Consider the following 460,440-nt stretch of genomic DNA (forward strand, 5'->3'; position numbering starts at 1 on the left):
CGGGGATGTGGTGGAGGAGGTTGTGGTCGAGGACGAAGGAGGGGTCGTCGAGGGTCCAGGCGAGGGTGCCGGCGTCGGTGCCGCTGCCGCGGACGATGTTGTTGGTGAACTGCACGTCCAGGGTGCCGGGTCGGGTGGCGTTCTCCAGGACGAGCCGGTGGGTGGCGCCCTGGGGCACCCGGGGCAGCTGGATGGTGTTGTTGTGGATCCTGCCGCGTTTGAGCCCGCCGGAGCAGATCTGGAAGGTGCGGGCGCGGTCGTTGACGGAGAGGTTGTAGCGGATGGTGAAGTCCTCGGCGTTGCCCGGTACATCGGCTCCGTAGGGGCAGAGGAGGAAGAATCCTCCGGCGTTGTCCGAGGAGACGTTGTACTGGAAGGTGACCTGCCGGGTGGAGTGGTCGACGTCGAAGCCCTGGCCGTCGCGGTCGGTGGCGCCGCCGGAGGAGCGGTTGTACTGGAAGGTGATCCGGTCGCTGTTGGCGGTCCACATCCCGGCGTTGACCGATCCGGCGCGTTCGTCGAAGCCGTCGAGGGTGTTGTGCTGGACGAGGGCGTCGGCGGTGCTCTTGACGGCCAGGCCGTCCCCGCCGGTGGAGGAGAGGGTGTTGCGCTCGACGAGCAGTCCGGTGTGGGGGTGCCAGGGGGCGGTGCACAGGCCGTTCCAGAACGTCGCCAGCTGGGGTCTGCGGCACCAGTTGGACCACAGGTAGATGCCGGCGCGGTCCACGGAGCGGAGGGTGTTGTCGCGGAGGGTGAGGCCGGTGAAGGCGGAGGGGACCGTGCTGCCGAGGGCCTCGGCGACGATGCCGCCCGACGCACCGGCGTATTTGCCGTTGGCCGCGTTGCCGCCGGTCCGTGCGGGGAGCACGCCGCGGACGTCGTGGATGTCGAGGCGTTCGAGGGTGATCCCGGGGAGGTCCCCGGAGTCGACGGCCTGGAGCCAGACGCCGCGGCGCGCGGTCGTGTTGTCGCCGGGCGCGGTCAGGTCGAGGTCGGAGACGGTGATGTGGGCGGCGTTGCGCAGCCATACGGCCGCGAGGTTGCCGTCGGCGTCGATGCGCGGCTTGGCGCCGTCGCCGTACGCCCCGTAGCCGATGGGCGCTTCCGGGGTGCCGGAGGTGTGGAGGTACAGCTGTCCCCGGCAGGTGGTGCCGCGCCGGAAGAGCACGCGGTCGCCGGGGGCGGGGGTCTGCGCGTTGAGCGCCGGGATCGAGTTGACGGGGCTGTCGGGGCTGCCGGTGCCGGACGACGGGGCGGAGCAGTCGACGTGGACGGTGCGGGCGGCCGCGGCGGCCGCGGCGGCCGGGGCACCCGGGGCGAGGACGGAGGCCAGGGACGCGGCGGCGAGCGCGAACAGGACGGTGCGGCGGACGGGCATGGGCGGCTCCTCGGGTGCGTGCCGCAAGAAAATAGGAGGGTCCCGGCGGGGGTCAACGCCCGCCGGGCTCCTGCCATCAGCCCGTCATGTGCGCTTCGCAGGGGCGCAACGCGACGGGCCGCCGCACGCCGGGAAGGCGTGCGGCGGCCCGTCAGGGGCGCGGGGAGAGACGTCAGTTGACGTTGACAGCGGTCCAGGTGGCGCCGACCACCTGGTACTCGTTGCTGTCCTGCCCGTAGAGGTCCGCCGCGGCCTTGAGCGTCGCCTGGCGCGCCGCCGCGTAGTCCGTGCTGGACGTCATGTACGTCGTCAGCGCCTTGTACCAGACGGCCAGGGCCTTGTCGCGCCCGATGCCGGGGACGGAGGAGCCGTCGTACGTGGGGCTGTTGTAGCTGAAGCCGTTGATGGTCTTGCTGCCGCTGCCCTCGGAGAGCAGGTAGAAGAAGTGGTTGGCGATGCCGGACGAGTAGTGCACGTCCACGTTGCCCGCGTCGGGGCTCCAGTAGTCGAGCGAGGAGCCGTCCTTGCTCGGCTGGTCCATGTAGCGCAGCGGGGTGCCGTCGCCGTTGATGTTGATCTGCTCGCCGATGAGGTAATTGGCCGGCGTCTTGGCATTGTTGGAGAAGAACTCCACGCCGGTGGCCATGATGTCGCTGGTGGCCTCGTTGAGGCCGCCGGACTCGCCGCTGTACTCCAGGCCGGCCGTGGCGGAGGTGACGCCGTGGGTCATCTCGTGGCCGGCGACGTCGAGGGAGGTCAGGGGGTGGGTGTTGCCGGACCCGTCACCATAGGTCATGCAGAAACAGGAGTCGTCCCAGAAGGCGTTGACGTAGCTGCTGCCGTAGTGGACGCGGGAGAACGAGGCGACGCCGTCGTTGCGTATGCCGTTGCGGCCGAAGACCTTCTGGTAGAAGTCCCAGGTCTGCTGCGCGCCGTAGTGGGCGTCGACCGCCGCGGTCTGGCGGTTGCTCGCGCTGCCGTTGCCCCACGTGTCGGTGGAGTTGGTGAAGAGCGTGCCGTTGCCGGAGGTGCCGCCCCTGAGGTCGGTGGTGCGGTGGCCGCCGCGGGTGTTGTCGACCATCTGGTAGCCGCTGCCGCTCTTGGCGGTGCCGATGGTGACCTTGCCGTTGTACTGGCCGGTGCCGGTGCCGGTCTCGATGCCGTCGAAGGAGTAGAGCTTCTTGCCGGTGATGGCGTCGGTGATGATGTGCAGGACGCTGGGCGTGCCGTCCTTCTGGACGCCGCGGACGACGGACTCCCAGGCCAGGACGGGCTTGCCGGAGGCGGCCCAGATGACCTTGCGGGAGGAATCGGCGTCGGCCTTGGCCGACTTGACGCCGGAGGCGGCGCGCAGCGCGCTCTTCTGCGCGGTGGCGGCGGGCACCTCGGGCGTGGTGCTGGGCACGGATATGGGCTTGGACGTGGCCTTGGTGACGGTCCGCTTGCCGCCCTTGACGTGGACGACGAGGTCGCCGCCGAGGACGGGCAGCCCGTCGTAGGTGCGGTCGTAGCGGGTGTGCACGGTGCCGTCGGCGTCCTTGACGACGTCCTTGACGACGAGGCGTTCGTGGCCGCCCAGGCCGAGCGAGCGCGCGGCGGCCGAGGCGCCGTCGCGCGCCTCGGATATCAGCGCGGTGCGCCGGTCCGGGGACTGCCGCTGGGCCCCGGTGGTGTGGGACGGGGAGGGGTCGGCGAGCGCGGGGCCCGCCTGGGCGGCCGCGGCCACCACGGCGGCGAGGGCGACGAGGGTGGCGCCGCGTCTGACGGTGCGGGACGAACGGGTGCTGCTGTGGGGGGTGTTGTTCACGCGAACTCCTTCGGCTCGGCCGCCGGGTGCGGCCATGGAGGGACGAACGGCGGTGTTGCGCCGTTGTGGTGCACGTGGTCCGAGCCGAGAGTGCCACCCGATTCGCGTTCTTGACAGGTTCACGATGAAAACATGGGAGGGAGTTGACCGATGAACGTTCCCCCGCGTTCGCTATCCGGACATCAACCGTCCATCCAGGCAGGGGCGTTGCGGTCCGTCCCCCTCCCCTCACACCCCGTTCATTCGGCCCGCCGGAACGCCGGGTCGGGGCGCTGGCCCAGATACTCCACCCACGCCTTCTTCGCGCACGGGTAGCGGACGATCGCCTCCACCAGGTCCATGTAGCCGCGGACGTTCTCCTCGAACTGCTCCTGGAGCGTCCCGTGCGCGAGGCGCCCGTCCTCGCCGAAGGCGGTGGCCGACTGGGCGAGGGAGAACATGTCGGGGTGCACCCGGGCACCGAGGGCCTCCAGCGGGACGCGCAGCGCCCACAGGCTGCGGTTGCCGCCGGTCCGGGAGGGCGAGGCCGACATCAGCAGGCCGAGGCGCTCGTTGAACGGCTGCGGCCGGAAGCGGGACGTCCAGTCGATGAGGTTCTTCAGCACGCCCGGCACGGACGCGTTGTACTCCGGCGAGGAGATGACGAACGCGTCGTGGTCCAGGAGCCTGCTCCGGAAGCGCTCGGCACCGTCCGGGATGCCGTCGGACACCTCGTGGTCCCCGTGGTAGCCGGGCACGTCGAAGTCGCCGATGGTCGCGACCTCGGCGGTGCCGCCGCGCTCCTCGATGACGGAGGCGGCCAGCCGCGCCAGCCGGGTGTTCCACGAATCGGCGCGGGCGGAGGCGCTCATGACGAAGTAGCTCAGGTTCCGGCCGGTGTGCGGAGGTGTGGCCATCGCGGTGCCTTCCGACGGGGTGTCAGGTCGATGGGGCCATGGTGCGGCGGCGGTCCGCCGCGGGCGGGCGGTCACGGCCCGGGCCGGGGCGATGACACCCGGCCGGCCCAGGACCACCACCGCCATGTGATGCGCACCACCGCCCGCACGCCTTGACGCACCCTTGATGTAATCGATTACCTGTCCCCGCGAAATCGATTACACGGATCGATCGCACAAGACCGGGGAGGCCCACGATGGCGACCATCAAGGACGTGGCCGACCGGGCCGGCGTCTCCGTCGCCACCGTCTCGCGCGTCCTCAACGGCCGCTCCCCCGTCGCCGGGACGCGCGACCGCGTCCTGGCCGCCGTGGCCGAGCTCGGCTACCGGCCCAACGTGGTGGCCCGGGCGCTGCGCACGGCGCGCACCCGGACGCTGGGCCTGGTCATCGGCGATCTGCGCAACGCGTTCTTCACCGAGCTGGCCGACGCCGTCGAGCAGGAGGCCCGGCGGCTGGGCTACGGCCTGGTCATCGGCAACGCCGGCGAGAGCCCGGAGCAGCAGGACGACCTCGTCCGCACGCTGCTGGACCGGCGCATCGACGGCCTGCTGGTCAGTTCGGCCGGCCAGGGATCGGCGACGCTGCACGAGGTCGTGGCCTCCGGTACGCCGCTGGTCCTGCTCGACCGGCCGGTGCCCGGGGTCGACGCCCCGTGCGTACGGGCCGGGGGCGGCGCGGCGCTGACCGAACTGGCCGCGCATCTGGCGTCCCTGGGCCGCCGCCGGCCGGCCGTGATCGTCGCACCGGCCGGGACGCCGGTCGGGGACGAGCGGCTGGAGTGCTTCCGCTCGGCGCTGGCCGGGCACGGCATCGCGCTGCCGCCGGAGCTGGCCGCGTCGTCGCCGGACATGACGCCCGCCGGGGGGCGGCGGATGATGCGGCGGCTGCTGGAGCTGCCGGAACCGCCGGACGCGGTGCTGGCCGCGGACAACCTGATGGCGCTCGGCGCCCTGGACGAGCTCCGGGCGCGCGGACTGCGCGTCCCGGACGACGTGGCGCTGGTGGCGTTCGACGACGTGCCCTGGTTCGCGCACACCTGCCCGCCGCTGACCGCCGTGGCCCAGCCGACGCGGGAGCTGGGCCGGGCGGCGGTGCACACGCTGCTGGAACGGATCGAGGGCCGTCCGGCCGCGTCCGTGCTGTTGCCGGCCCGGCTGGTGGTGCGCCGCTCGTGCGGCGAACCGTCCCGCTGAGGCCGCCGAGATGAGGAGAGGCGAATGACCGGCGTCAACGGCGACGTGCGGGACAGCCGCGAACGGCCGCCCGGCGGGGCGGAGTTGCTGCGCGTCGAGGGGGTCACCAAATCCTTCCCGGGAGTGCGGGCCCTGGACGGGGTGGACCTGGCGCTGCGCGCGGGCGAGGTGCATGTGCTGCTCGGCGAGAACGGGGCCGGCAAGAGCACGCTGATCAAGATGCTCGCGGGGGTGCACCGTCCCGACGAGGGGCGGATCGTGGTGGACGGCGAGGAGGTGGCCATCCGTTCCGCGCAGGACGCGGAGCGGCTGGGGATCGCCACGATCCACCAGGAGTTCAACCTGGTGCCGGGACTGTCGGTGGCCGAGAACCTCTTCCTGGGACGGCAGCCGCGCACCGCGCTCGGGCTGGTGGACCGGCGGGCGATGCGCGAGCGGGCCGCGCGTCTGCTGGAGCGGGTGCGCCTCGACGTCTCCCCCGCGGCGCCGGTCGCGGGGCTGGGGATCGCCCAGCTGCAGATGGTGGAGATCGCCAAGGCGCTGGGCACGGCCGCCCGGGTGCTGGTCATGGACGAGCCGACGGCGGTGCTGACCTCCTCGGAGGTGGCGACCCTGTTCGGCATCGTGCGGGAGCTGCGCGACAGCGGGGTGGCGGTCGTCTTCATCACCCATCACCTGGAGGAGATCGCCGCGCTCGGGGACCGGGTGACGGTGCTGCGCGACGGCCGGTCGGTGGCCGAGGTGGCCGCGACGGTGTCCGAGGACGAGCTGATCCGGCTGATGGTGGGCCGGGAGATCGGCGAGCAGTATCCGCGCCGCCGCCCGGAGCCGGGTGCCCCGCTGCTGCGGGTGCGGGGGCTGACCCGGCGGGGCACGGACGGCGGGCCCGGTTTCGAGGACGTCGGCTTCGAGGTGCGCGCCGGGGAGGTCGTGGGGCTGGCCGGGCTGGTGGGCGCGGGCCGCACGGAGGTGGCGCGGGCCGTCTTCGGGGTGGACCGGTACGACGCCGGGACGGTCGAGGTGGACGGCCGGGCGCTGGCCCGGGGAGACGTACGGGCCGCGATGCGGGCCGGGCTGGGGCTGGTGCCGGAGGACCGCAAGGCCCAGGGGCTGCTGCTGGACGCGCCGTTGGACGAGAACCTGACGCTGGCCCGGCTGGACCGCGACACCCGCGGCGGCTTCGTCGACCGCCGGGCGCAGCGCCGGGAGGCGGCGGCGATGGCGGGCCGGCTGAAGGTGCGGATGAGCGGGCTGGGGCAGTCGGCGCGGACGCTGTCGGGCGGCAATCAGCAGAAGGTCGTCATCGGGAAGTGGCTGCTGGCCGGTGTCCGGCTGCTGATCCTCGACGAGCCGACGCGCGGCGTGGACGTGGGCGCGAAGGTGGAGATCTACCAGCTCGTCAACGAGCTGACGGCGGCGGGCTGCGGAGTCTTGATGATCTCCAGCGACCTGCCGGAGGTGCTGGGCATGAGCGACCGGGTGCTGGTGATGGCGCAGGGCCGGATCGCCGGCGAACTGTCGCCGGCGGACGGGCCGGTCGGCCAGGACGCGGTGATGGAACTGGCCGTCCGGGTGCCGGGTGCCAGGGACAGAGGGAACGAGAGCGCGATGGAGGGCTCCGATGTCGGCTGAGGTGCTGCGGGTGCCGGGGAGCACTCCCGGGCAGTGGTTCACGAGGGCGGTGCTGCGCAACGGTCCGCTGGGCGGTCTGGCCGCGCTGGTCGTGGTGATGGCCGTCCTGTCGAAGGACTTCTTCAACGGACAGAATCTGCTGAACGTCGGGGTGCAGGCGTCGGTGACGGCGATCCTGGCGTTCGGGGTGACGTTCGTGATCGTGTCGGCGGGCATCGACCTGTCGGTGGGGTCGGTGGCGGCGCTGTCGGCGACGGTCGTCGCCTGGGCCGCGACGTCGCAGGGACTGCCCGTGTGGGTGGCGGTGCTGCTGGGGCTGGCGGTGGGTGCCGTGGCGGGGCTGGTCTCGGGGGCGCTGGTGGCCTATGGCCGGCTGCCGGCCTTCATCGCCACGCTGGCGGTGCTGTCGGTGGGCCGGGGCCTGGCCCTGGTGATCTCCGGTGGTTCGCCGATCGCGTTCCCCGCCTCGGTGAGCCGGCTCGGGGACACGCTCGGCGGCTGGCTCCCGGTGCCGGTGCTGGTGATGGCCGCGATGGGGCTGCTGGCGGCGCTGGTCCTGGCCCGTACGTACACGGGCCGGGCGATGTTCGCGATCGGCGGCAACGAGGAGGCGGCCCGGCTGTCGGGCATCGACGTCAAGCGCCGCAAGCTGGTGGTCTACGCGCTGTCGGGGCTGTTCGCCGCCGTCGCCGGCATCGTGCTGGCCTCCCGGCTGACCTCCGCGCAGCCGCAGGCCGCGGTCGGCTACGAGCTGGACGCCATCGCCGCCGTCGTCATCGGCGGGGCGAGCCTGTCGGGCGGTTCGGGCAAGGCGTCGGGCACGCTGATCGGTGCCCTGATCCTCGCGGTGCTGCGCAACGGCCTCAATCTGCTGAGCGTTTCGGCGTTCTGGCAGCAGGTGGCGACGGGGCTGGTCATCGCGGTGGCCGTGCTGCTGGACACGCTGCGCCGGCGGAGCGCCCGGTGAGGCGGCGGGTGCGGGCCGTCGGGCTGCTGGCGGCGTGCGCGCTGACGGTGCCGGCCGTCGCGGGCTGCGACCGGGGCGGGAACACGGATCTGGGGCTGGCGCTGTCCACCCTCAACAACCCTTTCTTCGTGGGCATCAAGAAGGGTGCGCAGGCCGAGGCGGCAGCCCGTGGCCTGAAGATCAACATCACGGACGCGCAGAACGACCCGGTGCAGCAGGTCAATCAGATGGAGACCTTCACCAGCCAGGACGTCAGGGCGGCCGTGATCAACCCGGTCGACTCCGACGCGGCGGTGCCGGCCGTCGGGGTGGCCAACCGGGCGAAGGTGCCGGTGATCTCCATCGACCGCGGGGTCAACGGCGGGACGGTGGGCACGACCATCGCCTCCGACAACGTCGAGGGCGGCCGGATCGCGGCCCGGGCGCTGGCCGCGTCGATGGGCGGCCGGGGCAAGGTCGCCGTCCTGGAGGGGCAGCCGGGCACCTCCGCCGCGCGCGAGCGCGGGAAGGGCTTCGACGAGGGCATCCGGGCGTATCCCGGGATCGAGGTGGTGGCCCGTCAGCCGGCCGACTTCGACCGGACCAAGGGCATGGACGTGATGTCCAACCTCCGCCAGGCGCACGGCGATCTGACCGGGGTCTTCGCCGCCAACGACGAGATGGCGCTCGGCGCGGCGAAGGCGCTGGGCGCGGACGCGGGCCGGAAGGTGCGGATCGTCGCCTTCGACGGGACCCCCGACGGGATCGCGGCGGTGCGCGGCGGCACGCTGACGGCGACGGTGGCCCAGCAGCCGGCCCTGCTGGGCCGGCAGGCGGTCGCCTGGGCGGTCCGGGCGGCGGACGGCGAGCGGCTGCCGCGCACCGTGAAGGTGCCGGTGGTGCTGGTGACGCGGGAGAACGCGGCCCGGTTCACGGACTGAGCGGGCTGAGCACGAGGAGTGGGAACGGAAGTGACTGTGGTGACGGGCGAGAGCGACGCGACGCGGGCGTACGACGTCCTGGTGGTCGGTTCGGCCAACGCCGATCTGGCGGTGCGGGTGGACCGGCGGCCGGGGGCGGGCGAGACCGTGCTCGGCACGGATCTGGTGGAGTCGGCGGGCGGCAAGGGCGCCAATCAGGCGGCGGCCGCGGCCCGGTTGGGGGCGCGGACGGCCCTGCTGGCGCGGGTCGGCGACGACGCGTACGGCGAACTGCTGCTGGACGCGCAGCGGTCGGCCGGGACCGATGTGCGCCACGTCCGGGTCGAGGGCGGCGCGCGCACGGGTACGGCGATGATCGTGGTCGGCCCGGACGGCGACAACGCGATCGTCGTCTCCCCCGGCGCCAACGCCCGTCTGTCGCCGGACGACGTGGCGGCCGCGGCGCCGCTCTTCGCCGCCTCGGCGGTGGTCTCGCTCCAGCTGGAGGTCCCGCCGGCGACGGTGCGGGCGGCGGCCGCGCTGGCCGGGGAGGCGGGCGCGCGCGTGGTGTTCAACCCCTCGCCCGTGCCGGACGCACTCGATCCGGAGCTGCTCGCGGCGGCCGATCCGCTCGTCGTCAACGAGCACGAGGCGCGCCTGCTGTCCGGTGACGCGGCGGGAAGTGCGGCGGACCGGGCCCGGGTGCTGCGCGAGCGGGGTGCCCGTTCGGTCGTCGTCACCCTCGGCGGCGAGGGTGCCCTCGCCCTGGACGGCACGGCGCCGGAGCCGGTGGCCGTGCCCGGTGTCGCCGTGCGCGCCGTGGACACCACGGGCGCCGGGGACGCGTTCACCGGCGCGCTGGCCGCGCAACTGGCGGGCGGCGCGCCGTTGGTGGAGGCGGTGCGGTTCGCGGTACGCGTCGGCGCCGCCTCCGTGACGCGGGCGGGGGCGCAGTCGTCCTACCCGTCCCCGGACGAACTGCCGTCCTGACGCCGGGTGTCGGCGCCGCTCACTCCCCGGCGGCCAGCCAGCGCAGTCGTCCGTCCCAGGGGGCCACCCGGCAGGTGAGTTTCACTCCGGCCGCGGAGACGGCCTTGGCGCCCTTCTGCCGGCACTTGCGGTGCGGTTCGTTGCAACTGCCCTTTTTCTTGCCGGGTATCTTCTGGCAGTTCTTGGCGACGGCCGCCTGCTGTCCTCCGGCCGGGAGGATGCCGTAGGGGGCGGTAGGCGCCTTGCCGGGCGCCGACGCCGTCGCCACCGACGGGTGCGCCACGTGCGCTTCGGCCGCGGAAGCGCCGGTGCCGAAGGCCGTGGACGCACTCAGCAGGGCGGTGGCGAGGGCGAGGGGGGCGGCGAGTCGCGCCGCGCGTGCGGTGATTCTTCGAGGCTTCACAGGGTTTGAGTGTAGACGGCAACTGGTGGGCGGCTCCGTCCTTTCACAGATAGGGGCGCAGCGCTTCGGAGAGTTCTCTGAGGCCCCGTGTGTCGAGGCCGGCGGCCAGGGTCCTGGCCTGGTCGCGCGGGGTCGTGCCCAGTCTGCGGACCAGAAGGGCCGCGGCCGGGACGACGGAACGGGGGAGGCCGGGGCGGTACGGGTACGGGCGTCGCGGGATGCCGGGGAGCGGCGGCCGGGCGCTGTCCGTGGGCAACGGGGGCCTGATGGACGGGGGCACGGGCGGGGACACCGGCGCCGGGGGCGGTGGAGCGGGAGTGCGTTCCGCTTTCCGCTGTTCCCTCGTGGTCCTCCAGTGGGCCAGCAATTCCCCCGTGCTCAGCTCGGGATGCTGTTTGTGATGACGGGCCAGACGGCGGCCCTCCCTTTCGGGGAGTTCGCCGGAGCTGAGCATGCCCTGGATTTCCTGGGGGAGGCGCAGGAGGGCGAGCTGGTTGGTGACCCAGGAGCGGTTGTGCCCCAGGCGGGCCGCCGCCCGGCTCTGGGCCCCCAACGCACCTTGTTCCGCACAGATGTCGACGAGCTGCCGGACTCCGCGGGCGCGTTCCATGACGTCGAAGTCCTCGCGTTGGAGGTTCTCGGCCAGTACGTGGTTGACGAGGTCCTCGCGGGAGGTCGCCAGGTCGTCGCGCAGGGCGAGGTCCAGGGTGGCGAGGCCCACGTGCAGGGCGCTGCGGTAACGGCGTTCGCCGTTGATGAGGACGTATTCCGCGGTTCCGACGGCCTCGGTGTGCTCGGGCCACAGGGCCGTGTAGGCGCGCCGCGTCATGGCGACGCAGGGCGCGAGCTGGGCCCTGCGCAGGCTTTCGCCGAGGGCCGTCCGTTCCGCCGCCGTGCCGAAGGCGCGGCGCGGGTTGAGCGGGGTGGGTGCGACGGCGGTCAGCGGAACCTTGCGCAATTCGTATGCGCCGCCCGGCGGCAGGGGCTCCGGAGGATCGACGGCTTTCATACACACCCTTCGGGAAACATGGCGCACGCGGTCCGACAGCCATTTCCGATCATTCGATTGCAATGTACATCGACATGACCGGCGGTGGGCATGTGAAGTTTTCTATGGGGGGTTAGGCCGCGTCTATCGCCAATACGCCCGGCTTTTAGGGACAGTGACGGGAATTCAGGTCACCGGCCCCGGTGTACGGCTCATCCACCGCAGCCAGCCCATGCAGTCGGCGATCCCCCGGTATCCCTCCCCCGCCGCGAGGCGTTCCCGCACGGTGCGGGCCGCGACGTGGAGAACGGCGCCGGCGAGGGCCGGGGTGCTGTGCTCCTCGACGCACAGGACGCGCATGGTGCGTTCGCGCTCGGAGGCGCTGGCGCGCAGGACGGCGTAGAGGCCGCGGCGGAGGTCGGCGGTGGGCCGGGCGGGGTCGCAGAACAGGCGGTGGAGCGCGGCGGCGAGGTGTTCGTGGGCGCGGACGGCGGCGGCGCGGCGGGCGGAGTGGGCGGTGAGGTCCCGTGCGCGGGCGAGGCATTCGGCGTCGCGCAGGGCGATGGTGAGGCCGGAGGCGGTGAGCGGGTGGCAGGTGCCGGCCGCGTCGCCGACCAGGGCGTGGCGGCCGCGTCCGTGGAAGCCGCGGGGGCGCAGGCGGTTGACGGCCCATTGCGGGGGCGTGTGTTCCAGCACCGCCCGCAGGGCGCGGGCCAGGGGGCCGGGCAGGGCGGGCGGGTAGGCGTGGCGCACGTACGACAGGAGCCGTTCGCCGCGCAGGGGAAGCAGGGGGACGTCCAGGGTCAGCCGTACGGTGCCGGCGTCCAGGCGGTAGGCCAGGACGGGGCCGGGGGCGCCGGCGAAGAGGTGGCCGTAGCCCTCCCGGGGCAGGGCGACGCCGTGCAGCAGCAGTCCGGCGGTGCGGGAGACCGTCGTCGCGGGTGCGGGGGCGGGGTGCAGGAGGCGGCGGACGAGGGAGGACTGGCCGTCGGCACCGACGATCCGGCGTGCGGGGACGCGGTGTTCGGGTCCGGACCCGTGGGTCCAGGTGACGGTGGCGCCGTGGACGGCGGTGACGCGGGCGCCGAGGGCGAGGGTGATGCCGGGGTGGGCGCCGGCCGCGGTGCGCAGGGCGGTGACGAGGTCGCGGTGGTGCAGGGAGGCGGCCCGGCCGCCCCGGGGGCAGGGCAGGGTGATCGGCGGGCCGCCGTCCTCGGGGTGGAGGACGAAGCCGCGGGCGGTGACGGGCCGGGCCGGGGCCAGGTCGACGCCCAGCCGGTGCAGGACGGCGAGGCCCTGGGGGTGGAGCCATTCGCCGGCCAGGCGCGCGGGGGCCCGGTGCGCGGCTTCCAGGAGGAGGACGCGCCGGCCGAGTTGGGCGTGGGCGAGGGCGGTGGCACAGCCGGCCGGTCCGGCGCCGACGACGGTCACGTCGAAGGAGGCCGTCACGTCGAAAGAGGCCGTCGTCATCGCCCCGTTCCGGTGGTCCAGGCACGGGCCGGCGATCCCGTCGCGGGGGTGGTGGTGGCGGTGGCGTGCAGGTAGCGGCCGAGGGCCAGAGTCGGGAAGTAGGCGGAGTAGAGGGGGTAGCGGAGCATCAGGGTCGCGAAGGAGACGCCGTTGACGTGGTCGTTCTCCCAGGATCCGTCGGGGCGTTGGTGGTCGCACAGCCAGCGGATGCCGCGGGCGACGGCGGGGTGGCGGGGGCCGAGGGTGTCGAGGGCGGCGAGGACGGCCCAGCTGGTCATCTCGGGCAGGCCGTGGTCGAGGGGGATGTGGCGTCGTTCCGCGCAGCCGCGCCAGTTCTCGCCCCATCCCCCGTCGGCGAGCTGGGTCGTGGCGAGCCAGCGGCCGAGGGCGGCCGGGGCCGGGTCGTCGGGGCGGACTCCGGCGGCGCGCAGTCCGCGGGCGGCGAGGAAGGCGGCGTAGGTGTGGTGGATGCCCCAGGTGCCGGTGAAGGAGCCGTCGGGGTTCTGGGCGGCGCGGAGGTAGGCGACGGCCCGGCCGGTCGCCGTCTCGGCGCGTCTGCGGTCGTCCGGGTCCAGGTGGCGGCGCAGGCGGGCGAGGGCCGTGAGGACGGAGCCGGTGCAGTCGACGGAGGAGCTGTCGGTCATGCAGCCGAGGAACATCTCGGTGGGGTTGAGCGCCTCCAGCCACCGTCCCGCCCGCTGCCGGTCGAGGGTGCCGAAGCCTCCGTCGCGGTTCTGCCGGTCCAGCAGGACGCCCAGTGCAGCGTGCAGGGAGTGCGGCGGCAGCGGGGGCGGGGCGGAACCGCCGTCGTCCAGAAGGGCGTTGAGGGCCTCGGCGGTGCAGTCGCCGACGGGCCAGCGGCTGTTGCCGTCGGAGAAGGCCCAGCCGCCGAGCACGGTGCGCAGCGGCGCGACCAGTCCGGTGTACGCGGTGACCTGGGCGCCGGCGAGGTGGGCGCGGGCGCGGAGCACCGCGTCGGGGACGTGGCCGGGGTCCGCGGCGAGGAGGGCCTGGGCGGCGAACGAGGTGTCCCAGACCGTCGAGCGGTCGCCGCAGATGCGTACGCCGCGCCGGGTGTCCGTCCAGCGCCAGTACGCGAGGCGGCCCACGGCGCCTTCGAGCAGCGGGTGGTGGGGGTCGCGGGCGTACAGCACGAGGCATTCGAGCAGGGCGTTGGCCGAGGACAGGCCGTGGTGGGGCGAGGCGTGCTGCTCGTCGGCGACGGCGCGGTGGCAGCGCTCCAGGGCGGCGCGGCGCAGTCCGCGGCTGTGCACGCGCTCCCAGCCGCGCAGGCAGTGCGTCAGGAGGCGCAGGGCGCGGCCGGGCGGGAAGTGCGCGTCGATGCCGGGGAGCGGTTCGCCGGTGCGGCCGCCGTGGGGGAAGAGCTCGTGGCGCAGCTCGGCGGCCAGCGGGCCCAGGTCGGCGGCGAAGCGCGTCCCGTAGAGGTAGGCCATGGCCTGGTAGAGCATGCGGGTCCAGCCCAGCAGGCGTGAGGGGTGCAGGGGTGCCCGGGCGGGGAGCAGCATGGCCTCGGGCGGGACGGGGGCGAGGTCCTCGTAGGGGACGAGGCCGAGGAGGGCCAGCCAGAACGTTCCCCACTGGGGCACGGCGGGTGCTCCGGGCAGGGCGCGGAGCCAGGCGGCGGCCTCGGCGGTCAGGGGGTCGGTGGGGGCGGCGCCGAGGAGGCGCAGGGCGAGGTAGGCGAGGGTGGTGGCGTAGGGCGAGGGCGGGCCCTGGGGGTGCAGGGCCCAGCCGCCGCCGGGGCTGCGGGCGGAGCGGAAGTGCTGGACGAGGCCCCGGCGGGTCGCCTCGTCGAGGGGGCGTTCCAGGATCCGCATGACGATGACGTACTGGGCGGTGCCGGTGGTGTTCCACTCCATCTCGCCCTCCCAGGAGCCGTCCTGGCGCTGGAGGCCGAGGAGTCTGGTGCGGGCGGCGTCGTGGGCGCTCCTGGCGCCGCGCGCCGGGACGGGGGCGCGGGAGTCACCCGTGGTGCCGGTGGTGGCCATCGAGGCGCTGCTCCTCGGAGTCCGTCTGTGGGGGTGGTGGGTCCGTCGTGAAGTCCCCTAGATGCTGGCGCCGGCCGGGGGCGGGAAAACGTAACTCATCCGAAAGAGCGAGGGGTTGACGGAGGAAGGACGGCGATACCGTCCCCCTTCACGGCAAGTGGCCTGATTTCGGACCGCTTTGACGGTTTCACCGCCAACGGCAGGGAACGTCCGGGCCGTTCCGGGCGTCCCTGGAGACGCGGCCCGTCGGCCGGCGGCACGGACACCGGTCGCTCACCAACCCTTCGCCGACCGTTCACACAACGGCCAGGGCCGCCCGGCATTCTGACGACCCACCATTACTGAACAGTAGTGCGATTCCGCTGTCCGGCACCCCACCAGGAGAACGAGGCATGTCCTCATACAACAGGCGCCAGTTCCTCACCGGCACGGCGGCCGTGGCCGCCGCGGCGTCCCTGTCCCTGGCCGACGGCCGCTTCGCGTCCGCGGCCACGCTCGACCGGGCCGTCGCCGCCACCGCGGCGCGGGCCGTCCGCATCGAGGGCACGACCCTCGCCCAGGTCGCCGAGCCCACCGGCGCCGGCCCGTACAAGCGGCTCCGGTCCGGCCCCGGCTGGCCGCTGGTCGTCCGGGACGAGCTCGCCCCCCGGGGCGCCCGGCGGGCCGCCGCCCGCGACGGTGCGCGCACCGCCCTGGCCTGCTTCGTGCAGTTCACCGATCTGCACCTGGCCGACACCGAGTCGCCCGTGCGGTTCGAGTACCTGGCCCGTTTCATCGACAGCGCGCACCGCCCCCACGAGACGCTCACCGTGCGCGGCGCCTCGTCCCTCGTGGAGCGCGTCAACGCGCTGGCCCGGGGCCCCTACACCGGCGCGCCGTTCTCCCTGGTGATGGCCACCGGGGACAACACCGACAACCACGAGAAGGTCGAACTCGACTGGTACCTCTCGGTGATGAGCGGCGGCCGGATCACCCCGAACAGCGGCGACCCCGCCCGCTACGAGGGCGTGCAGAACTCCGGGAACGCCGAGTACTGGAACCCCGAGTCGTCCTCGAACGACGTCTACAAGGCCAAGGGCTTCCCCCGGATCCCCGGATTCCTGACGGCCGCGGGCCGCCCCTTCACCGCGCCGGGGCTGCGCACGCCCTGGTACACCACGGTCGGCAACCACGACGACAGCGTCGAGGGCACCCTGCCCGACCTCGGCCTGCTCCGCTCCCTCTACACCGGCGACCGCAAGCTGGAGGGCTGCGACGGCGCCGAGGCGGCCGCGCTGGCCGACGCCCTGCGCACCGATCCCGGGAAGGCCGTCAAGCGCCTGGCCCATCTGCTGAAGACAGCCGGTCCCGTGCGCCGCGTCACCCCCGACCCGCGCCGCGCGCCGTTCACCCCGGCCGAGTTCGCGAAGGCGCACCTCGACCCCCGGTACACCGGGGCCGGGCCGGCCGGCCACGGGTTCACGGCCCCGGCGGTGGAGCAGGGGCGGCTGTACTACACCTTCCCCGTCGCCGACGGCGTCCTGGGAGTGAGCCTGGACACCACCAACCCGGCCGGTTTCGCGGACGGTTCGGTCGGCACGGCCCAGCTGACGTGGCTGGAGTCGGTCCTGAAGTCCCGCAGCGGACACTGGTACGACAAGGACGGCCGCACGGTGCGCGGGACCGGCACGGACGAACTGGTCGTCGTCTTCAGCCACCACACCAGCACGTCGATGGGCAACCTGCTGCCCGACCCGCACCGCCCCTTCGAGAAGCGGCACGACGGCGGCGAACTGGTCGCCCTCCTCCAGCGCTTCCCCAACGTCGTCGCCTGGGTGAACGGCCACAGCCACGAGAACCGGATCACCGCCCACGGCCACGCCGTGCCCGAGCGGGCCTTCTGGGAGGTCAACACCGCCTCCCACATCGACTATCCGCAGCAGGCCCGGATCATCGAGCTCACCGACAACGGCGACGGCACACTGTCCCTGTTCACCACGCTCGTCGAGTCGGCCGCCCCCTACCGCACCGACGTCTCGGACACCTCGGAGGCGGGACTGGCCGCGCTCTACCGGGAGTTGTCCTACAACGACCCCTACGCCACCCCGGCGAAGAAACTGGGCACGGCCCTCGACCACAACACGGAGCTGGTGCTGGCCCGTCCGGGGAGGAGGTGAGCCGCGGGGTCGCACCCGTGTCGCAAGCGGTGACGGCGCCGTAGGATGACGGCATCGGTGTCAAGGGCATGTCCCTCCACAACCCGTGGTGTTCACGTGACGGTGGTGTCCGGTGGGGCGAACTGCGATTCCGGCGTACGAAAAGGCGTGCGAGTCGCTACCTTCGGTCCGTGAACCGTGACGAGGCGACACGCGCGTGGCACGCCCCTGCGGACCCGTGGGGTCGGGCACCGGGGGAAGCACTGCGCCCGGTGCCCGGGGGGAGGTCCGCATGAAGCCCGTGGAGGAACTGCTCCACCTGATCGGGCAGCACGCGGACAGCATCCGCGCGTGTCTCGACGACGAGCAGTACGCCCTGCTCCTGGCCGCCCTGCACGACCTCGCCTCCGCGCCCGGCGCCGGACCGGCGGCCGCCCGCGCGGAACGGGGCGTCGGCAACGCCCTGTCGCCGCTGCCGGCGGACCACCCCGCCTCCCCCTCGTCCCCGCCGGGCGCCCCGTCCCCGGGTCCCCCGGCCGGGGCGGCCTGCCCGCACACCGGCCCTTCCGGCCTGGCCTGGCTGCTGCTCGCCGAGCTGATGACCGGCCGCGCCTCCGCCCCCCGCACCACGGAGATCATCGCCGTGGTCAAACGGCGGCTGCTGGCCGCCCCTTCGCTCTCCGCCGCCGAGGCGCGCGACCGGTGCGCCGAGGATCCCCTCCCCCGGGACCTGATACGGCTGGCGGACCCGGTCCGCGGCGACCGGTACCCCGCCTTCCAGTTCGCCGGTGAAACCGGCGGGCCCGTCTCCGTCGTCCGTTGGGTCAACCAGCTGCTGCTCGCAGAGGTCGATCCCTGGGGCGCCGCGGACTGGTGGTTGAGCGGCAACACCTGGCTGGGCGGACCGCCCGCCTCGCTCCTGGGGGAGTTGCCGGACGACGTCCTGGCCAGTGCCGCGCAGGCGCTGGTGAAGGGGGAGGAATGACCGGCAACATCTCCCCGGCCACGTACACGATGCGTCCCAACCTGTACGTCGTCCCCGCCGGCAGACGGTGGTGGCGCGTCCACACCGGCCGCCGGCCCGCCGGGCAGTTCAAGCCCGCCGCCCCCGGCCCCCGCTTCTGCGGCAACCGCTTCGACGGCACACCGCCCGACCCGTACGGCTCCCTCTACATGGCCTCCGACCCGGCCACCGCCCTGGCCGAAACGCTCCTGCGCTCGCTGGACTTCGACGCCGGGTCGGGCATGCGCCTCATCCCCTACGCGGCGGTCGCCGGCCGGGCGCTGAGCATGCTCGTCACCGAGGCGGAGCTGCACCTGATCTCACTGATCACGGAGGAGGACCTGGCCGCGGTGTGCCAGGACTCGTGGCTGCTGGAGGCGGAGGGGGAGCACTATGCCACGACGCGGCGCTGGGCGAGCGCGATGCGGGCGCAGACCCCCGGGGCCATGGGCCTGGTGTGGCAGTCCCGGCGCCACCGCCCGCGGCTGTCCTCGGTCCTCTTCCAGGACCGCTGCCCCGGCCCGGTGGTCTCCCCCGTGCGCGTCCACGCCTACCGGGACCTGGGATCCCCCCGGGGCATCGCCGAGGCGAACCTGCTCCTCGCCCCCCTGCGCGCGGCCATCGTCCCCCCGTGGCCGCAGTGAACCGCACCGGCCCCACCGCACCGCTCGTCCCCACCCGCTCGCCCGACCCCGATTGGCGGAGCCATGCCGTCCGACCCACCGCTGGATGATGAATTCCCCGCCATACTCCGGGAGCTGAGGGAGGTCAGGAGGGCGGGCCTGACCCGGCTGCGCTCGCTGCGGCTGCCCGCCCTGGAGATGGCGGCGGCCCAGACGCCGGACGGCACCGTCGAGAGCCTGCTGCGGCTCTCGGTGGCCCGGCTCGACGAGGGCACGCTGCGCACGGCCGCCGAGTATGTGCTCGGCCTGGCCCAGGGCACCCGGGACTGGCCGGGCGCCGACCGGCGGCGGCGCGCCGCCGAGCTGTACGGGGTGAGCGTCGAACGCTTCCGCAAGGACCAGGAGTTGATGGTGCTCGGGCAGGTCACCGAGATGATCGGCCGGACGTACGGGCCGGGGGCCGTCAGCTGGCAGACCACCGCCACCCACCGGGTCCTGTACGTCCCGGTGGCCCGGCGCACGGCCCGCTTCACCGTCCACGTCCACCCCGTGGACCTGCTGCGCGACGTGGACGTCGTGGTCTCCCCCACCAACACCCACCTCGCGCTGCCCGAGCCCTACAAGTCGTCGGTCTCCGCGTCGCTGCGCCGCGCCGGGGCCGTGCGCGGGGTCAACGGCGACATCCTCCAGGACCCGGTCCACGACGCGCTGCGCGCCTGGGCGGAGGAGAACGGGGCGGCCGGCCGGCCCGTCCCGTCCGGCACGGTGGCCGCGACCGGCCCCGGCTCGCTGGCCGCCCGGGGCATCCGCCGGATCTACCACTCCGCCGTGGCGATCCCCCGGCCCGGCACCAACGACTACGACGTCCTGCCCTCGGACGTCACCCGGACCGCGGCCCGCGTCTTCGAGGTCATGGCGGAGGAGCGCGACGCCTTCGGCCCGCCGCTGCGGTCGGTGTGCTTCCCCCTGCTCGGTTCGGGGCGCGGCGGGCTGCCGTACGGGACGAGCGTCGGGGCGCTGTGGGCCGCGGTGGAGGCCGAGTTGGCGCGCGGCGCGGACTGGGACGTCCATTTCGTGATGCGCCGTCCGGCGGCCGCGGCACTGCTGGCGACCCTCGTCACCGGGAACCGCCCGGCGGGCGACCGCTCCGCGACCAGGGGTTCCGGTTGACTGGAAGGACCGGACCGGGTCGCTCACGGGAATCGGGGGAGGGCGTCGGGGTACGTCCGCCGAGCGGCCCGGACCGGCGCTCCGGCCGTGGGGGCCCGGAGCCGACCGCCGCCCGGGGCCGGCGGCACACCGGGCCGGCCGGGCCCGGTGGCCGGCCGGGCGGCGGTCCTCATGTGCGGAGGGACACCACTGCCGGCAGGGACCGTGCCCTTCCGTGCCCCCGTCCGTCGAACGCCCGTTACCTTCCCTTCATCACCTTCCGCCCGCAAGGGTGTTGTCGTCCCGAAAGGCCCTTGCTGTCCTTGCCCGCCGACTAGCTTGACCACAGGTACGGGTGGTGGGCCGGGAGGGCGGATGGAGTATCTGCGGCTGTTGCGGCGGGGGCCCGTGCTGATGCTGTGGGTCGCACGGAGCCTGTCCGTCCTGGGCGACCGGCTCCACACCGTCGCGGTGATGTGGAGCGTGTGGGCGGGTACGGGGTCGGCCTCGCTGATGGGGCTGGTGGCGATCCTCGAATCGGCGCCCTACGTCGTGCTCGGCGCGGCCGGCCGCCGTGTGGTGGCCCGCTTCGCCTCGTACGGCGCCCTGGCCCGGGTGGACGCCGCGCGGGCGGCCGTGGCCACGGCCCTGCCGTTCCTGTGGTCGCCGGACGCGCCGGGCACGGCCGTCGTGTTCGCGGGCGTCCTCACGCTCGGCACGCTCGGGGCGCTCTTCGACCCCAACCTGGAGGCGCTGCTCCCCACACTCGTCGAGCCGGGGCGCGTCCAGCCGGTGACCGGGCTGTTCGACCTCACCAGCCGCATCGCCCGCACCACCGGACACGCCTGTGCCGCCGTGCTGTTGCTGGTGTTCTCCAAGGTGGAGCTGTTTGCCTTCGTCGGGGCGTCCTTCGCGGTGTCGGCGGCGGCGCTGGCCGCCATGGCCCGGCGGCACGACCCCGTGGCGCCCTCCGCACCGGGCGGCCGCCCGCCGGCGGCGCGGGCGCCGGAGCTGCTGCGGGCGCATCCCAGGGTGGGCCTGGGCATCCTGGCGCACGGCGCCCTGCCGTTCACGGCCGCCGCGACCACCGTGGCCATGCCCGCGCTGCTGGCCGCCCGGCACGGGGCCGGGGCCGGTGTGTACGGGCTGATCACCGCCGCCGTCGGGGTGGGGGCGCTCATCGGCAACCCCGTCGCCGGGGTCTGGCGGCCGCGCGCCTGGCTCCTGGTGTGCTGCGGCGCGTGGGCGACGGACGGGGTGGCGACCGCCTGCATGGGGCTGACCGAGCACGTGTCCGTCCTCGAACTGCTCTCCGTGCTCGTCGGACTGGCCGCCCCGCTGGGGACCGTCACCCTGCGGGCGCGGCTGGGCGTCTTCCCGCCGGCCGAGCGCCTGCGCCTGATGTCCGTCGAGCACACGGCCGCCCGCGCGGGCAGCGTGACCGCGATACTGCTGCTGCCCCCGCTCGCGGACCTCTCGCCCCCGGGGGCCTTCGTCACGGCCGGCGCGGTGGTGACGGCGCTGGCGGCCGGGGCGGCGCTGCTCTCGCGGCCGCTCGCACGGGGCGGCGGTGCGCACCGGGCGGTGCCGGGCGCACGGTCCGCGGACGCCCGCCCCACGACGGGGTGCTTCCCCGCCGGAGGGGAACGGTCCGGCGACGGCCCGGCGGGCGCCCCCGGCCACCGTCAACAGGCGTGACCCGCACGGTGCGTTCAGGCACCGGCGGCCGGTGCCGCGACCCGGCCGCGGACGAGCCGGTGCTGGACGAGGCAGGAGCCCGCGATGACCGCGCCGAAGGCGCCCCAGCCGAGCGGCCCGGCGGCGACCGCCGCCGTGACGGCGAGCGGGCCGGCCGCGCGCTGGCTCGCCTGGGCGAGACCGTGGACGCCCAGATAGGCGCCCTGGGCCGCCTCGGGGGCCAGCGCGATCGACAACTCCCAGGAGACGATGGCGTGCAGCATCTCGGCGAGGGTGAAGGCCGCCGCCCCGACGGCGAGGCACACGGTGGCCATCGCGGCGCCGTGCACCGCGGAGGCCGCCATCGCGGCGCCGGCCGCCGCGAAGACCAGGGCGAGCGGCAGGAGGAGGCGATGGGCCGCGCCGGTCGTGGCGCCGAAGCGGGAGAGCGGGACCTGGAAGGCCACCACCATCACGCTGTTGAGTACGAGCAGCACCGGGACCGCCCCGTCGGGCGCGTCGGTGGCGTGCACGGCCCACAGCGGCAGGCCGACCTTGAAGACGGCGTCGTCGAAGAAGAGCAGCGCGTCCGTCACCACGTAGGCCAGGTACGTCCGGTCGCGCCAGGGGGTGACGGGCCCCTCGCCGGGGTGCGGGGCGGCGGCCGCGGGACCGGCGGCGATCTCCGTGCAGCGCGCCGTGAGGAGCGCGGCGGCCGCGAACGAGAGGGCGTCGCCCAGGAGGAGGACGCGGTAGACGGCCGTCGTGCCGGCGGCGAGGGCCGCGGCGGCGCCGAGGCCGCCGACCGTCCAGCCGACGTTGGCGACGGTCCGGTTGACCGCCTGGTAGCGCACCCGGTCGGCGCCGGACACGCGGGCGGAGTAGAGCTTGGTGAGCACGCTCGCCGCCCGGTCGCCGAAGCCGCCGGCCGCCGAGCAGACCAGCAGCAGCGGGAAGGCGTGGGTGAGCAGCAGGGCCATGGAGGCCGCGGCGCGCAGCAGTTGGAAGGCGATGAGCACCCGCGTCAGCGGCAGCCGGTCGGCGAGGCGGCCGCCGGCCGGGGCGCCCGCGAGGCCGGCGCATCCGGCGACGGCGGCCAGGGTGCCGACCTGGCCCACGGACAGCTGGGCGACGTAGGTGAAGTACAGGACCGAGGTGGCGGCCCACAGGCCGCTGCCGGTCCGGTCCACCAGTGAGACCGCCAGCATGCGGCGTCCGTCGCGGCCGCCCGGTATGCGGCCCACGGCGTTGCGGTATCTCCCGGTCATGCGTCCCCCCGCACGGTTGGCGCCCCGCCTTGCCAACCACTTTGTATCGATACATACTTGACTACGTGGCAATACAATATGCGATCACCGGGACGACGGCCAAAGGGATTTCCGCCTCCGTCGAACGCGCCGTGTCCGAGGGGGCCTTGGAGTCCGGGGCCGCCCTGCCCCCGGTGCGCCGCCTCGCCGAGCGGCTCGGGGTGAGCCCCGGCACCGTCGCGACCGCCTACCAGGAGCTGCGCCGGCGCGGCATCGTCGTGACCCGGGGCCGCGGCGGCACGGTCGTCGCGGACGCGCCCGCCGTCGCCTCGCGCCGTCCGCCGAAGGTCCCGGAGGGGCTGCGCAACCTGGCGGGCGGCCACCCCGATCCGGCGCTGCTGCCCGATGTGGCGCCGCCGGTGCGCCTGTCGCCCGGCGCCCGCTCGCACCGGGCGGCGCCCCGGCTGCCGGAGCTGGAGGAGGCCGTGCGCGCCTGGCTGGGCCGCGACGGCGTCCCCGTCGAGCACATCACCTTCGCGCACGGGGCGCTCGACCTGGTGGGCCGGCTGCTCTCCGTCGAACTGCGCCCGGGCGACGCGGTCGCCGTCGAGGACCCCGGCTACCACCACCTCCTCGACCTCGTCACGGCCCTGGGACTGCGCACCGTGCCGGTCGCCGTGGACGGGGAGGGGATGCGCCCCGACGCGCTGCGCACGGCGCTCCGGGACGGCGGCGTACGGGCCGTGGTGCACAGCCCGCGCGCCCAGAACCCGTACGGCGGCCGCTTCTCCCCCGCACGCCGCGACGCCCTGGCCGCACTGCTGCGCGAGGCCCCCGACGTCCTGGTCGTCGAGAACGACTACGCGTCGGGCATCGCCGGCGCCCCGCTCCACTCGCTGTGCGCGGCCGGCCTGACCCGCTGGGCCCACGTCCGGACCGTCACCAAGTCCCTCGGCGCGGACCTGCGGTGGGCCGCGGCCGCGTGCGACGCGACGACGCTCGCGCGGCACGACGGGCGGCTGCTCCTCACCTCGGGCTGGGTCAGCCATCTCCTCCAGGCCGCCGTCCTGGCCCTGTTGACGGACGCGGACACGTCGGCGCTGGTCGAACGGGCGGGAACGGCGTACGCCCGGCGGCGCGACGGGCTGGTGACGGCGCTCGCGGAGCGGGGCGTCACCGGGCACGGCCGGAGCGGGATGAACGTCTGGGTGCCCGTGCGGGACGAGTCGGCGGTGGTCAACGGGCTGCGGACGCGCGGGTGGTGGGTGGCCGCCGGGGCCCGCTTCCGCGTGGCGTCGGAGCCGGGGGTCCGGATCACGGCGGCGGACCTGGAGGAGGCGGAGGCGGTGCGCCTGGCGGCGGACTTCGCGGCGGTGCTGGGGGAGGCGGAGGCGACGTACGGGGGGTGAGCCGCCGGTGGCGCGGGGGTGGATCCGGCCCGCGGGCCGGATCCACCCCGGGAGCGCTCAGCTCTTGCGCGGGCCGCCGCCGTTGCGCGGCTTGAACAGTTGCCCCGGGACATGGCCGGGGAAGGGGCGCTCGAAGAGCCAGTTGTAGAGCATCTCCCGGCAGATCTCCGGCTGGTAGGCCGGGACCTCGTGGCCGGAGTCGGGAATGCTGACCTGCGTCAGATTCCCGAGGCTGCGGACGAATCCCTTCGGGTTCCCCTGCGCGTACTTCCAGATCAGCCGGGGGGCGTTGCGCCAGTCCCCCTTCTGCTGCATGAGGCCGTCCAGGATCTCCTCGGTGCTCTGGTATCCGCAGGCGGTGTCGAAGTTGCCGGTGTAGAGCAGGGTCTTGTAGCCCTTTTCGATGATCGTGGCGTACACCCCGGAGGCGTCCGCCATGTTGTCCGGGATCAGCGCTTCGGTCACCGGGCCCTTGTCGTCGGCGCTCTGCCAGGGGACGTCCGGGGAGACGTGCAGGGACTTCTTCACCGCTTCGCTGTTCAGGTAGGCGGTCAGCGGCCCCATGGGCAGATCGGTCCAGCTCCGCACGTCGTAGACGTCGAAGTTGCCGCCGTAGGCCAGGGTCGTGTCCACGATGTCGTTGCCGAGGCGGTAGGCCGCGTCCATGTCCTTGTCGGCCAGGGCGGTCCGGAAGTCCTCGTAGGACCTGTCCAGGGACTCCTTCTGGCCGATGCCGATGAAGCCCGTCGCATAGGCGTAGTCGATCATGACGCGGACCGACAGTTCGGGCTTGATCCAGCCGTTGCCGACGGAGATCCCCTTGAGGTCGATGCGCTGCTCTTCCGGGAGTTGACCGTTGTGCCGGTCGATCTCCAGGGCGATCGCCGGAACGTACTTCCCGGCATAGCTCTCGCCGCAGACGTACAGCGGACACCGCGCGTACTCCGGGTGCAGGCTGAAGAACTTCTGCAGCCCCTCCCGGAACATCGTGGCGAGGGTGTCCTCGTCGTGGACGTACTCCCCGGCCTCGGAGTAGCTGTAGCCGCTGCCGACGGGCTGGTCCCAGAAGATGACGTGCGCCTCCTGGTTCCAGGAGGTGGGACGCACCGATACCGTCCCGGCGGCGTCGTCGCCGATGGCCAGCGGTCCGTTCTCCAGGAACAGGCCCAGGAGCGAGGAGGCGCCGGGGCCACCGTTGAGCCAGATCAGCAGCGGCGTCCGGCTGATCAGCTCCTGCTGGTCGGGGACGGCGACCCCGGGATCGCAGGTCTGGCTCTCGAAGAACCAGTAGAACAGGTTGTTGTCGGTCCCCGGGTGGTCCGTGCTCTCGACGTGCACGTGCCCTGCGTAGGAGCGGACCTTCAGGTCGATGCGCTGGGTGTCGGGGATGTTCGCCGGAATCGAGGTGACGAGGTCCGGTGATGCCATGGTTCACCGTCCGTTCGGCAGAAGGGTCAAGGGGCCAGGGGGCGACGCCGCCGGGACTGCGTGTGGTAGGAGCCGGTGAACAGCCCTGCCGTGCGCTCCGGTTGTTCGAGGACCCCGATGCGCTGGCCCTGGAGGAGTTGCAGCGCGGGGAACCGGCCGGGTTCGAACAGCAGGATGTTCAGGGATCCGCCGTACATGAAGTTCCCGATTTTTTCGCCCTTTTCCACCGGGACGGGCATCGTGAGGCCCGGGGCCAGCCCCTGGAACTTCTCCAGGAAGTTCACGGAGGCGATCGAGTTGAGGCCGACGGGCACCATCCCGACGAACCCCACCTCACTGTTCTTTCCTTCGGCGTCGGGGTACCAGGTCTTGATGACGAGGTATCCCCGGCGGAAGTTGTCGAACATCTCGTAGTCGTAGCCGTAGCCGACGTTCCCCTTGTTGAGCAGTTCGGGGAAGTCCCGCATCCCGTAGTACACGCCGCGGAGGTCCTCGCGGGCCTCCACCACCTGGCCCTTCACCGGGGAGTGGTACCAGTGGTAGGTGTCGGGCATCAGAATGCACGACACCGCCGTACCGCCGATGAACGCCTCCGCGTAGTCGGAGTCGCCGAGCAGTTGCCGGACGTTCATGGTCACCGTCTTGACCGGGATCGGTGTGGTCTCGGTCAGCTCGTCGACGATCATGTTGATGACGCAGTCGGCCGGGGCGACCACCACGCTGTCGTCCTCGTCCCGGGGGGCGATGGGCCGCGCGCCGTCCTTGAGTTCCCGGGTGAAGAACTTGTTGAACGTCGGCCAGGGCCCGGGTTCGAAGTCGGCCATGCGCTTCGGCCCGAGCTCCTTGACCCACTTCTCGATGAGCTTCTGCCCGTCCGGCCCTTCGTCGTCCATCTGCAGGCCCTGAAGGTGCGTGAAGTCGGCGGTCATCTTGAACCCCGGGCCGGAGGTCACGAAGACCATGCCGTAGTCGTTCTCGTAGTTGATCCAGCTGAACTTCTCGATGTAGTCCAGCCCGTTGTTGACCCCCGACCGCCAGTGGTACCACTCCGCGAAGAAGTCGCATAAGAACTGGATGTCCTTGCCCTTCCAGTCACAGCGCACTTCTTCCGGCGTGTCGGCCGGGTACGGCACCACGTTCTCGACCGCGGCGTCGTACATGGTCTTGAAACCCTCGTAGTCGTTCTCGTACCACAGGGTGATCTTCTTGAGGAACTCGTCGAGGTTCTGCGAATACTGTTCTTCGTCGCCGTTCAGCACGTTCCCGTCTCCTTCTGCTGCGTTGAGGAATGCGGACCGCGATGTCCCCGGCCGGAGGCATGCGGATCCGCGGGAATGCGTCGTCGGAATCGGGCCGGCGCGACCCCGGAGAGCGCACACGGACAGCGCGGCCCGCCCCAGGGCCGGAGTGGCTTCACGGCCTCGGACGTCCGCCGCGCCTTCCCGGTCTCTCCCGCGTCCGCACCTGCGCCTCCCCGGCCTGCGCTCGATTGCGGCAAAGACTGGACTGGTGGTGCGGCCCGGCCGCGCCGGACAAGGCTGGACCGGAGTCCGGCTTCCACGAAAGGGGGACCGCGGGCGGAACATCGTTCCCTGCCACACGGCTGCCCCGTCGGGCCTCGCCTCACCTGACGACAGGCGTAACTCGCACACCACGCGAGCTCCGCGCCACCTTCCCACGCGCCCCGTAGTTCGCTCTCACCCCACTGTGCAACCCCGGACGCGCCACGACGGGACAGCCCACAATGACCGGGACTCCGCTCGGACACACAATCGAACGCCGTTGCCGAGTCGACACCCCGCCCGCTCCGCAGCACCCCTGACGGCGTGTCATCCTCCCCGCCAAAACCGCAGGCCCGGGCCCTTCTTCGGGACCAAAGTCCCTATCCACGGGGCCACAATGCCGATTGCATTGCCTCCCAAGCGACTTCTCTCGCTTTCCCCCCAACTCCGCCAGAAAGTACGGAATTCAATGAGCCATGTCTCCAGACGGCGCCTGCTGACCCTCGCCCCCGCCGTCGGTGTCGCCGCCGCCGTCCCCGTCACGGGGCTGCTCGCCTCACCGGCCGCCGCCGCTCCCCGCGCGCAGGCGTCCTCCGCGAAGGGCAAGGCGGCCCCCTCCCGCCCGCTCCAGGAGATAACCGACGCCTGGGGCCGGTGGATGGCGAAGGAGCGGTTCCCGAAGTCCAACGGGTGCCGGTTCACCGCGTCGACGGACTACGGCAAGCAGGGCGCCCTGGGGAGCTACCACCAGTACCAGGTGCGCGCGAAGTACAGCGGGATCACCTACGACCCCAGCGCCCCCTCCCCCGTCCCGGGCCAGGTCAGCTCCGTCGTCACCAACTACCGCAACGGCACGGACGTCGAGCAGACCGTCACGTACAAGCAGAGCCGGACGACCGAGCAGAATCTGCGGATCTCGGTGACGGAGTCGCTGAAGGTCGGCGTGACGGTGCAGGTGTCGGCGGAGGTGCCGGCCGTCGCGAAGGTCAGCGAGACGACGTCGATCGAGGCGACGCTGTCGTCGACGCAGGAGTTCGCGCACAAGGAGACGCAGAACTGGAGCGTCGACCTGCCGCTGAAGATCCCGGCGAAGTCGGTGGTGGAGGCCTCGCTGGTGGTCGGCACCCAGAAGTACGACATCGACTGGACGGCGACGGTCGGCCTCACCGGCAGCGTGGCGATCTGGTTCGAGGAGAAGGTGGACCTCAACCACGACGGCGACTACCACTGGCTGTGGTTCGTCCCCGTCGAGGAGGTCTTCCGCGACTGCCGGGCCAACGGCATCATCGACACCTCCGGTTACGAGGTCACGGGGGACGGGGTGAACGCCTTCGCGAGCGGCACGTTCTCCGGCGGCCAGGGCGTCTCCCTCAGCGTCAACGCCGTGCAGAAGCCGCTCGACGCGCGGGCGGCGAAGCGCGGCGCGACGGCGACCGAGCGGACGATTCCGGTGCCGCTGAGCGCGTCGGGCAAGAAGGTCAGCGTCCCCGGCCGCTGACCCCGTGAGCGGCCGACCCCCGTGCGCCGCTGACTCCCCGGCAGGCCCTGCGGATGTCCGGAGCACCGATATCCGGACATCCGCGAGGGCGGTCCGCAGCCGTCCGCATACCGCCCGTTATCCCATGTCACCCGGGGTGCCGTTCAGCTGACGGTCCGAAACCGTTCACCGCATCATGGACTCCTTGACGTCCGCAATACGGACAGAAGCGGCCGGAAAAGGTCGCTTCTTTTGACTGAACACACTGCCGTGGCCAAATGTCTGTCAAATGTTGTCAATGACGCCCGACGGCGGCGGTCCCTTACGCAACCGTGACTTCCGGCTGTTGCTGGCCGGCGCGGCCACGGGCCAGCTCGGTGCCCAGGTGACCCTGGTCGCCCTGCCGCTGGTCGCCGTGGTCGAGCTCGACGCCTCGCCGTTCCGAACAGGGCTGTTGACGGCGGCCGAGACCGCCGCGTTCCTGCTCGTCGGCCTGCCCGCCGGTGCCTGGGTGGACCGCATGCGGCGGCTTCCGGTGCTCGTGCGCGCCGATGTCGTACGGGCCGTGGCCATGGCCTGTCTGCCCCTGGCCGCCTGGGCCGGGGTGCTGACCATGACCCAGCTCTACCTGGTGGCCCTGGTCACCGGCGTGGCCACGGTGTTCTTCGACGTCGCGCACCAGAGCTATCTGCCCGCGCTGCTGCCCCGTGAGCAGCTGGTGTCGGGCAACGGCGCGCTGGAGACGGTGCGTTCGTCCGCCCAGGTGGCCGGTCCCGGTCTGGGCGGGGTCCTCGTGCAGGCCGCCGGGGCGCCGTTCGCCCTCGTCGCGGACGCGGCCGGCTATCTGCTGTCCGCCCTGTTCCTGCGCGGCGTCCGCACTCCCGAGCCTCCCCCGGCGCCCGCCACGGGCGCGTCGCTGCGGGCCCAGGTCGGCGAGGGACTCGCCTTCGTCTTCGGGCACCCGGCCCTGCGCATGATCGCCTGCTCGACGGCGGTCGCGAACTTCTTCGGCGCGATGCTCGTCGCCGTGCAGACCGTCTTCCTCGTCCGGGTCCTGGAGCTGCCGGCCGGCGTCATCGGCCTGATGATGTCCGCCTCGGCCGTCGGCGGTCTGGCCGGGGCCCTGAGCGCGGGCGTCCTCGCGCGCGCCGTGGGAAGAGCCCGGGTGATCTGGCTCGCGCCCGCGGCCACCGGGCCGTTCGCCGTGCTGTGGCCGCTGGCGGGGCGCGGCGCCGCCGCGGTCTGGTTCGCCGTCGCCTCGGCCGCCGTCTTCTTCGGCGCCGTGGTCTACAACGTCGCCCAGGTCAGCTTCCGGCAACTCCTGTGCCCCGCCGAGCTGCTGGGGCGGATGAACGCGACCCTGCGCTTCCTGGTCTGGGGCACGATGCCCTTCGGTGCCCTCGTCGGCGGGGCCGTCGCCGATGCCGCCGGCCCCCGTGCCGCGGTCTGGATGTGCGCGGCCGGCTTCCTGCTGGTTCCCGTCCCCCTCCTGCTCTCCCCCTTGCGACGGCTGCGCGACCTGCCCGTGCCCGCCGCCGCGCACGCGCCCGGCCCCGTCGCGGGCTGAGGCACCTCCCCCCACACCCCGTCCTCCGTCGTCCCCGTGAACCGTCGCGCCCCAACGGCGCGCGGGAGGTCAGCGTGCAGTCCCGCAGCATCACCTCGTCCTATCTCGACCGCTACCGGCACATCGCCGAACAGGCCTCCCCGGCCGAGGCGTTGCTCCCGCTCACGGGAGCCCAGCGCCGCTTCGTCCTCGCCCGCCGGATGCGTCCCGGCGCCCGGCCCGACCTCGTCCCGCTCTTCTTCGCCTTCCCCCGCGGCTCCGTGGACGTGGCCCGGCTGCACGCCGCCGCCTGTCACCTCGCGGCCCTGCACCCGGCCCTGCGGGCCCGCGTGGAGGTGCGGCGCGGGGTGCCCGTCCAGCGTCTCGGCGCCCCCGGGGGATGGGTGCGCCGACTGCCCGTGCCCCCGGGCGGGCCGGCGGCGGACACCCTGCGCCGGGCCCTCGCCGCGTGGTCCTCCGACGGGCCGCCGCTACGGCTCCTCCTCGCCGCCGACGACGGTCCCGGCGGGCCCCGCGACCTCCTCGCCCTGGTGCTGGACCACACCGTCTGCGACGAGCAGTCGCTGGGCCGGATCACCGCCGACCTGACCCTCGCGTACGGCGGAGGGCTCGGCCCGCGGGACGTTCCGGCGCTGCGGGCCGCCGGGGAGGCGGCCGCCTACGGCGAGGCCGTCCGCCTCCAACTCGCCGCCGAGGAAAGGGCGTCCGCGCCCGGGTCGCTCGCCTACTGGGCCGGCCGGCTGGCCGGGCTGCGCCCGCCGCCCGTCGCGTCCGGCGCCCCCTCCGGCGCCCCCGACGCGGCGGGTACGGGCAGCGCCGAGCACCGGCTGCCGCTGGCGGAGGGCGGTGCGCGCGCCGTGGCCTTCCCGGCGGCGCTCGACGCCTGCGCCGCGGCCGCCCGGGCCGCCTACGGCGACGCGTACGTCCCGGCGCTGGGCTATCCCTGGGGCGGGCGGCCCGTGATGGCCGAACCGGTCCTGGGCTGCTTCCTCAACACGGTCGTCCACCCCGCCGACGACGCGGGCCCGGACGCGCGCACCACCGCCTGGTGGGACGATCTCGACCACGCCGACGCCCCGTTCGACGAGGTCGTGCACGCGGCCCGCGGCGCGGGCGTGCCCTGGGCCGGGCGGCTCGACGGGCTGCTGACGTTCGAGGACCTGGGCCGCCGCCCGCCGCTGCGGCTCGGCGACGCCACCGGGCACGAGACGCATCTCGACGACCGTCCCTTGCCGGGGCCGTTCGCCGTCACCGTCTCCTACGGCCGGGACCTGCTGGTCCGCATGGCCTGGCAGCGCTCCGCGCTGTCCGACGAGCGGGCCGGGGAGGCCTTCGCCCGCCTCGTCTCCACCCTCTCCGCCACCGCGGCGGCCTGAGCCCGACCGGCCCGGACCGACCGCCCCTCCCGGCGCGCCGCCTTCCGACCGATGTGCGGCCGCGCCGGCCGTCCCGCGCGATCCACGCGCGACAACCACCCCGAACAGGAAGGGTTGACCATGTTCGGACTCTCCGCATCCCAGGAGATCGTCTGGCTGCACGAGCAGATGCTCCCCGGCAGCCGTGCCTACAACTTCACCGCCACCCTGGACCTGCGCGGCGCGCTGGACGAGGACGCGCTGCGGGCCGGCCTCGCCGCCGCGCTGGAGCGCCACCCGGGATTGCGCCTCGAACTCGTCGACACCCGGGGCGCGTTGCCGGGCCAGCGCGTCCGCGAGGGCTGCGCGCCCCGGCTGAGGACCGTCGACCTCGGCGGGGACGAGGACCCCGAGGCGGCGTTCGGCCGGCTGCTGCGCACCGAGGCGGAGACGCCGCTGGACGTCCACGAGGCGCCGCTGCTGCGCTGGTGCCTGGTGCGACTGGCCGCGGACCACCACCGGCTGATCCACGTGGAACACCATCTGATCCACGACGGGCACTCGTTCGCGATCCTGCTGCGCGACGTGTTCACCGTCTACCGCTCGCGGGTGCTGGGCGAGCCCGTGACGCTGCCCGCCGCCCGTTCGTACACGGAGCACCTCACGGCCGACGCGGCCGCCCGCGACGGGCGGCGCGGGGCGAGCCTGGCCCACTGGCGGGGCGAGCTGGCCGGCGCCTCCTTCGACCTGCCGCTGCCCGGGCTGGCCCGGCCGGGGGTCCGCCGCCGGCACGCGGGCGCCCAGCTGCGCCAGTCCATCGGCGCGGAGCTTGCGGAGCGGCTGCGCGCACACAGCCGGGCGATGGGCCACACCCCGTTCTCCACGCTCCTGGGCCTGTTCGCCGAGCTGCTGCGGCGGCACAGCGGCCGCACCGACCTGGTCGTCGGCACGGCGGTGGGCAACCGTCCGGCCGGTTTCGAGGAGACGGTCGGCATGTTCGTCAACACCGTTCCGCTGCGGCTGCAGTTGGACCCCGAGGCGGGGGCGGACGAGATGGTGGACGAGGTCACCGACGGTCTCATCCGGGCGCTGCCGCACCAGGAGGTGCCCGTCCAGGAGCTGACGCGCGAGCTGGGCCTGCACACCACGGGTGCCGACAACCCGCTGTTCTGCGTGATGTTCAGCGCCCACGACGCGGCGCTCCCCGAGGTCGAGGTGCCGGGCCTGGAGGTGTCGCTGTTCGAGGGGTTCAACACCGGGACGACCCGCTTCGACCTGGACCTGGTGCTCATCCCCGACGACCGGCGCACGGTCGGCCCGCGCCGGGGCCCGGCCGGGATGACGCTGGTGTGGGACTACGACCGCGACCTGTTCGACGAGGGGACCGCCGGCCTGCTCGCCGACCGCTTCCTCGCCCTGCTGCGGGCGTACCTGGACACCCCGGCGGCGGCTCCGGCGGCCCTCGCCCCGGAGCCGGTCCCCGCGCTCATGGAGCCGGTGGCCGAGGCGGACGGCGTCCTGGACCCCCTGGCGCGTCACGACGCCGGCCGCGTCGCCGTCCTGAGCGGCGCCCGCCGGCTGACGTACGGCGAACTCGACCGTGAGACCGAGGAGTTGGTGCGGAAGCTGCGGGCCGTCGGGGTGCGCGCCGGGCAGCCGGTGGCGGCGGTGCTGCCGCGCGGGGTGGACGGCGTGGTGACGCTGCTGGCCTGTCTGCGGCTGGGCGCGGTGTACTGCCCGCTGTCGCCGAACGACCCGGCGGAGCGGCTGGGGACGCTGCTGGAGCGGCTGCGTCCGGCCCTGGTCCTCACCGACCGGGAGAGCGCCCTGTCCCTGCCCGCGGAGGGGCTGCCGGTCGCGCTCCTGGACGGGGAGTTCCCCGCCGCCCGCGCGGTCGACGGGCTGCCGGGGGCGGCGTACGTCATCCACACCTCCGGCTCGACCGGCCTGCCGAAGGCCGTCGCGGTGGGCCGTCCCGCGCTCGCCCATCACGCGACGGTCATGGCCGAGCGCTACGGGCTGACCGACGGGGACCGGGTGCTGCTGTTCGCGCAGCCGTCCTTCGACGTGGCCCTGGAGGAGGTGCTGCCCTCGCTGTGGGCCGGTGCCTGTCTGGTGGTGCCGCAGCGGGAGGTGCCGACGGCGGCGGAGCTGACCGCCGTACTGGCGTCGCGCGCGGTCACCGTGGCCAATCTGCCGACGAGTTACCTCCTGGCCGTGCGCGAGGAGCTGACGGAGGCGATGCGCGACGGCCGTTGGCGGCCGCGGCTGCTGGTGGCCGGCGGCGAGCGGTTCCCCGCCGCCGCGCTGCGGGAGCTGCTGGCGGCGACGGACGCGCCCGTCCTCAACGCGTACGGGGTGACCGAGGCGACGGTCACCTCCACGGTCCACGAGGTGTCCCGCGACCGGGCCGAGGAGGCCGAGGTGCCGCTGGGCACTGCGCTCCCGGGCATGGCGGTGCACGTCCTGGGCGCGGGGCTGCGCCCCCTGCCGGACGGCGCGGTCGGCCAACTCGCCATCGCCGGGGCCGGGCTGGCCATGGGCTATGTCGGTGACGAGGCGGCGGCCACGGCCACCGCGGCGCGGTTCGTGACCGTGCCCGCGCTCGGCGGCGAGCGCGTCTATCTGACGGGCGACCTCGGCTACCGGGGCCGCGACGGGCTGCTGCGCTTCCTGGGCCGGCACGACAACCAGGTGAAGCTGCGCGGCTACCGCATCGAGCCGGAGGAGATCGAGGCCGCCGCCTCCGCCGAGCTGGGCGGCCGCTCCTGCGCGGTCGTCCTGGGCGCGTCGGCCGCGGGCCCGTCCCTGATCGGCTTCCTGGACGGCGGTCCGGAGCCGGACCAGGTGCTGCTGCACAAGGCGCTGTCCGCCCGGCTGCCCGCCGCTTTCGTCCCGGCCCGCTGGATCCGGCTGGAGCACATGCCGCTGCTGCCGGGCGGCAAGCCCGACCGGGCCGCGCTGGCCCGCCTGGCGGAGGCCGCCCGCCCCGACGGGGACGCGGAGGAGACGGCCAGCACCGCCGACCCGTCGGTCGCGCTGCTGAGCGAGGGCTGGCAAGAGGTGCTGGGCCACGACCGGTTCACGCCGTCGTCCCACTTCTTCCAGGTCGGCGGCCACTCCCTGCTCGCCGCACAGCTCGCGGCCTGGCTGGAGCCCCGGCTCGGCAAGCGCCCGCCGCTGCGGGTCCTCTTCCGGCACCCCGTCCTGGCCGAGCAGGCCCGCGCCGTCGTGGAGGCGACCCGATGAGCAGCGCCCCCTCCTCCGTCCTGGAGACCGAACACCGCGAGATCGTCGACTCGTTCGAGTCGTTCGTCCGCCGGGAGCTCGTGCCGCTGTCCGCCGACCTCTCCGGGACGGGCGACCTGCCGCCGGCCGACCTGCGCTCCTACGTCCGCAGGCGCTCGGCGCAGCTGGGCTTCTACGCGGCCGACCACCCCGAGGAACTGGGCGGCGCCGGCATGCCGTTCACGGCCGTGGTGCTGCTGCACCACGCCGCCGGGCGCAGCGGCTGCCCGCTGGCGCCGTACGCGCTGGCCGGGTCCGACGGGCCCAGCCCGCTGCTGCGGCAGGGCACCCCCGAGCAGATCGAGCGGTATCTGGTGCCGCTGGTGCGCGGCGAGGCGACGCGCTGTCTGGCGCTGACGGAGCCGAACGCCGGGTCGGACGCGTTCCGGCTGAGCAGTACCGCGACCCGGCGGGACGACGGCAGTTGGGTCCTGAGGGGCCGCAAGACGTTCGTGAGCAACGCCGGGCACGCCGACTTCGCGCTGGTGATCGCCGAGGCGAAGTCCGGGAGCGGCGACGGCCCGACGGCGTTCGTCGTGGACATGGACCATCCGCGGCTGCGGATCGGACAGCGCTACGACGGCATGTCGGGCGAGGAGCTGTTCGAACTGGTCCTGGACGACGTGGAGTTGCCCGGCGACGCGGTCGTCGGCGGCGAGGCGGGCATCGGCTCGGCCCTGGCGCACGGCATCGACAGCCTCTCCCGGGGCCGTCTGGTGGTGGCCGCGATGTGCAACGGCATCGCCGAGTACGCGCTGCGCCTGGGCGTGGAGTACGCGCGGGAGCGGCGCGCCTTCGGCGAGCGGATCGGCGCCTACCAGCACGTCCAGGAGCACCTGGTGACGAGCCGGGCCGAGACCGAGGCGGCCAAGTTGCTGACGCTGGCGTGCGCGCGGCTGGTGGACGGGGGCGTGGAGGCGCCGGAGAACGCGGCGCTGGCCAAGCTGACCGCCTCGGAGACGGCGGTGCGCGTGGTGGACCGGGCGCTGCGGGTGCACGGGGCGACGGGGTGGGTGCGCGGGCATCCCCTGGAGTTCCTGTACCGGTACGTCCGGATGATGACGATCATCGAGGGGACCTCGGAGATCCAGAAGGTGATCGTCGCCCGGGCCATGGGCCTGGGCTGAGCGCGACACCCGCACCCCCCGGACCGAAGCCTGGAACGAACGAGGAATCATGACCACTGCATCTGTCGCGTACGGCCCCGCCGACGCGTCCGCCGGCCGGGACGACGTCCTGGCCCTCTTCTCGGAGCGGGTCCGCCTGGACCCGTCCGCCCCCGCCGTCGAGGACGGCGGACTGTCCTGGAGCTACGGCGAGTTGGACGACCTCGCCGACCGTGCCGCGGACGCGCTGCGCGGCCGGGTGCGCCCCGGCGACCTCGTGGGCGTGTGCCTGGACCGGTCGGCGGCGCTGGTGGCGACCGCCGTCGCGGTGGCCCGGCTGGGCGCCGTCTATCTGCCGCTGGGGCCGCGTCCCGGCGAGCGGCGGCTGGCGGCGGTGGCCGCCGGCCTGCGCGTGAGCTGCCTCGTCGGGACGGCGGGCACGCTGCCGGAGGCGTACCGCGCGGGCGGCACGGCGCCGCTGCCGCTCCCGGCGTCCGGCGCCAACGCGGCGGGCGACCCGGTCGCCGTCTTCCCGCCCGCGGAGGGCGAACCCGCGCCCGAGGGCGCCTTCTACGCGGTGCTCACCTCGGGCACGACCGGGACGCCGAAGGCCGTCGCGGTGTCCTCGGCGGCCCTCGCGGCCCGGCTGCGCTGGTACGCCGCGCGCACCGGAAGCGGCCCCGGGGAGCGGCACAGCCTGCTCGTCGGCGTCTCCTTCGACCCGCACCTGATGGAGCTGTGGACGGCCCTGACGTCCGGTGCCGCGCTCGCCGTCGCCCCCGACGACGTGCGCTGGGACCCCGAGACGCTCACCGGCTGGTGGCGGCGGGCGGGGGTGACGGCGTCGATCCTGCCGACGCCGCTCGCGGAGCTGGTGCTCGAACGCCCGTGGCCGCAGGGGCTGTCGCTGCGCCACCTGAGCACCGGCGGCGACCGGCTGCGCCGTCACCCCGGCGCGGACGTCACGGCGCAGGTGGACAACCACTACGGCCCGGCCGAGGGCACGGTGCTGGTCACCGCCCACGCGCTGACCGCCGGTGCGGTGGAACCGGCGCCGCCGATCGGCAGCCCCCTGCCGGGCGTCGTCGTCTGCGTCACCGACGCGGCGGGCGGGCTGGTGCCGCGCGGCGAGGCGGGCGAACTGCGCGTCGGCGGGCCCGCGTTGGCGCTCGGCTATCTCGACGCGGAGCTGACCGCCCGGCGTTTCGTCGCACCGCCGACCGGTGTCGAGGGCACCGGCCGGGTCTACCGCACCGGGGACCGGGTGGTGATGCGCGAGGACGGCGTCCTGGAGTTCCTGGGGCGGCTGGACGGCCAGCTGAAGATCCGCGGCGTACGGATCGAACCGGCCGAGATCGAGGCGGCGCTGGAGCGCGACGCGCGCGTCCTGCGCGCGGTGGTGGCGGCGGAGCCGGCCGCCGGCGGCGGCACCCGGCTGACCGCCTACGTCCGCCCGGCACCGGGCACGGACGCCCCGCCGGCCGCGGAGCTCCTGGCGGCGGCCCGCGCCTGGCTCCCCGAGCAGGCGGTCCCCGCGGCGGTCCGCTGGGTGGAGGAGTTCCCGCTGGACGCGAACGGCAAGGTGGACCGCGCCGCACTGGCGGCGCAGCCGTCCCCGGAGGCGCCGGAGGCCGCCGCCCCCTCCTCCGCCGAGGAGCTGGTCCTCACGCTCTGCCGCGGGCTGCTGTCCCGGCCGGATCTCACCCTGGACGACAGCTTCCTCGCGTCCGGCGGGGATTCGCTCTCCGCCGCCCGCCTGCTGGCGGCCCTGGAGGAGCACTGCGGCGTACGCCTGCGCGCCCCGCAGATGCTGCGCCGGCCGGATCTGCGGGGCGTGGCGGCGCTGGTCGCGTCCAAGGCGGGCGGCACGGCACCCGGGACCGGTGGCGTGCCCGGCCGGACGGCTGCGGCCGGGGCTGCCGCGACCGGGGCGTCGCCCGCCACCGTGGGTGAGCGCGCCCCGGGGCCCGGGGGCGAAGCCCCCGGAGGAAACGGGAAGTGGGGGTCCCCCCTCCGGGGGAGGGGTGGGGAAAAATCCTCCCCCGGCACCCTCGCCCGCATCCTCGCCCACGCCACCGCCACCCCCACCGCCCTCGCGGTCACCGACGGCGACACGGCCCTCACCTATGCAGAACTGGCCACTGCCGCCCGGCAATTGGCCGGCATCCTGCGCACCCGCGGCGTCACCCCCGGCACCCCCGTCGGCCTGCTCCTCCCCCACTCCCCCGGCTTGGTCGTCGCCCAGCTCGCCGTCTGGTGGGCCGGCGGCCACTACGTGCCGCTGGACGCCGCGTACCCCCGGGCGCGGACGGAGCGGATGCTCGCCGACGCCGGTGTGGCGCTCACCGTGGGCGGCAAGGACCTCCTGGAGTCCGCGGGCATCCCGGCCGGCCGGACGCTGGCCGTCTCGGCGGCGACCGGCGCCGCCGAGGACGTACCGCCGGCCGCCGGTCCGGAGCCGCACCCCTGCGCCCCCGGCGCCCTGGCCTATGTGATGTTCACCTCGGGCTCGACCGGCCGCCCCAAGGCGGTGGCCGTCACCCGGCAGGGCATCGACGAACTGGTGACATCGCCGGAGTACCTCACCATCACCCCGCGCGACCGCGTCCTGTTCCACTCACCCCTGACCTTCGACGCCTCCCCGATGGAGGAGTGGCTCGCCCTGGCCAACGGGGCGGCCGTGGCCGTCTCCACCGCCGACCGCCGGTCGCTGGAGGGCCTGGCCCGCGACGCGGAACGTCTGGGCGCCACGGTGGCGCTCCTGACGACGGCGCTCTTCCACCACCTCGCCGTGCGCGGTTCGGCGCTCTTCTCCGTCCTGCGCGGCGTGCTGGTCGGCGGGGAGGCGCTGTCGGCCCGGCACGCCCGTACGGTCCTGCGCGCGTATCCCTGGCTGGAGTTGGTGAACGGCTACGGCCCGACGGAGGCGACGGGCATCGCCACCGCCCACCGGGTGCGCGAGGCCGACTGCGACGGCCCGCCGCCCATCGGCCGGCCGGTCGCGGGGGCGACGGCGTACGTCGTGGACGGCGGAGGCGCCCCCGTGCCCACCGGCACCCGCGGCGAGCTGTGGATCGGCGGCCCGCGCCTGGCCACGGGCTACCTGGGGCAGCCCGGGCGCACGGCGGAGAGCTTCGTCGACCACCCCGTGTGGGGCAGGGTCTACCGCACCGGCGACCTCGTCTCGGCCCGCCCGGACGGCACGCTGGAGTTCCACGGCCGGATCGACGGCCAGATCAAGGTCCGCGGCTTCCGCGTCGAGCCGGGCGAGGTCGAGCACGCGGTGCGCACCCACGCCGGGGTGGCGGACGCGGCGGTGACGGTGGTGAAGAACGAGGACGGCACGGACGCGCGCCTGGCCGCGTTCGTCGTCCCCGCCGAGGGCGCGGAACCCGCGCCCGCCGCCCTGCGCGACCATCTCACCGCCCTGCTGCCGCCCCATCTGGTGCCGACCGTCTGGTCGGTGGTGGACGGACTGCCGATGACGGCCAACGGAAAGGTCGACCGGGGCGCGCTCGCGGCCCTGCCGGTGGACGGCCCTGTGCCGTCCCCCGCGAGGGAGTTGACGCCGATCGAGCAGGCGGTGGCCGCGGCCTGGGCCCGGGCCCTGGAACGCGAGGTCACCGCGCCGGACGCCGACTTCCTGGCGCTGGGCGGCCATTCGCTGCTGGCCCTGGGCATCGTGGACGACCTCCGCGAGGACCTGGGGGTGGAGCTGTCGCTCGCCGCGTTCTTCGCGGCCCCCACCCTGGCGGAGCAGGCCCTGCTCGTCGAGCGGGAGCTGTCCGGCTCCTTCGACGCGGACCCTACGACGGACTCCACGGCGGATTCCACCGCGGACTCCACGACGGAGGACGGCCGGTGACCACCGCTCAGGACATCGCACGCCAGCAGGAGCTGCTGCGCCGGGCCCGCGGCCGCGCGGCGGGCCCCCGCACGGAGCGGACGGCCGCCGACGGCCCCGCGCCGCTCTCCCACGCCCAGCACCGCATGTGGCTGATGGAGCGTCTCGGCCACGCGGGCGCCCTCTACAACGTGCCGTTCGCGACCCGGCTGCGCGGCCCCTTCGACGCGGAGGCGTTCGGCCGGGCCCTGACCGGTCTGGTCCGCCGCCACGAGGTGCTGCGCACCTGCTACCCGCACGCCGACGGCGAGCCGTACCAGAAGGTCTCCCCACCGGCCCCCGTCCCGGTCCGCACCGCGACGGCCCCGGCCGGCACCGAGGAGGCGCGACGGCTGCTGCACGACGAAGCGGCCCGCCCCTTCGGCCTCGCGGACGGCCCGGTCCTGCGGGCCCTGCTCGTCCGGCACGCCCCGGAGGACCACACCGTCCTCCTGACGTTCCATCACATAGCGGTGGACGGCGGCGCCCTGGAGATCGTCGCCCGCGAACTGGCCGACCGCTACCGGGCGGCACTGAACGGCCGGGACGGGGACCCGGCGCACGAGGCCCCGCGCTACACGGAGTTCGCCCGCCGCGAGCGTGCCGCGGCGGGCGGCCCCGGCGGGGCGGGCCTGGCGTACTGGACGGAACGGCTGGCGGGTGCCCGTCCGTTGGAGCTGCCCGGCCCGGCCCCCGAGGGGCCCCGCGGGGCGGCCCGTGTCCTCACCGCGCCGCTGCCGCCCGGCACGGCCGACGGCCTGCGGTCCGTGGGCCGTTCGCACCGCGCCACCCTGTTCACCGTCGTCCTCGCCGCCGCGTTCGCGACGCTGCTGGAGGCGACCGGCGAGGAGGACTTCGTCATCGGCTGTGCGAGCAGCCACCGCGACCGGGCGGAGGCGCGCGGCCTCGTCGGCCTCTGCGTCAACACGCTCGCCGTCCGCCCGGACCTGACCGGCGCCGGCGACTTCCCCGCGCTGCTGGGGCGGGTGCGCGACGAGGTGCTGCGGGCCCAGCAGCACCGCCACGTCCCCTTCGACGCGGTCGTGGAGCGCCTCGGCGCCGCGGCCCGCGACGGGGCGGGCAACCCGCTGGTCGGCGTCACGGCGGACGTGCCGGGCCGCCCGGTCGTCCTGGACCTGGACGGGACGGCGGCCACGGCCGTCGAAATCCCCTCGGACACGGCCAAGTTCGGCCTCGGCTTCTTCCTGGAGGAGGCTTCCGGGGACGCCCCCGAACGGTGCGTGGTGCAGTACGACACCGGGCGCCTGTCCGGGGAGACGGCGCGGGAGCTGCTGGCCGCCTTCGCGGAACTGCTGACGACCGTGGCGACGGCGCCCGGCGCCCGCCCCCTCGTCGTCCGCAGGACTCCCGCCGGGGCCCCGGCGCGGCCGGAGTCCCCCGTGCCGGAGGCCGCGACGGCCTCGGTGCGGGCGGTGGAGGCGGTGTTCGCGGATCTGCTCGGCCAACGCCCCGGCCCGGACGGGGACTTCTTCCTCCTGGGCGGGCACTCCCTCCTCGCGGTCCGGGTCGCCGAACGCCTGCGGGAGCACTTCGGCGCCCCGTTCACCGGCCTCGACGTCCTGGAGCACCGCACCCCGCGGGCGGCCGCGGCGGCGCTGGAGGAGCGCGCCCGGCAGCGGGCGGCGCGCCGTCCGGGCCGGGCCGGCACCGCGGTGCGGGCCGGTACGACGCTGGTCACGGGCGGCACCGGCGGTGTCGGCGCGTTCGTCCTGCGGGAACTGGCCGCCCGGGGGCGGCCGGTGCGGGCGCTGGTGCGCCCGGAGTCGGCGCACCTGGTGCCGGAGGGCGTGGACGCCGAGCTCGTCGAGGGCGACCTCGCCGACGCGGAGAGCCTGCGGGCCGCGGCCGGGGGCGTGTCCGCCGTCATCCACGCGGCCTGCACCTTCACCTCCCCGGAGGTGGACGTGGCGGCGATGCGCGCCCTGCTGTCCGCCCGCCGCGAGGGCCCGTTCGTCTTCGTCAGCAGCGTCGACGCGTACGGCATGCCGTCCGTGGCCGATGTCGCGGAGGACGCGCCGTCCGAGGAGCCGCTGTCCTCGTACGGGCGGGCCAAGCTCGACTGCGAGCGGATGCTGCTGGCGGCCGCGGGCCCGCGGGGCGGGGCGAGCGTGGTGCGCGCGCCGATCGTCTGGGGTGCGCACCCCCGCCTGCGCGACCAGCTCCGCTGGGGTGCGACCGGCGCGCTCTACCAGGCCGCCAGGGCCGGTGGGCCGGTGGTGCTGCCGCCGTCGGGTGCCCTTCCGCCGTCCGGCGACACCTGGTCGGGCGCCCCGTGGGTGCACGCGGCGGCGCTGGCGCGGGCCGTGGTGCACTGCGCGGAGCATCCGGTGGACGGTGCGGTGAACGCCGTGGGCGGGCACGTGGCCTGGTCGGAGTGGGCCGGTGAACTGGTCCGGCTGCTGGGCAGCCCCAGCGCCGTCGCCCCGTCCCCCGAACCCGGCCCGGGTCTGCTGCACCGGCACCGCTACCGTGCGGAGGCCCTGGCCGGTCACCTGGCGGAGCGGCCGGGCGAGGACTGGCGGTCGGTGCTCGCGGAGATGCTGCGCGGCTGACGGACGCGGAGCGCCGGGCGGGCCTCGGACGGCCCGCCCGGCGCGACGGCACAGGGGGATCAGACGTGGTCGACGAGGCCCACCTTCCCTTCCGCACGGGCGCAGTGCGCCCCGCAGTACCAGTGGCCCTCGGCCTCGACGCCCTGCCCGATGATCCGGGCCTCGCAGTGCTCGCAGATGGGCGCCATGCGGTGGATCGCGCAGGCGAAGGAGTCGAAGACGTGCTTCGCCCCGTCCTGGGTCTCCACGGAGAAGGCGAGATCGTATTCGTTGCCGCAGACTTCACAACGTGCCATGCGCCGCATGGTCCGGAGCGGGGCGGCCGGTGGCAAGCCACCGGCGGGCGGGTCGGTGGGGCTGCACCCGCCCGGCGCATACTGGACCGCGTGCGCCCTCACGATCTGACCCGACGACAGGACCTGCTCCGCGCCGAGGCCGATGCCGTCGCCGCCGATCTCGGCCTGGCGGAGCTGCTGGCACCGGCGGGCGAGGCCGTCCGGGTCGGCAGTGCCGCGCTGGGCCTGATGGTGCGGCGCGACCTCGACGTCACGGTCGTCTGCCCGGTCCTCGACGCCGCCGCCAAGGCGCTCGTCGCCGGGATCGGCGCCCGGCTCGCGGTGTACGACCGCGTCCGCGAGGTCCGCTTCCGTGACGACACCGGGCACTGGAACACCGACCCGCGCTACCCCGACGGCCTGTACCTGGGCGTCGACTGCCGTGCGGCGTCCGGCCACGCGTGGACCCTCGACCTGTGGTTCGTCGACGAGCCGGACCGCCAGCCCGATCTCGCCCATCTCGCCGGGCTCCCGCCCCGGCTGACCGACGCGCGCCGCGCGACGATCCTCGCGGTCAAGCACGCGGTGGCCGGGCGGGACGGCGGCGGCGACAGCGCGCGGGTGCCGAGTCACGAGGTGTACCGGGCCGTCCTGGACGCCGGCGTGACGACGGTCGAGGAATTCGACGCCTGGCGCGCCCGGGAAAACGGATTGCGGGCGGACCCGGGTGCCGGATAGACGTAACGCCCCATGGATACGGACACCTTGGTCATCCGTCCGCTCACCGGACCTGACGAACTCGGCCTCTTCCTCCGCCTGCCCTATGTCCTCAATCACGAATTCGAGGACGACCTCGCCGAAGGCCGCCGCAGCACGGAGCGGATGTGGGTGGCACTGAGCGGCGACCGGCCGCTGGCCCGGGCCGCCTGGTGGGGACGGGGGTCCCTGCTGGACGTCCTGGACGTCGACGACGCCCTCCCCGCCGCCGACCGCGTCGCCATCGGGACGCGACTGCTGCGCACGGCGCGGGAGACCGTCCCCGACACGGGCGAGTACAGCCGCTTCGTCCCGCCCGGCTGGCGCGACGACGCCACCGTCCGGCGGGCCGTCGAGGACCGCGTGGCGGTGGCGGAGCGGACGGGCGCCCGGCCGTTCGTCGAGCGGCTCCGCCTGGAGTGGCGCCCCGGAACGCCGGTTCCCGCTCCGGGCGGACGCCTCGCCTTCCGTCCCGTCCGGGACGTCGGGGAGCTCCTGGCGCTCATGACGTCGGCCCTGGACGGGACCCTGGACGCGTACAGCCGGGCCGACCTGGCCCGTATGCCGGCCCGCGAGGCCGCGGCCGCCCACTACGAGGACGATCTCGCGCGCTTCGCGGACCGGCGGGACCGGTGGCGCGTGGCGACCCTGCCGGACGGCGAGCCGGTGGGCTTCGTGGTCCCCGCGCACAACGACTACCACGCGATCATCTCCTACCTCGCCGTGCTGCCCGCGCACCGCGGCCACGGTTACGCCGACGACATCCTGGCCGAGGGCACCCGCGTCCTCGCCCGCGAGGGGGTCCCCCGCGTCCGGGCGGCCACGGACCTCGCCAACTCCCCCATGGCGGAAGCCTTCCGGCGCGCCGGGTACGTCGAGTTCGAGCGCGAGATCGTCATGAGCTGGCGGCACGACGGCCTCGCGTAGGGTGCGGCCCATGACACGTCATATCGCGTTCGAGCGCCTGCACAACTTCCGTGATCTGGGCGGCTATCGCGCCCACGGGGGACGTCCCGTCCGGTGGGGCCTGCTCTACCGGTCCGATTCCCTGGGCAAGTTGGCGGGTGCGGACCGGGAGCGCTTCCGCGCGCTGGAGGTCCGTACGGTGATCGACTCCGCTACCCGTGGGAGGTGGCCGCGAAGGGCCGTGTGCCCCACGACGACGGCCTGGCCTATGTCAACCTCAGCGTCGAGCACCGCCCGTACGACCAGGCCGAGATCGATCCGGACGTCGATCCCTGGCGCCATCTCGCCGACCGGTACGCCGAGGTGGCGCTGGACGGCACCGAGGAGCTGCGCCGGGCGCTGGACGTCGTCGCCGGCGCCGACGGCCCGCTCGTCTTCCACTGCGCCTCGGGCAAGGACCGCACCGGCCTCCTGGCCGCGCTCCTGCTCTCCCTGCTGGGCGTGGACGAGGACGGCATCGCCGAGGACTTCGCCCTGACCGAACGGGCCACGGACCGCCTGGTCGCCGACTGGCACGCGGCCCACCCGGGCCGCATCCTCCGCCGGCCCGGCTACGGCCGGGCACCGGCCGAGATCATCCGTCTGTTCCTGGCCGACCTGACGGCGCGCCACGGCTCGGTCCGGGAGTACGCGGCGACGCGCCTGGGCGTGGACGACGAGCTGGTCGGCAGGCTGCGCGACCGGCTGCTCGCGGGGTGACGGCCCTCGCGGCGGCTCAGAGCGCCATCCGGTAGCGGCACCAGCGGTCCGCGACGCGCAGCCCCGCCGCGGACAGGGCCTCGGCGGTGACCCGGTCGTCGTACTCCTGGACCGTCAGCAGCGTGACGGCGGGATGGTCGCGGCGCACCTGCGCGACGAGTTCGGCGACCAGGGCGGTCAGCGGACCGGCTCCGGTGTCCTGGGTACGGAAGATCACGTCGACGAGGGCCTCCTCGTCGGCGACCGTCGCCGTGGCCTGGGCCATGACGCCCCCGTCCGGCGCGAGCAGGTCGAGGGTCACGTGGGGGACCGGCGGCAGGTCGTCGAGGAGCTCGGCGGCCTCCTCCGGGTCGTAGGACCGGCCGGTGACGTCCGAGTAGAAGCGCGCGTGCTCCGCCAGGAGTCCGGCGCCGGGTGCGGCGGGAACGGCGCGCACGGTGACCTCCTGGAGGGCCGCCGGGGGCCGCCAGTCGGCGAGCGGGACGGTCGTCCTCCAGCGGCGGCCGAGCTCCTCGCTCTCCTCGGCGCCGAGCCCGGCCGCGATCCGCTCGTCGAGGCCGTCGCCCGGCCCGTCCCACTCCAGGGCGGTGCGGCCGGCGGCCGCGGCGCCCGTGGCCGCCCGGCGCAGCAGGCAGACCGCCGTCTCCAGCTCCTCCGCCGTCCCGGGACGGCGGACGTGGCGGCCGGTGGTGACGCGCTCGCGCTCGCGGGTGACGAGCAGCCACTGGACAAAGGGGAGGGCGCTCTCCGGCTCCTCGTCCTCCCAGACCTCCGCCCAGCCGAGGAGACGGCCGTCGGTGTGCCGGGCGACGACGAGGGCCGCCGGCCGGCCGGCGCCCTCCTCCCGGGAGAGGCGGGGCAGGGGGACCGGGGTCCCGGCGTAGAGCTCCTCGTACAGGCGGACGTCCGCATCCGCGTCCCGGTGGTACTCCACGGTGATGCCCATGTGCTGACGCTCTTCTCCTCGTGGTACGGACCCGTTCCTTCCGCCGACCGTACCCGAACTATTGTGCTCAATACCCCAGGTCCGCTCCGTGAGAGGAACCCCATGCCCCTACGCCGTGCCGTTCCGGCCGTCGCCCTTCTCGCCGCCCTGGCGACCGTACCGGCCCTGCCGGTCACCGCCTCGGCCGCCGCTCCGCCCGCCCCGTCCGCCGCGCGGACCGCCGACATACGGATCACCGAGGGCCAGGTGCGGGAGGCCGCCCCCGGCGGGAGCATCCTCTACCCGTCCGTGACGAGCTGTCTGACCGTCACCGTCCGCCTGCGCGGCGGCGGCCTGGTGGGAGCGCACGCGAGCCTCTTCCAGGTCCCGGGCGAGTACCGCTCCGACGCGATCCTCCCGGCCCTGCGCCGGCAGGTCGGCGACCGGCGGGTGACCGCGGTCGAGGTCCGGGGCGCCGTCGGCGCCTGGTACCCGGGCTATTTGACGAAGGCGATCGAGAGCTACGGCGAGGGTGAGGAGGTGCCCTCCCCGACGCACCCGGATCCGGCCGGGGTGGCGGAGGCGGTGGCCCGCGGGCTGGGACAGCCGCGCGACAGGGTCACGGTCGAGGACGTCCCGGACGGCGACATCAGGGTCCGCTGAGCGGGCGTCCGGTGCCCCGTCGGCCGGGGCACCTTGGGACGCGGCGAGGCCGAGGCGGTCTCGGTCAACCTGAGCCGTCCGGACCGGATGCCTCGGGCCGACCGGGACACCACAGCTCACAGGCCCGCGGCAACTCCGTACTTCGTGGCGGTGCCTCGACCCGACTCGGGACACCGTGGCCCGGAACGTCCCACTCGGGTTGAGGCACCGCAGGTCAGCGAGGATGCCCCGCCTCAGGGCCCCGTGTGGCCGAGAAAGGTCATCGGGGAGCCGTCCTGTTCCGCTCAGCGGATCAGCCGCTGGACGGCCGGCCCCCGCCCGCACAACTATGCCTGCATCGTTCGCACATGCCTCATGGGAAAGGGCACTCGCATGCGAAAAAGATCAGGCAGAAGGTACAGACGCATCCGCCAGGCGCTCAGGACTCTCCGGGCAAGTCTGGTGGCCTCCGCGGTGGTTGCGGCACTGCTGGCCGTCATGCCGGGCGCCGCCACGGCCGCCCCCCAGCGCAGTCTCGGGGTCCTCGGATCCTCGATCGCCGCGGCTGGTAACGCGGACGGCCGGCTGGAGCTGTTCGGCACCGACAGCGGCGGGGGCGTGTGGCACCGCTGGCAGACCTCCCCCGGCGGCAGCTGGTCGAACTGGGACAAGTTCGACGGTTCCCTGGCCTCCGTCGCCGCCGAGACCAATGCCGATGGGCGTGTGGAGTTGTTCGGCGTCGACATCGGCGGGGGCGTGTGGCACCGCTGGCAGACCACCCCCGGCGGCGCCTGGTCCAGCTGGGAGGGACTCGACGGCGGTCTCGCGTCAATTGCCGCAGCCCGCAACAAAGACGGCCGGCTGGAGCTCTTCGGCGCCGACAGCACCGGAGGCGTATGGCACCGCTGGCAGACCTACGCCGGCGGCGGCTGGACCGGCTGGAACAGGTTCGACGGCGGGTTGACCCAGGTCGCCGCCGACACCAACGCCGACGGACGCGTCGAGCTGTTCGGCGTCGATGGCGGCGGGGGCGTGTGGCACCGCTGGCAGACCTATGCCGGCGGCGGCTGGTCCGGCTGGGAGAGGCTCGACGGCGGGCTCGCGTCAATTGCCGCAGCCCGCAACAGAGATGGCCGGCTGGAGCTCTTCGGCGCCGACAGCACCGGAGGCGTATGGCACCGCTGGCAAAGCTACGCCGGCGGCGGCTGGACCGGCTGGAACAGGTTCGACGGCGGGTTGACCCAGGTCGCCGCCGACACCAACGCCGACGGACGCGTGGAACTGTTCGGCGTCGACAGCACCGGGGGCGTGTGGCACCGCTGGCAGACCACCCCCGGCGGCGCCTGGTCGGACTGGGCCAAGTTCGACGGCGCGTTGAGGTCCTGACGGGGTTCGGGGCACGCCGCCGGCCCCCGGCGCCTCCTCACCGGTTCTCGCGGTGCCGCCACACGTCGCGCAGCGGCCAGTAGTACGGCGACGTCCGGTCGACGATGCCGTCGAGGGCGTCCAGCAGTGCGTCACCGCGGGGGTCGTCGCGCAGGGCCAGCTGTACCGCGGCGGTGAACCGTACGGCCTCCTCGGGGTCGGAGAGGCAGGCGGCCAGGGCGTCGCAAGGGGCGGGATCGTCGGCGCGGGCCCGGAGGAGGACCCGGCAGGCGGCTTCCCGGACCTTGGCGTCCGTGTCCCGGGTGCGGGCGAGGACGGCGGCCACGGCATCGGGGTCCGCCTGCTGGACCTGCCGACTCAGGCCGCCGACCGTCCGGGAGCGCACCCGTGCGTCGGGGTGACGGGTGAGAGCGGGCAGCGGCTTCTCGGCGCGGGGGTCCAGGGCTTCGGCGAGTCCGGCGGCGAGGGGCCGCATCAGCGGCAGATCTCGCCGTCGCCGTCGCGCACGGTCCGCCGGTGGACCCCCGCTCCGGTGCCGGTCGTATGCCAGTGGCGGGCCAGCGCGAGGGCGTCGCGGCCCTCGCGGTCCGCGACCCGGGGGTCGGCCCCGGCGAAGTGCAGTGCGGTGGCGATGTCGTGGGCGCCGCGGTCGACGGCGCGCAGCAGGGGCGTACGGCCGTCGGCGTCGACGCCGTCCAGGTCCAGCGCGTCGAGGTCGGCCAGCTTCAGCAGGGCATCGAGGACCCGGTGGTCGAGGGCGTCCGCGGCCAGGCGCAGGGCGGCCGCGGCATGCGGGCCGTGCGCGTCGGCGGTGATGTACTCCTCATGGAGCAGATCGGCCACAGCCTTGGTGTCGCTGTCGCGGACGGCCGTGAGGAGCGGGTGTTCGGGGGAGGTCGTGCGCACAGGGAGTGCGGGAGCCTTTCGGGGAACGGGGGACGCGTCGGAGCTCATCGGCACCCATGATCCCGTTTCCCTTCACCGAAGCCCACTGATCAAACGACAGCCCGGTCTCCCTCGCCGGCCATGTCACGATCCCGCGGGGCGAGGCGGGCGAGGCACTGACACCCTGGAGAGCATGAGAAGACCGGCTCCGCGCCCCCTGCTGCGCACCCTGGCCGCCGCGCTGCTTACGACCCTCTCCCTCCTCACCCCGCCCGCGCCACCCGCTCCCGCCGGCACCGGCCGGCCGCCGGACGTCGTCGGCGTCCGGCCGGTGACGTCCCTGGAGCGGGCGTTCGCCTCCTACGCCGACCGGGGGCGCTCGCCGCGCCACTGGACGGGCGGGGACAGTGCCTACTCGGTACCCACCGCCGCCGGGGAGTTGTGGGTCTTCTCCGACACCTTCCTGGGCACGGTGCGCCCGGACGGTTCCCGGCCGCCGGTCTCCGGCGACGGCCCCACAACTCCCTTCGTGCACAACAGTCTCGTGCTGTGGAACGGGACCGGGCCGCACACCCTGACCGGCACCGACCGGGCCGGACGGCCCGCCTCCGCCGTGCCGGAGACGGGCGGCGACTGGTACTGGGCCCGGGCCGCCGTCCCCCTCGGGCGCGGCGCCGCCCTCGTCCTCGCCCGCTACACCCGCGCCGGGTCCGGCCCGCTGGACGTGGCCTGGCGTGCCAACGTCCTGGCCCGCGTCACCCCCGGACGCCCGGTGCGCGCGGGGGACTTGACGGCGCTGCCGTCCGGGGCGGGCGTCGCCTGGGGCGCCTGGCTGGCCCGGGACGGGGACGAGACCTACGTCTACGGCACCGAACAGGCGCCCGGCGGAGGCGCCTTCCTGCGTCTGGCCCGCGTCCGGGACCCCGCCCTGGGCGGCCCGTGGCGCTACCGTGCCGCCGACGGTTCCTGGAGCGGGCGCGAGCGGGACTCGGCGCGCGTGACGGACGCGGACGGGCGGGCGCTGCGGGTCTCCCAGGAGCTCAGCGTGGTCCGGCACGGCCACTGGTGGGCCCTGGTGTCCCAGCGCTCGGACGTGCCCTTCAGCGACGAGGTGCGGGTGGCCTGGTCCTCCTCCCCCGCCGGCCCCTTCTCCCGCCCGGTCACCGTGTGGCGCGCCCCCGAGGCCGGGCCCCGGGGCACGTACCACAACCCCCGAGTGATCGCCTACAACCCGCACGAACACCCCGAACTGGAGCACGGCGACCGGGAGATGGTGGTCTCCTACAACGTCAACAGCCTCGATCCGCGGGATGTCCTGCGCCAGGCGTCCGTCTACCGGCCACGCTTCGTACGCGTCACGCTGGGCCGGCGGTGAACGCGGGCGGCGGGCCGACCCGTTCAGGACCCGGTGCACTCCTCCGACACCGCCCGGATCACGTGCCGGGCGGTGCCCGCCATCGCCGGGTTCGTCGCCCGGTAGTACGGCAACGCGATCAGCGCCTGCGAGAGCGCCCGCGCCCGGCCGCGGATCCAGGTCGCGTCGTCCACGCCGAGCGCCTCGCGGAACGCCTCCCGCGCACCGCCGGGCAGCAGGTTCCACGCCGGGAACAGGTCGCAGGCCGGATCGCCCGCCCCCGCGCACCCGAAGTCGATCACCGCGGTCAGCCTGCCGCCGTCCACCAGCAGATTGCCCGGCATCAGATCGGCGTGCACCCACACCGGCGGCCCGTCCGGGCCCGGGACCCGCAGCGCGTCCTCCCACACGGCGGCCACGGCGTCGCAGTCCACGTCCTCCTCCGGGATGCCGCGCAGTTCCCCGATCGCCGCCCGGGTGGACGCGTCGAGCAGGGCGAGCGGCCCGCCGCGGTGGGCCCGCGGCGCCCCGGGCAGGGCGACGCCCCGCATCGCCGTCACGAACCGGGCCAGATCCGCGGCCAGCAGCAGTGGCTCGCCCGGCGCCCCCGCCTCGGGATTCACGCCCGGCAGCCACCGGTGCACCGACCACGGCCACGGATACCCCTCGGCAGGCCTCCCCGCGCCGAGCACCTCGGGGACCGCCGTCGGCAGCAGGGGCGCGAGCCGGGGCAGCCACTCCTGCTCCAGCGCGACATCTCCCGCGCCTCCCTCCACCAACGGCAGCCGGACGACCATGCCGTCGCCCAGCCGGTACATGGCGTTGACGGTGCCGCCGGACGGAAACCGCTCCACCGCCTGCCCCGCCCACTGCGGGAACTGCCCGGCGACCAGCCGCCGTACGAGGTCCTCGTCGATGGGATGCATGCCGGGATGCATCCGCTGCCCTGCGCTCATGGGGCACCATCCGATCGCCGGACACCGGCGGGCGTCAACCGGTTTGCGCCGCACCCGCGCGGCGGGACCGGAAAAAATGCGATGCATGCCGCGACCGCCCTTTGCTACCGTCCCCGGCATGATCACGTGCACCGGCCAGAGCTGGTTCCTCAAGCCCCGCAGCGCCGTCTAGCGGCAGGCTGCGCCCGGTATTTCCGACAGCTTCGCCGCGTTCCGGTTTCCCGCCGGTGCGGTGCCCGACGCCGCCCGGCTCCGACGAACACCCTTACCGCGGAGCATCTTTCATGAACGACCAGAACCACCACGGCGATCTGCGCGATCTCCTCGCCCCTGCCGAGCCGGCCCTGACGGCCGCGCCCGTCGAACTGACGCAGTGGGTCACCGCCCACTCCTCCCGGCTGGCACCTCTCGGCCCCGGAGCGGACCCGGAGGCACCGCTCGACGACCTGGAGCCGCTGCGCGCTCTCGTCGGCGACGCCCGTGTGGTCGCCCTCGGCGAGAACTCCCACCAGATCCACGAGTTCGGCCTGCTGCGCCACCGCATCCTGCGGTTCCTCGTCGAGCAACTGGGCTTCACCGTCTACGCCATGGAGTACGGAGCCGCCGAGGGACGCGCCGTGGACGACTGGGTCCGGGGCGGACCGGGCGACATCGACGACCTCCTGGCCCCCGGGAGCGGGTCCGTCAAGGGCCTGGGGCAGCCCGCCGAATGCCGGGACACCCTGCGGTGGCTGCGCCGCCACAACGCCGGTGCCCCGCGTCCGGTCCGGTTCGCCGGCTGCGACATCCCCCTGGCCGGCGGCTCGCTCGGGCCCGTACTGGAGCCGGTCGCCGCCTACTTGAACGATGTGGACCCGGGAGCGCTGCGCTTCCTGGACACCGCGCTGGAGGTCTCCGGCCCGATCGCGGGCGGGACGGTCATGGTCCCGGCGTACGCCCGGCTCACCCTGGCCGCGGCGGAGCAGGACCGTCTCACCACCGCGCTCTCCCGCCTGCTGGGCCGCTTCACGGACCTGCGCGAGGTCTACACGGAGCGCGGCGGGCCCGCGGCGTACGCGACCGCGCTGTCGGACGTCCGCGCGGCGGTGACGACCGACCGGGCCCAGCGCGCCATGGCCGAGGCGCTCGCGGGCGCGCCCGACACTCTCGGCTTCGCCGCCCGGGAACGCTATCTGGCCGACACCCTGCTGGAGCTCCTGGAGCGGTCCGGTCCCGGCACCCGGGTCGTCCTCGTCGGGCACAACGCCCACATCCAGCGCTCCGCCAACCGGGCCGACGGACCGCTGGGGTTGACGACCATGGGCCATCTGCTCTCCCGGGCGCTCGGCACGGACTACGTTCCCGTCGCGCTGACCGGCAACGGCGGCGAGACGGTCGAGAACGTGCCCGACCCGGAGCACCCGCTCGGGATGCGCTGGGGACGGGCCGCCACCCCCGAGGCGTCGCCGGACAGCGTCGAGGCGCTGTTCGCCGGCGTTCCCGGGGAACCGGCCCTGGTGGACACGCGGGCGCTGCGCGCGTACGCGCGGCGTCACGGACTGCCGGAGCCCGTCCGCACCCGGCTGGACACCGCGTTCATCGAGGTCCCCGTGCTGGAGGCGTTCGACGGGGTCGTCTGCGTCCCGGACACCACGCTCAGCACGGACCTGGCGCAGTAGGCGGGAGCGGGCCGTTCGTCCGCCTCACGGGCGGCCCGCGTCATCCCCTCGCCCCCACCGTCCGCGCGATGTCCAGCATCAGCCGCTCCCACGGATCCCGCGCGTCCAGCCCGGTGAGCTCGCGCACCCGCCGCAGGCGGTAGCGCAGGGACTGCGGGTGCAGATGGAGGCACCGGGCCGCGGCGGTGGCCGAGCCGGTGTCCAGATAGGCGGTGAGGGCGGCGAGCAGGTGGCGGTGGGCCGGTTCGGACAGCGGGCCCAGGACGAGGCGGGCGATGTGGTCGGGGGCCGTGGCGGGATGGCCGCCGAGCAGGGCGAGGACGTGCGCGTCGGCGTCGGTGAGGAAGCGGCGGGCGTGCGGGGGCGCGGCGTCCAGGGCGCCGTCGGCGAGGCGGTGGGCGACGGCGATCCGGTCGAGGCCCTCGCCCTGGATCGCGCAGCCGCGCCATCCCCGCTCGCACAGGACGGGCGCCGCGGTGCGGGCCGCGGCGGCCGGCAGGAGGAGGACGGCGCGGCAGCCGTGGGCGGTCACCAGCGGCGTGGCGTCGTCGCCGGCCACGGCGGCGAGCAGGTCCCGGGCCGCCTCCTGCGGGACGGTGTCGCGGTCGTCGGGTTCGGCGACCAGGAGGCCGTAGGGGTACGGGAGTTGGACACCGAGCCGGGCCGCCCGGTCGGCGGCCGCGCCGCCGGAGGCGTGCCGTCCGGCGATCAGGTCGTCGAGGAGCAGGCGCAGCGCGCGGGCCCGGTCGCCGGCCAGGTGTTCGCTGGTGGCCGCGTAGGCCGTGGCCATCGCCTCGGACAGGGCGTCCAGGGTGGCGAGCACATGCCGCGTCAGGGCGAAGGCGTCCTCGACGGCGGGCGCACGGGCGGCGACCTCGTCGACGAGGACGGCGGCCGCGACGCGGTAGGCGCGCAGCACGGCCGCCAGCGGCCGGCCGTCGGCCGCGCGGGCCGCCGCGATGCCGCGGAAGCGGCGCAGTTCGTCCGGTCCGACGGTGCCGTCGTCGGCCCACAGGCGGAGGAGCCGTTCCAGGGCCCAGCCGGCGATGGCGCGCACTTCGCCCAGCCGTTCGTCGTCGAGGTCGGCGTAGGCGGGGACCCGGTCGTGCACCGCGTCGACGACGGCCTGGACGACGCGGGGATCGGCGGTCAGTTCCCGGCGTATCCGCTCGCGGGTGTTTGTCACGGGGTGATAGTCGCAGTCGAACACCCTGCGCACCACCGTGGACGGGAGAGGTCACCGTCGCCAGGATCGTCGGCAGTGACGACGACGGGAGGCGGACCGGCCGATGGCGACGACACAGCCCTGGGCGGACTACCAGTACGACATCTACCTCAACGGCCTGATGGGCGCCGTGCCCCGGCTGCCCACCGATCTGACCCGGCTGGAGGCGCTCGTCGAACGGCGGCTGGGCCCGGGCCCGGTGGGTTATGTGGCGGGCAGCGCGGGCGACGGCAGCACCGCCCGTGCGAACAGGACGGCCCTGGAGCGGTGGCGGATCGTGCCCCGGATCCTGCGGGACGTGCACGAGCGCGACCTGTCGGTGGAGGTGCTGGGGCGCCGGCTGCCGACGCCGCTGGCCCTGGGGCCGGTCGGCATCCTGACGATCCTGCACCCGGGCGCCGAGCCGGCCGCGGCCCGCGCCGCCGCGGCGCGGGGGGTGCCGTACACCCTCTCCTCGGCGTCGAGCACGCCGATGGAGGAGGTCGCCGAGGCGATGGGCGACGGGGAGCGGTGGTTCCAGCTGTACTGGTCCAAGGACCGCGAGGTGACCCGGAGTTTCCTGGCCCGGGCCGAGGCGGCCGGCTACAGCGCGCTGTTCGTCACCCTCGACACCCCCATGCTGGCCTGGCGCCCGCGCGACCTCGACCAGGCGTACCTGCCGTTCCTGCGCGGGATCGGCACCGCCAACTACTTCAGCGACCCGGCGTTCCTGGCGGGCCTGGACAGGCCGGTGGCCGAGGACCGGGAGGCGGCGGTGCGGCACTTCCTGGGGCTGTTCTCCGACCCCGGGCGCACCTGGCCGGACCTGGCGTTCCTGCGCGAGAACTGGGACGGGCCGATCGTCCTGAAGGGCGTCCTGCACCCGGACGACGCCCGGCTCGCCGCCGACGCGGGCATGGACGGCGTGGTGGTGTCCAACCACGGCGGCCGCCAGGTGGCCGGTTCCGTCGCGGCGGCCGACGCCCTGCCCGGCGTCGTGGCGGCGGCCGGCGACCGGCTGGAGGTGTTCTTCGACAGCGGGGTGCGCACCGGCGACGACGTCGTCAAGGCGCTGGCGCTGGGCGCCCGCGCGGTGCTGCTGGGCCGCCCGTACGCGTACGGGCTGGCCCTGGACGGCCAGGCGGGCGTGGAGCACGTCATCCGCTGTCTGCTGGCCGAGTTCGACCTGACGCTGGCCCTCTCCGGGCACGCCCGGCCGGGTTCGCTCTCCGCCGCCGACCTCGTCCGGGAGACGATATGACCGACCCCGGGACGAAGAACGTCCTCGCCGTCGTCTCCCCGCACGTCGGCGGACGGGCGGCGGGTGCCGCGCTGAGCGGGCTCTTCCCCGGCCGGGCGGCCGTCACCGTCGTGGAGTCGGCGGACGAGGACCCCGCGGCCCTGCGCGCGGCCCGCGTCGTCATCACCGGTCTCGCCCCGGTGACCGCGGAGCACATCGCCGCCGCGCCGGACCTGGAGCTGATCCAGTGCGCCAGCCACGGCTTCGACTACGTGGACCTGGACGCGGCCCGCCGCCGGGGCGTGCCCGTCTGCACGATCGGCTCCACGGGGGCCGAGAAGCAGAACGTGGCCGAGCAGACCTTCGCCCTGATGCTCGCCCTGGCCAAGCAGCTGGTCCCGGCGCACACCGCGCTCGTGGCGGCCGACTGGGCCCTGCCGCGCCTGCAGTCGTCCATCACCGAGCTCTCCGGCAAGACCCTCGGCATCGTCGGCCTGGGCCACATCGGCGAGGAAGTCGCCCGCCGGGCCCTCGCGTTCGACATGACCGTCCTCTACACCGGTCCCGAGGCCGCCCCGCCGGAGACCGAGGAACGGCTCCGCGCCCGCCGCGTCGGCCTCGACGAACTCCTGCGCACCAGCGACTACGTGACGCTCCACGCGCCGCTCACCGACGCCACCCGGCACCTCCTCGACGCCGCGCGGCTGGCCCTGCTCAAGCCCACGGCGTTCGTCGTCAACACCGCCCGCGGAGCCCTGATCGACCAGGACGCCCTCGCCGACGCCCTGGAGTCCGGCGCCCTCGCCGGTGCCGGGCTGGACGTCTTCGACCCCGAACCGCCCACCGCGGCACTGCGGTTGCTCGGGGCCCCGAACGTGGTGCTCTCGCCGCACGTCGCCGGGGTGACGCGCGAGACGCTCGTACGGATCGCGCTGGCGGCCGTGCAGAACGTCCTGGACCACCTGGCGGGCAAGCCGGTGCAGGACGTGGTCGGCTAGAGCGCCGGCGTTCAGCAGGCGACGGGCAGCCGCCGCAGCCCCCGCATCACATACCCCGGCTTCCGTTCCGGCTCCCCCGCCGGACGGAGCCCGGGCGCCCGGCCGAGCAGCGCCTGGAGGGACGCGGCCAGTTCGAGCCGGGCGAGCGGCGCGCCCAGGCAGTAGTGGATGCCCGCGCCGAAGGAGAGGTGGGCGTTGTCCTTCCGGGTCAGGTCGAGGCGGCCGGGGTCGGGGAAGCGGGCGGGGTCGTGGTTGGCCGAGCCGAAGAGGAGGGCGACCTTGGCGCCGCGTGCGAGGACGGTGCCGTCGATCTCGATGTCGTCGAGCACCCAGCGCTCGAAGAGCTGCAACGGGGTGTCGTAGCGCAGGAGTTCCTCGACGGCGCCGGGCAGCAGCGCCGGGTCGGCGCGCAGCGCGGCGAGCCGGTCCGGGTGGCGGAAGAGGGCCAGCCAGCCGTTGCCGGTGGCGTTGACGCTCGCCTCGTGGCCGGCGTTGAGCAGCAGGGCGCAGGTGGAGACCGTCTCCTGTTCGGAGAGCCGTCCGCCCCCGTCGTGGACGGCGGTCAGGGCGCTGACGATGTCGTCGCCGGGGCGGGCGCGGCGGTCGGCGATCAACTCCCTCAGGTAGGCGGAGAATTCGAGGGAGGCGTGGACGGCGCGCCGGGCCGTCCCCTCGTCCCGGTCCGGTTCGTACATCGCGCAGATCGCCGCCGACCAGGGCCGCAGCAGGGAGCGGTCGGCGGCGGGGACGCCGAGCATCTCGGCGATGACGGCCACCGGCAGCGGTTCGGCCACCGCCTCGATCAGGTCCCCGCCGCCGTCGGCGACCAGCCCGTCCACGAGTTCGCCGGCCAGCCGCCGGACGGCCGGGGCGAGGCCGGCGACCGTGCGCGGGGTGAACGCCTTCGCGACCAGGCGGCGGACCCGGGCGTGGTCGTCGCCCTCCAGGTCGAGCAGCCCGTTGCCGTCGAGGACGTGGAAGGGCTCGTGCGCGGCGGGCGGCGGGGTGCGGCCGAACTCCTCGTGCGTGAAGCGGTGCCGGTAGGTGCGGCCCAGCCGCCGGTCTCCCAACAGCGCCCGGACGTCCGCGTGGTGCGGGACCAGCCACTGCCCGAGGCGCCCGGACCACAGCACGCGCCCGGCGGCGCGCAGCCGGGCGTAGCCGGGGTAGGGATCGGCGGCGAATCCGGGCGACCAGGGGTCGAAGACGGAGTCGGTGTCCATCCGCGCATGCTAGGGCCTGTCCGCGCCGTCGGTGCCCGGCGTTGCCGTACCTGGGTATGACATCGGATCTGGCACCCCGGTACGACGACGGAGCACTACGGGCAGCGGGAAAGTAGGGACATCGACCGAACAAGGGCGAGGAGTCCGCCGATGTCCCCGATCCGCCGAACCGTCCGTATCGCCGCCCGCGCTTTTCTGGCACTGCCGGCCGGGCTGGCAGCGGTCGTGCTGACCCTGGTGGGCCGGCCCGGACGGGCGGCCCGGTGGCAAGGCAGGATCACCGGCGTCGAGGGGTGGACCGGCGGCCGGGTGCTGGCCCGCGCCGTCCTCGGACTGCCGCTGGACGCGGCGGCCTTCGCGCTGGTCGGCTTCGCGCTGTTCAACTCGGTGCGCAACTTCGGCTACCCGGTCTGGTATCTGGACACGGACTACCACCAGGCATGGGGCGGCCCGAGCATGGCGGGCGTCTGGACCGTGCACGCGGGCGGATGGCTGCTCTGCCTGGCGGTACTGCTGCACTGGCCGGTGCGGTGGCTGGCCGGGGCCCAGCACGCGCTCGCCCGCCGCCTGACCGGCGACCGCCCCCGCCCCCGCTCCGCGTGAACCCCCTTGCACCGACCGCCTTCCGCAGGGGCTGTGCCGACTGGTCGGACACCCCCTAGCCTCGGGGCCATGGCGATGAACCGTTACCACCGCTTCTTCTGCCGCTCCCGCCGGTGGACCCGCACGGTGGAGAACGAGCTGCTTCCGTGGACGCTCAACGGTGTGCAACTCGGCTCCGACGCCCTGGAGATAGGTCCCGGTCCCGGCGTGACCACGCGCGTCCTGCTGGAACGGGTGCGGAACCTGTGCATCGCCGAGATCGACCGCTCCGCGATCGAGGGGCTGTGCCGGCGGTTCGGCGACCGGACGGAGATCCTGCACGCCGACGCGGCCGACCTGCCGGTGTCCGCGGGACGTTTCGACTCGGTCACGTGCTTCACGATGCTGCACCACGTGCCCTCGCGCGAGCGGCAGGACCGGCTCTTCGCGGAGGCCTTCCGCGTGCTGCGGCCCGGCGGGGTCTTCGCGGGCTGCGACTCCCTGGACGGGCTGCGCTTCCGCCTGGCCCACCTCGGCGGCACGTGCGTCCCCGTACCGCCGGGCACGCTGGCGGCCCGGCTGCGGGCGGCGGGCTTCGACGAGGCCCGGGTCAGCGTCCGCGACGGGCGGTTCCGGTTCCGGGCGTACCGGGGGTGAGCCGTCCCGCTCCGGCTTCTCACCGGCCCTCCTCCCCCTGGCAGTCGGGGCACCAGTACGTGGGCCGCTCCTGCCCCGGCGGCCCCTGTCCCCCGGCCCGGACCGGGCCGCCGCAGCGGCGGCAGGGGCGGCCGGCCCGCCCGTAGACCCACAGGCGCCGGCCGGGGCGCGGGTCGGCGGTGGTGACGCGCGCGGTGCGGGTCTTGTTGAGTTCCAGCAGCTTCTTGGCCAGGGCCGTCAGGGGCTCGGGGGACGGCAGGCGCGCGACCGGGAGCCAGGGCGGGATCCGCAGCATGAAGCACAGTTCGCTCTTGTACACGTTGCCGATGCCGGCGAGGTTGCGCTGGTCGAGCAGTGCCTCGCCGACCGCGCGTCCGGGGTCCGAGAGGAGCCTGCGCCCGGCCTCCTCCGCGTCCCAGTCCGGGCCGAGGGGATCGGGGCCGAGGTGTCCGACGGCGGTGGACTCGTCGGCGGTGCGCAGGAGTTCGAGGACCGGAAGGCTGCGCCCGACGGCCGTGTGGCCGGCCGTGGCCAGGACGGCACGGATCCGGTGGTCCCCGGTCCGTACCGTCTCCCCGGCCGGGCGGACGCGCCAGGAGCCGTCCATGCCGAGGTGGGAGTGGAGGGTGAGGCCGCCCTCGACGCGGAGGAGCAGATGCTTGCCGCGCGGCACGGCCTCGAGGAACCGCCGGCCGGTGAGGTCGGCGGTCGCGAGGGCCGGCACGCGCAGGTCGCAACGGACCAGCGGCGCACCCGCCAGGGCGCGGTGGAGGTCCCGCGCCGTGCGCCAGACGGTGTCCCCCTCGGGCACGCGGGCCTCCCTCCGCCGTCCCCCGTCAGAGCCTGGAGAAGGGCGTCTGCACGGACACCCCGCCCGAGATCTTCCCCGGAACGTGTTCCTTCACCTGGCCCTTGAGGAAGGAAACGGCCTGTTCGGCGGTCCTGCCGTCGGCGAGGGGCCCGACGAGGCGCGAGAACGGGCCGGCGACGGCGGGTCCGGCAGCGGCCTCCCCGGCCTCGGCGGCGTGCGCGGTGCCGGTCACGGCGGCGACGCCGCCGGAGGCGAGGAGGAACGCCCCGAGGGCGATGCGGGTCATGGTGCGGTGGCTCATGCCCTGCCAACGAGCGGAACCGGACACACGACACGAACCGCCCCCGTCAGTGCATGTCCTCCAGGTGGCTGCCGTCGCGCAGATAGGCACAGCGCCCGCCGCGCAGACCGTCACGGGCGACGGCCAGGACGCGGGCCTGCCCGGGGTGCACCAGGGGCGCCCACTCCTCCGCGGTGAGCATCCGCCAGTCGTCGTGCTCGTCGGACAGCCTGACGTCCATCCGGGCCGGATCCACGAGCGGCCCCTTGAACAGGGCCCAGCACTCGGCGATGCCCTCGGGGTGCAACCCCCAGTCCACGGCGAGCAGTTCCGGGTGCGGCGGCATGCCGAGACCGGTCTCCTCGGCCGTCTCCCGCACCGCGGTCTGCCAGAGGTCCTCCCCGTCGTCCTGCCCGCCCCCGGGGAACTGCCACTCGTCCACCCAGCTCGCGTGCAGCAGCAGGATGCGCCGCTCCGCGTCGTGGACGACCGACGAGGCCGACGCGAGGACCCGGGGCCGGGTGGCGAGCCAGTCGGCCCGGGGCATCAGGGGGTGCTTGCTCAACGTGTTCACCTTTCGCGCAGGGGCGTCGCCGGGGCTCCGGGGTACGGACGGACCACCGCCTCACAGCGCGCTGCCGCGGACGCGACACGCATATCCGCCCCGCTGTTCAACAGGGCCGAACGGGTGAAGGACACGCAACAGGCCGATGAGCACGGGGAGAACCCCGGAGAACTCCGCCCCGCGCCCGTCAGTACGGGACGGGCCGGTTCTCGCGCGCCCAGAGCCGCTCCGCCTCGCTGAAGGAGGGCGGCGGCTCCATGCCGTCGATCCTCCACAGGTCCCGGGGCGTCTCGTCGATGTGGAACTCGTAGGACAGCCCCCGGTCCGAGGTGTGGGGCGCCAGCAGCCGGCTCAGCACCTCCCCCGTCCGCTTCCTGCGGTCGGGCTCCTCCGTGTGGCGGGCGATGTGCTCGACCACGATCCGCACGGTGGAGGCCGACGGCTCCCCGCCGACGAAGAAGGAGGACTCCGGGACCTCGTGGAAGAGGACGACGACATAGAACTTCGGCAGGCCGAACCCGGCGTAGAACTCCGTGACGTCGGCGGCGAATTCCCGTTTCTGCTGCGCGGAATAGGTGCCGACCGGGTGGTGGACGTGCCACAGGGGCATGGGTCTTCTCCTTTGCAAGCGACGTGGTGCAAGCGACGTGGTGCGAGCGGGTGTTGCCGCGGTCAGTGCCCGAAGGCGAGGGAGAGGCCCTCCACGGGTCCGGAGAGCGCCTCCTTCATCTGCCGCGTCAGGGCGTCGACGAGCACCTCGGTGCGGCCGTCCTCGATGCCGTCGAGAACGGCCCCGGCGACGTCGGCGGGGGAGATCTTCGGGACGGGGAGTCCCGCGACCATCTCGGTGTCGGCGAAACCGAGATGCACGCCGACGACCTGGGTGCCCTGCGGGGCCAGTTCGATCCGCAGGGAGTTGGTGACCGACCACAGCGCGGCCTTCGAGGCGCCGTAGGCGGCCGCGCCGGCGCCCCAGGACAGCACGGAGTGCATGTCGACCAGCGCGCCGCCGCCGTTCGCCGCCAGGACCGGGGCGAAGGACCGCGCCACGCGGAGGGCGCCGAAGACGTTGGTGTCGAACGTCGCGAGGACGTCGGCCATGTCGGCCTTCAGCAGCGCCGACGGCAGCAGGATTCCCGCGTTGTTGACGACGACGGTCACGTCGCGGGCCCGCCCGGCGAGGGCCTCGACCGAGCCGGGGTCGGTGACGTCGAGGGGGACGGGCTCGACGCGCGGGTCCCCGGCGGGGCCGGGTTTCCGCGCGGTCGCGTAGATCTTGGCCGCCCCCCGGCGCAGGAACGCCTCCACCAGCGCCTTGCCGATGCCTCGTTGACCACCGGTCACCAGCACCACGGAACCGTCGATCGCCACCATGCCGGACCCCCTTCGTTTCGTTCGCGACGTATAGATGATAGGCATCATCTAAAAGGGGTGGCAAGTATCCTCGGTACGGCACCGGCCCCCGTCCCCGGGTCCGGCAGAGGTGAAGAAGGAAGTGCAGAACCATGCCCCGAGCATCACGGGCCGAGGCCGAGCAGCACCGCAGGGACGTGGTCGCCGCCACGTCGCGGCTGGTGCGCGCGCACGGCGCCGACAAGGTGAGCGTTCCGCAGGCGATGGCGGCGGCCGGGCTGACGCACGGCGGGTTCTACCGCCACTTCTCGTCGAAGGACGACCTCGTCGCCCAGGCGTGCGCGGCCGCCTTCGCCGAACGCCTGGCGGCCATGGAGGATCTCGCCGAGGAGCACGCCACGGGCGACGTCCCCGCCCGCGCCGCCTTCCTGGCGGGCTACCTCTCCGCACCGCACCGCGACAACCCCGCGCTGGGATGCCCCGGTACGACCCTGGCGGCGGACGCCGCCCGCGCGGAGCCCGGCGACCCGCTGCGCGAGGCCTTCACCGAGGGCCTGCGGAACCTGGTCGACGGGATGGGACGGCTCGCAGGCGCGGCGGACGAGGAGTCGGCGCTCGTCGAACTCTCCGCCATGGTCGGGGCGTTGGTCCTGTCCCGCGCCTGCGCCGGTGACGACCTGTCGGACCGCATCCTCGCCGCCGTGCGCGACCGCCTCCTGGGCGGCGAGGAGGTCCGGCCGCCGTCGTGACGCGTCCCCCCTACCCCACCCGTTGCAGCTTGTCCGGGTTGCGCACGATGTAGAGCGCGTGGATGCGGCCCTCGTGGACGTCGGCGAGGGCGAGTTGTTCCTCCGCGCCCGAGGCCAGCAGGACGGCCGGCTGGCCGTTGGCGTCGACGACGCGCGCCCAGGAGATCTCGTACCGGCTCGTCAGACCGAGGATGAAGGCCGCGACCTTGTCGAGGCCGACGACGGGACGCCGGGCCGCGGTCACCTTGCCGCCGCCGTCGCTCCAGGCGGTGATGTCGGCGCTCAACAGCTCCTTGAGCGCGGCGAGATCGCCGCCGGCGGCCGCGTCCAGGAAGCGGGTGAGCAGGCGTTCGTGCTCCTCGCGGGAGGGGCGGCCGCGGTTGCGGGCCGCGGCGAGGTGGCCGAGGGCGCGGCGGTGGGTCTGCCGGCAGGTGGCGGCGGAGACGCCGACGACCTCGGCGACCTGCTCGTAGGGCATCTCGAAGGCGTCCCGCAGGACGAACACCGCGCGCTCCGGCGGGGTGAGGCGTTCCATCAGGTGGAGGGTGGCGTAGGAGAGGGTGTCGCGGAGCTCGGCGGTGTCCAGCGGGCCGGCCGCGTCCGTGGCGACCGGCTCGGGCAGCCAGGGCCCGGGGTAGGCCTCCCGCGTGACCCGCGCGGAGCGCAGCTGGTCCAGCGCGAGGCGGGAGACGACCGTGGCCAGGAAGGCCCTCGGCTCGCGCACCTCCTCCCGGTCGGTGCGCAGCCAGCGCAGGTACGCCTCCTGCACCACGTCCTCGGCGTCCCACATGCTGCCCAGCATCCGGTAGGCCAGCCCCAGCAGCAACGGCCGCAGGGCCTCGAACTCGTCGGTCACTTCTCCCCCAGCTCGGCGACGAACCCGTCCCGCCATGTGGTGTGGCGGGGGCGCCAGTTCAGTGCGAGCCGGGCGCGGGCGTTGTCGGCGCCGCGCAGCCGGGTCATGAAGGCGACGCCCACCGGCCCCGCGACCAGGCCTGCCAGCAGGGTCGGGATCTTCCTCGGGGCGGGCGCGCCCAGGATAGCCGCCAGTTCCGGAAGCCATGCGCCGACCTGGGCGGGTTCGTCGTCGACGATGTTCAGGACGCCGTTCACGGGCCGTCCGAGGGCGGCGACGACGGCGGTGGCGGCGTCGTGGGTGTGGGTGAAGGAGAAGGTGGCGGTGCCCCGTCCGACGACGGGCATCCGCCGGTTCCGGATCTGCCGCACGGTCGATCCGTCGGCGGCGTAGACCGTGCCGGGGCCGTAGAGGTGGCCGAACCGCAGGACGAGGCCGTCGGCTTCGGCGGTCAGCCGCTCCAGTTCCTTCACGGCCGTCGCGGGAGCGCGCATCTGCGCGGGCGGGTTGTCCCAGAGGGGCTGGTCCTCGTCGGCGGGGCCGTGGCCGGCGTCGGGGTCGTAGCCGAAGGCGACGCCCTGGGTGATGACGCGCCCGGCCCCTGCCGCGCGCGCGGCGTCGATGAGGTTGCGCGTGCCTTCGGTGCGGAGGCGGCTGGTGAGGGCCATGTCGCGGGTCATCCGGCGCGGGTCGATCTCGGCGGGGATGGCGGTGAGCAGGTGGACGACGGCGTCCGGCCGTGCCTCCCGTACGGCCGCGGTCAGTGCCGCGCGGTCGAGCGCGTCGGCCGCGACCGCGCGGACGCCCGGGCCCCCGACGGGCCGCCCGCTGCGGGAGAGGGCGGTGACCTCGTACCCGGTCGCGGTGAGCAGCGGGACCAGCTGACGTCCGATCACTCCGGTGGCTCCGGCGACGAGGACACGCATGACGACTCCTTCGGCAGCGCTTGTTCGATCGTGTTGCGTGTACGGGACGGGACAGGGGTGCCGGGCGTGACAACTCCCGGCGTGATCCGGGCCACATGACGGTGGGACGCCTGCTGGTGCGAAGGGGTGACATTCCGGAACTTCCCGGCAACCGCCCAGTTGCTCACGGTGCTTTCACCAGGGAGAGCTCTCGTCGATCGAAAGGCACGGACGTGCTGCAGAAGGTACTGGTCACAGCCGCGATGACGGCCACCGCGCTCGGCGCGACGGCCGCTCCGGCCGCGGCCGTGGGAGGCGGCCAGGACACCGTCAACGCGAACGGTGCGAAGTCCGGTTACGGGGACACGGCCACCGGGGGCAAGGAAAGCCCGCAGATGAGCGCCATCGAGGGCACGCTCAACAAGCCGTGCATCGCCATCGGCAAGCTCGGCCTCCAGTCGGTCATCGGCATCCTGCTCAACGTGGGCATCGAGGACGTGCCGATCGCCAGCTCGCAGCAGATGCAGGAGTGCACCGACAACTCGGTGATCAGCGACGGCGACGACCAGCTCTCGCACATCGCGGACGGCATCGCCCTCGTCGCGGGCAACGGCTTCGGCAACGAGTGACGCCGCCCGGCGCTCACACGGGCGGGACGAGGACGAAGTACCGCTCGAGCGCCGCCCGGTCCCCGTGGACGCCTGCCAGGGCATCCGCGGGGAGCCGGTGCCAGAGGAACAGCAGCAGGTCCGACGCCGTCCCCGACAGCTCGGCGTCGCAGGGCCCTTCGGCCCGGCGGATGGTGTCGCCCTCGAAGGACACCGTCCACTCCCCCGGGCCGTCGGTGCGTCGGAAGCCCAGCCGTTCGCCCCGGCCGGCCGGGGCCCCGCCCCGGGCCCGCCAGGCGGGGGCCACGACGTCGAAGTGCCGGCCGATCGCGTCCGCGGCGTGGTCCGCGTCCAGCGGGGCGGGGGTGCCGAGCGCGTTCTCCGCGTCCCAGCGGTGCACGGCCGCCTCGACGCTCTGCACCCACAGCCAGAAGCCGGTGGTCCTCTCCCGGGTCCAGCTCCACACCGGCTCGCCGGGGTCCGCCGCCCGGAAGTGCCCCGCCAGTTCGGCGGCTCCCTCCGCGTACCAGTCGATCAGCCCCGCCGGGACGGGACCGCGGTGCGGGCCGTCGTCCGGGGAGCCGGGCCAGCCGTCGCTGCCGGCCGGGAGCCGCAGGAACGTCCGGTCGGCGGGATCCGGCGGCTCCGCGAGCCGGTCCTCGACGACGCGGGAGACGAACCGGTGCACCGCGCCCAGATGCGCGACGAGATCGGCCACCGACCAGTCGGGGCAGGACGGGACGACGGGAGCGTCACCGGCGGCCCGCCGGGCCGCCGCCTCGAAGGCGCCGGTCTCGCGCCGGAAGTGCAGGAGATGGTCCACGGGCAGACCCTGCCCGGTCCACGGCCCCGTGTCCAGACCTAGGGCGCCACCGTGAGGACGACCTTGCCCGTGACGCGGCCGGTGTCGCCCAATTCGTGCCCCTCGGCCGCCCGTTCCAGGGGGAACACGGCCTCGATGACGGGCCTGAGCCTGCCGTCCTCGACGAGGTCCCGGATGCTCCGCATGCCCTCCTGGTCGGCCTCGACCAGGAGCGGGTAGGCCCGCAGCCCCCGCGCGGCGGCGCGCTCGGCGAGGTCGGCGGGGAGGTCGCGGATGGCGATGGAGACCAGCTGTCCGCCGGGCTTGAGGACGTCGAGCGAGCGGGCCGCCGTCTCGCCGCCGAGCGTGTCCAGGACCACGTCCACCGGGTCGACGGCGGTGAAGTCCTCGGTGCGGTAGTCGACGAGCTCGTCGGCGCCGAGCTCGCGCAGCACCGCGTGCTTGGGGGCGCTGGCCGTACCGATCACCTGGGCGCCGCGCGCCTTGGCGATCTGCACCGCGAAGTGCCCCACTCCCCCGGCGGCGGCGTGGACGAGCACCCGCTGCCCGGGCCGCACCCGGGCGGCGTCCACCAGCGCCTGCCACGCCGTCAGCGCGGCCAGCGGGATCGCCCCGGCCTGGATGTGGTCGACGTTCGCGGGCTTGGCCACCAGGGCCCGCGCCGGGGCGACGACGTACTCCGCGAAGGAGCCCGCTCCGTAGGGGTAGGGCAGCATGCCGAACACCTCGTCGCCCGGCCGGTGCAGGGTGACGCCGATCCCTACGGCCTCGACGACCCCGGAGACATCCCAGCCCAGGACCAGGGGCAGCCGGTCGAGGAACCCGCGGCCCTGCCGGTGCTTCCAGTCGGTGGGGTTCATGCCCGCCGCGCGGACGCGGACGAGGACTTCGGAGGGGCCGGGCGCCGGGCGGTCGATCTCGGTCTCGTGGAGGACCTCGGGGCCGCCGTGGGTGTTCTGGCTGATCGCTTTCATCGTGCTCATGTGCCCAGGTTCGCCCGGTGGGGGCGGTGGGAGTAGTGGCCTGATGGCCATGGTCCGCAAAGATCGGGCCAAGCGTCACGCGCCGTCGGCGGGCAGCCGCTCGGCGGCCTCGATCCGGTGCAGGTGGATCAGGAGGTCGAAGGAGCGGGAGAGGGCCACGGGGTTCTCCGGATAGGGGTACGCCGTGCCGATGTTGCGGGTGGGGCGGGGTTGCCGGAGCCAGTCGCCGGCCGGGGCGGGGGCGGTGCGCAGGTCCAGCAGGTAGCCGGGGCCGTTGTCCGCGTGTGCGCGGTCGAGCGTCGCGGCGTTGCTGCCGGGGGCGTCGGGGCCGACGGTGAAGCGGCGGACGTTCCGGTCGAGCATCTCGTCGTCGGGGCCGACGGCGTTGAAGGACCCCTGGCCGAAGGTGAGGCCGAGGGTGACGTAGCGGGGTCCGTAGTGGTCGCGGAGGAAGGCGCCCTGCGACTTGGGGTAGTTCTTCGGGTCGTCGCTCCTGTAGGCGACGTGGCCGTTGTGGGCGGAGAGGAGCACCTTGGTGGCGGTTTCCTCCTGCCACCAGGCCGTGTTGTCGGCCATGGTGCGGTCGCGGAAGAGCATCGCGGCGGCGACCCCGTCCTCGGTGGCGTAGTCGAAGGCGTACTGCTGCGCGGTCTGCTGGAGGGTCCGGGCGTTCTGCACGGCCCACCGGTGGGCCTCGGCGGCGCCGCGGCCGTGTCCCGGCGGCAGCGCGCGGACCAGTTCCAGTGCACGGCCGGCCCGTTCGGCCAGCGCGCGCCGTTCGGCGAGCGGCTTGACGAGGTAGGCGCGCATGTACGGGCCCGTCGCCGCGTCCGGACGCAGGCCGCGGTAGAGCTCGGTGATGCGGGGCAGCGCGGCGGGGTCGGTGGTACGGACGTGGTCGAGGACGCGGTCGTAGAGGTCGGGGCCGGCGTAGGAGACGTCGTTGCCCATGAAGCGGACCGGGTCGTGGGGGTGGTCGCGGTTCCACGAGCGCATCCAGGTGAGGAGGGAGAGGTATTCCCGGGTGTTCCAGAAGAGGTAGGCGTCCTGGAAGTCCTCGCGCATGATGCGGCGCGGGTCGCCCTTGCCGTGCAGGACGTAGTCGTTGAGGCGCAGTCCGGTGCTCCAGGGGGCCTCCAGGGCGTAGGTCCGGAAGCCCTTGTCGCGGACGAGGTGGCGGAAGGTGCGCTGTTTGAGGGTGAAGAAGTCGTGGGAGCTGTGGGTGGCTTCGCCCATGCCCACCACGCGCGCGTCACCGATCATGCGGTCCAGGGGGCGCAGGTCGCCGTCCGGGGCGGACGGTTCGGTGGAGCGCAGCGGGTGGGCGGCGCGTTCGACGGCGCGGACGACGCGGTCGCCGGCGGTACGGGCGACGGCGCCGTCGCCCCGGGTCCCGGCGGTGGCCGGGGCCGCGAGGGCGGGGGCCGTGGTGGCGAGGGAGAGCAGCAGGGTCAGTGCGGCGGTGGCACGGTGGCGCTTCATGATCCCAGCGTCCCGGGCGGGTTCACCGGGAACCATCCGGCGGGCACCCGGGTCACCGCTCGGGCTGTCCCCACCCCTCCCCTCGGGCGGCCCGGAGCGCCTCGGGGCGGCCGCCGCGCAGGGTGAGGTGCGTGCCCGTGAACCGGTCGCGCATCCGCCGGTCGTGGGTGACGAGGACGAGGGCTCCCGGGTAGCCGGTCAGGGCCTCCTCCAGTTCCTCGACGAGGGCGGGGGCGAGGTGGTTGGTTGGCTCGTCGAGCAGCAGCAGGTCGACGGGCTCGCTCACCAGCCGGGCCAGTTCGATCCTGCGCCGCTGCCCGTAGGACAGTTCGCCCACGCGCAGCCGCAGGTCGGCGGGGGCGAACAGACCGAGGGAGAGCAGGGTTTCGGCGTGCTCGTCCGGGTCGCCGGGGCGGCCGTGGGCGAAGGCCTGTACCACCGTCCGGCCGGGCGGCCAGGGCGTCCCCTCCTGGCGCAGGTGTCCCACCCGGCCGGGGACACGGACGGATCCGCCGTCCGGGGCGAGTTCACCGGCGAGGACGCGCAACAGGGTGGTCTTCCCCGCCCCGTTGGGGCCGGTGACCAGCAGCCGTTCGCCGGCGCGCAGACGCAGGGAGGGCAGGTGGAGCCGGCCGTCGACGCGGACGTCGGTGAGCTCGGCCGCCGCCGTCGTCGTGGAACTCGCGGCGGTGAGACGGGCGTTGAGGACGAGCGGTTCGGGCGGCGGCGGGACGGGCCGGGCGGTGAGGCGGGCGACGCGTTCCTTGGCGTTGCGGATGCGGGCGGTCGCGCCGTGGACGCGGCCGCGGGCCCGGAAGCCGCCGTGGCCGAAGTTGGCCAGGGGCAGCTTGCGGGGGACGGCGTCCAGCCGGGTCGCGTGGGCGGCGGCCAGTTCGCGGTTGCGGTCGAGGGCGGTGCGCCACTGCTCGTACTCCCGCAGGCGGCGCCGGCGTTCGGCCGCCTCGGCCGCGAGGTAGCCGTCGTAGCCGTTCCCGTGGCGGGTGACGGTGCCGGAGCCGACCTCCAGGACGGTGGTGGTGAGGCGTTCGAGGAACACCCGGTCGTGGGTGACGGCGACGACGGTGCCGCGGTGGTCGCGCAGGTGGTTCTCCAGCCAGGCGACGGCGTCGTCGTCGAGGTCGTTGGTCGGCTCGTCGAGGAGCAGCAGTTCGGGGCGTGCGGCGAGGGTCGCGGCCAGGGCGAGGCGGGAGCGTTCGCCTCCGGAGAGGGTGCCCAGGGGGCGGTGCCGGTCCAGTCCGGGCAGGCCGAGGCCGTGGAGGGCGATGTCGACGCGGGCGTCGGCGGCCCAGCCGTCGCGGGCCTCGAAGCGGGCGACGAGGGCGGCGTAGTGCTCCAGGGCCGCCGCCCCGGACAGCTCCGCCCTGGACAGATCCGCCTCGGACAGCTCCGCCTCGGCCCGGCGCATCGCGGTTTCGAGCGCGCGGAGATCGGCGAGTGCGTGGTCGACGGCGTCCTGGACGGTGGCGGTGGGCGGGAGGTCCAGGGTCTGGGCCAGGTAGCCGATGCCGCCGGGGGCCCGGAGGGTCACATCGCCGTGGGTGGGGCGCTCCTGTCCGGCCATCAGTTTGAGGAGGGTGGACTTCCCGGCCCCGTTGTCACCGATGACACCGGCCTTCTCGCCCGGGGCGACGGTGAGGGAGACATGGTCGAGGACGGTGCGGTCCTGGTGGCGCTTGGTGACGTCGTGGAGCGTGAGTTGTGAGGTGTGTATGGGGGTGTGCATGGAGACGCACCCTCCGTTCTCGGCCGGGCCGATCAGTACGGGAAGGATCGATGGCGGCTCCGCGCACGACGGCCCGTCCGCGGGACGGCGTCGGCCGTCGGCGGGTGCGGGAGGTGCGCGGAGGAAGGCGTCAGCGGCGGAGCGGGAGGCTCGACGCGGCTGCGCGCCCGGCTGTCACAGAGAACCCATGCGCCACACCGTACGGGGCCGCCACGGGCCGGGCAACGTATTTTCCCGGGCGGCACCGGCACCCTGTTGCCCGGCGCGTCGTTACCGCCGCGCGCCCGCGGGGTACCTCAGGCGCCGTGCTCACCGACCCCGTTCACCGTCTCCTCGCGGCGGCCGCGTCACCCGGCGACCTCGCCGCGGCGCGGGCGCAGATGGGCTTCTCGCTGGCCTGGCACATCGTCGTGGCGTGCCTGGGGGTCGGTCTGCCCCTGCTGACGCTGGTCACCGAGTGGCGCGGGCTGCGCACCGGCGACCCGGTCCTGCGGCTGCTGGCCCGGCGGTGGGCCCGGGCGATGGGGGTGCTGTTCGCGGTGGGCGCCGTCTCCGGCACCATCCTGAGCTTCGAACTCGGCCTGCTGTGGCCGGGGCTGATGGGGCGCTACGGACAGGTCATCGGGCTGCCGTTCGCCCTGGAGGGGATCGCCTTCTTCATCGAGGCGATCTTCCTGGGCATCTATCTGTACGCCTGGGACCGGCTTCCGCCGCGCGTCCATCTGTGGACCGGTGTGCCGATCGTCGTCGCGGGCGTCGCCTCCGCGTTCTTCGTGGTCTGCGCCAACGCCTGGATGAACCAGCCCAGCGGCTTCACGGTGCGCGCGGGGCGGATCACCGCGGTCGACCCGTGGGCCGCGATGCTCAACCCGGCCGCCCCGCCGCAGAGCGTCCACATGATCCTGGCCGCGCTGATGGTCGCCGCCTTCCTCACGGCGAGCGTCCACGCGTGCGCGCTGCTGCGCGGGCGGCGGACGGCCTACCAGCGGGCCGGTTTCCTCGTGCCCTTCGTGCTGGGGGCGGCCGTCACCCCGCTGCAGATCGTGGTGGGCGACTGGGCGGCCCGCTTCGTCGCCACCAACCAGCCCGTCAAACTGGCCGCGATGGAGGGCGTCTTCCGCACCGGCGGCCATGTGCCGCTGACGCTGGGCGGGGTGGCGGGCGCCGACGGGATGCGGTACGGGCTGGAGATCCCCAGCGGGCTGTCGCTGCTGATCGGGGACAGCCCGGACGCGGTCGTCCGCGGGCTGGACCGGGTCCCGCCCGCGCAGCGGCCGGCGGTGACGGGGGTGCACTGGGCCTTCGACCTGATGGTGGCCGCGGGTTTCTTCCTGCTGTTCATGGCCGCCTGGCTGCTGTTCGCGTGGTGGCGGGCGCGCCGCACGGGGAGCGGTGACCCGCTGGCCGTGCGCGGCGGCCGGGTCTTCCTGCCGCTGGCCGCGCTCACCGGTCCGGCCGCGGTCGTCGCCCTGGAGTGCGGCTGGTGCGTGACCGAGCTGGGCCGTCAGCCCTGGATCGTGCAGGGGCTGATGACGGTGCGCGAGGCGGTGAACCCGGCGCCGGGGCTGGGGACGGGGCTGTGGCTCGTGCTGGCGGTCTACGCGGCGATGACCGCGGCGACCGTCGCCGTACTGCGCCGGATGACCGCCGAGCGGCCCGTGCCCGTGGCGCCGCAGGAGCGGGACGTCGAGGACTATCCGGTGGTGTGAAGGATCCAGTGGTGCGAGGAGGAGCCGACGATGCTCGCCGACGCGACGCTCGCCGTGATGTGGCTGGGGCTGACGTGCTACGCGCTGTTCGGCGGGGCCGACTTCGGGGCCGGGTTCTGGGACCTGCTGGCCGGGGGCAGCCGGCGCGGCCTGCCGCAGCGCAAGCTGATCGAGCACGTCATCGGGCCGGTCTGGGAGGCCAACCACGTCTGGATCATCTTCGTGGTGGTCCTGCTGTGGGCCGGTTTCTCGCCGGTGTTCGCCGCCGTCCTCTCCACGCTCTACCTGCCGCTGACCTTCACCGCGCTGGGCATCATCGCCCGCGGGGCGGCATTCGCGTTCCGCAAGGCGAGTACGGGGCCGGCGGCGCGCAGACTGTTCGGCGCCTGCTTCGCCGTCTCCTCGGTCGTCACCCCGTTCTTCCTGGGCACGGTGGCGGGGGCGGTGGCCTCCGGCCGGGTGCCGCCGGGGCTGGCCACGGGCGACACGGTCACCGGCTGGGTCAATCCCACCTCTGCCCTGGGCGGGGTGCTCGCGGTGCTGGCCTGCGCCCATCTGTCGGCGGTCTACCTGTGCGCGGACGCGCTGCGGGAAGGGCGGCCGGAGCTGGCCGACGCGTTCCGCCGGCGGGCCCTGGCCGCGGGCGCGGCCTGCGGGCCGGTGGCGGCGGCCGGCATCGCGGTGCTGCACGCGGACGCGCCCCGACTGTTCACCGGGCTCACCCACCGGGCGCTGCCGCTGGTGCTGTTGAGCGCGGCGGGCGGGCTGGCGGGGATGGCACTGCTGGTGCGGCGGCGGTACGTCGCGGCTCGGGCGGGTGCCGCGGTGGCGGTGGCCGCGGTCCTGTGGGCGTGGGGCGCGGCGCAGTACCCGCTGATGCTGGTGCCGGACACCACGGTCGCGGCGACGGCCTCCCACCCGTCGGTGCTGACCGCCTGCCTGGCGAGCCTGGGCGCGGGCGCGTTCCTGCTGGTGCCGTCGCTGTGGTGGCTGTACCGGCTCTTCCAGCAGGACCTCAGATCCGGGCGAGACCGTGCCACGGACGGGCGAGGGTGACGTCGCCGCGTACGTCGACGGCGGTCTCGTGCGCCTGGCGGCGGGCCCAGAAGGCCAGGGGTGAGGGGGCGGGGAGGAAGGTCCGGCAGACGAGGTCCGCGGGGCCGTGCCCAGGGCCTCGACGAGGGCGGCGTGTCCCTCGCGCAGCCAGGGCACCAGGGCTCCGTCGGGCATCTCGGGTACGGCGGACAGCGGTGCGGGCCGCTGCCGGCGCAGGGTCACGAAGGCGGTGGCCCGGCGGTGGACGGCTCCCCTGTGCGCGACGAGGTCGCGGACCCTCCATCCCGGGCATCCCGTGGCCGGGGCGTCCATCCCGGCCGCCTCGGCGGCGTCCGCGAGCAACCGCCCTTCCCGGCGCAGGGTTTCGACGAACTCGGCGATCTCCACAGCGGGGAGTGTGCCGAATTCCATGCCGTGCCGTGGCGGTTACGCCCCCGGCGACCGGCGCGCGACGCGCGGGCGGGGCGTTCCTTCGCCGGGCCGGGCTCGTTGAACGAGGACGAGCAGGGATCAATCGACCACATCAGGAGGAATGCTGTGCGTTGGACGACGCTCATGATGGCCGCGGCGATGGTGTTCGGCGCGGTCGCCACGACGACGGCGACCACTGCGACGGCGGCGGTCCGGGTCCGGGCGGTACCGGCCGGTGACCAGCCGCCCTACCCGTACGCGGACTGCCTGGCCGCCGCCAAGAAGAACCACGAGACGGCGGACCACGCGAAGTGGCACTGCGACGAGCTGGTGAAGAAGGGGTGGATCAAGCCGCCGCAGACGCAGACAAAGGCGAAGGCCAAGCCGAAGCCGAAGGCCAAGACGAAGAAGTGACGCGGAGCCGGCTGCTGACGGGCGGTCGAGGCGCGGGCGCGGCTCCTGCGCGCGTGCCCGGCCGGCTCGTTCCCCGGCACTCGGGCGTCCCGCCCCGTCGTCGGCACGGGCGGGTCAGGAATCCCCGTCCCCCGGGGAACGGCCCTTGCCCGCCGGGGCGGTGCGCGGCGCCGGGGCCGGCACCCGCGGCCCCGGCGACGACGGCCCCTCCGTCAGGCCGATGCGCCCGTGCAGACGGGCCAGCGGCGCCGGGGCCCACCAGTTGAAGCGGCCCAGCAGCCGCATCATCGCCGGTGCGAGCAGGCAGCGGACGAAGACGGCGTCCACGAGCACGGTCAGGGCCAGGCCCAGGCCGCACATCTGCAGGAACGACACCTTCGAGATGCCCATGCCGACCAGCACGATGGCCATGAGGAGGGCGGCCGCCGTGAAGACGCGGCCGGTGCGGGCCACGCCCAGGGCCACGGCACGCGTGTTGTCCTCCGTGGTGGTGCGGCCCGAGGCGAGCCACTCCTCGCGGATGCGGGCGAGCAGGAACACCTCGTAGTCCATCGACAGGCCGAACGCCACGCAGAACATCAGCACCGGGACGTTCGCGACGAGGTATCCGGTCGCGGTGAAGCCCAGGAGGCCGGACAGGTGGCCCTCCTGGAACACCCACACCATCGCGCCGAACGCGGCGCCGAGCGACAGCGCGTTCATCACCAGCGCCTTGAGCGGCAGCACCAGGCTGCCGGTGAAGAGGAACAGCAGCACGAACATGGCGAGCGCCATCAGTCCGGCCGCGAGCGGCAGGGGTTCGGCGAGGGCGTCGAGCACGTCCTCGTTCTCGGCGGCGGCGCCGGCGAACAGCCGCTCCCCCGGGGCCGGCACCGCGCGCAGGGCGGACAGGAGCCGCTTGCCGTCGGCGGAGTACGGGTCCGCGGCGGTGCCGACGCGCAGCACCGCGCCCGCGTCATTGATCAAGCCCTGCGAGGACGGGGCGACCCGGTCCCCGTGGACGAACGTCCCGGCGCCGCTCGTCACTTCGGACACCCCGGGGACGCGGGAGAGCCCGGTCGCGTACCCGGCGAGCGGCCCCTCGCCGCCCCCGTAGCCGGGCAGGACGACGGTGGTGGCGGCGGACGCGTCCTCCGCGAAGCCGTCGCGGAGCAGGTCGCCGACCTGGCGCGCCTCGGAGACCGAGGCGCTGATCACCCGGTCGTCGGGGTAGCCCCATTTCGAGGACAGGAACGGCGCTCCGAGGAGCAGCAGTCCGGCGACGGTGAGCGCGGCGACGGGGACGGCGTGGCGCGTGACGACGACCACCATCCGGTACCAGCGGCTCCGTTCCGCCGCGACGGCGTGCGGCGGCCGGAGCCGGAGGAGGCGGCGCAGCGGGACGCGTACGTCGAGCCGGTCGACCCGGTGGCCGAGCAGCGTCAGGGCGGCGGGCAGCACCAGCACCGCGGTCAGGACGGCGACGAGGACGACGGCGATGCCGACGTAGGCGAAGGACTTGAGGAAGAACACCGGGAAGACGATGAGCGCGGCGAGGGCGAGGGCGACGGTCACGCCCGAGAACACCACGGTGCGCCCGGCGGTCCGCACGGTGCGCAGCACGGCGTCCTGGAGGCCGTGTCCGGCACGGAGTTCCTCGCGGTACCTGCTGACGATGAACAGGCTGTAGTCGATGCCCAGGGCGAGGCCGAGGAGGGTCGTCATGTTGAGGGCGTAGATGGAGACGTCGGCGAAGGCGGTCACCAGGCGCAGGATCGCGAGGGTGGTCACGATGGAGACGGCGCCGACGAGCAGCGGGAGTCCGGCCGCTATCAGGCTGCCGAAGACGACGACCAGGACGACGAGGGAGACGGGGAAGGCGACGGCCTCGCCGACGGTGGCGTCCTTGACGGTCCGGCTGTTGAGTTCGTCGGTCATGATGCCGTAGCCGCCGACGCGCAGCGTCACGCCGTCCGGCCGGGGCAGGTCCGCCTTGATCCTGCGGGAGACCTTGGGCAGATCGGTGTCGTCGGCGTCGATGCGGGCGGTGATCAGCGCGCTCCGGCCGTCGTCGCTGCGCAGTGCGCCGCCGTCCCGGGGGCCGAGGCGCCAGTAGGACCGGACGCCGCCGATGTCGTGGCGCGAGGCCAGCCAGGACGTGACGGTGTCCCCCGCGCGCCGCGCGGTGGGGCTGTCGGCACCGTCGTCGGAGGTGACGGCGACGATGAGGTTGGGCTGGGCACCGGTGAAGTGCCGGTCGACGATGCGCGACGCCCGGGCCGATTCGGCGTCCGGGGGGACGAACCCGCCCTCCTTGAAGCGGTCCAGCACGGAGACGCCGAAGACGCCGCATGCGATGACGACGAGCAGAGCGCCGATCAGCACCGGCTTCGGCCGGTCGATCGCGAGACGAGCGAGTCTGGTCAACATCCCCTGTATCCCTACCGGGTTGGAGTGGTGCGCGTCGCGCTGTCGGCAGCAAGCGTAGGACGGCGGCAGGAGCGGGCAGTCGCCGGCCGGGCTCAGCGCCCGGTCAGGACGAGGGCCGCCAGGGCCACCGTCGCCCAGCTCATCAGTGCCGAGTGGTAGGGCCCGTGAAGGGACTTGCGGTGGAAGTAGTCCATCGCCTCGTCGAGCGGGACGCGGTGCACCACCCGTACCGCCGCGAACAGCAGCCGCTGGCTGGGCAGCCAGGCGACGGCGTACGGCACGAATCCCCAGGTGGGTCCGTCGATCGCCCATATCGCGCCGAGGAGCAGCAGCGAGCCGAGGAACAGCATCGCGGACTGGAGGTACAGGGCGCCGGCGAGGCCGAGGGCGCGGACGTAGGTGCGGGTGCCGAACTGCCCGTCCACGACGTAGTCCTCGCAGTGGCTCGTGACGAAGAGCGAGGTCACGACCATGGCGAAGCCGGTCAGGGTCCAGACGTGGGCCCAGGGCGTGGCGTGGTCGTAGGCGCGCAGGATCGCGATGCCGGGCAGGAGCATGCAGCCCGTCTGGAGCGAGAGCAGGTGCCAGATGCCGCGGCTCTTGAGGTGCAACGGCGGGAGCGAGTAGGCGAATCCGATGAAGAGGAAGGCTGCGGCGTACCCGAGCAGGTCCCAGTGGTGGGTCCGGACGGCGAGGAAGGCGGCCACGGCCGCGTAGACGAGCGTGGAGACGGCGGTGTGCAGGACGACCCGGGTGACCCCGAGGCCGTAAACGGCTCTCGACTGCCGGGATTTGAGCCGGCGGTCCTGCTCCCTGTCGGCCAGGGCGTTGGCCATGTTGGCGACCTGTAGGCCGGATATGGACCACAGCATGGCGAGTACGGCGTTCAGGGACCCCAGTTGCCCCCAGGAGGCGGCGCCCAGCAGGCCGGGTACGACGGCCTGGGGAACGTAGCCCGGCAGGAATTCGAAGCGGCGTATCACCAGGGCGTACTTCGCCCGGGCGCCCAGCGGGGGACGCGGTCCCGGCGTGGCGTGACGGTCGTTGAGAATCTCGGCGAGTGTCGCCGTGCGGGGTGCCGAGTCAGTGCGCGGCATGGGACCACGCACCCTTCGTGGTGACCGGCGCCCCGGGTCGACGTGTGTCCGGCAATCGCTCCGTCATCGTTCGAGTCCCCCAACTCAGTTCGATGCAACGGCACTCACGTACCCATCGCATCACACGGAATGACACCAAGGTGTCATTGCCGGATGAAGATGTGATGGAGGATTCGGGGCGTCGAAGGGCCCGGCGCGGGAGGGGCGCCGGGCCGCGCGGTGGTCTCAGCGCCCGCCGGCGACGACCGGGTAGTGGTCCGAGAGGTTGGTGTAGGTGTACTCCTTGCCCCAGCTCGACACCGTCCACGGCGCGGACCGCTCCTTGACCACGGTGTTGCGCCAGGCGGCCGGGCGGGCGTGGCCCTTGCGGTGGAGGACGTAGTCCAGGTCCTCGCGGGCGTCGTCGGGGTAGCGGTAGGCGGCGATCGAGTTCTCCTTGGTGTCGAAGGAGTACGGGTGGCCGTCGCGGGTGTCGGCCGGGGCGAGGCCGGCGTTGGCGAGCAGGGCGGGGTACTCGTCGCTGCGGGAGTCGACGTTGAGGTCGCCGGCAACCATCACCTGCTCGTCGGCAGGAATGTGCTTGGCGTCGAGGAAGTCCCCGATCTGGCGGAACTGCCGGGCACGGTCGGCCGCCGCCTCCCCCGCCTTGCATCCGCCGTCGGTGGACTGGGCGTGGGTGCCGACGAGATGGACCTTGGTGCCGTTCACGTCCAGCACCACGTAGGCGAAGCCCTTGTTGGACCACCAGTCGGCACCGCACGCGTCCTTGTAGATGACCTGTTCCTTGCGCAGGATCGGCCACTTGCTGAGGACGGTGACGCCGCCGTCCTCCGGGGTGGTGGCGGAGTAGTTGCCACCGGTGGCGTCCCAGCCGTCCTTGCTGCGGCCCACGACGGGGGTCTGGTGGGGGTATTGGGCCGTGGCGTCGGCCTTGAGAGCGTCGGACGCCTGGTTGTCGAAGGCCTCCTGGAGGACGACGACGTCGTTGCCCTGGAAGAAGCCGGCCTTGGCGATCTCCTTGGCCCGGTGCTCCTGGCCCCAGTTGGGGTAGAGATTGGTGCTCATCAGGAAGGTGTTGTAGGTGAGCACCTTCAGCTCGGGGACGGAAGCCGGGGCGGCGGCCGCGGGTGTGGCAAGGGTGGCGGTGAGGGCGGCGGCGGTGAGGGCGGTCGCGAGGGCGGCGGGTCGGGTGAGCGGCATGGTGTTCTTCCTGGGGGTGGTGGGGGCTGCGGCGCTCACAGGAAAGCCGGTGTTTGTGACGGGGGGATAGCCGTCAGGTGATCACATGCCCACGGGGGTTCGGCCGGTGGGCGATGAGTCCCCGCCCCGCCCTTTCACCTCCCCCAGAGGGGGTGCCCCCACTTCCGGGGGCTCCGCCCCCTCGGCCCGGCACCGCGCTGCCGCGCGGTGGGGCGGGGCTCCGCCCCTGCGCCCCGGCGGGGGCTGCGCCCCCTGCACCCCTGCTTCCGGGGCTCCGCCCCTGGCCCCCTTTTCGGGGCTCCGCCCCGGACCCCGTTTGTCGCGGCTTCGCCGCCTCAAACGCCGGACGGGCTGGGTTTCGCGCCCGACCGGATTCCAAAGCCCAGGCGGGCACTTCAGCCCGGGTGCGCACTTCGGCCGGGGTGCGTACTTCAGCCCGGGCGTGCACTTCAGCCCGTCCGGCGCTTGAGGACTCCGCCCGGAGGGCGGACGGGGTCCGGGGTCTCCCCGGAAGAAACGGTGAAAGGGCGGGGCAGGGGCACACACCCAGCCTGTCCGGCGTTTGAGAGGGCGTTTACCTAGTTCTGTTCCGATAAATGGCCTTTGCCGCTGCCCTAGTTTGCTTGGCTTCGCGAGGTATGCAGACTTCGTGCCCCGTCGCTGCTCGGGACCTGTCGTCCGTTTCGCTCGCTTCTGACGCCGGGAGTCCGTCTGGTTTCAAGATCAGGGAGAATCGCCGAACATGCAGCGGAACGACACCGTCCGTCTCGACCATGATCACGCTACGGCGTGAGCCAGCGGAAGCCGTACCCCAGCGACCTGTCCGACGCCCGATGGGCCTTGATCGAGCCGACGTTGACGGCCTGGCGGAAAGCCCGGCTCGACCGTCGCCCCACCGGAAAGCCGGCCACGGTCGAACTCCGCGATGTGTTCAACGCGATTCTCTATCTGAACCGCACGGGAATCCCCTGGAAGTACCTCCCGCACGACTTCCCCGGACACGGCACCGTCTACTTCTACTACGCGGCCTGGCGCGACGAGGGAATCTTCGCCCAACTCAACTACGACCTCACGGGATTGGCCCGCGTAAAGGAAGGCCGCAAGCCCGAACCCACCGCCTCCGTCATCGACACCCAGAGCGTGAAGACCTCCACCAACGTGCCCGTGACCAGCCAGGGAATCGATGCCGCCAAGAAGATCGTAGGCCGCAAGCGCGGCATCCTGACCGACACGCTCGGCCTCATCCTCGCCGTGACCGTCACGGCCGCCGGCCTCCACGAGAACGCCCTGGGAATACGCCTCCTCGACCAAGCGAAGGAAACGTATCCGACCATCTCCAAGAGCTGGGTCGACACCGGCTTCAAGAACGCCGTCGTCGAGCACGGGGCGAAGCTCGGAATCGACGTCGAAGTCGTCAACAGGAACCCCGGAGTTCGCGGATTTCATGTCGTGAAAAGGCGCTGGGTGGTGGAACGGAGTATCGGGTGGATCATGATGCACCGACGCCTCGCCCGCGACTACGAGACTCTTACCGCCAGCTCCGAGGCCATGATCCAGGTCGCGTCCATCGACAACCTCGCCAAGCGCATAACGGACGAGACCACACCAACCTGGCGAGGAACCTACTAGGGCATAAGCGGCAATCCGCCTAGATTAAACGCCCTCTGAGGACAGCGCCCGAAGGGCGCTTCAGGGGGGCAGGGGGCGCAGCCCCCGGTGGGGCGCAGCCCCCGGTGGGGCGCAGGGGCAAAGCCCCGCCACCGCGCGGAGCGCGGTTCGGGTCCGGGGCCCCGCCCCGGGGAAACGGCGAAAGGGCGGGCCAGGGGCTCAATCCAGCGGCAAAGCCGCCAACGGATCCCCCCAACCCCCCAGTTCGGCATCGCCCGTCACGACCGCCCGGCAGCCGACACCGTACAGGGCCATACGACCTCGTAATACCTGACCCGGGCGTCCTCCCCCACGGCCCGCATGCCGGCAGCCGTCATGACACGCTGGGAGGCGACGTTGCCGAGGTCGGCATCGCCCTTGACGCGGGTGATGCCGCGGTCGCGGGCGAGGGCGAGCAGGGCGCGCAGCGCCTCGGTGGCATACCCCCGGCCGCGGGCGGACGCGACGACGCCGTAGCCGACGGTCACGGTGCGGTCCGCGCCGGGCGGGCGGTGGAAGCCCAGGCTGCCGATGACGAGGCCGTCGGAGCGCCGACGGATCTCGTAGTCCCCGAAGGGTTGGGGGTCACCCGTGGCCGCGCAGTGGCCGAGGAAGTCCGTGGCCGACTCCACGTCGCCGTCGGTGGGGTAGCCGGGTGCCCAGTGGTCGTCGGCGGCCGGGCGGCGGGCCACCAGGCGCCGGGCCTCGTCGGGGGTCAAGGGGTGGAGCACGAGCCGCTCCGTCACAAGATCTTCCATGACCAACTGGGGTACCACTCCCGCCGGGAGCGCGCACCCGGTTTTACGAGGGTGCGCAACTCCCGGCGCTGAAGCGGACGTTCACCTTCGGTGAGTCACTGCCGTTCGGCGCCGGCCGCCAGGGGCCCGCGCCGGAGCAGGGCCCGGGTCGGCAGGCCGGTGGCGGCGAGGACGAGCAGGACGGTCGCGGCGGCCAGTGGCAGGGCCGTGCCGGCCGGGACGTACGGGGCGGATCCGGTGACGCCGCGGGCGATCGGCACCAGGGTCGTCCAGGCGATGGCTCCGCCCACGAGGAGCCCGGTGACGGCGACCAGCAGCGCCTCCCAGCGCATCATGTCGCGCACCTGACGGCGGGTGGTGCCGGAGAGCCGGAGCAGGGCGACCTCGCGGCGGCGGTCGAGGACGGTCATGACCAGGGTGTTGGCCGCGGCGACGGCGGCGAAACCGCCGAGGACGGCCGCCATGACGGTGTTCGCCCAGGCGTTGAGCTCCCGGTCCCGGTCGGCCCGCGCGGCGAAGCCCGCGGCGTCGGTGACGGTGCTGCCGGGGGTGCCGAGCGCGGCCAGCCGCCGGGCGACGGCGGCGTGGTCGGCACCGGGCGCGTCGCGGACGAGGACCTGTGCGTCGAGGGCGGCGGAGGTGTGTCCGGCGACGGCCGCGCGGGGCAGCAGGACCTCGCCGAGGCCCAGGCCCCTCTCGTAGGTGGCGACCAGCCGGGGCCGGACGCGGGTGCCGTCGCCGAGCCAGAACGGGACGGCGTCGCCCGGCCTGACATGGAGGCTGCGGGCGAGCGAGGCGTCCAGGGCGACGGTGTCCGGCGAGGTCCCCAGGGCGGCGAGGGAGCCGCTCCCGACCCCGAGGTCGAGCACCCGGGCCAGCTTCGCCGGGTCGCCGGAGACACCGAGGGCGGTGGACGACTGCAGGGCGTCGCCGGAGCGGTGGACGACTCCGGTGCGCAGGACGCCGACGGCGGTGTCCACGCCGGGAACGCGGGCGGCCCGGCCGGCGGTGGCGGCGGGCAGGCCGGGACCACCGGGGGTGAGGACATGGTCGGCGACGACGCCACTGCGGACGTGGTCGTCGGCGACGTGCCGGATGGTGCTCTGCAGGAAGACGAGCGTGCCGCAGAAGGCGGTCACCATGGCGATCGGGGTGATGGCGGAGGCCAGCCGGCGGGCGTGCGCCCGGGTGTTGTCGGCGGCCAGCGAGCCGGACGCGCCGGCGGAACGGAGGGGCAGGCCGAGGACGGTCGTGCACAGCCAGGTGAGCGGCTGGCCGAGGAGGGCGACGGCCAGCAGGAAGCACATGACGACGCCGAGGGCCGTGTTGGCCGCGTTGTCCCCGTCCTGTCCGGCGGCGAGCCCGGCGAGGGTGACGCCGCCGGCCGCGGCGGCCAGGCCGAGGGCGGTGCGGATCACGCCGGGGCGGCGGCGTTCGACGGCGGACTCGCCCAGGGCGAGGCTCGGGCGGAGCTTCGCGGGGCGGCGGGCGCCGGCGTAACCGGCGATCAGCGCGGACACCAGGGTGGTGCCGATCGCGACGCCCAGGGGAATGGGGCCGATGTCGAGGGAGACCTGCTCGGGGATCGCGCCGCGGTCCACGAGCTGGTCGAACCACCAGGAGGCCAGGGCCAGGCCGGGCAGGATCCCGAGGGCTCCGGCGACCGGGGCGACGATCATGGCCTCGGTGGCGACGGTCCGGCGGATCTGCCGCGGGGTGGCGCCGATCGCCCGGAGCAGGGCGAATTCGCGGGAGCGCTGACCGGTGGCCAGGGCGACGGTGCCGATGACGACGAAGACGGCGGTCATGGCGGCGATGCCGCCGAAGGACCCGCCGAGCCCGGTCAGCACCTCCTTCGCCCCGGTGAGGCCGGGCTCCTCGGCCCGGCCCCGGGCGTCACCGGTCAGGACCCGGGCGTCGTCGCCCACGGCCTGCCGTACCTGCCGGTCGAGCACGGTGCCGGTGACGCCGGGGCGGGCGCGGACGGCGATGGCGTCCGCCGTGCCCGGGTGCCCGGAGAGCCGGTCCGCTGTGCGGTCGGCGAACCAGGCGGTCGCGCCACCGCTGCCCGCAGGGGCGAGGCCGGAGACGCGGTAGGTGGCGGTGCCGCCCGGGGCGGCGAGCGCGACGCGGTCGCCGGTGGCCAGGTGCGCGGCGCGGGCGGAGGCGGCGTCCAGGACGACCTCTTCGGCGCGCGGGGCGCGGCCCTGGACCAGGGCGGCGGTGCCGGCGGCCGTGTCGAGGCCGACGGTCGCGTAGGGCCGCCCGGTCCAGGCCGCCGCGGAGGTCCCGGCAGCGGGCTGGACGGGGAAGGAGACGTCGGGCACGGCCGTCGCCACGCCCGGCCGGGCCGCGATCCTCGCGGCCAGCGAGGTGTCGACGCGGGCGCGCTCGGGCAGCGCGGCCTCGGAGGTGCTGCGGTTCTCGCCGTGGCCCGTGGTGATCCGCACCTGGGTGTCCCCGGCGACGACCACGGGGATGTGCTGATAGCGCACGGGTGTGACGTGTGCGGTGATGCCGGTCTGCAGCAGGACGCCGCAGGCGGTGATGATCGCGGCGCTGAACAGCAGCGCGACGAGGCTGCCCGCGAACGAGGCGGGCCGGAAGCGCACGGATGCCCGTGCGAGGCCGTTCGTCATGCCGCCGCCCCCGCGTGACGGCCGCCGTGCGCGGCGGTCAGCGCGACCATCCGGTCGGCGACGCTCTGCGGGTCGGGCCGGGTCAGCTCGCCGGCGAGGAGTCCGTCGGCGAGGAAGAGGACCCGGTCGGAGTGGGAGGCGGCCACCGGGTCGTGGGTGACCATGACGACGGTGGCACCGAGCGTGTCGACGGCCCGCCGCAGCAGGCCGAGGACCTCCTGGGCGGAGCGGGTGTCGAGCGCGCCGGTCGGCTCGTCGGCGAAGACCACCTCGGGCCGGGTGATCAGCGCCCGGGCGATCGCGACCCGCTGCTGCTGCCCGCCGGAGAGCTGCCCGGGGCGGCGCCTGCCGTACCCGTCCAGGCCGACCTCGGCCAGGAGCTCCTGGGCCCGGCGCCGGTCCTGGCGCTCGCCGGCGAGACGCTGCGGGAGCAGGACGTTCTGCAGCACGGACAGCGAGGGCAGCAGGTTGAAGGACTGGAAGACGAAGCCGATGCGGCTGCGCCGCAGCTTCGTCAGCCGGTCCTCGTTGAGCCCGGTGATCTCCTGGCCGCCCAGCAGCACCTGTCCCGCGCTCGGCCGGTCCAGGCCGGCTGCACACTGCAGGAACGTGCTCTTGCCGGACCCGGAGGGGCCCATCACCGCGGTGAAGCTGCCGCGCGGCAGCGCGAGGTCCACACCCCGCAGGGCCTGGACGGCGCCCTCGCCGCGGCCGTAGGCGCGCCGCACGGCGCGCAGCTCGACCGCGGGGCCGTGCCCCGGGTGCTGCTCGGTGGATACGCGGTCGCGGCGCGACGCCATGAGGTCCCTTCCTTCGCCGGTCATCGTGCCTACGACGGTAGAAAGGTCCAGGTCAGCGGGGAATGGTGGCAGCCGGGCAGTACGGGGTGGGGTTTTCCCCCGGGTGCGGGTACCGGTGTCCCGGAGGTCCGCGGGCGCCCGCGTCCCGGACGGCCCGGCGCCGCGGGCTACGCCCGGGCGGCGGCTCCCCCCACGTGCATGACCTGCGAAACCCCGCCGCGCGCCGGACCATCGAAGACATGGCCCTGCCCGTCGCCCCGCTCCCCGCGATCCGGCCCATGCTGACGGTCCCCGGACCGCTGCCGGACGAGCACGAGGAGACGGAGTGGGGCTTCGAGGTCAAGTGGGACGGTGTGCGCTGCGTCGTCACGGCGTCGGGGGACGGCGGCATCCAGCTCGTCAGCAGGACGGGCAACGACGTCACCACCACCTACCCCGAGCTGCGCGAGCTGGGCCTGCAGCTCCAGGGCCGCCCCACCGTCCTCGACGGCGAGATCGTGGCGATGGACGAGAAGGGCCGGCCCGACTTCGGGCTGCTCCAGCGCCGCATGGGCATCGCGAACCCACGGCGGGCGGCGCACCTGGCCATGGAGTACCCGATCCACCTGATGCTCTTCGACGTGATGCACGTCGGCGGCCGGTCCCTGATGGCCACCCCCTACCAGGAGCGGCGGGCCGTGCTCGCCGGGATGGGGCTCACCGGCCGGAACTGGTCCGTGCCCACGCACCTGGCGGGCCACGGGCGGCGGGCATGGGACGCCACGCTGCGGCACGGGTACGAGGGCGTCATCGCCAAGCGGCTGACCTCGTACTACCTGCCCGGCGTCCGGTCACCCGACTGGCGGAAGGTCAAGCACCTGCTCACCCTCGACGTGGTCATCGGGGGCTGGACGGAGGGCCGGGGCTCGCTGGCCGGGCTCCCCGGCGCGGTCCTGGCGGGCGTGGACGAGCCGACGGGCCTGCGCTACGTCGGCTCCGTCGGCTCGGGGCTGTCCGGGCACGAACGCCGGGACCTCGCCCGCTATCTGTCGGCGGTCGCCCGGGAGGACTCGCCCTTCGCCGGTCCGGTCGACGCGCCCGGCGCGCACTGGGTCGAACCACGGCTCGTCGCCGAGATCACCCTGACCGGCTGGACGCCGGCGGGGCACGTCCGGCACCCCATCTGGCACCGGCTGCGCCCCGATCTGACTCTGCCCGGCTGATGACGCCCGGGTGATGTTCAATTCCGGCTGATCAGCAGTTGGAACTGATCAGTAGGCGGAGTTGACGTTGTCCATGGAGCCGTAGGTCTTGGCGGCGTAGTTGCAGGACGCGACGATGTTGGCCACCGGGTCGTAGATGTCCCAGGACGTACCGTCCACGTGGAAGGCCTGGAACGTCGGGTCGATGATCTGCAGCAGACCCTTCGACGGCACGCCATTCACGGCGTTGACGTCCCAGTCGTTGATCGCCTGGGGGTTGCCGGTCGACTCGCGCAGGACGTTGCGCTTGATGCCCTCGTAGGAGCCGGGGATGCCCTTGGCCCGCATGATGTCCAGCGCCTGGTTGATCCAGCCGTCCAGGTCGTTGCCGTAGGCCTTCGGCGCCGGAGCGGCGGCCGGGGCCTGCTCGGCGGCCTTGACCGGCTGACGCGCGGCGGAACGGCTCGCGGTCTCCTTCTCGGCGCGCTCCTTGTCCGCGGCGGCCTTGGCGGCCTTCGCCTCGCCGTCGGCCTTGACCGTCGCGGCGGCCTCCGTCCGCGCCTGCGCGGCGGCCTCGTCGGCCTGCTGCGCGAGCTCGCCCCGGCCCTGCTCGTCCGCGGTGAAGGCCTTGGCGTCGAACGCCACCGGCTTCACGGCCACCGACTGAGCGGCGGCCGGACCACCCGAGACCACCGCGAACGCCACGGCGGCCGCACCAGCGGCACCGAGACCGGCGGCGGAAATCTTGTGGACCTTGGACAGACGGGTATAACCGGAGTGAGTGGAACGCATGCGAAGAAGAACCTCTTCCCGTATCGCGGAACCGCACCGCACCGGAGATCCGATACGAAACGAGCGCCGCAATCCGACGGCGCCCCAGCGGGTCCAGCAATTGTTAGCGGCCGGGAAAACCCCTGACAATGCCTGTGACCTACTACCGACCACCGTCCACACCCACCCGCACCGGCGCGAATTCCCCCGATAAAAGCCGACGGCCACCACTAAGCAACGCAGTAAGTGATCCAGGTCCCATGGCCGGGCTCACACGCGGACGCCCGCTTCCTCACTTTCCGTCAGCGGGCGCTACACAGTTTTCGGGTCAGCACAGTCCGGTCAGCACAGTCGGGGCGGCGCAGTTCGGGTCGGCGCAGTCGGGGTCAGCGCATCAGCGCGCCGCCGTTGATGTCGTAGGTCGCCCCCGTGATGAACCCGGCGTGCGGCCCGGCCAGATAGACGGCCAGCCGCGCCACCTCCTCGGGGGTGGCGATGCGCCCCACGGGAACCTGAGCCGTCAGCCCGGCCAGGACCTCCTCGCCGACGGCGCGGACCATAGGGGTGTCGATCATGGCGGGGGCGATGGTGTTGACGGTGATCCCGTGGGGGCCGAGTTCTGCGGCGAAGACCCGGCCGAGGGCGATCAGCCCGGCCTTGGCCGCTCCATAGGCGGCGCCGGTGGGCCGGGGGGCCTGGCCGGCGATGGAGGCGAGGTTGACGACGCGGCCGCTCCCCCGGGTCCGCATGTCGCCGGTGACCTCGCGGGTGAGGAAGAACGCGGCCCGCAGGTTGACGTCGAAGACCTGGTCCCATTCGGCGGGCGTGATGTCCCGGAGGGGCTTGGTCAGGGCCCGGGCGGCGTTGTTGACGAGGATGTCCATGGTTCCGTAGCGCTCGAGGACCTCGCGGTAGCGGTCCGTGAGGGCGTCCAGGTCGGCCAGGTCGCAGGTCATGGGTACGACGCGCTCCCCGCCGGCGTCGGTCTCCTCGGCCATGGCCCGGTTCGCGTCCTCGTCCACGTCCCACGCCACGACCCGGGCGCCGGCGTCCAGGAAGGCCCGCACCAGGGCGCGGCCGAGCCCCCGGGCACTGCCGGTGATCAGGGCCGTTTGTCCGTCGAGCTCTGTTCCGTACGGCATCACGCGTCCGCCTTTCCCGCCCGCTCAGGCATTGCCGAAGAAGAGCTGCCGGCCCGCCCGCGCCTCGATCCGCAGGTATTTCCACAGCCGTCCGTCGCCCAGGCGCGTCTCGCGGACGATGCCGCAGATCCCCTCGACCGCGGCCAGGTCGGGCATGTCCGCGAGGATGTACGAGGTCCAGGGCCAGCCGGTGGAGGCGCCGACCATCATCCGGTCGTCGTCGAAGGTGCCCAGCACGGTGGCGCCGAAGCGGCCGGCGAGGTCGGCGAACGCGCCGGGGATGGCCTCCATCACCTCGGTGCGTTCCTCGTCGCCGGCGTTGAAGAATTCCTGGGTCACCGCGATGCAGAAGAGGGTCCGGATCATGAGGAGTACGCCCCCGCCCTTCGTTGAAGATCATTCACTGAAGATCATCTACCGTTCCGCACGCTACCCGACGGTCCAGTGTGGAACGCACGGAGGGCGGTGGCTCCCTCTCGGGTGCCACCGCCCTCTGCGGTGCGTGACGGATCAGTACGCGGAGTTGACGTTGTCCATGGAGCCGTAGGTCTTGGCGGCGTAGTTGCAGGACGCGACGATGTTGGCCACCGGGTCGTAGATGTCCCAGGACGTACCGTCCACATGGAAGGCCTTGAACGTCGGGTCGATGATCTGCAGCAGACCCTTCGACGGCACACCATTCACCGCATTGACGTCCCAGTCGTTGATCGCCTGGGGGTTACCGGTCGACTCGCGCAGAACGTTGCGCTTGATGCCCTCGTACGAACCCGGGATGCCCTTGGCCCGCATGATGTCCAGCGCCTGGTTGATCCAGCCGTCCAGGTCGTTGCCGTAGGCCTTCGGCGCCGGAGCGGCGGCCTTGACCGGCTTGCGCTCGGTGGAGCGGCTCGCGGCCTGCTCGCCGGCACGGTCGGTCTTCTGCTGGACCTGGGCCTTCGCCTGGGCAGCGGCCTCGTCGGCCTGCTTCGCCAGCTCGCCCTGGTCGGCGTCGGTCTTGAACGACTTCGCGTCGAACGCCACGGGCTTCACGCCCACCGACTGCACATCGGCTGCGGCCGGGCCACCGGAGACCATCGCGAACGCCACGGCGGCCGCACCGGCGGCACCGAGACCAGCGGCGGAAATCTTGTGGACCTTGGACAGACGGGTATAGCCGGAGTGAGTGGAACGCATGACGAAGAAGAACCTCTTCCCGATCGCGGAGTCGCACCGCACCGGAAACCCGGTACGAAAGAAGCGCCGTAATCCGACGGCGCCCCAGCGGGTCCAGCAATTGTTAGCGGCCCGGAAATCGCCTGACAATGCCTGTGACCTACTACCGGAGGCCGTTCACGCGCCCCACCGCTCCGGGGAAATCCCATGGGCAGGCGGGCGTACTTCACTAAGCCGCGCAGTAAGTGACGCACGCCCTATGCCCGTCCTCACACGCGGACGCCCGCGATGTCACTCGGGATCCAACGGCCGCTACGTGATGTCACCAGCGGGAGGAGCGATTCCTCCTCGTGGTCGAGGTGGGCGGTCGGCTCCTCCGACAGCCGGGCGAGCTCGGCCCGGAAACGCCGGGGATCCGCGGTCGCGAGGTCCGCGAGCAGGGGCGGCCGGTGCTTCCTGGAGGCGCGCGACCGTCCGGTGCTCGGCGCGCAGCCGGTCCAGGACGGGGGCGCAGGTCCGGGTGCGGGGGCGTGACCGGAGGGGGATGGACACCCGGTCGTCACGGGTGTGCTCCCCCGGTGCGACGGGTGTCCGGCCCCTTCCCCAGCCGGGAACGACGGTGCCGCGGCCCCTCCGGGGAGGGACCGCGGCACCGTCATGGACCGGACGGGGAGGGATCAGCCCTCCGAACCGCCCGCCCGCTGGAGCTCCGCCTCGCGGCGGGTGCGCTCGACGCGGCCGCGGACGACGAACCAGCCGCCGACCAGGGCCGCCGCGATGAGCGGCAGGCACAGGATGGTGTCCCGGCTGGCGCCCTTGTCGGCCGCCATCAGGACCAGCACTCCGGCCAGGAAGACCAGCGTGACGATCTGCGTGTAGGGGGCGAAGGGCAGCTTGTAGGAGGGGCGGGTGACCCGGCCTTCCTTGGAGCGGCGCCAGAAGAGCAGCGAGCAGAGCATGATCATGCCCCAGGTGCCGATGATGCCGATGGCGGCGAAGTTCAGCACGATCTCGAAGGCGTTGTCGGGGACGACGAAGTTCAGGGCGACGCCCAGGACGCAGAAGAACGCGGTGAGCAGGATGCCGCCGTAGGGCACCTGGCCCTTGTTCATGCGGCCGGTGAACTTCGGCGCGGAGCCCGACATGGCCATCGAGCGCAGGATGCGTCCGGTGGAGTAGAGGCCGGAGTTGAGGCTGGAGAGCGCCGCGGTGAGGACGACGAGGTTCATCACGCCGGCCGCGTACGGGACGCCGATCTTGGACAGGACGGTGACGAAGGGGCTCTCGCCGCCGGTGAAGGCGTTGTACGGCAGCAGCAGCGCCAGGAGGACGACCGAGCCGACGTAGAAGAGACCGACGCGCCACATGATCGAGTTGATCGCCTTCGGCATGATCTTCTCGGGGTTCTTCGTCTCGCCCGCGGCGACACCGCACAGCTCGACGGAGGCGTAGGCGAAGACGACGCCCTGGATGACCATCAGCATCGGCATCACGCCGACCGGGAAGATGCCGCCGTGGTCGAGGACGTTGTGCAGACCCGGGGTGGTGCCGCCGACGTCATGCTGGCTGACCAGCAGGAAGATGCCGATGAACATGAAGACGACGAGCGCGCCGACCTTGATGATCGCGAACCAGAACTCCATCTCGCCGAAGTACTTCACCGAGATGAGGTTCACGGTGAGGACGACCGCGAGGGCTATCAGCGCCAGGACCCACTGCGGGATGTCGCTGAACATGCCCCAGTAGTGGGTGTAGGTGGCGACGGCCGTGATGTCGGCGATGCCGGTGGTGGCCCAGTTCAGGAAGTAGAGCCAGCCGGCGGCGAAGGCGCCCTTCTCCCCCATGAATTCACGGGCGTAGGAGACGAACGCTCCGGAGGACGGGCGGTACAGGACGAGCTCACCGAGGGCGCGCACGACGAAGAAGGCGAAGATGCCGCACACCGCGTAGGCGATGAAGAGGGAGGGTCCCGCGCTGGCGAGGCGGCCGCCGGCTCCGAGGAAGAGGCCGGTGCCGATGGCGCCGCCGATCGCGATCATGTTGATGTGGCGGGACTTGAGGTCCTTGCTGTAGCCCGCGTCGCCGGCGTCCACGTGGGCGGGCGCCGTGGCCGGGGCCGACACGTCGGTCGCGGTGTCGGCCGCGGTGAGAGTGCGGTCACTCATGAATGTCTTGCCTTCGTTGGTGGGGGCAGGACCGGGCGGTGGCCCCTCGGGGGACCGGGCCCGGCACTCGGCACGTCCGGCGGCGCCGGTCGTCCTGGGATCGGAAGGTAGGAGTGATCTAGAAGTTGTACGGGGTGGGGGGAGGACTTACCCGCGGTATCTGACAAGTCCTGATCGGAATGGTGAAAGGAGCGCCAGGATGTCGTCAAGAGTTTGAGGGGAATTGACATTTTCAAAGAGTCACGCTACGTGCCCGGCCGCCAGGAGGCTTCGCAGGTCACCCGCGTGAACCCTCAGCGATCGACTACACACCGCTACCAACGGCCCGTTGGGCTGGCCCGTCCGAGCCGAAATTCCTTTTCCGTTCGGCGAATGGAAAAACATTTTCGCGGCCAATCGGGCCGGGGAATGACTCGCCTCACATTCCGGGGCGTGGACGCGCGGGAAGGGGCACCGCACCCGGCCGGGGCCGTTCGGGTGACACCCACGCGTGGGCACGCCGGAGCGCGGGCAGGGTAGCGGCCGGGCCGCGTCCGACAGGCCCGATCGGCGGCGGCTTCCGCCGCTTCGTCCGGATTCCCAGGCGAGTGCCAGGAGAGGCGCCATGCAGAAGATCACCCCGTTCCTGTGGTTCGACGACCGGGCCCAGGAGGCCGCCGAGCACTACACCTCCCTCTTCCCGGACTCCCGGATCGTCCATGTGCAGCGCTACGGGGAGGCGGGCCCGGGAGAGCCGGGGACGGTCATGACGGTCACATTCGAACTCGCCGGGCAGCAGTTCATCGCGCTCAACGGCGGACCCCAGTTCACCTTCAACGAGGCCGTCTCCCTCTATGTCGACTGCACGTCGCAGGAGGAGGTGGACGAGCTGTGGGAGAAGCTCGGGGCGGGCGGCGAGCCGGGGCCCTGCGGCTGGCTCAAGGACCGCTACGGCGTCTCCTGGCAGATCATCCCCAGGACCCTCACCGACCGGCTGGGCGATCCCGACCCCGTGAAGTCGGACCGGGTCATGAAGGCCATGCTGCAGATGACGAAGATCGACGTGCGGGCGCTGGAGCGGGCCTATGAAGAGGCCTCGGAGGAGGAGGGGTAGGAGACCGCCGGCGGCCGGGACGGGCGCCGGCGGGCCCACGCGTGGTAGACAGCGCCGGTGACGACGAGCCCGACGATCCACGAGACGTCCGCCCCGCCGAGCCGCTCGGCCACCGGGCCGGTGTAGAGCTTCTGGGCCAGGAACGGGACCTGTGCGGCCACCCCCAGGACATAGCAGGAGAGCGCCGTCACGTTCCAGCGGCCGTACCGCCCGTCGGGGTCGTACAGAGCGGGGACATCCACCCGCTCCCGGGAGATCAGGTAGTAGTCGGTGAGGTTGATCGCGCTCCACGGCGTGAAGACGGTCAGTATCAGCAGGACGAAGCTCTTGAAGTTGTCGAGGAAGTCCGCGCTGGCCACGGTCGCGATGAGCACCGAGACCGCCGTGAATCCGGTGATGTACGCGGCGCGGGCGGCGGGGGCCAGGGCGGAGCGGCCGGTGAAGGCGGTGACGGTAGTCAGCAGGGACATGAACCCGCCGTACGCGTTGAGGCAGTTCACGGTCAGCTTGCCCGTCACGATCACCAGGTAGACGAGGAGGGCCGCGGCGGCCGGTCCGGCCAGGTCTCCGACGAAGCCGACCTGGTCGGACAGGAAGGCGTCACCGGCGACAGCGGCGATCAGGGCGCCGAGGGTCATGGCCCACTGCGAGCCGACGACGCTGCCGCCGAAGGCGGACCAGAAGGTCGCCCGCGCGCTCGTGCTCCGGGGCAGGTAGCGCGAGTAGTCGGCGACGTACGGGCCGAAGGTCAGCTGCCAGCCGGCCCCGAGGGCGACGGCCAGCAGGAACGTGGCCGCGTCGAAGGGCTTCTCCCCCACATGCCCGGCCACGTCGTAGCGGACGAGGACCGCGGCCATCAGATACCCGAGACCGGCGACGCCCGCGACGGTGGCGATCCGGCCTGCGATATGGATCACCCGGTATCCGGTCACGGCGACCACGGCGGTCAGCGCGCCGAAGACGAGGATGCCGGCGGTGGTGTCACCGAGGTGCAGCAGTCTGCTGACCGCCTGACCGGCCAGCACGCTGCCGGTGGCCGCGAAGCCGAGGTACATCAGGACGACGAGGACGAGCGGCAGGACGGCGCCGTACACCCCGAACTGCGCCCGGCTGGAGATCATTTGCGGCAGCCCCAGCCGTGGCCCCTGGGCCGCGTGCAGGGCCATGACGGCGCCGCCCAGCACATTGCCCAGGAGCAGCGCGGGGATCGCCCAGAGCGCGTCCGACCCGGCGACGACGGCCAGCGCGCCGTCGACGATCGCCGTGATCTGCGTCGTGGCACCGAACCAGAGGGTGAACTGGCCGCGCGGGGAGCCGTGTCGCTCCTCGTCGGGGATGACCTCGATGGTCCGGTGCTCGACGAGCGGGTCGGATCTCATGGCGCTCCCTGGCTCGGGGCGGGGCTGGTGCGCAGAATGTGACACACGGGAATACCGAGGTCAACACCGTTGGGCCGGGGACGCCTTGTGCTCCGTGCGCGGCTCAGTGGCCGTGATCGTGATCATGGTCCGGCGTGTGATGGTCGAACGCCATCACCTCCGGCGGCATGACGACGAACGGCCGCATCATGCCCATGTCCTCATGCTCCAGCAGATGGCAGTGGTACATGAACCGTCCGTACGCTCCGGTGAACCGCCCTGCCACCGTGACCATTTGACGGCCCGGCACTCGGAACACATCCTTCCAGCCCTGCTCGTTGGGGGCGACGGGCACCGGGTGCGCGGTGTCGGGGACGACGGGCGTACGGGTGCCGCCGAGCGCGAGGTCGAAGCCGTCGCTGTCGACCGGCTGCCGCTCCAGCAGCTGGAAGTCGACGAGGTGGATGTGGAGGGGGTGCGTGAACCGGCTGATGTTCAGCAGGCTCCACACCTCCGGCTCGTCGTGCGCGGCCTTGAAGCCGAGGGTGTCGTCGAAGGTCCGCGCGGTGCGGCGGTACGTCCGGGTCGTGCCGTCCTTGCCGGTGAGCTGGATGACGCCGTCGGACGGTACGGGCACGGAGCCATTCTTGACCTCCTCCATCTCCCAGAGTTCGGGGTGCCCACCGCCGCCCTTCGTGCCGGGCTCGGTGATGACGACGAGCCGGTGCCGGTGGTGCTCCTTCACCTCGACCCGCTCGAAGGAGGGCGAGAGCACCGCGGGGAGCTTGAACCGGTCGGTGACCGCCTCCTGCCCCACACGGAACTCCATCACCTGGGGGAAAGGCACATCGTTCACCGGGTCGGCCTCGCCGGGCGGCGCGGTGGCCACGTTGACCAGCCGGAGCCTCCTCCCGCGCAGCGCGCGGAAGTCGACGAGGAGGTCCATGCGTTCGGCGGGGACGATGGTGAGCTGCGGCTGCCCGGGGCCGAAGTCGACGGGTACGGGACGGGGCAGCAGCCCGCCGTCCGAGCCGATCTGGCGGACGGCGCCGGGGACGACGCGGCCGTGTTCGTCGATCAGCGCCAGGTTGTAGACGCGGGCGTTGGAGGCGTTGAGCAGCCGGAAGCGGTACCAGCGCGCCTCGACGTCAAGATGGGGCCACAGCACACCGTTGACCAGGGTGTACGGCCCGGTGAACGGGAAGGTCACATGCTTGCCGGTCTCCGGGTCCGGGCCCTGGTCCAGGGTCTTGTGCAGCAGGTCGCCCGTGAGGCGGCCGTCCCCGCCGGTGTCGAAGTTGCGGTCGGCGACGATCAGCGGGATCTCGTACGCGCCGGACGGCAGGCCCAGCGCGTCCTCCTCCACGTCGCGGACCAGGTACATCCCGGCGAGTCCGGCGAAGACGTTCCACCGGGTGATGTTCATGGCGTGGTCGTGGTACCACCAGGCCGTCGCCCGGTGGGCGTTGGGGTATTCGGAGAGCTGGGCGTCGCCGTACGCGACGGCGTTCTCCGCCCAGCCGTCGTTGCCTCCGCCGGTGACCGCGCCGTGCACATGGGTCACCGTCCACGCGGGCAGGGCGGCGACCGCCCGGACCGGGGCGACGCCCTCCCGGCCGGGCCGCGTGGTGGCCTGCACCGCACCGGGCTTGGTGACGAACGGCACCTCCACGGCCGTGACCGGCATGGTGCCGGCGATGCCGTTCCTCCAGGCGATGCGGATCCGCCGGTCGCGCCGCACCTCGATGGTGGGGCCCGGGAACTGCCCTTCGTAGGCCCAGACGGTGGTCGGGGGCAGTTCGCTGTGCAGGGTCTTGAGGCTCTCGCGGAGTTCGATCTCCAGCTCGGTGCCGAGACCCTGCTCGCCCGGCCGGAGGACCGGCGGGATCTGCAGGGGATCGAGGTAGGGCGTGGGCACGTCCGTGGACGCGTAGGGCTGTTCGGTGATGGTGACGGTGTCCGACATGGTCCAACCCCCGTTGGTGTTTCCGCGTGCCGCCGACGGCTTCCGGCCGCAGCTTTCTGTCCGATGGGACCGCGCGCCAACCGTGTCCGGTTGACACGGAACTGCCTGGATACACCAAGTACCACGGTGTTTCGGCCATTTGGTCGGGCATCGCGCCGCGCGCGTCCGGCCTGCAGCGACTCCCTTGGCGCGGTGCGGCACGCGAGTGCCGTCCCGTACGGGCCCGGCGATGCGTTCCGGCCATGAATGGCCGATAGTCGATGGAACGGGGGGATTCCACGCGCAGTGCGTTTCCGGTGTGACCGGCGCTAAAATCTGACACCTGTGTCAGAGTCAACTGCCGCAAGGAGCGACCGTGAAGATCGGCGAACTCTCCCGCAGGACCGGTGTCCACGAACGGCTCCTGCGCTACTACGAGGCCCAGGGCCTGCTGACGCCCGAGCGCCGCCCCAGCGGCTACCGCGAATACGCCGAGGCCGACGTCCAGGCGGTCCGCCGTATCCGCAGCCTGCTGGCCGCCGGCCTGACCACGGCCACGATCGCCCAGATCCTGCCGTGCCTCCGCGACGAGGACGACCGCCTCGTCCCCACCTGCCCCGACCTCCTGACGGACCTCTTCCGCGAACGCGAGCGCATCACCCGGGCGATCACCGATCTCCAGACGTCCCGTTCGGCCCTCGACGCGGTCATCGCCGCGGCGCCGGAGGACGTCACGAGCCGGGCGCAGGAGGCGCTCGACCGGGTGCCCGCCTGAAAGGGCCTCCCGCCGAAAGGGCTTCCCGCGCCCGGCCGTTGCGTCCCCCGCCGCCGGATTCCCGCTGTTCGACGGCCTTGTAGCGGTCCGCGAGCGCGTGGAACGCCTTCTTCGGCTCCCAGGGCATATCGGGGTAGGCGCGGAGGCGGTCGGGGACGTCCTGGTCGTCGGCGAAGACCTTGACGATGGCGTAGGAGGCCAGGTCCAGGTCCGGGCCGCCGTCGCGGCGGTGGGGGTGGGCGTAGCCGGCAAAGCTGAACCAGAAGACGGAGTCGATGCCTTCCTCCTCGAAGACGGTCATGAGGTCGTCGAGGTGGCGGACTTGCTCGTCCTCGTCGCGCACGAGGTCCGGTTTGAGGGTGACGCCGTCCGGCTCCATGGCCAGGAACCAGCCCGCGCCGCCGTGGTCGCCGGCTCCGCGGTAGGTGCAGCAGCCGGTTTCGAGGATCGCCACGGGCTTGCCGTGGGCGAGGCCCTCGCGCAGTTCGTCGCGGTAGGCGGCGGCGTTGCGCAGGCTGCGGAAGGCGTCGAGGCCGACGATGTCGAACGGGGTCCAGTCCACGCCGTCCAGGGGGTTGGAGGCGTAGGTGAGAGGGCCGCCGAAGACGGGGCGCACGGCGGCGACGGCCTCGCGGAGGAAGGCGTTGACCTTGTCGGGCATGCCGTCGAGGGCCGCCTCGCGGCCGGGGCCGCCCAGGACGGGGATGCGGTCGGCGAGGGTGTCGCCGGGGAGGTATCCGCGGGCGAAGACGCTCAGTTCGCAGCCGGTGACGAACCGGACGTCGGCGCCGTCGCGGCGCAGCCGTTCGGCCCGCCCGGCGGCGTCGACGAGGTGCGGCAGCATCTCGTCGTCCGTCATCTCGCAGGGGAACGGCGAGTACCAGACCTCGAGTCCGGCGGCCGCGGCGTGCCGCGCCGCGAGGTCGATCCGGTCCAGGTCGCCGCCGGTGATGCGGATCGCCGTGCAGTGCAGGTCCCGGGCGATGGCCCGTATCTCCTGCTCCACGACGCGGGGTTCGAAGGACGGGCGGGAGCTGTCGCCGTTGGGGAACGTGCCGGTGTCGTAGTGGATGCCCTTGCCGCGCATGCCACGCCTCCAATAAGAGTCGACGCGTATCTTAAGTCCCTCGATTGAGATACACGACGTGTCCAAAGAGCCCATGGAGTCCCCGCGCAGGCGCCGCCGCGGGACCGAGCTGGAGGCGGCGCTCCTGGAAGCGGCCTGGGACGAACTGGTCGCGGCCGGCTACGAACAGCTGACGTACGAGGCGGTGGCGGCCCGCGCCGGCACCAGCCGCCCGGTGCTCTACCGCCGTTGGCCGACGAAGCGGGAGCTGGTCCTCGCCGCGCTGCGGCACCGGACCCCGCCGCTGCCGGACGGGCCGCCGGACACCGGCGGACTGCGCGACGACGTGCTCGCCGTCCTGCGCCTCGTCGTCCGGCGGACGCACGACCTCGCCCCCGTCCGACAGGTGCTCGCCCTGGAGCAGGGACAGGACACGGAGCTGTCCGCGTATCTCGCCTCCCGCAACCGCGGCCCGGGCGCCGACTGGATGCGCACGGTCCTCGAACGGGCGGCCGGGCGGGGGGAGATCGGCCCGCCGGCCTCTCTTCCCGACCGGGTGGTCACGCTCCCGGTGGCCCTGGTCGTCCACGAACTGTTCCTGGCCCGCCGCACCCCCACCGACGCGGACCTGGAGGACATCGCGGACCTGCTGTTCCTGCCGCTGGTCGGGCTCCGGCACGGGAGTTGAGGACGACGGGCGGGTCCGCGCGGAATTCCCGTGGCCCCGGCGCCGTCGGCGACGTAGGATCCGTCGTCCCGGCGGGCCGCACCCACAACCCGCCCCGGAGAAACGAGCGATTCCCATGACCGGCCGACGAGCGACGACGACCCTGTGGCGGCCCACCGGCCCCAAGGAGCTGGATCTCGTCCGGGAGTCGGGCTGGCGCGCCTGGCCGCCGCGGCTGCCCGAGCAGCCGATCTTCTACCCGGTGCTCAACGAGGACTACGCGGTCAGGATCGCGCGCGACTGGAACGTCCTCCACGACGGCGCCGGATTCGTGACCCGTTTCGAGGTCGACTCGGACTTCGTGGCCCGCTATCCCGTCCAGCAGGCCGGCGGGCGGACGATCCTCGAACTCTGGGTGCCGGCCGAGGAGCTCCAGGAGTTCAACGCCCATATCGTCGGCAGGATCCAGTTGGTCCACGAGTTCCGCTGAGCGGACACGCCGGTCCCGGCGGTGGCGCGACGCCACCGCCGGGACCGGTGAAGGGCCTCAGCCCTGCGTGCCGTTCTGGTCGACGGGGTACAGGCCGAGCCTGCCCTCCGGGTCGGCCGGGTCCGCTCCCTTGACGTCACCGACGTAGAGGCTGACGCGCGCCTTGTAGCGGTCGAGCGCCGCCCGGTCGCCCATGAACCGGCCGAGCCCGAGCGGGTTCATGTTCGTGTAGTCGAAGATTCCCTTGCGCCCGGCCGGGGCGGGGACGTCCGTGCGGGCGCTCCAGCCGTAGGACTTCTCCTGGTACTGCTTGGAGAGGATCCAGCTCATGTACAGCTTGGCGGCGGCCTTGTGCGGCGCGGCCTTGAGGATCGCGCCGGTCTGCGGCCACGCGACCCACGGCGACTTCTCCGGGATGCTCGTCTTCGACAGGCCACTGGAGCTGCCCGAGCTGGCGAAGTTCGCCACATAGCCGTCGGTGCCGACCGCGGCGGAGGCGTCCGCGGTGCCGCGCACGAACTTCGGGTTCTGGGCCTTGAGCTTCTTCAGGTAGTCGAAGCCGTACTTGTCGGTCAGTTGCTTGAAGTAGTAGAGGACGGCGTCGTCGTCGTTCGGGTAGGTGAAGACGAGCTTGTTCTTGTACTCGGGCTTCAGGAAGTCCTGGGCCTCGACGGGCGCGTTGTCGCCGAGCGTGGTGGCCGTGACGTTGGCGAAGCCGATGAAGTACAGGCCCGTGTAGTAGCCGTCCTTGTCCTTGACCTTGTCGTAGACCTTGTTCCAGCCGACCGGCTTGTACTGCTCCAGCGCGCCTTCCTTCTTCCAGCGCGGGAAGTCGTCGAGGGTCTGGAGGTGGACGACGTCGGCGACGACCTTGTGCTCGGCTATCTGGTTGTCGAGACGCGCGTCGTGGTTCTTGCTGAAGTCGACGACGGTGTCGACCTTCATCTTGGGGAACTGCTTGACGAAGGCGTTCTTGAGGTAGTCGGCCTGGCCCGGCTTGTCACCACCGGCGTAGACGACCAGGCGGCCGCCCTCGGCCAGGGCGTCCTTGTAGAGCTTCTGCAGCTGCTCGTCTTCGCCGGCGGCCTTCGTCACACGAGGAGCGGAGGGGGCGGAGGGGGTGGCGGCGGCGACGGTGGCTCCGCTCGCGGCGAGCACGCCGAGGGCTACGGCCGTGGCCCAGGCCTTGCGGGAGGACTTCACGACGACTCCTTCATGGGGGGGGACGGAGTGAGATCTTGAATTTTCAAGAACTTCTGGGGGCTCACCCTAGGACTGGTTCTTTGAATCTTCAAGAAACGTCTTGACGGCGTCCTTATGCCGCGGGCCGCCCATGGATCCCGACGCAGGGTCGGTCACCGCCCGGCCCCTCCGGAGTGACGGGGCGCGCTCCCCGGACGCCGGTGCGGCGAAGAGGAGTTACCGTGGGCGCGTCACGTGCGGACAGGAGCCTCCCCGGGAGGCTCGCCATGAACGCGTTCCCGGCGCGCCGGGGACGACAGCGATCACGACCCCGCCCGGGCCGGGCCCGGGCACCTCCGACCCCCCACCGTCAACGGAGGCGGACCATGCCCATCGCCGGATACGGCGTCCTCGCCTGTCGCGCCGTCGAACGTCGCCGCGAAGGGAGCACCGGCACGCCGCACTACCAGATCCACCTCGCCGACGACCACGGCACGCACTACCGCGCCGCGGTCAACGTACTGTCCCAGCAGGCCCCGCCGGACCTGCTCTACCTGGTCGACGACGACTTCCGGCACCCCCTGACCTCTCTGCTCCCCCCTGCGGGCAGCGGCTGGACGGCGCTGCCCTCGAAGCCGGGCGGGGCCGCCCTGGACTTCATCCGCGGCAACATGTTCGCGCCCGCGTCGATGCGCACCCTGCCGCCCGATCTGCCCGGCGTGGACAACGACCTCGCCGACCTCCTGGACCACTACGTCCAGCGCGCCATCGCCGACCCGACGACGGCCGTCTACGCCTTCGGACAGCGGTTCGGCCCCGAACCGGGGCTGCCCGACAAGGTCTTCGGCTTCCGGCCGGGGAACGGCGTCCACGACATCCACATGAACCAGGGCAACGCCGGGCGCTTCACGGGCGACGACGGAGTCTGGCAGGACGGCGCGCTCCTCTTCCACCTTCCCGCCGAGTCACGCTGGACGGCGGTCTTCCTCGCCTTCCAGTCGCAGGCCTGGCACACCGACGACGTCACCGGTCACACCCTGCCCACCGCGGCCCTGCACCCCGGCGTCCCGGACGCGCCGCTCCGCGTCGTGGGCGTGCGGACCGGCGGCGCCCCCGCGGCCCCTCCGGCGGGGTCCGTCGTCCTCCTCAACGCCTCGCCCGAGCCGGTCGAGCTGAAGGGCTGGCAACTCGCCGACGCACACGGCTATTTGCTCCCCCTGGAACCCCAGGTCCTCGCTCCGGGGACCACTACGGCCGTCTCCGGCGGCAACGGGTTCCACCTCGACCCGAGCGGCGGCACGGTCACCCTGCTCGACCCCGGGGGCCTCAAGGTCCACGGCGTCGCCTACACCGATCGGCAGCGCCAACGCGAGGGGTGGACGGTCACCTTCTGAGGATCCCCGCTCCGGCACTCCGGGAACGACAGCCGCCGGTGTGCGGTCAGGCGCGCCGGCGCCTCTCGTACTGCCGCAGGACGTGGACGACGCGCAGCACGGCCAGCACACCGGCCACGGCGCCTCCGGTGCGCACGAGGAAGCGGCCGGCCCAGCCGGGCAGGTCCCAGACCGCCGCAGGGCCGGCCACGACGCCGAACACGACCGCCCCGAGGAAGGCGGCGCTCAGCAGCGCGTAGACAATCTCGACGGTCGTCGCGTCCCGGTCCTGCCGGCTTCCGGTGCTGCTCGCCATTGCCATGGGAAAAGCCTAACCGGGCACCTCGGCGGCGGTCCCGTGACGGAGGTTCAGGCGTCCACGCCCTGCCGGACGCGACGGGACGGCGTGAAGGCGTACAGGTCGAGCACGCCGGGCGGCTCGGCGAGGCCGGGGCCGCCGTCGCGTATCCAGGTCGCGATGTCGGCCGTGGCGTCCGGGTCGTTGACCAGACCGAGCCAGACGGGGCGGCCGCCGGCGGCGCGGCCCTCGGCGGAGGGCTGGACGACGATGACGTTGCCGTGTTCGCAGGCGTCGATGCAGTCGGTTACCCGGACCCGGCCGTCGGTGCCGGTCAGTTCCCGGCGCAGCCGGGCCAGTTGGGCGGCGTGGTCGACGCCGGGGATCTTGGGGGTGCCGCAACAGCAGCCGCGGCAGACGGTGACCGTACAGGGCGCGGCGGCGGGGGCGTTCTTGCGGTTGCGGCGGCTCACGGGCCGTTCTCCTTCCGGGCCCGGCGCCCGGCCGGAACCGGCCGACGGCGCGGGCCGTTGGGGCCGATGACGAGGGTGGGGCCCCCGGGTCCTGCGACGCCGGAGGGCAGGGGAAGGGTACCCGCGTTCGGGGACGGCGTCGCGCGCCCGGGCCTCAGCGACGTGCCGGTCCCGGCGTCAGCACGTCCGCCGCCGCCTCCCGCAGCGCCGCCCGGCAGGCGCGGATCGCGGGGTGGCCGCCGCGGCCGCGGCGCACCGCCGTGGACAGCGCGCGCACGGGTCCGCCGGGCAGGGGCCGCAGCGGGACGGCGGGCGGGCGGCCGCCGTGGACGAGGTCGGGCAACAGGGCGGCGGCGTGGCCCTGTTCGACGAGGCGCAGGTGCAGCAGGAGGTCGGGGGACTCGAAGCGTACGTCGGGTTCGAAGCCGGCCTCCCGGCACAGGGTGACGGTCCAGTGCCGGGCGGCGGACCCCTCGGGCTCCATGGCCCAGGGGTGACCGGCCAGTGCGCGCAGGGCGGCCGCCGGCGCGGACGGGGCGTCGGTGCCGGGCGGCAGGGCCAGCCGCAGGGCGTCGTCGCACAGCGGCTCGCGCTCCAGTCCGTCGGTCCGGGGGTGCGGCCGGCCCGGGAACTCCTCGGTGACGACCAGGTCGAAGTCGCGGGCGAGCAGCGCCGGGAGGGCCTGTTCCGGTTCGCTCTGGGTGAGGTGGACGCGCAGCCCGGGGTGGGCGGTGTGCAGCCGGGTCAGCGCGGCGGGCAGCAGGGCCAGGGCCGCGGTCTGGAAGGCGGCGACGCGCAGGGTGCCGGTGAGGCCGGTGGCGGAGGCGGCGATGTCGGCCTCGGCCTGTTCGAGGCGTTCGAGCACGGCCTCGGTGTGGGCGACCAGGATCTCGGCCTGCTCGGTGAGCCGCACCCGCCGGCCGGCGGGTTCCAGCAGCCGGACGCCGGCCTCGGACTCCAGCTGCGACAGCTGCTGCGAGACGGTGGAGGGGCTGTACGACAGGGCGGCGGCGACGGCCGCGAGCGTGCCGCGGTGCTTGAGCTCGCGCAGGAGGCGCAGCCGGTGCAGGTCGTAGGTCATGGAGGCCATTCGATCATTCAGCGGAGCTGATGGGTACTGGTGGAAAAGATGCGCTGGACCGAACGGTCCCGCGGGCCGCAGGCTGACGGGGTGACGAACACCACCGCCCTCGCCGCCCTCCCCTGGTTCTCCCGCACCGCCGCCCGCGACTGGACGTGCGCGCCCGCCCCCGTCGGGGTGCGGTCCTTCCACGCCTCCCTGCCCGGTTACGCCCCGACTCCGCTGCTGGAACTCCCGGATCTGGCCGTGGAGTTGCGGGTGGGCCGGGTCTTCGTCAAGGACGAGTCGCGGCGGATGGGGCTGCCCGCCTTCAAGGTGCTGGGCGCCTCCTGGGCGGTGCACCGGGCGCTGGCCGGGCGTGCCCGGGGGACGGTCACCCTCGTCACGGCGACCGACGGCAACCACGGCCGGGCCGTGGCCCGTACGGCGCGGATGCTGGGGCAGCGGGCGCACGTCTTCGTGGCCCGGGGCGTGCACCCGGCCGCCGTGGCCGCCATCGCCGCGGAGGGCGCACGGGTCACCGAGGCGGGCGACTCGTACGACGCGGCGGTGCGCCGGGCGGCGGACGCGGCCGCCGCACCGGACACGGTCCTGCTCCAGGACACGGCCTGGCCCGGTTACGAGCGCATTCCGGGCTGGATCTGCGAGGGGTACTCCACCCTGTTCGCCGAGGCCGACGCGCAGCTGGCCGAGGCCGGGGCCCGGCCGCCCGCGCTGGTCGCCGTGCCGGTGGGCGTGGGCTCCCTCGCCCAGGCCGCGGTCGCCCACTACCGCGGGCGGCCGAACGGGACGCCCCCGGCCCTGCTGTCGGTGGAGCCGGTGTCGGCGGCCTGCGCGCTGGAGAGCCTGCGGCAGGGGCGGCCCGTCACGGTGGAGACGGGCACCACCGTGATGGCCGGGCTCAACTGCGGCACGCTGTCCGGCCTCGCGTGGCCGTATCTGCGGGACGGCCTGGACGCGGCGGTCGCGGTCACCGACGCCGAGAGCACCGCGGCCGCCCGGGACCTGACCGCGCTCGGCGTCTCGTCGGGGCCGTGCGGCGCCGCCGCGCTGGCGGGTGTCCGCGCCGCGCTCGGCGGCGGGGACGGGGAGGCCCGGCGCGCGGAGCTGTCCCTCGGCCGCGCCTCGACGGTCGTCCTGCTCAACACCGAGGGCGCCGCGGCGAACCCGCACGCCTGACGCCCCGGCACCTCCTGTATGACGCCCTGTCCATATGACCTTCGGCGGGTACCGGACGCCGCGGATGCCGCATACGGTGCGTTCCGTGTACGGAACGACTGCGAAGAACCTCCCTCCTCTCTCCCGCGACCCGGCCACGGTGCTCGCGCCGGCCGGCGCCGTGGCGGCCGGACTGGGCGTCATCAGCCTGTGGTGGGCGCTGCCCGGCGCGGTCCTGGCCTTCCTGGCCGGGCACCGGTCGGGGCGGACCTGGCCGATGGCGGCCGCGACGGGCGCCCTGGTCGCGACGGGGGCGGCGGCGGTGACGGCCGTACCGGCGCTGTTCCCGCTGGGGGGCGTGTTCGTCCCCCTGGTGGTGGGGGTGGCGCTGCTGCCGTGGTTCGCGGGCCGGCTGTGGCGGCAGTACCAGGAGCTGGTCCGGGCCGGGTGGTCGCGCGCGGAGCAGCTCGAACGCGAGCAGCGGCTGGTCGCCGAGCAGGCGCGGCTGCGCGAACGGGCGCGCATCGCCCAGGACATGCACGACGCGCTGGGCCACGACCTCAGCCTGGTGGCGCTCTCGGCGGGGGCCCTGAAGCTCTCGCCCGGTCTGGCCGACGGGCACCGGGCGGCCGCCGAGGACGTCCGGGCCCGGGCGGCCGCGGCGGTGGAGCGGCTGGGCGAGGTCATCGGCATCCTGCGGGAGGAGACCGAGGAAGCCCCGGACGGACCGGCCGACTTCGGCCTCGGCCGGCTGGTCGGCGGTGCGGCGGCCTCCGGTCTGGAGGTGGCCCTGCACGTCGAGGGGGACGGGCCCGAGATGCCGGGCACGGTCGAGCGGGCGGCCCACCGGGTGGTGCAGGAGGCGCTGACCAATGTGGCCAAGCACGCGCCGGGCGCCTCGGCGCGGGTGCGTGTGACGCGTGCGGCCGCCGCGACCGTCGTCACGGTGGAGAACACCGCGCCGACCGCCCCGGCCTCGGGCCTCCCCGCCGGCGGCCGGGGGCTGATCGGGCTGGACGAGCGCGTCCGGCTGGCGGGCGGCTCGCTGCGGCACGGTCCGCACGAGGGGGGTTACCTCGTCATGGCCCGGCTTCCGCACACGCCCCCGCGCCCGGGAGCGGCGCCGTCCGCCGCCGGGAGCGCGGCCGGTCCGCCGGCGTCCGAGCGGCGCCGGGCCCGGCGGCCGGCGCGCCGCACCCTGGCGGCCGCCGTGGCCGTGCCACTGCTGGTCCTGGGGACGCTCAGCGCCGCGCTGACGGTGTGGAGTTCGCTGACGGTCGCGCACACCGTCCTCGAACCCGCCGCCTACGCCCGGTTGCACGTGGGACAGAATCGTCAGGACGTGGCGGCGCTGCTGCCGGAGCGCCGGCTGCCCTACCGTCCGCGGGCGGCGGAGCCGAAGGGACCGGGGGTCGAGTGCGAGTACTACGCGGTGACGGCGGACCGTTTCGTGTCCGCGGCCGGGGACGCGTACCAACTGTGCTTCCGCGACGGCCGGCTGACGGCCCTCGCGGTGCTGGAGGGGTGAGCGCAGGGTGATCCGCATCCTGGTCGCCGACGACGAACCGATGATCCGCCACGGCGTGCGGGCCGTCCTGTCGACCGATCCCCGCCTGGAGGTCGTCGCCGAGGCCGCCGACGGGGACGAGGCCGTGGACCTGGTGCTCCGTCACCGGCCGGACGTGGCCGTGCTCGACATCCGCATGCCCGGGACGGGCGGCATCGAGGCGGCCGCGCGGATCCGCGCGGCCGCGCCGGACACGGGCGTGGTCATGCTGACGACGTTCGGCGAGGACGACTACATCCTGCGGGCGCTGGCGGGCGGCGCCTCCGGGTTCCTGGTCAAGTCCGGCGCCCCCGAGGAACTGGTCGCCGGGGTGCGCGCGGTGGCCGGCGGCGCCGCCTATCTGTCACCGGCCGTCGCGGCCCGGGTCGTCGCCCATCTCGCGGCGACCGGCGCCGGGACGGCCGCCGGCCGGCGCGCCGCCGCCCGGGAGCGGGTGGCCGCCCTGACCGCCCGCGAACGGGACGTGCTGGTCCATCTGGGGGCCGGGCTGTCCAACGGGCAGATCGCCCGGCGGCTGCATGTGGTCGAAGGCACCGTGAAGGCGCATGTCAGCTCGATCCTGGCCCGCCTGGGGGTGGACAACCGGGCCGCGGCCGCGGTCGTGGCCCATGAGGCGGGCGTGGCCGCCGCGCCGGTTCCCCAGGAACCGTGACACCGGCCCCGTGGCGAACGGCAGGAGCACGAGCCACGCGGCCAGGGCGACGGCGGCGCCGAGCACGGCCCCGGCCAGGACGTCGTGGGGGTAGTGCGCGCCCACGGCGACACGCAGGGCGCAGGCCAGCGCCCCCAGGGGAAGGAGGAGCGCGGCCTGTCGCGGCCGCAGCAGGGCGAGGCCGGCCGCGAGGGCGGCGGCGAGGGTGGAGTGGTTGCTGGGGAAGGACCAGTCGCCGGGTGGCGGGCACGGGTCGACGGTGGTGACGCCGTGCAGCGCGCGGCAGGGCCGCTCCTCGTCGACGACCGTCTTGAGGAGCTCGCTGACGGCGTAGGCGGCGACGGTCGCCGCGCCGGCGAGCAGCACCCCGGCGAGCAGGTGCGCCTCGCGGCGGCGCAGGGCGGTCCAGCCGGTCCACATCAGCAGCAGCCCCAGCACCACCAGGGTTCCCTCGGTGGCCAGGGCCAGCAGCGAGCCCGTCCGGCCGGGGGCGTCCGCCGCCGCGCCGGCGACGGAGCGGTACAGGGAGGCGGACGGTCCCGAGGTGACCAGGGCCCTGCCCGCGGCGCCCGGGGCGTCCGGCGCGGCCCAGGCCAGCGTCCCGCCGGCGGCGGCGAGGGAGCCGGCCGCGCCCGCGACGCGCCGGCCGGTGGGCCGGGCGCGGTGGTGTCGTATCGCGTGTTCCATGACCCCGGACGCTACGGTTCCGCGGCGGCCCGGCACACGGCCCGAAGGGCACGCTCCCGCCCCTGACCTTCGTCGGGGTTGCGCGCCGCCGGGCGAGTCGCCCGCGCGCCCGCCGCGCCCGCCGCACTTCCCGGACAAGGTTTCCACGAGAGGGAGTTGGGGCGCACGACCGCACAACGGTGCGAGTGTCGGCGCACCCCGCCGCGCGCTACGTTGCCCGAACCGCACACACAGGAGGTGGTCTTGTGCTCCCCACGATGAACGAGCACGGCTGTCCGCCCGAGCACCACAGGACGACCGTGGACCCGGGTGGCGTGGTGCAGGAGGAGTCGTGCATCCGCTGCGGCTACACGATCACGTACGGACCGGCTCTGGCGCACCCCGGGGACACTCCGGACCGCCGACGGCACGGACCGGACAGAAAGGGGTAGTGCGGCGCGGGGCTCCGCGCTACTCCAGCCAGAACGCCGCCCCGTCCCTCCACCGCGCGAACAGCTCCCCGTCCCCGCGCACTTCGACGCTCCCCTCCGGCACGGGCCGTCCGTACATCAGCAGGAGCAGATCCGTCGCGGCACCGCGCACGCTGACGGCCGCGTCCCCGCCGCCGCGCCGCCACCGCGGGGCGGGGCCGGTGAGGTCCACGAACCACTCCGCCCCCTCCCCCGCCGAGATGCGGAGCGTGCGTTCCGGCCCCCGCAGGGACGGTGCCTCGGGGGACGTGGAGAACCCCACCCACTCGTCGAGCGCGTCCGTCCCGGCCCAGGCGTCCAGCTCGTACCGCGTCCCGGTCGCGAACGCCGCGTCCGCCCGGTGCACGGCCGTCTCGTGGGCCATCCGCCGGGCCCAGAACGCGGCCGTTCCGTCCGGCGCCGCGGTCCACACCGCCGCGTCCGGACCGGCTTCGCGCAGCGCCGCGGCGAGCCGGCCGGCGGCCGCGGCGCAGCGGGCGGCCAGGGCGGCCAGGTCCTCGTCGTCGGGGCCGGAGACGTCGTCGACCCGGTCGTCGGGGACGGGGCCGGGGGCCCGGGACGTGACGATCTCCGTGGCCCAGGAGTGCGTTCCGGCCAGGTGCCGGAGCAGATTCCCGAGGTTCCAGCCGGGACAGGTGGGGACGGGATCGGCGGTAGTGGCGCGTGCGAGATGGGACAGCAACAGGTCTGTCTGGGACAGGATTTGATCGCAGTGACGCTCGAAGTCCGCAGTGCCGGAGGCCATGAGGACCACGGTACGCGGCCGGGCCGGCCGAGGATCCCGGTGCGCCGCAGGGAGATCGCCCGGGGGCCGCCCCGGCGGTGCGGCGCGGCTCCGGACAGGCGCCCGCTCCGCCGGGAGGGTAAGCAGGAGACATGCGCCGTACGCACCGAACGTCCGGGTTCGGGGAGACCGGGTACCGCCGCCCCGCGCTGCTGGTCATGCCCGTCGTCATGATCATGGTGATCACGGCGGTGGACCTGCTGAGCGGCCCGGACATCCATCTGGGCCCGCTGCTGGTCGTCGCACCGGCGATCACCGCCGCATTCGCGGGCCCGCTGGCCACCGGCGGCATCGGGGCGCTGGCCGTGATCGCCCAGGTGCTGATCGGGGTCTTCCACGGCGGGCTGACCACCTCCAACCACGAGGCGCAGATCGCCGCCCTCGTCGCGATCTCCGGCTTCATCGTGGTCTTCCGCTGTGCGCACGAGCGCCATCTGCGGGAGCTGATCCGGGTGCGCTCGGTCGCCGACGTGGCCCAGTCCGTGCTGCTGCGGCCGCTCCCGGAGCGCAGCGGCCCGCTGCGGATCGCGTCCTTCTACGTGGCCGCCGAGGAGGAGGCGCGGATCGGCGGCGATCTGTACGCGACCGCGCGCAGCCGGCGGGGCACCCGGCTGATCATCGGTGACGTGCGCGGCAAGGGCCTGACGGCGGTGGGGGACGCCGCGCTGCTGCTGGGCGCCTTCCGGGCGGCCGCGCACCGCGTGCCCCCGCTGCCCCGCCTGGTGGCACACCTGCAGAACACCGTGTACTGGGACGCGGCGGACCCGGAGGCGGGGCCGGAGGCGTCCGAGGCATTCGTGACGGCCGCGGTGCTGGAGATCCCCGACGAGGAGCCCACGCTCGAACTGATCAGCTGCGGCCACCTCCCGCCGCTGCGGCTGCGCGACGGGCGGGCCACCCCGCTGGAGGTCCGGGACCCTGCGCTCCCCCTGGGCCTGGGCGAGGCGGACGTGACGGAGGACGACTACACGGCCGAGACCTTCGACTACCGCCCCGGCGACCTGCTGCTGCTCTACACGGACGGCGCCGTGGAGACCCGGGACGCGCGGGGCCGCTTCTACCCGCTGGTCGAGCGGATCACCTCGTGGCGGGAGACGGACCCCCAGCGGCTGGTGCACCGCATCCACGACGACCTGCTGGCCCACGCGGGCGGGGCGCTGGACGACGACGTCGCCGTCATCGCGATCGAGCGCTGCGGCTGACGGCCGCCGTTCAGGCCCCGGCCGCCGGTGCGGGCTCCTCGCCGAACACCCAGGGGGCCAGCACCACGACCCAGCCGTCCGGGTCCTCGAACAGCACGGCGCCGTGTTCGGTCCAGTACGGGTTGGCCGCCTCGACCGGGCGGTGTCCGCGCTCCTCCAGGCGGCGCGCCGCGGCGTCCCGTGCCCCGGTTCCGCGCAGGTAGAGCACCAGTTGGTTCTCCGGGTCGGGGGCGGGGATGCGGGGCGGGGCACCGTGCTGGGTGATCTCCATCTGGACGGGCGTGCCGGGCAGGCCGAAGACGACGCCGTCGTAGCCGGCGTGGCCGCGGAACGAGGCGAGCACGGGCAGACCGAGGTCGTCACCGTAAAAAGCCAGGATTGCTTCGTAGTTGGCGGTGGGGCGGGCGAACCGGACGGCGCCCACGGCGAGATGCTCGGGCCAGCTGTGTGTCATACGGCCACCTTGTCACACCAGCCCCACCAGCCTCTTCCTCCTCGCGTCTGCACCCCTCGTACGCCCTCGGGCCTAGGTCGTGTCGGACACGGCCTAGGTCCCCACGATCGGGCGGTTTGCCTCTTCCCTCCCACTCGGTTGCGCAACACGTTCGGTGGACCGGGCAACCGTCCCGCCCCCGCCGGGAGATGCCCGCCGTAGCGTCGTCCCCGACCACAGCGGCCCCAGGGGTGGAGGGGACATGGCCGAGGCAGCGGAGGGGGCGGGGGTTTCCCGTCGGAGAGTGCTGGGGTACGGCGCGGCGGGGCTGGGCCTCGGCGCGGTCCGCACCCGGCACGTGGCAGCCGCGGGGCGCGGCGGCCGGCGGGTGGCCGTGTTCGGCGCCGGGGTCGCCGGGCTGACGGCGGCGCACGAACTCGCCGAGCGGGGCTTCGAGGTGACGGTCTACGAGCGCCGTTCCGTCCCCGGCGGAAAGGCGCGCTCGCTGTACGTCCCGCACAGCGGCACCGGCGGCCGCCGCGGCCTGCCCGGCGAGCACGGCCACCGCGGCGTCTTCGGCTTCTACCACAACCTCCCGGACACGCTCCGGCGCATCCCGCTCGCCGGCGGCGGCACCGTGCACGGCAACCTCGCCGCCGTGACCCGGGTCGAGTACGCCCGTTCCGGGGGCCGGGGCTCCGTCACCGTGCCCCAGCGCCCGTGGACGCCGTCCCTGTCCGACGCCGGTCTGCTGATCGCCTCGCTCGCCGGGACGCTGGAGGAGACGTTCGGGCTGACACCCCGTGAATCCCTGTTCTTCGCCCGGCAGTTGGTGATCCTCTTCACCAGCTGCCGCGAACGCCTCTTCGGGCAGTGGGAGTACGTCTCCTGGTGGGACCACATCCGGGCCGGGCGGATGTCGCCGGAGTACCAGAAGCTGCTCGGCGGCGGCGTCCAGCTGATCCAGGCGCTGCGCCCCACGACGGCCAGTGCCCGCACCTGCGGACAGGGCTTCGAGGCCGTGCTGTACGCCGTCACCGGGCGCGGCACCGACGGCCCCGCCGACGGCGTCTTCGACGGACCGACCAGCGAGGCGTGGATCGACCCCTGGGTCGCCCATCTGCGCTCCCTCGGCGTGCGCTTCGCCTACGGCCGTTCCGTGGAGCGGCTGGAGACGGCGGCGGGCCATGTCGTACGGGCGACCGCGCGCACCGCGCGGGGCGGGACCGAACGCGTCGACGCGGACTGGTTCGTGGCGGCCGTGCCGTCCGACCGCGCCATCCGGCTGTGGGACGGCGCGCTGCGCGCCGCCGACCAGCGGCTGGCGGCGATGGACGGCCTCCAGCAGACCTGGTGCAGCGGCATCCAGTTCTTCCTGCGCCGCCCGGCCGAGGTCGTCGCCGGTCACGTCGCCCATATCGACTCGCCCTGGAAGCTGGTCTCGATCGGCCAGTCCAAGCTCTGGCGCGCCCCCTTCGCCCGCACCTGGGGCGACGGGCGGGCCCAGGAGTCGCTGTCGGTGGACGTCTCCGACTGGGACACCCCGGGCATCCTCTACGGCAGACCGGCCCGGCAGTGCACACGCGCCGAGGTCGCCCGCGAGGTGTGGGCGCAGATGCGGGCCCACCTCGGGGCCTCCGTCCTGCCCGATTCCCTGCTGCACTCCTGGTATCTGGACGAGGCGATCACCGAGGGAGGCGACGGGCTGCGGAACGACGACCCGTACCTGCTCAACTCGGCCGGTTCCTGGGACCTGCGCCCGGAGGCCGTGACCGCCGTCGGCAACCTCTTCCTGGCCGGGGACTGGGTCCGCACGTACAGCAACGTCGACTTCACGTCGATGGAGACCGCGAACGAGGCGGGCCGCCGGGCGGCCGCCGGGGTGCTGGCGGCCGCGGGCGGCCCGGACCGTGCCGAGGTGCGGACGTTCAAGGGCTACGAGGCACCGGAGTTCGCCCTGGCCAAGGAGGTGGACAAGGAGCGCTGGCGGCTGGGTCTGCCGCACCTCCTGGACACCGGGCGATGACGGTGGGACTGCTTCCGGGGCTGCTTCCGGAACTACTTCCTGGTCTCTTTCAGGGCCACCCCGGTGCCGCCGTCGACGGGCAGCTTCTCGTTGGGACAGGTCTTCAGGACGCGGGCCATCGCGTCCTTCTCCCCCGCGTTGACGGTCAGCCCGTACTTCTTCTTCACCGCGATCTGACGGGCCACATAGGTGCACTGGAACGCGGTGTTCCTGGGCAGCCACTTGGAGGCGTCCTGGTCGGACTTCTGCCCGTTGGCCGGTCCGTCGGCCGCGATCAGGTTGAGCGGGTCGTTGGCCAGGGCCTCGCGCTGCCGCTGGGAGATCTTCTGCGCGCCGGAGACCCAGGCCTGGCCGAGGGCGACGACATGGTCGATCTGCACGGCGGAGGACGTGCCGGTGCCGCGCTGGAACTTTATCTTCTTGCCGGTGTAGGGGTCGTCGAGGGTGCCGGAGGCGATGACGCACGCCGACGAGCCGTCGTTGCGCGGGTTCTTCAGGTCGCGGGCCAGGATGTCGTTGCGGGTGTCGCAGCGGTTCCCGGAGCCGGGGGCGTCGGTCTTGTCGGACCAGGCGCGGCCGAACTTGCCCTCGCGGTCGTAGCCGGCCTTCGGCGCGGCCTGCTTGACGGCCAGCGCGTCCAGCGCCGCCCGGGCGGTGCCGGAGCCGGCCTTGCCCTCGCCCTTGTCGTCCTTGGACCCCGAGCACCCCGTCACGACGACGGCGAGCAGCACGGCGGTGCACACGGCACCGAGGGTACGGGATTTCACGGGGGCCTCACTTCTGCGTTGCGGTTCGGTGTACCCGTAAATGATCACTTATGCGGCGCGACGAGTCACATCGGCGAACCCCTGTGTACCAGTGGGGTCCGCCAACTCGGTATCGGCCGAATGGAGTTGCCGGGTGCATTCGATGCCCGGTCAGGAGGCTCCGGTCCGTACGGCGGTCACCGCGACGGCCGCGTACCGCATCGTGAAGCGGCCTCCCCTCGCGTCGACGGCGGCGGCGGTGCCGGCGAGCAGGGCGTCCAGGGCGGACGGGGAGAGCCGGGCCGTGAGACCGCTCGTGGGCAGTTGGTCGAGCCACTGGTCCCGGGTGTACTCCCGGTCCCAGTCGGCCCGCCACCGCTCGGACGCGCCGAAGGCGCCCGAACGCCGCATGCCGTCGGCCGCCTTGGCGAACAGGGCCCCCTGTGCGTCGAGGGCGGCCGGTGCCCAGGGGTTGAGCGGGGCGCCGGGCACGACCCGGCGGAAGACCGCGGCGAAGGCCTCCGCGACCTCGGGCGGGGGCTGGGCCACGTTCCAGAACACGGCCAGCCGGCCGCCGGGCCGCAGGACCGCGGCAGCCTTGGCCGCCCCCGCGACCGGGTCGATCCAGTGCCAGGTCTGCGCGGCGACGACCACGTCGAACGTCCGGCCACCGGCGTCCCAGGACTCGAACGGCGCCACCTCCGTCTCCAGCCCGTACCGGCGCGCGAACGCGGCCATGCGCGCGTCCGCGTCGACGCCGAGCACCCGGCACCCCGCCGCCCGGAACTGCCGGGCGGCGATGCCGGTGCCGCAGCCCACGTCGAGGACGTCGGGGCCGGGACTGCCCGCGGCGATCCGGTCGATCAGCGCGTCGGGATAGCGGGGCCGGGCGCGGTCGTAGCGTTCGGCGTCCGATCCGAACGACTCGGCCATATCGCGATGTTGATGGGACTCACGGGTGAAACGACCGGACGGCGAAGGGTGTTCCGGCGGTATGGTGGGCATGCGCCCACTATGGTGGGCGGGTGCCCACTCGTCAACGTCCGGGCACCGAAGACGACATGACGACATGAGGGAGATCCGTGCCGACAGGAGTGGCCATCCGCGATCCGCGCCGACAGCTGTTCGCCGCCGCCGAACGCGTCCTGCTCCGCGACGGGCCCAACGCGCTGACCAGCCGGGCGGTCACCACCGAGGCGGGCTGCGCCAAGGGCGTCCTGCACCGGCACTTCGACGACTTCGACGCCTTCCTCACCGAGCTCGTACGGGACCGCGTCGCCCGCCTCGACGACCAGGCCGCCGCCCTGCGCGCGGCCGCCGGGACCGGGACCGTCACCGGCCACCTCACCGGAGCGCTGACGACGCTGTTCGAGTCGGTCGCCGTGGCGATCGTCGGCCTCGTGACCTCCCGCGACGAACTGCGCGCCCGGCTGCGCCGCGTCACACCGGCCGGCGTCCCGCTCCTGACGGAGGCGACGGCCGTGCTCGCCGGCTACCTCACCGCCGAGCGCACGCTCGGCCGCCTCGCGGAGGACGCCGACGTCGCCGCCCTCGCCCCCACCCTGATCGGCACCGGACACCTGCTCTTCGCCGACCGCACGGGCGCCCCGCCGCGGGCCGAGGACGTCCGCAGGGCCGTGACCTCGGTCGTCTCCGGCGTCCTGCGCTGACCGCCGCGGACGGGGGCGGTACGACGGGACGGGCCGAAACTCCCTGTTCCCCTCCCGTACCGCCCGGCGTCACAGTGGGGCCACTGCCCCTTCGGCATGTCCCGCTGTCCTGGGGGCGCTTCTTCCGCTTCCGTCCCCCGACACCACAGAGGTCACCTTGCCCATGGGAGAGATCGACCGCCGGCGCTTCCTCCAACTGACCGGCGGGACGGCCGCCTTCGCCGCCCTGTCGCAGAGCATCGCCCGCGCCGCCGCCATTCCCGCCCGCCGGAGCACCGGCAGTGTGCGGGACGTCGAGCACATCGTCGTCCTGATGCAGGAGAACCGGTCCTTCGACCACTACTTCGGCTCGCTGAGAGGGGTGCGCGGCTTCGGCGACCCCCACCCCGTCACCCTGCCGAGCGGGAAGTCCGTGTGGCACCAGCCGGACGGCGCCCGGGAGGTCCTGCCGTTCCGGCCCGGGGCGGACAACCTGGGGATGCAGTTCCTCCAGGACCTCAACCACGACTGGGCGGGCGGGCAACGGGCCTTCAACGGCGGCAAGTACGACCGCTGGGTGCCCGCCAAGACCGCCACCACGATGGCGTACCTCACACGCGAGGACATCCCGTTCCACTACGCCCTCGCCGACGCGTTCACCGTCTGCGACGCGTACCACTGCTCGTTCATCGGCTCCACCGACCCCAACCGCTACTACATGTGGACCGGGTACACGGGCAACGACGGCAAGGGCGGCGGCCCGGTCCTGGGCAACGAGGAGGCCGGCTACGGCTGGACGACGTACCCCGAGCGCCTGGAGAAGGCCGGGGTGTCCTGGAAGATCTACCAGGACGCCGGTGACGGCCTGGACGCCGCCGGCCACTGGGGCTGGACCGGCGACCCCTACATCGGCAACTACGGCGACAACTCCCTGCTCTACTTCGACGCCTACCGCAACGCCAGGCCCGGCGACCCGCTCCACGAGAAGGCCCGCACCGGGACGAACGCGAAGAAGGGCGAGGGGCTCTTCGACATCCTCAGAGCCGACGTCAAGGCCCGCAGGCTGCCGCAGATCTCCTGGATCGCCGCCCCCGAGGCCTTCACCGAGCACCCCAACTGGCCGGTCAACTACGGCGCCTGGTACATCTCCCAGGTCCTGGACGCGCTCACCTCCGACCCCGAGGTGTGGAGCCGGACGGCGCTGTTCATCACCTACGACGAGAACGACGGCTTCTTCGACCACGTCGTCCCGCCGCACCCGCCCGCGAACGCGGACCGCGGCCGCTCCACCGTGGACGTGACGGCCGACCTCTTCAAGGGCGACCCGGGGCACGTCGCGGGCCCCTACGGCCTCGGCCAGCGCGTGCCGATGCTCGTCGTCTCGCCCTGGAGCACCGGCGGTTACGTGTGTTCCGAGGTCTTCGACCACACCTCGATCATCCGCTTCATGGAGCACCGCTTCGGTGTGCGCGAGCCCAACGTCTCGCCCTGGCGCCGGGCCGTCTGCGGCGACCTGACCTCGGCCTTCGACTTCAGCCGGGCGCGGACGGAGCCGGCCGCGCTGCCGTCCACGGCCGGGTACGAGCCGCCGGACCGCAAGCGCCACCCCGACTACGTCCCCAGACCGCCCGCCGTCGGCGCCCTCCCCCGGCAGGAGCCGGGCACGCGTCCCGCCCGCCCGCTGCGCTACGCCCCGTCCGCCGACGCGGCGCACACCCCGTCCACCGGCCGGATCACCCTGACGTTCAGCGGCGGCGCCGAGGCGGGCGCGCAGTTCCTGGTCACCTCCGGCAACCGGACGGACGGGCCGTGGACGTACACCGCCGAGGCCGGCAAGAAGATCGCTGACACCTGGAACACGGCGTACTCGCACGGTACTTACGACCTGACGGTGCACGGCCCGAACGGCTTCTTCCGGACCTTCCGCGGGGAGGGGAGGGCGGCGGGCCCCGAGGTGACCGCCCGCCACGTCGCGGCCGGCGGCCATCTGGAGCTGACCCTGACGAACCCGGGCCCGCGCACCCGCCACCTGACGGTGACCTGCGCCTACGGTGCCCCGGCCGAGACGCTGACGGTCGGCGCGGGCGCCACCGTGCGGCACTCCGTACGGCTGCGTGCCGCACGGCGCTGGTACGACGTGACGGTGACCTCGCAGGAGGACCCCGCCTTCCGGCGCGGTTTCGCCGGGCACGTGGAGACCGGGGCCTCCGGCGTGAGCGACCCCGCCCTCGGCCGGGCCTGAGCGTTCCGGCGGATCAGCACGGGTCGGGCCACGTCCCCGTCCGCCACAGGTGGGTGATGGCCCGGGCGGCCTCCCGGGACTCCGGCGCGGTGACGCGGCCGGGGTCCCCGCCGGCGGCGGCGAGGTCGTCGACGAAGCGTCCCACCGCCGCCCGGCCCAGCCGGGCGAGGGCGGTGGCGTGGTGACGCCCCACCAGCCCGGTGGCACGCAGCTCGGCCTCGTCCCGCCCGGTCAGCCGGGCGGACAGGGCGAGGAAGCCGGGGTGCTCGTCCTGCTCCATGACCCCCTTTTGTAGCGGAACTCCCGTACCGGGAGAAGACGGTGTCCGCCGGCCCGTACCGGAACCGGTCCCACCGCGCGGGAATACCCCGGGGAACCACGGGCAGGAGCGACCCACGAACACCCGACAAGGAGGACGCACGTGACCAGCACAGACGTGACGCGCCCGGCACCGGCCACGCGGAACGGCACTGCGGCGTGCGGGCCCGTCGGTGCCGATCTGCCGCAGGTGGACGACGCGGGGGCCGTCGATCCACGGGACGCCCGGGCCCTGACCTCCCTCTTCCTGAACCGTCTCGCGGTCCTGGAGGAGGGGACGCACGAGTACCAGTACGTCCGCAACACGCTCATCGAGATGAACCTCTCCCTGGTCCGCTTCGTGGCCGGCCGCTTCCGCAACCGGGCGGACCAGATGGAGGACATCGTCCAGGTGGGGACGATCGGACTGATCAAGGCGATCGACCGGTTCGACCTGACGCGCGGGGTCGAGTTCACCACGCTCGCCATCCCCTACATCACGGGCGAGGTCAAACGCTTCTTCCGCGACACCAGTTGGGCCGTCCACGTCCCCCGCAGACTCCAGGAGCTGCGGGTCGAGCTCGTCAGGGCCACCGAGGAGCTCTCCGGCCGGCTGGGCCGCTCCCCCACCGTCCGGGAACTGGCCGACGCACTGGACCTGTCCGAGGAGGAGGTCGTCGAGGCCCAGGTCGCCAGCAACGGCTACACCGCCCACTCCCTCGACGCCCCGGCCGAGGCCGGCTCCCGCGGCCCCGACCGCCCACGGACATGGTCCGACCGCATCGGCACCGCCGACGGGAACCTGGACAAGGTCGAGTCCCTCCAGGATCTCAAACCCCTCATCGGCGAACTCGGCGACCGCGAACGCCTGATGCTGGAGCTGCGCTTCGGCCAGGAGCTGACGCAGTCGCAGATAGGCGCCCGCCTCGGCATCTCCCAGATGCACGTCTCCCGGCTGCTCGCCCGCACCCTGGCCCGGCTGCGCACGCGCATGCTCGCCCAGGAGTGACCCCGGCCCGGGACTCCGGCAGGGTTGACCGTGCGCTTCCGGGCGAGGCGTGGGAGCAAGTCACCCGGAACGGAGGCCCGTCGATGAAGCCGGTGAAGTCGTCGAAGAAGTCCATGAATTCGGTCGGGCCGACGGGGCCGGCGGGGCCCACGAGGCCGGCGGAGGAGAACTGGCGCGAGCGCGCCGCGTGCCGCCACGAGGATCCCGACCTGTTCTTCCCCGTCGGCTCGGGCGCCCCCGCCCTGGCCCAGGCGGACGGCGCCCGGTCCGTCTGCCGGCGCTGCCCGGTGCGCGAGCCGTGCCTGCGCTGGGCCCTGTCGACCGGCCAGGAGTACGGGGTGTGGGGCGGCACCACCGAGGCGGAACGGCGCTCGCTGCGCCGGGGGGACGAACGGCGGTGCATGGGTAGCACTCCCCGGGACGGCGGTCCCGGCGCACGTGGATGACCGACCGCGTGCCCCCGGGACCCGCGGGGAACGAGGTGACTCTGTGAGGCTCAGGACGGCCGCGGACGAACCGTTCGCCCACCCCGCGCTGTTCTACCGGGACCGGGACGCGTACCTGTCCGCCGTCACCGCCTTCGTCCGCGAGGGCCTCGCGTCGGACGAGCCGGTGGCGGTGGCCGTGCCCCGCGTCCGGCTGGAGCTGCTCCGCGCCGGTCTGGGCCCGGACGCACCGGCGGTGCGGTTCACGGACATGGAGGAGGCCGGCCGCAATCCGGGCCGGATCATCCCCCGGGTCCTGCGCGCCTTCGCGGACGCGCACCCCGGCCGGCGGGTGCGCATCGTCGGCGAACACGTCTGGGCCGGGCGCTCGTCCGCGGAGTACCCGGCGTGCGTGCAGCACGAGGCCCTCGTCAACCACGCCTTCGCCGGGCGGCCGATGACGATCCTGTGCCCGTACGACGTGTCGCGGCTCACCGCCCGGACGGTGGCCGACGCGTACGCCACGCATCCGTTCGTCATCGACGGCGGGCGCGGCGGGCCGAGCGCCTCGTACGCCCCGGACCGCATGGTCTCCGCCTGCAACCGGCCCCTGCCGGACCCCTCGCGCGCGGCGGAGGTCGTGACCTTCGACTTCGACGACACCCTGCTGGCCGATGCCCGGTACCTGGTGGTGACGCGGGCCGCGCAGCTGGGCCTGGCCCCGGAGCAGTGGGACGACCTCTCGCTGGCCGTCGGCGAACTGACCGCCAACAGCGTGGTGCACGGCGGCGGAAGGGGCACCGTGCGGATCTGGGCGGAGGACGGCCACGTGGTGTGGGAGGTGCGGGACCGCGGCCGCATCCACGACCCGCTGGCCGGCCGCCGCCCGGCCCGGCCGGGGCTGCCCGGCGGGCGGGGGCTGCTGCTCGTCCACGCGCTCAGCGACCTGGTGCGCACGCACACCGGCCCGGAGGGCACCACGACGCGGTGTCTCCTGCGGCGCGCGCCGTCGCCGTGACCTCGCGAGCCCCGGCAAGCGGGTGAACCTCGCCGGGTTCGGTTGCGGCCGCGGACAAGGGCGGGCGAACGTGAACGGGCGCCCGTCGTCCGGGATGTGGCGCGCGAATCCGACAAAAGGTCAAGGAAAGCGGAGTAGATGAAGCGCATCGCTGTGAGAACCCGCTGGGCCCTGCGCGCGGTCGCGGCGGCGGTCGGTGCCGTGGCCCTGTTCACCGCCACGGCACCCCCGGCGTCCGCGAACTGGGGAGGCTGTTCGGGCCAGACCTGTCTGGAGGTCGAGGGCTCGGGGCTGTACGTGGCGCGGCTGACGGTCACCCCGGCGCCGGGGGCCGCCTTCTACGGCCGCTTCCACCTCTACGGCCCCGGACTCAAGGGCCAGAGCGCGCTGATGAACTGGCACAAGGGCTCACGGTACGGCGTCGCGGTGGGACACGGGGTGAACGGCCACACCAAGTTCTGCGCCGAGGGCTGGGAGCACGACGCCTCCGGCGCGGCCAAGCGGATGGTCGGCCGCACCTGCGTGGACGTCCACATGTGAGGTGACGGGGGCGGCGGCCGGCGGCGGCCGCCCCCTCAACCCCCGTACGACTGCAGCTCGATCAGGTTGCCCTCGGGGTCGCGGACGTGGGCCGTCCGCAGGGAAGGGCCCCACTCGGGGCGGTCGGCGGGAGCGGCCGCGGCGCTGCCGCCGTGACGCAGGCAGAGCGCGAAGCCGGAGTCGACGTCCCCGACACGGCTGACGAGCATGGTCCGGTCCTGGGCGGCGGGCGGCTCGGCGGGGAGGCCGGAGGTGCCGAGGGCTTCGGCCATGGCGGCGCGGTCGAAGAGCATCAGCACGCCTTCGCCGTCGAGGTCCCAGTGGGCGTACGGGCCGTGCTCGGCGCCCTGGACCAGCCGGGCGCCGGTCAGTTCGGGCAGGACGGCGGCGTAGAAGCGGAAGGTGTCGGCGAAGCGCGAGACGAGCAGGCGGGTGTGCAGGGCGTCCACGGAACCCCCATCGTGGGTTGCGACCAATAATGGGTGCCAACCTACAATAGTGATGTGACCGACAGCAGCGCGACCGACAACGGTGTGACCAAGAGCGGCGTGACGGAGACCGGGACCGGGGCACCTCCCAGCCTCACGGCCCTGACGACCTATCTGCTCTCCCGCGTGGGCAAGGACGCCCGCGGCCGGACCGCCGCCCGGCTGGCCGGACGGGAGCTGCGCATGTGGCACATGGCGGTCCTGGCCGCGCTCGCCGACTTCGGCCCCCACCCGCAGCGCGACCTCGCCGTCCGGCTCTCGATCGACCCCAGCGACATGACGAAGGTCCTGGACGAGTTGGTGGCCCGGGGCCAGGTGGAGCGCACCCGCGACCCGCACGACCGCCGCCGCTTCTCGGTCGCCGTCAGCGCTTCGGGGAAACGGGAGTTGAGGCGCCTCACGGCCGAGGCCCGCGCCGTACAGGACGAGGTCCTCGCCCCGCTCGACGCCCGGGAGCGGGAGCAGCTCCACGCGCTGCTGGCCAAGGTCTTCGCCCATCGGTACGGACGCTGAGGAGGCGGACGCTGAGGGGGCGGACGCGCAACCCGCGCCGGCCGTTCGGCGTCCTGTACGAAGCCGTACCATCACGGCTCGTCGGCAGGGGAAGGACCGGGATCGTGAGTGCAGGGGACGGCATACGCAGCACGGCGGCGCCGCGAGGACTGATGGACCTGCGCGGGCGCGGGCACGGCCCGGAGGTGCTGGCCTACCCCGCCGGGGCCGTGGTCGTCGTCTCGGGCCTGCCGGGCAGCGGCAAGAGCACGCTGCTGCGCCGGTGGTCGGGGGCCGGGCGCGTCGTCGATCCCCGTGACGTCCACGTCGCCTGCGAGTCCGTGATGCCGGACTTCCTGCCGTACGCGGTCTACCGCCCGTGGGCGCGGGCACGCCACTTCCGGTGGCTGCGCGCGGGCGTCCGCGCCGGCGGCCCGCTCCTGGTGCACGACTGCGGCAGCCGCGCGTGGATGCGCCGCTGGCTCGCCCGCGCCGCCGGACGCCGGGGCCGTGAGCTCCACCTCGTCCTGCTGGACGTCGGTCCGGCCGAGGCCCTGGCCGGGCAGCGGGCCCGCGGCCGCCGTACCCGTCCCGGCGTCTTCGACCGTCACCACCGCGGGCTGTCCCGCCTCCTGTCCACGCTGCCCGCCCCCGGCACGGCGCCGCACGGTGGCCGCCCGGTGCCGGCGGCCGTGGCGGAGGCGGCGTCGGTGCTGCTCCTGGACCGCACGACGCGGGAGCACGTGAGGACCGTGACGTTCGGGCCGTAGTTCGGGCCACAGTTCGGGCCGCAGCGTCCGCGCCGTCCCGATACCCGTCGTACCGAGGGGCCAGGCCCGACTTGGCTCCCCGGTATGACGCCGGGCACCGGCCCGGCCCCCTACCTTCCCTCCACCTCGCGCATCTCCGCGCGGGCCCCTGGAAGGAAGCCCCATGCCCGGACCCCGTGCCCTGGCCCGCGCCCTCGACGCGGCGACCCCACCGGACCGTGACCGCAGCCTCGACGCCCTGCGTGCCGTCGCGATCCTCGGTGTCGTCCTGGGCCACTGGCTGGTCACCGCGCTCGTCGCGGGCGACGGCACGCTGCGCGGCGCGAGCCCGTTGCAGCACATGCCGTGGCTGACGCCGCTCTCCTGGACGTTCCAGACGCTGGCGCTGTTCTTCTTCGTCGGCGGCGTCTGCGGTGCCCGCAGCCACGCCTCCGCCCGTGCGCGGGGCATCGCGTACCGGGCGTGGCTCGGCGGCCGGCTCCGCCGGCTCGGGCGCCTCGTCCTCGTGGTGCTCGCCGTGTGGGCGGCGGTCTGCGGCACCGCCCTGGCCTGCGGCGCCGACCCGGGCGCCCTGCGCACACTGGTGGGGCTGGTGGTGTCCCCGCTCTGGTTCCTCCTGGTGTTCGCGGCGCTCACGGCGGCGACGCCGCTGGCCGTCCGGACGCACCCGCTGGTGCCGCTGGCCGTCGTCGCGGCCGTGGACGCGGTCCGTTTCGGGCTCGGCGGGCCGTCCTGGCCGGGCTGGATCAACGTGGCCGCCGGCTGGCTCGTGCCGTACGCCCTCGGCGCGGCCTGCGCCCGGGGCCGGTTCGCGCGCGGGCGCTCCGGCCTGCCGCTGTTCGCCGGCGGCGTGGCGGCCACGGTCGCCCTGGTCCTGTTCTGCGGCTACCCGGCCGCCATGGTCGGCGTCCCGGGCGCTGCGGTGTCCAACCTCAATCCGCCGACCCTGGCCGCCGTCACCTTCGGTCTCGCCCAATGCGGTCTGGCCCTGATGCTGCGCGCACCGCTGCGCCGGGCGATGCGGCGCCCCCTGCTCTGGGCGGCCGTGGCGCTGGCGAACCTCTCCGCCATGACGGTCTTCCTGTGGCACCAGACGGCGATGACGGCGGTCACGGCCGCCGCCCTGGCGGCCGGGCCGCTGCCCGGTCTGCACACGGCGCCCGACCGGCCCGGCTGGGTGGCGGCCCGGCTGCTGTGGCTGCCCCTCTTCGCCGCCGTCCTGCTCGTGCTCCGCCGGCTCTTCGTCCGCTTCGAGCGTCCGCGGACCCGGCCCCCGGGTCAGCCGGCGAGGAAGGCGCGCACCTGGCGGGAGACCGCGGGGTCGGAAAGGAAGTCGTTGTGGCGCAGGCCGTCCGTCCCGGTGTTGACCGCGCCGGCCAGCCGGGTGCTCCCGACGGGGTCGATCTGCTCGTCGGACGACGACCACCACGTCGCGTACCGCACCGGTCCCGGCGTCTCGGTCCCCTCGTTGAGGCGGGTGAGGACGTAGGAGCCCGGTGTCATGTCGCGGCACCCCTGGTCCCACAGGGCGCAGAGCCAGGCGACGTCCGTCCCGTGGTTGGGCCCGGCGAGCGAGGCCCAGTGCGCCACCTTCCGGCCGCCGTCCCCGAACTTGACGTACCAGCGCGTGGGGAGGCTGCCCAGACTGTGCGCGACGAGGTCCACCCGGGAGGCGCCGGTGCGTGCCAGCACCGTGTCGACGTAGGCCGAAAGCCGTTCGCCGAGCGCCTCGTTGGTGGAGGCGGCGGTGTCGTAGGACCAGGCGAAGAGCCGGTCCCGCGGATACCCCGCCGCAGTGAACTCCGCCGTCATCGCGCCCCAGACCCCGGGACCGGCGTTGCGGCCGTGGACGAAGACCACCGGGTCCGGGGGCGGTACCGCGGCCCGCGCGGGCGGGCCCGTGAGAACTCCCGTGCCGAGGGCGGCGGTCAGGGCTGCGGCGAGAACTCCGCGCATGGAGGCACCTCCTGGGGCTGCCGGGTCACGGGCGCGGACCGGTACGGACTATGGCAGGGCGGGTGCCCGCTGCCAAGGGGGGCGGCAAACGGCGCCTGACGGACGGCCGTTGTCGGACCCCTCTGGCACGATCGCCGTGCGCAATCGTCCCCGGCCGCCGGGTCACGCCCGGCGGCCCCTGCGAGAGGCCTGCCCATGCATGACAAGCCGGCGTATGACAAGCCCGCGTTGCGGCCGGTCGTCTGGCGTCCGCCGCCGCGCCCCCGGAGGTCCCGGCTCCGTGTCGGCCCCGTCCCGATGCCACCGGTCGGCCGCCTCCCCCTGGGCGGCGGTACGGGACCGGAGGACGTCCGGGTCGACGCCCGGGGCCACGTCCTGACCGGTGTGGCGGACGGCCGGATCCTGTCCCTGGACCCGTCCGGCGGCGGACCGCGCATCGTCGCCGACACGGGCGGCCGTCCCCTGGGCCTGTGCCCGCTGCCGGACGGCGGGTTGCTGGTCTGCGACGCCGAGCGCGGACTGCTGCGGGTGGAGCCCGGGTCCGGACGGGTCCGCACGGTCCTCCGCGAGGCGGGAGGCCGGCCGCTCGGGCTCTGCAGCAACGTCGTCGCCGCGCCGGACGGGGCCCTCTACGTCACCGACGCCAGCAGCCGCTTCCCGCTCCGGCACTGGATGGCCGACCTGCTGGAGCACTCGGGCACCAGACGGCTCGTCCGCTGCGAACCGGGAGGCGGCCGGGCCGAAGTGGTGCTCGACGGGCTGCACTTCGCCAACGGCGTGGCCCTCGCGCCCGACGGCTCCTTCCTCGTGGTGGCCGAGACCGGCGCCTACCGGCTGAGGCGGCTCTGGCTCACGGGCCCCCGGGCGGGCCGGCACGAGGTGTTCGCCGACGGCCTGCCCGGCTTCCCCGACAATCTCTCCACCGGCCCGGGCGGTCTGATCTGGGTGGCCCTGGTGGCCCCCCGGCAGCCCGCGCTCGACCTCCTGCACCGCACGCACCCCGCGCTCCGCCGCGCGGTCTGGTCCCTGCCGGAGGCGCTGCGCCCCGGCCCGCGCGCCACCGCCTGGGTCATGGCGCTCGACTCCTCGGGACGCCCGGTCCACGATCTCCAGCGCTCCGGAAGGGAGTTCCGCATGGTGACGGGCGTGTGCGAGCACGAGGGACGGCTGTATCTGGGCAGTCTGGTGGAAGGGGCGGTGGGGGTCGTCGGCCTGCCTCAGGGGTGAGGGCCCGCTCCGTCGCGGCCGGAGGCGTCCGTCCACGCGGCCAGTGCCCGGGCGCGTTCGGCGGCGCGGGGGCGGGAGCCGGTGGTGCGCGTGGCCCAGGCGACGTGCCCGTCGGGGCGTATCAGGACCTCCGTGGCGCCGTCGAGGGCGGGGTGCTCCTCGTACTGCGCCGCACGGACCGTGCGCACGGGACCGGCCGTGCGGTGGCCGTGGCCGTCACCGTCACCTTCACCGTCCAGGTGCAGCAGGACGAAGCGGCCGTCGCGCAGGAAGTCGTGGACGTACCAGGCCCCTTGGCCTGTCGTGAGGGCGATGTCGGGCATGCGTGCCCCGGTGAGGGGGTGGGCGGCCGGATCGCCGGACGGGTAGACGGTGTCGAGGGCGGAGAGCCGTCCGGCCAGGTGGCGGTTGGCGTCCCCGATACCGAGGAGGGCGTCGAAGAGCTCGCACAGGAGCGTCGCGGATTCGCCGTACGCGGGGGTGAGGGGGAGCTCGACCAGGAGGGTCTGGGCGCGGGTCAGGGTGGTGACCGCGCGGCCGACGGCGTGGCGTTCGCCGTGGTAGGTGTCCAGGAGGCCGGGCGGTGCCCAGCCGCGCACCGCGGCGGCGAGCTTCCAGCCGAGGTTCATGGCGTCCTGGAGGCCGGTGTTGAGGCCCTGGGCGCCGACGGGGAAGTGGATGTGGGCGGCGTCGCCGGCGAGCAGGATCCGGCCGCGGCGGTAGGTCTCGGCCAGGCGGGTGGTGTTGCCGAACCGCGACAGCCAGCGGGGCCGTCCGACGCCGCAGTCCGTGCCGCACGCCCGTCTCAGCGAGGTGCGGAACTCTTCCAGGGTCACGGGTTCGGTGGAGGGCACCCGGAGGCGCAGCGGGTCCATGACCACGTACCGGGTCAGTCCCGCCTCCAGCCGGGCGACGAGCACGCCGTGCCGCCGGGCGCGCTCGTTGTCGTCGTGGTCGGCGGTGGCGAAGTCCCCCACGACCGCCGTCATCGACTCGTCCGTGCCCGGGAAGCCGATGCCCGCGGCCTGCCGGACGGCGCTGCGGCCGCCGTCGCAGCCGACCGCGTACGCGGCCCGGAGGGTGACGCGGCCGTCGGGGCCGTCCACGTCGGCCTCGACGCCGTCGGGGTCCTGTCGCAGGGCGACGGCCTCGTGTCCCCGGCGTATCGGCACGCCGAGTTCCTCCGCCCGCCGGGCGAGCAGCTCCTCGGTGCGGGACTGGGCCAGCAGCAGGGCGTAGGGGTGGCGGGTGTCGAGGACGGTGAAGTCGAGCGGGCGCTTGAGGGGTGCGGCGAACTGCCAGCCGGGTACGGTGCGGCCCGCGGCGAGGAAGCGGTCCGCCAGGCCGCGCAGGTCGAGGAGTTCCAGGCTGCGCGGGTGCAGGTTGAGCGCCCGGGACTCGCGGTGGGCTCGGAGGCGCTTGTCCACCACGGCCGTCCGGACACCGGCGAGGGCCAGTTCGCAGGCCAGCAGCAGCCCGGCCGGGCCCGCGCCGACGACGAGCACCTCGGTGTCCGGGCGTGCGCGCATGAACGTCACCTCTTCGCCTCGGAAGGGTCGCGGGAGTCCTCACCCTCGGCCGGGGGCGTGGACCGGGTCAACCGCGGCCCTTTCGCCAATCGGGCCGCGGCAGACGGATGTTGGCCGGTACGCACGCTTGGCGGCGGTCCGCTCCCCGTACTGCAATGACGGCTGTGCCGCCGGGTGCCGCGAGGGGAGCCGCTCCGTGATCCACATGACCGAGACCCTGGCCGTCCAGACCGTCGAGGGATTCCTCACACCGGAGGAGACCGCCGAGGTCACCGGGCTCCTGGACGAGCACCTGGCCGTCACCGGCTGGGTCCCCGCGCGCCCGAGCGAGGGGACGCCGCCGCCCCGGTCCGTGCAGGACCTCCTCGACGGGGCCGTCCGGCGGGCGTTGCCCGTCCTGCGCCGGGCGTTCCCGTCGGCCGTGTCCGTCGATCCGTGGCTCTACCACGACCTCGGGCCCGGCGACCGGATCCGTCCGCATGTGCACGGCGTGGGCGACCCCGCGGCGCGCCCGCAGCGGATCGCGCGCGTGGCCTTCGACCTCCAGGAGGCGGAGGCGGGCGGCGAGTTCCATCTCGACACGTGCTCGGCCGACGCCCTGTGGAGCGAGGCCACGGCGCCTGCCGGTGGTGCATACGCGCCGGGCGCACGGTTCGTCCACGCGATCACCGCCCGCACCGGTCCGGTGCGCCTCGCCGACGTCCCGCACACGCGGTGGACGTGCAGTCCGCCGCCCGGCGTGCTCGTGGTCTACGGCACCCAGTTGGTCCATGGCGTCCTGCCGGTCGTCGAAGGGCGGGTGCGCAAGCTCATCACCAACCTCCTGGCGTGACCCGCAGAGCGGCGGCGCCACGGGCGAGTTGAACCACCGCCGCACGCGGGGAACCGAGCAGTGCGCCCGGGGGAAGCGACATCAGCCAGTCACGCGCCGCCCCCTCCCGCCCGGCGGGGACGCCGAGGACGGACCGGCGGAATCCGGTGGCCGCGGGGCCCGGGTTGGCCGGGCTCCCCGGAAACGGCAGCAGTTCCGTCCCGGGCGGCGGGGGCGGCAGCGCGGCGTCGTTCCGCACCGGGATTTCGAGTGCGGTCCGGCGGGCGGCGAGGGCCGCCTCGAAGGGGCGGCCCAGGACGGCCCGGGCGTGGGCGGCATGCGGGTCGAGGCCCGTGGCGGCCCAGCCCATGTTGGACACGCCGCCGAGCCGGCCGTTCAGCTCGATGATCCGGAGTCGCCCGTCGCCGGTGACGGCGAGGTCCATCTGCCAGGGGCCCCGGGGGCGGAACGTCCGCACGAGGTCGGCCACCATGGCGTCCAGCTCCCGCCGCGCCCCCGCGGGCAGGGCCGCGGGGGCCACCCGCACCCGCCGGCCGGGCGCGCACTCCTCGTCGAGCCGGCCCAGGGACGCCACCGGCCACGCCGTCGCGGAGCCGGGCCGGGAGAGGAACTCCACCGCGAACTCCTCGCCCGCCAGCGCTTCTTGGACCAGTACCGGGAAGACGGCCCCGGCGCACACCCGGTCCGCCTCCCCGCCGTCGCGCACATAGTGGCGTCCCGCGTGGAACTCGCTGCGCGCCTCCTTCACCAGCACGGGCGGCCCCAGCTCCCGGACGGCCCGGCGCACCGCTCCCGGCCCGTCGCACACCCGGCCCCGGGGAACGGGCCATCCCCGCTCCCCCGCGGTCCGGTGCAGGGCCACCTTGTCGCTGGCCAGCGTCGCGAAGCCCGGCGGGTGCACGGGCATCGCCCCGTGCCACCGGGCGGCGGCGGAGGCGTAGACGGGGAGGAACTGCTCCTGCCCCCGGCACCCCATGTTCGGCACGGCGACGTCCGCGCCGTACGCGTCGAGCAGCCGCAGCAGGCTCTGCTCCCCGAGCCTCCCGGGCAGCCGCCCGCACACCACGCCGTCCCCCAGGAACGCGCCGAGGTCCGCGAACCCCAGCACGACGACGTCCGCCCCGCCGGATCTCAGGGGCGGCACCACCCGGTCCGCCCGGAACTCGCCCAGAACCACCACCCGCATCGGCCCCACCCCTCGGATGCCCGACCGTGACATAGCGACGCACCACCCCATCGGACGACTGCCGGCAGAGGCCGCCGGGCCGGGCGTCGGTGATAAGTATGGGGCTCCCCACTGACACCGCCCCTGTGCCACCGCCCCGCTGCCACCGCCCCCAGTCATCGCCCTGCTTCTCCGGCGAGGAGACCGCGTGCCCGGACATCCCCCACCCGCGCTCGGACCCGTGCCCGACGGAGAGCCCGTCCCCGACGGCGAGTTCGTGCTGCGCGTCAGCGACGTCCACCGCGCGTACGGCCGGAACCGCGTGCTGCGCGGCGCCGGACTGGAGCTGCCGGCCGGGTGCCTGGCCGGGATCGTCGGCGAGAACGGGTCGGGGAAGTCCACGCTGCTCCGCGTCCTCGCCGGCCGGCTGCGGCCGGACCGCGGGACGGTCGAGTGCCCGGGACCCGTCGGGTACTGCCCCCAGGAGACGGTGCTCAACCCGGCCTTCACCGTGGACCAGCACCTGGAGCTGTTCCGGGTCGCCTACCGGCTCGCCGGTCCGGACAGGGCCCGCGAACTGCTGGACATGCTCCGTGTCACGGCGTACCGGCACCACCGCATCGGCACCCTCAGCGGCGGCACCCGGCAGAAGCTCAACCTCGTCCTCGCCCTCATGCACGATCCGCCGCTGCTGCTGCTCGACGAGCCGTACCAGGGCTTCGACTGGGAGGCCTACCAGCATTTCTGGGAGCTGGCCGGCGAACTGCGGAAGGCGGGCCGCTCGTTCCTCGTGGTCTCCCACATCGCCTACGACACCGGCCGCTTCGACCGGCTGTGGCGGCTGGAGGACGGGCGGCTGGTGCGGGACGAGCGCTCCGCCCCCGGCCCGGCCCCGGAGGGATGACCGTGCCCACGTCCTGGACGTACTTCTCGACCGCCGCCCGCTTCGCGCTGCTCGAGCACTCCCGCAACCGGCTGGCCCTCGTCCTGGTGGTGGTGTTCGTCCCGCTGTGGATCTCCCTGGGCCACGCGGTCGTCGACCGGACCGACGTACGCTTCCTGCTGCGGGCCGTGAACGGGACGGTCACCGCGCACGGCAACGACCTCAGCAACATCTCCGGCGCCCTGAACGCGGTGACGCTCATCGTCGGATTCATGATGTTCTCGGTCACGTTCAAGGCGGGGAGCTTCGACCAGCGGCTGGCGATGGCCGGTTATCCGCGCGGGCACCTCGTCACGGCGAAGTTCGTCGCGCTGGTGGTGGTCGCCGCCGTGACCTGCGTCTACGCGACGCTGTCCGTCTGTTTCTACTGGCCGCCGCGGCAACCGGTGCTGCTCGGACTCGCGCTGGGCAGCGGGGCTCTGACGTACGGCGGGTTCGGGGTGATGCTCGGGGCCGTGCTGCGCAGCGAGCTGGCGGGCACGCTGCTGATCATCATGACGAGCATCATCGACACGGGCCTGCAGAGCCCCATCGCCAACCCGGTCGCCGACAAGGCCCTGATCCGCTTCCTGCCGTCGTACGGTGCCATGCAGGTGGCCGCGACCGCCGGCTTCCGCGACTCCGTTCCCGTGCGCTACCTCTGCCTGGGACCGGTGTGGTTCCTCGGCGCGGTCCTCGTCGCCGCCCTCGCCTTCCAGCTCCACACCCGCGACCGGCGGTACGCCTTCCTCGGCCGGTGAGCGGAGCCGGGACCCCGCGGCACAACCGGCTTTACGGCAACTGGTCTCCCCAGCCGCCCTGGAGCATCGTCTGGAACGCCCATGTCGCACCCCGCCGGACGAGGACGTCCGCGTAGCGCAGCCGCTGCGTCTCCCCTCCCGCGGTCATGACCGAGTCGGTGAAGACGACGGCGATGGAGGGGCCGAGGAAGACCGGGGTGCGGGTGGACTCGAAGGCGATGTCCTCGTCGCCCTCCCCCATGATCCGGGTCATGGCCTCGACGAACCGGCCGCGGTCCCACTGGGCTCCGACGCCCTCCCCGTCCGGGCGGTCGCTCACGAGGTTGAGGGGGAAGACCGCGAGATCGGCCATCGCCTCTATGTCGCGTCGGCCGCTGGCCGCGTCGTAGGCGGCGAACCACGCGTGGATGCCGGCGACTTCCTCGGCCGTGGGGCGGTATCCGGTGTCGGGCAGAACGGTCATGGTCCTTCTTTCGTCGCTCCGGTCGGCAGTCGCTCCGGTCGGCAGGAACCGGACAGGGTCGAGCAGAGAAGAAGGTAAGCCGGAGCGGAGCAGTAGTCAAGTTTGATTAGTCGCGCATGGTCCGTCGCAGGATCGCTTCCGCGAAGCGTTCCGGGGCCTCCACCGGCACGAAGTGGCCCACGCCGTCGACCGGTTCGAGGACCACGTCCCGGAAGTGGTCGTCGAGCCGGTCCGACCAGGCCCGGGGGAACAGCGGGTCGTGCTCGGGCCACAGGACGGTCGTCGGGACGGGGATCCGGGCCTCGCGGGCCGGGGGTTTCTCGGTCAGGGACGCGGCGACCGCACCGGCGCCCGCGCGATACCAGGCGGTGGAGGCGGTGAAGGCGCCGGGAGCACCGTAGACGGAGACGAGGTGATCGAGGGCGGCCCGGGCGAGGGTGAACCGCGGCCCGGACCAATGGGACCAGAAGTGGTGCAGATAGGCGCGCATCGCCGTGGGGTTTCCGTCGAGCAACTGCCCGGCCAGCGGGAGCTGGTGGAACGGCTGGTACCAGAACTCCCGTTGGGCGGACGGAGCGAGGATGCGACCGCCGATACCGGGCAGCGGCGGTGAGACGACCAGCGCGCCCACGCGCTCCGGGTGGTCGCGGGCGACCGCCTGGGCGATGCGGCTGCCGATGTCGTAACCGGCCAGGACGGGGCGCTCCAGGCCCAGTTCGCCGATGAGCCCGAGGACGCCGCGCGCCTGGGCGGTGGCGCTGTACGGGCGGGCGTCATCAGGCGCATGCCGGTCGGACGCGCCGAATCCACGGAGGTCCGGGACGACGACCCGGCACGTCCCGGCCAGCAACGGGACGACATCGCGGTAGTCGGTCCGGTCGCCCGGCCAGCCGTGCAGCAGCACGACCGGCGCGCCGGCCCCGGTGTGGTCGTAGACGAGCCGGAATCCGTCCACTGCCGCGCTCCGGGGCATCGCCCTCTCCTCCCGACGGGAGACGTCGCCTTCAGGGTCAACCTACGCCGGACCGGGCGCCGGCGCGCAGGGCTCGGGTGATCGGCTCGATCGCCTGCCGGTCGGTGAGGCAGTGGTGTGCGACGGGGAGGGTGTGGTGGGTGAGGGGATGTCGGGCGGCCGACTGCCAGCGGTGGGCCGAGGCGGCGGGGACGACGGTGTCGTCGCGGCCGCTCCAGACGGTGACGGGGTATTCCAGCGGCCGGGGGCGGGGCCCGCAGTCGTAGGCGTCGATCAGGGCCAGGTCGGCGCGCACGGCGCGCAGCGCGTCGTGGCGCTGCTGTGCGCGCTCCTCGCGGGGCAGGGGGATGGCCAGGGTGCGGGCGAGGTCCGTCAGGGCGTCGTCGTCCATGGTCCGGGTGTTCAGGTCGAAGGCCGCGTACTCGGGCGGCGAGAAGGCCGCGCACGCGTGCAGGGCGAGGGCGGGCCGGCCGTGACGGGCGAGACGGCAGGCGGTCTCGTAGCCGATGACGGCGCCCATGCTGTGCCCGAGGATCAGCAGGGGCTCCGGGACATGGCGCACCACCCGGTGGGCCAGCGCGGCGGCGAGGCCGGCCGGTCCGGGCAGCGGGTCCGCAGTGCGGTCGCGGCCCGGGTACCGAGCGGTCAAGACCCGGAAGGCGGGGGCGAGATGACGGGTCCAGAGGGCGAAGTCGCCCGTGGTGCCGCCCACTCCGGGGAGCAGCAGCACGGCGGCGTCGGCCCCGGTCCACACCGGCTCCGGCGTCAGCTCCCACAACAGACCGTCGCCGAGCGGTCGCGCCATGCCCCTCCCCCAGCCGTCCGCCCGTCCTCATCTCCACTCTGCCGACCGGGAGTTCACCCGTGTTCAGCATGCCGCTCAACTTTCACTCTTTCGAGGGGATGCACGGGAGGATGTCCTTGCACACCTGTCCGACCGGGAAGGCTCCGGTCGATCCATTGATCATTCGGGGGCGATCGGTCGGGGGGCTGGTATGGATCATCGACGGGACGGCCGGGGAAGCCCGGACGGCCGGGGGGACGACGTGGCGGTCATCGGGATCGCCTGCCGTCTGCCGGGCGGCATCAGCGGTCTCGGCGACCTGTGGTCCGCGCTCGTCGAGGGGCGGGACCTGGTCACGGGCATGCCCGCCGAGCGGTTCGACGCCCGGGAGTTCACCGACGCCGACCCGCGCCGTCCGGGGCGCAGTCACTCGGCGGCGGCCGGGGTGCTCGACGACATCGCGGGGTTCGACGCGGAGTACTTCTCGGTCTCCCCGCGCGAGGCGGCCCGCATGGATCCTCAGCAGCGGCTCCTGCTGGAGCTCGCCGCCGAGGGGGTGGACGACGCCGGCATCGACCCGGCCCGGCTGGCCGGTTCCGGTACCGGGGTCTTCGTCGGGGTGTCCAATCACTCGTACGGCAACCTCCAGCTCAGCAGGCTGGAGACGGTGGACCGGCACACGATGACGGGGCTGGCGACGGGCAACACCGCGGGCCGGCTGTCCCACTTCCTCGATCTGCGCGGCCCGGCCCTCGCCGTGGACACCGCCTGTTCGTCCAGTCTGGTCGCCCTCCACCAGGCGTGCCGGTTCCTCGCCTCCGGCGGCGGGACGGCGCTGGCCGCCGGGGTCAACATCCTCGTGGGGCCCCATGAGTTCGTGGGCTTCGCCAAGGCGTCGATGCTCTCGCCGACGGGCCGCTGCCGCGCCTTCTCCGCGGCGGCCGACGGGTTCGTACGGGCCGAGGGCGGTGTGGTCCTCGTCCTCAAGCCCCTGGCCCGGGCGCTCGCGGACGGCGACCGCGTCCACGCGGTGATCGTGGCGACCGGGACCAACAGCGACGGCCGCACCCCCGGCCTGGCCCAGCCCAGCGCCCGCGCGCAGGCCGATCTGCTGCGGCAGGTGTACGGGCCGGCGGGCCCGGACGCCCGCGCCCTGGTGTACATGGAGGCGCACGGCACCGGGACGCCGGTGGGCGACCCCCTGGAGTGCGAGGCGGTCTCGACGGCGCTGGCCGGCCGGTGCTCGCCGCGACGGCCGCTCCCGATCGGGTCGGTGAAGACCAATCTCGGTCATCTGGAGTCCGCTTCGGGGCTGGCCGGTCTCCTCAAGGCCGTCCTCGTCCTGCGCCACCGTGTCATCCCGCCCTCCCTGCACGGCAGTCCGGTCAGTCCGGCCATCGACTTCGCGCGGCTGGGCCTGGTGCCCGTGCCCGAGCCCCTTCCCCTGGCCACGGCCTCGGGCGGGCTGGTGGGCGTCAACTCCTTCGGGTTCGGCGGTTCCAACGCCCATGCCGTCCTCGCTCCCGCCCCGGTCCTGCCCGCACCGCCGGATCCGCCCGGGGGCCCGCGGCCGGTCCTGGTCAGCGCGCGCACTCCCGCGGCCCTCGCCGAGGCGGTCACCGCGCTCGCCGACCGCCTGGACGCCCCGGGCACGGACGCCCGCGCCTTCCACGACATCGCCCACACCACCGTCGTACGGCGCGGACGCCACCCCTGCCGCACCGCCGTCCTCGCCCCCGACGCCCGTACCGCGGCCGTCCGGCTGCGCGCGGGCGCGGAGGCCGGGCCCGCCCCCGTCCTCGGAAACGGCGCGGTCGCCTTCGTGTACAGCGGCAACGGCTCCCAGTGGCCGGGCATGGGCCGCGGGATGCTGGGGACGTCGGACGTGTTCCGGAAGGCCGTCGAGGAGGTGGACACCGCCCTCTCGCCCCTGCTGGGCTGGTCCGTGCACGACGAGCTGGCCCACGGCGCGGACGCGTCGCGGCAGGCGCGGACGGAGGTCGCCCAGCCGCTGCTGTTCACCGTGCAGGTGGCGCTCGCCGCCGCCCTGGCGGCCTACGGGGTGCGCCCGGCCGGCGTGGCCGGGCACAGCGTCGGCGAGATCGCCGCCGCCCACGCCTGCGGGGCACTCGACCTGGCGTCGGCCGCCCAGGTCGTCGCCCACCGCAGCGGCGCCCAGGCCCGGACGGCGGGTTCGGGGCGGATGGCGGCCGTGGGGCTGTCGCCCGAGCAGGCGGGGAGGGAACTGCCCGCCTTCGGGGGCAGGTTGGAGCTGGCGGCCGTCAACAGCCCGTACGACGTGACGGTGGCGGGGGACGAGGCCGCTCTCGGCGGGCTGGCCCGCCTGCTGGCCGGGCGCGGTGTCTTCTTCCGGATGCTCGACCTCGACCACGCCTTCCACACCGCGCACATGGACCCCGTCGAGGCGGACCTCCGGGCCGGCCTGGCGGGGCTGCGCCCGCACCCGGGGCGGCTCGCGTTCGCCTCCTCCGTCAGCGGCGCCCTCCGGTCGGGAGAAGACCTGACGGCGGAGTACTGGTGGCACAACGTCCGCCGGCCCGTGCAACTGCCGGGCGCCGTCCGGGCACTGGCGGCCACGGGATGCGACGCCTTCGTGGAGATCGGCCCGCATCCGGTGCTCGCCCACTACCTGCGCCGCACGCTCGCCGGCGACGAGGAGAGGACCACGGAGAGGGGAACCACGGTCGTCCTGCCCACCCTCGCCCGCGACCAGGACGGCCCGGACGCGCTCGAACGGACCGTCGCCGCCCTGATCGCCGCCGGTGCCCGTACGGACGTCGGCGGTTTCTTCCCCGTGCCGGGCCGCGTCCGGTCCCTGCCCGCCTATCCCTGGCAGCGGGAGCGCCACTGGCACGGCTCCCCGCGGTGGTTCGGGCAGGGCTGCGGCGACGGCGGACACCACCACCCCCTCCTGGGCGAGCGCACGGCCCACGCCGAGCCGCTGTGGCAGCTCCGCGTCGACGCCACCCGGCATCGCTGGCTCGCCGACCACGTCGTCACCGGAGCCGTCGTCGTCCCCGCCGCCGCGTTCGCCGAGGCCGCCCTGGGCGCGGGCCGTCTCCACCACCGGGGCCCCGTCCAGCTGGAGGACTTCGCGGTCGACCGGGCCCTGACCCTGCCCTTCGACGACCCCGGCATGGACGTCCGCCTCCAGACCTCGCTCGACCCGGCCGACGGCACGGTACGCATCACCGGCCGCGACGGCACCGGCCCCTGGCGCCCGCACGCCCGAGGGGTGCTGCGACGGTTGCTGCGCGAGCGGCCCCCGGCCGTGGACGTCCCGGCGCTGCGCGCCCGTCTGACCGGGACGGTGGCCGCGACCGACGTCCATGCCTCCGCCGCCGCGGCCGGCATCGCCTACGGGCCCGCGTTCACCGTCCTCACCTGTCTGCACACCGGAGACGGGGAGGTGCTGGCGCGGTACGCGATCCCGGACGCGTGGGATCCGGCCGCGTCCGGGGAGTTCGTCCTGCATCCCGCGCTCCTCGACGGGGCGCTCCAGGCGGGCGCTCCCCTGCTGGACCACACCGGCGCGCCCGACGTTCCTTTTCTCCCGTCGGCCGTCGCGGCCCTGCGGGTGTGGGACCGGCCGCCGGACGAGGGCTGGGTGCAGGTACGCCTGCGCGAGGCCACGCCGCGCGAGGTGTGCTGGGACCTCCGGCTCCTGGACGACGAGGGCCGCGTGGTCGCCGAGGCCGACGCCTGCCGGCTGCGCCGCTTCGACGCCGCCCGTACCGTGCCGGGGCGGCTGACGACGGTGCTGCGCGCGGCGCCCGACGGCACCGCCGCCGGAGCGCCCGCACTGCCCGCCCCCGCCGACCTGGTCCGCGCGGTCCGGCGCACGGCGCGCGACACCTCCTGGGACGGCGGGCGGTACGCGGCGGCCGCCCGTCTCGGCGACCGGCTGAGCGCGCACTTCACCCTCCGGGCGCTCCGCACCCTGGAGCCGGGGGCCGCCGCGTACACGCCCGACAGTCTGATCGCGGCCGGGGCGCTCCCCGTCCACCGCCGGCTGCTGCGCGCCTCCCTCGGCCACGCCGAGCGGGCGGGGCTGCTGCGCCGCACCGACGACGGCTGGTCGCCGACGGCCCTCCCGGACCCGCGCGGCGTCCTGGAGCAGCTGATGCGGACCGTCCCGGAGTGCGCGACGGAAGCGGTGCTGCACACCTACTGCGGCGCCCTGCTGCCCGATGTGCTCCTCGGCCGCCGCGACCCCGTCGCCCTGCTCTTCAGGGAGAGCGACCGGCAGTGGGTGGAGAACTACTACTCCGCGACGTCCGTCTCCCGTCGTCTCAACGGGCTGGCCGCCCGCCTCGTCCGCGAGCTCGTCCGGCACTGGCCGTCCGACCGGCCGCTGCGCGTCCTGGAGGCCGGTGCCGGCACCGGCGGGCTGACCGCGGCACTGCTCGACGCGCTGCCGCCCGGACGCGTCCACTACACGTTCACCGATGTCTCCGAGGCGTTCTTCCCGCACGCCCGTGCCCGTTTCGCCGGCCACGACCACCTCGTCTTCCGGCCGTTGGACCTGGACCGGGAGCCCGAGGAGCAGGGGTTCGCCCCGGGCGCCTACGACCTCGTCGTGGCCGGGAACGTCCTGCACGCCACCACCCGGCTGCGGGAGACCCTCCGCCGGCTCGCCGGCCTGCTCGCCGGGGGCGGTCACCTGCTGGCCGTAGAAACCCACAACCTCGACCGGCTGTTGCCCTGTTTCGGTCCGCTGAAGAGCTTCTGGAGCACGGACGACCCCGAACTGCGCCCGGATTCCCCGCTGTTGTCCGCCGATCGATGGCGTGAGCTGCTCCTCGCCCACGGCTTCGACGGGACGGCCAGGATCGGCGCGGAGGGCGCCGACGACGACTACTCGGTGCTCGTCGCCCGCCGGGCGCCCATGACCGCTCCCGCGATCCGGGCGGCCCCCCATACACCGACCCTCCATGCGCCGGATTCCGCGCCGACTTCCTGGGTCATCGCCGCCGAGCGCCCGGACGACGCGCTCACCCGGACCCTCGCGGACGCCCTGCGCACGGCCGTCGACGTCCCGGTGACCGTCGTCCCGCCCGCCACCGACCCCGACCGGTGGGCCCCTCACCTGTCCTCCTGCCCGTCCCGGCCCGCCCTGGTACTCCTGTTCGCGCACGAGGGAGCGGACGAAGGAGCGGACCAGGACGACGGGGCGGTCCTCGCCCGCGCCGTCACCCGGACCGCGGTGCTGCGCGCGGTGGCCCGGGCCTGCGCACCGCTCCCCCGCGACGCCGACCCCCGGCTGTGGGTGGTCACCGGCCCGTCCGGGGCCGTCCCCACGGCGGGCGCCCCGCCGTCCCCGGCGGACTGCGTGCCCTGGGCGGTGTCCCGCAGTCTCGCCAACGAGCAACCGCGCCCCGCCGTCAGGAGGTTGGCATACTCCCCAGGGCCGTCCCCCGAGGACGACGCCCGGCGGCTGGCGCGCGAGCTGCTGGCCCCGACGGCGGAGGACGAGGTCGTCCTCGCGCCCGGCGGGCGCTTCGTGCCGCGGCTGCGGGAGCTGCCCGCCGCCACCGCCCCCGCCGCCGGGCGTGCCCACCGGCTGCGTCTGCGCCGCCACGGTCCGGGCTTCGGGCTGGACTGGGTGCCCGTCCCCGCCCCGGCCGCCCTCGGCCCGGGCGAGGTGCTCGTCGAGGTCCGGGCGGCCGGGCTCAACTACCGTGACGTCCTGCTGGCCACCGGCTCCCTGCCGGCGGGTGCCGAGCCCTCCGCGTACGGTCCGGGCCTGGAGTGCGCGGGCGTGGTCGCGGCCGTCGGCGAGGGGGTGTCCCTGGCCGTGGGCGAGCGGGTCTTCGCCTGTGTGCCCGGCGCCCTGGCCTCGCACGTCGTGGTCCCCGCCGCGTCCGCCGGCCGCGTGCCGGAGCATCTGACGTTCGCCGAGGCGGCCACCCTCCCCGTCGCCTTCTTCACGGTGCACCACTCCCTGGAGCACCTGGCCCGGCTCACGGCCGGAGAGACCCTCCTGGTGCACGGCGCGGCCGGCGGGGTGGGGCTCGCCGCCCTGCAGTACGCGCGCCACGCCGGGGCCCGGGTCGTCGCGACCGCGGGGAGCCCGGCCAAGCGCACCCTGCTGGAACAGCTGGGCGCCGACCACGTCCTGGACTCCCGCACCCTCGGCTTCGCCGACCGGGTGCTGGAGCTGACCGGGGGCGAAGGCGTCGACGTCGTCCTCAACTCCCTGGCGGGCGAGGCCATCGCCCGCAATCTCGACGTCCTGCGGCCCGGCGGGCGTTGTGTGGAGCTCGGCAAGCGCGACATCCACACCGGCGGCCGGCTGGCCCTGCGGGCCTTCCGCAACAATCTGTCGTTCCACGCGGTGGACGCCCTCCAGATGATGGACCGGCAGCGGACCCTGTCGGCACGCCACGTCGCGGAGCTCGCCCGCCGCGTCCACCAGGGCGTCTACCGGCCGCTGTTGCACCACCTCTACCCCGCCGACGAGGTCATGGAGGCGTTCGCCCTCCTGCGCCGGTCCCATCATGTGGGCAAGGTCGTCGTCACCCTCGACCCGGCCCCGCGCCTCACCGAGCCCCCGCGGCGCCTCGTCTGCGATCCCGACGCCACCTATCTGGTCACCGGCGGCCTCACCGGCCTGGGTGCCGCGGTCGCCGGGTTCCTCGCCGACCGGGGAGCCCGCCACCTCGCGCTGGTGTCCCGGCGCGGCGCCGCGACCCCGGGCGCGGACGGCCTGCTGTCCGGGCTGGCGCGCAGGGGCGCGACCGCCACGGCGTACGCCGCGGATGTGGCCGACCCCGTCGCACTGACCGCCGTCCTCGACGACATGGCCGCCCGGGGCCGTCCCCTGCGCGGCGTCGTGCACTCGGCGATGGCCGTGGAGGACGCCCTGCTGACGGAGCTGGACGACCGGGCCGTCGAGGCGGTCCTCGCGCCGAAGCTGCGCGGGACCATGCTCCTCGACCGGCTCACCCGCCGCGGCGATCCGGACTTCTTCGTCGTCCACTCGTCCGTCTCGGCCACCGTCGGCCACCGGGCGCAGGCCGCGTACGCCGCCGGCAACCTCGCCATGGAGGGCATCGTCCGGGCCCGCCGGGCGGCGGGTCTGCCCGGGCTGGCGGTCGGCTGGGGGCTCGTCGGCGAGACCGGGTCCGCCTCCGCGGAGGAGGTCGGCCGGGTGCTGGAGCGCATGGGGCTCGCGCCGATGCGCACCGACGGGATCCTCGCCGCCCTGGAGGAGTTGCTGACCCGACCGGACGGCGCTCCCGGCGGGGACGAGGACGCCGGCGCCGTCCTCGTCGGCCATTTCGACTTCCGCCGTCTGTCCACGATCCTTCCGGGCCTGCGCACGCCGCGCTTCTCCGCGGTCCTGCCTCCCGAAGTCCCCGGCGGCAGCCCGGGATCCGGGCCGCGCATCCCCCGGGCCGACGCCGTCCGGGACCTCGGAAGGGCCGAACTCGCCGATCTGCTGGTCGCGCTCGTCGCCCGCATCACCCACCGGGCCCCCGGGCGCGTCGACCGGACGCGCGGCCTGGACACGCTCGGGCTCGACTCTCTCATGGCCACCGAACTCGTCGTGGCGCTCCAGGGCGAACTGGGCTGCGAGGTCCCCGCCCTGGAGGTCATCAACGCCGACAGCATCGACAGCCTCGCCGCCCGCATCCTGTCACTCCTGGACCCCCGTTGAGGAATTCCGCCCCGTCCCCCGTCAGTTCACCCGCGCGCATGTCCACCGACGCCGATTCCCGATATGTTTCCTATCCTCCGCCCGGTTCCGTCCAGTGGGGAGATGGTGAGACGGTGAGCGAAGAGAAGGCCCTGAACGTCGGCCCGTCGGGCATCGAAGTGGCCTACGAGCGCTTCGGTGACCCGAAGGCACCGCCGGTGGTGCTGGTGATGGGCGGCGGAGGCCAGCTGATCAACTGGCCCGAGGATTTCTGTACGGAACTCGTCGGCCACGGCGTCCAGGTGATCCGTTTCGACAATCGCGACAGCGGCCGGTCGACGCATTTCCACGACGCGCCCGTGCCCGACCTCCAGGCGGCGCTGGCCGGTGACGCCTCGTCGGCGTCCTACACGCTGTCGGACATGGCCGCCGACACGGTCGGTCTGCTCGACGCCCTGGAGCTGGACGGCGCGCACCTCGTCGGCGCCTCGCTGGGCGGCATGATCGCCCAGACGGTCGCGATCGAGCATCCGGACCGGGTCCGGTCGCTGACGTCGATGATGTCCACCACCGGTGATCTCGGCGTCGGCCAGCCCGACTTCGCGGTGCTGGCCGGGGTGGGATCGCCGCCGGAGGACCGTCAGGGCTACATCGACTGGTACGTCCGGACGTTCCGGCTGATCGGCTCCCCGGGGTTCCCGTACGACGAGGCCCACGCGGCGGACGTCGCCGGGCGCGCCTACGACCGGGGCCTCGACCATCTGGGCCTGCAGCGTCAGGCCGTCGCCACGGTGGCCTCCGGCGACCGCACGGCACGGCTGCGGTCGCTCGACGTCCCGGCGCTCGTCATCCACGGCACCGCCGACGTCATGTGCGACATCAGCGGCGGGCACGCCACCGCGGCCGCCATCCCCGGCGCGGAGCTGATCACCGTCGACGGCCTGGGCCACAGCTTCCCCCGCGGCGCGTGGCCCGAGATCATCCCGCCGATCGCCGGCCTGGTCCACCGCGCCGAGGCCGCCTCGTCCCGCACCTGACCAGCGGCTCGCGGTCCACACCAGGTTGACGCCGGCACGCCATGCGCCCTCCGTGGTGCATAGGATGCCGCGCGTGACAGAGGTGCGCGACGCGCTGGAGTGGACACTGACCTCCGAACGACCCGGGCTGGCGGGCTATTTGACGGCCGGCTGCCGCACATATCTCCAGCCGGACGGCAGGGAGTCGGACTGGGACATCCTCGACGGGTCGCCGACCGTCGCGGTCGTCGCGCTGACCGACGACGAACACGGCGTGCTCGTCCGCCAGTTCCGCCCGGGCCCCGGCACGGTCCTGGCGGAACTGCCCGGCGGCCAGATCGCCGAGGGAGAGGCGGTCGAGCACGCGGCGGCCCGTGAGCTGCTGGAGGAGACCGGGTACGAGGCCGGCTCCCTGGAAATCGCCATGCGCACCTATCTGGCCTCGTACGCCACTCAGGTGCGGTACGCGGTCCTGGCGCGCGGCTGCCGCAGGGTCGGCAACCCGAAGCCGGACCCGGAGGAGTTCCTCGAACCCGTCGTCCTGCCGGTCCCCGAGTACGTGGCGCACATCCTCGGCGGCCGGCTGACCGACGCGGGCCTGGGCCTGGCGGGACTGGTGGCGGCCGGCCTGCTCCGGCAGGCGCTCTGACGCCTCAGGCCGTCGCGGCGGTCACGTACTGCGCCTCCCCATGACCGAACGACCAGTCGGCCGACGCGTTCTCGGTCACGGTGACGAAGACGTTCCGCGGCTCGGCTCCCCCGTATTCATGGGCGAGTTCGGCGATCCGCCGGTACAGCGCCTGTTTCTGCGCGGGAGTGCGCCCGGACCGCATGGTGATGGCGACGTAGACGACACCGTCGTCACGGTGCTCACCGAGGTAACTGCCGTGGCGCAGCGTGCTGCTGACACCGTCGTGACCGGTCAGTACCTGGAAGCAGTCGTCGGACGGGATGCCGATCGCCTGGGTCAGGGCGTCGTGCACGGCGCGCCCGAGCGCGTCGAGCCGGGCCGGGTCGGTCGTCAACGCATCGATGCGCACGAAGGGCATGTCAGGGGGCTCCTCTCGACCATGATCAACGGGCGTGTACACACTAGTAGGTACACACTTCCCCGGCAATCGGCCACGAAAAAGGAACCGCACAGGACTTATGTCACCCCATCCGGGCAGAATGTCAGTGATTGCTGGAACTTCCGGATATCAGGGGGGACTTCATGCCGGACGACGAGCGGACAGAAGCGGGAAGCCCGGTCCGGGAGGGAAGCCCCGACTCCGCGGTGGACCGGGTGGCCGACTTCTACGGGGCGTACATCGACGCCGTCGACGACGGCACGGACGACCTCTCGACGGAACTGCGCGCGCACTACCTCACCGAGGACCTCCGGCAGCGTCTGGCCGCCTGGGAGGAGGCCAACCACGCGGACGGGGTCCTGCGGGCGCAGGACGTGCCGACGCACTGGGAGGTCCGCTATCACGACTCGGGCGCCGGGCACCTGTTCACCACGGTCACGCTGACCTGGGGCACCGGCCCGGACGCCGGCCACACCCGGCTGGCGGTGCAGAGCGACCTGAGCACCAAGCTCATCTCCGACATCGAGGACGGGTGAGGACTCCCCCTCCCGGAGCTCCTGCCCCTCGGGAGTCCCGCGCGTTCAGATCTCGCGCGTTCAGATCTCCTGCGCCGTCGGACGCACGGCGATCTCGTTGACGGCGGCGTGCGGCGGCTGCGTCACCATGAAGACGACGGCCCGGGCGATGTCGTCGGCACGCAGCCAGGCGTCCTGCGGCATGTCGCGGGCGACGGGCGCCCACGCGTGCCCGTCGGTCATCTCCGTGACCGTCATGCCCGGTTCGACCAGACCCACCCGGACGCCCCTGCGGGTCACCTCCTGGCGCAGTGCCTCGCTGAAGGCGCACACCGCGTGCTTGGTGGCCGAGTAGACGCTGTTGTTCCTGCGCGGCACCCGCCCGGCCACCGAGCTGACGTTCACCAGGTCGGCCACCCCGCGCGGCCCGTCCGCCACCGCACCGAGCAGGTGCGGCAGTGCCGCCTGTGAAGTGTGCAGCACGGCGGTGAGATTGAGGTCGACCATCCGCCGCCACTCCTCCGGGTCCCCCTCCTCCACCGCGCCCCGGGCCACATGACCGGCGCTGTTGACCAGCACGTCCAGCCGCCCGAGGCGCCGGGCCGCCTCGTCGACGGCCTGCCGTGCCTGCGCCTGGTCGCCCAGGTCCGCGGGGACCACGACGCACGTGCCGCCGTACCCGCGGATCGCGTCGGCCAGTTCCTCGAGCCGCCCGGCCCGGCGGGCCACCAGCGCCAAAGAGGCGCCCTCACGGGCGAGGGCCCGGGCGGTCGCCGCCCCGATGCCGCTCGACGCACCCGTCACCAGCACCGCGCACCCCGACAGGGGCGCGCCGTCCATGTCCCTCACCCTGGCTCCTCGCCTCGCGCCCGACGCCGACGGGATCCGGGTACCCGATCGGACGCCTTCCATGACCCCCGGCAGTGAGGAGAAGCGACCACCGGGTCGTCGGGAGAGCTCTCCGTCGCAAGCTCCCGCGCGACGCCGCATGCAGCGCCCGGCCCGATGCCGAGGCCGATGCGACCGAGCGCTTCGCCTCGCGACGGATCGCCGACGGATCGCCGACTGAAGCGCTCGGCGTGGTGCGGCCCGGTCAGAGGGGCTGGAGCCGGGTGTGCAGGAGGCAGAATTCGTTGCCTTCCGGGTCGGCCAGGACGTACCAGTTCTCGGTGCCGGTCTGACCGACGTCGACGGGCCTGGCACCGAGGGCGAGCAGCCGTTCCAGTTCGGCGTCCTGGTCGCGGTCGGTGGGGTTGACGTCGATGTGCAGCCGGAGCTTCCCGGCCCGTGGGTCGCCGCTGGGACCGAAGACGAGGGTGGGCTGCGGGCCGCCGAAGCCTGCGCCGGGCGGCCCGATCTCGATGCTTCCGTCGTCCTCCCGGCCGAGTTCGACGTAGCCGAGGACCTCACTCCAGAATGCGGCGAGCCGTTCGGGGTCGGCGCAGTCGATGACCAGCTCACTGATGCGGCATGCCATGCCCGTCAGTGTATGTAGGTGACCCGAGAGCCGATCGTCGGCTATGACCGGGCATTTTGCCCGGCAGGGAGCCCCGCAAGGCCTTTCCTTCCGCCAACATGCAGATTCCCACCGGGAAATGGGCAGCAGAGCCCCCTGCTACGGTGGGCCGATGCCATCGGTCAAGCAGTTCCAGGTCGCCTTCGACTGCGCGGAGCCCGAGCGCGTCGCTCGTTTCTGGAACGAGTCGTGCATCGTCATGCAGGACATCGAGGGCAACGAGTTCTGCCTCGACTGAGCATCCTCCGGGACGGCTGCGGCCGCCCTCATCCGGATTCGCGGTTGTCCGACAGCACAGCCCTCAGCCCACGGGCGTCGCCGCGGCCAGGACGGAGATCTCGGCGGCTACGACATCCGGGTCGGGGGCGACGGTGACATGGGCGACGCCGTCCAGGCCCGGGTGGGCACCGACACGGACCCCGTGTCGTGCGTTGCGCAGCATGTCGAGGTCGTTGATGTCGTTGCCAAAGGCGTTGTACTGGTCAATTCCCAACGAGATCAGGGCCTCCCACTTGTTCGTGGTACCCGGGGCGAAATCGATGATCGCCTCGTCGAGGTGGTGGTTGACGGTCATCCCCAGCGCGCGGCCGGCCTCGGCGAGGGCCGCCATGTCGGTCGCGTCGACCACGAGGAACTTCACGACGGCGGGGAGATCGGCGAGTTCGACCCGACAGGCGAGGCGGCCCTGGTCGACGCGGCTGCGGATCGGGTGGTCGGCCGGCCCTGTGTAGGCGTAGTCCCAGGGGCCGTCGGCGAGGTACCCCGCCCGGAACCGCTCGGCCTCCGTCAACAGCCGGTCGAGTTCACCGGTGCCGAACGCGGCACGTGCCCGGATCCGGCCGCCGACCGAGACGAGACTGCCGTTCCCGCCGATCAGCGTGGCGGTGGGGAAGGCCCCGTCAAGGACGGGCAGGAGGTCGCGGACCGGCCGGGCGGAGGCGAAGACCAGTTGGTGGCCAGCGCGTTCGCAGTCCTCGATGGCGGCGAGGATCTTGCTGTCGATCGTCCGCCCGTCGAAGCAGAGCGTGCCGTCGATGTCGAAGACCGTGGTGTGCGCGCTGGAAATGATCACGGCGAGATGATAGCGAGCCGACGCGGCCGTCGCTCCGGCCGGGCATGCCGGTCGGCCTCCGGTATCCGGCGCATGCGCCGGGTCAGGAGGAAGGCCGCTCCCCCCTGGCCGTCGATGTACCCGCCTGTTCCCCCTTTGAGCAGGGTGCTCTCCACGAAACGCTGGAGTCCGGACAGAACATGAGTGATATTTGTTCCCTGAGCAGATGCAGCCGTCGACGCAACTCCTTGTGTTGGAAGGTGTGTTCATGATGCGCATATCGGTCAGGACTGACTGCTGATCTTCGGGTTCCTCATCACGCTGGTGTTCCTGTGCGCGTTCGTCACGCAACTCGCCCGGATCTGGAAGTTGGAACGGGCAGGCGTCCCTGTCGAGGCGATCTGCGACTTCAACAAGTGGAACGAGGGAATGGTCTCGAGCGTCTTCGTCTACTTCCCGTACGACGGCGACCCGGAAGAAGTGCAGACCACCTACAGTTTTCATCCGGTCTTCGAACCGGGGGACATCACGACCGTTCTGCACCACCCGGACCATCCTCGGCGGGCAGTTCTGCTGGAGGACATCCGGGCACAGCGTCGTTTGATGCGCATAGGCGCAGCAACCATGGGGGTCGTCACGTTCCTTCTGGCGAGGGCGCTGCTGTGACCTGATGTGGCTTCGTCAGGTAGGGCGGCCTTGGGCGCACCGGCTCAGCGGGCCATCCAGCGGTCCATCTCCCGCGCCCGCGCGTCCAGCGCAGCGACGACGGCGGCTGACGCGGTGAGGGGACTACCGGGAACCTGCACGTCGCGCCGGACGCCACCACGCACATGGCCGGACCCCGGTTCGGGCATCTCCACCTCGATTCCCGCGCGCCGCGCGAGCGCGACCGCCGTAGCCACGAACCCCTCGGAGAGCGCGAGGATCACGGAGTGCCCCGTCCGGCAGTGCCAGTCGACCAGACCGCGTACGAACTCCGCGTACACGGCCGGATCGACCTCAAGTGTGCCCGGGTCGCCCCCGTACGTGCCCCGGCCGATCCCCCCTGCTCAGTTGCCCCGGCACAGGGTAGAAGATCGGGCGGGCACAGTTGACAGCTGGTGCCAGACGGGCCGTGGGAGATCTTCCCGGATGTGGCGCCGGAGCCGCCCGTGCGCGCCCAGGGCTCCGGTCGGCGGCGGTACGACGACCGCACGGTCCTGGCAGCGATCATCTTCGTCGCCGCGTCAGGCCGCACCTGGCGGCAGCTACCACCGGTCTACGGCGCTTCCCGGCAAACAGAAGCCCCAGGTTCCGGATGCCGCACGGTGCCCATGGCCACCCGCTCGACCGCATAGCGGTTCAGCCCGGCTTCCTCGGTGGCCAAGAACATGGCCACGGCCAATGTCCAGCCGACGGGAGCTCGTGAACGTGCAGCCCGGCCCGGCAGGGGCAACAGTGGAAACCACCACCACCGACACACCGGAGCGGCCACGATGGACGAGCGCGTTCTCTTCATGAAGCTCGACGGCCCCCACGAGGGCCAAGGCGCCATCGATGTGCTCCGTCAGGCGCATGCCGACGGCGACATCAAGCTGCGCGAGGCCACAGTGATCACCCGGGACGCGGACGGCAACCTCGACTTCCCCGCCGCCGAGGACAACACCGGCACGGCCCGCGGCTTCGCCGTCGGCGGCCTGGTCGGCGGGCTCGTCGGCATCCTGGGCGGCCCGCTCGGCATCATGATCGGCTTCGGCGCCGGCGGGCTCATCGGGGGCACGCGCGACGCGCGCGAGGCGACAGCCTCCAACGCTGCCGTCGAGATGCTGGCGGAGGAGGTCCCCCCGGGGAGCACGGTGCTCGTCGCCGAGGTCGGCGAGACCCGCCCGGACATCCTGGACACGGCACTGGAACCGTTCGGCACGGATCTGGAACGGTACCCGGCGGACCAGGTGCGAGAAGCCGTCGAGGCGGCCATCACGGGGTGACGGGGGACGCCCTCAAAGCATCAAGATCACCTCACGGCCCCCTTCGGCCTGTGCCTCGACGCACAAGCCGTTCGAATCCACTCCGCATCGTCGCCCACATACCCGGCGCTTCGCGCGCCGAGGCAGTGTGCCACGAGCCGGGTGAGCCGTTGGACAACGTCCTTGCGCGCTACCTCTACAGGAGTCCCTCACATCCACCGGTCGCCTCCGCCGCACCGGCTACGTCCTGGACCGCGCCGCCACGCGCGACGCCGAGGGCCGTTCATCCGATACGCCGACCGCCGTACTGCGCGCCGCGGCCAAGAAGGCCAAAACTCTGGCCAACTCCGCCACCGCGGAAGTACTGGCGGCCACCATGCTCAGCCTCGTCCCGCCGCTCGTCGAGCTCCTGAAGGTGGAAGCCGACGTTCCTGACAACATACGGCTGAAGGCACCCGAGCTCACGGACGAGCAAATTGCCGGCTGGATGCACGGTCCCCTGGCCATCGCCCGCCACATGCTCGAATCGGACCGCTCATGACTGCCCCGGACCTCGTCGCCATCGTCGCGGTCGGCGTTGACCAACTGGCGCTCGTGTTCCTGGCGTTCATACCCTGCCCCGGAGCGCACTGGGGAGACCGGGCTCGTCCGCACCGTAGCCGTCGTCCCGGACGACGCCGCCGAGCCGACGCCGAACCGTGCCGCACGATGCGCAGCAGCCCGAACCGCCCACCGGAACCCCAAGTGCCCAGCCACGGGGAGCCGTTGCCCGGGCTTTGCCGTTTCGCGGCCACCACCGTCCCGACCGGGCAGCCGGGCCTGACCACCGCAGCCTGATCACTCCTTGTGGGGCGGCCGGCGCCCGAGGGCGGGAACCTCTCCCGGTTTCCGCCCGGCGCCGGCTGCCCCGCCACGATACTGCCGCCACGACCACCCCAGCGTCCTTCTCCCGCATCAAAATCCGCGCCGGATCCCTCGTGTTCTGCGGCAACGTCGAGCCCGGCGAGGACTTGGATGTCGCACTCCGCCGCGAACTCCTCGAAGAACTCGCTCTCGACACCGCGCGGGCTAGCGAGCCGGAGCTCAGCAGCCGTGGCCACGAACCTGCGCACCTCAGATCTCCACCGGAAGTTGCACAGTGGCCACCATCGCCTCCACACATTCCCGGAGGCCTGTCGTGCCTCATCCGAAAGGCCCGGGAACGGGCCCGGCGGCGTCCGTCCCAGCGACATCGTCCAGGAGTTGCGGGCCGTTGTTCCGGACGTTGTTGACTGCGGTGGACACTGCACGTGCATCGAGGTGGCCGTGGGCGGGGGCGGTCAGGAGTGCACGGAGCTCGTCGGGGTCCTGGTGTGCGGGGTCGAGCCAGGCTTCATAGTCGGCGGGGGCGACGGTCAGTGGCATGCGCGGGTGGATCCGGCCGGCGGTGTCGGTGGCCTCGGTGGTGATGATGGTGCAGGTGGTCCACCATGCCGCCGGGTCGCTGTCCTCGGCCACGGCGCGGTCGCGCCAGAACTCGTACAGCCCTGCCAGGGCCATCACTTGGCTGTCCTCGGGGCTGATGAAGTACGGCTGCTTGCGGGCCTTCATGGTCTCGGTGGCCGGAATGGCCTGCCATTCATAGAAACCGTCCGCCGGCAACAAGCAGCGGCGTTCGGCGAAGGCGCGGCGGTAGGCCGGCTTCTCGTGCACCGTCTCCATCCGGGCGTTGATCATCTTCGCGCCGGCGTTCGGGCTCTTCGCCCAGGAGGGCACCAGGCCCCAGCGCAGTGCCCGCAGCTGCCGTTCCAGCGCCCCGCTCTCACGGTCGGGACGTTCCAGCACTGCCCACACCTTGTCGGTCGGGGCGATGTTCCAGCTCGGGGCCAGGAGCTCGTCCGGATTCCAGTGGGTGACCTGGAACAGGTCGACCAGGTTCTGCGAACTGCGGGTGGAGACATATCGGCCGCACATGTTTTCCACCCTGGCACGCTGCCCGTCCCGCGACTGGGCGACGTGCGGGATGCCGAATCCCGCGTTCGAACGTTTGAGCGAACAGTGGGTTAGGGTGGATATCAAGCCATGGATGGCGATGGGTTTCGGTCAGGGGGTGGGGTAAGGAGCGGACGATGGGTGCGGTGCCAGCTGCTGTGCATCTGCATGTGGCCTCCGGATACTCCGCCCGCTACGGCGCCTCCCACCCGCGTGACCTGGTGAAACGCGCCGCAGAACGGGGCATGGAGTCCCTCGCCCTGACCGACCGCGACACCGTTGCCGGGGCAGTCCGCTTCGTGAAGGCCTGCGCGGACGAGGGCGTGCGGCCGATCCTCGGCGTCGACGTCGCCGTCGCTCCTCACGCCCCCGTACCCGAGCGGACGACGCACCGAACGCCGGTCCGCGGCGGCGCGCACGTCGTCGAGCCAGCGCTGCGCGTCACGCTGCTCGCGCAGTCGCGCCCGGGGTGGACCGCGCTGTGCCGGCTGGTATCGGCGGGGCAGGCGTCGGCCGCGAGTGCCGCGCCGGTGATCTCATGGCCGGTCCTGCGGCAGTACGCGGGGGAAGGCCTGATCATCCTGCTCGGGCCGGTCTCCGAGCCGGTCCGCGCATTGTCGGCCGGCCGCACGGACCTTGCCGAGCAGTTCCTGGCTCCGTGGCGCGAGCTGGCCGGGCCCTCCCTGCGGCTGGAGGTCCTGTGGCACGGGCTCGCGGGGACCGGTCCCGGCTCGCTGCGGCTCGCCGCCCGCACCCTGTCGCTGGCCGACCGGCTCGGCATCCCCGCGGTCATCACCACGGCGGCGCGCTACGCCGACCCCTCCCAGCACCGCTTGGCCGACGTCCTCGACTCCGCCCGGCTGCTCCGACCGATTTCCCGGCGCCGACTCGACACCGGTGAGCGCTGGCTCAAGGACCCGGCCGCCCTGGCCGCGGCCGCCGAGCGCATCGCCGAGGCCGCCGGCGCCGGGAAGGACCGGGCGCTGCGCCTGGTCGCGGAGACCGTACGGACTGCCGAGCAGTGCACTTTCCACCCGGTGGCCGACCTGGGGATGGGCATCGCCCACTTCCCGGAACCCGAAACCGTCGGCGCCGATCCGAGCCCGGGCGGGGCCGGGCGGCTGCTGCGCGAGCGCTGCGAGGCCGGCATGATCCGCCGCGGTCTGGACCGCGACGCCGACGCCCTCGCGCGCCTGGAGGAGGAGCTCGCCGTCATCGGCCGGCTGGGCTTCGACTCCTATTTCCTGACCGTCGCCCAAGTCGTCGCGGACATCCGCGAGATGGGCATCCGGGTGGCCGCCCGCGGATCGGGCGCCGGCAGCATGGTCAACCACGCCCTCGGCGTCGCCACGGCCAACCCGCTCGATCATCGCCTGCTGTTCGAGCGGTTCCTGTCCGAGCGGCGCCGGAGCCTGCCCGACATCGACATCGACGTGGAGTCCGCCCGTCGTCTGGAGGTCTACGACCGGGTCTTCGCCCGCTTCGGGCATGAGCGGGTGGCGGTGACAGGCATGCCGGAGACCTACCGCGCCCGCCACGCCCTCCGGGATACCGGTCTGGCCCTCGGGATCGACCCGCACACCATCGACAAGATCGCCAAAAGCTTCCCGCACATCCGGGCCTGCGACATCACCGCCGCGCTCGCCGAGCTCCCCGAACTGCGCGCGCTCGCCGCCGAGAAGGACCGCTTCGGGCCCTTGTGGGAGCTCGCCGAGGGGCTGGATGCGCTGCCTCGCGGCCTGGCGATGCACCCGTGCGGCGTGATCCTCAGCAACACCAGCCTGCTGGACCGCCTGCCCGTCCAGCCCACCCCCGGCGGCCACTACCCCATGGTCCAGGCCGACAAGCAGGACGTGGAAGACCTCGGCCTTTTGAAACTGGACATCCTCGGGGTGAGGATGCAGAGCACGATGGCCCACGCCGTGCACGAGATCCAGCGCGCCACCGGCGAAACCATCGACCTGGACGAGGTGCCGCTCGACGACTTCTTCGCCTTCAAGATGATCCAGAACAGCGACACCGTCGGCTGCTTCCAGCTCGAATCCCCCGGCCAGATGGACCTCTTGGGCCGCCTTCAGCCCCGCGACGTCCAGGACGTCATCGCCGACATCTCGCTCTTCAGGCCCGGTCCGGTCGCCGGCGGCATGCCCGAGCAGTACATCGCCGCCCGCCACGGCCGGGCCCCCCGCTACCCCCACCCCGACCTCGAAGAGACCCTGCGGGACACCTACGGCGTCACCATCTGGCACGAGCAGATCATCAACATCCTTGCCACCATGACCGGCTGCGACCGTGCCCTCGCCGAGGTCGCCCGCCGCGCCCTCGGCGACAACGAGCGTCTGCCGCGGCTGCGGGCCTGGTTCTACCGCGAGGCCGGAGCCCGCGGCTACAGCACCGGCGTCCTCGACGAAGTCTGGGGCATCGTCGAGGCCTTCGGCTCGTTCGGCTTTTGCAGGGCGCATGCCGTTGCTTTCGCCGTCCCGGCTCTGCAGTCGGCCTGGCTCAAAGCGCACCACCCGGCTGCTCTGTACGCCGGCCTTCTCGAACACGACCCGGGTATGTGGCCCAAGCGCGTCATCGTCGCCGACGCCCGCCGCCACGGTGTGCCCGTCCTGGGCGTCGACATCAACCGCTCCCGCCGCCGGCACGTCATCGAGCAGGTCTCCGACGGGACATGGGGTGTGCGTCTGGCGTTCTCGGCGGTCAAGGGCATCCACGCCGACGAGGCCGAACGCCTCGCCGCCGGGCAGCCGTACGTCTCCGTCCAGGACCTGTGGCACCGGGCGCGCCCCTGTCGGCCGACCGCCGAGCACCTCGCCGAGATCGGCGCCCTCGAACCGGTCTGCGGCAGGCTGACCCGCCGGGACCTGCTGCTGCAGATCGGCGAACTCCACCACCAGGCCCGCGACCGGGCCCGGCACGACGACGGTCAGCTCCTCCTCGACGACCAGCCGCTGACCGCCGGGCCCAGCGGCCTCCCGGAGATGACCGGCCGCGAGGTCATGAATGCCGAGATCGGCACCCTCGGCATCGACGTCACCCACCACCTCATGGACCACCACCACCGGCTCCTGCGTGAACTCGGCGCCACCGATGCCGCCCACCTGCCGAACCTGCACCCCGGCCAGCCCGTCCTGGTCGCCGGGGTGAAGGCCGCCACCCAGACCCCGCCCATCGCCAGCGGCAAAAGGATCATCTTCACCACCCTCGAAGACGGCAGCGGGCTGACCGACATCGCCTTTTTCGACACCGTGCACGAGCAGTGCGCCCATACCGTCTTCCACTGCGGACTCCTGCTCGTGCGCGGCACCGTCACCCGGCGCGGGCCGCGCAACACCGTCGTCGGCACCATGGCCTGGGATCTTGAAGCCGTCGCCGCCGCACGCCGTGACCACGGCCCCGCCGCCGCCCTCGAACTCCTCGGCGCCGCCCGCCCGCAGCCCGCCCCCGCCCGGCCGGGCCCGCAGCGCACGCTCCCCACCGGCACCGGCGGCGCAGGGACGCTGCATCCGTGGGCCGACCTCCAGCCCGCCGGCGAGCGCTCCGCGAACCTGCGCGCGCTCGGCTACTCCAGCCCCGGATCCGCCGGATGACCACAGCCCCGCGCACCATCCTCCACGTCCGCGCCCACCTGCCCGCCGACGCCGGCTCCGCCCTGTACGAGCAGATCCTGGACCTCCTGCGCGGCATCACGCCGCACGTCCAGCCCCTGCCGCCGGCCGACGCCCACCTCGACATCACCGGCGCCGCCCGCTACTGGGCCCATGACACCCACGGCCTCGCGGTGCTGGCCAAGGCCCGCCTCCTCGCCCACCACGGCATCCAGGCCACCCTGGGCGCCGGCCCCAACCGCATGATCGCCGCCATGGCCGCCGACGCGGCCGAGCCCGGCGGCATCGCCGTCATCGGCCCCGGTCCCGACGCCGTCCGTGCCTTCCTGCGCCCGCGCCCCGCCGCAGCCCTCCACGGCATCGGCCCCGCCACCGCCAAAACGCTGACCCGTCACGGCATCCACACCGTCGGCCACCTCGCCGACACTCCGGCCTTGACCCTCCAGCGCCTCCTCGGCACCACCACCGGGCGCGCCCTCCACCACCGCGCGCTCGGCCACGACCCCCGACCCGTCATCGCCCACACCACGGCCCACTCACTCAGCGCCGAGCACCGCTTCCCCCACGACGAGCTCGACCCCGCCGGGCACCGACGCGCCCTCCTGGCCCTGACCGAACACCTCGGCCACCGGCTCCGCACCGACGCCCACGTCACCGGCGCCCTCACCCTCACCGTCCACTACGCCGACCGCACCACAACCACCCGCACCCGCTCCTTCACCGAGGCCACCCACCACGGCTCCGCCCTCACCACTGCCGCGTACATCCTCTACACGGGCCTCGGCCTCCAGCGAGCCCGCGTCCGCACCCTCGCTCTCCGCGCGGAACACCTCTCCCCCGCCGACCAGGCCGCCCACCAGCTGACCCTCGACCCCGGCGACGACAAAGCCCGCCGCATCGAAGCAGCGGCCGACGCCGCCCGCCGACGCTTCGGGCCAACAGCCGTCAAACCGGCCAGCCTCGCGCAGCCTCTGTAGGAGAAGCGCCGACACCACGTCCGCATTGCCGGGAGAGATCCACAGGGTCGGCTGGGTAAGCAAGGAAGCGCCAGGAATCCGGCGATCAGCCGGTCCACGGTGCCTTCATGCCGCACTCCGGCTGCCCCTCACAACGGACTTCATCGCCCTCGTACGCTCCGGGAGCCCCCTCGTGCCCGTCCTCACCCGTGCCCCGGCCAACACAACCACACGGCGAGAGCCAGGCGAAGACGTTCAACGTCAACACCGTGACATGGAACGGACGTTCATCGCCGACTTGGCGAACATGGGCGACTTACTGATCGTTTCAAAACGCCGTCCGGTGTTGCCGGAGGCGGATGATGCTGCAGCACTCGTCGCGCCGGCAGCCTGCCCGCCCCGCGGTCGTCACACGAACGAGGTCATCGACGGGTCGGGAAGCCGTGGTGACGGGCAGTGGCCGTGACTGTCAGGGCGAGGGCCAGCAGCGCCAGGGCCGACCAGGGCAGCGAGTGCGGGCCGGTGCGGTCGAGGAGGAGGCCGCCGGCGAATGCGGCGGCGGCGATGCCGAGGTTCCAGCAGGTGACCAGTAGGGACTGGGCGAGATCGGCGGCCGTGCCCGCGGCGTCGGCGACGGCGGTCTGCAGCAGGGTGGCGGCGCCGCCGAAGCCGATGCCCCAGAGCGTGGCGGCGCCGTAGATGAGCCAGGACGCCGAGGTGAGCAGGGCTGCGGCGACGAGGGTGGTGGCGCATGCGAGGAGCCCGCAGGCGGCGAGGGTCAGGGTGCGCAGGTGCCGGTCGATCAGCGCCCCGGTGCCGAGGATGCTGACCAGCGAGGACAGTCCGAGAACCAGCAGCACGGTGTCGGTTCGCCCTTCGAGGTTCAGCGGTTCGAGTAGTGCGGCGACGTAGGTGTACAGCAGGTTGTGGGCAAGGACGAAGGCGGCGGTGACGCCCAGGACGGCTGCCACGCCGGGGATGCGCAGCACCTTCCGCAGGGGCAGCCGGTCGTGGTCGTCGCGGCCGGGAACGGCCGGGACGGTGGCGGCGATCCAGCCGACCAGGGCCAGCGCGATCACGCTCATCAGCCCGAAGGCGACCCGCCACCCGGCAGCACCGGCGAGCAGGGTGCCGGCCGGCACTCCCACCGAGAGGGCGACGGTCGAGCCGCTCATCGCTACCGCCATGGCCCGTCCGCGCTGTTCCGGCGCCACGATGCTGCGGGCGTAGCCGGCCAGGAGAGCCCAGAGCAGCCCGGCGACCAGGCCCGCCGCGAAGCGCGCGGCCATGGTGAGCGGGTAGTTGCCGGAGACGGCGGTCACCGCGTTGGCCGCCGCGAAGCCGCCGACAGCCAGGAGCAGCAACCGCTTGCGCGGCCGGCCGGCCGTGGCGGCGGTCAGCGGGATGGCGGCCGTGATGGAGCCGACCGCGTAGAGCGTGACGGACTGTCCGGCGCCTGACTGGCTGACGCCGAGGTCCGTGCTCATTGCGGGCAGGACGCCGGCCGGCAGGGCCTCGGTCATCAGGGTGACGAATCCGGCGGTGCTCAGGGCCAGCAGCGCCGGCCAGGGCAGTCGGGGCGGGCTCGCGGGCGGCGCCATCGGACAGGTGGGGGAAGGGAGTTCGTTCGTCGGCATGGGCCGATCGTCTATCGTTGACACGGGTGTCAGGGTCCAGCCGGGACGGCTGAGCAAGGGCGTGAGGGCGGTCACATGCGAATTGGCGAACTGGCTCGGCTGACGGAGAGCACTCCGCGCCTGCTGCGCTATTACGAGAAGCAGGGCCTGATCACCCCTCGCCGCGAGGCGAACGGCTACCGGGACTACGACGACTACCTGGTGGACCGGGTGCTGCAGATCCGGGGGCTGCTGGACGCGGGGCTGCCGACCCGGATCATCAAGCAGATCCTGCCCTGTCTGGACACCCCGCGGACGATCCACTTCGCGGACGCCACCCCGGAGATGCTCGACACCCTGGAGTGCGAGACGGAGCGGATGACCCGCCGGATCCAGTGCCTGACCCGTAACCGGGACGCCATCATGGAGTACCTCTCGGTGGTCAGAGAGCTCGCCTGACCCCCGGTCGGGGCCGATTCGGAACTGCCCGCTTGACCTTGACATCAGCGTCAAGGTCGGAGGCTGTGGTCATGACCGATTCCGCCATCCGGCACACCGCATTCGGTGACGGCACGCCGCTCGTCCTGATCCACGGCTACACCGTCGACCACCACGTCCTGCTCCCGCTCGAACCCGCCTTCGCCGACCGCCCCGGCTGGCGGCGCCTCTACCTCGATCTCCCCGGCCACGGAGCCAGCCCCCGGCTGCCGGGCCCGACCTCGGCGACCGCCCTGGCCGAAGCCGTCTTCGAATGGATCGACGCCGAGCTGGGCGACCGGCCGTTCGCGGTGGTCGGGCAGTCCTTCGGCGGTCAGCTGGCCCGGGCGGTGACGGCACGGTACGGGGAGCAGGTGCTCGGCTCGGCGCTGCTGGTGCCGGTGGTGCGCTGGGGCGACGACCGGTCCTTGCCCGGGGAAACGGTACTGGAGCGTGACGAGGAACTGCTCGACCGCCTCCCGGCCGCCGACCGCGAGCTCTTCGGCTGCGTCATGGCCCGCCTGGACAAGCCGAGGTGGGAGCTCTTCGAGCGATACGTGCTGCCCGGCCGGCGGGCCCACGACGAGGCGGCCGCCGCCGAGCTGGAGACCGACTTTCTGCTGCCGCACTGGCCGGAGCACCAGGCCCCCGTGCACCGCGGGCGCCATCTGCTGGTCACCACCCGGCAGGACGCCCTGGTGGGCTGGCGCGACCAGCTGGCCCTGCTCGACCACTACCCCCGGATGGCGGCGACGGTGCTCGATGCCGCCGGGCACAACCCGCAGGTGGAGTGCGCCGAGACCGTACGGGGTCTGGTCGGGCACTGGCTCGACGGGCTCGCGCGCTCTTACTGGTCGTAGCCGCGGTCGGCGAACAGGCGCCGGGGCTTGCGGCGGGGCGTCCCCGCAGGCCCCGGATCGGCGGGACGGCATCCAGCAACGGCAGGAGCCGGGTGATGGCGAGACCCGTTCTGTCCGGAACGCGAAGTCGCCCGGGGTGGCGGTGACATCGTTCGGGAGCGGGTGACAGCAGTGGAGCCACCCGATCCCACAGGTCGTCCGGCACAGGATCAGCACGCACCTGAACACCTTGCCGACCAAGATCGACAAGCGCGAGACCCACAGCTCGTGAGCAGCTCGTCTGCCAAAGCGGGGGCAGGCGTCCCACCTGGGCCTCCAGGAAGCGTGCGGCCCTCAGGACAACTGTCCGTCGTAGTCCGGCAGTTTGAAGCCCTTCTCGTAGTAACCGCCCTCGAAGTCGGTGGAGCGGTTGCCGATGTTGGCGGTGATCGTCCAGCCGTCCTCGGTGAGTTCCTCCCGGCAGCGCTCCTTACCCTCTCCCTTGCCCTCGCCGTGGTCGCGGGTGCATATGCCGTCCACGGGGTAGCCGGCGGCCTTCAGCTGCTTGTGGGCGGACGAGGAAGAGGTGCGGGCGGTGACGAACAGTACGGCCACGTCGTGCTCGTGCGCCCAACGGGCCACCTTGAGCACCGGCTTGTCGGGCTGCCCCGGGTGGTAGTAGGTCTCCAGCGCGGTGTTGTCGATGTCCAGCACGACGGCCGGCTTTCCGCCGCCGCGGCCGACGCGGTCGCTCAGCCAGGGGATCACGGGAGCGACGGCCTTGTCCACATCGCTCTGCCACGTCCGGTAGTCGGGCACTCCCTTCGGCGGCGCGGCCTGGGCAGCGGTGGCGGTGAGCGGTGTCGCGGCCGCCAGCACGACCGCCGCCAGCGCGGCGAGAGGAGCGGTGCGGTATTTCGAGGGAGACATCGGTCTGTTTCCTTCCGGTGGGGGGTGTGCCGACCAGCAAGATCAGCACGGTGAGTGGGCGGGAAGGCGACGGAAGGGTGTCATGCGGATGAAGAGCCCGGCCCCTGTGCGTTGGGGAGTCCCGTGGGGTGGGTGGTGGGGGTGGGTGCTCCAGCAGCAGTGTGCCGACGGTCCGACGGGCAATCAAGACACGGACGGGGTCGTCTTCCTCACGTGAGCAGCCCCTCGTCCACGAGGTCGTCGAACAGCAACTGGTCCACGGGCGGGACCCGTTCGCGGTCCTGGTACGAGAACCAGTCCATCTCCTCGATCTCGGCGCTCGGCACCGGCACTCCCCGGAACGCGGCGGTGTAGCAGGCCATCCGGACCACCGTCCCGTCCGGGAGGTCCGGGGCGCCGGACTCGTACGTGCCGACGTGCACGGCCGACGCCGGGTCGAGGACGACCGCCAGTTCCTCCCTGATCTCCCGCACCAGGGTCTCCAGATCGCTCTCCGCGCCCTCCCGTTTGCCACCGGGGATGAAGAAGACCTCCTTGCCGCGCGGACGCGCGCACAGGATCCTCCCTTCCTCGATCAGCACCCAGGCCACCGTGTCGATCAGCACTGCCGTCCCTCCCGGACGTAGGGGGTAATTCGCTGGCGCGCAGCGTACGACACGTCCACCCTGGTCGGGTGGCACAGCTCGAGCATCACATCCGCGCACTTCACACCGACTCTACGGTCACCGTCTACCAGGCGTACCCGTCGGCCATCGGTCTGCCCGCCGCCCGGGACGGGCGTTTCCCGGCGCTCTGGAAGCGTGACCGGATGACGTGGATCAAGCCGTCGTTCCTCTGGATGATGTACCGCTGCGGATGGGGCATGAAGGAGGGGCAGGAGACCGTCCTCGCCGTCGAGATCACCCGTGAGGGCTTCGCGTGGGCGCTGGAGCACGCCTGCCTGTCCCACTACGAGCCCGGGCTGCACCCCGACCGGGCCTCCTGGAAGCGGCAGTTGAAGCGCGCCCCGGCCCGGGTGCAGTGGGATCCCGAACGCGATCTGCATCTGCGCCCTCTCCCCCACCGCTCGCTCCAGCTCGGCCTCGCCGGTGAGGCCGCGCACCGCTACGCCGATGAGTGGATCGTCTCGGTGACCGACGTCATCGCCCTCGCCGCCACCGTCCACGACCGCGTCCGGGAGGGCGACTTGAACGCCGCACGGCGCCTGCTGCCCGACGAGCGCCCGTATCCCGTGGACGCCGCGATCCTCTCCCACCTGAACCCGCCCGCCAACGGATGACGGACCCGTAGCCGAAATCACGTTCGCCCAGGGCCGCGTCGGTGACAACAGTCCGTGGAGGCCGTCGTCGAGGCCGCGGACCCCGCGGCTCGGCAGCAGGGGCGGCGACGGCGTCGTCCGCTTTCCGACGTCGGACACCCAGCCCGCTCGCCCTCTCCGGAGGCAGCAGGCCTCCTTCGACGAACTCCTCGCCCGCTCCCGCGTCCTCTCCCTGCACGCCCGCGTCACCGACGAGACCACGGGCATGATCAGCCGCGAACAGACAGCCGCGCTCCCCCGCGGCTCCGTCCTCGTCAACTGCGCCCGCGGCGCGCTCCTCGACTACGAGGCCGTATACGACGCCCTGGACAGCGGGGGCAACTCGCCGAAGCCGGCCTCGACGTCTTTCCCCGGGGAATCCCTCCCCCCGGACCCCCTCCTCCCCCACACATCGCCGGAGGAAGCAGACAGGTCGCCCACGAGGCATCGGCCATCACCGCCGCCGAGGTCCGCCGCTATCTGCGCGGAGAACCCCTCGCCCACCACGCGAACCCGGACGTCCTGCAAGCCACGGGGACGGGCGGGAGGGACTGAACCACGACCTGCGCCCATGGGCAGGGGACCGATTCAACAATCGCGCGAAGATGTGGTCCTCCACGCTACGAGGTGAGGAACTCCGTGGCCCCGGCGCTCGTCCGCACCAGGGCCACGATCTCGGTCACGTTCAACGGAATTGGGCTTCGGTGACCTTCTGCGGCAGGCCGCTGAGTGCCTTGTCGAACTTCTTTTGCAGATCGTCCACCTTCTCGCTCAGTTTCCCGCGGTCGTTGTCCTGTGCCTTGGCGAGCTGGGAACGGGCCTCGGCGAGTTCATCCTGGACCTTCTTGGCGTTCTGCACAGCGGCGCTGTTGGCGTTGGGGTCGTCGATGAACACGCCGTTGCTCGTGATCGCGGGCCAGGCACCCGGGCCCTTGACGATGCCACTGACGGGGAAGACGTCGAGGTTGTTGTTGGCCACCACGAGGAATCCGGTGTACTCACCGCCCGTGACGCGCATCTGGTCGTAGCCGAACTTGCCCCCCGGGACCTTACGGTCGTATGAGACTTCCCCGCCCTGGGTGTAGGAGTTCGTGTCGCTGGAGCTGCGGCTGTAGGAGAAGGATCCGCCTCTCTTCATGCTCGCGCCGTCCACTCCGATGGTTCCCTCGATCGTCCCGCTCACGCTCCATCCGCTGGACTCGGTGTGGGTGGTCGTCTGGGAGCTGGACGTGGTGATCTTGATGTCCGTCGGCCCCTGGATCATGTTGGTCTCCGCGAGGACGGGGGCCGTCTTCGTCAGCTTGCCCACGAAGACGCAACTGGTGTCGCCGCGGCGGCACACATCGGCCAAGCCGTTGAAATCCGCCCCGTGCGTGTGGTCGGGGTCATCATCACCGTGGGCGTACACCCCGTCGAAGTCGAGCCACTTCCGCTTGAATTTGTCCGGGAACTTGGACTGCATCATCGTGTAGACATCGAGGATGTTCATGTTGCCGCCGTACCGCTCCGGCCAGATCCGCTGTGCTGTCCGCCAAGGCACGGGCGTCGTACCGCCCGGGACGCCGGTGGTGGACGTCTCGCGCGGCAGCTTGGGGTAGGGCAGCCACAGCGTCTGACCGTCCGGCAGGACGACCGACTCACACTCCTGACCGTTGCACTTCTTCCCTTGGGGCTCCTGGGGAGCCGCCGTCGCGACCCCGGGGAGGAGCAGCGCTCCGGCGAGTCCACAGGTCGCGACTGCGGCCGCAGCCCGGGAACGGCGCGACATCGAAATCATGGGAATCTCCTTGCAATTGAAATCCCGGAAGTCACGCTCACCCGGCAAACATCCACAGTCCGGACGGCACCCCTCCGGGGAAATCCCCGGTCCTCGCCGGGAGCGACAACGTATTCCTGAGGCACGCCATATCACTGTGACCGCCGTCACAGAGAATCCGGGAAAACGGCTGAATGCGAAGGGAAAACAGCCCCTCGCAGGGACGGAAGGATTTTTCTACTGCCACCAAGAAATTGGCACCGGAGTTGCCTGCAGCAGGGGTTGGGCAGTGCCGATCCTCTGCACCGTGATCTGCAAGGGAGTTGGCGGAGACCTTGTCGCGGAAGGAGTCCGGCATCCCGACGGGACGGCATCGTCCGGGCCCCACCGCGCACCCGCCCGCCGACCCCGTCGCCGGAAATCCACGCCCTGCCGATGCCGCACACGGTGAGTCGTCCCGAGCCCTGCCACTACCGTGTGCGGTATGCGACAGGCCAGACGCAAACGGCCCCTCCGCGAACCCCTGCCCGCGGCACTCCTGGGCCTGACACTGGCCAGCGGCATGCTGGACGCGGCCAGTTTCCTCGGCCTCGGCAAAATCTTCGTGGCGATGATGACCGGCAACTTCATCGTCCTCGGTCTGGCTCTCGGCGGAGCAGCCGGCTTCTCCGACCTCCTCCCGCTCACGGCGATCGCAGGATTCGCCACCGGCATTCTGCTGGGCGGCCACGCCGAACGGCTCGCCGTCCGCCGCGCACGCCAGCACTGGTTCTTCCACGCCATGGCCGTCGAGGTCTGCCTGCTGCTCGCCGCCTGGGCCCTGAACACCTGCACACCATCCGGCTACGGCCCCACCCGGTACATGACCACCGCCCTGCTGTCCCTGGCCATGGGTACGCGCTGCGCCACCGTCCGCCGGCTGGGTATTCCTGATCTCCCGATCACCGTAGGGCTGACCGGGGCTCTGATCGCCCTGGTCCACGACTCCCGCCTGCTCAAGGGAGACAACGAACACGCCGCCCGCCGTCTGGGCACGGTGATGGCCATGGTCGCCGGCGCGGCCCTGGGCGGAGCCCTCGTGGTCCGCCACGGGCTGCCTTGGGCCCTCCTCGCGATCGCCCTCACCGTGGCCCTCATCACCTGCGCAGTCCGCCTTCACCCCCGGGCCCCTCAGTGACGTGGACGGCAGCACCCGCACGCCCGCCCGGACAAGGCACACGGCTGCCCGAAAAGGTGCCCCTATGGTTTTCGTCAAGCGGCGATGGCGGTAGGGGGCGCGTAGAAGGTGCCGTCGCGGAGCATGGCGAAGAGCACGTCGATGCGCCGCCGGGCGAGGCAGACGAGGGCGGCGACGTGGTGCTTTCCCTGCCGTCGCTTCTTGTCGTAGTAGGTGCGTGATTCGGGCTGGGACAGCGATGCGAACGCAGCGAGGTAGAAGGCTCGTTTGAGCTGTTTGTTGCCTCGTCGGGAGGGATGCTCGCCGCGTATGGAGGAGCCGGAGCTCCTGGTCACGGGTGCCAGTCCGGCGTAGGCGGCCAGGTGGCCGGCCGTGGGGAAAGCGCTGGCGTCGCCGACGTCGATGAGGATGCGGGCTCCGGTCCTGACCCCGATGCCGGGCATGGAGGTCAGGACCGGGGAAAGAGGGTGGGCCTCCAGCAGTTCCTCGATGCGGGCGGCGAGGAGTTTGCGCTGGTCGAGCACGGAGGTGAGTGAGCCGGCGAGGCTGGGGACGATCAGCGAGGCTGCGTCGGTGCCGGGCACGACGACGCTCTGCTCGTCGAGGGCGTCGAAGACGTCCTCGACCAGGCGCTCGGCCAGCCGCGGGGCCTTGGGTCTGAGCAGGGTCACCAGTCGGCGTCGCCCGGCTTTCCTCAACTGGGCCGGGGATCCGTGACGTTCGAGGAGTGTCAGGACGGCGGGATGATCCAGCCTGGGACCGAGGACCCGCTCCAACGACGGGTGGATCTGGGTGAGCAGGCCACGCAGACGGTTCTTGATCCGCGTGGACTCGGTAGCCAGGTCGTCGTCGAAGCCGACGATCATCTCCAGCTCGGCAATGGTCTCGTCGGACGGCGCCAGGTTTCGCAGCGTGTGCGGCATCGTCCGCGCGGCATCGGCGATGATCGCCGCGTCCCGGGCATCGGTCTTGGCCTCACCGGCGTACAGATCGGCGATCCGTCGCATCGTCAGGCCGGGCAAGTAGGCGACGCTGCAGCCCATGTCACGGGCCACCGCCAGCGGCAGAGCTCCGATCGAAGCCGGCTGGTCGACCACCACCAGCACAGTGCCGTGCTTGGCCTGGAGCTTGGCGAACACCTCACGCAGTTTCGGCTCGGTGTTGGGCAGCCGCTTGTCGAAGACCCGCTTGCCCACCGGAGTCAGGGCGGTGGCATGGTGCTCGCCCTTGCCCACGTCCAGGCCCAGGTAGACGTCGATGTCACCCGTGTCGATCACGTGCACTCTCCACAGCGGTCGCGCCCTCCCCGGCCTCACCTGCGGCATCAGCGTGCCGGCATCCACGTTACGAAGAGACTGCCTCACCCGGAACAGGATCGGCGCTCGTGCCCCTAATCAGCGGTCTGCCAATGCCTCCGGTACCCGGTGACACCACCTTTTCGATCATGATCGACAGGGGCTGCAAGTCATGCCGGGACCAGAGGCCGGGAACCCCGTTGCGGGGCCACGAAAAAGGTAACGGGCCGACGGTGCGCTTGCTCGTCCCCTTCGGCGGAGCCGCCCGCTATGCCGGAGGATCCTCGGCCCAGGTCGCCGAGCCGTATCGGTATGCCCCGGTCGGGGCATACCGAACTCTTGGTGCGGGTGCCGTGGTGGCAGCTCCGGGGCCGGGCCGGATGGGGCTGTTCCCGAGGCCGGGCGGGCAGCGATCCTGTGCGCGGCGCTCCGGCCGGTGGTCTCCTGGAAACCTGCACGCCGTCCGCACCCATCGGAAGGGGGCCGCCATGTCCCAGCCCCTGATCGTCATCACCGGTGCCAGTTCCGGCATCGGCGCGGCCACCGCCCGGCTCTTCTCGGCTCAGGGGCACGCGCTGCTCCTCCTCGCCCGGCGGCTGGAGAAACTGGAGGAGCTCGGCCTGCCCGACGCCCTGTGCCGCAAGGTCGACGTCACCGACCGGGACGCGGTCGGGACCGCGGTGCGTGAGGCCGAGGATCGGTTCGGGCCGGCCGACGCGATCGTCAACAACGCCGGCGTCATGCTCCTGGGCCTCATCGCCGACCAGCCCGCCCAGGAGTGGGACCGGATGATCGATGTGAACGTCAAGGGCGTGCTCCATGGCATCCGCGCCGTCCTGCCCGGCATGCTCGCCCGCGGCACGGGCACGATCATCAACGTCAGCTCCGTCGCGGGTCGCAAGACCTACCCCAACCACGCAGCCTACGTGGGAACCAAGTTCGCCGTCCACGCCCTCTCGGAGAACCTGCGCGAGGAGGTCGCCCCGTCCGGCATCCGCGTAGTGACCATCGCCCCCGGCGCCGTGGAGACCGAACTGCTCTCCCATACCAGCAACGAGCGGATCAAAGAGGATTACGAGGCGTGGAAGAGGTCCGCCGGGGGCGCCCTCGATCCGCGGATCGTGGCCGAGGCCATCGCCTACGCGTACCGGCAGCCCCCGGACGTCACCGTCCGGGAGATCGTCCTCGCCGCCACAGGTCAACAGGCCTGACCGGCAGATCGCGCCCCGGGAGCGGGCCCGATGACACGTCACAGGCGTTGCCCGGAGCCCGCGTCGGCGCCGATGTCCTCGGCGGCCTCCCGGCGGAGTGCGGGCACCGGCGGGGGCCGCCGGGGCAGCGCGGCCGCCGACAGGGCCACGGCAGCCGCGGCCAGGGCCGCCCAACCGGCGTACGCCAGGAGCAGAAGCACCGCCGCACAGGCCGTTGCCGCCGCGAGGCGTACGGCGCCGGTCAGGATGCGGGCGGCGGCGGCCATGCAGCACAGGTAGACGACGAGGAAGAGGGTCGTGGGTATGGAGACGAGCTGCGCGGTCGTCACCAGTCCGGCGCCGACCAGGCCGAGCAGGAGCGCACCGACGGCGGCGAGGGCCGTCACGATGCCGAACGGGCCGCGCCGGACGGGCCGTTCGGCGCCGCCCGTCCCCGCGCCGGTGAACAGGGCGGCGGCCATCGTGGTGGCGCCCGTCAGATAGGCGTTGGTGGCGGCCAGGGTCAGGGCGACGGCGCACGCGGCGGCCAGTCCCGGTCCGTACCCGCCGATCGCGACGCGCAACAGGTCGGCCAGCGGCACCGTCCCCCCGGCCCCGGGTCCCAGAACCGCGACGGTCGCGGCCGCCAGGGCCAGGTACAGGACCGCGGTGACGGCGAAGGCCACCGCGACGACGCGCGGGAGCTGCCTGCGCGGGTCGCGCAGCCGGGCGGTGAGCGGCGCGGCCGCCTCCCATCCCACGAAGGCGAGCATCAGCGGTGGCGCCGCCCGGGTGAGCCCGGCCCAGCCGTCCGGGGCGAAGGGCGTCCAGTGCGCGGTCCGCGCCTCGGGGGCCGCGCCGGCCACGGCGAGCACCACGAGTGCGACGAGCACGGCCACCAGCACCAGTTGGAGCCCGACGCCGGTCCGTCCGCCGGCCAGCCGTACGACCAGGACCAGGACGAGCAGGCCCATCGAGGCCGTGGACGCCACCCCGGCGCCGGCGCCGAGCATCTCGGCGACGTAGGCGCCGCCGATGAGGCAGAGCACCGGGGCACCGGTGACGGCCCCGGCCAGGAAGCACCAGGCGGCGGCATGCCCGGCACGGGGACCGAGCCCGGCGGCGGCGTATCCGGCGACGCCGCTCGCCGCGCCCATCCGGGTGCCGAGACGGCAGAACACGGTGGCTATGAGAGCGGACAGCACCAGCAGCGCCAGCCAGACCAGCAGGGATGCGGGACCGGCCGCGCGGGCGGCGAGCCCCGGCAGGAGAAGCATGCTCGGGCCGAGCAGGGCGCCGATGTACAGGGCGGTGGCCCCGGCGGACGACAGGCGTGGCCCGGGTGCGGGAGGGGTGTCGGTCATGGGGCGAGCATGGCCCGGACCGCGCGGCACGCGATGGCGAGTTGCACCGCTCTTGGGAACTGTGGTGAATGATTCTGCGATGAAATCGCCCTTATGCTGCACAGCATGCCAGTTCCCCAGTACGACCGCATCGATCGTGCCATCCTGGAGCACCTCCAGCGCAACGGGAGGACCGCGAACGTCGACCTCGCCGAGGCGGTACGGCTCTCGCCGTCGTCCTGCCTGCGGCGCACCAAGGCGCTGGAAGCCGAGGGCATCATCGCGGGCTACCGCGCCGAGCTGGACCGGGACCGGGTGGGGCTGGGCCTGACGGTCTTCGTGGCGCTGACGGTCGAGCGGCACTCCCGCGAGACCTCCCGGCTGGTCGAAGAGGCCCTGACCGCGATCCCGGCCGTCGTCGCCTGCCATGTGGTGTCCGGGGAGGCCGACTTCCTCATCGAAGTGGCCGTACCGGATCTGGCCGCCTACGAACAGGTGCTGCTGGACGAGATCCTCGCGATCGGTCTGGTCCGTGACGCGCAGAGCACCTTCGCCATTCGTACGGTGCTCAGCCGCGGTCCCCTGCCGGTGGACCGCTGGCCGCACCGGACCTGACCGCACCCGTTCAACGGCGGCTGCCCTCGTACGGGAATCCGGCCCGCGTTACGACAGTGACGGCTAGTGATAGTTTGGGGGCATCCGACCTACTGCGCCACGCAACCCGGGTCGGGGTGGCTGTGCCTCAACTTCCCTGTCGTCCACCGCCGTTCGACGGCTGTGGAGCCCGGCACGATGGCCGTTGCCACCAGGTTCTCCCCGCAAGGTTCCGCACCAATGGATCACGTCCTCGACAGGACTGCGCACGCCTCCCCGCCGGAGCCCGACCCTCCCTCGCACCACAGCGGGCTCCCGATCCCGGATCGCCCGACCCCCACGGCCCGAATAGCCGCGTTCGTCGCGCTGACCAAGCCGCGGATCATCGAGTTGCTGCTGGTGACCACCGTCCCCGTGATGTTCCTGGCCGCCCGGGGCGTCCCCGGCCTGGCGCTGGTGCTGGCCACTTGCACCGGCGGCTACCTGTCCGCGGGCAGCGCCTGTGCGTTCAACATGTACCTCGACCGGGACATCGACGCGCGGATGGACCGCACCGCGGGCCGCCCCCTGGTCACCGGGCTGGTCTCCCCGCGCGAGTGCCTGGTCTTCGCCGGTGCGCTCGCGGTCGCCTCGGTCGGCTGGCTCTGGGTCCTGGTCAACCCGCTCTCGGCGTTGCTCTCGTTCGGCGCGCTGCTCTTCTACACGGTGATCTACACCATGCTGCTCAAGCGGCGCACCTCGCAGAACATCGTCTGGGGCGGCGTCGCGGGCGGCATGCCGGTCCTGATCGGCTGGTCCGCCGTGACGGGCTCGGTGTCCTGGACGGCGGTGGCGCTCTGCCTGGTGGTTTTCTTCTGGACCCCGCCGCACTACTGGCCGCTGTCCATGAAGACCCGGGCCGACTACGAGCGCGTGGGCGTGCCGATGCTGCCGGTGGTGGCCGGCACCACCGCGGTGACCCGGCAGATCGTGCTGTACAGCTGGCTGATGGTCGCCATGTCGCTGGCGCCGTGGCCGCTCGGCCAAGTGGGCTGGTTCTACATCTGCGCGGCGGCCGGGCTCGGCGGCTGCTGGCTGCGGGAGGCCCACGCGCTCCACGCCCGGGCCCGGACCGGTCTCCGTGGCGCGAGGCTGAGGGAGATGCGCCTCTTCCACTGGTCGATCAGCTACATCTCCCTGCTGTTCACAGCCGTCGCCGTGGATCCCTTCCTCCACTGACCGGCGAGCCCCGAGCGAGGCGCGTACGGCCGGAGCCCGTCCCGACGCCGACGGACAGACATCAGGAGTCCGGCCGCCCTCACAGTCTGCGCAGCCACTCCTCGGAGACCCCGCGCAGGGCCCGTTCGACGGGGAGCCGGTGGGAGTCGTCCTCGCGGTACCGGAGCTTGTCCACGACCGCCACGACGCCGTCGACCTGCCGCGACAGGCGGACGGCGGTCGCGGCCTCGCTACGCCGCTCCAGCGTGCCCGACAGCATCACCACGCCGTCCCGCACGTCGACACCCACCAGGTGCGGGGCGAGCCAGAGCGCGCGGACGACGACCTCGTCGATCACTTCGGCCCGGATGTCGGTGTCCGGTCGCCGGAGAACGCCGAGCACGTCCCGGCGGGTGACGATGCCGACGAGCCGGCCCTCGTCGTCGACGACGGGCAGTCGTCCCACGCCATGGTCCGCCATCGCCCTCGCGGCGTCGACGACGGTGCGCTCCGGGCCGATGGTCCGCGCGGGCGCGCTCATCAGCATCCCGGCCGTGCGGGCGCCGTCGTGCCGAATGCGACGGTGGTAGCGCCTCTCCCCCAACCCCCGGTGCCGGGTGGCCGGTTCGCCATCCGGCACGTTCCGCAGCACCAGATCGGTCTCGGTCACCATGCCGAGCACCGTGCCGTCCGGCTCGACGACGGGAACTCCGCCGATGCCGTGCCGCGCCAGGGTCCGGGCGACCTCTTTGAGCGGGGTCCTGGGCTCGACGGTGACCACCTCGGCGGTCATGACCTGGCTGATCATCCGGTGTTTCATAGAAGTCTCCCCTGCGAGCAGGTGTCACGGGACGGGGACGAGGGCCACCGGGCAGTGCGCGTGGTGCAGCAACGTGTGGGTGACCGGCCCCAGTTGGCGCCCGAACGGGTGTCCATGGCGATGGCCGGCCAGCACCACGACGTCGGCCCGCCTGCTCGCCTCGGTCAGGGCGGGGCCTGCCTCCCGGCACAGGGCCGTGGTGCGGACCTCCACCTCGGGGTACACGGCCCGCAACCGGGCCACCGCGCGTTCGGGAGCGTCCGCCGAAGGGCCCATCTCGTCCCACGGCGAGACCGGGTGCTGCCGGGAGTGCACGACCCACAGGTCCGCCGCACGCCTGACGGCCTCCTCGAAGCCGAAGCGCAGCGCGGCCGTGTCCGCGTCCGACCGCAGCCCGACGAGCACCGTCCCGCGCTCCCGGCGCGGAACGTCGCGGACGACCAGCAGCGGGCCACTGCTGTGCGCCGCCACCCGCTGGGCCACCGAGCCCAGCAGCAGCCCGGTGAGGCCGCCGTGGCCACGGGTGCCGGTCACGGTCAGGGCGGCGGTGCGCCCGGCGCGGACGAGCGCGGGGGCCGCCGGTTCGAAGGTCAGGGTCGGTGTGACGGACAGCCCCGGGGCGCGGGCGGCGACCCGGGCGACGGCCCGGTCCAGGGCCGTCGGCACGAGGCTCCGGTCCCAGGGCCGCCCGTGGAGAATCTCCAACTCGGCGTCGCCGCCGCGCCGTACGGCGTCGTCGGCCGCCCGGTCCAGGGCGCGCAGGGCGGGTTCGGAACCGTCGAAGCCGACCAGGACGCGGTCGGGCCAGGCGGTCTCGGTCGGGGACATGGTCCGGCCCTCCACCTCGGTGCAAGTCCCGGGATTTCCCGGCGGCTTGTACCTTCAGCTTCCTACGGGCGGGCCTTCGCCCTCAGGGGCCGGACGGTACCGGACAGGGACCGAGGGGCCCCGCGCCTATCCGGCCCGCTCCCACCCGCGCCGCGGCGCCCGGCTCCCCAGCCGGGGGTCACGGCTGCGGTAGACGATGTACGGGCGCCACAGGTACCCCACCGGCGCGGTCAGCATGTGGACGAGCCGGGTGAAGGGCCAGAAGGAGAAAAGCAACAGGGCGCTGACGGCGTGCAGTTGGAAGAGGACCGGCGCACCGGTCATCAGCCGCGGGTCGGGGTGCAGGGCGAACAGGGAGCGGAACCAGGGCGAGATGGTGGTCCGGTAGTCGTATCCCCCGCCCACGATGTTGGCAACGACGGTGGCGGACAGGCCGAGCAGGATGGTCACGGTGAGCGAGAGGTACATGGCCTTGTCGTTGCGCGTGGTGGCGGAGAAGACCGGGCCGACGGTGCGGCGGCGGACGACCAGGACGGCCAGGCCGCCCAGGGTGCACACCCCGGCGGCCGTGCCGAGCGCCACGGCCGTCACATGGTAGGCATGCTCGCCGATGCCGGCCGCCTCGGTCCAGCTCTTGGGGACGAGCAGGCCGCCCACGTGGCCGATCAGGACGAGCAGGATGCCGAAGTGGAACACGGGGCTGCCGATGCGCAGCAGACGGTTCTCGTACAGCTGCGAGGACCGGGTGGTCCAGCCGAACTTGTCGTAGCGGTAGCGCCAGACGTGGCCGAGGACGAAGACCACGAGGGCGATGTACGGCAGGACCGCCCACAGGAGCATCTGCCAGGCGGTCGGCGCAGGGGTCATCGGGGGCCTCCCGTGGGGGCGGGCATGAACTCGGGGGGTGCGAAGGGGGCCAGGCCCACCTGTTCCTCCGGGGGTCCCTCGGCGGCGAGGCGGGCGACGGCGGTGCGTTCGTCGCCGGACAGCGGGGGCAGCGTGGCGGAGACGGAGTCGAGCACGTGCGACCAGGGCGAGCGGGCCTCGCGCAGCGCCAGGCGCAGGAGTTCGATGCCCGCGCGGTGGTCGCGGAGCAGCCGGCCGCCGTCGTGGGCGCCGACGACGGCGGCGAACTCCAGGACGACGGCGAGGTGGTCGGGGAGTTCCTCGTCCGTCAGGCACCATCCGGCGGCGGCATAGGTACGTTTGAGGCGGAGCAGGGCGATGCCCCGTCTGCGGGTGTCGCCGTGGGCGTAGTAGGTCAGGAACGGGCAGCAGCGTTTGCGGTGGTCGAAGGTGGCGACGTAGTCGGCGGCGGTGTCCTCCGCCGGCCGGCCCTCGGTGTGCTCGATGAAGGTCCGCAGGGGTGCGGCGGCCCGGTCGGGCAGGCCGGCGGCGGCCCGGCGCGCCAGGGGCAGGTGGCGGCGGAAGGTCTCGTCGGGGTAGGCGAGCAGCAGGGACTGGGTCTGCCAGGCGCGGGGCCGCCAGGTGTCGGTACGGGTCATGGGCGCTCGTGCTCCGTTCCGGCCGGCGGGAAGAGTCCGGGTGGCCGTCCCTTGCCGTCCCAGTTGAGCAGGTTGACACGGCCCGTCCGGCCGGCGGGGGTGGCGGGGGTGTCGGAGGTCTGCCGTTCGCGCAGCGCCCGGAAGTTCTCGACGGCGACGGGGGCGGGGCCGCCCGAGGTCTCCCCGAAGGGGCCGGAGCCTCCCATGCCGGGACCGCCCTCGTAGTCCAGGCTGCACTCGGTGACCGACTCCTCCAGGGCATGGGCCTGTTCGGCGTGCGCGGGCGGGATCACGTACCGCTCGTCGTACTTGGCCAGGGCCAGCAGCCGGTACATGGCGTGGAGTTGTCCGCCGTCCATGCCGACGGCTTCGGGGATGCTCCCGTCGGGTTCCCTGCCGAGGTTGATGTCCCTCATGTAGGAGCGCATGGCGGCCAGTCGGCGGAGGGCGGCCTCGACGGGGGCGGGGTCTCCGGCGGTGAACAGCTGGGCGAGGTAGTCGACGGGGATGCGCAGGGCCTCGATGGCGGCGAAGAGGTTGCCGCGGTTCTCGGCGTCGTGGCCGGTGTCGCGCAGGGCGTCGGCCACCGGCGACAGCGGCGGGATGTACCAGACCATGGGCAGGGTGCGGTACTCGGGGTGCAGCGGCAGTGCCACCCGGTAGGTGTTGATGAGGGCGTGGACCGGGGAGCGCCGGGCGGCGTCGATCCAGTCGCGCGGGATCCCGGCCCGTTCGGCCGCGCGGACGACCTGGGGATCGGCGGGGTCGAGGAGGACGGAGCGCTGGGCCTCGTACAGGTCGGTGTCGTCGGGGACGGAGGCGGCGGCGAGGACGCGGTCGGCGTCGTAGAGGACGAGCCCGAGGTAGCGCAGCCGGCCGACGCAGGTCTCGGAGCACACGGTGGGCAGGCCCACTTCGACGCGGGGGAAGCAGAAGGTGCACTTCTCGGCCTTGCCGGTGCGGTGGTTGAAGTAGACCTTCTTGTACGGGCAGCCCGTCACGCACATGCGCCAGCCGCGGCAGCGGTCCTGGTCGACGAGGACGATGCCGTCCTCCTCCCGCTTGTAGATCGCGCCGGAGGGGCAGGAGGCGGCGCAGGACGGGTTGAGGCAGTGCTCGCAGATGCGGGGCAGGTAGAACATGAAGGTCTGCTCGAACTCGAACCGGATCTTCTCCGAGAGGTTCGCCAGCAGGACGTCCTTGTCGCCGTGGTCGGCCGATCCCCCGAGGTCGTCGTCCCAGTTCGCCGACCAGGAGATCTTGGTGTCCTTGCCGGTGATCAGCGATTTGGGCCGGGCGACGGGGGTGTGTTCCTGGAGCGGGGCGTCGGTGAGGGTCTCGTAGTCGTAGGTCCAGGGTTCGTAGTAGTCGCCGAGGGTGGGCAGTTTGGGGTTGGCGAAGATCGTCAGCAGTTTCCTCGCCCGGCCGCCGCCCTTGAGGACGAGTCTGTTCCTGCGGTTCAGCTGCCATCCGCCGCGCCAGGTCCGCTGGTCCTCGTAGCGGCGGGGATAGCCCTGGCCGGGCCGGGTCTCGACGTTGTTGAACCAGACGTACTCCACACCGGTGCGGTTCGTCCATGCCTGTTTGCAGGTGACGGAACAGGTGTGGCAGCCGATGCACTTGTCGAGGTTCATCACCATCGCCATCTGTGCCATGACGCGCATGTCAGTACTCCACCTCCTGCGAGCGGCGGCGGATCACGGTGACCTCGTCGCGCTGATTGCCGGTCGGGCCGAGGTAGTTGAAGGCGTAGGTCAGCTGGGCGTAGCCGCCGATCAGATGGGTGGGTTTGATCAGCAGCCGGGTCAGGGAGTTGTGGATACCGCCGCGGCGGCCGGTGGTCTCGGTGCGGGGGACGTCGATGAGGCGGTCCTGGGCGTGGTGCATATAGACGGTCCCCTCGGGCATGCGGTGCGAGACGACGGCGCGGGCGACGACGACGCCGTTGCGGTTGACCGCTTCGATCCAGTCGTTGTCGTGGACGCCGGTCTTCGCGGCGTCCTGCGGGCTCATCCAGATGGTCGGGCCGCCCCGGGAGAGGGAGAGCATGAAGAGGTTGTCCTGGTATTCGGAGTGGATGGACCACTTGTTGTGCGGGGTGAGGTAGCGCACGGTGATGCCGGCCTCGCCGCTGTCGCCGATCCGCGGCTCGCCGAACAGGGCGTGCATGTTCAATGGCGGCCGGTAGACGGGCAGTTGTTCGCCGAGTGCGGCGATCCAGTCGTGGTCGAGGTAGAAGTGCTGGCGTCCGGTGAGGGTGTGCCAGGGTTTGAGACGTTCGACGTTGAGGGTGAACGGCGCGTAGCGCCGGCCTCCGGCCTCGGAGCCGGACCACTCGGGCGAGGTGATGACGGGGACGGGCGCGGCCTGGGTGTCGACGAACGTGATCCGCTTTCCCTCGTGTTCGGCGGCGAGGTCGGCCAGCCGGGTGCCGGTGCGGGTCTCCAGGGTGTGGAAACCCTGGGTGGCCAGGCGGCCGTTGGTGGTGCCGGACAGGGCCAGGATCGCTTCGCAGGCGTCCACGTCGCGGGCGAGGGACGGGCGTCCGTCGGCGGTGCCGCCGCGCACGGTGCCGTTTTTCTCGCGCAGGTGGTCGAGTTCGCGCTCCACCCGGTAGGTGACGCCCTTGGTCGTCAGCCCCTGCGTATCCGGCAAAGGCCCGAGAGCGGCCATCTTCTCGGCGACGGCGGCGTAGTCGCGCTCGACGAGCAGGAGCTTCGGCATGGTGCGGCCGGGCACGGGGTCGCATTCTCCCGCCTTCCAGTCGCGGACGCGGCCGTGCGGAGTGGCGAGGGCGTCGGGGGTGTCGTGTGTGAGGGGCGCGGCTACCAGGTCCTGCCGGGTGCCGAGGTGGGTGGCGGCGAGGCGGCTGAAGGCGCGGGCGAGGGTGTGGAAGGCGTCCCAGTCGGTGCGGGTCTGCCAGGGCGGGGCGATGGCCGGGTTGAAGGAGTGCACGAAGGGGTGCATGTCGGTGGTGCTGAGGTCGTGCTTCTCGTACCAGGTGGCGGCGGGCAGCACGACGTCCGAGTGGACGGTGGTGCTGGTCATCCGGAAGTCCAGGGTGAGCAGCAGGTCGAGTTTGCCGGTGGGGGCCTCGTCCCGCCAGACGACGTCGCGGGGGCGGGCGTGGGGCGGGGTCTCGGTGGCGCGTACGGCGGAGTCGGCGCCCAGGAGGTGTTTGAGGAAGTACTCGTTGCCCTTGGCGGAGGAGCCCAGCAGGTTGGCGCGCCAGACGGTCAGGACGCGGGGGAAGTTGGCGGGGTCGTCGGGGTCCTCGGCGGCGAACCGCAGCTTTCCGGCGGCGAGTTCGGCGACGACGTGGTCGGCGGGGCCGCGTCCGGCCGCCGCGGCGTCGTCGGCGAGGTCGAGGGGGTTGCGGTCGAAGGTGGGGTACGAGGGCATCCAGCCCATGCGGGCGGACGCGGCGACGACGTCGGCGGTGGACAGGCCGGCGAAGGCGCCGCCGGCGCCGGAGGCGGCGAGGGTGTCGGCGCCGAAGTGGTCGTAGCGGAACTGGTCGGTGTGCAGGTACCAGTAGGCGGTCTGGATCATCTGCCGGGCGGGCCGGTTCCAGTCGGACGCCGTGGCCAGCATCGAGTAGCCGGTGATCGGACGGACCTTCTCCTGTCCGACGTAGTGGGCCCAGCCGCCGCCGTTGACGCCCTGGCAGCCGGTGAGCGTCGTGAGGGTGAGGAACGCCCGGTAGATGGTGTCGGAGTGGAACCAGTGGTTCGTCCCCGCCCCCATGATGATCATCGAACGCCCTTGGGACTCCTCGGCGTTGGCGGCGAACTCGCGGGCGATGCGGGCCGCCGTGGCGGCGGGAACGCCCGTGATCTCCTCCTGCCAGGCGGGGGTGTACGGCTGGTCCGGGTCGTCGTAGCCGGCGGGCCAAACCCCGGGCAGGCCGTCGCGGGCCACTCCGTACTGGGCCAGGAGCAGGTCGAAGACGGTGGTCACCAGGCGCCCGGCGACCCGGCGCACGGGGACGCCGCGCGACAGACCGGCGGCCGTCCCGTCGGCGGCGTCGAAGCGCGGCAGCCTCACCTCCACCGCGCCCTCGGCTCCCCCGGCCACCGACAGCAGGGGGTCGGTACCGCCCAGGTCGAGGTTCCAGCGCCCGGCTCCGGACTCGGCGAACCGGTCCCCCAGGGTGCCGTTGGGGACCACGGGTTGACCCGTGGCGGAGTCCAGCAGGACCGTACGGAAGGCGGCGTGCTCCGCGCTGGCCTCGTCGCCGCCGAGGTCCTCGGCGGTGAGGAACTTGCCGGGGACGCAGGCCCCTTGGCCGCTCTCCTCCAGCGTGACGAGGAAGGGCAGGTCGGTGTACCGCTTGACGTAGTCCTCGAAGTACGGGCACCGCCGGTCGGCGAAGAACTCCTTGAGGACGACGTGCCCCATCGCCATGGCCAGCGCGCCGTCGGTGCCGGGGTGGGCGGCCAGCCACTCGTCGGCGAACTTGACGTTGTCGGCGTAGTCCGGCGATACGGCGACCACCTTCTGGCCGCGGTAGCGGGCCTCGGCCATCCAGTGCGCGTCCGGGGTGCGGGTCACCGGAAGGTTGGAGCCCCACATGATCAGGTATCCGGCGTCCCACCAGTCGCCCGACTCCGGTACGTCCGTCTGGTCGCCGAAGACCTGGGGGGAGGCGACGGGAAGGTCCGCGTACCAGTCGTAGAACGACAGCATCACGCCGCCGAGCAGCGAGTAGAACCGGGCTCCGGCGGCGTGCGAGACCATCGACATCGCGGGGATCGGCGAGAAGCCGGCCAGCCGGTCCGGCCCGTACTCCTTGATGGTGTGCACATGGGCCGCGGCCACCATCTCGGCCGCCTCGTCCCAGCCCGCCCGGACCAGGCCGCCCCGGCCGCGCGCCGCCTTGTAGCGGCGGGAGCGCTCGGGGTCGGAGACGATGTCCGCCCAGGCCAGCACCGGGTCGCCGAGCCGGGCCCTGGCCTCCCGGTACATCTGCAGCAGGACGCCCCGTACATAGGGGTAGCGGACACGGGTCGGCGAGTAGGTGTACCAGGAGAAGGCGGCGCCGCGGGGGCAGCCCCGGGGCTCGTACTCGGGGCGGTCCGGGCCGACGCTGGGATAGTCGGTCTGCTGGGACTCCCAGGTGATGATGCCGTCCTTGACGTAGACCTTCCAGGAGCACGAGCCGGTGCAGTTCACGCCGTGCGTGGAGCGCACCACCTTGTCGTGCGACCAGCGGTCCCGGTAGAAGTCGTCCGCCCGGCGCCCGCCCTTCCGGTGGACGGTGCGCAGGTCGTCGGAGATGTCGGCGCGGGTGAGGAACCGGCGGGCCCGCACCAGGGCCTCGGTCAACTCACCGTCCAAGCCGATGTGTTCGCGGGAGCGGGGCTCGGTGGCCACGGACCGGTCCTCCTCCGGGCCCTCACGGCCCATCCGTCCCGGCTCGCGACCGGTGACGCGCGAACCTCACGCGTCACCTTGCCGCACGACCCTGCCCCGGGAGCGGACGACGCGCCTTCGGCCCCTCCTTTGCCCGGCGCCCCGCTCAGTCGGAAGGGGGCGTCTCCCCGGCGGCCCGGGCCGCGTCCTTGCGCACCCTGGTGAGGGTGAAGGCGAGCGCGGCGGCCGCGATGACGGAGAGGAGGGCGAGACCGATCGCGTAGGAGCCATAGGCCCCGTAGAGGGTTCCCATCAGCAGGGGCGGGACGAAGCCGCCCAGGCCACCGGCGGCGCCGACGACGCCGGTGACCGAGCCGACCTGGTTCGCCGGCGTCAGCAGGGCGACCAGTGCGAAGGTGGCGCCGCTGCCCGCGCCGAGCGCGGCGGCCATGGCGAGGAAGGCGATCGTGCCCACCGGCATCAGCGGTGGTGCGGCGGCCTGTACGGCTGCCCCGGCGACGACCACCGCCAGCGACACGGCCAGGACCCGGACCGGTCCGATCCGGTCCGACAGCCAGCCGCCCACGGGCCGCATCGCGACGGCCAGCAGCACGAACCCCGCCATCCGGTTGGCCGCGTCGGTCTGGTCGAGGCCGTAGCCGGTCTTCAAGTACGTCGGCAGATAGACGGAGAAGGCAACATAGCCGCCGAAGGTCACGGCGTAGAGGGCGGACGCCTGCCAGGTGACACCGAGCCGGGCGGTGGCGGCCAGGCGCCGCGTCAGCGGTTCGGTGGGCACCGCACGGCCGGGGGCGTCCCTGAGCAGGGCGAAGGACAGGACCGCGTACGCGGCCAGGGCACCGGCGGTGACCAGGAAGGGGAACGCCGTACTGTGCGCGTCGACCAGGCGCACCGTGGTCAGCGCGCTGATGGCCGTGCCGCCCATGCCCGCGCCGAAGAGGCCGATGGCGAATCCGCGGCGCTCGGGCGGGTACCAGGCGCCGACGAAGGGCACGCCCACCGCGAACGACGTGCCGCCGATGCCGAGGAAGAACCCTCCGGCCAGGAGGCCCCACAGCGAGGAATGGCCCGAGAGCCCCAGGTACAGCACGGGTACGACGGTCGCGGCCGACACCAGGGGGAACATCACGCGCCCGCCGAACCGGTCGGTGAGCGCCCCCACCGGGATCCGGCCCAGCGACCCCACCACCACCGGCACGGCGACCAGGAGGGACTGCTCGAAGGAGCTCAGTTCCAGGATCTCCTTGAACCGCGGGCCGAGCGGGCTGAGCAGGGCCCAGGCCCAGAAGTTGACGGCGAATCCGACGGTGGCGAGGGCCAGCATCAGTCCCGGGCGGGCGGCGGGCGGGGAGGCCCGGCCCGCGTCGCCGGGTCGTACGTCGTCGGTCGGGTGCTGCGGAGCGCGCATGGCGTCCCTCTTCCTCGGATGTGCAAGAGACCGCCGGGCGGGACCGGAATCCGTGACAGATGTGTTCCGGGTCCGTGCTCGGCGCCCCCCACATTCAGGCTCCGTGAGAGCGGATTCGGACAGACAGGGCCGAACGGGCCTCTTCCCCAGCCGGACGGCGTCCTTCGGCCCCCTCGCACCCGGCCCTCACACGGGCCGAAGGTCCCGGATGTGCCGCGAACCGTCCCTGCCGGCGCATTCCCCGCCCTTTCGCACCAAGGCAAGCCTTACCTTGGCCGCGATCGACGGAAGCGGAAGGTACGCATCGCATGACACTGCACGACTGCGCACCGGGGGTGCGCGTACGGCTGGGCAGGCTCCGTCTGCCCGGACACGACCGGCTCCGGCTCTCCGGACTCGGCTTCCTGCCGGGGCACGAGATCCGGGTCGTCGGGCGGGGCGCGGCCGGGGGGCTGGTGGTGGCGCTCGGGGACGCCCGGTACGCCGTCGACGCGGACACCGCGCGCCGGATCCGGGTGACCGCTCCCGTGGACGCCGATGTCTAGGGCGTGTCCGATGGGTCGGTGCGGGCCCTGCGGCGTCCGGTGCGGTACATCGCAAGGCGGAGCATCACCCGCGTACCGGGCGTACTCGGGTGATGCGACAACGCGGCGAGGTGCCGTACCGGGCGTCGCAGGGCCTGTGCCGACCCATCGGACACGCCCTAGGGCACGCTCCGCGCCCGCGCAGGCCACCGCCGTTCCGGTCGTCGCCCTCGTCGGCGCTCCCAACGTCGGGAAGTCCACCCTCTTCAACGCGCTGACCGGCGCGCGCGGGCGGGTCGGCAACTGGCCGGGCACCACGGTGCATGTCGCCCGGGGCAGTTGGCGGCCGGACGGGTCCTCCGGGGTCGAGCTGCTCGATCTGCCCGGTACCCGCGGTCTGGTGCCGGGCTCGCCCGACGAGGCCCTCACCCGGGAGCTGCTGCTGGCCCCGGACGGGGCTGACCGTCCCGATCTCGTCGTCGTCGCCGCCGACGCCGCGAACCTCGCCGGCAGCCTCTGTCTGCTGGCCGAGGTGCTCGGGACGCGGGTGCCCTGTGTCGTCGCGCTCACCATGACCGACCTGGCAGCGGCACGGGGCACCCGGATCGACACCGCCGCGCTGGCCGGGGTGCTGGGCGTACCCGTCGTTCCGGTCCTCCCCCGCAAGCGGCGGGGACTGGGCGAACTCGGCGACGCCGTACGCCGCATGCTCGCCGACGGCGGTCCCCCGCCACGGGATCCGGTGGGGACGCCGGGCGGTGACGACGAGGAGGCCGGCATCGCGCGGGCCGAGGCGCGCTTCGCCTGGGCGCACGGGGTGCTCGCCCGGGTACGGACCCGGCGGGACGCGTGCCGGCCGACCGTCTCCGACCGGGTCGACCGGGTGCTGACCTCGGGCCGGTTCGGCGGTCCGCTCTTCCTCGCCGTCATGTGGCTGGTCTTCACCGCCACCACGACCGTCGCCGAACCCCTGCAGGACGGTCTGGCCGCGCTCTTCGACGGGCCGGTGGCCCGGGGCGCGGCCTCGGTCCTCGACGTGATGCACGCCCCCGCGTGGCTGTCCGGCCTGGTCGTCGGCGGGCTGGTCGCCGGAGTCGGCCAACTCCTCTCCTTCGTACCACTGATGACCGTCATGTTCGCGCTGATGGCCGTCCTGGAGGACTCCGGATACATGGCACGGGCGGCCTTCGTCGTCGACCGGCTGATGCGGTGCCTGGGCCTGCCCGGGCGGGCCTTCCTGCCCATCATCGTGGGCTTCGGCTGCAATGTGCCCGCCCTCTCCGCCGTCCGCGTCCTCGGGGACCGGCGGCAGCGCATGCTCGTCGGCATGATCATTCCGTATGTGTCGTGCAGCGCCCGGCTGACCGTCTACGTCCTCCTGGCGAGCGTCTTCTTCGACGGCGCGGCGGGCACGGTGGTGTTCGCGATGTACGTCGTCTCCGTGCTGCTCGTGATCGGCGTCGGCATGCTGCTGCGGCGCACGCTCTTCCGCGAACTGCGCGGCGAGGCACTGGTGTTGGAACTGCCGCCCTACCGCCTGCCGGCCCCGCGCGTGGTGGGCGCCCAGGTCCGGCAGCGGCTCGTCGCCTTCCTGCGGACCGCCGGCGGAGTCGTCGTCGCGGCCGTCGCGGCGGTGTGGCTGTGCTCGGCCGTTCCGCTGGGCGCCGCGCCCGGCACCGGTTTCGGCGCCGCCCCGGTCGAGCACAGCGCCCTCGGGGCCGCCTCACGGGCCGTGGCGCCCGCCTTCGCGCCCGCCGGGTTCGGCGACTGGCACGCGGCGGCCGCGCTGGGTACGGGATTCGTGGCGAAGGAGGCGGTGGTGTCCTCCCTCGCCCAGACCTACGGCACCGAATCCACCGGCGGTCGGGGCGAGTTGGGCACGGCCCTGCGCACGACCTTCGACCGGGCCTCGGGCGGGCATCCACTGCCCGCGGTACTGGCCTTCCTGGTCTTCGTCCTGGCCTACACGCCCTGCATGACCACGATCGCCACCCAGTGGCAGGAGATCGGGCCGCGCATGACACTCGTCGCCACCGGGCTGCAACTGGCCGTCGCCTGGCTGCTGGCGGTCGCGGTCTTCCGGGTCGGGAGCCTGTGGTGGTGAGCCCGCTGCGACAGGTCCTGCACCAGATCCTCCGGGCGCGGGGCGGTCTGCGCCTGGAGGAGATCGCGGCCGGGGCGGGGGTCGCGCCGGACGAGGCCGCCGCGATGGTCGACTACTGGGTCGCCCGCGGGGTACTGGCCCGTGAGGAGGTCAACGGCGGCTGCCCGTCGACTGGTTGCGGCAGCTGTGCGTCGGCGGTCGCATGCACCGGGACCCGCCGCAGCGGCGCTGCAGTTGCATCGCCGCTCCTGCACATCGTCCGGCCGGCGGACCGGCCCACCGACTGAGGGCCGCTTCCGGCGTGCACGGCCCGGGAGGACACACCTGCTGCCGCAGGAACGCGTCCGGAATCCTGATGGGGTGGCGGCTACCACCAACACCGCCGGCAGAAGCTGAAGATGGTGGTGACGAGGAGCGAGGCCGACGTATCACGGGCGGTCTTCCCCACCGCCAAATGCCCCGGGCGGGACGAGGGGAACGGTCCACACCACCTGGGCGCCGCCGCCGGGCGGCGTGCGCAGTTCCAGGGTTCCGCCGAGTTCCTCCGCGCGGCGGGCGAGGTTGCGCAGGCCGCTGCGGCGCCCCCCGGCGGGGATGCCGACGCCGTCGTCGGTCACGGAGACGACGACCTGTGCGTCGGTGGCCCCCAGGGCGACGCGCACCCGGTGGGCGCGGGAGTGCCGGACCGCGTTGCTCAGTGCCTCGCTGAGCACGGCGACGGCCTGATCGGCGATGTGCGCGGGCACTTCGGTGTCCAGCAGGCCCTCCATGCTCAGCCGCGGCGGGAAGCCGAGTCCGTGCCGCGCCTGCGCGACCGCCCGGGCGGCCCGGGCACGCAGGCCCCGGCCGCCGCCCTCGGTGCAGGTCCGCAGGCCGAAGATGGCGGAGCGGATGGTTTTGATGGTCTCGTCGAGGTCGTCCACCGCCCGCAATACGCGTTCCGCGGCTTCGGGACGCTCCACGCTCCGGACGATGCTCTGCAGGGTCATTCCCGTGGCGAAGAGCCGTTGGACCGCCAGGTCGTGCAGGTCACGGGCGATGCGGTCGCGGTCCTCCAGGAGGGCGAGCTGTTCGGCGTCGCGGCGGTGCTCGGCCAGCTCCATGGCCAGGGCGACCTGGTCGGCGAAGCCGAGCAGGAGCGCGGTCTCCTCCGCGCCGAACGCCGGCCCGTCCTTCCCCCGCACCAGCAGCAGCACGCCCTGGACCGTGCCCGTGGCCGCGCCGACCGGCACGGCGGCGGCCGGGCCGAGACCGCGGTACGGGGGCGGCTCGGCCCCGGACATCCTGCCGGTCACCGGGGTTCCCGCGGCGCCGGCGGCACCCGGCAGGGTGCCCTCGGCGGGCATCACCAGGCCCCGCCTGGCCGCCGCGTCCCCGCCCTGGGCGAGCTCCACCGAAAGGTCCGGGCCGCCGGGCAACGGCACGACCACATCGGCGAGTTCGGCACCGGAGAGCTCCCTCGCGCGCCGGGCGACGAGTTCGAGCACCCGGCTCCTCGCGGTTCCGGACAGCAGGCTGCGGGTGACCTCCGCCCCGGCCTCCAGCCACTGGTGCCTGCTGCGGGCCTCCTCGTACAGACGGGCGTTGTCGATGGCCACTCCGGCGGCCACCGCCAGGGTGGCGAGGACGGCCTCGTCCCCGGCGTCGAAGTCCTTGCCGTCCCTTCTGCCGGCGACGCGGAGGGTGCCGGACACCCCCTCGCGCACCCGCAGGGGAACGCGGGTCCACGGGCCGGTGCCGTCGTCCTCCTCCGGCGGCGGCCCGGCCGCGCGGAACCGCCCCGGCGCACGCCCGTCCGGGCCCGATACGTCCAGGACGGCGCACCGGGCGTCCACCAGGGCCGCCGCGGCCTCCACGACCCGGTCGAGGACCTGCGCGAGGTCCAGTTGGCTGCTCACCGAGAGGATCGCCCCGAGCAGGCCGTGCACCCGGTCGCGCGCGCCACGGGCGTCGTCGGCCAGGGCCTGGAGCCCGTCCAGCAGTCCGTCCAGGCGGGCGCTCCGCTCCCCGGTCATCGGCCCTTCCGGCTCCGGTAGACCAGCGCGGGGCGCCTGAGGTATCCGACGGGCGCGCTCCAGACGTGGACGAGGCGGGTGAACGGCCATACCGCGAAGAGCAGGAAGGCGCTGAGGATGTGCAGCCGGAAGAGCAGGGGGGCGCCGGCGATCGCCTCGGGGTGCGGGTGGAGGGTGAACAGTCCGCGGAACCAGACGGAGATGGTGGAGCGGTAGTCGTAGCCGCCGCCGGCCACGTTGTGCACGAGGGTGGACGCGACGCCGAGCAGGACGGTCGCGAACAGCAGGGGGAAGAGGACCTTGTCGCTGCGGTCCGTGGTCGCGCGGACGCGCGGGACGAGCAGGCGCCGGGCGCACAGCATGGCCAGCCCGGCGACCATCGCCGCCCCGGCGGCCGAGCCGAGTCCGACGGCCGTGACGTGGTAGGCGTGTTCGCCGATGCCGGCGCGTTCCGTCCAGGACGCGGGCACGGCCAGGCCCACGACGTGTCCGGCGACGACGGCGAAGGCGCCGAGGTGGAACAGCGGGCTCGCGAGGCGCAGCCGACGGTGTTCGAGCAGTTGGGTGGTGCGGCAGGTCCAGCCGAACCGGTCGTGCCGGTACCGCCATACGTGCCCGGCGACGCACACGGTCAGGCAGATGTAGGGGGCGGCGACCCACAACAGGGTCTGCGCGGCGGTGAGATGGGTCATCGTGGGTCTTCCGGGTCGGTGAGGGGGGCCGGCTCGGTCTGCGGCCTTCCGTAGGGGTGCAGGCCCACCTGTTCGGCAGGCGGGCCGTCGGCGGCGAGGCGGCGCACCGCCTCCCGGTCGGCGGCCGTCGGCGGCGGGAGCAGGGCGAGGAGGGAGGCGAGGAGGTGGCGGTAGGGGGATTCCAGGTCGTCCAGCGCGTGGTGGATCAGCCGGATCCCGCGCCGGTGGCGGCGCAGCGGCGCCTCGCCCGGCCCCGGCCCCATGAGGGCCGCGAACTCCAGGGCGACCGGCAGGTGGTCGGGGAGTTCGCCGTCGGCGGTCTCCCAGCCGTGGGCGCGGTAGGACCGGGCGAGGGCGAGCAGGGCCGTGCCCCGGCGGCGGGTGTCGCCGTGCAGGTAGTAGGTGAGGTGCAGGCCGCTTCTGCGGCGCAGGTCGAAGACGTCGACGTAGTGCATCTCCCGGGCGTGCGCGGGCTGTCGGAGGAACCAGACGGTGAACCGCGCCAGGTGGTCGGCGGCGGGCGAGGGCGGCAGGTCCGCGACGGCGGCGGCCAGTTCCGGTGCCGCGGCGGCCAGTTCGGCGTCGGGGTACTGGAGCAGCAGGGACAGCAGGCGCATCAGCAGGGCGCGTTCCGCCGCCTGTCCGGGGGTGAGGGGCTCGTCGCGGGCCGGGCGTGCGGGCCGGATGCGGGAGAACAGGCTCACCGGGCGCTCCCGTCCGTGCGCCTGCGGCGGCCGGGCATGCCGAGTGCGACCCGCCGCTCCCCCGGCCGCCGTTCGTGGGTGTCGACCGGGCACCGGAGGCCGGTGGCGCCCGGTGGCCCGGCGGCCTCTTCCCGGTGGGCGGCGGGGACGACGAAGCGGTCGGCGTACTTGGCGACGGCCAGCAGCCGGTGCAGGTCCACGGCCTGTTCGGGGGTGAGCCCGACGGCCTCCAGCGGGCCCCGGTCGTCGGGGTCGCCGAGGGCGAGGGCGCGCATGTGGCCGCGCAGGGCGGTGAGTTTCATCAGGACGCCCGCCACGGCGTCGGTGTCCCCCGCGGTGAAGAGGGAGGCCAGGTACTCCAGCGGGATGCGCAGCCGGGTGACGGCGGCGAAGACATGGTCGGGGTCGTCGGCGCTGCCGCCCGCCGCGCCGACCGCGTCCAGGACCGGCGAGAGTGGGGGCACGTACCAGACCATCGGCAGGGTGCGGTACTCCGGGTGCAGGGGCAGGGCCACCCGGTATTCGCTGATGAGGGCCCGTACCGGGGAGCGCCGGGCGGCGTCGATCCAGTCCTCGGGGACGCCGTCCGCGCGGGCGGCCGCGGCCACTTGGGGGTCGCGGGGGTCGAGGAAGAGGTCGCGCTGGGCGTCGAGCAGGTCCGTCTCCCCGGGGACGGCGGCGGCCTCGCCGACCCGGTCGGCGTCGTAGAGGACGACGCCGAGGTAGCGCAGGCGGCCGACGCAGGTCTCGGAGCAGACGGTGGGCTGTCCGGCCTCGATGCGCGGGAAGCAGAAGGTGCACTTCTCCGCCTTGCCGGTGGTGTGGTTGACGTAGACCTTCTTGTAGGGGCAGGCGGAGACGCACATCCGCCAGCCGCGGCAGCGTTCCTGGTCGACGAGGACGATGCCGTCCTCGACTCGCTTGTACAGCGCTCCCGAGGGGCAGGCGGCGACGCAGGCGGGGTTGAGGCAGTGCTCGCACAGCCGCGGCAGATGGAACATGAAGGTCCGCTCGAACTCGAACCTGACCTTCTCCGCCAGGCCGCCGCCGAGGTTGGGGTCCCCGGCGCCGTGCTCGGGTGTACCGCCCAGCCCGTCCTCCCAGTTGGCGCCCCAGGTGATCGTGGTGGGACGGCCGGTGAGCGCCGAGTGCGGGCGTGCGACGGGGACGTCCCGGCCGGCGGGCGCGGTCACGAGGGTGTCGTGGTCGAAGGTGACGGGCTCGGCGTAGTCGTCGATGGTGGGCAGGTCGGGGTTGGAGAAGAGGGAGGACAGCCGCTTGAGGCGATTGCCGGAGCGCAGGGCCAGGCGGCCGTTGCGGTCCAGGACCCAGCCGCCCTTCCACCGTTCCTGGTCCTCGTAGCGGCGGGGGTAGCCCACTCCGGGCTTGGTCTCGACGTTGTTGAACCAGGCGTACTCCACGCCGCCGCGGTTCGTCCACGTCTGTTTGCAGGTGACGGAACAGGTGTGGCAGCCGATGCACTTGTCGAGGTTCATCACCATCGCTGTCTGTGCCATGACGCGCATGTCAGTACTCCACCTCCTGCGAGCGGCGGCGGATCACGGTGACCTCGTCGCGCTGATTGCCGGTCGGGCCGTAGTAGTTGAAGCCGTAGGTGAACTGGGCGTACCCGCCGGCCAGATGGGTCGGCTTGATCAGCAGCCGGGTGAGGGAGTTGTGGACGCCGCCGCGCCTGCCGCCGACCTCGGTCCTCGGCACATTCACCGTGCGGTCCTTGGCGTGGTACATGTAGACGGTCCCCTCGGGCATGCGGTGGGTGACCACGGCCCGGGCGACGACGACGCCGTTGCGGTTGTACGCCTCGATCCAGTCGTTGTCCCCGACGCCGATGCGCCCCGCGTCGGCCGTGCTCATCCAGATCACCGGTCCGCCGCGGGAGAGCGCGAGCATATGGGCGTTGTCCTGGTAGGTGGAGTGGATGGACCACTTGGAGTGCGGGGTGAGGTAACGCACCGTCACCTCCGCGCGGCCGTCCTCGTGCAGCCGCTCGTCGCCGTAGTGCCGGCGGGTGTCCAGGGGCGGGCGGAAGACGGGGAGCTGTTCGCCGAGTTCGGCCATCCAGGGGTGGTCGACGAAGAAGTGCTGGCGCCCGGTGAGGGTGTGCCAGGGCTTGTGGTGCTCGACGTTGATGACGAACGGCGAGTAGCGGCGTCCGCCGGTCTCGCTGCCGGACCACTCGTAGGAGGTCATGACGGCGCGCGGCTGGGTGCGGGTGTCGGCGAAGGTGATCCGTTCCCCCTCCCGCTCGGCGGCGAGGTGGGCCAGACCGGTGCCGGTGCGCTGTTCGAGGGCGCGGAAACCGGCGGTGGCCAGACGGCCGTTGGTGGTGCCGGACAGGGTGAGGACGGCCTCGCACAGGTCGGAGGCGGTGGCCAGCGAGGGCCGTCCGGCGGCGATGCCGTCGCGCACGGTGCCGCAGCGGCGCCGCAGTTCGTCGAGTTCCGGGCCGACCCGGACGGTGACGCCCTTGGTGGTGGTACCGAGCTCGTCCAGCAGCGGGCCGATGGCGCGCATCTTCTGGGCGACGGCCGCGTAGTCCCGTTCGACCGTGACGAGCCGGGGCATGGTGCGGCCGGGGACCGGTGCGCGCCCGTCGGCCCTCCAGTCGGGGACGATGCCGTGGGGCTGGGCGAGTTCGTCGGGGGTGTCGTGCTGGAGGGGGACGGCCAGGACGTCGGTGCGGGTGCCCAGGTGCCGGGCCGCGAGTTCGCTGAACCGGTCGGCGAGGGTCAGGAAGGTGTCGTAGTCCGTACGCGCCTGCCAGGGCGGCGGGATGGCGGGGGTGAAGGCGTGGACGAAGGGGTGCATGTCCGTGCTGGAAAGGTCGTCCTTCTCGTACCAGGTGGCCGCGGGCAGCACCACGTCCGAGTGGAGCCCGGTGGAGGTCATGCGGAAGTCGAGGGTGACCAGCAGGTCGAGCTTTCCCTCCGGGGCCTCCTCGTGCCACGTCACGTCCTTCGGCCGCAGACCGGGAGGTGACTCCTCGGACCGTACGGCGGCTTCGGCGCCGAGCAGGTGGCGCTGGAAGTACTCGCTGCCCTTGCCGGAGGAGCCGAGCAGGTTGGCGCGCCAGACGGTCAGGACGCGGGGGAAGTTGGCGGGGTCGTCGGGGTCCTCGGCGGCGAACTTCAGCCGCCCGGAGGCGAGTTCGCCGGTGATGTGGTCGGCGACGGGGCGGTGCGCCGCGGCGGCCTCGTCCACGAGGTCCAGGGGGTTGCGGTCGAAGCCGGGGTGGCCGGGCGTCCAGCCGTTCCTGACCGCCTGGGCCAGGCAGTCGGCGGACGTCCGGCCCTCGAAGCGGCCCTCGCCGAGCGGCGAGGCCAGTTCGGAGGGGCCGAACGCCTCGTAGCGCCACTGGTCGGTGTTGAGGTACCAGAACGAGGTGCCCGCCATGTGCCGGGTGGGCCGCTGCCAGTCGAAGGCGAAGGCCAGGTGCTGGAAGCCGGTGACGGGGCGGACCTTCTCCTGTCCGACGTAGTGGGCCCAGCCGCCGCCGTTGACGCCCTGGCAGCCGGTCATGGTGGTGAGGGCCAGGAAGGCGCGGTAGACGGTGTCGGAGTGGAACCAGTGGTTGATGCCGGCCCCCATCGCGATCATCGAACGGCCCTCGGTGCGCTCGGCGTTTCGGGCGAACTCCCGGGCGATACGGGCGGCCTGTTCGGCCGGGACGGAGGTGAGGGTCTCCTGCCAAGCGGGGGTGCAGGGCTGGTCCGCGTCGTCGTAGGAGTCGGGCCAGTCGCCGGGCAGTCCGTCGCGGCGCACCCCGTACTGGGCGAGCATCAGGTCGAAGACGGTGGTGACGAGGCGGCCGCCCACCCGGCGGGCGGGGACGCCGCGCACCATGACGGAGCCGCCCTCGGTGGGACCCTCGTCGAAGCGCGGCAGCGCGAGCCCGACGTGCTCCTCGGCCCGCTCCAGCAGGGTCAGTTCGGGGACGGTGTCGCCGAGTTCGAGGTTCCAGCGCCCTTCGCCCTCCTCGCCCCAGCGGAAGCCGAGGGAGCCGTTGGGGACGACCGGTCCGCCGCCGTCCCGGTCGAGCAGGACGGTCTTGAACTCGGCGTTCTCCTCCTCCCGTCCGAGGTCGGCCGCGGTCAGGAAGCGGTCCGGTACGTACCGGCCGTCCTCGTGGGCGCGGAGGGCGACCAGGAAGGGCGCGTCGGTGAACCGGCGCAGGTAGTCCTCGAAGTACGGGGTGTGCCGGTCGACCAGGAACTCGCGCAGGATCACGTGCCCCATGGCCATCGCGAGCGCCCCGTCCGTGCCGGGGTGCGGGGCGAGCCACTCGTCGGCGTGCTTGACGTTGTCGGCGTAGTCGGGGCTGACGGCGACGACCTTGGTGCCGTTGTAGCGGGTCTCGGTGAGGAAGTGGGCGTCGGGGGTGCGGGTGACCGGGATGTTGGAGCCCCACATGATCAGGTAGCCGGCGTTCCACCAGTCCGCGGCCTCGGGCACGTCGGTCTGGTCGCCGAAGACCTGGGGCGAGGCGACGGGCAGGTCGGCGTACCAGTCGTAGAACGACAGCAGCGTGCCGCCGATCAGCGACAGGAACCGCGTGCCGGCCGCGAAGGAGGCCATGGACATCGCGGGGATCGGGGAGAAGCCGGCCACCCGGTCGGGCCCGTGGGTCTTGACGGTGTGGACGTGGGCGGCGGCGACGAGTTCGGAGACCTCGTCCCAGTCGGCGCGCACCAGGCCGCCCTTGCCGCGGGCCCTCTTGTAGGCGCGGGTCTTGGCGGGGTCGCCGGTGATCTCGGCCCAGGCCGCCACCGGGTCGCCCAGCCGGTCGCGCGCCTCGCGCCACAACTCCAGCAGGGCGCCGCGCACATACGGGTACCGGACCCGGCCCGGCGAGTAGGTGTACCAGGAGAACGAGGCGCCCCGCGGGCAGCCGCGCGGTTCGTACTCGGGGCAGCCGGCGCCGATGGAGGGGTAGTCGGTGGCCTGGTGCTCCCAGGTGATGATGCCCTGCTTGACGTGGACCATCCAGGAGCAGGAGCCGGTGCAGTTCACGCCGTGCGTGGAGCGCACCACCCTGTCGTGGGCCCAGCGGTCGCGGTAGAAGTCCTTCCGGCCCGTTCCCCCCGTGGTGAACACGGCACGGCCGTCGGCCGAGGTCTCGTGCCGCGTCAGCAGCCGCCGCGAGGCGAGGGGCCACCCGCTCCGTCCCTCGCGGGCACCGGGGTTACCCGTGGTCTCGTCGTTGTCCATGGGGCCGAACGCTAGGCGAACCCGAAGCGGACAAGACGGGGCGAAGGGGCCCTGTGCGGGTGGCCGCACGGCCCATGGAATCGGCGCCCGACGCGGGACCAACGGCCCGCGGGAAGGACCGCCCGGCCACCGCTCGACAGCGCGCCGGGGCCGCATGCTGGGCTGCAACCGATACGGAGGTTCTCGTGTACGACCGCAGGCAGTGCCGGCCCGGCCTCTCCCCCTCACCTCTGCCCGGGCGGGCACCGCACGCGGCACCTCCCGTCGGTCACCGACCGGTCCGCCCGGGCCCCCCTGACCCCCGGGCGGCCGGTCACGGCCGGAGGCCGTGGTGAGCGCCCGCCGTCCGGTGCGGAGCGCCCGCCGCGACCTGGCGGACCGGCCGTTCATCGTCATCTGGGAGGCGACGCGGGCCTGTCCGCTCGCCTGCCGCCACTGCCGGGCCGCGGCGGTGCCCGACCGGGACCCGCGTGAGCTCGGCACCGCCGCCGCCAAGGAACTGATGGACCAGATCGCGGACTTCGGCCGCCCCGCGCCCCTGTTCGTGATCACCGGTGGCGATCCCTTCCAGCGGCCCGACCTCCTGGAGCTGATCGCCTACGGCACCCTCTCGGGGCTGCCGGTGGCCGTCGCCCCCTCCGGCACGCCCACCCTCACCCCGGAGAACCTGCGCGCCGTGCGCGACGCGGGGGCGGTCGGCCTGTCGCTGAGCCTGGACGGGTCCACGGCCCGCCTGCACGACTCCTTCCGGGGCGTGCCCGGGGTGTACCGCTGGACCCTGGACGCCTGGGACGCGGCGCGCCGCCTCGGCCTGAAGGTCCAGATCAACACGACGATCAGCCGCCACAACCTGCTCGACCTTCCCGACCTCGTCGCCCTCGTACGGGAGCACGGGGCCGTCCTGTGGAGCGCGTTCCTCCTGGTGCCCACCGGGCGCGGCCGGCTGCTGGACCCCCTCACGCCCGGCGAGACGGAGGACGTCCTGAACTTCGTCCACGACGTGGGGCTGGCGGTCCCCGCCAAGACCACCGAGGCACACCATTTCCGCCGCATCGCCCTGCAGCGCGCGGTGCTGGCCGCCAAGGGCGAGGACCATGTCGCGGTCCTGGGACTCGGTCCGCTGTACGCGCAGTTGCACGAGCGCGCCGTCGAACTCGGGCTGGACACCCCGGCGCGGCGCATCCGGCGCCCCCCGCTGGACATCAACGCCGGCCGGGGGTTCGTCTTCGTCTCCCACACCGGCTCGGTGCACCCCAGCGGATTCCTGCCGCTCGCCGCGGGCAACGTGCGCGCCCGCCCCCTGACGGAGATCTACCGCACCTCCGGCCTGTTCACCGGCCTGCGCGATCCCGACCGGCTGGGCGGCCGCTGCGGCCGCTGCGAGTTCCGTACGGTCTGCGGGGGTTCGCGGTCGCGCGCCTACAACGCCACCGGCGACCCGTACGCCCAGGAGCCCTGGTGCGGGTACCGGCCCGGTTCCTTCCCCCATCAGCGGGACGTGGCACGGCTGTTGCTCGCGGCGCGGTGAGCGGACCCGCACCGTGAGTACGCGCACCATGAGCACCGTGTCGTCCCCCGGCGTCCCCCGCCGGCCCGGCCGTCCGACGCTGCGGACCCGGCATCTGCGGGCCCATCTCCTCGTCGCGGCCCGGCTGTCGGCGGGCGGGCTCGCCCTGTTCCTCGTGGTGCCGGCGGCAGCCGCAGCGCATGGCGTGGCGTACTCCCGCGGCCGGACGGGGACGGCCCGCGCCCTGGCGATCGCCTCGTTGGTCGGCTCCCCGGGCTGCCGCCCGCCTGACGCACCGTGCGGCGGCGGGAGTCCCCGCCGCTGTCATCCGACTCCGACCGGCCAGGAGGCCCTCGTGCAATCAGTGATCATCATCGGCGGCGGCATCAGCGGCCTGACCGCGGCGTGGCACCTCAGGTCCCGGGCCGAGGTCACCGTCGTGGAATCCGGCCCGCAGCCGGGCGGCATCCTGCGCTCCGGCACCGTCGCCGGAGTCCCCGTGGACGACGGCGCGGAGGCGATGCTGGCCCTGCGCCCGGAGGCGGTGGACCTCGCCGAGGCCGCCGGGCTCGGCGGCGACCTGGTCACGCCCGCACGGGCCCCCGTCACCATGTGGACGCGCGGCACGCTGCGCGCCATGCCCACCGGTCACGTCATGGGGATACCCACGGACCTCGCCGCGCTCCGGGACACCGGGCTGCTCTCCCCCGACGGCCTGGCCCGGCTCGCGCGCGAGGAGGAGCTCCCCGCGGCGCTCCTGGAGGGCGACATCAGCGTCGGGGCCTATCTCGCGGACCGGCTGGGCCGGGAGGTGGTCGACCGGCTCGTCGAGCCGCTGCTCGGCGGGATCTACGCGGGGCGGGCCGACCGGATCTCGCTGCGCGCCGCGCTGCCCGGGGTGGCGGACATCGCCGCGCGGGGCGGTTCGCTGCTCGACGCCCTGCGGTCCGGCGCACGGGGGCGCACCGGAGCGCCGCCGGCCGTGATGAAGGGGCTGTGCGGGGGGCTCGCCCGTCTGCCCCGCACTCTGGCGGACAGCTGCGGGGCACGTGTCCTCACCCGGACCCGGGCACGGGAACTGCACCGCACCCCCACCGGATGGCGAGTGGTCCTCTCCGGTCCGGCGCCGCACGCCCTGGAGGCCGACGCCGTGGTTCTCGCCGCCCCGGCCTATGCCGCCGCCCCGCTGCTGCGGCCGCACGCGCCCGTGGCGGCCCGGGAGTTGAACGCGATCGAGCACGCGAGCATGGCACTGGTGACCCTGGCCTTCGAGCGGGCGCAGATGCCTGGCGGCGTGCCCCGGGGCAACGGGTTCCTCGTCCCGCCCGTCGAGGGCAAGGCCGTCAAGGCCGCCACCTTCCTCACCAACAAGTGGCACTGGCTCGCCGAGGCCGCTCCCGGGACGTTCATCCTCCGGGCGTCCGTCGGACGGCTGGGCGAGGAGTCGCTGCTCGGCCGGGAGGACGGCGAGCTCGCCGCCGTCTGCCTCGGCGAACTGTCCGACATCCTCGGCCCGTTGGGGCGGCCGGTGGACTTCCACGTCGCACGGTGGGCACGGGGTCTGCCGCAGTACTCCGTGGGTCACCTCGACGCGGTGCGCACCGTGCGCGACGCCGTGGCCGCGCTGCCCGGCCTGGAGGTGTGCGGGGCCGCCTACGAAGGCGTGGGCGTCGCCGCCTGTGTGGCGGGCGCGCGCGACGCCGCTCTCCGCATCGTGGAGCGGGGGGAGCGGTGACCGCGGCGCCGGAGGCCGCCGCACGACGCGGCAGGACCCGCAGGTTCCTGCTGTTCGGCTGCGCCTCCGCCGCCGCCCTGGGCCTCGCGGCGGGCGCCGGCTGGTACCTGGGCGGGGCCGCCGGCGGCCCCCCGGCCGACGGGCCCGCTCTCGCCCCCGGGCACACCACCGGCGCGGACGGCACCGTCATCCCCTACGGGGCGGCCGGCGCACGGCACACCCTCTCCGTCTGGCTCGACCCGCGCTGTCCGTACTGTGCCGTGGTGGAGAAGGGGCTCGGCACGACGTTCAAGGCGCTCGCCGACAAAGGGACTTTCAGGATCGAGTACCACTTCGCCACCTTCCTGGACGGGGCTCTCGGCGGGAAGGGGTCGAAGCGCGCCCTCAACGCGCTCGGCGCGGCGGTGAACGAGGGCCCCGGGAAGTTCATGGCGTACGCCCGGGTCCTCTTCGCCCACCAGCCGGAGGAGGAGAAGGACGACAAGTTCGGCTCGACGACGACCCTGCTCGACCTCGCCGACCGGGTGGAAGGGCTCCGCACTCCCGCCTTCAACAGGGCGGTCAAGGAACTGACTTACCTGCCGTGGGCGGAGAAGGTGTCCTCGGCCTTCTACCGGAGCGGCGAGAAGGGCACACCCGTCGTCAAGATCGACGGCCGTCCCTTGGACGTGCTCTCCGGCGACGGCACCGGCTCGATCTCCCCCGAGAAATTCACGGAGCTGGTGGAGAACGCCACGCACCGCTGATCACTCACGTGGGGCGGTCGCGTCCAGGATCGGGCCGAGCAGACCGGGAAAGCGTTCGTCGAGTTCGGCCCGGCGCAGTTCCACGACCTTGGTGCGTCCGTCGCGGCGTTCGCGGGTGATCCCCGATTCACGGAGTACGCGCCAGTGGTGTGTGGCGGTGGCCTTGGTGACGGACACCGGCAGGCTGCCGCAGGTGCGCGGCTGCGCGGAGGAGGCGAGTTCGCGCACGATGAACAGCCGCACGGGGTTGCCCAGGGCGGCCAGGACGTCTTCGACGGGGATCCGGTCGAGGTCGGGGTGATAGCTGACCATGCCTCGATGATATCCCGAGTTAGAATGTATGAAGTATGTCGTACTCTCGTATTGAGTATCGAGACTTCTGCGAAGGGACCCCCATGGATCTGCGGCTGACCGGAACGACCGCCGTGGTGACCGGCGCGAGCCGTGGCATCGGCCTGGCCGTCACCAAGGCCCTCCTGGCCGAGGGCGTGCGCGTGGTGGCCGGCGCGCGGACCGTCGGCGCCGGGCTGAGGGACAGCGGCGCGATCGCCCTGACCGCCGACCTCGCCTCGCCCGAGGGACCCGCCGCGTTCGTCGAACGGGCCCGGGCGGAGCTCGGGGGCATCGACCTGCTGGTCAACAACCTCGGCGGGGGCGGCGACAAGGAGCATCCGGCCACGTTCCTCGAATCCACCGACGAGCAGTGGGCGGACATGTTCGGCCTGAACTTCTTCAGCATGGTCCGCGTCACCCGCGCCGCGCTGCCCAGCCTCCTCGAACGCCGCGGCAGCATCGTCAACTTCTCCTCCCTGTGCGGGCGCGTCCCGCACACCGGCCCGCTGCCCTACGCCTCCGCCAAGGGCGCGGTGAACACCTTCAGCAAGGGCCTGGCCGAGGAGTACGGGCCGCGGGGCGTGCGGGTCAACACCGTCTCGCCCGGCGCCGTGCTCACCGAGCAGTGGGCCGGTCCCGACGGCTTCGGCGCCAAGCTCGCCGCGGCCCGCGGCATCCCCCAGGAACAGCTGTTGCGCGAGGTGCCCGCCGAGATGGGCGCGACCACCGGCGCCTTCGTCGAGCCCGGCCATCTCGGCGCGCTGGTGGCCTACTTGGCCTCTCCCCTGGCGGCCGGCATCCACGGCGCCGACTTCGCCGTCGACGGCGGTGTCGTCAAATCCGTCTGACACGGCGGAGAGCCGGGCCGGGCCGCGCGAGGCGGCTCCGGCCCGGCTCCCGGCGGCCGGACGCCCTCACATCACGACCGCGCCGAGGACCATGAAGCCCGTCACCGCCACCAGCAGGATCCCCATCAGCGGGGCCACGAAGCGCAGGTACCGGTCGTAGCGGACCTTGGAGAGGGCCAGGCCGCCCATCACCACCGCGGACGTCGGGGTGATGAGGTTGACCCATCCCGAGGCCGACTGGTAGGCGGTGACGACCAGGGAACGGCTCACGCCCGCGAAGTCGGCGAGCGGGGCGAGGATCGGCATGGCCAGGGCCGCGTGTCCCGAGGACGAGGGCACCAGGAACGCCAGCGGCATGTTCACCAGGAACATCAGCACGGCGAAGAAACCCGAGGAGGTCCCCGAGACCGCGCTGTGCAGAGCGTTGAGGATGGTGTCGGTGACGGCGGCGTTGTTCATGATGACCGTGACGCCGCGCGCCAGCATGATGATGAGGGCCGCCCCGATGAAGTCCCCCGCGCCCGCGACGATGGCGTTCGCCGTGCCCTTCTCGCCGAGTCCCGCGATGAGGCCGACGGCGACGGCCGCGACGATGAACAGGCCGGCGAGTTCGGGGAAGTACCAGCCCAGGGTGGGGAAGGGAACGTGGAGGCCGTCCCAGGGGATCACCGCGAAGATCATGAAGAGGAACGTCGCCCCGAAGAGCGTCAGGACGAGCCGCTGACGCTTCGGGAGCGGGCCCTCGGTGCCGCCCGCCGACCGCAGTTCCTCGTCCTCGGGTATCGCGGCGACCAAGGAGCGGGACGGGTCCTGGAGCACGCGGCCGGCGTACCGCACGAGGTACACCGCGGCCACCGCGGTCAGCACGGCCCACATCAGCAGGCGCAGCACGATGCCGTCCCCGGTGCCGATGCCGGCGCTGTCGGAGGCCACGCCGGTGGCGAAGGGGTTCACGGTGGACGCGAGGGTGCCGACCCCGGCGCCGACCATGATGACGGTCGCCCCGACCATCCGGTCGTAGCCGAGTTTGAGCATGAGCGGGATCATCAGCCCGTAGAAGCCCAGGGTTTCCTCGGCCATGCCGTAGGTGGTGCCGCCGAGCGAGAAGAGGGCGAGGAGCACCACGAGCAGGACGGTCCGGTGGCGCTGGAGCCGGGCGGCGAGCCGGGCCACTCCGCTGGTGAGGGCCCCGGTCCGCAGGGTGACGGTGATGAAGGCGCCGACGGCGAGGACGAAGAGGAACACCCCTGCCGCGCCGAAGAATTGACCGTTCCCGCCCGGCGCGGTGAGTCCGGAGTGCCCGTCGGTGACGCCGTACAGGCCGTTCACGGGCGAGAGGAACAGGTCCTTGAGCCGGCTGCCGAAGCCCCGGCTCAGCTCCACGGAATGGTAGGTGCCGGGGACCGGTGCGCCGTCCTTGGTGTCGTAGCGGCCCGCGGGGATGACGAAGGTCAGGCCCCAGACGATGACGGTGACGGCGGCCAGGACGGTGTAGGCGGAGGGGAAGCGGAGCCTGCGCCGCGGCGGTCGGGGCTCCGGCTCCGGGTCCGCGGGTGCCCGGGTGGGCGCGGTGGTGGTCATGGCCGGCCCTCCGCCCCGTCGTCGCCGTCCTCGGGGTAGCGGCCACTGGGGGTGACGAGGGTGCCGGCCGTGCCGTCGAGGATGGCCGGTGCGTCGGCCAGGGCACCGATGGCGGCGAATCCGCCGGTGAGTTCCACGAACCGGCACACCGCTTCCACCTTGGGGCCCATGGATCCGGCCGGGAAGTGCTCGGCGCGCAGCCGGGCGGGCGTCGTGTTGCCGATGGGTTCCGCCTCCGGGGTGCCGAAGCCGCGGACGACCCGGGGCACATCGGTCAGCAGCAGCAGCGCGTCGGCGTCGAGCGCCTCGGCGAGCAGGGCGGCGGTGAGGTCCTTGTCGACCACCGCCTCCACTCCGGTCAGCCGCCCCTCCTCGTCACGGATCACGGGGACGCCCCCGCCGCCGGCGCAGACGGCCACCGCCCCGGAGGAGAGCAGGAGGCGGATCAGCCGGGTCTCGACGACGCGTTGGGGGTCGGGGGACGGCACGACCCGGCGCCAGTACGGGCCGTCGGCCTTGACCGTCCAGTCGCGTTCGGCGGCGAGCCGCTCGGCCTCCTCGCGCTCGTAGACCGGGCCGACGAACTTGACCGGGTCGGCGAAGGCGGGGTCGGCGGCGGAGACGAGGGTCTGGTTGAGGAGGGCGCAGACCTGGCGGCCGGGCAGGGCGTTCTGCAGGGACTGCAGCAGCCAGTAGCCGATCATGCCCTGGGTCTCGGCGCCGAGGACGTCGAAGGGGTAGGGGGAGGTGAGGGAGCGGTCGGCCGCGCTCTGGAGGGCGAGCAGACCGACCTGGGGGCCGTTGCCATGGGTGATGACGAGTTCGTGCTGCCGGGCCAGGGGGGCCAGGGCGGCCACGGCCGCCCTGACGTTGGCGTGCTGCACGGCCGCGTCGGGGCGGTCCCCCCTGCGGAGCAGGGCATTGCCGCCCAGTGCGACGACGACGCGCATGGTTCTCTCCTGTGATCGGTGGGAGGTCAGTCGCCGAGGGTGGCGACGAGGACGGCCTTGATGATGTGCACCCGGTTCTCGGCCTGGTCGAAGACGACGGAGTGGGAGGACTCGAAGACCTCGTCGGTGACTTCGAGGGCCTTCATGCCGGTGCGGGCCAGGACTTCGGCGCCCACGGAGGTCTCCGCGTCGTGGAAGGCCGGGAGGCAGTGCAGGAACTTCACCCGGGGGTTGCCGGTCGCGGCGAGCACTTCCGAGGTCACCTGGTAGGGCTTGAGCAGGGCGATCCGCTCGTCCCAGATCTCCTTGGGCTCGCCCATGGAGACCCACACGTCGGTGTAGAGGAAGTCGGCGCCCGCGACGCCCTCCCGGAGGTCCTCGGTGATCGTGATCCGGGCACCGGTGGTCTCCGCGATGCGCTGCGCCTCCTTCACCACCTCCGGTGCGTTGCGCAGGCTCTCCGGCCCGACCATGCGGACGTCCATGCCGAACATGGCCCCGGCGATCAGCAGGGAGTTGCCCACGTTGTTACGGGCGTCGCCGAGGTAGGCGAAGGAGATCTCGTGCAGGGGCTTGTCGGTGTTCTCCCACATGGTCAGGACGTCGGCCAGGGACTGGGTGGGGTGCCACTCGTCGGTCAGGCCGTTCCAGACCGGCACGCCGGAGTAATCGGCGAGTTCCTCCACGATGGTCTGGCTGCTGCCGCGGTACTCGATGCCGTCGTACATCCGGCCGAGGACGCGGGCGGTGTCCTTGATGGACTCCTTGTGCCCGATCTGCGAGCCGGACGGCTCCAGGTAGGTGACGTGGGCGCCCTGCTGGTGGGCCGCGGTCTCGAAGGCGCAGCGGGTCCTGGTGGAGGTCTTCTCGAAGATGAGGGCGATGTTCCTGCCCCTCAGCCGCTGTTGTTCGGTGCCCGCGTGGCGGGCGGCCTTCAGCTTGGCGGACAGGTCGAGCAGGAAGCGGAGTTCGGCCGGCGTGAAGTCGGTCTCCTTGAGGAAGCTGCGGTGGCGCAGGTTGAGGGCCATGACGGTGTCTCCTCGAAGTTCGGTACGGATGGGGGTGTTCAGACGGCGTCGCGCTCGACGGGACAGCTCATGCAGCGCGGTCCGCCGCGGCCGCGGCCGAGTTCACTGCCACGGATGGTGATGACCTCGATGCCGTTCCTGCGCAGATGGGTGTTGGAGACGTGTCAAGCACACTGCACTCATGGATGCGGATCGGCTGGCGTGTTGTCGTTCTCGGTCCAGAGGCGGCGGCTGTACCAGCCGGGCGGGCGAGTCCGTCGTTCCCGCAGTTCGGCAAGTTCTTGCTGGCCGGCGTGAGCGATGAGCCGGTGCGGCCAGGAGCTCTCGCGGCGCGTGGTGATCCAGCCTCGGTTGATCCAGGCGTAGAGGGTGGAGGTGGTCATGTCCAGTTCCGCGGCCAGGTGTTTGAGCCACCATTCGTCCGGGCCGGGGCCTTCGCCGGGAAGTGCGGGGCGGTGGCGGTGGACACGGCCTGCCGGGCAGCCGAGACGGCGCATGAGGTTGCGGATGGTGGTCGCGGTGATCCGTTTGCCGCCCTTCGCCGGGCGGTAGCCCTCGGCTTCCAGGCGGTCGGCGATCCCGCTGGCGCCGGTGCCCTGGCCTGCGAGTTCCCTGATCCGGCTGGTCAGCTGTGGGTAGTAGGACAGTTGGTCGAGCCGCTGGACCGGGCGGACGAGCTCGCCGGAGGTGGTGGCGCCGCCCGCCCAGACGATGACCGCGGTGACGCGTTCGGTGGTGCCGGCCACGGTGACGACGACCTTGTCGACGATCGCGCGGATGATCTCCTTGCGGTCCGTGACCGTCGTCGTCTTCGCATGCCACAGCCCGTTGATGTCACCGGCCAGAGTGGTGATGGTCCGGCGCTCGGCGGGGGTGAGGGTTCGCGGGCTGGTGCGGGTGAAGCGGGCGTGTTCCTCGCGGAGTTTCTGCTGGCTGGCCAGCGCGGTCTCCCATTCCTTCTCCAGCTGGCGCACGACCAGGCGGTTTTCGGGTTCGGCCAGGTGGTAGCAGCGGCGGGCCCGGTCGGCTTCGTACTCGGCCCGCTCCAGCCGCTGGGCCCACAGCTTCTCCAGTTCGGCCCGCTCGGACATGACCTGGTCAGCCGCCTGGAGCGAGACCTCGACGGCGGCGGGCGTGAGCGCGGCCAGGACCTGCTGTTCGACGAAGCGGTCCACGCATGCCGCGTTCAGGAGCTGGCAGGTCCTGGCGGCTCCGTAGTTGGTGACCTCCCGGGAGCACACGTACTCCGGGACGGCCTTGCTCTCCTGGGTGTGATACCGCACGATCACGCGGCGGTGGCAGCGGCCGCAGAAGACCAGCCCGGCCGCGAGAGCGGGCCCGTTGCGGACGGCGCCCATGGTCTCGGCGCGGGCCCGGTTGGCGGCGAGTTTCGCCTCGTTCGCCTCGAACTGGGCCACCGTGATGTAGGCGGGGAGCACGTCGGGGACCATCACGAGCCATTCGTCCCTTGCCTGGACGACCCGGCCCGTGCTGGGGCGGGCGGGGTCCTTGCGGCGTGGGTCGACCCGGCGCCGGCCGTAGGCGTAGATGCCGGCGTAGGCGGGGTTGTGCAGCAGGGTCTGCAGGGTCATCCGGTTCGGCCTCCGCCATTCCAGGGTGCCCTTGTCCGGACCCTCGCGCAGCCGGATGCCCAGCTGGATGTCGTGGTCGACGAGGTAGCGGAGCATCCCGTGCAGCGTGCCGATCCGCTCGAACTGCGCGAAGACCAGGCGGATGACGGTCTGCACCTGCTCGTCCGGGTCGAAGACCACCTCGCCCGAAGGACGGCGGACATAGCCGGAGGGCAGCGGGAAGGTGAGTTCGCCGCGGCGGGCCTTGTTGATGCGTCCGTTCCACATCCGCTGCTTGATCAGGTGGAGTTCGGCCTCGCTCATCGTGCCCTTGAGCCCGAGCAGCAGCCGGTCGTTGTAGTCCGCCGGGTCGTAGACCCCGTCGGTGTCCGCCAGCACCGCCCCCGACAGGGCACACAACTCGATGAGCTGGTACCAGTCCTTGCCCGAGCGGGCCAGACGGGACATCTCGATACCGAGCACGAGGCCGACGTGGTCCAGGCCGATCTCAGTGACCAGCCGCTGGAAACCGGTCCGGGCCACCGCACTCGCCCCGGACATCCCCTGGTCGTCGTCGATCACCAGGACCCGGTCCGCCTCCCAGCCCAGCCTCACCGCCCGGTCCACCAGCGCATACTGCAGCCGCGTCGACTCCTGATGATCCAGGACCTGCTGCCGCGTGGACTGACGGACATAGACCGCCGCGAGACGCAGGAGGTGACGGTCGGTCACCTTACTGTCAGCCCTCTCCCAGGGCATCACCGCTGTCATGACCGGCCCCGTTCACCCGGCGCCGCAGCGGTCGACATCACGCGGCCAGCCAGCTTCGCCAACTGCCGCACCACCGCCTGCCGGTTCACCTCCGGCAGCCCGGCCCACACCCTCTCGTCCGACGCCGGCCGCACAGTCCTCTGGGGCCGACATCACCTCCGTCGCACATGCCACGACCCCCTCGCCACGGCCCTCCAGCCGCTCGGCCACCATGACCAGCCGCAACAGGCCCTCACGACCGATTATCGGCGCACGTCCACACTCGTGACTATCCATATGCGCAGTGTGCTTGGGCGATGGAGGTGACGTTGCGCTCGTAGGCGACGACGACGCCGGGTTCGACGGCGAGGACGTTGCAGCCGTCGTCCCACTGCTCGCGCTCGGCGGAGTGGATGTCCTGGGTCGCCGTGTGCACGGTGACCGAGGACAGGCCGAGGGCGTCGGCGATGGCGTGGTGCATGTCCTGCGGGGCGTGGTCGGTGATGGTCAGCTTGTCGCCGTCCGCGCCGGGTTCGATGGTGCAGGAGGGCAGCATGCCCAGGCCGGCGTACTGGGTGAAGGTGTCGCCGCTGACCATGGTCATCACGGTGTCGAGGTGCATGAAGCTGCGCTTCTTGGGCATTTCCAGGGCCACGACGCGGCGCGCCGAACCGGCGGCGAACATCCGCAGGGCCAGCGCCTCGACGGCCTGCGGCGTGGTGCGTTCGCTCATGCCGACGAGGACGGCGCCGTTGCCGATGACCAGGACGTCGCCGCCCTCGATCGTGGACGGGTGGTCGGCCTGGCCGCCGGACCAGTGCTGGAACTCCCGCTTCTCGAAGAGCGGGTGATGCGCGTAGATGGCCTCGAAGTGCACGGTCTCGCGGCGGCGGGCCCGCTTGCGCATGGGGTTCACGCTGACCCCGTCGTACACCCAGCAGGAGGTGTCGCGGGTGAAGAGGTGGTTGGGGAGCGGGGCGAGGACGAAGTCGTCCGGCGCCAGGGTGTGCAGCCGTACGCTGCGGATGGCGCCGAGGCGGTGCACGGCCTCGCGCTTGGTCATGCCTCCGATGAGGTGGGCCGTCATCTCGCCCGGCGCGAGGGCCTCGAAGGCGGTGCGCAGGCGGTCCGTGGCCAGGGGGCCGAAGTCCCGCTCGTCGAAGACCCGGTCGAGGACGAGTTCGCGGGCGGCGGGGACGGCCAGGGCCTCGGTGAGCAGGTCGGCGAGGTAGTGGACCTGCACGCCGCGGTCCCGGAGGGTGTCGGCGAAGGCGTCGTGCTCCTCGCGGGCCCGCTTGACCCACAGGACGTCGTCGAAGAGGAGGTCGTCCTTGTTGCTCGGGGTGAGGCGCTTCAGTTCCAGGTCGGGCCGGTGCAGGATCACCTGGCGCAGCCGGCCGGCCTCGGAATCGACGTGGAAGTTCATGGCTCTCCTGGGAAAGGGAGCGACGGGCGTCTTGCTCCGGTGCGCCGGATGCGCTCGCCCTCCGGAGGTCCGGAATCCGCCCTCGGGGCGTTTCCGGCTGACACTTGAACCGTGTCACGTCCGCCCCATCCGAACCGAGCGGCGAACGGGCCCCAGCGGGGGCCTGCCCAGTCCCCTTCAAGGGGTCCTGTTCAGCCACACGGCCGGGACCCATCGACCCAGTGCCGCCACTCCGCATCAGAAATGACGGTCCGTCACCGGAGCAACACGAAGAGGCGCGCAAGGCGCCTCTTCTTCGGGCCGTGACCGGGGAGAACCGGCCGATGCGTCAACCGCGTTGACGGGGAAGCATGATGTGTCCGGACCGGTCCCGGCCGGCCTCCGGCAACCGGGTGGCGATCACCGCTGCCTGCACCCGGCGCTCCACCCCCAGCTTGGCCAGCAGCCGGGAGACGTTGTTCTTGACGGTCTTCTCGGCGAGGTAGAGCCGCCGTCCGATCTCCCGGTTGGTCAGCCCGTCCCCCACGAGCGCCAGGATCTCCAGCTCGCGCTCGTTGAGGTCGGGCAGCTCCCGTTCCTGCTCCTCGCGCCGCCGCTCGCCGCGGAGCCGGGCCATCAGCCGGCCGGTGGTGCCGGGGTCGAGCATCGACTTGCCGGAGGCGACGACGCGTACGGCGCCGACGAGGTCGTTGCCGCTGATCTGCTTGAGGACATAGCCGGAGGCCCCGGCCAGGATCGCGTCCAGCAGGGCCTCCTCGTCGTCGAAGGAGGTCAGGATCAGACAGGCGAGGCCGGGCAGCCGGGAGCGGAGCTCCCGGCAGACGGTCACGCCGTTGCCGTCGGGCAGACGCACGTCGAGCACCGCGACCCCCGGGCGCAGCGCGGGGACGCGTTCCAGCGCCTCCTCGGCCGTCGAGGCCTCGCCGACGACGGTGATGTCTGGTTCGGCGGCCAGCAGGTCGTGGATGCCCCGTCGCACCACTTCGTGGTCGTCGAGGAGGAAGACCGTGACGGGCGCCTGCGCGCCGGCCTCTACTGCGCTGTCGTCGGACATGACGTGCTCCGTACTGATCGTCCGGCCCGCCGGAGCGGGACCCGCTCCATCCTGTCCCGCCCGCGGGTCCGGCCGCCATGGGCCGACCGGCCCCGTTCGCCCGGGCCCAGGGTCCCGGCCGGGCCCGCCGGAACGCATCAGGGCCGGTCTCCCGGCCCTCGGGCCCCCTGGTCCATGGTCCTGCGGGCGCCGGCGGCGAAGGCTGGGAGCAGCAACCGGAACCGGCCGTCACGGCCCGGAAGGAGAGATCACGATGCGCTCCCCCGACCTCGACGCCGCCACCGTCGAATCCCTCGTCTCCGCCGCGGTGGCCGCGCCCTCGATCCACAACTCCCAGCCGTGGCGGTTCCGGCTGGACGTCGATGCTCCCGCCCTGGAGGTCCGCGCGGTGCTGCGGCGTTCGCTGCCGCTGGCGGACCCGCTGCGCCGGGCCCTGCATCTCTCCGTGGGGGCCGCGGTGTTCAACCTCAGGGTGGCGGCCGCACATCTGGGCTGGGACCCGGAGGTCCGGCTGCTGCCGGAGGGGGACGACCCCGAACTCCTCGCCAGGGTCGGCCTGGTCGCCGCCCCGGGCGGCGGCTCGCCCCACCCGGCCCTGTACGACGCCATCGCCCGGCGGCACACCAGCCGCATGCCGTTCACGGGCCGTCCCGTGCCCGAGTCGGTGGTGGCGCAGATGGCGTCGGGCGTACGTGCCGAGGGCGCCCAGATCCACCTCCCCGGCATCGTCGAGACCAAGGCCCTGCTGACCCTGACCGCCGAGGCCGAACGGCGCAACCACGCCGACCGGTGGCGCGCCGCGGAGAGCCGGGCCTGGGTCGTTCCCGCCGGGTCGGGGCCCTACGGCGTCCCGTTCGCGGCGCTCGGCCCCCGCGACGCCGCGCGGCGGATGCCGATGCGCGACTTCACGGGGGCGGCCGGCGTCCCCCGGCTTCCCACGCTGCGTTTCGAGCGCCACGCGCAGCTGGCGCTGCTGTGGACCCCCGAGGACCGGCCGCTGGACTGGCTGCGGGCCGGGCAGGCCCTGGAACGCATGCTCCTGCTGGCCACCGCGCGCGGGGTGCGGACCTCGGCGCTGCATCAGGCCCTGGAGTGGCCCGACCTCCGGGAGCGGCTGATGCGCAGGCGGGGCCGCCACCCCCAGCTCCTGGTCCGCTTCGGCTACGGCCCCGAGGGCGGCCCGACGCCGCGGGCGGGGGCCGGGGCGAGCGCCTCGCCGGTGAACTCCGCGGCCGGACATCGGGGTTGACGTACGACTGCCGGTGCGGCGTGCACGACGGGCACCGGGCTACGAGCCGCGGTGGCGCGAGCGGCGCCGGCGGAGTCTCCACAGCATGTACGGGGCGGCAGCCAGGAGGATGCGGCGGCGGTTCCGGGAGCGTGCCACGGCCCGGTCGACGGCGGTGGTCTGCTGGTCCTTCACCGAGGTGACGCGGAGGGCGAGTTGGTTGCCGGCGAGGGCGTCGAGAAGTCCGTTGAGCCTCTGGGGGCCGGAGGGGGCGGCGGCGAGGAGTTCGAGTGCCGTGCAGGCGGCCTGTTCCTCGGAGAGGGTTTCCCTGACGAGTTCGAAGACGACCTCCTGGATCTCGTCCTCCAGGACGTCGGTGATGGCGACTTCGGGACAGAGGCAGCGGATGGATCCTTCGATGTTGGCGAAGGCTTTTCCCAGGATGGCGATGGCCGGGTTGACGCGGATTCCGCGGTTGGTGGAGTACTGGAGGACGGCCGACAGGGTGATGCCGAAGTCGAGCTCTCCGAGTGAGGCGGCGGCCACTTTGGGCACGAAGTTGGCCATGTCGTCCGCGAAGGCCGACGGTTGGGCCCAGGCCGTCGGATGCCCCAGTGCCGTCCAGACCCGGGCCGCCGATGCGCCGTCGTTGCGGGCGATATAGAAGAACAGCAGCAGGATCATTCCGCTGAGCGAGCGGTCCGTACGGCCGGTCATCCCCCAGTCGATGAGGGTGACGCCCTTCCCCGGTTCGGCGAAGATGTTCCCGGGGTGCGGGTCGGCGTGGAAGAACCGCTCCACGAAGAATCCGCGGTACATGAACGCGAGGAGGTCGCTGCCGATCGCCGTGCGTTCCTCGTCGGAGAACTCCTCGGGCTTGGCCTCGCGGATGGACTTGCCCGGGGCGAGGCTCTGGACCAGGACGTGTTCGGTGGCGAGGAGAACCTCCGGTACGGAGATGGTGTCGAACTGCTCGGCACATGCGCGTGCCCGGTTCATGTTGGCCGCTTCCTTGGTGAAGTCCAGTTCGGGCTCCATGGCCTGGAAAATGACGTCGAGCATGGCCTCGGTGTCGACGACCGCGCTGAACCTGGGCGTCCGTGCGGCCAGGGCACGGGCGAGCCGGCGCAGCAGCGCCATGTCGCTGCTGACGGTCCGGCGGATGCCGGGCCGCTGGATCTTGACGACGGCCGGGGTCCCGTCGCCGAGGACCGCACGGTAGGTCTGGGCCAGTGACGCGGCGCCCAGGGGCCGTTCGGTGTCGATCTCGCGGAAGTGCTCGCGCCAGCGGGGTCCGAGGTCCTGGGCGAGAACCGTCTCGAACGCCGGGAACGGCTCGGGGGCGATCCGGTCGTGGAGCTGTTCCAGCTCCTTGATCACGGCCCTGGGCACCAGGTCCGGCCGGGTGGACAGCATCTGGCCGACCTTGATGTAGAAGGGCCCCAGATCTTCGCACAACTCGCGTACGGCCTGAGCGCGTTGCTGCTCCACCACGTCACGGGGGATGCCCCGGGGACGGGCGCTCACGGTGCGGAACGCCTCCCGCCCCAGCAGCCCGCCCACCCGTCCCGCCACGTGGAGTCCGCGCCGTACGGTCACCGCGTCCGCCCGTACCCCGCCGGACCGCCGTCGGCCGGGGGGACGTCGCCGCGGCCCCCCGGTGGCGCGCTCCTGTGCCGCGGGCACCACGGCCCGCCGTCCGGGGGTGCTGCGGGCCGGGGGCCGAGGGCGGCGACCAGCACACGGACCAGCAGCCGGTAGGTGCAGTCGGTGCCCGATCCGTACTGACGGGCCGTGAAACGGCGGCCGGCGTGCACGTCCTGGACCAGTTCGCCGAGCGGTACCCAGCGGGCCTCGTCCGGGTCGTAGACGTGTCCTTCACCGCACAGGAACAGCGCGCGCGGCGGCGTACGGCCACGGCGTGCGGAAGCGCGGCTCATGCCCGCGCGCGGGACGGGCCGGCGTCACCGGTCATGGCCGGGGTCGACGGCATGCCGTCGTTCGGCCGGGAGGTCCGGGGAAGGGACGCCTCGCTCGCCCATCATGCGGGCCAGGAGCCTCAGCTCCGCCCGCATGACGGCGAGTTCCTCACGGCAGGGGTCCGGCCCCGCCTCGTACCCCCAGCGCGGGCCACAGCAACAGCGGTCCCAGCGGCCACCGCACCAACCGCCGTATCCCTCGTACCCCCGGCCGTGGCGCCAGCAGGGGCCGCGGTAGTCGTCACGCCAGTCGTCGCGGGCCCCGAATACGTCACTGACCATGTCGCCGAAGTCGTCGGTGAGATCGGACAGCAGGCCGCCGACTCCTCTGCGATAACGCGCCACTGCGGGCCTCCTGGTCCTGGATCCGGAAAGGAAAATCAGCGGCGGGCCACCGCCGGACGCAGAGCCGGATTTTCTGTGGCCCATGGAACGCGGCCTCGATACGCAGTAGAATCGTATGACCGTATCGGGCTCGTCGTTTTCCCCGTGATTCCTGACAGGCTAGGAATCTTCTCGCCCGGGTGTCCAGACTCGGAACGGCGCGAGAATTCGCGCGGGCGTATGGCGGCATCTTGTCGGCTCGATTGCGCGCCGGTTGGGGCTGTGCACGCCTTCCGTCGCCATGTGCGTCATGCCTGCCATTCGCGACCTGGCGCGCCCACGGTGGTACGGCCGTGCCACCGGTCTTCGTGAATGCACCGCGCACCGCGCGCATTCCTCTTCCCTCGCGGCGGGATACATGCCTCCATGAAAACCGGACGTACAGATATATCTGGCCGTGCAGCCCTGGGAGGCTTTACCGTGAGTGGTCACGAATTCCCGGACGGCGACGGTCAGTTGGTCGTGCTGGAGGGTGGTCCGCCCGGGATGCCGTCCCCCTACCGGGTTCCCGGCGGTGCGGGCGGTGACGGCGCGCGGCTGACCGTCGCCTATTACGGGCAGCACCAGCATTTCGAACGCAGCGGGACGCGGCATGTCGGGGGTTTGGCACTGCCGGTGTTCCGCTGGTCCTACAGCACGGCCATCGCGGAGTAGGGGGTCGGGACGATGTCCGCATCGCAGGAGGTGCCGATCGCGATCATCGGGATCGGGTGCCGGTTCCCGGGCGGGGTGGAGTCGGCGGCCGGGCTGTGGGATCTGCTGGTCGAGGGCCGGGACACAGTGGGCCCGGTACCGGCCGGCCGGTGGGACGCCCGGCGGCTGGCCGCCTTCCAGGATCCCGATCTCGCGGGCCGTCTGGGGCGGGGATGTTTTCTGGAGCAGGACGTATGGGCCTGGGATCCGGAGGCCATGGCGGTGGCACGGCCGGAACAGCGGTGGGTGGACCCGCAGTTCCGGGTGCTCATGGAGGTGGCCTGGGAGGCGGCGGAGCACGCCGGGGTGCCCGTGGACCGGATGCGGGGATCGCGTACGGGGGTGTACGTCGGGGCGTATGCGCCGGACAACCTGTTCCGGGAGGCGCGCCCGGTGGAGGACGCGCTGGATCCGGTGTACATGTTCGGGAACTTCACCGGGACGCTGGTGGGGCGGCTGGCGTTCGGGATGGATCTGCGCGGCCCGGTGATGGCGCTCAACACCATGTGTTCGTCGGGGCTGGTGGCGGTCGACACCGCCTGCGGGGCACTGGCCCTGGAGGAGTGCGACATGGCGCTGGCCGGGGCGGTGCTGCTGTTGCTCTCCCCGGAGACACATCATCTGGAGGCGCCCCTCCTGCTGTCCCGGCGGGGGCGCTGCTACGCCTTCGACGCGCGGGCCGACGGCTATGTGCGCGGTGAAGGCGCCGGGATGCTGCTGCTCAAGCGCCTCGCGGACGCGCGGCGCGACGGGGACCGCGTCCTGGCGGTGATCCGGGGCAGCGCGGTGAACAACGACGGCCAGGCGACCAGGCTGACCGCCCCGTCCACCCAGGTGCAACAGGAGCTGTTCCCGGCCGCAGTGGAGCGGGCCGGGATCGACCCGGGGGACGTGGGGCTGGTGGAGGCGCACGGGCCGGGCACCGCGGTGGGCGATCCGATCGAGTACACCTCGGTCGACGCCGTCTACGGGCGGGGCCGGGGGCGCTGCGCGCTGGGGTCGGTGAAGACCAACATCGGGCACAGCGAGCCGGCTTCGGGCATCGCGGGCGCCATCAAGGCCGTCCAGTGCCTGCGTCACGGAATGGTCCCGGCGAACCTCAACTTCCGCGACTGGAGTCCCGCCATCGAACGGGACGGGGTGTCGCGGCTGTTCGTCCCGGTCGAGACGAGCGCGTGGCCGGTGGCGGGAGGGCCCAGGCTGGCGGCGGTGTGCTCCTACGGTGTGACCGGGACGAACGCCCATGCCGTCCTGGAGCAGGCCCCGGCGGTGCGTTCGGCTCCGCGCCGCCGGGGTGCCGAACGCGGGGCGCGTGGCCGGAAACCGGCCCGGGCGGCGTATCTGCTGCCGCTGTCCGGCGCGTCACCGGAGGCGGTGTCGCTGGCCGCCGGCCGCCTGGCCGCCTGGGCCGGGGACGCCGGTGCGCGCAGCGCGCTCGCCGATGTCGCGCACACCTTGGCGGTGCGCCGCTGGCACGGCGCCCAGCGCCTCGGCGTGGCGGCCCGGACGCCCGACGAACTGACCGCACGACTACGGGATTTCACCGCGGGCGAGGCGGTCGAGGGGCTGGCTGCAGGCGGTCTCGTCCTGCCGTCGGACCATCGCGGTCCGGTGCTGGTCTTCTCCGGCCAGGGCTCCCAGTGGGCGGGGATGTGCCGGGGACTTCTGCGGACCGAGCCGGTGTTCACCGCCGCCCTGGCCGAAGTGGAGCCGCTGATCCGGGCGGAGTCCGGCTTCTCGGTGCGCCGTATGCTCACCGAACCGCACCGCCTGACGGGGGTCGACCGGATCCAGCCCACGCTGTTCGCCGTGCAGTTCGCCCTTGCGGCACTGTGGCGCTCGTGGGGGGTGCGGCCGGCGGCAGTGATCGGCCAGTCGATGGGCGAGGTGACCGCCGCGGTGGTCGCCGGGGCCCTGAGCCCGCCGGACGGGGCCGCGGTCATCTGCCGTCGGGCACGGCTGCTGGCGGAGACGGCCGGGGGTGCGATGGCCTCGGTGCTGCTGGGCGCCGACCGGGTGGCCGCCGACATCGCCGCCGCCGGGGCCGACCAGGTCGAGGTGGCCGTGCTCACCTCGCCGGGCGCGACCGTGATCTCCGGTGACGCCGGGCAGACCGCGGCGCTGGTGGCCGGCTGGCAGGAGCGCGACATCGTCGTCCGCATGGTGGACGTGGATGTGGCCTCGCACTCGCCGCAGATGGATCCCGTCCTCGGCCGGCTGCACAACGTGCTGGACGGGCTGCGCCCCCTGGCACCCCGCGCCGCGTTCTACTCCACGGTCTGCGCCGACCCCCGGGACGCGGGGCCGCTGGACGCCGCCTACTGGGTGCACAATCAGCGCGAGATGGTCCGCTTCCACGGCGCGGTCGCCGCGGCCCTGGCCGACGGCCACCGGCTGTTCGTGGAATGCGCCCCCCACCCCCTGGCGGTGCGGGCGATCGCGGACATCGCCCGCCACGCCTCGGTGAACGATGCGGTGGCCGTGGGCAGTCTGCGCCGCGGCACCGACGACCAGGACGCGTATCTGTCCCAGGTGGCCGCGGTGCACTGCGCCGGCTTCCCCCTGGACTGGGCCGCCCGGTACGGGGACGGGGAACTGGTCGAGGCGCCCGGCACCGCCTGGCGGCGGGTGCGCACCGGCGGCGACGGGACGCCGTACCGGCTCGTCGCGCCGCATCTGGTCGGGGCCGCGCAGCATCCCCTGCTCGGCGGCCACGTCCACGATCCGGACCGGCCGGGCCGGCACATGTGGCAGACGCCCGTCGGCCCGGCCCGGCTGCCGTGGCTCGCCGATCACCGGGTGGCCGAGGTGCCGGTGCTGCCGGGCGCGGGCCTGGCCGAGATGATGCTCGCGGCCGCCTCCCGGGCCTTCGGCACCGATCATGTGGCCGTCACCGCACTGGACTTCACCAGTCCCCTGGTCCTCGACCCCGAACCCCTGGTCACCACCCAGGTATTGACCGAGGGCGACCGGGCACGCGTCGAGATCCGCAGCGCGGCCGAGGAGGGCACACAGCTCCACGCCGAGGGCCTGCTGCGCCCGCTGGAGCCCCGTTCGGCGGCCGGCCTTCCCCCGGTCGAGGCGCCGCCCGAGGAGTGGGAGGACGTGCCGCCCGAGGACGTTCACCGCTACTTCCGGCAGCGGCACAGCACGTACCACGGTCCGGCCTTCGCCGCCCTGGAGCGCATCCAGCTGCACCCCGGCGCCGACCGGGCCGTCGCCCGGCTGCGGATCGCCGACGCGGCGCGCGTCTCCGGCTGGACGATGGCCCTGCACCCCGCGCTCCTGGACGAATTCGTCCAGACCGTCGCGTCCGTGTGGCTGAGCCGGTACGTCACCAGCCCCGGGCCGGTCGTCGTCGCCGGCTTCGAGGAGATCCGTGTCCACGGCCCCACCGGGCACACCCGGCTCGCCGAGGTGCGCCTGCACAAGGCCGACGATGTGGTCTGTACCGCCTCCGGCGTGCTGGCCACCGCCGACGGCACCGTCGTCGCCGAGATCGACGGCCTGCGGCTGGCCAACGTCACCCCGCCCGAGGAGCGGTTCGCCTCACGCCTGGCCCACACGGCCTGGGTCGCGGCCCCGCGGACCGCGCGGGACACCGGTCCCGCGGGGCGCTGGCTGGTCGTCGCCGAAGAGGGCGATGCCTGGCCGGGCGAGCTGGCCGAGGCCCTGCGCGCCCGCGCGGCCGACTGCCGGATCCTGACCGCGCGGCGCGGCCACGACCTTCTCGCCGACGAGCTCACGGCCATCCTGCGCTCCGACGCCCGGGCCTGGTCCGGCGTCGTCCTGGCCGCGACCGGCGGCACCGACGGCGGGGCGGCGCCCGCCGTGGCGCGCGGCCGGGTGGCCCGGGCCCGGACCGTCGTCCGGGCGCTGTCCAAACTGGCCGACCCCCCGCGGCTGTGGGCCGTCACCCGCGGCGGCGGGCCCGCGCCGGACACGGCCGGGCTGCGCGGTCTCCTGCGCGTCGCCGCCTACGAACATCCGCGCCTGGCCCCCAGCATGATCGACCTGGACCCGCCGACCGATCCCCGGGCGCTGCTCGACGATCTGCTTGACGAGGAGCGCCGGGTGTCCGAGATCGCGTGGCGGGACGGTGAACGCTTCACCGCCCGTGTCCGGCCGGGCGCCCCCGTGGACGGCTCCGCCGACGGACGGCCACGGCCGCCGGTGCGGCCCGGGGCGGCCTATCTGGTCACCGGCGGGCTGGGCGCGCTGGGCCTGCTCACCGCCGGCTGGCTCGCCGGACACGGCGCCGGGCACATCGTCCTCTGCGGCCGTACAGCCCCCTCCGGCGAGGCCGAATCCCTGCTGGCGACGGCGCGCGAGGCCGGTGCGTCGGTGAGCGTCGTGCTCGGCGACATCGCCGATCCGGCCGTGGCCGCCGGGGCCGTCCGCACCGCCACCGCCACGGGGACACCCCTCAAGGGCGTCGTGCACGCCGCCGGCGTCGTGGAGGACGCGACTCTGGCCAACCTGGACGATCTCCTGCTGGAACGGGTATGGCGCGGCAAGGCCGACGGCGCCTGGGCCCTGCACCACGCCACCCTGGACCACGACCTGGACTTCTGGGTCGTCTACTCCTCGGTGGCCTCCCTGCTCGGCTCGCCGGGCCAGGGCGCCTACGCCGCCGCCAACGCCTTCACCGACGACCTGGTCGCCTGGCGCCATCACCACAAGCTGCCCGCCACCACCATCCACTGGGGCCCCTGGGGCAGAGTCGGACGCGGCAAGCACCTCGCCGAACGCGGCTTCGTCACGATCACGCCCGCCGACGGCATCGACGCCCTGGAGCGCATCCTCACCGCCGGCTACCCGCAGATCGCCTACTCCCCTCTCGACCTGGAGCGCTGGACGGCCCCGTACCCCGCTGTGCGCCGATCCGCGCTGCTGGCCGGCCTGCTCGCCGACGACACGGCACAGGACGCGGATTCGGCACTGCTGGAGGCACTGCGCACCGCGGCCGGCGAACGCGAGCGCCGGACGCTCCTGGAGGAGCACATCATCGACTGCGTCCGCGAGATCCTGGGCGGCACCACCGTGCACATCGGCCCCGGCTCCAGCCTGGTCATGCTCGGCCTCGACTCCCTGGGCGCGGTGGGCCTGCGCGTACGCCTCGAGAAGGCCCTGAAGACCGGCATCGACCCCGGCGTCATCTGGGTCAGGCCCAGCCCGGCCGGCCTGGCCGACTGGGTCCTGGACCGCATGGCGTTCAACTCCGGCAACTCCGCCGCGGACGGAGCAACGTGATGGGACGCTACAGCCGCCTGCGCCACATCCAGACCCTCGACCCCGAACACGACTACGAGGAGATCTTCCAGCTGGTGACGCGCTACGAGTTCCCCTGGGACTACAACCAGGGCTACTCCTTCGCGTTCGTCACCGACTTCGCCATCCCCAGCATCACCGAAACCCTGGCCGCCACCGGCGAGTTCGCCCACCACGGCATGAAGCGCTTCGACGACACCATGCTCTTCCCCTACGAGGCCCACCGCGCCGGGCTGGAATCCCGGTACGGCCGGGACGTCGTGCGCGCACTCAACAAAATCCACTCCCACTACGAGATCTCCAACGAGGACTACCTGCACATCCTCGCCAGCCACCTCGTCTCCGCCGTCACCTGGATCAACGCCTACGGCTGGCGCCCGCTGTCCCACCCGGAGACGCGGGCCCTGACCCTGGCCTACCGGCGGCTCGGCGAGCTCATGGGCATCAAGGACATCCCGGCCGACTACCAGGAGTTCGCCGCCTGGCTGGCCGAAGACCTCCGGACGCGCGGGAAATGGCACTACGCCAACCGGGAGATGGCGATGAACGCGATCCGCATCATCGCCGCGCTGTGCCCGCGGGGGCTGCGGTTCCTGGCGACCCGAGCGGTGATCGCGCTCATCGACGAGCCCGTCCGCACGGTGCTCGACCTGCCCGCGACGCCCGCCTGGTTCACCACGGCCGTCCGCCGCTGCCTGCGTGCCCGGGGCCGGCTGGTCCGCCTCATGCCTCCGCGGCCCGCCTCACGCGCCTACGTGCGCACACCCCGGAGCTACCCGCTGGGGTGGACCCTCGACCAGCTCGGCCCCACCGGACACTCCCGCCCATGAGGAACCACGAAGGGCTGCGGCCATGACCACGAACCTCCGTGACATCCGTGTCGCGGGCTGGGCCGGGATCGTCGCGTTCGTCACCGGAGCCCTGGCCGCCTTCCTCACCGGCACCCCGCTGCAGCCCTACCCCAGCTGGGCCTGGACCGACCAGCGCATCGCCGACCACTTCGCCGCCCAACGGTTCGACGTGGCGCTGCAGTTCTACTCCGCGAACATCGGCTTCGTGCTGCTGCTGGTCGTCGCGGCCGGTGTGAAACGCGTCGTACTCCGCGACAGCCCGCCCTCGCTGTACACCACCCTGATCGTTCCCTGTGCCGCCGCCGTGAGCCTGACGCTGGTCGCGACCAACGGTTTCTGGTGGACCGCGGCCCTGCGCGGCCTGCCGCCCGGGTCCGCCCGGCTCGCCTACGAACTGGCCATCTCCTTCGGCTACAACGGCACCTTCTGCTTCGGCGCGCTCATGTTCTTCTGCACCGGCAGGGCGATGCGCCGCGGCGACGCCTTCCCCCGATGGCTGGCCACCGCCACCACCTGGGCCGCTCTCCCCGTCCTGTCCGGCGACCTGTTCCTCATGGCCGGCACCGGGCCACTGGCCCCCACCACACTCCTCAGCCTCGGCCCCTACCTCCTGGTCTACGTCTGGCTGCTGGTCACCGGCATCGTCCTGCTGCGTCTCCCCCACGGCCGCTCTCTCGGCGAGTTACCACCAATCCCCCCTGGAGAGGGAGACATCGGATGGCACGCCCGGACACCACCACAACCAACCGCCCGGCCCTCTCACGGCACCCCCCTTGGCGCTCTCCCGCGGCGCTGTGGGCGGGACTCGGGGCGGTGTTCCTCCTCGCACAGGCAGTGGTGTTCGGCCGGTGGATCGCCGACGGCGGCCTGCGCCCGGCACCCGGTTTCGGTTACACCATCTCGTCCGGCCAGGCCCTCGCCATCGACATCACCCAGGGGGTGGTGGCCGCGACCCTCGCCACCTTCGGGGTGCTGATCTGGCGCGACTGCCGGCGCCAGGGAGCGGTCACCCTCAGCGCGGCGCTGTTCGTCGGCTGGCTCCTGTGCTTCTGGCAGGATCCGCTCCTGAACTACCGGCACCTGATGGTCATCACCAGCCGCCACGACCTCAACGTCACTTCCTGGGGCCCTTACTTGCCCGGCTGGCACCCACCGCATCCCGAGCTCGCCTCCGAGGCACTGGTCGGCGCCAGCATGTTCGCCTACGCCGCGATGATCATCTGGTACTGGGTGCCGATGTGGCTCACGAAACCGGTCCTCCGGCGGCGGCCGCGGTGGGGCCTCCTGCGGCTGCTGCCGGTGGTGCTGTTGGCCGGCGCGGTCGCCGACGCGGTCTGCGAGGGCCTCTGGCTCCGCACCGGCGTGTACATGTACCCCACCGATGCCGCTTCCCTGTCCCTGTTCGGCGGGCACTGGTACCAGCTCTACATCCCCCAGATCACCAACATCGCCATGTTCATCTCCGCCCCTCCGGTGCTCATGCATCTCTACGCACAACGGCACGCGACCACCGTGCACATCTTCCGCGGCACCGAACAGGCCGGCCCCCGGACAGCCGGCTGGGCACGCCTGCTGGCCGGCGTCGGATTCACCAACTTCTTCCTGCTGATCGCCGCCTTCGTGGGCGTCGGCATCGGCTACCTCTTCGGCACCGGCCCCATCCCCCCGGACACCCCCAGCCACCTGTGGCCCCTGCCGCACTAGACGATGCGCTCGAAGGAGGACCGTCACATGACGTCGGCGACCCGCCCCGCCCGCGGAATCACGCGATGGATCAGTCCCGTTGTCCTCTGGGCCCTGCTGGGCGCGGTATGCCTGGCCTTCGGGACGGCCATGCTGATCCGATGGCTCCCGCACGCCGAGATCCGGGTGATCCCGCACAACGACTACGGCATCGGCACGGGCCGCAAAGTGGCGCTGTGGGGTGTGCAGATCGCAATCGCCGTCGTTGTCGCGGGTCTCGTCGTCCGGCAGGTCCGGCAATGCCGTCGCGAGCGCACCATCACCTTCGACACCGCACTGCTCCTGGGCTACATCCTGGCTGAGTGGGCGACCCCGTGGGCGAGTTCCTACGGCACCGGAGTGCTCACCAGCCATTACCTCATCCACACCAACTCCTGGGACCTGCCCGGATGGGACAGTTCGGCCCACCCCCACCACACCGCGCCGGTATTCGTCACATGGATCGGGGTCGCGGGGGCGATGCTGTGGATTCTGACCACAGCGGCCGTGATGAAGGCCGTCACCCGTCACCGGCCCAACCTCAGCAACACCCGATACCTTGTGGTTTCCGCCGTGGTCCTGCTCCTGATCGATCTGCTCTTCGAAGCGGCATGGATTCTGACGGGGAGTTACAGCTTCGGCGACACCATCCCCGCGATCACCCTGTTCCCCGGCCACTGGTACCAACTCCCCCTGCCCGGAGTGGCCCTCACCGCCCTCGTCTGGATTTTCATTCCCTACGCGGCCCGCTACTACCATGAGCGCGAGGGCCGCGAGACATTCGTCCTGCGCGGCATCGGCCGGCTTCCGGGCAGGGCGCGCCCCTGGGCGATGACCCTGGCGGTCATCGGCCTGGTCACCCTCAGCCTCCTGCTCTGGGCCGCCCTCTACAACGGCATCAACGCACTCGGCGGAGCGGTGCCGGCCACCGACATGCCGCAGCACTTCCTGGGATGAACGGACTTACCGCCGGGCCCGGATGACCATGGCCGTACGTATCGAGGGCGCCCGGCTCCACCTCCCCGGCATCGCGGAGACCAAGGGCCCTGCCAGCCCTGATCGTTGTGGACGAACGGTGCGATCACGCCGACCGTGGCGCGCCACGAAGAGCCGGATGAGTGCGGACCTCGGCACTGCACCAGGCCCTGGATGCGGACCGGTGCCGCGGGCGGGGGCCGGGGCGAGCGCCTCGCCGGCCGGCCTCGGGGCGGCCCAAGGGAGTTGAGCTGCCCGGCCGAGAGGGAACGTCAAAACCCGTTTGACTCCGGAGGAGCGTGGCCTAGGCTGCTCCTCCGCACACCACGCAGCGAAGGAGGTGTCGCCGTGAAGCGGCGAACCCGGCCGCCCGCCCGGAAGGTCCGGGAGTCCGGGCGGCGGTTCCGGAAGGAACGAGATGTCCCGTACGGACAGGACGAAACCCCTGTGGGTACGCCTCAGGGAACATGACCCCCGGCCGGTCCACGACCACCACTCCGGCCCCTGCGACCTGCCACCACGTCCCACGCGCGAGGACACGGACACCCGCTGCCGGTGGGAACACCCCGGCTCGCTGCTGTTCCGCCACACCTGCTGCTCGGGATGCGCGGTACGCGGCTGCGTCAAGGAACGCCAGGAAGAAGCCAGGGCCCGCAACCGCAAGTCCCGCTACGCGGGCCGACGCCGGGCCCGCCGGCTCGCGGCCGGGGCGGACGACGACTGAGCCCGTTGCCCGGCCTGTGCCCGGGTCCCGCGGCCGTCGCCGCGAGGCCGGTGGTGCCCGTCGCCGAGTGCGGGACGGCGGACACCACCGGCCGATCGAGGGGGACGGTCACACCGTCCCGGAGCCTCCGTAGTAGGCGGTCCGCATGATCTCCTGCATGTCGTCGAGCATCGGCATCCGCGGGTTGGCCGGGGCGCACTGGTCCTCGAAGGCGTTCAGCGCCTGGCGCGGCAGCGCGCCGATGAAGACGCCCTCGTCGATGCCGACCGCGCGGAAGGACGGCTCGATGCCGACCGCGTCCCGCAGCCGCTCCACCGCGGCGGCGTACGACGCGACCCCCTCCTCCGGGGTGTCCGCCGGGAGGCCCAGCATCCGGGCGATCTCCTGGAACCGCTGCGGGGCACGGTAGTTCTCGTACTTCGGCCAGCCGGTGAGCTTGCCGGGCACGGTGCCGTTGTAGCGGATGACGTGCGGCAGCAGGATGGCGTTGGTGCGTCCGTGCGCGACGTGGAAGGTGGCGCCGAGGGTGTGGGCCATGGCGTGGACGATGCCGAGGAAGGCGTTGCCGAAGGCCATGCCGGCGATGGTGCTCGCGTTGTGGACCTTCTCGCACGCCTTGGGCTGTGCCGCCCGGTCGTTCACCGCCTTCTCCAGGTTCTCGAAGATGAGCCGGATGGCGTGCAGGGCGAGGCCGTCGGTGAAGTCGCTGGCGTAGACGGAGACATACGCCTCGGTGGCGTGGGTGAGGGCGTCGAAGCCGCTGTCCGCCGCCAGGGCGGGCGGCAGCTCCTTGGTGAGCAGCGGGTCGATGATGGCGACGCTCGGGGTGAGCGCGTAGTCGGCCAGCGGGTACTTGCGGCCGGTGGACGGGTCGGAGATGACCGCGAACGGGGTGACCTCGGCGCCGGTGCCGGACGTGGTGGGGATGCACACCAGCCGGGCCCGCTTGCCGAGTTCGGGGAAGCGGAAGGCGCGCTTGCGGATGTCGGAGAACTTCTGCCGCATGTCGGAGAAGTCGACGTCCGGCTGCTCGTACAGCAGCCACATCACCTTGGCCGCGTCCATCGGGGAGCCGCCGCCCAGGGCGATGATGGTGTCGGGACGGAACTCCCGCATCAGGCGGGCCCCGTGGCGGACGGAGTCGATGCTGGGCTCCGGCTCGACGTTGTCGATGATCTGTACCGTCACCGGCTCGGACCGGTGCCGCAGGACCTGGGTGACGCGGTCCACGTAGCCGAGGCGGGTCATGGTGGCGTCGGTGACCACGGTGACGCGGTGGACGCCCGCCATGGACGCGAGGTAGCGGATCGCCTGCGGCTCGAAGTAGATCTTCGGCGGCACCTTGAACCACTGGAGGTTGTTGCGGCGCGCGCCGACCCGCTTGATGTTCAGCAGGTTCACGGCGGAGACGTTGTTGGAGACCGAGGTGTGCCCCCACGAGCCGCAGCCGAGTGTCAGCGACGGCAGCAGCTGGTTGTAGACGCCGCCGATCGCCCCTTGCGAGGACGGGGCGTTGACGATGACGCGCACGGTCTTCATGCGGTGGCCGTATGCCTCGGCGAGTTCCGGGTCCCCGGTGTGGATGACGGCGCTGTGGCCCTGCCCGTGGAAGGCGACCATGGCGGCGGCCAGGTCGAAGCCCTCGTCCTGCGATCCCGCACGCAGCACGGTCAGCACGGGGCAGAGCTTCTCGCGGGTGAGGGGCTCGTCGGGGCCGACATGCCCGGCCTCGGCGAGGATGACGGAGGTGTCGGCGGGGACGGTGAAGCCCGCCTGCTCGGCGATCCACGCCGGACTCCGGCCCACGACGGCCGGGTTGACCCGGGTCCCTTCGGCACCGGCCGGCGAGGCGGGGAAGAGGAACTCCTCCAGCTTCCGCTTCTCCTCCGCCGTGGCGACGTGGGCGTGCAGCCTGCGGAACTCCGTCAACGCCCGGTCGTAGATCTCCGCGTCCAGGATCACGGCCTGTTCGGAGGCGCAGATCATGCCGTTGTCGAAGGACTTCGACAGCACCAGGTCGTTGACGGCGCGCGGCAGGTCGGCGCTGCGGTGCACATAGGCGGGAACGTTGCCGGCGCCGACGCCGATGGCGGGCTTGCCCGCCGAGTAGGCGGCCTTGACCATGCTGTTGCCTCCGGTGGCCAGGATGAGCGCGACGCCGGGGTGGTTCATGAGCGCGCCGGTCGCCTCGATGGAGGGGGCCTCGATCCACTGCACGCAGTGCTCGGGCGCGCCCGCCGCGACGGCCGCGTCCCGGACGATGCGGGCCGCCTCGGCGCTGCAGTGCTGGGCGGACGGGTGGAAGGCGAAGACCACGGGGTTGCGGGTCTTCAGTGCCAGGAGGGCCTTGAAGACGGTGGTGGAGGTGGGGTTGGTCACCGGTGTCACCGCGCAGACGACGCCCACCGGTTCGGCGATCTCGATCATCCCGTCGGTGTCGTCGCGGGCGATGACGCCCACGGTCCTCATCCGGGACATGCTGTCGGTGACGTGTTCGCACGCGAACATGTTCTTGGCGGCCTTGTCCTCGAAGACGCCCCGCCCGGTCTCCTCGACGGCCAGCCGGGCCAGGTGGGTGTGCTGGTCGAGGGCGGCGACCGAGGCCTTGGCGACGATGCGGTCGACCTGTTCCTGGGTGAGGGACTCGTAGTCGGCCAGGGCCTTCTGCCCGTTGGTGACCAGGCGTTCCACGGCGATCTCGGTGTCGGAGGGCGCGTCGGTGGCGACTCGTCGTCGGGCGTCCTGTCGTTTCATGGGGGCTCTCCGTCGTCGGAAGTGCTCGGCCGGGAACGTCCGGCGCGGGCCGTGCCGGGCGGTGCGTCACGGTGTTCACCGCCCTCGCTTCCAGCCTTCCGCACCGGCACCCGGCTGCCGGTGGCCCGAAGGTCCCGTTTCACGGCCCGGTGGTCCACGTACCGGAGCCCCTGTCGGACCACCCGGCCCTGCGCTTCGGTCCGCGGTTCGGGGACGCTCGGCCCGTGCGTCCGCCGGGCTCACGGGTGAAGCTGGAGGGAGACCGCGTCGCCACGACGTGCCAGGACCGCCGGGAAAGGAGGTCGACCGTGAAGTCCAGGACGGTCGGAGAGGTGATGACGCCCGAGGTCGCCCACGCGTTCCGCGACACCGCGTTCGCGGATCTGATGCTCCTGCTCGACCGGCGGCGTGTCAGCGGCGTGCCGGTGGTGGACGACGACGACAAGGTGCTCGGCGTCGTCTCCGAGGCGGACCTGATCCGCCACCAGGCGGCGGGAGTACGGGAGAGCCGCGCCCCCGGCGCCGTGACGGTGGAGGGGCTGATGTCCACCCCCGCCGTCACCGTCCACCCCGAGCAACGGGTCTCCGACGCCGCCCGGGTCATGGAACGCCACCACGTCAACCGCCTTCCCGTGGTGGACGAGGAGGACCGGCTCATCGGCATCATCACCCGGCACGACCTGCTGCGGGTCTTCCTGCGGACGGACGAGGAGATCCGCGCGGAGGTGGCGGACGAGGTGCTGGGCCATGAACTCGGCGTGCCGCCCGGCGCGGTGTCCGTCTCCGTCATGGACGGCGTGGTCACGCTCGACGGACAGGTCGGCCGCGACCTGGACCTCCCTGCAGCGATCCGGCTCGCCTGGCGGGTGGACGGGGTCATCGGCGTGGTGAACCGGCTGGTGCCGGCCTGAGCCCTGTCAGTCCGCCCTGAGCCCGTGCGCCCGGAACTGCCCGCGTACCCGCTCCACCAGCTCCGGGCCGGGCGTCGGGGTGTCGCACAGGGGGAAGGGGACGCCGAGCGCCGCGTACTTGGCGGCGCCCAGCTTGTGGAACGGCAGGACGTCGACGCGTTCGACGACGGACAGCCCGGCCACGAAGGCGGCCAGCCCGTCGACGTCCTCCTCGACGTCCGTCCAGCCGGGCACGAGCACGTATCGCACCCACACCGGCACCCCCAGCCTGTCCAGCCGGCGGGCGAAACGCAGCGTCGGCGCCAATTCGCCCCCGGTGAGCCGCCGGTAGCGGGCGCGGTCGAAGGACTTGATGTCGAGCAGTACGAGGTCGGTGGCGGCGAGCAGGGCGTCGTCGGCGCGCGCCCCCAGGTTTCCGGAGGTGTCCAGGGCCGTGTGCAGGCCCTCCGCCTTGCACCGGCGCAGGATTTCGCCGGTGAAAGCAGGCTGGAGGAGGGGTTCGCCGCCGCTGAGGGTCACTCCCCCGCCCGAAGCGGCCAGGAAGGCACGGCACTTGGCGATCTCCGCCATCACCTCGTCGGCGGTCGTGGTACGGCCGTCGCGCATGCGCCAGGTGTCGGGGTTCTGGCAGTACAGGCAGCGCAGCGGGCAGCCGCTGGTGAACAGCACGAAGCGGGTCCCGGGACCGTCGACGCCTGTCGACAGGTCCCAGGAGTGCACCCGCCCGGTGTCCCTCACGCGGCACCGTGAAAGGTGCGGCTGATGACGTCCCGCTGCTGTTCGCGGGTGAGCCGGACGAAGTTCACGGCATATCCGGACACCCGGATCGTCAAGTCCGGGTACTTCTCCGGGTGTTCCATGGCGTCCTCCAGCGTGGCGCGGTCCAGGACGTTGACGTTCATGTGGAAGCCGCCGGAGGCCATGTAGCCGTCGAGGAGTCCCACCAGGTTCGTCACCCGGTCCCTGGGGGTGCGCCCGAGGCCGGCGGGGGTGATGGTGGAGGTCAGCGAGATGCCGTCGCGGGCCGCCGTGTAGGGGAGCTTGGCGACCGACAGGGCGGAGGCCGCCATGCCGTGGTGGTCGCGGCCGTTCATGGGGTTGGCGCCCGGGGCGAAGGGCTGTCCGGCGCGGCGTCCGTCGGGGGTGTTGCCGGTGTGCTTGCCGTAGACGACGTTGGACGTGATGGTGAGGACGGACTGGGTGTGTTCGGCGTCCCGGTAGGTGGGGTGGCGGCGGATCTTCTCCATGAAGGACCGGACGAGGGAGGCCGCGAGTTCGTCGGCCCGGTCGTCGTTGTTGCCGTACGCCGGGTAGTCGCCCTCCACCGCGTAGTCGACCGCGAGACCGGTGTCGTCGCGGATCACCCTGACGCGCGCGTGCTTGACCGCGGAGAGGCTGTCGGCCGCGACCGAGAGACCGGCGATGCCGCAGGCCATGGTCCGCCGTACGGGGTGGTCGTGCAGCGCCATCTCGATGCGTTCGTAGGCGTACTTGTCGTGCATGAAGTGGATGACGTTGAGGGCGTCGACGTAGGTGCCCGCGAGCCAGTCGAGTACGCGGCCGTACGCTTCCGCGAGCTCCTCGTAGTCGAGGTACTCACCCGTCAACGGGGGCATGGGCGGGGCGATTTGTTCCCCGGAGATCTCGTCGCGCCCGCCGTTGACCGCGTAGAGCAGCGCCTTGGCGAGGTTGACGCGGGCGCCGAAGAACTGCATCTGCTTCCCCACGGCCATCGCCGACACGCAGCAGGCGATGGCGGTGTCGTCGCCGGTGCACGGGCGCATCAGCTCGTCGGACTCGTACTGGATGGAGCTGGTGTCGATGGAGACCCGGGCGCAGTAGCGCTTGAAGCCGTCGGGCAGGTGCGGCGACCAGAGGACGGTGAGGTTGGGCTCCGGGGCCGGTCCCAGGTTGGAGAGGGTCCGCAGGAAGCGGAAGGAGGTGCGGGTGACCAGGGGGCGGCCGTCGGTGCCGAGGCCGCCGATGGACTCGGTCACCCAGGTGGGGTCGCCGGAGAACAGCTCGTCGTACTCGGGGGTGCGCAGGAAGCGCACGATGCGCAGCTTGATGACGAAGTCGTCGATGAGCTCCTGGGCGCGCTCCTCGTCGATCCGGCCCTCGGCGAGGTCGCGTTCGAGGTAGACGTCGAGGAAGGTCGAGGTGCGGCCGAGCGACATGGCGGCGCCGTTCTGCTCCTTGACCGCCGCCAGATAGCCCAAGTAGAGCCACTGGACGGCCTCGTGGGCGGTGGTGGCCGGGCGGGAGACGTCGCAGCCGTAGCCCCCTGCCATCTGCTTCAGCTCGTCCAGGGCGCGCAGTTGCTCGGCCAGTTCCTCGCGGTCGCGGATCACGGGCTCGGTGGAGGGCTGTCCGTCGAGCAGGGCCCGTTCGGCGCGCTTGGCCTCGATCAGCCGGTCCACTCCGTAGAGCGCGACGCGGCGGTAGTCGCCGATGATCCGGCCGCGGCCGTAGGCGTCGGGCAGCCCGGTGATGATGTGCGCCTTGCGGGCCCGGCGCATCGCGGGGGTGTAGGCGTCGAAGACGCCGTCGTTGTGGGTCTTGCGGTAGGTGCCGAAGACCTTGGTGACGAACGGGTCCGGCTGGTACCCGAAGGCGCGCAGGCCGTTCTCCACCATGCGCAGGCCGCCGTTGGGCATGATGGCGCGCTTGAGGGGGGCGTCGGTCTGCAGGCCGACGATCAGCTCGTGGTCGCGGTCGATGTATCCGGGGGCGTGCGAGGTGATGGTGGAGGGCGTGGCGGCGTCGACGTCGAGGATGCCCTTGCGGCGTTCCTCGGGGAACAGCGCGGTCACCTTGCCCCATACGGTCCGGGTCCGCTCGGTCGGCCCGGCCAGGAAGGCCGAATCGCCCTCGTAGGGCGTGTAGTTGGCCTGGATGAAGTCGCGCACGTCGATGCATTCGCGCCAGCGCTGTCCGGCGAAGCCGCGCCAGGGCTGCGTGCGGGTGTCCTCGGCCGGTTCGGCCACTGCGGTCATCTGTGCCTCCGTCGTCGTCGGCGGCGCCGGTGCGGCGGTCGGGCCGGCGTCCGCACTGCCGATGCTCCCCGCGTGCTTCGGCGGGGGCACAGGGCCGCCGGGGTCCGGGGTGCCGCCGACCGGTCCCCTTCCGGGGCCCCGACGGCGGGTCGCAGGGCCCGGGCCGGGAAGGACCTTCGGCCCCGGCCGGTCATTCCGCCGGACGGTCCGGACCATCCGGGATATCCGGACCGTCCGGGATATCCGGGGTGTCCGAGGTATCCGGGGCATCCGGTATCAGCGCCACGGGGCAGTGGGCGTGGTACAGCAGGGCATGGGTGACGGGCCCGAGCCGGAGGCCGAGCCGGCCGGTGCCGCGGTGGGCGGCGACGATGACGACGTCCGCCGTCCGGCTCGCCTCGGTGAGCGCGTGTCCGGCGCCGAGGCACACGGCCTCCGTCGTGACCGCGACGCCCGGGTATTCCGGGCGCAGGGCGGCGACCGCGTACGCGGGAACCGCCTCGGCGGCCTGCGTCAGCAGGCGTACGCCGTCCTGTCCCAAGGGCGCCCGTGGGCCCGGGGCCGCGGGGTACCGCCAGGCGTGCAGCACCCGCAGGGTCGCGCCGCGGCGGGCCGCTTCCTCGAAGCCGAAGCGCAGCGCGCCGAGATCGGCCTCGGACTCCAGGCCCACCAGGACGCAGCGCCACTCGTCCGCGGCCGGACCGCGGACGACGAGCAGGGGGCCGGTGCTGTGGGCCGCCACGCGCAGGGCGACCGACCCCACCAGCAGCTCGCCGAAGCCCCCGTGGCCCCGGGTGCCGACGACGGTCAGGGCGGCGGTGCGTCCGCAGCGCACCAGGGCCCGGGCGGCGGGTTCCGTGGTGAGCGTCGGGACGACGGACAGGCCGCGGTCACGGGCGCGCACCCGGACGACGGCCCTCTCCAGGGTGACACGGGACACGTCGTGGGCCGACGGCACGCCGCGGGCCATCGCCGGCTCGGGGGGCTGGTGCCGGCCCCAGGGCCAGCCGCAGAGGATCTCCAGCGCGGCTCCGCGCCGTACGGCCTCGTCGGCCGCCCGGTACAGGGCGGGCAGGGCGCGCGCGGATCCGTCGAAGCCGACCAGGACCCGGCCGTGGCGAGCGGTCGCGTCGGGCATGTCCGCCTCCTTGGGAACGCGGTGCGGGGACGGTGTCAGCGTCCGCCGCGTCCCGGGCGGGATGCAGGGGCCGGACGGGGGCCGCCGGCGGGCCGACGGTCCCCGGTCAGGCCCCGGGTGCGAGCGGGATCCGCCAGGTGAGGACCGTGCCGCCGCCCGGGCGCGCGGCGAACCCGAGCGTGCCGTCGTGCCGTTCGGCGCGCTCGGCGAGGTTGCGCAGACCACTGCGCCGTCCGCCCTCGGATATGCCGACCCCGTTGTCGGCGACGGTCAGCACCAGCTCGTCCCCCTCGTTGACGACGGACACGTCCACGGACGTCGCGTGCGCGTGCCGCGCCACGTTGGACAGGGCCTCTTCCAGGACGGCCGCCGCGTCGTCGACGACCGCGCGCGGCACCCGTGTGTCCAGCAGGCCCTCCATCCGCAGGCTCGGGGCGAAGCCCAGTGTCCGCCCCGCCTCGCCCGTCTTCTGGACGACCCGGGTGCGCAGACCGTGCTGGGGAGCGGTCTCCCGGGCCCGCAGGCCGAAGATCGCCGATCTGATGATTTTGATCGTCTCGTCCAGGTCGTCGACGGCCCGCCGCACCCGCTCCGACGCCTCGGCGTGGTCGATGAAGCGGTCGGCGCTCTGCAGCGTCATCCCTGTGGCGAAGAGCCGCTGGATGGCGAGGTCGTGCAGATCCCGGGCGATCCGGTCACGGTCCTCCAGCAGGGCGAGCTGCTCGGCGTCCGCGCGCCGCTCGGCCAGCTCCAGGGCGAGGGCCGCCTGCCCGGCGAACGTGAGCACCGGGCGGGTCTCCTGCTCCGAGAACTCCGGCTGCCCGCCGTCGCGCACCAGGAGGAGCACGCCCCGCACCGCGTCGCCCGACGTGACCGGCACGGCCATTGCGGGGCCGCCCCCGCCGGCACACGCGTCCTCGGCACCGTCGCGGCTGCGGACCGGCTCCCCGGTGCTGTACGCGGCGCCCGCGAGCGTGCCGTCGACCGGCAGGACGAGACCGCGCAGCTCCTCGGCGCGGGCGCCCACCGCGACCTCGACGGTCAGCGCGGAGCCGCCGTCCAGCGGCAGGGCGAACGTCGCCAGCCCGGCGCCCGTGATCTCCCTGGCCAGTTCGGCTATCAGCACCATGACCCGGGCCGGCGGACTGCCGGACATCAGGCTCGTGGTCACCTCGGCGCTCGCCCTCAGCCACCGCTCGCGGCGCATGGACTCCTCGTACAGACGCGCGTTGTCGATCGCCACCCCGGCGGCCACGGCGAGCGTCGAGAGCACCGACTCGTCCTCGTCCTCGAAGTCCGCGCCGCCGCGCTTCTCGGTGAGATACAGATTGCCGAAGACCTCGTCGCGCACCCGGATCGGTACGCCGAGGAAGCTGTGCATCGGCGGGTGGTTCGGCGGGAAGCCGTACGAGGAGGAGTGCTCGGAGATCTTCGGCAGGCGCAACGGCTCCGGGTTCCGGATCAGCTCGCCGAGGATGCCGTGCCCTTCCGGGTACGGCCCGATGGCCTCGATCTCCTCGTCGCTCAGGCCGACCGTCAGGAACTGCGACAGGGTGCGCCCGTCGGGGCCGATCACGCCCAGGGCCCCGTACCGGGCGTCCACCAGCACCGTGGCCGCCTCGACGATCCGCCGCAGCACATGTTCCAGGTCCAGCTCGCGGCCCACCGAGAGCACGGCCTCCAGCAGGCTGTGCACCCGGTCGCGGGTGCCGCGGGCGGCGTCCAGCCGTGCCTGGAGCTCCTCCAGCAGTTCGTCCAGCCTGAGCTGCGGCAACCGCACCGGCTCGTCCCCGGCGTTCTTCAACGGACCTCCTCCTGCCCGAGCCACTCCATGGGGCCACGGTACCGAGCCCCGGTAAAGGAACGCCCCGGTATGCCCAAGATCTCCGGATGCACATGCGCGGAGCGCCCGGGGAGGGCCGGTCGCCCCCCGCATCGTGCCCGGTCAGCCCACCTCGTGGGCACCGGCGGCGGCGGAAAGTGGAGGGCGGCCCAGGGGAACGACGCACACGGTCGCGGGGCGACCGGACAGGAGGAGACGCACCATGTCCAGGACCGGGATTCTCGCCGCGCTGTCGGCGGGCCAGGAACGGCAGCTGATGGATCTCGCACACGAGGTGTCGTTCCCGGTGGGGACGCGCCTCTTCGAGGAGGGCGGCGAGGCCGACCGGTTCTGGATCGTGCGCACGGGCACGGTCGACCTCGACCTCCGGGTGCCGGGGCGGCGGCCCGCCGTCGTCGACAGCGTCGGGCCGGGCGGTCTGCTGGGCTGGTCGTGGCTGTGCCGGCCGCACGAGTGGCACCTCGGCGCCGAGGCCGCCGGCCCGGTGCGCGCCCGGGAGTTCGAGGCCGCCGCGGTCCGCGACCTGTGCCGGCGCGACCCGTTGCTCGGCCATGCGCTGCTCGCCTCCGTCGCGGAGGTCATCGGCCGCCGCCTGCGGGCGGCCCGCGCCCGGCTGCTCGACCACTGAACTGCCGCTCCGCGGCTGCCTCGTAGCCGACCGGCCCTTGCGGCAGGGCCCCTTGTCCCTGGCATCGTCCCCCGGCCCGGACGATCGTGGGATCGATCGATACGCACGACCCGAAGGCGGTGGCAGCGATGGACCTCCCCGTTGTCGTGGGAACCGACGGTTCCCGCGCGAGCCTGGAAGCGGTGGACTGGGCGGCCGACGCGGCCGTCCGACGCGGCCTGTCGCTGAGGATCGTCCACGCTCCTCCGCCGTCGCGGGACACGCGCCCCGGCCGCTCCTCCGCGAGGGCGGAGGAGATCTGCGCCGGGGCGGCCGACCGGGCCGCGCTGCGCTCCTCCCGGCTCAAGGTGGAGGCCGAACCCCTCTGGGGTGAGCCCGCGTTGGCGCTGCTGGAGGCCTCGCACGGCGCGTCCCTGGTCGTCGTCGGGCACCGCGGGCTCCGCGGCGGGGCGAGCTCACCGCTCCTGGGCTCGGTGGCCACGGGCGTCGTGGCCCACGCGCACTGCCCGGCCGTGGTCGTCCGCGGCCGGCCGGACAACATCGCCGGCCGGAAGCACCGGATCACCCTGGGGTTCGGCAGGCGGCACCCCGAGGGGACGGCGGCGGCCGAATTCGCCTTCGCCGAGGCGGCGTTGCGGCGGTGCGAGGCGGAGGCGGTGTTCGCCTGGTCCGGCGCCGACGGCGGCCGGGACGACGAGCGGCTGCGGCGGGAACGCACGGTCGACGCGGCCCTGCGGGCGGCGGTCCGGATCCATCCCGGGGTGCCGCTGCTGTCGCACCCTGTCGCGGGCCCGACGCACACGGCCCTGCTCCGGGCCTCCGCCGACGCCGACCTGCTCGTGCTGAGCGCGCGCCCGCACGGCTCCCCAGGGCCCCGGCTGGGCACGGCGAACGGCACGGTGCTCCAGCACGCGTACTGCCCGGTCGCCGTCGTCCCCCGGTGGTGACCTCACCCGGCCGCCGGCCCTTTCGGGCGGCGCAGCTCCGCCGCCCGGTCGGGCACGCGTTTCTGCAGATCCCGGGGAGGCCGCCGGTATCCGGTGGAGGGCGGCCTGGGCGGGAGTTCGAGGGCGGGCCGGGGGACGTCGTGGTACGGGACCGTCGAGAGCAGGTGGGCGATCATGTTGATGCGGGCGGCACGTTTGTCGTCGCCCTCGACGACGTACCAGGGCGCCCCGGGAACGTCCGTGTGCGCGAACATCTCGTCCTTCGCCCGGGAGTACGCCTCCCAGCGGGTGACCGACTCCAGGTCCATCGCCGACAGCTTCCAGCGCCGCGTCGGATCCTCCAGCCTGCTGCGGAACCGCTGTTCCTGCACGGTGTCGCTCACCGAGAACCAGTACTTGCGCAGCAGGATCCCGTCCTCCACCAGGAGCCGCTCGAAGAGCGGGCACTGGCGCAGGAACCGCGCGTACTCCTCGTCCGTGCAGAAGCCCATGACGCGCTCGACACCCGCGCGGTTGTACCAGCTGCGGTCGAACAGCACGATCTCCCCGGCGGCGGGCAACTCGGCCGTGTAGCGCTGGAAGTACCACTGCGTGCGCTCGCGTTCGGTCGGTACGGGCAGCGCGGCGATGCGCACGACGCGGGGGTTGAGCCGCTCGGCGACCCGCTGGATCGCACCGCCCTTGCCCGCGGCGTCACGTCCCTCGAACACCACGACGAGCCGCCGTCCCTCGGCCCGGACCCACTCCTGAAGCGTGACCAACTCACCCTGCAGCCGTAGCAGTTCCCGCTCGTAGGCCGGACGCGACAGGCGCTCCGGCCGTTCGGTCCTCGCCACCGCGGTCACCTCCCGTACGCTCTCCGAAGCGGACCGGAACCACCGGGTCACTCGATGCGGCAGCCGGTGACCATGTCGAGGCTGATGGTGATGACGTGGTCCATCTCCGCGCCGATCCAGGGCTCGAGCTCCGCACGGTAGCGCTCCTGCAGCGCGGGGTCCCGCACCAGGTGCGCCTCGCCGGTGACCACCACGCTCCAGCCGGTGCACCGCTCCATGTCGAACTCGTCCGCCTCGAACGCCACCACGGCTCCGTCCCGGGCCGGGCCGAGCATGGCGGCCCCGGTGTGGGTCCGGACGACGATCTGGTCGTCCAGGAGCACATGGTTGACCGGCCGGATGGCGGGCAGGGCCTGGTGGCTGAAGACCAGGCGCCCGATCCGTGCGTCCTTGAGGAGTTTCAGCGCCTCCGTCCGGGTCAGCTCTGCCATGATCGGCGGACCCGGCCGGGAGCCGTGCTGGGTGGAGATCGGAGCCATGCCACCAGTCAGGCACGGCCGGCGCCGCCCCGGCTAGGGCCGGTCGGGCCCGGAGAGGGACCGCTCGGCCACGGTACGGGGCGGATACGGCGCGGCACGCTGGCGGTGACGCCCGGAGGCGCCGCCCATGGCCGCGTCCGCCGTCCGCCCGGCCGGTCCCCCGACCACCCGGCCGCGCGGGCGGCGCGTGATCTCTGCGCAGTCCTCCGGGCCGAACGGCGTCCGGCCGCCCGCTGTGGCTCCCCGTCCTCCCCGGCGGCCGGACGCGGAAGGTCCACCGCCCGTCGGGCCGGGGCCGGGACAGTCGGGCCCCCGCCCGGCGCCCGTGCGGCCCCATCGTGGATTCCTTCGGCCCCATGACCACCCCCCGCCGTACGGCCCACCGTGGGGGCACAGGCCGGACCACACGACTTCCCGCTCCGGGGGCACACGATGAACGGACGAGACACGTCCCGCGCACGAAGGCCGCATCCGAACCGCTCCCGCCCCCGGGCGGCCAACCCGCTGCGCAGGCGCTCCGACCGGTGCCAGTCCTGGCTCACCGCCTGTCTGCTGCTGCTTCTGTGCCTCGCCCTTGCGACGGTCCCCGTCCTGGTCGCCCGGGAGGTCCACGCGTCCAAGATGCGCGAGTTGCACGCACAGTCGGCCCACAAGCACCGGATCTCCGCGCGCGTGCTCGCGGACGCGTCCGACACCTCGTCGACCGGGAGCGGTATGCAGCGGGCGTTCGTGCGCTGGACCGACGCGACGGGCGCGGCGCGGACCGGCGCGGCCGACGTCCCCGAAGGATCGGCCGAGGGTACGACGGTCACGGTCTGGCTGGACGGCAGGGGAAAGCCGGTGAAGCCGCCGATGCAACGCGACGAGGCGATGGCGGCAGGCTGGTTCGCCGCCTGCATGACCGGCATGGGCCTGGTCATGGTGTTCTTCGCCGTACGCGCGGTGTTCGTCCGGGCGTTGAACCGCCGTCGGTACGCCCGGTGGCAGGCGGAGTGGGAGGCGGTGGAGCCGCGGTGGTCGGGGCGGTCGCGCGGCTGACGGCTTCAGGGCCGAACGGTCCCCGTATGTCCCCGGCCGACCCTGTCGGCGCTTCGGGAGGAGCGCCAGTCTGAGAACCGCGCGGGCACCGCCCGCCCCATCTTCCGGAGGCAGTCATGCACGACGCCGCTACGCCGACCACCGTCCCCACCGACGACGAGCTCCAGAAGCTCGACGCCCATTGGCGTGCCGCGAACTATCTGTCCGTCGGGCAGATCTATCTGATGGGCAATCCCTTGCTGCGGGAGCCGTTGCGTGCGGAGCACATCAAGCCGCGGCTGCTGGGGCACTGGGGTACGTCGCCGGGGCTGAACCTGGTGTACACGCATCTGAACCGGGTGATCCGGGGGCGGGGTCTGGATGCGCTGTGCGTGTGGGGGCCGGGGCACGGTGGTCCCGCGGTGCTGGCCAATGCCTGGCTGGAGGGCAGCTACAGCGAGACGTATCCGGATGTGTCGCGGGACGCGGAGGGGATGGCGCGGCTGTTCCGGCAGTTCTCCTTCCCCGGCGGGGTGCCCAGCCATGTCGCGCCCGAGACCCCCGGATCCATCCACGAGGGCGGCGAACTGGGCTACTCGCTCTCGCACGCCTACGGCGCCGCGCTCGACAACCCCGACCTGCTCGTGGCGTGTGTCATCGGGGACGGCGAGGCGGAGACCGGGCCGCTGGCCGCGTCCTGGCACTCGAACAAGTTCCTCGACCCCGTCCACGACGGCGCCGTCCTGCCCATCCTCCACCTCAACGGATACAAGATCGCCAACCCCACCGTCCTCGCCCGCCTCCCCGAACCCGAACTGGACGCCCTGCTGCACGGCTTGGGCCATGTTCCCCTGCACGTCACCGGCGACGACCCGCTGACCGTCCACCGGGCCATGGCCGTTGCCATGGACACCGCCCTCGACCGGATCGCCCTCATCCAACGCACCGCGCGTCAGGAGGGTATGACCGAGCGCCCCCACTGGCCGGTCATCGTCCTGCGCACCCCCAAGGGCTGGACCGGCCCGGCCGAGGTCGACGGCGTACCCGTCGAGGGCACCTGGCGCTCCCACCAGGTCCCCCTCGCCGGAGTCCGCGACAACCCCGAGCACCTGCGCCAACTGGAGCAGTGGCTGCGCTCGTACCGCCCGGACGAGCTCTTCGACGAACACGGCGGACCCCGCCCGCAGGTCCTGGCCTGCGTGCCTCAGGGAACCCGCAGGCTGGGCACCACCCCGCACGCCAACGGCGGACTCCTGCTCCGGGAGCTGCCCATGCCGCCCCTCGAACGCTTCGCGGTCGCCGTGGACAAGCCCGGCGCGACCCTCCACGAGCCCACCCGGGTCCTGGGCGACCTGCTCGCGGATCTCATGGCCGCCACCGGCGAGCGGCGGGACTTCCGTATCGTCGGCCCCGACGAGACCGCCTCCAACCGGCTCCAGGCGGTCTACCGGGCCACCGGCAAGGCCTGGCAGGCCGGTATCCTGCCCGTCGACGAACACCTGGACCGGCACGGCCGGGTGATGGAGATCCTCTCCGAACACACCTGCCAGGGCTGGCTGGAGGGCTACCTCCTCACCGGCCGGCACGGCCTGTTCTCCTGCTACGAGGCCTTCGTCCACATCGTCGACTCCATGGTCAACCAGCACATCAAATGGCTGAAGGTCTCCCGCACCCTGCCCTGGCGCCGCCCCGTCGCCTCCCTCAACTACCTCCTCACCTCCCACGTCTGGCGCCAGGACCACAACGGCTTCTCCCACCAGGACCCCGGCTTCGTCGACCACGTCCTCAACAAAAGCCCCGAAGTCGTCCGCGTCTACCTCCCCCCGGACGCCAACACCCTCCTGTCCGTAGCCGACCACGTCCTGCGCAGCCGCGACTACGTCAATGTGATCGTGGCCGGCAAACAGCCCTGCTTCGACTGGCTGGGGCTGGAGGAGGCCCGCGCCCACTGCGCCCGCGGCGCCGGCATCTGGGAGTGGGCCGGGACGGAGCAGGGCACGCGCGAGCCCGACGCGGTCCTCGCCTGCGCCGGGGACGTGCCGACCCAAGAGGTGCTGGCCGCGGCGCAGTTGATCCGCCGGCACCTTCCGGAGCTGTCCCTCCGGGTGGTCAACGTCGTCGACATGACACGCCTGATGCCCCAGGAAGAACACCCGCACGGCATGACCGACGCCGAGTACGACGCGCTGTTCACCACCGACAAGCCCGTCGTCTTCGCCTACCACGGCTACCCCTGGCTGATCCACCGCCTCGCCTACCGCCGCACCGGCCACGCCAACCTGCACGTCCGCGGCTACAAGGAATCGGGCACCACGACCACACCGTTCGACATGGTCGTACGCAACGACCTCGACCGCTACCGACTCGTCATGGACATCATCGACCGCGTCCCCGGCCTCGCCATCCGCGCCGCCGGAGTACGGCAGACGATGGCCGACGCCCGCACCCGCCACCACACATGGATCCGCGAACACGGCACCGACCTCCCGGAAGTCGCCGACTGGACCTGGACGGGATGAAGCGTGCTCCCTGTGCCGGCCGGCACGGGGAGCACGCGCGGAGACGCGAACGGTCCGGGGCCGCCCCGCCCCGGACCCGCCGCGCCGCCCGGCCCCCGCGGCGTGCCGGGGTCTCCCGGCCGAGCTCCTTTGGCATGCTGCTGCAGTCCCGAATCACCCGGAGCGAGGGAGCTCGACGTGCAGGAGAAGGGCCCGCGTCGGACGGACTCCGGCATTCGGCGCGAGGCCGACCTGCTCGGTCTGGCCCGCACCGCCCTGGAGCGGGCCATCGCGGTGCTGGACCGTTCCGCGGCAGGGGGCGAGAAGGGCATGGCCGCCCTGGACGGGGTCCTCGGAGAGCTGTGGGACACGGCGGAGGACTTCGCCTCGGCCGGGCCGGCCGCGGGTGTCCTTCCGGAAGCCGACATCCGCACCGCCATCACCGGCATGTATGTGGGGGAGGATGTGGGGCGCATGGCCGTGCTGGCCCGCCAGGTGGGAGACATCGCCTGGGCGCGCCGGTCGAAACCGCCGCTCCCGGCGTCCGTGGCAGATCCCTTGCGGGAACTCGGTGAAGCGGCCCTCGACCTGATCGGCCGGGCACACGACTCGGTCCTCTCGCCCGCCGCCGGGCGCATTCCCGATGACCGGCTGGCGGATATCGGGGACCGACAGGACCGGCTGTGCGCCGGGCTGCTCTCCGGGAGCAGTTCGCTCGGCGTCGTGGACGCGGTGGACGTGGCGGTGCTGGTCCGCTGCTACGCCGAGTGCGCCCGGCGCGCCGCCTCCGTGGCCGCGCACACGGCCCTGCTGAGGGAGACCGCGCCGCCGGAGTGACGGGCACGGTTCAGGGCAGCCCGGCCACCGCCGTCTGTTCGAGGATCAGCCGCCATACGTCCCGGTCGTGCACGAGACCGCCGTGGGTCACCACCATGGCGTGCTGGACGGGGTCGTCCGGGTCGATCCACAGCCCGTCGTCGCGCACGACGTACTCCAGCAGTGCCCCGGCGTTGCGGGCGTACGCGCGGGAGGCCGCCGCCGGGATGTCCTCCGGGAGCCGTCCGGCGCCGATCAGCGCGACGCCGGTTCCGGCGATGCCCGTGCATCCCGGGCGCACCCCCTCCACATTGCCCCCGTCGGCCCCGGCGGCCACGTCGACGACCACGGAGCCCGGTCTCATGTCCGCCAGGTCCCGGTCCGTCACCAGCAGGGGCGGTGGCCGCCCACGGCGTGGCCGGACCGTGGTGACGAGCGCGTCGACGCCGGCCAGCGGGCCGGCTTCCCGGCCACGGAGAGCGACCTCCGCCCCGAGGCGGCGCAGGGTCGCGGCCGCTTCCTGCGCCGCCTCGTCCGCGCCGAGGACCACGACCCGGGCGGGCCGCGACGAGGCATCCGCCGTGGCGTGCAGGGGCCGGTCCAGACGGTCGGCGGCCAGGAGGGCCGCCTTGTAGCCGGCGAGCCGGCCCTGCGAGGCGACGGCGTCCATCGGCCGTGCCAGGACCGAGCCTTCCGGCGCCAGGTCCAGCCCGATCGAGGTGACGCCCGCGTCCGCCCAGTCCCGTACGCGGAACGGGATGCGCACCGGGTCCAGGAGGGCGATCAGCGTGTGCCCGCGGCGGAGCCGGCGCCCCGCCGGGAGGTTGGGCGGCCGTACCCCCACCAGGATGTCCGAGCGGTCGAGGAGTTCGTCGGGGGTGACGATGTCGGCGCCCGCTCGCCGGTAGCCCTCGTCGGGCCACCGGGCCGCCGCCCCGGCCCCCGATTCCACCGCCACGGCCAGGCCCAGGGCCTGCAGGGGCCGGACCGACTCCGGGACGAGCGCGACCCGGCGTTCGCCCGGAGCGGTTTCCCGGCAGACCCCCACCGTCAGGCCCGTCATCGTCGGCCGACCTCCGTTCGAAGGCGTTCCGCTTCTCAGTATGGATCTCGATGTACAGGTCTCGCTCCGGGTGCGTTGCACCACGGAACCGGGCCGGTCCGGGCCATGCTGAAGAACCGCTCCGGCCCCGGGGCGGACGGCGCGGAAGAGGGCGGTATGGCACACGGCTGGCAGTTCTGGGTCGACCGGGGAGGCACGTTCACCGACATCGTCGCCCGGAGCCCCGACGGCCGGCTGCTCACCCGCAAGCTCCTCTCGGAGGACCCGGACCGCTACCGTGACGCGGCCGTGGAGGGGATCCGCCGGCTGCTCGGTCTGCGCGAGGGCCAGGAGATCCGGCCGGGCGTCGTCGAGGTGGTGCGCATGGGCACGACCGTGGCCACCAACGCCCTCCTCGAACGCAAGGGCGAGCGCACCGCGTTGGTGATCACCCGGGGGTTCCGGGACGCCCTGCGCATCGGCTACCAGAACCGGCCCGGGCTCTTCGACCGGGAGATCGTCCTGCCGGAGGTGCTGTACGAGAGGGTTCTGGAGGTGTCCGAGCGCGTCACGGCCGACGGTGAGGTCCTGCTCCCGCCCGACCTGGACGGCCTCGCCGCCGGGCTGCGACAGGCCCGCGACGACGGCGTGGGTGCCGTCGCGGTGGTGTGCGTGCACAGTCACCTGTACCCGGCGCACGAGGAGGCGATCGGGGAACTGGCGCGGCGGACCGGTTTCCCCCAGGTCTCCCTCTCCAGCGAGGTCAGCCGGCTGATGAAACTGGTGCCACGCGGCGACACGGCCGTGGTCGATGCCTACCTCTCCCCCGTCCTGCGCCGCTATGTGCGGCAGGTGGCGGACCGGCTGCCCGGCGTCCGCCTGATGTTCATGCAGTCCAACGGGGGCCTGGCCGAGGCCGGTCACTTCCGCGGCAAGGACGCCGTCCTGTCCGGGCCGGCGGGCGGCATCGTCGGCATGGTCCGCATGTCGCAACTGGCGGGTTTCCGGAAGGTCATCGGCTTCGACATGGGCGGCACCTCGACGGACGTGTCCCACTTCGCGGACGCCTTCGAGCGGGTGGTGACCTCCCAGGTGGCCGGAGTCCGGCTGCAGGCCCCCATGCTGGACATCCACACCGTCGCCGCCGGAGGCGGCTCCGTCCTGCATTTCGACGGCGGCCGCTACCGCGTCGGCCCCGACTCGGCCGGCGCCCGTCCGGGCCCCGCCTGCTACCGCGCCGGCGGTCCGCTGACCGTCACCGACGCCAATGTGATACTCGGCCGCATCCAACCCTCCCGCTTCCCCCGGGTGTTCGGACCGGACGGCGACCAGCCCCTGGACCGCGACACCGTCCGCCACCGCTTCGCGGAGCTCGCGGACGGGATCCGCGCCCGCACCGGTGACCGGCGCACCCCGGAGCAGGTCGCCGAGGGCTTCCTGCAGGTGGCGGTGGCGAACATGGCGGCCGCCGTCAAGCGGATCTCCGTGCAGAAGGGACGCGACGTCACCGCGTACGTGCTGACCACGTTCGGCGGTGCCGGGGGACAGCACGCCTGCGCCGTCGCCGACTCCCTCGGCATCCGCACGGTCCTCGTCCCTCCCCTGGCCGGGGTGCTCTCCGCGCTGGGCATCGGCCTGGCCGACACCACCACCCTGCTGGAGCGGTCCGTGGAAGTGCCCCTCGACGAGGCGGGCATGGAGCGGATCCGCATCGTGGCCGAGGAGTTGGAGACGGCGGCCCGGGCGGAACTGCGGGACCAGGACGTCCCCGACGGACGCGTCCGGGTCGCCGGCCGCGCCCGGCTGCGCTACGACGGCACGGACACGGCCGTGACCGTGGCGCTCGGCGAACGCCGGGGCATGCTGGAGGAGTTCGAGGAGACCCACCGGGCGATGTACTCGTTCCTCCTCGAACGCCCCGTCGTCGTCGAGGCCCTCTCCGTCGAGGCCACGGGGCTCACCGAGCAGCCCGACCTCGGCGGTCCGGTCATGGCCGGCCGGGCCCTCGACGAGGGTCCGGGCACCGGCACCGTCCGCCTCTACGCGCAGGGGTCATGGCACGACGTGCCGCTGCGGGAGCGCGAACGCCTGCGCCCCGGTGCCGAGGTGTCCGGCCCCGCCCTCATCACCGAGGCCAACGCGACCACGGTGGTGGAGCCGGGCTGGCGGGCCGGTGTGACGGAGACCGGGCACCTCCTGGTCGAACGCACGGCCCCGCCGCCCGGAGCCGACGTGGGGACCCGGGCCGACCCGGTCATGCTGGAGATCTTCAACAGCTTCTTCGTGTCGGTGGCCGAGCAGATGGGGGCGCGGCTGGAGGCCACGGCGCAGTCCGTGAACATCAAGGAACGGCTCGACTTCTCCTGCGCGTTGTTCGATCCCGACGGCAGCCTCGTCGCCAATGCCCCGCACATTCCCGTGCACTTGGGGTCCATGGGCACCGCCGTCAGGGAGGTGATCCGCCGGCGGTCCGGGGGCATGCGGCCCGGCGAGTCCTATGCCGTCAACGATCCCTACCACGGCGGCACCCATCTTCCCGACGTCACGGTGGTGACCCCCGTCTTCGACGAACGGCCCGGGGCCGCCCGCCCGGAGATCCTCTTCTTCGTCGCGTCCCGCGGCCACCACGCGGAGATCGGCGGCCTCACGCCCGGCTCCATGCCGGCGAACAGCCACGAGATCGACGAGGAGGGGGTGCTCTTCGACAACTGGCTGCTCGTCGAGGACGGCAGGTTCCGCGAGGCCGAGACCCGGGAGCTGCTGACGTCGGCCCCGTACCCCTCCCGCAGTCCCGACACCAACCTGGCCGACCTCCGGGCCCAGATCGCCGCCAACCGCAAGGGCGTCGAGGAGGTCGGCAGGATGATCGGCCACTTCGGCCTGGACGTGGTGCGGGCCTACATGCGGCACGTCCAGGACAACGCCGAGGAGGCCGTACGCCGGGCGATCGACCGTCTCTCGGACGGCGCGTACCGCTACAGGACGGACTCCGGCGCGGTCATCGCCGTGAGCGTACGGATCGACCGCCGGCACCGGTCGGCGGTCATCGACTTCACCGGCACCTCCGCCCAGTTGGCGACCAACTTCAACGCGCCCACGGCCGTGGTGAACGCGGCGGTGCTGTACGCCTTCCGCACCCTCATCGACGAGGACATCCCGCTCAACGACGGCTGTCTGCGCCCCCTGCGCATCGTCGTCCCCCCTGGGTCGATGCTCGCCCCCGAACACCCCGCCGCCATCGTCGCCGGCAACGTCGAGACGTCCCAGGCCGTCGTCGGCGCGCTCTACGCCGCGCTGGGCACCCAGGCGGAGGGGTCCGGCACGATGAACAACGTCACCTTCGGCAACGACCGGCACCAGTACTACGAGACCGTCGCCTCCGGCTCAGGAGCGGGCCCGGGGTTCGACGGCGCTTCGGCGGTCCAGACGCATATGACCAACTCCCGGCTCACCGACCCGGAGGTGCTGGAGTGGCGACTGCCCGTCCTGCTCCAGGAGTTCGCCGTCCGTACCGGCAGCGGCGGCGCGGGCCGTTGGCGCGGCGGCGACGGCACCGTGCGCCGGCTGCTCTTCCGTGAGCCGATGACGGTCAGCACCCTCTCCGGCCATCGGCGCGTCCCGCCGTACGGCATGGCGGGCGGCCGCCCGGGCGCCCTGGGCGCGAACCGAGTGGAACGCGCCGACGGCAGCTCCACACCGCTGGCGGGCAGCGACTCGGCCGAGGTGCTGCCCGGTGACGTCCTGGTGGTGGAGACTCCCGGCGGGGGCGGGTACGGCGCTCCCGGGGAACCACCCGCAGGCCACTGACCGTTGCGGCGGCCGGCGGCGGCGTCCGTCCTGCCGCGCGCACCGCTTCCGCGCGGAGGCCGCGCTGCGGCCCTCGGTGAAGTCGACGCCGCGGAGGCGACGGCCCGCACCCTCAGGCGAGTTCGCCCTCAGGCGAGTTCCATGTGAACGTCGGGCGGCTGCCGCAGGGAGTTGTGGACGGTGCAGTGGTCGACGACCGCCAGGAGTGCCCTCTCCTGGTCCTCGGTGAGTCCTGGGGGAACAGCGAGGCGCACACGCACACGCGCCACCCGGGCGGGCCGGTCCGTGGCCATGTCGAACTCCGCGTCCACCCGCAGGCCGTCCCGGGGCATGCCGTGCCGGGTCAGGTAGCGGCCGGCGTAGAAAGCGATGCACGCGGCCAGCGAGGCCACGAAGAGGTCCACCGGCGTCGGACCGAGATCATTGCCGCCGACGTCGGGAGGCTGGTCCACGGTGAACTCGTGACCGCGTGAGGAGACGCGATAGGACTCGCCGCCCGTGAAGGCCACGGTGAGCCTGTTCGGCGCGGGGGCGTCTCCGTGGGCGGCGGGGAGTGGCCGCCGCGTCCGGTGTCCGGGTCCGTTGCTCATGGCGTGCCTCCCTTCCCCCCTTTCAGGCAAGGCCCGTCCGAGCGCCCGGGCAAGGGACCGGAAGGGCCGGGTCATGGGCCTGGTGGTCCCTCTGCGGGCGCCCGGCCTCCGGGGCCGGACCGTCCGGACGGGGTTCGCGACCCTGCCCGGCGTGGTCCGGGGCCGGCGACAGGACGAACGTCCCGGGAAGGGGGCCGGTCGGCCGCTGCCGCCGACCGCGTGGGGTGCGAGCGTGGAAAGGAGACGGCTCGGCGGCGACACGCGCGAGGTGAGCGGTCATGGACGCTCGGATGATGACGTGGAGGTGGCAGCGCAACCCCCTGCTGCGGCGGTCGGACATCGCCGAGCGGTGGATGGCGGTGATCACCATCCTGCTCATGGCCGTCCTCGCGCCGCTGGCGGGGATCCTGGTCGCCACGGGCGTCGCGACGTCGTCGGGCCGGCAGGAGCGGGACCGGCACCCGGCCACGGCCGTGCTGACGAAGGACGCCGCGCTCGTGCCCACCGGCACGGCGCCCGGCGGAACGGTGGTACGCGCCCGGGCCCCGGTGCGCTGGGAGGCCCCGGACCACAGCACCCGGACCGCCGTGATCCAGGTGTCCCCCGACGCCAGGGCCGGGACCGGCACGGTGATCTGGACCGACTCCCGCGGACGGATCGTTCACCGGCCCCCGACCCCGTCCCAGACCGAGCTCCGGGGCAGCACGACCGGTGCCGGGGCGGCGGGCGGTGTCTGTCTGCTGCTTCTCGGCGCTCGCCTGCTGACCGTCAAGGTCACGCTCGACCGGTACCGGGCGCGTGCCCGGGAACGCGAGTGGTCCGAGGTCGCACCACGCTGGACCCACCGCACCGCCTGAACTGCCGGTGGGCCGGTCGCCGGAAGGCGGCAGGGGCCGTGTCGAACCGGAGCGGAGCCCGACCGCCCGGCGACACTACGGATATGAACCGAGTATCCGACGAAGACATGGTCCTGGTCCCCGGCGGTTCCCTGATGACCAGAACCCCGGAGGAGGGCCGCGCCCTCGCACTCACCCTGGCCCGGCACACCATCCACAACATCCAGCCCGACCTGGACATCCTCAAGGGAGGCCGACCCAACTACTCCTCCACCCCGGACAGTCTCATCGACGCCGCACGGGTTGTCGCGATCGAGTTCCAGACCATCGCCGCCGCCAACGGCTACTGGCGCGGCTGACCTCCGCCCGGACCTGCCGCGGGCGGAATCACACCGATGCGGCGCCCGTGGATCCCGGTGCCGGCAAAGCCGCGGCGGCCGACGGATCAGCGTCCGTCATGCCCCGGCACAAAGGTGCGCGTCTCCCCGGGAGAGACGGTGAGCGGACGCCCTTCGAGCACGATCCGGAGCGCAGATTCCTCCGAGTCCGGGACGCTGACGGTCAGTTGGTCGCCGCACAGACGTACCCCGATGCCCCAGTGCCCCCGGTAGCGGAGGGTGAAGCCGAACTCGGAGAGCCCGGGGATCTCCACCGGATCGATCCAGAGGGCGTCCCCGCGGGTCTCCAGGCCGGTGAGGCCGCGCTGCACCAGATCCAGGGTGCCGGCCATCGCGCCGAGATGGATGCCTTCGGCGGTGGTGCCGCCCTGGACGTCCGCGACGTCCTCCTCCAGCGCCTCCCGGCAGTACCGCCAGGCGTCGGCGCGGCGGGCGCGGGCCAGCACCCAGCCGTGGACCAGGCTGCTGAGGGTCGAACCGTGGCTGGTGCGCCGGAGGTAGTGGTCGACGGTGCGGCGCCATGTCTCATCGGTGAGCCGATGGCCCAACTGCCGGAGGATCGCGGACAGTTCGGCGGGCGAGAAGAGGTAGCCGAGCATCAGCACGTCCGCCTGCTTCGACGCCTGGTACCGGTTGACCGTGTCGCCCTCGGCCTCCAGGATCCGGTCCAGCCGCCGGATGTCGCCGTACCGTTCGCGGTAGCCGTCCCAGTCCAGCTCGGCCAGCTCCCCGTAGCCCTCGAACTGGCCGATGACGCCCCGGTGGAAGGGCACGTGCAGGCGATGGGCGATCTCCTCCCAGAGCGCGAGCTCCTCCGCGTCCAGGGTCTCGCGCTCGAAGAGCTCCTGGCGGCGCCGGTCGGGCAGGCTCCGGACCAGGTCCAGTGCGCGGGTGAGGACCCATGCGGCGGTGACGTTGGTGTAGGCGTTGTCGTCGATGCCGGGGGCCCCGGAATCCGGGTAGGCGTCGTGGTATTCGTCGGGGCCGACGACCCCGCGGATGCGGTAACGGCCGCTCGCGGGGTCGAGGACGGCGCTGCCGGCCCAGAAGCGGGCGATCTGCAGCAGCATGTCCGCGCCCTTGGTGTGCAGGTACTTCACATCTCCGGTCGCCTGGCAGTACTGCCACACGTTGTACGCGACGGCGGAGCCCACGTGGTGCTGGAGCCGGGAACGGTCCGGGACCCAGCGGCCGGAGCGGGGGTTGAGGTGCAGTGTCTGGGTCTCGTCGCGGCCGTCGCTGCCACTCTGCCAGGGGTACCGCGCCCCGGCCCGGCCCTCCTGCCGTGCGGCCAGGAGGGCCTTGGGCAGGCGCCGGTGGCGGTAGTCGATCAAGGCCCGGGACACCTCGGGGAAGTGCAGGTTCAGGTAGGGCAGGACGAACAGCTCGTCCCAGAAGACGTGGCCCCGGTACGCCTCGCCGTGCAGCCCCCGGGCGGGCACTCCCACGTCCAGGTCCGTCGTGTGCGGGGAGAGCGTCTGCAGCACGTGGAAGACGTGCAGGCGCAGGACCCGGCCCGCCTCCCCCGGCAACCGGATGTCCGCACGGCGCCACAGGTGCTCCCAGGCGACGGCGTGCGTCCGCAGGAGTTCCCGGAAGTCGGGGGCCGCGGCCGCCCGTTCGACGGCCGCGGTGAACGGGTCGCTGATCGCGCGGTCGTGGGAGGTGTGCAGGGCGACCGTCTTGTCCACGGTGACGGACCGGCCGTCGGACAGGGCCAGTTGGAGACGGTGGGCGGCGTGGCGGCCGGACGCCTCCCGGTGCGCGGCCGCCGGTTCGCCGCCGGTGACGGTGGTGCGCTGGGCGAGGGCGATGCCGATGTCGGACGTCCTGGTGCGGCAGCGCAGCCAGACCAGGTCCGGCCCGGCGGTGCCGGTGCGGAACGCCGTGAGGTGGCGGCCGTCGAGGGCACGGTAGCGGGGCACGTTGGCGTTGACGACGGTGCCGTCGAGGCCGGATTCCACCTCGATCCGCCCGGTCCAGCCCTCAGGAGTAAAGACGGTGCGCAGGGCTCCGATGTGCGGGTCCCCCATATGGACCAGCCGGTGCTGTTCGACACCGAGCACCCGGCCGTCGGCGGCCCGGTACCGGAAGGTCCGGGTCAGCGTCCCGTGCCGCAGCCGCAGGAGCAGCCGGTGATCGAGGAACCCGCCGTCGTCCATCGAGGCCCAGGGACCGGGCGGGCCGTCGTCGGGAAGCGGACGGAAGCGCAGGGGCAGCCAGTTCGGGAGGTTGACGACGTCCTCGTTCTCGACGTCGCGGCCGGCCACCGTCGAGACCAGGCGGTCGTAGCAGCCGGCCGCGTAGGTGCCCGGGTAGTGCCCGTGTCCGGCGGCGCTCTCGGGGGCCGCCCCCCCCGGGTGGCGAAGCAGCCGTTGCCGAGCGTGCACAGGGCTTCGCGCAATCCCTCGGTGGCGGGATCGTAGCCCGTGTACTCCCAGGTCCACTCGGGCATGGCCGTCCTCGCCTCCGTTCTCCCGTTCAGGAAACCTCCGTCCGGGGAGAACAGCCACCGCGGCGCCCCCGTGCCCCGTACGGACGCGCCCGGGCCCGCGGGCCCGGCCCGCTCCGGCGATCATCGGAAGGAATGCCCCGGACCAGGGAGTGAGCGATGACGGAATCCCCGCGCATCGCGGTGATCGGAGTCGGCAACGAGTTCCGGCGGGACGACGGCGTCGGCCCCGCCGTCGTCGCCCGGCTGCGGGAGCGCGCGTCGGACCGCCCGCTGCCGCCGGGGGCCGCGCTCGCGTCGAGCGACGGCGACCCGGGCCGGCTGATCGGGCTGTGGGAGGGCACGGAGCTGGCCGTGGTCGTGGATGCCGCGCATGCGCACCCGGGACACCCGGGGCGGGTGCACCGCGTGGATCTGGACCAGCGGGCGGCCCGGCACACGGGCGCCGCCAGCACGCACAGTCTCGGCCTCGGGGAAGCCGTGGAACTGGCCCGGGCGCTCGGCCGGATGCCCGGGCACCTGATCGTGTACGCGGTCGAGGGCGCCGACCGTTCCCTGGGGACGGGCCTCACGGAGGCGGTGGCGGCGGCGGTGGACCCGCTCGCGGAGCGCGTCGAGGCGGACATCGCACGGCATCGCGACGCGGCCGCCCGCGGCGCGGACCCGGAGCCGTGAGCGGACGGGCCGCCCCTCCGGGCACGGTGCGCGAGGCGCGGCTGATCACGGTGTCCGGCCGGGTCCAGGGAGTGGGGTACCGCCCCTTCGTCCACCGCACCGCCACGGGTCTGGGGCTCGACGGGTGGGTGATCAACGCCGGGGGACACGTCGAGGTGCTGGTGGCCGGGCCGCCCACCGCGCTGGACGCGCTCGTCGGTCTGCTCCGGGACGGCGGACCGCCGCTCGCCGAGGTGCGGCGCCTGACGGCGGCACCGCTGGCCGGACCGCTCCCGGCCCCCGGCTCCGGATTCGCCGTACGTCCCAGCACCGGGGCACCACGGCACAGCGGCCCCCGGGAGGTTCCGCCGGACGCCGCCACCTGCGCGGCGTGCGTGCGCGAACTCTTCGACCCGGGCGACCGCCGCCACCGCTACCCGTTCGTCAACTGCGCCGACTGCGGCCCGCGCGCCACCGTCGTCGAGGATCTGCCGTACGACCGCGAGCGGACCACCATGCGGCACTTCGCGCTGTGCGCGCCGTGCGCCGCCGAGTACGCGGACCCGGCCGACCGGCGCTTCCACGCCGAGCCCGTCGCCTGCGCGGACTGCGGCCCGCGGCTGTCCTGGGGCGGGCTCGCCGGGGAGGCGGCGCTCGGCGCGGCCGTGGCGGCGGTGGCGGACGGCGCCGTCGTGGCGGTCAAGGGGCTCGGCGGCTACCAGTTGGTATGCGACGCCACCGACGCCCGGGCCGTCGCCCGGCTGCGGGAACGCAAACGGCGGCCGGTCAAGCCGTTCGCCGTCATGGTGCGCGGCCCGGCGGACGTACGGCGGCTGGCCCGCGTGCCGCGCGCCGCGGTCGGCGCACTGACCTCGCCCGCCCGTCCGGTCGTCCTGCTGCCCGCGCGCCGCCGGACCGGTGTCGTACGGGAAGTCCACCCGGGCACCGGACTCATCGGCCTCTTCCTGCCCACCACGGGCCTGCACCACCTGCTGCTCCACGATCTCGCCCGCCCGCTCGTCGTCACCAGCGGCAACCTCTCGGGCGAGCCCATCGCGACCGGCGACGCCGAGGCGCGGGCCGCGCTGGCCGCCGTCGCCGACGGCTTCCTCTCCCACGACCGGCCGATCCGCGCGCGGTACGACGACTCGGTGCTGCGCCCGGCGGGGCGGACGGTACTGACCCTCCGCCGCGCCCGGGGGCTCGCGCCCGCGCCCCTGCCGCTGCCCGTGGCCGCTCCCGTGCCGGTGGTGGCGGCCGGGGCTCAGCTGAAGCACACGTTCGCCCTGGCGGAGGGCGCACGGGCCGTCCTGGGGCCGCACACCGGGGACTTGGCGGACGCCGCCACGCTCGACGCGTTCGCGGAGTCGTACGCCGGCCTGACCCGCCTGACCGGCATCGAGCCGGAGGTCGTGGCGCACGACCTGCACCCGGGGTACCTGTCCACCCAGTGGGCCCGTTCACTCCCGGCGCGGCGGCGGATCGCCGTGCAGCACCACCACGCGCACGTCGCGGGCTGCGCCGCCGAACACGGCCTCCAGGGGCCGTACTTGGGGATCGCCTACGACGGGCTGGGACTCGGTGACGACGGCACTCTGTGGGGCGGGGAGATCCTCGTCGCCGACCTGACCCGGTACCGCAGGGTGGCACGCTTCGGCACCGTCCCCCTGCCCGGAGGGGCGGCGGCCGTGCGCCGCCCCGCCCGTACGGCGCTGGGCTGCCTCCACGGCGCCGAGCGCCTGGGCACACCGCTTCCGGGCGCGGCCCTGGTACGGCGGTTCGAGCGGCGCCTCGACCCTCAAGAGGTGCGCGTGGTACGGACGATGGTCGAACGGGATGTCAACTGCCCGCGCGCCTCCAGCGCCGGGCGGCTGTTCGACGCCGCGGCGAGTCTGCTCGGCCTGTGCGACGACGCAACGTACGAGGGACAGGCGGCCGTTGCCCTGGAGACGGCCGCGGGCGGCGGGCCGGCCGAGGCGCTGCCCTGGCGGGTGGTGTCCGTCGGCGGGCTGTGGGTGTACGACCCGGTGCCGACGCTCGTCGCCCTGCTCGAAGGGGCCTGCGACGGCGGGCGTCCGGCCCGGCTCGCGGCTTCATTCCACCGCACGGTCGCCGAAGTGACCGCCACCCTCGTCGAACGGGTCGTCCGGGCGGGTGCCCCACGCACCGTGTGCCTGTCCGGCGGCTGCTTCCAGAACGCCCGGCTGCTCGCGGAGACCGGAACACTGCTGCGGCAACAGGGACTTCACGTCCTCGTGAACAGCGCGGTCCCGGTCAACGACGGCGGCATCAGCTACGGGCAGGCCGCCGTGGCCGCGGCCCGTCTCCGACGAGGAGGGTGAGTGCGCGATGTGCCTGGGCATCCCGGGGAGAGTTCTGGAGATCCACGACCGTGCCGGTCTGCGCATGGCGACGGTCGACTTCGGCGGCGTCCGCCGCGAGGCGTGCCTGGCGTACACGCCCGAGGCGGACGTCGGCACGTATGTCGTGGTCCACGTCGGATTCGCGATCACCACGGTCGACGAGGCCGAGGCGCAGCGCACCCTGGACGTGCTGCGGGCCATGGCGGACGCGGTGGAGGGCGAGCTCGGTGAGCCGCTGCCGGCGGCGCGAACGGGGCGGCCGCGGCGGTGCCGGGACGTATGACCGGCGGCACCGGCGCGGACGACGGGGCACCATGTGGCTCAGTCCCGCCACTCTCGACGTGCATGTCGTCGACGGTGTGGTCACGCTGAAGGGGCGGCTGGAGCGGCGCAGCGAGATTCCGGTGCTGCTGCAGCTGACGGAGCGGATCGACGTCGGTGGTCGGGCAGTTGGCCTACCGGGTGGACGACGCGCGGCCGGCGAGGCCCGCCGAGCAGACGCTGCTCGGCCTCGCCGACGACTGATCCGCCGGTCCGCCGCGCCGTACGGCCGTACGCCCGGACAGGAGGACCATGGCTTCCGCCACCGCGACACGCGATCCCGAGGACACGTTCTGCGTGCTCGACCGCACCGGGATCGACGCGCTCGTCCGCGTCCTCCGCGCCCGCGGCCGCACGGTGGTCGGCCCCACGGCCCGGGACAGTGCCATCGTCCTGGCCGAGCTGGAATCCGCGGACGAGCTGCCCTACGGCTGGGGGGGTGGAGCTGGAGGGCGGCCATTACCGGCTGGTCCGGCGCACGGACGGGGCGGCCTTCGCGCACAGCGCCGGGCCGCAGTCCTGGAAGAACTTCCTGCTCCCGCAGCGGGTGCGCCAGTGGACCGCCGACCGCGGCCCCGACGGCGGACTCACCGTGCGCGCCGAGCGGCACGACCCCGCCTCGTACGCCTTCCTGGGCGTGCGCCCCTGCGACCTGCGCGCCATCGCCGTCCAGGACCGGGTGCTGACCGGCGGACGGCACAAGGACGACGCCTACCGGGCCCGGCGCACGGGCGCCTTCCTGATCGCCGTGGAGTGCACCGAGCCCGGTGCGACGTGCTTCTGCGTCTCCATGGGGACCGGCCCGTCCGCCGGTCCCGGCTACGACATCGCGATGACCGAGGTCGTGGACGACGCCGGGCACCGCTTCCTGGCCCGGGCCGGAACGGCCGAAGGGGCCGAGGTGCTGGACGAGTTGCCGCGCCGGGCCGCCGATCCCGCCACGCGCACCACGGCGGCGGAGGCGGTCGAGGCGGCCGCGGGCCGCATGGGCCGCACCATGCCGCCGACGGACCTCCGGGCCCTGCTCGCGGGCACGATGGACGCCGAGCGCTGGAACGACGTCGCCGCCCGCTGCCTGACCTGCGGCAACTGCACGATGGCCTGCCCGACGTGCTTCTGCACCACCACGGAGGACGTCACCGACCTCGCCGGTGACCACGCCGAGCGGTGGAGCCGTTGGGACTCCTGCTACGACCTCGACTTCTCCCAGCTGCACGGCGGCCCGGTCCGGGAGTCCGGGCGGAGCCGCTACCGTCAGTGGCTCACCCACAAACTGGGCACCTGGTACGACCAGTTCGGCAGTTCCGGCTGTGTGGGCTGCGGCCGGTGCATCGTGTGGTGCCCGGTCGGCATCGACATCACCGAGGAGGCCCACGCCCTCCACCAGGAGGCCCTCGCCCAGGGCACGGCGCCGCGGGAGGAGCCCTCATGACGGCCAGGCCCGGCGTCTTCGGCGCCCTTCCCGAGGGCCGCCGCGAGGCACTGCTGGCGCTCTCCCGCGAGGTGTCCTTCCCCGGCGGCACCCGGATCTTCGAGGAGGGCGGCCACGCCGACCGGCTCTGGATCCTGCACACCGGTACGGTCGCCCTCGACCTGCACGTGCCCGGCCGCCGCCCCGCCGTCATCGAGACCGTCGGGGCGGGCGAACTCCTCGGCTGGTCCTGGCTGTTCGCGCCACGGCAGTGGCACCTGGGAGCCGAGGCCACCAGCCCGGTGCGCGCCTGGGAATTCGATGTCGAGCGGGTCCGCGAGCTGTGTGCGCACGACCCGGAACTCGACCACGCGCTCCTCCTGTACACCGCCGAGACCATCGGCAGACGCCTGCGCGCCGCCCGCACCCGGCTCCTCGACCTGTACGGCCCGGCCGGGAGCGGGGGACCGCGATGACCGCCGTCCCCCTCCCCTACCGCGTGACGGACGCCCGCCCCGAGACGTCCGACACCGTCACGGTCCGCCTGGAGCCGGTGGGCGAGGCGCTTCCGCCGTTCGCCGCCGGGCAGTTCGCGATGGTCTACGCGTTCGGCGTGGGCGAGATCCCCGTCTCCGTGGCCGGCATCCTCCCCGACGGCGGCCTGCTGCACACGATCCGGGGCGTCGGCGCGGTCTCCCGGGCGCTGTACGCCCTGCGTCCCGGCGCGACGGTCGGGATGCGCGGGCCGTTCGGCACCGGCTGGGACCTGCCCCTGGCCGCGGGCGACGACCTGCTCGTCGTCGCGGGCGGCATCGGGCTCGCTCCCCTGCGTCCCCTCGTCCTGGCCGCCCTGGCCGCCCCGCGGACGTTCGGGCGGCTGAACGTCCTGGTCGGCGCCCGCAGCCCGGACGACCTCCTCTACCGCGACGAACTCGCCGACTGGAACCACCCGTACTGCGGCGTCGTCGTGGACCGCCCCGGCCCCGGCTGGCACGGCCGGGTCGGCGTGGTCACCGCCCTGCTCGACGAGGCGCTGTTCTCCCCGCCGGAGACCACCGCCTTCGTCTGCGGCCCCGAGGTGATGATCCGCGCGACCGCCCGCGACCTGCTGGCCCGCGGCCTGCGCGCCGACCGCGTCCTGGTCTCCCTGGAGCACAACATGCGCTGCGCCACCGCCCATTGCGGCCACTGCCAGCTCGGGCCGCTGCTGCTGTGCCGGGACGGCCCCGTCGTCGGCTACGACCGCGCCGAACCGCTGCTCGCCGTAAGGGAGCTATGAGATGGACACCCATACGGCACGGCGCCCCCGACTCGGTGTCTTCAAGTTCGCCTCCTGCGACGGCTGTCAGCTCACCCTGCTCGACTGCGAGGACGAACTCCTCGGGCTCGCCGCGCAGGTGGACATCGCCCACTTCCTGGAGGCGTCCGGCGCGGTCGAGCCCGGCCCGTACGACCTGTCCCTGGTCGAGGGATCGGTCACCACGGCCGAGGACGCCGAGCGCATCCGCCGCGTCCGCGCGGAGTCCCGCCACCTGGTCACCATCGGCGCCTGCGCCACGGCAGGGGGCGTCCAGGCACTGCGCAACTTCGCGGACGTCGAGGAGTTCCGCGCGATCGTCTACGCGCGGCCGGAGTACGTCGAGACGCTCGCCACGTCCACCCCCATCGCGGCGCATGTCCCCGTCGACCTCGAACTCCAGGGCTGCCCCATCGACCGCGGACAGCTGCTGGAGGTGATCACCGCCTTCCTCTCCGGACGCAAACCGGATATCCCCCGGCACAGCGTCTGTTTCGCCTGCAAGCGGCGCGGCATCCCCTGCGTCACCGTCGCCCGGGGCACGCCCTGCCTCGGGCCGGTGACGCACGCCGGCTGCGGCGCCCTCTGCCCGTCCTACGGGCGGGGCTGCTACGGCTGCTTCGGCCCGTCCGGCTCGCCGAACCTGCCCGCGATGATCCCCCTGCTGCGCAGCGACGGCATGAGCGACGAGGACGTCCTGCGCGTCCTGCACACCTTCAACACGGCGAAGTTCGCGGCGATCGAGCAGGAGACGGGACCGTCATGACGCACCGTGGCTCACGCGTCCTGCACGTCGGCTCCCTCGCCCGCGTCGAGGGGGAAGGAGCCCTGCGGCTGAGCGTGGACGGCGGCACCGTCACCGCCGCCCGGCTGGAGATCTACGAACCGCCGCGCTTCTTCGAGGCGTTCCTGCGCGGCCGCCGCCACACCGAGCCGCCCGACATCACCTCCCGGGTCTGCGGCATCTGCCCGGTCGCGTATCAGATGAGCTCCTGCCGGGCGATCGAGGACGCCTGCGGGGTCACCGTCGACGGCCAACTGGCCGCGCTGCGCCGCCTGCTGTACTGCGGCGAGTGGATCGAGAGCCAGACCCTTCACATCCATCTGCTGCACGCCCCCGACTTCCTCGGTTACGAGAGCGCGATCCACCTCGCCCGCGACCGGCGGGCGGACGTCGAACGCGGCCTGCGCCTGAAGCAGGCGGGCAACTCCATCATGGAACTCCTCGGCGGCCGCGCGATCCACCCGGTCAACGTCCGCGTCGGCGGCTTCCACCGGACCCCGACCCGGGCCGAACTCCGGCCGCTCGCCGAGCGGTTGCGCCGCGCCCGCGACGACGCGCGGGAGACGGTCCGTTGGGTGGCGGGCTTCGACTTCCCCGACGCCGAGTGCGACGCCGACCTGTTCGCCCTGGCCGAGCCGGACACCTACGCCATCGCCGGCGGCACCCCCACCGTCCTCCCCCATGGCGACGGAGCCGCGCTACGCACCTTCCCCGTCCAGGACTTCACCGCCCACGTGATGGAGGAGCAAGTGCCGTACTCCACCGCGCTGCAGGCCCGGCTCGACGGCCGCCGGCACCTGACGGGCTCCCTGGCCCGCTGGGCCATCAGCGGCCATCTGCTGCCGCCGTCCGTCCGGGAGGCCGCCCGGGACGCGGGCCTCGACAGCCTGTGCCGCAACCCCTTCCGCAGCATCGTCGTCCGCGCCGTGGAGGTGCTGTACGCGGTCGAGGAGGCCCTGCGCCTGATCGATGCCTACGAGCCGCCGCCCCGCCCCGCTGTGGACGTGCCGCCGCGGTCCGGTACCGGCCACGGGGCGACCGAGGCCCCGCGCGGCACCCTCTATCACCGCTACGTCCTGGACGCCGACGGGATCGTCACGGACGCCCGTCTGGTCCCGCCCACCTCGCAGAACCAGGGCGCCATCGAGGAGGACCTGCGCCGGATCGTCCAGGACCGGCTGACCGCCGGGGACGCCACCGATGCCGAGTTGACCCGGCTGTGCGAACGGGCCGTCCGCAACCACGATCCGTGCATCTCCTGCTCGGCCCACTTCCTCGACCTGACCGTCGACCGAGCGTGAGGCACGCTACGTGAAATACCTCGACGAGTACCGCGATCCCCGGCTCGCCCGTCGGCTGCTGGACGAACTGCACCGCACCGCCACCCGCCCCTGGCAGATCATGGAGGTCTGCGGCGGCCAGACCCGCACCCTCGTCCGCCAGGGCATCGACGAACTCCTGCCCGCCGGCATGCGGATGGTGCACGGCCCCGGCTGCCCGGTCTGCGTCACCCCGCTGGAGACCCTCGACCGCGCCATGGCCGTCGCCGCCCGCCCGGGCGTGATCCTCACCAGCTTCGGCGACATGCTGCGCGTCCCCGGCTCGCGCACCGACCTGCTCGCCCTGCGGGCGCGCGGCGCGGACGTGCGCGTCGTCTACTCCCCCATGGACGCCGTGCGGCTCGCCGAGGAGCACCCGCGGTCCGAAGTCGTCTTCCTCGCCGTGGGCTTCGAGACGACGGCGCCGGCCAACGCCATGGCCGTCCTGCACGCCGCCCGCCTCGGGCTGCGGAACTTCTCGATGCTGGTCAGCCACGTCCTCGTACCGCCCGCGATGACGGCGCTGCTGGACTCCCCCGAGTGCGGGGTCCAGGCGTTCCTGGCGGCCGGGCACGTGTGCGCGGTGATGGGCTGGACCGCGTACGAACCCATCGCCGCCCGGTACGAAGTCCCCGTCGTGGTCACGGGGTTCGAACCCCTCGACCTGCTGGAGGGCATCCTGATGACCGTCCGGCAGCTGGAGCAGGGCAGGGCCGAGGTCGAGAACCAGTACGTACGGGCCGTGCGCCGGACGGGCAACGACGAGGCACGGTCCGCCGTCTCCCGCGTCTTCCGGATCACGGACCGGGCCTGGCGGGGCATCGGCGCACTCCCCCGCAGCGGTCTCGAACTCCGCCCGGAATTCGCCGCGTTCGACGCCGCACGGCGCTACGAGGTCGAGGACCTGCGCCCGGCCGAACACCCCGAGTGCATCGCAGGCAGCATCCTCACCGGCGCCCGGCTGCCGACCGACTGCACCGCCTACGGCACCCGCTGCACCCCCCGCCATCCCCTCGGCGCGCCCATGGTGTCGGCCGAGGGCACCTGCGCGGCCTTCCACGCCGCCGGACGTACGGCCGTATGAAAGGCAGTTGTTCATGACCTCCCTCGAATGCCCTGTTCCGTACACGGAGAACGAACGGCTGCTCCTCGGCCACGGGGCCGGCGGACGTCTCACCGCCGAGCTGCTGGAGTCCTTGGTCCTGCCGTCCTTCGGCCCCCGGGAGGGCCCGCTGGAGGACGCCGCGCTGCTGCCCGGCAGCGGGCACCTGGTCATGAGCACGGACACCTTCGTCGTCAGCCCGCTGTTCTTCCCCGGCGGCGACATCGGCTCGCTGGCCGTCCACGGGACGGTCAACGACCTGGCGATGCGCGGGGCGCGGCCGCTGCACCGTCCCGTGGCCGCGCTCGCCGGTCTGGGCAGCGGTGTCCACGCCCTGCGCGACCCCACACGGGGCGGGCTCGCGGCGGCGCTCAACGAGATCGCCCGGGATTCGGGGGTGCCGGTCGAGATCGACGAGCAGGCCCTGCCCGTGCCGGCACCGGTGGCCGCCGCCTGCGACCTGCTCGGCCTCGATGTCCTGCACGTGGCGAACGAGGGCTGCATGGTCGCCTTCGTCGCACCCGGCGCGGCCGAGGAGGCCCTGGCGGTACTGCGCTCCTTGCCGGAAGGCCGGGAGGCCGTGCGGATCGGGGAAGTGCCACCGGCCGGCGGGCATCCCGGACGCGTCGTCCTGCGGACGGCCGTCGGCGCCCGCCGCGTGATGGACATGCCCGTGGGGGAACAGCTTCCCCGCATCTGCTGAGGACGGCGGAGGAGCCGTGGAGGGCATGGGAGAGGACGCGGTACGGCTGCCGCAGCTCAGGCTGGACGAGCTGCTCGACGAACTCCAGGCCCGGCTGAACGCCGCGCGCGGCACCCGGGACCGGGTGCACAGCCTGCTGGAGGCGGTGCTCTCGGTGGGGCGCGGGCTCGACCTGGAGCAACGGCTTCCCGCCCCGCCACCCGCCGATGCACAGCTTCCTGGGCGTCCCCATCCGGGTACGCGACCAGGTCTTCGGCAATCTCCATCCGACCGAGAAGCCCGGCGGCACGGGTTTCCGGGAGGACGACGTGGCGATGCTCTTCGCCCTGGCCGTCGCCGCGGGCGTCGCCACACGGATCGCCGAACTCGCGAGGGAGATCACGGGCACGGACCTGGCCACGGTCTCCACGCCTCTTCCGGACGGCATTTCCCTGACCGTGGAGGGCCTGCTGGACACCGAGGTGCGCCCGGTCGCCGACGACGCGGTGGCGGCCCTGGGCGAGGCCCTGGCCGACGTCGCCCGGCACGCGCACGCGGGCACGGCGGCGAGCCCCGGCTGGTTTCCCGGCCGGACGGCGAGGGTGAGGGCCGTGCGGCACGTTACGTTGCGGTCCGGTCCGCGGGACGCTGGAAGCAGGACGCCGGACGGACCTCCGTCCGGCCCGGAGGTGACCGACGATGATGTTCTGGTACGGGAACCACGGCGGCGGCTGGGGCTGGCTCGCCATGTCGATCGGCATGATCCTCTTCTGGGTCCTGGTCATCGGGGCCCTGGTGCTGCTCTTCCGCTCCCTCGGCCGGCCCCACGAGCGCCCCCACTGGGGCTCTCCCCCCGCGGCGTCCGCCGAGCAGATCCTGGCCGAGCGCTTCGCCCGCGGCGAGATCGACGAGGAGGAGTACCGGCTCCGTCTGGAGGTGCTGCGCTCCACCGGCCCTCCCGCACCGCCGCGGTGATCCGCCTACGACCCGCCGGCGGGCACGAGCGTGTTGTCGTTGGTCCGTCCGGCGAGGTGGTCGGCGATGTTGTCCGCCGTGGCCCGGACGATCTGGCCGACCGCGTCGCGGGTGAAGTACGCCTGGTGGGAGCTGATCAGGACGTTCCGGAAGGTCATCAGCCGGGCGAGGACGTCGTCCGTCATGACCTCCAGCGACTTGTCGAAGAAGAACACGCCCGCCTCCTCCTCGTAGACGTCCAGCCCGACGCCGTCCAGCCGTCCGGCCCGCAGGGTCTCGACCAGCGCGTGGGCGTCCAGCAGCCCGCCCCGGCTGGTGTTGACCAGGATGGCGTCGTCCTTCATCAGGGCCAGCGCCTCCGCGTCGACGACGTGATAGGTGTCCGGCACCAACGGCGCATGCAGACTGAGCAGATCGGACTCGGCGAACAGGCGCTTACGGCCGACGTACTCCATGCCCAGCGCCTCGCACTCCGCGTTCGGCGCCACGTCGTGCCCCAGCAGCCGCATCCCGAATCCCGCGGCGATACGGGCGAACGCGGCGCCGATCTTTCCGGTACCGAGGACGCCCGCTGTGCGGCCGTGGAAGTCGCGGCCCATCAGGCCGTCGAGGCGGAAGTCGAAGTCACGGGTGCGGGTGACGGCCCGCGGGATCCTGCGGTCGACCGCCAGGGCGAGGGCCCACGCGAACTCGGCGACGGAGTACGGGGAGTAGGACGACACCCGGGACACGGCCAGGCCCAGTTCCCGGGCCGCGGCCAGGTCGATGTTGTTGTACCCCGTGGCCCGTTGGGTGATCAGCTCGGTGCCGCCTTCGGCGAGGGCCCGCAGGACGCACGCGTCCAGGACGTCGTTGACGCTGCTGCAGACGATCCTCCGGCCGGCCGCCGTCGGCACGGTGTCCGCGTCGAGGACGAGGTCCAGGCACCGCAGGTCGTGGTCGCGTCCCAACACCCGCTCCAGCAGCGGCCGTTCGTCGGCGGTCACTCCATAGGCGACGATTCCCTCCACGATCCTGTGCTCCTCACGCATGCCCCGGCTGCTCGTGGTGCGCGGCGGCCTCCGTGGCGATCACGGCCGCCTGGATGCGCCGCTCGACGCCGAGTTTGGCGAGCAGGCGCGAGATGTGGTTCTTGACCGTCTTCTCGGACAGGAACAGCTGCTTGCCGATCTGACGGTTCGTCAGTCCGTCGCCGATCAGGGCGAGGATGTCGCGCTCGCGCGGCGACAGACCGGCCAGCCGCTCGTCCTCCGGCTCGGCGTCCTCCCCGCCGCCCCGCAGGCTGCTCATCAGCCGGGCCGTGGTCGAGGGATCGAGCATCGACTGCCCGGAGGCGACCGTGCGGACCGCGGCGACGAGGTCGGAGCCCTTGATCTGCTTGAGCACGTACCCGGCGGCCCCCGCCATGATCGCGTCGAGCAGGGCGTCGTCGTCGTCGAAGGACGTGAGCATCAGGCAGGCGAGGTCCGGCAGATGGGAGCGCAGCTCCCGGCAGACGGTGATCCCGTCTCCGTCGGGCAGCCGCACGTCCAGCACGGCGACGTCCGGGCGGAGGGCGGGCCCCCGGGCCAGCGCCCGCTCCACGGTCCCGGCCTCGCCGACGACGGTGACGTCGTCCTCGGCGTCCAGCAGGTCGTGAATGCCCCGCCGCACGACCTCGTGGTCGTCCAGCAGGAACACCCGGATCGGTCGCTCCTGCGAGAAGGTCCTTGCCTGATCCACAACCTGCTCCCTGCGGATGATCGGTTCCCGGACGCGCTGCGGCGGGACTGCTTTCCAGCATGTTCCCGCGACCGCTCCCGCGGCGTGGGCCGAACGGTCCATACGTACGACGACGGCTGCCCCGCCCGGCCCCGGCCGCGGGGGCCGGACGGCCCATGACGGTGCCGTGGCCGCGCGGGAACGTGGAGGAGGCAGAGGAAGCGTCGCACAGGGAGGTGCGTCATGGCAGGCACGCCAATGCCCAGGCACCGGTCGGGTTTGCCCGAGCTGATGGAGTGGCTGGGGTCCGGGTTCCCCGACTGGCCGGTGACCTGGCGCTCCCGGAACGCCCATGTGATCCCGATCGAGGTGACGAACGGCGGCGAGCAGTATGTGCTGCGCGCCGAACTGCCCGGGCTGGACCCGGAGAAGGACATCGAGATCTCGGTCGAGGGAGACGTCCTGGCCATCCGGGCCGAGCACACGGAGAGCAAGGAGGACAAGCGACACTCCGAGTTCCGCTACGGCGCGTTCGAGAGGTCCGTCCGGCTGCCGTTCCGGATCCCCGAGGAGGACCCCACGGCGGAGTACCGCGCCGGCATCCTCACCGTGACCGTCCCACGGGCGGCGGAGGAGACACCGGCCTCCCGCACGATCCCCGTCCGGCGCACCGGCTGAGGACGAGGCGGTGGGCACGATGGAACGTCCCCTGGTGGTGGGCGTCGACGGGTCCGACGGCAGTCTGACGGCCCTGGACTGGGCCGTGGACGAGGCGGTCCGCCTCGGTCTGCCGCTGCGGATCGTGTACGCGTCCCTGTGGGAGCGCTACGAAGGAGCGGTTCCGTCCTTCGGCGGCGAACGGCCCGTGGACGAGGTCATGGCCGAGCACATTGCCGCCTCGACCGATCAGCGGGCCCGGAAACGCGCCCCGGATGCCGAGGTGCACCCCGTGGTGGTGCCCGAGGACCCCGCGGACGCACTGCTGCGCGCCTCGTACGAGGCCGCGGCCCTGGTCGTCGGTTCCTCGGGACGCGGAGTCGTCGCCGGGCTGCTGCTGGGCTCGGTGGGGCTGGCCGTGGCCGGGTGCGCCCACTGCCCGGTGACCGTGGTACGAGGCGGGGAACGCAATGTACGGGGCGAGTGCGGCCGGGTCGTCGTCGGGGTGGGCGGCCCCGACGAGTCGGGGGCCGCCGTGCGGTTCGCCCTGCGCGAGGCGGCGGCACGCGGGTGCGAGGTCCAGGCGGTACGCGTCTGGCGCTGCGCCGAGCAGCACCCGGCGGAGCATGTGGCGATGGCGGGCGACACCGCGTACGCCCACGAGCGGCGGGCCTCCGTCTTCCTGGCCGACGCGCTGGAGGAACCGCAGGCCGAGTACCCCGAGGTCGGGGTCCGGCTGACGACCGTGGAAGGTCCCGCGCACAAGGCGCTGCCCGCCCTCTCCGCCGAGGCCGATCTCCTGGTCCTCGGGTCCCCCGGGCGGCAGGGTCGCTTCGGTCTCCAGCTGGGCCGCGTCAGCCACGCCGCGCTGCACCGGTCGGCGTGCCCGGTCGCCGTCGTGCCGCATCCCTGAGGGATTCGGCCGACGTGCGGACCGGCGAGTGCCCTGGTCGGAGCAGTACCGTCGCATCCCGCGCGCTCACCGGGTTCGTCACGGTCCTCCCGGGGAACACAGATCGGGCAGCGGACACCAAGCGTGAGGGACATGTGATGGCTACAGGAACCGTGAAGTGGTTCAACGCGGACAAGGGGTTCGGGTTCATCTCCCAGGACGACGGCGGGCCGGACGTCTTCGTGCACTTTTCCGCCATTCAGTCGTCCGGCTTCAAGTCCCTCATGGACAACGACAGAGTCGAATACGACCTGGTGCAGGGAACGAAGGGGCCACAGGCCGAAAATGTGGTGGTCCTCGAGCAGTAGTCCGTTACCGCTTCCTCCGTCAGCCGGGGCGTCAGCCGGAGTGCGGAGCCGCGGCCTCGTGCTCAAGGTGCTGGACGTGGGCGTCGGGCCCCGGGTAGACGAGCGTCACCCGGTCGGTGTCGGACCACCGCACGTCGTACGGTGGCGTGCCGTCGGCATGGTGCAGACCGACGATCTCCCCGTCCCGTCTGGTCGCACCCGTCGCCGGGCTCTCGACGACGAGGCGGTCTCCGAGGTGCGCGTGCATGGGGCATCACCGTTCTCCGGATCGTCCGCTCCGGCACCGCCGCCGGAGCGTGGGGTGCGTCCGGTTCCAGCCTGGGCCCTCGGCGCCCCGCGGGCATGGGCCGACCGGGACCGGGACGGGACCGTACGGCCCTGGCGGCCCCCGCGGGCGAGCGGTGTGGTGGCAGTGATGTCCCCGATTCGACGCGTCGTTCCGTTCGCCGAGCTGGGGCGGGCGGGCAGCGGCCTGGTCGGCGGCAAGAACGCCTCGCTGGGCGAGCTCATCACCCGTCTCCCGCCCGAGGGCATCAAGGTGCCCAACGGCTTCACCACGACGGCGGACGCCTACCGGGAGCTCCTGGGCACGGGCGGTCTGCGCGACCGGATCGCCGGCCGTCTGGCCGCGCTGCACGAGGGCGCGCCCCTCCCCGAGGTCGGCGGCGCCATCCGCGCCGACATCCTGGCCACTCCCCTGCCGGCCGTGCTGGCGGAGGAGAGAAAGGCAGTTCACGCCCCGGCGTCAGGAGGCCGTGGCATGACCAGCACGATCAGGCCGGGCCTGCTGTCGCTCCTCGGCGGCGTGGGCACCGTCACCAGGAGCAAGTTCATGGTCGAGACCGATCACTCGCGGATCCTGGTGGACTGCGGGCTCTTCCAGGGCCTGGCGGACCTGCGCCGCAAGAAACGGCCCGGCTCGCGGAGATCGTGCTGCGCGACAGCGCCCGCCTCCAGGAGGAGCAGGCCGACCACGCCAACCGCCGCGGCCACTCCAAACACCGCCCCGCCGGGCCGTCTTCGCCGACGCCCTGCACCGCACTCTCGCCCGGGGCGGACTGGTGGTGATCCCGTCCTTCGCCGTGGACCGCACCGAGGTCGTCCTCAACGAGCTGGCACATCTGCGGAGTTCGGGGCACATCCCGCCCACCGTGCCCATCCACGTCGACAGCCCGATGGCCCTCGCGGCGCTACGTGTCTATGAGGAAGCGCTGGAGCAGCGGTCCCCCGAGATCCGCCCGGAGATCCTGGCCGAAGGGGCGGCCGCCCTGGACCCGGCCCCGTTCTCGGCCGCCCGTACGGTCGCCGAGTCGATCGCCATCAACGAGACCGAGGGCCCGGCCGTTATCGTCTCCGCCTCCGGCATGGCCACCGGCGGCCGCGTCCTGCACCATCTGCGCCGACTGCTGCCCGACTCCAGGAACACGGTGATCGTGGTGGGCTTCGCCGCGCAGGGCACCCGGGCCCGCGACCTGGTGGACGGCGCGCGCACACTCAAGATGTTCGGCGAGTACGTTCCCGTGCGCGCCGAGGTCGTCGACGTCCCCGGCTTCTCCGCGCACGCGGACGCCGCCGAGATCCTCGGCTGGCTCCGCGGAGCCCCCTCGCCGAACGCCACCTACCTCGTCCACGGCGAACCGGAGTCGGCCGAGGCCCTGCGGGACCGCGTCGACCGCGGCCTGGGCTGGAACGCCGTCGTCCCCCGCTCCGGGGAACGGGTGCTGGTGCGCTGACGGCCGCCCGCTCGGTCCTCGACGACGCGACGACGCCCAGTCCTCGACGAGACGCCTCGATGAGCCGCTCAGTCCTCGATGGCCAGGACGTTCTCCACGCGCCGCCGCGCGACCCGGGGTCCCTTCGGTCCGTAGCCGAGGCGCAGCATCATCTGTACACGGCCGGTGCCGGTGGAGGGGTCGCGCAGGGGCCAGCGCAGGTCGGGCCATTCGAGGGCCTGGGTGGAGAGGGCGGTGGCCAGGTCCTCCTGGGTGGCCAGGAGCAGGACGCGTTCCAGGGCCTGGCCCGCGCGCAGCCAGTCGGCAGGATGGTCTTCAGCCGTGCTGAGCAGGGCCAGGTGGGGGTCGTTCTCGAAGGGGGTCGCCCCGAAGTCGGAGGTGGGCCGACCGCCCGCGAAGTCGCGTACGGGCGCCCGGCCGCCGAGTTTGCGCGGGCCGAAGGCGTAGTCGGGGACACCGTCGGTGGCGGTGTCGGCGGCGGCTATGCCGATGCGGGTCCAGTGGGCCAGGTCCTCCTCGCTGCCGCGGTCGGTGAGGTTGCGTGCCTCGGCCTCCTCGGTGAGCTCCTGGATCCAGCGCAGGTGCCAGGACTCCGGGAAGGCGAGAGCGGCGCCCTCCTGTGCGGCGGCGTAGGCGAGGGCGGCCTTGAGGCGCTCGGGAACCGGGGTCTCCGAGAACGGGTACCGGCTGGTGTGCCGTCGGTGGATCGCCGGATGGAGCAGGGCCAGGGCGGCGTCGCCCGCGCTGGGCGCGGTGAGCCGCACGGTCGCGAGCAGGGCCGCGTCGTCGGGGGCGGGCAGGAGCGCGACGTCCGGGTGGTGGCCGGCGTGCGCGACGGCGACCCGGAGGTTGAAGAGCGCGGCGCCGCACCCCAGGTGCAGGGCCCGGGCGTCGGGGTCGGCGTGCGGCATGCGCCGCTCGAAGTCGGCGTACAGCCGGAACGTGCGGTCGCCCCGCGTGTAGCGGAACCGCCAGGGCTGCGCGTTGTGCATGGACGGGGCCGCGGCCGCGTCGCGCACCAGCTCCGCGACGCGCGCGTCGTCCATCGTGGGTGCTGCGGTCACCGGAATCCCCCTTCCGGAAGCGGCGGGCCCGGCCGCCGGGCCCTTCCTCCATGGTCGCTCCGGACCGCGGCACCGCAGGGAGGGCCGGGCGTCCCCCCGCCTGGGCCAACCGGCTCATTCCGGCCGGGCCGCGGCCCGGCCACGCTGGAATCCTGGGCACCAAGAGCTTCCGAAGAAGGAGCGGGGCCATGCTGCAGCACCGAACAGTCGACGAGCTCATGACGCGGAACGTGGTCCAGGTCCGCCCGGACACGCCCTTCAAGGAGATCGTCAAGGAGCTCGCGGAGAACGACGTCACCGCCGTGCCGGTGGTGGCCCGCGACGGCCGGGTGATCGGTGTGGTCTCCGAGGCCGACCTGATGCGCAAGTCCGCCGACCAGCCCGACCCCTTCGGCCGCGTGCCGGTGCCCAATCTGGAGGAGTGGGAGCGCGCGAAGGCCGAAGGCGCCCGGGCGGAGGAGCTGATGTCGGCGCCCCCGGTGTGCGCCCGCCCGGAGTGGAACGTCGTCGAGACGGCCCGGCTGATGACCGTGCAGGGCGTCAAACGCCTGCCCGTCGTCGACGAGGCGGACCGGCTCCTCGGCATCATCAGCAGGGCCGACATCCTGCGGGTCTTCCTGCGCGACGACTCCGCCATCCGCGACGAGATCCACCGGGACCTGCTGCGGCGGACCCTGGGCCTGGCCCCGTCGGAGGTCATCGCGGACGTCAAGGACGGGCAGGTCACCCTCACCGGCTCGGTGGAGGCGCGGAGCCTGATCCCGGTGATCGAGCGGCTGTGCCGCTCGGTGGACGGCGTGGTCGCCGTCCACCAGCGCCTCACCTACGCGAACGACGACACGGGCGGCCGCTTCCCGGCCCCCTAGGCCCCCGCAGGCTCGGGAGGAGTCAGCGATGAACGGCATCCAGCGCACGGTCAGTGACGTCATGACCCAGACAGTCGTGGCGATCAGCCGTACGGCCCCGTACAAGGAGATCGTCAGGACGCTCGCGGAGTGGAAGGTCAGTGCGATGCCGGTGCTCGAGGGCGAGGGCCGCGTCATCGGCGTCGTCTCCGAGGCCGACCTGCTGCCGAAGGAGGAGTTCAAGGACCGCGATCCGTCCCGCCTGGAGCAGTTGCGGCAGCTCGACGACCTGGCGAAGGCGGGCGCGGGCACGGCCGAGGAGCTGATGAGCACCCCGGCGGTCACCGTCCACGCCGATGCGACCGTGGCGGAGGCCGCGCGGATCATGGCCCGCAGGGGCGTCAAACGCCTGCCGGTCGTGGACATACACGGCATGCTGACGGGCATCGTCAGCCGCAGCGACCTCCTCAAGGTCTACCTGCGCGAGGACGAGGACATCGCCCGTGAGGTCCGCGAGGAGGTTCTCTCGCACCTCTTCCGCAACCGCCGGCCGACCGTGGAGGCCCAGGTGACGGAGGGCGTGGTGACCCTCTCCGGTTCGCTGTCCGACACATCGATGGTCCCGATCCTGGCCCGGCTCGTCCGTGCCGTGGAGGGGGTGGTGAACGTCGAGCTCCGCCTCACCACGCCCCCCACCAGGTCCCGGGTGCCGGAGCCGCCGGTCGTGGGCCCGCTGTTCTGACCTCCTGCCGAACGGCCGCTCAGCAGTGGCACGAACCCGGCCCGTCTGATCCTCTGATCGAGGGGGATCGGACGGCGGGCGACAGTGCGGAGGAGCGGCCGTGCACGGCGAAGGAACGTCATCGGGCAGTGACGACGCCCTGGGCACCCGCGCCGCCCTGCGCCGCGAACAGCTGGGCATGACCCGGGAGGAACTGGCGCACCGTGCCGGCATGTCGGTCGCCTATCTGCGTCAACTGGAGAAGTTCCCGGGAGACTTCGACCCGGCCGCCGTCATGCGACTGGCCGCCGCCCTGGAGATGCCCTACACGGATCTCGTGACGGGCCGCCCCGACGCCGCCCCCGGCCAGTCCGCACCGGCGGCCCGCCCGGTGCTCATGCGGCTGTCGGAGCACGAGTGCTGGGAGCGGCTCGGTACGCACGGCATCGGCCGCCTGGGTCTGTCCGCCGGAACCGGGACCGTGGTGCTCCCGGTCAACTTCCTGGTCGACGCCCGCACCATCGTGTACCGCACGGACGCGGACGGGGCTGCGGCGGTGACCGCGGGAGACCAACTGGCCTTCGAGACCGACCACATCGACGAGCACCTGAGCAACGGCTGGAGCGTCCTCGTCCAGGGCACCGCGGATCACATCACCGATCCGCACGCGGTACACACCCTCGGCGAGCGCCCGGGAGCGCAGCCCTGGGCGGGCGGCAAGCGCGACCTGTGGATCCGCATCGTGCCCGGCGAGGTGAGCGGCCGTTCGATCCGCACGATGTGACCCGCCATATCGGGTCACCAACCTGTGCCGCATGGTTCCCCTCCCCCGAGAAGAAGCCTGCCCGCCCCCTGCACCGCAGCGGTGCGACGGGCGGACTGTACTGCCGTCGTGGACGCGGCGGACCGGAAGCCATCCACAGTGCGGCCCGTGCACCACGGCGACATCGGACGCCCGGCCCACACCCGTTGATCGTGGAGGCGCCCTCCGGAACCGCTGGAACGCGACATGGTGCGCGCTGGTGCGGCCCGGATGTTCCCGCACGCCCGCCGGCGACGACGGCCGGTTCCACAGCCTGGTGCGCAGGGCCCGGGGCTGCTCCGATGAGCAGGACGAGGGCGCTGCAGGCCGGCACCGGCCACGTCCGCTGAGGACTGTCACTGCCTTGGGCCTTTCCAAAAAGGGAAGTTGCGGATCCGAGAGGGTGTTGAGCAGGCTTCCGCCGGGCCCTCCGTCGAAGCGGGCGTTGTCGGCTGCGGCATGACGAAAGGTTCGGGTTCGGGTTCGGTGAGGATGCCGGCCGACCAGGCGGTCGAGTCCGGTCCTGGCGCTCTCGGCGCATCGGCGTTCGACGCCATTGCCGCGTGTTCAGGAGACCTCCTTGGCATACGGGCCTTGTCCCGTGCCCTCGCCGAGGATGAGGGTCTTCTCGCAGACCGAGAGGGTTACCCCGCTAAGCGTACTTAGCAGCCTTAAGGGTGAATGATGCGCTTGAACCCTGTCTGTGATTGACAAAGCGCGCTGTTATGGGGTTGCTCCCCGTACAGGGGGGATTCTGCGAGAAGGGGGTCGGTCATGAACTTGGAGTTCCGAGCCAAAAGGTATGGGTTCGTCGCTGGAGTGGCGTTGAGTACGGCCGTGCTGGCAGCCGCTCCGATGACGGCCTCAGCGGCAGGGAAGGGTGAGTCCCACAGCCTGGCGCAGAAGCAGGTCGCCTCCCCGTTCACGCTGGTCAACGGGGTGTCCGGTCGCTGTATGGACGATCCCGGCTACGTCACCACCAACGGAACCCAGATCGCGCTCTGGGACTGCAACGGCGGAGTGAACCAGAAGTGGACCGGCAACGGATCGGGGACCCTCACCATCGGGGGCAAGTGCCTCGACGTGGCCAACGGCGCCACCGGCGCCCACACTCCTGGGACAAGGGCCGTTCTCTGGGACTGCAACGGTTCGCCCACCCAGAACTGGGTCTTCAACCCGAACCAGAGCACGCCCATCAAAAACGCGAGTTCCGGCCTGTGCCTGGACACAGCCATGGCACAAGGCACGCCCGGCGTCCCTGTAGTGATGTGGAACTGCGGCACCAGCTCACCGAGCCAGGCATGGACACCCAAGTAAGGCTATGAACTCGGGCCGCCAGGTGGCCTCGACAGCGCAAACGCGGCGAGAGTGCTATCCGTCGCGCCTCGACCGGCCCTATTCATCCTCCCGTCCATACCCTCAGCTAAAGGGCGTTCTACGGGATTTCAATGAATTTCAGCGTGAAGGCGCCAGTAGTGAGGGCTGATTCGCCGGTCCTGGGAGGGCGAAGAGGCTGATGCCGTACTCCGCGGCCGTCGTCCTCTTAGCTCCAACCTCGTCCTGCTCAAGGTACTTGCGGTACAGGAGAAACCCAGCCGAGACGGCAGGCGGCGCCGGCAGACGGCCGGGCACCATCCGCTGTCACACGGACACCGACGGCCCCGAGGCCCATGGCGAACCCCGCTCCCGGCGTCGGGGCCGCCTGCCGGAAGAGCGGATACCGCCACCGCGTGCTCATCGTCGGACCGGCGGCGCGTGGACAACCACGGCGGACGTGTCAGGTGGGGCCGTCACCCCCTGCGGGCCCCATCTCGCGGCGGCCCCTCACCCATCGAAGGGGCTCCCAGGACGGCCACCGCCTCCTCCTCGGGCGGCACTCCGGTCCTGAGAACCGTCCTGGGCCCGTCCGGCCGGACGGTCAGTCGCTCGGGCCGGTCCGCGGTGCGCCAGCCGGACTGCCGGTACGGCCGTGTTCCGAGGCGGCGAGGGCTCGGTTGACGAGCGGGCGCGCGGCCTTCGACTGGAGTCCGCGCATCGCCAGCGCGTTGACCCGGATACCCAGCGCGGACTTGGGGGCCATGGACACGACCCGGCCGGGCGGGAGTTGCTGGGCAGAGGCGGTCCTGGGCCGCATCGTCCGCTCGAAGGCGGTCAGCGCGGCGGGCACCCCGGCGGTGTCGCCGGGCGCGCCGACGGCCCGGAGCGCGGCCGCCAATTCGGCGGCGCCGCGCAGGGCGAGGGCGGTGCCGAGGCCGCTGAGCGGGCTCGCGCACCAGGCGCTGTCGCCGAGCAGGACGATCCGGCCGTCGTACCAGCGCGGCATGTGTACCTGGTCGTAGGTGTCGAGAGAGAAGTCCTCGGCCTGCCGGGCGGCGGCCAGGAACTCGGCGGTGCGCCAGCCGACGTCGGCGAAGGTCCGCTCCAGCAGGGCGAATTGGGCTTCACGGTCCTGCCGTGGGGGCAGGGTGCCGGCGGCGAAGGTCAGGCCGATCTCCTGCTCGCCGGGGTGGCCGGGGCGGGCTTCGACGCTTCGTCGGCCGGGCGCGTTGTGAATCAGGAACCAGCCGTCCAGCGGCGGCGTCCCGGGCTGTTCGGTGAGGGTGAACCAGGCGTGCGCCAGGCCGAGGGGCTTGCGGTAGCCCTCCTCCGGCCCGAACCGCAGCGCGCGGACCCGCGAGTGCGCGCCGTCGGAGCCGACCACCAGGTCGAACTTCTCCCCCGTGCCGCTGCGGAAGCGGGCGAGCACGCCCGTCCCGGTGTCCTCCAGCGCGTCCACGGTCTCGCCGAACCGGTGCGTCACACCCGGCCCGGCCGCTTCGTGGAGGATCCGGGCGAGGTCGGTGCGCAGCAGCTCTTCGCGGGAGACGTAGCCCCGCCCGTCGAACGCCTCCACCGGCATCTCGGCGAGGCGCCGCTCCCGCGCGTCGATCCAGGCCGCACCGCGCTGCGGCACCAGGCGGCCCAGGGCCTGTTGGAGGAGGCCGGCGCGCTCCAGCACCTCCCGGCTGTCGCCGCGCAGGTCGACGGTCTGGCCGCCGGTGCGCAGGGCCGGCGCGATCTCCGCGACGGTGACTGTCCAGCCGTCCCGTTCCATGAGGAGCGCGAGTGTGTCACCCGCGATTCCGCCGCCGACGACGAGTACGTGAGCCATGAGGGGCCTCCGGTTCCGCTTCGATCTGCGAGGCGCCTCAGTATCCCTGCACCCCTGATGCGAATAATTCGCGTTTAACGTAGACCTGCCGACTGCGCTAATGCAAGAGATTCGCGATAGAGTGAGGTGGTGACGCAAGCATCAGGGACAGCCCGCCCCGGAGGCCGTACCGCCCGCACTCGCGAGGCCGTTCGGGCGGCCACCCGCGAGCTGCTGGCCGAATCCACCGACGGCACCGTCGAGATCGCGGAGGTGGCGGCCCGCTCGGGCGTCCACCTCGCCACCGTCTACCGGCGCTGGCGCACCGCCGACGGCCTGATCATCGACGCGGTCGTGGACGAGCTGGGCAGCCGTTCGCCGCTCCCTGCCACCGGCGACCTGCGGGCCGACCTCCAGATCTGGGTCACCACCCTGCTCACCGATCTGACCCGTCCCGGCCACCTGGCCTTCTTCCGGGCCCTGCTCCGGGCCGGCGACGAGGGGCAGGACGCACTGAGCTTCGCCGAGCCACGGATCCGCCAGATCCAGGCCACCCTGGATGCCGCCGGTGCCGCCGCGCTGACCTGGACGGACATCTTCGAGCTGGTCCTGGCCCCGGCATACGTGCGCGCGCTACTGGCCATGCCGATGGACCCGGCGACAGACGCCGTACGACTGGTCGACAACGTGCTGGCCATCCGGTCGGCGCGCGAGCAGCGGGCGGCGGAGTGACCCGACGGCAAGGCCGGCTCCACTCCGGTCGCCGATGCCGGGCCAGGCCGCTGCCACGATCGACGCGCTCTCGGTCCTCGGCGGCGTCGGCCTGACCGTCCTGGCGGGCACGGCCGTCGAGGCCCACCGCTCCGACTGGCAGCGCCGCACACCCGACGACCAGGTGCCGCTTGCGGCCGTTGGTCTTCTCACCCGGGTCATAGCCGCGACTCGCCCGGCTGACGGTCTCGGCGGCCTTGACCGCGTCGGCATGATGCCGGTGACCGTGACGCGCTACGCACTCTTCGCCGCGCGGGTACGCGTCACGGTCACTGGCATGCTGCGGCGCCGGAAAGGCGCGGCCCGCCTATACGGCTTGGGTGAGTGGGCGCCGCTCGATCAACCCCCGTCGCCCAGGGACCACTTCAAAACAGCTGGAAGCCCGAGCCATCAGGGAAGGACGGCCGGCCCAAATCCACGAGGAGCTACCTCACCGCCGCGAGCAAATCGCAGGAACTCTCGAAGGGGTATGCATATATAAGCGCGACCTGCGGATCCGCATCGCGCCCGGCGAGGTGAGCGGCGCGCCATCCGTGCCATGTGCCCCACCCGCACCCCATCTTCAATCCGCCCACCGACCCAGCGGGCGGAAGCGCAACCGGGAGAGCTCGTCCAGCCGTTCGGCCGTCCCTGGCATCGGCCGCTTGCGCACGAACGCCGACCGCAGGGCGTGATACGGGGCGTCGGGCGCGAAGAACGTCGCGTGCATGCGCGCCAGTTCGTCGGCGCGGTGGGCCGCGAGCGGCCGGGCGGCCTCGTCCCGTTCGCGTTCCGCCTTCTTTCGGGCCACCCGGGCCGGTACGTCGGTGTGGCGGACGACGTCCGCCGCCAGCGCGGCGACCGCGCCGGCGAACTCCCCGGGCGCGACGGGCAGGACCCGGTCGGCCAGCCCCAGGGACAGGGCGCGGGCCGCGCTCAGCGGCGCGGCCTCGTCCATCAGCGCCCGGGCCTGCTCGGCGCCGACGCGCCGGGGCAGGGTGTACGTCCAGTACTCCGACCCGTACAGGCCCATCAGGCGGTAGTGCGGGTTGAGCACCGCGCCGTCCCGGCACCACACCTCGTCGGCGGCGAGCGCCAGCATCGCCCCGCCCGCGGCGGCGTTGCCCGCGAGGGCCGCGACGACCAGCCGGTCGGTGGTGGTGAGCACCTCCTCCACCAGGTCGTCCATGGCGACGATGTTGGCCCACGACTCCGCGGCCGGGTCCGGGGCCGCCTCGATGACGCCCAGGTGGATGCCGTTGGAGAAGAAGTCCCGTTCGCCGCCGAGCACGAGCACCGAGACCGGCCGCTCGCGGGCGAGGCGGTAGGCGCGCAGCAGCCGTCGGCACTGCTCCGTGCTCATCGCCCCGCCGGGGAAGCGGAACCGGAGGAAGCCCACTTCGCCCCGCTCCGTGTACCGGATGTCGCTCCAGGCCGACCGGTGATCCGGAGGGGCCGGGACGTCCGGGACCCCGGACAGCCGGCCGGCCGGCGCGAGGGCGGCGGGCAGTTTGATACCGGGCGGTGTCGTCTCCGTCCGGCAGCGGCGCAGTTCGGGGATCCACACGGCGCCGTCGGCGGTCGCCCGGCAGATGGCGCCGTTGCGGGTGGCCAGCACCTCGCCCGGGGTCCCGCGCAGCCGGTCCTCGGCGTGGCCGCCGTGCAGGAACCATGCGCACCCCAGGAGTTCGTCCCGCACCCCCGGCCACGAGTCCGCGGCGCGCAGCGCGCGCAGGACGGACGCGGTCGGCTGCGTCCGCCAGTCGATGCGGCGCACGTCCTGGGACAGGTACGGGCGGACCCGTGCGGGGAGGCCGTCCTGGGGCCGGGGCAGCCACTCGCCGGAGTCGTACCGCTCGACGGCCAGGAGCACGGCCCGGACGGCGGCGTCGGTGACCTCGCCCCGGTACAGATCGCTCTTTGCCACCCCCTCGGGCACCGTGAAGGCGGCATCGGCCCAGACGGGCCCCGCGTCCATCTCCTCCTCCGCCTGCAGCACCGTCACGCCCCATTCCCGGGCGTCCGTGTGCAGGGCCCAGTCCAGCGAGGACGGGCCGCGGTCGCCGGGCGGGCCGGGGTGGACGACGAGGCAGGTGTGGCGTGCGCGGACGTCGCGGGGGATCGCCGTCCTGAGCATCGGCGCGACGACCAGGTCCGCGGGGTGGCGGTACACCGCCGCACGCAGCGCCGCCTCGTCGTCCGCCACGCCGACGGCCACGGTGTGCCCCCGGTCGACGAGTTCCGTGAAGACCCGCTGGGTAAGGCTGTTGAACGCGCTGGCGACGAGCAGGATGCGCATGGCGGCCGTCCTTCCTGGTACGGGCACGGGCCCGACGATCGTCGTCGACCGCCCGTCGCCCCTGACCATGCACCGCCGCGCGGCCACCGTCGATTGCCCCGCACAGGCGAACGAGAGCCTGGCGGCCGCGCCGTGAGCGGTCGGCGAAGCCCACCGCCGCGGCCCGGGACTGCGACTGCCGCATGCGTGGATCCTGCTGTCCGACCAGCCCGCCGACGTCCCCGCCGACCGGGACCGGAACCACTGGGTCGGGCACATCGTGCGCGCGGCCGGACGACGGCCGTCCAGCACCGACAGGCGCCGGACGTCGTCGCGACCGGCGAGGCTTCCGGCGCCGCGCCGGGGGGGTACCCCGGGCGGCGCGGGAAGAGGCCGGCCGGCCCTGGCAGGCCGCTCCTCGGAGTGGTGTGATGGAAGTGGCGGGAAGGATGTCTGAAGGACGCGGGGAAGCGGCCGGCAGCCGTGCACCGCGCAATCGGGATCCGCGAGAAGTGGATGGCCTCCTTCCCGTCCAGAAGGTCGCCCCGCACGGGCGGCCCGGCGTGCGCTCCGGCCCGCCGGACGCGAGGACATGGCAGGGGAACGGCGGGATACCCGCCCCCGGCTGCGGATCGGCATGGAGCGGGTGGCCGACCTCCCGCCGAAGGCGCTCGTCGACGCCGCGGCGGAGTCCGTGCTCCTGGCCCTCGGATCGCGCGGCCTCGGCAGCCTGCAGGGCTTCCTCCTGGGCTCCGTGAGCCTGCCGGTCATCGCCCACGCCTCCGCGCCCGTGGCCGTGGTCCACGAACCCGACGAACCCGCACCGGCCGAGGCCGGCCCCGTCGTGACCGGCCTCGGCCACCACGACCCCCACGACCCGCTGCTCGGCTGCGCCTTCGAGGCCGCCGCCGACGCCCGGTTGCTCGTCGTCGGACGCCGCGAGGACAGGCCCCTGCCCGGCACCCGCATCGGCCCCGTGACCCACGGTGTACTGCACCACGCGCGGTGCCCCGTCGCGGTGGTCCCGGCCGGCTGAAGGGCGGGCGGCCGGTACCACCCGCCGGTCCGGCCACCCGGTCGGTCCGGGGCAACGCGCGTACAGATCTTCGCTCCCAGGGTGGAGAAGTGATCGCCCGCCGACTTTCGGAGGCAGCCCCGAAGCCTGTATATGCCAGAGTCGCCCCACGGTGATGGGGTCCTCCTGTAGGACAAGGACATCGGGCGACCCAGGGAAGGCAGGCGGATGGCCGAGCACACCGTCCTCGACGAACAGGGCTCCGCCGGCCGGGCGGTGTGCCTCCGCGACGGCCGTCGCCCGTGCGCCGACGACCGCGGCGCGGCGGACGAGCGGTTCCGGGGGCTGCTCGAATCCGCTCCCGACGCCATGGTCATCGTGGACGACGGGGGTGTCATCCGGCTGGTGAACGCCCAGACGGAGGCGCTGTTCGGATACGACCGCCGGGAGCTTCTGGGGCGTCCCGTGGAAGTCCTCGTACCGGGCCGGTTCCGCGACCGGCACACGGCGCACCGCGAGAGCTATGCGCGCAACCAGCAGTTCCGTCCCATGGGCGCCGGGCTGGAGCTGTACGGGCTGCGCAAGGACGGACGGGAGTTCCCCGTCGAGATCAGCCTCAGCCCGCTGCGGTCGCCCGAGGGCGTGCTGTTCTCGGCGGCCGTCCGCGACGTCACCGAACGCAAGGCGGCGGAGGCCGAGCTCACCCGGCTCTACGAGGAGCAGCGGCATGTCGCGCTGACCCTGCAGCGCAGTCTCATGGGCACCCCGCCCGACGTACCCGGGCTGCGCACCGCCAGCCGGTATCTGCCCGCCACCCGGGGCGCGGGGGTCGGCGGGGACTGGTTCGACCTCGTCCCGCTGGCGGACGGCGGAGTCGGTGTCCTGATGGGCGACGTGATGGGCCGCGGCCTGGAAGCGGCCGCCGTCATGGGCCGGCTCCGCTCGGCCGCCAACGCCCTGGCCCGTACCGGCATGGCGCCCCACCGGCTCATGGACGTCCTGGACGCCGTCGTGGCCGACCTCCCCGACCAGCTGGTCACCTGCTGCTATCTGGTCGTCCGCCCCGGCAGCGCCGGGATCACGCTCTGCTCGGCGGGGCACCTGCCCGTGCTGCTGGCCGCTCCCGGCCGCGACGTCGAGCCGCTGGCCACGCCGGTGAGCGTGCCCCTGGGCGTGGGAGGCGTCGCACACGGGCAGACGACCTGCGCCGCTCCCCCGATGTCGGTTCTCCTGCTCTACACCGACGGGCTGGTGGAGACGCCCCGGACGGACATCGAGGAGCGGATCACGGCCCTGGCCGGTGAACTGGGCGCGGCCCTCGACAAGTCGGACGACCTGGAGACCGTGGCGGACTCCCTGCTCGAAGCCATGCGCCCGGACCACGCCGCCGACGACGACGTGACCCTGCTCCTCGTACAGCTTCCGTGAAACGAACGGGTCAGACGCCGGCCGCGACCGCCACCGGACAAGGTGCGTGGTGCAGGACCGCGTGTGTCACCGAGCCGATGCGGCGGATGCCGTGCCCGTCCGCGGCATGCCGTCCGACCACCAGCAGACAGGCGGACGCGCTCCGGGCCAGCAACACCTGTGCGGCGCCGCCCAGTTCGGTCTCCTCGACCACATCCACCCGCGGGTACCGTTCGCGCCAGGGGCGCACGGCATCGCTCAGACGCTGCTGCTCCAGTTGCTCCAGGCCGCCCGCCTCGGCGGCGAGGCAGTAGGAGCCGGCGCTCCAGGCGAAGACCGGGGGGATCGTCCAGGCCCGCACGGCCCGCAGGCGTGCCCCGCGCGCGGCCGCGGCCTCGAAGGCGAGGTCCAGCGCGGGCGCGACGGCCGCCTCGTCCGCGTCCGGAACACCCACGACGACCTCGCCCCGGGCACGCCGTCCGGCGTCGTCCTCGCGCGGGCTGCGCACGAGGACGACGGGGCCGACGGCCTCCCGCAGGACGTGCAGCGCCACGGAGCCGACGAGGTGGCCCACGAGCGTGCCGTAGCCGCGTGAGCCCAGGACGAGCAAGCCACTCCGGGCGGTCTCGGCCACCAGGGCGGACACCGGGTCGTCGGGCAGCAGCCGGGTGCCGACCTCCAGGCCCGGGTGGGCGGCGGTCACCCGCCGCTCCCCCTCCTTCAGCACGTCCTCGGCCCACTTCTGCTGGGCTTCGGCGTCGACGGCGACCGGGACGTCCGGGGACCGCCACACCCAGGCGTGCACCAGGCGCAGTGCCGCCCCGCGGCGTGCCGCCTCGGCGGCCGCCCAGTCGGCGGCGGCGAGGCTGTGGTCGGTGCCGTCGAGTCCGACGGTGAGGGTGGTGGGCATGAGCACCTCCGGGGTGAAGGCTGTGTATGCGCGTATGTCCACTGTCCGGTGTGCGGCGGTATCCGGCCGAGGGCCGAAAGCCCCTGCTCCGGGGGCCGGTTGGGCCGGGTCCGCCTCAGGCCACGGGGATCAGGGTCACGGGGCAGTGGGCGTGGTGCAGCACCGCGTGGGTGACGGGGCCGAGTTGCAGGCCCAGCGGGTGGCGGGGGCGGTGGGCGGCGAGGACGACGACGTCCGCCTCCGCGCTCGCCTCGACCAGCGCCCGCCCGGCGCCCTCGTACACCGCCTCGGTGCGCACCTCCACGTCCGGGTACTCCTCGCGCAGCACCGCCGTCGCGAAGGCCGGTACGGCCGCCTCGCGCGTGTGCTGCAGGCCGGTGTCCTCCCACGGTCCGGCGCCCGGCGGCACGGCCGGGTACTGCCAGGCGTGCAGAACCCTGAGCGCGGCACCGCGCCGGCGTGCCTCCTGGAAGCCGAAGCGCACCGCGTCGGTGTCCGCCTCCGAGGCGAGGCCGACCAAGACGACGCCCCGGGTGCCGGCGGTCCCGCCGCGCACGACCAGCAGCGGTCCGGAGCAGTGGGCGGCCACGCGCAGGCCGACCGACCCCAGCAGCAGACCGGCGAAGCCGCCGTGCCCCCGGGTTCCGACGACCGTCACCGCGGCATCGCGCCCCGCCCGCAGGAGGGCCCGGGCCGCCGGTTCGGTGGTCAGGTGCGGTTCGGTCCGCAGCCCCGGATGGCGGGAGGCGATCCGCTCGACGGCGGCATCGGTCACGGCGCGCCCGGCGTCGTAGAGCATCTGTCCCTCGTCCGCGCCGCGCATCTCCCCCGGCCGCTGCCGCTTGCCCCGCGGGTCCGCTCCGGTCCCGGGCGCGCGCAGGCCCCAGGGCCAGCCGCAGACGACTTCCAGGGCCGCATCGCGCCGCAGGGCCTCCTCGGCCGCCTGGTCGAGGGCGCGCAGCGCGGGGTCCGAGCCGTCGAAACCCACCACCACACGGCCGGTGGGCGGGGCGTCTGTCGGAAGCATGGTCTTCTCCAGAGGTGGAGGGCCGGGAGGGGGCCCGCGGATGCGCCGCCGTCTCCGGGGATCCGTCACCGGTGTCCCGTGCCGCACAGGTTCCTGCCCCGTGACCGCTCCCGCCCGGGGCCGTACGGCTCCGGGCGGGCCCGAAGGTCCCGGCTCCGGAGGCCGGCTGCCCGGGTATCAGGCCATCGCGGCCACCGCCGTACGGGGCGCGACGCCCAGGTCGCCGAGTTCGTGCACCACCACGTCGGCGCCCCGGTGGAACATCTCGGTCATCCGGTGGACGTCCCCGGCCGGCGTGAGCCCGACGATCCGGCCGAACCCGCCGCGGGAGGCGGCCTCCACACCGTACGGGGAGGCGTCCACCACGGCCGTTTCCTGCGGGCCGGCCCCCAGCAGCCGGGCCGCGCGGTGCGGCAGCGCCGGATCCGGCCGGGCCGGTGCGCGCCGGTGTCCCTGGTCGTCCCCGTCGAGCACCACGTCGAGCAGGGGCAGAAGACCGCGGGAGGCGAGCAGGCCGCGCGCCCTGGCCGTGCCGGAGACGGCGGCGCAGGCGATGCCCCGGCGGCGGAGATCCCCCAGCAACTCGGCCGTGCCCCGCCTGATGCCGACGCCATAGTGGTGCAAGTACCTCTGAAGCATGGCCTGTTGACGGACGGCGAGCATATGCGCGGCCCTCATGGCCTCGCCCAGGCTTCCGGCTTCGAGCCCGCGTGCTTCGAGGAACGGCACCAGCGCGCCCACGGGATGGGTACTGTCCGGGAAGCGGGGCAGCTCCGTCTCGGGCTCGGGCCCGCGTAATCCCGCTCCTGGCGCATACGCCTCGAGGTAGGCGTCGAGGATGCAGGTCCAGGCCGCCGCTTGCACCTGGGACAGATCGGTGATGACCGAATCGGTGTCGAGCACGACCGCACGGATGTGTGGGGGCAGCACCGGGCAGCTCTCGGGGATTCGTTCGGTAGTGCGGGCGGTCGTGCCGACGAGCGGACGCATCTCCGGCCTCCTGGGTAGCGGTCAGGCGTCCATCACAGTGGAGGCGCGCCTCGCGGGCCATGGGCCCAATGACCCCGGCCCCCGCCGTTCGGCCGCCGCGTCCCCCCTCCCGACCGGTCCGAGCCGGACGGCCTCGGACCGCTCGGACCGCTCGGACTGCTCGGACATGCTCATCGGGGTGACCGGGCGGCGAGGGGGAGGCGGATCCAGATGTCGGCGCCGCCGTTCTCGTGGTTGGTGGCGCCGTAGTGGCCGCCTGCGGCGCGGGTGAGGGCGGCGGTGATGGCGAGGCCGAGGCCGGTGCCGTGTCCGGAGCGGGCGGGGTCGGCGCGGGTGAAGCGGTCGAAGGCGTGGGGCAGGAAGCCGGGCGGGATGCCGGGGCCGTGGTCGCGGACGTGGATCTCCGCCCGGCCGTCGGCGTCGTGGACGGTGATCTCGACGGAACCCCGGCCGTGCCGGAGGGCGTTGTGGACGAGGTTGGTCACGGCACGGTCCAGCCGGTCCTCGGGGAGGGCGACCGTCACGTCTTCGGGGCACTCGACGGTGATCCGCCGGCCCGGTGCGCTGTCGCCCAGGCGGGCGGCCACCCGGCGCAGTACCGGCGCGACGAGGGCGGGCCCGGCAGTGGGCGGAGCCGTGGGGCGGTCGGTCCGTGCGAGGAGCAGGAGGTCTTCGGCGAGTCGGACGAGCCGTACGGTCTCCTCGTGGGCCGAGACGAGGGCGGCGCGCAGTTCATCGGCCTCCCGCGGCTGGCGCAGGGCGAGTTCGAGTTCGGTGTGGAGGAGGCTGAGCGGGGTGCGCAGTTCGTGACTGGCATCGGCGACGAACTGCCGTTCGTGTTCGAGTGCTGCCTGCAGGCGGCCGAGCATGTCGTTGAGGGTGGTGGCCAGGCGGGCGATCTCGTCCCGGCTGGGCGGCACTTCCAGGCGTCGCCCGGGGGTGTCCTCGGTGACCGTGGCGGCCTGGGCGCGCATCCGCTCCACGGGGCGCAGTGCGGCGGTGGCGAGGAAGTACGCGCCGACGGTGGCCAGGACGAAGACGACGGGCAGCGAGGTGAGCAGTTCGCGGCGCAGGTCGTCGAGGGCCTCGTGCTGGGCGGTCAGGCGGCTGGGGTCCACCGTCGGGCCGTATTCGTTCCGGGCTTCCTCGAAGCGGCTGATGGTGATGTAGCCGGTGCCTGCCAGGACTGCTGCCATCACCGCGGCGAAGATCGCGGTGAGCCGGATCCGCAGAGGTAGGCGGTTCATGGCGCCGCGCTCGGGAAGGTGCGTCCGCCGTCGCGCCGGAGCCGGTAGCCGACGGTACGGATCGTCTCGATGGCGCGGGTCCCGAAGGGGCGGTCGATCTTGTCGCGCAGGGCCTTGATGTGGGCGTCGACGACGTTGGAGTACGGGCTGGTGCCCAGGTCCCAGCAGTGCTCGACCAGTATGTCGCGGGTGAGGACCATGCCCGGCCGCCGCAGCAGCGCCTCCAGGAGCGCGTATTCCTTGCCGGTGAGGGCGATCTCGTCCTCGCCGCGCCGTACGGTGCGGGTGGCCGGGTCCAGGGACAGGTCTCCGGCCCGGAGGACGGCGGGCCGTTCCCCGGGGCCGCGGCGGATCAGCGCACGCAGGCGGGCCATGAGCTCGTCCAGGCTGAACGGCTTGGTCAGATAGTCGTCCGCACCGCCGTCGAGCCCTCTGACCCGGTCGGCGACGGCGTCCTTGGCCGTGAGCATCAGGACGGGGACCCACGCCCCGCGGCGGCGCAGCTCGGTGCAGACGGCGAAGCCATCCGGGCCGGGCAGCATCACGTCCAGGAGCACGGCGTCGTAGGCGGCGACGGCGGCCAGGCCGAGGGCTCGTGGTCCGTCGGCCGCGGTGTCGACGGCGTAGCCCTCCTCGGTGAGCGCCCGTCGCAGCAGCCTCCGCATCTTGGGTTCGTCCTCGACCACCAGGACCCGCACGGCCACCTCCTCCGGTCTCGTCCGCCGTCACCCTGCACACCGTTCATGAAGATGCCATGACGCCTCCGCCCTGCGGGCGATCTTCATCTCGGCTTCATGGGGCGGGTCTTCCCTGGACACCGATACACCTGCGGAAGCGACCCGCGAGGAGTGATCATGCCATTCCTTTCACGTCGACAGCTGACCGTGCTGGGAACGGCCGCGATGCTCGTCGCGACCGGCTGCACCAGTACCGGCCTCACCACTACGGGCACGAGTGCGCACCCGAACGGTGATCATGCCGCCGCCATGCGCCAGGAGCCCCCGGTGCCGACCACCGCCGAGGACTGGAAGCCGGTCGCCGACGTCCTCGGCCGGTCCGGCACCGTCATGGGCGGCACCGTCTACCGCGTCCCGCTGCCCCGCAAGGACCTCACCGTCACCACCCAGGGCGTGACCGTCAAGCCGGGTCTGGCGCTCGGCGGGTACGCGGCCTTCGCCCGATACCGTGACACGACCATGCTCATGGGCGATCTGGTCGTCACCGAAACGGAGCTGCCGAAGGTCACCGATGCCCTCCAAGCGGCGGGGATCGAGCAGACCGCGCTCCACAAGCATCTGCTGCAGCAGAGCCCGGCCGTCTGGTGGACCCATATCCACGCCATGAGCGATCCGGTCGGGCTCGCCAGGAGCCTGAAGACCGTCCTCGCCACGACCGCCACCCTGCCGTCCTCGCCGCCTCCGGCGACCCAGCCGGCCGTGGACCTGGACACCCGGGGCATCGACAAGGCACTGGACCGCAAGGGCACCGCCGACAACGGCATCTACAAATTCACCATCGCCCGCAAGGACACGATCAACGATGGCCCCTACCTCCTGCCGCCCGCCCTCGGACTCACCACCGGCATCAACTTCCAGCCCCTGGGCGACAAGAAGGCCGCCGTCAACGGCGACTTCGTCATGACCGCACCCGAAGTCCAGAAGGTCATCCAGGCACTGCGCAAGGGCCACATCGACATCGTCGAGCTCCACAACCACGGGCTCACCGAGCAACCCCGCCTCTTCTACCTGCACTTCTGGGCCACTGCCGACGGCGTCACCCTCGCCCAGGCCCTGCGGCCCGCCCTGGACACCACCAACCCCGCCCCGTAAACGCCCTGACCGGCAGGGCCCGCCCCCTATCGAGGAGCATCGTGATCGGCTGGTCCCAGATCGCCTACGGAGCCGCGCTGTCCGCCGTGGCCGCCGCCGTCCTCGTCCGGGCGGTGACGGGGAAATACGCCCTCGCCGTCTATGGGGCATTCGCGGCGGCCGCCGGACCGCTGGCATGGAACAGCATCCTGGTCGCCGCCCACGGGGACCGGTTCTTCACTGATGCTCCCGTGACGGTCTTCCCCGTCAGCTGGCAGGACACGGGCTCCGGCGTCTTCGCCTTCACCGTCGCGGCGCTGGTGTACGGGCTGGGGCCGCTCGCCCGCGAGCCCGCTCGTCGCACCGTCGGCTGCGCGCTGCTGACCGCGGCGGCCGCCCTGGCCATCGACGTCTACCTCTACTGAGACCCATGGCGGCCGTCCCGGTCGGGCCACGGACATCCACAGGCCGTCACGGCCCGCCGGGCTCGGGCCCCTTCATGTTCCGGGTGCCCGGACGGCCCCGCGCAAGCCGCGCACCGCAGCCCTGACGCCGTCCTGACCCACCATCGGAGCAGCCCTCCGAACCTCGACAAAATGCCATATGGCACATATACGACTTACGCTCGCCCTGTGATCAATGTGACGGGGCTTCTGAAGCGGCTGGCCATCGGCCGGGCCATGCGCAGCGAGGAGTTGCACGAGACCCTGCTGCCCAAGCGGCTGGCACTGCCGATCTTCGCCTCCGACCCGCTGTCGTCGGTCGCCTATGCCACGCAGGAGATCCTCCTCGTGCTCACCCTGGGCGGCATGGCCTACCTGCACTTCACTCCGTGGATCGCGGCGGCGGTCGTGGCGCTGATGGCCGTGGTGGTCCTCTCCTACCGCCAGGTCGTGCACGCCTACCCGAGCGGCGGCGGCTCCTACGAGGTCGTCTCGCAGAACCTGGGCGCCTCGGCCGGCCTGGTGGTGGCCGCATCGCTGCTGGTCGACTATGTGATGACGGTCGCGGTGTCGGTCGCCTCCGGTGTCGACAACATCATCTCGGCCGTGCCGGAGCTGGCCGGGCACCGTGTGGGGATGGCGGTGGGCTTCGTCGCCCTGCTGACCGCGGTGAACCTGCGGGGCGTGCGGGAGTCCGGGCAGGCCTTCGCCGCCCCGACGTACCTGTTCATCGCCGGCGTGCTGATCATGGTGATCACGGGCCTGCTCCGCTACGCCTTCGGCCACGCCCCCGTCTCCGAGAGCGCCGGCTTCGGCATCACGCCCGATCCCCGCGACGCGGGCCTGGCGGGCTTCGCGCTGATCATGCTGTGCCTGCGCGCGTTCTCCAGCGGCTGTACGGCGCTGACGGGCGTGGAGGCGATCTCCAACGGCGTCCCGGCCTTCCGCAAGCCCAAGTCGAGGAACGCGGCCGCCACGATGGGCATCATGGGCGCCATCGCGGTGGCCATGTTCATCGGCGTGACGACGCTCGCGCTCGTCGCCAAGGTGCACATCACCGACGACTCCTGCCGGCTGACGGGCCTGACGGGCGACTGCGGCGCGTACACCCAGCGCACCGTCATCGCCCAGCTCGCCGCCGCCGTCCTCGGCGGCGAGCGGAGCTTCGGTTTCTACTTCGTCCAGGCGGCCACGGCCCTGGTGCTGGTCCTGGCCGCGAACACCGCCTTCAACGGCTTCCCGCTGCTGGCCTCGATCCTCGCCCAGCACCGCTATCTGCCGCGGCAGTTGCACAATCGCGGCGACCGGCTGGCCTTCTCCAACGGCATCATCGCCCTGGCCCTGGCCGCGGGACTGCTGCTCTGGTTCTACAGGGCGGACGTCACCAGCCTCATCCACCTCTACATCCTGGGCGTCTTCACCTCCTTCACCCTCTCCCAGACCGGCATGGTCCGGCACTGGAACCGCGAACTGCGCGACGAGGCCGACCCCGCCGCACGGCGGCGCGGGCTGACGGCCCGGATCATCAACGCGACCGGCGCCGTCGTCACCGGCCTCGTCCTGGTGATCGTGCTGGCCACCAAGTTCACCCAGGGCGCGTGGCTGGCCGTCGTCGCGGCGGTCGTGCTGTGGGTGACGATGCGCGGCATCCGCCGGCACTACGACGCCGTCGCCGCCGAACTGGCCGTCACGGACCCGCACGCCGAACTCGTACGGCCCTCACGCGTGGTGGGTGTCGTCCTGATCTCCACCCTCCACAAACCCACCCTGCGCGCCCTCGCCTACGCCCGGGCCTTCCGGCCCGACCGTCTGGAGGCCCTGACCGTCTCGGTCGACCGGGAGGAGACCAGGACGCTCCAGCAGCAGTGGGCGGAACTCGACGTCGACGTGCCGCTGCGCGTGATCGACTCCCCGTACCGGGAGATCACCCGCCCCGTGGTGGAGTACGTGCGCTCCATCCGCCGCGACAGCCCGCGGGACGTGGTGGGCGTGTTCATCCCCGAGTATGTGGTGGGCCACTGGTGGGAGCACCTGCTGCACAACCAGTCCGCGCTGTGGCTCAAGAGCCGTCTGCTCTTCACCCCCGGCGTCATGGTCACCAGCGTCCCCTGGCAGCTCACCTCCTCCTCCCGCGCCGACCACCCCGCCCGCCGCGCCCCCGGCGCCACCCGCCGCGGCGAACCTGCCCCCGTCCCCCAGCACCACCGGACGGCTGACGGCGACCGCGCACGGCCCTAGCCTGCGCATTTCGTCCGTGATCGTGAGCGCGGGAGAGCGAAAGCGGGCAACACGCCCGGGAAGCCCGGAAGATAGTGCCCATGGTCACCATCACCTACGTCCGCGGCGACATCACCGAGCAGTCCGTGGACGCCGTCGTCAACGCCGCGAACTCCTCCCTCCTCGGCGGCGGGGGCGTCGACGGCGCCATCCACCGCAAGGGCGGCCCGGAGATCCTCGCCGCCTGCCGCGACCTGCGCGCCTCCCACTACGGCAAGGGGCTGCCCACCGGCCGGGCCGTCGCCACCACCGCGGGCCGCCTCCCGGCCCGCTGGGTGATCCACACGGTCGGCACGGTCTGACGCATTACCCCATCGCTGCTCACGCAGCGAGTGCTATCGCCTGAGTCCCCAAAGGGAGAGGGAGCGTTGTCACCTGCCCCGTATGCGTCATCAGCTCGGCCACCCGCGCCTCGAGGTCCAGGACGATCGACACGGCATTGCGCCCCGGTCGGGCGTGCGACCCATCGAATCGCAGCTCCGTCACCCGTACCGTTGTCGGGAAGTTGTCGCCATACTCGAACCGCACTCCCCCGGTTCCGGCGTACACCTTGACTCCCCAGAGCAACAGCTTCTCTCGGCGTTCCTCCGGAGTGGAGGCATCCCACCAGTCGGCATAGGTCAAGGCAGGGCAGGTGCAAGGTCCACCGCGACAACCATCCCTATGACGTTGCACAGTGATCCACTTCTCGAGCGGTCGGGCTGCAGGTTGGCTCGTCAACTCTTCGCGCTCAGCTGCCACTTCTCCCAGATGCGCCGCATACACGGCGGCCGAGATGCGCCCGACCTTGAACTCCGATTCGAGCTGCGACATCCGCCCGTCCAGGAGAGCCACCTGTGCCGCCCTGGAATCGTCTGCGACAGTACGTCGCTCCCTGACCGTGACATGCCCCACCTGGAACTTGAAGGCGGCCTCGATAAGCCCGTACACCTCATCGGCCGGCCACGAATGGCCCGAACAAGGTTTGAGCCCCCTCGCAGGACGCCCCGAGCATCGGATACGGGCTGTCTTGCTACGAGTTCGAGCCGTACCGTCTCCCCCCTTCGTCCAGAAGAGGGCATGAGAAGCCACTTCGACCCCCGGGCCATCGCAAAACAAGAAGCCACGCACAGGACTTGGGCGCCGAGGGCTTTGTGTCACTTGGACCTGCTGGACGACCTCCTGCAGCTGGAGCCACTCGATGTCAGTGAGGACGGGCTCCCCCATCAGCACGGGAGAACCATCGGTATGGCGGACCACCGTCCCGTCCGAACGCACACATTCACCGAGCACCGATCTCGACGTCAGAATGGCCTTCACAGCCGACGCCATCCACTTCGCACCCCGCGGCTTCGCCTTGTCACCCTCCAAGCGCGTGTTGCCCTCACCACGCCCCGCGCGGATACGGGCGATGTCTTGAGTTGTGGGAATGCCTCCCGTATTAAGCCAGTCGGCAACAACACCGTACGACCTCACCGACATGAACAGACGGATCATTTCCATCAGAACCGACCCATAGACAGGATCGAGACGCAGGGTGTAGCCGTCTCCGTCCTTGACGGCTACACGGCCGAACGGGACCAAGCCACCAGGCCATCGACCAGCCGCACGCAACGCCTCACGAGAGGCACGCACACGAGCCCTGATCGCTTCCAGCTCCGCCTCGGCGAGGACAGCCAGGATCTTGGCGATAGTGCGACCCCAGGAGGTCGAAAGATCGAACCCTTCTTCAATCGACACGAGAGACTTCCCGTGTTCATCGCACCAATCGAGCAAGGCACAAAGGTCCTTTACCGATCGAGCGATCCGGTCGATTTTGTAGACGTACAACACGTCGAAATCGTCCAGTAGGTTGTTGAGCCAATCACCGAGCTGGGGACGCAGCCATGGGGACAACGAAGCCGATACGTCGATATCCTCAGCCCAGCCCACCAGCTCCAACTCGTCTGCGTCTATCCTCTTTCGTATGCGTCGACGCTGGGTATCATCACCCGTCTGACCGACACTTCCAACCGACAGACGGATAACACCCAGCGCCCGCCCTACTGTTCCAGCACCAACTACCGCCAAACCTGCCTCACCTTTCAATCGCCTTGTTTTGATAAACATCTCCTCGGACTCGTGCATCCACCGCTCCCGGCCACTTGGCCATCACTAGTGTGAACCAGTAAGCATCCGACCAACCAGGCTCTGCAAGGTCTCTTCCCCTACTCTGCAAACCGCCTCCACTGCATACTGCAGTTCAGCCGTTCCGGACGCAGTACAACGAACCTCAATACCACCTTCGGAACCCCTTTGAACAACCAGCGTCAGACCGACCCTGGACGATCTAGCCCTACCCCGAGGGGCACGCTGACCGAGATAGCCTCCAACCTCACCTTCAACTGGATTTATGTAATCATTTGGGGACTGATAACGAATCACATCGCCCACTTCCTCTCTTACCGATTGGGTATCCCGTCAAAGCGACACAACCAAAGCACTGCATCCGCTACAGCTCCACCGCCAAGCGCAGCCGATTGCGAACTCTTCCATGGTTGCCACAATCTCCGGTTTGGTAAACCGGCGATCGTGGTCTATGTTGCGCTCATGCTCCAACCAAGCAACGCTTGTCTGACTATCAGCCGCAAAGCTGACCTATAGCGGATTGAGAGCAGCCGTTTCATAAGCCGCCGTGCCTCACAGATGCGCAACATCCTTGCGGCGATAGTGCGCCCAAGGGGGCAGTAGCCAGCCGGACAGCTTAGGCGCATAAATCAATGGAAGTGGGCTCCTCGCCAAATAATCCTGACAGGTCCGTTTGCCAGCCCTACTATTTCCGAGGTGCTGTACGTTGACATACCTCCAGAGCAGGTTCCAGTCTTTTGCGCCCAATTCTCGTCTGCTGTGGGCGAATTCCCGCTGGCCTATCACCAGGGCCTGGAGCAGGGGCAGGTGGCATCATCGTCGGCGTCCGCTCCGTCTGCCGTCGCCGGGACGCTCACCGACCTCGACGCGCAGCCCGGACAGCGCGTCCTCGCAGTCGGGACGGGCACAGGCTGGAACGCTGGTCTCCTCGCCCGCCGCCTCGGCGCCGAGGCGGTGACCACGATCGAGGTAGACCGCGCCCTCGCCGATGCCGCCCGCGCGGCCCTGGAGCGGCAGAGCCTCGGCGGGGTCACGGCGGTCTGTGGGGGCGGCTTCCAAGGGCACCCGCCGGGGACGCCGTATCATCGGGGTACCGATCGCCGACCACCGGATGTGGCCCGTCAACGGCCGCGGACTGCTCGACGACCACAAACGCTTCCTCCCGCTGCTCCGCGACGGCATCCCCGCCCAGGCCCTCGCCGACGTCGGACACCCCTGGCCTATGACCGCGCGCCGACCCGTCACGACGTGTTCTCCTCGCCCGCGTTGAGGGCGCGCAGCACCAGGGTCCGCGACATCGCCGGGGCGGCCCGCTTCGCGAGCCCGCGGCGCTTGCCTGGGCCGTCCTCCGCCCGCAGCGCGACCCCGACCAGCTCGGCCCGTCGCGTCTCGGCGGCCCGCGCGGCGAGCACGCCGGCCACCGCCTCCTCCATGTCGGCGGGTGGTCCACACCTAGACCAGCCGCCGACGGCACCAACTCGGTCGGGTCCTGGTCTATGTGTAGACCACCGACCGCCGACGACGCGCCCGCCGCGGCCTGGTCTACGTGTGGACCACCCTCCTCGGGTGCACCGTGGCCCGGCTCTTTCCTGATGGTGGGTCAGGGCGTAGTGGGCGGCGTTGGCGTAGCACGCCTTGCCGGGCATTTTCCGGAGCCCCGGTGGGGGCGGTGCGAGGGTGAAGCGCCGGCCGTGGGCGAACACAAGGTGGTGCGTGGTCCGGTGCGCCCAGGTCTTCGTGCCGGGGTAGTCGTGCTCCATCCTCCGGGCTTCCTGGCGGATGGAGCTGAGGAGCCAGGCGGTGCGGTCCTGCCGCGTCGGCGCCGTGGTTACGAAGCGTCCGTGCGGGGGGGCGGGGCCGAAGAGTTCGGTGATCGGGGTGGTGTAGGGGGTGATGAGGTCGGCGGACCCGTCCGGGCGGACGGATCGTCACCCCCTGGGGCCGTCTCGGGCACGTCGCCCTGACCGTCGCCGCCGACGGCAACTCGGCGACCGGGTGGATGCAGGGCCTGGCCGCATTCATGCCCAGCCGCACCACCACCACCGAAAACCGCCGCAGCTGGCGACAGGTCCACGGCGACCGGCCCGCGGACAACCAACGCGCCCTCACCTTCCTCCCCGGCCAGCTGGAGGACGGCAACGCCCTGTTCGTCCTGCGCGTCTGCCTACCCGACGTCGAGGCCTTCACCCGGACCGGCGACGACGGACTTGTCACCGGCTTCCTCCACGACGGCCGTTCCTCCTGGGCCACCCTCACTCCAGTCGGAGACGGCGTGGCCCACACCTGCCAGGGTGGCCCGCGCCGCCTGGCCGACGAAGCGAATCGCGTCCTCGCCCACTGGACACGGGAGCGCGAGCCGTCGCTGTACGACTTCGGCATGACCGTCCTGCCCGACGGGCAGTTCACCTGGCACAAGGACCCCGATACCGGCCCCCACCGGCTGCCCCTCGCCGGGTGACCAGCAGAGGTAAACCGGCCCGCCGAGCGCCCGGCGGCCCCCCGTCAGCCGAGCCAATGGCTGATGCCGCCCTGGCCGTCCGTGCCGTTCCACACCACGGCTCCCAGCCAGATCGGAAACCAGAACACCTCCTCCGGCAGGATGGAGGAAGCAGCCAGGATCCAGGCCAGGATCCCCGCGGCGGGCAAGGCGCTCAGCAGCAGACAGCACCAGCCACCCCTGTCGGTAGAAGCGGGCGGCAGCGTTGAGTTCGTAGGCACCGGGAGAAGGTAAGCGAGCACCCGCCGCCTGCACATGAGCATCGCTACCTAGATCCCGTGGGGTCGCGTACCTGTCCGTGCGGCGCGCGCTGTGTTCTTCGGCGTCGACTCAACACGGCGGGTGAGCTCACCCGTCCTTGAGATGGGCAAGGATTTCTGCGAGTGGCAGGTCGAGGTCGTCCTTGTCCGCCTCCCACCGTTTCATGACCTTGGCAGTTGCCTCGGCGAGATCGGTCGGGAGCGCGGCGGAGCGAAGGGCGTCGGCAACTTCGTGCATCTCGGGTCGCCATCGCCAGGCGCGGGCGGCGACGCTGGGGAGGTAGTCCGGGTTGGAGAGGATGTCCGAGGCCATAATGTGTGCCTCCTTGGTGAGGAGGTCGCCGACGCCGTGTTCGTGGGCGAGGCTGTGGGCGACCGCGGCAAGGGTGCGGGCGGCCTTCTGGTAGCTGGCGAAGGCCATCTTCAAGGCGGAGGCGGAGCCTAGCGGGGCGGCCATGGGCTGGACGATGACATCGGTGCCCTTGAACACTCGCTCGACGGCCGACGTGTCCTGACCGGCGACGTACAGCCGGATCCGCTTCCCGTTCACCGGAGGCGGGCCGAAGATCGATCCGTCCACCACCTGGCTGCCGGGGCAGCGTGCCGTCACCAGGGCGGCGATACGGCTCATGCGCTCGGGGCTGATGGCGTTGGCGTCGACGAACACCCCGTCGAAGGCGTGGGCCGTGATGTCCTCGGCCACGTCCTCCGCGTACTGGGGTGGGCAGATCGAGAGAACGATGTCGCTGACGGCGAGCGCCTGGCAGAGGGAGTCGACGGGCTCGAATCCGGCCTGGCGGGCCCGTTCGCGGGTCTCCGCGCTCCGGCCGGCGGGGAGCCACAGCACGCGCGCGCCGGAGCGCGCGGCATGGGCGCCGACGGCGGCGCCCATCGAGCCGGGGTGGACGAGGGTGATCGTGGTCATGCGTGTTCTCCGGGCGGGAGGAGGGCCGCGCGGGCTCGGTGGGATGCGCTGTGTGATCGTACGGCGTCGGTGAGACCGAGGGCGAGGGGTGTGGTCGCTGCGGGGTGGAGGGCCAGGCGGCGGGTGAACTGTTCCAGGCGGCGGGCGACGCTTTCGGTCGGGCGACGGTGGGCGATGGCCAGGACGGTGTGGACTTGTTCGACGGCTCCTTCGACTTCGTTCCGGAGGAGGCGGGCGGCGGCGAGGTCCATGCGGGCGAGGGAGAGTTCGCCGAGCCTTCGCTGGGCCGGCGGGGCGTCTTCGAAGAGGGCCACGGCTTCTTCGGCGAAGGTCTCCGCTTGGCGGAGGTTGCCGTTCCGGCCGAGCCAGAGGTGGGTGGTGCTGGCATAGAAGCGCTCTTTTGCCAGGGGGAAGGCCATCATGCCACCGGGGTTGTCGGTGTCGTCCGACAGCGCCTCACGCAGTTCACCGGCGTCATGGATGGCTTCCAGGGCCTTGGTGGCGTTGCTCATCATGCCGTAGGCCCGTGCCTTGATGCTTGCGAGACGGATGTGCGCGGTGCCGTGCTCCGGGATGAACTTCTTCCCGGAGTCGGCCAGTTCGATGGCGTCGAGCGGGCGGCCATCCCAGTAGGCAATGAGGGCTTGCAGCCCGCAGACCCAGGCTCTCAGCCCCTCGTCCCCTCCCAGCTCGGCGCAGAGGGAGGCGGTGCGGGCCTGGGTCTCGGCGGCCGGGTAGTACCCGAGGTCGAAGCTGGCGTTGGCCAGGATGGCGCACAGCTGACCGGCGATGAGGTGAAGGTCCTTGCGGTACGCGGGTAGCTGTCGGCCGTCGAGGATGTCGAACACCTCAGCGCATTTTGTCCTCGCCTCGATCAGCGACGCCTCGATCGGCTTGCTCGGATAGGTCGCCACGATGCGTCGCACATCCGCCTTGTACTGCGCCAGAGCGGTGGGGCCGACGTTGGTGGACTCAGCGCTGGCCGCGAAGCGGGCGCTGTCTTCTGCGGCGGACATCACCACCTCCTCGATGTCGTGGAGAGGCTGTTCCCTCCTCACTTCGCATTGTGCGACAGCAGCTTGGGGAGGTGAGCTGCCACCACCCTCCGTAAGGGGCTCGAAGAGTCGCTCGGCAGGGATCTGGAACATGTGCTCCAGGATGAGACGGGCATCGGTGTTGGGGCGCTTGACCTTTCCACCGACCCAGCGGTCGAACTGCCGCTCACTCACCGTGGCATCCCGCAGGCCACTGCGCCGGCCCGACCCGGCCGCAAGTGCCGCCGCAGACGCCGCATAGCGGGCCGCGAAGGATCTGTACGCGGTCAGCTTCTTCTCCTTGAGGAGAAGCTGGAACACCGTCTTGCCGCGAGAACTCCCGCTCATGCGCTGCTCCGTTGTGTCGGCGGGCTGAAGCCCGAGGTGCGTGCTCGTCTGCCCTTGATACGCCGTCTCCGAGAGCGTTGGGGAGGTCTACCTGCGAAATGGCGTCAAGGTGACGGAGGATGACGGAAGGTGTCGGCGGGATGACGGTAGAGATGTCGGTCGCCGTGGTTCAGGCTAAGCCCGCGTCACCGACACCTCACGGGGTGTCACGGTGCGTACCCCCTGAGCTGGCCGTCGCCTGGTGTCCCGCGGCGGTCAGCCATCCCACTTGCTCCACTTCCCCGGAGGCGAGACCCATGAGCCCGGATCCGGCCACGTCCGCACCGCTTCCCCGTCGGGCGCCCCGCGCCAGCCTCTCCGCCCCGTCGCGGACCCTGCCCGGTGCGCCGTCCCGGCCGGGCCGTCAGGACCCCGCGGTTCGTCCGCGCAGTGTGTTGGCCAACGCCTTCAGGCGGCGCGGCCGCCGGACAGCAGCGCCCGCCCGCCGTTTAGAGCTGACGGCCGCGCGCGGATCCCCCCGCCGCGTGGCCGTCAGGCCGGTCTCCTTCTCCCCCGCGGAGCTGTTGCGGTACGGGGGTCCGCGACCTCCGGCCGCGGCGACCTCGGAGACGGAGCGCCCGCCTCTTCCAACCCCGGCTAGAAGGGGCGGGAAGGCCGGCCGCAGGGGTGCCCACGGGCGATCCCCCGCCGTGGGCACCCCCGCCAGCTGATTGTCGGCGCGTCGTACTCGGGTCGGAGTCCGCGCGCCCGCAACCGCCCATGTCCCGGCTGGTGCACCAGCCGGGACATGCCACCGCCCTCGCGGAAGGGCGAACCCCCGGGTGGGGGCGCGGACTTAACGGCCCCGCGCCCCACCACCCCGCTGTCCGCTGCCCTCCCGGCGGTCTCCTCGTCCCCTTTTGTCGTCGAAGCCGAAGGACGTCGTCTCCCGTGACCCCGACACTCCTGGCCCCCGCTTCACAGGCTCTGCTGGCCCGCACCCCGTACATCACCGCGTGGGAGTACGAGACACCGGTGCAGGCGCCGCTGGTCCTCGCGCGCGTCTGGGGAGTGCCCTGGGGAATCGGATTCGGCAAGGAGTCGCTGTACGACCGGGACATCAACCGGGTGCTGTGGAGCGCCTGCGGGATCATGCCGGGCCGGGGCAGGCCCGACTACCGCCGTATCCACCCCCAGCGCCAGCGTCGCTGCATGGGCAGCCTGCTGTGCCAGGTCTGCGCCGGGCGGGCCGACGAGACCGAGCAGGGTCTGCTGTGGCTGCTGGATACCGAAGGGCTCGCGTCGCCGGTTCCCGCGGAGGAGGAACGCACCACGCATCCGCCGGTGTGCCGCCGCCATGTCGGGGTGGCGATCGGCCTGTGCCCGACCCTGCGCCGCGGGCACGTCCTGGTGCGGGTCAAGGAGCCGGTGGTGGCCGGTGTGCACGGGCAGGTCTACCGATACTACGCGGATCTGCTGCGGGCGGGCCGCCACTTCCTCGTTCCCGACGGCGAGAAGCAGTACGTCAACTACACCGATCCGCGGGCGCGCTGGACCCTGGCCGGGCAGCTCTTCGCGGAGTTGCACGGCATCTCGCCCGTGATCGGTGACGAGTACGACGCCATCCTGCGGGAGGTGTCGCCGGCATGACGACCACGGTCCGGACCCAGTGCCCGACAAGGCCACTGTGCACGTGCAGCGGGACGGCGCACTCGTCGGGCAAGGGGTGCGCGCTCTACGCCCCGTTCTGGTTCTGCGGTCTGCCGCGGCCCTTGCCGACGGGCATCGCCTTCTGCGCGGTGCGTCTGGCCGAGCATCACGCCCGCGAGGCGCTGGAGGAGATCGGGCCGCGTCCGGGCCCGGTCTTCGCCGACCACGATCAGGCGTACGTCGTGCTCCCCGCGCGGACCAGCGCCGAGGCGTGGCCCTCGATCGCCCGCTTCTGCGGGCCCGGCACGTTCGTCACGGTGCCCGCCCCGCAGTCCACCGCCACCGGCCCGGCGGGCCTGCGCTGGCTGGTCAACCCCCGCACCGCCAAGGCCCGGTTCACGCCCGAGCTGATGCTGCGCACCGCCCTGTCCGTCCTCGTCGAGCGCCTCGACGCCCACAGTGCCCATCAGTAAGGAGAACCGTGCCATGACGGATGACGCAGCCGCTTCCGCGGACGACAGTCCCTCGCCGGCGGGATCCCGTGACGAGGCGTGGGCCGAGGCGCTGCTCGATGACGTGGTGGACCTCCTGCGCCTCGGCGAGACGATCCGGAGCGATGCGGTCGAGCGGGCGGTGCGGGCGGTGCCGCGGCACCGGTTCGCGTCTGAGACGCTTGTGGAGGAGGTGTACGACCCCTATGTGGCGGTGCCGGTCGCGGCGGCGGAGCACGGGGGGACGCTGGCGCCCTTGAGCATCCAGATCATGTTGCTGGAGGAGGCGGGGATCGCCCCGCGGGCGCGGGTCGGGGAGTGCGGCTCGGGCGGCTACGCGGCCGCGCTGGCACGGGAGCTGGTGGGCCCGCGGGGTGAGGTCGTGTCGATCGCCGCCCCCGGCGGCACGGACCGGGTCAACCGGCTGCTCACCGAGGCCGGTTACGACGACGTCCGGGTGGTCCATGCCGGAACCGAGGGCCCGGTTCCCGGCCTTGAGCCGCTGGATGTGCTCCTCATCAACGAGTCGGTCTGGGAGGTCCCGCCCGAGTGGGGCCGGTGGCTGGCGGCGGACGGCCGGCTGGTCCTGCCCTTGCAGATCAAGGGACTGACCCTGGCCATCGCCTTCGACCGGGCGGGCGACCGCCTGGTCAGCACGTCGGTCCAGCACTGCGACTACGCCTTCCCCGACAGCGCGGCCGCGCACGGGCCGGTCTTCGTGGGGGTAGGGGATCTGGCGTTCCGCTTCGACGACGAGGGCCCTCTTCAGCCGCAGAAGCTGCACCGGCTGGGCCGGGCTCCCTCGGCGGAGCGCGCCGAGATATGGACCGGTGTGCACATGGTGCCGCCCGAATCCGTCGTCCCTCTGCTGCTGTACCTGGCGGCCCATTTGCCGGGTTTCTGCACGATGACGGCCGCGCCGGGCGTCGACGACCACGGTCCAGAGGAACTCCCCGTCCCCGCGGTCCTGGTCGGCGCGAGTTTCGCCGGGCTCGTGATGCGGCCCGCCGCGGAGAGCGCGGAGAGCTTCGAGTTCGGGGTTCAGGGGTTCGGGCCCGAGCGCCAGGAGGTCACCGGGCTGATGGCCAGCTGTGTCCGCGCCTGGAACGAGCTCCGGCATACCGCTCCCCGGATCACGATCGTCCCGGCCGATACGCCCGAGGACCGGATGCCGGCCGGGCAGGTCATCGAGAAGGTCCACTCCACGGTCGTCCTTTCCTGGTCCCCGGCAGCGCGCTGCCCGCAGGGCGGTTGATCGCGAGGCGTTGCCGTCTCGGGTGCCCGTGACCTGCCCCGGCCGGTGAACCCGGCCCCTCTTCCTCATCTCGTTCTCCCGGCCCGGTGGCAGGAGTCGGTGAGCAGTCCTCGGATATCAGGAGGTCAGCCGTGCACAGCGTGGGTACGGGCCGCGAATTCCTTCAGGCCGGGGAGCGGGACGGGGGCGTACAGCAGGTCGACGGTCAGCGCGCGAACCGGCGGGCGGGACGCTTCTTCGGAGGCGTGGTGCTCCAGTGCCCGCAGGGCGGCCCAGGTGCGCTGATGGTCGCCGAGCTGGTGCCACATGCGGGCGACGTCGGTGAGAAGGCGGGCGCGGCGTTCGACGGTGGGGAAGTCGGCCGGAGTGATGCGGCGGGCGTGGTCGACGGCGTCGTCCGGGGTGCCGAGGGCGTTGCAGACGCTGATGCGCATGGCGGTGCACTGCGCGGGGGTGGCCTGGAGGGTGGTGAGCCGCTGCCCGGCGCCGGGCTCGCTGCGGGCGGCGGTCTGTTCGGCTTCGTCGAGCAGGGCGGTGGCCAGCGACCGGTTGCCGGTGAGAGCGGCCTGGTAGGCGGTGGTGAGCTGCAACGAGGCGCCAACAGCGCGGGTATGGGGGTCGCCGGTGTCACCGAGGGAGGTCCCGGTGCGGGTGAGCTGGTCGAGGGCGGCCTGGTGGAGGCCGGCGTGGCGCATCGCGATGGACAGGGCGCGGGCGGCTTCTGCCTGCGGGGCGGCCTGTCCGGAGGCGAGGGCGGCAGCGCGGGCCCGGTCGGCGGCGACCCAGGCCGTTTCCGACCGCACCTTGGCGGCGAGTTCGCAGGCCAGGGCGTAGACCCCGGAGGTCGTCGCGCTCGCGAGTTCGCGGTGATGGCCGGTCAGGTAGGCGGTGGTGGCGTCGGCCGCGGCCAGGAGAGCGGGCAGGGTCTGCGCCAGGTCCGCGTAGTGGGCCTGTTCGAAGCGGCCTCGGGCGGTGTGCAGGGCACGGGCCAGGCGGGGCACGGAGACCGGACGGCCGGAGGGCGGGTTGAACAGCGCCGTCTCCAGCACGACGGCCGGATCCGCGATGGGGCGGCCGCCGGGGGCTGCGGCGGCCGGGGAGCTGGTGACGACGGCCGCGCCGATGCCCGCGGCTCCGAAAAGGAACTTCCTGCGGCGCACGCTCTCCTCCTGGCCCTCGACGTCCTCAGCGGTCACCGTAGCCGCCGCGAGGACCACCGCACGCAGGGTTTGCCCATCCAGTGGCTGGTCTCGCCCCGGGGGGTGAGCGGCGCTGATCAGATCGTCGGGCGGGATGCCCAGGGCCTCTGCGATGCGAATCAGGCTGTTCCAGCCCGGGACCAGATCGCCCTTCTCGACACGGCAGACCCAGGACGCGGAGTAGCCGACGAGCGCGCCGAGGTCGGCCTGGGTCATCGGCGGGTCGCGACGGTCGCGACCGGCGCGGATCAGGGCTCCCGCCGCGCGCGCGGGCGTGAGGTGCTGGGCTCGCGCGGCGTGCAGCGCCATCGTCTCTCCCTGTCCCGAGGACGGGTCCACGGTAGCCGCAGCCCACCAGCCAATCCAGAGCACGTGACCCGAACTTGCAGGTTCTGCAAGGCACTTGAGCAATCGCTCCGGTCGGTGGCCCGCAGGCCGACGGCCCGCGCAGACTCCCGTTTCAGGCCCGCCACCCCAGGGGTGGTCCCGGTGGGCCAGCGGGTTCTTGAGCGCGAACCGGACCGGGACCCCCGTGCGGGGTCCCTGGTGGAAGGAGAACCGATGAAGGAGATGGAGCAGGGGCGTACGGGGGTGTGGCTGGTCGGTGCGCGCGGGTCGGTGGCGACGACGACGGTGGTCGGTGCGCTGGCGATCCGTGCGGGGCTGGCCGGCACCGACGGCATGGTGACGGCCCAGCAGCCGTTCGCCACGGCCGGTCTTCCGCGGGTTGAGGACCTGGTCTTCGGCGGCCACGACACCGCGAAGCTGCCGTGGCCGGTCAAGGCCAGCGAGCTGGCCGAAGCGGGGGTCCTCCCGGCGCAGTACCCGCGGATGCTGGCCGAGGAGCTGGAGGAGGCGGAGAGCCGTCTGCGGCCGGCCCCGGCCAGCGGACGTCCCGGGCAGGACGCCGAGCAGATCGTCGCGGACCTGACCGAGTTCGCCGAGCGGGAAGCCCTGGAGCGGGTGGTGGTCGTGCACGTCGCCTCCACCGAGCCGGCCGCCGCCGAGCACCCGGCGCACCGCGATATCGGCGCGCTCGATCTGGCGTTGGCGGCGGGCGAGGAGGCGGTGGTGCCGCCGAGCTCGGTGTATGCGTGGGCGGCGATGACGGCGGGCTGCTCCTACGTCGATTTCACTCCGTCGACGGGGGCGCGGTTACCGGCGCTGGACCAGCTGGCGGTGCGGGAGCGGGTGCCGTACGCGGGCCGGGACGGCAAGACCGGGGAGACGCTGGTCAAGGCGGTGCTCGCGCCGATGTTCGCCCGGCGGAGTCTGCGGGTGGAGTCGTGGTCGTCGGTGAACCTGCTCGGCGGCGGGGACGGCGCGACGCTGGCCGAGCCGGGGGCGAACGCCGCGAAGACCGCCAGCAAGAGCGGGACGTTGCAGGCGATCCTCGGCTACCAGCCCGACGGGCAGGTCCGCATCGACAACGTGCCGACCCTCGGGGACGCGAAGACCGCCTGGAACCTCATCACCTTCTCGGGGTTCCTGGGCGGGCGGATGCGGATGGAGTTCACCTGGTCCGGCCTCGACTCGGTCCTGGCCGCCCCGCTGGTCCTCGACCTGGCGCGGTTGACCGCCCGCGCCCACCAGACCGGCCACTACGGCGTCCTGGAGGACCTCGGTTTCTTCTTCAAGGACCCGCACGGCCACCGGCTGGCCCATGACCTGGCCACCCAGTGGGAGCGGCTGTGCGCCTTCGCCGCCGCTCTGTCCCCCGATGCGGCCCCGGCTGCCTGACCCGCGAGGAGACTTGTGATGGAACGCAGCAATCTGACGTATGTGGCCGCGCCGGTCCGGCGTGCGGACGAGCCGTTCGAGCTCGTCGAGCGCAAAGGCGTGGGCCACCCCGACACCCTGGCGGACGCGCTGGCCGAGCACCTGTCGGCCGTCTACTCCCGCTACACCCTCCTGCGCTTCGGCGCGGTCCTGCACCACCAGTTCGACAAGACCGGCATCCTCGGCGGCCGCGTGCAGGTGGGCTTCGGCGGCGGCCGCATGCTCTCCCCGGTGCGCGTTGTGCTGTGCGGGAGGGCGTCCGGCTCCTTCGCCGGCACGGCGATCCCCGTCCGCCAGCTGCTCACCGAGGCGACGCACCGGTTCTTCGCCGAGCGCTTTCCCATGCTGGATGCGGAGCGGGACCTGCGGCTGCTCTACGAGGTCAGCCAGGGCGACAGCCCCGGCGGCATCGGCGCCAAGAACGGCACGAACGTGCGCAGCCGGTGGTTCGCACCGCAGTCGCTGGACGACCTGCCGGAGGTGAAGCGGCTCGCCTGCAACGACACCTCCTCCGGGACGGCGTTCTGGCCGCCCACCCCGACCGAGCAGCTCGTCCTGGACGTCGAGCAGGTGCTGGCCGGTGAGGTGCGGCCGGCGTGGCTTGGCAGCGACATCAAGGTCATGGCCCACCGCGCCGGATCGCGCGTGCGCGTCACGTGCGCGGTGCCGCAGCTCGCCGCCCACGTCCCGGACATCGAGACCTATGTGGCCAACCGGAAGGCGGCCCGGGCGGTGCTGGAGCAACATGCCGCCGAGCACTACCCGGACCTTCAGGTGGAGTTCTGGCTGAACACCCGGGACGACGACCGGCGTCCCGAGCTCTACCTGACGCACACCGGGTCGTCGATCGAGACCGGCGACGAGGGGCTGGTCGGTCGCGGCAATCGCTACGGCGGCCTGATCTCGGCGATGCGTCCGTTCACGATGGAAGGTATCTCCGGCAAGAACCCCGTCTACCACACGGGCAAGGTCTACTGCGTCGCGGCGGACCTGGCCGCGCGTGCGGTCCACCGGGAGTTCGGGCACGGCGCCGAGGTGCTGCTGGTGGGGCAGAGCGGCCGGGAACTCGCCGACCCGTGGGCCGCGGTCGTCCGCACCGAACCGGCCGCAGACGGCGCGCCCGCCCCGGGGATGGAGGCGGTGGCGCCGCTGGTCGACCAGGCGCTCGCCACGCTGCCGCAGACCGTCGAGGACATCCTCGCCGACGCCTACCCGATGTACTGACACCACCAGGAGAGGGGCGGGCATGAGGGGACAACCAGCCCTGGCCGGGGGGATGTTCACGGCGGGGGTGGACCAGGCGACGCCCGGGTACCGGCTGCCCCTGGACCACCTGATCCTGGCCGCCGGCCGGGCCGGTTTCTCCGTTCTGGAGGTGCCCGCCCACGCCGTCGCCGACTACTACGCCCGCCACGGGACGAGCGCGCTGAAGCGGCTCCTGGATGAACAGGGAGTACAGGTCGGGCAGTTGTCCTGTGGCACCGGGATCCCCGCCGACCTCACCGCACCGTCCGGCGCCTGGCCCGAGGCAGTGCGCCGCTGGGGGACCGTGTGCCACCTCGCGGAACGGGTCGGCTGCGGGCGGTTGTCGGTGTTCGTCCCCCGGCCGGCCACCGACGCGCGCCTGGTGACCGGCCGGCTCTCCCAGCTCGCCCGGATCGCCACCGGCCACGGCTTGGTGGTGAGCGTGGAGGTGCATGCCCCCGCGTTGCTGGGGCAGGCCGCGCAGATCGTGCAGGAGGCCCGGAACGAGGGGGAGGTGGGGCTGCTGGTGGACGTCGCCGCGCTCGTCCTCGCCGGCCGGGACCCGCTCGCGGACCTCGCCGCCTGGCCGCCTGGCACCGTCACCTGGGTCCACCTCGCCGACCTCCCCGAGCCCGGCCCCGCCGCGCCGCGGCGGGTGCTGCCCGGCCACGGCCGACTGCCGCTGGCCGACGTCCTCACCGCCCTCCACCACCACGGCTACACGGGTGTGGTGTCCGTCGAAGTCCCCCGCACCGACTCGACGCGGCGGGCGGCGGCCGCGCGCCTGTCCTGGGCGGCCGCCGCCCTGACCCGCCCGGGCCTCGCCCCCTTCTTCACCCCGAAAGGTGACGTCCTGTGACTGAAGTGCCCGCGGCAATAGAGCTGGCCCGGAGGGAGTTCGGCATACCGGCGGGCGTCGGCCAGCTCCTGGGCGGCGGCGCGACCGCGAACATCCTGGTGCGGCTGTCCAACAGCGCCCGCACCCGCACCTGGGTCCTGCGCTGCCCGCTGCGCGATCCCCGCCCGGCCCGGCTGCGCTTTCTGCTCGCCTTCCAGCGGGCCGCCCGCGCCAAGAACGTTCTCGTCCCCCTCTCCTGGCCCACCGCCGACGGCCGGCCCTGGGCGCGGGACTCCGACGGGCGGCCCTGGGTCCTGCTCACCGACCTGCCCGGACGCCCCCTCACGACGGTCACCGCCCTCCTCGCCGAGCAGGCCGGGGCCCAGCTCGCCGCCCTGCACCGCCTCCCGCGCAAGCTCGGGAACGTGCCCGCGGTCGGCCCGGACAGCCTCTGGCACGCCTGGGTCACCCACCCGAACGCTACCTGGAGAACAGTCGCCGAGGTCCTCGGCGACGACCACCGCCTCCTCAACCCCTACCGCCTGTACGTCGGCCTGCTGGACCGGTACGCCGAGCCGCTGCACGGCCTCTCCTCGGCGTCCACCGCGTGGACGCACGGCGACTTCCACGGCCACAACATCCTCCACAACCGCAGAGGCATCACCGGGCTGATCGACCTCGACGGCATCGGACGACGCCCCCGCATCTGGGACCTCGCCACCGCCGTGCTCATGCTCGCCCGCACCGGCAGCGGCGACTACCGCCTCCAACCCCACCTCGCCCGCGCCATCCTGTCCGGCTACGAACAGCACACCGCAACACCGCTGACCGATATCGAACGCGCCGCCCTGTGGCCCTCGATGCTCCTCTCCCAGCTCCCCGACCCTCACCACCTCGCCGCCCTGCGCACCACCGAACGCCCCCTCACCCCCGCCCTGATGCGCCCGCTCGCCGCCCTGACCGCACTGCGCCACCAACACACCTACCTCACCCGCATCCTGACCACCGAGAGGACCCGATGACCACGGCCTACCTGCTGCGCTGCGCCGACGCCCGCGTCGCCGTCCACGGCAGTGACGACGTCCTCAAGCCGCTGATCGACGCCTGCCGCCCCTACTTCACCGCCACCGAGTTCCTGCCCAGCAGCGCCCCCGCCCGGCCCTGGGCAGTCCACCTCGACGACACCGCGTGCGGAAAGCCGGTGCCCAGCCGGGCCGGAATCCCGGTCCGCCTGGATGCCGAGCACCGCACGCTCGTCGTCGCGCCGCCCCGGCCCGCGACCAGCAACCGGCCGCACATCCGGCTGCTCCGTGCGCTCATGCGACGTCAGCTCGCCGCCGCGGGGGAGACGTTCGTTCCCGCGGCCGTCGTCAGCGTGGACGGCCGCGGTCTGGCCCTGGCCGGGCCGACCCACGCCGGGAAGACGACGACCGCACTCGCCCTCCTCGACCGCCACCCCGCCCGCACCCAGCTGGTGGCGAACGACGACTCCTCCCTTCGCCGCCGCCCCGGCCCCGGCGTCGTGGCCCGCGGCTACCCCCGGGCCGTCGAGATCCGCCACGCGACCTTCCCGCATCTCGGGCCGGCCGCCGACGCCCTGACCGCCGTGGCCCAACCCGAGGGCCCCGACGACGCGGTGTGCCTGCACCCCCAGGACGTGGCCCACGCCCTCGGCACGAGCACGGCCGCCGACGTGCCGCTGGGTGCCCTGGTCCTCCTCGCCCACGCACCCCGCGACGACGTCCCCGGCCCCGCCCTGGCCCGGCTCTCCCCCACCGAGGCCACCGCCGCCCTGACCCCCCTCGTCGGCGACGCCGACCCCTACGAGACCTGGCTCGACCTCCACCTGCCGACCCCCCGGCCCCGCCGCGCCCCGGTGGCCCGCCTCGCCCGCACGGTGCCCGTCTGGCGCCTGACCCAGACCCTGCACACCCTGTACCACTCCGCCGATCTGCTCACCGAGCTCGCCGCGGCCCCCGGAGGCATCCGATGACCCTGCCCGCCCTCGTCGAACAGCACCCCGCCAAACAGCTCGCGCGCATCGCCTTCACCCAACTCACCGGCGAACAAGTACACCGCCTGGTCCGCCTGCAAAAGGGGTGGGGCCACATCTCCTGGACCGTCCGCACCCACTCCGGCCGCTACCTGCTCAAGACCGGCCTGCGCCGCCCCGCCCTCGCGGACCTCTACCGCCAGGTCGCCGCCCAGCAGCAAGCCGCCGCCCACATCCCGACCCCGCTCGTCGTCGCCATCAGCGACCACGGCGCAGCCCTCCAACGCCCCTGCTACGTGCAGACCTGGCTTGACGGCGTCGACGGAGAAGTGCTCCTGCCCCGTCTCGGGCCGCAGGGCGTGCAGCACTTCGGCCGGGCCCTGGGCGCAGCCGTCGCCGCGATGCACCAGGTCCCCGGGCCGCGCTTCGCCGAGGACTGCTCCGGCGCCGTCACCTACGCCTCCTGGACCGACGCCTGCCACGCCCGTCTGTCCCGTGTGACGGCCGCCAACGAGAAGGCCGCCGTGCTGGACACCGGCGTCCTGAGTACGGTCGTCGACCACCTCGCCGAGCGCATCGGCGACCTCCCCCGCACCATTACGCCGCGCCTGACCCACCGCGACCTCTATCTGCCCAACGCCCTCCAACTCGCCGGAGCCAACGGCGCGGTCGGCCTGATCGACTGGGAATCCGCCGCCTTCTACGACCCCGTCTGGGACTTCGTGAAGCTCGGCATGTGGGTCTTCGACCGGCACCCCGAGCTCCGTGCCCCCTTCATGGACGGCTACGGGCCGCTGCCCGGCGCCTTCGACGAGCGGCTCGCCGTCTACCAGGGCATCGAATACCTCGCCGGCTTCCCGTACTTCGGCGCCGCCTGGCCCGACGCCACCATGCTCACCGGCTTCCGCCGCTTGCTCAACGACTGGCTGGCCACCCACTGCCCGACCGGGACCCGCTCATGACCAGGCCGCAGGACGCTCCGGTCACGCTGGTCGTCGGCGGCAGCAGCAACACCGGCGCCGCCGTCGTCCACCGCCTGCACACCGACGGCCACCGCATCCTCGCCACCCACCACCAGCACCCCGACCGCGCCCACGCTCTCACCACCCGCCTCGACCCCCACCAGCACCACCTCGCCTTCACCGGCGCCGATCTCACCGACCCGACGGTGCCCGAGCGGCTCGTCGGCGAGGCCCTCGACCGGTACGGGCGGCTGGACACGGTCGTCCACTGCGCCGCCATCATCGACACCACACCCCTGGACCAGCTCACCGCCGACCGGTTCGACGCAGTGCTGCACACCAACGTCACCGCCCCGTTCCTGATCCTGCGCGCCGCCGCCGACCAGCCCACCCTGCGCGCCGCAGTCACCGTCTCATCCATCGCCGCCACCTACACCGGCCCCGACTCCCCGGCCTACGAAGCCTCCAAGGCCGCCCTGGCCATGCTCACCCGCTCCCTGGCCGCCGCGTACGCGCCGCGGATCCGGATCAACGCCGTGGCCCCCGGCACCGTCGAGACCGAGCGCAGCCTCGCCGACCCCACCTTCCCCCGCCGGATGCTGTGCGAGCACATCCCCCTCCGCCGCCTCGCCGCCCCCACCGACATCGCCAGCGTTATCGCCTTTCTCCTCGGCGGCGGCGCCGCCTACCTCACCGGCCAGGTGATCACCGCGGACGGCGGCCTCTCCCTCCACCTCACCCGCCCTGTAAGGGACCCGCGATGACCGATCCGCACCCGCGCGGCCGCGAGGCCGCTCAACGCCTGCGCCATCTCGTCCCGGCCGGCGCCCACGCCTACAGCAAGGCCGCCGACCAATGGCCCGCCACCGCCCCGCCCCTGATCAGCCACGGCCAAGGCGCCTGGACCTGGGACATGGACGGCCACCAGTACGTCGACTGGTTCGCCGGCCTGACCTGCTGCCCCCTCGGCCACGCCCACCCCGCCGTCACCCAAGCCGTCACCCAGGCCCTCCAGCGCGGCACCGCCTTCCAACTCCCCACCCTCGCAGAGCTGGAGGCCGCGGAGACCTTCCTCGGCTTCGTCGCCACCGGCGACGACATGGTCAAATTCGGCAAGAACGGCTCCGACGCCGTCGACGCCGCCCTCAAACTCGCCCGCTACGCCACCGGCCGCACCCACATCGCCAAATGCGCCGAACACCCCTTCTTCTCCACCGGCGACTGGTTCATCGGCACCACCGCCGCCCGCGGCGGCACCCACCCCGAACCCGCCACCCGCACCCTCGACTTCCCCTACAACAACACCCCAGCCCTCGAACAGCTCTTCACCGACCACGGCCAACACCTCGCCGCCGTCATCCTCGAACCCCTGCGTTTCACCCCGCCCGACCCGGTGTTCTTCGCCCGCCTGCGCACCCTGTGCACCACCAACGGCACCGTCCTCGTCTTCGACGAGACCGTCACCGGCCTCAAGTACCACCTCGGCGGCGCCCGCACCCTCACCGGCATCGACCCCGACCTCACCTGCTGGGGCAAAAGCATCGGCGGCGGCCTGCCCGTCTCCGCCCTCACCGGCAAACGCGCCCTCATGGAACTCGGCGACCACGCCCGCCCCCGCCCCGGAAACCCCCCGCTGCTCCTGCTCTCCACCACCCACGGCAGCGACGCGGCCGGGCTGGCCGCCATGAGGGCCACCGTCCACCAGCTCGCCACCACCGATGCCATCCCCCGCGCCCACGCCACCGGCGCCCAACTCCGCACCACCATCGGCGGCATCCTCGCCGACGCCCACCTCGACACCCATATCCGGCTCACCGGCTACGACTGCTTCCTCAACATCGAAACCCACGGCACCGGCCACATCTCCGGCCCCCAGCTCAAGACCCTCTTCCTCGCCGAACTGATCCGGGCCGGCGCCCTGGTCCGCGGCATCTTCTACCCCACCGCCGCCCACACCGCCAAACACCTGCACATGACCGAGAGCGCCGTCCGCCACGCCGCCGACACCTGCCGCAAGGCCCTCGACGGCACCTTCCTCCCGCCCGCGGCTCCCAACCGGCCCCTGTGACAAGGCCCCTGGGCTACTGCTCGTGAGCGACGCTGTAACCGGCACCCGGCGACGCCAACAGGGCCTGGACACCGTCGGGGTACCACGGCATCAGGGCACTCGCTTCCTCGATCGGCACCCACGCCACCTCGGACACGTCATCATCAGCCAACGGCGCCGCCGGCTCCCCGGACTGCACCGTCGCCCGGAACACGACGAAGACGTCGTGCACCGCCCGCCCGAGACGCTCGCTCACGTGCACCACGGCGCCGGCCTCGACGACCACGGTCGTCTCCTCCTTGGTCTCCCGCACCGCCGCCTCCGCCAGCGTCTCCCCGTCCTCCCGCCGACCACCCGGCAGACTCCACGTATCGCGATTACGCACCAACAGCACACGTTCTCCGGCCACATCGGTCACCAGGACGAAGGCCACGTCGACCTGCTCCACCGCCATTGCACTGTCCTCTCTATCCCGATCTACCCGGGCACGCCTTTTACAACGAGGCAGGAGACTACGCGCCACCCGCCTACAACGAACCGTAATGAGCACTCGCTGACGTACTTGGGCGAGGCGGTCGCGGCAGGACTCCCGACGACCGCCCCACACACCCGGCTTGTAGCCCAGCAGTAGACGCGCTGGCTGGTTAGCCCGCCGACTGGATGTACCGGGCCACGAAGTGGCGTTCGACTTCGGAGAGTCGACGGGGTCGCTCGGTCTCGAGGTTGTAGGCGACGATCGTGGTCGTCGCCTCGGCGTACAGGCGGTCGGCGTCACGGATTTCGTAGGCGAGTTCGAAGGTGGCGGCGGCGCCCTTGGTAGCCCAGACGTGCACGTCGACGGGTTCATCCCGGTAGTTCAGAGGGGCCTTGTAGTCGATGGCAGCGCGGGCCACGACGAAGGCGTTCTTGCGGCGCCCCTCTTCATCGGTGGCGAGCACTTCCCGGAACATACGCGTGCGTGCTTCCTCCATGTACCGCAGGAAGATCATGTTGTTGATGTGGCCGTTGGCGTCAGCGTCGGACCATCGCAGCGGGCAGGAGTAGGTGTACCTGTTCACGGAGCTCTTTCACATAGATCTGGAGGAGACGATCAGCAGCAGGAAGTCTGTCACGTCTGTACCGGCGCTGCCTGGCTCAGCACCAGGAGCGCCCCGGTTTCAGGCCTGGTTGGTCACGCTTCGGAGGTCAGGCACGACGGCGCGCTCGAACAGGTCCTCCCGAATCTCACAGAGCAGACGCTGTTCCTCGTCGAGTTCGCCGAGGAGCTGTTCGATGCGTGCGGCGGCGTCCTCGCCTGGACCTGGCAGTGCGATCCTGGTCAAGGCCTTCAACTCGGCTCGGGCTTCCGCCGGCAGGGCTCCCCGTGGTACGCGCGCGATCACCGTGGCGGGGGAAACCTGTGTAACGCCCCACTCTCCTGGCGCCTCTTCCACGGCCCAGACCACGTCGCGTCGAGTCGGCGAGAGGGTCAGTTGGCAGTCGGATGCCACAAGGCGGCTGAGAGCCGGCAAAGGAACGCCTCCCTCGCCGGCTCGAGCGGCGGCCCTCTCCGCGCTCTCCACCACGAGGCGAGCGGTGCGGACGTCGGCGGCACGGCGGCGTTCGGCTTCGGCGATTCGCTCCTGGGCCCGGTCGCGGTCGCGCACACCGTTGTGGGTTTCGTCCGCCCACGCGTTGCGGGTGCCGCCGAGCGCATCCAACTGGCCGTCGGATTCGGCCTCCACCCACGTCATGACGACGAACTTGCAGTCAGGCATGATCGCGGGGTAGGCCACGTGGCTGACGATCTCGATCGTCTTCCAGCCCAGCGTCGGCACGGTAGCGAGGAAGACGTGCCCGTCGCGGTGCTGGACGAGGTCGTCGTCCGCTTCCCAGATGTGCTGGACGTCGGGGTTCTTCCGGACGTCTTCGATCAGTTCCTGGAGGTCCGCGTCTTCGCCGTGGGTGGTGAGCGCGAACTTCAACATCCGCACGAAGACCGTGGCGTGCTTGTGCCAGTCGTGGTAGGTGGCACGCCCCTCGGCGGTCGTGAGGGCCCAGCGGATCAGGTTGGCCCGGGGCTCCATCACCCAGGGCCACAGCTCGGCCATGGCCTGGTTGTAGGCGAGGATGTTCCAGTTGCGGTCGGACAGGTAGGTAGGGCTGGGCATTTGCCTGTCGATGAGGAGCCTCAGTGCGGGCTGCACCTCTTGGCGGCCCTCCGAAGGCGCCCGGAGGTACGTGCCGACGTTGTGCAGCAGCAGGGCGTGGCGCTCTTCTTGGTCGAGCTTCAGTACCTCGGCCAGGGAATCACACTGGGCCTGGGTGAACCGCGGTGTCGCACCGCGCTCGATGTTGCGATAGGTCCTGACGCCGATGCCCAGAGCCCGCGCGGTGGGCGGTTGAGTGAGACCGGCGGCCTTGCGCCAGCGTTTCAGCATCGCGCCGAAACCCATGTACTGACCGGCAACACCGCCGAGTCCGTCGGCCCTTACAGCGATGCCCCTCTTCCCAACAGCGTTGTCACTGCTGTCGGTCCGCATCTGCGCGACCATCAGCCCTCGCTCTCGTATCGTCGACCTGCGACAGAAACCCGATTTCGGGCAAGAAAAAATGGGGGCAGCGTATTCGCTGGCCCCCACCTTGTCGCGTCTCCGTAGACAATACGCAAGATTCAAACGATCTTGACCGCGGGTACTGCGAGTTGCCCGCCAACAAGAATGACGTGGCTCAGGGCTGAACAATCCTCCACGACATCGGCATTGATCACCCATAAACGGACATCTCCCCCCTCCCGCGCCAACCGGCCCGCAGAATCGGCAAAACCTTGCCGCTTTTCGTCCGCACCCGCAGCAACCGGACTAGACCACACGCTGAGAGCCTTGCAACCAACAGTCGGAATCCCCCATTCCCCTTACAGCGCAAGCTACTTGCGGGTCACGGGTGGGCTGATCGATGTGCAGCATGCAATCGATCTACTCGGATAAATCGGTCAAACCGACTTGATTGACGGCCCCCTAACGCTTGACTTAAATCCTTCTGACCAGCCGGTTCACGGGACGCTGCGAAGCCAGACAGGGGCCTGGAGTGAAGATCATCGCCAAGATGCGCAGGGTGGTCTTCCTGCTGATCGCACATCGATCGGCCGCCTCTCCACGCAGACGCGGCAACCGTCAACCGTCCTCTGCGAGCTGTGGAGGGTTTCTTAGCTAGGTCTAGATCTTGATGCGGGTCCCGCATATGTTCGTCGTCCGCTCGCCGGGCATGCAGTCCGGTGCGCAGACGATGAACGGAGCGACATGTACAACGCGTGGCCCAGCCAAACCGGGTAGCTCCCGTAAACAGCATCGGCGTCCGAGAGGTGCAACTCCCGGACGCCGAACGCTAAATGGAACTCCCGCCTGTGCAAGGGCTGGAGATTTACCCACCTTCACCGCACCGGCCCTTTCCACGGGGCGTACCGGAGCGGCTTCACATCAGAGGAGAGTGTCGCATGCCGACTGCTCTGCGCAAAAGGCCGGACAACACGGCCCGCGCGGCAGCCTGCTTCCCCCGCCGCTGCGCCAGCCGAGGTCTGGCATCCCGTCGGCGGCGAGGACAGCTGAGCGGGGGTGCTGTCTGATGGCGCGTATCCGCACCATCAAGCCGGAGGCTTTCTGCTCCGAGTCCCTGGCTGCTGTGAGCATCGCGGCGGAGCGCACCTTCTTCGGTCTGCTGACCCAGGCCGATGATCACGGCCGGTTCCGAGACCAGCCCGCCGTCATCGCCGGGCTGCTGTGGTCCCTGCGCCCGGAGCACGGTCCGCTGGAGGTCGAGGAGGACCTGAGCCAGCTCGCCGACGCCGAGCTGATCTGCCGCTATGAAGGGGCGGAGGGCAAGCGGTACCTGCACATCGTCACCTGGCGTCGCCACCAGAAGATCAACCGGCCCAGCGGTGTCCGCCATCCTGCCTGCCCGCGCCACGACGGCACCTCGTCCGACGAGTCTCCCGCAGCACCGCGGGGAGCCATCGCGGCCGCCCCGGTGAGTGGTCAGGGAGGGCTCACTGAGGGTTCCTGCCGCATGCTCGGGGTCCCCGATGATCGGAAAATCGCAGGTCGCAGCGGTTTCAGTGAGTCTTCACGGAGTACGCACGGAGGATTCACTGAGGCGTCGGTGACCCCTCATGGTCCGGATCTAGGACCTAGGAACAGGGATCTAGGAGATAACCCGTTGGGGGGCGCAAGCGCCCACGCGCCACACACCGACTCGGTGACGGCATCGGCGAAGTCGCTGGTGGCCGAGTACGTGGCAGGTTGCCACCGCCGCCCACCGGAGGACGTCCTCGGTCTCCTCGGGCGCAAGGTCAAGACGCTGTTGGAGGAGCACTTCGACGCGAAAGACGTCCGCACGGCGCTGGACCGGCTCCGGGCCAGGGGGCTGCACCCGAGCGTGCTGCCGAGCCTGGTGAACGAGGTGGTCAACGCCCAGCCCCAGCAGGATGGCTCTCCGACCTCGTCCGCCTCCGGCGAGGGGCCCTGGGCCAGCAGCCGCTCCTCCTACACCCCATACCTCAACCCGACCGAGCCGACCACGTTCGGAGGCCGTCTGTGACCCGCGCCCGACTCTCCGACCCTCAGCCGGCCGTGTCCGACCGGCTCCGTGCACGGCTCGCGGCGAAGCTGGCCGAGCGGGGCATCGACCCCGCCTCGCCGGTGCCGGATACCCCGGAGCCGATTCCCGCCCTCGAAGCGGCGCAGGCCCGGATCCCCGTGGACTACCGCAGCGCGACGCCCACGCACCCCGACGTGATCCGCTGGGTCCGCACGATCGTCGACTCCTCCGCGGTCCCGTACGCCACGGATCTGAACCCGCACTACGGCAGCGCGGGCCGGCGGCAGGTCGCCCACGGGCCGTCGCTGCTGCTGTGGGGCTCCACGGGTGTCGGAAAGACGCACGAGGCGTACGGGGCGATCCGGGCCCTGACTGCCGCGGGGTGCGGCGTGCGGTGGCACGCTGCCACCGCCGCCGACCTGTACGCCGAGATGCGGCCCCGCGCCGGAGTGGACCCCGAGCACATGCTCCGCCGGATCGTCCGCGTACCGCTGCTGCTCCTCGACGACCTCGGAGCCGCCAAGGGCTCGGAGTGGACCGAGGAGCTGAACTTCCGGCTACTGAACTGGCGGGCGCAGAATCACCTGCCGACGATCATCACCAGCAACCTGCCGCCGGTGCGGACCCCGGCGATGGACCCCCGCCAGCCGGTGCTGAGGGACAAGGTCGGCGACCGGGTGCTCTCCCGCTTGTCCGGCATGTGCGTCCCCGTCGAGTTCACCGGCCCGGACCGCCGCTTCCTGCGCCGCTGACCCGGCCCCGCCCGATCCCTTCCAGGCACAGCGACCAGCGACGCCTGCTCCCCCTGCCACTCCTCACCGACCCTGCGTACGCGCGCCGCCGGCACCCACGACCGGTGTGACGCGCCATCCGCCCGAGGTCCGTGAGGCGTACCCGGAGATTCCCTTGCGCTACATCACCGCCGACGACGCCCCGCCCACGCCGCTGCGCGGCATCGCCGACCACAGCTGGCACACGCGCGGCCTGTGTCACGGCATGGCTCCCGAAGACGCCGACGAGTTATTCTTCCCCAAGCCGCGTGACCACGAGGCCATCACCGAGGCCAAGACCATCTGCGGCAGGTGCCCGGTGAAGAAGGACTGCTTCGCCCACGCCCTGGACAACGAGATCCGGCACGGCATCTGGGGCGGCCTGACCGACGCCGAACGCCGGCCCTGGCACGCCAAGATCAACAAGCGGCTGGACTACAGCCGGGTCCGCGCCGTCTTCCAGGGCCGCGACGTGCACCTCAGCGACGCCGAGCGTGAGGCCGTCACCCGCCACGCCTACGTCCGGGGCTGGACTCCCGAGCGTCTGGCCTACGTCCTCCAGCTCGACCTCGACTACGCCCGTGACCTCATGCGCAAGGCTGCCCATGCCGTGGCCGACCGCGACCGGTACTGGGGCCTGTACGGCGACGAGGACAAGCAGGCCTCAACCTGCGACGAGAGCGCAGGCACCGGCGCGGGCGAGATCGTCTCCTCCCCCGTCCCCCGCCAGGTGCACACCCCCGCTCTGATCACCGCGCTCGGAAAGGCCGCATGACCCGCCCCACCACCGCGCCCCTCACCGCCACCACCGTCGGTGCCTCGGACCGCACGGCCATCGTCGCCCTCGGGGCGGCCGGATGCGCCCTGAGCTACGACGCCCTGCAGCAGATGGCCGTCGCCATCCACGTCCGCGGGTTCCTCACCTACCTCTTCCCGCTCGTGATCGACGGCTTCATCGCCTACGGCGTCCGCGCTCTGATCCTCACCCGCACCGCTCCCTGGCACGCCCGCGCCTACGTGTGGATGCTGTTCGGCACCGCGACCGCCGCGAGCATCTGGGCCAACGCCCTGCACGCGGTCCGCCTCAACCAGCAGGCCGCACACCACGGGCTCCGGCTGGGCGACACCGTCGTCGCCATCCTGTCCACCATCGCCCCGCTCGCCCTCGCCGGCGCCGTCCATCTGTACATCCTCATCACCCGCCACCACCCTCAGCCTGCGCCGGTGAAGAAGGCGGAGCCGGGCGGGGACCGGGACCTTCTCCTCCCCGGCCTCGCCCCGGCTGGGGACGGGGACGGGCGTCCCCGCTGGCGCCGCCTGCTCACCGGTCCCCGCACCGACCGGTCCACCACCGGGGACCGATCCGCCGGGAGCCAGGCGGGACCGGCCGCCGGGACCGTCGCGCCCCCGGCGGGCGGGGACCGCGATCCGTCTCCGGCTCCCAACCTCCGCGGAGACCGGATGCGGGACGGGGACCGCTGTGTCGACCGGGACCGGAATCCGGGCGGCGGTGCCGTCCCCGTACCGGACGGGAACGGCACCGCGGTCCCCGAGGAGAGCGAGGGCCGGAGTGAAACGGTCCCCGGCGCTCAGCAGCACACCAGTACCGACCGTGCCGACGGACGCCAGCCCGGAACGGACACCGGGCCCGTCCTCCCCGATGAGGGGCGCCCCCTGACGGGACCGACGGCGGACGAGGCCACCGGGCAGCACACCGGGGCGGACACGTTCTCCGGGACCCGTGCCCATCGTCTGCGCCTGGTCCCCGAGCCCCGGGACGGGGACCGCACCGGGGCGGTCCCCGGGACCGCGTCGACGAGGACCGAAGCCGCCCAGACCTCCGAATCCGGGCGCCACGGGGACAGCGCCGGCCCGGTCCCCGACAGCAGGGAGGCAGCCCCCGCTGCCACGGTCCCCGACGCCTCGGGGAGGAAGGGGACCGGGGCGTCCCGAAGTGCCCCGGGCAAACGGCGGCTGACGGAGGACGAGATCGTCAAGCGCCTGCGTCCCCACGTCCCCGCCGTCCTGAAGCGGGACGGCAACGGCGAGGTCACCCGCGTCCAGCTGCGGGAGATCATGCGCGCCCAGGACATCGCCATCCGCAACGACCGGCTCACGCCCGTCCTGCAGCGCCTGCGCAGCGAGACCGGCAGCACCACGACGAGGAGCAACACCCGATGAGAACTTGTGAGCGCTTCACCCGGATCAAGACCGGTTACGAACGGGATATCCGATTCCTGAGCAATCACGCCGAGCGGTATCAGGGAGCGGCGTCCGCAAAGACGAGCGCGAAGAACGCGATCACGGTGAAGCGGAGTATGGCCAGGGCCCTGAACCGGCATGTCGAACGCTGCCTGCAATGCGGCTGACTCTTCATCAGCGCAGGTCGCCGGCCTGCCCGTGAACTTCGAGGTGGTGGCCCGGCACGTCGCCGGGCCACCACCCTCCTGACGAAAGGGACCCGCTAATCCACGCTCGATACCCGCGCACCAGCGCGGCGACCGACGCCGAGGCCGGCGTCTGGGCGGACGTTCTGGTCCGCTACGGCCTTCTCCACGCCGCCGTCCAGGGGCCCGGCGGCCAGTGGCTCGTCCAGGACGGGCATGAATCGCCGGTCCGTGTGCTGGACGGGCCGAGCGCGGTGGTCGACCTCGCCGCCGACATCCAGCTCCGCACCCGCACGGCCAGGGCCCGTATCCGATGACGAACCCGAACACGCCGGCCGTCCCGGAGCCGGTGGCTGCGGTCCCCAACTCGACGCAAGCGCGAGCAAGTTATCGGCCAAGACACTCTTCCCCGTCGGGGAAGGTGCCTTGGCCAGAGCCCGCCCCGGGGGTGGCGGGTCCGGACCAGCACCGGGGGGCGCTGGTCCGGGAGGCGGCGACCGAGGGCGGATCGCAGCCGGAGAAGCCCGTGTCCCAGCGCAAGCGCCGCGACACCAAGAAGCTCTCGCGCAAGCGCCCGCCCAAGACCCGTGACCACAAGCGCGTGCACGTGTGCAGCGTGCGCCTGAACGACGAAGAGAAGACGCTGCTCGCTGCCGCCGCTCTGACCGCGCGTACGTCGTTGCCCGCGTTCCTCGCCCGCAGCGCCCTCGCCGCCGCGCACGATCTCGACAACACCGCCGCCGCCATCGCCGGTCAACGCGAGACGGTCAGCGAGCTGTTCGCCGCCCGCTGGCACCTCGGGCAGGTCGGCAACAACCTCAACCAGGTGGCCCGCGCCATCAACTCCGGCGGTCAGCCGGCGGAGCTCGACGTCGTCATCGCCGCCGTCCACCGCGCCGTGCAACGCGTCCAGGACGCCACTGACCGCATGCTCAACCAGACCTAGGACCCAGCCCAGCATGATCCCCAGGATCCACAAACGCGGGAAGCGCACCCTCGGCCTGCTCTACTACCTCTACGGGCCGGGCACGCACGAGGAGCACACCGATCCCCACCTCGTGGCGTCCTGGGACAGCCAGGCCCCCGACCCCGGCCGCGACCTCCAGGCCACGCTGCGGCAGCTCCAGCACCTGCTGGACCAGCCGCTCGACAACATCGACGCGCGCGACCGGCCGCGCAAGCATGTGTGGCATCTATCGGTCCGCAACGCCGCCGAAGACCGTCTCCTGGCCGATGAGGAATGGGCGGACATCGCGCGGCGCATGGTCGCCGCGGCCGGCATCGACGATCCGGACGAGGCTGCCGGATGCCGCTGGGCGGCGGTCCGGCACGCCGATGACCACATCCACATCATCGCCACCCTCGTCCGGGAGGACGGCTACAAACCCGATCTCGATCACGACGCGGCCCGCGTGCAGGCCGAGGCTCGTCTCCTGGAGGCCGAGCTGGGCCTGCGACGTCTCAACCCCGGTGACGGAACAGCAGCTCAGCGTCCCACCAGCGCCGAGCGCCACAAGGCCGAACGCCAGCAGCGGGAGCGCACCCCTCGCGAAGAACTACGCGAAGCCGTACGCCGGGCGGTGGCCGGGGCCGGCGGCGAGGAGGAGTTCTTCGACCGGCTCGCTGCCAGTGGCCTGCTGATCCGCCGCCCCGTCGCGCCCTCCGGCGATCTGCTCGGCTACAAGGTCGCGCTGCCCGACGACCGCAACAAGGACGGCGAGCCCATCTTCTATCCCGGGTCCCGGCTCGCCCCGGACCTGTCCCTGCCCCGTATCCGCGAGCGCTGGTCCGCCGACGCCGAACCGGACCGGGCTCCCGACGGCCGTCCGCACCGAGACCCCCGTACGGTCCCGAGCGGCCCGGCGTCCGCCAGGCGCCGCGCGAGCACCGCGGCCTGGCAGGCGGTACTGGTTATCGACCACGGTGACGATGCCTCGGCCGCCGCTCAGATCGCGGCGGCCGGCGAGGTCCTGGACGCGCTCGCCAAGACCTCCGCCGCGCACACCCGCAAGGAACTGCGCGAGGCTGCCTTCGCTTTCGAGCGGGCCTCCCGTTCGCACATCCGGGCCGAGCGGGGGCACGACCGCGCACTGCGGCAGGCCGCGCGCGACCTCGTCTACAGCGGACCGGCGCTCGGCCGCGGGGAGGACGGGGCCACCACCGCGATGCTGATCGACATGGTGTCCTTCCTCGTGCTCGCCGCCGCGCACTGGCACGGCAAGAAGGAGCACGCCCAGCAGGCCGCCGCCGCCCGCCAGGCCGCCGAGCACCTGCGCGCCGCCTACCAGGCAGCAGTCACCGCTCCCATGGGTGCCCTCTACCAGCGGGGACGCCGTCTCGCCCAGCCGCTGCAGCGCCAGCACGCCGCAGCCCTGCGGACGGCACTGCCCGGCCTCGCGGAGCAGGTGCTCGCCGAGCCGGGCTGGTACGCGCTGGCCGCCACCCTGGCCGACGCCGAAGCCGCCGGCCACGACCCCACCGCCCTGCTGGCCGAAGCCGCCGCCCGCCGGGAGCTGGACACCGCGGACTCGGTGAGCGACGTGCTGGTGTGGCGCCTGCGCCGCATGGCCGACCTGCCAGCCGACATCTCCACGACGCCCCTCCCCGGCCCCGGCGCCACGGCGCCTTCCGCTCCACGGACCGCCCACACCGCCACGACCCGCACCGGCCAGGGGCACGGGCCGAGGTGAGTTGGGGAATTCGTGAGTTGCAGCAGGTCAGACGCATGGGGCACGCTCTGTGCGGCTCACCGGACGAGTAACGAGGGGGACGAATGTTCGGCCGCAACCGCGCCATACGGGAACTGCGCGAAGTCCAGCAGGCGGGGAGGGAACTGCTGCAGATGCACCCGGATCTGCCGCTACCGACTGAACCGGCGCCGTCGTCGCCGGCGCCCACCAGCACGGCCAGTTCCTCTGCTGCGGAGGCGGACGACTTCCTGCCCCCGGACCTGCGGGTGCCCTCCCGGGACGAGATCGCCGGGATGATGATGCGCTACGACACCCCGCTCGTCATCGACGGCGAAGTCCGGGCGTGCCCGCAGTGCGGCGCGTACCGGGAATGGGTGCTGCTGAGCGTCCGTGACCAGGTGTGGCTGCGCTGCCGTGCCGGCCACGAGACGCTTGAGCCCCGGCTGGACGCCGCCTGGTACAACCGCACCAGCGGCCCCATGGACCGCTGGCACCCCACCTTAGACGAGGGCCTGAAGCACCTCGGCCACTGACCCCGCCACTTCCACCACGCCGAACGGGCCCGCCCGCTGTTCGGCACAGCCAGACCTGCCGTACCGACCTGGGGTTTCCTATGCGCCTTCGCTCCACCGCCGTCCTCGCCCTGGCCGCCGTGGGTGCCTTCTCCCTGACGGGCTGCTCGCACAGCACGTCCACCACGGCCGAGTCAGCGTCGGCACCGGCTGCCGTCGCCCAGCCGAAGAGCGAGCCGAAGCCGGCCACCGCGCCGTTGTCCTCGGCCGCTCTGCGCGACCGCCTGCTCAACGAGAGCGATCTGGGGCAGGGCTACGCCCGCAAGCCCGACGCCGGAGAGAAGCGGCACGACGACGTGACGCTGGTCGGCTGCCCAGCCCTGGACAAACTCGGTGGCGACGCGGCGACCGGCGGCTCGCTGGACTTCGCCAACGAGGCGAAGGCGACGTTCACTTACAACGGCGATACGGACTCCGAAGTCAGCGAGGAGCTCTACAGCGACACCACGGACAAGCTGTCCAAGGGAACCGGGCAAATCTTCAACGCCATGACCTCCTGCCCGACGTTCCAGATCGTGACCGGTAGCACACCCGTGGACGTAGCCACGCAGAAGATATCCGCCCCTCACCTCGGCGACGAACAGTGGAGCCACCTGCTGACCTACACCGCAGGCGGCCAGCGCAGCGTCGTCAAGCAGACCGTCATCCGCTCCGGGAACACGATGACGATCCTCACCGGAGCCCCCGCCCTCGTAGACGCCCACGTGGAGAAGGCACTTCGTAAAGCCACTAGCCGCTAACCAGCCAAGTTCTGGCGCCTCTGCCACAGCTGGCGCAAAGCGAGCGACAGAGGCACTGGCATACGCCGTCACCGCCCGGTTCTCCACCGTGGTCGCTGGTGACAGCGCAAAGGCCTGGTGGGTCAGGCCGTACAGCCTGACCCACCAGGCCTTCTTCTTACCGGAGTTCGCGTCATGACAGCGGCGTCCGGGTATGCGGCGGGTTCGCTGGGCGTTCGATGCGCACGAGACGGCCCCGCCGCACCCGCGCGTCGACCAAACGGTCTTCGCCGGAGAGGTAGACGAGCAGGTCGGTGTGAGTGTCGTGGAGACGGTCGGACACGGCGACGACGTGGTGCCTATCCGTACAGCCCGGGACGGTGTACGCATCGCCGACACGGAGCGCGCTGGCCGTGTCGGTGAAAACCTCGGTCGTGTGCTGTGGCCATCGCGCGGCGTCGTCGCGGAGGGAAGGCAAGATGTAGATCTGACGGACGGCCTGTACTTCCTGCCGGTGCTGTCGGCAGGAAGCGCACTCCTGCGCTCCCGGGGTGAGGCCGACGAGCTGGGCTGCGCAGTAGGCATCGCCCGTGACGGAGTTGCGGTAGTGCCCGGTCACGAGGCCGCCTCGTCCCTTCGCCGCCCACAGAAGGGTGTCATCGCCGTGACACGGTTCACCGGCGGGGAGCAACAGCTTCCCCGCGCACCGCTGGAAAGTCTCCAACGCGTGTGCCAGGCGGGTGCAATTGCCACATACGCGCGTAGCGGTGGCTCGGCGGGCGTCGAGTGGCCTACCGCAGTACCCAAGCAGATGCCCAGGAATCGGCAGGTGGGCCAGGGCGCGAAGGCCGGCCCCCACTGCAGGGCGGCCGTCGGGTTCGTCCCGATGGGGCGGTGTGGTGAGGATCAGCAGAGCGCGGGTGCAGCTCTGGCACATCTGGTGCGCCGTGATGGCAGCGATCGGTGCGAGATCCGGGGAGTGCGTGGAGCATGCCGTCACCGGCTGAACGCCGTCGAGCATGGCGCCAAAGTGAGCGGTGCCGTTGGCAGCGCCGACGGCGAGCCGGACCACGGGCATGGGCAAGAAAGACCTCCTGAACGGTCGGGAATAAAGCAAGAAGCAGCCCGCAGTCGAGGGGAGAGCACGAGCAGGTCCGTCGTCGCAAAATCGGCGACGGCAGCACGCCTACCACCGGCCGGGCATCACGTGGCGCGGACGACGGTGAGCCGTCCGTCCGCGCCCTCGGGCAAGGTGTGCCGTAGGACGGGTACCGGGGAGGCAATTGAGGCAACGAAGGCGGCGACCAGGTCGTGGGGGACGCTGGCGCTGAAGGTGGCGCACCACAGGTAGGGCTCGCCGAGGACGGGTTCTGCCCATGCCTGCCATCCGGTCAGGTCGGGGCGCGGGTCGGCGTCGTGGACGAGGTCCGGCAGCGCTTCGAGCGAGACGCTGGCGGCGAAAGTCGGGTCCGTAGCCGTGGTGACGGGACGGTCGATGTCGCGGATCCACCCGTGAGTGGTCAGCGTGGTCAGGACGGTTTCGGGTTCGTCGAAGCCGGCGTCCGGTTCGGTGCGGGCGTCGAGGGCGAGGAGGAAGTCACCGAGCGCCTCGTGCGGGGTGCCGGTGGTGAAGTAGGCGTTCCACGTGGTCATGGCGCTATCGAGGCGAGCGCGGGCGGAGACCTGCCAGGCCACGGGGAGCCCACCAAGTTCGAAGGGGTAGCTGGCCAGGACCCATTCGGCGCCGCGCAGCTCGTCAGGGCCGACGTACAGGAAGGTGTCACGGGCGGTCGGCCAGTTCCGCCAGCCCGTGTCGGTGAGGAGTGTGCCAATCTGCTCGGCGAGGCGGTCGTCGTCACCGGCGAGGTGCCGGGGGGTGACCCAATAGGCGGTGTTCGCAGGACTCGGGGTGGACGGGTCGAGGGGATGGTGCGCGTTCAGGGGCGCCTCCGGAAAGTCGAGGTGTTCACCGGTCGTCGGTGGAGCGGATCGCCCCGCGTCGCCTTCGTCGAGGGGCGTCGACCGGCTCCTGCCAAGTCAACTGGACGGCAGCATCGGGCGGGAGGTAGCCGACTTGGTCGGCGTCCTTGTCTTCGGCGATGAAGACCAGCGGGTGTCCGTCGTCGTCTCGGGACACGATCACGCCGGCGACGCGGTGGGCCATGGGGAAGAACGGGCTGATGGCCAGGCGGACCGTTACGTCGCGATCGCAGGCGGACAGGCGGTCGATCAGCTCGCCAACCGTCATCTCCATCGTGTGCGCGTTCAGCTCGGTTCTCCTTGCAGTTGAAGGCTGAGGTTCTTGGCAAATGGGCAGGATACGAGCCGCGTTCTGGCAGAGGTCACGCAGTGCGGAGGTACAGGAAGAATCCGAACTAGGCGTCGGGGGGTGATGGCCTCCGGCATTCACGATGGGCCGGAAGGTTCAGCAACGTACTATGTAGCCGAGGGCTCCACCCATCGAACATGACCGTGCGAAACGGCATCACACGGGGCGGGAGGTGGCCAAGACACAGGCCACGGCGGCGGCGACCTCGGCGGGAGTCTCCAGGTCGAAAGAGACCTGGTAGCCGGGGGTCTTAGCCTCGCGCTTTCGCGGGCTTGGTCATCCGTGTGTTGACGGCGAATGAGAGAAGTGCTCCTGGCCTGCAACGATGGGACTTGTCGAGGGTCCTGTTGCTGCAAGGAAAGAAGCACTTCTCAGGTGCGGAAGCGTAGCGGGTTCTACCCGTGTGTACGTGTGCAGAGCGGTGGTTCTGCCGTGATCTCCCGAGCGGGGGCTGTCCTGTTGACCGAGACGGTCCGCAAGTCCGGCCTGGACAAGGCGGTGTCGGCGGCGCTGGTGCCGTGGCGCAAGCCCCGTGCAGTGCACGATCCGGGCAAGGTTCTGCTGGATATGGCGCTCGCGGTGGCGCTGGGAGGGGACTGCCTGGCCGATGTCGCGATGCTGCGGGCCGAGCCGGCCGTGTTCGGGCCGGTGGCCTCGGACCCGACGGTGTCCCGGCTGATCCGCACCCTCGCCACCGGCGGGACACGCGTGCTGACCGCGCTCCGCCGGGCCCGGGCCCATGTCCGCTGGCGGGTCTGGGCATTGGCCGGGAACGACAGCCCGGACGCGGGCGGTGAGGTGACCGTAGACCTGGACGGGGTACTCGTCATCGCGCACTCCGACAAACAGGACGCGGCCGCGACCTGGAAGAAGACCTTCGGTCATCACCCGATGACCGCCTTCGTCGACCATGGGCCGGGCGGATCCGGCGAGCCGGTGGCCGCGGTGCTGCGGCCGGGTAACGCGGGCAGCAACACCGCCGCCGATCACATCGCGACCACGCGCCTGGCCCTGGCCCAGCTGCCGAAGAAGTACCGGCGTGGACGCCGCACCCTGATCCGCACCGACACCGCCGGTGGCACGCACGAGTTCGTCAACTGGCTCTCCGCGCGGGGCCGGTGGCTGTCGTACTCGGTCGGCACGACTATCACCGACGCCGTCCACCAGGCGGTGCTGAAGGTCCCTGCCACCGCGTGGACTCCTGCCATCGAGCCCGGCGGCGAGGTCCGCGACGGGGCCTGGGTGGCCGAACTCGCCGGGAACATCCTGGCCGGCTGGCCACCCGGGATGCGCCTGATCGTCCGCAGGGAACGACCGCACCCCGGGGCCCGGTTGCGGTTCACCGACGCCGACGGCAATCGGCTGACCTGCTTCGCAACCAACACCAAGGACACCCCCATCGCCGCTCTCGAACTGCGGCACCGTCAAAGGGCCCGGGCCGAGGACCGCATCCGGGCCGCGCGGGCGACCGGCCTGCGCAACCTCCCCCTCCACGACACAGCACAGAACCAGGTCTGGCTGGAGATCGTCCAGACTGCCCTCGACCTGCTCGCCTGGATGCCCATGCTCGCCCTCACCGGCCCGGCCCGGTGCTGGGAACCCAGGCGCTTGCGCTTCCGGCTGTTCTCCGCCGCGGCCCGCCTCGTCAGCACCGGCCGACGCCGGATCCTCAAGCTCGCCCGGCACTGGCCCTGGACCAGTGTGATCACCAATGCCCTGGCACGACTCGAAGCCTTGCCGAACCCCGGCTGACCAGCACCTTCCCGTCCCAGCGAGCAGCATCACCCAGACCGGAGCCGTGGAACCCGGCGCCCACCCGACACGACAGCCGGGCCCACGGCATGCCCCTCAACAGCCCGAGCAGCCAAAACGGCCCGCCAGAGAAACCGACGGACCGTCATGAAAGATCGAGGTTAGCGGTGCCAGTGACGGCGAGTCTCCACCCTTCCCCGTCGGTGCCAGGCCGACCGGTAGGGAACCAACCGAGGTACAAGCGTCCGTCCTTGCTACCGACATGGACGTCAGCACGGTCGTCCACGATCAGGTTGAATTCCTCGGCGCCGAATTGGTCGGTCACAAGCGTCGGCTGCCCGGGGCCCAGCCGCCACTGGCGCAGGCGCAGTGCCTCGATAGACGTTGAGAACCCGGGACGGGTTACATCCGCAGTCACGGAACTATCCCTTCTCTGACCCGGTTTTTCCAGGAAGGTGTCTACGTTGACATACCGTGGAAATGTTGCCTAGCCCTTTCGGGATCTTTCCCGTCTGCCAGAGGCGAACTGTCATCAGCCGCGAGTCGACCGCAACCTCAGCAGCCGCCCGGCTCTCGTTTTTGCGGCTCCACCGACCCGTAGGATGCGGCGCCAACGGGCCTGGATCCGGGCGATCGCGGCATTAGTGATCTCAACCAATACCAAGCACTGCAGGAGCCCAGCAGCGGTGCCGTCGCACCATCATCATGGCCGCGATCAGCAATCCAGGGTCACCACCGCGTGCGGATCTCGACAAGGACGAACTCGCGGCCTGCGGATCAGGAGATTCGTCAACCGGCGTCCAGTTGCCCTTGGTGACCTCGGCCTTCTGCGGCTTGCCAGTCGGCACGGTGAGGGTGACGTCGGCGACGTGGTCGGCCGCGCCTTCGAACAGCTTGCCCCGGAGGCGCCAACAAGGCATACCGATTCGCCTGAATACCGTCTGGATTGCGTCAAGACGACCGTCGAGCAGTCCGCGCAGTAGATCCGGGCGCCACAGTTACACGGAGCACGCACACACACCGTTGGAAGGGGACCACACCACCGATGGAGGACACGGTCATACGGCATCGACCCCACGCATTCCCTGCGACTCGCACCGTCCCTCCCGACGGATCCAGCGACGGGACGCTCGATCGCGCGGTGCGTGCCGCCGTCCATGCTCTCTCGGACGCTCACCTCGACGCAGGCGAGCTCGATGCTGTCATCTACGTCATCGCACGCAACAGCGGTCCCCGCAATGGGCCTGCTCTCTGGCGATCAGCACGTATCGCCCGCTCCCTGGACGCACGGGACGACATCACGGCCTTCGACGCCCCCGACACTCGGGCCGCCATGAGCCTGGCCTCGGCGCTTCGGGCCGAGGAATCCGTTCACCATGTGCTGGTCATCGACGATGGGGGATGGACCGCCAGCCTTCTGTCATCCTGACCATCGCTTCACTGCTGATGGTGCAGCGGACTCAAACCGACTCCCCAGTCCGGGGACAGCAGTCTGTCGCCGCGGTTCGCCCTCAGAAGTCATGTCAGTGCGTGGGGTGGGTCAACGTGCAGCAACCGCAGCCAGGGCAGCGGCCACAGGCATCGGTCTCCTGCCGCTGCCCGGAAACCACGGCGACGGCATCGACGCGAACACCCGGGTTTCACTGTTGTGTTCGCTCTCCTCGTTGTCACCCGGATCTCGCGACGCCGCCCGCTTCCACCACCCCGGAGACCTGGGCCGCCAGCTGCCCATCGGGCCGGTGATGTTCTGCGGGCGCATCGACAATCCGGTCAAGGGACGCGGGCAGCGCATCGAATCACCGGAGGTGCCGCTTGTGCTGGAGACGCATCCGGCCGTCGCCTCCGAGGTCATCGTCTTCCGCACCCGGCCAGGCCGGGCGAACGGGTCGCCGTGCAGCTACATTGTGCCGCGACCCGGCGCACCAGAACTGGAGGCCCATCTCCCCAGAAAGCCGTCGCGAAGATCTGGGCGCTGGTACTGGGCACCGACGCGGAGGGGCTGGGACCGTCCGGTGACTTCCATCAGCTGGGTGGCGACTCACTGACCGTGATAGCCACGACCGCCGAAGTGGCCCGCGAGATGGTCGGCGCTGCGAGGACGCAGGACTTCACCCATCAGATGCCGGACTTCTTCGCACGCGGTCCTGGAACAGGTGACCCGGTCCGCCGGGGCTGCCGGGGCTGCCGGGGCTGCCGGCCAGAGCCGATCCCGCCATCAGAGGTCGAGGCGGAAGCGAAGCCTGCAGATGACGGCGTCGGTGTGGTGGCGGAGGGCGCGGTCGAGTACGGCGCCCCGCTGGTTCTGCAGCAGGCGGTGCCAGGGGCGGGGCAGGTGTGCTTCGGGGATCAGCACCACCAGTCGGTCGTGTCCGTTCTCGGCCTCGATGGTGTGCAGGTGATCGACGATGGGCCGGGTCAGGGACCGGGTGCGGCTGTGCAGGACCGTGAGCGGGACGTCGGGGTGCCAGGCGTTCCAGGCCGTCGTCATCTCCTCCATGGCCCGGGGCTCGTCCGGGTGGACGACCGTCACCGCGCGTACCTCGTCGCCGAGGGACAGGGCGGCGCTGATGGCTTCCCGGGTGAGCCGGTTGACCGCTCCGACGGGGACGACGACCAGTGCGTGGCACGGCTCCGGTGGCTCCGGCACTTCGCCGAGACGCAGGGCGGCGCCGATGCGCAGATAGGTGCGGTGCACGGCTTCGAAGAGGGTCACCAGCACGGCGATCGCGAGGAAGACCAGCCAGCCGCCCTCGTGGAATTTCGAGACCAGCTCGATGACCGTGGCCGCCGCGGTGAGGAGCGCGCCCAGGCCGTTGAGGGCGGCCCGGCCGTGCCAGCCGGGTGACCGCTCCAGGTACCAGTGCCGGACCATGCCGGCCTGGGAGAGGGTGAAGCCGATGAAGACGCCGATGGCGAAGACCGGTACCAGGGCCTGGGTGTCGCCCCGCGCCACGATGAGGAGCAGCAGCGCGAAGGCCGCCAGGACCAGCACCCCGTACCGGTAGACCTGCCGGTCGGCTCGCAGCCAGAAGACGTGGGGCAGGTGGTTGTCCCGAGCCAGGAGCGAGGTGAGGACGGGCATGCCGCCGAAGGAGGTGTTCGCCGCCAGCGCGAGCAGCACCATGGTGGCGAACTGCACCACGTAGAAGCCGGCGTTGTGCCCGAGCGAGGCGTCGGTGAGCTGCGCGAGCACGGTCTTGGTGCTGTTCGGGGCAACGTGGAACTTCCCGATCAGCACGGACAGGCCGATCAGCATCGTGCCCAGCAGCGCGCCGAGAGCGATCTCGGTGCGCTGGGCGCGTCGTACCCGCGGGGTGCGGAAGGTAGGCACCGCGTTGGCGATGGCCTCCACACCGGTCAGCGCGGAACAGCCAGAGGCGAAGGCGCGGAGCAGCAGCAGTACCCCCACCGTCGATGTGCCGGCAGCGGCAGGGTGGGTGGGCTGGGTGACGGGATGCGTACGGATCAGGCCGGTCAGGATCACGGTGAAGACGGCCGCGATGAAGACCACGGTGGGCAGGATCATCGCCTTCGCCGACTCGGCGAAGCCGTAGAGGTTCACGGCCGTCACCAGGGCCAGGACGGCCGCGCACAGCCAGACCCGGCTGCCGTAGAGACCGGGGAAAGCGGAGGTGAGCGCGGCGACACCGGCGGAGACCGACACCGCGACGTTCAGGACGTAGTCGATGATCAGCGAGGCGGCCGCGACCAGGCTCACCCGGCGCCCCAGGTGCCGCCCGGCCACCGCGTAGGCGCCTCCTCCGTTGGGGAACGCCGCGATGACCTGTCGGTAGGAAATCGTGAGTGCGGCCAACAGCACCACGATCGCCAGGGTGACCGGCAGGGTGAATCCCAGCCCGTGGCTGCCCGCTACGGCCAGGACCACCACGATCGCCTCCGGGCCGTAGGCCACCGAGGCCAGCGCATCCAGCGACAGCGCCGCCAGCCCCTGGGAAACGGTCAGACGATCCCGCTCGGCATGCCGATGCTCAGTGCCCCACAAAGTCTTCACCTACCACCGCCCATCTCTCGTCCACCCGGAGGGCCATTGCGCCGGATCAACGGTAGCGACGGTGCGTACAGGGAATCGGCAAGGCGGGGTAGGGGAATTCCCAAAGGCACCCAGGGGCCATCAAAAGGGCATCAATTCCAACACCTACACGGCTCTGGTATTGGTTGTCGCCATGATGGCCGCCTTCCTCGCGGCCGGCGTTGCAGTTTCCCGGCTCGCCGCCCGGACGTGGCACGATCAGCCGGAGTCACCGGCAGTGGGGGCAGAGACCTCGACGGGTTTCCAACGGGGCCGTGGTGCTCCGGGTCTTCCGCAACCGGCCACTTCCCACAGCCGGTTCGTACTCCAGTCGACACCGGGCGTAGTACGCCCACCCGTACGTGAGTCCACGGCAGCGTTCCTCCAGGGTGAATGCGGTCTGTGCAGCGGTCCGGGATCCGCTCCTGTTGTAGGGTGCGTGCCGCGTGAGTCGGCATGTCCGTCCGGTTCGCGGACTTCCGAACCTTCCTCAAGGCCGGCATGCGAAGCGATCTTTGGTCTTCCTGTTCCCGCAGTCTGCGGCGGCTTGCGGTTGCCCGGGTGCTCCGCCGGATCCACCTGGAAGCGCAGTGGCATCGCGAGGCCGCGCGCACCAACCTGTGGCTGGTCCCCACCGCCGAAGTCGTGATCGCTGTCGGCCTCTTCTCCGCCACCTACGTGCTGGACCGCGCGGTGTACGACGGAAGGATCACCCCGCCGTTCTGGGTGATCAGCGGTACGGCGGACGCGGCACGGCAGATCCTGACGACCCTGGCCGCGGCCGTCGTCACGGTCCTCGGTGTGGTGTTCTCCGTCGTGATCGTGACGCTGACGCTGGCCTCCACGCAGTTCGGGCCGCGGATGCTGCGGAACGTGATCCGCGACCGCAGTACACAACTGAGCCTGGGCACGTTCGTGGCCACGTTCGTCTACGCCATCCTCGTCCTGGCGGTGATCGGCCCGGGCCCGCGAGGGGACTTCGTACCGCACGTCTCGGTCACCACCACGCTGGCTCTCGTAGTGGTGGCGGTGGCCGTACTGATCTACTTCATCCATCACATCGCGGTCTCGATCCAGCTTCCCCAGGTGATCGCCGACATCGCGGCCGACGTGTCCAGGGCGATCCGCGCCGACCTGTCCGCCCACGAGGCGGCCGCTGTCGAACGCGGCCCGTCGGCCGCGGAACTCGCCCGCTGGATGGGCTCGTCCGGCGGTGTCGTCCCCGCGCCGAGAAGCGGCTACCTGCAGTTCGTCCGGCATGCCACGCTCGTGCGCATCGCCGGTGAGGCCGGAGCGGTCATCCGGCTCGGCCACCGACCCGGGCACTTCCTGGTCCAGGGCCATCCCCTCGCCACCGTGTGGCCGGCCGGGGCCGCAGGCCGGGTCGCCCGTAATCTGGAACACACGCACATCACCGGCCCCTCCCGCACCCTCGCCCAGGACATCGCCTTCGGCCTCGACCAACTCGTCGAGATCGCCCTCCGCGCCCTCTCCCCCGCGGTCAACGACACCTTCACCGCCCTGACATGCGTCGACTGGATCGGCGACAGCCTGTGCAAGATCGCGATCCAGTGGCGGCCGCTCCCCGAACACCGCGACCAGGACGGCCGGATCCGGCTGCTCACCGTCCCGCCCAGCTACGAGCGGCTCGTCCAGCGGTCGTTCGAGAAGATCCGTCAGGCCGGGCACGGCATGCCCGCAGTAATGATCCGGCAACTCGCCGCCCTGGCCAAAATCATGGAACAGGCACCACACCCCAGTCAGCACCAAGTACTGCTCGAACAGGCCACGATGATCCGACGCGCCGCCGACGCCTCGGTCACCGATCCGGCGGACCTGGCCGACGTACTGCGCCACTACGAGGACCTGCTCGCCCTGCACGGCCGCTGCGATGGACAGCCCATACGCTGCACGGAATGAACTCGGAACCCTTCACTTCACCGGGAGACCAGAACTGGGCCTTGCGGCCACCGGCCCGACAGTGCCGACCGAATCACGGATCCGACCGTTCCGCCGATGAATGGTGCCCCTCTCGGCCACATGGTGACCGACCGACGAGGTTGACGTTCTGCAACCGCACCGCCGGACCGACACCGACGTCGGTTCACTGACAAGGTCAACGTGACGGAGGTGTCCTCTCCGGCCGGACCCGCCCACGAGAGGTCACGGTTCCACACGCCATTCAGCCTCAAGACTTTTCCGGCCGTCGCCCCCGATGACGGCTCGCCAGTGGGCACACGGCCTGACCGTGGTGCGCCTCGCCCTCGTACGGGCGTCGGAGTCGACGCCCAGCACCTGGAGGACCGGGCTGTCCAAGGCACCGGCCGCGATCCGACGGACCAACGCGCATCGCAAGAAGGTACGGACGGCCGGGGTGCTTCGCCGTATCGGGCGATGAGCGTGAAAGGCAGTGAGGAACGACATGACAGGGGCCCTCCGTCAGGCGAGCGCCGCGCGGCCGGGAGCCACGAGAGCCGGTGAGGACGACGCGTCGGCTTAGTCCGAGGAGAAAAAGATGGCTTCCCGGGTGGACAGCCTCGGGGCGCACCCACCCGGGAGCGTTCGGGGTCCGTGTCGGCATGCTGCCATGGCCCGCCTCGCGGAAAGAAGGCGGCGAGGCGGCAGCCTCCGCTTCAGCGGTATGCGAAGCGCGTATTCATCGGCATATTGCCGCGCGGACCGCCGAGTTCGAGCGCATGGAGGAGGTGACTATCGCTTACCGAACGTCCACGAGGGCACGCAGATACGGAGCCGACTGCGGTCTTGACAGCCGCGATGGGAATCCATGTTCTCGCCCCTCCCCGACGTCAGGCGCCCATAGACGCTTGTGTGACTCGGCAGACAGCCGGCCGGCTCGGCCAATCCGCCTCTTCTCTTCGCTCCGGGGGTAAATCCACCGCTCTGAACGAGGAGATCGGCTCTCTCCGAGCCAATTGCAGGATAGTCCTCCTGCGGTCTCTTCCTTATGCTGCGCATACAAATTTGATTCTTCCTTGACGCCGACCGTGCCATAGCGGCTGCCGCCGGAAGCCCACAGGCGTCAGGCCGGCGGGGATTGTCCGTGGTGACCGTGGCCCCCTCGGCGAAGATGCTCGCCGAAGCCCGGTGACAGGCCGGCCGACGCGGAGTCCGGCATCACCCGGCCGGAGGGCGGCTCCTGCCGTTGCCAGGGCCCTTGCCGCACTCCGTAACCGTCATCATCGCCTCAACCCCTGACGCTCCACCGGGTGTGACGGGCGGCCGGTCGGCATCGACGTACGCCCGCCCCCAATGCGGGCGGACATCCCACCGCGGCAGCGCCCCGGCGAGGCTACCCTTCCCGGGTCCGCCCGGCCTCGGGCCAGGACGAACGCGGGTCCGGAACGGACGAGGAAGGTTCCCGCTCCTCGGGGCGGGCGGCCCGGTCGAAGAAGCGCAGCATCTCCACCGGGAACGGCATGACCAGCGTCGAGTTCTTCTCCGCCGCGACCTCCACCACCGTCTGCAGCAACCGCAGTTGGAGCGCGGACGGATTGCCCTCCATCGCCCGGGCCGCCTCCGCCAGCTTCTGCGAGGCCTGCAGCTCGCCATCGGCGGTGATGATCCGGGCCCGCCGCTCACGGTCGGCCTCGGCCTGGCGGGCCATCGACCGCTTCATCGACTCCGGAAGCGCCACGTCCTTGATCTCCACCCGGTCGATATGGATGCCCCAGCCGACAGCAGGAGTCTCCAGCATCAACTCCAGTCCCTGGTGCAACGATTCGCGACCCGCCAGCAGATCGTCCAGTTCGCTCTTGCCGATGACCGAGCGCAGGGAGGTCTGAGCGACCTGAAGCATCGCGAACGCGTAGTCCTGCACATGCACGGTCGCCAGGATCGGGTCGACGACCCGGAAGTAGAGCACCGCGTCCACCCGCACCGAGACGTTGTCCCGGGTGATGCCCTCCTGGGACGGCACGGGCATGGTGACGACCTGCATGTTGACCTTGGTCATCCGGTCGAGGAACGGCACCAGCAACCGCGGCCCCGGCTCCTTCGGCACGGACTTGACCCGGCCCATCCGGTAGACGACCCCCCGTTCGTACTGCCTGACCACACGCACGCTGGCCTTCAGCAGCCCCAACACGGCGACGACGGCAACCACCGACACAGCGGCAGCAGCACCCATGCACGCACTCCTCTCGTTCACAACCGCCATACGACGGCGACCTGTTGTACCACCACGACCAACGGGACGCGCGGAGCAGGCGGCGGGCTGCGTCCGCGGCGTGCGACCCGGCCTCGGTTCCGACGGCGGTTGCCTGCCCCGGAAACGCGCCGAAGTGCTCGGCTCCGACCGGGTCTTCCGCAATCGACGGCAGCAGAAGGCGTCGTACACCGCATGGCGGCGGTCTGTGCCGACGGCCGCCAGCCCCGGGACGCCGACGACGCCGGGTGTCGGCCGCGCCGATGGCGAACGTCACGAGTCCCAGGGCGGCGGGGGTGCCGTCAAGCCCGGCTGCCCTCGGTATCCGGTGCGGGGGAAGCGGTCAACTGCTGGTGGATTCCCCATAGGTCCAGCTGTGCCCACTGGCCGGTCACCAGCCCGTTCCCGATCTTGACGATGCGGACGGCGTCGAACGTGACCCGGCGCCCGGTCGCCGGTACCCCGAGGAACGGGCCGACGTGCGTGGCTTCGACGCGGAAGCGGACGGTGACGGAGTCCCGCCCTTCGGTGACATCCTCCTCACTCATCCGCAGGCCGCTCCAGGGCCGGACCATGTTCGTCACGTAGTGGGTGACGGCGACGTCGAAGTCGGTCAGCCAGCCGGTCAGACCCAGGCATTTCTCGTTCCAGTGCTCACGGTCGACGAATTTCGCCGCGCCCTGGAAGTCACCGGCCAACAAGCAGCCGTTCCACGCACGGTAGACGTCCAGGGGCATCTGCGGACGCCCGGAGTTCGCGGTGCTGTGCATATGTCCTCCTCTTTGTCCTCTTTGCATGTGTCTTGCTCAGCCGGCTGTCTGCCGCCAGATCCGGCCGTCCCGGATCACCAGCGTCCCCGTCGCCTCTCTCCGCTGCCCGCCCACGCTCATGATGGCCCGGTAGAAGACCGTGTCGTCGTGTTCCGCGTAGTCCAGCAGACGGACGAGCCCGGGCCGGAGCGCGAGGTAGGCGGTGAGGGCGCCGCGGATGCGCTCGGTTCCGGCGAAGACCCCGTCGAATCTGACGAGCACCGCGTCCGTGGCGTAGTTGCCGACGAGTGCCTCGATGTCGCCGGCGGACAGGGCCGCCAACTGCTGTCCGAGTACAGGGTGCACGTCACTCTCCTCTGCGGACCGGTATGCGGACGGTCATCCAGGTGCTCCCGGGCGCCGAGCGCGCCGTGATCGAGCCGCCGTGCCGCTGCGTGACGATCTGGTGGGACAGATGCAGTCCCAGGCCGGTGCCTTTGCCCACGTCCTTCGTCGTGTAGAAGGGTTCGAAGATCCTGGGCAGTACCCCGGCCGGGATGCCGTGACCGGTGTCGCCGATGTCGACGGTCAGGCAGGTGCCCTGCAAGCAGGTGCGCAGGGTAAGGGTGCCCTGGCGGTCCATGGCGTCCACCGCGTTGTCGATGAGATTGGTCCACACCTGGTTGAGTTCGGTCGGATATCCGGTCACGGCGGGCAGATCCGGGGCGTAATCGCGGACGACGCGCACACGCGTGAGCTTGGGCCGCAGCATGGTCAGTGTGGCTTCGAGCCCGTCGGTCAGGGAGAACTGCTGCCGGGGCGCCCGGTCGAGGTTGGCGTAGTCCCGCGTGGCGGTCACCAGGGCCGAGATGCGCGGGGCGGCCGACTCCAGCTGCGCGGTGAGCGTCTGGGCCTCGAGGACGGCGGACAGCTGGTCGAGGGCCGCGGGAAGGAGGCCCGGGTCCACGTCCGCCAGGCGGCCGGCCAGCCAGTGGGTGTGGAGGCCGCGCTCCGCGAGGGCGGAGGCGAGCGGGGCGGGCCGTACGGCGCCCTGCTCCGCAGCCCATTCCTCCAGCAGGTCCTCCGCATCGGCGACCGCAACGGGGTCGGGGTCGGGAGGCGGAAGGATGCGGGCGATTTCACGGACCGCCTCCGCGAGGATCTGCCGTTCCCGGGGCCCGGCCGCGCCGCCCCATGTCTGGGCGGTCCCGGCGAGCCGGTCCACCGCGGGACCGAGGTCGTGTGCGGAACGTGCCACGGCGGCCGCCGGGTTGTTGAGCTCGTGTGCCAGGCCGGCCGCCAGGGTTCCCAGGCCGGCGACGGTCGCCCGGTTCCTCGCCTGGAGTTCCGAGGCCGTGATCCGCCAGGCGAGGACGGGCAGCAGGACGCGCGCCACGCTCGGGCAGCGCATCAGCATCCGGAAGAACGCCTCCTTGGGACAGGCCAGGACGACCGTCCGGCCGGCCGCTACGGCGGTGGCCACGTAGCGCCCCTCGGTGAGCAGAGCCAGTTCCCCGGTGAACCGGTGGGCCGCCGGCGGTTTGCCGTCGTGCCCGTCGGCAGGGCCCGGGCAGGTGGTGTGCCGGGTCAGGAGCTCCTCCCGGCCGTCCACGACCTTGGTGACCACGAGCTCTCCGTCGAGCAGTACGTAGAAGTGGCCCGCGGGGTCGCCGTCGCGGAACAGCACTTCTCCGTCCCGCAGCGTCCGTTCCCCGGTGACCGAGCGGAGCCACTCCAGCTGGCCGGGGGGCAGGTCGGCGAACAGCTCGACGCCCTCGAGCCGCAGGCGTCCGCGAGCGGTCATGCCCGGATCCGCGTCCGCCGCCCGGCCCGTCACCGCGACCCCACGAGCGGCCGGGTGACGGGAGACGGTACGCACGGGCGGTCATCCGCCCGGGACAGCACGGAGATGGCGTGGGCGACCGAGACGAGGGTGGTGTGATGGTGCCAGCCCCGGAAGGAGCGCCCGGCGAAGTCCCGCACTCCCACGTGGTCGCAGACATCGCGCAGGTCGCGGGAGACCCGCCGCCTGAGCTTGGCGATCCGGAAGACGGCGGAGGGCGGCAGGTGGCCGATGTTGGACAGCCAGAAGTCCGTGGGAAGAGTGCCCGCCGCATCATCCCAGGCACCGACCAGCAGAAGCGGGGATGTTCCCGGCTCGTACCCGGCGACACGGCCCGGGAGGGACAGCCCGACACGGGCACCCACCACCCGGGTGGCCCGCTGCCGCGAGCAGGCGAAGTCCCTCCATTCCACGACAGTTGTCCGGTCCCTGAGCGCACCGGCCAAGCGGCACGCGGTCAGTGCGCTTCCATCGGCGACCGCTTCCCGCGCACCGCCCGCCACCACCGGCAGCGTTCCCTCGACGCGGAGCACGAAAGGGATGCGGTGCCCGAGAAGGGCGGTCGCGACCCTGCGGAAGTCCGCCCCGATCGCCGTCATCACCACCGGGCGCGGAGTGAGTCTCCACTCCCTCGCCATCTCGACGACCGAGTCGACGGCGCACTGCGCCGGTGTCCCGGCCTTGACGTGGTCCGGTATGGCGGCCCGCCGGCGCTGCTCGGCGCAGGCGATCCAGCTGGACGGGAGCGCCAGTTGCCAGTCCACCGGGCAGCTGATCCCCTCGGAGGCGAGCCAGACGCCCGCGCTCCGCTGACAGTTCTCCACCCGGCCCAGGTCCGTCGCGAATTGCCGTTCCACTCCGACGGAATGCCTCCCGATTTTCGGGACCGTCATGGGTTCCACGACCCATGCGAGCGGCCGGATTTTGCGGTCCAGGTAGCGGGCGAGCGCCTGCCGTACCGGTTTCCAGTCCCATGGGGAGGTGCTGATGAACTGTTGCAGGCCCTGCATGGCTCCGCTGCCGAAGGAAGCGGACATCCCTTTCATGGTCTTGCGTCCCTCTGTCGCCAGAAGGCCACGAACGTACATTTCCCCCCAGCGCCGCTGATCGCTTCGGGGAACGGAGGCGAGCAGCAGCCCGCACAACCCGTCCACTTGCTCCCTGCGAAGCCACTGGCCGCCGAGTTCCTGAGGCCGGGCGTCCACACGAATCCCCCCTCGAAGTGCAACCGCGACACCATGCCCGGCGTACTGACGAGCCACAACACCGAGCGCGGGAACGTCTTTTCGAAATCCGTGCATCCGACGGAGCACGGATGGTTTTGCGCCAACCATTAAACATGCGCGAACAACTTCGGCCACATGGCCGGTCTTTGCCTTAACGGATCTCATATACCTGGCCCAACAGCCGCGGACAGCAAATCGAATTGACATGGATCAAGGCAACAGGGGTGAATTCAAAGGCCTTCTGGAAGGCCGGAAAAGACGCGGCCGCCCGCAAATCGGTCAGTCCCGGCAGAGCATCGCTTCCTCGAGATCGAGACGGTGTACGACGCGGCGCAGCACCTCGTCGTCGATCCGACCCTCCCCGCGTAACCACAGGAACACCGCGCGCTCGGTGGCGGTCGTCTCCCGCACCGCCCTCGCTCCGGGCGCGGCAAGTCGTTCCCATGCGCTGTGGAGCCGGTGCCCGGCCGCCGCGCGAAGCCTCTCCCCCACATGCACGGGCGTGTCCGGGCCTTCGTCCACCGGCCGACGGCGCAGCAGACCCGCCAGGAACGCCGGCAGGAGGCCGACGGAGAGCAGAGCGATGGGACGCGCGTCGGCCCGCAGGTTCGGACAGGAGCTCTCCGGCGAGTCGGCATGGACCAGCGGCGGCACGAAGAGGAACAGCGCCAAGCGCGCGTCGGGCCGGTAGTCGGGCACCCCGGGTACGTACGAGGCCGCCGGCCCCGCGACGGCCGGGACGATCGGTGCCGGGGCGCTCGCCCGCCGGGCGGCGGCGGACACCAGGACCGCCCCGAGGACGAGCAGCTGGACCGCGGTCATGGCTCGTCCCCGTGCCGTATCGCCCCCGTGCCGTGCGCGTACGCCGCACCGCCGCGCGGGCGGGTGCCCAACAGGGACGGGACCAGCGCCGCGAGCCGGGCCGTCAGCGGATGGCCGGGGTGGACGTCCGCGAACAGCCGGTCGCCCGCGGTGCAGGCGAGTTCGGGCACGTAGGGCAGGACGGTGCTCGCGGGCATGCCGTACGCGGCCTCGGCGCGTCGGCGGGCCGTTCCCGGTTCCACGCCGGGCGGAACCATATTGACCACCAGGACGCGCTCCGGGCAGTTCGGCCGCAGGGCGAATCCGACCGCCTCGCCCACTCCGCTCAGGTCGAACGGGCACGGCCTCGTGACCGTGAGCAGCGTGTCGGCGCTGGCCACGGCCACCGCCGTCTCGTTGCTGGTGCCGGCGTGGGTGTCGAGGAGGAGGGCATCGAGCCGCAGTAGGTCGGCGAGCCGGTCGAAGCCCTCGCGCAGCAGCCCCACGTCGTACCCCTGGGCGATGATCTCGTGGATCCCCGCGGTCTCCGCCCGGGCCGGTACGAGGAAGAGCCCGCCGTCCCCGTGACCCACCGCCAGTGGGACCGCGGTTTCCTCGATCTCGCAGCGGCCGGTCAGATAGCCCGCGAGCGTGCGCTCCGGAGCGAACGGAGCGGTGCCGAGGAGCACATGGGCCGCCGGCGCCTGGAGGGCGGTGTCCACGAGCGCCACCCGGCGCCCGTCGGCGGCCGCTAGACGGGCCAGGTTGGCGGCGACGGTGGACCTTCCCGTGCCGCCGCGGTGCGCGTGCAGTGCGATGATCCGTGCCATACGGCTCGTCCCCCGTTCCGGGCGCTCCCGGTCTGCCGTCGGTCTGTGTGCCGTTCCGGTCAGCCCACGGTGGCCGTCCGGTGGACGGCCATCATGGTGATGTCGTCGTGCTGTTCGGCGTCCCCGCTGTGCTCCCGTAGCGCCGATTCCACGCGTTCGAGCAGCGCCCGGCCCGACGGCACGGGTTCGCGCAGCAGCCGCACGACGCGGTCGTCGCCGAAGAACGCGCCCTGGGCGTCGCGGGCCTCGGACACGCCGTCGGTGAAGACGAAGAGGGTGTCGCCGGGCCGGATGCGCGCGTGGCCCAGGGCGAAGGCGCAGTCGGGGATCACCCCGACGGCGGGCCCGGTGGGCTCCAGGGCACTGGGGTCACCGCCTTCCCCCGGAACGAGCAAGGGCGGGTTGTGTCCGCCGTTGATGTAGACGAGGTTGCCCGTGGCCGGGTCGAGGACAGCGAAGAACAGGGTCGCGAAGTAGCCCTGCCCGCCGTGGTTGCGGGTCAGATAGCCATTGGTGCCGGACACCGCGTTCATCAGGGGGGTGGCACCGACGACGGGGACGCCGCCGTGGCGCCCGGATCCGGTCGCGTCCGACGCCGGGGCGGTCACCAGGCTCTGCAGTCCGCTGTGTTCGGCGGTGTGCCGCAGCAGGCTGCGGATGAGCGCCATGAAGAGCGCGGCGCCCACGCCCTTGTCGCACACGTCCGCCACGACCAGTGCGAGCCGTCGCCGGTTGGCCAGTTCGAAGACGTCGTAGAAGTCGCCCGCCACATTGCGGGCCGGACGGAAGCGGACGTCGAGGTCCCAGCCGTCGGGCGCGGGCAGGCTCTCCGGCAGGAAGCCCTGCTGGATCTCCCGGCCGATCCTCAGTTCCCGTTCGTATCCGAGGAGTTCGGCCCGGGCCTCCATCTCCTCGATCGCCCGGCTCATCCTGGTGCGCTCGGAGCAGTTGCGCAGGCGCATGCGCACCAGCGACGGCAGGAAGGGCGGTACGAGGTAGTCGTGTCCGACGCGGACGTGCGGTTCGACGGCGGCGAAGTCGCGCTCGGCGTAGACGACCACGATGGGGGTGCGACCGCTCCGCCCCATCCGCCGGCTCACCGCCCGGACGGTGTGCGGGGGCAGGGCGGCGGGCGCCATGAGGACCTCGGCGTCCGGGGCACACCGCTCCTTTCCGCCGGAGTCCCCGAGGACTTCGGCGGGTGTCCGCAGCTCGACGGCCACGCCCTCGTGGCCGAGGGCGGACAGGAGGTCGTGCGGCGGGTTCCTCTCCTCGCACAGCAGGAGAGCGGTGACGTCGGGCATGCGGCCTCACTTCAGGCTGGGGCGGTGGCCGGGGCCATCGCGCCGGATCACCAGCGTGCTGCTGTTGCGGCCGTCGGCGTAGCCGTGGCTGAAGTCGTCCAGGGCGGTCAGGGCGAGGTGGACGCCCAACCCCCCGATGGGGCGCTGTTCGAGCGGCAGGTCGGTCTGCGGGGGCCGGTGGCCGTCACGCGGGTCGAAGCGGGGTGCGTCGTCCTCCAGCCGGAGCCAGACGGTGTCCGGGTCAACGCCTCCTTCCAACCGCAGCTCGCCCTCCCTCCCCCGGTAGCCGTGCACGACCACGTTGGTGGCCAGTTCGTCGGCGGCCAGCCGCAGCCGGTAGGCGGCCTCGTCCGGGAGCCCGGCGAGCGCGGCGAGGTCGAGCGCGAAGCGGGCGACGGCCTGCAGCGAGGTCAGCGTGCCGGGCAGGCGGAGGACCCCGAGGCGCGCGTCGCGGTCGGTCTTCATGCGTCGACGAGGGTGACGCTGCGGTCGAAACCGGCCTGGCGGATGGTCCGGGCCACGGTCGGGCTCGCGCCGGCCACGGTGATCCGGACGTGGTCGCCCATCTTCTGCCGGGCGAAGACGAGCGAGCGCAGTCCCGCGCTGGCCATGTAGGTCAGGTCGTGCGCGCGGAGGGCGAGGTGGGTGACGCCCGAGGCGGCCGCCTTCTCCACGGCGTCGTGGAACAAGGGGGCGCCGGCGGCGTCGAGTTCGCCGATGAGGCTGACGGTCGCGGTGACGTCCTGGGTGCTGACCGAGATGGAGAAGGGCACGGCGGTCTCCTTGCTGTGGGTCGGGGGGTGTTCAGTTCCGGGCGATCAGGATCACCGTCGAGCGTGGTGCGATGCGGTACCGGCCCGGAACGGTCAGGGGCTGTTCGTCACCCGGTACGCGGATGTCGTCGGGGTGCTCGGCCGCGGTGTCGGCGACCAGGTGCCAGACGCCACCCTCCCGCGGCGACGGCAGTTCGAGGTCGTGGAACTCCCAGTGCGTGTTCATCGCCACGTAGATCTGCTCGTCGTCCGACGAGCGCGTCACCGCCAGCAATCGGCCGCTCTCGGACCAGTCGGGTTCCCCGGCCCGCACTCCGTGCCAGGTGACCTCGGCGCCGGGATGGCAGGGGCGGCGCAGCACGGGGTGGGCCCGGCGGAAGGCGATCAACCGGCGGACGAAGCGGTGCAGTTCGGCATGGGTCCCGCGCAGCGTCCAGTCGGTCCAGGACAGTTCGTTGTCCTGGCAGTAGGTGTTGTTGTTGCCGTGCTGGGTGCGCGCCAGTTCGTCGCCCGCGAGCAGCATCGGCACGCCCTGGCTCGTGAGCAGGATCGCCATGGCGTTCTTCATCTGCCGCATGCGCAGCCGCAGGATGTCGGGATCTTCAGTGGGGCCCTCGACGCCGCAGTTCCAGCTGTGGTTGTCGTTCGCCCCGTCGGCGTTGCCCTCCCCGTTGGCCTCGTTGTGCTTGTCGTTGTAGGAGACGAGGTCGTGGAGGGTGAAACCGTCGTGCGCGGTGACGAAGTTGACGGAGGCGGTGGTGCCGCGCCCGGTGTAGAGGTCGGGTGAGCCCACGACGCGGGTGGCGAGCTCGCCGACGGTTCCGGCGTCCCCCTTGAGGAACCGCCGTACGGTGTCGCGGTACTTGCCGTTCCACTCGGCCCACCGCCCGTAGGAGGGAAAAGTCCCCACCTCGTACAGGCCCGCCGCGTCCCAGGCCTCGGCGATGAGTTTGCAGTGGCCCAGCACTGGGTCGTGGGCGAGCTGTTCCAGCAGGGGCGGATTGGCCAGCGGTGTGCCGTCGGGGGCCCGGTCGAGGATGGCCGCCAGGTCGAAGCGGAAGCCGTCGATGTGGTACTCGGCGACCCAGTGGCGCAGGCAGTCGAGGATGAAGCCGCGGACCACGGGGTGGTTGCAGTTGACGGTGTTGCCGGTGCCACTGAAGTTGTAGTACTCGCCGGCCGGCGTCAGCATGTAGTACGTGGCGTTGTCCAGCCCCCGGAAGGAGATGACCGGGCCGTTCTCGTTGCCCTCGGCCGTGTGGTTGAAGACGACGTCGAGGACGATCTCGATGCCCGCCGCGTGCAGCTCCTTCACGAGCGTCTTGAACTCGTCGGCCTGCATGCCCAGGTGCCCGGTAGCCGCGTAACCGGCCTTCGGGGCGAAGAACCCGACGGTGCTGTAACCCCAGTAGTCGCACAGGGGCCTGCCGGTGGCGGGGTCGCTGCGGGGGTTGGCGTGCTCGTCGAACTCGAACACGGGCATGAGTTCCACGCAGTTGACGCCCAGTTCCTTCAAGTAGGGGATTTTCTCCCGCAGTCCGGCGTACGTGCCCGGGGCCGACACCCCGGCGGAGGGGTGGCGCGTGAAGCCGCGGACGTGCAGCTCGTAGACGATGAGGTCCTCGTCGGGGATGCGCGGGGGCGCGTCGTCCTCCCAGTCGAAGTCGTCGCGGACGAGCCGGGATCGGTGGGGGCAGGGGCGGTCGCGGTCCGGCGGGGCGCCCCACACGTCACGGCCGGAGATCAGCCGGGCGTACGGGTCGGTGAGGACAGCCGTGGCATCGAACCGGTCCCCGCGAGCGGGGTCGAAGGGCCCGTCCACACGGAACCCGTACTCCAGGTTCTCCTCGTCGAGGCCGAACACGGTCATGGCGAAGACGCCGCCGACGCGGAAGACCTGGGGGAACTCCAGCTCCGCCAGGGGCTCACGGCCGCCGGGAGCGAAGAGGACCAGCCAGGCCCGCGTGGCGGGCCCGGAGTGGACCGAGAAGTTGATGCCTCCGGGTACCGGTGTGGCGCCGAAGGGCAGCGGGCGGCCGGGCCGGACTCCGTAGCCGGCGATGCGGCGGGTGGGATAGGCGTCGATGCGCGCGGGGAGACCGGCGGTGGTCATCGTTCCTCCCTCCAGGGGCCGGGGGACGGCGAACAGCCCCGGACGTCGAAGAGCTTGAGGAATCCGGTCGAGGCCATGACGAACCTGACCTCCTCCGAGAGTCCCGTCAGGATGACGCCGCACCCTTTCCGCAAGGACTGCCGGTGCACCAGGAGCAGTGTCCGCAGCCCCGCACTGGAGATGTAGGGGACGCGGCTGAGGTCGATGATGGTGGTGCGGCCGTGGCCGACCAGGGGAAGGATCCGCTGCTGCAGTGCTGCCGACGTGGCGCTGGTGATCTCGCCCTCCAGCTCCACGAGCGTCACACCGTCCCGGTCGATGGACCGGACCGCCACCGTCATGACCGCTCCCCCGCGGGTGGCGCCAGTTCGAGGCGCACCCTGACCTTGACCGGCCCGGTGCCGGCCGGCGCGAGACGTACGGTGAGGCCTTCGGCGTCGAAGTCGCCGTAGGGGGCCCCGTCGACATCCGCCTCGGTGATGCGCACCGCGCCGGGCGGAAGCAGGTCGGGCGAGACGCGCAGCAGTCCGTCCGGCAGGCCGGCCGGGTCGGGCCGGAACCACAGGTCGAGGGGACGGCCGTTGATGAGGAGGTTGTTGTAGACGGCGGCGAGGTAGCACAGCTCGGCGGAGTGGTACATGCTCATCGAGTGGCTGCCCTTGAGCCGTTCGGTGCCCAGGAGATAGGGCGTGCCGTCGGCGAGGACGTTGAAGTAGACGGCGCCCTCGTCGTGGTCGAGGAAGAAGGCGTTGTAGAAGGCCTCCGCCCGGCGCGCTTCGCACAGGAAGGCGTCACGGCCGGTGGTGCCGTACAGGATGAGGTAGGCGAGGATGGCCTGTTCCTGCTGCCACCATGCCTTGCGGTCGTGCCAGGCGAAGCGGTGCCACTGCTCGCCCTTGCGCAGCACCCGTTCGACCACGTCGTACCAGCCGCCGCGTTGCCGGTCGCTGCCGGCCGCGGGCATCGTCTCCGCGATGCCGATGGCGGTGTCGAGGTACTCCGGCTTGGGCCGCAGCGACCGCATCCGGGCCAGGTTCCAGGCGATCTTGAGGTTGTGGCCGACGACGGCGCGGTCCTGCTGCCAGCCGTGGCCGGTGTCGTGTGACCAGTCGCGGTGGAAGCGTTCCTGGACGAAGGGGCCGGCCTTGGGGTCCGGAAAGCGTTCCACGATGGTGTCGAAGGTGTACTCCAGCATCCGGGCGTAACGCTGGTCGCCGGTGGCCAGGTAGAGGTTGATGAGGTACGCCGGGGCGTGGTCGCCGACCGAATTCCAGTTCTTGCGTGACGTGTTGGGCCCGAGGGAATCGTGGTCGGCGCGCAGGAGGATCGGGTCGATGTGCGAGAAGTAGCCGCCGTGCTCGCGGTCAAGAAAGAACCTGTCGAACAGCCGCAGGGTGGCGTCGGCGTCGCTCCTGATCCTCGGGTCCGCGGTGACCCGGTAGGTCTGGACGGGGCCGGCGAGCGCGTAGATCTGCTCGTACATCGGGATGGCGTCGTAGTCGTCGGCGAACTCCGAGGTGAACAGCTTCTTCTCGGTGTCCCCGTCGATGCTCAGGCCGTGGTACCAGTAGACGACGTCCTCCTCGGGGTCGACCACGCGCATGTGCTCCCGGAGGTATTCGGTGCCCCGCTCCGCCACTTCCAGGTAGGCGTCCTCACCGGTGAGCATGAAGGCGGTCGCCATGCCGTAGACGAGCCGGGAGATGGTGTCGGTCTCCTGGACGTGGCTCGCGGTCTTGTCCCCGCCCAGCCTGAGCCGGGTGCGGTACTTGGTGAAGTCCACGGGTCCGTCGCCGAACTGGGCGCGACGGTAGAAGCCTGCGATGCTCTCCAGCTGCCGGATCCACCAGTCGGGCTCCTCGAACCGGTAGGTGCCGGTACGGCGGCCGGGGAGGAGGATCCGCTTGGCCTCGGCCGTGGTGCGGTCCGGCCCGGGGTAGAAGACGACGTGCGCGAAGAGGAAGCGGCCGGGTTCGAGCATCGCCTCGAGACGGGTGCCCGCGTCGGCGTAGGGCTCTTCCAGGTTGCGCAGGAGTTCGGCGGCGGGTGCGCCGGCGAGGGACACCTCGAAGGGCCGGCCGTCCGCGGTCGTCAGGCTCAGGAGGCGGGTTTCCGGGTCGTAGGCCGTGACGCTGCCCGCGACGGTGTCGGAGAACGTGAAGCGGACGGCGTTGGGCTCGATGGGGTCGGTCACTGTGTACGCGTCCTTTCCCTGGGGGACGAGGCCCCCGGCGTGACCCTGGTCCTGGTAGCCCTCGTTGACCTCGACGACGGTCCCGTCCGGGTCGCGCAGCCAGACGGCGCGCCAGCCGGGGTGGACGGCACCGAAGTCGAGGGGGCCGAGGGAGATGTCGGCGGCCTCTCCCATGGCGGCGAGGAGCCCGTCGAGGTCGCCGGTCGCGAAGGCGAGGTGGCGCACCGCGCCGGGGGCCGCCGGGCCGTCCCCGGTCGTGTGCGGGGCGGTTTTCCCGGGGTGGGCGGGGAACAGTTCGAGCAGGGCGTCGCCATTGCGGAGGAAGACGATCCGTCCCTCCTCCGTCGGCGTCACACGGACCCGGCGGAATCCGAACCAGTGGGTGTAGAACTCCTCCGTCCGTTGCTGGTCCCGGCAGTTGAGGCCGACGTGCGACCAGCGCATCAGCGGTTCCTCCGCCCGACGAGCAGGTCGACGAGCGCCCGCGCGAAGAGATGGTGGTGTTCCCCGGTGCGCGCGGTGAGCAGGTCCCCGTCGAGGACGACGTCCTGGTCCACGTACTCGGCGCCCATGTTGCGCACGTCGCCCACCAGGTTGTTGTGACAGACGACCTTGCGGCCGCGGACCACCTCGGGGACGGCGGAGGCGAGCCACAGTCCGTGGCAGACGATCCCCTTGACCGTGCCCGGCTCGGCGAAGGCCCGGCGCAGCAGGTCGGTGGCGGGCGCGGGGCGGGTGACGTCCTCGCTGTAGCGCAGCCGGTCGGCCACCATGCCGGAGGGCACGACGAGGGCGGCGTACTCGCGCAGTGCCGCGTCGGTGAGGTGTTCCAGACTGCGGCGCACCGTGAAGGGAGCCCGGTACTCGTGCCCGGTGAAGGTCAGTTCGCCCTGGCCCCACAGCCGCGTCAGGAAGTCGGTACGGGCTCCCTCCTCGGCGAAGCGGTGGCCGTAGTAGAAGATCTCGGGCTCGTAGAAGTCGCTTTCCATCAGGACCGCGATCCGTGTGCCGCTGAGCGGGCCCTCCCTGACGACTGCGTCAGACACGGGCGTCTCCTTTGACGAGGTCCGCCGCCCGCTCGGCGATCATGAGCACGGCGCTGTGGCAGTTGCCCGAGGGCAGGGTGGGCATCACGCTCGCGTCGGCGACCCGCAGGCCCTTGATGCCGTGGACACGCAGCGCGGGGTCCACGACCGACGTGCCGTCCGTGCCCATCCGGCAGGAGCCGGCGTGGTGGTGGTAGCTGTCGGCGGTGCGCCGGACGAAGGCGCGCAGGGCGGCGTCGGAGGTGACCGCCGGTCCCGGCCGGAGCTCCTGCTTGTTCCAGGGGGAGAAGGCCGAGGTCGCGATGATCTCCTTGGCCAGGCGGACACCCTGCACCAGGCGTTCCAGGTCGCCGCGGTCCCCGAGGTAGTTGGGGTGGATCAGGGGCCTGGCCAGCGGGTCGGCGTGCGCGAGCCTGATGCGGCCGCGCGAGGCGGGGCTTATCACGCCGGGCAGGATGCTGACGGTGTCGGGGTGCCCGTCGGCGACTGCGGGGTCGAACGGCAGGTGGACGAAGGCGAGTTGAAGGTCGGGGGCGGACAGTCCGGGGGCGGAGGCGGTGAACAGGACGCTCTCGGAGCCGTTCTGCCGGGGTTCCCGCACGGAGGTGCGGGACTCGGTCATGACACCGGTGAGCACGTGGTTGTGGAAGTTCTCGCCGACACCGGGCAGTTCGGCGACGACCGGTACGCCGACCCGGCGCAGGTGGCCGGGGTCCCCGATGCCGGAGAGCATCAGCAGTTTCGGGGATTCGACGGCACCCCCGGCCAGGATCACCTCGCGCGACGCGCAGGCCTGCCGCAGTCCCGGCCGCCGCGGTTCGCGGCGGCTGTCGTGCACGGCCCGCCCGGTGACCCCGTTCGGCTGCGGCCGCTGGAGGTACTCCACGCCCGCGCAGGTTCCTTCGAGGACGACGAGGGAGGTGACCTGGGCGTCGCAGCGCAGGGTGAGGTTGGGACGGTGCAGGGCGGGCTCCAGGTAGGCCGCGAGGGCTCCCCGGCGGCGGCCGTCCGCGATGTCCAGCCGGTGCCATCCCGCCCCGGACGCCGTACCCGCGCCGAAGTCCCCGGCCCGGGCGAAGCCCAGCTCGGCACATGCCTCCAGGAACGCCTCGGATGCGGGGTGCGGGTCGTGCGTCCCGGCGTCGGCCCCGGGCCGGGTCGCCAGCCGGTCGAAGTACGGGGCGACGTCCCGGTACGACCAGCCGGAAGCGCCCTGGCGGGCCCATCCGTCGTAGTCCGAGGGGTGACCGCGGACGTTCATCATCAGGTGGAGGTTGCTGCTCCCGCCGGGCCCGCGCCCCCTCGGCTCCCGGGTCACCCTGCCGCCCAGTCCCGGCTGAGGAATGCTGCGGTACTTCCAGTCGGCCCGGCTGCCGAGCAGCGACCGCCAGGCGGTGGGGTCGTCGACGGACGGCGGGACGCACCCGCTGCCGGCCTCCAGGACCAGAACGCTCACGCCGGGATCCTCGGTGAGCCGGTTGGCCAGCACGCAGCCCGCCGTGCCGCCGCCGACGACGATGTAGTCGAACTCCTCCCTCATGGCGTCCTCACCGGCGCCGGGAGTCGCCCCGGAAAGGGGCTGTGTCGTGGAAGTTGGCCAGGTAGGCGATGCGCCCGCCCTCGATGCGGAAGTAGTTCGCCACGTCCGCCTCGACCAGGTCGCCGAGGGCGCCGCGGGCGGTGACGCGGGAGACGACCGCCGCCTGTCCGCCGTCCACCAGGACGTGCCGGGGGACGTTCGCGAAGGAGGTGTAGGCACGCCCCAGGTCCGCCGTGAGCGCGCGCAGACCGTCGCGCCCCTCGATGCGGCCCGCCAGTTGCTCGTCGACCACCGCGCCGGGGGCGAAGAGGCCGCACCAGCGGTCCCAGTCGCCCTGGTTGGCGTAGCGGTAGTAGTCGGTGAGCAGGTCGCGCACGATCATGCCGTTCTCCTTTCGCCGGGGACGGCCGGTTCAGAGCACGGCCGAGCCCGGCATCGGCTCCAGCGCCTCGCAGACATAGGTCCTGATCACCGGTGCCGGATCCCGCGCACCCTGCTCGACGACCCAGGTCTGGGCGGCGTCGAAGCCCAGCCACTCGCTGCGGGCGGCCGGCGGGGTCCACGTCCTGGCCTGCCAGTTGACCCGGACGCGGACCCGCGCCACGGTGCCGTTCACCTCGGCCCGCAGGTCGGTGAGCGTGTGCTCCTCGTCGAAGAACCGGTGGCAGACCGTCCGGTACCACTCGGTGAATCCGGGACGTCCCCGGAAGGTGCCCTGGGGGAAGCTCATCTCGAAGCCCTCGGCAGCCACGAACCGCATCATCTCCTCCAGGGCAACGTGCCGGTCCAGCGCGGCGTACCACTGTCCGGCGAAGTCGCGGACGGCCGTCTCGGAGAGGGGCATGGGGGCTTCCGGCATGGCGGGCTCCTCGGGTGGATCGAGCCGGGGCGGTGCTCAGACCTGTACGTCGACCAGGAAGGGACCCTCGGCGGCGAGCATGCGCTCGACGGCGCCGGCGGCCTGTTCGGGTTTCTCCACCCGGACGCCGTCGGCGCCCAGGGCGCGGGCGAGGTCGGCGAAGCGGATGTCGGGCCGGGAGAGGTCGAAGGAGGACGGGAAGGCGTGCGGGGGGATGTCCCGCTCCTTCCAGTACTGGGCGATGTTGTCGTCGAGCAGCCGGTACCTGCGGTTGTTGCAGATGACGAACTTCGCGGCGACGGAATGCCGGGCGGCCGTCCACAGCGCCTGGAAGGTGTACATCGCGCCGCCGTCGCCGGTGAAGCCGACGACGGTCCGGTCGGGACAGGCCAGTTTCGCTCCCACCGCGCCGGGGATGCCCACCCCGAGGGAGCCGCCACGGGTGAGGAAGTAGTCACCGGGCCGGTCGGGCGGGAGGTGCCGCACCACGGCGGGCGAGGCGGTGAGCGCCTCGTCGAAGACGACCATGTCGCCCCCCGTCCGGCGGGCCAGCTCCCGCAGGAGGCGGCCGAGCGCCGAATCGTCCGGTTCCGCCTCGCGGCCAGCACGCTCGCGGTCCTCGCGGGCGGCCGTCAGCCGCTCCTCGGCCTCCTTCCGCTGCCAGGCGGGAAGACGCCGTTCGAGGCGGTCCGCGAGTGCCGCGAGGGTGGGCCTCGGGTCCGCGACGATGCCGAGGTCGACGGGGAAGTTCTTGGCGATCTCGTAGGCGTCCAGGTCGATGTGGACGATCCGTGCGTCCGGCCGGTACGGGCTGGTGAGCCGCGGGAAGACCTCGGGGAACACATAGGTGCCCACGATCAGCACGGCGTCCGCCTCCGCGATCCGCGAGGCACTGTGGTCACCGAACATGTGGCCCAGCTGCCCGCGGGAGAGCGGGTGCGAGGCCGGCATGTTGACTTCGGAGGAGTCCACCGACCAGACATCCGCGCCGAGGAGTTCCGCCACCCTCGTCAGTTCCGCCTGCGCCCCGGCCAACGCGACACCGTCGCCCGCCAGGACCAGGGGCCGGCGTGCGCCCTCCAGCAGCTGCGCCGCGCGGGAGACCGTCTCGGGTGACGGCACGGACAGGGTCACCGGCACGGCGGAGGGCACCACGGGCTCGTCGTTCGGCTCGTCGAGCACGTCCATGGGCAGGGCCACGAACACCGGTCCGCGCGGTGGCGTCATGGCGATCTTCACCGCCCGGCGCACCACGCGCAGGACCGAGCGGGGATCGGTCACCCGGGTCGCGTACTTGGTCACCGGCCGCGCCATGGCGACGAGGTCGGCGGCCATCTGGCCGTCCATCGCGTCGTAACGGACCCCGGCGTCCCCGGCGACGGCGACCAGCGGAGTGTGACCGCGCTTCGACTGGTAGAGCATGCCGACCGCGTTGCCCAGGCCGACACCGGCGTGCAACTGCAGCAGCGCGGCCCTGCCCGTGGCACGGGCGTAGCCGTCGGCCATGCCCGCCGCCACCGTCTCCTGAAGCGTCAGGACGTACCGGAATCCCGGTGCCTGGTCCGCGGCGTCGAGAAAACCCTGTTCCACGGTGCCGGGATTTCCGAACATGACGTCCAGGCCGTCGGCCTTGAACTGCTCGATGAGTTTGGCGCTTCCTGTCCTGCCCGCCACTTTCTCCCCCTGTGCGAGATTCCGCGGCATTTCGTTCACCAGCCGTACCTGGTGAGCCCGTTCTCCAGCACCTCGGCCATTTTCCGGCCGGCCAGGAAGGAATCGGGCGTGGACCGCGCCGTGATGAAGGGGAAGTCGACGACCACCGAGAGCGGCTTCCCGAAATTGCCGTGGAATGCACCGTCAGGGCCCGTCGCGTCGCGCAGGATGTACTCCAGCGGGTACGGGGGCGGCCCCATCACGAAGTCGGTGCCGAGGAACCCGGTGCCGTCCTGGTAGTCGTACTCCTTGCAGTGGCCCGTGACGTGCTTGCCCCGGATGATGCTCCTGCGGTCGTCCCAGTCCCTGGCGAAGGCCAGGCACGCGACGCCGTAGCACTCGGCGCCGACCGGCTTGCCGGCCCGGACGAAGGCGAGGATCAGGTCGTGGACCCGCTCGTTGTTGGCCAGGTCGACGATGGGGCCGCTGCCGCCGACGATGAGCAGGGCGTCGTACTCCCCGATGCCGGAGTCGAGTTGCCCCAAGGCGCTGTGGTAATCCTCCAGTTCGCGCAGGTATCGGGGCGCGCTGGTGTAGGGGCGCCGCGGAATCAGGGAGGACAGGTCCAGCGGGTCGTCGAGCCGGCCGTCCTCCTCCACCGCCCGTCCGAGAACAGCCACTTCGGCGGTGGTGACCGGGCGGCCCAGCGGCGGGTCGACGTATTCCACGTCGAGGCTCGGCGGAAGGGCATGGGGCCTCTTCCCCCGGGGCGTGGCGAAGGTGACATGGTAGCCGCGTTTGTCGAACTCGCTCAGCGGGCCGACCAGTTCCTCGGCCCAGTATCCGTATTCGGACAGAACAACCAGAATGTGGGTCACTTTCCGCCTCCCTGCCGTCGGTCCATGAGAGCGACAGTGGGACAGCGGGCTGCGCGCTGTCAAAGGAGGGCGGCAGAAGTTTGTGAGGTCGGCGCGGCGGCGACAAGGCGGCATCAAGACTCCCCGGTAGCCGCCGAGACTTTGTGAGGTCACCGCATGCCGCTGCCGGGCCGCGGCTAATGTCCGGTCGCCGGATCACCCATCGAAGAAGGCGGCGGACGCAATGGCAACTACCCTGCACGAAGAATTCATCAGGGCTGTGCACAAAGGGGACACGGAAAGCGTCTCGGGATTCCTCACCCTCGGCGCCGACGTGGATCCGCGCGACCCGGCCAGCGGGCTCACCGCCCTGATGATCGCCGCCGGCCGGGGGAACGCCGCCATGGTCCGGCTGCTGCTGGACGCCGGGGCGGATGTGTACACGGCGGACTCCCGGGGCGGCGGGACCGCACTGCACAAGGCGGTCCAGGGAGGCGACGGGGAGACCGTGCGCATCCTGCTCGACGCGGGTGCGTTCGTGGACGCGGTGACGCCCACCACAGGTCACACCCCCCTCATGGACGCCCTCTGGTACAAGTGGCCGGAGGTGGTGGCCGTACTCCTGGACCACGGAGCCGGCCTGAACCTGTCCACGCACTACGGCTTCTCGATGCGCGAGCACTTCGCGTACGAGCTGAACGTGAACACCCGGGGAAAGGACCGGCTCCTGGACGCCGAACGGCTGTTGACCTCGCGCACCGAGACCGACAACGCGGCGGCGGAGGCGCACAAGCTGATGGGCGCGGTCGTCGCCGGCGACCTCGGGGCAGTACGACAGCAGCTCGCGGAGGGCGCCGAGGTGGACGAACGGTTTCCCCTGCTCAACGGCTTCAACGACGGGCACACCCCCCTGCTGGTGGCCTGCCGCGACGGGCATGAGGAGATCGCCCGCGAACTGATCGCCGCGGGCGCCGACGTCAACGCCGTCGAGCCGGTCTTCGGCGCCGTCCCGCTGCACAAGGCGGTCTACAACGGGCACACCGGCATCACCGCCCTGCTCGCCATCACCCCGGGCATCGACCTGGACTTCCAGGGCATCACCAATGGCTACACGCCCCTGCACGACGCCCTCTGGCACGGCTACGAGGAGTGCGCCCGGATCCTGATCGACGCCGGCGCGCGGCTGGACCTCGCGGGGCACGACGGCAAGCGGGCCGCCGACATCGCCCGGGAGGACCTCGGCGCCGACCACCCGCTCGCCCGGGCCCTCGCCGGCGCCACGCCCGGCACCGCTGTCCGATCCAACTGACCGCCCAGGAGGGACCGTTGCTCTTCTACGTGCAGATGAGATGGAACCACGAGGGACGCGTCTCCCTCGACGAACTCTGGGAGATCGAGGCGCAGGAGACGGTCCACGCCCAGGAGACCATCGACTCCGGCATGGTCGTAGGCATTTGGAAGGTCGCCGCGCAGAAGCGGGTCATCGCCGTCGTGGACTGCCCGACGGCCGAGGAGCTCGACCGCACGGCGCTCGGGCGATTGCCCATGCGCGAGTACCTGGACTTCGAGGTCGTCTGGCCGCTGCGCGACTACGCCGGCTTCGCGAACGACGTCAACGCCCGTTACCGGGTCTGAGCACCGAGGGAGACCGACATGATCCACCAGATCATTCTGGCCCGGCCCAAACCGGGCATGTCCGAGGAGGAGTTCCAGCGGTACTGGGTCGAGGAGCACGCGGTCCGCTACGCCGTCCGCATTCCGCAGATCAAGCGGTACTGCGTCAGCACCCGCGTCCCCCGGCCCGGCGACGAGCCGGACCCGCTGTGGAGCGGGGTGGCCGAGATCTGGCTGGAGAACGAGGAGGAGCAGCTCGCCTCCCTGCAGAGCCCCGAGTTCCTGGAGGGCGCGCGCCGGGACGAGCCCCGCTGGGCGGCCTTCTGGCGCACGGTCGTCCTGGACACCGACGCGCACCCGATGCTCTCCGCGGCCGGTGCGGACACCCCGGCGACCAAGCTGCTCATCCTGGCCAAGCGCCGCGAGGGACTGACGCTGGAGCGGTTCCGCGAGCGGCTCCTGGGCCGGCACGCCCGACTGGCCGAGAAGATCCCCGGCCTGCGGGCGTACGCGCAGAACCACACGCGTGACGCCTTCTACGGCGTGGGCGAGGCCGTGCTGGACGGGGCCTGCCAGCTGTGGTTCGACGACGCCGACGCCTTCGAGGCGGCGCGCGACACACCGGAGTTCCGGGGCATGCTCGACGACCTCGGCCGGTTCACGGAGCCGCGGTACCTCCACACCCTCCTGCTGGAGGAGCACTGGATCACCGGCCGGGAAGCGGCACGATGACCGCCCCGGCGAGGGGCGGCTCCCCGGTCCGGGACCGCCTCGACATCACGGACGTGTGCACGCGCATGTGCTGGCACACCGACAAACGCGAGTGGGACCTGCTGCGCAGCGCCGTCTTCGCCGACCGCGTCCTGGTCGACTACACCAGCCTCGACGGCGGGGAACGGACGGAGATGGAGGCGGAGCGGCTGATCGGGTCCTGGCGGGACCTGCTGTCCGGGCTCACCTCCACCCAGCACCTGCTCACCAACATCCTGGTGCGCGTGATCGGGGACGCGGCGGTGGCCACGGCCGACTTCCAGGCCACCCACCTTCTGCCCAACGAGCACGGCGGCCCGCTGTGGACCCTCGGCGGGCACTACCGCTTCGCGCTGCGGCGCACCCCCGTCGGGTGGCGGATCAACGGACTGACGATGACGACGGACTGGGCCCACGGCAACCGCAAGATCATGGAAAGGGGCGCACGATGACCGACGGGAAGACCCCCACCACCCGCGAGACCGCCACCGGCTGGTTCGCGGCCCTCACCGGCGGAGACCTCGACCGGGCGATGACGTATCTCGCCGAGGACGTCGTGTGGGTCAACTTCACGCCCGTGCCCGGCTACAACGACCGCATGCCGTGGATCGGCACGCTCCACGGGCGGAAGGAGGTCATGGAGAGCTTCAAGGTCTTCCTCGGCCAGGTGGACGTCCAGAGCGAGGAGGTCGTCGAGCTCGTCGTCGAGGACGACCAGGCGATGGCCGTGCTCCGCGAGGAGTCCGTGGTCCGGCGGACGGGGCGGCTCTTCGAGATCGAGTTCGTGCAGTGGCTCACCGTGCGCGACGGGAAGATCGTCCACTGGCAGTCCTTCACCGACCCGTCGCGGATCCTCCGTGCGCTCGCGGGAGGCAGGGCATGACCGGGCCTGCCCCGGTGCGGGCCGAGCGCGTCACCTTCCACAGCGCCGGGCAGGTGCTCGTCGGCGCCCTCCACCGGCCTGCGGGCCGGGGACCGTGGCCCGCGGTGGTGGTGAGCGGGTCGTGGACGACCGTCAAGGAGCAGATGGCGGCGGTGTACGCCCGGCGTCTGGCCGAGGCGGGCCTCCTCGCGCTGGCCTTCGACTTCACGGGCTTCGGGGAGTCCGGGGGGCATCCCCGCCAACTGGAGTCCCCGGCACGGAAGATCCATGACATCCACAGCGCGGTCACCTTCCTCGCCCGGCACGACCGGGTGGCACCCGGCCGGGTCGGAGCCCTGGGGATCTGCGCCGGCGCCGGCTACACCGCCGTCAACGCGGCGGACGATCCACGGGTGCGCGCGCTGGCCCTGGTCGCGCCGTGGCTCCACGACGCCGGCCTCGTGCGTGAGATCTACGGAGGCGAGGAGGGCGTCCGGCGGCGGGCGGAAGCGGGCCGGGACGCGCGGGAGCGCTACGAGCGCGGCGAGGCCATGCGGTACGTCCCCGCGGTCAGCGTCACGGACCCCGAGGCCGCCATGCACGGCCCCTTCGACTACTACCTGGACGAGAAGCGCGGGGCCGTACCCGCCTGGGAGAACCGCTTCGCGGTGATGTCCTGGCCGGAGTGGCTCGCCTTCGACCCGCACCCGTCGGCCCCGCGCATCGCCGCGCCGACGGTGATGGTGCACAGCCGGGACGGGGCCTTGCCACAAGGGGCGGAGAGGTTCCACGCGGCCCTCGGCGGGTCGAAGCGGCTCGTCTGGACCGAGGGCACCCAGTTCGACTTCTACGACCGGGACGCCACGGTGGCCGAAGCCGCCGGAATCGCCGCCCGGCACTTCACGGAGGCACTGGCCTGACCGACCGGAGGCATCCATGCCCGCCTGCTCCCACCTCGAACGGATCACCCCCGTGGCCGCCGCCGGACCGGCGGAGTGCACCGAGTGCGCCCCGGCCGGCGACACCTGGGTCCACCTGCGCCGATGCCTGTCCTGCGGGCACGTCGGTTGCTGCGACTCCTCCCCCGGCCGGCACGCCGCCCGGCATTTTCGGGCCACCGGTCACCCCGTCGTCGTCTCGCACGAGCCGGAGGAGAGCTGGGGCTGGTGCTTCCCCGACCGTGCCTTCCTCGACCTCACCGGCCCGGCCGGATCCGGCGAGGGGACACCCCGGTGACGGAGCCGGCCAAGCCCGTCGTCCTCGCCGTGGACGACGACCCGCAGGTGCTGCGGGCGGTGCGCCGCGACCTCCGCGACGCCTACGCCGACCGCTACCGGATCCTGGGCGCCTCCTCCGCCGCGGAGGCCCTGCGGGTCCTGGACACCCTGGAGGAACGGGGCCACGACCCGGCCCTGTTCCTCGTCGACCAGCGCATGCCCGGCATGACCGGGGTCGAATTCCTCCGGGAGGCGGTGAGCCGCTTCCCGGACGCCCGCCGGGTGCTGCTGACCGCTTACGCCGAGACCGACGCCGCCATCACCGCGATCAACACGGTGCGGCTCCACTACTACCTGATGAAGCCCTGGGACCCGCCGGCGGAGCGGCTCCTCCCGGTGCTGGACGACCTGCTCTCCGACTGGCTGGCCACCCACCGCCCGGCCTGTCCCGGCATCGTGGTGGCCGGTCACGCCGTGTCCGCCGCCACGCACGCCGTGCGTGACTTCCTCACCCGCAACGGGCAGCCGTTCCGCTTCCGCGACGTGGCGACCGATGCCGGGGCCCGGCGGCTGGCGGAGCGCCGGCCCGACGCGCGGCTGCCGGTCGTGGTCTTCCCGGGCGGGGAAGTACTCACGGCTCCGTCGGACGCCGAGCTCGCCGGCCGGCTCGGGCTCCCGACCACGGCCTCCCGGCCGCACTACGACACCGTCATCGTCGGCGCCGGCCCGGCGGGACTCGCCGCGGGCGTCTACGCCGCGTCGGAGGGGCTCTCCACGCTCCTGGTGGACGCCCGCGCGCCCGGCGGCCAGGCGGGCACCTCCAGCCTCATCGAGAACTACCTGGGGTTCCCCGCCGGCCTGTCCGGCGGGGACCTCGCCCGGCGGGCGGTCGCCCAAGCCGGCCGCTTCGGCGCGGAGTTGCTGCACCCCGTGGAGGCGGTGGACCTGCGGGCGGCCGGCCCCGCCCGGATCCTCACCCTGGCGGACGGGGCCGAGATCGGCGCCGAAACGATCCTTCTGGCCGCCGGGGTGACGTACAACCGCCTGAACGTGCCCGGAGCCGAGCGTTTCGAGGGCCAGGGCCTGTATTACGGCGCCGCGACGGCCGAGAGCAGTTCGTGCGTCTCCCACCATGTGTTCATCGTCGGCGGAGCCAACTCGGCCGGCCAGGCGGCGGTGCACTTCGCCCGGTACGCGGCCCGGGTGACCGTTCTCGTCCGCGCGGGATCCCTGGAGGCGGGCATGTCCCGCTACCTGGTCGACGAGATACGCCGGACGCCCAGCATCGAGGTACGGCTGCGCACCCGGGTCCTCGCGCTGGACGGCGACCGGCACCTGGAGCGCGTCACGCTGGCGGACGACGCGGCCGGGACGCGGACCGAGGAACCGGCACGGTTCGTCTTCACCTTCATCGGTGCCCGGCCCCGCACGGGCTGGCTGTGCGACGTGGTGGCGTGCGACGGGCACGGCTTCGTCCTGACCGGCTCCGACCTGCCGAGGTCGGGCGGAGGCCCGGTCTGGCCCCTGGAGCGGGACCCGTACCCGCTCGAGACGAGCGTCCCCGGTGTGTTCGCGGCCGGAGACGTGCGGGCCGGCTCGGTCAAGCGCGTGGCCTCGGGGGTGGGCGAAGGGGCCATGGCCATCGCCCTCGTGCACCGCTACCGCGCGGCGGCCGGGAGCGGCCGCTGACAGCCGGAACTCGCGGTTGCGGAGGGCACGTTGCACTGTCGCCGGCTGTCGATGGTCGCATACCAGCCGCTCGATCCGGCCCTGACCGGCATGCCCACTCGCCTGTTGCCGTCCGTCCGGCGTCGAATTTCACGCCCCCACTCGCCATCGAGTACAGAACAAAGCATCGATAGCAATAAACGCCCCGTCAATAGAGCGTCGTTGCGCATCAACAATGCGACAAGAGGACTGGTCACACTCGATCTCTGGCGCTTCGCTCTAGGTGGCTCAATCAGATCGGTCTGTCGCTCCCGCCACCGCGCGCCTCTGTCTCCATGCGCAGCCGGCGGGTCACATCCTTCCACCGCTCCTCACACATCAACGGGGTGCATCGCCTATGGCGGATCTGGCCTTCATCGGGCTCGTCCTCTTCTGCTTCACCGTCCTCCACTTCGTCGTGAAGGGGGTCGAGCGACTGTGAGCATGGAGAACATCGTGGGGCTCGTCACCGCTGTGGCCCTGCTCGGCTACCTGGTCTTCTGTCTGCTCTTCCCGGAGAGGTTCTGATGAACGACACCCTCGCCGGCTGGCTGCAGATCCTCGCCCTCGTGGGCGCGCTCGCCCTCTCGTACCGGCCGCTGGGCGACTATCTCGCCCACAGCCTGACCAGCACCCGGCACCTCCGCCCGGAGCGCCTCGTGTACCGGGCGGGCGGCGTGCACCCGGACGCCGAGCAGACATGGGCGGGTTACCTGCGCAGCGTGCTGGCGTTCTCGCTGGTGTCGCTGCTGGCGCTGTACGGCCTGCAGCGGGTGCAGGACCGCCTCCTGCTGTCCGTGGGCATGAAACCGGTCCCCGCCGACCAGGCGTTCAACACGGCGGTGTCGTTCGTCACCAACACCAACTGGCAGTCGTACTCAGGTGAATCGGCCATGGGGCACCTGGTGCAGATGGCCGGGCTCGCCGTCCAGAACTTCGTCTCCGCGGCGGTGGGTATCGCGATCGTCGCGGCCCTCATCCGGGGATTCACCCGGAAGCAGACCGACCGGATCGGCAGCTTCTGGGTCGACCTGACCCGCATCGTCCTGCGCGTACTGCTGCCGCTCGCCTTCGTGTTCGCGGTCGCGCTGCTCGCCTCCGGTGTGATCCAGAACTTCCACGGCGTCCAGACGATCACCACGATCGCCGGTGACCACCAGGCCGTCACGGGCGGCCCGGTCGCCTCGCAGGAGGCCATCAAGGAACTCGGCACCAACGGCGGCGGGTTCTACAACGCCAACTCGTCCCACCCCTTCGAGAACCCCACCGGATTCACCAACCTGCTGGAGATCTACCTGCTGTTGGTGATCCCCTTCTCGCTGCCGCGCACCTTCGGCACCATGGTCGGCGACCGGCGGCAGGGCTACGCCGTCCTCGCCGTGATGGGAATCCTCTGGGCGGCCTCCGTGGCCGTGGTGACCGCCAACGAGCTGCACAGCGTGAGCAGTCCGGCGGGCCACGCGGCGGGCGGCATGATGGAGGGCAAGGAACAGCGGTTCGGCATCTGGGCGTCGGCACTCTTCGCCGTGTCCACCACGCTCACCTCCTGCGGTGCGGTCAATTCCTTCCACGACTCGTACACCCCGGGCGGCGGCGGCCTGCTCATCTTCAACATGCTGCTGGGGGAGATCGCCCCCGGCGGCACCGGATCCGGTCTCTACGGGATCCTGGTCCTCGCGGTCGTCGCCGTCTTCGTCGCCGGTCTGATGGTCGGCCGGACCCCGGAATACCTGGGCAAGAAGCTCGGCAGCCGGGAGATGAAGTTCGCCTCGCTCTACATCCTGACCACCCCCGCGCTCGTCCTCGCGGGCGCCGGCCTAGCCATGGCCCTGCCCGGCGAACAGAAGGCGATGACCAACTCCGGTGCGCATGGCTTCTCCGAGGTGCTCTACGCCTTCGCCTCCGCGGCCAACAACAACGGCTCGGCCTTCGCCGGCCTGCAGGTCAACACGGTCTGGTACAACACCGCGCTCGGCCTGGTGATGTTCTTCGGGCGGTTCCTGCCGATGGTGTTCGTCCTCGCACTCGCGGGGGCGCTCGCCGGGCAGCGGCCCGTACCGGTGACGGCGGGCACCCTGCCCACCCACCGGCCCCAGTTCGTCGGCCTGCTCACCGGCGTCATCCTCATCGTCGTCGGCCTCACCTACTTCCCCGCCCTGGCGCTGGGGCCCATCGCGGAGGGACTCCACTGATGTCGACCACGGGAACCGTCCACCAGCCGCACCGTGTCTCCGGCGGCCTGCTCGACCCCAAGCAGCTCGTCGCCGCCTTCCCCGGCGCCCTGCGCAAGCTCGACCCGCGCCTGATGTTCCGCAATCCCGTGATGTTCGTCGTCGAGACCGGCGCCGTGCTCACGACCCTCTCCGCGATGAAGGACCCCGGCGTCTTCGCCTGGGTGATCGCCGTGTGGCTGTGGCTGACCGTGGTGTTCGCCAATCTCGCCGAGGCGGTGGCCGAAGGCCGGGGCAAGGCGCAGGCGGAGACGCTGCGCCGTACCCGGACGCACACCACGGCACGGCGTCTGCGGGACTGGCGTCCCGGAGCGGTGTCGCCCCCGGAGGAGGAAGTGCCCGCCGCCGAACTGCGCCTCGGCGACCGTGTCGTCGTCGAGGCCGGGCAGGTCATCCCCGGCGACGGGGACGTCGTCGAAGGCGTCGCGAGCATCGACGAGTCGGCGATCACCGGGGAGTCGGCACCGGTGATCCGCGAGTCCGGAGGGGACAGGTCGGCCGTGACGGGCGGCACGAAGGTCCTGTCGGACCGCATCGTCGTCGAGATCACCTCCAAGCCGGGCGAGACCTTCATCGACCGGATGATCGCCCTGGTGGAGGGCGCGGCCCGGCAGAAGACGCCGAACGAGATCGCACTGAACATCCTGCTGGCCTCGCTCACCGTCGTCTTCCTGATCGCCGTCGTCACCCTGCAGCCGTTCGCGGTCTTCGCGGGTGCCGAGCAGAGCCTCGTGATCCTCGTCGCGCTGGTGGTGGCCCTCATCCCGACCACCATCGGCGCCCTGCTCTCCGCCATCGGCATCGCGGGCATGGACCGGCTCGTCCAGCGCAACGTCCTGGCCATGTCCGGGCGCGCCGTCGAGGCCGCCGGCGACGTCAACACCCTTCTCCTGGACAAGACCGGCACCATCACCCTCGGCAACCGCCAGGCCGCGGAGTTCCTGCCCGTCGGACGGGTGAGCCCCGACGAACTCGCGGACGCCGCCCAGTTGTCCTCCCTGGCCGACGAGACGCCCGAGGGCCGCTCGGTCGTCGTCCTCGCCAAGCAGCGGTACAAGCTGCGCGCCCGTACGGAGGGGGAACTGAAGCGGGCCACCTTCGTGCCGTTCACCGCGCAGACCCGCATGAGCGGAGTGGACATCGGCGGGCGCCGCGTCCGCAAGGGCGCGGCGGGCTCGGTCGGCTCATGGGTCAGGGAGGCCGGGGGCACGGTCGGCGAGGACGTCCACGACGCCGCCGAACGGATTTCGGAGAGCGGCGGTACTCCCCTTGTGGTCGCCGTCCAGGATGCCGACGGAGCGCGGGTACTGGGCCTGATCCATCTCAAGGACGTGGTCAAGGAGGGCATGCGCGAGCGGTTCGGCGAACTGCGGCGCATGGGCATCAGGACCGTCATGATCACGGGTGACAATCCGCTGACGGCGAAGGCCATCGCCCAGGAGGCCGGGGTCGACGACTTCCTGGCGGAGGCCACGCCCGAGGACAAGATGGCGCTCATCAAGCGCGAGCAGGCCGGCGGCAAGCTCGTCGCCATGACCGGCGACGGCACCAACGACGCCCCGGCCCTGGCCCAGGCCGACGTGGGCGTGGCGATGAACACCGGCACCTCGGCCGCCAAGGAGGCCGGGAACATGGTGGACCTGGACTCCAACCCCACCAAGCTCATCGAGATCGTCGAGATCGGCAAGCAACTCCTCATCACCCGAGGCGCCTTGACGACCTTCTCCATCGCCAACGACGTCGCGAAGTACTTCGCGATCATCCCCGCGATGTTCGCGACCGCCTACCCGGGCCTCGACAAGCTCAACATCATGCGGTTGCACAGCCCGACCTCGGCCATCGCCTCGGCGGTCATCTTCAACGCGCTGATCATCGTGGCGCTGATCCCGCTGGCGCTGCGCGGCGTGCGCTACCGTCCGGCCTCCGCGGCGTCCCTGCTGAGCCGCAACATCTGGATCTACGGGCTGGGCGGGCTCGTCCTGCCGTTCCTCGGCATCAAACTCATCGATCTGGCCGTGCAGTTCGTCCCCGGCCTCCACTGACCGCAGAGAAGAGACGGCACCCATGCTCCTGCACCTGTCGGCCCTGCGCATGCTCCTGGTGTTCACCGTCGTCACGGGCATCGCCTATCCCCTGGCGGTCACCGGCGTCGGCGAGCTGGCCTTCGCGCACCAGGCGAACGGTTCCCTGATCACGGACCACGGCAGGCCCGTGGCCTCATCCCTCCTGGGCCAGAACTTCGCCCTGCCGAAGAGGAACCCCGACGACATCTCCGAACAACTCCGCCCGGATCCCCGCTGGTTCCAGCCCCGCCCCTCCGCCGCCGACGCCGGCAACGGCGCCGGACCGTACGACCCCACCGCCAGCGGCGCCTCCAACCTGGGCCCGGGCGACCCCCGCCTCGTCGAGTCCGTCCGGGAACGGCGCGCCGCGGTCGCCGCCTTCGACGGCGTGGACCCGGCGACGGTCCCTGCCGACGCCCTCACCGCCTCCGGCTCGGGCCTCGACCCCGACATCTCCCCCGCCTACGCGTACGAACAGGTGGCCCGGGTCGCAGCGGCCCACGGGCTGGCGGAACAGCGGGTCCGGAGGCTCGTCGCCGATCACGTGAGTGACCGCGGTCTGGGCTTCCTCGGCCGGCAGCACGTCAATGTCGTCGAGCTCAACCATGACCTGAGCAACCTCTGACAGGTCCTCCCGACACCGCCCTGCACGGTGGATGCCCCTCTGCCCGTGCAGGGCGGTTCTCCTGCTCTTCACGTCCCGGCGCCATGCGTCGTCGCCGTGCTCCTGGACCAGGGGTTCTCCCGAGACGCGGGGGAACCTCGGCAGGACGCGGGTCCCGCCCTCCGCAGGGACGGCGGGACCCGTTCACGTGCGTCCGGTGCGCGGCACGGACGTCCCGTCAGCCGCTCCCGTCGTCCCCCGGAGAGCGCCCGCCGTGCTCCGGGTGGCGTGCGACCACCGGCAGGGCGAGGGTGACCACCTGTCCCGTTCCCTCCAGCGTGCCTCCCATCGCTTCGACGAGGTCGCGGGCCAGCCGCAGGGAGAGGTTTTCGGCTCGTTCGCCCGTCGCTCCTCCTCCTGGAGCGGCCGCCGTGTCCGTCTCCCCTCCGGCGCCGCCCATACGCATGATCAGCCGGTCGTCCGCCACCCGGGCCGTGAGAGCGGGCGATCCGCCGGAATCGCGGCGGCGCAGGGCGTCCGCCACGACCGCCGTGAGGGCGCGGACGAGGACGGCGGCGTCGGCGACGACGTCCGGCAGTTCCTCCGGGAGCGAGACCGAGATCGTGCCGCCGCCGGGCCCGAGGTCGTCCAGGACCGTGGTGAGCACCTCGCCGACGTCGACCGGGCGGAGGTGCAGCTCCAGGGCGCCCGCGTGCAGCCGGCCGAGGGCGTCGAGGTCACCGGCCAGTTGTTCGGCACGTCCCACCGAGTCCTGTGTTTCGGCCAGCAGACGTGCCCGTTCACCGGGTGGCCTGCTCTCGGCCGGTTCCGCCAGCCGGGTGAGCGCCGCGCCGGCCGCGGCCAGGGCTGCCCGCAGGTCACGGACGGCCAGGGCCATTACCGTCGCGCGGGCGTGTTCCGCGGCCTCCCGGGTGCCGGTCTCCGCGGCCTGCAGGGTGATCCGGCCGTGGGCGTAGGCGATGCCCAACTGGGTGGCACATGCCGCGAAGATGTCCTGGTCCTCCGCGCTCAGGCCGCGGCCCCGGGCGGCCAGGGTCAGGTGCTCGTCGATGGGGCTCTCCAGGTCGGCGTCGTAGGGGCGTTCGGGCGGGCGTTCACCCGCGCTGGCGACGACGAACCAGCGGGGCCGGGCCGCGGGGCCCGTCCGTTCGAGCAGGCTGACGGCGCCGAGGCCGAAGTTCTCGCGCAACTGCTCGACGAGGGCGGGGAGGTCGTGGCCGTGCATCATGGCCGTCGCCATCCGGACGAGGGCCTGTGCCTCGGCCGTGGCCCGTGCGGCCTGGTACGTGCGGCGGCCGGCCGCTCCGGCCGCCGTGCCCACCAGCAGCGCGACAGCCGCGAACACGGCCAGGGCGAGGATGTCGTTGCCGCGCTCGACGTCGAAGGTGTGCACGGGCGCGGTGAAGTAGTAGTTGGCCAGCAGCCCCGCGGCGACCGCCGTGAGCAGGGCCGGACCGAGGCCGCCGACGAGCGCGACCACGACGACCACCAGCAGGTACAGCACGAGATCGCCGGAGAAATCGAGACGGTCGCGCAGCGCGGTGAGCGAGGCGGTCAGCGCCGGCAGGAGTACGGCCGCCCCGGCCATGGCCGACCAGAACCGCTTGCGGCCCATGCCCCGCCCGGGACGCGGCAGCGCGAGGCTCACGGACGCTGCCGCTTCCTCGTGGGTGACGACGTGGACGTCGACGGGACCGGACCGGTGGATCGTCCGTCGTCCCACGTCACCACGGAGCAGGGTTCCCAGCAGACCCCGGCGGCTGGCCCCGAGGACGATCTGGGTGACGTTCTCCGCCCGGGCGAAGTCGAGCAGTCCCCGGACGACGTCGTCGGCGGCGGTCTGGTGGTAACTGCCGCCCAGCGATTCCACGAGTGCGCGCTGCTCGGCCAGGACCGCCGGATCGGCGCCGGTGAGCGCGTCGCCCGGGGTGACGTGCAGGGCCAGCAGTTCGCTGCCCGGTGTCCGGGCGGTGATGCGGGCGGCGCGGCGGATGAGCGTCTCGCCCTCCCGGCCGCCGGTCAGGCCGACGAGAATGCGTTCCCTGGTCTCCCACGGCGCGGCGATCCCGTGCTCGGTGCGGTAGCGCTGGAGTCCTTCCTCCACCCGGTCGGCGAGCCACAGGAGGGCGAGTTCACGCAGGGCGGTGAGGTTGCCGACGCGGAAGTAGTGGGTCAGTGCCGCCTCGATGCGGTCGGGCGGGTAGATGTCGCCGTGGATCATGCGGCGGCGCACGGCCTCGGGCGGCAGGTCGACCAGTTCGATCTGGTCGGCCCGGCGCGCGACTTCGTCCGGGAGCCTCTCGCGCTGCCGGACTCCGGTGATCTGCGCGACAACGTCGTTGAGGGATTCCAGGTGCTGGACGTTGAGCGTGGTGACGACGTCGATGCCGGCGTCCAGGAGCTCCTCGACGTCCTGCCACCGCTTGGCGTTGCGGCTGCCGGGCACGTTGGTGTGGGCCAGCTCGTCGACCAGGGCCACCTGGGGTCCCCGGGCCAGGACGGCGTCGAGATCCATCTCGGTGAACACCGCTCCCCGGTGTGCCACGGTCCGGCGCGGCACCGTCTCGATCCCCTCGGCCATCGCCGCTGTCGGACGGCGGCCGTGCGGCTCGACGAAGCCGATGACCACATCGGTGCCCTGGGCACGCAGCCGCCGGCCCTCCTCCAGCATGGCGTAGGTCTTGCCCACGCCGGGGGCGGCCCCGAGGTAGATCCGCAGTCTTCCGCGCGCTGCCATCGACCGACTCCCGCCGGCTCGTCCACGAGTCCCGCCCGAGCCGCGCTCCGGCCCGGGGATCCTCCGGTTTCCATGGTGCACCGGGCAGGGCGGCCAAGCCGCGCTCGGGAAGAGTCCGCTGCCACGGCTGCCACGAGGGGCACTCGCGACCGCCCGGCCCTCACCGGCCGCGCACGGCGATGGATCCTCTCGGATCGTTCCCCGAGACCGGCCTCTCTCAGATCCAGTGCCCGCTGGATGCGACGCCGGGCGGCATGGCCGCCCCCCTTCGATTCGCACAGGTGTTACAGCTCGGCGAACTCCACGGCGATCAGGGCCCGATGGATCTCGTGGTAACCAGCGGTCGACCCGGCCAAAGCGTCCCCGGTCCCGGCTCCGGCCGACCAACTCCGTGTCTCCAAGACGGAGCCGGACCTGTGTGAGAACGACCACTCAGCAGTGCGGTCGTCGCTCTCGTTGCGCGTGGAGACAGACGTGCTGAGGGTGAGCTCGGGGGCATGGGCGGAGGCGGTCGGGGCCCAGGCCAGGGCACTGGTCACAGCTGCGGCGACGGCGACGGCCGCGGTCGGCGTGCGGCAGGCGGAGCAGGGGGGGCGGGGGCGCGTGAAGAAGGAATTCTCCTGAGAGCCGCTGAGCTGGACTGCCCGGATTTCGAGTACGGGGGCAGACTGAATCATCGGGTGCGGGAAACCGGGCGGCCCGGTGGCGCAGTCGGCAATCGGACCGCCGAATGAGCAGCTGCCAGGTGGGGCACCGCGGGAGTTCGAGGCGGGGCCGGGAACCAAGCCTGCGCGTACTGTTCGATTGCGTGACGCAACCCGCTGGGGTCGGCTCCCTTCCACGGTGGTTCACCGTCGCGGTGCCAGTCGCGGATGCGGGCGAAGCCGTCCTGGCCGGGGCGTACCGTGCGGGCGGCGTCCCGGCGGGTGAACGTGCCGTGGTCGGCGAAGGTGAGGATCGCGCTGTCCACCACTCCGTGGTCGGGGTGGACCGTCTGCAGGCGCAGTCCGTCGTACTCGCCGTGGCGGATGGTGGGTGCGAAGTCGATCCGCAGTCTCAGCGGTGTGCCGGGCGTGGGGATGGCGTAGTAGGTGTCTCCGATCACGGCGCTGTCATCGAAGGGCAGTTGGAGGTGGTCGGTGAAGAACTCGTGCGCGTTCAGGGGCATGGAGGAAGGCGTCTTCTGCTGGAGGGACGGGTCAACGGCGCGGGCCCGTCCGGGCGGGAGGAAGAGCAGGTGGCCGGGAGGTAGTGCTCCAGCGCGGGATGCTGACCGTACCCAGGACCGGTGAGCGGCCGACCCGGGCGGTGTTGCGCTGTACGTCGAGTGGGGTGGGCGCCGGAGGGCGCGGTGGGGTGACGGGGGTGAGCTGGGCGGTCTCGCGGAGGGAGCGGGGCATCGCGTCCTTCCAGCGTGGCAGTGGTGCGGGGTCGGAGACTGCGGTGGTGATGGCGGTGACCAGTGGGACGGGGGTGTTGGAGGAGGCGGTGGCGTACCAGCGGGGTCCAGCCGGTCCGCCCCACAGGTACCAACGGGCGTCGAGGGTGGTCAGTTCGCGCTCGTGGTCGAGACTGCCTTGGGTGTGCTGCACGCCGGCCAGGTCGTCCGCGCTGCGGAACTCCATGACGCCGCCGTGGGGGAAGCAGAGCTTCCAGCCGCGGTCGAAGAGCGGTTCCACGGCCGTGAACGCGGACGCTCCGGGTACAGCGGGGTCCGGGCCGGTGAGGTAGGCGTCCGGGCCTTCGGTAAACGCCGTCGCGAGGGCGGTGGTGAATGCGGAGACGAACTCAGTGAACGTCTTTCATCCTGAATAGCTGCAGGTGAGGAGGGTGTGGACGGCCTGGACGATGCGGCTGATGCGGTTGGTGGAGCATCGGGCCCGGCGGAGGATGTGCCAGGTCTTCAGGCGGGCGAAGGCGCGTTCGCCGGGAGCCCGGAGGCGGGCATGGACACGGTTGAACCGCTTGTAGTGCTCGGGGAGTTCGCGGTGGCCGTAGTAGGGGGTGCGGACGGTTGCGCCGGCGCCCTGGTAGGCGCGGTCGGCGAGGATGAGGATCTGCCGGGTGAGACAGGTCTGCACGATGTCGTGGGCTCTGGCAGCGGTCAGGTCGTGGGTCCGGCCGGGCAGTGCCCGGGAGAACCACAGCGGGGTACCGTCCGGGCGGGCGACGACCTGCACGTTCATGCCGTGCTTCCGGTGCTTCTGCGAGTAGTACGGCTCGTCCGCCCTGATGCGGTCGGTGGGGATCAGCGTGCCGTCAACGACGACGAAGTCCCCCTCACCCAGGCCCACGAGAGCCTCACGGAGGCCAGGAGCCCAGGCCGCGAGGACGTCCAGCGTCTCGTCGACGTACCGCCAGGCGGTTGCCTCCGAGACACCGAAGCCAGCTCCCACCTGCGCGAACGTCTCGTTCTTCCGCAGGTGCGCCAGCGTCAGCAGGGCCTGCTTGAAACAACCCAGCCTCCGCCACGGCGACTTCAGCTCCTGCCGGCGGGCGTGGATCAGCCATGAGACATGCTCAACGAGCTCATAGGGGACATCGAGCATGGAAGGATACGGAACCAAGCGAGGCTCCTCGGGCGAAGCGCGGTGCGTAGAGAACATCAGCGCAACGACCAGGAGCCTCGCCTCGTTACCGCCCCTGACCAGCCCCTTTCACCCTCCTGGCACAGGATGAAAGAGGTTCACTGAGGGGATCACCGCCCGCTTCGGGTCGTACTGCGGCGGCTTCACGCCCTCCAGCGGGTTCTCGTCGAAGAGCCCGAGCCGGTGCGCGTCCAGGAGGATCGACTTCAGTTTGTCGAAGGCGTTGGCCTGCGTCGCCAGCCCCGCACCGCTGCGCTCCATCGTGCGGATGAACCCGTCCACGACCTTGTGGTCGAACGTGTTCATCCGCCGGCTCTCCAGAGCCGGGAACACATGGTGCTCCAGCAGCGAGTCCAGGTGACGCAGTGAGGAAGGGGCCAGGTCCCGCTGGCCGGCCTTCCACTCGGCGGCGTACTCCCCGAACCGCATCGCCCCGTACTTCGCGACGCGCTCCGCCCTGGCCTGGTTCCGGGGAGCCGCCTTCTTCTCTTTGTAGATTTCCGTCAGCCGCTCGATGGCCTTGTCCTGGGTCGTGAACCCGGACTCCTCCACCTGCTTCCCCGACACCGCCCGATACCTGATCCTGTACGGGTGCGGGCACTTCGACCACCTCGACCGAGGATGCTCACACTCCTTAAAAAACGAACCCATACCCCGGGGCAAAGCGTTGGCCGCCATGTGTTGCTGACTCCTCTGGACCGATGCTGACGGTTTGCTGACCGTCGATGGCCCAGAACATCCCTGACCTGCGCAAAGGCGCGAACGGCCAGGTATGTGGTGGAACACCCTCTACACGGGCGTGGCGGTCAAGAAACTGGACCGGGGGCGTCACCGTCTCCTCGGAGATCCGCTCGCGCCTGTCCCCGCTGGTGCACGAGCACTCAACTTCCACGGCCGCTACCCCATCATCCGCTTCCACGGCAACGGGGCCCTGCGGCCCCTGCGGGAACAGGGCGGGGCCGAAGAGTAGGCGCGTCGGATGGACTCCTTGCACGGCCACACGGCCGTGCAAGGAGCGTGTCACAGTGCCGTATCGCGTGGCGGACTGCCGCACGGGCAAAGCAAGCGCTGTCACTGATGGTCCACCACCAATATCTGCCCGCACGTCGAAGGCATTGCCGAGATAGCCGCCACATCACCTTGGCGCGCGTCGTCAGCGCTTCACGGCGCGCGGAGCACGCCTCGGTGCGCCCTCGAGACACGACAGCCAGCAGTAACAGGACGAGCCGGGGTGCGACCTCCCCAATCAGCTTGTCCGCTGTGTTTCGGCAAGCAACGTGCCTGGAAAACCCGGAAGATAGTGCTCATGGTCACCATCACCTGCGTCCGGGGCGACATCACGCAACAGCACGTCGACGCCATCGTCAACGCCGCGAACTCCTCCCTCCTCGGAGGCGGCGGCGTCGACGGCGCGATCCACCGCGCGGGCGGCCCGGAGATCCTCGATGCCTGCCGCGACCTGCGCGCCTCCCACTACGGCAAGGGCCTGCCCACTGGCCGGGCCGTCGCCACCACCGCAGGCCGCCTCCCGGCCCGTTGGGTAATCCATACAGTTGGTCCTCGCTGGTCGAACAGCGAGGACCGCTCCGCCCTACTGGCGTCCTCCTACCGCGAATCTCTCCGAGTGGCTGATGAGTTGGGCGCCATGACAGTGGCCTTCCCCGCCATCTCCACGGGTATCTACGGCTGGCCGATGAACGATGGGGCCCACATCGCCGTGGCAACCGTACGGGAGGCAAAGACGACGGTGCGGGAAGTGCGCTTCGTCCTCTTCGATGAACCGGCGTACGCGGCATTCACCGCACACCTCGGCTTGTAACGCTTCGGACCTGCATTGTCATCAGGGCCGTCCGCCTCACCGTCCGGACGACGGCGAATTGGCTCGATCCGTCCTCTCGGCCGACCGCTGGCCTTTCAGCCACCAGCGAAGCCAGCAGCTCCGCAGAGATACACGCTCCAAGCCGAGGAACGGGATGAACACGACCGCGTGAGGCAGGCACATCAAAGCCACGGCCGCCGCCCGGTAATGGGGACTCAGGGGTGGGTCAATGCTCCACACCGTGGGCATGGTCTGACGCCTTAGAGAGGGGGCCTTGTCACCTGTCCCGTATGCGTCATCAGCTCGGCCATCCGCGCCTCGAGGTCCAGGACGATCGACACGGCATTGCGCCCCGGTCGGGCGTGCGACCCGTCGAATCGCAAGCCGGTCTTGCCCAGCCGGCCCAGCCACTGCCGTCCCACGTGCGCAGTGGCCGTGCCGTCCTTGCGGTCCCCGGAGTCATCGATGATGATCACCCCGCCCTCGTGCGGTGCAGTCGCCTCCTGCGTCCGCAGCAGCTCAAGCCGCCGATTGTTGACCCGGTCGGCGTCCCAGGCGGCTTCCGTCAGGAAGAACTGCAGCCACCATGTTCTCCTTCACCGCGCGCCCTCCGACCGGGAAGCGGCCGGAGCCGGTTCGCCGGCCGTGAATCTCAGAGCGCCGTCCTCGACCGGGCCTTCACGCAGCCGTCCGACGTCCTTCCCGTAGTCCATTCCGGCCGTCCAGGGGCCACGGGTCCCCGCCCTCGGGAACGCCGCGATCCCCCGCCGGACGTAGCCCGCACCCAGGTCCATGTAGGGCACCCGCTCCATGTCCGGGTCGTCCAGGACCGGCTCGACAGCGCTGTAGCCGTGGGAGTCCATGTGGTCGAGCAGTCGGCAGAAGTACTCGCAGACCAGATCCACTTTGAGTGTCCAGGACAGGTTCGTATAGCCCAGCGCGAACACGAAGTTGGGCACGCCGGAGAGCATCATCGCCTTGTACGCCGTCGTGTCCGGTGGGTTCACCACGTGACCGTCGACGTGCAACCGCACTTTGCCGAAGGGCGACATGGCGAGGCCGGTCGCGGTGACGACGATGTCGGCGGACAGTTCCTGTCCCGACTCCAGCAGGATGCCGGTTCTGGTGAAGCGGTCGATCCGGTCGGTGACCACCGATGCCCGTCCCGCCGATATCGCCTTGAACAGATCACCGTCGGACACCATGCACAGCCGTTGGTCCCACGGGTTGTAGCGCGGGGTGAAGTGGGTGTCGACGTCGAAGTGCCCGGGCAACTGCCGACGGACGCCGGCTATCAGAAGGCTGCGCATCAGCTTCGGAGCGCGCCTGCACAGCGTGTACGTACCGCGGTTGCGCACGATGTTCATGCGCCGGACGATCCGGTGGGCGCGCCGGTGGCCGAGCGCCTTGTGCAGGGTGTTGGCGATCGCGTCCTTGGCCGGTGCGGAGATCAGGTAGCCCGGCGAGCGTTGCAGCATCGTGACGTGGCCGGCCGTGCCGGCCATCGCCGGGACCAGTGTGACGGCCGTGGCACCGCTGCCGATCACGATCACACGTCTGCCAGTGTGGTCCAGGTCCTGCGGCCAGTGCTGCGGATGGACCACCCGGCCCTCGAAGTCCTCGACGCCGGCGAACTCGGGGGTGTACCCCGCCTCGTAGTCGTAGTAGCCGGTCCCCAGAAACAGGAAGCGCGCCGTGAACCGCGTCTCCTCCGGGCCGCCGGACCGCCGGGCGGTGACAGTCCACCGGCCCGTCGACGAGGAGAACTCCGCGCGGGTCACCCCGTGGCCCAGGCGTATGTGCTCGATCAGTCCGTGCTCGCGGACGGCCTGCCGCAGATAGTCCATGATGACGTGCCCGCGGGCGATCGACTCGGGGTACGTCCATGGCTTGAAGCCGAATCCGAAGGTGGGCATGTCCGAGTCCGACCGGATGCCGGGGTAGCGGAACAGACTCCATGTGCCGCCGATCTCGTCGCGTCCCTCCAGGACCGCGAACGACGTGCCCGGGCGGCGGGACGTGAGGTGACAGGCCGCGCCGATGCCCGAGATCCCGGCGCCGACGATCAGCACATCGACGTCGACGGGCCGTGCCCGGCCGGTGGTCGTGATCGTCACGGGCGTCTCCCGGCCTCGGTGGCGGGAGGCCGGGAGGTCCCGCCTGCCGCCTCCCGGTCGTCGACGGCGGCGGACCGGCGGCGGAGTTCGGCGCGTGCGAGCGCGTTCACGTGCACCTCGTCGGGCCCGTCGGCGAACCGCAGCGAGCGGACGGCGGCGTAGGCACGGGCGAGCGGGAAGTCCTGCGAGAGGCCGCCCGCACCGTGCGTCTGGATCGCCTTGTCGAGGATCCACTGGACCGTCGCGGGCGTGGCGATCTTGATCGCCTGGATCTCGGTGTGCGCCCCCTTGTTGCCGACCGTGTCCATCAGCCAGGCCGTCTTGAGCACCAGGAGGCGCAGCTGTTCCAGCCGCACCCGCGACTGTGCGATCCATTCGCGGACCACGCCCTGCCGGGCCAGCGGCCCGCCGAAGGCCACCCGCTCCTGGGCGCGTGCGCACATCAGCTCGACGGCCCGCTCGGCGACGCCGATGGAGCGCATACAGTGGTGGATCCGCCCCGGGCCCAGGCGGGCCTGGGCGATCGCGAATCCCGCGCCCTCCTCGCCGATCAGGTTGCCGGCCGGCACGCGGACGTCGTGGAACGCCAACTCGGCGTGGCCGCCGTGCTCGTGGTCGTCGTACCCGAAGAGCTCCATTCCGCGCCGGATCTCCAGGCCCGGGGTGTCCCTCGGTACCAGGATCATCGAGTGCCGGCCGTGCCGGCCGGCCCCGGGGTCGGTCAGGCCCAGGACGACGAAGATCTTCGCGTTGGGGTTCATCGCCCCGGTGATCCACCATTTGCGGCCGTTGATCACATAGTGGTCGCCGTCGCGGACGATCGACGTGGCGATGTTCGTGGCGTCGGAGGAGGCGACGTCGGGCTCCGTCATCGCGAAGGCGGAACGGATCTCGCCGGAGAGCAGCGGGTCCAGCCACTGCCGGCGCTGGGCCTCGGTGCCGAACATGGCGAGGACCTCCATGTTGCCGGTGTCCGGCGCCGCGCAGTTGAGCACGGCGGGCGCGAGGTCCGGCGCGCGGCCGGTGATCTCGGCGAGCGGGGCGTATTGCAGGTTGGTCAGTCCGGCGCCTTCCTCTCCGGGCAGGCTGTGCTTGCCTGTCAAGAACAGGTTCCACAGCCCGCGTCGGCGGGCTTCGGCGCGGAGGTCGGCGAGCACCGGGGCCGAGTCCCAGGCCCAGTGGTTGTCCAACGCTGCGAGCTGGTCGGTGAACACCGGCTCGGCCGGGTGGATGTGATGTTCCATCAGGTCTTGGAGATCCTGACGGAGAGCCTCGGTGCGGGAGTCGAATGCGAAGTCCATACTCAGCGTTCCTTCCGTGGCCCCTCAGTGGTCCCTCAGTGCGGCGAGTCCGGCGTCCAGCAGCGGGTGGATCACCTCCCCGATACGGTCGAAGCCGGGTCCGACGGTCTGCCCGCGCATGTGGCGGCAGTGGATGCCTTCGAGGATCGCGGCGAGCTTGAAGGCCGCGAGGCCCAGGTAGAAGCCGAGGTCGCCGAGATCGCGCCGGGTGCGGGCGTCGTACCGCGCGATGATCTCGGACTCGGTCGGATAGCCGGGGGCGTTGCTGGCGTCGGCGGCGACGACCTCGCCGACGAGCCGGGCCAGCCGGGCGTACAGCAGCATCAGCGCCAGGTCGGTGACCGGGTCGCCCACGGTGGCCATCTCCCAGTCGATGACGGCCCGGAGCCGGTCGTCGCCGTCGATCAGGACGTTGTCGAGGCGGAAGTCGCCGTGCACGATCCCGGGACGGGAGGCGGCGTCGGCCGCGGGGGCGCGTGTCTCCAGCGCGGCGTGCAGCCGGTCGGCGGCCGGCAGATCGCGGGAGTACGACGCGTCCAACTGCCGGCGCCACCGTGCGACTTGTCGGGTGAGGAATCCCTCGGGCCGGCCGAAGCCGCCGAGCCCGACCGCGTCCGGGTCCACCTCATGGAGGTCGGCGAGGGTGTCCACGAGCGAGGTGGAGATCGCCCGCACCCGCTGTTCACCGAGCGGTTCCAGCTCGGCGGCCGTCCGGTACGGCGTCCCCGCGACCGCCTCCATGACGTAGAACTCGGCGCCCAGCACCCCGGCCTCGCGGCAGAGGCCGTGCAGCCGGGGCACCGGCACCGCGGTGCCGGCGAGCGCCGACATCACCGTGTATTCGCGTCCCATGTCGTGGGCCGTGGAGAGGACATGGCCCAGCGGCGGGCGGCGCAGGATCCAGGTGGCCGTGCCGTCGGTGAGACGGTAGGTCAGGTTGGACTTGCCGCCGGTGATCAGGGTGGCCGACAGCTCGTCCGTCCGCGCCTGCGGCACGGCCCTCGCGAACCAGGGACGCAGCCGGGCCAGATCGATGCCCGGCGTCCCGTCGTCGTCCCGCGGGCCCATCACGCGCCGCCGGCCGGTGCGAACCCGCCGTCGGTGAGCGGTGGTTCGGCGGGGCCGGGCCCGGTGCCGGTGGTGGCGTATGTCATGGCTTCTCCTCGACGGGAGTCGGAACGGAAGTCGGACGTGTCAGTAGCGGCCTTCGGCCAGTGCCGCGGCGACCCTCCGGGCGGCGCCCGCGCCGGTTTCCAGGGCGCCCTCGATCCCTCCGACGCCCAGCCGTGCGATGTCGCCGCCGGCGAAGTGGATGCGCCCGTGCGCCCGCCGCATCCGGGGTACGGCCCCGGTGAGGCTGCCCGGCCGGTGATGGACCCAGGCCCCTCGGGAGAACTCGTCGCCCACCCAGTCGTGTCCGGCCGTCGCGAGGACGTCGATGCCGGGGACGAAGGTCCGCAGCGCGGCCTGCACGCCCTCGCGGTCCTCCGCGCCGATGGCCGAGGCGTCGGAGGCGAAGCACACGACGAGGGTGTCGCCGTCGTGCCGGTACTCCACCTTGGCGCAGTTGACGGGGTTCCTGCCGACCGGGGCGAAGGCGTGGAAGGGCTCGATCTCGCCCCTGACCCTCGCCCAGATCTTGGCGGTCCTCATCGGGTGCTTCCGCTCGATCATCCTCCGCACCGGCCCGTCGAGTTCGGGGGTGATGGTGACGTCGGCCAGCGTGTTGAGCGGCAGTGCGACGACGGCCGAGCGTGCCCGGATGCGTTCTCCCGCGCGGGTGGTCACGACGACGCCGGAGCCGTCGTCCTCGATCGCGTCGACGGGCGTCGACAGGCGGAGGTCGGCCTTCGATTCGCCGAGCATGGCCTGCATGAGCCTCCTGGTCCCCCCTTCGATCGGCCAGTGGCCGGCGGTTTCGAGGAATGCGCCCCAGTCCCCGAAGGTCGTGGCCGCCCACAGGAACATCTGCTCGATGCCCTGCTCGTCGTAGGAGTGGACCATGGTGGCCAGGGCCCCGTCGAGTACGTCCCGGTCGTATGCGGACAGATCCAGCGAGTCGATCCGGTCCCCGACGGTCTCCTTCTCGATCCCTCCGGTGACCGGCGCGGTGACGTCGAACGGCCGGGGGAACCGGGCCCGCGCGTCGGCGAAGAACCGGGCGGCGACGGGGGCGACCGCGTTGTCGTACTCCGCCCTGCTGCCGGAGTGCACCGTTCCGTCGGCCAGCCAGTACACCCGGTCGACGTCGAGCGGCGCCGCCAACGGGATGTCGTGGCGCTGCAGTTCGCGCCATACGTGCGGCTGCGTCCAGTGCACATAGGTGCCGCCGAGCTCCACCTCGCGGCCGAGGACCTCGTCCCGGAACGTACGGCCGCCGACCCTGTCGCGCGCTTCGAGCAGGACCACCGAATGACCTTCGGCGCCGAGGTCCCGCGCCGCGGTGACTCCGGCGAAGCCGGCCCCGATCACCACGACATCACAGCTGTTGACCATGTCCGTTTCTCCGTCCTCGGCCTCGCCGGGGGTGCGTGCACGGCGAAGCCCGTGTCGTCCCGGCGCGTCGCAGCCCCGGGAAGTCAAACCGAACTTGAATCGAGTTCGAGTTTAGATCCCGTCCATGCGATGTCAACCAGGGCCCGTGGCCACGGAAGTTGACGGCGCGACTGGTACGATCCCGAATCGTGTTCGAGAACGATGCGTCAGGCAGGACGCCCGCCCGCCGGGCCGCGGTACAGCGCCGGGGCGTGGAGCGCAGACGGGCCATCCTCGATGCCGCCGAAGCGCTGCTCGGCGAGCAGGGCTACGCGGCCGCCACGCTCAAGGCGATCGGCGAGCGGGCGGACATCCCGACCGCCTCCGTCTATCACTACTTCTCCGACCGTCACCAGGTCGACGCCGAGCTCATGCGGCGTTATGTACGCGAGCTCGACGCGCTCATGGCCACCGCGCTGGCCGACTCCCGGCTGCGCACGCTCCGCGATGCCGTCGACGCCATCATCGACCTGCTGATGGCCTACTTCCGACAGCACGCGGGCTGCACCGAGCTGTGGTTCGCGGGCCGCCACGAGACGACCAGGGAACTGGCCCGCGCGTTCGACGAGGCACAGGCGGACCGGTGCCGGCACGCCCTCGTCGAACGGAAGCTCCTCTCCGCCGACACCCCCCAACTCGCCCTGCGGCTTGCCTGGGAGGCCGCGGGCCGGCTCTTCGACGTCGCGTTCCGGCACTCCCCCACCGGCGACGACGCCACGATCGACGAAGCGCGACGCCTGGTCACCGCCTACCTCGCCACCTACGCCCCGCAAGGGCCCAAGCGACGCGCCTGACACGGAGATCCGACGGGTGGCAGCCGACGGGCACCGCTCAGCACACCGACTCGACGATCTCGCCGCGCGGTGTGCCGACGCGCTCCAGAGCGGCGTAGAACGCCTGCGGATCGACCCAGTCCTCGGGGGCGAACACACCGGCGCGCCGGCCGCTTCCGTCGAGCGCCAGCACCATGAACGCCGCGCAGGCGGTGCCCGTCAGAGACGCCATACTGCTCACGAGGTACGACTGCGGGCCGCTGACCGGCGTACGCCGGACGGCCACCGCCGGCCTCCCGTCGCGCGTACCGGTGACGCGGGCCAGCAGGCCGCCGCGCCAGGTGTACCTCCGGCGGAACGCCGAGCGCACCAGGAAGTCGAGCAGCGCGCGCGGCGTGCTCTCACCGCGACGGATCTGGCCGAGCATGCCGTGCGTCACGGCCCGTAGGCCCCGGACACTCCCCACGCAGCCGTTGCCGAGCAGACCGAGGAGGAAACCGACCGCCTCCTCGACGGTCAACTCGCCCCGGTGGACGGCCAGGCCGAGACCGCGCGCGATGCCGTTGAACGGCGCCGGGTCGAGCCCGCCGACGCAACGGATGCGCCGCGCCCCGGGATAGCGCCGGGGCAGGGTGACGGGCTCGGGGTGCGCGGTTTCGTACAGGAGCGTCTCGCCCAGGCGGCCCCCCATCGGCGCGGAGACGGTTTCGACATAGGACTCGTGCGTGACCGGCCCGCCGTGCTCCCACGTCAGACAGTCGCCGGCGGCGATGTGCATCAGGTGTTCCAGCACCGCCCGCCCCACCTCGGGTCGTTCGTCGCCGACGACCCAGCACACGTCGATGTTCTCGACGGTGTCGAGCTCGCTCGCGGCGTCGACCACCAGCACGTTGCTCATCCCCGGTGAGGCACCGCAGCCGACGTAGACCGGAACGCCCGCCTCTCCGGCCTTCGCCCGGAGGCTCAGGGCATGCCGGGTGCTCTCGACGTCGTCGTCGAAGTCGAGATACGGCACCCCGGCCTCCAGACAGGCCGCGATCACGGGCTCGGAGGTGCGGAGGTAGGGGCCCGCCCCCAGGACGACGAGGGCGGCACCGTCGATCACCTCCAGCAGGCCGGCACGGTCGTGGAGGTCCAGTCGCCGGACCGTGGCACGCCCGCTCGGCAGCCGCTCGACCAGCGGCTCCAGGAGGTCGGGCCGGATGTCGCAGAGAACGAGCCGCCAGTCGCCGCCCGCTCTCGCGAAGCGCTCGGCGGCGACCCGGCACATCTCACCCGCGGCCCCGATGAAGACGACCCGCGGCGCCGTCATAAGACGGCTCCGACGAGGCGCGCACAACTCACGGCATTTTCAAGCTTGTTGGACATAACTCTCTCCGTTCCGCTGCCGTCGCCGTACTCACGCGGCGCTCCGCGGGCGCGGCCGGCCCGGCAGGCCGAAGGCACGAGACTCGATCTCGAATCGGATCCGAGTTTAGTGTGCGGTGAGACACCGTCAATGGCGCGCCACCGATCAGGCCACCCCGGCCCGCGGGCCCGAGCACATACCCGGCCGCCTCGCGGCGGACGACGATGACGAGGACCGTGCGCCGGGCCCGGTGCACGTAGCACGAGCGGGCGGCGCCGCGCCGGGCCGCCGTGCTCACGCTCGCGAGCGATGCGGCACCGGCGGCCCGGCCATACGTCCGCGCGCGACAGGCCATCTGCGCGAACTCACCAGCCCGGGCGACGTGCGGCGCCTCGCCCGTCGACAACTCGCGTCGGCGGCCCCCAAGCGCCGTCCGCGAACCTCCGCCCGCGTCGCGACAGCTTGTCCGGTGTGTTTCGTCAAGCAACATGCCCGGGAAGCCCGGAAGATAGTGCTCATGGTCACCATCACCTGTGTCCGGGGCGACATCACACAGCAGCACGTCGACACTGTCGTCAACGCCGCGAACTCCTCCCTTCTCGGAGGCGGTGGCGTCGACGGCGCGATCCATCGCGCGGGAGGCCCTGAAATCCTCAATGCCTGCCGCGACCTGCGTGCCGGGCACTACGGCAAAGGTTTGCCCACCGGGCAGGCCGTCGCCACCACCGCGGGCCGCCTCCCCGCCCGTTGGGTCATCCATACAGTTGGCCCTCGCTGGTCGAACAGCGAGGACCGCTCCGCCCTGCTGGCCTCCTGCTACCGCGAATCGCTGCGTGTGGCGGACGAGTTGGGTGCCACGACTGTGGCTTTCCCGGCCGTCTCGACCGGGATCTACGGCTGGCCGCTGGACGACGGCGCGCGGATCGCGGTGAACACGGTGCGGGAGACGGAGACGGCGGTGCGCGAGGTGCGTTTCGTCCTCTTCGACGAGGCGGCCTACGCGGCGTTCGCCGCGCAGCGGGATTGAGGCGATCCGCTTCTCGGACGAATGATCCGCGCGTCCGGCGACGGTTCGGTTGAACGCCCTTGCGCGGGCGGCCTGTTCGGCGTCCGTCCCGCCGACCCTAGTCGGGGGATCGCGGTCCCCCGAGGGCGCGCAGGGTGCGTTCGGCCGTCTCGCGCAGGTGGTCCAGGACCGCGGGGTCCGCGTCGAGGGTGTAGTCCGTGTCGAGACCGGCCAGGGTCCGGGCGATGCGGGGCAGGGTGTCGTCGGAGGCGTCGACGCGGCAAGTGGTGTCGGTGAGGGGGCGGATGCGGGTGCCCAGGCCCCGGGTGCGGGTGCGGACGTGGTCGGCGGAGGCCCGGACGGTGGCGACGGCGCGGTGGCGGGTGGGGGCGGCCGACAGGTGTGCGGCGACGAAGGCGGCGGGGTCGTCGCCGGGTACGGGGCGCGGGGGGACGCGGCGGCCCGTGGGCACGGGCCGGGTGATGCGGTCGAGACGGAAGAGGCGCCAGTCGTCCTTGTCGGAGTCATGGGCGAGGAGGTACCAGAGGGCGCCGGAGGCGACCAGGTGGCAGGGCTCGGCCCGGCGCGGGGCGGTCGTGCCCCGGCGCGTCGTGTAGTCGAAGGCGATCACTTCGTGGTCGCGGCAGGTGACGGCGAGGGTGGCCAGGAGGCCCGGGTCGGCGCGCGGCCCGGCGTTCTCCCAGGTGATGCCGGCGAGGGAGGTCTGGAGGGCGGTGACCCGGCCACGCAGGCGGCCCGGAAGGACCTGTTCCAGCTTGGCGAGGGCCCGCAGGGCGGTCTCCTCGATGCCGGTCAGGCCCCCGGCTGCGGTGCGCAGGGCGACGGCGATGGCGACGGCCTCGTCGTCGTCGAGGAGGAGCGGCGGCAGGTCGGTGCCGGAGGCCAGGCGGTAGCCGCCGGCGTGCCCGCGGACGCTCTCGACGGGGTAGCCCAGCTCGCGCAGCCGGTCCATGTCGCGGCGGACGGTGCGGACGGTCACCTCCAGCCGGTCGGCCAGGTCCGGGCCCGACCATTCCCGCCGGGTCTGGAGCAGGGACAGCAGCCGCAGCATGCGGGCGGTCATGTCGCTCGTCATGGAATCCACTATGCCGCTGTTAAAGGACACACCTTGTCCTGAAAGGCCCTTACGGTGGATCTATCCACAAGAGCAAAACGGGAGGAATCACCATGAAAATTGCCGTTCTCGGTACCGGTGGCGGTGCCCGCGAGCACGCCGCGAAGCTCGTCGAGCTCGGCCACGAGGTGTTCGTCGGCACCCGCGACCCCGAGGCCACCCTGGCCCGCACCGAGCCCGACATGATGGGCAACGTGCCCTACGGCCAGTGGCTGGCCGACCACCCCGGCATCACCCTGCTGTCCTTCGGCGAGGCCGCGGCCGCCGCCGACAGCCTGGTGATCAACGGCATCGACGGCCACAACGCCGTCGCCGCCCTGTCCGCCGTCGCCGACGCGCTGCGCGGCAGGACGCTCGTCGACTACGCCGTCCCCTACCTCTACAACCCCGAGGTCGAGCACCCCTGGCCGACCCCGTGGGGCATCATGCCGAAGCTCGACCCCTGCGACACCGACAGCCTCGCCGAGCAGATCCAGCGGGCGCTGCCCGGGACCAAGGTCGTCAAGAGCTTCGTCACCCAGGAGCAGTCCACCGTCGTCAACCCCGGGGCCATCGGCAACGGCGACCACACCATGTTCGTCGCCGGCGACCACGCCGACGCCAAGCAGCAGGTCACCGAGCTGCTGACGTCCTACGGCTGGACCGACGTCCTCGACCTCGGCCCGCTCGTGTGCGCCCGCGGCATGGAGATGTACGCCCATATGCACAGCGCCATCGGCTTCGGCCTCGGCCGGCAGTTCGGCGGCCACTTCGGCATCAAGGTCGTGCGCTGAGCCGGCCTTTGCCGCCCGGCCTCCCGGGGAGCAGCCGCCCGCGGCTCCCCGCCCACCGTAAGGAAGCAACCACCATGCCCAGCAGCAACTCCCTCTCCGGAAGCATCATGTGCCACGCGATGTGGGCCCGTGACGGCCGTCGGCTCGCCGACTTCTACGCCGAGGCCCTCGGCACCGAGGTCCGTGAGACGTACCCGGACGCCGAGGGCAACGAGGCCGCGTGCGCCTTCTATGTCGGCCGGTCCATGTACCTCTTCTACACATCCCCGTCGTACACGGCCCCCAACTGGCCGGAAGAGGAGCTGCCGTTCCATATGGACCTCATGTTCACGGATGTGGAGGCGGCGGAGCGGCGGCTGCTGGAGATGGGGGCGGCGAAGCCCGCGCACCAGCCGGGCGGCGCCCACTGGACCGTACTGCTCGACCCGTCCGGACAGCCCTTCTGCATCCACGGCAGCCGCTGAGAGAGACCCGTGACCGCCCTGCCCCGCACCGCCCCCGCACTGCAGGCCGCGACGGTCAAGGGCACCGACGCGCACCGCACCCGGGCCCTGGAGCACCTCCACGGGACCCTGGGCTGGGACGGGCGCCGTCACGCGGCCGTCGAGCGGGCCGTGCTCGGCGTGCTCGCCCGGCGGGGCGGGGCGACGGCGGCCGGACTCTCCGCCGAGACAGCCGACTTGCGCGAGCAGATCGTCGTCTCCCCCGGCAAGTCATGGGGGCACCCCCATGCCCTCGCGGCCGTCGGGGCCCGGGCCGTCGGACTGGACGGGGCACCGGCTACGTCCTGCCCGACGACCTGGACCCGGCCCCCGCCGCCGAGCCCGGCGCGGCCCTGCTGCCCGGTCTCGACCCCACCGCGATGGGCCGGCGCCACCGCGACTGGTATCTGGACCCCGGACACACCGGGGAACTCTTCGACCGCAACGGCAACATCGGCCCCACGATCTGGTGGAACGGCCGTATCGTCGGCGCCTGGGCCCAGCACCCCGACGGGCACGTCGACCACCACTTCCTCACCGACCCGGGGCGCGCGGCACGGGCCGCCGTGGACGAGGAGGTCGCCCGTCCGACCGCCTTCCTCGGCGGGACCGTGGTCACGCCCTGCTACCGCACACCCCTCGAACGCCGGCTCGCCGGCCGGAGTTGACGTCCGGCGCTCCGGGACCCGGCCGTCAGGCGACCACCAGGCCGCTCGGCGACGTCGCCAGCCCGAGCGGCGTACTGGCCACCACCTTCAGGGACTTCGCGTCGATCGCGTCGACGGTGCTGGAGGCGTTCGTCGTCACCCAGACGGTGTCCCCGGCCACGGTGATGCCCGTCGGAACATGGCCGACCCGTACGGTGCCGAGGACCTTCCGGCCCGCGGCGTCCAGGACGGTCACCGTGTCGTCGTTCGCCCCCGTCACATAGACCCGGGTGCCGTCCGGGCTCGGCACGACCTGCCACGGGTTGCGGCCGACGCGAAGGCCCGCCACGGCCTTGCGGCCGCGGGTGTCGATCACCGACACGGTGCCGGCCCAGGTGTTGGCCACGTACAGGCGGCTGCCGTCGGGGTGCACCGCGATCCCTCCCGCGCGGGCCTGTTCGGGCAGCCTGCCCCGGGTGGCGCCCTGCCCGGTGTCGACGGCGAACAGGCCCTCCGCGCAGGCCGCGTAGAGCGTCCGGCCGTCCGGCGAGACGGCGACGGCCCGGGGGCCCAGGCCGACGCGCCAGGTCGCGGTCACCTTGTCCGTCCGTGTGTCGATCACCGAGACCGAGTACGAACCCCCGGCGCCGTCCGGGCCGGTGTCGGCGACGTAGGCGTACGCGCCGTCCGGCGACACGGCGATGCCGTGCGGGTAGAGGCCGACCGTGACGGCGGAGACGATGCGGCCCTGCGCGGTGTCCAGGACGGACACGTTGCTCGCCCCCGAGTTGGTGATGTAGAGCTTGCGGCCGTCGGGGGTCCGGGCGATGCCGTACGGGTTGATCCCGGCGTCGACGGCGGCGACCAGCTTGTGGGTCGTCGCGTCGACGACGGATATGGTGTTGCTGACGATTCCGGCCGCGTAGACATGGACTCCCTTGACGGGGGCCCGTTTCGGCACGGATTTCTGGATGCCGGGGAAGAGCGTGCCCGCGGCACCGCCGGCGTCGGCGTCCTCGGCGAGACGGCTCCTGGTGTACGGACGGGCGCCCCGCAGCTTCCCCTTCTCGCCCGCGGACGCCGGCGGGCGGGCGGTGACGCCCTCCTCCTGGTGCGGCGGTTCCTGGTCGTCGCCGGGGAACGTCGCCGGCGGCAGGGTGGCCACGTCGTGCTCCGCGCGCCACAGCGGGCCCCTGGTCTCCGGGAGCTTCGGGAAGGGCTTGCCCGCCGGGAGGCCGAGGGCCGAGGTGAGGTCGCCGAAGGTCCGCCGCCGCCAGTCGCTGATGTTGGGCTCGCGCACTCCGGTGACGCGCTCCAGGAACCTCAGGACCGAGGTGTGGTCGAAGGGTTCGCCCGCCACGTAGCCGCCCTGGCTCCAGGGCGAGACGACGAAGCAGGGCACCCGGATCCCGGCGCCGATCGGCGCCCCGCGGGCGAACTCGTCCGGGGTGCCCGCGGGCGCCAGCGGCGGGACGACGTGGTCGAACAGCCCGTCGTTCTCGTCGTAGTTGACGATGAAGACGGTCTTGTTCCAGATGTCCGGGTTGGCGGCGACCGCGTCCAGCTGCCGGGCCAGGTAGTCGGCCCCGGCGGCGGGCAGGTAGTCCGGGTGCTCGCACTGCGGCGACGCCGGGATGATCCACGAGACGGTCGGCAGCCGGCCCGCGCGCGCGTCGTCGGCGAACCCGTCCCCCGAGGTGATGGTCAGGCCGTGCTCGTAGAGGGGGTTCCCCGGCCCCGCGTCCTGGAAGGTCTGGAAGAACTCCAGCGGGTTGCAGCCGTAGTCGTCCTCCTCCTGGTAGACGTGCCAGGAGACGCCGGCCGCGGTGAGCCGCTCCGCGTAGGTCGTCCAACGGAACGGCTTGGGGATGTCATTGCTGGTGACCGGCCCGCCGTGGCGGCCGCCCGGGTCGATCGTGCCGGTCCAGAGGTAGAGCCGGTTCGGCCAGGTCGGGCCGAGCACGGAGCAGTGGTAGGCGTCGCACAGGGTGAAGGCCTCGGCGAGCGCGAAGTGGAACGGGATGTCGTCGCGCGTGTAGTAGCCCATCGTGTAGGGGCCGTGCTTCTCGCCGTCGGCCTTGCGGTGCGCGGGAACCCAGTTGTCCATCCTCCCGCCGTTGACGGCCGCGTGCTGCACGGTCCAGGCGTGGCTGGTGGACGGGATGGCCTGGGAGCTGGTGGTCCGGGTGTCGAGGTGGAAGGGCAGCAGATAGCCCTCGGGGTTGACGGGGTCGGGCTGGTGGAAGACGGACCGGCCGTCGGGGAGGGTCACGGCGTCCGGGTCGTCGAAGCCGCGGACCCCGCGCATCGTGCCGAAGTAGTGGTCGAACGAACGGTTCTCCTGCATCAGGACCACGACGTGCTCGATCTCGTCCAGGCTTCTCAGGCGTCGCGGAGGCCGGGCCGCCGCGCTTCTGAGATGGGGCGGGAAGAGGGAGGACGCCGCGGCCAGACCGCCCGCGCCCAGTGCCGATCCGAGGAGCCGTCTTCGGGAGAGCTCGGCCATGTTGTCACCTCGTCGCAGAGGGGCCGGAGTGCGCCGACGCACACCGAGTGGCTCTGTTCCTACACAACGGACCGCGCGCCCGTCAGCCGTCGGGAGGCAGAACGTCCGGAAGCGGAGCCCCCACGGGCGGGTGAACAGACCCCGAGCGCACCGGAATTGCCGTATATAGACGGGTAGTTGAGGGAATTCTCAGACTTTCCGTGTACGGTCCTCTCATGTCGCCCGTCCCGCGCCCGCTCCGCGTCTGCCAGTTCGTGGCAACCGCCTTCCTCGCGGGGCTCCTCGCCGCCGGCGCCGCCCTGCCCCTCGTGGGCACGCTGGGCGCGTACGCCAGGACCTCGGCGAAGGGCTTCGACGCCCTGCCCGCCGACCTGAGGACGTCCACCCTCGACCAGTCCTCCCGGATCTACGACGCCGACGGCGGGCTCATCGCCACCGTGTACGCCCGCGACCGCACCGTCGTGCCCGGCGACCGCATCGCCCCGGTCATGCGCCGGGCGATCGTCGACATCGAGGACCACCGCTTCTACGAACACGGCGCCCTCGACCCCACGGCCGTGCTGCGCGCCGTCCGCAGGAACGCCGGCAGCGGCCGCGTCGCCCAGGGCGCCTCCACCCTCACCCAGCAGTACGTGAAGAACGTCTTCGTCGAGGCCGCGGGCGACGACGCCGCGGCCGTGCGGCGGGCCCAGCGCCAGACCCTCGACCGCAAGGTCCGGGAACTGCGCTACGCGATCGGCCTGGAGAAGAGCCTCTCCAAGGAGCAGATCCTCACCGACTATCTCAACATCGCCTTCTTCGGCGAGCGGGCGTACGGCGTGGAGGCCGCGGCGGAACGGTACTTCAGCGTGCACGCCGCCGATCTCTCCCTGCCCCAGGCCGCGCTCCTGGCCGGCCTGGTCCAGTCACCGAGCGCCTACGACCCGATCGCCCACCCCCGCCTCGCCAAGGAGCGCCGGGACACGGTCCTGCGGGCCATGGCCCGCTACGGCACCGTCCGCGAGGAGCAGGCCCGGCAGGCCGCCGCCCAGCCGCTCGGGCTGCACCCGAGCGCGCCGCGCCAGGGCTGTGCGACGGCCGGCGACGGCGCCGGGTTCTTCTGCGACTACGTGCGCCATGTGCTCCTCACCGACCCGGCGTTCGGCCGGACCCCCGCCCGGCGGCAGGCTCTGTGGCAGCACGGCGGACTGGAGATCCGCACCACCCTCGACCCCAAGGCGCAGCAGGCGCTCCAGCGTTCGGTCACCTCGCATGTGGACACCACCGACGAGGCCGCCGCCGCGATGGTGATGGTCCGGCCCGGCACCGGGCGGATCGTGGCGATGGGCCAGAGCCGCGTGTACGGGTCGGGCGCGCACCGGACGCAGATCAACCTCGGGGTGGGTACGAAGGCGGGCGGCGGGCTGGGGTTCCCGACCGGCTCCGTCTTCAAGCCGGTCGTGGCGGCGGCCGCCCTGGAGAACGGCGTCCGGCCGTCGCAGCGGTACCCCTCGCCGTACGCCATGCCCTGGCCGGCCATGACCGACTGTGCGGGGCGGCGGTATCCCGAGGCCGGGGAGGTGCACAACGACAGCCCGTCGCTGGTCGGCCCGTTCGCGATGCCGGAGGCCATGGCCAAGTCCGTCAACACCTACTTCGCCCGGCTGGAGGCCGACACGGGGCTGTGCGAGGTGGCCACCACGGCAGGCAGGCTGGGGATCACCGGGCAGGCGGACGGCAGCCGGCTCCAGGTGGTGCCCTCCCTCACTCTCGGCACCAACGACCTCACCCCGCTCGATGTGGCCAACGTCTACGCGACGTTCGCGGCCCACGGCATGTACTGCTCCCCCGTGGCCGTCATGTCGGTGCGGACGCCGGACGGCCGCAGCCTGTCCGTGCCGCGGGCGGGCTGTCACCGGGCGCTGTCCGCCGGCACCGCCGATGCGGTCACCGGCATGCTGAAGGGCGTCGTCGAGGACGGCACGGGCAAACCGGCGGGGCTCACCGGCCGCGACAGCGCGGGCAAGACCGGCACGACGGAGGCCAGCAAACAGGTCTGGTTCGCCGGGTACACGCCCGAGCTGTCCGGTGCCGTGGTCGTCGGCGACACCGATCGTCCGCGGGATCTCGACGGCCAGAGCATCGGCGGCGACGTCGTCGGCCGGGCCTTCGGCGGCACGCTGGCCGGGCCGGTCTGGCACGACGCGATCGAGGGGGCGCTCGACGGGGAGCCGGCGGGCCGGTTCGTCCCCGGCCCCGGCCCCGGCTCCGGATCCGGCTCCGACGGGTAGGCACCGGGGCGGGGGCGCCCGGCAGCACCCTGGGCGTGCGCCCGCGCCCGGTTCGTGTTTGGCTGACGACGAGTCCCCCTCCCTCATGCACCCACCAGGAGTGACCATGGGCGATGCCGACGAGACCACCGAGAAGGCCCGGCAGATCCGCGACAAGGCCCGGCAGCTGGACGAACGCGCGCAGCACACCGACGACCCGCGCGAGCGCGAGCGCCTCCAGGCCCGGGCCCGCGAGCTGCGCGAGCACGGCAGCCGCAAGACCGAGGCCGAGGGGACGAAGGGACGCCCCCGCCCGATGTGACGTCACGGCGGCGGCCCCGGCGGTTCCGGGCGGCCGTCAGCCTCCGCCGTGGGCCGCGGCCCGGGCCGCGCGCACCGCGCGGTGCGCATGGCGGGCGACCCGGTCCGTGGCGGCCCGCTCGGCGAGCCTGTGACGCAGCCCGCGGTGGGCCGGCCCGGGGAAGACCCGGTGATCGAGGCCGACCGCCGCCAGCAGGGCACCCAGCCGCGCGGCGCGGGGGTCGGCCGCGGCGTTCGCTTCGCCCTGCGCCGCCCCTTCCACCCGTGAGCGCACTTCCGCGGCCAGGTCGCGGCGGAGCAGCGGATAGCGGGTGGCCGGCAGGACGCCCGCGAGGCGGCGGTGCTGCCGCCGCACCGCACCGCGCTCGGCCAGCCGGTCGCCGTACCGGGTGATCAGGCTCCGCCGCGCGTGCTGGCCCAACCACCCTCTGGTGAGCGGCCGCTGTGCCGTGCCGGAGGGGGCGGTGGCGGTGAACCGCTTCCCGTCGGCCTCGGGGCGCACCGCCCCGGTCAGTTCCTGCTCCATCAGCTCCGCCGCGGCCAGTGCGTACCGGACCCGCAGCCCGCTGCTCACCCGTCCCGAGGCAGGGACGAGGGCGAGCAGCAGCAGTTCCTCGGCCAGGGCGAGGTGTTCGTCGCCGGGGACGGTCATACCCACCAGGGTAGGGCTGTCCCGGCAGGCCGGTCACCCCGTCGGCGGGTTCCCGGGAGCGCGGAAGCCGTCGGTCCGGCGGTCCGTCCTGACGGGCACCCGGCGCGGTCCGCGCACCAGCAGGCCCGGACGGTAGGGCAGTTGGCCGGGGTCGGCGGCGAGGGACAGGTCCGGGAGAGTCCGGAAGAGCAGGGGCAGGGCGATCGTCGCCTCAAGGCGGGCCAGGCGGGCACCGGGGCAGAAGTGCGGGCCGTGGCCGAACGCGACGTGCGGGGCCGGGCGTTCATTCCCGGGGAGGTGGCGGGCCGGGCGGAAGGCGTCGGGGTCGGGGAAGTGCTCGGGGTCGCGGCCGGCAGCCGCGAGGACGACGAGGACCGAGGCGCCGGCGGGCAGTGCCGCTCCCCCGCCGAGGTCCACCGGCTCGGTCGTGCGCCGCCAGGTGGTGCCCTCCAGCGGGCTGGCGTGCCGGAGCGTCTCCTCGACGACGGCGGCCCAGCGCCCGGGTCCGTCGCGCAGGGCCGCGGCGCGCTCGTCGGGGTGGGTGAGGAGCAGGAGCGAGGCGGAGGCGAGGAGGTTCATGGTGGTCTCGTAGCCGGCGAACAGCAACAGGAAGGCCATCGCGAGCAGTTCGGCGTCGTCGAGGCCGCCCCCGTCGGTGTCGTGCACCAGGGCGCTGAAGAGGTCGTCGCCGGGGGCGCGCCGTTTGTCGGCGATGAGGCCGGTGAAGTAGGAGTGGAGAGCGGACCACGCCTCGTCCACCGCGCCGGGCGCGAGCGCGTCGGCGGGCGAGCCGACCCGGTAGGTCCACTCGCGCAGCTCGGCCCGGTCGGCCTCCGGTACGCCCAGCACTTCGCCGATGACGAGGACGGGCAGGGGGAAGGCGAAGGCGTCGACGAGGTCGGCGGTGCCGTCCCGCTCCAGCGCGGCGGCCAGGTCCGCGACCAGCCCGGCCGCCAGGCGCTCGATGCGCGGGCGCAGGGCGTCCACGCGGCGGGGGGTGAACGCGGCCGTGACCAGGCGCCGGAGCCGGGTGTGGTCGGGGGCGTCGGAGTTGAGCATGTGCCGGGCGAGGCAGGCCCGGGCGCGTTCGGCCGGGGAGTCGGGCCTGGGCCGCCCGGCCCGCTGCGGCGGGACGTTGGAGAAGCGCGGGTCGGCGAGGACCTCCCGGGCCTGCCGGTAGCCGGTGACGAGCCAGGCGTGCGTGCCGTTGGCGAGCTCCACCCGCGCGGCGGGCCCCCGGGCGCGCAGCCGTGCGTAGTACGGGTGGGGGTCGCGCGCGAAGGCGGGGTCCGCCGGGTTCAGGAGTTCGGCCACTCGCACATCCTCACCGATCATCGGGGGCCGCGGTCCTGGGACAACAGTCAGGGCCTGGAGTGCTGGGCTGTGGGGTTCCTACAAGCCGGGCGGTCACCGGTCCCCGACGTTCCGGAACTGCCCGAGGTACACCGGCGTCCCCTTCTCCACCCGCCACAGGAACAGTCCGGGGCTCATCTCCACCGCACCGGTGTCCGTCCGGAAGGCGAGGGTGCGGGTGACGCCCCGGTACGGGAGGGCGCGCAGGCGGTGGGTGAAGGTGCCCCGGTCCACCGCGCCCGTTCCCATGGCGGTCAGGGTTCGGGCGGCGAGGCCGAGTGCGTCGTAGGCCTCGGCGGCTCCCCGCTCGACGTGCCGGGCGCCGTAGCGCTGCCGATAGGACCGTACGAAGCCGGCGGCCGGCTCCACTCGCGCCGGGTCCACGAACGTCGTGGAGAAGACCGCTCCCTCGGCCGCCGCGCCCGCGCCCCGCAGGAACGCGGGGTCGAGGACCGGTTCGGTCGCCGCGAAGGTGCCGGTCACCCCGGCCGTCCGCAGCGCCCGCGCGCAGGAGGCGGCGCGCCGGGGGGAGTTGCCGCAGTAGACGACGGCCTGGGCGTGCGCCGCGAGGGCGGCCGTGGCGGTGGGGCCGAAGTCGTCGGTGGCGGCGGCCACGGTGTGCGTGGTGACCGTGCCGCCGGAGGACAGGGCGTCCGTCAGCGACTTGGCGATCAGCCAGCTGTGGCCGGGGGTGGCGCGGTCGTCGACGAGGGCGGTGCGGACGACGGGGCGGACGCCGGTGAGGTAGTGGACGAGAGGGGCGGCGAGCACGGAGTCGGGGGGCCTGATCTGGAACACGGCAGGGGCGGTGGTCGACACGGTGCCGTACAGGTCGTCGGAGCCGGCCCACGCCGTCAGCATCGGCAGCGATGCCGCGTTGTAGGTGTCCCGCGCCGCGAGGGCGGTGGCGTCGGACGTCGGTCCGATGACGGCGCAGACCTGGTGGTCGGCGACGAGCCGCCGGGCCGTTTCCCTGGCCCGGGCCGTGTCCCCCCGGTCGTCATGGGTCCGCAGGACGAGGTCGAAGTGCCGGTCCGTGAGCGCGTTGTGCTGTTCCACCGCGAGCCGGACGCCCTGCTGGACCGCGACGCCGAGGGGTTTTCCGGGGCCGGTCAGATCGGCGTGCACGGCGATGGCGCGGGAGGGACGGGAGTCGGCGGCGGGCGACGGGGGGTGTCTGCCGGCGGCGAGCCATGCGGCGGCGCCGCCCGCGGCCAGGAGACCCGCCCCCGAGGCGCCCAGCAGCAGGAAGCGGCGGCGGCTCGGCGCGGGCGGAGCGTCCGCCACCGGTGCCACGGCGGTCCGTTCGGGATCGGGCAGGTCCAGGACCTGGGCCGCGCGTTCGGCGATCATCGCGGGCAGGCCCGCCGGCAGCCAGTCGTCGTCCGCGAAGTCGCCGAGTCCGGCGCGGAGTTCGGGGACGGTGGGGCGGTCGGCCGGATCCTTGGCGAGGCAGCGGGCGGTCAGGGCGCGGAGCGCGGCGTCGGGGACGCCGTCGAGGTCGGGCTCCTCGTGGACGGTCCGGAAGAGCGCGGCGACCGCCCCTCCGCCGCCGAACGGCGGCCGGCCGCTCGCCGCGTAGGCCAGCAGGCAGCCCAGGGAGAAGACGTCGCTGGGCGGGCCGGGCTCCTCGTCGCGCGCGCGGGCCTGTTCGGGCGAGAGGTAGCCGGGGGTGCCGATGACGACGTCGGTCGCGGTGAGGGCGGTGGCGCCGCCGACCCGGGCGATGCCGAAGTCGATGAGGCGGGGGCCGTCGAGGGCGAGCAGGACGTTGCCGGGTTTGATGTCGCGGTGGACGAGCCCGGCGGCGTGGACGGCCGCCAGTGCCTCGGCGAGCCGGGCGCCGAGCGCGCGGACGCTCGCCGGGGGCAGCGGCCCGTACGCGGCGACGGCCTCGGCGAGCGAGGGACCGGGGACGAAGGCCGTGGCGATCCAGGGCTCGGCCGCGTCCGGGTCGGCGGCAGTGACGGGCACGGTCCACCGGCCACAGACCCGGGCGGCGGCGCGGGCCTCCCTGCAGAACCGGGCCCGGAAGCCGGGGTCGGCCGCGTGCTCGGCACGGATGACCTTGAGGGCGGCGAGGGCGCCGCCCTCGGAACGGGCGAGATAGACCACGCCCATGCCGCCCGCTCCGATCCGGGCGAGCAGCCGGTGGCCGCCGATGGTTTCGGGATCGCCCGCGACGAGCGGACGCACCGTCATCTCCCCCTCGGCCGCGGCGCCTTGTCCGGGGCCGGGCCCAGATACCGGAAGGCGCCGCCGCGCACCTGGTGGACGAAGCTGGCGGGGGTCGCGAGCATCGGGGTTCCCACCGTCCGGGAGTCGAAGGCGAAGTCCCGGGTGATCCCCCGGTACTTGGCCGCCTTCAGGGGGGCGACGAGCGCCTCGCGTGCCGGGCGCCCGCCCCCGGCCGAGGTGAGCTGCCGGATCAGCAGGCCCGCGGCGTCGTAGCCCTCCGCCGCCCAGAAGCCGGGGGCATGGCCGTACCGCGTGCGGAAGGCCCGGGCGAAGGAGCGCACGGAGGGCGCGTCGGGCCCGATCGCACCGGCCACGACCGACCAGCCCGCGGCGGACGGCTCGGCGGCGAACCGGGCGTCGAGGGCGGGCTCGGCCGCGTACTTCGGCCCGTCGAAGCCGGCCAGCCCCCTGGCCGCCCGGACGGCCCCGTCGAGCGGGCCCGCGTAGACGAAGGCCTTGATGCCGGCGGAGCGCATCTCCTGGAGGACGGGGGCGAGTTCCGCCGTCCCGGCCGGGACGACGCGGGGATGGGTCGCGGCACCGTACTTCCCGACGATGACGTTGATCATCTGGATGGACATCCAGGACAGGTCGCCGCCGCTGCGGTCCAGCAGGAGGCCGACGGGGGCGGCAGCACTGGTGGCCTCCAGGTGGAAGGCGAGTTTCGTGGCGACCGCGTTGTGCAGGGGGCGGCCCCGGACGAAGGAGCGGATGTTCCGGAACAGGTTCTGCCCGGCGGACATGCTGATCACGGGCAGCAGGGCGGCGTCGTAGACCGGCAGTGCCGCCTGGGTGGTGGCGTCGGTGCTGGAGCCGACGACGGCCAGGACGTCCGCGTCGTCGACGAGGCGCTGGGCCGCCGCGGTGGCGCGGCCGCCGTCCCCGCCGTCGTCGGAGGTCTTCAACTGCAGCGTGAACGGCTTGTCGCGGCGGGCGTTGAACTGCTCGACGGCGAGTCGTGCCCCCTGCTCCTGGGCCTGTCCGGCCGCCTTCCCGGGGCCGCTGAGGTCGGCCTGGACACCGATCGCCCAGCCGGGCGCGGCCTGCTTCTTCCCCGTACCGCCGCTGCCGCTGCCGCGCAGCGCCGTCCAGGCCACCGCGCCGCCACCCGCGGCGAGGACGGCGGCGCCGGCCGACGCGACGGTGAGGAAACGGCGCCGGGAGGGCGCGGGCGGGAGAGGCGGGTCGGCGACGGTGGCCTCGATCTCCGGCAGGGCCAGCATGTCGGCCGACCGCCGGGCGATCATGCGGACGACGGCGTCGGGCAGCCAGTCGGCGGTGCCGGACGGGACGTCCTCGACGAGGGCCGCGTCGAGCCCGGCCGGGGTCGGCCGGGCGGCCGGGTCCTTGGCGAGGCACCGCAACAGGACGACGGCCAGTTCCTCCTCCACGCCGTCGAGTTCGGGCTCGTCGTGGACGGTGCGGTAGAGCAGGCCGGCGACCGGGCCGCCGCCGAAGGGCGGCCGCCCGGTCGCCGCGTACGCCAGCACGCAGCCCAGCGAGAACACGTCGCTCGCCGGACCGATCCCGTCGCCGCGGGCCGCGGCCTGCTCCGGGGAGAGGAAGCCGGGGGTGCCGACGACGAGGTCGGCGGAGGTGAGCGCGGTGTCGTCGGGGGAACGGGCGATGCCGAAGTCGATGAGACGGGGCCCCTGGGCGGCGAGCAGGATATTGCCGGGCTTGACGTCCCGGTGGACCAGCCCCGCCCCGTGGACGGCCGCGAGGGCGCGGGCCAGCATCTTGCCGAGCACCCGCACGGCCCGCGGGGGCAGCGGTCCGTGCTGCGCGACGGCGTCGGCGAGCGAGGGCCCGGGCTCGAAGGCCGTGGCCAGCCAGGGCCGTTCGGCCTCCGGGTCGGCGCCGGTCACCTTGACCACCCAGGGGCTGTCCACCCGCCCCGCGGCGCGCGCCTCGCGGCGGAAGCGCGTACGGAACGCGTCGTCGTGGGCGTACTCGGCCCGGATCACCTTCACCGCGGCGAGCGATCCCGCCTCCGTACGGCCGAGATAGACGACGCCCATGCCGCCCTCGCCGAGCCGGGCGAGGATGCGGTGGCCGCCGACGAAGGAGGGGTCCGTGGGACGCAGGGAGTGGCCGGTCACCTCCGGGCCCCCAGCCTGGTGCGCACCTTCGTCTCCATCGTGGCGATCGCCCGTGCGGGGATGACCAGCAGGTCGTTCAACCCGTAGCCGGCGCCGCCCTGGACGGCGACGGCGAGGGTGACCGGGCCGAGCCGGGCCTGGCTCCAGACGTAGTGGGTGGCTTTCACGCCGAGGGCGGGGTCGGCGTAGGTGCCGATCTCGGTGAGGTAGTCGTCGGCCGAGGTGTTGCCGTTGCTGCCGTAGCCGGAGCCTACCGAGTTCAGGCCCGATATCCGTTCGGTCGCGCGGAGTTGCTGGTCGGGACAGCGCAGAGCCTGCTCCAGCGTGTCGGCGATCTCCCAGTCGGCCTGGGCCGCGGTGCGGTGGACGGTGACGGTCGCGGCGGTGCGGACCTCTCCCCTGCCGTCGGCGGCGGGGAGCCTGCTGTAGCGGGTGAGGCTCCCCAGGACGTCCCCGGGCAGCGCCTCCTGCCTCCAGACGCAGTCCGTGCCCAGGACCGGGCGGTCGGCCGGGTCGCTCTCGTACGGGGTGCGCTTCTCATAGCCGGGCCCGTAGCCTTCGGGGCCCACGACGACGGCGCGCAGGAGTTCGAGGGCGGCGGACCGGTTCCCGGGAAGGCGCGCCGGGTCGGCCGCGAAGCGGGTACCGGCCGCGTCCGCGGTCGCGGAGGCGGAGGCGCCCGTCCGCTCGGGCCGGCTCCTCCCGTTCCCGTCACTCGCGTTCCCGCCGCCTGCGTTCCCGTCGCTTGCGCCCGAACAGCCCGCGAGCAGGGCGCCGCAGACGGCCAGCTCCGCGGATAACCGTCTTCTGCGCCTGCGCGCCCCTGTGTTCGTCACAACTCTCCGTTCCGCGACGGCTTCCCGGCCCGTCCCACGGGGGCGGGGGGGGAAGCTGCATCGATCAACTCGTCCGATACTCAAGGTACTCAAGGGGCGAGGACGCGACGGGGCGCGCGGCAGCCGGGCCGGGCTCCCGACGGCACTGTCGACGCCACGCCGGACCCCGCGGGGCAGTGCAGAAGATGCCGAACCGGCCTTGTGGCGTCGGCGGCGCTCACCCTAGGCGAAGCGCTCCCGGAGAAGGAAGGGTTTCCCGTACCGGGAGAGTGCAAAGTCACCTCCGTGCCGGCGTCACAGCGAGGCGAGCACACGGACCCGGTCGGCCATGACCCGCCTGGCCACGTCCGTGTCGAAGGCGATGCCCTCGAACGCGTGCGGGACGCCCGCGCGGCTCAGCCGCAGGGCGTAGGTGAGGTCCTCGTCGCGGAAGATGTCCAGCCGGCCGACGTCGATGTACGCCGGTGGCAGCCCGGCGGCGCCATCCACACCCTCGGCCTCGTGCTCGCCGCTCTGTCGGCCATCGGCGCGGTCCTCACCTATCTCGCGCTCGCACCCGCCGCACCTCGCCCGCGGCGGGCACCGGCCGCCTGACGGCCCGCCGTCCCCTGCCCGACGGAACTTCCGCAGGCGCGCGGGTTGCGTGATGTTGGCCGGAATCGGGGGCTGGCAGCGGTCTCCACGCGCCACGAAGATGCTGCACTGCCGGATGGGATCATCAAGAAGGGCGGGAATTCATGGAATTACGGCGAAGAGTGTGGAGAGGCAGGAGAGCCGGGGCTGTTGTGCATGGTGCGGTTGCGCTGGCGCTCGCCTGTGCCGGGGTCGCCATGGCTCCCGGGGCGGCCTCCGCCGCACCTGTCGCCGCCGTACCTGTCGCCACCGTACCGACCGCCGCCTCCGACTGCCTCACGGACACCGGTGCCAAGGGCCTGGCGAGCGGCCCCGTGCCCGACAGTCTGATCTCCATGGGCCGCGCGGACGGGCGAACGGCCCAGTTCCAGCTCTTCTACGACAGGACGGCGACCCGGGGCCTGCCGTTCGTGTGGCATCGGGAACAGGACGGGCCGGGCGGAGCATACGGGCCGTGGGAGCGGGTCGGCGCGGCGACCGTGGGGCCGAAGAGCTACGCCATCACGGCTGTCGAGAACTCGGCGGGCGACCTGGAGCTGCTGTTCTCCACGTACGGCTCGTTCTGCCACACCGTGGAGAACGACTCCGGAGACGGCTGGAGCGCGCCGGACGATTTCGGGCTCGCCCCCATGCCCTACCACGGCGACGTCGCGCTGTTCAAGGAACGGGACGGCAGCATCGACGCCTTCGCCGACGGGTCGCGGTTCGGCAGCGCGATGCAGGTACGGCACCAGGAGGATGCGGACGCGGGCTGGGGTCCGGTCCGGTCCATGGGCCAGGTCCCGGAACCAGGTGTGAACCTGGGCCGGCCGACCGCCGTGGAGCAACTCCCCGACGGCCGGCTCCATGTGGTGGCGCAGGAGTGGAACAGGGTGCGCTTGTGGGAGGTCTACCAGTCGGAACCGGGCGGCGGTTGGGGCCCGTGGCAGCGGCAGTCCGCAGGATAGGCATCGATCGGGCGGTCCCCCGGCATCCGCGGCGAACGGTGACGACTCACCCGCTGTGCTCGGGGCACCGGCCGGCGTTCACAGGTCGTTGCCCGCGTAGGAGAGGTTGAAGCTCTTGTTGGTCAGGGGGAAGTCCGGAACGATCGTGTCCGCCAGGGCGACGGGCAGGGCGGGCCAGTTGAAGAAGGACGGGTCGACGGGTTTGACCCGGGCGAGGGTCTGATCGGGGGCGAGTTCGACGCGGGTGGTGATGGTGCCGCGCCAGCCCTCGACGATTCCCGCCCCCGAGCGCGGGCCGGGGCCGCCGCCGGGGCCCAGGGGGACCCGGACGGTGCCCGGCCGCAGGCCGTCGGTGAGGTGGTCGACGAGGGCGAGGGAGGCGTCGATCTCCTCCGCGCGGACGAGGAAGCGGGCCAGCACGTCACCGGTGAGACGGGTCGGCACCGACAGCGCACCGCCCAGGTCGAGGAAGGGATGGGACAGCCGGGCGTCGATGTCCAGGCCGCTGGCCCGGGCCACGTATCCGAGGCAGCCGAGGTCCCGCGCGGCGGTGGGGGCGAGCCGGGCCGTGGTGGTGAAGCGGTCGCGTACGGTGCTGTGGCCGAGGGCGAGGTCGACGATCTCGTGGATGTCGGCGGCGATCGCTCTCATCCGCCGTGGGTCGGGCAGGGCCCGCAGTGCCGCGCCGCCGGGGAGGACGCCGCCGCGCAGCAGGCGGTGTCCGGTGATCCGGTCGTTGCAGCGCAGGAGTTGCTCGCGGACGCGCAGGGCGTGGGCGTTGAGGATGCCGTGGCCCACGTCGTTGCAGAGCGCGCCGATGTCGGTGATGTGGTTGTAGAGCCGTTCCATTTCCAGCAGCAACGCCCGCGCTCGTTGGGCCTGTTCGGGCACGACGGTCGCGGTGGCCTCCTCGACGGCGAGGCAGTAGGCGAGAGCGTGGCCGACGGCGGTGTCGCCGCTGATGCGTTCGGCCAGGGGAAGACCGCGCTCGACGGTGCGGCCCTGGAAGAGCTTTTCGATTCCCTTGTGGACGAACCACAGGCGGGCCTTGAGTTTGATGATGGTCTCGCCGACGACCGAGAACCGGAAGTGGCCGGGTTCGATCAGTCCGGCGTGGACCGGGCCGACGGGGATCTCGTACACGCTGTCGCCCTCGACCTCGTGGAAGGGGTAGGGGCCTTCCGGCTCGCAGAACGACGGAGGGGGGCCGGCGTCGGGGCGCATGGGGTACCAGCCGCGCGGCCAGTGGTAGTGGCGCACCAGGCGCCGGGGCAGCGGATGGCCGAGCGGTACGACACCGTGCAGGTCGCGCATTTCCCGTTCGAACCGGCCGGCGGGGAAGGAGAGATGGGCCACGGTGGGCACTTCGGGGGCGTCCGGGTCCAGACGCACATGGAGTTCGGTGCGGGTGTCCGGCGGGCCGGAGACAAACAGATAGACCACCCGCAGGGCCGTCTCGTCGTGGTGGGCGGCGACCAGGGCGAGCCGGTGACCGCGGGCCAGCAGCTCGCCGACGCGGGTCACCAGGCGGTCCGGTCCGGTCGCCTCGGTGGTGCGAGGGTCCATGGTCACCGCCCTCCGGTGAGCACGGCGGCATCGTGCAGCAGCCCGGTCAACGGGCCCGTGGTGGTGCCGAGGAGGGCGCAGGCCAGCAGCCCGGCCACGAGCGGGGCCGCCGCGACCGCTCCGGTCCGCGTCGCCCCGGCCGGGGCCCCGGGAGCCGGCGGCGGCGGTCCGAGCAGCATCCGTGCGGTGCGCAGCGCCAGCGCCGCGAACGCGGCGAGGACCAGGAGCAGGGCCAGAGCGACGGGCCATCCCATGCCGGCGGTGAACCCGGCGCGGACCATGGCGAGTTCGGAGGCGAACAGGCTGAACGGCGGCATCCCCAGCAGGGCGAGCACCGCCAGCCCGAAGGCCGCGCCGGGCACCGGTGACCGGGCCAGCAGCCCGCGGACGCGCCCGATGGCGCTGGTGCGGCACAGCTGGAGGATGTGCCCGGCCGAGCAGAACGCCACGGACTTGGCCAGGCCGTGTCCGGCGATGTGCAGCAGGACCGCGGCGGCGGCGAGCGGGGTGCCGACGGCGCTGCCCAGGGCGATCAGGCTCATGTGCTCCATGCTCGAATAGGCGAGCATGCGTTTGTAGTCGCGCTGGCCCAGCAGGAGTCCGGTCGCGGGGGCCAGGGTCGCCAGCGCGATGACGGCGAGCAGGAGACGGAGATAGCCGGTGCCCAGGGCCGCGTCGGCGATGACCTTGTAGCGCAGGATCGCGGTGAAGGCGACCGAGAGCAGCACTCCGGACATCAACGCCGAGACGGGCGCGGGGGCTTGGCTGTGTGCGTCCGGCAGCCAGGCGTGCAGCGGCACCAGGCCCGCCTTGGCGCCGAAGCCGAGCACGATCAGGCCGATGCCGAGGCGGGTGACGGCCGGGTCGAGCCCGTGGGCGTGCGCGGCCAGGGTGGGCCAGTCCAGCGCCGCCGACTCGGGAATTCCCGCGCGGCGGGCCGCGTAGTAGATCAGCACGGTGCCGAGGAAGGCGAGCGCGATGCCCACCGAGCAGATCACCACGTATTTCCAGGCGGCCTCGACAGAGGTGCGGGTGTTGCGGTGGCCGACGAGGAACGCGGTCATGACGGTGGTGGCCTCGATGGCGACCCACAGCACACCGAGGTTCCCGGCGAGCACGGCCGCGGACATCGCCGCGAGGAAGAGGTGCACCAGGACGCAGTAGCGGCGGACGTCCCGCTCGTCGGCCCGGCCCGCCCGGCGTTCGCCCGCGAGGTACGCGGGACCGGCGGCGCACGCCGACGCGGCGACGGCTCCGACGACCAGGAGCATCCACACGGTCAGCGCGTCGGCCCGCAGCAGACGGCCGTGGGCGGTGACGGGCCCGTGGCGGACCGCGGCCAGGGCGGCACCGGTGGCCAGGATCACGGCCGGCGGGACCAGGCCCGCCCAGCCGGTGACCGGGCGCCGGGACGGCCACAGGTAGGCGGCTGCGGTCGCCAGTGGCACGGCCACGGGAAGCATGAGCAGCACATCGGTGGTGGCTGCGCTCGGAGAGGTCGGCATCAGTCGTGGAGCTCCCGCAGGTCGTCGATGTCCGTTCCGCCGAAGGCGGCCCGCATCCGGGTGGTGAGCAGGTACAGGACCAGAACGGCGAGCAACAGGTCGAAGGAGACACCGAGTTCCACGATCAGGGGCACGCCCGAGGTGGCGAGGAACGCGGTCGCCGTGATCCCGTTGTCCAGGCTGAGGAAACCGACCATCTGGGCCAGTGCCCTCCGCCGGGTGACCAGGATGAAGAAGCCGATCAGGACGACGGCCAGTCCCACCGGCAGTGCGCGGGTCGCGGGCGAGGGCGCCAGCTCGGCCAACGGGCGGGCCGCCGCGTACGCGAGCAGCGTCAGCACCGCCGCGGCCAGCAACGACGCGGCCACGTTGACCAGGGGCTGGGTCTCGCGGGTCTGCCCGCTGCGCACCAGGGCCCGCCGCATCAGATACGGCAGCACCCCGGCCCGCAGCACCCCGACTCCGACGGCGACGCCGGCCAGGTCCCCACGGCCCTCGTGCGCCCCGAGCAGCACGCCCATGGCGGCCAGCGCGATGCCCTGCAGGGCGAGGACCTTGACGATCGCGGACAGTCGGCGATACCACAGCACCAGCACCGAGGCCAGCAGGAAGGCACCGCAGGCGAGGTCGAGGAGCTGGGTGTAGACGCTTTCGCTCACCGTCGGCTCACTCTCCGGTCAGGAAGTACGAGGCGGTCACCGAGAGCAGTGCCAACAGGAAGGACCCGGCGAGGAGTTCGGGCACCCGGAACAGACGCACCTTGGCCCAGAAGACCTCCGCCACCGCCAGTCCCGTCCCCAGCACCACCACCTTGACGGCGAACAGGACGAGTCCGATGACAACCGCGCCCGGCGCGGTGGTGGTGGCGATCCCCCACGGTGCGGCCAGGGAGGCGAGCAGGCCGAGGAGGACGGCGAGCCGCATCTGGGCGCCGAGTTCGACCAGGGCCAGGTCGGGTCCGGCGTACTCCAGGACCATCGCCTCGTGGATCATGGTCAGTTCGAGGTGGGTGGAGGGGTTGTCCACCGGCAGCCGCCCGGTCTCGGCCAGTGTCACCACGGCCAGTGCCACGATCGCCAGCAGGCCGGAGGGCGAGGCGAGGCGGACGGGGTCATGGATGCGGTCGCCGACGATGTGCGCCAGATTGGTGGAACCCGACGGCACCGACAGCGCGAGGGCCGCCAGCAGGATCGTCGGTTCGACCAGCGCGGCGACCGTCATCTCCCGCGACGCTCCCATGCCGCCGAACGCCGTGCCCGTGTCCAGCCCGGCGAGCGCCAGGGCGACCGTGCCCAGGGCGAGCAGCGCCACCACCACGATCAGGTCGGCGCTCCCGCTGACCGGGGTCACGGTCGATGCCATCGGCACCAGGGCCGCGATGACCGCGGCGGTGACGGCCGGCAGCAGGGGCCCGGCGCGGAAGGCGGGCCCGGTACCGGCCGGGGAGACGGGCTGTTTGCGCAGCAGCTTGCGCACGTCCCGCCACGGCTGGGCGATCCCCGCCCCGGCGCGGCCTTCCAGGACGGCCCTGGTCTGCCGCATCAGCCCGGTCAGCAGCGGTGCCCCGCCGGTCACGAGGACGACCTGGCCGGCCATCGCGGCCGTTCCCGCGCCGTTCACCGGACCCCCGCCAGGATCACCAGGAGGACGACCAGGCCGAAGAAGCCGTAGCCTAGGTACAGCCGCAGACTGCCGCCCGCCAGCCGCCGGGCGCTCGTGCCCGCACCGGACAGGGCCGCCAGCACCGGCCGGTACAGCCGGTGTTCGATCCGGTCCGGCACCCGGCTCTGGTAACGCACCTTCTCCACCAGGTAGGCCGACTCCTGCGCATGGGTGACGTCGACGTCCCGTTCCGGGGCGAGGACGTCGTCGAAGACCCGTTGCAGCGGCTCCGCGAACGACGTCGCCGTGTAGGCCATGCGCGGCGTCGGGGCGCCGCCACCGCAGTCCCACAGCCTCACCTGCCCGCGTCGCCGGCGGCGGCCGGCCGACCGTGCCAGGCCGGTGACCGCCAGGACGCCGACGGCCAGCGCCACCGCCATCCACAACGGCGAGAACATCGCGGGAAAGCCTGCCAGACGCAGCCGCAGCACTCCGCTGTCGAGCGCCTCGCCACCGGCCGGGCCGGCCGCGGCAGTTGCCCGCGACAGTCCTGCCGCCAGCGCCCCGGGGACCAGGGCGAGAGCCGCGCAGGCAATGGCGAGCAGCCCCATGCCCGCCAGCATCGTCGGCGGGCTCTCCCGCGCTCCTGCCGCCCCCTCGCTGCGCGGCTGCGCGAAGAAGCCGACTCCTAGCGCCTTGACGAACACGGCGGCGGCCAGCCCCGCCGACAACGCGACGGCGGCGACGGCCACCGGCAGCACCACCGCCGTGGTCACCCCCGGCACGGCGAGGCCGTGGATCAGCGCCTGCAACAGCGTCCACTCGCTGACGAAGCCGTTGCCCGGCGGGAGTGCCACCGCACCCAGTGCGGCCACGGCGAACAGCCCGGCCGTCACCGGCATCCGCGCCCGCAGACCGCCCAGCAGGTCCAGGTTGCGTTCCCCGGTGGCTTTCAGGACCGAACCGGCCCCGCAGAACAGCAGCGCCTTGAACATCGCGTGGTTGACCACGTGCAGGAGCGCCGCTGTCAGCGCGAGCGCGGCGGGCGCCCGGCCGCCTGCCGCGGCGAACAGTCCCGCCGCACCCACCCCGATCAGTACGAGCCCGAGGTTCTCGCTCGTGGAGTAGGCCAGCAGCCGCTTGAGATCCTTGGCCATGGCCGCCTGCAGGATCCCGTACACCGCCGACAGCGCGCCCATCGCCAGCGCGAGCAGCCACCACCAGCGCGGGCCGCCGCCCAGCAGACCGAACCCGACGCGCACGATCCCGTACACGCCCAGGTTGACCATGGCCGCGCTCATCAACGCCGAGACCTGGCTGGGGGCTTCGGGATGCGCGCGCGGCAGCCAGGCGTGCAGCGGCACCATGCCGGCCTTCGACGCGAAGGCCACCAGTGCCAGGACGAAGACCGTTCCCCGCGCGGCCGGTGACATCCCCGCCGCCCCCGCGCGCAGGGCGGCGAACGTCTCGCCGCCCGCCCCGGCCGCGAACAGCGCGAAGGCGGCCAGCAGCGACACCAGGCCCAGGTGCGTCATCACGGCGTACCAGAGCCCGGCCCGCCGCACCTCGGCCCGCCGGCGGTGCTCGGCCACCACCAGCAGCAGCGAGGTCAGCGCCATCGCCTCCCACAGCAGCAGGAACGTCGAGACGCCCGCGGCCGCCGGGACGAGGACCAGGGTGCCCGCGAAGACGGGCCACGCGGCCTGTACCCAGCGGGCCTCGCCGCCGTGGCCGGCGTACCCGATCCCGTAGACGGCGACCGCGACGGCCACGACGCCCGTGACCGCCATGAACAGTCCCGACAGCGCGTCCACGGCGAGATGGACGCCCGCGAGCGGCAGCAGTCCGGGGAACGACGCCGACCAGCGCGCACCCCGCAGCGCGGCGGCACCGGCCACCACGCCGCCCGCCCCGACCCCGGCCGTGCACACCCCGGCCACCACGACCCGGGCCCGGGGCGGCAGCGACACACCGGCCGCCGCGCCCGCACCCGCCAGTCCCGCACCGGCGGCCAGGGCGGGCCCGATGCCGTTCACCGGCCGGTCACGGTGCGCAGCGCCGCCACGACGGCCTCCGGCCTCGGCGGACACCCCCGGACCTCGATGTCCACGGGGACGACGTCGGCGACCGCGCCCTCCACTCCGTAACCCCCGGCGAACTCACCGCAGTTCATCGCGCAGTCGCCCACCGCGACGACCAGCCGGGGCTCGGACATCGCTTCCACCGTGCGCCGCAGCGCCGTGGCCATGTTGCGGGTGACCGGGCCGGTCACCAGCGCGGCGTCCGCGTGCCGCGGCGACGCCACCAGGCGGGCTCCGTACCGCTCCGCGTCGTAGACCGGCCCGAACGCGTTGCCGATCTCGATCTCGCACCCGTTGCACGAGCCGGCGTCCACGCATCTGACCTGCATCGACCCTCGCAACTCCCTTAGCTCCGGGGGAATTTGCCCGGTGGGCCGGGGTGGGGCGGGCTCGGCCGTCCGCCCGGTCCGACGGATCTTGCGCAACAGGCTCACGACAGCCCCTCCACGTTCCCGAACGGGTCGACACAGCGTTGGGCATCGACGACGCGTCGACCGACCCGCAGATCAGGGGGCAGGAGGAGAGCGATGACGCGTCGCGCTTGAAGAGTTGCCGAGATTAGCAACTGCCGGCTTCGCAGCAGGCATCCTTCGACCTCACCGCGCACCACCCTCCTCCCACTTCCCATCCGCCCCAACCGCCTCGCATCCCTGTCCGGTATTCGCGCTGGAGCTCTGCCATCGGCCACCACGATGCCGGGCTGTCGCGATGCTGGGCATGTAAATTGCAAAAATCTGCAATTCGTTACATGATGCATTGGCCGTGCCCGCAGGTAGCCGCGGGCACGGCCACAGGGCGGCCCCGACCGGCGGGGCCGCGCGACGGCAGAAGACGAGGGTTTCGGTGTCGGTCCCGCTGTATCAGGCGAAGGCGGAGTTCTTCCGGATGCTGGGGCATCCGGTCCGCATCCGGGTGCTGGAACTGCTCCAGGACGGACCCACTCCGGTACGCGGCCTGCTCGCCGCGATGGAGATCGAACCCTCCGCCCTTTCCCAGCAGCTGGCGGTGCTGCGCCGCTCCGGGATCGTCACCTCCGCCCGCGCCGGCTCCACGGTGGTCTACGAACTCGCCGGCGGCGACGTGGCCGAGCTGATGCGCGCCGCCCGGCGGATCCTCACGCACATGCTCGACGGACAGAACGCGCTCCTGGAGGAGCTCCGGGAATCCGAGGCCGGTGCCGAGTGAGCACCATGACCGGCCGGGCGTGGTCCCGGGTGCGTTCCCTCCTGCCCGGCCGCGACGACCTCACCGCGGCCCGCCGTGACCCCAGGCGTGATCTGCTGGCGGGGCTGACCGTGGCGATCGTCGCGCTGCCGCTCGCACTGGGCTTCGGCGTGTCCTCCGGCCTCGGCGCGGAAGCGGGGCTCGCCACCGCCGTGGTCGCGGGCGCGGTCGCGGCGGTCTTCGGCGGCTCGAACCTCCAGGTCTCCGGGCCGACAGGTGCGATGACGGTGGTGCTGGTCCCGATCGTCGCCCAGTACGGTCCGAGCGGGGTCCTCGCCGTCGGACTGCTCGCCGGGGTAATGCTCGTCGCCCTCGCGGTGGCCCGCGCGGGGCGCTGCATGCAGTACATCCCCGCCCCGGTGGTGGAGGGCTTCACCCTCGGCATCGCCGGCGTGATCGGACTCCAGCAGATACCGAACGCGCTCGGGGTGCCCAAACCCGAGGGCGACAAGGTCCTGGTGGTGACCTGGCGGGCCGTCGAGGCATTCGCCAAGTCGCCGAACTGGACGGCCGTCTCCCTCGCGGCCGCCGTGGCCGTGGTCATGCTGGCCGGCGCCCGCCGGTGGCCGGCCGTCCCCTTCTCGATCGTGGGCGTGATCGGCGCGACCGTCGTGGCCCAGCTCTGCCACCTGGACGCGGCCGCGCCGATTGGCGACCTCCCCGCCGGGCTGCCGGCCCCGTCCCTGGCCTTCCTCGACCCGGGCGCACTCGGCTCCCTGTTGGCCCCCGCCGTCGCCGTGGCGGCCCTGGCCGCCCTGGAGTCGCTGCTGTCCGCCTCCGTCGCCGACGGGATGACCGTGGGGCAGAAGCACGATCCTGACCGGGAGCTGTTCGGCCAGGGCTTGGCCAACATCGCCGCCCCGCTCTTCGGCGGCGTCCCCGCCACCGGCGCGATAGCCCGCACGGCCGTGAACGTGCGCACGGGCGCGGGCTCGCGGCTGGCCGCGCTCGTCCACGCTGCCGTGCTGGCGGTCATCGTCTTCGCCGCCGCGCCGCTGGTGTCCCGGATCCCGCTGGCCGCTCTCGCGGGTGTGCTGATCGCCACGGCCGTCCGGATGGTCCAGGTCGGCAGCCTCAAGGCGATGGCCCGGGCCACCCGCTCCGACGCCCTCGTCCTGATCCTGACCGCCGCCGCGACCCTGGCCCTGGACCTCGTCCAAGCCGTCCTCATCGGCCTGGCCGTCGCGGGCGTGCTCGCACTGCGGGCCGTGGCCAAGCAGGCCCGCCTGGATCAAGTGCCCATAAAGGAGGACCTGCCCGGCGACCACAGCGCCGAGGAGCACGCGCTGCTGGCCGAGCACATCGTGGCGTACCGCATCGACGGACCGCTGTTCTTCGCGGCCGCCCACCGCTTCCTGCTCGAACTCTCCGGCGTCGCCGACGTGCGCGTGGTCATCCTGCGGATGTCCCGCGTGTCCACGATCGACGCCACCGGCGCCCTGGTCCTCAAGGACGCGGTGACCGGACTCCGGCGCCGCGGTATCACCGTGCTCGCCTCCGGCATACGGCCCGAACAGCGGCAAGTCCTCGATTCCGTCGGCGCGTTGGATCTCCTCCGGCACGACGGCCGGGAGTTCACCACCACTCCCGACGCCATCGCCGCCGCCCGCGCCCATCTTCAGGGCTCCGGGGTGCTGCCCGCCCCCACCGCCACCGAGGAGCCCGTCCGCTGACACCTCCGTTCCCGACGCCCCGCCGCGTATCCGCGGTTCAAGCGGATGATCACCGCGCATGAGCTGTATCTGTTCTTCTCGCCGACGCGTGATGAGCTTGCGTGGGCGTCGGATGCCACGGACTGTGACGAGCATCTGCTGGGCTTCGACCCGATGCCCGGGATCAGAACCGGAAGGGCTCGGTCTTCTACCGGCCAAGCAAGCAGGCCGAGTACGAGCACATCGACGCCCTGTTCGGCGAGCCGGGCAAGAACGTCATCGACTGGGACCTGATCGAGGCCCAGTCCCGGCACCCGATGCGGGTGGCCGTCTCCGCCCGTGAGGGTGCGATCTCCTCCTCCACCCTGCTCAAGCGCCTGCGGTCGTCGAGTCGTTCAACCGGTTCTCGCAGTGGATCGGGTTCGGCAACCGCGGCGTCATCGCGGACAACGACCCGGTCGAGCAGGAGAAGGCGATGAAATTCGATGCTTTGCTCACGAACGCGGTCATTTTTCGCAACGCCCTGGACATCGCCGAGATCGCCCGGCAACCGCCTGAAAGGCCAGGGCCGGTCCGCGGCCTGGCGCGAACCGGCACCTCGGCACCTTGGCCACCAACTGCCCCCCATCCAGGCACTGCTTGGCGAGGGAGCAGGCCGGGTGGGCCCGCAGGCCGGCCGCGTTGGTCTCCAGGTGTCCCCTCGTTTGCCCGGAGGCGGACGTTGACCGGGTTGCTGTTGCGGTGCGCCGGGCGGGGTCAGGGAGGTGTGAGGACGTCGAGCCGGGCGGTGAGGTCGGGGTGGGCGGCGGCCAGGTGCGGGCGGGCAGCGGCCAGGGGGGCGATGAGGTCGGCGGGGTCGTCATGGGCGAGGGCCGCGTGGAGCTCGCCGATCGGGCGGCGGGCGGCGGGGGGAAGGTCGGTGAGTGCGGTGATCTGGCCGGCGAGGCGGCGCAGGTCGGCCGCGTTGCGGCGAGCCCAGGCGGCGGTGCTGCGGTCGGCGGCCCGGGCCTGACGGGTGGCCTGGACGCGCTGCTCGCCGGTGGTCCCGGCCGGGCCGGGACGGCCGCGCAGGTAGCGGCGTTCGGCGGCCTGGCGGCTGGCGACGCCGAGGGGGCGGGCGAGGTCGGCCCAGCTGGCGCCCGCGTCGCGGGCCGTTTCGATCAGGCCGGTCTCCCACCCGGCGAGCTGCTCGCGCACCTGCCGCAGCAGCGACAAGGAGGCCAGGGCCTGTTCCGGACCGGGGGCGGGGGCGTTGGGGGTCTCGTGCCGGGCCTCGCGCAGGGCGGCGTCTATGGCGTCAAGGGCCGCCGCGGCAGCGAGGAACGACACCGGGCTGTGGGCGTCGGTACGGGACAGAGACGGCTGGTCGGCCGGGGTCACGGACACCTCCTTCAGGGTTGTCATCAGGCTGACGACATCGTGCTTGTCATCCATTGGATGACATGTTACAACGGTGTCAGTGAGGCGCATTGGCAGCAACTGCCCGAACCTTCCTGGAGGTGTTTCACCATGTTGATGCGCACTGACCCCTTCCGCGAGCTGGACCGGCTGGCACAGCAGCTGATGGGCCCGGGTACCTGGTCGAGGCCGTCGGCGATGCCGATGGACGCCTACCGCGAGGGTGACGAGTACGTGGTCGCCTTCGACCTTCCCGGCGTCAGCGCGGACGCGATCGACATCGACGTCGAGCGGAACATGCTGACCGTCAAGGCCGAGCGCCGGCCGGTGGCGAAGTCCGACGACGTGCAGATGGAGCTGTCCGAGCGGCCGCTGGGCGTCTTCTCCCGCCAGATCGTGCTCGCCGACACCCTCGACACCGAGCACATCCAGGCCGACTACGACGCGGGCGTGCTCACCCTGCGCATCCCGATCGCCGAGCGCGCCAAGCCCCGCAAGATCTCCATCGGCGTCGGATCCGACCGCAAGGAGATCTCCGGCTGACACCGGCCGGACGGGTGCGGAGGGCACCTGATCTCCCCCCTCATCCCGCCCTCCGCACCCCGCAGGCAGTCCGAAGAACAAGGGGTGGTGGCCGAGATGACTCTGCGGCGCGAGGCGTTCCTCGACCATGTGAAGGAACGCGGTGAGTACGGCACTGCGGAGGAAGCCGAGCGCGCGGCCCGTGTGGTGCTCGCCCTGCTCGGCGCGCACCTGGTCGGCGAAGTCCGCGCCCGGCTCGCGGCACGCCTGCCGGAGGACTTCGCCCTGATCCTCCTCAACCCGCTCCAGAGCGCCGAACCGCTGTCGCCGGAGCGGTTCGTGCGGGCGACCGCAGCCTGGATCGAGGGCGCCACCGAGCGGACCGCGACGTGGGATGTCAGCGCCGTGCTGTCCACGGTCGCCGACACCGCCGGCGACGACCTCCTCAAAGAGATCCTGCTCCAGCTCCCCGCCGGTTACGACCTCCTCTTCGGCCGCCCCCAGCCCACCTGACCGATAGCTCGGTGCCGCACACCGGCACCACCCACCCTGGCTCCACGAAAGGCATGCACCGCAGTGATCACCGACGTGCGCGCACCGCTTGAGCACCAGCAGCCATACGGGACGGCGTATGAGCAGATGCTGGAGAAGGTCCGCTACGAAGGCGCCTACCCCACCCGCGAGAGGGCCGACGAAGCCGTCCGCCTGGTCCTCGCGGGGCTGGGACGCCAGCTGACCGGCGACGAACGCGTCGACCTGGCCGCCAGGCTGCCCCTGGAGGCCGCACGTGTCCTGACCACGCAGATCCCCGACACTCAGCCGCTGACCGGCTGGGCCTTCGTCAAGGACCTCGCCGCCCGCACCGGCGCCTCCCTCGCGACCACCCGCTGGGACACCGGCTCCGTCTTCTCCGCCGTCGCGGCCTGCGCGGGCCCCGACCTGATCACCCGGATCCTGCACCAGCTCCCTACCGGCTACGCGCTGCTGTTCGGCCGCGCCGAACTCACCCCCGCCGCGTAAACGGGCACCCGGCATCCGGGGCGGCAACAGGGCCCCTCCCAGATCTCCTCCGGCCGGGCCAGTAAAGGTGGAAGTCCCCGATCCGCCGCGATCGGGGACTTCCGCCCTGTCTCTCACCGTGCCCGACCACGGACGGCGGCGCGCCGCTCGCAGTACGGTGCGGCGTCCGGAAGAACCGGGCCTTACTTGTCGGCGTGGTCGCCGAGGTAGAACAGCAGCCATATGAAACCGGCGATGGCGTGGGTGACGAAGACGTAGACCGACACGCGCAGAGCGATCTGCCTCTCCGCCCACTTCTCGCTTCTCGGTCCGGACTCGGGCGACCGGGGCGCGGGACACCCGGTGGGCTCACCGGTCACGGCGGGACCCCACCTCGGTCCCGAGCAGTTCCTCGAGAAGGTCGTGCTGCCCGGCGAGCAGCTCCGTCAGGATCCGGCGCGCCGCACGCATCAGCTCGGCCACGTCGCCGCCCGCGAGCTCGTAGACGACCGTGGAGCCGGTGCGGGTGGAGGTGACGATCCCGGAGCGGCGCAGCACCGCCAGCTGCTGCGACAGGCTCGAGGGTTCGACCTCGATCGCGGCCAGCAGGTCGCGCACGGGCAGCGGCCCGTCCTGCAGCAGCTCCAGAACCCGGATGCGGACCGGATGCCCCAGCATCCGGAAGAACTCCGCCTTCGCCTGGTACAGGGGAACCTGCGACCGCATCACTGCCCGCTCTCTGCGTTCACGTCATGTGCACGGGCCACGCGCAGCGCGCCCTCGGCCGCATGCGCGGCGGCGAGGGCGTTCCGTGCCCGGCCGACCCGGTCCCGTGCCGCTTCGGCGAAACCGCCCATCCCAGACCTCCGCACTCAGGGCCAGCTTGAACATCACGACAACTAACGAATTGAAGACTTTTTCAAGTCTAGACCACGGCAGGGGCTGGTGGCAGGCAGTCCACGGAGCCGACGCAGGGGGTAGTCGCGGCGCGGCGGGTTCCCCTGCCGGCCCGGGCTTATCGGCGCGCCTCGTCGGGCGCGGAGGCGGACGGGGCGGAAGGCGTGCTACCGGCAAGGTCCAGCCGGATCAGACGGTCGTGGTCGCACCCGGGGCAGCGTCCGTGCGCGGCGAGGGCCGTGGGCAGGAGGACCAACGCACAGGTCGGTACGGGGCACTTGAACAGCGTGGCGCCCGTGCCGTGCAGGGGGATGATCCGCATGACGTTCCCTTCGAAGACCTATGGAGTTGCAAATATTAGCAATTCGTGAGGTCACCACCCGGCGTGAACTGGGCGAGGATGGCCGCATGACAGACAGGATGCGATGGTGGCGATGCGCGGGAGTGCGGCCTTACGGGCCGTCAGGAGCCGGGAGGACGGCTCGGTGAGTGCGCCGCTCTACCAGCTCAAGGCGGAGTTCTTCAAAACCCTGGGGCACCCGGTGCGGATCCGGGTGCTGGAGTTGCTCAGCGAACGCGAACACGCGGTGACGCAGATGCTGCCGGAGGTGGGCGTGGAACCGGCGCACCTCTCGCAACAACTGGCGGTGCTGCGGCGGGCCGGTCTGGTCACGACCCGCAAGGAAGGCTCGACCGTTCATTACTCCTTGACCAGCTCTCATGTGGCCGAGCTGCTGCGGGTGGCGCGGACGATCCTGTCGGGGGTGCTGGCCGGGCAGGCCGAGCTGCTCGCGGATCTGCGGGCTCCGATCCCGGGGCGCCGCACGGCACCGGACGAGGGGTGACCCGGCCCCGGGGAGAATGTCGGACCCCGGTGCCATGATGCGGTCATGATTCTCCAAGCGTGTGTGAACGGACCTCGGAACAAGCGGGAGTTCCCCTCCCTGCCGGTCTCACCGGCCGAGATCGCCGAGGCAGCGCGGGAGGCCGTCGCCGCAGGGGCGGTCGATCTCCATGTGCACCCCAAGGACGCCACGGGTGCGGACACCCTGGCACCCGACACGGTCGCGGAGGTGGTCGAGCGGGTGCGGGACGCGGTGCCCGGTGTCCCGGTGGGGGTCACCACCGGCGCGTGGGCCGTGCCGGACCCGCGCCGGCGGGCCGAGTTGGTGCGGTCGTGGACGGTCCTGCCGGACCACGCCTCCGTCAACTGGCATGAGGACGGCGCCGATCTGGTCGCCGCCGCCCTGGCGGAGCGGGGCGTCGGCATCGAGGCCGGGCTGTTCGCGGGGACGGACGCGGTCGCCCGGTTCGCCGCGTCGCCGTTCGCCGGGAAGGTGCTGCGGATCCTCGCCGAGGTCATGGCCGACACGGCCGCGGCCGCCGAGGACACGGCCCGGGCGCTGCTGGCCGACATCGGCGCGCTCGGGGGCGGCGGCACACCGGTGTTGCTGCACGGGCAGGACGGCGGGGCTTGGCCGGTGCTGCGGCTGTCGGTGCGGGAGGGGCTGTCGGTCCGGGTCGGCCTGGAGGACGTCCTGTGCCTGCCGGGCGGCGCGCCGGCGGCGGGCAACGGGGAGTTGGTGCGGGCGGCCCGGGAGATTCGGGCGGCCGACGGCCGGGGGCGCTAGGGGGTGCCCTCCCCCGGGCCGTCTCCCGCCCGCGTCCCGGTCCCCGGCCACAGCCACCGGGTGGCCAGGAGCGCGACGCAGCCGCCCAGCGCGTTCAGCCCGACCCGGACCGTCGCCGCCCACCAGGGCAGGGGCTCGCCGTAGTCGCTGAGGAGCAGGAGCAGCACGGGCGAGGCGAGGGCCCAATAGGTGTAGTTGGCCGGGCGGAAGGCGTAGGCGAGGGCGCCGGAGACGCCGACGACGGCCGCGACGGCGTAGGGGCCGGGGTGGGCGAGCAGCAGCAGGGCGGTCACCACCCCGCCGGCGGTGTTGCCGACGATCCGCTGGGCGAACTTCGTCCGGGTCTCCTCGGGGGTGGGCCGCAGGGTGAGGAGGAGCGCGGTGACGAGCCAGTGCCCCTGGCCCCACAGGGTGCCGGACACGCCCGTCACGGCGACGGCTCCACCGGTGAGGAGGGCCAGGCGGGCTCCGTGCCGCAGGCGGACGGTGCGCGGGGAGAGGTGCGGGGGCGCCACGCCGTCCTCTCCGTCGCGGTGGCGGCGGGGCAGGAGCAGCGCTGCCGTCCAGAGGCAGCCGACGAGTTGGAGAAGGCCGGGAAAGGCCTGTTCCCGCCCGTCGCCGGTGATGCCGGTGAGCAGCACGGCGAGGGGCGCCGTGGCGCCGACGCCGGGCAGCATCGCCCCGGCGAAGGCGGTCGCGGCCACGCCGAGGGCGAGGGCGGGCATGCCGTGGCCGGCCAGGGTGGTGTAGGCGCCCGCGGCGGTCGTCCAGGCGGTGCGGACGGCGAGACAGCGGGCCCTGCCGCGCGGGCCGGCCCCGGCGGGGAGAGGCATGGCCAGGAGGACGGCGGGCAGGGCGACGGCCGCTCCGGTGCCGGGGCGGCCGGACAGGGTGCCGACGACGAGCGGCACGGCGAGGGCGAGGCCGGCGGCGGCCCCGTCCGCGTAGCGGGGCGGGCCCTGGGGGCGCAGCAGGTCGCGCAGTGCCCTCACGGCGGTCCGGGCGGGGGCGGTCACGGGACGGCCGGGGCCGGTTGCGGGCCCATGTCCTCGTCGCCGGTCGTCGGCAGCCGGACCTCGATCGTCGTGCCGGCGCCGGGCGAGCTGTCGATGCGGAAGCGTCCGCCCGCGCTCTCCACTCGCATGTAGTGGCTGGCCAGGCCGATGTGTCCCTCGCGCAGGCGGCGCAGGACGATGTGGGGGTCGAAGCCGGTGCCGTTGTCGCGGACGGTGAGGACGGTCTCGTCGTCCTCGGTCGTCAGGGCCACCCATACGTCGGTGGCCCCGGCGTGCTTGACCACGTTGCGGAGGACTTCGCGGGCGGCCGAGTACAGCAGCGTCTCGTGGCCGACGCGACCGGACAGGCGGATGTCGTAGTGGATCCGGAAACCGGCGCGCCGGGCGTACCGCTCCCCCGCGGCCTCCAGCGCGGCGCCGAGCCCGGCGGCGGCGAGGATCTGGGGGTGCAGGTTGAAAATGATCTCCCGCATCTCCCGGACGGTGCGGCGCACTTCGTGCTGCGCCCGGTCGAGCGCGGCGCGTCCGTCGGCGTCGCGGGTGCTCTCCTCCGCCTCCTCCAGGTCGTGGAGGGCGGCGAGCAGGGTCTGGACGGCGCCGTCGTGCAGCGCGTCGGCGACCCGGGAGCGCTCGCGCGTCTCGGCGGCGAGCGCGTCGTCGAGCAACAGCTCGCGGTTGTCCATGAGTTCGGCCACCCGTCGGGTCCGCTCGGCCAGCAGCATGGCGATGACGACGGAGGCGGCGACGGTCCACAGCAGGTATGCCTCGTCGACGACGATGGACCAGGGGTCCTCCCCGGAACGGGTCACGAGGTGCGGCACGGACATCACGGCGTAGCAGACCATGCAGACGGCGCCGAAGACGGCGGTGACCCTGGGCATCTGCCACAGGATGGTGGCCATGGCCCACATGAAGTAGGCGTACCGGACCGAGGAGGAGGTTCCGCCCGAGGCCGCCGCGAGCCCGGTGATCATCACGAGGTCGACGACGAGGGCTCTCGCGGCCCCCCGCACCCCGGTCACGGGACGGTGATGGACCGCGATCAGCCGGCCGAAGGACCAGAGCAGGTAGGCGGCGAGAAGGCCGTCGAACCAGGCACCGTAGGTGGCGGCGACCGGGTGTCCTCCGGCGAGGAAGAGGGGGACGGCCATGCCCAGCCGGATCCAGGCCACGCGGCGGGACGCCTGGGCCACCATGGCGCCCATCTGCTCCTCGCGCCAGCGCGTGGTCACGGCGGCCCGCCGCGGCCGGGCGGCCCGGAATTCCCGTGCGGTCCGTTGTCGTCCGGCCTGTTCTTGTGCGTCGTCGTGCGGCACAGCACGTATGCGACGGTAGTCCGGTGCCACCGGACGTGCCCGGCGGGTCGGCCGGGTGGCCGCTGCTCCTCGCCCGGGCGATCGTCCGGTCGGGGGAGGCGGGCGGGAAAGGGGCGCGCATAGCGTGGAGGCGCGTGGTTTCCCTTGGCAGTGCGTGGTTTCCCGGTGGAAGCGCGTGGTTTCCCAGCCGCGAAACGTTTCCCCGGCCGTGGGCGATGAATGCCGCGCATTCGGAAAGGAACGGGTCCATGAACACGACCGGCCGTTTTCCGGACGGTGCCCGGGGCGTTTCCCCGGTGCCGCCCGCCCGGCGCCCCGCCCCGGCCGGCGGACGGCCGGCGGGGTGGGTACGGGTGCGTCCCACACCCCGCCGCTGCCCGCACTGCCGGGTCGGCCGGTGCCCGGGGTGCCTGGCCGCCCGGTAGGGCGTGTCCGGCCTCAGACCGCGTCGACGCGGGCGCTTCCGTGGTGCACGGTGCCGTGCGCGTCCTCGCAGTGCGGGTCCGCCTGCCCGGCCGCCGCCGTGGCGACGGCCGGCGGCGCGGGGGTGTGGTCGACCTGGAGGGTCGCGTGGGTGATCCCGTACTCCTCGCGCAGCGTCGTCTGCAGGGCCCGGCGCACCCCGTGGCAGTCCCCGCCGACCTCGACGATCACATGGGCGGAGAGCACGACGTCGCCCGAGGTGATCTCCCAGACGTGCAGGTCGTGCACCTCGACGACGCCCTCGTGCGTGGCCAGCCGGGCGCCGATCGCGTCCGGGTCCGCCCCGGCCGGCGCGGCCTCCAGGAAGATCCTTCCGGCCGCCCGGACGAGGGAGACGCCGGAGCGGAGCATCAGGGCGACGACGATGAGCGTGGCGACGGAGTCGGCGCGGGCGAAGCCGGTGAACATCACGACGGCGCCGGCCACCGCGGTGGCGATGAAGGCGTACAGGTCGGTGATGATGTGCTGGAAGGCCCCCTCGACATTGAGCGAGGAGCGGTTGGCCTTCGACATGCACCAGGCCGCGACGATGTTGACCACCACGCCGGACAGGGCCGTGTAGAACATCAGCGCGCCGTCGACCTCGGGCGGGCTGACGAGCCTGCTGACCGCCTCGTAGGCGAGCCAGACGGAGACCAGCAGCAGCGTCAGGCCGTTGGCCAGGGCCGAGAGTATCTCCGCGCGCTTGAGCCCGAAGGTGTAGGTGCCGCGGGCGGGCCGGGCGGCGAGCCGCATCGCCACGAGCGCCAGCACGATGGACGCGGCGTCGGAGAGCATGTGCGCCGCGTCCGACAGCAGCGCGAGCGAGCCCGCGGCCAGGCCGATGACGACCTCGACGGCCATGTAGGCGACGATCAGCCCGAGCGCGATCGACAGCCAGCGGCGGTCCGCGTCCGGGGCCACCCCATGGCTGTGGGCGTGGCCGTGCCCGTGTCGATGGTCGTGGCCATGATCATGGTCGTGGTGAGCGTGCACCTGCTTTTCCGCGGTGTTACCGCGCCCGTCGTTCATGAACACCCCATCGAGTCGCGAATGAACACGGGAAGTGAAGCGTATGGGGAGCGCATTTCGCAAAGGCTGCAATGGAGACGGTTATCGATAGCGTTCCTCGTGAATACGGTTGTCGATTGCGTTGTCGACAGCGGCCGGGAAAAAGCCGCAACTCGTCGGATTCTCGGGGCGGTCAGGATCCGGGGACACAAGTCAAGGGTGAGCGATGTCATTTGGGGCGCTCACGCCCACCGGGCGTGCTTCCGAGCCTCGTTGGCGGGTGGGGGACGGGCCTCCGGGCTCGTCCCTCACCCCCGCTTCCGTCCGCCGCAGACGGCCGGTCACTTCCCTCCGGAGAAGCCGGTCACTTTCCGCGGCGTGACCCGGACGACGAGCCGGACCACCTCGTCCGGCTCGGCCGACGGGTGGGTGCCGTCTCCTTCCCGTTTTCCCGGAGCAGAAATGGATCAACGACCTCCGGTCACGGTGCGCCGGGCATGCCTTCTTCCTCCTCGAAGGCCCGCTGGTAGTCGGGGTTGGCGATCGGGCGGGCGGCATAGAACGCGTCCGGCAGGTCGAAGGCGTCGACCAGCGTGCGGCCGTGCCCGGCGAGCCGGCCGAGGGACTGCTCGGCCAACTCCGGCAGCAGGCCGACCTGCTGGGGCGTCAGCAGGCCCGCGCTCAGCAGTTCCCCGCCGTGGGCCTCGATCCGCCGGAGGGTGAAGAGCTGGTGCAGGTCGAGCAGCAGGACGCGGGCGAGCGGGTCCTCGGCCCGTCGCGCCAGGGTGAGCAGCTCGGCGGCGGCGGAGCGTTCCGCGCGGGCGGTGACGGCGGCGAGCGCGGCGGGCGCGGCGGCGTTCCAGCGCCGTAGGCCGTCCCCTGTCGGCGCCTCGCGCAGCCGGGTCCGGGCGCGGGTCAGGAACCGGTGCTCGACCGCGTGCAGCAGCGCGCCGCGGACGCCCGGGTCGGCCGGGTCCCCGCCGTGGACGGCGGCCGCGGGCGGGGCGTCCTCGTCGAGCAGGAGCTCCGCGCCGGCCTTGGCCCAGAGGGCCAGGTTGTCCCCCTCGGCCGTGATCAGCCCCTCGACGTCCATGGTGAGCGTGACGATGCCGTTGTCCGGGAGCAGCCCCTGGGCGCCGCAGCGCTCGCGGCACTCGGCCAGCAGCGCCCGCGTCCGCCAGGTGATCCAGCCCTTGGCGACGGCCGCCTGACGCTCGGCGGCGGCCGCGTCCGCCGGGTCGGTGCGGTCGTGCCCGGCCCACCGGGTGACGGTGGCGCGGTGCAGCGCGGTCATCGCGTAGTGGGCGGCGAGCTCCTCCAGCAGCGGGCCGTGGTGGGTGCGGTGGGCCCAGACGGGCACCGTGCGGTCCGGACGGGCACCGGTCACCCGGCGGTGGTGCGCGTAACGGACGGCGACGGCCAGCGCGGCCCGGCCGCCGCCGATCGCGCTGGCGCCCATGCAGAGCTTGCCGACGGTGACACGGCCGATGCCGGTCAGGAACCGTCGTCGCCTGCTGCCGAGCGCGCTGGTGAAGGTACCGTCCCCGGCGAACCGCCCGTGGTCGCCGGACAGCAGCGCCTCCTGCGGCAGCACCACCTTGTCGAAGGAGGTCAGGCAGTGGTCCACCGGGCTGCCGGGCCGCAGCGGGAGCGGGCGCACGGTGATCCCGGGCAGCGGACCGTTCTCGTCGGTGAGCGGGGTGAGGAAGAGGAAGACGCCCTGGTCCCGGCCTTCGGTGAGGAGGCGCGCCGCGACCACGGCCGTCTTCGGTCCGCCCGCCGCGCTGGTGTTGGGCATGAACTTCCGGGCGGCGGGGTTCGGCGTGTGCAGGGTGAATGTGCGGTCCGCCCGGTTGTGGACGGCGGTGGTCTCCAGGGCGGCGGCGTCGTTGCCGTGACCGAGCTCGGTGCACAGGAACGTACCGATCCGTCTCAGGTCGGCGAACTCCTCGAGGGGGCGCTCCTCGTGGGCATCGTGGTCGATGAGGCTGCCCAGGAAGAGGTTGTAGTGGATGCCCGCCACGACCGTGAGGGCCCCGTCGAGCGCGGCGGTCCACTCGTGCAGCGCGGCGAGCCGGTGGGGATCGGCGGCGAGAGCGATGGCCCCACCGGGCTGGTTCACCCGGTTCACCTGGTTCACCCGGTGAAGCCGCCGGTAGGATGCGGCCACTTGGTCGGCGACGGTCGCCGCGGGCTGCCGGTACATCGACGGATCGGCGCCCAACTCGCGCCAGGGGCCGTGGATCCGCCTACGGTCGGGCCCGTAGAGCAGACGGGTCAGCTCGGCGGTCGTCGGACCGGCGGCCGCACGTAAGGTGTCGGCGTTCCCGGGCGCACGTGATGTCGAGAGCATGCTCTGACTAACCCCTGTTCGCAGGCCCGCGACACCTTTTGTGATCGGAGTCACTATGCGGAGTCAAGGGCTCCGCCGACGGTCACCCGCCGCGGTGTCGCGGGCCGGGATGTCGCGCATCATCCGTACGGGTGGCCGACGCTTGCGACGGCCCGCACCGGGGCAGTTGTCGGGCGTCCGCGCCCAGTTGAGACGGAAGGACGCCCGTGCGACGTCTCGCCCCCCAAGCCCTCGGTGCTCTCGCCGCCGCGGCCCTGCTCTCCCTCGCCGTACCCGGATCCGCGTCCGCCGCGTCCGGCCAACTCGTCCTCAACGGACGCACCTTCACCGATCCGTCCGGCTGCTACCGGAATCTGAACGCGCCCCTGTCGGTCCAGAACCGCACCCACACCGTCGCGTACATCCACTCCACCCCGGACTGCACCGGCCCGGCCCAGCCGGTTCCTCCCAACGGGACGTACGCCACCAGCTCGGGGCACAGCGTCCGCATCTAGCTCCCGCCGGCGGCGGCTGCGGTCACGGAGGTCAGACCGGACGGGGGATGTAGGCCAGGCCATGGGCACCGGCCTCGCCGACCTTGGCGATGTCCAGCCGGGCCAGGCTCCGCAGGGTCTCCAGGTCGACGATGTCGACGGTGGACGAGACGACGCAGGACACATAGGCGAGCCGGCCGTCGGGCGACGACGTGATGGTCAACGGGAAGTGCCCCACCTCGAGTTCGCCCAGTCGCTCACGGGTGCCGGCGGAGTACACCCCGAGGCGCCCCGGCGTGTGGCGCCCGAGCTCGGAGGCCGGGTCGGGCTCCATGCACACTTCGCCCACGAGCAGCTTTCCCGTCGACGTCAGATGCACCGGCATGACGATGTTCTCCGTGGCCAGGGTGTCGACGACCGACGCCGTCCTGGCGTCGATCACCCGGATTCCCGTGGCCGGCCGCTTCTCGGCGGCACCGGCGGAGAAACCGGCGTAGGGCGAGGCGACGAAGACGTGCGTGCCGTCGGCCGAGACGGCGAGTCCCTCGCTGCCCGGCACCTCGATCTTCGTGAGGGTTCCCTGTTCGAGGTCGACGGCCGACACGAACGGCGCTTCCTTGTTGGTCGCGTAACCGGCCCTCCCCTCCGGGTCGATGGCGAACCAGTGCGGGCCGGGGGCGCCCAGGTCGATCCTGCCGAGGGCCCGGCGGGTCTCCGTGTCGATCACCACGACGCCGCCGGGCCGGTCCGCCGAGCCCTCCACGCTGACGTAGAGGCGACGCCGCGCCGTGTCCAGCGCCAGCCCGTGCGGCCCGTGTTCCGGGGCGAGGTCGATGATCTCGACGACACGGCGGGTGTCGGGGTCGATGGCGGTCAGCTCGGTGCGTCGGCCACTGTTCGCGTGGTAGTAGCCCGAGTGATAGGCCGTTGTGCACCACAGCAGTCGCTGTGTCGGGTCGAAGCACAACTCGTGGGGTTCGGCGGGGACCTGGACCGCGCCGAGGTGCCGGTCCGACGCGGCGTCGAAGAACGAGACCGTCGGCCCGCTCTGGCTGACCACGGCCAGGACATCGCCTTCTCGGCCGGCGCGGGGGGACTGCTGCACAAGGACTCCTTCAACAGAACGAACGGGGTGTCACACGTGATCCGCGGACACCCCTTACTCTCCGCACGGGACGGTTGCGCAGCAATGCAAAAATTGGCACCTAATCATTGACCCCAACGCAAAAATGCAGCTCAGGAGCGTCATCGATGGACCTCAACCTGTTGCGCGCCCTGGACGCCCTGCTCCAGGAGAACAGCGTGACCCGCGCCGCGGAGCGACTCGGCACCTCACCCGCGGCGGCCAGCCGCACCCTGGCCCGGCTCCGCCGTGCCGTCGGCGATCCCCTGCTGGTCCGCGCGGGCCAGGGGATGGTCCCGACCCCGCGGGCCCTGGAACTCCGCGAGGAGGTGGGGGCGTTGCTGCGCGGCTGCGACAACGTCCTGCGCCCCGGGGCCGGTTTCGATGCCGCGCAGCTCCGGCGCACCTTCACCGTGCAGACCGCCGACCTGCTCCTGGCGGGACTGGCCGGGCCCCTGACCGACCGGGTCCACGCGGAGGCCCCGCACGTGGACGTCGTCTTCCTGCCGGAGTCGATGGAGGGCGGCCCCGCGCTGCGGGAGGGCCGGGTGGACGTCGAACTGGGCGTCCTGGGCCACCTGGACCCGGAGATCCGGTCGCGCCACCTCGCCCGGACGACACCGGTCGGCATCGCCCGCAGCGGTCACGCCCTCTTCGGCGGACGGATCGACGCCCGCCGTTTCGCCGCGGCCGGCCACATCGGCGTCTCCCGGCTCGGCAAACGCCTCGGGCCCATCGACAGCGCGCTCGCGGAGCGCGGGCTGAGGCGCCGGATCGCCGTCGTCGTCCCCAGCCATACGGCCGCGATGGTGCTCGCCCGGGACACCGACCTCGTCGCGCTCAGCCTGGCGGGCTGGCTCCCCGGCACCGTCTCCGCACTGGGGCTGCGCGCCTTCCCCATCCCTCTCGACCTGCCGTCCATCGACCTCGGCATGGCCTGGCACCCCCGCAACGCGGCCGATCCGGGGCACCGTTGGTTCCGTGACCATCTGGCGGCCGCGGTCCTGGACCTGGCGGGGACGGAGGACGGCCACAACTGAGGGACTTCGGCTGAGGGGCTACAACCGAGGGATCCCGTCCAGCATCGGACGGACGGCCCGTTCGGCCCGGTCCGGGTACGGGAAGCCGTGGGCGGCGGCCACCTCCCCGGCCAGTTCGGCGAAGAGGTCCGCGGTGGCGCGCGCCCCGCGGAGGATGTCCTCCGCGGTGAACCCGCCGAACGTCGCCGGCAGGCGCTCCCACACCCCGGGCGCCGCCCACTCGCGCATGCGCGTACCGCCGTACCAGACGTCGTGGCCCGCGCCGTGATACGTCAGGGCGTGCCACTCGACCATGGACTGCAGCAGTTCCTTCGTCGTCCAGTCGCGGGACTTGGCGACCCAGAGCTCGCCGCGGGCGAGACAGCGCGGCAGGTGGGCGGCCTCGAACCAGAACTCCGCGCAGAGGTCGTGGAATTCACCGGCGTCGGGCAGGGCGGCGGGAGGCGTGCCGGTGGCGGCGGGGAGCCGGGCGGCGGTCCCGTCGTGGTCGAGGAGCACCTCGTAGCCGCGCTCGTGGAGGTCGTCCAGGCCGTCGGCGGTCATCTCCAGCAGCCGGGCCACCGGGACCACTTGGAAGTCGGCCTTGACCCCGTCCTCGAAGAACACCAGCCGCGCCGGGTTGTCCCACGGGCCTTCCAGGCCGACGGAGACGAGCACCGGGCCCAGGGCGGCGACCCATTCGCCGGACTGCGCGTACCGGTCCGGGTCGGTCGTGTACAGCTCGATGTCGTGGTCGGAGAAGGCGTCCGCCGTGCCGTCGCGCCGGGCCCGCGAGCCCGTGCGCAGCACGGCCCGGATGTCGGGCCGGGAGCGCGCCCAGCCGAGCACCCGGACGACGAACTCCTCGGTCTTCTCTGTCTCCGTGGAAGGCATGCCGACGACCCTACGTGACCCCTCGGACAGTCCTCCCGGTGAACGTTCCGTACCGGTCGTTCCTCCACCACAACCCGCCGCTCCACCGTTCAATCCCGGAGCAATAACGGCAGGACCCGGTATTACCAGACGCCCCTCCCGTAATATCCGACCATGGCCGACGAGAAGACCCCCGACTACGAGCGGATCAGCATCACCGTTCCCCGCGAGCTCGCCGAGCAGCTGCGCGGGATGAAGGACGCGAACGTCATCGAGTCCGTGTCGGCCTTCGTGGCCCGGACGCTCGCCGGCCAGATCGACCGCGATCGCCGGCACCGCGAGAGCGACGAGCGCCTGCGGCGGGACTTCGGCCTGGGCGACGAGGACATCGCCCTGGCCAGGCAGTGGGCGGACGACACCACCGGCCGGCGCACCCGGCTCCCCCTCGACCAGTACATCGCGACCCGCCGGAGCAGCGCCGCGTGAGCGTCGACACGGTGACCGGCGTCGTCCTGGACGCCGGTTTCCTCGTGGACCTGGGCACCGGGTACCGGATCGAGCACGAGGTGCTCACCGACCGGTGGAGCTGGCACGCCGTCTCGGTCAATGTGCCGCAGACCGAACTCGTCCTCGCCGAGCGCGAGAAGCCGGGCCTGGCGCGGACGGCGCTGGAGCTCCTCCTGGCCCGCTGCGGGCCGTCGGTCCTCATCCGTCCGCTGGACCTGCCGGCCGTCGAGGCGGCCGGGGCGATGATGCGCCGCTTCGGGCTCGACGACATCGCCCTCGCCCATACGGCCGCCGTCGCGGTGCCGTCCGGGTGGACGGTGTTCACCACCGACCCGGAGCGCTACCGGCCGCTCGGGGAGGCCGTCGACGTCTTCGGGCTCGACTGATCCCGGCCGGCGTTCACGGCCGTTGTCAGTGGTGGGTGCGATGCTCCCGCCATGCGGCGCGTGCAGTGTGCTGCGTCGTCCGGATTCGGAAAGAGGGAGCACGTCCCATGCGCATCGTGGTCAGTGAGTTCATGAGCCTGGACGGCGTCGTGCAGGCACCCGGCGGTCCGCAGGAGGACGTGGACGGGGGCTTCGCCCACGGCGGCTGGTCGCATCCGTTCTTCGACCCCGAGGTGATGGGCGGGTTCGTCGGCGAGTCGATGTCGACGGCGGAAGCGCTGCTGTTCGGCCGCCGGACGTGGCAGACGATGGCCGCGGCCTGGCCCGGGCGGGCCGGCGACCCGTTCGCCGACCGGATGAACGCGATCCCGAAGTACGTGGTGACGCAAACGCTGGACAGCGACGCCCTGACGTGGCAGAACACCACCCGCATCCCCAGCGCCGACGCAGTCGCCCGCGTCCGGGAGCTGCGCGCGGCCGGAAGCGGCGACCTGCTGGTCATGGGCAGCCCCACCCTCGTGCGCACGCTCGTCCACGAGGGCCTCGTCGACGAGCTCCGGCTCATGATCATGCCGGTGCTCCTCGGTGGGGGAAAGCGGCTCTTCCCCGAGGACGGCGCGCTGCGGACGCTGGAACTGGTCTCCACCGTCACGAGCGGCACGGGTGTGCATGTGTGCACGTACCGGCCGGCCGGACAGGAGTGAGGATCGATTCCTTCGACAGGCCCGGTGGGAGCGCCGATGTGACGGGCGCCCCATGCGATGCCATCTCGCCCTCGGCCGCGCGCTGTTGGCCTGCCCGGCACCGCGAAAACCTGTGACGCGGCTCATATGAGGTGAATCACTTACGGCCCTCCATAGGGGACCACGCGTGCCGCGGCGGAGGGACGTTCGGCGTCCTTCCGCGCGCGACGACGAAGCCGGGTAGTTCGTCACAGCCTTGCCAGCGTGCGGTGCGGCTGTCCACCATGACCGCACCGCACGGCATCGCAGGTCGAAGTGCTCTCCCCCGCAAGGCCATTGGGCGAGGCCGCTGCACATCCCCCCGAAGGAAGGTCTCGTTCCCATGCGCTCTTCCGGCATCAGACCGGCCCGCCCCGGATTCCGCGCCTGCGCTGCCGCCGGCATCACCGCGGCCGCCGCCGCACTGGCGCTCACCCTTGCGCCCGGCGCCTCCGCGGCCACCCAGCAGCCCGCCGTCCCGGCGTCGGCCACCACCCTGTCCGGGTGGATCGACCAGGCCCTCGGCGTCATGAAGGCCAAGGGGATACCCGGCTCCCACGACGGCATCGAGCGGAACGTCCTGAGGGAGTCCTCCGGCAACCCGAAGGCGGTCAACACCTGGGACTCCAACGCTCAGGCCGGCACCCCGTCCAAGGGCCTTCTCCAGGTGATCGACCCGACGTTCAAGACCTTCCATGTGGACGGCACGTCCTGGGACATCTTCGACCCGGTCGCCAACATCACGGCCGCCTGCAACTACGCGGCCAAGACCTACGGCTCCATCGACAACGTCGATTCCGCCTACTGACGGCTCTCCGGGCAGAACGGCCGGGACCGGGCACGATCGCCCGGGCCCGGCCGCGGCGTCCGCCGCTACCCTGGGCGCCATGCCGGGTCTTCAGCGCCACCCGAACATCGAGCTCGCCATCGCCTACCACCGGGCGGTCGCCCGCGGAGCCACGGGAACCGAGCTCGCCCGGTTCTTCCATCCGGACGCGGTGCAGCGGGAGTTCCCCAACGCCCTGGTCCCCGACGGCGCGGTCCGCGACCTGTCCGCCGTCCTCGCGGCCGCGGAGCGGGGCCGGAAGGTGATCGCCGAGCAGGACTTCGAGGTGCTCGACGCGGTCGCGGCGGGCGACCGCACAGCCCTCGAGCTCCGCTGGCGGGGCACTCTGGCCGTCCCGCTCGGCGACCTGCCCGCCGGGCATCGGATGAGCGCCCGCATCGCCGTCTTCCTCACCTTCCGGGACGGCAGGATCGTCACCCAGCACAACTACGACTGCTACGAGGGATAGAGGCCCGGCCCCCTGGCCGCCCCCGGGAGAAAAGGACATTCCCCTCCCAGTACATTCTGTGGCACCCTGGAGTGCAGCACACTGATCCAAGGGAGACCCATGGCCGCCGACACCGCCGACATCAAGAGCCGGCTCGACGCCGCTGTCATCGACCCCGCCGTCCACGAGCTGCGGCCCGACTACCGGGCGCTGCTCGTCGCGGCCGAGGGGCTGCGCCCGGGGCCGAGCGACGGGGCGAGCGAGGAACTGCTGGCCGCGGCCGAGGAGGACGCGCGCCGCCGCTTCGCGGGCATGGCGCCGGAGAAGCACCCGCACCTGGCCGCCTGGCGCGAGGCGTTCCGCTCCTTCGGGGCGAAGCCGCAGCGCACCCGGCCGAGCGCCGAGGCCCTGCTGCGCCGGGTGGACGCGGGACTGCCGCGCGTGGACCGGCTCACCGACATCTACAACGCGGTCTCCGTGGCCCACGTCCTGCCGCTCGGCGGCGAGGACCTGGACCACTACGCCGGCGCAGCACGCCTCGTCCGGGCCACCGGCGAGGAACCGTTCGAGACGACGGCGGGCGGGGGAACGGTCGTCGAGCACTGCCCGCCCGGCGAGGTGGTGTGGCGCGACGACGCGGGCATCACCTGCCGGCGCTGGAACTGGCGGCAGTGCACCCGCACGCGGCTGACGCTCTCCACGACCCGGGCACTGTTCATCCTGGACGCCCTCGGCCCGCTGGGGGACGAGGAGTTGGCCGCCGCCGGGGACGCGCTTGTGGAGGCGCTCGTCAGGAGCAGCCCGGGGGCGATGGTCGCGACGCGCCTGCTGGCCGCGTAGGGACGCGGAACGGGCGCCGGGTGGGCTGGAGTTCCAGCCCACCCTCACTGGCCCCTCGGACACCCTCCAGCGAGGTTGCGGAGCCGGAGGGCCATGGCGGCGGTGGTCAAGGCGTCGACGAGGTCGGCCCCTGGCTTGCTCGTTGTTCCAGGCGATCCGGTGACCTCCTGCCGGTGCTCCACGGCGAGCCGTTCCGTGGTGCGTTCAGACCGTTCTCCCCTCGCGCAAGGAGCGGTGGAAGGCGACGCAGTCGTCGTAGGCCGGCAGCAGGCCGCGCCGTTCCATCTCCGCGATCCCCGGGGCCCGTTGGTCCTTCTCCGAGAGGATCGGCTTGATGTGCCCGGGCCAGGCGATTTCGAGGTCCGGGTCGAGCGGGTGCACCCCGTGCTCCCTCCCGGGGGCGTAGCCCTGCGAGGTGAGATAGACGACGACCGCGTCGTCGGTGAGGGCCATGAAGGAGTGACCGAGCCCCGCTTCGACGTACAGGCTGCGGTGCGGGTCGTCGAGCAGGACGGCCTCCCAGGAGCGGTACGTGGGCGATCCGGTCCGGATGTCCACCACCACGTCCAGCACGGCTCCGCCGAGGCAGGTGACGTACTTGGCCTGGCCGGGCGGGACTTGGGCGAAGTGCACCCCTCGCAGCGCTCCCTGCCGCGAGACGGACCGGTTGACCTGGGCGACCCCCGGTTCGTAACCGAGCACGCGACACAGCGACCGGCCGCTGTACAACTCCTGGAACTCGCCCCGGTCGTCGCCGAACACACGGGGCTCCGACAGCCAGGCACCTTGCACACTGAGCGGGCGCATCCGCGCTTCCTCTCACGATGGCCGGGGAACCGCGTGGATGACGTCACCGCCCGACAGAGCAGCGTCCCCCTTCATCCTCATCACCACAGGTGATTACCCGGACAGCCGCCGCCGAGACATCCTCCGGCAGGAGCCGGCCGGCGCCCGAACGCCAGCAGCAGCCCGTCAGGCCGACATCGCCCTCTACCCCATCGTTCCGACCCGCATACGCTGGTACGAACGCAGGCCCTACCTTCAACGACGCACAGCATGGAGCCGTCCACACCGCTCTCGTCCACGGCTTGGCCCAACAGAGGGGCTTCTGGAGGAGATGTGACCCACCCGATGTTCCGGGCGCGCCGAACGGCCGCACGCCCCTGTCGCACGACCACAGTGCGGTGAAAGGGATAGTCCTGGCGGGCGGAAACGGGACACGGCTGCATCCCCTCACCCTCGTGGGCTCCAAACAGCTCGCCCCGGTCTACGACAAGCCCCTGGTGTACTACCCGTTGTCCGTGCTCATGCTCGCGGGCATCGACGACGTCCTCGTCATCACCCGCCCCGCGGAGATCGAGCTGTTCCGCAGACTGTTCGGAAGCGGCAGCGGACTCGGCATGCTCATCGACTACGCCGCCCAGGAGGAGCCACGGGGCATCGCCGACGCCTTCCGCGTCGGCGCCGACCACATCAAGGGCGAGGACTGCGCCCTGGTCCTGGGCGACAACCTCTTGCACGGCGCCGAACTGCCCTCCATACTGCGCAGAGCCGCGCGAGAGCTGCGCGGTTGTGTCCTCTTCGGCCAACGGGTCGCCGAACCCCGGCGCTTCGGCGTCGCCGAGACCGACGCGAAGGGCAATCTGGTCTCCATCGAGGAGAAGCCGGAGCACCCGCGCTCCGACCTCGCGATACCGGGACTGTACTTCTTCGACGACACCGTGACGGGCATCGCGCGCGACCTGCGGCCCTCGGCACGCGGCGAGTTGGAGATCACCGACGTCCTGCGCGTGTACCTGGCGGAGGGGCGCGCCGATCTGGTGCGGCTCGGCAAGGACATCACCTGGCTGGATGCCGGTACCCCCGATTCCCTTCTCGACGCGGGCCGGTTCGTCCAGGACGTGCGGCACCGCCAGGGCACGAACCCCGGCTGCATCGAGGAGATCGCGATGGACATGGGTTTCATCGGCGCGGACGCCTGCTACGAGCTCGGCGCCGGGATGAGCGACTCGCCCTACGGCCAGTACGTCATGGAGCGCGCCCGCGCCCACCACCGGGACCCGGCGCCCACCGCCTTCCTGGAGGAGTGATGCGTCTCCTGGTCACCGGCGCCGCCGGCTTCATCGGTTCCGCGTACGTCCGCATGCTGCTCGCGCCCGGCCCCCTCGGAACGGCGGCCGAGGTCCGTCATGTCACCGTGCTCGACAAGCTCACCTACGCCGGCAGGCTCGGCAACCTCGACCTCGCCCACCCCCGGCTGACCTTCGTCCGGGGCGACATCTGTGACGCCGGGCTCGTCGACAGGGTCATGGCCCGGGCCGACCAAGTGGTGCACTTCGCGGCGGAGTCCCACGTCGACCGCTCCGTGGCGGGCGCGGACGCCTTCGTACGCACGAATGTGACGGGGACTCAGACGCTCCTCGGCGCGGCGTTGCGCCATGGCGTCGACCGCTTTGTGCACGTGTCCACCGACGAGGTCTACGGACCCATCGCCGGCGGCTCCTTCACCGAGCAGGACCCTCTCGACCCCACTTCGCCCTATGCGGCGTCCAAGGCGGCCTCCGATCTCATCGCCCTCTCCTATCACCGCACTTACGGCTTGGACGTCCGGGTCACCCGTTGCTGCAACAACTACGGGCCCCGGCAGTTCCCCGAGAAGATCGTTCCACTGTTCGTCTCGCGCCTGCTCGACGGCGGCGAGGTACCCCTGTACGGCGACGGCCGGAACGTACGCGAATGGCTGCACGTCGAGGACCACTGCCGCGGCGTGGACCTGGTGCGCACCGCCGGGCGCCCCGGCGAGATCTACAACCTCGGCGGCGGCACCGAGCTGAGCAATCTCGAACTGACCGAACTGCTGCTGAAGGCCTGTGGCGGCAGTTGGAGCCAGGTGCGGTACGTGGAGGACCGCAAGGGCCACGACCTCCGCTACTCGATCAGCGACGAGAAGGCGCGCACTCAACTCGGCTACCGGCCCCGGCGGGACTTCGAGGCCGGGCTCGCCGAGACGGTCGCCTGGTACCGGAACAACCGGTCCTGGTGGGGACCGCTCGGCCACGGCGCCATGGCGTGATCGAGCGGCCTTCGGGCCGGTCTCCCTCCGTCGGAACGGCCGCGAGATCCTGGCGTCTACGCCGGCGCGCCGAAGACGAGCCGGTGGCCCTCCGGGAGCTGGAAGACGAACTCCCGCACACCCCAGGGCTGTTCGATAGGGGGCTCGACCCGGCCGACTCCCGAGTCGGCAGCTCGCCGGTAGAGGTCGTCGAGTCCAGTGCCGACATCGAGCGCGAGAGTCACCGGCGCACTCTGCGACCGCGGTGCGGTGACGATCCGGATGCTGGGTCCGACGCTCCACGGCCCCAGCACGAGCCCGGCGACCTCGACGGGATCGCCCACCAAGAACGCCACCCTGGCGGACAGGACCGACCGCAGCACCTCAAGAGTGGCCGCTGCGTCGGCCACCGGGAGCATCGGCTCGACGTGCAGCACGGGTGGCGGATTCTGCTCCTTCCGCGGGTTCGCCAGGCCCCACACCACCACCTCGTGGGGACCTTCCCGGTGGGCGTAGTGCTGGGCCAGCATGCCCCGGCGGACCATGCCCAGCCGCCGGCACACGGCGAGCGACCGCGCGTTGTCCGCCTCGACCCATGCCTCCACCCTCTCGAGACCGTCGTGCGCGAAGGCGTGCTCGACGACCGCCGCCGCGGCTTCGGTGGCGAAGCCCCGGCCCCATGCGCGCCTGGCCAGAATCCAGGTCAGTCCGGGAATCTCCACCGCACCCAGCAGACCGGCCACTCCCACGACGGTTCCGTTCCCGGCGCGGACCGTCCACAGTGCGGCACCTCGGCGCTCGTTCTCCTCGGCCAGCAGGCGTCGGGTCTCGGCCACCGAGGCGGTCGCCGGCCGGGTCCACCAGGCCATCACCTCCGGATCGCCGTACACCGCGTGCAGGGCTTCGGCGTCCGCCTCGGGATCCAGTGGTGCCAAACTGAGGCGGGAGGTAGCCAGTTTCACCGAATTGAGCCCTTTCTTGACGGGAATGTGCGTCGAACTCTTCGGGCCCGGGATCAGACCGCGCGCTTCACCGCGCCGACGATCCGTTCGACGGTGCCCGGGTCGAGCCCCCGGTCGGTCACCAGATGCCGTTGGATGAACTCTCGTGCCGCAGCGGGGTCCAGTCCGATGTCCCGTTGCTGCCGCTCGATGGTCGCCTTCCGTTCCCGGTAGCCGGCCGGCAGCCTTGCCACCGATTCGCACAGCACAGAGTACTCGGCGGCCAGATAGAGCTTGCGCAGTGTGGAGGCGTGGAAATACCGGCTGTAGTAGCTGATGCCGCCGACATGGACCAGCTCGTCGGACAGGTCCTGCTGCCACACCGGTTTGCCCGCCTCGCCGGCCTCGGTGAACATGTTCTGCGTCCGGTGCGCCAGCGGCCGCACCGCGTGGGTGCGGTACCCCGTCGCCGCGGCGGCGATCTGATATCCGACCAGCGTGTCGAAGAACGGCGCCTCGGCCGGGGCCCGCGGGCGTCCGCGCTCGTCGGCGGGCAGCACTTCCAGCAGCAGCCGGCGCTGGGCGGCGGTGGGAATCCGGCAGTAGGTCCGGTGGTGCAGCAGGGACACCCTGCTGCCGTGCCAGTCGTGGTTCGCCGGGGAGAGATACCGTTTCCTGGCCCGTAGTTCCGCGATGACCGCGGCGTTGAGGAACACCAGATGGGTGCAGCCGATCGGCACGCCGGGGGCCGCCTGGTAGGTCCAGATCGCGTTGACCGCCACCCCCTCGTCGAACGAGGCGAGATCGGAGAAGACCTCCGGCTCCAGCACGAAACAGTCGATGTCGACGTATCCGAAGTTCGTCCTGTTGGCGTCGAACAGGAACTCCCACGCCGTGTTGTCATCGATTTCCAGCAGGGAGTTGTACACCGGGCGGTCGAGATTCTCGCACAGCCACCGCTGCTCCTCGCCGGTCAGCCCCGAGCCGAACAGCACCAGGTTCACCGCCGCCGGGATGTGCCTTTCCGCAGCGATCACCCAGTGCAGCAGGCCGCTGGTGAAGAACATGTACACCGGGTCGCGATGGCTCGGCAGGCTCGCGTAGAACCGCTCGAACCTGGCGTACTCCGCACGTTCCTCCCGGGCGAACCGGTGGTCGCGTGCGGCGGTGCGCACCCGTGGGGGTACCACTCGTTCCGTGAACTGCCGCAGCGCCGGACGCCATGCGCCGGCGGCCTCGGCGAAGGCCACCCGGTTGCCCCAGTCGTCACAGATCTCCAGCATCCGGCCGGAGAGCGCGGAGACGCCGATGCCCACGTCGATCCGGACGCCGCGCGCCCGCAGTTCGCCGGCGACACGATCGATGTCGTCGACGAAGAAGACGGCGTCCCAGTACGCCTGGTCCGACCGGCGGCGGGGCGGTGCGCCGGTCCCTTCGCCTTCCGCCGTGCCCTCACTCCGTGCCAACAGCACGGTGCCGCCCCGGCGTTCGTCGGTGCACAGGGCGGCATGCGGCTGGTCGCCGCCGAGCAGACCGACCTGTGCGAACCCCAACCGGTCGCGGTAGAAGCGCACTGCCCGGTCCAGGTCGTCCACCCGCAGGCAGGGCACCCCCTGGCCGCTTCCGAGTACCAGACTCGCGAGTTTCCGTGTCGCGCCCACCGCGGCGTCTCCTTGTCGTCCGGGTCTTACGGCTCGTCTTACGGCGTTGTCTTACGACCTCTCGATTCCCGCCAGCTCGCACTGCTCGGTCACGGCGGCGGTGAGTTCGGTCGCCACCGTGTCAAGCTGGCCGTCGTCGAGCCCTTGGTGCAACGGGATGCACAGGGTCTCCTCCGACGCACGCTCGGCGCCGGGCAGTGGCGGCTGCGGTCCGTAGGCGCCGACGAGATGAAGCGGCGCGTAGCGGAAGCTCGTGTAGATCCCGCGCCGGTACAGCCGGGTGGCGACCTCGTCGCGGATGCGCCGGTCCATTTGGACCCAGTAGAAGTAGTACGAGGGCTCATGTCCCGGCGGCGGCGGGGCCGGACGGCGCAGTCCCGCGACGCCCGCGAGTCTGCCGTGGTACCAGTGGGTGATCTCCCGCCGTCGCCGGACGAAGGACGGCAGCTTCTCCAGTTGCACCGACCCGATCGCCGCCGCGATGTCGTTGGTGATCGACCGGCGGCCGAACGGCCCCACTTGGAAGTCCCACCAGCGTCCCCCGTTACCGGCCTGCGCATACCCGCTGACCTGCCGCAGGCCGAGGTAGGCGAGTTCGGCGGCCCGGCGGGCCGTCTCGGGGTCCCTGGCGTAGAGCATGCCGCCGTCGCCCGTCACCAGGACCTTCATCGGGTCGAAGCTCCACAGGCCGATCTCGCCGAAGGTGCCGCAGGCGGTCCCGGACGCCCGTGAGGCCACCGCGCAGGCGGCGTCCTCGACGAGCGGGATCCCGCGGTCCCGGCACAGCGCGGCGATGTTCTCGATGTCGCCCGGGTAGCCGCCGTAGTGCAGCACCAGGACGGCCCGGGTGGCCGTGGTGAGCCTCGCCTCGATGTGCGCCGCGCTCGGGTTGAGCGTGGAGGGGTCGACGTCGCAGAACACGGGGGTGCCGTGCCGGGCCGCCACCGCGTTCGCCGCGCCGACGAAGCTCACCGAGGGCAGGACCACCTCGTCCCCCGGCCCGATGTCCAGCAGTTCCATGGCCAGGAACAGCCCCTCGGTGCAGGAGTTCAGCGAGACGAGCCGGTCGGCCGCCACACCGAGATGCGCGGCGAACGCCGCTTCGAACGCGCTGGTCCTGGGGCCCTTCCCCAGCCAGCCGCCGGCGAACACCTCGCGGATCTCCGCCAACTCCTCTTCACCCAAGGAGGGTTCGAATAAGTTGATCACCTGCGTGGCCCCTGTGCGGCGTCCGGGCGTTCCCAGCTGACCCGGTCGCCGTCGAGGTGCACCCCGGTGAGCCCCGTGCCGGCCATATAGGTCGCGACCAGTTCGCGCACCCCGGCGTCCGGGGTGAGGGTGATCTCCCCGTCGTGGATGGCCACCCGTTCCACTCCGCGTTCCCTCATGAACTCGATGATCTGCTCCTCGAAGTTCCGCCGGCGTCCGAGCACGCGCTGCCGGTGGTCGCCCCGGAGCCCGGGGTGCAGTACGTCGAGGATGAGCACCACCCTGTCCTCGGTGCCGCGGTGCCACACCTCGTGTTCGAAGGAGTCGTCGAAGACCAGGCACTTGCCTTCCTGCCACTGCATTTCCCGGTCCGCGACGCGGATGCCGACTCCGTCCGGCACGATGACCGGCAGGTGGATCCGCAGCAGCCCGTTGGTCGGCCCGCAGTGCGGCATGATGTGCGTGCCGGGGGAAACCCTGGACATCGTGATCACTCCCGGGCTGAGTTCGGTGACATCCGGGATCTTCTCCAGAATGTCCGAGGTGATCGGGAAACGTGCGCGGACGTGGCTCTGCCATCGGCCGTCCCGGTACAGGTGTGCCTGCTTCCAGGAGCCCTTGCGGATCAGTCCGGCGTCGTCGGTGGTCGGTACCACCGGGTCGAGCGGGGTGTCGAGCACCCGCTCGACCTCCGCCCTGATGCGGGGGTAGCTCTCCTCCAGATATCCGATGAACCAGAACTCGCCCGGATCATGGACCGGTTGTGCGCGCAGCCCGGGAATGTGTTCCCGGGCCCGTTGCAAGGGCTGGTCCCACACCCCTTGCCGGACCGCCGCGTCGGCGCACTCCATGGCCTTCTCCGTTTCGCCGGCGTAGTGCCAGGCGTCGATCAGGCTCGCGTAATAGCGCCGGATCATCTGGGTCAGGTAGGTCCGTGTGCCGACGGTGCCGGAGACGCCCGCGGCCTCGTTCTCGGTCATGTTCGCCCTCTCCTCCTCCCCAGCGGGTGGGGCGCTTTCTCCACAGTGGGGCGCTTTCTACACGGCGGACCAGCCGCCCCCGTCGAGGACCGCCCGGCTCCGGCCGGCGTCGACCACCCTGGCGTGGATCTCCGCCTTTCCGGCCACCTCGTCCGCGACCGGCAGGATGATCTTCGCGCGCCGGTACCACGGCTCGTCCCCCGTCCCCCTGAAGCTCAGGTAGAGGAAGCGTTCCTTGGGGGTGCCGTGGACGAACGGGCCGCCGAAGTCGGTGCGTTGGGGGCCGGGCGCCCTGCGCTCGCGCACGGTGAGGTCCACCTCGTAGCGCACCGAGCCGTCCGGTGTGCCGACGCCTTCGACCAGTTCTCCCGATGTGTCCTGCAGGCCGACGCCTTCCGCGTGCTCGGTCGGATCGGCCCAGGTCACCACCGCGCGCAGGGTCTGCTCAGCCATGGTCGCTCCCGGTGGCCGGTTCCGTGATGAGGTCGAGGTCGTCGGGCACGGCGAAGCCCAGTTCCCGTCGGCAGAAGCGCTCCCATTCCGAGGTGCGGGCGTCGAACACGACGTCCTCGCCGGGCCAGATCCCGGAAGTGACGGTGAAGTCGTGGTGCAGGTAGACGAGTGCGTCGTCGGGGGTCCGCCCGGCCTCGGCGGGCCAGTCGTGGTAGGCCCGCAGCGCCTTCAGCGGATAGGCCCGGCAGTAGGGCATCCAGGGGGCGGCCGGATCCTGGCCGCCGGACTGCTGTGCCCGCTCGCGCAGGATGCGGGCCGCGTCCCGGTGACCGGCCGCCAGCGCGATCCCGTACGGCGACCGTTCCTCCTCACCGGTGGCCAGCGGGTCCGCCCCCGCGTCCAGCAGGGCGGTCACCGTGGCCACGTCACCGTGGCCCGCTGCCCAGTCCAGCGCGCTCCATCCCGTCCCGTCCCTGGCCGTCAGCTCCTCTCTCGTCGGTGCCAGGTCACCGATCGCCTTGCTGTCACCGGTCTTGCTCGCTGTCCACAACGCGAGTTCGCGTCGGCTCCCAGCTGTCATCCGTGCTCCTCCGACGGTGATGCGCCTGCTGTCCACGCGGTCACCAAGGTGGTGATGGTCGGTGCGCGCAGAAAGTCCGTCAGCGCAATGGGGACTCCATGCTCTTCTTCGATCCGCTTCAGCAGCACCGCGGCGTCCACGGCGGTCCTGCCGTTCTGGAAGAATTCACCCGAACGATGTCCCGGACCGACGGCCTGCGCCCAGAGGCCGAGCAGCCGGGCATCGATCCGCCCCGCGTTCTTCGCCATCCAGTCGGCCTCGCACCGGGGGCGCGGCCGCGGGACGGGAGCCAGGGTGATCGTCTCCCCGGCCGCCTGAGGACGGATGCGGGAGAGCCGGATGTCCGGCCGCTCCAGGATCTGCCGCAGCACCGTCCCGTACCAGCGGAGCCACCTCGGCCCGGCGGCGGCGGTGTACAGCTCGGCGGTGCACCGGAGTTGGAGCACGAGCGGGCCGGTGCCGTGGTCGGAACAGTTGACGATGAGGTCCGCGTGCTCCGGGACCAGATGCGGCCGGGGGGACCCGTCGTCCGCACCGGCCACCGTCACCGAGAGCTCCGGGGACAGCCGTGCCTCGGCCCGCGGGGCGCTCAGCAGGTTGAAGTAGATCTGCTTGAGCGGGTGCGGCCTCAACTCCCGTGCCGGATCGAGCCCCTGCACCAGGTCGTCGTGCGTCAGGGTCCTCCTGCTGTGGGTACCGAGTACGGCGGCACGGGTCCGGTGCAGCACCTCGCGGAAGCCCGGGTCACCGGCGAGGTCGTTGTACATCACCCGGAAGTCCGACAGGGGGCCCACCAGCCCTGCCGTGAGGCTGCTCTCGCGGTTCGCCGACGAGGACGCGGTGACCAGCCGATCGACACCGCAGGAGCAGGCCAGCAGGGAGTGGAAGGCCGCCAGCAGCGTCACGAAAAGCGTGACGTTCTCCCGCCTGCTCCACGCCCGCAGTTGCTCGCTCACCGTGGGATCGAGGTGCTCGGTGTGCGTCCAGCAGCGTGCCGGTATGCCCGCGTCCCTCGGGTGGTCGGCGGGCAGCGGCAGCGCGGTGATCCCCCGGAGCCTTCGCCGCCAGCCCCGCAGTTCCTCGGCCCGGTCCTGCGGTGACCACTGCGAAGCCTGCCAGGCGGCATAGTCCGCGTAGTCATGGCCGTGCGCCCGCGGATCCGCCGGGCGGCCGGCCGCTCCCGCCCGGTAGAGAGCGCTCAGCTCCTGGCTGAGGACCGGGATCGACCAGAAGTCCGCCGCGATATGGGGAATCGACAGCACCAGCACATGGTCGGCGGGGCCGAACCTGACCAGCGCGAAACGGCAGGGAGGGCGCCGGTCGAGCACATACCCGCTCTGCGCGGCACGGTGCAGTTCCGCGAGTTCCCGACCGCGGTCGGCCTCGGTGGGCAGCGCGCCGAAGTCGACGAACGGCACGGAAATCCGGTCCGCCGGTTCGATGACCTGCCGGGGAGCCCCGTCCAGCACCGGGAACCTGGTCCGCAGCGATTCATGCCGTGCCACCAGCGCACGCAGCGCGGTGCGCAGCGCGGGAACCCGGAGCGGCCCGCGCAGCCGCAGCAACACCGCGTCATAGAGCGGGGTATCGCCGAACTCCTGGTAGTGGAGCCAGTCGTGGCGCTGGTTCGGGGACAGGTCGAGCGGCCGGTTTCTGGCGATCACCGGAACACGGCTCTGTGGCGGCGTTCTTCCGCCCTGGTGACGGCCGGTTCGTCCCGCCAGCAGCCGGCGCAGCGGTCCGTTCGTCATCGGGTCACCTCGGTGGTGGCCAGCCGGCGGTACAGCGGGTCCGACCGCATCAGCTCCGTGTGATGTCCGGCTGCCCGGATCCGTCCTTCGTCGAGTACGACCACCAGGTCGGCCCGGCGGGCCACCGCTATGCGGTGGGTGACCGCCAGGACGATGCGGGTCCTGGACCGGTCCGCGATCGTGCGCAGGAGGATCTCCTCGCTGTCGGCGTCCAGTTGTGAGGTCACCTCGTCCAGGAGCAGCACGTCGGCGCGGCGCAGCAGGGCCCGTGCCACCGCCAGGCGCTGCCGCTGTCCGCCGGAGACCGAGACGGCGCGCTCGTCGACCACGGTGTCCAGGCCGTGCGGCAGGCCGGTCAGCCAGTCGGCGAGTCCGACGGCCCGCAGGGCGTCGAGCGCTTCCCGGTCGTCGGTGCACCCGGTGCCGTAGCGCACGGCCTGCCGGATCGTCGTGCCGAGCAGTGGTGCGTCCTGTTCCACGTAGGCCAGTCGGCGGCGCAGGTCGGAGCGCCGGAGAGCCCGGATGTCGACGCCGTCGAGGAACACGCGTCCCTGCTCGGCGTCCAGGAACCGTTCGATGAGGTTGAGCAGTGTGGTCTTGCCGATGCCGGACGGTCCGGTGACGACGGTGAGCCCGTGGGGGACGTGCAGCGAGATTCCGTTGAGGACCGTGGTGCCGTCGTAGCCCGCCGACACCTTCTCCAACACGATGCCGGTGGGCGGCCGTTCACCGGCCGGGGCCGGTACCGGGACCGCGTCGGCGTCCGCTCCGTCGGGTTCGGCCGGGACGGCCAGGACCCGCTGTATCCGGCCCAGTGCGGCGAGTCCTTCCGAGACCGCGCTCGCCGCCTGGGTCATCGCCCCGATCGGGGCCCGCACATACATGACGTACAGCAGGAAGGCGACCAGGTCGCCGAAGGACAGCGTGCCCGCGGCGATCTTCGCCGCGCCCATGCCCAGCGCGGTCAGGAACATCACGTCCATGATCACTCCGCTGCACGCGCCGACGAGCGCGGACCAGCGGGCCGCCTGTGCGCCCTGCCGGTAGGCGGCCTCGGCCCGGCCGACGACGCCCCGGGCCTCCTGTGCCTCGGTGCCGGACGCCTTGACCGTACGGAACGCCACGAGCACCCGTTGGAGCCCGGTGAGCATCTCGCCGACGCCGGCCTGCGTCGCCTCGGTCGCCCGGTAGAGCCGGCGCAGGACCAGCCAATCGATGCCGCCTCCGAGGACGGCGATCGCCAGCAGCACCAGCGCCATCGTCAGGTCGGTCAGCGCCATCAGCAGCACGGTCGCCAGCAGCACCAGCGGGGCGCCCGCGCCCCGGACCAGTGCCTCGGCCACGGCGCGTTCCAGCAGCGTGGTGTCGCTGCCGACCCTGGAGAGCACATCGCCGACGGGCTCGCGCTGCACCGCCACGGCCCGGGCCCGCAGCAGCGCGCCGATCATGTCGGAGCGCACGCCGAGCACGATCCGCTGTCCGAACCGGCCCAGGAGATAGTTGCTGGTGAACAGCAGCACGCCGGACAGCACGGCCACCCCGCACAGCGCCACCAGGCCGGGCGCGAAACCGGCGCCGGTGGAGACCGAGTCCAGCAGCCACTTCACCACGCGCGGCTGTGCCAGCACGGTGCCGTAGGAGAGCAGGTCGAGGACGAGCAGCCCGGCCATCGCCGCGCCTCTGCCCCGGCCGAGCCTCCACAGCAGCGGCAGCTGCGACCGGGCGGACGGCGTCGAGTCGCTCACCGGTACTCGTACCTGGCCTTTCCGTCCCGGAGTTCGATGGCCGACGCGTTGTTCTCGCGCAGGTATCGGGTGATGAGGCCGGTGACACCGTGGTCGGCGGTGAGCCGCAGGGCGCCCTCGGTGAGTTCGGCCCGCCGGATTCCGCGCTCGCTCATGTAGGAGCCGATCCGCGCGTCGAATTCGGAGCGGGCGGACAGGATCCAGTCCCGGACGCTGGGGTCGAGGGCGTGGTGGGAGACATCGAGCAGCAGCACGACCCGGGGCTCCGTGCCCTCGTGCCAGACCTCGTGCTCGAAGGAGTCGTCGAAGACCAGGCACTCGCCCTCCTGCCAGCGGAGGGTCCGGTCCCCGACCCTGATCCGGGGGCCTTCGGGGACCCTCAGGCCGAGGTGCACCCGGTGCCGTGCGTTGGATCCGCCGCAGTGCGGCCGGATGTGCGTACCCGGGTAGAGCCACGACAGGGTGACCACGCCCGGGCCTCCGCCGCCGGCCTCCGGAATGCCCTCGACGACGCTCGCGGTGACCGGGAACCGTTCGCAGACGTCGGCGAAGCGGTGTCCGGCCTCGTAGAACGTGACCTGCTCCCACCGGCCCCGGTCCAGCAGTGGCTCCTCCACCGGGAGGAAGCCGTCCGGGAACTCGGCGGTGACCGCGTCGAGTTCGGCGCGGATCCTGGGGTAGCTCTCGGCCAGGTAGCCGGTGAACCAGAACTGTGCCGGATCGAAGACCGGGCACGGCTCCAACGAGGGCACGTAGTGTTCCGGGCGCTGCTCGGGATGGCGCCAGATGCCCTGGGCCACGGCGAGTTCCGCGCACGCCCGCGCGGCCTCCCGGTCGCCCTCGGCGAGCAGGGCGTCGATGAGGTCGCGGTAGTGCCGCCGGGCTTCGGTCGTGCGCCGGATGCCGGCGCCGGGGGCCGTGCTCATCGAAAACCTCCGAGGAGACCACCCTGGCCGGCGCGGTGCTGGTCCGGCCTCGGCAGTGCGCGGATATCACGGATGATCTTGCTGGTGGACAGGTCGTCGACCGTGCTGAGCAGTTCGACGGAGCCGCCGAGCCGTTCCACCAGCGGGGCCTCCGGCAGCGTCCGGCGGGTGTAGTCGCTGCCCTTGACGTAGTGGTCCGGCCGCAGCCGTGTGATCAGTTCGGTCGGGCTGTCCGTCTCGAACGGCACGACCAGGTCGACGCACCCCAGGGCGGCCAGCACCCGCATGCGCTCCGGCAGCGGGATCACCGGCCGGGACGGTCCCTTGAGCCTGCGCACGCTCGCGTCGGAGTTCACCCCGACCACGAGCAGCCCGCCGAGTGCCTTGGCCCGGCTGAGCAGGGACACATGGCCGCCGTGCAGGATGTCGAAGCAGCCGTTGGTGAACACGACCCGCCGGTCGCGGTGGGGCATGTCGGTGAGCCAGCGGGGCAGTTCGCCGTCCGCGAGGACCTTCCCGGTCCCCGACAGCCGGCGGCGCAGTTCCTCGGCGGTGCAGTTCGCCGTGCCCTGCTTGCGCACGGCGATGTTCGCGGCCGACGAGGCGAGTTCGGCGGCGGTACCGGGGTCGGCGCCGGCGGCCAGTGCCATGGTCAGCGCCGCGGTGAAGGTGTCCCCGGCCCCGATGGTCATCCCGGCCTCGCCGTCGGTGTAGGTGCGCAGGCTCGGGCGGCCGGCCTGGACGACCACCGCGCCGTCACGGTCCAGGGTGATCACCGCCAGGCCGGCGCCGCTGCGGTCCAGCACCTGTCGGGCGTGGTCCATCATCTGCCGCACCCGCCCGCCACCGCGTGCGGCCGTGGGGATGCCGAGCAGGTTCAGGGTTTCCGCGTGGTTCGGTGTGACCACGTCGGGCCGGATCGCGCGGAACGCCGCCGGCGTCCTGGAGTCGACCACGAGCAGCGGGCGCCGGGGCGAGGCGGCCAGCACGGCCCTGACCTCGGGGGTGAACGTGCCATAGCCGTAGTCGCAGGCGATCACCGCGTCGCACCAGGGGAGTTGTTCGCCCAGCGCGGCGGCCAGTGCGGCGGAGACGCCCGGGCCGATCGGTTCCCTGCTGCCCTCGTCCATCCGCAGCAGCATCTGCCGCGGTGCCAGTACGCGGGTCTTGACCACCGTCGACCGTGTCCGGTCGGTCAGCAGGTGCCCGGTGCCGACCCCGGCCGACGCCATGGCCCGGCGGAGCCGCTGTCCGGCGGGGTCCGCGCCGACGACGGCCAGCAGCCGGGTCTCCCCGCCGAGCGAGCTGAGGTTGGCCGCCACGTTGGCGGCACCGCCGCACTGGTCGGCCGTCCGGTCGACCGCGATCACCGGAGCGGGGGCCTCCCGCCCCAGTCCCGCCGGATCGCCGGTGATGTAGCCGTCCACGATGGCGTCCCCGACGACGACGGTCCGCACGCCGGCCGTCGCGGCCAGCAGGGCCAGCAAGTCGATCGTCATGACCCGGCCCCCTGTCCGTCGTGGGAATGCCGCCGGATGTGGTCGGCCATCCCGGCGATGGTCCCGGTCTCCATCAGGACGCGGACGGACAGGCTCACCCCGAGCCGTTCCTCGACCGCGCCGACGATCCGGATGGCAGCGACCGAATCACCGCCGAGGTCCAGGAACCGCTGCTTCCGGCCGATCTTCTCCAGCCCCAGTGCCGCACGCCACAGCCCGGCCAGCTCGCGTTCGAGCCTGCGGCGGCGATACCGGCCCACGAGCCCGGGACTCATGGCCGCCTCCGCCTGCTGACGACGGTGTGCGGCAGCACCAGGTAGTCCAGTCCCGCGTCCAGCAGGGTGCGTACCGCGTCCCCGGGGGTCTCCGCGATCGGCTCCCCCTTGGTGTTCAGGCTCGTGTTGAGCACCAGGGGCACTCCGGTACGCGCCTCGAAGGCGGCGATCACATCGTGGAAGGCCGGGTTGTCCTCGCGGCGGACGGTCTGCAGCCGGGCGGTGCCGTCGACGTGGGTGACCGCGGGCACCGTCGGCTTGCGCACCGGCGAGGCGCGCAGCATGAACGGGCTGTCGGCGAGCCCGAACCACTCGGTCGCCCGTTCGTTGAGGACCGCCGGTGCGAACGGCCGGAAGTGCTCCCGGAGTTTGATCTGCGCGTTGAGCCGGTGGCGCATGGTCGGGCTCCTCGGGTCGGCGAGGATGCTGCGGTGTCCCAGGGCCCGCGGGCCGATCTCGCCGGCGCCGTCGAACCAGCCGACGACCGCGCCGTCGGCGATCAGGCCGGCGGTCGTGCCGGTGTAGTCGTCGACGGTGTCCACGTGCAGCTCGCTCGCGTGCTCGTGCAGGGCGCGGCGCTCGGTCTCGGCGGAGTAGGTCCTGACGGAGTACATCAGCTCCGTGGGGTGGTGCTGGCGCCTGGGATGTCCCAGTACGTGGTGCCAGTACCACAGGGCGGCGCCGATGGCGGTTCCGTCGTCCCCGCACGCCGGATGGAAGTGGATCCGCTCGAAGTCCGAGGCGGCGAAGGCGGGTTCGGTGGCCACGACGTTCAGTGAGGTACCGCCGGACAGACACAGGTTGCGCCCGATCCGGTTGCGGACGGCGATCGGGCCGAGCTCGGCGAACAGCGCCCGCATCTGTTCGTCCAGCCCGCGCTGCACGTAGTACGCGAGCCGCGCGTTGAGTTCCCGGTCCCCCACCGTGACGGGAACCGGGTCCCGGTCGGCCAGGGCGACCAGTTCGTCGAAGCTCTTGATCGCGGCGGAGGCCGGGATCCCGGGTGCGGCGGTCGCGCCGTACGGGGCCAGTCCCATCACCTTGCCCGCGCCGACGATGCTCGTCCCGAACAGCCGCTCGGCGACGTAGCAGTAGCCGACGTTGGCGTTGAACCAGGCGTCGAAATCGCGCCGCAGCGGATACAGCCTGGTGTCCCGGCCCAGGTAGGCGCGGCAGCCGATGGGGTCGATGGCGACCGAGACCGCCGAGTCGAACGGCGAGGTGTAGAAGCTCGCCGCGGCGTGCAGCAGGTGGTGTTCGGGGTTGACGGTGCACGGCAGGCGCGTGCCGTCGATGTCGACCCGCGCACGGCGCTGGTCCACCCAGAACTCCAGCCAGGTCTCCTTGAGATCGGAACCGTGCAGCAGGGCGATGTCCGGCGAGTCCATGGTGTGCAGATTGCACAGGAGCACGTGGTCCACGTCGGACAGTGCGAGGCCGGCCTGGTCGAGCAGCTCCGCCAGGTCGGCCGCGCGCAGCCCGGGGTGTTTCTTGCGCCGGGAGAATCGTTCGGTGGTGACGAAGCCCGCCATCCTTCCTTCGGACAGCAGGACCGCGGCGCCGTCGTGATTGAAGTTGATCGACAGGATGTTCCGGACCGATGTCGCCGGTGGTTCAGTGCGCACGCGAGGCCCTCGCTTTCCCGGGCTCGGACGCCGTGGTCCCGAGCAGCCGTGACACCACGGGCCATACCTGGTCGACGTCGATGTCGGACAGGCACCTCGGATAGGGGCCCGCGGCGCGGGAGTAGGGGATCGGGCAGTCGTACGCGCAGTGCCTGTCGGCCAGTTCGCCGGCCCGGTGGGTGAGCGACTGGCACGGATAGCGCAGCGACACCCCGTAGTGGTGCGGGTAGATCCTGGCCCAGAGGAACTCGGTGCCGGTGGGACCGTAGAGGACCACGGCCGGCAGGCGCACGGCCGCGGCGATGTGGGCGAGCGCGGAGTCGTTGCCGACCAGGAGATCCATCCCGGCCAGCAGGTTCGCCGTCCGGTCGAGGCTGTTGCCGGTGACCACCTCGACGACCGCCTCCGGCGCTCCGGCCGTGATGGCGGCGGCCAGCCCGAGCAGGTCCGCGCGGTCCTCACCGGTGCCCAGCAGATAGCAGGCGGCACCGTACTGTCCGATCGCGCGACGGCACAGTTCGGCGTAACGGTCGGGCGGCCAGCGGCGGTTCCACTGCGGGGCGCCGCCGGGATGCACGGCGAGCAGCGGCACTCCGGAGGGCAGGTCCGGCACCGGCCGGGCGGTTCTCGGCAGCGGCGGCACCACGGCACCGGGCCGGAGCCCGGCCAGGCCGAGGGCCGAGGCCAGCGCCGAGGCGTGGTCGAACAGGTCGGCCCGGCCCAGCAGCGGCGGGGGGAGCCGGAGCGGATGGGTGAGGTCGCCGGGGGCGGTGCCGGGACCGCTCAGCCCCAGGCGGACCGGGATCCCGGCCTGCCGTGCCTCCGCTGCGCCCAGCCCCCTGCTGTCCGGGTCGACGAAGCACACCCGGGCGCCGAGCGCGGCCAGTTCGCGGCGGAAGCGTGCCCAGCGGTGCGGGTCCTGGTCACCGGGGTCCGGGCACTCCAGCACATCTGTCGCGTAGCTGTGCCGTTCGAAGAACTCCGCGAACCGTTCCGCCACCGTGCTGCCGGTGACCATGGTGAGCCGGGCCTTCGGGAAGGCCCGGCGGAGCAGGGCCGGTGCGATGTTGCGCTGCACCAGGTCGCCGAGTCCCGGTTCCACCAGGCGGGCGAGGACACATACGCCGTCCACCGCCGTCACTCCGGGCGCCGTGCCAGGGTCGCCCGACCGGTGAGGGTGCCGAGGTCGACGGTGGCGGCACAGGTCAGCGGTACGAAGTCCAGCTCCAGGCGCCCGTCGAGCCGGACCGTCCCGGTGCCGGCGGTGAAGTCCGCCCCGGCCATGTCGCAGTCCTCCGCGGTCAGTTCCACCCCGAGTTCCGTGCCGTCGGTGGCGGTGAACCGGAGGAAGACATAGCCGCGGTCGATCGACTCCTTGAGCGCGGCGGCGGTGCGGTCGGGGCGGAGGGAGACCTCGACCGGGTGCGTGCCGGTGGTGAGCCGGTCCACCAGGGTCGGGGTGTCCGCGAACGGGTCCTCGGGCACCTCCTCGAACAGTCCGTCGGGGTTCTCCTCCATGAAGACGCGCAGGCTCAAGGGGCGCATGTCGGTCCAGACTTCGTCGATGTAGGACAGGCACTCCTCGCGCCCGCCGGTCTTGCCGACCGCGGTCCAGCCGTCGGGCATGTCCTGGTCCACGGGCCAGATCGAATACTGTTCCTCGATGTTGCGCACCACGTGGTAGGTGCGCTCGTCCACCGTCTCGGTCATGGGGGCGGATACTCCTTATTGTTGGCAGATGTCCGGCAGCGGTGCGGCCGGATCGGCGCTGACCTGATCAATCAACTGTTCCAGCATGTCGAGCAGTTGGGCCACGGAGGTTTCGGTGAGATCGGGCTGGACGTAGTCGAGGACGAGCACCATGTCGTCGTCGAGTTCTCCGATATGGACATCGAGCACGACGCCGTCGGCCGGTGCGGTGCCCTCGCGACCGGCCGGGCCGAGCAGGTCGGCCTCCCGGAACAGCTCGATCGAGATGCCCTCGGCCGGTGCCCGCTCGTTCCTGGTCCGGGCGCTGCGTGGCGGGTTCCGGCAGAAGTGCACGGCGACGTCCCACCGGGCGGCCGTGTACGGCGTCCGCAACGCGCCGGTGCGCAGGCCGTGGTCGAGTAGGCGCGGGTAGGGCAGGTAGTGCACCACCGCATCAAGGAAGCCCGTCTGGGTCCGCTGCACGACCTCGGGGAAGGCCGGGCCCGTCAGGCCGTCGAGGTCGACGCGGAAGGCCAGCCGGTCGGTGAACGGTCCGAGGACCTGGCCGAGTCCGTAGGAGTCCCGCAGATCGAACTCGCAGCAGAAGCCGGAACCGCCGGGCCTGCCCTGTGCGCGCAGGCACCAGGCCAGCAGGGCGACCACCGCGAGCGAGCCGTTGCCGCCCAGGGGGCCGCTGCCGCCGGTCAGCGCCGCCCAGCGCCGCGCGTCGATCCGCAGCCGCTCGGTGCCGGTCCGGCGGTGGGTGGTCCGGGGGCTGCGCACGGGGATCCCGAAGAGGGGGAACTCCTTGCTCCACCAGCGCCGTCGGGCCTCGTCCACGGCGGGCGTGCCGACCGGGTCGAAGCCGGCCAGTTCGCCGGGGTCGCGGTAGGCCGCGGCCCGGAAGCGGCCGAAGTACGCCTGGAGCACCGCTCCGAGCGCCGTGTACAGGGAGCGCGCGTCGAGCGCGTCCCGGGGCGCGACCAGGCCGAGTACATGCCGGTGTTCGGCGAGGGGCACCCAGTGGAACCGGATCGGCGGTCCGCCGTCGTGGCCGGCCGGGCGGTCGCGCTCGGCCAGGAGCAGCGCCACGCAGGACGCGGCCGGGTCCCCCGGCCCGAGTTCGTCCGCGTCGTGCCGGCGCAGGTCGGGGGCGAAGCCGGCGAACGGCGGCGCGGCGGCCACGGTGCGCACCGCGGCGGCCAGCCGGTCGGTGTCCATCTCGCCGTCCGTCCGGAGCGCCCGGACATGTCGTCCCGCCCCGGTCTCCAGGAGTGCGCCGGGAGGCCGCGGGGTGGGCTGGGACCGCTGTGTCCTCATGGGATCACCCCGGCCCGTGCCGCGTCCCAGGACAGCGGAGCGGTCATGGCGACCGCGACCAGGCGGTCGCCGGTGTAGGGCTGCCGTCCGTGTGCGGCGAGCAGGTTGTCCACCAGCAGCACGTCCCCGGCCTGCCAGTCCAGCGCTGCCTGCTCGGCCGCGTAGGCGGCCCGGAGGTGGTCGAGCACCTCGTCCGGGATCGGCTCCCCGTCCCCGTAATAGGTGTTGAGGGGCAGGTCCGCCTCGGGGAACTGGGCCCGGAGCGCGGCGGAGATCTCCGTCGGCAGGCTGCTGGTGTGGAAGAAGACCGCGTGGTTGAACCACACCTGTTCACCGGTGCCGGGGTGGACGGCGACCGCGGGCCGTACCTGGCTGGTCCGCAGGCGGTCGCCCGTGCCCCATTCGGTCTCGATGTCCCGTTCCCGGCAGTGCCGTTCGACCTGGGCGCGCTGCTCGGTCTGGAACGCCTCGCGCCAGTCCATTCCCAGACCGGTCCCGTAGTTGCGGACGTAGCGCACGCCGCGCTGGGCGAATCCGGCGCGCACATCGGCCCGGATCCGGCCCAGCACCTTTCTGGCGTCCGCCAGGGGTGTCGCGCCGCCGGTCGCCGCCGGCCGCAGGCAGCAGAACACCAGGCGTTGCGGGAACTCCCGCTGGTAGGAGTTCTCGTGGTGCAGCGGGATCGGCTGGTCGGCGGGGTGGTCGGTGGCGGTGTAGACCCGGTCGCCGAGTGCGGTCCTGGGCGAGGACCGTTCCAGGTAGGGGGTCGGATCACCGGCCAGCGCGCGGAGCACCGGGCCGAATCGGTCCAGGTCGACGCCGAAGCCCCGGAAGAGCACGGCGCCGTGCGTGTCCAGCCAGGTCCGCACGTTCTGTGCCGAGCGGGTGGCCCAGTGCGCGAGGTCGACGCCCGCTTCCGTGGCGAACACCCGCAGCGGCAGGGTCGCGCCGGCCGGTGGCCCGGCCGTTCGCACCCGGTCCTCGGGGCGGGAGGACACCCGGCGCCGCTGTCCGGGCCGTGGGCCGCCGGCGCCCGCCGTCATGGCCGTGCCCCTTGCTGTTCCCGCCGGGCCGTCCGGCCCGGACGGTCGCCGGTGATGTCCGGGATGCCGCCGAGCAGGGCGTGGACGAACCGGTCGTCGGGGCGCAGCCGCAGCGGTTCGCGCAGGGCCTCGGCGTCCACCGTGCCGATCGGGCAGAGGCCGAGGCCGGTCTCCGCCGCGACCGTCATCAGCAGCTGGGTCATCGCCCCTGCCTCGAACACCGCGAATTCCCGGGCGAGTTCGCCGTAGAGGGGGGTGATGGCGTCCATCCTGCTGATCAGGTAGAGCACGAACGCCGACTGGTGCAGGGCCGCCCGGTTGATCTCGGCGTGTGCGGCGGCCGGTACTCCGTGGCCGGTGCGGACGGGGATGATCTCGGCGCGGCCGGGGTGGACGTAGTAGGTTCCCGCGGCCAGGTCCGTGACCCGGTCCGGTGCGATGTCGGCGTAGAGGCCCAGGGGGTAGGCGCTGCCCGCCGAGGGGTACCAGTACTTGTCCTCTCCCGCGTGCCGGGTCCGGCGTACGGCGCCGAGCAGCGTCGCGAGGTCGGCGAAGGCGACGGGAGCGGGCGCGAACCGCCGGTGGCTGCGGCGGGCAGGGATCCGCGGATCGGCCGCGCCGCCGAGGGCGATCCCCGCGACCTCGTCGTACTCCTGCCGGATGCCGCGGTGGGTGTCCTTGAACACCTGGCGTTCCACCAGGCCGACGAGTAATTCCCCTTCGGGCGCGGGCGGTTCGGCGTCCGTGGCGAGGTGCGGGCCGACCATCACCGCGATCGAGGGGAACCGCAGCAGTTCCTCGACCGCGACGGCGATCCCGAGTTCCTCCTCGATCACGGTGGCCAGCCGCACCAGCTCCACCGAGGTGGCACCCAGATCGATCAGGTTCATCTCCGGGTCGATCCCGTCCACTCCGAGGACCCGGCAGGCGATCTTGGTGGCCGAGGCCAGCAGCGCCCGGCCGTGCGCCGCCACCGGTCGCCGGTCGGCGGCGGGTTCGGGCGCCGGGCCGCGGGTCGCGGCGAGCCGGCCGCGGTCCACCGTGCCGTCGGGGGTGAGGGGGAAGGCGTCCAGGATCTCGATCCTGCTGGGCAGCAGATACGGAGAGACCTTGCGGCGCAACTGGTCGAGCAGTTCCTGTCCGGTGCGGCTCGTCCCGGGCACGAGGCGGACGAAGCCGAGCGCGCTGTCGTCGGCCACCGTGACCACCGCGGCGGCCCTCACCCCGTCCATCGCGGCCAGCGCCACTTCCGTGTCGTGTACGTGCAGCCGCCTGCCGTGGACGAGGAGTTGCGCCGACGCGTGTCCGACGGTCTCCACCGTCCCCGACGGGAGCACCCTGCCGAACCAGGCGGTGCGCAGCAGGGGTTCACCGGATTCCGGGTGGACGGCCCACCGGTCGGTGCCGGTGACGGACCGGTGCTGTGCGCAGTCCGCGGCCAGACCGCCGTAGTGCACCTGCCCGGTGACCCAGAGCGGACAGATCCCGCCGTTCTCGGCCAGCACGTGGAGGCGTTGATTGCGCATCGGGCCGCCGATCGGAGCCGAGGCCATGTCGGTTTCCCGGTCGGACAGGTCGCAGCAGGCGGTCCAGGCCCCGTGCTCCTCGGCGGCGGAGAGGTGGGCGACGGCGAGTTCCGGGCCGGACAGCCGGCGGAGGCGCCCGAGCAGGGCCCCGGTCAGCGGTTCCCCGCTCAGCAGCACCAGCCGCAGCGGCCCGGGCAGCCGCTCGCCCCGGCGTTCCAGCTCGGTGAGCAGCAGTTCCAGCAGGGTCGGCGTGGAGTTCCATACGCTGATCCGCTCCCGGGCCAGCAGACCGGCCCAGGCGGCGGGTTCCCGCAGGTCGATGTCCTCGCCGAAGACCAGCGCGGCGCCGGTGAGCAGACCGAGACAGCTCTCCCTGATGCCCTGCCCGGAGGCGATCGGGGCCAGGGCCGTGATCCGGTCGTCCGGTCCGATCCCGAACCGGTCGCCGAGATCGGCCGTCATGTTGAGCAGTTCCCGGTGGCTGATCTCCGTGACCGCGCCGGTGCCGTCGTCGTCGGGCAGCACCACCGCGGTGTCCCGCTGGTCACGGGACGGCGGTTCGGCGGGCGCCGTCGCCGGCACGCGGTCGACCGCGGTCGTGGCGGTCCCGTCCGGCCAGCTCAGCCGGTCCAGCAGCCAGGACTGCGAGACACATGCCGAGATCCGGCCCCGGTCGAGCTGCCGCCACCGGGAGACCTGCGGCAGGCCGGGGTCCACCGGCACCGGCACCGCGCCCGCGCGCAGGATGCCGAGCAGACCGGTCACTTGGTCGGCGCCCGGCTCGACGCACAGGGCCACCCGGTCCCCCGCCCGCACCGCCTGCCGGCCCAGTGCCGCGGCGACAGCGTCGGCGGCGGCGAGCAACTCGGCCCTGGTGTGCCGGTGACGGGGTCCCTGTACGGCGAGCGCGTCGCCGTGCTCGGCCGCCAGTGCCGCGACCGTCTCGTCCAGGGTGCCCGGCGGGATCCGTCCGGTCACCTCGTTCATGCGCAGCAGCAGTGTCCGCTGCTCGGCGGGAAGCACCGAGAAGCTTTCCCCGGCCATGCTCATGCTGGGTCGCCTCCACTTTCCACGGCTGCCGCCGCGAGGTTCGCAAGGACCGTCCTGAACGCTTCGAACATGCTCCGCACCAGCCCGTCCGGGAACGCGGCGGCGACGAAGTCCCAGGTGCAGACGAGCTTTCCGGCCTGTTCGCCGACCTGGTGGTCGAGGAGCACCTGCGGGGTCTGGCTCACCGCGTACACCGTTCTGGCCCGCCAGGCGGGCGCCCGGTCGGCCGGCAGCGCGCCGTCCGACAGCAGGGTGCTGGTGAACACGACGGGCATCGCCGAGTCGTCCCGCCGGCGCGGATCCTTGCTGCGCAGCATGCGCAGCACCTCCACGCCGGTGACCGTCCGGTGGTCCAGGTCCCTCCAGAGCCGGTCCTGCAGGCGTTTGGCCCGCGCGGGGAACGAGGACGCGCCGGAGCCGTCGACGGCGAGCAGTGTCGTGGCCGTGAAATCGCCGACCAGCGCGTCCACATCGGGATGCAGCGGCAGCCGGTTGAACGTGGTGACGTTGAGGGTGAACCGCGGGCTGTCGCTCCAGGCCGCGAGGACCTCGCAGAACGCGGCGCAGATCGTCGCGGACGGGGTGAGGCCGGCCGCGGCCGACCAGTCGCGCACCGCCTGCCATGCCGCCGGGCCGAGTTCGGTGTGCAGGCGGTGGAACTCCGGGCGGGTCAGCTCCGCCGGCCGTCGCAGCAGTGGCAGGCCGGGGGCGGGCGGCAGTTCGGCGAGCCGGTCGGCCCAGTAGCGCTGTGCCCGGCGGTGGCGGGGACCGTCCTTGAGCTTCTCGGCCGCCAGCACGTAGTCGCGGAAGGTGCAGCCGGGCACGGGCAGTTCGGCCGCCGGGTCATGGTAGAGGGCGAGCAGTTCGCCGGTGAGGATGCGGGTGCTGTGCGCGTCGGCGATCAGCAGGTCGACGCTGATGTGCAGCCTGGTGGTCGTGGTGTCGAGGCGGTTGGCGCGCAGCTCGAACAGCGGCCATTTCTCGGGCGCCTTGACCTGGTGGGACATCGTCCCGCGGAGCTCGGCGAGCCGGTGTGCGACGGCGTCGGGTGCCCGGTCGCTCAGGTCCGAGGTGTCGATCCGGTAGGCGGGCACGGTGGCCAGGACCTGTTGGCGGCCGTCGCGCCGGACGACGGTCCGCAGGGCGTCGTGCCGTTCGATCAGCAGGCGGAGGGCCTGTTCGAGCCGGGGGACGTCGAGGTCGTCGACGTCGAGTTCCAGGTAGCTGTGGGTGGAGACGCCGCCGAGCCCGAAGCCGGTCCGGCGTCCCAGCCAGTACGCCTGCTGGATGTCGGTGAGCGGGAACGGCTCGGTCCGCTCTTCCGGACGGGCCGTCAGCACGGCCGGCGGGTCCGTCCCGGGGCCGCCGGTCCCCTGCGCCGCGGCCACGGCCTCGGCCAGCGCCGCGAGCGTCGGGTTGTCGAACAGCCCGGTCAGCTGGATGCGGACGCCCAGTTCCTGCTGGAGTCTCGCGACGAGCCGGATGGCTTCCAGCGAGGTGCCGCCGAGCGCGAAGAAGCTGTCCTGCGGCCGGACGCTCGGCACGGCGAGGAGTTCGGCCCAGATGGCGGCCAGTTCCGCCAGCAGCCGGCCGTGCCGCCGGGGGTCCGCCGCGCCGCTCGCCGGTGCCGTCCGCCGTTCCCGGCGCGGCAGTTGTGCGTGCAGCGCGGCCCGGTCCACCTTGCCGTTGCCGGTCAGCGGGATCCGGTCGAGCCGGTGGAACTCGGTGGGAATCATGTACGGCGGCAGGACGGCGGCGAGCCGGGTCCGCAGCGTGGCGGGTTCCCGGACGGTGTCCGGCTCGGCGACGAAGAAGGCGGTCAGCCGCCGTTCCGTCCCCGGTTCGCCGGGCGCGACCACGGCCGCCGCCCGTATCTCCGGCAGCCGTTGCAGCGCCGACTCGACCTCGCCGAGCTCGACCCGGTAGCCGTTGATCTTCACTTGGCCGTCCTGTCTGCCGAGGAACTCCAGGTTTCCGTCGGGCAGATGGCGGGCCAGGTCGCCGGTCCGGTACAGGCGCTCGCCGGTCACCGGGTCGCGCGGGAACCGGAACCGGGTCTGTTCCTCGTCACGCCAGTACCCCCGCGCGACGCCGGCGCCGCCGATGTACAGCTCGCCGGCCACCCAGTCGGGACGCGGCCGCAGCCGGTCGTCGAGCACCCGGACCGACTGGTTGGCCATGGGCACGCCGTAGGGGATGCTGCGCCAGGCGGGATCGACCTCGCCGATGGGGTACCAGACCGACCAGATGGATCCCTCCGTCGCGCCGCCGAGGCTCATCAGCTGTGCTCCGGTGGCCAGCGCGCGGAGCCGGTCGGGCAGGGCGACGGGGATCCAGTCGCCGCTGAGCAGGACCAGCCGGAGTGTGGCGAGCGCGGTCGGTGCGAGCTTTCCGGCGTACTCGGTCAGGACTTCCGCCAGCGCGGGCACCGAGTTCCAGATCGTGACCCGTTCCCGGGCGACCAGTTCGGCCCAGTGCGCCGGGTCGCGCCGTTTGTCCTGTGCGGGGAGGACGACCGTGCCCCCGGCGGACAGCAGGCCGAACAGGTCGTAGACGGCGAGGTCGAAGCTCAGGGAGGAGACCGCCAGGACGCGGTCGTCCCGGCCGACTCCGAACCGCCGGTTGACCGCGTCGATGGTGTTCGCCGCGCTGCGGTGGTCGATCATCACGCCCTTGGGCGTTCCGGTCGAGCCGGAGGTGAAGATGACATAGGCGAGGTCGGCGGGGTCGGTGCGGATCCGCGGCGGACCGTCCGGGCGGTCGGGGCCGTCCGGCCGGTCGACGGCGATCACCCGTACTCCGGCCGGTCGCGGCAGCCGGTCCGCCAGCGCCCGCCGGGTGAGCACGGTGCGCAGTTCCCCGCGTTCCATCAGGTGCAGCATGCGTGCGTCGGGCAGTTCGGGGTCCAGCGGCAGGAAGGCCATCCCGGCCGCCAGGACGCCGAGCGCGGCGACCACCTGCTGCCAGCCCTTGCCCGTGGCGATGCCGACCAGCCCGTTGTGGGGGTCGCCGGTGCGCAGCAGGGTGTTCGCCACCCGGTGGGCCCGTTCGGCCAGTTCCTGGTAGGTCATCCTGGTTTCGCCGTCGACCAGCGCGAGGTGCGTGGGTTGTGCGACCGCGCGGGCGAACACCGGTTCGTGCAGGCAGTGCGGCCGCGGGGCGGTGGTGTCGGTGGCGGTGAGCGCCGACCGGACGGTCTGCTGCGCGGCGGGGAGCGCCGGTTCCCGGATGCGGGTCCAGTGCGCGGGGTCGGCCACCAGGTCGGCCAGGAGCCCGCGGTATGCGTCGAACATCGCGTCCAGCACGCCGGGGTGGAACAGTTCGTCGACCGCGTCCCAGTTGAAGGCGAGAGCGCCGTTGTTCTCGGCGACCTGGTGGTCCAGGTGCACCTGCGGGGTCTGGGTGATCCCGTGGCCGAGTGCGCCCAGCGGGGCGCGCCCGGCCTCCGCCGTGCCGGACGCGGTGGTCAGGGGCAGGTTCGAGGTGAACACCACCGGGGTCAGCAGGTGCGGCGGGCGGCCGTGCTGCCGGGCCCACTCCCGCATGACCCGGACACCGCTGACCTGGGCGTGGTCCAGGTCGGTCCAGAGCAGTCGGTGCAGGGCGGTGGCGCGGTCCGCGAAGGGCGCCGCGGTGCGGTGGTCCACTTCGAGCACGGACAGCGCGGTGAAGTCGCCGACGATCAGGTCGACCTGGGGGTGCACCGGTTCGCGCCGGAACACGGTGAGCATCAGGCTGTAGTGCGGGCGCCTGCTCCACCGGGTCACGGTCTCGGCGAAGGCGGCGAGGAGGACGGAGGAGGGTGTCAGGCCGAACTCGGCGGCCCTCGCCTTGAGTACCGACCAGTCCGCGGGGTCCAGCGTGCCGGAACGGCGTACGAAGTGCGGCCGGTCGATGCTCTCCGGTGCGGTGGCCAGGGGCAGTTCGGGTCCCTCGGGCAGGTCGGCGAGGCGGTCGTCCCAGTACTGCCGGGCGGCGCGGTGCTCCGGTCCGGCCCGTCGGCGTTCGGCGGCCAGCACGTAGTCCCGGAAGGTCAGTTCCAGCGGCGGGTATGCGTGTTCCCGGCCGGTGTAGCGGTCGGTCAGCTCGGCCATCACCAGCCCGAAGCTGTGGGCGTCGCAGATGAGCGCGTCGATGCTGATGTGCACCAGCGTGTCCCCGCCGGGCAGCAGGGAGGCCCGGACGTCGAACAGCGGCCACCGGTCGGCGGGCAGCACCTGGTGGGACAGTTCGGCCCGCCGGCTCGCCAGCCGTGCCGCCCGCTCCGCGGCGGTGTCCCGTCGCAGGTCCTGGACGGCGATCCGGTAGGGGGGAACCGACTCCAGCACCCGCTGGGTGCCGTCGTCCGACACCACGGCGCGCAGCATCGGATGCCGCTCGATCACCGCCCGCAGTGCGGCCCGGAACCGGCCGAGGTCCAGTCCGGTGGCGGTCAGCTCCAGGTAGGCGTGGGTGGAGACGCGTCCGAGCACCAGGTCGGCGTCCCGGCCGACGAGGTAGGCCCGTTGGATGTCGGTCAGCGGGAACGGCGCGTGCCGTGCCGCCGGGTCGGGGGCCGGACGCGCCGGGGCTTCCGGTGGATTCCGGTGTCCGGCCGCCGCGTCGAGCCGGGAGGCCAGTGCTCCGGCCGTCGGCGCCGCGAGGAGGTCGCGCAGCCCGACCGGGGTCCCGAGCCGCTCGCGGAGCACCGCCGCGACCCTCGCCGCGAGCAGCGAATTGCCGCCCAGCAGGAAGAAGTCGTCGGACGGGCCCGGTCGGCGCGCGACCGGCAGCAGTTCGGTGAAGACGTCGAGCACGGCGGCCTCGGTCGGCCCGGTGACCGGTCCGGGCCGCTGCTCCGCCGTCGGTGCCGGGTGCGGTCGCAGCGCGCGCAGCCGCCGCCGGTCGACCTTGCCGCTGGCGTTCAGCGGCAGCTCCGCGATCAGGTCCACGGTGGCCGGCATCGCATAGGCGGGGAGCCACTTGCGCAGGAATCCGGTCACGTCGTGCGGCGGCCGCGCCTCGTCGGTGGCGACCGCATACGCGGCGAGCAGGGGTGCGCCGATGCTGTCGGGGCGGGTGACGACCGCGGCGGCGCGGATTCCGGGATGCCGCAGGAGGGCGTGCTCGACCTCGCCCGGCTCGACGCGGTGGCCGCGGATCTGCACCTGTGCGTCCAGCCTGCCGAGGTACTCCAGGGTCCCGTCGGCGCGGCGGCGCACCGCGTCGCCCGTGCGGAACCAGCGTTGCCCCGGCCCGCCGTCCCGCACCGGTCCGAACCGGGCGGCGGTCTCCCGGGGCCGCCCGTGGTAGCCGAGGGCCAGCCCGGCTCCGCCGACGTGGAGTTCGCCGAATCCCAGCGTCGGCGCGGGCAGGCCGGCCGGGGTCAGCACGCGGGTGGCCACGCCGTCGATGGGGCGGCCGATGGGGACCGTCGCCGGGGTGTCGCCGGGTTTCACCTCGTACGCGGTGGCGTCCGCGGCGACCTCGGCGCAACCGTAGAGGTTGAGCAGCCGGTGGCCGGGCAGGCACCGGTGGAACCGTTCGGCGAGGTCGGTGCCGAGCGCTTCGCCGCTGCTGACCCAGGTGCGCAGGTCCGGCAGCCGCCGGTGCAGGTCGGGCTGGTCGTCGAGCAGGATGCGCAGCAGGGTCGGCACCACCACGAGCCGGGTCACCCGGTGTTCGCGCAGCCGGGCGACCAGCCGCTCGGGGTCGGCGGTGTCCTCGTCGCCGAGCAGCACCAGCGGCACGCCGGACAGCAGCGGGCCGAAGGTCTCCCACACCGCGTCGACGAAGCCGGGGGACGTCCTGGCCGCCCAGACCTCCGCGCCGGTGGCGGGGTGGGCCCGCTGCATCCACCGGACTCGGTTGAGGACGCCGCGGTGGGTGCCGAGGACGCCCTTCGGCGGGCCGGTCGAGCCGGAGGTGTAGATCAGGTAGGCCGCCGACTCCCGGTGGACGGGCCGGTGCGGGCGGGGTGCCGGTCCGGCCGGCTCGTCCGGGTCGTCGACCGTCATCGGGGGGCTGTCCGTCGTGGGACAGCGGGGCAGCAGCCCCGTGGTGGTGAGAACGTACCGGGGCCGGGCGTCGGCGACGATCCCGGCGAGCCGTTCGGCGGGCTGGGCCGGGTCCAGCGCCACATAGGCCGCTCCGGCCTTGAGCACCCCGAGCACGGCGACCACCGAGTCGACCGAGCGGGGCAGACAGCAGGCGACCCGGTCGCCGTCCACGACTCCCCGCGCCCGCAGGTGTCCGGCCAGTCGGTTGGCCCTGTGGTCCAGTGCGCGGTAGCTCACCGAATGCCCGCCGGCGACGATCGCGATCGCGTCCGGGGTGCGGTCGGCCTGGCGCTCGAAGGCCGCGGCTATGCTGTCGGGCCGCTCGTCGGCCGCCGGTGGTGCGGGCTCGGCGGCGGCCGGTGGGGCCAGCAGCCGGTCGGCGGTCAGGCCGGGGTCGTGTGCGCACCGGTCCAGCACGGTGTGCAGTTGCCCGGCGAGGAGCGCGATCGTGGATGCGGTGAACAGGTCCAGGTCGTACTGGCAGGAGATCCTGATGCCGTCGGCCTGTTCCCAGATCTCGACCGTCAGGTCGAACTGCGCCGCCCCCAGCTCGATGTCCGGCTGTTCGGCCGTCAGGCCCGGTAATTCGAGGGTCGGCTGCGCCTGTTGTGCGACGCACAGGACCCTGATCGGGGTGTCGCCCGCGCCGTCGGACCGGTGCAGCTCCAGCAGTTGCTCGTAGGGCATCTCCTGGTGGGCGAGGCTCTCCAGGGTGGAGGTGCGGGTCGCCGCCCAGAGTTCGCGGAAGGTCTGCCCGTCCTCGACCCGCAGCCGTAACAGCACGACGTTGACGAAGTAGCCGATGAGCCGGTCGAACTCCGGCCGGGTGCGGCCGGAGACGAGGGTGCCGACCGCGAGGTCGCGCTGTCCGGTCCAGCCGTGCAGCACCACCGAGAGGGCGGTCAGCACCAGCATGAACAGGGAGCCGCCGGTCCGCTGTCGCAGTGCGCCGAGGCGGCCGGCCAGCTCCGGTCCGATCAGGAGGCTGTGGTTGGCGCCGGCGCCGCGTCCGGTGGCCGGCCGCGGACGGTCCAACGGCAGCTCGGTGTACGGCAGGTCGGCGAGCCGGGCGCGCCAGAAGCCGGTCAGCTCACCGGCTTCCGGTCCGGCGAGCCGTCGGCGTTGCCAGGCGGCATAGTCGCGGTAGCCGAGCGCGGGGGACGGCAGACTCACCGGCCGCCCGGCGGTGAGCTCCCGGTAGCAGTCCGAAAGGGCCTGCGCCAGCACGCCGTTGGACCAGCCGTCGGTGATCGCGTGGTGGATGCCCAGCAGGACCAGATGGTCGTCGGGGCCCAGCCGGAACAGCACCGTGCGCAGCAGTGGTCCGCGGCGCAGGTCGAAAGGGCGGCGCGCCTGGGCCCGCAGCAGTGCGCCGAGCCGCTCGTCCCGGTCCTCGGCCGCGGCCGGGTGGGAGAGGTCGACCAGGAGGAACGGCATCGTGATCCCGTCGGCGACCGAGCAGACCAGGCTTCCGTCCTCGGCCTGGTACAGGCGGGTGCGCAGGGATTCCTGGCGTCGTGCGACGGCGTCGATCGCCGACCGCAGCGCGAACGGGTTCAGCGGGCCGCGCAGCCGGACCGCGGTGGCGTAGGTGCAGGCGGCCGGCGCCAGTTCGTTGAGCAGCCACATCCGTTCCTGTCCGAAGGAGGGCCGCGTTGTCCCGGCCGTGGGTGCCGGGGAGGCCGTGGCCGGGCCCGGGGAGAGCGTCCGCTCGAACAGCGCCCTGCCCTCGGGGGACAGCGCGGTGATCCGCCGCCGCAGCTCCGCCGCCTCCGGCTCCGCCAGCCCGGCGAGGATCTCCTCCAGTGCCGGTTCCGTCATGACCGCCCCTCATTCGTCATCCGGTCACCCCGCCGGTGGTCATCCCGAATTCGGCGGTGAGCACGCTCGTCGCCATTACCAGCTGCACCAGGCGTTCGCTGCCCGCCCGTTGGCCGGCCGGCCGTGCCCGGAGTTCGTCGAGCAGCCGGGCCACCGCGGCCGGGTGGTAGAAGGGGTTGTCCCGCAGGGCCGGGCCGGCGCACATTTCGCGCGCCTTCGCCAGCAGCCCGTCGTCGCAGACGATCGGCGGGGCGAAGAAGCCGCGTTTCCCGCCTGCGCGCACCTCCTCGGGCAGCCGGTCGTGGACGGCGGCGCGCAGCACGTATTTGGTGGTGCCCTCGCGGGTGTACCAGGGCAGCGGCGCGGTCCTGGCGGTGGCGAACAGGTGGTGGTCGAAGAACGGCAGTCTGACCTCGACCCCGTGCGCGGCGTCCAGCCGTTCGGCGGCCAGGATGTAGTTGGGCAGCCAGCTCTTGGCGAACAGGTACATCGACTGGTGCAGTGGAGAGCGTCCGTCCAGCTGGTGCCGGGACTGGTCCAGCAGGGGTGTGCAGGCGTCGGTCCCCGCCAGCACCTCGGCGAACTCCGGGCGCAGCAGGGGCCGCGAGGGTGCCAGTACGGCGAAGTGCCGTTGGGTGAGCCAGCCCGGCAGGAAGCCGAGCCGGTCGAGCACGCTGCGCAGCTGCGGCGGGGCTCCGAACTCGGCCAGCTTGCGGTATCCGGCCCGGGCCCGGTCCATGGCCGCCGGGGACCGGCTCAGCGCGAGGTCCTGCTGGAACTGCGGGTATCCGGCGAACAGTTCGTCGCCGCCCTCCCCGGCCAGGGCGGTCTTGAAGCCCTTGGCGGCGATCGCCGCGCTGTGCAGGTATCTGGCGACGCCGTGCGCGTTCTCCTGCACCATCTCGCCGGCGCGGATCGTGGCGGTCAGGTTCTCGGCGAAGTCCGCGGGGGTGAGGTCGATCCGGTGGTGGGGCACGCCGAGGCGGGCGGCCGTCCGGGCCGCGACCGGGCTCTCGTCCAGTGTGGCGTCGGCGAAGGAGACGGTGAACGTGGTGACTTCGCGGTGGCCGGCGGCGGTGGCGGCCATGGCCGAGGAGTCGACGCCTCCGCTGAGGTGGCAGGCCAGCGGGACGTCGGCGATCGTCCGCAGCCGCACGGCCTCGTCCAGTCCGGACCGCACCTGCGTCAGATGCCGGGTGAGGGCGGCCGGCGAGCCGTGCTCGGTCCCGGCCAGCTCTTCGGCCGTCGGGTAGTCGAGGTCCCAGTAGCGGTGGACGGTGGCCCCGCCGTCGTTGGCCAGCAGGTAGCAGCCGGCGGGGAGTTGGCGGATGCCGTCGAAGAGCGTCCGGTCCGGGGGGAGGGCCATCTGGAGGTGGGCCGCGTAGGCCGCCGGGTCCCAGCGGGCCGGGAGACCGCAGGCGAGGAGGGCTTTGATCTCGGAGGCCAGATAGAACCTGCCGTCCCGTTGGGCGTAGTAGAGCGGTTTGACGCCGAACCGGTCCCGCGCCGCGAACAGTTCCTTCCGGTGGCCGTCCCACAGCGCGAAGGCGAACTCGCCCCGCAGGGTCCGCAGTGCCCGGTGGCCGTCCCTGAGGTAGAGCCGCAGCGCGATCTCGCTGTCGCCGCGGGTGCGGCAGGGGTGCCCGGTCCTGGCCAGCTCGGTGCGGATGCGCCGGTAGTCGTAGAACTCGCCGTTCGCGACGAGCCGGGTCCGGCTCGGCCCGTCGCCGAGCGGCTGGGCGCTGCCCGCCGGGTCGACCACGGCGAGCCGGGTGTGCCCCAGCACCGCCCGCCCGTCCGGCGAGCGCCAGATGCCCTCGCCGTCGGGTCCCCGCGGGCGCAGCACCGCCATCGCCGCGTCCGCCGCGTCCATGGGCAGTCCCGCGTCCCGGGCGAAGATCCCGATGATGCCGCACACGCCGGTCACCGGTCCGGATGCGGAACTCGGAAGGTGAGCACGGCGTTCGGGCCGGTGCCCTGGTGCCAGCGCTCCTGTTCGAGGCCGTCGTCGAAGATCAGGCAGCCGCCATCGGTCCGGGTCCTCGTCCGGTCCCCCGTTCTGATCCCGCTGCCCGCCGTGACGACCAGGCCGAATTCGACCCGGAGGTGGGCGTTGCCGGGTCCGCAGCACGCCGGTTGGCGGGTCGGGGGATGCTGGAGCATCAGCTCGACGGTCGCCCCGGGGAACAGCAGCGCTTCGGGGATCTTGTCGAGGACGCCGCGCAGGACCGGCAGGGCGTCGGCCGACGCGGTCCATGTGCCGTCGCGGTACAGCTCGATGTGATCGGTCCCGGCCTCCCGGCCGCCTTCGGGGAGCAGCCGGTCGCCGATCGGTGCGGCGCGCAACTCTTCCACGATCGCCTCGTGCCGGTCTGCGAGCCGGTCGGTGAACCAGAAGTCGGCCGGGTCGTAGTCCATGCGCACCGGCAGCTCCCGGTGGAGCTCCGCGGGGCGGTGCAGTGCCGAGACCCACAGGCCCTGACGGACCGCGAGGTCGGCGCAGTCCGCCGCGGCCCGGGGCTGTCCGCCCGCGTGGAGTTCGTCGATGAGTGCCCGGTAGTGCCGGCGGGCCCGGCCGGCCAGCGGTTCGGGCAGCGGTTCGGACGGCTTTGTGTCGCGCCGGTCGCCGCGCCGCCCGTGCGCGATACGGGCGGCGAGCTTGTCCACCTCCGCCACGCGCTGCTGCTCGGTACGGAGGAACAGGGCGTGGTCGGCGATCGACTTCCCCCTGGTCATGCGGTGCCGCTGGTAGGTGTCGTCGAACGGTGCCTTGTAGTCCTGGTAGTGCCGGTGCTCGACGAAGACTCCGGGCACCGGGTACAGCCTGCCCAGCCGTCGTGCGAGGTCGAAGACCCATTTCTCGACCTCCCACTGCTGGAAGATCGTCGGTACGAAATAGCCGAGGGTGTCGTACCAGGACCTGCTGACGATCGGGAAGTCGCAGCCGCCTTCCGGGTACTGTGCCGCGTCGAAGTAGAGGCACAGCACGGAGTCCCCGTGCAGTTCGGTGAGTTCCGCGGCCCGCTGGTCCAGTGCGACGTCCCAGCCGTGGTCCACGTAGAGCTGGTCGTCGTTGGCCATCAGCAGGAAGTCCCCGTCGGCGTGTTCAGCCAGCCGGTTCCAGGCTTCCGCGACCCCGATCGGCGGCCCGACGTGCAGGGCGCACCGGCCGATCGCTCCGAAGCGCCCGCGCGCCCGGTCGAACAGCTCCCGGTACTGCGGCAGTGCGGGGTCGTCCTCGTCGACGTAGCAGAGCACTTCGATCCGTCCCGGTGCCGCGGCGGTGCGCTGGACGCTGCGCAGGAACGCGTTCAGGTTGTCCACGCGGTTCCTGGTCGGGCACAGCAGGGACAGCGGGCGCGGTGCGGCGGTGACCGCCGCGGCACGCAGGGGGAACGCCGCCTTGCTCCACAGCCGTCGGGGTTCCAGCCGCAGGGCGTAGGCCAGCTTCTGCCGGACCAGCAGGCTGCCGTTCACCGCGTCGACGATCCAGCCGCGCCGGTTGTGCCGGTCCCGCAGCAGGTCGGTGACCAGGTCCTGGAGTGTGCCGTCCCGGTAGCGGCCGTGGTGGCCCAGGAGCAGTCTGCCGAGGTCGTGGGCGGCGTCGAGCGTTTTCCGGTCCCCTGTCACCGCCGGTCCTCCTCTCCGGTGCGTGCCGTGGCGACGTGTTTCTCGATCCAGCGGTAGGTGCGGAGCAGTCCGTCGTCGAGGGAGGTGGCCGGCTGCCAGCCGAGCAGTTGCCGGCAGAGCGTGTTGTCGGAGACGCGGCCCATCGGTCCGACCGGTTTGTCGGGCCGGTAGCGCGGAACGATCTTCTTTCCCGCGATGGCGGAGATCCGGCCGACCAGTTCCGCGATGCTGATCCGCTCCTCGGAGCCGATGTTCACCGGTTGGTCCACGGTGGATTGCGCGAGCCGGAGCAGGCCTGTGACGCAGTCGTCGATGTAGCAGTAGGACCTGGTCTGGGTGCCGTCCCCCCACACCTCGATCTCGCCGGAGTCCCCCGGCACGGCGGCCACCTTGCCGCACAGCATGGACAGGGACTTGGCCCGCAGTCCCGAATAGGCGCCCAGCGGGCCGTAGATGGCGTGCAGGCGGGCGACCTTGATGTCCATGGCGTAGGTGCGGCGGAAGGTGTCGCACAGGATCTCGGTGGTGAGCTTCTCCCAGCCGTACTCCATGTCCGGGTCGGCGGGGAACACCGGGCTCTCCCGCAGCGGGGCGCTGTCGGGCCTGCGCTGCAGGGAGTTCGGGTAGACGCAGGCGGAGGACGTATAGACGACGGTGCCGACCTCCGCCCTGCGGCACGCCTCGATGGTGTTGACCGAGATCAGCAGGTTGTCCCGCAGGATCTCGGCAGGCGCCGCGTGCGTCCACCCGATGCCGCCCATGTTGGCGGCCAGCGCGAACACTTGGTCCGCGCCGGCGACCGCCGCCGCGCACTGGTCGGGCTCGCGCAGGTCGGCGAGCACGAACTCGTCGGCCCCGCCGGTCCCGTACTCGGGCGGATGCACGTCCACTCCGCGTACCCGCACCGGCGGTTGACTGCTTTTCAGCGCGTGGACCAGGTGCGCTCCTATGAAGCCGCCGGCTCCGGTCACCACGACCTGTGTCACGCTCGCTCCTCATCGGTCTTCCGGCGCCGTGCCGCCCTCACGTCACGGCCTGCTGCGTCCCGGTCGGCCCGGCGCTCCTGTTCGAGGTGCTGTTCGTTCCGCCGGGCGAGCAGGGTCCGCGGACCGGAAAGCGGCTGGGCCGGGTCGGCGACGAATGCGGCGAGGCATGCCGTCAGCGCGTCGAGCATGGCCCGTACGCGGGATGCGGGGAGCCGGGCCGGATCGTGCCGGGCGAGCAGCCGCAGCTCTTCGCCGGGCACGATTTCGAGCACCAGCGGATAGCCCTCGTCGACCACGGTGCGCACCTCCTCGATCCGCAGCCCGTCCCCGGCGTTCCGGCCCACGGCGGTGGGGAAGTTCTCGATCACCACGATCGTGTCGAACAGGCCGGGGCCCCGGCCCGGCCCGAGGCCCCGGGTGATGCGGCCGAGCGGGACGTGGCCGTGTTCCCGCATCCCGGCCAGCCGGTGCTGCAGCTCGTGCAGCCAGGGCAGGACCACGCCGTCCGGCGCGCAGTCCACCCGGAGCGGCACCGTGTTGATGAGCAGGCCGACCAGTTCGGTCGCGCCGGGCAGGCCGGGCGGGCGGCCGGAGACGGTGACGCCGAAGACGACGTCCGTGCTCGCGCACAGCTCGGCGAGCAGCAGTGCCCAGCCACCGTGGAGAACGGTGCTCACGGTGAGCCCGTTGCGGCGGCAGAACGCGTCGAGTCCGGCGGCGAGGGCCCGTGGCACGGTCAGGGTGACGTCACCGCGCCGTACGGCGGCCACGTGGCCGTTCGCGCGGTCCGGCCCCGCGATCCTGGTCGCCGCCGTCACTCCGGTGAGCTGTCCGGCCCAGAACCTCTCGTCGGCGGCGTGGTCCCTGGTCCGGAGCCAGTCCAGGTAGTCGGGCATGGCGGGCCTGTCCGGCACCCGGGGCCGCTCGCCCGCCGTCAGGGCCCGGTAGCAGTCGAGGACGTCCGCGAGGACCAGTTGCTGGGACCAGCCGTCGAGAATCAGATGGTGGTGGGTCCACACACAGCGGTGTGCGGTGTCGGACTCGCGGAGCAGGGTCAGCCGCAGCAGTGGCGCGCTGCCCAGGTCGAAGCCGCGCGCACGGTCCCGGTCGAGGAACGCGGTCAGGGCGGTGGCCCGGTCCGCCTCGTCGCGGTCCCGCCAGTCGAGGTGGTCGACGACCATCTCGGCTTCCGGGGCGACCACTTGGCGGGGGTGTGTCCGTTCGTGCCAGTCGAAGAACACCCGCAGCGCCGGGCTCGCGGCCACTACCGTCTGCCAGGCCGCGCGGAACGCGGCCGGGTCGAGGGGTCCGGTCAGCAGGCAGCAGACCTGTACCAGGTACGCGCCCGGGCCGCTGCCGCCGGCCGAGTGGTACAGCATGCCCTCCTGCATCGGGCCGAGCGGATACGCGTCGGGGGCGGGGGTCCGCGGCCGGGCGGAGGCGGGCGCCTCTCGCGTCGCCCGCTGCGCGACGGCCCGTACGGTCGGCAGGTCGAACAGGTCCTGGGCGGTGATCCGCCATCCGGCGAGCTCCAGTTTGGCCACGATGACGATGGCGTGCACCGAATCCCCGCCCAGGGCGAAGTAGTCGTCGTCGATCCCGACGCGGTCCAGCTCCAGCACCTCCTGCCAGACCGCGGCGACGGTCCGCTCGGCCTCGGTCCGGGGCCCGTCGGACCGCGCGGGTCCGTCGTCGTCGGGGGCGTCCTCGGCCATCCACCTGGCCAGCAGTTCCCGTTTGGCCGCGGACAGCCGCGCCACGCGCGCGTCAGGTTCGGACATCGCTGCCTCCGGCTTCGTCCGGTGTGCCCGGCGGGTGCTCTGGATTCCGCAGCAGCAGGGCCGCTTCCTGCTCGGTCAGTGACTCCAGCCGTTCGATCAGCCAGTCGCGCCGGTCGCGCGGCTCGGACAGCGCCGCGTAGTCGGTCTTGCCGTTCCGGGTCAACGGCAGCTCGGCACGCTGCCGGATCTCGGCGGGGACGAGACGGCCGGGCAGCCGGGCGGCGAGCCAGCCGCGCAACTGCCCGGCGTCGGGCAGCCGATCGCGGTGGCCCGGCCGTCGGTCGGGGGTCCAGTAGGCGACCAGCCGCGGGCCGCCGGCCGGAGCCGTGCGCAGCAGGACCGCGGCCCGGGCGACGGCCGGGTGTGCGGCGAGCGCCTGCTCGATCTCGCCGAGTTCCACCCGGAAGCCGCGGATCTTGACCTGCCGGTCGGTGCGCCCGTGGAACAGCAGCGCCCCGTCGGGCAGCCGGTGCACCACGTCCCCGGTGCGGTAGCGGCGTGCGCCGCGGCGCTCCGGATCCGGGACGAAGACCCCGGCGGTGTCCGCGGGCCGGCCGAGATAGCCCCTGGTGACCCCGTGTCCGCCGACCTCCAGCTCTCCGGGCACGCCGTCCGGGGCGGGCGCTCCGTCCACGAGCACCACGGCCGAACTGCCCGTGATCGGGAGGCCGATCGGCACCGGTCCGGCACCGGGGTCCGCCGCCACCCGCTGGGCGCAGCAGCCGACGACGGTCTCGGTCGGCCCGTACTCGTTGAACACCACGGCGTCCGGGGCGACTTCGCGCAGCGCGGCGACCTGGGCGGAGTCCAGCTGCTCGCCGCCCACCACCACGGTGACGCCGGTGAGCCCGTGCCGCCGCGCGGCCAGTTGCGCGGTCAGCGCGGACAGATGGGACGGTGTGACCTTCAGCAGGGTGTGGCGTCCGACGGCCAGGGCCGCGCCCAGCCTGGCCGGGTCCGTGCCGGGCACCAGGTGTGCCGTCCCTCCGGCCGCCAACGGCGCGAGCAGCGAGGTCACGGTCAGGTCGAAGGCGAGCGAGGAGTGCACCGGCGCGAAGGCGCGCTCGGTGATCCCGTACGTGGGAACGCTCCAGCTCAGGTAGTTGGCCAGGCCCCGGTGCGGGACGCCGACCGGTTTCGGCTGTCCGGTGGAGCCCGAGGTGGCCAGCACGCAGACCAGGTGTTCCGGGTGCAGTGCCGGGCGGCGCAGCCGCACCGGCGTACCGCGGCCGGTGCCGTCGGTGCGCAGGATCGCCTGCGGGGCGACCCCGGCGGGGGCGGCGGCCGAGGGCGGCATCACCATGAGTGCCGCGCCTGCGGCGGCGAGCAGCGCGGGTATCTGGTGCGGTGGGGTTTCGGGGTCGATGGGCAGATAGGCCGCTCCTGCTCGCAGGACGGCCAGCAGTCCGACGATGCCGTCGATGCTGCGGTCCGCCCACAGTCCGACCACGGCCTCCGGCCCGGCCGAGCGTGCCTGCAGCATTCCGGCGAGCCGTCCGGCCCGCTGCCACAGCAGGCGGTAGCTGACCTGCCGGCCGCCTTCGAGCAGCGCGATCCGGTCGGCGCCCCGGTGCACCGCGTCCTCGATCAGGGCGAGGACCGAAGCCTTCGGCGGGGCCGGGAGTACGGCCGGTGGCGCGGGGGTCCGCGCGCAGCACCGGGCCGCGGAACGGTGCGGTGCCCGCGCGGCGGCCGCCAGCGCGGACCGGAACCACCGCGCGATCTCCGTGGCCCGCCCGTCGGCGCTCCCGGCCGGGTCGGTCTCCAGCAGCAGGCGCAGCCGGCCGGAGTCCGCGTCGACATTGAAGTGGGCGGTCAGCGGCACATACGTCTGGTCGGGTGCCTGGAGGCCGGACACCGCGAGGCCGTCCGGCGCGGACAGCGCGCTGTAGAGGTGGAAGTGGGTGAAGACGAACAGCGTGTCGAACAGCCGGCTCGCGCCGAACTCCCGGTTCAACGTGACCAGGGGGTAACGCCGGTAGGGCGAGACCCTCGTCTCGGCCGCGTAGGCGGTCAGCGCCAGTCGGGCCCAGCTCGCCCCGGCCGGGACCTCGGCACGCAGGGGCAGGATGTTGTTGAACACGCCGACCACCCGGTCGCCGTCCGTGCGTTCGGGCCTGCCGTTGGTCTCCAGGCCGGTGATCAGGTCGGTGCGGCCGGTCAGCAGCCGGACGATCCACAGGTGCACGCCGAGCAGGACGTGCTTGAGCCCGACCCCGAGTCCGGCGGCGAGCGCGGCGAGGCCGTCCCGTGTCGCGTCGTCGATCTCCACGACGGTGCGCTGCTGGTACACCGGCCCCTCCGCCGGGGGCCGTTGGTGTGTCCGCCGGGGCAGGGTGCAGGGTTCGGCGCCGCGCAGTTCCGCCGCCCAGAAGGCGCGGTGCTCCGGTGAGCGCATGGCGGTGCGTTCCAGCTCGACGAAGTCCGCGTATCCGGTGCGCAGCACGGCCGGGGCGGGCGGCCGGCCCCGCGATGCGGCACGGTACGCGGTGAGCAGTTCGGTGAGCACCAGCGCGGTGCACCAGCCGTCGAGGGCGAAACTGCTGACGGTCAGCCGGAATTCGGTGCCGTAGTCGTGCACGGTGAAGCGCACCAGTGGTCCGTGGGCGAGGTCGAAGTGCCGTTTGCGTTCGCTCAGCATCCACGCGCCGAAGTTCTTGTCGCGGGCGGGGTCGGTGCGCCGGTCGATCACCTCGACGGGCAGCCGCGGGAGGGTCGTGGGCACGATCTGCAGCGGCTCGGCATGGCTGGTGAGGTCGAAGTGGGAGCGCAGGTAGGGGTGTTGGGCCAGTACGTGGGCGACGGCCTGTTCCAGTGCGCCCGGCGCGACGGGGGCGGCCACCGCGATGCTGGTCACGTACACCTCGTAGCCGGGGTCGTCGTTCTCGTGGACCAGCAGGGCCCGCTGGGCCATCGAGACCGGGTAGGCGTCGGCCAGTCCCGGCCGCCCGGCCAGCGCCGGGCACAGGCCGAACGGCGGCACCGTCCCCTCCCCCCGCAAGGACTCCTGCCGGGACTTCTGCCGGGGCTCCTGCGCGGGATCGTCCTGCCGGGTGTCGAGATACGCCGCAAGCTCCGCGACGCTGGGATGGGACAGCAACTCGGTGACGGTGAAGCCGAATCCCGCTTCCCGGGCCGAGGCGACGATCCGTATGGCCAGGATCGAGTCGCCGCCGAGGGTGAAGAAGTCGGTGTGGGCGTCGATGCCCGTCCTGCCGAGGTGCCGTTCCCACAGGGCCCCCAGTTCGCGTTCGGCCGGGGTGAGTTCCGGGGCGGTCGGCCGTTCCCGGCCGGGGGCCCGCTCCGGGGCGGGCAGGGCTCGGTGGTCGAGCTTGCCGCTCGCCGTGACCGGCAGCGCCTCGACCGCCACGAGTTCCGTCGGCACCAGGTGGCCGGGCACCGAACGCCGCAGCAGGTCCCGGAGCGCGGCGGGGGGCGGGGCGTCCCGCCCGGTGACGTAGCCGGTCAGCCTGCCCTCCCGGACGGTCGCGACGGCGTCGGTCACGCCGGGCAGCGCCCGCAGCAGTTCGGCGACCTCACCGAGCTCGACCCGGTTTCCGGAGATCTTCACCTGGTGGTCGGTCCGGCCGACGAAGACCAGCGCGCCGTCGGTCCGGCGCCGGGCCCGGTCGCCGGTGCGGTAGATCCGGTGCCCCCGTCCCCCGTGGGGGTCGGGGAGGAACGCCTCGGCGGTCCGCCCCGGTCGTCGGAGGTAGCCGGTGGCCAGTCCGTCCCCGCCGATGAACAGCTCGCCGGTGGCCGGCACCGGCACCGGGCGGAGCCGGTCGTCGAGCACCCGGACCGAGGTGTTGGTGATCGGCCGCCCGATCGGGACCGGTCCCGCGTCGGACGGTGCGCACTGCCAGGCCGTGACGTCGACCGACGCCTCGGTGGGGCCGTAGAGGTTGTGCAACTGCGCGTCGAACAGCTCGAAGAACCGGTCCCTGGCGGTGGCCGGGAGCACTTCGCCGCTGCACAGCACCCGGCGCAGCGGCGAGCGCCCGGCGGCGGTGCGCGCGGCTTCGGACAGGAACGGGGTGAACATGCCGGGCACGAAGTGGACGGTGCCGATCCGGGCCCGTTCGACGATCCGCACCAGTTCCAGCGGGTCCCGGTGCGCACCGGGCGGGGCGAGCACCACGGTGCCGCCGGCGATCAGCGGCCAGCACAGCTCCCACCACGAGACGTCGAACCCGACGGGTGTCTTGTGCAGCACCCGCTCCCCGACGCCGAGCCGGTACTCCTCCTGCATCCAGGCCAGGCGGTTGACGATGCCGCGGTGCGGGACGAGCACCCCCTTCGGCGAACCGGTGGAACCGGAGGTGTAGAGCAGGTAGGCGGGCTGTTCGGGGTGGACCCGCGCCGCGTACCGGCGGTCCGGCCGTGCGGCGAGCAGCTCCGTGGTGAGCAGTGTCCGTGCGGGCAGGGCGACGGCGCGGTCCCGCAGGGACTCCTCGGTCAGCAGGAACCCGGCGCCGCTGTCGGCCAGCACCGCGGCGTGCCGGGGCGGTGGGTCCGCCGGGTCCAGTGGCAGCACGGCACACCCGGCGTTCAGCACGGCGAGGTAGGCGATCGGCAGCTGACGGCCCCGCCGGTGCAGTACGGCGACGGGTTCGCCGGGCGCCGCGCCCGCCGCCCGCAGCCCGGCCGCCACCGTGGTCGCCGCCCGGTGCAGCGCCGCGTGGCTCAGCTGCGTGGTGCCGCCGTCCTCCGCGGGTGCAAGTACGGCTGTCGCGTCCGGGTGGGCGGCCGCGGCGGCGGCCACCAGACGGTGCAGGCCGCCGGGGTCGGGGCGGCGGCGCGCCGGTCCGGCCCCGGCGGCCCCGGTGAGGTCCTCGCTCAACGGGATCTCGTCCACCGCGCGTTCGGGATCCGCCACGGCGGCGCGCAGCAGCTCGGTGAGGTGTACCGACAGCGCGGCCACCGTGTCCGCGTCGAACAGGCCGGTCCGGTACTCCCAGCGGCCGGTCAGCTCGCCGTCCAGCAGCACCATGCCGAGGCTGAGGTCGAGCTGCGACCAGCGGCGGGGCACGTCCACCACGGACGCGGTCGCCGCCCCGAACTCCGCGCGTCCGGCGGCCCCCTGGGCCAGGGCGAAGGTGCCGTCCCGCAGCTCGCCGTATTCCTGCTGGAGCACGAACTGGCTCTGCACCAGCGTCGCCCGGCCGGTGGCCCTGGCCGGGGCCAGGTCGGTGACCAGGCGGCGGAAAGGGTATCTGCCATGGGCGAGCGCTTCGCGCAGCAGCGTCGCGGTGTCCGCGAGCAGCCGCGCGAACGGCGTTCCGCGGGCGCACCGGGAACGGAGCGGTACCGGGTTGACGAAGTAGCCGACGGCACCGGCGAGTTCGGCGGTGTCACGGCCGGCCAACAGGGTGCCGAGCACGAGGTCCGGCCGGCCGGTGCAGCGGTGCAGCAGCGCCCGGTACGCCGCGAGCAGGACGGTGAACAGGGTGCAGTTCCGCTGTTTCGCCAGCGTGCGCACCTCGTCGACCAGCTCCGACGGCAGCCGGAATGCGGCGGTGGCGCCGTGGAAGTCGCGCCGGGGCGGGTACGGCCGGTCGGTGGGCAGGGCGAGGCCGGCCGGCGCGCCGGTCAGCGTCTCGCACCAGTACGCGAGATCTCGTGGGTACGCCGGGGAGTCGGCGTAGTCCTCGGCGTCGGCCAGCGCGGTGGCCTGCGGGTTGCCCGCCGGGGTGAGCGCCGCCGGGATGCCTGTGGTCTCGGCGAGGTAGCCGGCGCGCAGTTCGTCGAGCATGACCAGGAACGACCACAGGTCCAGCACGAGGTGGTGCGCGACCAGCACCAGAAGATGGGTGTGCGCGCCGCGGCGCAGGAGCGTCGCGGTGAACGGCACGGCCCCGCCGAGGTCGAAGGGCCGCTCCACCAGCTCCAGCAGCCGCGCAGTGAGGTCCTCGTCCCGCTCGGCCGGCACCTCGATGACGCGCAGTCGCGGGCCTTCTGCTTCCACCTGGCACCAGGGCCGCCCGTCCTGGACCGGGAACCTGGTACGCAGCGCCGGATGCCGCGCGGTCAGGGTCCGCAGCGCCCGGTCCAGCGCCGGTACGTCCAGCGGTCCGTCCAGCCTGAGCACCCGGGAGAGGTGGTAGGCGGCGCCCTGCGGGTCGAGTTCGTGCTCGAACCACAGCGCTTCCTGGTTCGCGGTGAGCGCGAGCCGTCCGCTGTCGGCCGTAACTCCGGTCGTCCGCACCGTCGTCCGTGCGGTCGCCGTCGTGGTGTCCGCCGCCAGGATGCGCCGGGCGAGGTCGAGGGGGCTGTCACCGTCGGCGAGGGCCTCGGCCCCGATGTCCACCCCGTACCGTCGCTGTACGCGGTGCCGCAGTTCCATCGCCCGCAGCGAATCCAGTCCGAGCCGTACCAGCGGCTCGTCCGGCCGGGGCGGTGTCCCGCCGACACCGGCCAATGCCGCGGCGGTTGCGGCCAGCGCGGTCGCCAGGACCGCGGTCCGCCCGCCCGGTGCCGTCGCGTCGAGCGCGTCGCGGCCCGGCAGGCCGGGGACCTCGGTCCGGCCGGTGCCCACGGTGCCGATGACGGGCAATTCGCCGTCCAGATAGGACTGTCGGCACTGCTGCCGGCGGACCTTGCCGCTCGTCGTCTTCGGCACCGCCCCCTTGGGCAGGAAGACCATGCGGTGGACCTCGATGCCGTGCCGGGTGGCGATCGCCTGCCGCACCCTGGCGGCGATCCCGGCCAGGTCCGGCTCGCCCTGTGCCGTGCCGAGTTCGTGGCACAGCACCAGCCGTTCGACACCGTCGACGTCCACCGGGAAGGCGGCTCCGCAGGAGGGCCGCAGCGCCGGATCCGCTCGTTCCGCCGTGTGTTCCAGGTCGTGCGGATGGTGGTTCTCGCCCCGGACGACGATGAGGTCCTTGCGCCGCCCGGTGAGGTGGAGCCCGCCGTCCAGCAGGAACCCCAGGTCGCCGGTGCGCAGATAGGGGCCCTGGTGGGTGTCGGCGAGGAGGGCGCCGAAGGTCTCCCCGGTCTCCTCGGGGCGGTTGTGGTATCCGGCCGCGATGCTCTCGCCGCGCAGCCAGACCTCACCGATCCGCCCGGGCGGCAGTGCCGTACGGGTGTCCGGGTCGACGATCCGCACCTCGGTCCCCGCGACCGGGAGCCCGCTGCTGACGAGCGTGGTGCCGGGCTCGTCCGGCCGCACGGCGGTGACCCGGCCCGCCCTGAGAGCGGCGGGATCGGCGCGTACCGTGGCCGGCGGCCGGTCGAACGGTGTCGCCGTCACGATCAGGGTCGCCTCGGCGAGTCCGTAGCAGGGGAAGTGTGCGGCCGGCGCGAATCCTGCGGCGCGGAAACCCGCGCTGAAGCGGCGCATCGTGGAGTCGCGGACCGGTTCCGCGCCGTTGTAGGCCACCGTCCAGTCCGACAGGTCGAGGGTGGCCCTGGTGGCCTCGTCGACGCGCTGCAGGCACAGCTCGTAGGCGAAGTTGGGGCCGCCGCTGACCCGGGCCCGGTACTTCTCGACGGCCCGCAGCCAGTTCAGCGGCGACCGCAGAAAGGCGTCCGGCGGCATCAGCACCGACCGGGAGCCCAGGTAGAGCGGCTGCAGCACATTGGCGATCAGGCCCATGTCGTGGAACAGCGGAAGCCAGCCGACGAAGGTCGCGTCCCGGTCGTTGCCGCAGGCGAGTCGGATCGCGCGCTCGTTGCTCAGCACATTGGCGTGGCTGACCCGGACGCCCCGCGGCGTCCGGGTGGAGCCCGAGGTGTACTGCAGGAAGGCGGTCGCGCCGGGGTCGGCCGGAGCCCGGGTCCAGTCGTCGGCGGCCGTGTCGGGAACGGCGCGGACGTCGGCCCTGGGCAGTCCGGCCGGCGTGGCGGGGGCGTCGTCGGCCCGGCAGAGCACCAGCGCGGGCCGGGCGTCCGCACTGATGGCGGCGAGCCGTTCCGCTCCGGCCCTGCCCCGGCCGGAGTCGCAGGGGACCGCGACACTTCCCGCGTACAGGCAGCCCAGGAAGGACTCGACGTACTCGATGCCGGAGGGATAGGCGATGAGCACGCGTTCACCCCGGCAGCCGCGTGCGGCCAGTTCGGCGGCGATCGCCCTGGCCCGCAGGTCGACGGCGGCGAAGTCATGGCTCACGGTCTCCGTGACTCCGTCGGCGAGGAACAGGTAGGCGGGGCGGCGCGGTGTGCGTTCGGCGTGCTGCCGCGCGATGTCGACGATGGTGGCCGCCCTGGTGGTCATATCGGCTCCTCCCCCGCCTCGGCCAGCCGCAGCGCCTCCCGGATCAGTGCGCTCCGGTGCCCGGCGCGCACCCGGTCGACCGTCCGGGCCAGCGCGGCGATGTCGGGCGCCTGGTAGACCTGGCGGATCGGGAGGTCGATGCCGAAGGCGGTGACGATCCGGAAGTGGAACCGGGTGAGCTGCAGCGAATCCCCGCCCAGATCGAAGAAGTTGTCGTGCCTGCCGATGCCGTCCCGGCTCGCCCGGCCCAGCACTCCGGCGGCCAGCTCGGCGATCGTCGATTCGGTCGGGGTGGCGGGCGGGCTGCTCCTCGGCCGGTCGGGCTCCGGGGGCGGGGCGGGCAGGGCCCCTTCGTCGAGTTTGCCGTTCCTCGTCAGCGGAAGCGCGGGCAGCACGACCGTCCGGTGCGGGATCAGATGGCGCGGAAGCCGGTCGGACAGGAAGCTCCGCAGCGAGCCGCTGGTCAGCTCCCGGGCCTGCGCGGTGCTCTCGGCGACCAGGTAGGCCACGAGCCGCCGTCCGTCCCCCGTGCCGTGGGCGGCCACCGCGCAGTCGCGTACGGCGGGGTGCGTCAGCAGGGCGGCTTCGATCTCTCCGGGTTCGATGCGGTAGCCCCGCAAGGACAGTTGCTTGTCCGTCCGGCCGAGGTAGTCCAGTTCGCCGGGCAGCAGCCGCACCAGGTCACCGGTGTGGTAGCGCCGGCCGCCCGGGCGGCCGGGCGCGGGCCGGAACCGGTCGGCGGTGAGTCCGGGGCGGCCGAGGTAGCCCCTGGCCACCCCGGTGCCGCCGACGGCCAGTTCGCCCCGGCCGCCGACCGGCAGCGGACGCCCGTCGCCGTCGAGCACCTCGACGTGCTGACCGGGAATCGCCCGCCCCAGCGGGCTGGCCACCGGGCCGTGCGGGTCGTCCGGCCGCAGCCGGCGGCTGGTGACGTGCACCGTGGTCTCGGTGACGCCGAACATGTTCACCAGCTCCGGCCCATGGTCGCCGATGCGGTCGAACCAGGGGGCGAGCCTGGCCACTTCGCAGGATTCGCCGCCGAGGACCACGAGGGACAGCGGCGGACCGCCCGGCCCGGTCCGCAGTGCGGTGGGCAGCAGGGCCCGGAAGGCGCTCGGTGTCTGGCCGAGCACGCCGACGCGTTCGGCCAGCAGCGTCGCCCACAGTTCGTCCGGTGCGCGGACCACGTCCGGGGGGACGAGCACCAGCCTGCCCCCGCTGGTCAGCGCGCCCCAGATCTCCCATACGGAGAAGTCGAACGCCGAGGAGTGGGTCATCGCCCAGGTCTGCCGTTCGCGCGTGGCGGGGAGCGCGGCCCGGCACGCGGCCAGCACCGCGGTCGCGTTCGCGTGGCTGACCAGCACGCCCTTGGGGCCGCCGGTGGAGCCCGAAGTGAACACGGCGTAGGCCAGGTTGGCCGGGTGCGTCCGTACCCGGCCGGGCACTGCCGTCACTGACCTGTCCCCGGGCCGGTCCAACAGCAGGGTGTCCGCACCGGGTTCCGGTGCGTGCCGCACGGTGGACCGGGTGAGCAGCAGCCGGATCCCCGCGGCGCGGGCCAGCTCCGCCCGGCGCCGCGGGGGGTCGGCCGGGTCCAACGGCACATAGGCCGCCCCCGCCTTGAGGATACCGAGCATCCCGATCACCAGGTCCATCGAGGGCTCGGCGCACAGCCCGACCATGTCCTCCGGTCCGCAGCCGCGGGCCCGTATCTCCGCGGCGATCCGGTCGGCCCGCGCGTCGAGTTCCCGGTAGGTGAGCTGGCCGCGGCCGCAGCTGAGCGCGATGGCGTCCGGCCGCCCGGCGGCGATC

At 72.6% G+C, this 460,440-nt stretch carries 390 protein-coding genes and 19 pseudogenes (2 of these 409 only partly in view); 197 read left to right on the forward strand and 212 right to left on the reverse strand.

Features of this window, described 5'->3' with window-relative positions; genetic code table 11:
* The 3 genes from AB8735_RS00240 to AB8735_RS00250 form a co-directional block, all read right to left on the reverse strand.
* Positions 1-1,378, reverse strand: the 5' portion of a protein-coding gene (locus AB8735_RS00240; RefSeq protein WP_372404177.1) for a right-handed parallel beta-helix repeat-containing protein. 203 nt of this gene lie to the left of the window's left edge; the window shows 1,378 of its 1,581 coding nt (coding positions 1-1,378); the start codon lies at positions 1,376-1,378; the stop codon falls past the left edge of the window.
* 172 nt (positions 1,379-1,550) lie between these two features.
* Positions 1,551-3,221, reverse strand: coding sequence for a M4 family metallopeptidase (locus tag AB8735_RS00245; RefSeq protein ID WP_372404178.1), 1,671 nt, complete (start codon positions 3,219-3,221; stop codon positions 1,551-1,553).
* Positions 3,222-3,424: 203 nt separating this feature from the next.
* Entirely contained in the window at positions 3,425-4,207 is a 783-nt protein-coding gene (locus AB8735_RS00250; protein ID WP_372404180.1) for an NADPH-dependent FMN reductase, read from the reverse strand.
* Positions 4,208-4,317: 110 nt separating this feature from the next.
* On the opposite strand from AB8735_RS00250, the gene AB8735_RS00255 reads away from it, so the two are divergent.
* From AB8735_RS00255 to AB8735_RS00270, 4 genes and pseudogenes are all read left to right on the forward strand, one after another.
* Positions 4,318-5,316, forward strand: coding sequence for a LacI family DNA-binding transcriptional regulator (locus AB8735_RS00255; RefSeq protein ID WP_344021397.1), 999 nt, complete (start codon positions 4,318-4,320; stop codon positions 5,314-5,316).
* Positions 5,317-5,340: 24 nt separating this feature from the next.
* Entirely contained in the window at positions 5,341-6,948 is a 1,608-nt protein-coding gene (locus AB8735_RS00260; protein WP_372404181.1) for a sugar ABC transporter ATP-binding protein, read from the forward strand.
* Positions 6,938-8,835: pseudogene (locus tag AB8735_RS00265) on the forward strand (substrate-binding domain-containing protein). Before AB8735_RS00260 ends, AB8735_RS00265 begins: the two are co-directional and overlap by 11 nt.
* 30 nt (positions 8,836-8,865) lie before the next feature.
* Positions 8,866-9,804, forward strand: coding sequence for a ribokinase (locus AB8735_RS00270; RefSeq protein ID WP_372404183.1), 939 nt, complete (start codon positions 8,866-8,868; stop codon positions 9,802-9,804).
* Between the two features lie 19 nt (positions 9,805-9,823).
* Here the strand turns inward: AB8735_RS00270 and AB8735_RS00275 are convergent, their stop codons facing one another.
* The 4 genes from AB8735_RS00275 to AB8735_RS00290 form a co-directional block, all read right to left on the reverse strand.
* A complete protein-coding gene (locus AB8735_RS00275) occupies positions 9,824-10,207 on the reverse strand; it encodes a hypothetical protein (protein WP_372404184.1) in 384 nt (127 codons plus the stop codon).
* 43 nt (positions 10,208-10,250) lie between these two features.
* On the reverse strand, positions 10,251-11,216 hold the full coding sequence (locus tag AB8735_RS00280) for a ParB/RepB/Spo0J family partition protein (protein ID WP_372404185.1): 966 nt from the start codon (positions 11,214-11,216) through the stop codon (positions 10,251-10,253).
* 165 nt (positions 11,217-11,381) lie between these two features.
* Positions 11,382-12,665, reverse strand: a complete 1,284-nt coding sequence (locus AB8735_RS00285; protein WP_372404186.1) for an FAD-dependent monooxygenase — start codon at positions 12,663-12,665, stop codon at positions 11,382-11,384.
* Positions 12,662-14,674: a prenyltransferase/squalene oxidase repeat-containing protein gene (locus AB8735_RS00290; protein ID WP_372404187.1), complete on the reverse strand. Its 2,013-nt coding sequence runs from the start codon at positions 14,672-14,674 to the stop codon at positions 12,662-12,664. Before AB8735_RS00290 ends, AB8735_RS00285 begins: the two co-directional genes overlap by 4 nt.
* 392 nt (positions 14,675-15,066) lie before the next feature.
* Between AB8735_RS00290 and AB8735_RS00295 the strand changes: the two genes are divergently transcribed.
* The 5 genes from AB8735_RS00295 to AB8735_RS00315 all read left to right on the forward strand — a co-directional run bounded on the left by AB8735_RS00295 (position 15,067) and on the right by AB8735_RS00315 (position 21,282).
* Positions 15,067-16,830 carry a TIGR03767 family metallophosphoesterase gene (locus tag AB8735_RS00295; RefSeq protein ID WP_372404188.1) on the forward strand — a complete coding sequence of 588 codons (1,764 nt, stop codon included), beginning with the start codon at positions 15,067-15,069 and terminating at the stop codon, positions 16,828-16,830.
* Between the two features lie 271 nt (positions 16,831-17,101).
* A complete protein-coding gene (locus AB8735_RS00300) occupies positions 17,102-17,794 on the forward strand; it encodes a hypothetical protein (RefSeq protein ID WP_344021411.1) in 693 nt (230 codons plus the stop codon).
* On the forward strand, positions 17,791-18,456 hold the full coding sequence (locus AB8735_RS00305) for an RES family NAD+ phosphorylase (RefSeq protein WP_344021413.1): 666 nt from the start codon (positions 17,791-17,793) through the stop codon (positions 18,454-18,456). The genes AB8735_RS00300 and AB8735_RS00305 overlap by 4 nt, the downstream gene beginning before the upstream one ends.
* Before the next feature lie 63 nt (positions 18,457-18,519).
* Positions 18,520-19,605, forward strand: coding sequence for a hypothetical protein (locus AB8735_RS00310; RefSeq protein WP_344021415.1), 1,086 nt, complete (start codon positions 18,520-18,522; stop codon positions 19,603-19,605).
* Between the two features lie 354 nt (positions 19,606-19,959).
* Positions 19,960-21,282, forward strand: a complete 1,323-nt coding sequence (locus AB8735_RS00315) for a hypothetical protein (protein ID WP_372404189.1) — start codon at positions 19,960-19,962, stop codon at positions 21,280-21,282.
* Between the two features lie 14 nt (positions 21,283-21,296).
* Here AB8735_RS00315 and AB8735_RS00320 read toward each other — a convergent pair whose 3' ends face one another.
* Entirely contained in the window at positions 21,297-22,529 is a 1,233-nt protein-coding gene (locus tag AB8735_RS00320; RefSeq protein WP_372404191.1) for an MFS transporter, read from the reverse strand.
* Between the two features lie 65 nt (positions 22,530-22,594).
* On the opposite strand from AB8735_RS00320, the gene AB8735_RS00325 reads away from it, so the two are divergent.
* Positions 22,595-23,917: an aminotransferase class I/II-fold pyridoxal phosphate-dependent enzyme gene (locus AB8735_RS00325; RefSeq protein WP_372404192.1), complete on the forward strand. Its 1,323-nt coding sequence runs from the start codon at positions 22,595-22,597 to the stop codon at positions 23,915-23,917.
* 57 nt (positions 23,918-23,974) lie between these two features.
* On the opposite strand, the gene AB8735_RS00330 is transcribed toward AB8735_RS00325, so the two are convergent.
* Both AB8735_RS00330 and AB8735_RS00335 read right to left on the reverse strand, forming a co-directional pair.
* On the reverse strand, positions 23,975-25,345 hold the full coding sequence (locus AB8735_RS00330) for a hypothetical protein (RefSeq protein WP_372404193.1): 1,371 nt from the start codon (positions 25,343-25,345) through the stop codon (positions 23,975-23,977).
* A 26-nt stretch (positions 25,346-25,371) separates the two neighbouring features.
* The gene (locus AB8735_RS00335) at positions 25,372-26,604 is read right to left on the reverse strand and encodes a phosphatidylserine decarboxylase (RefSeq protein WP_372404194.1); all 1,233 of its coding nucleotides are present in this window, start codon (positions 26,602-26,604) and stop codon (positions 25,372-25,374) included.
* A gap of 712 nt (positions 26,605-27,316) precedes the next feature.
* On the opposite strand from AB8735_RS00335, the gene AB8735_RS00340 reads away from it, so the two are divergent.
* The 7 genes from AB8735_RS00340 (at position 27,317) to AB8735_RS00370 (ending at position 42,096) form a co-directional block, all read left to right on the forward strand.
* Positions 27,317-28,345 carry a cytotoxin leucocidin gene (locus tag AB8735_RS00340; protein ID WP_372404195.1) on the forward strand — a complete coding sequence of 343 codons (1,029 nt, stop codon included), beginning with the start codon at positions 27,317-27,319 and terminating at the stop codon, positions 28,343-28,345.
* A gap of 277 nt (positions 28,346-28,622) precedes the next feature.
* Positions 28,623-29,891 carry an MFS transporter gene (locus AB8735_RS00345; RefSeq protein ID WP_344021428.1) on the forward strand — a complete coding sequence of 423 codons (1,269 nt, stop codon included), beginning with the start codon at positions 28,623-28,625 and terminating at the stop codon, positions 29,889-29,891.
* A gap of 74 nt (positions 29,892-29,965) precedes the next feature.
* Positions 29,966-31,267, forward strand: a complete 1,302-nt coding sequence (locus tag AB8735_RS00350; protein ID WP_372404196.1) for a non-ribosomal peptide synthetase — start codon at positions 29,966-29,968, stop codon at positions 31,265-31,267.
* Positions 31,268-31,387: 120 nt separating this feature from the next.
* Positions 31,388-34,495: an amino acid adenylation domain-containing protein gene (locus tag AB8735_RS00355; RefSeq protein WP_372404197.1), complete on the forward strand. Its 3,108-nt coding sequence runs from the start codon at positions 31,388-31,390 to the stop codon at positions 34,493-34,495.
* Positions 34,492-35,661 carry an acyl-CoA dehydrogenase family protein gene (locus tag AB8735_RS00360; RefSeq protein ID WP_372404199.1) on the forward strand — a complete coding sequence of 390 codons (1,170 nt, stop codon included), beginning with the start codon at positions 34,492-34,494 and terminating at the stop codon, positions 35,659-35,661. Before AB8735_RS00355 ends, AB8735_RS00360 begins: the two co-directional genes overlap by 4 nt.
* A 49-nt stretch (positions 35,662-35,710) precedes the next feature.
* The gene (locus tag AB8735_RS00365; protein WP_372404201.1) at positions 35,711-39,505 is read left to right on the forward strand and encodes a non-ribosomal peptide synthetase; all 3,795 of its coding nucleotides are present in this window, start codon (positions 35,711-35,713) and stop codon (positions 39,503-39,505) included.
* Positions 39,502-42,096: a condensation domain-containing protein gene (locus AB8735_RS00370; RefSeq protein WP_372404203.1), complete on the forward strand. Its 2,595-nt coding sequence runs from the start codon at positions 39,502-39,504 to the stop codon at positions 42,094-42,096. The genes AB8735_RS00365 and AB8735_RS00370 overlap by 4 nt, the downstream gene beginning before the upstream one ends.
* 59 nt (positions 42,097-42,155) lie before the next feature.
* On the opposite strand, the gene AB8735_RS00375 is transcribed toward AB8735_RS00370, so the two are convergent.
* On the reverse strand, positions 42,156-42,392 hold the full coding sequence (locus AB8735_RS00375; RefSeq protein ID WP_372404204.1) for a hypothetical protein: 237 nt from the start codon (positions 42,390-42,392) through the stop codon (positions 42,156-42,158).
* Positions 42,393-42,482: 90 nt separating this feature from the next.
* Between AB8735_RS00375 and AB8735_RS00380 the strand changes: the two genes are divergently transcribed.
* The 3 genes and pseudogenes from AB8735_RS00380 (at position 42,483) to AB8735_RS00390 (ending at position 44,792) form a co-directional block, all read left to right on the forward strand.
* On the forward strand, positions 42,483-43,109 hold the full coding sequence (locus tag AB8735_RS00380; RefSeq protein WP_372404206.1) for a hypothetical protein: 627 nt from the start codon (positions 42,483-42,485) through the stop codon (positions 43,107-43,109).
* A 12-nt stretch (positions 43,110-43,121) separates the two neighbouring features.
* The gene (locus tag AB8735_RS00385) at positions 43,122-44,054 is read left to right on the forward strand and encodes a GNAT family N-acetyltransferase (protein WP_372404208.1); all 933 of its coding nucleotides are present in this window, start codon (positions 43,122-43,124) and stop codon (positions 44,052-44,054) included.
* A 10-nt stretch (positions 44,055-44,064) separates the two neighbouring features.
* Positions 44,065-44,792, forward strand: a pseudogene (locus tag AB8735_RS00390) (tyrosine-protein phosphatase).
* Positions 44,793-44,808: 16 nt separating this feature from the next.
* Here the strand turns inward: AB8735_RS00390 and AB8735_RS00395 are convergent.
* The gene (locus AB8735_RS00395) at positions 44,809-45,738 is read right to left on the reverse strand and encodes a hypothetical protein (RefSeq protein ID WP_372404209.1); all 930 of its coding nucleotides are present in this window, start codon (positions 45,736-45,738) and stop codon (positions 44,809-44,811) included.
* Between the two features lie 102 nt (positions 45,739-45,840).
* Between AB8735_RS00395 and AB8735_RS00400 the strand changes: the two genes are divergently transcribed.
* Together AB8735_RS00400 and AB8735_RS00405 are read left to right on the forward strand one after the other, a co-directional pair.
* The gene (locus AB8735_RS00400; RefSeq protein ID WP_372404210.1) at positions 45,841-46,380 is read left to right on the forward strand and encodes a hypothetical protein; all 540 of its coding nucleotides are present in this window, start codon (positions 45,841-45,843) and stop codon (positions 46,378-46,380) included.
* Between the two features lie 453 nt (positions 46,381-46,833).
* Positions 46,834-47,745, forward strand: coding sequence for an amidase (locus AB8735_RS00405; RefSeq protein ID WP_372404212.1), 912 nt, complete (start codon positions 46,834-46,836; stop codon positions 47,743-47,745).
* Positions 47,746-47,782: 37 nt separating this feature from the next.
* On the opposite strand, the gene AB8735_RS00410 is transcribed toward AB8735_RS00405, so the two are convergent.
* Positions 47,783-48,220, reverse strand: a complete 438-nt coding sequence (locus AB8735_RS00410; protein ID WP_372404213.1) for a HEAT repeat domain-containing protein — start codon at positions 48,218-48,220, stop codon at positions 47,783-47,785.
* Positions 48,220-48,651 (reverse strand): hypothetical protein, encoded by a 432-nt coding sequence (locus AB8735_RS00415; protein WP_372404214.1) that lies wholly within the window; start codon positions 48,649-48,651, stop codon positions 48,220-48,222. The genes AB8735_RS00410 and AB8735_RS00415 overlap by 1 nt, the downstream gene beginning before the upstream one ends.
* 172 nt (positions 48,652-48,823) lie before the next feature.
* Between AB8735_RS00415 and AB8735_RS00420 the strand changes: the two genes are divergently transcribed.
* Positions 48,824-50,005 (forward strand): hypothetical protein, encoded by a 1,182-nt coding sequence (locus tag AB8735_RS00420; protein WP_372404215.1) that lies wholly within the window; start codon positions 48,824-48,826, stop codon positions 50,003-50,005.
* A 23-nt stretch (positions 50,006-50,028) separates the two neighbouring features.
* Here the strand turns inward: AB8735_RS00420 and AB8735_RS00425 are convergent, their stop codons facing one another.
* A complete protein-coding gene (locus AB8735_RS00425) occupies positions 50,029-50,940 on the reverse strand; it encodes an aminoglycoside phosphotransferase family protein (RefSeq protein WP_372404216.1) in 912 nt (303 codons plus the stop codon).
* A 284-nt stretch (positions 50,941-51,224) separates the two neighbouring features.
* On the opposite strand from AB8735_RS00425, the gene AB8735_RS00430 reads away from it, so the two are divergent.
* A complete protein-coding gene (locus AB8735_RS00430; protein WP_372404217.1) occupies positions 51,225-52,598 on the forward strand; it encodes an erythromycin esterase family protein in 1,374 nt (457 codons plus the stop codon).
* Between the two features lie 40 nt (positions 52,599-52,638).
* On the opposite strand, the gene AB8735_RS00435 is transcribed toward AB8735_RS00430, so the two are convergent.
* A complete protein-coding gene (locus tag AB8735_RS00435) occupies positions 52,639-53,784 on the reverse strand; it encodes a PucR family transcriptional regulator (RefSeq protein ID WP_372404219.1) in 1,146 nt (381 codons plus the stop codon).
* Positions 53,785-53,887: 103 nt separating this feature from the next.
* Here AB8735_RS00435 and AB8735_RS00440 point away from each other — a divergent pair, with 103 nt between their 5' ends.
* Together AB8735_RS00440 and AB8735_RS00445 are read left to right on the forward strand one after the other, a co-directional pair.
* Positions 53,888-55,063 carry a lactate 2-monooxygenase gene (locus AB8735_RS00440; RefSeq protein ID WP_372404220.1) on the forward strand — a complete coding sequence of 392 codons (1,176 nt, stop codon included), beginning with the start codon at positions 53,888-53,890 and terminating at the stop codon, positions 55,061-55,063.
* Positions 55,060-56,040 (forward strand): 2-hydroxyacid dehydrogenase, encoded by a 981-nt coding sequence (locus tag AB8735_RS00445; protein ID WP_372404222.1) that lies wholly within the window; start codon positions 55,060-55,062, stop codon positions 56,038-56,040. The genes AB8735_RS00440 and AB8735_RS00445 overlap by 4 nt, the downstream gene beginning before the upstream one ends.
* A gap of 11 nt (positions 56,041-56,051) precedes the next feature.
* On the opposite strand, the gene AB8735_RS00450 is transcribed toward AB8735_RS00445, so the two are convergent.
* Positions 56,052-57,263 (reverse strand): cytochrome P450, encoded by a 1,212-nt coding sequence (locus tag AB8735_RS00450; protein WP_372404223.1) that lies wholly within the window; start codon positions 57,261-57,263, stop codon positions 56,052-56,054.
* Between the two features lie 150 nt (positions 57,264-57,413).
* On the opposite strand from AB8735_RS00450, the gene AB8735_RS00455 reads away from it, so the two are divergent.
* Both AB8735_RS00455 and AB8735_RS00460 read left to right on the forward strand, forming a co-directional pair.
* Positions 57,414-57,866, forward strand: coding sequence for a hypothetical protein (locus AB8735_RS00455; protein WP_372404225.1), 453 nt, complete (start codon positions 57,414-57,416; stop codon positions 57,864-57,866).
* Between the two features lie 69 nt (positions 57,867-57,935).
* Positions 57,936-58,502, forward strand: a complete 567-nt coding sequence (locus tag AB8735_RS00460; protein WP_344021465.1) for a class I SAM-dependent methyltransferase — start codon at positions 57,936-57,938, stop codon at positions 58,500-58,502.
* A 19-nt stretch (positions 58,503-58,521) separates the two neighbouring features.
* Here the strand turns inward: AB8735_RS00460 and AB8735_RS00465 are convergent, their stop codons facing one another.
* The 5 genes from AB8735_RS00465 to AB8735_RS00485 all read right to left on the reverse strand — a co-directional run bounded on the left by AB8735_RS00465 (position 58,522) and on the right by AB8735_RS00485 (position 61,532).
* Positions 58,522-59,313 carry a DNA-formamidopyrimidine glycosylase family protein gene (locus tag AB8735_RS00465; RefSeq protein WP_372404227.1) on the reverse strand — a complete coding sequence of 264 codons (792 nt, stop codon included), beginning with the start codon at positions 59,311-59,313 and terminating at the stop codon, positions 58,522-58,524.
* 25 nt (positions 59,314-59,338) lie between these two features.
* A complete protein-coding gene (locus AB8735_RS00470) occupies positions 59,339-59,614 on the reverse strand; it encodes a hypothetical protein (protein WP_344021469.1) in 276 nt (91 codons plus the stop codon).
* Positions 59,615-59,660: 46 nt separating this feature from the next.
* Positions 59,661-60,158: an NUDIX hydrolase gene (locus AB8735_RS00475; RefSeq protein WP_344021471.1), complete on the reverse strand. Its 498-nt coding sequence runs from the start codon at positions 60,156-60,158 to the stop codon at positions 59,661-59,663.
* 187 nt (positions 60,159-60,345) lie between these two features.
* A complete protein-coding gene (locus tag AB8735_RS00480) occupies positions 60,346-60,768 on the reverse strand; it encodes a tautomerase family protein (protein WP_344021473.1) in 423 nt (140 codons plus the stop codon).
* 62 nt (positions 60,769-60,830) lie between these two features.
* A complete protein-coding gene (locus AB8735_RS00485) occupies positions 60,831-61,532 on the reverse strand; it encodes an SDR family oxidoreductase (protein ID WP_372404229.1) in 702 nt (233 codons plus the stop codon).
* A 131-nt stretch (positions 61,533-61,663) separates the two neighbouring features.
* On the opposite strand from AB8735_RS00485, the gene AB8735_RS00490 reads away from it, so the two are divergent.
* Positions 61,664-62,260 (forward strand): TetR/AcrR family transcriptional regulator, encoded by a 597-nt coding sequence (locus tag AB8735_RS00490; RefSeq protein WP_372404231.1) that lies wholly within the window; start codon positions 61,664-61,666, stop codon positions 62,258-62,260.
* Between the two features lie 10 nt (positions 62,261-62,270).
* Here AB8735_RS00490 and AB8735_RS00495 read toward each other — a convergent pair whose 3' ends face one another.
* Together AB8735_RS00495 and AB8735_RS00500 are read right to left on the reverse strand one after the other, a co-directional pair.
* Positions 62,271-63,116, reverse strand: coding sequence for an RNA polymerase sigma-70 factor (locus AB8735_RS00495; RefSeq protein WP_372404233.1), 846 nt, complete (start codon positions 63,114-63,116; stop codon positions 62,271-62,273).
* The gene (locus tag AB8735_RS00500; protein ID WP_372404235.1) at positions 63,113-64,042 is read right to left on the reverse strand and encodes an NAD-dependent epimerase/dehydratase family protein; all 930 of its coding nucleotides are present in this window, start codon (positions 64,040-64,042) and stop codon (positions 63,113-63,115) included. The genes AB8735_RS00495 and AB8735_RS00500 overlap by 4 nt, the downstream gene beginning before the upstream one ends.
* 212 nt (positions 64,043-64,254) lie before the next feature.
* Here AB8735_RS00500 and AB8735_RS00505 point away from each other — a divergent pair, with 212 nt between their 5' ends.
* Positions 64,255-64,650 carry a rodlin gene (locus AB8735_RS00505; protein ID WP_344021483.1) on the forward strand — a complete coding sequence of 132 codons (396 nt, stop codon included), beginning with the start codon at positions 64,255-64,257 and terminating at the stop codon, positions 64,648-64,650.
* A 13-nt stretch (positions 64,651-64,663) separates the two neighbouring features.
* Here the strand turns inward: AB8735_RS00505 and AB8735_RS00510 are convergent, their stop codons facing one another.
* The 4 genes from AB8735_RS00510 to AB8735_RS00525 all read right to left on the reverse strand — a co-directional run bounded on the left by AB8735_RS00510 (position 64,664) and on the right by AB8735_RS00525 (position 69,649).
* On the reverse strand, positions 64,664-65,452 hold the full coding sequence (locus AB8735_RS00510) for a maleylpyruvate isomerase family mycothiol-dependent enzyme (protein WP_372404237.1): 789 nt from the start codon (positions 65,450-65,452) through the stop codon (positions 64,664-64,666).
* A 38-nt stretch (positions 65,453-65,490) separates the two neighbouring features.
* Positions 65,491-66,426, reverse strand: coding sequence for an NADP-dependent oxidoreductase (locus tag AB8735_RS00515; RefSeq protein WP_372411740.1), 936 nt, complete (start codon positions 66,424-66,426; stop codon positions 65,491-65,493).
* A gap of 84 nt (positions 66,427-66,510) precedes the next feature.
* Complete coding sequence (locus tag AB8735_RS00520; protein WP_372404239.1) at positions 66,511-67,917, reverse strand: erythromycin esterase family protein; 1,407 nt, start codon at positions 67,915-67,917, stop codon at positions 66,511-66,513.
* 52 nt (positions 67,918-67,969) lie between these two features.
* Positions 67,970-69,649 (reverse strand): TlrC/CarA/OleB/SrmB family ABC-F type ribosomal protection protein, encoded by a 1,680-nt coding sequence (locus AB8735_RS00525; RefSeq protein WP_372411741.1) that lies wholly within the window; start codon positions 69,647-69,649, stop codon positions 67,970-67,972.
* A 317-nt stretch (positions 69,650-69,966) separates the two neighbouring features.
* Here AB8735_RS00525 and AB8735_RS00530 point away from each other — a divergent pair, with 317 nt between their 5' ends.
* The 3 genes from AB8735_RS00530 (at position 69,967) to AB8735_RS00540 (ending at position 73,251) form a co-directional block, all read left to right on the forward strand.
* On the forward strand, positions 69,967-71,370 hold the full coding sequence (locus AB8735_RS00530; RefSeq protein ID WP_372404241.1) for a cytochrome ubiquinol oxidase subunit I: 1,404 nt from the start codon (positions 69,967-69,969) through the stop codon (positions 71,368-71,370).
* Positions 71,371-71,400: 30 nt separating this feature from the next.
* Complete coding sequence (locus AB8735_RS00535; RefSeq protein WP_344021501.1) at positions 71,401-72,426, forward strand: cytochrome d ubiquinol oxidase subunit II; 1,026 nt, start codon at positions 71,401-71,403, stop codon at positions 72,424-72,426.
* Between the two features lie 537 nt (positions 72,427-72,963).
* Complete coding sequence (locus AB8735_RS00540) at positions 72,964-73,251, forward strand: hypothetical protein (protein WP_372404243.1); 288 nt, start codon at positions 72,964-72,966, stop codon at positions 73,249-73,251.
* A gap of 114 nt (positions 73,252-73,365) precedes the next feature.
* Here the strand turns inward: AB8735_RS00540 and AB8735_RS00545 are convergent, their stop codons facing one another.
* From AB8735_RS00545 to sph, 3 genes are all read right to left on the reverse strand, one after another.
* Positions 73,366-75,660 (reverse strand): MMPL family transporter, encoded by a 2,295-nt coding sequence (locus tag AB8735_RS00545; RefSeq protein ID WP_372404245.1) that lies wholly within the window; start codon positions 75,658-75,660, stop codon positions 73,366-73,368.
* A gap of 92 nt (positions 75,661-75,752) precedes the next feature.
* Positions 75,753-76,757 (reverse strand): UbiA family prenyltransferase, encoded by a 1,005-nt coding sequence (locus AB8735_RS00550; protein WP_372404247.1) that lies wholly within the window; start codon positions 76,755-76,757, stop codon positions 75,753-75,755.
* 225 nt (positions 76,758-76,982) lie between these two features.
* On the reverse strand, positions 76,983-77,957 hold the full coding sequence (sph, locus tag AB8735_RS00555) for a sphingomyelin phosphodiesterase (protein ID WP_372404249.1): 975 nt from the start codon (positions 77,955-77,957) through the stop codon (positions 76,983-76,985).
* 789 nt (positions 77,958-78,746) lie between these two features.
* Here sph and AB8735_RS00560 point away from each other — a divergent pair.
* The gene (locus tag AB8735_RS00560; RefSeq protein ID WP_372404251.1) at positions 78,747-79,586 is read left to right on the forward strand and encodes an IS5 family transposase; all 840 of its coding nucleotides are present in this window, start codon (positions 78,747-78,749) and stop codon (positions 79,584-79,586) included.
* Between the two features lie 257 nt (positions 79,587-79,843).
* Here the strand turns inward: AB8735_RS00560 and AB8735_RS00565 are convergent, their stop codons facing one another.
* The 3 genes from AB8735_RS00565 to AB8735_RS00575 all read right to left on the reverse strand — a co-directional run bounded on the left by AB8735_RS00565 (position 79,844) and on the right by AB8735_RS00575 (position 83,801).
* A complete protein-coding gene (locus tag AB8735_RS00565) occupies positions 79,844-80,362 on the reverse strand; it encodes a GNAT family N-acetyltransferase (RefSeq protein ID WP_344021514.1) in 519 nt (172 codons plus the stop codon).
* 95 nt (positions 80,363-80,457) lie between these two features.
* Entirely contained in the window at positions 80,458-83,001 is a 2,544-nt protein-coding gene (locus AB8735_RS00570) for an FtsX-like permease family protein (RefSeq protein ID WP_372404252.1), read from the reverse strand.
* Positions 82,998-83,801 carry an ABC transporter ATP-binding protein gene (locus tag AB8735_RS00575; RefSeq protein ID WP_372404254.1) on the reverse strand — a complete coding sequence of 268 codons (804 nt, stop codon included), beginning with the start codon at positions 83,799-83,801 and terminating at the stop codon, positions 82,998-83,000. Before AB8735_RS00575 ends, AB8735_RS00570 begins: the two co-directional genes overlap by 4 nt.
* A gap of 239 nt (positions 83,802-84,040) precedes the next feature.
* Here AB8735_RS00575 and ligD point away from each other — a divergent pair, with 239 nt between their 5' ends.
* Positions 84,041-85,003: a non-homologous end-joining DNA ligase gene (ligD, locus tag AB8735_RS00580; RefSeq protein WP_372404256.1), complete on the forward strand. Its 963-nt coding sequence runs from the start codon at positions 84,041-84,043 to the stop codon at positions 85,001-85,003.
* Between the two features lie 48 nt (positions 85,004-85,051).
* On the opposite strand, the gene AB8735_RS00585 is transcribed toward ligD, so the two are convergent.
* The 6 genes from AB8735_RS00585 to AB8735_RS00610 all read right to left on the reverse strand — a co-directional run bounded on the left by AB8735_RS00585 (position 85,052) and on the right by AB8735_RS00610 (position 90,212).
* A complete protein-coding gene (locus tag AB8735_RS00585; protein ID WP_372404258.1) occupies positions 85,052-85,774 on the reverse strand; it encodes a transglycosylase SLT domain-containing protein in 723 nt (240 codons plus the stop codon).
* 365 nt (positions 85,775-86,139) lie between these two features.
* Positions 86,140-86,895, reverse strand: coding sequence for an SDR family NAD(P)-dependent oxidoreductase (locus AB8735_RS00590; RefSeq protein WP_372404260.1), 756 nt, complete (start codon positions 86,893-86,895; stop codon positions 86,140-86,142).
* A 24-nt stretch (positions 86,896-86,919) separates the two neighbouring features.
* On the reverse strand, positions 86,920-87,261 hold the full coding sequence (locus AB8735_RS00595; protein ID WP_372404261.1) for a hypothetical protein: 342 nt from the start codon (positions 87,259-87,261) through the stop codon (positions 86,920-86,922).
* A gap of 144 nt (positions 87,262-87,405) precedes the next feature.
* Entirely contained in the window at positions 87,406-88,068 is a 663-nt protein-coding gene (locus tag AB8735_RS00600; RefSeq protein WP_372404263.1) for a transglycosylase SLT domain-containing protein, read from the reverse strand.
* A gap of 248 nt (positions 88,069-88,316) precedes the next feature.
* Positions 88,317-88,610: a hypothetical protein gene (locus AB8735_RS00605; RefSeq protein WP_372404264.1), complete on the reverse strand. Its 294-nt coding sequence runs from the start codon at positions 88,608-88,610 to the stop codon at positions 88,317-88,319.
* 114 nt (positions 88,611-88,724) lie between these two features.
* Positions 88,725-90,212 (reverse strand): amino acid permease, encoded by a 1,488-nt coding sequence (locus AB8735_RS00610; RefSeq protein WP_372404266.1) that lies wholly within the window; start codon positions 90,210-90,212, stop codon positions 88,725-88,727.
* 604 nt (positions 90,213-90,816) lie between these two features.
* Here AB8735_RS00610 and AB8735_RS00615 point away from each other — a divergent pair.
* The gene (locus tag AB8735_RS00615; protein ID WP_344021533.1) at positions 90,817-91,305 is read left to right on the forward strand and encodes a VOC family protein; all 489 of its coding nucleotides are present in this window, start codon (positions 90,817-90,819) and stop codon (positions 91,303-91,305) included.
* On the opposite strand, the gene AB8735_RS00620 is transcribed toward AB8735_RS00615, so the two are convergent.
* Together AB8735_RS00620 and phsA are read right to left on the reverse strand one after the other, a co-directional pair.
* On the reverse strand, positions 91,275-92,684 hold the full coding sequence (locus tag AB8735_RS00620) for a cytosine permease (protein WP_372404268.1): 1,410 nt from the start codon (positions 92,682-92,684) through the stop codon (positions 91,275-91,277). The two genes, AB8735_RS00615 and AB8735_RS00620, sit on opposite strands and share 31 nt — an antisense overlap.
* Before the next feature lie 103 nt (positions 92,685-92,787).
* Positions 92,788-94,629, reverse strand: a complete 1,842-nt coding sequence (gene phsA / locus AB8735_RS00625; protein WP_372404270.1) for an O-aminophenol oxidase PhsA — start codon at positions 94,627-94,629, stop codon at positions 92,788-92,790.
* Between the two features lie 355 nt (positions 94,630-94,984).
* Here phsA and AB8735_RS00630 point away from each other — a divergent pair, with 355 nt between their 5' ends.
* Positions 94,985-95,383 carry a MerR family transcriptional regulator gene (locus AB8735_RS00630; RefSeq protein ID WP_344021539.1) on the forward strand — a complete coding sequence of 133 codons (399 nt, stop codon included), beginning with the start codon at positions 94,985-94,987 and terminating at the stop codon, positions 95,381-95,383.
* Here AB8735_RS00630 and AB8735_RS00635 read toward each other — a convergent pair.
* Positions 95,340-96,470, reverse strand: a complete 1,131-nt coding sequence (locus AB8735_RS00635) for a hypothetical protein (RefSeq protein WP_372404273.1) — start codon at positions 96,468-96,470, stop codon at positions 95,340-95,342. The genes AB8735_RS00630 and AB8735_RS00635 overlap by 44 nt on opposite strands.
* Before the next feature lie 58 nt (positions 96,471-96,528).
* On the opposite strand from AB8735_RS00635, the gene AB8735_RS00640 reads away from it, so the two are divergent.
* Together AB8735_RS00640 and AB8735_RS00645 are read left to right on the forward strand one after the other, a co-directional pair.
* On the forward strand, positions 96,529-97,137 hold the full coding sequence (locus AB8735_RS00640; RefSeq protein WP_344021543.1) for a TetR/AcrR family transcriptional regulator: 609 nt from the start codon (positions 96,529-96,531) through the stop codon (positions 97,135-97,137).
* A 115-nt stretch (positions 97,138-97,252) separates the two neighbouring features.
* Complete coding sequence (locus tag AB8735_RS00645) at positions 97,253-97,606, forward strand: hypothetical protein (RefSeq protein WP_344021545.1); 354 nt, start codon at positions 97,253-97,255, stop codon at positions 97,604-97,606.
* Between the two features lie 57 nt (positions 97,607-97,663).
* Here the strand turns inward: AB8735_RS00645 and AB8735_RS00650 are convergent, their stop codons facing one another.
* The gene (locus tag AB8735_RS00650) at positions 97,664-98,809 is read right to left on the reverse strand and encodes an ABC transporter substrate-binding protein (protein WP_372404275.1); all 1,146 of its coding nucleotides are present in this window, start codon (positions 98,807-98,809) and stop codon (positions 97,664-97,666) included.
* Between the two features lie 365 nt (positions 98,810-99,174).
* Between AB8735_RS00650 and AB8735_RS00655 the strand changes: the two genes are divergently transcribed.
* Complete coding sequence (locus tag AB8735_RS00655; protein ID WP_372404277.1) at positions 99,175-100,182, forward strand: DUF2278 family protein; 1,008 nt, start codon at positions 99,175-99,177, stop codon at positions 100,180-100,182.
* 46 nt (positions 100,183-100,228) lie between these two features.
* On the opposite strand, the gene AB8735_RS00660 is transcribed toward AB8735_RS00655, so the two are convergent.
* From AB8735_RS00660 to AB8735_RS00670, 3 genes are all read right to left on the reverse strand, one after another.
* Entirely contained in the window at positions 100,229-100,483 is a 255-nt protein-coding gene (locus tag AB8735_RS00660) for a DUF6332 family protein (protein WP_372404279.1), read from the reverse strand.
* A gap of 47 nt (positions 100,484-100,530) precedes the next feature.
* Positions 100,531-100,932, reverse strand: a complete 402-nt coding sequence (locus AB8735_RS00665; protein WP_344021553.1) for a (2Fe-2S) ferredoxin domain-containing protein — start codon at positions 100,930-100,932, stop codon at positions 100,531-100,533.
* Positions 100,933-101,086: 154 nt separating this feature from the next.
* Positions 101,087-102,013 carry a LysR family transcriptional regulator gene (locus AB8735_RS00670; RefSeq protein WP_372404281.1) on the reverse strand — a complete coding sequence of 309 codons (927 nt, stop codon included), beginning with the start codon at positions 102,011-102,013 and terminating at the stop codon, positions 101,087-101,089.
* Positions 102,014-102,103: 90 nt separating this feature from the next.
* Between AB8735_RS00670 and AB8735_RS00675 the strand changes: the two genes are divergently transcribed.
* The 3 genes from AB8735_RS00675 (at position 102,104) to AB8735_RS00685 (ending at position 105,390) form a co-directional block, all read left to right on the forward strand.
* The gene (locus AB8735_RS00675; protein ID WP_372404283.1) at positions 102,104-103,192 is read left to right on the forward strand and encodes a pyridoxal-phosphate dependent enzyme; all 1,089 of its coding nucleotides are present in this window, start codon (positions 102,104-102,106) and stop codon (positions 103,190-103,192) included.
* A gap of 85 nt (positions 103,193-103,277) precedes the next feature.
* Positions 103,278-104,699, forward strand: a complete 1,422-nt coding sequence (locus tag AB8735_RS00680; RefSeq protein WP_372404285.1) for a sensor histidine kinase — start codon at positions 103,278-103,280, stop codon at positions 104,697-104,699.
* A 7-nt stretch (positions 104,700-104,706) separates the two neighbouring features.
* Positions 104,707-105,390 (forward strand): response regulator transcription factor, encoded by a 684-nt coding sequence (locus tag AB8735_RS00685; RefSeq protein WP_344029362.1) that lies wholly within the window; start codon positions 104,707-104,709, stop codon positions 105,388-105,390.
* A 39-nt stretch (positions 105,391-105,429) separates the two neighbouring features.
* Here AB8735_RS00685 and AB8735_RS00690 read toward each other — a convergent pair.
* Positions 105,430-106,077: pseudogene (locus AB8735_RS00690) on the reverse strand (phosphatase PAP2 family protein); the annotation flags it as partial.
* 450 nt (positions 106,078-106,527) lie between these two features.
* Positions 106,528-107,292 (reverse strand): maleylpyruvate isomerase family mycothiol-dependent enzyme, encoded by a 765-nt coding sequence (locus AB8735_RS00695; RefSeq protein ID WP_372404287.1) that lies wholly within the window; start codon positions 107,290-107,292, stop codon positions 106,528-106,530.
* 131 nt (positions 107,293-107,423) lie between these two features.
* On the opposite strand from AB8735_RS00695, the gene AB8735_RS00700 reads away from it, so the two are divergent.
* Positions 107,424-108,533: a PP2C family protein-serine/threonine phosphatase gene (locus AB8735_RS00700; protein WP_344029079.1), complete on the forward strand. Its 1,110-nt coding sequence runs from the start codon at positions 107,424-107,426 to the stop codon at positions 108,531-108,533.
* A gap of 10 nt (positions 108,534-108,543) precedes the next feature.
* Here AB8735_RS00700 and AB8735_RS00705 read toward each other — a convergent pair whose 3' ends face one another.
* Positions 108,544-108,987, reverse strand: a complete 444-nt coding sequence (locus tag AB8735_RS00705; RefSeq protein ID WP_372404289.1) for a VOC family protein — start codon at positions 108,985-108,987, stop codon at positions 108,544-108,546.
* Positions 108,988-109,228: 241 nt separating this feature from the next.
* On the opposite strand from AB8735_RS00705, the gene AB8735_RS00710 reads away from it, so the two are divergent.
* Positions 109,229-110,992, forward strand: a complete 1,764-nt coding sequence (locus AB8735_RS00710; protein ID WP_372404291.1) for an FAD-dependent oxidoreductase — start codon at positions 109,229-109,231, stop codon at positions 110,990-110,992.
* 32 nt (positions 110,993-111,024) lie between these two features.
* On the opposite strand, the gene AB8735_RS00715 is transcribed toward AB8735_RS00710, so the two are convergent.
* Together AB8735_RS00715 and AB8735_RS00720 are read right to left on the reverse strand one after the other, a co-directional pair.
* Positions 111,025-111,759, reverse strand: coding sequence for a DUF1524 domain-containing protein (locus tag AB8735_RS00715; RefSeq protein WP_372404293.1), 735 nt, complete (start codon positions 111,757-111,759; stop codon positions 111,025-111,027).
* A 150-nt stretch (positions 111,760-111,909) separates the two neighbouring features.
* The gene (locus AB8735_RS00720) at positions 111,910-112,743 is read right to left on the reverse strand and encodes a class I SAM-dependent methyltransferase (RefSeq protein ID WP_372404295.1); all 834 of its coding nucleotides are present in this window, start codon (positions 112,741-112,743) and stop codon (positions 111,910-111,912) included.
* Between the two features lie 77 nt (positions 112,744-112,820).
* Here AB8735_RS00720 and AB8735_RS00725 point away from each other — a divergent pair, with 77 nt between their 5' ends.
* Both AB8735_RS00725 and AB8735_RS00730 read left to right on the forward strand, forming a co-directional pair.
* The gene (locus AB8735_RS00725) at positions 112,821-113,408 is read left to right on the forward strand and encodes a TetR family transcriptional regulator (RefSeq protein WP_372404297.1); all 588 of its coding nucleotides are present in this window, start codon (positions 112,821-112,823) and stop codon (positions 113,406-113,408) included.
* A 163-nt stretch (positions 113,409-113,571) separates the two neighbouring features.
* Positions 113,572-115,629 carry a phosphocholine-specific phospholipase C gene (locus AB8735_RS00730; RefSeq protein ID WP_372404299.1) on the forward strand — a complete coding sequence of 686 codons (2,058 nt, stop codon included), beginning with the start codon at positions 113,572-113,574 and terminating at the stop codon, positions 115,627-115,629.
* A gap of 13 nt (positions 115,630-115,642) precedes the next feature.
* Here the strand turns inward: AB8735_RS00730 and AB8735_RS00735 are convergent, their stop codons facing one another.
* On the reverse strand, positions 115,643-115,909 hold the full coding sequence (locus tag AB8735_RS00735; RefSeq protein ID WP_372404301.1) for a hypothetical protein: 267 nt from the start codon (positions 115,907-115,909) through the stop codon (positions 115,643-115,645).
* A 141-nt stretch (positions 115,910-116,050) separates the two neighbouring features.
* Between AB8735_RS00735 and AB8735_RS00740 the strand changes: the two genes are divergently transcribed.
* From AB8735_RS00740 to AB8735_RS00755, 4 genes are all read left to right on the forward strand, one after another.
* On the forward strand, positions 116,051-116,935 hold the full coding sequence (locus AB8735_RS00740) for an RNA polymerase sigma factor SigF (RefSeq protein WP_372404303.1): 885 nt from the start codon (positions 116,051-116,053) through the stop codon (positions 116,933-116,935).
* 113 nt (positions 116,936-117,048) lie between these two features.
* Positions 117,049-117,381, forward strand: coding sequence for a WhiB family transcriptional regulator (locus AB8735_RS00745; protein ID WP_372411742.1), 333 nt, complete (start codon positions 117,049-117,051; stop codon positions 117,379-117,381).
* Between the two features lie 43 nt (positions 117,382-117,424).
* On the forward strand, positions 117,425-118,378 hold the full coding sequence (locus AB8735_RS00750; protein ID WP_372404305.1) for an anti-sigma factor RsbA family regulatory protein: 954 nt from the start codon (positions 117,425-117,427) through the stop codon (positions 118,376-118,378).
* Positions 118,379-118,516: 138 nt separating this feature from the next.
* A complete protein-coding gene (locus AB8735_RS00755) occupies positions 118,517-118,918 on the forward strand; it encodes a hypothetical protein (protein WP_344029108.1) in 402 nt (133 codons plus the stop codon).
* A 35-nt stretch (positions 118,919-118,953) separates the two neighbouring features.
* Here AB8735_RS00755 and AB8735_RS00760 read toward each other — a convergent pair whose 3' ends face one another.
* Positions 118,954-119,367: a VOC family protein gene (locus AB8735_RS00760; protein ID WP_372404307.1), complete on the reverse strand. Its 414-nt coding sequence runs from the start codon at positions 119,365-119,367 to the stop codon at positions 118,954-118,956.
* Between the two features lie 54 nt (positions 119,368-119,421).
* Here AB8735_RS00760 and AB8735_RS00765 point away from each other — a divergent pair, with 54 nt between their 5' ends.
* The 3 genes from AB8735_RS00765 (at position 119,422) to AB8735_RS00775 (ending at position 122,157) form a co-directional block, all read left to right on the forward strand.
* Positions 119,422-119,919: a MarR family winged helix-turn-helix transcriptional regulator gene (locus tag AB8735_RS00765; RefSeq protein WP_344029115.1), complete on the forward strand. Its 498-nt coding sequence runs from the start codon at positions 119,422-119,424 to the stop codon at positions 119,917-119,919.
* Positions 119,920-120,023: 104 nt separating this feature from the next.
* Entirely contained in the window at positions 120,024-120,668 is a 645-nt protein-coding gene (locus AB8735_RS00770) for an AAA family ATPase (RefSeq protein ID WP_344029118.1), read from the forward strand.
* Positions 120,669-120,831: 163 nt separating this feature from the next.
* Complete coding sequence (locus AB8735_RS00775) at positions 120,832-122,157, forward strand: acyltransferase (protein ID WP_372404310.1); 1,326 nt, start codon at positions 120,832-120,834, stop codon at positions 122,155-122,157.
* Here the strand turns inward: AB8735_RS00775 and AB8735_RS00780 are convergent.
* Positions 122,130-122,624: pseudogene (locus AB8735_RS00780) on the reverse strand (esterase/lipase family protein); the annotation flags it as partial. The gene AB8735_RS00775 and the pseudogene AB8735_RS00780 overlap by 28 nt on opposite strands.
* Positions 122,625-122,921: 297 nt before the next feature.
* Here AB8735_RS00780 and AB8735_RS00785 point away from each other — a divergent pair.
* On the forward strand, positions 122,922-123,851 hold the full coding sequence (locus tag AB8735_RS00785; RefSeq protein ID WP_372411743.1) for an SMP-30/gluconolactonase/LRE family protein: 930 nt from the start codon (positions 122,922-122,924) through the stop codon (positions 123,849-123,851).
* Here AB8735_RS00785 and AB8735_RS00790 read toward each other — a convergent pair.
* Positions 123,842-125,380, reverse strand: coding sequence for an FAD-dependent monooxygenase (locus AB8735_RS00790; protein ID WP_372404312.1), 1,539 nt, complete (start codon positions 125,378-125,380; stop codon positions 123,842-123,844). The two genes, AB8735_RS00785 and AB8735_RS00790, sit on opposite strands and share 10 nt — an antisense overlap.
* A 196-nt stretch (positions 125,381-125,576) precedes the next feature.
* Between AB8735_RS00790 and AB8735_RS00795 the strand changes: the two genes are divergently transcribed.
* Positions 125,577-126,212 carry a hypothetical protein gene (locus AB8735_RS00795; RefSeq protein WP_372404314.1) on the forward strand — a complete coding sequence of 212 codons (636 nt, stop codon included), beginning with the start codon at positions 125,577-125,579 and terminating at the stop codon, positions 126,210-126,212.
* On the opposite strand, the gene AB8735_RS00800 is transcribed toward AB8735_RS00795, so the two are convergent.
* Positions 126,193-127,398, reverse strand: a complete 1,206-nt coding sequence (locus AB8735_RS00800; RefSeq protein WP_372404316.1) for an acetyl-CoA carboxylase biotin carboxylase subunit family protein — start codon at positions 127,396-127,398, stop codon at positions 126,193-126,195. The genes AB8735_RS00795 and AB8735_RS00800 overlap by 20 nt on opposite strands.
* A 259-nt stretch (positions 127,399-127,657) precedes the next feature.
* On the opposite strand from AB8735_RS00800, the gene AB8735_RS00805 reads away from it, so the two are divergent.
* Both AB8735_RS00805 and AB8735_RS00810 read left to right on the forward strand, forming a co-directional pair.
* On the forward strand, positions 127,658-128,281 hold the full coding sequence (locus AB8735_RS00805) for an ATP-binding cassette domain-containing protein (protein ID WP_372411744.1): 624 nt from the start codon (positions 127,658-127,660) through the stop codon (positions 128,279-128,281).
* Complete coding sequence (locus AB8735_RS00810; protein ID WP_344029135.1) at positions 128,278-129,060, forward strand: ABC transporter permease; 783 nt, start codon at positions 128,278-128,280, stop codon at positions 129,058-129,060. The genes AB8735_RS00805 and AB8735_RS00810 overlap by 4 nt, the downstream gene beginning before the upstream one ends.
* Before the next feature lie 31 nt (positions 129,061-129,091).
* Here the strand turns inward: AB8735_RS00810 and AB8735_RS00815 are convergent, their stop codons facing one another.
* The 3 genes from AB8735_RS00815 to AB8735_RS00825 form a co-directional block, all read right to left on the reverse strand.
* Positions 129,092-129,523 (reverse strand): nuclear transport factor 2 family protein, encoded by a 432-nt coding sequence (locus AB8735_RS00815; RefSeq protein ID WP_372404318.1) that lies wholly within the window; start codon positions 129,521-129,523, stop codon positions 129,092-129,094.
* A 106-nt stretch (positions 129,524-129,629) separates the two neighbouring features.
* Positions 129,630-130,496, reverse strand: a complete 867-nt coding sequence (locus tag AB8735_RS00820; RefSeq protein ID WP_372404319.1) for an alpha/beta fold hydrolase — start codon at positions 130,494-130,496, stop codon at positions 129,630-129,632.
* A gap of 37 nt (positions 130,497-130,533) precedes the next feature.
* Entirely contained in the window at positions 130,534-131,301 is a 768-nt protein-coding gene (locus AB8735_RS00825; protein ID WP_372404321.1) for a thioesterase II family protein, read from the reverse strand.
* 190 nt (positions 131,302-131,491) lie between these two features.
* Between AB8735_RS00825 and AB8735_RS00830 the strand changes: the two genes are divergently transcribed.
* From AB8735_RS00830 to AB8735_RS00840, 3 genes are all read left to right on the forward strand, one after another.
* Complete coding sequence (locus tag AB8735_RS00830) at positions 131,492-138,964, forward strand: SDR family NAD(P)-dependent oxidoreductase (RefSeq protein WP_372404323.1); 7,473 nt, start codon at positions 131,492-131,494, stop codon at positions 138,962-138,964.
* Between the two features lie 113 nt (positions 138,965-139,077).
* Positions 139,078-139,980: an alpha/beta hydrolase gene (locus AB8735_RS00835; protein WP_344029150.1), complete on the forward strand. Its 903-nt coding sequence runs from the start codon at positions 139,078-139,080 to the stop codon at positions 139,978-139,980.
* Positions 139,981-140,053: 73 nt separating this feature from the next.
* The gene (locus tag AB8735_RS00840) at positions 140,054-140,608 is read left to right on the forward strand and encodes an NUDIX hydrolase (RefSeq protein WP_372404326.1); all 555 of its coding nucleotides are present in this window, start codon (positions 140,054-140,056) and stop codon (positions 140,606-140,608) included.
* 4 nt (positions 140,609-140,612) lie between these two features.
* Here AB8735_RS00840 and AB8735_RS00845 read toward each other — a convergent pair whose 3' ends face one another.
* Complete coding sequence (locus AB8735_RS00845; RefSeq protein WP_372404328.1) at positions 140,613-141,008, reverse strand: tautomerase family protein; 396 nt, start codon at positions 141,006-141,008, stop codon at positions 140,613-140,615.
* Between the two features lie 164 nt (positions 141,009-141,172).
* Here AB8735_RS00845 and AB8735_RS00850 point away from each other — a divergent pair, with 164 nt between their 5' ends.
* Positions 141,173-141,565 carry a hypothetical protein gene (locus tag AB8735_RS00850; RefSeq protein ID WP_344029160.1) on the forward strand — a complete coding sequence of 131 codons (393 nt, stop codon included), beginning with the start codon at positions 141,173-141,175 and terminating at the stop codon, positions 141,563-141,565.
* A 60-nt stretch (positions 141,566-141,625) separates the two neighbouring features.
* Here AB8735_RS00850 and AB8735_RS00855 read toward each other — a convergent pair whose 3' ends face one another.
* Positions 141,626-142,384 carry an SDR family NAD(P)-dependent oxidoreductase gene (locus AB8735_RS00855; RefSeq protein ID WP_344029164.1) on the reverse strand — a complete coding sequence of 253 codons (759 nt, stop codon included), beginning with the start codon at positions 142,382-142,384 and terminating at the stop codon, positions 141,626-141,628.
* A gap of 253 nt (positions 142,385-142,637) precedes the next feature.
* Entirely contained in the window at positions 142,638-143,021 is a 384-nt protein-coding gene (locus AB8735_RS00860) for a VOC family protein (RefSeq protein ID WP_372404331.1), read from the reverse strand.
* Between the two features lie 151 nt (positions 143,022-143,172).
* Here AB8735_RS00860 and AB8735_RS00865 point away from each other — a divergent pair.
* Positions 143,173-143,247 (forward strand): annotated as a pseudogene (locus AB8735_RS00865) (VOC family protein); the annotation flags it as partial.
* A gap of 114 nt (positions 143,248-143,361) precedes the next feature.
* Here AB8735_RS00865 and AB8735_RS00870 read toward each other — a convergent pair.
* Entirely contained in the window at positions 143,362-144,132 is a 771-nt protein-coding gene (locus tag AB8735_RS00870; RefSeq protein WP_372404333.1) for an HAD hydrolase family protein, read from the reverse strand.
* 303 nt (positions 144,133-144,435) lie between these two features.
* Between AB8735_RS00870 and AB8735_RS00875 the strand changes: the two genes are divergently transcribed.
* The gene (locus tag AB8735_RS00875) at positions 144,436-144,777 is read left to right on the forward strand and encodes a hypothetical protein (protein WP_372404335.1); all 342 of its coding nucleotides are present in this window, start codon (positions 144,436-144,438) and stop codon (positions 144,775-144,777) included.
* 44 nt (positions 144,778-144,821) lie between these two features.
* On the opposite strand, the gene AB8735_RS00880 is transcribed toward AB8735_RS00875, so the two are convergent.
* The gene (locus AB8735_RS00880; RefSeq protein ID WP_372411745.1) at positions 144,822-145,151 is read right to left on the reverse strand and encodes a DUF6086 family protein; all 330 of its coding nucleotides are present in this window, start codon (positions 145,149-145,151) and stop codon (positions 144,822-144,824) included.
* Between the two features lie 60 nt (positions 145,152-145,211).
* Between AB8735_RS00880 and AB8735_RS00885 the strand changes: the two genes are divergently transcribed.
* The 4 genes from AB8735_RS00885 (at position 145,212) to AB8735_RS00900 (ending at position 147,328) form a co-directional block, all read left to right on the forward strand.
* Positions 145,212-145,448, forward strand: a complete 237-nt coding sequence (locus AB8735_RS00885; RefSeq protein WP_372404336.1) for a transposase — start codon at positions 145,212-145,214, stop codon at positions 145,446-145,448.
* Positions 145,449-145,586: 138 nt separating this feature from the next.
* On the forward strand, positions 145,587-146,078 hold the full coding sequence (locus AB8735_RS00890; RefSeq protein ID WP_372404338.1) for a DUF1269 domain-containing protein: 492 nt from the start codon (positions 145,587-145,589) through the stop codon (positions 146,076-146,078).
* Between the two features lie 355 nt (positions 146,079-146,433).
* Entirely contained in the window at positions 146,434-146,598 is a 165-nt protein-coding gene (locus AB8735_RS00895; protein WP_372404340.1) for a hypothetical protein, read from the forward strand.
* Between the two features lie 436 nt (positions 146,599-147,034).
* Positions 147,035-147,328: an NUDIX domain-containing protein gene (locus AB8735_RS00900; RefSeq protein ID WP_372404342.1), complete on the forward strand. Its 294-nt coding sequence runs from the start codon at positions 147,035-147,037 to the stop codon at positions 147,326-147,328.
* Here the strand turns inward: AB8735_RS00900 and AB8735_RS00905 are convergent.
* The gene (locus tag AB8735_RS00905) at positions 147,240-148,010 is read right to left on the reverse strand and encodes an SOS response-associated peptidase (RefSeq protein ID WP_372404344.1); all 771 of its coding nucleotides are present in this window, start codon (positions 148,008-148,010) and stop codon (positions 147,240-147,242) included. The genes AB8735_RS00900 and AB8735_RS00905 overlap by 89 nt on opposite strands.
* Positions 148,011-148,165: 155 nt before the next feature.
* Here AB8735_RS00905 and AB8735_RS00910 point away from each other — a divergent pair, with 155 nt between their 5' ends.
* Both AB8735_RS00910 and AB8735_RS00915 read left to right on the forward strand, forming a co-directional pair.
* Complete coding sequence (locus tag AB8735_RS00910; RefSeq protein WP_372404346.1) at positions 148,166-151,621, forward strand: DNA polymerase III subunit alpha; 3,456 nt, start codon at positions 148,166-148,168, stop codon at positions 151,619-151,621.
* Positions 151,618-152,616, forward strand: coding sequence for a hypothetical protein (locus tag AB8735_RS00915; RefSeq protein WP_372404348.1), 999 nt, complete (start codon positions 151,618-151,620; stop codon positions 152,614-152,616). Before AB8735_RS00910 ends, AB8735_RS00915 begins: the two co-directional genes overlap by 4 nt.
* Positions 152,617-153,017: 401 nt before the next feature.
* Here AB8735_RS00915 and AB8735_RS00920 read toward each other — a convergent pair whose 3' ends face one another.
* Positions 153,018-154,232 (reverse strand): MFS transporter, encoded by a 1,215-nt coding sequence (locus tag AB8735_RS00920; RefSeq protein ID WP_372404350.1) that lies wholly within the window; start codon positions 154,230-154,232, stop codon positions 153,018-153,020.
* 75 nt (positions 154,233-154,307) lie between these two features.
* On the opposite strand from AB8735_RS00920, the gene AB8735_RS00925 reads away from it, so the two are divergent.
* Both AB8735_RS00925 and AB8735_RS00930 read left to right on the forward strand, forming a co-directional pair.
* Positions 154,308-154,670 (forward strand): MerR family transcriptional regulator, encoded by a 363-nt coding sequence (locus AB8735_RS00925; RefSeq protein WP_335939779.1) that lies wholly within the window; start codon positions 154,308-154,310, stop codon positions 154,668-154,670.
* A 71-nt stretch (positions 154,671-154,741) separates the two neighbouring features.
* On the forward strand, positions 154,742-155,548 hold the full coding sequence (locus AB8735_RS00930) for an alpha/beta fold hydrolase (RefSeq protein WP_372404351.1): 807 nt from the start codon (positions 154,742-154,744) through the stop codon (positions 155,546-155,548).
* Here AB8735_RS00930 and AB8735_RS00935 read toward each other — a convergent pair.
* The 3 genes and pseudogenes from AB8735_RS00935 to AB8735_RS00945 form a co-directional block, all read right to left on the reverse strand.
* A pseudogene (locus AB8735_RS00935) lies at positions 155,542-155,645 on the reverse strand (IS5/IS1182 family transposase); the annotation flags it as partial. The gene AB8735_RS00930 and the pseudogene AB8735_RS00935 overlap by 7 nt on opposite strands.
* Before the next feature lie 236 nt (positions 155,646-155,881).
* The gene (locus tag AB8735_RS00940) at positions 155,882-156,457 is read right to left on the reverse strand and encodes an HAD family acid phosphatase (protein WP_372404353.1); all 576 of its coding nucleotides are present in this window, start codon (positions 156,455-156,457) and stop codon (positions 155,882-155,884) included.
* Between the two features lie 209 nt (positions 156,458-156,666).
* Positions 156,667-157,062, reverse strand: a complete 396-nt coding sequence (locus AB8735_RS00945) for an NUDIX domain-containing protein (RefSeq protein WP_372404355.1) — start codon at positions 157,060-157,062, stop codon at positions 156,667-156,669.
* Positions 157,063-157,130: 68 nt separating this feature from the next.
* Here AB8735_RS00945 and AB8735_RS00950 point away from each other — a divergent pair, with 68 nt between their 5' ends.
* Together AB8735_RS00950 and AB8735_RS00955 are read left to right on the forward strand one after the other, a co-directional pair.
* Positions 157,131-157,736 carry a DUF4291 domain-containing protein gene (locus AB8735_RS00950; protein WP_372404356.1) on the forward strand — a complete coding sequence of 202 codons (606 nt, stop codon included), beginning with the start codon at positions 157,131-157,133 and terminating at the stop codon, positions 157,734-157,736.
* A 16-nt stretch (positions 157,737-157,752) separates the two neighbouring features.
* The gene (locus tag AB8735_RS00955) at positions 157,753-158,385 is read left to right on the forward strand and encodes an NAD(P)-dependent oxidoreductase (RefSeq protein ID WP_372411746.1); all 633 of its coding nucleotides are present in this window, start codon (positions 157,753-157,755) and stop codon (positions 158,383-158,385) included.
* A 54-nt stretch (positions 158,386-158,439) separates the two neighbouring features.
* Here the strand turns inward: AB8735_RS00955 and AB8735_RS00960 are convergent, their stop codons facing one another.
* Entirely contained in the window at positions 158,440-159,531 is a 1,092-nt protein-coding gene (locus AB8735_RS00960) for a hypothetical protein (RefSeq protein ID WP_372404358.1), read from the reverse strand.
* A 463-nt stretch (positions 159,532-159,994) separates the two neighbouring features.
* Between AB8735_RS00960 and AB8735_RS00965 the strand changes: the two genes are divergently transcribed.
* Positions 159,995-160,687, forward strand: coding sequence for a YoaK family protein (locus AB8735_RS00965; protein WP_372404360.1), 693 nt, complete (start codon positions 159,995-159,997; stop codon positions 160,685-160,687).
* Positions 160,688-160,761: 74 nt separating this feature from the next.
* Here the strand turns inward: AB8735_RS00965 and AB8735_RS00970 are convergent, their stop codons facing one another.
* Positions 160,762-162,012, reverse strand: a complete 1,251-nt coding sequence (locus AB8735_RS00970) for an IS110 family transposase (RefSeq protein WP_372411747.1) — start codon at positions 162,010-162,012, stop codon at positions 160,762-160,764.
* A 458-nt stretch (positions 162,013-162,470) separates the two neighbouring features.
* Here AB8735_RS00970 and AB8735_RS00975 point away from each other — a divergent pair, with 458 nt between their 5' ends.
* Entirely contained in the window at positions 162,471-163,193 is a 723-nt protein-coding gene (locus AB8735_RS00975; RefSeq protein ID WP_372404363.1) for an SDR family oxidoreductase, read from the forward strand.
* A gap of 38 nt (positions 163,194-163,231) precedes the next feature.
* Here AB8735_RS00975 and AB8735_RS00980 read toward each other — a convergent pair whose 3' ends face one another.
* The gene (locus AB8735_RS00980) at positions 163,232-164,536 is read right to left on the reverse strand and encodes an APC family permease (protein ID WP_372404365.1); all 1,305 of its coding nucleotides are present in this window, start codon (positions 164,534-164,536) and stop codon (positions 163,232-163,234) included.
* A gap of 105 nt (positions 164,537-164,641) precedes the next feature.
* On the opposite strand from AB8735_RS00980, the gene AB8735_RS00985 reads away from it, so the two are divergent.
* Positions 164,642-165,130 carry an Lrp/AsnC family transcriptional regulator gene (locus tag AB8735_RS00985; protein WP_372404368.1) on the forward strand — a complete coding sequence of 163 codons (489 nt, stop codon included), beginning with the start codon at positions 164,642-164,644 and terminating at the stop codon, positions 165,128-165,130.
* Between the two features lie 219 nt (positions 165,131-165,349).
* Positions 165,350-166,327, forward strand: coding sequence for a heme o synthase (locus tag AB8735_RS00990; protein WP_372404370.1), 978 nt, complete (start codon positions 165,350-165,352; stop codon positions 166,325-166,327).
* A 79-nt stretch (positions 166,328-166,406) separates the two neighbouring features.
* On the opposite strand, the gene AB8735_RS00995 is transcribed toward AB8735_RS00990, so the two are convergent.
* The 7 genes from AB8735_RS00995 to AB8735_RS01025 all read right to left on the reverse strand — a co-directional run bounded on the left by AB8735_RS00995 (position 166,407) and on the right by AB8735_RS01025 (position 176,243).
* The gene (locus AB8735_RS00995; RefSeq protein WP_372404373.1) at positions 166,407-167,114 is read right to left on the reverse strand and encodes a CBS domain-containing protein; all 708 of its coding nucleotides are present in this window, start codon (positions 167,112-167,114) and stop codon (positions 166,407-166,409) included.
* 36 nt (positions 167,115-167,150) lie between these two features.
* Positions 167,151-167,954 carry a universal stress protein gene (locus AB8735_RS01000; RefSeq protein WP_372404376.1) on the reverse strand — a complete coding sequence of 268 codons (804 nt, stop codon included), beginning with the start codon at positions 167,952-167,954 and terminating at the stop codon, positions 167,151-167,153.
* A 126-nt stretch (positions 167,955-168,080) separates the two neighbouring features.
* Positions 168,081-168,821 carry a respiratory nitrate reductase subunit gamma gene (narI, locus tag AB8735_RS01005; protein WP_372404378.1) on the reverse strand — a complete coding sequence of 247 codons (741 nt, stop codon included), beginning with the start codon at positions 168,819-168,821 and terminating at the stop codon, positions 168,081-168,083.
* The gene (gene narJ, locus AB8735_RS01010) at positions 168,818-169,459 is read right to left on the reverse strand and encodes a nitrate reductase molybdenum cofactor assembly chaperone (RefSeq protein ID WP_344029226.1); all 642 of its coding nucleotides are present in this window, start codon (positions 169,457-169,459) and stop codon (positions 168,818-168,820) included. Before narJ (AB8735_RS01010) ends, narI (AB8735_RS01005) begins: the two co-directional genes overlap by 4 nt.
* A complete protein-coding gene (gene narH, locus AB8735_RS01015) occupies positions 169,456-171,123 on the reverse strand; it encodes a nitrate reductase subunit beta (RefSeq protein ID WP_372404380.1) in 1,668 nt (555 codons plus the stop codon). Before narH (AB8735_RS01015) ends, narJ (AB8735_RS01010) begins: the two co-directional genes overlap by 4 nt.
* Before the next feature lies 1 nt (position 171,124).
* Entirely contained in the window at positions 171,125-174,868 is a 3,744-nt protein-coding gene (locus AB8735_RS01020; protein ID WP_372404382.1) for a nitrate reductase subunit alpha, read from the reverse strand.
* A gap of 112 nt (positions 174,869-174,980) precedes the next feature.
* Positions 174,981-176,243, reverse strand: coding sequence for a nitrate/nitrite transporter (locus AB8735_RS01025; protein ID WP_372404384.1), 1,263 nt, complete (start codon positions 176,241-176,243; stop codon positions 174,981-174,983).
* Between the two features lie 308 nt (positions 176,244-176,551).
* Here AB8735_RS01025 and AB8735_RS01030 point away from each other — a divergent pair, with 308 nt between their 5' ends.
* The 3 genes from AB8735_RS01030 (at position 176,552) to AB8735_RS01040 (ending at position 179,158) form a co-directional block, all read left to right on the forward strand.
* Positions 176,552-176,788 (forward strand): ferrous iron transport protein A, encoded by a 237-nt coding sequence (locus AB8735_RS01030; protein WP_372404387.1) that lies wholly within the window; start codon positions 176,552-176,554, stop codon positions 176,786-176,788.
* Positions 176,789-176,924: 136 nt separating this feature from the next.
* Entirely contained in the window at positions 176,925-178,871 is a 1,947-nt protein-coding gene (feoB, locus tag AB8735_RS01035; protein ID WP_372404390.1) for a ferrous iron transport protein B, read from the forward strand.
* Positions 178,868-179,158 carry a FeoC-like transcriptional regulator gene (locus AB8735_RS01040; protein WP_372404392.1) on the forward strand — a complete coding sequence of 97 codons (291 nt, stop codon included), beginning with the start codon at positions 178,868-178,870 and terminating at the stop codon, positions 179,156-179,158. The genes feoB and AB8735_RS01040 overlap by 4 nt, the downstream gene beginning before the upstream one ends.
* 141 nt (positions 179,159-179,299) lie before the next feature.
* Here AB8735_RS01040 and AB8735_RS01045 read toward each other — a convergent pair whose 3' ends face one another.
* From AB8735_RS01045 to AB8735_RS01065, 5 genes are read right to left on the reverse strand one after another with little or no spacing between them, the layout of a single operon-like run.
* On the reverse strand, positions 179,300-180,886 hold the full coding sequence (locus tag AB8735_RS01045) for a sensor histidine kinase (RefSeq protein WP_372404394.1): 1,587 nt from the start codon (positions 180,884-180,886) through the stop codon (positions 179,300-179,302).
* Positions 180,883-181,578: a respiratory nitrate reductase subunit gamma gene (narI, locus tag AB8735_RS01050; protein WP_372404396.1), complete on the reverse strand. Its 696-nt coding sequence runs from the start codon at positions 181,576-181,578 to the stop codon at positions 180,883-180,885. Before narI (AB8735_RS01050) ends, AB8735_RS01045 begins: the two co-directional genes overlap by 4 nt.
* Positions 181,575-182,282, reverse strand: a complete 708-nt coding sequence (gene narJ, locus AB8735_RS01055) for a nitrate reductase molybdenum cofactor assembly chaperone (protein WP_372404398.1) — start codon at positions 182,280-182,282, stop codon at positions 181,575-181,577. Before narJ (AB8735_RS01055) ends, narI (AB8735_RS01050) begins: the two co-directional genes overlap by 4 nt.
* Positions 182,279-183,808, reverse strand: a complete 1,530-nt coding sequence (gene narH / locus AB8735_RS01060) for a nitrate reductase subunit beta (RefSeq protein ID WP_372404400.1) — start codon at positions 183,806-183,808, stop codon at positions 182,279-182,281. The genes narJ (AB8735_RS01055) and narH (AB8735_RS01060) overlap by 4 nt, the downstream gene beginning before the upstream one ends.
* 1 nt (position 183,809) lies before the next feature.
* Entirely contained in the window at positions 183,810-187,511 is a 3,702-nt protein-coding gene (locus tag AB8735_RS01065; protein WP_372404403.1) for a nitrate reductase subunit alpha, read from the reverse strand.
* Between the two features lie 331 nt (positions 187,512-187,842).
* On the opposite strand from AB8735_RS01065, the gene AB8735_RS01070 reads away from it, so the two are divergent.
* Genes AB8735_RS01070 through AB8735_RS01080 form a run of 3 tightly spaced genes read left to right on the forward strand, consistent with a single transcriptional unit; the run spans position 187,843 to position 191,499 of the window.
* Positions 187,843-189,039: a TIGR04053 family radical SAM/SPASM domain-containing protein gene (locus AB8735_RS01070; protein ID WP_372404405.1), complete on the forward strand. Its 1,197-nt coding sequence runs from the start codon at positions 187,843-187,845 to the stop codon at positions 189,037-189,039.
* 28 nt (positions 189,040-189,067) lie between these two features.
* The gene (gene hemG / locus AB8735_RS01075; protein WP_372404407.1) at positions 189,068-190,753 is read left to right on the forward strand and encodes a protoporphyrinogen oxidase; all 1,686 of its coding nucleotides are present in this window, start codon (positions 189,068-189,070) and stop codon (positions 190,751-190,753) included.
* Positions 190,750-191,499: a thioredoxin domain-containing protein gene (locus tag AB8735_RS01080; protein ID WP_372404409.1), complete on the forward strand. Its 750-nt coding sequence runs from the start codon at positions 190,750-190,752 to the stop codon at positions 191,497-191,499. The genes hemG and AB8735_RS01080 overlap by 4 nt, the downstream gene beginning before the upstream one ends.
* Here AB8735_RS01080 and AB8735_RS01085 read toward each other — a convergent pair whose 3' ends face one another.
* A complete protein-coding gene (locus AB8735_RS01085) occupies positions 191,500-191,811 on the reverse strand; it encodes a helix-turn-helix transcriptional regulator (RefSeq protein ID WP_344029265.1) in 312 nt (103 codons plus the stop codon). It abuts the gene before it with no gap.
* A gap of 83 nt (positions 191,812-191,894) precedes the next feature.
* Here AB8735_RS01085 and AB8735_RS01090 point away from each other — a divergent pair, with 83 nt between their 5' ends.
* A complete protein-coding gene (locus AB8735_RS01090) occupies positions 191,895-192,680 on the forward strand; it encodes an SDR family NAD(P)-dependent oxidoreductase (RefSeq protein WP_372404411.1) in 786 nt (261 codons plus the stop codon).
* A gap of 66 nt (positions 192,681-192,746) precedes the next feature.
* Here the strand turns inward: AB8735_RS01090 and AB8735_RS01095 are convergent, their stop codons facing one another.
* The 7 genes and pseudogenes from AB8735_RS01095 to AB8735_RS01125 form a co-directional block, all read right to left on the reverse strand.
* Complete coding sequence (locus tag AB8735_RS01095) at positions 192,747-194,261, reverse strand: YfcC family protein (protein WP_372404414.1); 1,515 nt, start codon at positions 194,259-194,261, stop codon at positions 192,747-192,749.
* On the reverse strand, positions 194,258-195,211 hold the full coding sequence (locus AB8735_RS01100; RefSeq protein ID WP_372404416.1) for a carbamate kinase: 954 nt from the start codon (positions 195,209-195,211) through the stop codon (positions 194,258-194,260). Before AB8735_RS01100 ends, AB8735_RS01095 begins: the two co-directional genes overlap by 4 nt.
* Before the next feature lie 26 nt (positions 195,212-195,237).
* The gene (argF, locus tag AB8735_RS01105) at positions 195,238-196,239 is read right to left on the reverse strand and encodes an ornithine carbamoyltransferase (RefSeq protein WP_372404418.1); all 1,002 of its coding nucleotides are present in this window, start codon (positions 196,237-196,239) and stop codon (positions 195,238-195,240) included.
* A 38-nt stretch (positions 196,240-196,277) separates the two neighbouring features.
* Positions 196,278-196,397, reverse strand: a pseudogene (locus tag AB8735_RS01110) (arginine deiminase family protein); the annotation flags it as partial.
* Positions 196,398-196,418: 21 nt separating this feature from the next.
* Positions 196,419-198,542 carry a recombinase family protein gene (locus AB8735_RS01115; protein ID WP_372404421.1) on the reverse strand — a complete coding sequence of 708 codons (2,124 nt, stop codon included), beginning with the start codon at positions 198,540-198,542 and terminating at the stop codon, positions 196,419-196,421.
* Between the two features lie 307 nt (positions 198,543-198,849).
* A complete protein-coding gene (locus AB8735_RS01120; protein ID WP_372404423.1) occupies positions 198,850-199,986 on the reverse strand; it encodes an arginine deiminase in 1,137 nt (378 codons plus the stop codon).
* A gap of 328 nt (positions 199,987-200,314) precedes the next feature.
* Complete coding sequence (locus tag AB8735_RS01125) at positions 200,315-201,040, reverse strand: response regulator (RefSeq protein WP_372404425.1); 726 nt, start codon at positions 201,038-201,040, stop codon at positions 200,315-200,317.
* A 253-nt stretch (positions 201,041-201,293) separates the two neighbouring features.
* Between AB8735_RS01125 and AB8735_RS01130 the strand changes: the two genes are divergently transcribed.
* The gene (locus AB8735_RS01130; RefSeq protein ID WP_344029288.1) at positions 201,294-202,289 is read left to right on the forward strand and encodes a hypothetical protein; all 996 of its coding nucleotides are present in this window, start codon (positions 201,294-201,296) and stop codon (positions 202,287-202,289) included.
* Positions 202,290-202,328: 39 nt separating this feature from the next.
* Here AB8735_RS01130 and AB8735_RS01135 read toward each other — a convergent pair whose 3' ends face one another.
* From AB8735_RS01135 to AB8735_RS01145, 3 genes are read right to left on the reverse strand one after another with little or no spacing between them, the layout of a single operon-like run.
* Complete coding sequence (locus AB8735_RS01135) at positions 202,329-203,867, reverse strand: ABC1 kinase family protein (protein ID WP_372404427.1); 1,539 nt, start codon at positions 203,865-203,867, stop codon at positions 202,329-202,331.
* Positions 203,864-204,208, reverse strand: a complete 345-nt coding sequence (locus tag AB8735_RS01140; protein ID WP_372404428.1) for a hypothetical protein — start codon at positions 204,206-204,208, stop codon at positions 203,864-203,866. Before AB8735_RS01140 ends, AB8735_RS01135 begins: the two co-directional genes overlap by 4 nt.
* A 24-nt stretch (positions 204,209-204,232) precedes the next feature.
* A complete protein-coding gene (locus tag AB8735_RS01145) occupies positions 204,233-204,592 on the reverse strand; it encodes a hypothetical protein (protein ID WP_372404431.1) in 360 nt (119 codons plus the stop codon).
* A gap of 459 nt (positions 204,593-205,051) precedes the next feature.
* Between AB8735_RS01145 and AB8735_RS01150 the strand changes: the two genes are divergently transcribed.
* From AB8735_RS01150 to AB8735_RS01180, 7 genes are all read left to right on the forward strand, one after another.
* Positions 205,052-205,285, forward strand: a complete 234-nt coding sequence (locus AB8735_RS01150; protein WP_344029300.1) for a DUF5988 family protein — start codon at positions 205,052-205,054, stop codon at positions 205,283-205,285.
* 12 nt (positions 205,286-205,297) lie between these two features.
* Positions 205,298-210,577, forward strand: coding sequence for an SDR family NAD(P)-dependent oxidoreductase (locus AB8735_RS01155; RefSeq protein WP_372404434.1), 5,280 nt, complete (start codon positions 205,298-205,300; stop codon positions 210,575-210,577).
* Entirely contained in the window at positions 210,577-211,425 is an 849-nt protein-coding gene (locus AB8735_RS01160; protein ID WP_372404436.1) for an oxygenase MpaB family protein, read from the forward strand. Before AB8735_RS01155 ends, AB8735_RS01160 begins: the two co-directional genes overlap by 1 nt.
* 22 nt (positions 211,426-211,447) lie before the next feature.
* Positions 211,448-212,422, forward strand: coding sequence for a hypothetical protein (locus AB8735_RS01165; protein ID WP_372404438.1), 975 nt, complete (start codon positions 211,448-211,450; stop codon positions 212,420-212,422).
* Positions 212,389-213,150, forward strand: a complete 762-nt coding sequence (locus tag AB8735_RS01170) for a spirocyclase AveC family protein (protein WP_344029313.1) — start codon at positions 212,389-212,391, stop codon at positions 213,148-213,150. The genes AB8735_RS01165 and AB8735_RS01170 overlap by 34 nt, the downstream gene beginning before the upstream one ends.
* Positions 213,151-213,177: 27 nt before the next feature.
* A complete protein-coding gene (locus AB8735_RS01175) occupies positions 213,178-214,125 on the forward strand; it encodes a spirocyclase AveC family protein (RefSeq protein ID WP_344029316.1) in 948 nt (315 codons plus the stop codon).
* Positions 214,126-214,561: 436 nt separating this feature from the next.
* Positions 214,562-214,867 (forward strand): hypothetical protein, encoded by a 306-nt coding sequence (locus AB8735_RS01180; protein ID WP_372404441.1) that lies wholly within the window; start codon positions 214,562-214,564, stop codon positions 214,865-214,867.
* Positions 214,868-214,975: 108 nt separating this feature from the next.
* On the opposite strand, the gene adhE is transcribed toward AB8735_RS01180, so the two are convergent.
* On the reverse strand, positions 214,976-217,621 hold the full coding sequence (gene adhE, locus AB8735_RS01185; RefSeq protein WP_372404443.1) for a bifunctional acetaldehyde-CoA/alcohol dehydrogenase: 2,646 nt from the start codon (positions 217,619-217,621) through the stop codon (positions 214,976-214,978).
* Between the two features lie 308 nt (positions 217,622-217,929).
* Between adhE and AB8735_RS01190 the strand changes: the two genes are divergently transcribed.
* Positions 217,930-218,532, forward strand: a complete 603-nt coding sequence (locus tag AB8735_RS01190; RefSeq protein ID WP_372404446.1) for a CBS domain-containing protein — start codon at positions 217,930-217,932, stop codon at positions 218,530-218,532.
* 6 nt (positions 218,533-218,538) lie between these two features.
* On the opposite strand, the gene pflA is transcribed toward AB8735_RS01190, so the two are convergent.
* The 4 genes from pflA to AB8735_RS01210 all read right to left on the reverse strand — a co-directional run bounded on the left by pflA (position 218,539) and on the right by AB8735_RS01210 (position 224,470).
* The gene (gene pflA / locus AB8735_RS01195) at positions 218,539-219,270 is read right to left on the reverse strand and encodes a pyruvate formate-lyase-activating protein (protein WP_372404448.1); all 732 of its coding nucleotides are present in this window, start codon (positions 219,268-219,270) and stop codon (positions 218,539-218,541) included.
* A complete protein-coding gene (gene pflB / locus AB8735_RS01200; RefSeq protein WP_372404451.1) occupies positions 219,267-221,528 on the reverse strand; it encodes a formate C-acetyltransferase in 2,262 nt (753 codons plus the stop codon). The genes pflA and pflB overlap by 4 nt, the downstream gene beginning before the upstream one ends.
* A gap of 190 nt (positions 221,529-221,718) precedes the next feature.
* Positions 221,719-222,666, reverse strand: a complete 948-nt coding sequence (locus AB8735_RS01205) for a universal stress protein (RefSeq protein WP_372404453.1) — start codon at positions 222,664-222,666, stop codon at positions 221,719-221,721.
* 106 nt (positions 222,667-222,772) lie between these two features.
* On the reverse strand, positions 222,773-224,470 hold the full coding sequence (locus AB8735_RS01210) for a GAF domain-containing protein (protein WP_372404454.1): 1,698 nt from the start codon (positions 224,468-224,470) through the stop codon (positions 222,773-222,775).
* 241 nt (positions 224,471-224,711) lie between these two features.
* Here AB8735_RS01210 and AB8735_RS01215 point away from each other — a divergent pair, with 241 nt between their 5' ends.
* Together AB8735_RS01215 and AB8735_RS01220 are read left to right on the forward strand one after the other, a co-directional pair.
* On the forward strand, positions 224,712-225,137 hold the full coding sequence (locus tag AB8735_RS01215; RefSeq protein ID WP_372404456.1) for a cyclic nucleotide-binding domain-containing protein: 426 nt from the start codon (positions 224,712-224,714) through the stop codon (positions 225,135-225,137).
* A gap of 128 nt (positions 225,138-225,265) precedes the next feature.
* On the forward strand, positions 225,266-226,084 hold the full coding sequence (locus tag AB8735_RS01220; protein ID WP_372404459.1) for a universal stress protein: 819 nt from the start codon (positions 225,266-225,268) through the stop codon (positions 226,082-226,084).
* Positions 226,085-226,086: 2 nt separating this feature from the next.
* Here AB8735_RS01220 and ppk2 read toward each other — a convergent pair whose 3' ends face one another.
* Together ppk2 and AB8735_RS01230 are read right to left on the reverse strand one after the other, a co-directional pair.
* Positions 226,087-226,920 (reverse strand): polyphosphate kinase 2, encoded by an 834-nt coding sequence (gene ppk2, locus AB8735_RS01225; RefSeq protein WP_372404462.1) that lies wholly within the window; start codon positions 226,918-226,920, stop codon positions 226,087-226,089.
* A gap of 47 nt (positions 226,921-226,967) precedes the next feature.
* Positions 226,968-227,399, reverse strand: a complete 432-nt coding sequence (locus AB8735_RS01230; RefSeq protein ID WP_372404465.1) for a pyridoxamine 5'-phosphate oxidase family protein — start codon at positions 227,397-227,399, stop codon at positions 226,968-226,970.
* A 432-nt stretch (positions 227,400-227,831) separates the two neighbouring features.
* Here AB8735_RS01230 and AB8735_RS01235 point away from each other — a divergent pair, with 432 nt between their 5' ends.
* From AB8735_RS01235 to AB8735_RS01245, 3 genes are all read left to right on the forward strand, one after another.
* Positions 227,832-228,437: a hypothetical protein gene (locus AB8735_RS01235; protein WP_344029356.1), complete on the forward strand. Its 606-nt coding sequence runs from the start codon at positions 227,832-227,834 to the stop codon at positions 228,435-228,437.
* A gap of 116 nt (positions 228,438-228,553) precedes the next feature.
* Complete coding sequence (locus AB8735_RS01240; RefSeq protein ID WP_372404467.1) at positions 228,554-230,935, forward strand: phosphoketolase; 2,382 nt, start codon at positions 228,554-228,556, stop codon at positions 230,933-230,935.
* 177 nt (positions 230,936-231,112) lie between these two features.
* The gene (locus AB8735_RS01245) at positions 231,113-231,751 is read left to right on the forward strand and encodes a hypothetical protein (protein WP_344026380.1); all 639 of its coding nucleotides are present in this window, start codon (positions 231,113-231,115) and stop codon (positions 231,749-231,751) included.
* 10 nt (positions 231,752-231,761) lie between these two features.
* On the opposite strand, the gene AB8735_RS01250 is transcribed toward AB8735_RS01245, so the two are convergent.
* On the reverse strand, positions 231,762-232,793 hold the full coding sequence (locus tag AB8735_RS01250) for an NAD(P) transhydrogenase subunit alpha (protein WP_372404470.1): 1,032 nt from the start codon (positions 232,791-232,793) through the stop codon (positions 231,762-231,764).
* A 105-nt stretch (positions 232,794-232,898) separates the two neighbouring features.
* Here AB8735_RS01250 and AB8735_RS01255 point away from each other — a divergent pair, with 105 nt between their 5' ends.
* Entirely contained in the window at positions 232,899-236,579 is a 3,681-nt protein-coding gene (locus AB8735_RS01255) for a hydantoinase B/oxoprolinase family protein (protein ID WP_372404471.1), read from the forward strand.
* Between the two features lie 128 nt (positions 236,580-236,707).
* Here the strand turns inward: AB8735_RS01255 and AB8735_RS01260 are convergent, their stop codons facing one another.
* Positions 236,708-237,169, reverse strand: coding sequence for an OsmC family protein (locus tag AB8735_RS01260; RefSeq protein ID WP_372404473.1), 462 nt, complete (start codon positions 237,167-237,169; stop codon positions 236,708-236,710).
* Positions 237,170-237,447: 278 nt separating this feature from the next.
* Here AB8735_RS01260 and AB8735_RS01265 point away from each other — a divergent pair, with 278 nt between their 5' ends.
* Together AB8735_RS01265 and AB8735_RS01270 are read left to right on the forward strand one after the other, a co-directional pair.
* On the forward strand, positions 237,448-238,026 hold the full coding sequence (locus AB8735_RS01265) for a hypothetical protein (protein WP_372404475.1): 579 nt from the start codon (positions 237,448-237,450) through the stop codon (positions 238,024-238,026).
* Positions 238,027-238,109: 83 nt separating this feature from the next.
* A complete protein-coding gene (locus tag AB8735_RS01270; protein WP_372404476.1) occupies positions 238,110-238,364 on the forward strand; it encodes a hexameric tyrosine-coordinated heme protein in 255 nt (84 codons plus the stop codon).
* Positions 238,365-238,450: 86 nt separating this feature from the next.
* Here AB8735_RS01270 and AB8735_RS01275 read toward each other — a convergent pair.
* Positions 238,451-240,858, reverse strand: a pseudogene (locus AB8735_RS01275) (glycoside hydrolase family 65 protein).
* A gap of 156 nt (positions 240,859-241,014) precedes the next feature.
* Between AB8735_RS01275 and AB8735_RS01280 the strand changes: the two are divergent.
* The 12 genes and pseudogenes from AB8735_RS01280 (at position 241,015) to AB8735_RS01335 (ending at position 251,763) form a co-directional block, all read left to right on the forward strand.
* Positions 241,015-241,530 carry a hydrogenase maturation protease gene (locus tag AB8735_RS01280; RefSeq protein WP_372404478.1) on the forward strand — a complete coding sequence of 172 codons (516 nt, stop codon included), beginning with the start codon at positions 241,015-241,017 and terminating at the stop codon, positions 241,528-241,530.
* Complete coding sequence (gene hypF / locus AB8735_RS01285) at positions 241,527-243,851, forward strand: carbamoyltransferase HypF (protein WP_372404480.1); 2,325 nt, start codon at positions 241,527-241,529, stop codon at positions 243,849-243,851. Before AB8735_RS01280 ends, hypF begins: the two co-directional genes overlap by 4 nt.
* A 7-nt stretch (positions 243,852-243,858) precedes the next feature.
* Positions 243,859-244,155 (forward strand): HypC/HybG/HupF family hydrogenase formation chaperone, encoded by a 297-nt coding sequence (locus AB8735_RS01290; RefSeq protein ID WP_372404483.1) that lies wholly within the window; start codon positions 243,859-243,861, stop codon positions 244,153-244,155.
* 290 nt (positions 244,156-244,445) lie between these two features.
* Positions 244,446-245,625, forward strand: a pseudogene (locus tag AB8735_RS01295) (4Fe-4S dicluster domain-containing protein).
* Positions 245,622-246,080, forward strand: a complete 459-nt coding sequence (locus AB8735_RS01300; protein ID WP_372404484.1) for a cyclic nucleotide-binding domain-containing protein — start codon at positions 245,622-245,624, stop codon at positions 246,078-246,080. The pseudogene AB8735_RS01295 and the gene AB8735_RS01300 overlap by 4 nt, the downstream one beginning before the upstream one ends.
* Entirely contained in the window at positions 246,077-246,883 is an 807-nt protein-coding gene (locus AB8735_RS01305) for an FAD/NAD(P)-binding protein (protein ID WP_372404485.1), read from the forward strand. The genes AB8735_RS01300 and AB8735_RS01305 overlap by 4 nt, the downstream gene beginning before the upstream one ends.
* A 1-nt stretch (position 246,884) precedes the next feature.
* Positions 246,885-247,667, forward strand: a complete 783-nt coding sequence (locus AB8735_RS01310) for an oxidoreductase (protein WP_372404487.1) — start codon at positions 246,885-246,887, stop codon at positions 247,665-247,667.
* On the forward strand, positions 247,664-248,986 hold the full coding sequence (locus AB8735_RS01315) for a Ni/Fe hydrogenase subunit alpha (RefSeq protein WP_372404489.1): 1,323 nt from the start codon (positions 247,664-247,666) through the stop codon (positions 248,984-248,986). Before AB8735_RS01310 ends, AB8735_RS01315 begins: the two co-directional genes overlap by 4 nt.
* Positions 248,987-248,996: 10 nt before the next feature.
* Positions 248,997-250,088, forward strand: a complete 1,092-nt coding sequence (gene hypD / locus AB8735_RS01320; RefSeq protein WP_372404491.1) for a hydrogenase formation protein HypD — start codon at positions 248,997-248,999, stop codon at positions 250,086-250,088.
* Between the two features lie 13 nt (positions 250,089-250,101).
* Entirely contained in the window at positions 250,102-250,809 is a 708-nt protein-coding gene (locus tag AB8735_RS01325; protein WP_372404493.1) for an AIR synthase-related protein, read from the forward strand.
* 25 nt (positions 250,810-250,834) lie between these two features.
* Positions 250,835-251,252, forward strand: a pseudogene (locus AB8735_RS01330) (GAF domain-containing protein); the annotation flags it as partial.
* Positions 251,253-251,487: 235 nt separating this feature from the next.
* Positions 251,488-251,763 carry an SHOCT domain-containing protein gene (locus AB8735_RS01335; RefSeq protein WP_344026409.1) on the forward strand — a complete coding sequence of 92 codons (276 nt, stop codon included), beginning with the start codon at positions 251,488-251,490 and terminating at the stop codon, positions 251,761-251,763.
* A gap of 5 nt (positions 251,764-251,768) precedes the next feature.
* On the opposite strand, the gene AB8735_RS01340 is transcribed toward AB8735_RS01335, so the two are convergent.
* On the reverse strand, positions 251,769-252,794 hold the full coding sequence (locus tag AB8735_RS01340; protein WP_372404496.1) for a 2-hydroxyacid dehydrogenase: 1,026 nt from the start codon (positions 252,792-252,794) through the stop codon (positions 251,769-251,771).
* On the reverse strand, positions 252,787-253,485 hold the full coding sequence (locus AB8735_RS01345; protein WP_372404497.1) for a response regulator: 699 nt from the start codon (positions 253,483-253,485) through the stop codon (positions 252,787-252,789). The genes AB8735_RS01340 and AB8735_RS01345 overlap by 8 nt, the downstream gene beginning before the upstream one ends.
* A gap of 222 nt (positions 253,486-253,707) precedes the next feature.
* Here AB8735_RS01345 and AB8735_RS01350 point away from each other — a divergent pair, with 222 nt between their 5' ends.
* The 3 genes from AB8735_RS01350 (at position 253,708) to AB8735_RS01360 (ending at position 255,381) form a co-directional block, all read left to right on the forward strand.
* Positions 253,708-254,142 (forward strand): Hsp20/alpha crystallin family protein, encoded by a 435-nt coding sequence (locus AB8735_RS01350; RefSeq protein WP_372404500.1) that lies wholly within the window; start codon positions 253,708-253,710, stop codon positions 254,140-254,142.
* A 19-nt stretch (positions 254,143-254,161) separates the two neighbouring features.
* A complete protein-coding gene (locus AB8735_RS01355; RefSeq protein ID WP_372404501.1) occupies positions 254,162-255,034 on the forward strand; it encodes a universal stress protein in 873 nt (290 codons plus the stop codon).
* A gap of 137 nt (positions 255,035-255,171) precedes the next feature.
* Positions 255,172-255,381 carry a cold-shock protein gene (locus AB8735_RS01360; RefSeq protein ID WP_344026421.1) on the forward strand — a complete coding sequence of 70 codons (210 nt, stop codon included), beginning with the start codon at positions 255,172-255,174 and terminating at the stop codon, positions 255,379-255,381.
* A gap of 46 nt (positions 255,382-255,427) precedes the next feature.
* Here the strand turns inward: AB8735_RS01360 and AB8735_RS01365 are convergent.
* Positions 255,428-255,628, reverse strand: a pseudogene (locus tag AB8735_RS01365) (DUF1918 domain-containing protein); the annotation flags it as partial.
* 168 nt (positions 255,629-255,796) lie between these two features.
* On the opposite strand from AB8735_RS01365, the pseudogene AB8735_RS01370 reads away from it, so the two are divergent.
* From AB8735_RS01370 to AB8735_RS01380, 3 genes and pseudogenes are all read left to right on the forward strand, one after another.
* A pseudogene (locus AB8735_RS01370) lies at positions 255,797-256,090 on the forward strand (PEP/pyruvate-binding domain-containing protein); the annotation flags it as partial.
* A 221-nt stretch (positions 256,091-256,311) separates the two neighbouring features.
* The gene (locus tag AB8735_RS01375; protein ID WP_372411963.1) at positions 256,312-256,449 is read left to right on the forward strand and encodes a hypothetical protein; all 138 of its coding nucleotides are present in this window, start codon (positions 256,312-256,314) and stop codon (positions 256,447-256,449) included.
* On the forward strand, positions 256,443-257,114 hold the full coding sequence (locus AB8735_RS01380; RefSeq protein ID WP_372404505.1) for an MBL fold metallo-hydrolase RNA specificity domain-containing protein: 672 nt from the start codon (positions 256,443-256,445) through the stop codon (positions 257,112-257,114). The genes AB8735_RS01375 and AB8735_RS01380 overlap by 7 nt, the downstream gene beginning before the upstream one ends.
* 68 nt (positions 257,115-257,182) lie before the next feature.
* On the opposite strand, the gene AB8735_RS01385 is transcribed toward AB8735_RS01380, so the two are convergent.
* Positions 257,183-258,160, reverse strand: a complete 978-nt coding sequence (locus AB8735_RS01385; RefSeq protein WP_372411748.1) for a nitroreductase — start codon at positions 258,158-258,160, stop codon at positions 257,183-257,185.
* 209 nt (positions 258,161-258,369) lie between these two features.
* Here AB8735_RS01385 and AB8735_RS01390 point away from each other — a divergent pair, with 209 nt between their 5' ends.
* From AB8735_RS01390 to AB8735_RS01405, 4 genes are all read left to right on the forward strand, one after another.
* Positions 258,370-259,044: a CBS domain-containing protein gene (locus tag AB8735_RS01390; protein WP_344027322.1), complete on the forward strand. Its 675-nt coding sequence runs from the start codon at positions 258,370-258,372 to the stop codon at positions 259,042-259,044.
* Between the two features lie 28 nt (positions 259,045-259,072).
* Positions 259,073-259,765 carry a CBS domain-containing protein gene (locus AB8735_RS01395; protein WP_372404508.1) on the forward strand — a complete coding sequence of 231 codons (693 nt, stop codon included), beginning with the start codon at positions 259,073-259,075 and terminating at the stop codon, positions 259,763-259,765.
* A gap of 100 nt (positions 259,766-259,865) precedes the next feature.
* Positions 259,866-260,528: a helix-turn-helix domain-containing protein gene (locus AB8735_RS01400; protein WP_372404510.1), complete on the forward strand. Its 663-nt coding sequence runs from the start codon at positions 259,866-259,868 to the stop codon at positions 260,526-260,528.
* Positions 260,529-261,383: 855 nt separating this feature from the next.
* Positions 261,384-261,863, forward strand: coding sequence for a ricin-type beta-trefoil lectin domain protein (locus AB8735_RS01405; protein ID WP_372404511.1), 480 nt, complete (start codon positions 261,384-261,386; stop codon positions 261,861-261,863).
* A gap of 601 nt (positions 261,864-262,464) precedes the next feature.
* Here AB8735_RS01405 and AB8735_RS01410 read toward each other — a convergent pair.
* Positions 262,465-263,697 (reverse strand): FAD-dependent monooxygenase, encoded by a 1,233-nt coding sequence (locus AB8735_RS01410; RefSeq protein WP_372404514.1) that lies wholly within the window; start codon positions 263,695-263,697, stop codon positions 262,465-262,467.
* Positions 263,698-263,826: 129 nt separating this feature from the next.
* Here AB8735_RS01410 and AB8735_RS01415 point away from each other — a divergent pair, with 129 nt between their 5' ends.
* Positions 263,827-264,408, forward strand: coding sequence for a TetR/AcrR family transcriptional regulator C-terminal ligand-binding domain-containing protein (locus tag AB8735_RS01415; RefSeq protein ID WP_372404515.1), 582 nt, complete (start codon positions 263,827-263,829; stop codon positions 264,406-264,408).
* A gap of 601 nt (positions 264,409-265,009) precedes the next feature.
* On the opposite strand, the gene AB8735_RS01420 is transcribed toward AB8735_RS01415, so the two are convergent.
* Positions 265,010-266,725 carry an enoyl-CoA hydratase-related protein gene (locus AB8735_RS01420; protein ID WP_372404518.1) on the reverse strand — a complete coding sequence of 572 codons (1,716 nt, stop codon included), beginning with the start codon at positions 266,723-266,725 and terminating at the stop codon, positions 265,010-265,012.
* Here AB8735_RS01420 and AB8735_RS01425 point away from each other — a divergent pair.
* The 3 genes from AB8735_RS01425 (at position 266,724) to AB8735_RS01435 (ending at position 269,147) form a co-directional block, all read left to right on the forward strand.
* Positions 266,724-266,861 (forward strand): hypothetical protein, encoded by a 138-nt coding sequence (locus tag AB8735_RS01425; protein ID WP_372404520.1) that lies wholly within the window; start codon positions 266,724-266,726, stop codon positions 266,859-266,861. The two genes, AB8735_RS01420 and AB8735_RS01425, sit on opposite strands and share 2 nt — an antisense overlap.
* Positions 266,862-267,296: 435 nt before the next feature.
* The gene (locus tag AB8735_RS01430; protein ID WP_372404522.1) at positions 267,297-267,740 is read left to right on the forward strand and encodes a universal stress protein; all 444 of its coding nucleotides are present in this window, start codon (positions 267,297-267,299) and stop codon (positions 267,738-267,740) included.
* Between the two features lie 207 nt (positions 267,741-267,947).
* The gene (locus tag AB8735_RS01435) at positions 267,948-269,147 is read left to right on the forward strand and encodes a PP2C family protein-serine/threonine phosphatase (protein WP_372404525.1); all 1,200 of its coding nucleotides are present in this window, start codon (positions 267,948-267,950) and stop codon (positions 269,145-269,147) included.
* Between the two features lie 10 nt (positions 269,148-269,157).
* On the opposite strand, the gene AB8735_RS01440 is transcribed toward AB8735_RS01435, so the two are convergent.
* The 5 genes from AB8735_RS01440 to AB8735_RS01460 form a co-directional block, all read right to left on the reverse strand.
* Positions 269,158-270,036 carry a universal stress protein gene (locus AB8735_RS01440; RefSeq protein ID WP_372404527.1) on the reverse strand — a complete coding sequence of 293 codons (879 nt, stop codon included), beginning with the start codon at positions 270,034-270,036 and terminating at the stop codon, positions 269,158-269,160.
* Between the two features lie 115 nt (positions 270,037-270,151).
* Positions 270,152-271,063: a universal stress protein gene (locus AB8735_RS01445; RefSeq protein WP_372404529.1), complete on the reverse strand. Its 912-nt coding sequence runs from the start codon at positions 271,061-271,063 to the stop codon at positions 270,152-270,154.
* Positions 271,064-271,240: 177 nt separating this feature from the next.
* Positions 271,241-272,053, reverse strand: a complete 813-nt coding sequence (locus tag AB8735_RS01450; RefSeq protein ID WP_372404531.1) for an HAD family hydrolase — start codon at positions 272,051-272,053, stop codon at positions 271,241-271,243.
* 170 nt (positions 272,054-272,223) lie between these two features.
* Entirely contained in the window at positions 272,224-273,300 is a 1,077-nt protein-coding gene (locus AB8735_RS01455) for a sensor histidine kinase (protein WP_372404533.1), read from the reverse strand.
* Positions 273,297-273,998: a response regulator transcription factor gene (locus AB8735_RS01460; RefSeq protein WP_372404536.1), complete on the reverse strand. Its 702-nt coding sequence runs from the start codon at positions 273,996-273,998 to the stop codon at positions 273,297-273,299. Before AB8735_RS01460 ends, AB8735_RS01455 begins: the two co-directional genes overlap by 4 nt.
* A gap of 156 nt (positions 273,999-274,154) precedes the next feature.
* On the opposite strand from AB8735_RS01460, the gene AB8735_RS01465 reads away from it, so the two are divergent.
* From AB8735_RS01465 to AB8735_RS01480, 4 genes and pseudogenes are all read left to right on the forward strand, one after another.
* Positions 274,155-275,129, forward strand: a complete 975-nt coding sequence (locus AB8735_RS01465; RefSeq protein ID WP_372404538.1) for a DUF1259 domain-containing protein — start codon at positions 274,155-274,157, stop codon at positions 275,127-275,129.
* 41 nt (positions 275,130-275,170) lie between these two features.
* Positions 275,171-275,533, forward strand: a complete 363-nt coding sequence (locus tag AB8735_RS01470; RefSeq protein ID WP_372404541.1) for a hypothetical protein — start codon at positions 275,171-275,173, stop codon at positions 275,531-275,533.
* 255 nt (positions 275,534-275,788) lie between these two features.
* Positions 275,789-277,789 (forward strand): APC family permease, encoded by a 2,001-nt coding sequence (locus AB8735_RS01475; RefSeq protein ID WP_372411749.1) that lies wholly within the window; start codon positions 275,789-275,791, stop codon positions 277,787-277,789.
* 80 nt (positions 277,790-277,869) lie between these two features.
* Positions 277,870-278,127: pseudogene (locus AB8735_RS01480) on the forward strand (macro domain-containing protein); the annotation flags it as partial.
* A gap of 22 nt (positions 278,128-278,149) precedes the next feature.
* On the opposite strand, the gene AB8735_RS01485 reads toward AB8735_RS01480, so the two are convergent.
* Positions 278,150-279,934 carry a recombinase family protein gene (locus AB8735_RS01485; protein WP_372404544.1) on the reverse strand — a complete coding sequence of 595 codons (1,785 nt, stop codon included), beginning with the start codon at positions 279,932-279,934 and terminating at the stop codon, positions 278,150-278,152.
* Positions 279,935-280,741: 807 nt separating this feature from the next.
* On the opposite strand from AB8735_RS01485, the pseudogene AB8735_RS01490 reads away from it, so the two are divergent.
* Positions 280,742-280,963 (forward strand): annotated as a pseudogene (locus tag AB8735_RS01490) (protein-L-isoaspartate(D-aspartate) O-methyltransferase); the annotation flags it as partial.
* A 212-nt stretch (positions 280,964-281,175) separates the two neighbouring features.
* Here AB8735_RS01490 and AB8735_RS01495 read toward each other — a convergent pair.
* Complete coding sequence (locus AB8735_RS01495; RefSeq protein ID WP_372411964.1) at positions 281,176-281,367, reverse strand: hypothetical protein; 192 nt, start codon at positions 281,365-281,367, stop codon at positions 281,176-281,178.
* Between the two features lie 587 nt (positions 281,368-281,954).
* Here AB8735_RS01495 and AB8735_RS01500 point away from each other — a divergent pair.
* Positions 281,955-282,392: a hypothetical protein gene (locus tag AB8735_RS01500; protein ID WP_372404547.1), complete on the forward strand. Its 438-nt coding sequence runs from the start codon at positions 281,955-281,957 to the stop codon at positions 282,390-282,392.
* Between the two features lie 44 nt (positions 282,393-282,436).
* Here AB8735_RS01500 and AB8735_RS01505 read toward each other — a convergent pair whose 3' ends face one another.
* The 3 genes from AB8735_RS01505 to AB8735_RS01515 form a co-directional block, all read right to left on the reverse strand.
* Positions 282,437-282,652 (reverse strand): hypothetical protein, encoded by a 216-nt coding sequence (locus tag AB8735_RS01505; RefSeq protein ID WP_372404550.1) that lies wholly within the window; start codon positions 282,650-282,652, stop codon positions 282,437-282,439.
* 127 nt (positions 282,653-282,779) lie between these two features.
* Entirely contained in the window at positions 282,780-283,616 is an 837-nt protein-coding gene (locus tag AB8735_RS01510; RefSeq protein WP_372404552.1) for a DUF1932 domain-containing protein, read from the reverse strand.
* On the reverse strand, positions 283,613-284,998 hold the full coding sequence (locus tag AB8735_RS01515) for a hypothetical protein (protein WP_372404555.1): 1,386 nt from the start codon (positions 284,996-284,998) through the stop codon (positions 283,613-283,615). The genes AB8735_RS01510 and AB8735_RS01515 overlap by 4 nt, the downstream gene beginning before the upstream one ends.
* A 930-nt stretch (positions 284,999-285,928) precedes the next feature.
* Here AB8735_RS01515 and AB8735_RS01520 point away from each other — a divergent pair.
* The 3 genes from AB8735_RS01520 to AB8735_RS01530 are packed head-to-tail and all read left to right on the forward strand — an operon-like array spanning position 285,929 to position 288,373.
* Positions 285,929-286,627: a hypothetical protein gene (locus AB8735_RS01520; RefSeq protein ID WP_372404557.1), complete on the forward strand. Its 699-nt coding sequence runs from the start codon at positions 285,929-285,931 to the stop codon at positions 286,625-286,627.
* Positions 286,624-287,100, forward strand: coding sequence for a hypothetical protein (locus AB8735_RS01525; protein WP_372404560.1), 477 nt, complete (start codon positions 286,624-286,626; stop codon positions 287,098-287,100). Before AB8735_RS01520 ends, AB8735_RS01525 begins: the two co-directional genes overlap by 4 nt.
* A 13-nt stretch (positions 287,101-287,113) precedes the next feature.
* On the forward strand, positions 287,114-288,373 hold the full coding sequence (locus AB8735_RS01530; protein ID WP_372404562.1) for a methyltransferase, FxLD system: 1,260 nt from the start codon (positions 287,114-287,116) through the stop codon (positions 288,371-288,373).
* A 125-nt stretch (positions 288,374-288,498) separates the two neighbouring features.
* Here the strand turns inward: AB8735_RS01530 and AB8735_RS01535 are convergent, their stop codons facing one another.
* Positions 288,499-289,881, reverse strand: a complete 1,383-nt coding sequence (locus AB8735_RS01535) for a helix-turn-helix domain-containing protein (protein ID WP_372404565.1) — start codon at positions 289,879-289,881, stop codon at positions 288,499-288,501.
* 252 nt (positions 289,882-290,133) lie between these two features.
* Here AB8735_RS01535 and AB8735_RS01540 point away from each other — a divergent pair, with 252 nt between their 5' ends.
* From AB8735_RS01540 to AB8735_RS01575, 8 genes are read left to right on the forward strand one after another with little or no spacing between them, the layout of a single operon-like run.
* Entirely contained in the window at positions 290,134-291,312 is a 1,179-nt protein-coding gene (locus AB8735_RS01540) for an inositol-3-phosphate synthase (protein WP_372404569.1), read from the forward strand.
* A gap of 18 nt (positions 291,313-291,330) precedes the next feature.
* A complete protein-coding gene (locus AB8735_RS01545; protein ID WP_372404571.1) occupies positions 291,331-292,575 on the forward strand; it encodes a methionine adenosyltransferase in 1,245 nt (414 codons plus the stop codon).
* Positions 292,576-292,597: 22 nt separating this feature from the next.
* Positions 292,598-293,455: a sugar phosphate isomerase/epimerase family protein gene (locus AB8735_RS01550; RefSeq protein ID WP_372404574.1), complete on the forward strand. Its 858-nt coding sequence runs from the start codon at positions 292,598-292,600 to the stop codon at positions 293,453-293,455.
* Entirely contained in the window at positions 293,452-294,456 is a 1,005-nt protein-coding gene (locus AB8735_RS01555) for a phosphotransferase enzyme family protein (RefSeq protein ID WP_372404576.1), read from the forward strand. Before AB8735_RS01550 ends, AB8735_RS01555 begins: the two co-directional genes overlap by 4 nt.
* Entirely contained in the window at positions 294,453-295,427 is a 975-nt protein-coding gene (locus AB8735_RS01560) for a hypothetical protein (protein ID WP_372404579.1), read from the forward strand. The genes AB8735_RS01555 and AB8735_RS01560 overlap by 4 nt, the downstream gene beginning before the upstream one ends.
* A complete protein-coding gene (locus tag AB8735_RS01565; protein WP_372404580.1) occupies positions 295,424-296,389 on the forward strand; it encodes a phosphotransferase family protein in 966 nt (321 codons plus the stop codon). Before AB8735_RS01560 ends, AB8735_RS01565 begins: the two co-directional genes overlap by 4 nt.
* A complete protein-coding gene (locus AB8735_RS01570) occupies positions 296,386-297,153 on the forward strand; it encodes an SDR family NAD(P)-dependent oxidoreductase (protein WP_372404583.1) in 768 nt (255 codons plus the stop codon). Before AB8735_RS01565 ends, AB8735_RS01570 begins: the two co-directional genes overlap by 4 nt.
* The gene (locus tag AB8735_RS01575; RefSeq protein WP_372404586.1) at positions 297,150-298,457 is read left to right on the forward strand and encodes an aminotransferase class III-fold pyridoxal phosphate-dependent enzyme; all 1,308 of its coding nucleotides are present in this window, start codon (positions 297,150-297,152) and stop codon (positions 298,455-298,457) included. The genes AB8735_RS01570 and AB8735_RS01575 overlap by 4 nt, the downstream gene beginning before the upstream one ends.
* Before the next feature lie 13 nt (positions 298,458-298,470).
* Here AB8735_RS01575 and AB8735_RS01580 read toward each other — a convergent pair whose 3' ends face one another.
* The 3 genes from AB8735_RS01580 to AB8735_RS01590 form a co-directional block, all read right to left on the reverse strand.
* Positions 298,471-298,890 carry an NUDIX domain-containing protein gene (locus AB8735_RS01580; protein ID WP_372404588.1) on the reverse strand — a complete coding sequence of 140 codons (420 nt, stop codon included), beginning with the start codon at positions 298,888-298,890 and terminating at the stop codon, positions 298,471-298,473.
* A 190-nt stretch (positions 298,891-299,080) separates the two neighbouring features.
* Entirely contained in the window at positions 299,081-299,494 is a 414-nt protein-coding gene (locus tag AB8735_RS01585) for an acyl-CoA thioesterase (RefSeq protein ID WP_372404590.1), read from the reverse strand.
* Positions 299,495-299,593: 99 nt separating this feature from the next.
* Positions 299,594-300,958, reverse strand: coding sequence for a helix-turn-helix transcriptional regulator (locus AB8735_RS01590; protein ID WP_372404592.1), 1,365 nt, complete (start codon positions 300,956-300,958; stop codon positions 299,594-299,596).
* Positions 300,959-302,036: 1,078 nt separating this feature from the next.
* Here AB8735_RS01590 and AB8735_RS01595 point away from each other — a divergent pair.
* The 8 genes from AB8735_RS01595 to AB8735_RS01630 all read left to right on the forward strand — a co-directional run bounded on the left by AB8735_RS01595 (position 302,037) and on the right by AB8735_RS01630 (position 310,167).
* Positions 302,037-303,008 (forward strand): hypothetical protein, encoded by a 972-nt coding sequence (locus tag AB8735_RS01595; protein ID WP_372404595.1) that lies wholly within the window; start codon positions 302,037-302,039, stop codon positions 303,006-303,008.
* Positions 303,005-303,760: an ATP-binding protein gene (locus AB8735_RS01600; protein WP_372404598.1), complete on the forward strand. Its 756-nt coding sequence runs from the start codon at positions 303,005-303,007 to the stop codon at positions 303,758-303,760. The genes AB8735_RS01595 and AB8735_RS01600 overlap by 4 nt, the downstream gene beginning before the upstream one ends.
* 154 nt (positions 303,761-303,914) lie before the next feature.
* Positions 303,915-304,553: a WhiB family transcriptional regulator gene (locus AB8735_RS01605; protein ID WP_372411750.1), complete on the forward strand. Its 639-nt coding sequence runs from the start codon at positions 303,915-303,917 to the stop codon at positions 304,551-304,553.
* Complete coding sequence (locus AB8735_RS01610) at positions 304,550-305,959, forward strand: DUF2637 domain-containing protein (protein ID WP_372404601.1); 1,410 nt, start codon at positions 304,550-304,552, stop codon at positions 305,957-305,959. Before AB8735_RS01605 ends, AB8735_RS01610 begins: the two co-directional genes overlap by 4 nt.
* A gap of 732 nt (positions 305,960-306,691) precedes the next feature.
* Positions 306,692-307,111, forward strand: a complete 420-nt coding sequence (mobC, locus tag AB8735_RS01615; protein ID WP_372404603.1) for a plasmid mobilization relaxosome protein MobC — start codon at positions 306,692-306,694, stop codon at positions 307,109-307,111.
* A gap of 13 nt (positions 307,112-307,124) precedes the next feature.
* Positions 307,125-308,855 (forward strand): relaxase/mobilization nuclease domain-containing protein, encoded by a 1,731-nt coding sequence (locus tag AB8735_RS01620; protein WP_372404606.1) that lies wholly within the window; start codon positions 307,125-307,127, stop codon positions 308,853-308,855.
* Positions 308,856-308,938: 83 nt separating this feature from the next.
* Positions 308,939-309,388, forward strand: a complete 450-nt coding sequence (locus AB8735_RS01625; protein WP_372404608.1) for a hypothetical protein — start codon at positions 308,939-308,941, stop codon at positions 309,386-309,388.
* A gap of 80 nt (positions 309,389-309,468) precedes the next feature.
* A complete protein-coding gene (locus tag AB8735_RS01630) occupies positions 309,469-310,167 on the forward strand; it encodes a hypothetical protein (protein ID WP_372404611.1) in 699 nt (232 codons plus the stop codon).
* Positions 310,168-310,339: 172 nt separating this feature from the next.
* On the opposite strand, the gene AB8735_RS01635 is transcribed toward AB8735_RS01630, so the two are convergent.
* The 3 genes from AB8735_RS01635 to AB8735_RS01645 all read right to left on the reverse strand — a co-directional run bounded on the left by AB8735_RS01635 (position 310,340) and on the right by AB8735_RS01645 (position 312,400).
* Positions 310,340-310,765: a hypothetical protein gene (locus AB8735_RS01635; protein ID WP_372404613.1), complete on the reverse strand. Its 426-nt coding sequence runs from the start codon at positions 310,763-310,765 to the stop codon at positions 310,340-310,342.
* A gap of 584 nt (positions 310,766-311,349) precedes the next feature.
* Positions 311,350-312,087 (reverse strand): DUF317 domain-containing protein, encoded by a 738-nt coding sequence (locus AB8735_RS01640; protein ID WP_372411751.1) that lies wholly within the window; start codon positions 312,085-312,087, stop codon positions 311,350-311,352.
* A 25-nt stretch (positions 312,088-312,112) separates the two neighbouring features.
* Positions 312,113-312,400, reverse strand: a complete 288-nt coding sequence (locus AB8735_RS01645) for a hypothetical protein (RefSeq protein ID WP_372404616.1) — start codon at positions 312,398-312,400, stop codon at positions 312,113-312,115.
* Between the two features lie 450 nt (positions 312,401-312,850).
* On the opposite strand from AB8735_RS01645, the gene AB8735_RS01650 reads away from it, so the two are divergent.
* A complete protein-coding gene (locus AB8735_RS01650) occupies positions 312,851-314,227 on the forward strand; it encodes an IS1380 family transposase (RefSeq protein WP_372404619.1) in 1,377 nt (458 codons plus the stop codon).
* Positions 314,228-314,384: 157 nt separating this feature from the next.
* On the opposite strand, the pseudogene AB8735_RS01655 reads toward AB8735_RS01650, so the two are convergent.
* A pseudogene (locus AB8735_RS01655) lies at positions 314,385-314,645 on the reverse strand (hypothetical protein); the annotation flags it as partial.
* Positions 314,646-314,877: 232 nt separating this feature from the next.
* Positions 314,878-315,147, reverse strand: a complete 270-nt coding sequence (locus AB8735_RS01660; protein ID WP_372404622.1) for a hypothetical protein — start codon at positions 315,145-315,147, stop codon at positions 314,878-314,880.
* A gap of 221 nt (positions 315,148-315,368) precedes the next feature.
* Here AB8735_RS01660 and AB8735_RS01665 point away from each other — a divergent pair, with 221 nt between their 5' ends.
* On the forward strand, positions 315,369-315,656 hold the full coding sequence (locus AB8735_RS01665; protein WP_372404625.1) for a hypothetical protein: 288 nt from the start codon (positions 315,369-315,371) through the stop codon (positions 315,654-315,656).
* A gap of 462 nt (positions 315,657-316,118) precedes the next feature.
* Positions 316,119-316,247, forward strand: a pseudogene (locus AB8735_RS01670) (hypothetical protein); the annotation flags it as partial.
* A 195-nt stretch (positions 316,248-316,442) separates the two neighbouring features.
* On the opposite strand, the gene AB8735_RS01675 reads toward AB8735_RS01670, so the two are convergent.
* Complete coding sequence (locus tag AB8735_RS01675; RefSeq protein WP_372404628.1) at positions 316,443-318,239, reverse strand: APC family permease; 1,797 nt, start codon at positions 318,237-318,239, stop codon at positions 316,443-316,445.
* 579 nt (positions 318,240-318,818) lie between these two features.
* Here AB8735_RS01675 and AB8735_RS01680 point away from each other — a divergent pair.
* Entirely contained in the window at positions 318,819-320,177 is a 1,359-nt protein-coding gene (locus AB8735_RS01680) for a DUF2254 domain-containing protein (protein WP_372404630.1), read from the forward strand.
* Between the two features lie 1,390 nt (positions 320,178-321,567).
* Here AB8735_RS01680 and AB8735_RS01685 read toward each other — a convergent pair.
* The 19 genes from AB8735_RS01685 to AB8735_RS01775 all read right to left on the reverse strand — a co-directional run bounded on the left by AB8735_RS01685 (position 321,568) and on the right by AB8735_RS01775 (position 340,231).
* On the reverse strand, positions 321,568-322,404 hold the full coding sequence (locus AB8735_RS01685; protein WP_372404633.1) for a slipin family protein: 837 nt from the start codon (positions 322,402-322,404) through the stop codon (positions 321,568-321,570).
* Positions 322,405-322,724: 320 nt separating this feature from the next.
* Complete coding sequence (locus AB8735_RS01690) at positions 322,725-323,192, reverse strand: ester cyclase (protein ID WP_372404636.1); 468 nt, start codon at positions 323,190-323,192, stop codon at positions 322,725-322,727.
* A gap of 36 nt (positions 323,193-323,228) precedes the next feature.
* Positions 323,229-323,537 carry a nuclear transport factor 2 family protein gene (locus tag AB8735_RS01695; RefSeq protein ID WP_372404639.1) on the reverse strand — a complete coding sequence of 103 codons (309 nt, stop codon included), beginning with the start codon at positions 323,535-323,537 and terminating at the stop codon, positions 323,229-323,231.
* Between the two features lies 1 nt (position 323,538).
* A complete protein-coding gene (locus AB8735_RS01700; RefSeq protein ID WP_372404642.1) occupies positions 323,539-324,975 on the reverse strand; it encodes an ATP-binding protein in 1,437 nt (478 codons plus the stop codon).
* A 29-nt stretch (positions 324,976-325,004) separates the two neighbouring features.
* Positions 325,005-326,447 (reverse strand): IS701 family transposase, encoded by a 1,443-nt coding sequence (locus tag AB8735_RS01705; RefSeq protein WP_372404645.1) that lies wholly within the window; start codon positions 326,445-326,447, stop codon positions 325,005-325,007.
* 72 nt (positions 326,448-326,519) lie between these two features.
* Entirely contained in the window at positions 326,520-327,062 is a 543-nt protein-coding gene (locus tag AB8735_RS01710) for a hypothetical protein (RefSeq protein ID WP_372404648.1), read from the reverse strand.
* Positions 327,059-327,871, reverse strand: a complete 813-nt coding sequence (locus AB8735_RS01715) for a MinD/ParA family protein (RefSeq protein ID WP_372404650.1) — start codon at positions 327,869-327,871, stop codon at positions 327,059-327,061. The genes AB8735_RS01710 and AB8735_RS01715 overlap by 4 nt, the downstream gene beginning before the upstream one ends.
* Before the next feature lie 59 nt (positions 327,872-327,930).
* Entirely contained in the window at positions 327,931-329,175 is a 1,245-nt protein-coding gene (locus tag AB8735_RS01720; RefSeq protein ID WP_372404652.1) for a PP2C family protein-serine/threonine phosphatase, read from the reverse strand.
* A 6-nt stretch (positions 329,176-329,181) separates the two neighbouring features.
* The gene (locus AB8735_RS01725; protein ID WP_372404655.1) at positions 329,182-329,640 is read right to left on the reverse strand and encodes an ATP-binding protein; all 459 of its coding nucleotides are present in this window, start codon (positions 329,638-329,640) and stop codon (positions 329,182-329,184) included.
* Positions 329,637-329,948, reverse strand: a complete 312-nt coding sequence (locus AB8735_RS01730; protein WP_372404658.1) for an anti-sigma factor antagonist — start codon at positions 329,946-329,948, stop codon at positions 329,637-329,639. Before AB8735_RS01730 ends, AB8735_RS01725 begins: the two co-directional genes overlap by 4 nt.
* Before the next feature lie 31 nt (positions 329,949-329,979).
* Positions 329,980-332,061 carry a glycogen debranching protein GlgX gene (gene glgX, locus AB8735_RS01735; protein WP_372404660.1) on the reverse strand — a complete coding sequence of 694 codons (2,082 nt, stop codon included), beginning with the start codon at positions 332,059-332,061 and terminating at the stop codon, positions 329,980-329,982.
* Entirely contained in the window at positions 332,058-332,402 is a 345-nt protein-coding gene (locus AB8735_RS01740; RefSeq protein WP_372404662.1) for an STAS domain-containing protein, read from the reverse strand. Before AB8735_RS01740 ends, glgX begins: the two co-directional genes overlap by 4 nt.
* Positions 332,399-334,699 carry an AGE family epimerase/isomerase gene (locus tag AB8735_RS01745; protein WP_372404665.1) on the reverse strand — a complete coding sequence of 767 codons (2,301 nt, stop codon included), beginning with the start codon at positions 334,697-334,699 and terminating at the stop codon, positions 332,399-332,401. Before AB8735_RS01745 ends, AB8735_RS01740 begins: the two co-directional genes overlap by 4 nt.
* Positions 334,699-335,301 carry a DJ-1/PfpI family protein gene (locus tag AB8735_RS01750; protein ID WP_372404667.1) on the reverse strand — a complete coding sequence of 201 codons (603 nt, stop codon included), beginning with the start codon at positions 335,299-335,301 and terminating at the stop codon, positions 334,699-334,701. The genes AB8735_RS01745 and AB8735_RS01750 overlap by 1 nt, the downstream gene beginning before the upstream one ends.
* Positions 335,294-336,841, reverse strand: coding sequence for a GMC family oxidoreductase (locus tag AB8735_RS01755; protein WP_372404669.1), 1,548 nt, complete (start codon positions 336,839-336,841; stop codon positions 335,294-335,296). Before AB8735_RS01755 ends, AB8735_RS01750 begins: the two co-directional genes overlap by 8 nt.
* Positions 336,842-336,848: 7 nt before the next feature.
* Positions 336,849-337,223, reverse strand: a complete 375-nt coding sequence (locus AB8735_RS01760; RefSeq protein WP_372404671.1) for a nuclear transport factor 2 family protein — start codon at positions 337,221-337,223, stop codon at positions 336,849-336,851.
* A 30-nt stretch (positions 337,224-337,253) separates the two neighbouring features.
* Positions 337,254-337,700: a nuclear transport factor 2 family protein gene (locus AB8735_RS01765; protein WP_372404673.1), complete on the reverse strand. Its 447-nt coding sequence runs from the start codon at positions 337,698-337,700 to the stop codon at positions 337,254-337,256.
* 36 nt (positions 337,701-337,736) lie between these two features.
* Complete coding sequence (locus AB8735_RS01770) at positions 337,737-339,374, reverse strand: thiamine pyrophosphate-binding protein (protein ID WP_372404676.1); 1,638 nt, start codon at positions 339,372-339,374, stop codon at positions 337,737-337,739.
* A 35-nt stretch (positions 339,375-339,409) separates the two neighbouring features.
* Positions 339,410-340,231 (reverse strand): type 1 glutamine amidotransferase domain-containing protein, encoded by an 822-nt coding sequence (locus AB8735_RS01775; RefSeq protein WP_372404678.1) that lies wholly within the window; start codon positions 340,229-340,231, stop codon positions 339,410-339,412.
* A 223-nt stretch (positions 340,232-340,454) separates the two neighbouring features.
* Here AB8735_RS01775 and AB8735_RS01780 point away from each other — a divergent pair, with 223 nt between their 5' ends.
* From AB8735_RS01780 to kdpC, 12 genes are all read left to right on the forward strand, one after another.
* On the forward strand, positions 340,455-341,519 hold the full coding sequence (locus tag AB8735_RS01780; RefSeq protein WP_372404681.1) for an ankyrin repeat domain-containing protein: 1,065 nt from the start codon (positions 340,455-340,457) through the stop codon (positions 341,517-341,519).
* A 17-nt stretch (positions 341,520-341,536) separates the two neighbouring features.
* Positions 341,537-341,845 carry a muconolactone Delta-isomerase gene (locus AB8735_RS01785; protein WP_372404683.1) on the forward strand — a complete coding sequence of 103 codons (309 nt, stop codon included), beginning with the start codon at positions 341,537-341,539 and terminating at the stop codon, positions 341,843-341,845.
* 18 nt (positions 341,846-341,863) lie between these two features.
* The gene (locus AB8735_RS01790; protein ID WP_372404685.1) at positions 341,864-342,556 is read left to right on the forward strand and encodes an EthD family reductase; all 693 of its coding nucleotides are present in this window, start codon (positions 341,864-341,866) and stop codon (positions 342,554-342,556) included.
* Complete coding sequence (locus AB8735_RS01795; protein WP_372404687.1) at positions 342,553-343,026, forward strand: nuclear transport factor 2 family protein; 474 nt, start codon at positions 342,553-342,555, stop codon at positions 343,024-343,026. The genes AB8735_RS01790 and AB8735_RS01795 overlap by 4 nt, the downstream gene beginning before the upstream one ends.
* On the forward strand, positions 343,023-343,457 hold the full coding sequence (locus AB8735_RS01800) for a nuclear transport factor 2 family protein (protein WP_372404689.1): 435 nt from the start codon (positions 343,023-343,025) through the stop codon (positions 343,455-343,457). Before AB8735_RS01795 ends, AB8735_RS01800 begins: the two co-directional genes overlap by 4 nt.
* Positions 343,454-344,356 carry an alpha/beta hydrolase gene (locus AB8735_RS01805; protein ID WP_372404692.1) on the forward strand — a complete coding sequence of 301 codons (903 nt, stop codon included), beginning with the start codon at positions 343,454-343,456 and terminating at the stop codon, positions 344,354-344,356. Before AB8735_RS01800 ends, AB8735_RS01805 begins: the two co-directional genes overlap by 4 nt.
* A gap of 16 nt (positions 344,357-344,372) precedes the next feature.
* Positions 344,373-344,672, forward strand: a complete 300-nt coding sequence (locus AB8735_RS01810; protein ID WP_372404694.1) for a UBP-type zinc finger domain-containing protein — start codon at positions 344,373-344,375, stop codon at positions 344,670-344,672.
* Positions 344,669-346,342 carry an FAD-dependent oxidoreductase gene (locus tag AB8735_RS01815; protein ID WP_372404697.1) on the forward strand — a complete coding sequence of 558 codons (1,674 nt, stop codon included), beginning with the start codon at positions 344,669-344,671 and terminating at the stop codon, positions 346,340-346,342. Before AB8735_RS01810 ends, AB8735_RS01815 begins: the two co-directional genes overlap by 4 nt.
* A 462-nt stretch (positions 346,343-346,804) precedes the next feature.
* Positions 346,805-346,888 (forward strand): K(+)-transporting ATPase subunit F, encoded by an 84-nt coding sequence (kdpF, locus tag AB8735_RS01820; RefSeq protein WP_372411752.1) that lies wholly within the window; start codon positions 346,805-346,807, stop codon positions 346,886-346,888.
* Positions 346,888-348,552, forward strand: a complete 1,665-nt coding sequence (gene kdpA, locus AB8735_RS01825) for a potassium-transporting ATPase subunit KdpA (RefSeq protein WP_372404698.1) — start codon at positions 346,888-346,890, stop codon at positions 348,550-348,552. The genes kdpF and kdpA overlap by 1 nt, the downstream gene beginning before the upstream one ends.
* Positions 348,552-350,633, forward strand: coding sequence for a potassium-transporting ATPase subunit KdpB (kdpB, locus tag AB8735_RS01830; RefSeq protein ID WP_372404700.1), 2,082 nt, complete (start codon positions 348,552-348,554; stop codon positions 350,631-350,633). Before kdpA ends, kdpB begins: the two co-directional genes overlap by 1 nt.
* A gap of 22 nt (positions 350,634-350,655) precedes the next feature.
* Positions 350,656-351,279, forward strand: a complete 624-nt coding sequence (gene kdpC, locus AB8735_RS01835; protein ID WP_372404702.1) for a potassium-transporting ATPase subunit KdpC — start codon at positions 350,656-350,658, stop codon at positions 351,277-351,279.
* A gap of 217 nt (positions 351,280-351,496) precedes the next feature.
* On the opposite strand, the gene AB8735_RS01840 is transcribed toward kdpC, so the two are convergent.
* From AB8735_RS01840 to AB8735_RS01860, 5 genes are all read right to left on the reverse strand, one after another.
* Positions 351,497-354,016: a DUF4118 domain-containing protein gene (locus tag AB8735_RS01840; RefSeq protein WP_372404705.1), complete on the reverse strand. Its 2,520-nt coding sequence runs from the start codon at positions 354,014-354,016 to the stop codon at positions 351,497-351,499.
* 673 nt (positions 354,017-354,689) lie between these two features.
* Entirely contained in the window at positions 354,690-355,184 is a 495-nt protein-coding gene (locus tag AB8735_RS01845) for a hypothetical protein (RefSeq protein WP_372404707.1), read from the reverse strand.
* A 31-nt stretch (positions 355,185-355,215) separates the two neighbouring features.
* Positions 355,216-355,695: a DUF317 domain-containing protein gene (locus AB8735_RS01850; RefSeq protein WP_372404709.1), complete on the reverse strand. Its 480-nt coding sequence runs from the start codon at positions 355,693-355,695 to the stop codon at positions 355,216-355,218.
* 123 nt (positions 355,696-355,818) lie between these two features.
* Complete coding sequence (locus tag AB8735_RS01855; protein WP_372411753.1) at positions 355,819-356,565, reverse strand: transposase family protein; 747 nt, start codon at positions 356,563-356,565, stop codon at positions 355,819-355,821.
* A gap of 108 nt (positions 356,566-356,673) precedes the next feature.
* Positions 356,674-357,171 (reverse strand): hypothetical protein, encoded by a 498-nt coding sequence (locus AB8735_RS01860; RefSeq protein ID WP_372404711.1) that lies wholly within the window; start codon positions 357,169-357,171, stop codon positions 356,674-356,676.
* Positions 357,172-357,376: 205 nt separating this feature from the next.
* Here AB8735_RS01860 and AB8735_RS01865 point away from each other — a divergent pair, with 205 nt between their 5' ends.
* The gene (locus AB8735_RS01865; protein ID WP_372404713.1) at positions 357,377-357,574 is read left to right on the forward strand and encodes a hypothetical protein; all 198 of its coding nucleotides are present in this window, start codon (positions 357,377-357,379) and stop codon (positions 357,572-357,574) included.
* 336 nt (positions 357,575-357,910) lie between these two features.
* On the forward strand, positions 357,911-358,423 hold the full coding sequence (locus AB8735_RS01870) for an O-acetyl-ADP-ribose deacetylase (protein WP_372404715.1): 513 nt from the start codon (positions 357,911-357,913) through the stop codon (positions 358,421-358,423).
* Between the two features lie 260 nt (positions 358,424-358,683).
* Here AB8735_RS01870 and AB8735_RS01875 read toward each other — a convergent pair whose 3' ends face one another.
* The 5 genes from AB8735_RS01875 to AB8735_RS01895 form a co-directional block, all read right to left on the reverse strand.
* Entirely contained in the window at positions 358,684-359,004 is a 321-nt protein-coding gene (locus tag AB8735_RS01875) for a transposase (RefSeq protein ID WP_344027324.1), read from the reverse strand.
* Between the two features lie 15 nt (positions 359,005-359,019).
* Entirely contained in the window at positions 359,020-360,540 is a 1,521-nt protein-coding gene (locus AB8735_RS01880) for a flavin-containing monooxygenase (RefSeq protein WP_372404718.1), read from the reverse strand.
* Positions 360,537-361,841: an acyl-CoA dehydrogenase family protein gene (locus AB8735_RS01885; protein ID WP_372404720.1), complete on the reverse strand. Its 1,305-nt coding sequence runs from the start codon at positions 361,839-361,841 to the stop codon at positions 360,537-360,539. Before AB8735_RS01885 ends, AB8735_RS01880 begins: the two co-directional genes overlap by 4 nt.
* A 24-nt stretch (positions 361,842-361,865) precedes the next feature.
* Complete coding sequence (locus tag AB8735_RS01890) at positions 361,866-362,909, reverse strand: phosphotransferase family protein (protein WP_372404722.1); 1,044 nt, start codon at positions 362,907-362,909, stop codon at positions 361,866-361,868.
* Between the two features lie 126 nt (positions 362,910-363,035).
* On the reverse strand, positions 363,036-364,337 hold the full coding sequence (locus tag AB8735_RS01895; protein WP_372404723.1) for a flavin monoamine oxidase family protein: 1,302 nt from the start codon (positions 364,335-364,337) through the stop codon (positions 363,036-363,038).
* A gap of 188 nt (positions 364,338-364,525) precedes the next feature.
* On the opposite strand from AB8735_RS01895, the gene AB8735_RS01900 reads away from it, so the two are divergent.
* Positions 364,526-365,170, forward strand: a complete 645-nt coding sequence (locus tag AB8735_RS01900) for a TetR/AcrR family transcriptional regulator (RefSeq protein ID WP_372404725.1) — start codon at positions 364,526-364,528, stop codon at positions 365,168-365,170.
* Between the two features lie 37 nt (positions 365,171-365,207).
* On the opposite strand, the gene AB8735_RS01905 is transcribed toward AB8735_RS01900, so the two are convergent.
* Positions 365,208-366,461 (reverse strand): saccharopine dehydrogenase family protein, encoded by a 1,254-nt coding sequence (locus tag AB8735_RS01905; RefSeq protein WP_372404727.1) that lies wholly within the window; start codon positions 366,459-366,461, stop codon positions 365,208-365,210.
* Positions 366,462-367,014: 553 nt separating this feature from the next.
* Between AB8735_RS01905 and AB8735_RS01910 the strand changes: the two genes are divergently transcribed.
* Positions 367,015-367,524, forward strand: a complete 510-nt coding sequence (locus AB8735_RS01910; protein ID WP_372404729.1) for an O-acetyl-ADP-ribose deacetylase — start codon at positions 367,015-367,017, stop codon at positions 367,522-367,524.
* 97 nt (positions 367,525-367,621) lie between these two features.
* On the opposite strand, the gene AB8735_RS01915 is transcribed toward AB8735_RS01910, so the two are convergent.
* The gene (locus AB8735_RS01915) at positions 367,622-368,599 is read right to left on the reverse strand and encodes a helix-turn-helix transcriptional regulator (protein WP_372404730.1); all 978 of its coding nucleotides are present in this window, start codon (positions 368,597-368,599) and stop codon (positions 367,622-367,624) included.
* 92 nt (positions 368,600-368,691) lie between these two features.
* Between AB8735_RS01915 and AB8735_RS01920 the strand changes: the two genes are divergently transcribed.
* The 3 genes from AB8735_RS01920 to AB8735_RS01930 all read left to right on the forward strand — a co-directional run bounded on the left by AB8735_RS01920 (position 368,692) and on the right by AB8735_RS01930 (position 370,561).
* Positions 368,692-369,411 (forward strand): NADPH-dependent F420 reductase, encoded by a 720-nt coding sequence (locus AB8735_RS01920; protein WP_372404732.1) that lies wholly within the window; start codon positions 368,692-368,694, stop codon positions 369,409-369,411.
* A gap of 74 nt (positions 369,412-369,485) precedes the next feature.
* Complete coding sequence (locus AB8735_RS01925) at positions 369,486-369,875, forward strand: VOC family protein (RefSeq protein ID WP_372404733.1); 390 nt, start codon at positions 369,486-369,488, stop codon at positions 369,873-369,875.
* Positions 369,876-370,126: 251 nt separating this feature from the next.
* Positions 370,127-370,561 carry a DNA glycosylase AlkZ-like family protein gene (locus AB8735_RS01930; RefSeq protein WP_372404735.1) on the forward strand — a complete coding sequence of 145 codons (435 nt, stop codon included), beginning with the start codon at positions 370,127-370,129 and terminating at the stop codon, positions 370,559-370,561.
* Positions 370,562-370,586: 25 nt separating this feature from the next.
* On the opposite strand, the gene AB8735_RS01935 is transcribed toward AB8735_RS01930, so the two are convergent.
* Complete coding sequence (locus AB8735_RS01935) at positions 370,587-371,501, reverse strand: beta-propeller fold lactonase family protein (RefSeq protein ID WP_372411754.1); 915 nt, start codon at positions 371,499-371,501, stop codon at positions 370,587-370,589.
* 138 nt (positions 371,502-371,639) lie between these two features.
* Positions 371,640-373,046 (reverse strand): annotated as a pseudogene (locus tag AB8735_RS01940) (alkaline phosphatase family protein); the annotation flags it as partial.
* Positions 373,047-373,261: 215 nt separating this feature from the next.
* On the opposite strand from AB8735_RS01940, the gene AB8735_RS01945 reads away from it, so the two are divergent.
* A complete protein-coding gene (locus tag AB8735_RS01945) occupies positions 373,262-375,316 on the forward strand; it encodes a transglycosylase domain-containing protein (protein WP_372404736.1) in 2,055 nt (684 codons plus the stop codon).
* A 106-nt stretch (positions 375,317-375,422) separates the two neighbouring features.
* A complete protein-coding gene (locus AB8735_RS01950; RefSeq protein WP_344026491.1) occupies positions 375,423-375,617 on the forward strand; it encodes a DUF6381 family protein in 195 nt (64 codons plus the stop codon).
* A gap of 36 nt (positions 375,618-375,653) precedes the next feature.
* Here the strand turns inward: AB8735_RS01950 and AB8735_RS01955 are convergent, their stop codons facing one another.
* From AB8735_RS01955 to AB8735_RS01980, 6 genes are all read right to left on the reverse strand, one after another.
* Entirely contained in the window at positions 375,654-376,268 is a 615-nt protein-coding gene (locus tag AB8735_RS01955; RefSeq protein ID WP_372404738.1) for a GPP34 family phosphoprotein, read from the reverse strand.
* 33 nt (positions 376,269-376,301) lie between these two features.
* Complete coding sequence (locus AB8735_RS01960; RefSeq protein ID WP_372404739.1) at positions 376,302-377,582, reverse strand: cytochrome P450; 1,281 nt, start codon at positions 377,580-377,582, stop codon at positions 376,302-376,304.
* A gap of 93 nt (positions 377,583-377,675) precedes the next feature.
* A complete protein-coding gene (locus AB8735_RS01965; protein ID WP_372404740.1) occupies positions 377,676-379,823 on the reverse strand; it encodes a bifunctional serine/threonine-protein kinase/ABC transporter substrate-binding protein in 2,148 nt (715 codons plus the stop codon).
* A complete protein-coding gene (locus tag AB8735_RS01970; RefSeq protein WP_372404741.1) occupies positions 379,820-381,961 on the reverse strand; it encodes a bifunctional serine/threonine-protein kinase/ABC transporter substrate-binding protein in 2,142 nt (713 codons plus the stop codon). Before AB8735_RS01970 ends, AB8735_RS01965 begins: the two co-directional genes overlap by 4 nt.
* On the reverse strand, positions 381,958-382,797 hold the full coding sequence (locus AB8735_RS01975) for a hypothetical protein (RefSeq protein ID WP_372404743.1): 840 nt from the start codon (positions 382,795-382,797) through the stop codon (positions 381,958-381,960). The genes AB8735_RS01970 and AB8735_RS01975 overlap by 4 nt, the downstream gene beginning before the upstream one ends.
* 294 nt (positions 382,798-383,091) lie before the next feature.
* Entirely contained in the window at positions 383,092-383,286 is a 195-nt protein-coding gene (locus AB8735_RS01980) for a hypothetical protein (protein WP_372404745.1), read from the reverse strand.
* Positions 383,287-383,582: 296 nt separating this feature from the next.
* Between AB8735_RS01980 and AB8735_RS01985 the strand changes: the two genes are divergently transcribed.
* A complete protein-coding gene (locus AB8735_RS01985; protein WP_372404747.1) occupies positions 383,583-384,377 on the forward strand; it encodes a hypothetical protein in 795 nt (264 codons plus the stop codon).
* A gap of 78 nt (positions 384,378-384,455) precedes the next feature.
* Here AB8735_RS01985 and AB8735_RS01990 read toward each other — a convergent pair whose 3' ends face one another.
* Genes AB8735_RS01990 through AB8735_RS02015 form a run of 6 tightly spaced genes read right to left on the reverse strand, consistent with a single transcriptional unit; the run spans position 384,456 to position 391,460 of the window.
* Positions 384,456-385,943 (reverse strand): NADH-quinone oxidoreductase subunit C, encoded by a 1,488-nt coding sequence (locus tag AB8735_RS01990; protein WP_372404748.1) that lies wholly within the window; start codon positions 385,941-385,943, stop codon positions 384,456-384,458.
* Positions 385,944-385,945: 2 nt separating this feature from the next.
* Entirely contained in the window at positions 385,946-387,448 is a 1,503-nt protein-coding gene (locus tag AB8735_RS01995; RefSeq protein WP_372404749.1) for a proton-conducting transporter membrane subunit, read from the reverse strand.
* The gene (locus AB8735_RS02000; RefSeq protein WP_344026531.1) at positions 387,448-388,107 is read right to left on the reverse strand and encodes a hypothetical protein; all 660 of its coding nucleotides are present in this window, start codon (positions 388,105-388,107) and stop codon (positions 387,448-387,450) included. Before AB8735_RS02000 ends, AB8735_RS01995 begins: the two co-directional genes overlap by 1 nt.
* A gap of 7 nt (positions 388,108-388,114) precedes the next feature.
* The gene (locus tag AB8735_RS02005; protein WP_372404750.1) at positions 388,115-389,068 is read right to left on the reverse strand and encodes a respiratory chain complex I subunit 1 family protein; all 954 of its coding nucleotides are present in this window, start codon (positions 389,066-389,068) and stop codon (positions 388,115-388,117) included.
* Complete coding sequence (locus AB8735_RS02010) at positions 389,065-391,086, reverse strand: proton-conducting transporter membrane subunit (protein ID WP_372404751.1); 2,022 nt, start codon at positions 391,084-391,086, stop codon at positions 389,065-389,067. Before AB8735_RS02010 ends, AB8735_RS02005 begins: the two co-directional genes overlap by 4 nt.
* Positions 391,083-391,460: an oxidoreductase gene (locus AB8735_RS02015; protein ID WP_344026537.1), complete on the reverse strand. Its 378-nt coding sequence runs from the start codon at positions 391,458-391,460 to the stop codon at positions 391,083-391,085. The genes AB8735_RS02010 and AB8735_RS02015 overlap by 4 nt, the downstream gene beginning before the upstream one ends.
* Before the next feature lie 514 nt (positions 391,461-391,974).
* Between AB8735_RS02015 and AB8735_RS02020 the strand changes: the two genes are divergently transcribed.
* The 3 genes and pseudogenes from AB8735_RS02020 to AB8735_RS02030 all read left to right on the forward strand — a co-directional run.
* Positions 391,975-392,316, forward strand: coding sequence for a metalloregulator ArsR/SmtB family transcription factor (locus AB8735_RS02020; RefSeq protein ID WP_344026539.1), 342 nt, complete (start codon positions 391,975-391,977; stop codon positions 392,314-392,316).
* A gap of 5 nt (positions 392,317-392,321) precedes the next feature.
* Positions 392,322-394,028, forward strand: a complete 1,707-nt coding sequence (locus tag AB8735_RS02025) for a SulP family inorganic anion transporter (protein ID WP_372411755.1) — start codon at positions 392,322-392,324, stop codon at positions 394,026-394,028.
* Between the two features lie 176 nt (positions 394,029-394,204).
* Positions 394,205-394,548 (forward strand): annotated as a pseudogene (locus AB8735_RS02030) (Tn3 family transposase); the annotation flags it as partial.
* Positions 394,549-394,763: 215 nt separating this feature from the next.
* Here AB8735_RS02030 and AB8735_RS02035 read toward each other — a convergent pair.
* Complete coding sequence (locus AB8735_RS02035; protein ID WP_372411756.1) at positions 394,764-395,387, reverse strand: type III effector protein; 624 nt, start codon at positions 395,385-395,387, stop codon at positions 394,764-394,766.
* Between the two features lie 129 nt (positions 395,388-395,516).
* Here AB8735_RS02035 and AB8735_RS02040 point away from each other — a divergent pair, with 129 nt between their 5' ends.
* From AB8735_RS02040 to AB8735_RS02050, 3 genes are all read left to right on the forward strand, one after another.
* Complete coding sequence (locus tag AB8735_RS02040) at positions 395,517-395,948, forward strand: Hsp20/alpha crystallin family protein (RefSeq protein WP_344026545.1); 432 nt, start codon at positions 395,517-395,519, stop codon at positions 395,946-395,948.
* Positions 395,949-396,044: 96 nt separating this feature from the next.
* A complete protein-coding gene (locus AB8735_RS02045; protein WP_372411757.1) occupies positions 396,045-396,440 on the forward strand; it encodes a DUF2267 domain-containing protein in 396 nt (131 codons plus the stop codon).
* Between the two features lie 63 nt (positions 396,441-396,503).
* Positions 396,504-396,947, forward strand: coding sequence for a DUF2267 domain-containing protein (locus AB8735_RS02050; protein WP_344026547.1), 444 nt, complete (start codon positions 396,504-396,506; stop codon positions 396,945-396,947).
* A 182-nt stretch (positions 396,948-397,129) separates the two neighbouring features.
* Here AB8735_RS02050 and AB8735_RS02055 read toward each other — a convergent pair whose 3' ends face one another.
* From AB8735_RS02055 to AB8735_RS02065, 3 genes are all read right to left on the reverse strand, one after another.
* Positions 397,130-397,306, reverse strand: a complete 177-nt coding sequence (locus AB8735_RS02055; RefSeq protein ID WP_372404753.1) for a DUF6126 family protein — start codon at positions 397,304-397,306, stop codon at positions 397,130-397,132.
* On the reverse strand, positions 397,296-397,652 hold the full coding sequence (locus AB8735_RS02060) for a metalloregulator ArsR/SmtB family transcription factor (protein WP_344026551.1): 357 nt from the start codon (positions 397,650-397,652) through the stop codon (positions 397,296-397,298). Before AB8735_RS02060 ends, AB8735_RS02055 begins: the two co-directional genes overlap by 11 nt.
* Before the next feature lie 289 nt (positions 397,653-397,941).
* Positions 397,942-398,145, reverse strand: a complete 204-nt coding sequence (locus AB8735_RS02065) for a hypothetical protein (protein ID WP_372404755.1) — start codon at positions 398,143-398,145, stop codon at positions 397,942-397,944.
* Positions 398,146-398,308: 163 nt separating this feature from the next.
* On the opposite strand from AB8735_RS02065, the gene AB8735_RS02070 reads away from it, so the two are divergent.
* Together AB8735_RS02070 and AB8735_RS02075 are read left to right on the forward strand one after the other, a co-directional pair.
* Positions 398,309-398,668, forward strand: a complete 360-nt coding sequence (locus AB8735_RS02070) for an ArsR/SmtB family transcription factor (protein ID WP_372404758.1) — start codon at positions 398,309-398,311, stop codon at positions 398,666-398,668.
* Between the two features lie 45 nt (positions 398,669-398,713).
* Positions 398,714-399,454, forward strand: a complete 741-nt coding sequence (locus tag AB8735_RS02075; protein WP_372404760.1) for a 3-keto-5-aminohexanoate cleavage protein — start codon at positions 398,714-398,716, stop codon at positions 399,452-399,454.
* Here AB8735_RS02075 and AB8735_RS02080 read toward each other — a convergent pair.
* The 4 genes from AB8735_RS02080 to AB8735_RS02095 all read right to left on the reverse strand — a co-directional run bounded on the left by AB8735_RS02080 (position 399,451) and on the right by AB8735_RS02095 (position 405,612).
* The gene (locus AB8735_RS02080) at positions 399,451-400,470 is read right to left on the reverse strand and encodes an FUSC family protein (protein WP_372404762.1); all 1,020 of its coding nucleotides are present in this window, start codon (positions 400,468-400,470) and stop codon (positions 399,451-399,453) included. The two genes, AB8735_RS02075 and AB8735_RS02080, sit on opposite strands and share 4 nt — an antisense overlap.
* Positions 400,467-401,786 (reverse strand): sensor histidine kinase, encoded by a 1,320-nt coding sequence (locus tag AB8735_RS02085; RefSeq protein ID WP_372404764.1) that lies wholly within the window; start codon positions 401,784-401,786, stop codon positions 400,467-400,469. Before AB8735_RS02085 ends, AB8735_RS02080 begins: the two co-directional genes overlap by 4 nt.
* Positions 401,787-402,224: 438 nt before the next feature.
* The gene (locus AB8735_RS02090) at positions 402,225-403,280 is read right to left on the reverse strand and encodes a cation diffusion facilitator family transporter (RefSeq protein WP_372404765.1); all 1,056 of its coding nucleotides are present in this window, start codon (positions 403,278-403,280) and stop codon (positions 402,225-402,227) included.
* Between the two features lie 460 nt (positions 403,281-403,740).
* On the reverse strand, positions 403,741-405,612 hold the full coding sequence (locus AB8735_RS02095; RefSeq protein ID WP_372404767.1) for an acyl-CoA dehydrogenase: 1,872 nt from the start codon (positions 405,610-405,612) through the stop codon (positions 403,741-403,743).
* A 206-nt stretch (positions 405,613-405,818) separates the two neighbouring features.
* On the opposite strand from AB8735_RS02095, the gene AB8735_RS02100 reads away from it, so the two are divergent.
* Positions 405,819-406,106, forward strand: coding sequence for a hypothetical protein (locus AB8735_RS02100; RefSeq protein WP_372404768.1), 288 nt, complete (start codon positions 405,819-405,821; stop codon positions 406,104-406,106).
* Positions 406,107-406,137: 31 nt separating this feature from the next.
* Here the strand turns inward: AB8735_RS02100 and AB8735_RS02105 are convergent, their stop codons facing one another.
* Entirely contained in the window at positions 406,138-407,190 is a 1,053-nt protein-coding gene (locus AB8735_RS02105; RefSeq protein WP_372404770.1) for a YncE family protein, read from the reverse strand.
* Between the two features lie 146 nt (positions 407,191-407,336).
* Here AB8735_RS02105 and AB8735_RS02110 point away from each other — a divergent pair, with 146 nt between their 5' ends.
* Positions 407,337-408,248: a LysR family transcriptional regulator gene (locus AB8735_RS02110; protein WP_344026571.1), complete on the forward strand. Its 912-nt coding sequence runs from the start codon at positions 407,337-407,339 to the stop codon at positions 408,246-408,248.
* Between the two features lie 18 nt (positions 408,249-408,266).
* Here AB8735_RS02110 and AB8735_RS02115 read toward each other — a convergent pair whose 3' ends face one another.
* Positions 408,267-409,121 (reverse strand): aminoglycoside 6-adenylyltransferase, encoded by an 855-nt coding sequence (locus tag AB8735_RS02115; protein WP_372404771.1) that lies wholly within the window; start codon positions 409,119-409,121, stop codon positions 408,267-408,269.
* Between the two features lie 153 nt (positions 409,122-409,274).
* Between AB8735_RS02115 and AB8735_RS02120 the strand changes: the two genes are divergently transcribed.
* The 6 genes from AB8735_RS02120 to AB8735_RS02145 all read left to right on the forward strand — a co-directional run bounded on the left by AB8735_RS02120 (position 409,275) and on the right by AB8735_RS02145 (position 412,829).
* Positions 409,275-409,586, forward strand: a complete 312-nt coding sequence (locus tag AB8735_RS02120) for a hypothetical protein (RefSeq protein WP_344026575.1) — start codon at positions 409,275-409,277, stop codon at positions 409,584-409,586.
* A complete protein-coding gene (locus tag AB8735_RS02125) occupies positions 409,583-409,993 on the forward strand; it encodes a hypothetical protein (protein WP_372404774.1) in 411 nt (136 codons plus the stop codon). Before AB8735_RS02120 ends, AB8735_RS02125 begins: the two co-directional genes overlap by 4 nt.
* Positions 409,994-410,100: 107 nt before the next feature.
* Positions 410,101-410,697, forward strand: coding sequence for a dihydrofolate reductase family protein (locus AB8735_RS02130; protein WP_372404776.1), 597 nt, complete (start codon positions 410,101-410,103; stop codon positions 410,695-410,697).
* A gap of 361 nt (positions 410,698-411,058) precedes the next feature.
* Positions 411,059-411,523, forward strand: a complete 465-nt coding sequence (locus tag AB8735_RS02135) for a transglycosylase SLT domain-containing protein (protein WP_372404778.1) — start codon at positions 411,059-411,061, stop codon at positions 411,521-411,523.
* 79 nt (positions 411,524-411,602) lie between these two features.
* The gene (locus AB8735_RS02140) at positions 411,603-412,010 is read left to right on the forward strand and encodes a nuclear transport factor 2 family protein (RefSeq protein ID WP_372404779.1); all 408 of its coding nucleotides are present in this window, start codon (positions 411,603-411,605) and stop codon (positions 412,008-412,010) included.
* Positions 412,011-412,109: 99 nt separating this feature from the next.
* Complete coding sequence (locus tag AB8735_RS02145) at positions 412,110-412,829, forward strand: B3/4 domain-containing protein (RefSeq protein WP_372404781.1); 720 nt, start codon at positions 412,110-412,112, stop codon at positions 412,827-412,829.
* A gap of 204 nt (positions 412,830-413,033) precedes the next feature.
* Here AB8735_RS02145 and AB8735_RS02150 read toward each other — a convergent pair whose 3' ends face one another.
* Entirely contained in the window at positions 413,034-413,636 is a 603-nt protein-coding gene (locus AB8735_RS02150; protein ID WP_372404782.1) for a dTDP-4-dehydrorhamnose 3,5-epimerase family protein, read from the reverse strand.
* Between the two features lie 377 nt (positions 413,637-414,013).
* On the opposite strand from AB8735_RS02150, the gene AB8735_RS02155 reads away from it, so the two are divergent.
* Both AB8735_RS02155 and rfbB read left to right on the forward strand, forming a co-directional pair.
* Positions 414,014-414,919, forward strand: coding sequence for a sugar nucleotidyltransferase (locus tag AB8735_RS02155; RefSeq protein WP_372404783.1), 906 nt, complete (start codon positions 414,014-414,016; stop codon positions 414,917-414,919).
* A complete protein-coding gene (gene rfbB / locus AB8735_RS02160; RefSeq protein WP_372404786.1) occupies positions 414,919-415,902 on the forward strand; it encodes a dTDP-glucose 4,6-dehydratase in 984 nt (327 codons plus the stop codon). The genes AB8735_RS02155 and rfbB overlap by 1 nt, the downstream gene beginning before the upstream one ends.
* A gap of 56 nt (positions 415,903-415,958) precedes the next feature.
* On the opposite strand, the gene AB8735_RS02165 is transcribed toward rfbB, so the two are convergent.
* From AB8735_RS02165 to AB8735_RS02280, 24 genes and pseudogenes are all read right to left on the reverse strand, one after another.
* On the reverse strand, positions 415,959-416,816 hold the full coding sequence (locus tag AB8735_RS02165) for a GNAT family N-acetyltransferase (protein WP_372404788.1): 858 nt from the start codon (positions 416,814-416,816) through the stop codon (positions 415,959-415,961).
* Between the two features lie 80 nt (positions 416,817-416,896).
* Positions 416,897-418,483 carry a VOC family protein gene (locus tag AB8735_RS02170; protein WP_372404790.1) on the reverse strand — a complete coding sequence of 529 codons (1,587 nt, stop codon included), beginning with the start codon at positions 418,481-418,483 and terminating at the stop codon, positions 416,897-416,899.
* Positions 418,484-418,534: 51 nt separating this feature from the next.
* Positions 418,535-419,692: a DegT/DnrJ/EryC1/StrS family aminotransferase gene (locus tag AB8735_RS02175; RefSeq protein WP_372404792.1), complete on the reverse strand. Its 1,158-nt coding sequence runs from the start codon at positions 419,690-419,692 to the stop codon at positions 418,535-418,537.
* Complete coding sequence (locus AB8735_RS02180) at positions 419,689-420,672, reverse strand: aspartyl/asparaginyl beta-hydroxylase domain-containing protein (protein ID WP_372404795.1); 984 nt, start codon at positions 420,670-420,672, stop codon at positions 419,689-419,691. Before AB8735_RS02180 ends, AB8735_RS02175 begins: the two co-directional genes overlap by 4 nt.
* Before the next feature lie 57 nt (positions 420,673-420,729).
* Positions 420,730-421,125, reverse strand: a complete 396-nt coding sequence (locus tag AB8735_RS02185) for a DUF5990 family protein (RefSeq protein ID WP_344026601.1) — start codon at positions 421,123-421,125, stop codon at positions 420,730-420,732.
* Positions 421,118-421,705: a hypothetical protein gene (locus AB8735_RS02190; RefSeq protein WP_372404798.1), complete on the reverse strand. Its 588-nt coding sequence runs from the start codon at positions 421,703-421,705 to the stop codon at positions 421,118-421,120. Before AB8735_RS02190 ends, AB8735_RS02185 begins: the two co-directional genes overlap by 8 nt.
* Positions 421,702-423,456 carry a condensation domain-containing protein gene (locus AB8735_RS02195; protein ID WP_372404801.1) on the reverse strand — a complete coding sequence of 585 codons (1,755 nt, stop codon included), beginning with the start codon at positions 423,454-423,456 and terminating at the stop codon, positions 421,702-421,704. Before AB8735_RS02195 ends, AB8735_RS02190 begins: the two co-directional genes overlap by 4 nt.
* Positions 423,453-425,201 carry an ABC transporter ATP-binding protein gene (locus tag AB8735_RS02200; protein ID WP_372404804.1) on the reverse strand — a complete coding sequence of 583 codons (1,749 nt, stop codon included), beginning with the start codon at positions 425,199-425,201 and terminating at the stop codon, positions 423,453-423,455. Before AB8735_RS02200 ends, AB8735_RS02195 begins: the two co-directional genes overlap by 4 nt.
* Positions 425,198-426,127 (reverse strand): aspartyl/asparaginyl beta-hydroxylase domain-containing protein, encoded by a 930-nt coding sequence (locus tag AB8735_RS02205; RefSeq protein WP_372404805.1) that lies wholly within the window; start codon positions 426,125-426,127, stop codon positions 425,198-425,200. Before AB8735_RS02205 ends, AB8735_RS02200 begins: the two co-directional genes overlap by 4 nt.
* Entirely contained in the window at positions 426,124-427,626 is a 1,503-nt protein-coding gene (gene rfaE2, locus AB8735_RS02210; protein WP_344026612.1) for a D-glycero-beta-D-manno-heptose 1-phosphate adenylyltransferase, read from the reverse strand. Before rfaE2 ends, AB8735_RS02205 begins: the two co-directional genes overlap by 4 nt.
* The gene (locus tag AB8735_RS02215; RefSeq protein ID WP_344026614.1) at positions 427,623-427,901 is read right to left on the reverse strand and encodes an acyl carrier protein; all 279 of its coding nucleotides are present in this window, start codon (positions 427,899-427,901) and stop codon (positions 427,623-427,625) included. Before AB8735_RS02215 ends, rfaE2 begins: the two co-directional genes overlap by 4 nt.
* Positions 427,898-429,526: a carbamoyltransferase C-terminal domain-containing protein gene (locus AB8735_RS02220; protein WP_372404808.1), complete on the reverse strand. Its 1,629-nt coding sequence runs from the start codon at positions 429,524-429,526 to the stop codon at positions 427,898-427,900. The genes AB8735_RS02215 and AB8735_RS02220 overlap by 4 nt, the downstream gene beginning before the upstream one ends.
* Positions 429,516-430,658, reverse strand: a complete 1,143-nt coding sequence (locus AB8735_RS02225) for a glycosyltransferase family 9 protein (protein ID WP_372404809.1) — start codon at positions 430,656-430,658, stop codon at positions 429,516-429,518. Before AB8735_RS02225 ends, AB8735_RS02220 begins: the two co-directional genes overlap by 11 nt.
* 377 nt (positions 430,659-431,035) lie before the next feature.
* Positions 431,036-431,236 (reverse strand): annotated as a pseudogene (locus AB8735_RS02230) (MbtH family protein); the annotation flags it as partial.
* A gap of 15 nt (positions 431,237-431,251) precedes the next feature.
* A complete protein-coding gene (locus tag AB8735_RS02235; protein ID WP_372404812.1) occupies positions 431,252-432,535 on the reverse strand; it encodes a hypothetical protein in 1,284 nt (427 codons plus the stop codon).
* The gene (locus AB8735_RS02240) at positions 432,532-433,578 is read right to left on the reverse strand and encodes a TauD/TfdA family dioxygenase (protein ID WP_372404815.1); all 1,047 of its coding nucleotides are present in this window, start codon (positions 433,576-433,578) and stop codon (positions 432,532-432,534) included. Before AB8735_RS02240 ends, AB8735_RS02235 begins: the two co-directional genes overlap by 4 nt.
* Positions 433,575-436,154: an AMP-binding protein gene (locus AB8735_RS02245; RefSeq protein WP_372404818.1), complete on the reverse strand. Its 2,580-nt coding sequence runs from the start codon at positions 436,152-436,154 to the stop codon at positions 433,575-433,577. Before AB8735_RS02245 ends, AB8735_RS02240 begins: the two co-directional genes overlap by 4 nt.
* Positions 436,151-444,013: an amino acid adenylation domain-containing protein gene (locus tag AB8735_RS02250; protein ID WP_372404820.1), complete on the reverse strand. Its 7,863-nt coding sequence runs from the start codon at positions 444,011-444,013 to the stop codon at positions 436,151-436,153. Before AB8735_RS02250 ends, AB8735_RS02245 begins: the two co-directional genes overlap by 4 nt.
* A 16-nt stretch (positions 444,014-444,029) precedes the next feature.
* On the reverse strand, positions 444,030-445,931 hold the full coding sequence (gene asnB, locus AB8735_RS02255) for an asparagine synthase (glutamine-hydrolyzing) (protein ID WP_372404823.1): 1,902 nt from the start codon (positions 445,929-445,931) through the stop codon (positions 444,030-444,032).
* 5 nt (positions 445,932-445,936) lie between these two features.
* The gene (locus AB8735_RS02260; RefSeq protein WP_372404825.1) at positions 445,937-447,643 is read right to left on the reverse strand and encodes an aspartyl/asparaginyl beta-hydroxylase domain-containing protein; all 1,707 of its coding nucleotides are present in this window, start codon (positions 447,641-447,643) and stop codon (positions 445,937-445,939) included.
* The gene (locus tag AB8735_RS02265) at positions 447,640-448,629 is read right to left on the reverse strand and encodes an NAD-dependent epimerase/dehydratase family protein (RefSeq protein ID WP_372404827.1); all 990 of its coding nucleotides are present in this window, start codon (positions 448,627-448,629) and stop codon (positions 447,640-447,642) included. Before AB8735_RS02265 ends, AB8735_RS02260 begins: the two co-directional genes overlap by 4 nt.
* Positions 448,626-450,410 carry a condensation domain-containing protein gene (locus AB8735_RS02270; protein ID WP_372404830.1) on the reverse strand — a complete coding sequence of 595 codons (1,785 nt, stop codon included), beginning with the start codon at positions 450,408-450,410 and terminating at the stop codon, positions 448,626-448,628. Before AB8735_RS02270 ends, AB8735_RS02265 begins: the two co-directional genes overlap by 4 nt.
* Complete coding sequence (locus AB8735_RS02275; protein WP_372404832.1) at positions 450,397-458,628, reverse strand: amino acid adenylation domain-containing protein; 8,232 nt, start codon at positions 458,626-458,628, stop codon at positions 450,397-450,399. Before AB8735_RS02275 ends, AB8735_RS02270 begins: the two co-directional genes overlap by 14 nt.
* Positions 458,625-460,440, reverse strand: partial view of an amino acid adenylation domain-containing protein gene (locus AB8735_RS02280; protein WP_372404835.1) — the 3' portion only. It continues 1,571 nt past the right edge of the window; 1,816 of the gene's 3,387 nt are visible here — the last part of the coding sequence; its start codon lies off the right edge, out of view; its stop codon occupies positions 458,625-458,627. The genes AB8735_RS02275 and AB8735_RS02280 overlap by 4 nt, the downstream gene beginning before the upstream one ends.

Origin of the sequence: Streptomyces luteireticuli (assembly GCF_041519305.1) — a bacterium.
In the GTDB taxonomy this organism is placed as follows: domain Bacteria; phylum Actinomycetota; class Actinomycetes; order Streptomycetales; family Streptomycetaceae; genus Streptomyces; species Streptomyces luteireticuli.

Coding starts and splice junctions, on each gene's coding strand:
- AB8735_RS02180 (WP_372404795.1), bottom strand. CDS start 420,672: ATGACCGAGAACGAGGCCGCGGGCGTCTCCGGCACCGTCGGCACACGG.
- narI (WP_372404378.1), bottom strand. CDS start 168,821: ATGACCCCTGCGCCGACCGCCTGGCAGATGCTCCTGTGGGCGGTCCTG.
- AB8735_RS00710 (WP_372404291.1), top strand. CDS start 109,229: ATGGCCGAGGCAGCGGAGGGGGCGGGGGTTTCCCGTCGGAGAGTGCTG.
- AB8735_RS01510 (WP_372404552.1), bottom strand. CDS start 283,616: ATGACCACGATCACCCTCGTCCACCCCGGCTCGATGGGCGCCGCCGTC.
- AB8735_RS00810 (WP_344029135.1), top strand. CDS start 128,278: ATGACCGTGCCCACGTCCTGGACGTACTTCTCGACCGCCGCCCGCTTC.
- AB8735_RS01475 (WP_372411749.1), top strand. CDS start 275,789: ATGCGCAGCGAGGAGTTGCACGAGACCCTGCTGCCCAAGCGGCTGGCA.
- AB8735_RS00985 (WP_372404368.1), top strand. CDS start 164,642: ATGCCAGTTCCCCAGTACGACCGCATCGATCGTGCCATCCTGGAGCAC.
- AB8735_RS01760 (WP_372404671.1), bottom strand. CDS start 337,223: ATGATCGTGCGCGACCTGCTCACCGACTACTACCGCTACGCCAACCAG.
- AB8735_RS00460 (WP_344021465.1), top strand. CDS start 57,936: ATGGCGATGAACCGTTACCACCGCTTCTTCTGCCGCTCCCGCCGGTGG.
- AB8735_RS00340 (WP_372404195.1), top strand. CDS start 27,317: ATGAGCCATGTCTCCAGACGGCGCCTGCTGACCCTCGCCCCCGCCGTC.
- AB8735_RS00800 (WP_372404316.1), bottom strand. CDS start 127,398: ATGCGGGTGGTGGTTCTGGGCGAGTTCCGGGCGGACCGGGTGGTGCCG.
- AB8735_RS01410 (WP_372404514.1), bottom strand. CDS start 263,697: ATGGCTCACGTACTCGTCGTCGGCGGCGGAATCGCGGGTGACACACTC.
- AB8735_RS00645 (WP_344021545.1), top strand. CDS start 97,253: ATGACCGGCCGACGAGCGACGACGACCCTGTGGCGGCCCACCGGCCCC.
- AB8735_RS00815 (WP_372404318.1), bottom strand. CDS start 129,523: ATGACCGTTCTGCCCGACACCGGATACCGCCCCACGGCCGAGGAAGTC.
- AB8735_RS01315 (WP_372404489.1), top strand. CDS start 247,664: ATGACGCACCGTGGCTCACGCGTCCTGCACGTCGGCTCCCTCGCCCGC.
- AB8735_RS02195 (WP_372404801.1), bottom strand. CDS start 423,456: ATGACGAACGGACCGCTGCGCCGGCTGCTGGCGGGACGAACCGGCCGT.
- AB8735_RS01610 (WP_372404601.1), top strand. CDS start 304,550: ATGACCCGCCCCACCACCGCGCCCCTCACCGCCACCACCGTCGGTGCC.
- AB8735_RS01540 (WP_372404569.1), top strand. CDS start 290,134: ATGAAGGAGATGGAGCAGGGGCGTACGGGGGTGTGGCTGGTCGGTGCG.
- rfaE2 (WP_344026612.1), bottom strand. CDS start 427,626: ATGACGATCGACTTGCTGGCCCTGCTGGCCGCGACGGCCGGCGTGCGG.
- AB8735_RS01720 (WP_372404652.1), bottom strand. CDS start 329,175: ATGCCCGACGTCACCGCTCTCCTGCTGTGCGAGGAGAGGAACCCGCCG.
- AB8735_RS01705 (WP_372404645.1), bottom strand. CDS start 326,447: ATGTCAATTCGATTTGCTGTCCGCGGCTGTTGGGCCAGGTATATGAGA.
- rfbB (WP_372404786.1), top strand. CDS start 414,919: ATGCGTCTCCTGGTCACCGGCGCCGCCGGCTTCATCGGTTCCGCGTAC.
- AB8735_RS02065 (WP_372404755.1), bottom strand. CDS start 398,145: ATGCGGATCATCCCCCTGCACGGCACGGGCGCCACGCTGTTCAAGTGC.
- AB8735_RS00300 (WP_344021411.1), top strand. CDS start 17,102: ATGAAGCCCGTGGAGGAACTGCTCCACCTGATCGGGCAGCACGCGGAC.
- AB8735_RS00480 (WP_344021473.1), bottom strand. CDS start 60,768: ATGCCCCTGTGGCACGTCCACCACCCGGTCGGCACCTATTCCGCGCAG.
- AB8735_RS01265 (WP_372404475.1), top strand. CDS start 237,448: ATGGACGCTCGGATGATGACGTGGAGGTGGCAGCGCAACCCCCTGCTG.
- AB8735_RS01550 (WP_372404574.1), top strand. CDS start 292,598: ATGAGGGGACAACCAGCCCTGGCCGGGGGGATGTTCACGGCGGGGGTG.
- AB8735_RS01175 (WP_344029316.1), top strand. CDS start 213,178: ATGACGTCGGCGACCCGCCCCGCCCGCGGAATCACGCGATGGATCAGT.
- AB8735_RS00245 (WP_372404178.1), bottom strand. CDS start 3,221: ATGGCCGCACCCGGCGGCCGAGCCGAAGGAGTTCGCGTGAACAACACC.
- AB8735_RS00920 (WP_372404350.1), bottom strand. CDS start 154,232: ATGCCGACGAACGAACTCCCTTCCCCCACCTGTCCGATGGCGCCGCCC.
- AB8735_RS00730 (WP_372404299.1), top strand. CDS start 113,572: ATGGGAGAGATCGACCGCCGGCGCTTCCTCCAACTGACCGGCGGGACG.
- AB8735_RS00705 (WP_372404289.1), bottom strand. CDS start 108,987: ATGACACACAGCTGGCCCGAGCATCTCGCCGTGGGCGCCGTCCGGTTC.
- AB8735_RS00830 (WP_372404323.1), top strand. CDS start 131,492: ATGGATCATCGACGGGACGGCCGGGGAAGCCCGGACGGCCGGGGGGAC.
- AB8735_RS00455 (WP_372404225.1), top strand. CDS start 57,414: ATGTCCCCGATCCGCCGAACCGTCCGTATCGCCGCCCGCGCTTTTCTG.
- AB8735_RS01360 (WP_344026421.1), top strand. CDS start 255,172: ATGGCTACAGGAACCGTGAAGTGGTTCAACGCGGACAAGGGGTTCGGG.
- AB8735_RS01485 (WP_372404544.1), bottom strand. CDS start 279,934: ATGCACGAGTCCGAGGAGATGTTTATCAAAACAAGGCGATTGAAAGGT.
- AB8735_RS01855 (WP_372411753.1), bottom strand. CDS start 356,565: ATGCTCGATGTCCCCTATGAGCTCGTTGAGCATGTCTCATGGCTGATC.
- AB8735_RS01355 (WP_372404501.1), top strand. CDS start 254,162: ATGGAACGTCCCCTGGTGGTGGGCGTCGACGGGTCCGACGGCAGTCTG.
- hemG (WP_372404407.1), top strand. CDS start 189,068: ATGAGCACCGTGTCGTCCCCCGGCGTCCCCCGCCGGCCCGGCCGTCCG.
- AB8735_RS01840 (WP_372404705.1), bottom strand. CDS start 354,016: ATGGCAGCGCGCGGAAGACTGCGGATCTACCTCGGGGCCGCCCCCGGC.
- AB8735_RS00915 (WP_372404348.1), top strand. CDS start 151,618: ATGACCACAGCCCCGCGCACCATCCTCCACGTCCGCGCCCACCTGCCC.
- AB8735_RS01215 (WP_372404456.1), top strand. CDS start 224,712: ATGTCCAGGACCGGGATTCTCGCCGCGCTGTCGGCGGGCCAGGAACGG.
- AB8735_RS01270 (WP_372404476.1), top strand. CDS start 238,110: ATGAACCGAGTATCCGACGAAGACATGGTCCTGGTCCCCGGCGGTTCC.
- AB8735_RS00385 (WP_372404208.1), top strand. CDS start 43,122: ATGGATACGGACACCTTGGTCATCCGTCCGCTCACCGGACCTGACGAA.
- narH (WP_372404400.1), bottom strand. CDS start 183,808: ATGCGCGTCATGGCACAGACAGCGATGGTGATGAACCTCGACAAGTGC.
- AB8735_RS02135 (WP_372404778.1), top strand. CDS start 411,059: ATGCGCTCTTCCGGCATCAGACCGGCCCGCCCCGGATTCCGCGCCTGC.
- AB8735_RS01950 (WP_344026491.1), top strand. CDS start 375,423: ATGGGCGATGCCGACGAGACCACCGAGAAGGCCCGGCAGATCCGCGAC.
- AB8735_RS01255 (WP_372404471.1), top strand. CDS start 232,899: ATGCTGAAGAACCGCTCCGGCCCCGGGGCGGACGGCGCGGAAGAGGGC.
- AB8735_RS01660 (WP_372404622.1), bottom strand. CDS start 315,147: ATGCCTTGTTGGCGCCTCCGGGGCAAGCTGTTCGAAGGCGCGGCCGAC.
- AB8735_RS00720 (WP_372404295.1), bottom strand. CDS start 112,743: ATGCCCACCATACCGCCGGAACACCCTTCGCCGTCCGGTCGTTTCACC.
- AB8735_RS02040 (WP_344026545.1), top strand. CDS start 395,517: ATGTTGATGCGCACTGACCCCTTCCGCGAGCTGGACCGGCTGGCACAG.
- AB8735_RS01290 (WP_372404483.1), top strand. CDS start 243,859: ATGTGCCTGGGCATCCCGGGGAGAGTTCTGGAGATCCACGACCGTGCC.
- AB8735_RS01560 (WP_372404579.1), top strand. CDS start 294,453: ATGACCACGGCCTACCTGCTGCGCTGCGCCGACGCCCGCGTCGCCGTC.
- AB8735_RS00485 (WP_372404229.1), bottom strand. CDS start 61,532: ATGGTGGCGATCGACGGTTCCGTGGTGCTGGTGACCGGTGGTCAACGA.
- AB8735_RS01905 (WP_372404727.1), bottom strand. CDS start 366,461: ATGACGGCGCCGCGGGTCGTCTTCATCGGGGCCGCGGGTGAGATGTGC.
- AB8735_RS00365 (WP_372404201.1), top strand. CDS start 35,711: ATGACCACTGCATCTGTCGCGTACGGCCCCGCCGACGCGTCCGCCGGC.
- AB8735_RS00615 (WP_344021533.1), top strand. CDS start 90,817: ATGCAGAAGATCACCCCGTTCCTGTGGTTCGACGACCGGGCCCAGGAG.
- AB8735_RS01570 (WP_372404583.1), top strand. CDS start 296,386: ATGACCAGGCCGCAGGACGCTCCGGTCACGCTGGTCGTCGGCGGCAGC.
- AB8735_RS00565 (WP_344021514.1), bottom strand. CDS start 80,362: ATGGAAGATCTTGTGACGGAGCGGCTCGTGCTCCACCCCTTGACCCCC.
- AB8735_RS01565 (WP_372404580.1), top strand. CDS start 295,424: ATGACCCTGCCCGCCCTCGTCGAACAGCACCCCGCCAAACAGCTCGCG.
- AB8735_RS00845 (WP_372404328.1), bottom strand. CDS start 141,008: ATGCCCTTCGTGCGCATCGATGCGTTGACGACCGACCCGGCCCGGCTC.
- AB8735_RS00595 (WP_372404261.1), bottom strand. CDS start 87,261: ATGATCCGGACCCTCTTCTGCATCGCGGTGACCCAGGAATTCTTCAAC.
- AB8735_RS01160 (WP_372404436.1), top strand. CDS start 210,577: ATGGGACGCTACAGCCGCCTGCGCCACATCCAGACCCTCGACCCCGAA.
- AB8735_RS01340 (WP_372404496.1), bottom strand. CDS start 252,794: ATGCGTGAGGAGCACAGGATCGTGGAGGGAATCGTCGCCTATGGAGTG.
- AB8735_RS02240 (WP_372404815.1), bottom strand. CDS start 433,578: ATGACGGCGGGCGCCGGCGGCCCACGGCCCGGACAGCGGCGCCGGGTG.
- AB8735_RS00695 (WP_372404287.1), bottom strand. CDS start 107,292: ATGGCCTCCGGCACTGCGGACTTCGAGCGTCACTGCGATCAAATCCTG.
- narH (WP_372404380.1), bottom strand. CDS start 171,123: ATGCGCGTCATGGCACAGATGGCGATGGTGATGAACCTCGACAAGTGC.
- AB8735_RS01755 (WP_372404669.1), bottom strand. CDS start 336,841: ATGAGGGAGGAGTTCGACTACATCGTCGTCGGCGGCGGCACGGCGGGC.
- AB8735_RS02115 (WP_372404771.1), bottom strand. CDS start 409,121: ATGCCTTCCACGGAGACAGAGAAGACCGAGGAGTTCGTCGTCCGGGTG.
- AB8735_RS00635 (WP_372404273.1), bottom strand. CDS start 96,470: ATGCGCGGCAAGGGCATCCACTACGACACCGGCACGTTCCCCAACGGC.
- AB8735_RS00700 (WP_344029079.1), top strand. CDS start 107,424: ATGCGCCGTACGCACCGAACGTCCGGGTTCGGGGAGACCGGGTACCGC.
- AB8735_RS00280 (WP_372404185.1), bottom strand. CDS start 11,216: ATGAAAGCCGTCGATCCTCCGGAGCCCCTGCCGCCGGGCGGCGCATAC.
- AB8735_RS00515 (WP_372411740.1), bottom strand. CDS start 66,426: ATGAAAGCGATCAGCCAGAACACCCACGGCGGCCCCGAGGTCCTCCAC.
- AB8735_RS01325 (WP_372404493.1), top strand. CDS start 250,102: ATGACCTCCCTCGAATGCCCTGTTCCGTACACGGAGAACGAACGGCTG.
- AB8735_RS00995 (WP_372404373.1), bottom strand. CDS start 167,114: ATGATCAGCCAGGTCATGACCGCCGAGGTGGTCACCGTCGAGCCCAGG.
- AB8735_RS00250 (WP_372404180.1), bottom strand. CDS start 4,207: ATGGCGGTGGTGGTCCTGGGCCGGCCGGGTGTCATCGCCCCGGCCCGG.
- AB8735_RS00575 (WP_372404254.1), bottom strand. CDS start 83,801: ATGGCGTCGCGCCGCGACCGCGTATCCACCGAGCAGCACCCGGGGCAC.
- AB8735_RS00360 (WP_372404199.1), top strand. CDS start 34,492: ATGAGCAGCGCCCCCTCCTCCGTCCTGGAGACCGAACACCGCGAGATC.
- AB8735_RS01030 (WP_372404387.1), top strand. CDS start 176,552: ATGACACTGCACGACTGCGCACCGGGGGTGCGCGTACGGCTGGGCAGG.
- AB8735_RS01790 (WP_372404685.1), top strand. CDS start 341,864: ATGATCCACCAGATCATTCTGGCCCGGCCCAAACCGGGCATGTCCGAG.
- AB8735_RS01805 (WP_372404692.1), top strand. CDS start 343,454: ATGACCGGGCCTGCCCCGGTGCGGGCCGAGCGCGTCACCTTCCACAGC.
- AB8735_RS01945 (WP_372404736.1), top strand. CDS start 373,262: ATGTCGCCCGTCCCGCGCCCGCTCCGCGTCTGCCAGTTCGTGGCAACC.
- sph (WP_372404249.1), bottom strand. CDS start 77,957: ATGCCGCTCACCCGACCCGCCGCCCTCGCGACCGCCCTCACCGCCGCC.
- AB8735_RS01870 (WP_372404715.1), top strand. CDS start 357,911: ATGGTCACCATCACCTGCGTCCGGGGCGACATCACGCAACAGCACGTC.
- AB8735_RS01575 (WP_372404586.1), top strand. CDS start 297,150: ATGACCGATCCGCACCCGCGCGGCCGCGAGGCCGCTCAACGCCTGCGC.
- AB8735_RS01000 (WP_372404376.1), bottom strand. CDS start 167,954: ATGTCCCCGACCGAGACCGCCTGGCCCGACCGCGTCCTGGTCGGCTTC.
- AB8735_RS00320 (WP_372404191.1), bottom strand. CDS start 22,529: ATGACCGGGAGATACCGCAACGCCGTGGGCCGCATACCGGGCGGCCGC.
- AB8735_RS01020 (WP_372404382.1), bottom strand. CDS start 174,868: ATGGGCCGTGAGGGCCCGGAGGAGGACCGGTCCGTGGCCACCGAGCCC.
- AB8735_RS00925 (WP_335939779.1), top strand. CDS start 154,308: ATGCGAATTGGCGAACTGGCTCGGCTGACGGAGAGCACTCCGCGCCTG.
- AB8735_RS02145 (WP_372404781.1), top strand. CDS start 412,110: ATGGCCGCCGACACCGCCGACATCAAGAGCCGGCTCGACGCCGCTGTC.
- AB8735_RS01165 (WP_372404438.1), top strand. CDS start 211,448: ATGACCACGAACCTCCGTGACATCCGTGTCGCGGGCTGGGCCGGGATC.
- AB8735_RS01045 (WP_372404394.1), bottom strand. CDS start 180,886: ATGACCGGGGAGCGGAGCGCCCGCCTGGACGGACTGCTGGACGGGCTC.
- AB8735_RS00735 (WP_372404301.1), bottom strand. CDS start 115,909: ATGGAGCAGGACGAGCACCCCGGCTTCCTCGCCCTGTCCGCCCGGCTG.
- kdpB (WP_372404700.1), top strand. CDS start 348,552: ATGTCGACCACGGGAACCGTCCACCAGCCGCACCGTGTCTCCGGCGGC.
- AB8735_RS00790 (WP_372404312.1), bottom strand. CDS start 125,380: ATGCGCGCACGCCCGGACACCGAGGTGCTCGTCGTCGGCGCGGGCCCG.
- AB8735_RS00960 (WP_372404358.1), bottom strand. CDS start 159,531: ATGATTTCGATGTCGCGCCGTTCCCGGGCTGCGGCCGCAGTCGCGACC.
- AB8735_RS01845 (WP_372404707.1), bottom strand. CDS start 355,184: ATGCCCCTGAACGCGCACGAGTTCTTCACCGACCACCTCCAACTGCCC.
- AB8735_RS01725 (WP_372404655.1), bottom strand. CDS start 329,640: ATGAAGACCGACCGCGACGCGCGCCTCGGGGTCCTCCGCCTGCCCGGC.
- AB8735_RS01530 (WP_372404562.1), top strand. CDS start 287,114: ATGACGGATGACGCAGCCGCTTCCGCGGACGACAGTCCCTCGCCGGCG.
- AB8735_RS00500 (WP_372404235.1), bottom strand. CDS start 64,042: ATGCGTGTCCTCGTCGCCGGAGCCACCGGAGTGATCGGACGTCAGCTG.
- AB8735_RS01260 (WP_372404473.1), bottom strand. CDS start 237,169: ATGAGCAACGGACCCGGACACCGGACGCGGCGGCCACTCCCCGCCGCC.
- AB8735_RS00470 (WP_344021469.1), bottom strand. CDS start 59,614: ATGAGCCACCGCACCATGACCCGCATCGCCCTCGGGGCGTTCCTCCTC.
- AB8735_RS01430 (WP_372404522.1), top strand. CDS start 267,297: ATGGCAGGGGAACGGCGGGATACCCGCCCCCGGCTGCGGATCGGCATG.
- AB8735_RS02190 (WP_372404798.1), bottom strand. CDS start 421,705: ATGACAGCTGGGAGCCGACGCGAACTCGCGTTGTGGACAGCGAGCAAG.
- AB8735_RS01305 (WP_372404485.1), top strand. CDS start 246,077: ATGACCGCCGTCCCCCTCCCCTACCGCGTGACGGACGCCCGCCCCGAG.
- AB8735_RS00895 (WP_372404340.1), top strand. CDS start 146,434: ATGCTCAGCCTCGTCCCGCCGCTCGTCGAGCTCCTGAAGGTGGAAGCC.
- AB8735_RS00260 (WP_372404181.1), top strand. CDS start 5,341: ATGACCGGCGTCAACGGCGACGTGCGGGACAGCCGCGAACGGCCGCCC.
- AB8735_RS01865 (WP_372404713.1), top strand. CDS start 357,377: ATGTGGTGGAACACCCTCTACACGGGCGTGGCGGTCAAGAAACTGGAC.
- AB8735_RS00490 (WP_372404231.1), top strand. CDS start 61,664: ATGCCCCGAGCATCACGGGCCGAGGCCGAGCAGCACCGCAGGGACGTG.
- AB8735_RS00395 (WP_372404209.1), bottom strand. CDS start 45,738: ATGGGCATCACCGTGGAGTACCACCGGGACGCGGATGCGGACGTCCGC.
- AB8735_RS00305 (WP_344021413.1), top strand. CDS start 17,791: ATGACCGGCAACATCTCCCCGGCCACGTACACGATGCGTCCCAACCTG.
- kdpA (WP_372404698.1), top strand. CDS start 346,888: ATGAACGACACCCTCGCCGGCTGGCTGCAGATCCTCGCCCTCGTGGGC.
- ligD (WP_372404256.1), top strand. CDS start 84,041: ATGGCCCTGCCCGTCGCCCCGCTCCCCGCGATCCGGCCCATGCTGACG.
- AB8735_RS02250 (WP_372404820.1), bottom strand. CDS start 444,013: ATGACGGAACCGGCACTGGAGGAGATCCTCGCCGGGCTGGCGGAGCCG.
- AB8735_RS02235 (WP_372404812.1), bottom strand. CDS start 432,535: ATGAGGACACAGCGGTCCCAGCCCACCCCGCGGCCTCCCGGCGCACTC.
- AB8735_RS00825 (WP_372404321.1), bottom strand. CDS start 131,301: ATGGCGCGACCGCTCGGCGACGGTCTGTTGTGGGAGCTGACGCCGGAG.
- AB8735_RS00775 (WP_372404310.1), top strand. CDS start 120,832: ATGCCCGGACCCCGTGCCCTGGCCCGCGCCCTCGACGCGGCGACCCCA.
- AB8735_RS00910 (WP_372404346.1), top strand. CDS start 148,166: ATGGGTGCGGTGCCAGCTGCTGTGCATCTGCATGTGGCCTCCGGATAC.
- AB8735_RS00820 (WP_372404319.1), bottom strand. CDS start 130,496: ATGCCCCGGAGCGCGGCAGTGGACGGATTCCGGCTCGTCTACGACCAC.
- AB8735_RS00660 (WP_372404279.1), bottom strand. CDS start 100,483: ATGGCAATGGCGAGCAGCACCGGAAGCCGGCAGGACCGGGACGCGACG.
- AB8735_RS01450 (WP_372404531.1), bottom strand. CDS start 272,053: ATGCGTCCGCTCGTCGGCACGACCGCCCGCACTACCGAACGAATCCCC.
- AB8735_RS00290 (WP_372404187.1), bottom strand. CDS start 14,674: ATGGCCACCACCGGCACCACGGGTGACTCCCGCGCCCCCGTCCCGGCG.
- AB8735_RS01220 (WP_372404459.1), top strand. CDS start 225,266: ATGGACCTCCCCGTTGTCGTGGGAACCGACGGTTCCCGCGCGAGCCTG.
- AB8735_RS00295 (WP_372404188.1), top strand. CDS start 15,067: ATGTCCTCATACAACAGGCGCCAGTTCCTCACCGGCACGGCGGCCGTG.
- AB8735_RS02015 (WP_344026537.1), bottom strand. CDS start 391,460: ATGCAGGTCAGATGCGTGGACGCCGGCTCGTGCAACGGGTGCGAGATC.
- AB8735_RS01710 (WP_372404648.1), bottom strand. CDS start 327,062: ATGACCGCGGTCCAGCTGCTCGTCCTCGGGGCGGTCCTGGTGTCCGCC.
- AB8735_RS01535 (WP_372404565.1), bottom strand. CDS start 289,881: ATGGCGCTGCACGCCGCGCGAGCCCAGCACCTCACGCCCGCGCGCGCG.
- AB8735_RS00420 (WP_372404215.1), top strand. CDS start 48,824: ATGAGAAGACCGGCTCCGCGCCCCCTGCTGCGCACCCTGGCCGCCGCG.
- AB8735_RS01205 (WP_372404453.1), bottom strand. CDS start 222,666: ATGCCCGACGCGACCGCTCGCCACGGCCGGGTCCTGGTCGGCTTCGAC.
- AB8735_RS01085 (WP_344029265.1), bottom strand. CDS start 191,811: ATGGTCAGCTATCACCCCGACCTCGACCGGATCCCCGTCGAAGACGTC.
- AB8735_RS00315 (WP_372404189.1), top strand. CDS start 19,960: ATGGAGTATCTGCGGCTGTTGCGGCGGGGGCCCGTGCTGATGCTGTGG.
- AB8735_RS00445 (WP_372404222.1), top strand. CDS start 55,060: ATGACCGACCCCGGGACGAAGAACGTCCTCGCCGTCGTCTCCCCGCAC.
- AB8735_RS01350 (WP_372404500.1), top strand. CDS start 253,708: ATGGCAGGCACGCCAATGCCCAGGCACCGGTCGGGTTTGCCCGAGCTG.
- AB8735_RS01500 (WP_372404547.1), top strand. CDS start 281,955: ATGCCCAGCCGCACCACCACCACCGAAAACCGCCGCAGCTGGCGACAG.
- AB8735_RS01445 (WP_372404529.1), bottom strand. CDS start 271,063: ATGCTTCCGACAGACGCCCCGCCCACCGGCCGTGTGGTGGTGGGTTTC.
- AB8735_RS01795 (WP_372404687.1), top strand. CDS start 342,553: ATGACCGCCCCGGCGAGGGGCGGCTCCCCGGTCCGGGACCGCCTCGAC.
- AB8735_RS01690 (WP_372404636.1), bottom strand. CDS start 323,192: ATGCACAGCACCGCGAACTCCGGGCGTCCGCAGATGCCCCTGGACGTC.
- AB8735_RS01435 (WP_372404525.1), top strand. CDS start 267,948: ATGGCCGAGCACACCGTCCTCGACGAACAGGGCTCCGCCGGCCGGGCG.
- AB8735_RS01525 (WP_372404560.1), top strand. CDS start 286,624: ATGACGACCACGGTCCGGACCCAGTGCCCGACAAGGCCACTGTGCACG.
- AB8735_RS02150 (WP_372404782.1), bottom strand. CDS start 413,636: ATGCGCCCGCTCAGTGTGCAAGGTGCCTGGCTGTCGGAGCCCCGTGTG.
- AB8735_RS01250 (WP_372404470.1), bottom strand. CDS start 232,793: ATGACGGGCCTGACGGTGGGGGTCTGCCGGGAAACCGCTCCGGGCGAA.
- AB8735_RS01440 (WP_372404527.1), bottom strand. CDS start 270,036: ATGCCCACCACCCTCACCGTCGGACTCGACGGCACCGACCACAGCCTC.
- AB8735_RS00285 (WP_372404186.1), bottom strand. CDS start 12,665: ATGACGACGGCCTCTTTCGACGTGACGGCCTCCTTCGACGTGACCGTC.
- AB8735_RS02095 (WP_372404767.1), bottom strand. CDS start 405,612: ATGCTCTCGACATCACGTGCGCCCGGGAACGCCGACACCTTACGTGCG.
- AB8735_RS01025 (WP_372404384.1), bottom strand. CDS start 176,243: ATGCGCGCTCCGCAGCACCCGACCGACGACGTACGACCCGGCGACGCG.
- AB8735_RS00550 (WP_372404247.1), bottom strand. CDS start 76,757: ATGCCGCGCACTGACTCGGCACCCCGCACGGCGACACTCGCCGAGATT.
- narJ (WP_344029226.1), bottom strand. CDS start 169,459: ATGACCCGTACCGACACCTGGCGGCCCCGCGCCTGGCAGACCCAGTCC.
- AB8735_RS02130 (WP_372404776.1), top strand. CDS start 410,101: ATGCGCATCGTGGTCAGTGAGTTCATGAGCCTGGACGGCGTCGTGCAG.
- AB8735_RS00785 (WP_372411743.1), top strand. CDS start 122,922: ATGCCACCGGTCGGCCGCCTCCCCCTGGGCGGCGGTACGGGACCGGAG.
- AB8735_RS01885 (WP_372404720.1), bottom strand. CDS start 361,841: ATGGACTTCGCATTCGACTCCCGCACCGAGGCTCTCCGTCAGGATCTC.
- AB8735_RS01580 (WP_372404588.1), bottom strand. CDS start 298,890: ATGGCGGTGGAGCAGGTCGACGTGGCCTTCGTCCTGGTGACCGATGTG.
- pflB (WP_372404451.1), bottom strand. CDS start 221,528: ATGACCGCAGTGGCCGAACCGGCCGAGGACACCCGCACGCAGCCCTGG.
- AB8735_RS01930 (WP_372404735.1), top strand. CDS start 370,127: ATGGGGGCACCCCCATGCCCTCGCGGCCGTCGGGGCCCGGGCCGTCGG.
- AB8735_RS01300 (WP_372404484.1), top strand. CDS start 245,622: ATGACGGCCAGGCCCGGCGTCTTCGGCGCCCTTCCCGAGGGCCGCCGC.
- AB8735_RS01920 (WP_372404732.1), top strand. CDS start 368,692: ATGAAAATTGCCGTTCTCGGTACCGGTGGCGGTGCCCGCGAGCACGCC.
- phsA (WP_372404270.1), bottom strand. CDS start 94,629: ATGTCGGACACCGTCACCATCACCGAACAGCCCTACGCGTCCACGGAC.
- AB8735_RS01895 (WP_372404723.1), bottom strand. CDS start 364,337: ATGGTCAACAGCTGTGATGTCGTGGTGATCGGGGCCGGCTTCGCCGGA.
- AB8735_RS01280 (WP_372404478.1), top strand. CDS start 241,015: ATGACGGAATCCCCGCGCATCGCGGTGATCGGAGTCGGCAACGAGTTC.
- AB8735_RS00990 (WP_372404370.1), top strand. CDS start 165,350: ATGGATCACGTCCTCGACAGGACTGCGCACGCCTCCCCGCCGGAGCCC.
- AB8735_RS01925 (WP_372404733.1), top strand. CDS start 369,486: ATGCCCAGCAGCAACTCCCTCTCCGGAAGCATCATGTGCCACGCGATG.
- AB8735_RS02060 (WP_344026551.1), bottom strand. CDS start 397,652: ATGCGGTCGCAGGTTCCCCTGTACCAGGCGAAGGCGGAGTTCTTCCGG.
- AB8735_RS02275 (WP_372404832.1), bottom strand. CDS start 458,628: ATGACCACCAGGGCGGCCACCATCGTCGACATCGCGCGGCAGCACGCC.
- AB8735_RS01915 (WP_372404730.1), bottom strand. CDS start 368,599: ATGACGAGCGACATGACCGCCCGCATGCTGCGGCTGCTGTCCCTGCTC.
- AB8735_RS00585 (WP_372404258.1), bottom strand. CDS start 85,774: ATGCGTTCCACTCACTCCGGTTATACCCGTCTGTCCAAGGTCCACAAG.
- AB8735_RS02270 (WP_372404830.1), bottom strand. CDS start 450,410: ATGTCCGAACCTGACGCGCGCGTGGCGCGGCTGTCCGCGGCCAAACGG.
- AB8735_RS01685 (WP_372404633.1), bottom strand. CDS start 322,404: ATGGGTGCTGCTGCCGCTGTGTCGGTGGTTGCCGTCGTCGCCGTGTTG.
- AB8735_RS00410 (WP_372404213.1), bottom strand. CDS start 48,220: ATGCGGCCCCTCGCCGCCGGACTCGCCGAAGCCCTGGACCCCCGCGCC.
- argF (WP_372404418.1), bottom strand. CDS start 196,239: ATGGCCCTCAACCTGCGCCACCGCAGCTTCCTCAAGGAGACCGACTTC.
- AB8735_RS00345 (WP_344021428.1), top strand. CDS start 28,623: ATGACGCCCGACGGCGGCGGTCCCTTACGCAACCGTGACTTCCGGCTG.
- AB8735_RS01240 (WP_372404467.1), top strand. CDS start 228,554: ATGCACGACGCCGCTACGCCGACCACCGTCCCCACCGACGACGAGCTC.
- AB8735_RS01715 (WP_372404650.1), bottom strand. CDS start 327,871: ATGGCACGGATCATCGCACTGCACGCGCACCGCGGCGGCACGGGAAGG.
- AB8735_RS00535 (WP_344021501.1), top strand. CDS start 71,401: ATGCTCGCCGACGCGACGCTCGCCGTGATGTGGCTGGGGCTGACGTGC.
- AB8735_RS01180 (WP_372404441.1), top strand. CDS start 214,562: ATGTCCCGTACGGACAGGACGAAACCCCTGTGGGTACGCCTCAGGGAA.
- AB8735_RS00855 (WP_344029164.1), bottom strand. CDS start 142,384: ATGGACGGCGCGCCCCTGTCGGGGTGCGCGGTGCTGGTGACGGGTGCG.
- AB8735_RS01995 (WP_372404749.1), bottom strand. CDS start 387,448: ATGCCGACCTCTCCGAGCGCAGCCACCACCGATGTGCTGCTCATGCTT.
- AB8735_RS01420 (WP_372404518.1), bottom strand. CDS start 266,725: ATGCGCATCCTGCTCGTCGCCAGCGCGTTCAACAGCCTTACCCAGCGG.
- AB8735_RS01100 (WP_372404416.1), bottom strand. CDS start 195,211: ATGCGCGTCGTCGTCGCACTGGGCGGCAATGCCCTGCTCCGCAGGGGG.
- AB8735_RS02120 (WP_344026575.1), top strand. CDS start 409,275: ATGGCCGACGAGAAGACCCCCGACTACGAGCGGATCAGCATCACCGTT.
- AB8735_RS00545 (WP_372404245.1), bottom strand. CDS start 75,660: ATGTTGACCAGACTCGCTCGTCTCGCGATCGACCGGCCGAAGCCGGTG.
- AB8735_RS01310 (WP_372404487.1), top strand. CDS start 246,885: ATGGACACCCATACGGCACGGCGCCCCCGACTCGGTGTCTTCAAGTTC.
- AB8735_RS00450 (WP_372404223.1), bottom strand. CDS start 57,263: ATGGACACCGACTCCGTCTTCGACCCCTGGTCGCCCGGATTCGCCGCC.
- AB8735_RS00355 (WP_372404197.1), top strand. CDS start 31,388: ATGTTCGGACTCTCCGCATCCCAGGAGATCGTCTGGCTGCACGAGCAG.
- AB8735_RS00400 (WP_372404210.1), top strand. CDS start 45,841: ATGCCCCTACGCCGTGCCGTTCCGGCCGTCGCCCTTCTCGCCGCCCTG.
- kdpC (WP_372404702.1), top strand. CDS start 350,656: ATGCTCCTGCACCTGTCGGCCCTGCGCATGCTCCTGGTGTTCACCGTC.
- AB8735_RS00430 (WP_372404217.1), top strand. CDS start 51,225: ATGAACGACCAGAACCACCACGGCGATCTGCGCGATCTCCTCGCCCCT.
- AB8735_RS00670 (WP_372404281.1), bottom strand. CDS start 102,013: ATGACCTACGACCTGCACCGGCTGCGCCTCCTGCGCGAGCTCAAGCAC.
- AB8735_RS01230 (WP_372404465.1), bottom strand. CDS start 227,399: ATGGCTCCGATCTCCACCCAGCACGGCTCCCGGCCGGGTCCGCCGATC.
- AB8735_RS01595 (WP_372404595.1), top strand. CDS start 302,037: ATGGCGCGTATCCGCACCATCAAGCCGGAGGCTTTCTGCTCCGAGTCC.
- adhE (WP_372404443.1), bottom strand. CDS start 217,621: ATGAAACGACAGGACGCCCGACGACGAGTCGCCACCGACGCGCCCTCC.
- AB8735_RS00520 (WP_372404239.1), bottom strand. CDS start 67,917: ATGAAGCGCCACCGTGCCACCGCCGCACTGACCCTGCTGCTCTCCCTC.
- AB8735_RS01910 (WP_372404729.1), top strand. CDS start 367,015: ATGGTCACCATCACCTGTGTCCGGGGCGACATCACACAGCAGCACGTC.
- AB8735_RS00310 (WP_344021415.1), top strand. CDS start 18,520: ATGCCGTCCGACCCACCGCTGGATGATGAATTCCCCGCCATACTCCGG.
- AB8735_RS00655 (WP_372404277.1), top strand. CDS start 99,175: ATGCCCATCGCCGGATACGGCGTCCTCGCCTGTCGCGCCGTCGAACGT.
- AB8735_RS01810 (WP_372404694.1), top strand. CDS start 344,373: ATGCCCGCCTGCTCCCACCTCGAACGGATCACCCCCGTGGCCGCCGCC.
- AB8735_RS01335 (WP_344026409.1), top strand. CDS start 251,488: ATGATGTTCTGGTACGGGAACCACGGCGGCGGCTGGGGCTGGCTCGCC.
- AB8735_RS00970 (WP_372411747.1), bottom strand. CDS start 162,012: ATGCCGCAGGTGAGGCCGGGGAGGGCGCGACCGCTGTGGAGAGTGCAC.
- AB8735_RS01890 (WP_372404722.1), bottom strand. CDS start 362,909: ATGGGCCCGCGGGACGACGACGGGACGCCGGGCATCGATCTGGCCCGG.
- AB8735_RS00330 (WP_372404193.1), bottom strand. CDS start 25,345: ATGGCATCACCGGACCTCGTCACCTCGATTCCGGCGAACATCCCCGAC.
- AB8735_RS02075 (WP_372404760.1), top strand. CDS start 398,714: ATGATTCTCCAAGCGTGTGTGAACGGACCTCGGAACAAGCGGGAGTTC.
- AB8735_RS00600 (WP_372404263.1), bottom strand. CDS start 88,068: ATGCGTTCCACTCACTCCGGCTATACCCGTCTGTCCAAGGTCCACAAG.
- AB8735_RS00965 (WP_372404360.1), top strand. CDS start 159,995: ATGCGACAGGCCAGACGCAAACGGCCCCTCCGCGAACCCCTGCCCGCG.
- AB8735_RS00590 (WP_372404260.1), bottom strand. CDS start 86,895: ATGCCGTACGGAACAGAGCTCGACGGACAAACGGCCCTGATCACCGGC.
- AB8735_RS01395 (WP_372404508.1), top strand. CDS start 259,073: ATGAACGGCATCCAGCGCACGGTCAGTGACGTCATGACCCAGACAGTC.
- AB8735_RS01590 (WP_372404592.1), bottom strand. CDS start 300,958: ATGCGGACCGACAGCAGTGACAACGCTGTTGGGAAGAGGGGCATCGCT.
- AB8735_RS01645 (WP_372404616.1), bottom strand. CDS start 312,400: ATGGAGATGACGGTTGGCGAGCTGATCGACCGCCTGTCCGCCTGCGAT.
- glgX (WP_372404660.1), bottom strand. CDS start 332,061: ATGACCACCGCCGGTCTCCCCGCGCGCATCGACGCCTATCCCACCCGC.
- AB8735_RS01545 (WP_372404571.1), top strand. CDS start 291,331: ATGGAACGCAGCAATCTGACGTATGTGGCCGCGCCGGTCCGGCGTGCG.
- AB8735_RS01140 (WP_372404428.1), bottom strand. CDS start 204,208: ATGAGCCGCGCTTCCGCACGCCGTGGCCGTACGCCGCCGCGCGCGCTG.
- AB8735_RS01800 (WP_372404689.1), top strand. CDS start 343,023: ATGACCGACGGGAAGACCCCCACCACCCGCGAGACCGCCACCGGCTGG.
- AB8735_RS02090 (WP_372404765.1), bottom strand. CDS start 403,280: ATGAACGACGGGCGCGGTAACACCGCGGAAAAGCAGGTGCACGCTCAC.
- AB8735_RS01120 (WP_372404423.1), bottom strand. CDS start 199,986: ATGAACTTCCACGTCGATTCCGAGGCCGGCCGGCTGCGCCAGGTGATC.
- AB8735_RS00980 (WP_372404365.1), bottom strand. CDS start 164,536: ATGACCGACACCCCTCCCGCACCCGGGCCACGCCTGTCGTCCGCCGGG.
- AB8735_RS01495 (WP_372411964.1), bottom strand. CDS start 281,367: ATGGAGGAGGCGGTGGCCGGCGTGCTCGCCGCGCGGGCCGCCGAGACG.
- AB8735_RS01745 (WP_372404665.1), bottom strand. CDS start 334,699: ATGCGCTGGTCGCACGTCGGCCTCAACTGCCGGGACCAGCAACGGACG.
- AB8735_RS01090 (WP_372404411.1), top strand. CDS start 191,895: ATGGATCTGCGGCTGACCGGAACGACCGCCGTGGTGACCGGCGCGAGC.
- AB8735_RS01955 (WP_372404738.1), bottom strand. CDS start 376,268: ATGACCGTCCCCGGCGACGAACACCTCGCCCTGGCCGAGGAACTGCTG.
- AB8735_RS01385 (WP_372411748.1), bottom strand. CDS start 258,160: ATGGACGACGCGCGCGTCGCGGAGCTGGTGCGCGACGCGGCCGCGGCC.
- AB8735_RS01130 (WP_344029288.1), top strand. CDS start 201,294: ATGCGCTCCCCCGACCTCGACGCCGCCACCGTCGAATCCCTCGTCTCC.
- AB8735_RS02140 (WP_372404779.1), top strand. CDS start 411,603: ATGCCGGGTCTTCAGCGCCACCCGAACATCGAGCTCGCCATCGCCTAC.
- AB8735_RS01780 (WP_372404681.1), top strand. CDS start 340,455: ATGGCAACTACCCTGCACGAAGAATTCATCAGGGCTGTGCACAAAGGG.
- AB8735_RS01765 (WP_372404673.1), bottom strand. CDS start 337,700: ATGCCGGAAGCCCCCATGCCCCTCTCCGAGACGGCCGTCCGCGACTTC.
- AB8735_RS01630 (WP_372404611.1), top strand. CDS start 309,469: ATGCGCCTTCGCTCCACCGCCGTCCTCGCCCTGGCCGCCGTGGGTGCC.
- AB8735_RS00930 (WP_372404351.1), top strand. CDS start 154,742: ATGACCGATTCCGCCATCCGGCACACCGCATTCGGTGACGGCACGCCG.
- AB8735_RS00975 (WP_372404363.1), top strand. CDS start 162,471: ATGTCCCAGCCCCTGATCGTCATCACCGGTGCCAGTTCCGGCATCGGC.
- AB8735_RS00425 (WP_372404216.1), bottom strand. CDS start 50,940: ATGAGCGCAGGGCAGCGGATGCATCCCGGCATGCATCCCATCGACGAG.
- AB8735_RS02025 (WP_372411755.1), top strand. CDS start 392,322: ATGACCGGCCGGGCGTGGTCCCGGGTGCGTTCCCTCCTGCCCGGCCGC.
- AB8735_RS01455 (WP_372404533.1), bottom strand. CDS start 273,300: ATGAACCGCCTACCTCTGCGGATCCGGCTCACCGCGATCTTCGCCGCG.
- AB8735_RS01515 (WP_372404555.1), bottom strand. CDS start 284,998: ATGAGCGGGAGTTCTCGCGGCAAGACGGTGTTCCAGCTTCTCCTCAAG.
- kdpF (WP_372411752.1), top strand. CDS start 346,805: ATGGAGAACATCGTGGGGCTCGTCACCGCTGTGGCCCTGCTCGGCTAC.
- AB8735_RS02205 (WP_372404805.1), bottom strand. CDS start 426,127: ATGAGCACGGCCCCCGGCGCCGGCATCCGGCGCACGACCGAAGCCCGG.
- AB8735_RS01990 (WP_372404748.1), bottom strand. CDS start 385,943: ATGGACCCTCGCACCACCGAGGCGACCGGACCGGACCGCCTGGTGACC.
- AB8735_RS01625 (WP_372404608.1), top strand. CDS start 308,939: ATGTTCGGCCGCAACCGCGCCATACGGGAACTGCGCGAAGTCCAGCAG.
- AB8735_RS02185 (WP_344026601.1), bottom strand. CDS start 421,125: ATGGCTGAGCAGACCCTGCGCGCGGTGGTGACCTGGGCCGATCCGACC.
- AB8735_RS01095 (WP_372404414.1), bottom strand. CDS start 194,261: ATGACCACCACCGCGCCCACCCGGGCACCCGCGGACCCGGAGCCGGAG.
- AB8735_RS01740 (WP_372404662.1), bottom strand. CDS start 332,402: ATGACGGTGGCGGTCCGGTCCATCGACCGGGACGGTGTGACGCTCGTG.
- AB8735_RS01425 (WP_372404520.1), top strand. CDS start 266,724: ATGGCGGCCGTCCTTCCTGGTACGGGCACGGGCCCGACGATCGTCGTC.
- AB8735_RS01965 (WP_372404740.1), bottom strand. CDS start 379,823: ATGACGGTGCGTCCGCTCGTCGCGGGCGATCCCGAAACCATCGGCGGC.
- AB8735_RS00940 (WP_372404353.1), bottom strand. CDS start 156,457: ATGTCTCCCTCGAAATACCGCACCGCTCCTCTCGCCGCGCTGGCGGCG.
- AB8735_RS00255 (WP_344021397.1), top strand. CDS start 4,318: ATGGCGACCATCAAGGACGTGGCCGACCGGGCCGGCGTCTCCGTCGCC.
- AB8735_RS02215 (WP_344026614.1), bottom strand. CDS start 427,901: ATGAGTCCCGGGCTCGTGGGCCGGTATCGCCGCCGCAGGCTCGAACGC.
- AB8735_RS01155 (WP_372404434.1), top strand. CDS start 205,298: ATGTCCGCATCGCAGGAGGTGCCGATCGCGATCATCGGGATCGGGTGC.
- AB8735_RS01620 (WP_372404606.1), top strand. CDS start 307,125: ATGATCCCCAGGATCCACAAACGCGGGAAGCGCACCCTCGGCCTGCTC.
- AB8735_RS00745 (WP_372411742.1), top strand. CDS start 117,049: ATGAATTCGGTCGGGCCGACGGGGCCGGCGGGGCCCACGAGGCCGGCG.
- AB8735_RS01700 (WP_372404642.1), bottom strand. CDS start 324,975: ATGACCGCTCGCGGACGCCTGCGGCTCGAGGGCGTCGAGCTGTTCGCC.
- AB8735_RS01125 (WP_372404425.1), bottom strand. CDS start 201,040: ATGTCCGACGACAGCGCAGTAGAGGCCGGCGCGCAGGCGCCCGTCACG.
- AB8735_RS00620 (WP_372404268.1), bottom strand. CDS start 92,684: ATGAGATCCGACCCGCTCGTCGAGCACCGGACCATCGAGGTCATCCCC.
- AB8735_RS02245 (WP_372404818.1), bottom strand. CDS start 436,154: ATGAGCATGGCCGGGGAAAGCTTCTCGGTGCTTCCCGCCGAGCAGCGG.
- AB8735_RS01235 (WP_344029356.1), top strand. CDS start 227,832: ATGAACGGACGAGACACGTCCCGCGCACGAAGGCCGCATCCGAACCGC.
- AB8735_RS00610 (WP_372404266.1), bottom strand. CDS start 90,212: ATGAGTGACCGCACTCTCACCGCGGCCGACACCGCGACCGACGTGTCG.
- AB8735_RS01465 (WP_372404538.1), top strand. CDS start 274,155: ATGCCATTCCTTTCACGTCGACAGCTGACCGTGCTGGGAACGGCCGCG.
- AB8735_RS00375 (WP_372404204.1), bottom strand. CDS start 42,392: ATGGCACGTTGTGAAGTCTGCGGCAACGAATACGATCTCGCCTTCTCC.
- AB8735_RS02110 (WP_344026571.1), top strand. CDS start 407,337: ATGGACCTCAACCTGTTGCGCGCCCTGGACGCCCTGCTCCAGGAGAAC.
- AB8735_RS00905 (WP_372404344.1), bottom strand. CDS start 148,010: ATGTGCGGCCGATATGTCTCCACCCGCAGTTCGCAGAACCTGGTCGAC.
- AB8735_RS00570 (WP_372404252.1), bottom strand. CDS start 83,001: ATGACGAACGGCCTCGCACGGGCATCCGTGCGCTTCCGGCCCGCCTCG.
- AB8735_RS00440 (WP_372404220.1), top strand. CDS start 53,888: ATGGCGACGACACAGCCCTGGGCGGACTACCAGTACGACATCTACCTC.
- narI (WP_372404396.1), bottom strand. CDS start 181,578: ATGACCCATCTCACCGCCGCGCAGACCCTGTTGTGGGTCGCCGCCCCC.
- AB8735_RS00850 (WP_344029160.1), top strand. CDS start 141,173: ATGCCGGACGACGAGCGGACAGAAGCGGGAAGCCCGGTCCGGGAGGGA.
- AB8735_RS02045 (WP_372411757.1), top strand. CDS start 396,045: ATGACTCTGCGGCGCGAGGCGTTCCTCGACCATGTGAAGGAACGCGGT.
- AB8735_RS00860 (WP_372404331.1), bottom strand. CDS start 143,021: ATGGCATGCCGCATCAGTGAGCTGGTCATCGACTGCGCCGACCCCGAA.
- AB8735_RS01065 (WP_372404403.1), bottom strand. CDS start 187,511: ATGGACAACGACGAGACCACGGGTAACCCCGGTGCCCGCGAGGGACGG.
- AB8735_RS00890 (WP_372404338.1), top strand. CDS start 145,587: ATGGACGAGCGCGTTCTCTTCATGAAGCTCGACGGCCCCCACGAGGGC.
- AB8735_RS00755 (WP_344029108.1), top strand. CDS start 118,517: ATGAAGCGCATCGCTGTGAGAACCCGCTGGGCCCTGCGCGCGGTCGCG.